The sequence below is a fragment of the Pseudomonas sp. CFBP 13711 genome, assembly GCF_014842265.1.
Classification (GTDB): domain Bacteria; phylum Pseudomonadota; class Gammaproteobacteria; order Pseudomonadales; family Pseudomonadaceae; genus Aquipseudomonas.
Genome location: NZ_JACYVI010000005.1, coordinates 1 through 378,939, shown reverse-complemented (window position 1 = coordinate 378,939; position 378,939 = coordinate 1). Strand labels below are relative to the sequence as shown.

Annotated in this window: 337 protein-coding genes, 2 tRNA genes, 1 other RNA gene and 16 pseudogenes; 169 read left to right on the top strand and 187 right to left on the bottom strand. The window is 59.1% G+C overall.

Going from position 1 to position 378,939, the window contains the following annotated elements; genetic code table 11:
- Positions 1-597 precede the first annotated feature (597 nt).
- The 6 genes from IFT47_RS12755 to IFT47_RS12730 form a co-directional block, all read right to left on the bottom strand.
- Entirely contained in the window at positions 598-813 is a 216-nt protein-coding gene (locus tag IFT47_RS12755) for a TOBE domain-containing protein (protein ID WP_037016233.1), read from the bottom strand.
- 51 nt (positions 814-864) lie between these two features.
- A complete protein-coding gene (gene ssuB / locus IFT47_RS12750; RefSeq protein ID WP_192171274.1) occupies positions 865-1,674 on the bottom strand; it encodes an aliphatic sulfonates ABC transporter ATP-binding protein in 810 nt (269 codons plus the stop codon).
- Positions 1,671-2,459 carry an aliphatic sulfonate ABC transporter permease SsuC gene (gene ssuC, locus IFT47_RS12745; protein ID WP_192171275.1) on the bottom strand — a complete coding sequence of 263 codons (789 nt, stop codon included), beginning with the start codon at positions 2,457-2,459 and terminating at the stop codon, positions 1,671-1,673. Before ssuC ends, ssuB begins: the two co-directional genes overlap by 4 nt.
- A 26-nt stretch (positions 2,460-2,485) precedes the next feature.
- Complete coding sequence (locus IFT47_RS12740; RefSeq protein ID WP_192171276.1) at positions 2,486-3,451, bottom strand: sulfonate ABC transporter substrate-binding protein; 966 nt, start codon at positions 3,449-3,451, stop codon at positions 2,486-2,488.
- 427 nt (positions 3,452-3,878) lie between these two features.
- The gene (locus tag IFT47_RS12735) at positions 3,879-4,517 is read right to left on the bottom strand and encodes a peroxiredoxin (protein ID WP_192171277.1); all 639 of its coding nucleotides are present in this window, start codon (positions 4,515-4,517) and stop codon (positions 3,879-3,881) included.
- 142 nt (positions 4,518-4,659) lie between these two features.
- Positions 4,660-6,045, bottom strand: coding sequence for an OprD family porin (locus tag IFT47_RS12730; RefSeq protein ID WP_192171278.1), 1,386 nt, complete (start codon positions 6,043-6,045; stop codon positions 4,660-4,662).
- 792 nt (positions 6,046-6,837) lie between these two features.
- On the opposite strand from IFT47_RS12730, the gene tauA reads away from it, so the two are divergent.
- From tauA to tauD, 4 genes and pseudogenes are all read left to right on the top strand, one after another.
- On the top strand, positions 6,838-7,815 hold the full coding sequence (gene tauA / locus IFT47_RS12725; protein WP_192171279.1) for a taurine ABC transporter substrate-binding protein: 978 nt from the start codon (positions 6,838-6,840) through the stop codon (positions 7,813-7,815).
- An 80-nt stretch (positions 7,816-7,895) separates the two neighbouring features.
- Entirely contained in the window at positions 7,896-8,687 is a 792-nt protein-coding gene (gene tauB, locus IFT47_RS12720) for a taurine ABC transporter ATP-binding subunit (RefSeq protein ID WP_192171280.1), read from the top strand.
- 74 nt (positions 8,688-8,761) lie between these two features.
- A pseudogene (gene tauC / locus IFT47_RS12715) lies at positions 8,762-9,529 on the top strand (taurine ABC transporter permease TauC); the annotation flags it as partial.
- 58 nt (positions 9,530-9,587) lie between these two features.
- Complete coding sequence (tauD, locus tag IFT47_RS12710) at positions 9,588-10,421, top strand: taurine dioxygenase (RefSeq protein ID WP_192171282.1); 834 nt, start codon at positions 9,588-9,590, stop codon at positions 10,419-10,421.
- A gap of 481 nt (positions 10,422-10,902) precedes the next feature.
- Here tauD and IFT47_RS12705 read toward each other — a convergent pair whose 3' ends face one another.
- Positions 10,903-11,343 carry a hypothetical protein gene (locus tag IFT47_RS12705; protein WP_192171283.1) on the bottom strand — a complete coding sequence of 147 codons (441 nt, stop codon included), beginning with the start codon at positions 11,341-11,343 and terminating at the stop codon, positions 10,903-10,905.
- Between IFT47_RS12705 and trmL the strand changes: the two genes are divergently transcribed.
- Entirely contained in the window at positions 11,342-11,797 is a 456-nt protein-coding gene (trmL, locus tag IFT47_RS12700; protein WP_192171284.1) for a tRNA (uridine(34)/cytosine(34)/5-carboxymethylaminomethyluridine(34)-2'-O)-methyltransferase TrmL, read from the top strand. The genes IFT47_RS12705 and trmL overlap by 2 nt on opposite strands.
- 75 nt (positions 11,798-11,872) lie before the next feature.
- Here trmL and secB read toward each other — a convergent pair whose 3' ends face one another.
- The 3 genes from secB to IFT47_RS12685 all read right to left on the bottom strand — a co-directional run bounded on the left by secB (position 11,873) and on the right by IFT47_RS12685 (position 13,113).
- Complete coding sequence (gene secB, locus IFT47_RS12695; protein ID WP_192171285.1) at positions 11,873-12,367, bottom strand: protein-export chaperone SecB; 495 nt, start codon at positions 12,365-12,367, stop codon at positions 11,873-11,875.
- 76 nt (positions 12,368-12,443) lie between these two features.
- Positions 12,444-12,698, bottom strand: a complete 255-nt coding sequence (gene grxC, locus IFT47_RS12690) for a glutaredoxin 3 (protein ID WP_192171286.1) — start codon at positions 12,696-12,698, stop codon at positions 12,444-12,446.
- Between the two features lies 1 nt (position 12,699).
- Positions 12,700-13,113, bottom strand: a complete 414-nt coding sequence (locus IFT47_RS12685; RefSeq protein WP_192171481.1) for a rhodanese-like domain-containing protein — start codon at positions 13,111-13,113, stop codon at positions 12,700-12,702.
- Between the two features lie 161 nt (positions 13,114-13,274).
- Here IFT47_RS12685 and gpmI point away from each other — a divergent pair, with 161 nt between their 5' ends.
- The 4 genes from gpmI (at position 13,275) to IFT47_RS12665 (ending at position 18,435) form a co-directional block, all read left to right on the top strand.
- The gene (gene gpmI / locus IFT47_RS12680) at positions 13,275-14,810 is read left to right on the top strand and encodes a 2,3-bisphosphoglycerate-independent phosphoglycerate mutase (RefSeq protein ID WP_192171287.1); all 1,536 of its coding nucleotides are present in this window, start codon (positions 13,275-13,277) and stop codon (positions 14,808-14,810) included.
- Between the two features lie 138 nt (positions 14,811-14,948).
- On the top strand, positions 14,949-16,271 hold the full coding sequence (locus IFT47_RS12675) for a murein hydrolase activator EnvC family protein (RefSeq protein WP_192171288.1): 1,323 nt from the start codon (positions 14,949-14,951) through the stop codon (positions 16,269-16,271).
- A 30-nt stretch (positions 16,272-16,301) separates the two neighbouring features.
- Positions 16,302-17,633, top strand: coding sequence for a S41 family peptidase (locus IFT47_RS12670; RefSeq protein WP_192171289.1), 1,332 nt, complete (start codon positions 16,302-16,304; stop codon positions 17,631-17,633).
- 1 nt (position 17,634) lies between these two features.
- Positions 17,635-18,435 carry a divergent polysaccharide deacetylase family protein gene (locus IFT47_RS12665; RefSeq protein WP_192171290.1) on the top strand — a complete coding sequence of 267 codons (801 nt, stop codon included), beginning with the start codon at positions 17,635-17,637 and terminating at the stop codon, positions 18,433-18,435.
- 34 nt (positions 18,436-18,469) lie between these two features.
- Here IFT47_RS12665 and IFT47_RS12660 read toward each other — a convergent pair whose 3' ends face one another.
- The 7 genes from IFT47_RS12660 to IFT47_RS12630 form a co-directional block, all read right to left on the bottom strand.
- Positions 18,470-19,225 (bottom strand): substrate-binding periplasmic protein, encoded by a 756-nt coding sequence (locus IFT47_RS12660; RefSeq protein ID WP_192171291.1) that lies wholly within the window; start codon positions 19,223-19,225, stop codon positions 18,470-18,472.
- 201 nt (positions 19,226-19,426) lie between these two features.
- Complete coding sequence (gene hisF / locus IFT47_RS12655) at positions 19,427-20,197, bottom strand: imidazole glycerol phosphate synthase subunit HisF (RefSeq protein ID WP_192171292.1); 771 nt, start codon at positions 20,195-20,197, stop codon at positions 19,427-19,429.
- Between the two features lie 170 nt (positions 20,198-20,367).
- Positions 20,368-21,105 (bottom strand): 1-(5-phosphoribosyl)-5-[(5-phosphoribosylamino)methylideneamino]imidazole-4-carboxamide isomerase, encoded by a 738-nt coding sequence (gene hisA / locus IFT47_RS12650; protein WP_192171293.1) that lies wholly within the window; start codon positions 21,103-21,105, stop codon positions 20,368-20,370.
- 92 nt (positions 21,106-21,197) lie between these two features.
- Entirely contained in the window at positions 21,198-21,458 is a 261-nt protein-coding gene (locus IFT47_RS12645; RefSeq protein WP_037016295.1) for a DUF2164 domain-containing protein, read from the bottom strand.
- Entirely contained in the window at positions 21,458-22,096 is a 639-nt protein-coding gene (gene hisH / locus IFT47_RS12640) for an imidazole glycerol phosphate synthase subunit HisH (protein ID WP_192171294.1), read from the bottom strand. The genes IFT47_RS12645 and hisH overlap by 1 nt, the downstream gene beginning before the upstream one ends.
- The gene (hisB, locus tag IFT47_RS12635; RefSeq protein WP_065987388.1) at positions 22,096-22,689 is read right to left on the bottom strand and encodes an imidazoleglycerol-phosphate dehydratase HisB; all 594 of its coding nucleotides are present in this window, start codon (positions 22,687-22,689) and stop codon (positions 22,096-22,098) included. Before hisB ends, hisH begins: the two co-directional genes overlap by 1 nt.
- 292 nt (positions 22,690-22,981) lie before the next feature.
- Positions 22,982-24,643: an OFA family MFS transporter gene (locus IFT47_RS12630; RefSeq protein WP_192171295.1), complete on the bottom strand. Its 1,662-nt coding sequence runs from the start codon at positions 24,641-24,643 to the stop codon at positions 22,982-22,984.
- Between the two features lie 330 nt (positions 24,644-24,973).
- Here IFT47_RS12630 and IFT47_RS12625 point away from each other — a divergent pair, with 330 nt between their 5' ends.
- The 4 genes from IFT47_RS12625 to IFT47_RS12610 all read left to right on the top strand — a co-directional run bounded on the left by IFT47_RS12625 (position 24,974) and on the right by IFT47_RS12610 (position 28,852).
- Complete coding sequence (locus tag IFT47_RS12625; RefSeq protein ID WP_192171296.1) at positions 24,974-27,202, top strand: AsmA family protein; 2,229 nt, start codon at positions 24,974-24,976, stop codon at positions 27,200-27,202.
- A gap of 135 nt (positions 27,203-27,337) precedes the next feature.
- Positions 27,338-28,405 carry an A/G-specific adenine glycosylase gene (gene mutY, locus IFT47_RS12620; RefSeq protein ID WP_192171297.1) on the top strand — a complete coding sequence of 356 codons (1,068 nt, stop codon included), beginning with the start codon at positions 27,338-27,340 and terminating at the stop codon, positions 28,403-28,405.
- Positions 28,402-28,674, top strand: a complete 273-nt coding sequence (locus tag IFT47_RS12615; RefSeq protein WP_192130801.1) for an oxidative damage protection protein — start codon at positions 28,402-28,404, stop codon at positions 28,672-28,674. Before mutY ends, IFT47_RS12615 begins: the two co-directional genes overlap by 4 nt.
- A gap of 102 nt (positions 28,675-28,776) precedes the next feature.
- A tRNA-Phe gene (locus tag IFT47_RS12610) sits at positions 28,777-28,852 on the top strand.
- A 241-nt stretch (positions 28,853-29,093) separates the two neighbouring features.
- Here the strand turns inward: IFT47_RS12610 and IFT47_RS27630 are convergent.
- A complete protein-coding gene (locus tag IFT47_RS27630; protein ID WP_244655850.1) occupies positions 29,094-29,513 on the bottom strand; it encodes a glycine zipper domain-containing protein in 420 nt (139 codons plus the stop codon).
- A 329-nt stretch (positions 29,514-29,842) separates the two neighbouring features.
- On the opposite strand from IFT47_RS27630, the gene IFT47_RS12605 reads away from it, so the two are divergent.
- From IFT47_RS12605 to IFT47_RS12585, 5 genes are all read left to right on the top strand, one after another.
- Complete coding sequence (locus tag IFT47_RS12605; protein ID WP_192171298.1) at positions 29,843-30,535, top strand: MerR family transcriptional regulator; 693 nt, start codon at positions 29,843-29,845, stop codon at positions 30,533-30,535.
- On the top strand, positions 30,532-30,939 hold the full coding sequence (locus IFT47_RS12600; RefSeq protein ID WP_192171299.1) for a PIN-like domain-containing protein: 408 nt from the start codon (positions 30,532-30,534) through the stop codon (positions 30,937-30,939). Before IFT47_RS12605 ends, IFT47_RS12600 begins: the two co-directional genes overlap by 4 nt.
- Before the next feature lie 141 nt (positions 30,940-31,080).
- On the top strand, positions 31,081-31,740 hold the full coding sequence (locus IFT47_RS12595) for a hypothetical protein (RefSeq protein ID WP_192171300.1): 660 nt from the start codon (positions 31,081-31,083) through the stop codon (positions 31,738-31,740).
- Between the two features lie 64 nt (positions 31,741-31,804).
- Entirely contained in the window at positions 31,805-32,299 is a 495-nt protein-coding gene (locus IFT47_RS12590; RefSeq protein ID WP_192171301.1) for a hypothetical protein, read from the top strand.
- A gap of 90 nt (positions 32,300-32,389) precedes the next feature.
- A complete protein-coding gene (locus tag IFT47_RS12585; protein ID WP_192171302.1) occupies positions 32,390-32,932 on the top strand; it encodes a cytochrome b in 543 nt (180 codons plus the stop codon).
- A gap of 107 nt (positions 32,933-33,039) precedes the next feature.
- Here the strand turns inward: IFT47_RS12585 and gabP are convergent, their stop codons facing one another.
- Positions 33,040-34,431 carry a GABA permease gene (gene gabP / locus IFT47_RS12580; RefSeq protein ID WP_192171303.1) on the bottom strand — a complete coding sequence of 464 codons (1,392 nt, stop codon included), beginning with the start codon at positions 34,429-34,431 and terminating at the stop codon, positions 33,040-33,042.
- 496 nt (positions 34,432-34,927) lie between these two features.
- Between gabP and IFT47_RS12575 the strand changes: the two genes are divergently transcribed.
- The 8 genes and pseudogenes from IFT47_RS12575 (at position 34,928) to IFT47_RS12540 (ending at position 41,782) form a co-directional block, all read left to right on the top strand.
- Positions 34,928-35,701, top strand: a complete 774-nt coding sequence (locus tag IFT47_RS12575; protein WP_192171304.1) for an ABC transporter ATP-binding protein — start codon at positions 34,928-34,930, stop codon at positions 35,699-35,701.
- Positions 35,702-35,714: 13 nt separating this feature from the next.
- Positions 35,715-36,479 carry an ABC transporter substrate-binding protein gene (locus IFT47_RS12570; protein WP_192171305.1) on the top strand — a complete coding sequence of 255 codons (765 nt, stop codon included), beginning with the start codon at positions 35,715-35,717 and terminating at the stop codon, positions 36,477-36,479.
- 67 nt (positions 36,480-36,546) lie between these two features.
- Positions 36,547-37,242 (top strand): ABC transporter permease, encoded by a 696-nt coding sequence (locus IFT47_RS12565; protein WP_192171306.1) that lies wholly within the window; start codon positions 36,547-36,549, stop codon positions 37,240-37,242.
- The gene (locus IFT47_RS12560; RefSeq protein ID WP_192171307.1) at positions 37,239-37,928 is read left to right on the top strand and encodes an ABC transporter permease; all 690 of its coding nucleotides are present in this window, start codon (positions 37,239-37,241) and stop codon (positions 37,926-37,928) included. Before IFT47_RS12565 ends, IFT47_RS12560 begins: the two co-directional genes overlap by 4 nt.
- 268 nt (positions 37,929-38,196) lie before the next feature.
- Entirely contained in the window at positions 38,197-39,402 is a 1,206-nt protein-coding gene (locus IFT47_RS12555; protein WP_192171308.1) for a methyltransferase, read from the top strand.
- A 295-nt stretch (positions 39,403-39,697) separates the two neighbouring features.
- A tRNA-Thr gene (locus tag IFT47_RS12550) sits at positions 39,698-39,773 on the top strand.
- Between the two features lie 462 nt (positions 39,774-40,235).
- The gene (locus IFT47_RS12545) at positions 40,236-40,484 is read left to right on the top strand and encodes a DUF6124 family protein (protein ID WP_192171488.1); all 249 of its coding nucleotides are present in this window, start codon (positions 40,236-40,238) and stop codon (positions 40,482-40,484) included.
- 551 nt (positions 40,485-41,035) lie between these two features.
- Positions 41,036-41,782, top strand: a pseudogene (locus IFT47_RS12540) (integrase domain-containing protein).
- A 378-nt stretch (positions 41,783-42,160) separates the two neighbouring features.
- On the opposite strand, the gene IFT47_RS12535 reads toward IFT47_RS12540, so the two are convergent.
- The 5 genes and pseudogenes from IFT47_RS12535 to IFT47_RS12515 form a co-directional block, all read right to left on the bottom strand.
- Positions 42,161-42,742 (bottom strand): SLATT domain-containing protein, encoded by a 582-nt coding sequence (locus tag IFT47_RS12535; RefSeq protein ID WP_192171309.1) that lies wholly within the window; start codon positions 42,740-42,742, stop codon positions 42,161-42,163.
- A gap of 116 nt (positions 42,743-42,858) precedes the next feature.
- Positions 42,859-43,515: pseudogene (locus IFT47_RS28135) on the bottom strand (SMODS domain-containing nucleotidyltransferase).
- A 167-nt stretch (positions 43,516-43,682) separates the two neighbouring features.
- A complete protein-coding gene (locus IFT47_RS12525) occupies positions 43,683-44,234 on the bottom strand; it encodes a hypothetical protein (RefSeq protein ID WP_192171310.1) in 552 nt (183 codons plus the stop codon).
- An 86-nt stretch (positions 44,235-44,320) separates the two neighbouring features.
- On the bottom strand, positions 44,321-44,929 hold the full coding sequence (locus IFT47_RS12520; RefSeq protein WP_192171311.1) for an SLATT domain-containing protein: 609 nt from the start codon (positions 44,927-44,929) through the stop codon (positions 44,321-44,323).
- Positions 44,930-44,935: 6 nt separating this feature from the next.
- On the bottom strand, positions 44,936-46,225 hold the full coding sequence (locus IFT47_RS12515; protein WP_192171312.1) for a nucleotide-binding domain-containing protein: 1,290 nt from the start codon (positions 46,223-46,225) through the stop codon (positions 44,936-44,938).
- A gap of 515 nt (positions 46,226-46,740) precedes the next feature.
- On the opposite strand from IFT47_RS12515, the gene IFT47_RS12510 reads away from it, so the two are divergent.
- The 3 genes from IFT47_RS12510 to IFT47_RS12500 all read left to right on the top strand — a co-directional run bounded on the left by IFT47_RS12510 (position 46,741) and on the right by IFT47_RS12500 (position 48,603).
- Positions 46,741-47,232, top strand: coding sequence for an AAA family ATPase (locus IFT47_RS12510; protein ID WP_192171313.1), 492 nt, complete (start codon positions 46,741-46,743; stop codon positions 47,230-47,232).
- A 158-nt stretch (positions 47,233-47,390) separates the two neighbouring features.
- Positions 47,391-47,711, top strand: coding sequence for a hypothetical protein (locus IFT47_RS12505; protein WP_037016364.1), 321 nt, complete (start codon positions 47,391-47,393; stop codon positions 47,709-47,711).
- Positions 47,712-47,853: 142 nt separating this feature from the next.
- Entirely contained in the window at positions 47,854-48,603 is a 750-nt protein-coding gene (locus tag IFT47_RS12500) for a substrate-binding periplasmic protein (RefSeq protein WP_192171314.1), read from the top strand.
- Between the two features lie 36 nt (positions 48,604-48,639).
- Here the strand turns inward: IFT47_RS12500 and IFT47_RS12495 are convergent, their stop codons facing one another.
- The 7 genes from IFT47_RS12495 to IFT47_RS12465 form a co-directional block, all read right to left on the bottom strand.
- Positions 48,640-49,599 (bottom strand): quinone oxidoreductase family protein, encoded by a 960-nt coding sequence (locus IFT47_RS12495; RefSeq protein WP_192171315.1) that lies wholly within the window; start codon positions 49,597-49,599, stop codon positions 48,640-48,642.
- Positions 49,600-49,638: 39 nt separating this feature from the next.
- Entirely contained in the window at positions 49,639-49,812 is a 174-nt protein-coding gene (locus IFT47_RS12490) for a DUF1427 family protein (protein WP_192171316.1), read from the bottom strand.
- A gap of 133 nt (positions 49,813-49,945) precedes the next feature.
- Entirely contained in the window at positions 49,946-50,722 is a 777-nt protein-coding gene (locus tag IFT47_RS12485) for an AraC family transcriptional regulator (protein ID WP_192171317.1), read from the bottom strand.
- A gap of 295 nt (positions 50,723-51,017) precedes the next feature.
- Positions 51,018-52,286 carry an OprD family porin gene (locus tag IFT47_RS12480; protein ID WP_192171318.1) on the bottom strand — a complete coding sequence of 423 codons (1,269 nt, stop codon included), beginning with the start codon at positions 52,284-52,286 and terminating at the stop codon, positions 51,018-51,020.
- 243 nt (positions 52,287-52,529) lie between these two features.
- Complete coding sequence (locus tag IFT47_RS27880; RefSeq protein WP_274598082.1) at positions 52,530-52,652, bottom strand: hypothetical protein; 123 nt, start codon at positions 52,650-52,652, stop codon at positions 52,530-52,532.
- A gap of 288 nt (positions 52,653-52,940) precedes the next feature.
- On the bottom strand, positions 52,941-54,047 hold the full coding sequence (aguA, locus tag IFT47_RS12470) for an agmatine deiminase (RefSeq protein ID WP_192171320.1): 1,107 nt from the start codon (positions 54,045-54,047) through the stop codon (positions 52,941-52,943).
- A 162-nt stretch (positions 54,048-54,209) separates the two neighbouring features.
- Positions 54,210-57,128, bottom strand: a complete 2,919-nt coding sequence (locus IFT47_RS12465) for an aminotransferase (RefSeq protein ID WP_192171321.1) — start codon at positions 57,126-57,128, stop codon at positions 54,210-54,212.
- A gap of 294 nt (positions 57,129-57,422) precedes the next feature.
- On the opposite strand from IFT47_RS12465, the gene rfbB reads away from it, so the two are divergent.
- The 7 genes from rfbB (at position 57,423) to IFT47_RS12430 (ending at position 64,531) form a co-directional block, all read left to right on the top strand.
- Positions 57,423-58,502 (top strand): dTDP-glucose 4,6-dehydratase, encoded by a 1,080-nt coding sequence (gene rfbB / locus IFT47_RS12460; protein ID WP_192171322.1) that lies wholly within the window; start codon positions 57,423-57,425, stop codon positions 58,500-58,502.
- Positions 58,499-59,374, top strand: coding sequence for a glucose-1-phosphate thymidylyltransferase RfbA (gene rfbA, locus IFT47_RS12455; RefSeq protein WP_192171323.1), 876 nt, complete (start codon positions 58,499-58,501; stop codon positions 59,372-59,374). Before rfbB ends, rfbA begins: the two co-directional genes overlap by 4 nt.
- On the top strand, positions 59,371-59,916 hold the full coding sequence (gene rfbC / locus IFT47_RS12450) for a dTDP-4-dehydrorhamnose 3,5-epimerase (protein ID WP_192171324.1): 546 nt from the start codon (positions 59,371-59,373) through the stop codon (positions 59,914-59,916). Before rfbA ends, rfbC begins: the two co-directional genes overlap by 4 nt.
- On the top strand, positions 59,913-60,794 hold the full coding sequence (rfbD, locus tag IFT47_RS12445; protein ID WP_192171325.1) for a dTDP-4-dehydrorhamnose reductase: 882 nt from the start codon (positions 59,913-59,915) through the stop codon (positions 60,792-60,794). Before rfbC ends, rfbD begins: the two co-directional genes overlap by 4 nt.
- 89 nt (positions 60,795-60,883) lie before the next feature.
- Complete coding sequence (locus tag IFT47_RS12440) at positions 60,884-62,698, top strand: sensor histidine kinase (protein ID WP_192171326.1); 1,815 nt, start codon at positions 60,884-60,886, stop codon at positions 62,696-62,698.
- Positions 62,695-64,071, top strand: coding sequence for a sigma-54-dependent transcriptional regulator (locus IFT47_RS12435; protein WP_192171327.1), 1,377 nt, complete (start codon positions 62,695-62,697; stop codon positions 64,069-64,071). The genes IFT47_RS12440 and IFT47_RS12435 overlap by 4 nt, the downstream gene beginning before the upstream one ends.
- Positions 64,064-64,531, top strand: coding sequence for a YiiD C-terminal domain-containing protein (locus tag IFT47_RS12430; protein ID WP_192171328.1), 468 nt, complete (start codon positions 64,064-64,066; stop codon positions 64,529-64,531). Before IFT47_RS12435 ends, IFT47_RS12430 begins: the two co-directional genes overlap by 8 nt.
- A 492-nt stretch (positions 64,532-65,023) precedes the next feature.
- Here the strand turns inward: IFT47_RS12430 and cysQ are convergent, their stop codons facing one another.
- Both cysQ and nudE read right to left on the bottom strand, forming a co-directional pair.
- Positions 65,024-65,866, bottom strand: coding sequence for a 3'(2'),5'-bisphosphate nucleotidase CysQ (cysQ, locus tag IFT47_RS12425; protein WP_192171329.1), 843 nt, complete (start codon positions 65,864-65,866; stop codon positions 65,024-65,026).
- Positions 65,863-66,429 (bottom strand): ADP compounds hydrolase NudE, encoded by a 567-nt coding sequence (gene nudE / locus IFT47_RS12420; protein ID WP_122534054.1) that lies wholly within the window; start codon positions 66,427-66,429, stop codon positions 65,863-65,865. The genes cysQ and nudE overlap by 4 nt, the downstream gene beginning before the upstream one ends.
- Positions 66,430-66,525: 96 nt before the next feature.
- Here nudE and yrfG point away from each other — a divergent pair, with 96 nt between their 5' ends.
- Positions 66,526-67,188, top strand: a complete 663-nt coding sequence (yrfG, locus tag IFT47_RS12415) for a GMP/IMP nucleotidase (RefSeq protein WP_192171330.1) — start codon at positions 66,526-66,528, stop codon at positions 67,186-67,188.
- Between the two features lie 72 nt (positions 67,189-67,260).
- Here the strand turns inward: yrfG and lysM are convergent, their stop codons facing one another.
- The gene (gene lysM, locus IFT47_RS12410; protein WP_192171331.1) at positions 67,261-67,707 is read right to left on the bottom strand and encodes a peptidoglycan-binding protein LysM; all 447 of its coding nucleotides are present in this window, start codon (positions 67,705-67,707) and stop codon (positions 67,261-67,263) included.
- A 171-nt stretch (positions 67,708-67,878) separates the two neighbouring features.
- Here lysM and IFT47_RS12405 point away from each other — a divergent pair, with 171 nt between their 5' ends.
- The 4 genes from IFT47_RS12405 (at position 67,879) to IFT47_RS12390 (ending at position 72,925) form a co-directional block, all read left to right on the top strand.
- A complete protein-coding gene (locus tag IFT47_RS12405) occupies positions 67,879-68,766 on the top strand; it encodes a LysR family transcriptional regulator (protein ID WP_192171332.1) in 888 nt (295 codons plus the stop codon).
- 94 nt (positions 68,767-68,860) lie between these two features.
- Complete coding sequence (fdhD, locus tag IFT47_RS12400) at positions 68,861-69,700, top strand: formate dehydrogenase accessory sulfurtransferase FdhD (RefSeq protein WP_192171333.1); 840 nt, start codon at positions 68,861-68,863, stop codon at positions 69,698-69,700.
- 2 nt (positions 69,701-69,702) lie between these two features.
- The gene (locus tag IFT47_RS12395) at positions 69,703-72,033 is read left to right on the top strand and encodes an FdhF/YdeP family oxidoreductase (protein ID WP_192171482.1); all 2,331 of its coding nucleotides are present in this window, start codon (positions 69,703-69,705) and stop codon (positions 72,031-72,033) included.
- A gap of 430 nt (positions 72,034-72,463) precedes the next feature.
- Complete coding sequence (locus IFT47_RS12390) at positions 72,464-72,925, top strand: glycine zipper domain-containing protein (RefSeq protein WP_037016408.1); 462 nt, start codon at positions 72,464-72,466, stop codon at positions 72,923-72,925.
- Positions 72,926-72,995: 70 nt separating this feature from the next.
- Here the strand turns inward: IFT47_RS12390 and IFT47_RS12385 are convergent, their stop codons facing one another.
- Positions 72,996-73,424, bottom strand: coding sequence for an acyl-CoA thioesterase (locus tag IFT47_RS12385; RefSeq protein ID WP_192171334.1), 429 nt, complete (start codon positions 73,422-73,424; stop codon positions 72,996-72,998).
- Between the two features lie 54 nt (positions 73,425-73,478).
- Positions 73,479-75,410, bottom strand: a complete 1,932-nt coding sequence (locus IFT47_RS12380) for a RecQ family ATP-dependent DNA helicase (RefSeq protein WP_192171335.1) — start codon at positions 75,408-75,410, stop codon at positions 73,479-73,481.
- Between the two features lie 241 nt (positions 75,411-75,651).
- Between IFT47_RS12380 and IFT47_RS12375 the strand changes: the two genes are divergently transcribed.
- The 4 genes from IFT47_RS12375 to IFT47_RS12360 all read left to right on the top strand — a co-directional run bounded on the left by IFT47_RS12375 (position 75,652) and on the right by IFT47_RS12360 (position 78,687).
- Entirely contained in the window at positions 75,652-76,458 is an 807-nt protein-coding gene (locus tag IFT47_RS12375) for a hypothetical protein (protein WP_192171336.1), read from the top strand.
- 130 nt (positions 76,459-76,588) lie between these two features.
- Positions 76,589-77,716, top strand: a complete 1,128-nt coding sequence (locus IFT47_RS12370; RefSeq protein WP_192171337.1) for a hypothetical protein — start codon at positions 76,589-76,591, stop codon at positions 77,714-77,716.
- A 41-nt stretch (positions 77,717-77,757) separates the two neighbouring features.
- Entirely contained in the window at positions 77,758-77,907 is a 150-nt protein-coding gene (locus IFT47_RS12365; RefSeq protein WP_192171338.1) for a hypothetical protein, read from the top strand.
- Positions 77,908-77,952: 45 nt separating this feature from the next.
- Complete coding sequence (locus IFT47_RS12360) at positions 77,953-78,687, top strand: hypothetical protein (RefSeq protein ID WP_192171339.1); 735 nt, start codon at positions 77,953-77,955, stop codon at positions 78,685-78,687.
- A 61-nt stretch (positions 78,688-78,748) separates the two neighbouring features.
- On the opposite strand, the gene IFT47_RS12355 is transcribed toward IFT47_RS12360, so the two are convergent.
- Positions 78,749-80,290 carry a phosphoenolpyruvate carboxykinase gene (locus tag IFT47_RS12355; protein WP_192171340.1) on the bottom strand — a complete coding sequence of 514 codons (1,542 nt, stop codon included), beginning with the start codon at positions 80,288-80,290 and terminating at the stop codon, positions 78,749-78,751.
- 191 nt (positions 80,291-80,481) lie between these two features.
- A complete protein-coding gene (gene hslO / locus IFT47_RS12350; RefSeq protein ID WP_192171341.1) occupies positions 80,482-81,384 on the bottom strand; it encodes an Hsp33 family molecular chaperone HslO in 903 nt (300 codons plus the stop codon).
- A gap of 98 nt (positions 81,385-81,482) precedes the next feature.
- Here hslO and IFT47_RS12345 point away from each other — a divergent pair, with 98 nt between their 5' ends.
- A complete protein-coding gene (locus IFT47_RS12345) occupies positions 81,483-82,292 on the top strand; it encodes a phosphatase PAP2 family protein (protein ID WP_192171342.1) in 810 nt (269 codons plus the stop codon).
- Positions 82,293-82,357: 65 nt separating this feature from the next.
- On the opposite strand, the gene IFT47_RS12340 is transcribed toward IFT47_RS12345, so the two are convergent.
- On the bottom strand, positions 82,358-82,759 hold the full coding sequence (locus IFT47_RS12340) for an RNA-binding S4 domain-containing protein (protein ID WP_065987435.1): 402 nt from the start codon (positions 82,757-82,759) through the stop codon (positions 82,358-82,360).
- A gap of 118 nt (positions 82,760-82,877) precedes the next feature.
- On the opposite strand from IFT47_RS12340, the gene rimA reads away from it, so the two are divergent.
- From rimA to rimK, 3 genes are read left to right on the top strand one after another with little or no spacing between them, the layout of a single operon-like run.
- Complete coding sequence (gene rimA / locus IFT47_RS12335; RefSeq protein WP_192171343.1) at positions 82,878-83,651, top strand: S6 modification regulatory phosphodiesterase RimA; 774 nt, start codon at positions 82,878-82,880, stop codon at positions 83,649-83,651.
- Positions 83,652-83,666: 15 nt separating this feature from the next.
- Positions 83,667-84,149, top strand: a complete 483-nt coding sequence (gene rimB, locus IFT47_RS12330; protein WP_065987437.1) for a retropepsin-like aspartic endopeptidase RimB — start codon at positions 83,667-83,669, stop codon at positions 84,147-84,149.
- The gene (gene rimK, locus IFT47_RS12325; RefSeq protein WP_065987438.1) at positions 84,146-85,051 is read left to right on the top strand and encodes a 30S ribosomal protein S6--L-glutamate ligase; all 906 of its coding nucleotides are present in this window, start codon (positions 84,146-84,148) and stop codon (positions 85,049-85,051) included. Before rimB ends, rimK begins: the two co-directional genes overlap by 4 nt.
- Positions 85,052-85,132: 81 nt before the next feature.
- Here rimK and IFT47_RS12320 read toward each other — a convergent pair whose 3' ends face one another.
- Both IFT47_RS12320 and ompR read right to left on the bottom strand, forming a co-directional pair.
- Positions 85,133-86,446 carry an ATP-binding protein gene (locus IFT47_RS12320; RefSeq protein WP_192171344.1) on the bottom strand — a complete coding sequence of 438 codons (1,314 nt, stop codon included), beginning with the start codon at positions 86,444-86,446 and terminating at the stop codon, positions 85,133-85,135.
- 166 nt (positions 86,447-86,612) lie between these two features.
- Positions 86,613-87,353 carry an osmolarity response regulator transcription factor OmpR gene (gene ompR, locus IFT47_RS12315; protein WP_065987440.1) on the bottom strand — a complete coding sequence of 247 codons (741 nt, stop codon included), beginning with the start codon at positions 87,351-87,353 and terminating at the stop codon, positions 86,613-86,615.
- A gap of 280 nt (positions 87,354-87,633) precedes the next feature.
- On the opposite strand from ompR, the gene IFT47_RS12310 reads away from it, so the two are divergent.
- The 3 genes from IFT47_RS12310 (at position 87,634) to gshA (ending at position 92,125) form a co-directional block, all read left to right on the top strand.
- On the top strand, positions 87,634-89,958 hold the full coding sequence (locus IFT47_RS12310) for a Tex family protein (protein ID WP_192171345.1): 2,325 nt from the start codon (positions 87,634-87,636) through the stop codon (positions 89,956-89,958).
- Positions 89,958-90,341 (top strand): PaaI family thioesterase, encoded by a 384-nt coding sequence (locus IFT47_RS12305; protein ID WP_192171346.1) that lies wholly within the window; start codon positions 89,958-89,960, stop codon positions 90,339-90,341. The genes IFT47_RS12310 and IFT47_RS12305 overlap by 1 nt, the downstream gene beginning before the upstream one ends.
- Positions 90,342-90,538: 197 nt before the next feature.
- Positions 90,539-92,125, top strand: a complete 1,587-nt coding sequence (gene gshA, locus IFT47_RS12300; RefSeq protein WP_192171347.1) for a glutamate--cysteine ligase — start codon at positions 90,539-90,541, stop codon at positions 92,123-92,125.
- Positions 92,126-92,193: 68 nt separating this feature from the next.
- On the opposite strand, the gene argA is transcribed toward gshA, so the two are convergent.
- Entirely contained in the window at positions 92,194-93,492 is a 1,299-nt protein-coding gene (gene argA / locus IFT47_RS12295) for an amino-acid N-acetyltransferase (RefSeq protein ID WP_192171348.1), read from the bottom strand.
- Positions 93,493-93,641: 149 nt separating this feature from the next.
- The gene (gene argE, locus IFT47_RS12290) at positions 93,642-94,790 is read right to left on the bottom strand and encodes an acetylornithine deacetylase (RefSeq protein WP_192171349.1); all 1,149 of its coding nucleotides are present in this window, start codon (positions 94,788-94,790) and stop codon (positions 93,642-93,644) included.
- A 166-nt stretch (positions 94,791-94,956) separates the two neighbouring features.
- Here argE and IFT47_RS12285 point away from each other — a divergent pair, with 166 nt between their 5' ends.
- Positions 94,957-96,324: a CYTH domain-containing protein gene (locus IFT47_RS12285; RefSeq protein WP_192171350.1), complete on the top strand. Its 1,368-nt coding sequence runs from the start codon at positions 94,957-94,959 to the stop codon at positions 96,322-96,324.
- A gap of 176 nt (positions 96,325-96,500) precedes the next feature.
- On the opposite strand, the gene IFT47_RS12280 is transcribed toward IFT47_RS12285, so the two are convergent.
- A complete protein-coding gene (locus IFT47_RS12280) occupies positions 96,501-96,971 on the bottom strand; it encodes an Lrp/AsnC family transcriptional regulator (RefSeq protein WP_192171351.1) in 471 nt (156 codons plus the stop codon).
- A gap of 148 nt (positions 96,972-97,119) precedes the next feature.
- Between IFT47_RS12280 and IFT47_RS12275 the strand changes: the two genes are divergently transcribed.
- Positions 97,120-97,467, top strand: coding sequence for a hypothetical protein (locus IFT47_RS12275; RefSeq protein WP_192171352.1), 348 nt, complete (start codon positions 97,120-97,122; stop codon positions 97,465-97,467).
- A gap of 112 nt (positions 97,468-97,579) precedes the next feature.
- Positions 97,580-99,364: a GspE/PulE family protein gene (locus IFT47_RS12270; protein WP_192171353.1), complete on the top strand. Its 1,785-nt coding sequence runs from the start codon at positions 97,580-97,582 to the stop codon at positions 99,362-99,364.
- Here IFT47_RS12270 and IFT47_RS12265 read toward each other — a convergent pair whose 3' ends face one another.
- A complete protein-coding gene (locus tag IFT47_RS12265) occupies positions 99,365-100,414 on the bottom strand; it encodes an L-idonate 5-dehydrogenase (RefSeq protein WP_192171354.1) in 1,050 nt (349 codons plus the stop codon). It lies immediately after the preceding gene.
- 14 nt (positions 100,415-100,428) lie between these two features.
- The gene (locus IFT47_RS12260) at positions 100,429-101,199 is read right to left on the bottom strand and encodes a glucose 1-dehydrogenase (RefSeq protein WP_192171355.1); all 771 of its coding nucleotides are present in this window, start codon (positions 101,197-101,199) and stop codon (positions 100,429-100,431) included.
- 270 nt (positions 101,200-101,469) lie between these two features.
- Here IFT47_RS12260 and IFT47_RS12255 point away from each other — a divergent pair, with 270 nt between their 5' ends.
- Positions 101,470-101,787 (top strand): DUF2388 domain-containing protein, encoded by a 318-nt coding sequence (locus IFT47_RS12255; protein WP_065987516.1) that lies wholly within the window; start codon positions 101,470-101,472, stop codon positions 101,785-101,787.
- Between the two features lie 97 nt (positions 101,788-101,884).
- Here IFT47_RS12255 and gcvH read toward each other — a convergent pair whose 3' ends face one another.
- From gcvH to IFT47_RS12215, 8 genes are all read right to left on the bottom strand, one after another.
- Positions 101,885-102,268 (bottom strand): glycine cleavage system protein GcvH, encoded by a 384-nt coding sequence (gene gcvH / locus IFT47_RS12250; protein WP_192171356.1) that lies wholly within the window; start codon positions 102,266-102,268, stop codon positions 101,885-101,887.
- Positions 102,269-102,334: 66 nt separating this feature from the next.
- Positions 102,335-103,417 (bottom strand): glycine cleavage system aminomethyltransferase GcvT, encoded by a 1,083-nt coding sequence (gcvT, locus tag IFT47_RS12245; protein ID WP_192171357.1) that lies wholly within the window; start codon positions 103,415-103,417, stop codon positions 102,335-102,337.
- Positions 103,418-103,571: 154 nt separating this feature from the next.
- Positions 103,572-105,188, bottom strand: coding sequence for an ABC transporter permease (locus IFT47_RS12240; protein ID WP_192171358.1), 1,617 nt, complete (start codon positions 105,186-105,188; stop codon positions 103,572-103,574).
- Between the two features lie 202 nt (positions 105,189-105,390).
- Complete coding sequence (locus IFT47_RS12235) at positions 105,391-106,392, bottom strand: extracellular solute-binding protein (RefSeq protein WP_192171359.1); 1,002 nt, start codon at positions 106,390-106,392, stop codon at positions 105,391-105,393.
- Between the two features lie 269 nt (positions 106,393-106,661).
- Positions 106,662-107,882, bottom strand: a complete 1,221-nt coding sequence (locus tag IFT47_RS12230; RefSeq protein ID WP_192171360.1) for a 2-octaprenyl-3-methyl-6-methoxy-1,4-benzoquinol hydroxylase — start codon at positions 107,880-107,882, stop codon at positions 106,662-106,664.
- Positions 107,883-107,931: 49 nt separating this feature from the next.
- Positions 107,932-109,119, bottom strand: coding sequence for a 2-octaprenyl-6-methoxyphenyl hydroxylase (gene ubiH, locus IFT47_RS12225; RefSeq protein WP_192171361.1), 1,188 nt, complete (start codon positions 109,117-109,119; stop codon positions 107,932-107,934).
- Positions 109,116-110,450 (bottom strand): Xaa-Pro aminopeptidase, encoded by a 1,335-nt coding sequence (gene pepP / locus IFT47_RS12220; protein ID WP_074892586.1) that lies wholly within the window; start codon positions 110,448-110,450, stop codon positions 109,116-109,118. The genes ubiH and pepP overlap by 4 nt, the downstream gene beginning before the upstream one ends.
- 80 nt (positions 110,451-110,530) lie before the next feature.
- Entirely contained in the window at positions 110,531-111,088 is a 558-nt protein-coding gene (locus tag IFT47_RS12215) for a YecA/YgfB family protein (RefSeq protein ID WP_192171362.1), read from the bottom strand.
- Between the two features lie 149 nt (positions 111,089-111,237).
- Here IFT47_RS12215 and IFT47_RS12210 point away from each other — a divergent pair, with 149 nt between their 5' ends.
- The 4 genes from IFT47_RS12210 to IFT47_RS12195 all read left to right on the top strand — a co-directional run bounded on the left by IFT47_RS12210 (position 111,238) and on the right by IFT47_RS12195 (position 112,708).
- Positions 111,238-111,447 carry a TIGR02449 family protein gene (locus IFT47_RS12210; RefSeq protein WP_037016503.1) on the top strand — a complete coding sequence of 70 codons (210 nt, stop codon included), beginning with the start codon at positions 111,238-111,240 and terminating at the stop codon, positions 111,445-111,447.
- Positions 111,444-111,767 carry a cell division protein ZapA gene (locus IFT47_RS12205; protein WP_192171363.1) on the top strand — a complete coding sequence of 108 codons (324 nt, stop codon included), beginning with the start codon at positions 111,444-111,446 and terminating at the stop codon, positions 111,765-111,767. Before IFT47_RS12210 ends, IFT47_RS12205 begins: the two co-directional genes overlap by 4 nt.
- Positions 111,768-111,798: 31 nt before the next feature.
- Positions 111,799-111,977, top strand: a non-coding RNA gene (ssrS, locus tag IFT47_RS12200) — 6S RNA.
- Between the two features lie 101 nt (positions 111,978-112,078).
- On the top strand, positions 112,079-112,708 hold the full coding sequence (locus tag IFT47_RS12195) for a 5-formyltetrahydrofolate cyclo-ligase (RefSeq protein WP_192171364.1): 630 nt from the start codon (positions 112,079-112,081) through the stop codon (positions 112,706-112,708).
- Positions 112,709-112,757: 49 nt separating this feature from the next.
- Here IFT47_RS12195 and IFT47_RS12190 read toward each other — a convergent pair whose 3' ends face one another.
- A complete protein-coding gene (locus IFT47_RS12190; RefSeq protein WP_192171365.1) occupies positions 112,758-112,907 on the bottom strand; it encodes a hypothetical protein in 150 nt (49 codons plus the stop codon).
- A gap of 193 nt (positions 112,908-113,100) precedes the next feature.
- Between IFT47_RS12190 and IFT47_RS12185 the strand changes: the two genes are divergently transcribed.
- A complete protein-coding gene (locus IFT47_RS12185) occupies positions 113,101-113,550 on the top strand; it encodes an EVE domain-containing protein (protein ID WP_192171366.1) in 450 nt (149 codons plus the stop codon).
- Positions 113,551-113,565: 15 nt separating this feature from the next.
- On the opposite strand, the gene IFT47_RS12180 is transcribed toward IFT47_RS12185, so the two are convergent.
- The gene (locus IFT47_RS12180; protein WP_192171367.1) at positions 113,566-113,976 is read right to left on the bottom strand and encodes a flagellar basal body-associated protein FliL; all 411 of its coding nucleotides are present in this window, start codon (positions 113,974-113,976) and stop codon (positions 113,566-113,568) included.
- Positions 113,977-114,111: 135 nt separating this feature from the next.
- On the opposite strand from IFT47_RS12180, the gene IFT47_RS12175 reads away from it, so the two are divergent.
- Positions 114,112-115,089 carry an NADPH:quinone oxidoreductase family protein gene (locus IFT47_RS12175; RefSeq protein ID WP_192171368.1) on the top strand — a complete coding sequence of 326 codons (978 nt, stop codon included), beginning with the start codon at positions 114,112-114,114 and terminating at the stop codon, positions 115,087-115,089.
- A gap of 63 nt (positions 115,090-115,152) precedes the next feature.
- On the opposite strand, the gene IFT47_RS12170 is transcribed toward IFT47_RS12175, so the two are convergent.
- The gene (locus IFT47_RS12170) at positions 115,153-115,788 is read right to left on the bottom strand and encodes an energy transducer TonB (protein WP_192171369.1); all 636 of its coding nucleotides are present in this window, start codon (positions 115,786-115,788) and stop codon (positions 115,153-115,155) included.
- Between the two features lie 252 nt (positions 115,789-116,040).
- Here IFT47_RS12170 and IFT47_RS12165 point away from each other — a divergent pair, with 252 nt between their 5' ends.
- Positions 116,041-117,183 carry an acyltransferase family protein gene (locus tag IFT47_RS12165; RefSeq protein ID WP_192171370.1) on the top strand — a complete coding sequence of 381 codons (1,143 nt, stop codon included), beginning with the start codon at positions 116,041-116,043 and terminating at the stop codon, positions 117,181-117,183.
- Here IFT47_RS12165 and IFT47_RS12160 read toward each other — a convergent pair.
- A complete protein-coding gene (locus tag IFT47_RS12160) occupies positions 117,180-118,169 on the bottom strand; it encodes a hypothetical protein (RefSeq protein ID WP_192171371.1) in 990 nt (329 codons plus the stop codon). The genes IFT47_RS12165 and IFT47_RS12160 overlap by 4 nt on opposite strands.
- A 218-nt stretch (positions 118,170-118,387) precedes the next feature.
- Between IFT47_RS12160 and glpT the strand changes: the two genes are divergently transcribed.
- A complete protein-coding gene (gene glpT / locus IFT47_RS12155; protein ID WP_192171372.1) occupies positions 118,388-119,737 on the top strand; it encodes a glycerol-3-phosphate transporter in 1,350 nt (449 codons plus the stop codon).
- A 49-nt stretch (positions 119,738-119,786) separates the two neighbouring features.
- Here glpT and IFT47_RS12150 read toward each other — a convergent pair.
- From IFT47_RS12150 to IFT47_RS12110, 9 genes and pseudogenes are all read right to left on the bottom strand, one after another.
- Positions 119,787-120,056, bottom strand: a pseudogene (locus tag IFT47_RS12150) (type II toxin-antitoxin system RelE/ParE family toxin).
- Complete coding sequence (gene relB, locus IFT47_RS12145; protein ID WP_192171373.1) at positions 120,046-120,240, bottom strand: type II toxin-antitoxin system RelB family antitoxin; 195 nt, start codon at positions 120,238-120,240, stop codon at positions 120,046-120,048. Before relB ends, IFT47_RS12150 begins: the two are co-directional and overlap by 11 nt.
- 75 nt (positions 120,241-120,315) lie before the next feature.
- Positions 120,316-120,990 carry a gamma-glutamylcyclotransferase gene (locus IFT47_RS12140; protein WP_192171483.1) on the bottom strand — a complete coding sequence of 225 codons (675 nt, stop codon included), beginning with the start codon at positions 120,988-120,990 and terminating at the stop codon, positions 120,316-120,318.
- Between the two features lie 211 nt (positions 120,991-121,201).
- On the bottom strand, positions 121,202-122,170 hold the full coding sequence (locus IFT47_RS12135) for a CDP-6-deoxy-delta-3,4-glucoseen reductase (RefSeq protein ID WP_192171374.1): 969 nt from the start codon (positions 122,168-122,170) through the stop codon (positions 121,202-121,204).
- A complete protein-coding gene (ubiD, locus tag IFT47_RS12130) occupies positions 122,170-123,636 on the bottom strand; it encodes a 4-hydroxy-3-polyprenylbenzoate decarboxylase (protein WP_192171375.1) in 1,467 nt (488 codons plus the stop codon). Before ubiD ends, IFT47_RS12135 begins: the two co-directional genes overlap by 1 nt.
- Positions 123,637-123,706: 70 nt before the next feature.
- Positions 123,707-125,665, bottom strand: a complete 1,959-nt coding sequence (locus IFT47_RS12125; protein WP_192171376.1) for an acyltransferase family protein — start codon at positions 125,663-125,665, stop codon at positions 123,707-123,709.
- Between the two features lie 96 nt (positions 125,666-125,761).
- Positions 125,762-127,021, bottom strand: a complete 1,260-nt coding sequence (rho, locus tag IFT47_RS12120; protein ID WP_037016529.1) for a transcription termination factor Rho — start codon at positions 127,019-127,021, stop codon at positions 125,762-125,764.
- A 228-nt stretch (positions 127,022-127,249) separates the two neighbouring features.
- Complete coding sequence (gene trxA, locus IFT47_RS12115; protein ID WP_192171377.1) at positions 127,250-127,579, bottom strand: thioredoxin TrxA; 330 nt, start codon at positions 127,577-127,579, stop codon at positions 127,250-127,252.
- A gap of 123 nt (positions 127,580-127,702) precedes the next feature.
- Positions 127,703-128,407 carry a FadR/GntR family transcriptional regulator gene (locus IFT47_RS12110; RefSeq protein WP_192171484.1) on the bottom strand — a complete coding sequence of 235 codons (705 nt, stop codon included), beginning with the start codon at positions 128,405-128,407 and terminating at the stop codon, positions 127,703-127,705.
- Between the two features lie 265 nt (positions 128,408-128,672).
- On the opposite strand from IFT47_RS12110, the gene IFT47_RS12105 reads away from it, so the two are divergent.
- The 5 genes from IFT47_RS12105 (at position 128,673) to ppx (ending at position 133,366) form a co-directional block, all read left to right on the top strand.
- Positions 128,673-129,458, top strand: coding sequence for a transporter substrate-binding domain-containing protein (locus IFT47_RS12105; protein WP_192171378.1), 786 nt, complete (start codon positions 128,673-128,675; stop codon positions 129,456-129,458).
- A gap of 23 nt (positions 129,459-129,481) precedes the next feature.
- Complete coding sequence (locus IFT47_RS12100; RefSeq protein ID WP_192171379.1) at positions 129,482-130,147, top strand: amino acid ABC transporter permease; 666 nt, start codon at positions 129,482-129,484, stop codon at positions 130,145-130,147.
- Complete coding sequence (locus tag IFT47_RS12095) at positions 130,144-130,794, top strand: amino acid ABC transporter permease (protein ID WP_192171485.1); 651 nt, start codon at positions 130,144-130,146, stop codon at positions 130,792-130,794. The genes IFT47_RS12100 and IFT47_RS12095 overlap by 4 nt, the downstream gene beginning before the upstream one ends.
- Positions 130,781-131,515: an amino acid ABC transporter ATP-binding protein gene (locus tag IFT47_RS12090; protein WP_122534109.1), complete on the top strand. Its 735-nt coding sequence runs from the start codon at positions 130,781-130,783 to the stop codon at positions 131,513-131,515. The genes IFT47_RS12095 and IFT47_RS12090 overlap by 14 nt, the downstream gene beginning before the upstream one ends.
- 348 nt (positions 131,516-131,863) lie before the next feature.
- Positions 131,864-133,366, top strand: a complete 1,503-nt coding sequence (ppx, locus tag IFT47_RS12085; RefSeq protein ID WP_192171380.1) for an exopolyphosphatase — start codon at positions 131,864-131,866, stop codon at positions 133,364-133,366.
- Here the strand turns inward: ppx and ppk1 are convergent.
- The gene (gene ppk1, locus IFT47_RS12080; RefSeq protein WP_192171381.1) at positions 133,353-135,590 is read right to left on the bottom strand and encodes a polyphosphate kinase 1; all 2,238 of its coding nucleotides are present in this window, start codon (positions 135,588-135,590) and stop codon (positions 133,353-133,355) included. The two genes, ppx and ppk1, sit on opposite strands and share 14 nt — an antisense overlap.
- 517 nt (positions 135,591-136,107) lie before the next feature.
- Between ppk1 and IFT47_RS12075 the strand changes: the two genes are divergently transcribed.
- Both IFT47_RS12075 and elbB read left to right on the top strand, forming a co-directional pair.
- Positions 136,108-136,737 carry a DedA family protein gene (locus tag IFT47_RS12075; protein WP_342345354.1) on the top strand — a complete coding sequence of 210 codons (630 nt, stop codon included), beginning with the start codon at positions 136,108-136,110 and terminating at the stop codon, positions 136,735-136,737.
- 135 nt (positions 136,738-136,872) lie between these two features.
- Positions 136,873-137,553 carry an isoprenoid biosynthesis glyoxalase ElbB gene (elbB, locus tag IFT47_RS12070; RefSeq protein ID WP_192171383.1) on the top strand — a complete coding sequence of 227 codons (681 nt, stop codon included), beginning with the start codon at positions 136,873-136,875 and terminating at the stop codon, positions 137,551-137,553.
- A 54-nt stretch (positions 137,554-137,607) separates the two neighbouring features.
- Here elbB and IFT47_RS12065 read toward each other — a convergent pair whose 3' ends face one another.
- The 4 genes from IFT47_RS12065 to IFT47_RS12050 all read right to left on the bottom strand — a co-directional run bounded on the left by IFT47_RS12065 (position 137,608) and on the right by IFT47_RS12050 (position 143,199).
- Complete coding sequence (locus IFT47_RS12065) at positions 137,608-138,090, bottom strand: YaiI/YqxD family protein (protein WP_192171384.1); 483 nt, start codon at positions 138,088-138,090, stop codon at positions 137,608-137,610.
- Positions 138,091-138,117: 27 nt separating this feature from the next.
- Entirely contained in the window at positions 138,118-140,010 is a 1,893-nt protein-coding gene (locus IFT47_RS12060; protein WP_192171385.1) for a cytochrome c/FTR1 family iron permease, read from the bottom strand.
- Between the two features lie 511 nt (positions 140,011-140,521).
- The gene (locus tag IFT47_RS12055; protein WP_192171386.1) at positions 140,522-141,148 is read right to left on the bottom strand and encodes a LysE family transporter; all 627 of its coding nucleotides are present in this window, start codon (positions 141,146-141,148) and stop codon (positions 140,522-140,524) included.
- A gap of 140 nt (positions 141,149-141,288) precedes the next feature.
- Positions 141,289-143,199 carry an ATP-binding cassette domain-containing protein gene (locus tag IFT47_RS12050; RefSeq protein ID WP_192171387.1) on the bottom strand — a complete coding sequence of 637 codons (1,911 nt, stop codon included), beginning with the start codon at positions 143,197-143,199 and terminating at the stop codon, positions 141,289-141,291.
- 46 nt (positions 143,200-143,245) lie between these two features.
- On the opposite strand from IFT47_RS12050, the gene IFT47_RS12045 reads away from it, so the two are divergent.
- Positions 143,246-143,713 carry a TIGR02444 family protein gene (locus IFT47_RS12045; RefSeq protein ID WP_192171388.1) on the top strand — a complete coding sequence of 156 codons (468 nt, stop codon included), beginning with the start codon at positions 143,246-143,248 and terminating at the stop codon, positions 143,711-143,713.
- On the opposite strand, the gene IFT47_RS12040 is transcribed toward IFT47_RS12045, so the two are convergent.
- Positions 143,710-144,726: an AlgP family protein gene (locus IFT47_RS12040; RefSeq protein WP_192171389.1), complete on the bottom strand. Its 1,017-nt coding sequence runs from the start codon at positions 144,724-144,726 to the stop codon at positions 143,710-143,712. The genes IFT47_RS12045 and IFT47_RS12040 overlap by 4 nt on opposite strands.
- A 179-nt stretch (positions 144,727-144,905) precedes the next feature.
- Here IFT47_RS12040 and IFT47_RS12035 point away from each other — a divergent pair, with 179 nt between their 5' ends.
- Positions 144,906-145,583 (top strand): FKBP-type peptidyl-prolyl cis-trans isomerase, encoded by a 678-nt coding sequence (locus IFT47_RS12035; RefSeq protein WP_192171390.1) that lies wholly within the window; start codon positions 144,906-144,908, stop codon positions 145,581-145,583.
- Positions 145,584-145,675: 92 nt separating this feature from the next.
- Here the strand turns inward: IFT47_RS12035 and rsd are convergent, their stop codons facing one another.
- From rsd to IFT47_RS11995, 8 genes are all read right to left on the bottom strand, one after another.
- Positions 145,676-146,134, bottom strand: a complete 459-nt coding sequence (gene rsd / locus IFT47_RS12030; RefSeq protein WP_192171391.1) for a sigma D regulator — start codon at positions 146,132-146,134, stop codon at positions 145,676-145,678.
- A 182-nt stretch (positions 146,135-146,316) separates the two neighbouring features.
- Positions 146,317-146,844 carry a disulfide bond formation protein B gene (locus IFT47_RS12025; RefSeq protein ID WP_192171392.1) on the bottom strand — a complete coding sequence of 176 codons (528 nt, stop codon included), beginning with the start codon at positions 146,842-146,844 and terminating at the stop codon, positions 146,317-146,319.
- Between the two features lie 251 nt (positions 146,845-147,095).
- On the bottom strand, positions 147,096-148,343 hold the full coding sequence (locus tag IFT47_RS12020) for a heme biosynthesis protein HemY (RefSeq protein ID WP_192171393.1): 1,248 nt from the start codon (positions 148,341-148,343) through the stop codon (positions 147,096-147,098).
- Positions 148,340-149,482: a uroporphyrinogen-III C-methyltransferase gene (locus IFT47_RS12015; RefSeq protein WP_192171394.1), complete on the bottom strand. Its 1,143-nt coding sequence runs from the start codon at positions 149,480-149,482 to the stop codon at positions 148,340-148,342. Before IFT47_RS12015 ends, IFT47_RS12020 begins: the two co-directional genes overlap by 4 nt.
- Before the next feature lie 49 nt (positions 149,483-149,531).
- Positions 149,532-150,305: a uroporphyrinogen-III synthase gene (locus tag IFT47_RS12010; RefSeq protein WP_192171395.1), complete on the bottom strand. Its 774-nt coding sequence runs from the start codon at positions 150,303-150,305 to the stop codon at positions 149,532-149,534.
- Positions 150,302-151,243, bottom strand: coding sequence for a hydroxymethylbilane synthase (gene hemC / locus IFT47_RS12005; protein WP_192171396.1), 942 nt, complete (start codon positions 151,241-151,243; stop codon positions 150,302-150,304). Before hemC ends, IFT47_RS12010 begins: the two co-directional genes overlap by 4 nt.
- Before the next feature lie 162 nt (positions 151,244-151,405).
- Positions 151,406-152,152, bottom strand: a complete 747-nt coding sequence (locus IFT47_RS12000; RefSeq protein WP_074892681.1) for a LytR/AlgR family response regulator transcription factor — start codon at positions 152,150-152,152, stop codon at positions 151,406-151,408.
- Positions 152,149-153,231, bottom strand: coding sequence for a sensor histidine kinase (locus tag IFT47_RS11995; protein WP_192171397.1), 1,083 nt, complete (start codon positions 153,229-153,231; stop codon positions 152,149-152,151). Before IFT47_RS11995 ends, IFT47_RS12000 begins: the two co-directional genes overlap by 4 nt.
- Positions 153,232-153,377: 146 nt before the next feature.
- On the opposite strand from IFT47_RS11995, the gene argH reads away from it, so the two are divergent.
- The 4 genes from argH to IFT47_RS11975 all read left to right on the top strand — a co-directional run bounded on the left by argH (position 153,378) and on the right by IFT47_RS11975 (position 158,600).
- The gene (argH, locus tag IFT47_RS11990; RefSeq protein ID WP_192171398.1) at positions 153,378-154,772 is read left to right on the top strand and encodes an argininosuccinate lyase; all 1,395 of its coding nucleotides are present in this window, start codon (positions 153,378-153,380) and stop codon (positions 154,770-154,772) included.
- 63 nt (positions 154,773-154,835) lie between these two features.
- Entirely contained in the window at positions 154,836-155,129 is a 294-nt protein-coding gene (locus IFT47_RS11985) for a hypothetical protein (protein WP_192171399.1), read from the top strand.
- Between the two features lie 170 nt (positions 155,130-155,299).
- Positions 155,300-155,551 carry a TIGR02647 family protein gene (locus IFT47_RS11980; protein ID WP_074892677.1) on the top strand — a complete coding sequence of 84 codons (252 nt, stop codon included), beginning with the start codon at positions 155,300-155,302 and terminating at the stop codon, positions 155,549-155,551.
- A gap of 199 nt (positions 155,552-155,750) precedes the next feature.
- The gene (locus tag IFT47_RS11975) at positions 155,751-158,600 is read left to right on the top strand and encodes a class I adenylate cyclase (protein ID WP_192171400.1); all 2,850 of its coding nucleotides are present in this window, start codon (positions 155,751-155,753) and stop codon (positions 158,598-158,600) included.
- Position 158,601: 1 nt separating this feature from the next.
- Here IFT47_RS11975 and IFT47_RS27620 read toward each other — a convergent pair whose 3' ends face one another.
- Positions 158,602-158,835 (bottom strand): DUF1289 domain-containing protein, encoded by a 234-nt coding sequence (locus tag IFT47_RS27620; protein WP_192171401.1) that lies wholly within the window; start codon positions 158,833-158,835, stop codon positions 158,602-158,604.
- Positions 158,832-159,188, bottom strand: coding sequence for an iron donor protein CyaY (gene cyaY, locus IFT47_RS11965; RefSeq protein WP_192171402.1), 357 nt, complete (start codon positions 159,186-159,188; stop codon positions 158,832-158,834). The genes IFT47_RS27620 and cyaY overlap by 4 nt, the downstream gene beginning before the upstream one ends.
- A gap of 288 nt (positions 159,189-159,476) precedes the next feature.
- Here cyaY and lptM point away from each other — a divergent pair, with 288 nt between their 5' ends.
- From lptM to IFT47_RS11935, 6 genes are read left to right on the top strand one after another with little or no spacing between them, the layout of a single operon-like run.
- The gene (lptM, locus tag IFT47_RS11960; RefSeq protein ID WP_192171403.1) at positions 159,477-159,641 is read left to right on the top strand and encodes an LPS translocon maturation chaperone LptM; all 165 of its coding nucleotides are present in this window, start codon (positions 159,477-159,479) and stop codon (positions 159,639-159,641) included.
- A 9-nt stretch (positions 159,642-159,650) separates the two neighbouring features.
- On the top strand, positions 159,651-160,898 hold the full coding sequence (gene lysA / locus IFT47_RS11955; protein WP_192171404.1) for a diaminopimelate decarboxylase: 1,248 nt from the start codon (positions 159,651-159,653) through the stop codon (positions 160,896-160,898).
- 4 nt (positions 160,899-160,902) lie between these two features.
- On the top strand, positions 160,903-161,733 hold the full coding sequence (dapF, locus tag IFT47_RS11950) for a diaminopimelate epimerase (RefSeq protein WP_192171405.1): 831 nt from the start codon (positions 160,903-160,905) through the stop codon (positions 161,731-161,733).
- Positions 161,734-161,746: 13 nt separating this feature from the next.
- The gene (locus tag IFT47_RS11945; RefSeq protein WP_192171406.1) at positions 161,747-162,484 is read left to right on the top strand and encodes a DUF484 family protein; all 738 of its coding nucleotides are present in this window, start codon (positions 161,747-161,749) and stop codon (positions 162,482-162,484) included.
- A gap of 2 nt (positions 162,485-162,486) precedes the next feature.
- On the top strand, positions 162,487-163,392 hold the full coding sequence (xerC, locus tag IFT47_RS11940; RefSeq protein ID WP_192171407.1) for a tyrosine recombinase XerC: 906 nt from the start codon (positions 162,487-162,489) through the stop codon (positions 163,390-163,392).
- Positions 163,382-164,077, top strand: a complete 696-nt coding sequence (locus IFT47_RS11935) for an HAD family hydrolase (RefSeq protein WP_192171408.1) — start codon at positions 163,382-163,384, stop codon at positions 164,075-164,077. The genes xerC and IFT47_RS11935 overlap by 11 nt, the downstream gene beginning before the upstream one ends.
- 110 nt (positions 164,078-164,187) lie before the next feature.
- On the opposite strand, the gene IFT47_RS11930 is transcribed toward IFT47_RS11935, so the two are convergent.
- The 4 genes from IFT47_RS11930 to glnK form a co-directional block, all read right to left on the bottom strand.
- Positions 164,188-164,517, bottom strand: coding sequence for a hypothetical protein (locus IFT47_RS11930; protein WP_192171409.1), 330 nt, complete (start codon positions 164,515-164,517; stop codon positions 164,188-164,190).
- A 93-nt stretch (positions 164,518-164,610) separates the two neighbouring features.
- The gene (locus tag IFT47_RS11925; protein ID WP_192171410.1) at positions 164,611-165,042 is read right to left on the bottom strand and encodes a secondary thiamine-phosphate synthase enzyme YjbQ; all 432 of its coding nucleotides are present in this window, start codon (positions 165,040-165,042) and stop codon (positions 164,611-164,613) included.
- Between the two features lie 249 nt (positions 165,043-165,291).
- A complete protein-coding gene (locus IFT47_RS11920; RefSeq protein ID WP_192171411.1) occupies positions 165,292-166,629 on the bottom strand; it encodes an ammonium transporter in 1,338 nt (445 codons plus the stop codon).
- Positions 166,630-166,663: 34 nt separating this feature from the next.
- Positions 166,664-167,002 (bottom strand): P-II family nitrogen regulator, encoded by a 339-nt coding sequence (glnK, locus tag IFT47_RS11915; protein WP_002555808.1) that lies wholly within the window; start codon positions 167,000-167,002, stop codon positions 166,664-166,666.
- A gap of 415 nt (positions 167,003-167,417) precedes the next feature.
- Between glnK and IFT47_RS11910 the strand changes: the two genes are divergently transcribed.
- Positions 167,418-167,702: an accessory factor UbiK family protein gene (locus IFT47_RS11910; protein WP_192171412.1), complete on the top strand. Its 285-nt coding sequence runs from the start codon at positions 167,418-167,420 to the stop codon at positions 167,700-167,702.
- Between the two features lie 20 nt (positions 167,703-167,722).
- Here the strand turns inward: IFT47_RS11910 and IFT47_RS11905 are convergent.
- Both IFT47_RS11905 and IFT47_RS11900 read right to left on the bottom strand, forming a co-directional pair.
- Positions 167,723-167,872 (bottom strand): annotated as a pseudogene (locus tag IFT47_RS11905) (addiction module antidote protein, HigA family); the annotation flags it as partial.
- A gap of 21 nt (positions 167,873-167,893) precedes the next feature.
- Entirely contained in the window at positions 167,894-168,427 is a 534-nt protein-coding gene (locus IFT47_RS11900; RefSeq protein WP_192171414.1) for a GNAT family N-acetyltransferase, read from the bottom strand.
- A gap of 116 nt (positions 168,428-168,543) precedes the next feature.
- On the opposite strand from IFT47_RS11900, the pseudogene IFT47_RS11895 reads away from it, so the two are divergent.
- Positions 168,544-169,395: pseudogene (locus IFT47_RS11895) on the top strand (YifB family Mg chelatase-like AAA ATPase); the annotation flags it as partial.
- Positions 169,396-169,991: 596 nt separating this feature from the next.
- On the opposite strand, the pseudogene IFT47_RS27615 reads toward IFT47_RS11895, so the two are convergent.
- Positions 169,992-170,332 (bottom strand): annotated as a pseudogene (locus IFT47_RS27615) (IS5/IS1182 family transposase); the annotation flags it as partial.
- A gap of 250 nt (positions 170,333-170,582) precedes the next feature.
- Between IFT47_RS27615 and IFT47_RS11890 the strand changes: the two are divergent.
- Both IFT47_RS11890 and IFT47_RS11885 read left to right on the top strand, forming a co-directional pair.
- On the top strand, positions 170,583-171,221 hold the full coding sequence (locus tag IFT47_RS11890) for a hypothetical protein (protein ID WP_192171416.1): 639 nt from the start codon (positions 170,583-170,585) through the stop codon (positions 171,219-171,221).
- Between the two features lie 419 nt (positions 171,222-171,640).
- Positions 171,641-171,937 carry a hypothetical protein gene (locus IFT47_RS11885; RefSeq protein ID WP_192171417.1) on the top strand — a complete coding sequence of 99 codons (297 nt, stop codon included), beginning with the start codon at positions 171,641-171,643 and terminating at the stop codon, positions 171,935-171,937.
- 166 nt (positions 171,938-172,103) lie between these two features.
- Here the strand turns inward: IFT47_RS11885 and IFT47_RS11880 are convergent.
- The 3 genes and pseudogenes from IFT47_RS11880 to IFT47_RS11870 all read right to left on the bottom strand — a co-directional run.
- A pseudogene (locus IFT47_RS11880) lies at positions 172,104-172,582 on the bottom strand (IS66 family transposase); the annotation flags it as partial.
- Positions 172,583-172,778: 196 nt separating this feature from the next.
- Positions 172,779-173,540 (bottom strand): SIR2 family NAD-dependent protein deacylase, encoded by a 762-nt coding sequence (locus IFT47_RS11875; RefSeq protein ID WP_192171418.1) that lies wholly within the window; start codon positions 173,538-173,540, stop codon positions 172,779-172,781.
- Positions 173,537-173,863: a BPSL0761 family protein gene (locus IFT47_RS11870; RefSeq protein WP_342367042.1), complete on the bottom strand. Its 327-nt coding sequence runs from the start codon at positions 173,861-173,863 to the stop codon at positions 173,537-173,539. Before IFT47_RS11870 ends, IFT47_RS11875 begins: the two co-directional genes overlap by 4 nt.
- Positions 173,864-174,470: 607 nt before the next feature.
- On the opposite strand from IFT47_RS11870, the gene IFT47_RS27875 reads away from it, so the two are divergent.
- Positions 174,471-174,599: a hypothetical protein gene (locus IFT47_RS27875; RefSeq protein ID WP_274598084.1), complete on the top strand. Its 129-nt coding sequence runs from the start codon at positions 174,471-174,473 to the stop codon at positions 174,597-174,599.
- A 163-nt stretch (positions 174,600-174,762) separates the two neighbouring features.
- Here IFT47_RS27875 and IFT47_RS11865 read toward each other — a convergent pair whose 3' ends face one another.
- On the bottom strand, positions 174,763-175,902 hold the full coding sequence (locus IFT47_RS11865; protein ID WP_192171420.1) for a hypothetical protein: 1,140 nt from the start codon (positions 175,900-175,902) through the stop codon (positions 174,763-174,765).
- Positions 175,903-176,417: 515 nt separating this feature from the next.
- Complete coding sequence (locus IFT47_RS11860) at positions 176,418-178,655, bottom strand: hypothetical protein (protein ID WP_192171421.1); 2,238 nt, start codon at positions 178,653-178,655, stop codon at positions 176,418-176,420.
- A gap of 656 nt (positions 178,656-179,311) precedes the next feature.
- Between IFT47_RS11860 and IFT47_RS11855 the strand changes: the two genes are divergently transcribed.
- From IFT47_RS11855 to IFT47_RS11840, 4 genes are all read left to right on the top strand, one after another.
- On the top strand, positions 179,312-179,983 hold the full coding sequence (locus IFT47_RS11855) for a hypothetical protein (protein WP_192171422.1): 672 nt from the start codon (positions 179,312-179,314) through the stop codon (positions 179,981-179,983).
- A gap of 760 nt (positions 179,984-180,743) precedes the next feature.
- Positions 180,744-181,928 carry a three-Cys-motif partner protein TcmP gene (gene tcmP, locus IFT47_RS11850; RefSeq protein WP_192176530.1) on the top strand — a complete coding sequence of 395 codons (1,185 nt, stop codon included), beginning with the start codon at positions 180,744-180,746 and terminating at the stop codon, positions 181,926-181,928.
- A 195-nt stretch (positions 181,929-182,123) separates the two neighbouring features.
- Positions 182,124-182,867, top strand: a complete 744-nt coding sequence (locus tag IFT47_RS11845) for a phage Gp37/Gp68 family protein (RefSeq protein ID WP_192171424.1) — start codon at positions 182,124-182,126, stop codon at positions 182,865-182,867.
- A gap of 16 nt (positions 182,868-182,883) precedes the next feature.
- Positions 182,884-184,209, top strand: a complete 1,326-nt coding sequence (locus IFT47_RS11840) for a three-Cys-motif partner protein TcmP (RefSeq protein WP_192171425.1) — start codon at positions 182,884-182,886, stop codon at positions 184,207-184,209.
- Between the two features lie 88 nt (positions 184,210-184,297).
- On the opposite strand, the pseudogene IFT47_RS11835 reads toward IFT47_RS11840, so the two are convergent.
- Positions 184,298-184,492 (bottom strand): annotated as a pseudogene (locus IFT47_RS11835) (IS66 family transposase); the annotation flags it as partial.
- Positions 184,493-185,097: 605 nt separating this feature from the next.
- Between IFT47_RS11835 and IFT47_RS11830 the strand changes: the two are divergent.
- The 5 genes from IFT47_RS11830 to IFT47_RS11810 all read left to right on the top strand — a co-directional run bounded on the left by IFT47_RS11830 (position 185,098) and on the right by IFT47_RS11810 (position 193,270).
- Positions 185,098-186,585 carry a glycosaminoglycan attachment protein gene (locus IFT47_RS11830; protein WP_192171426.1) on the top strand — a complete coding sequence of 496 codons (1,488 nt, stop codon included), beginning with the start codon at positions 185,098-185,100 and terminating at the stop codon, positions 186,583-186,585.
- A 1,040-nt stretch (positions 186,586-187,625) separates the two neighbouring features.
- Positions 187,626-190,103, top strand: coding sequence for a helicase C-terminal domain-containing protein (locus tag IFT47_RS11825; protein ID WP_192171427.1), 2,478 nt, complete (start codon positions 187,626-187,628; stop codon positions 190,101-190,103).
- A 76-nt stretch (positions 190,104-190,179) separates the two neighbouring features.
- Positions 190,180-190,647, top strand: coding sequence for a GNAT family N-acetyltransferase (locus IFT47_RS11820; protein ID WP_192171428.1), 468 nt, complete (start codon positions 190,180-190,182; stop codon positions 190,645-190,647).
- A gap of 249 nt (positions 190,648-190,896) precedes the next feature.
- Positions 190,897-191,046, top strand: coding sequence for a type II toxin-antitoxin system Phd/YefM family antitoxin (locus tag IFT47_RS27965; protein WP_342345350.1), 150 nt, complete (start codon positions 190,897-190,899; stop codon positions 191,044-191,046).
- A 520-nt stretch (positions 191,047-191,566) separates the two neighbouring features.
- Positions 191,567-193,270, top strand: coding sequence for a hypothetical protein (locus IFT47_RS11810; RefSeq protein WP_192171429.1), 1,704 nt, complete (start codon positions 191,567-191,569; stop codon positions 193,268-193,270).
- Between the two features lie 12 nt (positions 193,271-193,282).
- On the opposite strand, the gene IFT47_RS11805 is transcribed toward IFT47_RS11810, so the two are convergent.
- From IFT47_RS11805 to IFT47_RS11785, 6 genes and pseudogenes are all read right to left on the bottom strand, one after another.
- Positions 193,283-194,125, bottom strand: a complete 843-nt coding sequence (locus IFT47_RS11805; protein ID WP_192171430.1) for a hypothetical protein — start codon at positions 194,123-194,125, stop codon at positions 193,283-193,285.
- A gap of 583 nt (positions 194,126-194,708) precedes the next feature.
- Positions 194,709-195,299 carry a hypothetical protein gene (locus IFT47_RS27610; protein WP_244655852.1) on the bottom strand — a complete coding sequence of 197 codons (591 nt, stop codon included), beginning with the start codon at positions 195,297-195,299 and terminating at the stop codon, positions 194,709-194,711.
- Between the two features lie 57 nt (positions 195,300-195,356).
- Positions 195,357-195,821 (bottom strand): annotated as a pseudogene (locus IFT47_RS28130) (TniQ family protein); the annotation flags it as partial.
- On the bottom strand, positions 195,782-196,669 hold the full coding sequence (locus IFT47_RS11795; RefSeq protein ID WP_192171432.1) for a TniB family NTP-binding protein: 888 nt from the start codon (positions 196,667-196,669) through the stop codon (positions 195,782-195,784). The gene IFT47_RS11795 and the pseudogene IFT47_RS28130, both read right to left, overlap by 40 nt.
- The gene (locus IFT47_RS11790) at positions 196,666-198,591 is read right to left on the bottom strand and encodes a Mu transposase C-terminal domain-containing protein (RefSeq protein ID WP_192171433.1); all 1,926 of its coding nucleotides are present in this window, start codon (positions 198,589-198,591) and stop codon (positions 196,666-196,668) included. The genes IFT47_RS11795 and IFT47_RS11790 overlap by 4 nt, the downstream gene beginning before the upstream one ends.
- The gene (locus IFT47_RS11785; RefSeq protein WP_192171434.1) at positions 198,591-199,274 is read right to left on the bottom strand and encodes a TnsA endonuclease N-terminal domain-containing protein; all 684 of its coding nucleotides are present in this window, start codon (positions 199,272-199,274) and stop codon (positions 198,591-198,593) included. The genes IFT47_RS11790 and IFT47_RS11785 overlap by 1 nt, the downstream gene beginning before the upstream one ends.
- Before the next feature lie 114 nt (positions 199,275-199,388).
- Between IFT47_RS11785 and IFT47_RS11780 the strand changes: the two are divergent.
- Positions 199,389-200,039 (top strand): annotated as a pseudogene (locus IFT47_RS11780) (ATP-binding protein); the annotation flags it as partial.
- 282 nt (positions 200,040-200,321) lie between these two features.
- On the opposite strand, the gene IFT47_RS28125 reads toward IFT47_RS11780, so the two are convergent.
- The 3 genes and pseudogenes from IFT47_RS28125 to IFT47_RS11770 form a co-directional block, all read right to left on the bottom strand.
- Entirely contained in the window at positions 200,322-201,044 is a 723-nt protein-coding gene (locus tag IFT47_RS28125; protein WP_446731159.1) for a methyl-accepting chemotaxis protein, read from the bottom strand.
- Positions 201,045-201,224: 180 nt separating this feature from the next.
- Positions 201,225-202,160: pseudogene (locus IFT47_RS28120) on the bottom strand (Cache 3/Cache 2 fusion domain-containing protein); the annotation flags it as partial.
- 355 nt (positions 202,161-202,515) lie between these two features.
- Positions 202,516-203,436: a LysR substrate-binding domain-containing protein gene (locus IFT47_RS11770; RefSeq protein WP_192171436.1), complete on the bottom strand. Its 921-nt coding sequence runs from the start codon at positions 203,434-203,436 to the stop codon at positions 202,516-202,518.
- 165 nt (positions 203,437-203,601) lie between these two features.
- On the opposite strand from IFT47_RS11770, the gene IFT47_RS11765 reads away from it, so the two are divergent.
- A complete protein-coding gene (locus IFT47_RS11765) occupies positions 203,602-204,984 on the top strand; it encodes a NorM family multidrug efflux MATE transporter (RefSeq protein WP_192171437.1) in 1,383 nt (460 codons plus the stop codon).
- A 180-nt stretch (positions 204,985-205,164) separates the two neighbouring features.
- Here the strand turns inward: IFT47_RS11765 and IFT47_RS11760 are convergent, their stop codons facing one another.
- Complete coding sequence (locus IFT47_RS11760) at positions 205,165-206,835, bottom strand: putative bifunctional diguanylate cyclase/phosphodiesterase (protein WP_192171438.1); 1,671 nt, start codon at positions 206,833-206,835, stop codon at positions 205,165-205,167.
- Positions 206,836-207,036: 201 nt separating this feature from the next.
- Here IFT47_RS11760 and rep point away from each other — a divergent pair, with 201 nt between their 5' ends.
- From rep to IFT47_RS11740, 4 genes are all read left to right on the top strand, one after another.
- Positions 207,037-209,046: a DNA helicase Rep gene (gene rep / locus IFT47_RS11755; protein WP_122534146.1), complete on the top strand. Its 2,010-nt coding sequence runs from the start codon at positions 207,037-207,039 to the stop codon at positions 209,044-209,046.
- A gap of 39 nt (positions 209,047-209,085) precedes the next feature.
- Positions 209,086-209,655 (top strand): xanthine phosphoribosyltransferase, encoded by a 570-nt coding sequence (locus tag IFT47_RS11750; RefSeq protein WP_122534147.1) that lies wholly within the window; start codon positions 209,086-209,088, stop codon positions 209,653-209,655.
- Between the two features lie 189 nt (positions 209,656-209,844).
- The gene (locus IFT47_RS11745) at positions 209,845-210,729 is read left to right on the top strand and encodes an MBL fold metallo-hydrolase (RefSeq protein ID WP_192171439.1); all 885 of its coding nucleotides are present in this window, start codon (positions 209,845-209,847) and stop codon (positions 210,727-210,729) included.
- An 83-nt stretch (positions 210,730-210,812) separates the two neighbouring features.
- On the top strand, positions 210,813-211,628 hold the full coding sequence (locus tag IFT47_RS11740) for a sulfite exporter TauE/SafE family protein (RefSeq protein ID WP_192171440.1): 816 nt from the start codon (positions 210,813-210,815) through the stop codon (positions 211,626-211,628).
- A gap of 34 nt (positions 211,629-211,662) precedes the next feature.
- On the opposite strand, the gene IFT47_RS11735 is transcribed toward IFT47_RS11740, so the two are convergent.
- From IFT47_RS11735 to dadA, 6 genes are all read right to left on the bottom strand, one after another.
- Positions 211,663-213,585 carry an acetyl-CoA hydrolase/transferase family protein gene (locus tag IFT47_RS11735; RefSeq protein ID WP_192171441.1) on the bottom strand — a complete coding sequence of 641 codons (1,923 nt, stop codon included), beginning with the start codon at positions 213,583-213,585 and terminating at the stop codon, positions 211,663-211,665.
- A 106-nt stretch (positions 213,586-213,691) separates the two neighbouring features.
- Positions 213,692-213,994: a DUF2845 domain-containing protein gene (locus IFT47_RS11730; RefSeq protein WP_192171442.1), complete on the bottom strand. Its 303-nt coding sequence runs from the start codon at positions 213,992-213,994 to the stop codon at positions 213,692-213,694.
- An 8-nt stretch (positions 213,995-214,002) separates the two neighbouring features.
- Entirely contained in the window at positions 214,003-214,551 is a 549-nt protein-coding gene (locus tag IFT47_RS11725) for a cupin domain-containing protein (protein ID WP_037016647.1), read from the bottom strand.
- A gap of 160 nt (positions 214,552-214,711) precedes the next feature.
- Entirely contained in the window at positions 214,712-215,785 is a 1,074-nt protein-coding gene (alr, locus tag IFT47_RS11720; RefSeq protein WP_192171443.1) for an alanine racemase, read from the bottom strand.
- Positions 215,786-215,829: 44 nt separating this feature from the next.
- On the bottom strand, positions 215,830-216,183 hold the full coding sequence (locus IFT47_RS11715) for a RidA family protein (RefSeq protein WP_192171444.1): 354 nt from the start codon (positions 216,181-216,183) through the stop codon (positions 215,830-215,832).
- On the bottom strand, positions 216,155-217,456 hold the full coding sequence (gene dadA, locus IFT47_RS11710) for a D-amino acid dehydrogenase (RefSeq protein WP_192171445.1): 1,302 nt from the start codon (positions 217,454-217,456) through the stop codon (positions 216,155-216,157). The genes IFT47_RS11715 and dadA overlap by 29 nt, the downstream gene beginning before the upstream one ends.
- A gap of 154 nt (positions 217,457-217,610) precedes the next feature.
- Between dadA and dadR the strand changes: the two genes are divergently transcribed.
- Positions 217,611-218,099, top strand: a complete 489-nt coding sequence (gene dadR / locus IFT47_RS11705; RefSeq protein WP_065988245.1) for a transcriptional regulator DadR — start codon at positions 217,611-217,613, stop codon at positions 218,097-218,099.
- Positions 218,100-218,133: 34 nt separating this feature from the next.
- Here dadR and IFT47_RS11700 read toward each other — a convergent pair whose 3' ends face one another.
- The gene (locus IFT47_RS11700) at positions 218,134-218,487 is read right to left on the bottom strand and encodes a YkgJ family cysteine cluster protein (protein ID WP_192171446.1); all 354 of its coding nucleotides are present in this window, start codon (positions 218,485-218,487) and stop codon (positions 218,134-218,136) included.
- A gap of 153 nt (positions 218,488-218,640) precedes the next feature.
- Here IFT47_RS11700 and IFT47_RS11695 point away from each other — a divergent pair, with 153 nt between their 5' ends.
- Positions 218,641-219,951 (top strand): NAD(P)/FAD-dependent oxidoreductase, encoded by a 1,311-nt coding sequence (locus IFT47_RS11695; protein WP_192171447.1) that lies wholly within the window; start codon positions 218,641-218,643, stop codon positions 219,949-219,951.
- A gap of 38 nt (positions 219,952-219,989) precedes the next feature.
- Here the strand turns inward: IFT47_RS11695 and IFT47_RS11690 are convergent, their stop codons facing one another.
- Entirely contained in the window at positions 219,990-220,223 is a 234-nt protein-coding gene (locus tag IFT47_RS11690) for a DUF1127 domain-containing protein (protein ID WP_122534158.1), read from the bottom strand.
- 178 nt (positions 220,224-220,401) lie between these two features.
- Here IFT47_RS11690 and IFT47_RS11685 point away from each other — a divergent pair, with 178 nt between their 5' ends.
- Entirely contained in the window at positions 220,402-221,829 is a 1,428-nt protein-coding gene (locus IFT47_RS11685; protein WP_192171448.1) for an aminotransferase-like domain-containing protein, read from the top strand.
- Positions 221,830-221,921: 92 nt separating this feature from the next.
- Positions 221,922-223,511, top strand: coding sequence for a phospholipase D family protein (locus IFT47_RS11680; protein WP_192171449.1), 1,590 nt, complete (start codon positions 221,922-221,924; stop codon positions 223,509-223,511).
- Here IFT47_RS11680 and IFT47_RS11675 read toward each other — a convergent pair.
- Positions 223,508-224,653: an MFS transporter gene (locus tag IFT47_RS11675; protein ID WP_172610268.1), complete on the bottom strand. Its 1,146-nt coding sequence runs from the start codon at positions 224,651-224,653 to the stop codon at positions 223,508-223,510. The genes IFT47_RS11680 and IFT47_RS11675 overlap by 4 nt on opposite strands.
- Positions 224,654-224,761: 108 nt before the next feature.
- The gene (locus tag IFT47_RS11670; RefSeq protein ID WP_192171450.1) at positions 224,762-226,255 is read right to left on the bottom strand and encodes an aldehyde dehydrogenase; all 1,494 of its coding nucleotides are present in this window, start codon (positions 226,253-226,255) and stop codon (positions 224,762-224,764) included.
- A 260-nt stretch (positions 226,256-226,515) separates the two neighbouring features.
- On the opposite strand from IFT47_RS11670, the gene IFT47_RS11665 reads away from it, so the two are divergent.
- Positions 226,516-226,878 carry a cupin domain-containing protein gene (locus IFT47_RS11665; protein WP_192171451.1) on the top strand — a complete coding sequence of 121 codons (363 nt, stop codon included), beginning with the start codon at positions 226,516-226,518 and terminating at the stop codon, positions 226,876-226,878.
- 78 nt (positions 226,879-226,956) lie between these two features.
- On the opposite strand, the gene rpmG is transcribed toward IFT47_RS11665, so the two are convergent.
- Together rpmG and rpmB are read right to left on the bottom strand one after the other, a co-directional pair.
- Entirely contained in the window at positions 226,957-227,112 is a 156-nt protein-coding gene (gene rpmG / locus IFT47_RS11660) for a 50S ribosomal protein L33 (RefSeq protein WP_010225867.1), read from the bottom strand.
- An 11-nt stretch (positions 227,113-227,123) separates the two neighbouring features.
- Complete coding sequence (gene rpmB / locus IFT47_RS11655) at positions 227,124-227,360, bottom strand: 50S ribosomal protein L28 (protein ID WP_037016669.1); 237 nt, start codon at positions 227,358-227,360, stop codon at positions 227,124-227,126.
- A gap of 362 nt (positions 227,361-227,722) precedes the next feature.
- Between rpmB and IFT47_RS11650 the strand changes: the two genes are divergently transcribed.
- Positions 227,723-229,312 (top strand): ABC transporter substrate-binding protein, encoded by a 1,590-nt coding sequence (locus IFT47_RS11650; protein ID WP_192171452.1) that lies wholly within the window; start codon positions 227,723-227,725, stop codon positions 229,310-229,312.
- A gap of 203 nt (positions 229,313-229,515) precedes the next feature.
- Here the strand turns inward: IFT47_RS11650 and radC are convergent, their stop codons facing one another.
- The gene (radC, locus tag IFT47_RS11645; RefSeq protein WP_192171453.1) at positions 229,516-230,190 is read right to left on the bottom strand and encodes a RadC family protein; all 675 of its coding nucleotides are present in this window, start codon (positions 230,188-230,190) and stop codon (positions 229,516-229,518) included.
- A 132-nt stretch (positions 230,191-230,322) separates the two neighbouring features.
- Here radC and coaBC point away from each other — a divergent pair, with 132 nt between their 5' ends.
- The 5 genes from coaBC to IFT47_RS11620 all read left to right on the top strand — a co-directional run bounded on the left by coaBC (position 230,323) and on the right by IFT47_RS11620 (position 239,238).
- The gene (gene coaBC / locus IFT47_RS11640; protein ID WP_192171454.1) at positions 230,323-231,531 is read left to right on the top strand and encodes a bifunctional phosphopantothenoylcysteine decarboxylase/phosphopantothenate--cysteine ligase CoaBC; all 1,209 of its coding nucleotides are present in this window, start codon (positions 230,323-230,325) and stop codon (positions 231,529-231,531) included.
- Positions 231,532-231,537: 6 nt separating this feature from the next.
- A complete protein-coding gene (gene dut / locus IFT47_RS11635; RefSeq protein ID WP_192171455.1) occupies positions 231,538-231,993 on the top strand; it encodes a dUTP diphosphatase in 456 nt (151 codons plus the stop codon).
- Positions 231,994-233,297: 1,304 nt separating this feature from the next.
- Positions 233,298-234,695 carry a phosphomannomutase/phosphoglucomutase gene (locus IFT47_RS27605; protein ID WP_244655865.1) on the top strand — a complete coding sequence of 466 codons (1,398 nt, stop codon included), beginning with the start codon at positions 233,298-233,300 and terminating at the stop codon, positions 234,693-234,695.
- A gap of 22 nt (positions 234,696-234,717) precedes the next feature.
- Positions 234,718-235,623, top strand: coding sequence for an acetylglutamate kinase (gene argB, locus IFT47_RS11625; protein WP_192171456.1), 906 nt, complete (start codon positions 234,718-234,720; stop codon positions 235,621-235,623).
- A gap of 177 nt (positions 235,624-235,800) precedes the next feature.
- Entirely contained in the window at positions 235,801-239,238 is a 3,438-nt protein-coding gene (locus tag IFT47_RS11620) for a ParB/RepB/Spo0J family partition protein (RefSeq protein WP_192171457.1), read from the top strand.
- Between the two features lie 21 nt (positions 239,239-239,259).
- Here the strand turns inward: IFT47_RS11620 and IFT47_RS11615 are convergent, their stop codons facing one another.
- Positions 239,260-239,871, bottom strand: coding sequence for a DUF4124 domain-containing protein (locus IFT47_RS11615; protein ID WP_407073212.1), 612 nt, complete (start codon positions 239,869-239,871; stop codon positions 239,260-239,262).
- Between the two features lie 12 nt (positions 239,872-239,883).
- On the bottom strand, positions 239,884-240,525 hold the full coding sequence (gene pyrE, locus IFT47_RS11610) for an orotate phosphoribosyltransferase (protein ID WP_192171459.1): 642 nt from the start codon (positions 240,523-240,525) through the stop codon (positions 239,884-239,886).
- Between the two features lie 82 nt (positions 240,526-240,607).
- Here pyrE and IFT47_RS11605 point away from each other — a divergent pair, with 82 nt between their 5' ends.
- On the top strand, positions 240,608-241,387 hold the full coding sequence (locus IFT47_RS11605; protein ID WP_065988229.1) for an exodeoxyribonuclease III: 780 nt from the start codon (positions 240,608-240,610) through the stop codon (positions 241,385-241,387).
- Positions 241,388-241,470: 83 nt separating this feature from the next.
- On the opposite strand, the gene IFT47_RS11600 is transcribed toward IFT47_RS11605, so the two are convergent.
- Together IFT47_RS11600 and rph are read right to left on the bottom strand one after the other, a co-directional pair.
- The gene (locus IFT47_RS11600) at positions 241,471-241,839 is read right to left on the bottom strand and encodes a DUF4870 domain-containing protein (protein ID WP_192171460.1); all 369 of its coding nucleotides are present in this window, start codon (positions 241,837-241,839) and stop codon (positions 241,471-241,473) included.
- Positions 241,840-241,896: 57 nt separating this feature from the next.
- Complete coding sequence (rph, locus tag IFT47_RS11595) at positions 241,897-242,619, bottom strand: ribonuclease PH (protein ID WP_192171461.1); 723 nt, start codon at positions 242,617-242,619, stop codon at positions 241,897-241,899.
- A 290-nt stretch (positions 242,620-242,909) separates the two neighbouring features.
- Here rph and IFT47_RS11590 point away from each other — a divergent pair, with 290 nt between their 5' ends.
- From IFT47_RS11590 to IFT47_RS11565, 6 genes are all read left to right on the top strand, one after another.
- Entirely contained in the window at positions 242,910-243,773 is an 864-nt protein-coding gene (locus IFT47_RS11590) for a YicC/YloC family endoribonuclease (RefSeq protein ID WP_192171462.1), read from the top strand.
- A 13-nt stretch (positions 243,774-243,786) separates the two neighbouring features.
- On the top strand, positions 243,787-244,407 hold the full coding sequence (gene gmk / locus IFT47_RS11585; protein WP_192171487.1) for a guanylate kinase: 621 nt from the start codon (positions 243,787-243,789) through the stop codon (positions 244,405-244,407).
- A gap of 129 nt (positions 244,408-244,536) precedes the next feature.
- A complete protein-coding gene (rpoZ, locus tag IFT47_RS11580) occupies positions 244,537-244,800 on the top strand; it encodes a DNA-directed RNA polymerase subunit omega (RefSeq protein WP_025257879.1) in 264 nt (87 codons plus the stop codon).
- Positions 244,801-244,860: 60 nt separating this feature from the next.
- Positions 244,861-246,969 (top strand): bifunctional GTP diphosphokinase/guanosine-3',5'-bis pyrophosphate 3'-pyrophosphohydrolase, encoded by a 2,109-nt coding sequence (gene spoT / locus IFT47_RS11575; protein WP_192171463.1) that lies wholly within the window; start codon positions 244,861-244,863, stop codon positions 246,967-246,969.
- 24 nt (positions 246,970-246,993) lie between these two features.
- On the top strand, positions 246,994-247,374 hold the full coding sequence (locus tag IFT47_RS11570; protein WP_065988223.1) for a RidA family protein: 381 nt from the start codon (positions 246,994-246,996) through the stop codon (positions 247,372-247,374).
- 57 nt (positions 247,375-247,431) lie between these two features.
- On the top strand, positions 247,432-248,169 hold the full coding sequence (locus IFT47_RS11565) for a hypothetical protein (RefSeq protein ID WP_192171464.1): 738 nt from the start codon (positions 247,432-247,434) through the stop codon (positions 248,167-248,169).
- Positions 248,170-248,297: 128 nt separating this feature from the next.
- Here the strand turns inward: IFT47_RS11565 and IFT47_RS11560 are convergent, their stop codons facing one another.
- A complete protein-coding gene (locus tag IFT47_RS11560; RefSeq protein WP_192171465.1) occupies positions 248,298-249,158 on the bottom strand; it encodes an NAD-dependent epimerase/dehydratase family protein in 861 nt (286 codons plus the stop codon).
- 212 nt (positions 249,159-249,370) lie between these two features.
- On the opposite strand from IFT47_RS11560, the gene exbB reads away from it, so the two are divergent.
- The 6 genes from exbB to IFT47_RS11530 all read left to right on the top strand — a co-directional run bounded on the left by exbB (position 249,371) and on the right by IFT47_RS11530 (position 256,098).
- On the top strand, positions 249,371-250,348 hold the full coding sequence (gene exbB / locus IFT47_RS11555; protein ID WP_192171466.1) for a tonB-system energizer ExbB: 978 nt from the start codon (positions 249,371-249,373) through the stop codon (positions 250,346-250,348).
- A gap of 3 nt (positions 250,349-250,351) precedes the next feature.
- Entirely contained in the window at positions 250,352-250,777 is a 426-nt protein-coding gene (gene exbD / locus IFT47_RS11550) for a TonB system transport protein ExbD (RefSeq protein ID WP_133773871.1), read from the top strand.
- The gene (locus IFT47_RS11545; protein WP_192171467.1) at positions 250,774-251,517 is read left to right on the top strand and encodes an energy transducer TonB; all 744 of its coding nucleotides are present in this window, start codon (positions 250,774-250,776) and stop codon (positions 251,515-251,517) included. The genes exbD and IFT47_RS11545 overlap by 4 nt, the downstream gene beginning before the upstream one ends.
- A 91-nt stretch (positions 251,518-251,608) precedes the next feature.
- A complete protein-coding gene (locus IFT47_RS11540) occupies positions 251,609-252,538 on the top strand; it encodes a hydrogen peroxide-inducible genes activator (RefSeq protein WP_065988216.1) in 930 nt (309 codons plus the stop codon).
- An 8-nt stretch (positions 252,539-252,546) separates the two neighbouring features.
- Positions 252,547-254,622, top strand: a complete 2,076-nt coding sequence (gene recG / locus IFT47_RS11535) for an ATP-dependent DNA helicase RecG (protein WP_192171468.1) — start codon at positions 252,547-252,549, stop codon at positions 254,620-254,622.
- Positions 254,623-254,709: 87 nt separating this feature from the next.
- Entirely contained in the window at positions 254,710-256,098 is a 1,389-nt protein-coding gene (locus IFT47_RS11530) for an aminoacyl-tRNA deacylase and HDOD domain-containing protein (RefSeq protein ID WP_192171469.1), read from the top strand.
- 525 nt (positions 256,099-256,623) lie between these two features.
- Here IFT47_RS11530 and IFT47_RS11525 read toward each other — a convergent pair.
- The 4 genes and pseudogenes from IFT47_RS11525 to IFT47_RS11510 all read right to left on the bottom strand — a co-directional run bounded on the left by IFT47_RS11525 (position 256,624) and on the right by IFT47_RS11510 (position 259,136).
- Positions 256,624-256,998 (bottom strand): helicase, encoded by a 375-nt coding sequence (locus IFT47_RS11525; protein WP_192174557.1) that lies wholly within the window; start codon positions 256,996-256,998, stop codon positions 256,624-256,626.
- 329 nt (positions 256,999-257,327) lie between these two features.
- A pseudogene (locus IFT47_RS11520) lies at positions 257,328-257,597 on the bottom strand (HU family DNA-binding protein); the annotation flags it as partial.
- A gap of 188 nt (positions 257,598-257,785) precedes the next feature.
- The gene (locus IFT47_RS11515; RefSeq protein ID WP_192174556.1) at positions 257,786-258,934 is read right to left on the bottom strand and encodes an NAD(P)/FAD-dependent oxidoreductase; all 1,149 of its coding nucleotides are present in this window, start codon (positions 258,932-258,934) and stop codon (positions 257,786-257,788) included.
- Positions 258,935-258,968: 34 nt separating this feature from the next.
- Positions 258,969-259,136, bottom strand: coding sequence for a rubredoxin (locus IFT47_RS11510; RefSeq protein WP_002555879.1), 168 nt, complete (start codon positions 259,134-259,136; stop codon positions 258,969-258,971).
- A gap of 371 nt (positions 259,137-259,507) precedes the next feature.
- On the opposite strand from IFT47_RS11510, the gene IFT47_RS11505 reads away from it, so the two are divergent.
- Together IFT47_RS11505 and ubiA are read left to right on the top strand one after the other, a co-directional pair.
- Positions 259,508-260,086 (top strand): chorismate lyase, encoded by a 579-nt coding sequence (locus IFT47_RS11505; protein ID WP_192174555.1) that lies wholly within the window; start codon positions 259,508-259,510, stop codon positions 260,084-260,086.
- Positions 260,086-260,976, top strand: a complete 891-nt coding sequence (gene ubiA / locus IFT47_RS11500; protein ID WP_192174554.1) for a 4-hydroxybenzoate octaprenyltransferase — start codon at positions 260,086-260,088, stop codon at positions 260,974-260,976. The genes IFT47_RS11505 and ubiA overlap by 1 nt, the downstream gene beginning before the upstream one ends.
- 35 nt (positions 260,977-261,011) lie before the next feature.
- On the opposite strand, the gene IFT47_RS11495 is transcribed toward ubiA, so the two are convergent.
- Complete coding sequence (locus IFT47_RS11495) at positions 261,012-261,392, bottom strand: COG4315 family predicted lipoprotein (RefSeq protein WP_122534187.1); 381 nt, start codon at positions 261,390-261,392, stop codon at positions 261,012-261,014.
- A gap of 170 nt (positions 261,393-261,562) precedes the next feature.
- Between IFT47_RS11495 and phoB the strand changes: the two genes are divergently transcribed.
- The 3 genes from phoB to IFT47_RS11480 all read left to right on the top strand — a co-directional run bounded on the left by phoB (position 261,563) and on the right by IFT47_RS11480 (position 265,043).
- Positions 261,563-262,252: a phosphate regulon transcriptional regulator PhoB gene (gene phoB, locus IFT47_RS11490; protein ID WP_037016751.1), complete on the top strand. Its 690-nt coding sequence runs from the start codon at positions 261,563-261,565 to the stop codon at positions 262,250-262,252.
- Positions 262,253-262,342: 90 nt separating this feature from the next.
- Positions 262,343-263,602 (top strand): phosphate regulon sensor histidine kinase PhoR, encoded by a 1,260-nt coding sequence (phoR, locus tag IFT47_RS11485; protein WP_244656054.1) that lies wholly within the window; start codon positions 262,343-262,345, stop codon positions 263,600-263,602.
- Positions 263,603-263,702: 100 nt separating this feature from the next.
- The gene (locus IFT47_RS11480; RefSeq protein ID WP_192174552.1) at positions 263,703-265,043 is read left to right on the top strand and encodes a hemolysin family protein; all 1,341 of its coding nucleotides are present in this window, start codon (positions 263,703-263,705) and stop codon (positions 265,041-265,043) included.
- Between the two features lie 19 nt (positions 265,044-265,062).
- Here IFT47_RS11480 and IFT47_RS11475 read toward each other — a convergent pair whose 3' ends face one another.
- From IFT47_RS11475 to IFT47_RS11440, 8 genes are all read right to left on the bottom strand, one after another.
- Positions 265,063-265,971, bottom strand: a complete 909-nt coding sequence (locus tag IFT47_RS11475) for a peptidoglycan DD-metalloendopeptidase family protein (protein ID WP_192174551.1) — start codon at positions 265,969-265,971, stop codon at positions 265,063-265,065.
- A 278-nt stretch (positions 265,972-266,249) separates the two neighbouring features.
- Complete coding sequence (locus IFT47_RS11470) at positions 266,250-267,155, bottom strand: response regulator (RefSeq protein WP_192174550.1); 906 nt, start codon at positions 267,153-267,155, stop codon at positions 266,250-266,252.
- A gap of 173 nt (positions 267,156-267,328) precedes the next feature.
- Complete coding sequence (phoU, locus tag IFT47_RS11465; RefSeq protein WP_133773894.1) at positions 267,329-268,087, bottom strand: phosphate signaling complex protein PhoU; 759 nt, start codon at positions 268,085-268,087, stop codon at positions 267,329-267,331.
- Positions 268,088-268,138: 51 nt separating this feature from the next.
- The gene (pstB, locus tag IFT47_RS11460; RefSeq protein WP_065988194.1) at positions 268,139-268,972 is read right to left on the bottom strand and encodes a phosphate ABC transporter ATP-binding protein PstB; all 834 of its coding nucleotides are present in this window, start codon (positions 268,970-268,972) and stop codon (positions 268,139-268,141) included.
- 97 nt (positions 268,973-269,069) lie between these two features.
- Positions 269,070-270,740, bottom strand: coding sequence for a phosphate ABC transporter permease PstA (pstA, locus tag IFT47_RS11455; protein WP_192174549.1), 1,671 nt, complete (start codon positions 270,738-270,740; stop codon positions 269,070-269,072).
- A gap of 15 nt (positions 270,741-270,755) precedes the next feature.
- Complete coding sequence (locus IFT47_RS11450; RefSeq protein WP_192174548.1) at positions 270,756-273,041, bottom strand: ABC transporter permease subunit; 2,286 nt, start codon at positions 273,039-273,041, stop codon at positions 270,756-270,758.
- A 185-nt stretch (positions 273,042-273,226) separates the two neighbouring features.
- Positions 273,227-274,207 (bottom strand): phosphate ABC transporter substrate-binding protein PstS family protein, encoded by a 981-nt coding sequence (locus IFT47_RS11445; protein ID WP_192174547.1) that lies wholly within the window; start codon positions 274,205-274,207, stop codon positions 273,227-273,229.
- Positions 274,208-274,354: 147 nt separating this feature from the next.
- Complete coding sequence (locus IFT47_RS11440; protein ID WP_192174546.1) at positions 274,355-275,653, bottom strand: MFS transporter; 1,299 nt, start codon at positions 275,651-275,653, stop codon at positions 274,355-274,357.
- A 380-nt stretch (positions 275,654-276,033) separates the two neighbouring features.
- On the opposite strand from IFT47_RS11440, the gene IFT47_RS11435 reads away from it, so the two are divergent.
- Together IFT47_RS11435 and IFT47_RS11430 are read left to right on the top strand one after the other, a co-directional pair.
- Positions 276,034-276,435, top strand: a complete 402-nt coding sequence (locus IFT47_RS11435) for an acyl-CoA thioesterase (RefSeq protein WP_093466337.1) — start codon at positions 276,034-276,036, stop codon at positions 276,433-276,435.
- Positions 276,436-276,543: 108 nt separating this feature from the next.
- The gene (locus IFT47_RS11430; RefSeq protein WP_192174545.1) at positions 276,544-277,455 is read left to right on the top strand and encodes a D-hexose-6-phosphate mutarotase; all 912 of its coding nucleotides are present in this window, start codon (positions 276,544-276,546) and stop codon (positions 277,453-277,455) included.
- 156 nt (positions 277,456-277,611) lie between these two features.
- On the opposite strand, the gene IFT47_RS11425 is transcribed toward IFT47_RS11430, so the two are convergent.
- The 5 genes from IFT47_RS11425 to IFT47_RS11405 all read right to left on the bottom strand — a co-directional run bounded on the left by IFT47_RS11425 (position 277,612) and on the right by IFT47_RS11405 (position 281,402).
- A complete protein-coding gene (locus IFT47_RS11425; protein WP_192174544.1) occupies positions 277,612-278,148 on the bottom strand; it encodes a DUF3299 domain-containing protein in 537 nt (178 codons plus the stop codon).
- A gap of 79 nt (positions 278,149-278,227) precedes the next feature.
- Complete coding sequence (locus tag IFT47_RS11420; protein WP_037016790.1) at positions 278,228-278,473, bottom strand: GlsB/YeaQ/YmgE family stress response membrane protein; 246 nt, start codon at positions 278,471-278,473, stop codon at positions 278,228-278,230.
- Positions 278,474-278,697: 224 nt separating this feature from the next.
- Entirely contained in the window at positions 278,698-279,780 is a 1,083-nt protein-coding gene (locus IFT47_RS11415; RefSeq protein WP_192174543.1) for a 5-(carboxyamino)imidazole ribonucleotide synthase, read from the bottom strand.
- Between the two features lie 7 nt (positions 279,781-279,787).
- Positions 279,788-280,279 carry a 5-(carboxyamino)imidazole ribonucleotide mutase gene (gene purE / locus IFT47_RS11410; protein ID WP_065988179.1) on the bottom strand — a complete coding sequence of 164 codons (492 nt, stop codon included), beginning with the start codon at positions 280,277-280,279 and terminating at the stop codon, positions 279,788-279,790.
- Positions 280,280-280,490: 211 nt separating this feature from the next.
- The gene (locus IFT47_RS11405; protein WP_192174542.1) at positions 280,491-281,402 is read right to left on the bottom strand and encodes a LysR substrate-binding domain-containing protein; all 912 of its coding nucleotides are present in this window, start codon (positions 281,400-281,402) and stop codon (positions 280,491-280,493) included.
- 211 nt (positions 281,403-281,613) lie between these two features.
- On the opposite strand from IFT47_RS11405, the gene IFT47_RS11400 reads away from it, so the two are divergent.
- From IFT47_RS11400 to IFT47_RS11390, 3 genes are all read left to right on the top strand, one after another.
- Entirely contained in the window at positions 281,614-283,038 is a 1,425-nt protein-coding gene (locus IFT47_RS11400; protein WP_192174541.1) for an aspartate ammonia-lyase, read from the top strand.
- 203 nt (positions 283,039-283,241) lie between these two features.
- Positions 283,242-284,696 carry an alanine/glycine:cation symporter family protein gene (locus IFT47_RS11395; RefSeq protein WP_192174540.1) on the top strand — a complete coding sequence of 485 codons (1,455 nt, stop codon included), beginning with the start codon at positions 283,242-283,244 and terminating at the stop codon, positions 284,694-284,696.
- Between the two features lie 30 nt (positions 284,697-284,726).
- Positions 284,727-285,731 (top strand): asparaginase, encoded by a 1,005-nt coding sequence (locus IFT47_RS11390; RefSeq protein ID WP_192174539.1) that lies wholly within the window; start codon positions 284,727-284,729, stop codon positions 285,729-285,731.
- 395 nt (positions 285,732-286,126) lie between these two features.
- On the opposite strand, the gene IFT47_RS11385 is transcribed toward IFT47_RS11390, so the two are convergent.
- A complete protein-coding gene (locus IFT47_RS11385; RefSeq protein ID WP_407073263.1) occupies positions 286,127-286,993 on the bottom strand; it encodes a bestrophin family protein in 867 nt (288 codons plus the stop codon).
- A 267-nt stretch (positions 286,994-287,260) separates the two neighbouring features.
- On the opposite strand from IFT47_RS11385, the gene tkt reads away from it, so the two are divergent.
- Positions 287,261-289,372: a transketolase gene (tkt, locus tag IFT47_RS11380; RefSeq protein ID WP_192174537.1), complete on the top strand. Its 2,112-nt coding sequence runs from the start codon at positions 287,261-287,263 to the stop codon at positions 289,370-289,372.
- Between the two features lie 64 nt (positions 289,373-289,436).
- Here tkt and IFT47_RS11375 read toward each other — a convergent pair whose 3' ends face one another.
- Together IFT47_RS11375 and pdxR are read right to left on the bottom strand one after the other, a co-directional pair.
- Positions 289,437-290,648 (bottom strand): YeeE/YedE family protein, encoded by a 1,212-nt coding sequence (locus IFT47_RS11375; protein ID WP_192174536.1) that lies wholly within the window; start codon positions 290,646-290,648, stop codon positions 289,437-289,439.
- Positions 290,649-290,738: 90 nt separating this feature from the next.
- Positions 290,739-292,286: a MocR-like pyridoxine biosynthesis transcription factor PdxR gene (pdxR, locus tag IFT47_RS11370; protein WP_192174535.1), complete on the bottom strand. Its 1,548-nt coding sequence runs from the start codon at positions 292,284-292,286 to the stop codon at positions 290,739-290,741.
- An 89-nt stretch (positions 292,287-292,375) separates the two neighbouring features.
- On the opposite strand from pdxR, the gene IFT47_RS11365 reads away from it, so the two are divergent.
- Genes IFT47_RS11365 through IFT47_RS11355 form a run of 3 tightly spaced genes read left to right on the top strand, consistent with a single transcriptional unit; the run spans position 292,376 to position 294,144 of the window.
- Positions 292,376-293,017, top strand: a complete 642-nt coding sequence (locus tag IFT47_RS11365; RefSeq protein ID WP_192174534.1) for an FMN-binding negative transcriptional regulator — start codon at positions 292,376-292,378, stop codon at positions 293,015-293,017.
- A complete protein-coding gene (locus IFT47_RS11360) occupies positions 293,010-293,456 on the top strand; it encodes a GNAT family N-acetyltransferase (RefSeq protein WP_192174533.1) in 447 nt (148 codons plus the stop codon). The genes IFT47_RS11365 and IFT47_RS11360 overlap by 8 nt, the downstream gene beginning before the upstream one ends.
- Before the next feature lie 16 nt (positions 293,457-293,472).
- On the top strand, positions 293,473-294,144 hold the full coding sequence (locus IFT47_RS11355) for a GNAT family N-acetyltransferase (RefSeq protein ID WP_192174532.1): 672 nt from the start codon (positions 293,473-293,475) through the stop codon (positions 294,142-294,144).
- Between the two features lie 132 nt (positions 294,145-294,276).
- Here IFT47_RS11355 and oadA read toward each other — a convergent pair whose 3' ends face one another.
- Entirely contained in the window at positions 294,277-296,085 is a 1,809-nt protein-coding gene (oadA, locus tag IFT47_RS11350; protein WP_192174531.1) for a sodium-extruding oxaloacetate decarboxylase subunit alpha, read from the bottom strand.
- Positions 296,086-296,188: 103 nt separating this feature from the next.
- Positions 296,189-297,604 carry an acetyl-CoA carboxylase biotin carboxylase subunit gene (locus tag IFT47_RS11345; protein ID WP_192174530.1) on the bottom strand — a complete coding sequence of 472 codons (1,416 nt, stop codon included), beginning with the start codon at positions 297,602-297,604 and terminating at the stop codon, positions 296,189-296,191.
- 195 nt (positions 297,605-297,799) lie between these two features.
- Between IFT47_RS11345 and IFT47_RS11340 the strand changes: the two genes are divergently transcribed.
- The gene (locus IFT47_RS11340) at positions 297,800-298,750 is read left to right on the top strand and encodes a LysR family transcriptional regulator (RefSeq protein WP_192174529.1); all 951 of its coding nucleotides are present in this window, start codon (positions 297,800-297,802) and stop codon (positions 298,748-298,750) included.
- On the opposite strand, the gene IFT47_RS11335 is transcribed toward IFT47_RS11340, so the two are convergent.
- From IFT47_RS11335 to IFT47_RS11325, 3 genes are all read right to left on the bottom strand, one after another.
- Complete coding sequence (locus tag IFT47_RS11335) at positions 298,704-298,931, bottom strand: PA3496 family putative envelope integrity protein (protein ID WP_192174528.1); 228 nt, start codon at positions 298,929-298,931, stop codon at positions 298,704-298,706. The two genes, IFT47_RS11340 and IFT47_RS11335, sit on opposite strands and share 47 nt — an antisense overlap.
- 109 nt (positions 298,932-299,040) lie before the next feature.
- Complete coding sequence (gene hexR, locus IFT47_RS11330) at positions 299,041-299,907, bottom strand: transcriptional regulator HexR (RefSeq protein WP_065988147.1); 867 nt, start codon at positions 299,905-299,907, stop codon at positions 299,041-299,043.
- 117 nt (positions 299,908-300,024) lie between these two features.
- Positions 300,025-302,091 (bottom strand): putative bifunctional diguanylate cyclase/phosphodiesterase, encoded by a 2,067-nt coding sequence (locus IFT47_RS11325; RefSeq protein ID WP_192174527.1) that lies wholly within the window; start codon positions 302,089-302,091, stop codon positions 300,025-300,027.
- Positions 302,092-302,262: 171 nt separating this feature from the next.
- On the opposite strand from IFT47_RS11325, the gene uvrD reads away from it, so the two are divergent.
- From uvrD to IFT47_RS11310, 3 genes are all read left to right on the top strand, one after another.
- The gene (uvrD, locus tag IFT47_RS11320) at positions 302,263-304,446 is read left to right on the top strand and encodes a DNA helicase II (protein ID WP_192174526.1); all 2,184 of its coding nucleotides are present in this window, start codon (positions 302,263-302,265) and stop codon (positions 304,444-304,446) included.
- Positions 304,447-304,652: 206 nt separating this feature from the next.
- Positions 304,653-305,507 (top strand): Tim44 domain-containing protein, encoded by an 855-nt coding sequence (locus IFT47_RS11315; RefSeq protein ID WP_192174525.1) that lies wholly within the window; start codon positions 304,653-304,655, stop codon positions 305,505-305,507.
- Positions 305,508-305,635: 128 nt separating this feature from the next.
- Entirely contained in the window at positions 305,636-306,043 is a 408-nt protein-coding gene (locus IFT47_RS11310) for an SMI1/KNR4 family protein (protein ID WP_192174524.1), read from the top strand.
- 60 nt (positions 306,044-306,103) lie between these two features.
- On the opposite strand, the pseudogene IFT47_RS11305 reads toward IFT47_RS11310, so the two are convergent.
- Positions 306,104-307,857, bottom strand: a pseudogene (locus IFT47_RS11305) (cation:proton antiporter).
- A gap of 310 nt (positions 307,858-308,167) precedes the next feature.
- Here IFT47_RS11305 and IFT47_RS11300 point away from each other — a divergent pair.
- Positions 308,168-308,653 (top strand): acyl-CoA thioesterase, encoded by a 486-nt coding sequence (locus tag IFT47_RS11300; protein WP_122534219.1) that lies wholly within the window; start codon positions 308,168-308,170, stop codon positions 308,651-308,653.
- Between the two features lie 17 nt (positions 308,654-308,670).
- Here IFT47_RS11300 and pdxY read toward each other — a convergent pair whose 3' ends face one another.
- Positions 308,671-309,537 carry a pyridoxal kinase PdxY gene (pdxY, locus tag IFT47_RS11295; protein ID WP_192174523.1) on the bottom strand — a complete coding sequence of 289 codons (867 nt, stop codon included), beginning with the start codon at positions 309,535-309,537 and terminating at the stop codon, positions 308,671-308,673.
- Between the two features lie 134 nt (positions 309,538-309,671).
- On the opposite strand from pdxY, the gene IFT47_RS11290 reads away from it, so the two are divergent.
- Positions 309,672-310,064, top strand: a complete 393-nt coding sequence (locus tag IFT47_RS11290; protein ID WP_074886003.1) for a DUF3301 domain-containing protein — start codon at positions 309,672-309,674, stop codon at positions 310,062-310,064.
- A 20-nt stretch (positions 310,065-310,084) separates the two neighbouring features.
- Here IFT47_RS11290 and IFT47_RS11285 read toward each other — a convergent pair whose 3' ends face one another.
- Positions 310,085-311,047 (bottom strand): CobW family GTP-binding protein, encoded by a 963-nt coding sequence (locus tag IFT47_RS11285; RefSeq protein ID WP_192174567.1) that lies wholly within the window; start codon positions 311,045-311,047, stop codon positions 310,085-310,087.
- Positions 311,048-311,096: 49 nt separating this feature from the next.
- Between IFT47_RS11285 and IFT47_RS11280 the strand changes: the two genes are divergently transcribed.
- The gene (locus IFT47_RS11280) at positions 311,097-311,468 is read left to right on the top strand and encodes an NADH:ubiquinone oxidoreductase (protein ID WP_192174566.1); all 372 of its coding nucleotides are present in this window, start codon (positions 311,097-311,099) and stop codon (positions 311,466-311,468) included.
- A 12-nt stretch (positions 311,469-311,480) separates the two neighbouring features.
- On the opposite strand, the gene zigA is transcribed toward IFT47_RS11280, so the two are convergent.
- A complete protein-coding gene (gene zigA, locus IFT47_RS11275) occupies positions 311,481-312,683 on the bottom strand; it encodes a zinc metallochaperone GTPase ZigA (protein WP_192174522.1) in 1,203 nt (400 codons plus the stop codon).
- An 86-nt stretch (positions 312,684-312,769) separates the two neighbouring features.
- Between zigA and IFT47_RS11270 the strand changes: the two genes are divergently transcribed.
- A complete protein-coding gene (locus IFT47_RS11270) occupies positions 312,770-313,159 on the top strand; it encodes a glutamine synthetase (protein ID WP_407073262.1) in 390 nt (129 codons plus the stop codon).
- Positions 313,160-313,405: 246 nt separating this feature from the next.
- On the opposite strand, the gene IFT47_RS11265 is transcribed toward IFT47_RS11270, so the two are convergent.
- Complete coding sequence (locus tag IFT47_RS11265) at positions 313,406-314,644, bottom strand: N-acetylmuramoyl-L-alanine amidase (protein WP_192174520.1); 1,239 nt, start codon at positions 314,642-314,644, stop codon at positions 313,406-313,408.
- Positions 314,645-314,888: 244 nt separating this feature from the next.
- The gene (locus tag IFT47_RS11260) at positions 314,889-315,410 is read right to left on the bottom strand and encodes a DUF3617 domain-containing protein (RefSeq protein ID WP_192174519.1); all 522 of its coding nucleotides are present in this window, start codon (positions 315,408-315,410) and stop codon (positions 314,889-314,891) included.
- Positions 315,411-315,586: 176 nt separating this feature from the next.
- Here IFT47_RS11260 and cls point away from each other — a divergent pair, with 176 nt between their 5' ends.
- Entirely contained in the window at positions 315,587-317,026 is a 1,440-nt protein-coding gene (gene cls / locus IFT47_RS11255; RefSeq protein WP_192174518.1) for a cardiolipin synthase, read from the top strand.
- Between the two features lie 51 nt (positions 317,027-317,077).
- On the opposite strand, the gene cfaB is transcribed toward cls, so the two are convergent.
- From cfaB to hflK, 5 genes are all read right to left on the bottom strand, one after another.
- On the bottom strand, positions 317,078-318,262 hold the full coding sequence (gene cfaB, locus IFT47_RS11250) for a C17 cyclopropane fatty acid synthase CfaB (RefSeq protein ID WP_192174517.1): 1,185 nt from the start codon (positions 318,260-318,262) through the stop codon (positions 317,078-317,080).
- A 279-nt stretch (positions 318,263-318,541) separates the two neighbouring features.
- Positions 318,542-320,497 (bottom strand): cation-translocating P-type ATPase, encoded by a 1,956-nt coding sequence (locus tag IFT47_RS11245; protein ID WP_192174516.1) that lies wholly within the window; start codon positions 320,495-320,497, stop codon positions 318,542-318,544.
- Positions 320,494-321,561, bottom strand: a complete 1,068-nt coding sequence (locus tag IFT47_RS11240; RefSeq protein WP_192174515.1) for an SPFH domain-containing protein — start codon at positions 321,559-321,561, stop codon at positions 320,494-320,496. Before IFT47_RS11240 ends, IFT47_RS11245 begins: the two co-directional genes overlap by 4 nt.
- Entirely contained in the window at positions 321,558-322,598 is a 1,041-nt protein-coding gene (hflC, locus tag IFT47_RS11235; protein WP_192174514.1) for a protease modulator HflC, read from the bottom strand. The genes IFT47_RS11240 and hflC overlap by 4 nt, the downstream gene beginning before the upstream one ends.
- 11 nt (positions 322,599-322,609) lie before the next feature.
- Positions 322,610-324,577 (bottom strand): protease modulator HflK, encoded by a 1,968-nt coding sequence (gene hflK, locus IFT47_RS11230; RefSeq protein WP_192174513.1) that lies wholly within the window; start codon positions 324,575-324,577, stop codon positions 322,610-322,612.
- A 421-nt stretch (positions 324,578-324,998) separates the two neighbouring features.
- On the opposite strand from hflK, the gene lpdA reads away from it, so the two are divergent.
- The 6 genes from lpdA (at position 324,999) to IFT47_RS11200 (ending at position 333,064) form a co-directional block, all read left to right on the top strand.
- Positions 324,999-326,399: a dihydrolipoyl dehydrogenase gene (gene lpdA, locus IFT47_RS11225; protein ID WP_192174512.1), complete on the top strand. Its 1,401-nt coding sequence runs from the start codon at positions 324,999-325,001 to the stop codon at positions 326,397-326,399.
- A 194-nt stretch (positions 326,400-326,593) separates the two neighbouring features.
- Entirely contained in the window at positions 326,594-328,213 is a 1,620-nt protein-coding gene (locus IFT47_RS11220; protein ID WP_192174511.1) for a glucan biosynthesis protein D, read from the top strand.
- Positions 328,214-328,672: 459 nt separating this feature from the next.
- Complete coding sequence (locus IFT47_RS11215; RefSeq protein ID WP_244656050.1) at positions 328,673-329,977, top strand: O-antigen ligase family protein; 1,305 nt, start codon at positions 328,673-328,675, stop codon at positions 329,975-329,977.
- A 13-nt stretch (positions 329,978-329,990) separates the two neighbouring features.
- The gene (locus IFT47_RS11210; protein ID WP_192174510.1) at positions 329,991-331,274 is read left to right on the top strand and encodes a hypothetical protein; all 1,284 of its coding nucleotides are present in this window, start codon (positions 329,991-329,993) and stop codon (positions 331,272-331,274) included.
- Between the two features lie 158 nt (positions 331,275-331,432).
- Complete coding sequence (locus tag IFT47_RS11205) at positions 331,433-332,194, top strand: substrate-binding periplasmic protein (protein WP_192174509.1); 762 nt, start codon at positions 331,433-331,435, stop codon at positions 332,192-332,194.
- Positions 332,195-332,404: 210 nt separating this feature from the next.
- The gene (locus IFT47_RS11200; RefSeq protein WP_197984152.1) at positions 332,405-333,064 is read left to right on the top strand and encodes a hypothetical protein; all 660 of its coding nucleotides are present in this window, start codon (positions 332,405-332,407) and stop codon (positions 333,062-333,064) included.
- A 43-nt stretch (positions 333,065-333,107) separates the two neighbouring features.
- Here the strand turns inward: IFT47_RS11200 and IFT47_RS11195 are convergent, their stop codons facing one another.
- The 9 genes from IFT47_RS11195 to gcvA form a co-directional block, all read right to left on the bottom strand.
- Complete coding sequence (locus tag IFT47_RS11195; RefSeq protein WP_192174508.1) at positions 333,108-334,910, bottom strand: FAD/NAD(P)-binding protein; 1,803 nt, start codon at positions 334,908-334,910, stop codon at positions 333,108-333,110.
- On the bottom strand, positions 334,901-335,908 hold the full coding sequence (gene sbnB / locus IFT47_RS27960) for a 2,3-diaminopropionate biosynthesis protein SbnB (protein ID WP_342345393.1): 1,008 nt from the start codon (positions 335,906-335,908) through the stop codon (positions 334,901-334,903). Before sbnB ends, IFT47_RS11195 begins: the two co-directional genes overlap by 10 nt.
- Positions 335,901-336,920 carry a 2,3-diaminopropionate biosynthesis protein SbnA gene (gene sbnA / locus IFT47_RS27955; protein ID WP_336620209.1) on the bottom strand — a complete coding sequence of 340 codons (1,020 nt, stop codon included), beginning with the start codon at positions 336,918-336,920 and terminating at the stop codon, positions 335,901-335,903. The genes sbnB and sbnA overlap by 8 nt, the downstream gene beginning before the upstream one ends.
- Positions 336,917-338,275, bottom strand: coding sequence for a SidA/IucD/PvdA family monooxygenase (locus IFT47_RS11185; RefSeq protein WP_192174507.1), 1,359 nt, complete (start codon positions 338,273-338,275; stop codon positions 336,917-336,919). The genes sbnA and IFT47_RS11185 overlap by 4 nt, the downstream gene beginning before the upstream one ends.
- Before the next feature lie 54 nt (positions 338,276-338,329).
- The gene (locus IFT47_RS11180; RefSeq protein ID WP_192174506.1) at positions 338,330-339,277 is read right to left on the bottom strand and encodes an ABC transporter substrate-binding protein; all 948 of its coding nucleotides are present in this window, start codon (positions 339,275-339,277) and stop codon (positions 338,330-338,332) included.
- The gene (locus IFT47_RS11175) at positions 339,274-340,398 is read right to left on the bottom strand and encodes an NAD(P)/FAD-dependent oxidoreductase (RefSeq protein WP_192174505.1); all 1,125 of its coding nucleotides are present in this window, start codon (positions 340,396-340,398) and stop codon (positions 339,274-339,276) included. Before IFT47_RS11175 ends, IFT47_RS11180 begins: the two co-directional genes overlap by 4 nt.
- 20 nt (positions 340,399-340,418) lie before the next feature.
- On the bottom strand, positions 340,419-341,927 hold the full coding sequence (locus IFT47_RS11170; protein ID WP_192174504.1) for a methionine--tRNA ligase: 1,509 nt from the start codon (positions 341,925-341,927) through the stop codon (positions 340,419-340,421).
- A complete protein-coding gene (locus IFT47_RS11165; RefSeq protein WP_192174503.1) occupies positions 341,927-342,370 on the bottom strand; it encodes a cupin domain-containing protein in 444 nt (147 codons plus the stop codon). The genes IFT47_RS11170 and IFT47_RS11165 overlap by 1 nt, the downstream gene beginning before the upstream one ends.
- 289 nt (positions 342,371-342,659) lie before the next feature.
- On the bottom strand, positions 342,660-343,568 hold the full coding sequence (gene gcvA, locus IFT47_RS11160) for a transcriptional regulator GcvA (RefSeq protein WP_192174502.1): 909 nt from the start codon (positions 343,566-343,568) through the stop codon (positions 342,660-342,662).
- A 156-nt stretch (positions 343,569-343,724) separates the two neighbouring features.
- On the opposite strand from gcvA, the gene IFT47_RS11155 reads away from it, so the two are divergent.
- Both IFT47_RS11155 and IFT47_RS11150 read left to right on the top strand, forming a co-directional pair.
- Entirely contained in the window at positions 343,725-344,648 is a 924-nt protein-coding gene (locus tag IFT47_RS11155) for a DMT family transporter (RefSeq protein WP_192174564.1), read from the top strand.
- Positions 344,649-344,826: 178 nt separating this feature from the next.
- Positions 344,827-345,759 carry a LysR substrate-binding domain-containing protein gene (locus IFT47_RS11150; protein ID WP_274598134.1) on the top strand — a complete coding sequence of 311 codons (933 nt, stop codon included), beginning with the start codon at positions 344,827-344,829 and terminating at the stop codon, positions 345,757-345,759.
- A gap of 24 nt (positions 345,760-345,783) precedes the next feature.
- On the opposite strand, the gene IFT47_RS11145 is transcribed toward IFT47_RS11150, so the two are convergent.
- From IFT47_RS11145 to IFT47_RS28110, 3 genes and pseudogenes are all read right to left on the bottom strand, one after another.
- Complete coding sequence (locus IFT47_RS11145) at positions 345,784-346,686, bottom strand: HipA domain-containing protein (RefSeq protein ID WP_192174500.1); 903 nt, start codon at positions 346,684-346,686, stop codon at positions 345,784-345,786.
- Positions 346,687-346,929: 243 nt separating this feature from the next.
- Positions 346,930-347,361, bottom strand: a pseudogene (locus IFT47_RS28115) (methyl-accepting chemotaxis protein); the annotation flags it as partial.
- A gap of 108 nt (positions 347,362-347,469) precedes the next feature.
- A pseudogene (locus IFT47_RS28110) lies at positions 347,470-348,246 on the bottom strand (PAS domain-containing protein); the annotation flags it as partial.
- Positions 348,247-348,799: 553 nt separating this feature from the next.
- On the opposite strand from IFT47_RS28110, the gene IFT47_RS11135 reads away from it, so the two are divergent.
- The 3 genes from IFT47_RS11135 to IFT47_RS11125 all read left to right on the top strand — a co-directional run bounded on the left by IFT47_RS11135 (position 348,800) and on the right by IFT47_RS11125 (position 352,313).
- Positions 348,800-349,786, top strand: a complete 987-nt coding sequence (locus IFT47_RS11135) for a hypothetical protein (RefSeq protein ID WP_192174498.1) — start codon at positions 348,800-348,802, stop codon at positions 349,784-349,786.
- A gap of 99 nt (positions 349,787-349,885) precedes the next feature.
- A complete protein-coding gene (locus IFT47_RS11130; RefSeq protein WP_192174497.1) occupies positions 349,886-351,028 on the top strand; it encodes a hypothetical protein in 1,143 nt (380 codons plus the stop codon).
- Between the two features lie 22 nt (positions 351,029-351,050).
- Positions 351,051-352,313, top strand: coding sequence for a hypothetical protein (locus IFT47_RS11125; protein WP_192174496.1), 1,263 nt, complete (start codon positions 351,051-351,053; stop codon positions 352,311-352,313).
- Between the two features lie 433 nt (positions 352,314-352,746).
- Here IFT47_RS11125 and IFT47_RS11120 read toward each other — a convergent pair whose 3' ends face one another.
- The 3 genes from IFT47_RS11120 to IFT47_RS11110 are packed head-to-tail and all read right to left on the bottom strand — an operon-like array spanning position 352,747 to position 357,061.
- Positions 352,747-354,096 carry a transposase gene (locus tag IFT47_RS11120; protein ID WP_244656047.1) on the bottom strand — a complete coding sequence of 450 codons (1,350 nt, stop codon included), beginning with the start codon at positions 354,094-354,096 and terminating at the stop codon, positions 352,747-352,749.
- Entirely contained in the window at positions 354,093-356,102 is a 2,010-nt protein-coding gene (locus tag IFT47_RS27600) for a transposase (protein ID WP_244656046.1), read from the bottom strand. Before IFT47_RS27600 ends, IFT47_RS11120 begins: the two co-directional genes overlap by 4 nt.
- Positions 356,099-357,061 carry a hypothetical protein gene (locus IFT47_RS11110; protein ID WP_244656045.1) on the bottom strand — a complete coding sequence of 321 codons (963 nt, stop codon included), beginning with the start codon at positions 357,059-357,061 and terminating at the stop codon, positions 356,099-356,101. The genes IFT47_RS27600 and IFT47_RS11110 overlap by 4 nt, the downstream gene beginning before the upstream one ends.
- Before the next feature lie 620 nt (positions 357,062-357,681).
- On the opposite strand from IFT47_RS11110, the gene IFT47_RS11105 reads away from it, so the two are divergent.
- The gene (locus IFT47_RS11105; RefSeq protein ID WP_342345392.1) at positions 357,682-359,370 is read left to right on the top strand and encodes a TnsD family Tn7-like transposition protein; all 1,689 of its coding nucleotides are present in this window, start codon (positions 357,682-357,684) and stop codon (positions 359,368-359,370) included.
- A 111-nt stretch (positions 359,371-359,481) separates the two neighbouring features.
- On the opposite strand, the gene IFT47_RS28105 is transcribed toward IFT47_RS11105, so the two are convergent.
- From IFT47_RS28105 to IFT47_RS11090, 3 genes are all read right to left on the bottom strand, one after another.
- Positions 359,482-360,708 (bottom strand): TniQ family protein, encoded by a 1,227-nt coding sequence (locus tag IFT47_RS28105; protein WP_192174494.1) that lies wholly within the window; start codon positions 360,706-360,708, stop codon positions 359,482-359,484.
- A gap of 182 nt (positions 360,709-360,890) precedes the next feature.
- Positions 360,891-361,502, bottom strand: a complete 612-nt coding sequence (locus tag IFT47_RS11095) for an HAD family hydrolase (RefSeq protein ID WP_192174493.1) — start codon at positions 361,500-361,502, stop codon at positions 360,891-360,893.
- 1,348 nt (positions 361,503-362,850) lie between these two features.
- On the bottom strand, positions 362,851-363,498 hold the full coding sequence (locus tag IFT47_RS11090) for a DUF6088 family protein (RefSeq protein ID WP_192174492.1): 648 nt from the start codon (positions 363,496-363,498) through the stop codon (positions 362,851-362,853).
- Positions 363,499-363,989: 491 nt separating this feature from the next.
- On the opposite strand from IFT47_RS11090, the gene IFT47_RS11085 reads away from it, so the two are divergent.
- On the top strand, positions 363,990-364,952 hold the full coding sequence (locus tag IFT47_RS11085; protein ID WP_192174490.1) for a tyrosine-type recombinase/integrase: 963 nt from the start codon (positions 363,990-363,992) through the stop codon (positions 364,950-364,952).
- A 28-nt stretch (positions 364,953-364,980) separates the two neighbouring features.
- On the opposite strand, the gene IFT47_RS11080 is transcribed toward IFT47_RS11085, so the two are convergent.
- Positions 364,981-365,208: a hypothetical protein gene (locus IFT47_RS11080; RefSeq protein ID WP_342345391.1), complete on the bottom strand. Its 228-nt coding sequence runs from the start codon at positions 365,206-365,208 to the stop codon at positions 364,981-364,983.
- Positions 365,209-365,581: 373 nt separating this feature from the next.
- Here IFT47_RS11080 and IFT47_RS11075 point away from each other — a divergent pair, with 373 nt between their 5' ends.
- The 4 genes from IFT47_RS11075 (at position 365,582) to IFT47_RS11060 (ending at position 369,323) form a co-directional block, all read left to right on the top strand.
- Positions 365,582-366,172, top strand: a complete 591-nt coding sequence (locus IFT47_RS11075) for a flavodoxin (RefSeq protein ID WP_192174489.1) — start codon at positions 365,582-365,584, stop codon at positions 366,170-366,172.
- A 76-nt stretch (positions 366,173-366,248) separates the two neighbouring features.
- Positions 366,249-367,241 (top strand): aldo/keto reductase, encoded by a 993-nt coding sequence (locus IFT47_RS11070; RefSeq protein WP_192174488.1) that lies wholly within the window; start codon positions 366,249-366,251, stop codon positions 367,239-367,241.
- A 78-nt stretch (positions 367,242-367,319) separates the two neighbouring features.
- Entirely contained in the window at positions 367,320-368,093 is a 774-nt protein-coding gene (locus tag IFT47_RS11065) for an SDR family oxidoreductase (protein ID WP_192174487.1), read from the top strand.
- Between the two features lie 177 nt (positions 368,094-368,270).
- Positions 368,271-369,323, top strand: coding sequence for an aldo/keto reductase (locus IFT47_RS11060; protein WP_197984147.1), 1,053 nt, complete (start codon positions 368,271-368,273; stop codon positions 369,321-369,323).
- A gap of 47 nt (positions 369,324-369,370) precedes the next feature.
- On the opposite strand, the gene IFT47_RS11055 is transcribed toward IFT47_RS11060, so the two are convergent.
- The 3 genes from IFT47_RS11055 to IFT47_RS11045 all read right to left on the bottom strand — a co-directional run bounded on the left by IFT47_RS11055 (position 369,371) and on the right by IFT47_RS11045 (position 372,247).
- Positions 369,371-370,423 (bottom strand): alpha/beta hydrolase, encoded by a 1,053-nt coding sequence (locus IFT47_RS11055; protein ID WP_192174485.1) that lies wholly within the window; start codon positions 370,421-370,423, stop codon positions 369,371-369,373.
- A gap of 36 nt (positions 370,424-370,459) precedes the next feature.
- Positions 370,460-371,212: a YkgJ family cysteine cluster protein gene (locus IFT47_RS11050; protein ID WP_192174484.1), complete on the bottom strand. Its 753-nt coding sequence runs from the start codon at positions 371,210-371,212 to the stop codon at positions 370,460-370,462.
- 129 nt (positions 371,213-371,341) lie between these two features.
- Positions 371,342-372,247, bottom strand: coding sequence for a LysR family transcriptional regulator (locus IFT47_RS11045; protein ID WP_192174483.1), 906 nt, complete (start codon positions 372,245-372,247; stop codon positions 371,342-371,344).
- 101 nt (positions 372,248-372,348) lie between these two features.
- Between IFT47_RS11045 and IFT47_RS11040 the strand changes: the two genes are divergently transcribed.
- Together IFT47_RS11040 and IFT47_RS11035 are read left to right on the top strand one after the other, a co-directional pair.
- On the top strand, positions 372,349-372,825 hold the full coding sequence (locus tag IFT47_RS11040; protein ID WP_192174559.1) for a (R)-mandelonitrile lyase: 477 nt from the start codon (positions 372,349-372,351) through the stop codon (positions 372,823-372,825).
- On the top strand, positions 372,822-374,225 hold the full coding sequence (locus tag IFT47_RS11035) for an MFS transporter (protein ID WP_192174482.1): 1,404 nt from the start codon (positions 372,822-372,824) through the stop codon (positions 374,223-374,225). The genes IFT47_RS11040 and IFT47_RS11035 overlap by 4 nt, the downstream gene beginning before the upstream one ends.
- A gap of 15 nt (positions 374,226-374,240) precedes the next feature.
- Here the strand turns inward: IFT47_RS11035 and IFT47_RS11030 are convergent, their stop codons facing one another.
- Genes IFT47_RS11030 through paoA form a run of 4 tightly spaced genes read right to left on the bottom strand, consistent with a single transcriptional unit; the run spans position 374,241 to position 378,800 of the window.
- Positions 374,241-375,017 carry a carboxymuconolactone decarboxylase family protein gene (locus IFT47_RS11030; RefSeq protein WP_192174481.1) on the bottom strand — a complete coding sequence of 259 codons (777 nt, stop codon included), beginning with the start codon at positions 375,015-375,017 and terminating at the stop codon, positions 374,241-374,243.
- A gap of 8 nt (positions 375,018-375,025) precedes the next feature.
- Positions 375,026-377,227, bottom strand: coding sequence for an aldehyde oxidoreductase molybdenum-binding subunit PaoC (gene paoC, locus IFT47_RS11025; protein WP_192174480.1), 2,202 nt, complete (start codon positions 377,225-377,227; stop codon positions 375,026-375,028).
- Positions 377,224-378,180, bottom strand: a complete 957-nt coding sequence (locus IFT47_RS11020) for an FAD binding domain-containing protein (RefSeq protein ID WP_192174479.1) — start codon at positions 378,178-378,180, stop codon at positions 377,224-377,226. The genes paoC and IFT47_RS11020 overlap by 4 nt, the downstream gene beginning before the upstream one ends.
- Complete coding sequence (gene paoA, locus IFT47_RS11015) at positions 378,177-378,800, bottom strand: aldehyde dehydrogenase iron-sulfur subunit PaoA (protein ID WP_192174558.1); 624 nt, start codon at positions 378,798-378,800, stop codon at positions 378,177-378,179. The genes IFT47_RS11020 and paoA overlap by 4 nt, the downstream gene beginning before the upstream one ends.
- Positions 378,801-378,939: the final 139 nt, after the last annotated feature.

Here is a 378,939-nt window from a genome sequence, read left to right as displayed (position 1 = left end):
TTCTGTATTTCTTGGTCATGATCGTTCCTCAATGGGTACAGTTTCCCCCATTGAGGTGTCCGGGGTCATTAGGCCAGCTCAGCCAGCATAACTGTTGCTGACCCACCGCATTCGTGAGCAAGCTCACTCCCACAAGTCCCCGGTCCAACCAGAGTTTGCGGAACCAGCACAGAATTTGTGGGAGCGAGCTTGCTCGCGAAGAGGCCGGGGCATTCAGCCACTTTCTCGGTGGCTGAAGCTAAACCTTCGCGAGCAAGCTCGACTCCCACAGGATGGTGGGCTGACTCGATATTTCGGCTAGTTCGGAGGACCTGTGGGAGCTTGCTCGCGAAAGCATTCTGTCAGCCAGCCTAACTGTTGCTGACCCACCGCATTCGTGAGCAAGCTCACTCCCACAAGTCCCCGGTCCAACCAGAGTTGCGGAACCAGCACAGAATTTGTGGGAGCGAGCTTGCTCGCGAAAGCATTCTGTCAGACAGCCTAACTATTACTGACCCACCGCATTCGTGAGCAAGCTCACTCCCACAAGTCCTCGACCAGCCCGAAGCCCGAGTCAGACGCTGGAGTTGTGGGAGATCGCTTGGGATCCAGCATCGATCACAACTTGGCGATCGACACCTCGGTGGACTTCACGAACGCGATCACTTCGCTGCCGACCACCAGCTCCAGCTCTTTGACGGAGCGGGTGGTGATAACGGAAGTGACGACGCCCGACGCGGTCTGCACGTCGATCTCGGACAGCACGTCACCGGTGACGATTTCCTTGATGGTGCCTTTGAACTGGTTACGCACGTTAATGGCTTTGATAGTCATGGTAAGGCTTCCTTTGTGAGATCAGTTCCGGGGGCAGGATTGCCTCTGGAGTTAATTGGCCCAACGCAGTTGCGTGGGCAGCGGTGAAGTCGGTTCGGGGTCGGGTGGTTTGCCTGGTAGCGACAACACGCGGTTGAGCACTTCGGTTTCCAGCGCGGCCAGTCGGTAAGAGCCGCGCGCCCTCGGACGGGCCAGATCAACCTGCAGGTCAAGACCGATGCGGCCCTCTTCAATCAGCAAGACCCGGTCGGCAATGGCGACCGCTTCGCTGACGTCATGGGTCACCAGCAACACGGTGAAGCCATGCTTCTTCCACAGGTTTTCGATCAGTTGCTGCATCTCGATTCGGGTCAGGGCATCCAGCGCGCCGAGCGGCTCGTCGAGCAACAACAAGCGCGGCTGGTGAATCAGCGCACGGGCCAGCGCCACCCGTTGTTTCTGGCCACCTGATAGCGCCGCTGGCCATTCATTGGCGCGCTCGGCCAAACCAACGGCTTCCAGCGCTTCCAGCGCCTTGCCACGCCAGTCGCCGCTGAGACCAAGGCCGACGTTGTCGATGATCTTTTTCCAAGGCAGCAAACGCGCTTCCTGGAACATCAGTCGCGTGTCTTCCCGCGCATCCGCCAATGAGCCGTTACCGGCCAGCAATTGGCCGCTCGACGGCTGATCGAGGCCCGCCAGCAGGCGCAGCAAGGTGCTCTTGCCGCAGCCGCTTCGGCCCACGACGGCGACGAACTGGCCGGCCGGGATGTGCAGATCGATGTCTTTCAGTACTTCCCGCGAGCCGAACGTCTTTTTCAGCTTGCGGACCTGCAAGGGAATCCCGCGCAACAGGTTTGCCGGTTGTTGGAGATTGCTCATTGCGCGCCACCTTTAGCCACTTGATACGCCGGGTGCCAACGCAGGCAGACCCGTTCCAGACCCCGCGCCGCGAGGTCTGCCAATTTGCCGAGTACGGCGTAAAGCACGATCGCCAGCACCACCACGTCGGTCTGCAAAAACTCTCGGGCGTTCATCGCCAGATAGCCGATGCCGGAGCTGGCCGAGATGGTTTCTGCGACGATCAGCGTCAGCCACATGAAGCCCAGCGCAAACCGCACGCCGACCAGAATGGAAGGCATCGCGCCCGGCAGAATCACGTGGCGGAACAGTCCGAAGCCGCTCAAACCGTAGCTGCGGGACATCTCCACCAATGCGGGATCGATGTTGCGAATGCCGTGGTACGTGTTCAGGTAAATCGGGAACAGCGTGCCGAGCGCGACCAGAAATATCTTCGCGGTCTCGTCGATGCCGAACCACAGGATGACCAGCGGAATCAGCGCCAGGTGGGGCACGTTGCGGATCATCTGTACGGAGCTGTCCAGCAGGCGTTCGCCCCATTTCGACAGCCCAGTGATGAAGCCCAGAGCCAGGCCGATCCCGCCGCCAATGGCAAAGCCGATCCCGGCACGCCAGCCACTGATCGCCAGATGGGTCCAGATTTCCCCGCTGCGCACCAGCGTGACGCCGGCCTCAATCACAGCGCTCGGCGCCGGCAGAATGCGGGTCGACAGCCAGCCCGCGGTGACCGCCAGTTGCCATATCGCCAACAACAAGACCGGTAGCAACCAGGGCGCCAGTCTGTGGGTGATTTTTTCCACGCTCATGGAGTGGTCTCCTTCCAATGCCGGGCTTACTGGGCTTTCGCGACAGCAGCGGGTGGCGTCCAGATCACATCAGCGATGCGCAACGGTTTCGGGATCAGCTTGAGCTGATAGAAGGTGTCGGCGATTTTCTGTTGCGCGGCGACGGTTTCAGGCGTGATGAACGAGGCGCCGTAGCCCTGACGCTTCACCGATGTGCGGGTGATGTCTTCCGGCAGGCCGAGCAGTGGCGCGACCTGTTTGGTCACCTCTTCCGGGTTGGCCTTGGACCATTCGCCGACCGCGCGCACTTCTTCCACCAGGGTCTGAATCACCTTGGGATGCTGCTGCGCATAGGGTTTGGTCGCCAGGTAGAACTGGTTGTTGTCGACGATGCCTTTGCCGTCGCGCAGTGTCTTGGCCTGAAGCTGCTGCTCGGCGGCAGCCTGGTACGGATCCCAGATCACCCAGGCATCGACGCTGCCGCGCTCGAAGGCCGCACGCGCATCGGCAGGCGGCAGGAAAACGGTCTGGATATCGGTGTACTTCAGGCCGGCGTCTTCCAGCGCGCGCACCAACAGGTAGTGCACGTTGGAGCCTTTATTGAGGACGACTTTCTTGCCTTTGAGGTCTTTGACCGAGGTAATCGGCGAATCCTTCGGCACCAGAATCGCTTCGCTGGTGGGCGCCGGCGGCTCGGAGGCGACGTACAGCAGATCAGCGCCAGCGGCCTGGGCAAACACAGGCGGTGTTTCGCCCGTCACGCCGAAGTCGATCGAACCCACGTTCAGGCCTTCAAGCAACTGCGGACCACCGGGAAACTCGGTCCACTGAACCTGCACGCCTTGGTCGGCGAGTTTTTTCTCGAGCGACCCTTTGGCCTTGAGCAATACCAGCGTGCCGTATTTCTGGTAACCGATGCGCAAGGTATCGGCCTGGGCCTGAGTAAGGACGCCGAAGGAAACCGCCGCAACAAACAGAGCGACCAGGCTTCGACGCAAAATAACGGTGCCCATGGCACGCTCCTTTGGTGTGTAGCTAACAGGTGGCACCTGCTCGTCCGATGGCGGACCAGTAAGGCGGAAAGGGATTCATTGCCGGCGATCTCGCCAGGACGGAGAGACCATAACAGGGGATGGTTATTCTCTAAAATCATATTTATTCATTTGGTTAGCACCAAAAAGAATATGTAACTTCTGCCGTGCTTCTTGGCATTACGCGAACTCGTGGGAGCGAGCTTGCTCGCGAATCGGCCGACACATGCACTGAAATTCGCGGCGGCTGGAATACAGCATTCGTGAGCAAGCTCACTCCCACATGGGCTGTGTTGGCTGTGCGATAGCGCTGTGTCAGAACCGTCGTAAATATCCAACATGTTCAGCGTTCACAGCACAAAAAAATGGCCGATAAATCGGCCCGAATTTCATGGTTGAAACCGGTGTATCAGCGATTCGGCTGTGGCGTCAGGCGCAGGTAAGGGGTAACGGCGGTATAGCCTTTAGGGAAGCGTTCCTTGATCTCTGCTTCGTCTTTGATCGAAGGCACGATGACAACGTCTTCACCATCCTTCCAGTTTGCCGGCGTGGCGACTTTGTAGTTGTCGGTCAGCTGCAGCGAATCGATTACCCGCAGGATCTCGTGGAAGTTGCGACCGGTGCTGGCCGGGTAGGTGATGGTCAGGCGCACCTTCTTGTTCGGATCGATCACGAACAGCGAACGCACCGTCAGGGTTTCGCTGGCATTGGGGTGAATCAGGTCGTAGAGCTCGGAAACCTTGCGATCTTCGTCCGCCAGGATCGGGAAGTTCACAAGGGTGTTCTGCGTGGTGTTGATGTCGCCGATCCACTTGGTGTGGGATTCGGCCGAGTCCACGGACAGGGCAATCGCCTTGACGTTGCGCTTGTCGAATTCGTCCTTGAGTTTTGCGGTGAAGCCCAGCTCGGTGGTGCATACCGGGGTGAAGTCGGCAGGATGAGAGAACAATACCGCCCATTTACCGTCCAGCCATTCGTGAAACTTGATCGGTCCTTCGCTGGAGTTCTGTTCGAAGTCGGGTGCGATGTCGCCGAGTTTGAGGCCCATTCAGTCGTGCTCCTTGGATGGTGAGGTATGAATCACTGTGCATCCCAGCATCTGAAAACAAAAGGAACGATTGGTGCTGGATGACATTGTTTCAGGCATAAAAAAGCCCCGCCGAAGCGGGGCTCTTTTCAACACATCACGCTTATTTGAAGGCGTAGGTGTAATTGAGGACCACACGAGTCTGGTCGGTATTCTGCTGCGAAGCGTACAGATCGGTATCGGAGCGCAGGTTCGCGCGACGAACTGTAACGCCGAAGCCTTTCATGAAGCCGTCCTGGAACACGTAGTCGATGCGCATGTCACGTTCCCACTCCGAACCACGACCCAGCGATGCGTTCTGCAGACGGATCTGATCGCCATACAGGTAAGCGATGGCAGCTTTCAGACCAGGGACGCCCAGGCGTGCGAAGTCATACGAGTACTGACCGAACTTGGTCTGCTCACCGGCGCGGGTGAAGTTGGTGATCATGCTGTCGGTGAACAGGTAAACGCTGTTACCGCCTTCACCTTCGTTACGACCATTGGAGAGGTTGTTGCGGGTAACGTTGCCGTTGCTCATGACCGGCATGCCGCCGTCATCGCTCACCGACTGGTAACCCAAGAGGAATGCATTGCCACCCAGGGTGTAGGTGAACATGGCAGTCCAGGTGTCGTTGTCAACTTCGCCCTGGCCGTCTTTGCTGTAGCCGTTGGAGAAGCGATAGCCGGTGTTGACTTCCTGATGGGCGTTCTTGCCATCGGAGGTGCTGTGGAAGTAACGCAGGTCGGTCTTGAACGACTGGTCCTCTGCGATCGGCAGGATGTGGACCAGGCCCAGGAAGTGCTGCTTGTAGTAGTCTTCCAGGTTCGCGTAGTAGTACTGAACGGTCAGGTCTTTGGTGACTTTGTAGTCGCCGCCTGCGAACTGGAAGTTGTTCGAACCTTTGTAACCACCGGCCAGGGACATGTCAGCGTAGTTACTGGAAGCACGACCGGCAGCTTGGGTCAGCTTACCGGCGGTCAGTGTCAGACCGTCGAGTTCCTTGGAAGTGACGATGCCACCTTGGAAGGTCTGCGGCAGCAGACGACCGTCGTTCGATACGAGGATCGGCAGGTTAGGCTGCAGAGCGTTACCGACTTTCAACTCGGTCTTCGAGACTTTGACCTTGGCGTTGGCCCCAGCGCGAGCCCAGTCAGCCACTGGCGTACCGTCGGAAGTTGTAGGGGAAACGGTGTTCGCAGTACTGCCGTTAGCGGCACGGTTGTCGATACCGCCGCTCAGGTTGATGCCGTACATGCCCTGAACGTCGAGGCCGAACCCAACAGTACCCGGGGTGTAACCCGAGATAAAGTTGAACAGGAAACCCTGAGTGGTCTGACGCTGGTCTTGCCCTTTGGCGCCAGTCGACGACGGCTCGCGCGGATCACCTTCGAAATACAAAGTACGGGAACTGAGTGTCGCTTTGCTGTCATCCAGGAAACCAGCTGCACCGGCCTGAGTAGCCAAGACACCTGCGTATACGGCCAAGGCCAGGGTGGACTTCTTCATTGTGTATCGCTCCTCATGAATCTAATTTTTGTAGTTCCCGGGCTAGAGCCTAAGGCTCAAAACCGAGGATGCGCGATTAGCGCCGGACCTGACTCGGCGAGTCAATGGCCCCAAGACTAATTGACTAGACCGCGGTACAGCTGGCTGCAAGGTAAGGGAAATCCTTTAAACCTAAAAAGACTTGTTAGACCTGCTTTTATGCCAAGCAGTTATATGTCACAAGCCGTTTCAGCCGTCCGTTGCGGAGTGTATCGGCCCTAATCCCTAATTCCCAAAACATATTTCGATGCCGTTCGTCAGATCGATATGTTTAGCGGTGACGTACGACCGGAACTTGACCGGCAAGTCACGGTCTTCCTGCGAAGTCGGGTGAGAATTGCCTCTCCAACCGACTGAAATACATGGAATTTCTTGTCCGGTAGTCGCAAACGTTGCAGTTGTCACCCTGCTCCCCGTCTGTTTTCTGACGAAGCCAGAAAAAACCTCATCGGGGAGAAAACCACGGCAAAACTCGTCGCCGCTTCGTGCATCCATCCAGATCAGTCCGTGAGAAACGCCCCATCCCTGCAGGTACATCGCTGAACAGGCGTCGCGATCGTATTTACAAATTGTGACGATTAGATGAATCGTCCATGAGCTCGGTGTTTTTCCTCTCGCGATGCGCACCTATCAAGCCCGCGCGTATAGGAATTAACACTAAGCAAATTCCAAAAGGTTATTTATTTCGACTTTCTTAGATCATTTACGCTCTGCGGCATTCGGAGGCGGTGTGCCTTTCTACGGAGCGTCACCATGAAACTGCTCAAACCCCTACGCGTCCTGGCCGCCTTGTCGCTTGCCGGCTCGGCACTCTTCGCCCAGGCCGCTGACTTCACCGTCGCCTACCAGACCACCGTGGATCCGGCGAAGGTCGCTCAGGCTGATGGCGCCTATGAAAAGGCGACGGGCTCGAAGATTTCATGGCGCAAATTCGATAATGGCGCGGACGTGATCACGGCGATCGCGTCGGGTGACGTCCAGATCGGCTACCTCGGCTCCAGCCCTCTCACCGCGGCGGCAACGCGCAAAGTACCGGTGGAAACGTTCCTTATTGCCACCCAGATCGGCGCTGCCGAGGCGCTGGTTGCACGTAATGGCTCCGGCATCAACGGCCCACAGGATTTGATAGGGAAGAAGATCGCCGTGCCGTTCGTATCGACGGGCCACTACAGCCTGCTCGCCGCCCTGAAGTACTGGAAAATCGACCCGGCGAAAGTGACCATCCTCAATCTCGCCCCACCGGCCATTGCGGCGGCATGGAAGCGCGGTGACATCGACGCCACATACGTCTGGGACCCGGCGCTCGGCGTGGCCAAGGAGACAGGCAAAGTGCTGATCACCTCGGGCGAGCTGGCGAAAGTCGGCGCGCCGACCTTTGATGCGTGGATCGTGCGCAAGGACTTCGCCGACAAGCATCCTGAGGTCGTCAAAGCCTTCGCCAAAACCACTCTGGAAGCCTACGCCGCCTACCGCAAGGACCCTGCCGCCTGGCTGGCCGATGCCAGCAACGTCGACAAGCTGGTGAAACTCTCCGGCGCCAAACCTGGCGACATCCCGGGCCTGTTGCAGGGCAACGTCTACCCGCTGGCGGCTGATCAGGTAACTGAACTGGGCGCGCCAACCACCGACGCCATCACCAAGACCGCAGCGTTCCTCAAGGAACAAGGCAAGGTCGACGCCGTCCTGGCCGATTACACCCCTTACGTGAGCGCGAAGTTCGTCACCCAGTAAGCGAAGGCGTCCACCCGATACCGAGCCGGCTTCGACAGCCATGCCGTTGACGCACATCTATTAGAAGCGGAGTCCATGCCATGGCCCTGTTACAGCTGGAGCGCATCAGCGCACAGTATCCCGGTGCGGCCGAGCCGGTGCTGTCGGATATTTCCCTGACCCTTGGTCCGCAGCAACTGCTGGTTGCCCTGGGCCCATCCGGCAGCGGCAAGACTTCGTTGTTGAACCTGATTGCCGGGTTCGTCGCGCCAAGCGCAGGCCGCATCACCCTTGATGGCGTCCCGGTGAACGGCCCCGACGCCGAGCGCGGCGTCGTGTTTCAGGATGACGCTCTGCTGCCCTGGCAGGATGTACTGGCCAACGTCGCATTCGGGCTGGAGCTGGCGGGCGTCCCCCGTGAAAAACGCGAGAGCAAAGCGCGGGACATGCTGGCGCTGGTTGATCTCGCCTGCTTCGAGAAGCGCCGTATCTGGGAATTGTCCGGCGGGCAGAAACAACGTGTGGGCCTTGCCCGCGCATTGGCGGCCGATCCGCGCGTGCTGCTGATGGACGAACCTTTCGGCGCCCTCGACGCCTTCACCCGCGAACAGATGCAAGAACTGCTGCTGCAAGTCTGGCAACGCAGCGCCAAACCGGTCTTCCTTATCACCCACGACATTGAAGAAGCGGTGTTCCTGTCGACCGATCTGATTCTGCTTGCGCCCAACCCCGGTCACATTGTCGAGCACCTGAAGCTCGACTTCGGTCAGCGCTACAGCGCAGGTGAATCGGCTCGCGCCATCAAGTCCGACCCTCGCTTCATCGAAACCCGCGAGCACGTGCTCGCGCGGGTATTTTCCCAGCGGCAAAGCATTCGGGAGCGACGGGCATGAGTCTTTATCAATCGCCGGAGCCCGCCCTCACTCGCGCGCCGGTGCAAACAGCACCGCGCCAGCCCTCTTCTTTCTATGTGAGCACGCGCGCCATCAGCGTGCTGACCCTCGCTTTCCTGCTGGGCGGCTGGTGGTTGGTCACAGCCCTTGAGTGGGTCGAACCGCTGTTTCTTCCGCCGCCTGCCGCTGTGCTGGAAAAAGCCTGGCTGTTGATGACCAAAGGCTACATGGACTCCACGCTGTGGCAGCACTTGGGGGCGAGTCTGCAACGCATCGGACTGGCGCTGTTCTTCGCCGTGCTGACGGCCATTCCCGTCGGCATCGCCATTGGTCATAACCGAATCGCGCGTGGGATTTTCGACCCGCTGATCGAGTTCTACCGCCCAGTGCCGCCCCTGGCCTACCTGCCGTTGATCGTGATCTGGTGCGGCATTGGCGAATTCTCCAAGGTCCTGCTGATTTATCTGGCGATCTTCGCGCCGATCGCCATCGCCACCGCGACCGGTGTGCGCACGGTCGACAGCGCAAAACTGCGCGCGGCTCAGTCTCTGGGCGCCAGCCGCTGGCAGCTCATCCGTCACGTCATCCTGCCCAGCGCCCTGCCCGACATCCTGACCGGCGTGCGCATCGGCCTCGGCGTGGGTTGGTCGACGCTGGTGGCGGCCGAGTTGATCGCCGCCACCAGTGGCCTCGGCTTCATGGTCCAGTCCGCCGCGCAGTTTCTGGTGACCGATGTAGTAGTGCTGGGAATTCTGGTCATCGCGCTGATCGCCTTCGCGCTGGAAATGGGCCTGCGCGCACTGCAACGCAAGCTCGTGCCCTGGCACGGCCAGAATCACTGAATCCAAGACCTTATTACTGACTACGCCGACACTTCGGCGCCGAACACACGAGAACACCATGAGCATTGACATACACCCGCTCAGCCCGGCGTTGGGCGCACAGATCAGCGGCGTTGACCTCAGCCGCGACCTGACCGATGAACAACGCAACGCCATCGAGCAAGCGCTGCTTGATCATCAGGTGCTGTTCTTCCGGGATCAGCCGATCACGCCGCAACAACAAGCGCGATTCGCCGCCAACTTTGGTGACCTGCACATCCATCCGATCTACCCCAACGTGCCGGAACAGCCTGAAGTGCTGATCCTCGATACCGCGGTCACTGACGTGCGCGACAACGCCATCTGGCACACCGACGTCACCTTTCTGCCGACCCCTGCGCTGGGCGCGGTGCTTAGCGCCAAGCAGGTGCCGGCTTACGGTGGGGATACGTTGTGGGCGAGCGGCATCGCTGCGTTCGAGGCGCTGTCCCGGCCGATGCAGATGTTGCTCGATGGTCTCACCGCGACCCATGACTTCACCCGGTCATTCCCGCTGGAGCGCTTTGGCAATACGGCTGAAGACCTCGCGCGTTGGGAGGAGACCCGCCGCAAGAACCCGCCGCTGTCGCACCCGGTCATTCGCACGCACCCGGTGAGCGGTCGTAAAGCATTGTTCGTGAACGACGGCTTCACCACCCGGATCAATGAATTGGAAGCCGGCGAGAGTGAGGCGATCCTGAAATTGCTGTTCGCCCACGGTACGCGTCCGGAATTCACCCTGCGCTGGCGCTGGCAGGCAAACGACGTGGCGATGTGGGACAACCGCGTAACCCAGCATTACGCAGTCGACGATTACCGCCCGCAGCGCCGCGTGATGCACCGCGCAACGATTCTGGGTGATGCGCCGTTTTGATAATAGGCCGGCAGGCGCGCTGACGCTTTTAGTGGGACCGGCTTCAGCCGGGAAGAGGCCACTAGGTGCGCTATGGATTTGCGGTGTAACGCCTGACGCCTTCCCGGCTAAAGCCGGTCCCACAATTTAGGGTTCAGCGAGCTTACAGACCATCCAGGTACCCAGATGTACTGGAGGCCGACAGTTGATGCGCAACCTTGCCGCTCCGCTTTGGCGTGCATCACTTTGGTCTCTCGTACTCGGAGAATGCGCGAATAGCGTGCAAAAACGCTCACCAATTATCCAACCCCGAAAGTCGATTCGAACCTCGTCCCTATACCCGCCTATAAAAGGCGCGGGCTGAAAGGCCCTAAACCCGTCTCCTGCAGGACATTACGAATATTCCTACAGAAATTTCTCAAAACTGGCACGCACGCTGCAATAGGTTATACATCACCAGTTTTGGGGACCTTGGTACAGGCAGGCCGGGGATTCCCCTCTTTTATTCCTCCCGGAGACTAACCTCCAGTCTCCAGCGCCCGTCCTGGGTCGCACCGCGCCAGTCGCCGTGCAGAGGACGGGCCGCCAGCAGGTTCAGCAACAGCCCCTTATCACTTCGTTGCACCCTCCAGCGTACGTCTTTGCCGTTGAGCTTCAGTTCGCCTTTCTGCGCCTGACCCTGGGCGTTGAACAGCAGCGCCACAGCACCGTCGATGTGTTCACCATGAAGCTGCGGCTCGCGGTTAAACCACACGGCAACGCCGTTCGGCAGCACTTCGACGGTTTGCAGCTGGATAGGGTCCGGGGTCGTCACGCGGCCGATCATCAGCCCGACCATCACACCAACGATCGCCACCGAGCCCAGAAACTTGGGCCATAGCTTCGGCCTGGGGTCTTCTTCAGGGGTAGAATGCATCCCGTCCTTTCGTTCGGAGCCGTGCATGTTTCACGTGATCCTTTTTCAACCAGAAATTCCGCCGAATACCGGCAACATCATCAGGCTCTGCGCCAACAGCGGCTGCAGCCTGCATTTGATCGAGCCGCTGGGCTTCGAGCTGGATGACAAACGCCTGCGTCGAGCCGGCCTTGATTACCACGAATACGCCACGCTGCATCGTCACGCCGACCTGCCGAGCTGCCTTGAAAGCATCGGCCATCCGCGGCTGTTTGCTTTTACCACAAAGGGCTCGCGGGTTTTCCACGATGCGCAATTCCAGGAGGGCGATGCGTTCCTTTTCGGCCCGGAAAGCCGAGGGCTGCCGCCGGAGGTGCTGGATCCGCTGTCGAGCGACCAACGCCTGCGCCTGCCGATGCGCGAAGGTTGCCGCAGTTTGAATCTGTCGAATACTGTCGCAGTGGCGGTGTATGAAGGCTGGCGGCAGTTGGGGTTCAAGTAACCCACCCGCAGCACCGCCGAATGCCGCCCACAAAAAAGCGCCCTCACAGGCGCTTTTTTATTGCAGCGACAACGCTTACTGAACGGTAGGCGTTGGCGTTTCGCCGCTTTCCTGCATGCGTTGCAGTTCTTGCGCGTACAGGGCGTCGAAGTTAACCGGGGCCAGCATCAGCGCAGGGAACGAACCGCGGACAACCAGGCTGTCGATGGTTTCGCGAGCGTACGGGAAGAGGATGTTCGGGCAGAACGCGCCCAGGGTGTGGCTCATCGAGCTGGCATCCAGGCCCTTGATCAGGAAGATACCGGCTTGCTGGACTTCAGCGATGAAGGCGATTTCGTCGCCGTTCTTCACTTCGACCGACAGGGTCAGCACGACTTCGTAGAAGTCATTTTCCAGCTGCTTCTGACGGGTGTTCAGGTCCAGGCTGACGCTCGGGGTCCATTCTTGACGGAAGATCGCCGGGCTTTTTGGCGCTTCGAACGACAGGTCGCGGACGTAGATGCGTTGCAGGGAAAACTGCGGTGCTTCTTCTTCGTTGGAAGTGGCGCCGTTATTCGGTTGATCAGTCATCTCAGATCCTTACATTGGGGTCTTGTAGGCTTCCGGGCTGTGCAAAAAACCATCGTTTCCACATCCCGGTTCGAATTCAGGCGCTCAGCAGCTTATCCAGCTTGCCGGCGCGCTCCAGCGCGAACAGGTCATCGCAACCGCCAACATGGACCGGGCCGATCCAGATCTGCGGAACCGAGGTACGCCCGGATTTCTTGGTCATTTCAGCGCGAATCTGTGGCTTGCCGTCGACCTTGATCTCTTGGAAGCCGACACCCTTGCCCGCCAGCAACGACTTGGCGCGGGAGCAATAAGGGCAGTAATCGCTGGAGTAGACGACGACGTCGGTCATTTCACTTCACCAGCGGCAGGTTGTCACCGCGCCATGACGAAATACCACCGGACAGCTTGGCGGCGTTGAAGCCCGCTTTCAGCAGTTCCCGTGCGGTATGGCCGGCGTGCTGGCCAGCTGCGTCGACGATGATCAGGGTTTTAGGCTTGAATTTCTCCAGCTCCGCAGTGCGGGTCAGGATTTTGTCCTGGGGGAAATTCACCGCGCCGACGATGTGGCCGGCAGTGAAGTCTTTCTTGGCGCGGACGTCGATGACAACGGCTTCGTCGCGGTTGACCAGAGCGGTCAATTCGCCGGTGCTCAGGCTGCGGCCGCCTTTGCTAAGCTCGGTTGCGATCAGCAGGCCCAGCAGGATGACGAAAGCACCCGTCAGCAAATAGTGATTCGTGGCAAATTCAATCAGGTGAGCAACCATCATCAGGTTCCAGGGCGTTAAAATGTCGGCCAGTATACACAGCACCCAAGGTCGGCCAAAGCCCGTACGGCAGTGACGTCGTTTAGCTTGTTGCCGATTTGAACTTGTCCCTAAACTGTCGATCTTTTTTCTACTTCACCTATTAGCCAAGAGTGGGATTCATGACTACCACGCCTAAACCTTTGGTTCTGATCATCCTGGACGGCTTCGGTCACAGCGACAGCCACCACGGCAATGCGGTCTACGCAGCGAAGATGCCGGTCTTCGATCGCTTGTACCAGACCATGCCAAACGGCTTGATCTCCGGGTCCGGCATGGATGTCGGTCTGCCTGACGGGCAGATGGGCAACTCCGAAGTCGGCCACATGAACCTGGGCGCCGGCCGCGTGGTGTATCAGGACTTCACCCGCGTGACCAAAGCGATCCGCGACGGCGAGTTCTTCGAAAATCCCGCCATCTGCAAAGCGGTCGATCAAGCGGTCAGCGCCGGCAAGGCCGTGCACATCCTCGGCCTGTTGTCCGACGGCGGCGTTCACAGCCATGAAGATCACCTGGTGGCGATGGTCGAGCTGGCCGCCAAGCGCGGCGCCGACAAGATCTACCTGCACGCCTTCCTCGATGGTCGCGACACGCCACCGCGCAGTGCCCATCAATACCTGCAGACCATGGAAGCAGCCTACGCGCGCCTGGGCAAAGGTCGCACCGCCACGATCATCGGCCGTTACTTCGCCATGGACCGCGACAATCGCTGGGACCGTGTCGAAGCTGCCTACAACCTGATCGTCGACGGCACTTCGGAGTTCCACGCCGACAACGCCAAGGCCGCGCTGGACGCCGCTTATGAGCGAGGCGAGAACGACGAATTCGTTAAAGCCACCAGCATCGGCGCGCCGGTGACAGTCGAAGACGGCGACGCGGTGGTGTTCATGAACTTCCGTTCCGACCGCGCCCGCGAACTGACCCGCGTATTCGTCGAAGACGATTTCGCGGACTTCGCCCGTCGCCGTCAGGCCAAGCTGGCCGGCTTCGTCACGCTGACCAAGTACGCCGCCAACATCGACGCACCCGCGGCGTTCGAAAAGGCCGGCCTGCACAACGTGCTCGGCGAATACCTGTCGAACAACGGCAAGACTCAGCTGCGCATCGCCGAGACCGAGAAGTACGCCCACGTGACGTTCTTCTTCTCCGGCGGCCGTGAAGAACCCTTCCCCGGCGAAGAGCGGATCCTGATCCCTTCACCAAAAGTGGCGACCTACGACCTGCAGCCAGAAATGAGCGCGCCGGAAGTCACCGACCGAATCGTCGACGCCATCGAGCATCAGCGTTATGACGTGATCGTCGTCAACTACGCCAACGGCGACATGGTGGGCCACAGCGGGATCATGGAAGCAGCCGTCAAGGCCGTTGAGTGCCTGGACGTCTGCGTCGGGCGCATCACCCAGGCGCTGGAAAAGGTCGGCGGAGAAGCGCTGATTACGGCCGACCACGGCAACGTCGAACAGATGACCAACGAGGAGACCCACCAGCCTCACACCGCTCACACCACCGAGCCGGTGCCGTTCATTTATGTCGGCAAGCGTGACCTAAAGGTGCGCGATGGCGGCGTATTGGCGGACGTCGCGCCCACCATGCTGACGCTGCTCGGCATGGAAATCCCGCAAGAAATGACCGGCACGTCGATTCTGGTCGCCAAGTAAGCCTCTCGAACCGGTCCGCCAGTCGCTGGCGGGCCGGTTTTGTATGAAATGTCTGACGGCCAAGTCGTCCGAGCGTTTTTTTTGCAGCCACCGCCGGGCATACTAGTCCCGTCTTCACTCCTGGTATCGCCCAACCTCATGCTTCGCGCCCTGATCACCCTCGCTTTGATTTGTATGCTCAATCCGGCCTTCGCCGACGATGATCGCGCACAAACGCAGAAACAGCTGGATGCCACGCGTCAGGACATCACCGAACTGAAGAAAGCGCTGAGCCAGCTGCAGGAAGAAAAGTCAGGCGTTCAGAAAGACCTGCGCTCCACTGAAACGGAGATGGGCAAGCTGGAAAAGCAGGTGGAGGCCCTGCAAAAAGAACTAAAAAAGACTGAAAGCGAGCTGCAACGGCTCGACCAGGAGAAAAAAAAACTCCAAAGCGCACGCGTTGAACAACAACGACTGATCGCCATTCAGGCCCGCGCGGCTTACCAGAGCGGCCGCCAGGAATACCTCAAACTGCTGCTCAATCAGCAGAACCCAGAGAAATTCGCCCGCACCCTCGCCTACTACGATTACCTGAGCCAGGCCCGCCTGGAGCAGTTGCGCAACTTCAATGAAACCCTGCGCCAGCTGGCCGGCGTCGAGAAAGACATCGACCTGCAGCAAGCGCAGCTCCTGGTGCAGAAGAGCTCGCTGGATGACCAGAAAGCCCAGCTCGATACCGTGCGCCAGGAACGGCAGGTAGCGCTGGCCAAGTTGAATCAGGACTACAAGGTTCGCGACCAGAAGCTGCAGTCGCGGCAGCAGGATCAAGCCGATCTGACCAAGGTCCTCAAGACCATCGAAGAGACCCTCGCCCGCCAGGCCCGCGAAGCCGAAGAGGCGCGCCAGAAGGCGTTGCTCGCGCAGCAAGAGGCCGAGAAACGGCAGCGCGAGCAGGAAGCGCTGGCGAAAAGCCGTGAAAAAGACAACAGCAAGGACGACAGCGATGAAGCGCCGCGTCGTCCGACCAAAGCGCCCGGCGCGATGGTTTCCAGTGCCGGTCAGTCGTACGGCGGCGCTTTTGAGCAAGCAAAGGGAAAACTTCCTTGGCCCGTTGATGGTCGATTGTTGGCGCGATTCGGTGAAAGCCGTGGCGATGACGAGCGCACTAAGTGGGACGGCGTGTTGATCAGTGCGGCTGCAGGCAGCCAGGTCCGCGCGGTGCACGGTGGTCGGGTGGTCTTTGCCGACTGGTTGCGCGGCGCCGGGCTTCTGGTCATTCTCGACCACGGCAATGGTTATTTGAGTCTGTACGGTCACAACCAGAGCCTGTTGAAAGAGGCCGGTGACGTCGTAAAAGCCGGAGAAGCGATCTCCACTGTCGGTAACAGTGGTGGCGGTCAGGACACTCCGGCGTTGTATTTCGCTATTCGTCAGCAGGGTCGCCCTAGTGATCCGGCCCAATGGTGTCGCACTCAAGGATAAGTCGACACCTCACTCAGGAGTTCGTAAGACATGCTGTTTTCGTCCCGCCTCACCTCGCTGGCCCTGACTATCGCCGTCGTTATCGGTGCTCCTCTGGCCCAGGCTGCCGGTGCCGCCCCTGCTGCTGCGCCAGCCGCCACTGCGCCCGCCAATGCCGCGAACATCAAGGCGCCGCTGCCGCTCGACGAGCTGCGCACCTTCGCCGAGGTCATGGACCGGATCAAAGCCGCGTACGTCGAACCCGTAGATGACAAGACCCTGCTGGAAAACGCCATCAAGGGCATGCTCAGCAATCTCGATCCCCACTCCGCTTACCTGGGCCCGGAAGATTTCCAGGAGCTGCAGGAAAGCACCAGCGGCGAGTTCGGCGGGCTGGGCATCGAAGTGGGCGTCGAAGACGGCTTTGTAAAGGTGGTCTCTCCCATCGATGACACCCCTGCGTCCAAGGCTGGCATTGAGGCAGGCGACTTGATCGTCAAGATCAACGGCACGCCGACCCAGGGCCAGACCATGCAGGAAGCCGTGGACAAGATGCGCGGCAAGCTCGGCGAGAAAATCACCCTCACGCTGGTACGTGACGGCGGCACCCCGTTCGACGTGACGCTGGCGCGCGCCACCATTCAGGTCAAGAGCGTGAAGGCGCAGATGCTGGAGCCGGGTTACGGCTACATCCGCATCACCCAGTTCCAGGTCAAGACCGGTGAGGAAGTGGGCAAGGCGCTGGCCAAGCTGCGCAAAGACAACGGCAAGAAGATGAGCGGCCTGATCCTCGACCTGCGCAACAACCCGGGCGGCGTGTTGCAGGCGGCAGTTGAAGTGGCTGACCACTTTCTGACCAAGGGCCTGATCGTTTACACCAAGGGCCGCATCGCCAACTCCGAACTGCGTTTCTCGGCAGACCCGGCCGACGCCAGCGAAGGCGTGCCTCTGGTTGTGCTGATCAACGGCGGCAGCGCCTCGGCGTCGGAGATCGTCGCCGGTGCATTGCAAGACCAGAAGCGCGGCATCCTGATGGGCACCGATACGTTCGGCAAAGGCTCGGTGCAAACCGTTCTGCCCCTGGCCAACGACCGCGCGCTGAAGATCACCACGGCGCTGTATTACACGCCGAACGGCCGCTCGATTCAGGCTCAGGGCATCAACCCGGACATCGAAGTCAAACGCGCCAAGCTCACCGCCGAAGCCGATGGCGACAACTACAAAGAGGCCGATCTGCTCGGTCACTTGGGCAACGGCAACGGCGGCGCGGACAAACCGACCACCAAGGCCAAGGCTGGCAAGGCGCGTCCGCAGGACGATGACTACCAGATGAACCAGGCCCTCAGCTTGCTCAAGGGTTTGAGTGTCACGCGCGGCAATTGAGGTGCGCGTCTGGTTGACCGGGCTCATTTGCGCCCTTGCCGTCACAACGGGTGCTGCACACGCAGCGCCCGCCGAACCCTCAGCGACCGCCGGCAAAGCGCCGAAGGTCGCCTATCTCAGTCTGATCATCGACGATCTGGGGCAAAACCCTGAACGGGACAGCCGCGCGCTGGCCCTTCCCGGCCCCGTGACGCTGGCGATCATGCCCGACACCCCCCACGCCACCGACTTCGCCCGCCAAGCGCACAAAGTTGGCAAGACAGTGATGCTGCACATGCCCATGGACCCGGCGACCGGGCCCTACGCCTGGCATCCCGAACTGCCGCTGCCCGAACTCGAATCGCGCCTGAACGCCGCGCTGCTGAAAGTCCCCTACGCCGCTGGCATCAATAACCACATGGGCAGCCGCATGACCGCTGAGCCAGTGGCCATGGGCTGGCTGGTGGGTGAGCTGCAGCGACGTCATCTGTTTCTTGTCGACAGCCGCACCAGCGCCAAAACCGTTGCGGCGGCTGAAGCGCAGAAGATTGGGCTGGCCAGCGTGTCCCGGGATGTCTTCCTCGACGACGAGCGCACTGCGGAGGCCATCAGCGGCCAGCTTCAGACGGCAATCAAGCTCGCTCACAAGCAAGGCTCGGCCGTGATGATCGGCCATCCCTATCCGGTGACGCTGGATGTGCTTGAGCGCGAGCTGCCCAAGCTTAAATCCCAAGGTATAGAGTTGATCGAGATCCGCCACATGGTCACTGAGCGCGGAAATGAAGCGATGGCCGGCCATGGCAAGAACGGGCGTTATCGCTAGGCCGAAGGCGCTGCGCCAGAGGTCCGAGAAGTGATCAGAGGTATTTGGCGAAAATTGAATCGACCACGCCTTCTATGCGCAGTTGGTCCAGCGCACTTTGCAGCCGCTGGACCACGGCATCGGGGGTGTCTTTGTTCAGCGCCAAAAACAGTTCGGCGCTGTTGAAGCGCAGCACGGTCTTCAATCCCGTAACGCCCTCCTGCCGCGCCAGGTACCGCCCCGCCGGATCGCCGGTGGCCCACAGATCGAGCTGACCATCGACCAGCTTCCTGGCGTTGTCTTTGTCGCTGAGCACGGTGATCGGCTTCATGCCCTGACGCGCAAGCTCCACTGCGATGGCGTCGCCCTTGTAGGCCCCGATTCGGTAAGACCGCGCGGCCTCAAGCGTGCTCAGCTGGATTGGGCTGTCAGCCCGCGCCAGCAGAATCCAGTCGTCGGGGCCAATGGGGCCGACCCACTTGAAGAGCGTTTCGCGCTCGGGCAATCGCGCAGTCACAAAGACGCCGTAGCCGGGATTTTCCATCGCCAGTTTGTAGATGCGATCCCAAGGGAAGCGCAGGGTCATGTTGTAGCCGATACCGGCGCGCTTGAAGGTCTCGCGCACCACTTCGACGGCGATGCCCTTGATGTTGGCTTCCTGGGCGAAATTCTTGCCGTCGGTGGCCATGTTGTAAGGGGGGAAGTTTTCGGTCAGAAGGACCATCGAATAGGCCGGTGCATCGTCGGCCCGGGCGGCTGCTGACAGCAACGTCGCGACGCTGATCAGTGCAAGAAAAACACCTTTGAACATATCCCTGGCACCTGATCCTGACGACGGCAAGAGAGTGCCGTTAACGATCTGCAAAGTCCAGTTCGGCGGTAGGCATGGTCGTTTTCAGAGCAGGTCGGTCATGACCCCGCCGCGGCGCACGCCCCCAATGTGGGAGCGAGCTTGCCCGCGAATAGTGCTAGACGGCCGCCGATATTCAGCGGCTGAACGGCCGGAGGCGCCTCAGCGAACCACGATCCCTTGGGCCGCCATGTACGCCTTTGCTTCTGGCACGGTGTATTCGCCGAAGTGGAAAATACTCGCTGCCAGCACGGCGCTGGCGTGGCCTTCCAGCACGCCGGCGGCCAGATGCTCAAGATTGCCCACACCACCCGATGCGATGACCGGGATGCCAAGGGCATCGCTGATCGCCCGGGTCACGCCAAGGTCGAAACCGTTCTTCATGCCGTCCTGATCCATGCTGGTCAGCAGGATTTCGCCAGCGCCCAGGTCTTCCATCTTCTTCGCCCACATCACCGCGTCCAGCCCAGTCGGCTTGCGACCGCCGTGGGTGAAGATTTCCCAGCGTGGAGTTTCGCCGGGCAGCGAAACCCGTTTGGCATCAATGGCCACGACGATGCATTGCGAACCAAACCGCGCAGCGGCTTCGCCGACGAACTCGGGGTTGAATACCGCAGCGGTATTGATCGACACCTTGTCCGCACCGGCGTTGAGCAGGTTGCGGATGTCCTGCACCGTGCGCACGCCGCCACCCACGGTCAGCGGGATGAACACCTGACTGGCCATGCGCTCGACGGTATGCAGCGTGGTATCGCGGCCATCGACGCTGGCGGTGATGTCAAGGAAGGTAATCTCGTCGGCACCCTGCTCGTCATAACGCCGGGCGATCTCGACCGGATCACCGGCGTCGCGGATGTTCTCGAACTTCACGCCCTTGACCACACGGCCGTTGTCGACGTCGAGGCAAGGGATGATGCGTTTGGCGAGGGCCATGGGCCGGTTCTCCGAAAACGGTTGGGAATCTGCCCAACATCACAACATTCTGATTTGAAGCACCTCCCTGTAGGAGTGAGCTTGCTCGCGATGCGCCGGGTCAGTCAGCAAACATACGTCTGACACACTGCTATCGCGAGCAAGCTCACTCCTACACGGGGGCGTGCCAGTCAGCCTTTGTACGAATCACAAAACGCCTGTGCTTCAGCCACATCCAGTGTGCCTTCATAGATCGCACGACCGGTGATTGCGCCGATGATGCCCGGTGCCTTTGCGTCGAGCAGTGCTTTGATGTCGCCCAGGTTGTGGATGCCGCCCGAGGCGATTACCGGAATGCGGGTCGCAGCGGCCAGCGCGGCGGTGAACGGGACGTTGCAGCCCTGCATCATGCCGTCTTTGGCAATATCGGTATAAACGATGGCCGAGACGCCGTCGGCTTCAAAGCGTTTGGCCAGATCGATCACCTGCACGGTGCTGACTTCGGCCCAGCCGTCGGTGGCAACGAAGCCGTCTTTGGCATCCAGACCCACGATCACTTTGCCCGGGAACGCGCGGCAGGCTTCGGCGACGAAGTCAGGATCCTTGACCGCCTTGGTGCCGATGATCACGTAACTCACGCCGGCTTTGACGTAGTGCTCGATGGTGTCCAGCGAGCGGATACCGCCGCCGATCTGGATCGGCAGATTCGGGTAACGACGCGCAATCGCCGTCACGACCTCGCCATTGACTGGTTGGCCTTCGAACGCACCGTTCAGGTCCACCAGGTGCAAGCGACCGCAACCGCCTTCAACCCACTTGGCAGCCATGCTCACCGGATCATCGGAGAACACCGTGGAATCTTCCATCCGGCCCTGGCGCAGACGTACACAGGCGCCATCTTTAAGGTCGATCGCGGGAATAATGAGCATTCTTTTTCCTTCGTCAAAAGAGCTGCGAGCCGCGAGCTATAAGCTGCAAGTCTGCGCATCTAACCATTCTTGCAGCTTGAAACTTGCCGCTTCTAGCTGCTTTTCTCCAACGCCCACAGGTCGCTTTCGATGCTTTCGAAACGCTCCTTGAGGTGCGTCTGAACATCGAAGATCGCCCGGTTGTAGTAATGCGGTGCGATCTCGCGGGTGAACAGTTCCAGAATTTCAGCCGCTTCGAACGAACCCAGGTCCAGTTCGAAACGGTCTTCCATGAACCGCTTGATCGTGTGGCACGCCTCGCTCTCCTGTTCGGGAGTGAGGGTCAGAATCGGCGGTTTGGTCTTCTTGCTCATTACCGGCGGCCGTCCCACGCCGCGAAGTTCTGCAGCAACTGCAGGCCATGGGTATGGCTCTTCTCGGGGTGGAATTGCACGGCGAAGCGCGAGCCATCGGCCAATGCAGCGGCGAAGTCGCGACCGTAATGGCCACGACCAACGATCTGCTGGGGGTTCGGCGATTCGATGTAGTAACTGTGCACGAAGTAGAACCGCGCCATGTCCGGAATGTTGGCCCACAGCGGGTGATCCACGGCCTGCGCCACTTCATTCCAGCCCATGTGCGGGACTTTCAGATGCTGGCCGTCTTCGTGGAGGTCCTTGCCGAAGAAACGCACCTGACCGGGGAAAGTGCCGATGCAGTCAACGCCGCCGCTCTCCTCGCTGCGCTCCATCAGCGCCTGCATGCCGACGCAGATCCCGAGAAACGGACGGTCCTGGCTGACTTCACGCACCAGGGCATCGAAGCCCAGGCGACGAATTTCCGCCATGCAGTCGCGAATCGCACCAACACCGGGAAACACGACACGATCAGCTTCACGGATGACATCGGCATCGCTGGTGATCAGCACGCGACCGGCGCCGACGTGCTCCAGCGCCTTGGCCACCGAGTGCAGATTGCCCATGCCATAGTCGATAACGGCAACGGTCTGCATTACAGCACGCCTTTGGTCGACGGCATCTGGCCAGCCATGCGGTCGTCCAGCTCCACCGCCATGCGCAACGCACGTCCGAACGCCTTAAAGACGGTTTCAATCTGGTGGTGGGTGTTGTGGCCGCGCAGGTTATCAATGTGCAGCGTGACGTTGGCGTGGTTGACGAAGCCCTGGAAAAACTCCTGGAACAGGTCCACATCGAAGCCGCCAACGGTGGCGCGGGTGTACGGCACGTGCATTTGCAGGCCAGGCCGACCGGAGAAGTCGATGACCACGCGCGACAGCGCTTCATCCAGGGGGACGTAGGCGTGGCCGTAGCGACGGATGCCTTTTTTGTCGCCGATGGCTTTGCTGAACGCCTGACCCAGCGTGATGCCGACATCTTCCACGGTGTGGTGATCGTCGATATGCAGGTCGCCTTTGCATTCGATGTCCAGATCGATCAGCCCGTGACGGGCAATCTGGTCGAGCATGTGTTCAAGAAAAGGAACGCCGATGTCGAATCGGGACTTTCCTGTGCCATCCAGGTTGATCGAGGCTTTGATCTGGGTTTCCAGAGTGTCGCGCTCGACGAACACCATACGTTCGGCCATCACCAGCTCCGCAAAATCATTGGGCGAAAAGGCGGCCATTATAGGCGTGTGGCAGGGAAACAGAAACATGAAGCGAGCAATGCCGGACCGAGGGAATGCGGGCCGCATGGGATAGACATGTGTGTACAAGCGAATACATTTCGGCAAAAAAAGTGGGAGCGAGGTTGCTCGCGACGAGGTCCTTACATTCGACATATCTACCGACTGTCTGACCGCCTTCGCGAGCAAGCTCGCTCCCACCCACACACTGACGGGTTCAGCCTGAAATCTTCAGGCCGATCCCGCCATGGTTTTAGTGAAACAGCACCGCAGTTTTCTGCAGAGTGATCCACACGCCCCACGCCAACGGAATGCCCACTGCCAGCCAGGCCAGAATCGCCAAAGGCTTGGTGCTCGGGTCCGCTTTCCATTCCAGCGAAGTGCTGTGGTCGGCGCCGGCATCGTGGCCGATGGCTTGTTCAGCCTTCAATTGCTCGTCGGTCATGAAGTATTTGTCGGCTACCGGACGCACCAGCAGGTTGCAGATAAAGCCCAGCACCAGCAGACCCGCGAGGATGTACAAGGTGATGTCGTAAGCATCGGCCCGTGCAACGCCGTGGCTCAACTGATACTCACGCAGGTAGTTCACCAGCACAGGGCCGAGCACGCCAGCGGCAGCCCACGCGGTCAGCAGACGACCGTGGATCGCACCGACCATTTGCGTACCGAACAGGTCAGCCAGATAAGCCGGAACGGTCGCGAAACCGCCGCCGTACATCGAAAGCACGACGCAGAACGCCGCCACGAACAGAGCAACGCTGCCCAGGTGACCCAGGGTCGGCACCGACGCGTAGAGCAAAAAGCCCAGCGCGAAGAACACGAAGTAGGTGGCTTTGCGGCCGATGTAGTCCGAGAACGAAGCCCAGAAGAAACGACCGCCGATGTTGAACAGGCTCAGCAGACCGGTGAAGCCGGCCGCGATCGCCGCGATGGCCGCCAGTTGCGAGGCATCCAGTTGGCCGAACGGCTGATCGGTGCCCAGCAGCTTGCCGCCGAACACTTCCTGCAGCAGGGGCGAAGCCATGCCGAGGATGCCGATGCCTGCCGAAACGTTCAGGCACAGCACCAGCCAGACCAGACGGAACTGAGGCGTCTTCCACGCAACACTGACGTGCACATGGCGGTTGGTGATCATCGCGCTGTTGGCTTTCTTCGCCGGAGCGGTCCAGCCTTCAGGTTTCCAGCCGGTCGGCGGAACGCGATAGGACAGTGCGCCGCCGATCATGAAGATGAAGTAAATCACCGCCATGACCACGAAGCTCTGCCAGACGCCAACGCTGTCAGGCGTGGCGAAGTGGCTCATCAGTGCGGTTGCCAGCGGAGCGCCAACCATCGCGCCACCGCCGAAACCCATGATCGCCATGCCGGTCGCCATGCCGCGCTTGTCCGGGAACCACTTGATCAGCGTCGAAACCGGCGAGATATAACCCAGGCCCAGACCGATACCGCCGATCACGCCCGAGCCGATCCACATCAGCCAGATCTGGTGCGTATAAACGCCCAGCGCCGAGATCAGCAGACCGCCACACCAGCACAGCGCCGAGACGACACCCGCCTTGCGCGGGCCTGCGTGTTCCAGCCAGCCGCCCCAGATGGCTGCGGAGCAACCCAGGAAAATGAAGAACAGGGTGTAGATCCAGCCGAGCATGGAGATCGGCCAATCACAGCTGGACGAAACGACTTGCTCGAAGAAACCCATGTCAGCCGGGCAGGCAACAGCGGTCTTGATGCCGATTGCCTTGGACAACGGCAGCCAGAACACCGAGAAGCCGTAGGCCATGCCGATACACAGGTGGATTGCCAATGCAGCTGGCGGAACCAGCCAACGGTTGAAACCGCGTTTGGCGATAATGCGCTCTTTGGACAAGAACGCAGGCTGAGCGGCAGTACCGCCCAGAGCAGTGCTCGTGGTCATTTGATTGTTGCCCCCAATTTATAGTTGTATCCCGCAAGAACAGCGACATAGTTCCGCCACCACTCTTAAAGCACGCAGGCCTCGGTGGTTTATCGGCAGGACATCTCTTTACGTGACAATTCGACGCAGCAAGGCTGGCGAATGGCGCGAGATTACCATTTGCAGCCCAAAAGAAAGCATTCTGCTATTACCTTTTTCGCGCCGTTTGTCACTGTGCGGGGCGCTGCCAATTCGAACGACGGCGTCGGTGGCGATCCAAAACCCGGTGCTTGCCTGAGAACGCTATACTCGCGGGCTAAATTTTGAACGACTCGACACAAGGACTCGCCCATGAAAGCGTTCGGCAAAATCCTGGGGCTCACCCTTCTCGGGCTGTTGCTGATCATCGTGGCTCTCGGCTTTGCCTTGACCCACTTTTTTGATCCCAACGACTACAAAGACGAGATTCGAAAACTGGTTCGCGATCGCGCCCACGTCGAGCTGACGCTCAATGGCGATATTGGCTGGAGCCTGTTTCCGTGGTTGGGCCTGGAGCTGCACGACGCCAGCGTCGCCACCTTGAGCGAGCCGACCAAACCCTTCGCCGACTTGCAGATGCTCGGGCTGTCGGTGCGTGTGCTGCCGCTGCTGCGCAAGGAAGTGCAGATGAGCGACGTTCGGGTCGAGGGCCTGAACCTGACGCTGACCCGCGACGAAAACGGCCACGGCAACTGGGAAGACATCGGCAAAGTGCCTGCCACCGCGGCCAATCCAGGCCAGCCCTCCGTCACGCCCGGCGCTCCCGCCGATACCGTGTCGGCCAAGCCCGACAAGCAGTGGCAGCCGCTCAAGCTGGACATCGACAGCCTGACCGTGAACAACGCGCGGATCGATTTCAACGATATTCCCAAGGCCCGGCAATTCAGCGCCGAGAGCATCCAGTTGAGCACGGGGCCGATCCACAACGCGACTGACATCCCGCTGAAACTCACCGCATTCCTCAGCACCAACCAACCCGTCGTGCGCACCAAAACCGAACTGACCGGCAAGCTGCGTTTCGATCGCGTGCTCAAGCGTTACCAGTTCGACGACATGCGTTTCTCGGGTGATGTGACAGGCGATCCGCTGCAGGGCAAGACGCTGACGTTCTCAGCCCAGGGCCAGTTGCTGGCAGACATGTCCGCCAACGTCGCGGAATGGACCAATCTGAAGCTGTCCGCCAATCAACTGCGCGCCCTTGGCGAGCTGCACGTTCGTGATCTGGACAAGACGCCGCAGCTCACAGGCGGCATTTCGATTGCCCAGTTCAACCTGCGCGACTTCCTCGACAACATCGGCCAGCCCGCGCCAGCCCTTGGTGACGGCAGTCTGAACAAACTGGAACTGGTCACCCGCATCGCGGCGACGCCCAACAGCGTGTCGCTGGATGACCTCACGGTGAAACTCGACGACAGCACCATCACCGGCCACGTCGCTGTGGAAGACTTCGCCAAACAGTCCCTGCGCCTTCAACTCAAAGCCGATACGTTCAACGCCGACCGCTACCGCGTGCCCGAGGGTGAACAGGCGAAGAGCGCCGGCGCCGCGCGCAGAGCAGAAGTTCAAGGTGCCGAGGCCGAAGCCATGGTGGCCTCGGGCACTTCGCCGCTGCCAAACCAGCCGACCCAAGGTGCCTGGAGCGACGCAAAGCTGCTGCCCCTCGAGCGCCTGCGCAAACTGGATGTCGACGCCGACCTCAGCTTCGGCAAGCTGACCCTGGAGAAACTGCCGATCCAGAATGCGGCGCTGAAGACTTCGGCGCTCGATGGCGTGATCACGGTCGACAGCCTGCGCGGCGATTTGTACAACGGCAATTTCGAGGTCAAAGGCAATCTCGACGCGCGTCCCGAAGTGCCCTTGGCCAGCGTGCAGACGCATATCGCCAAGGTGCCGGTGGAGCATTTCATTCAGAGCCAGGGCACCACGCCGCCTCTGCGCGGCCTGCTCAACCTCACCAGCGATGTGACCGCCAAAGGCAATAGCGAGAAGGCGCTGGTCGAGAGCCTTAACGGCACCGCCAGTTTTGCGCTGAACGACGGCGTACTGGTCAACGCTAACCTCGAGCAGCAGCTGTGCCGTGGCATTTCGACGCTTAATCGCAAGAGCTTGAGTGGCGAACCGCGCGGCAAGGACACGCCGTTCCAGCAGTTGAATGGCAATCTGGTGTTCCGCAACGGCGTGGCTAGCAACCCGGACCTGAAAGTCCGCACACCGGGCTTGACCGTCAACGGCGATGGCGACATCGACTTGCGCGTCATGGGCATGAATTACCGCGTCGGCGTGATCATCGAAGGCGACAAGAGCGACATGCCGGACCCGGCCTGCGAAGTGAACCCGCGTTTTGTCGGCATCGAATGGCCGGTGCTCTGCCGTGGCCCGCTCGAAATGGGCGCCAAGGCCTGTCGTCTGGATAACGACGGCTTGGGCAAAGTCGCCGCGAAACTGGCAGGCGACCGGATTGGCGACAAGATCGATGAAAAGCTGGGGGACAAGGTCAGTCCCGAGCTCAAGGATGCGATCAAGGGATTGTTCAAGCGTTAACCCTGACTAACAGGCGCCGCGCCGTTCAGTTGTGGGAGTGAGCTCACTCCCACATTCATTTTGGCTGACCTCCCACAGCGCGGCGTCTGGCGACGTATATAGCAACCCAACATCTTTTGATCACCGGAAGCCTTGATGCAACCCGAGCAGTTTTCCTCCGCCGTTCTCGACTGGTACGACCGCCACGGCCGTCACGATCTTCCCTGGCAACACGACATCACCCCGTACCGCGTGTGGGTGTCGGAAATCATGCTGCAGCAAACTCAGGTCAGCACCGTGCTTGGCTACTTCGACACGTTCATGGAAGCGCTGCCCACTGTGCAGGCTCTGGCCGAAGCGCCGGAAGATGAGGTCCTGCATCTGTGGACCGGGCTGGGCTACTACACCCGCGCGCGCAACCTGCAGAAAGCCGCGAAAATCGTGGTGGCCGAGCACGGCGGTGAATTCCCCCGGGACGTGGAACAGCTCGTCGAGCTGCCCGGTATCGGCCTCTCGACGGCAGGCGCGATTGCCAGCATCAGCATGGGCCTGCGCGCGCCGATCCTCGATGGCAACGTCAAGCGCGTACTGGCTCGCTTCACCGCGCAGGAGGGCTACCCCGGCGAGCCTAAGGTGGCGAAGCAGATGTGGGCCACGGCTGAGCGTTACACACCGCACAGCCGGGTCAATCACTACACCCAGGCGATGATGGACCTGGGTGCCACGCTCTGCACCCGCACCAAACCCAGCTGCCTGCTCTGCCCCCTTGAGCGCGGTTGCGAGGCGCACATGCTCGGCCAGGAAACCCGCTATCCAATACCGAAACCGCGTAAGGTCGTGCCGCAAAAACGCACCTTGATGCCCATCTTCGCCAACCAGGAAGGCGCGATTCTGCTTTATCGCCGCCCTTCGACAGGGCTGTGGGGCGGACTATGGAGCCTGCCGGAACTGGACGACTTCAACGACATGCAGCATCTGGCCAATCAGCACGCCCTTGAGCTGGGCGAGCATCAAGCCTTGCCGGGCCTGATCCACACGTTCAGCCACTTTCAGCTGAGCATCGAACCCTGGCTGGTCCGGGTCCGTGAGTCCGCCCATCACGTGGCCGAGGACGACTGGCTCTGGTATAACCTCGCCACCCCGCCGCGCCTGGGCCTTGCCGCCCCGGTGAAGAAACTGCTGAAACACGCAGCCGACGTATTGAATGCAGGAGAGTCCTCATGACCCGCACCGTGATGTGCCGCAAATACAAAGAAGAATTGCCTGGCCTGGACCGTCCGCCGTATCCGGGCGCCAAAGGTGAAGACATCTATAACCATGTCTCGCAGAAAGCCTGGGGCGACTGGCAGAAACACCAGACCCTGCTGATCAACGAGCGCCGCCTGAACATGATGAACGCCGAAGATCGCAAATTCCTGCAGACCGAGATGGACAAATACCTGTCCGGCGAGGAATACGCCAAGGCCGACGGCTACGTTCCCCCTGCCGAATAAGCCTTTGCAGACAGTGGTCGTCGTAAGCGGAGGAAATAATTCAGATTTTTTTCGACACCATGCTTGACGACCTCCTGAAAAACACGTTTAATGCGCCCCGTTGCCCAGATAGCTCAGTCGGTAGAGCAGGGGATTGAAAATCCCCGTGTCGGCGGTTCGATTCCGTCTCTGGGCACCACCTTCCGTTTTTAGGTGATGCCAAGCACACCTGAAAACACACAAGAAGCCCGCCTCGTGCGGGCTTTTTGCTTTTCACGGTTCCCCACCGTTTCCATGTAATCCCGGATAGATGTGAATGGATTCGTGAGCTCAGAGCCGGATCTGCGTGAAGACGCCCAAGTGCTGGCCGACGTCTCCGACAATCGCGCTGTGTCGTCGCTCAAATCGCGCGGTTGGAGGTATGGGAGCAGATCGCCGGTCTATCGATCATGCTTGTTTTTCTTGTGCCCATGTCGCTTGCCGTGAGATCGATTGTCGCCGCCGTCATCTGCCAGGTTGCTACCCACTGCGCCTCCGGCAGTGCCGCCCAGGCCGGCACCTATGGTTGACCCTGTTGAGCCACCCAACTGGTTACCAATGACAGACCCACCCGCTGATCCCAGCCCGCCGCCGATAGCCGCTTCGGTCTTGCTTCCTCTTTTGGCGCCTAGAGCCCCGCCAGCGGCCCCGCCGACACCAGCGCCAACCGCCGCGCCGGTGCTTCCACCCATTTGCTGTCCAATGACATTCCCAAGCGCACCGCCTATGCCTCCGCCCACTGCGGATGTTCCATCCCCAGCCGCCAGCGCGCATTGAGCGCTAAGCATTCCTAAAAGTAGTACCGGTACAGTGATTCGCATGGATTCAATCTCAAGTGGGTGAAGTAGCCTCTCGGAGAAGCATCGAGCAGGACTAAAACGACGGTGCTGGACTGGGCAAGGGAGATTCAACTCAGAGTATGTCCAGCGGGATGCTCATACCCACACATCGGCTGCCGTGGATAAATCTTGATAGGGTAGAACTACCGGCGGGTGGCAGGCGCCGGGATGGACAGCCACAAGGAATTCCTATTCGCCACGCACCGGCTTTTTACAATTTTCCCCTAAGCGCTCGCCCAAGATCAGTTGAACGAGACCTTGATCAACCTCAGAATGCACTTCTTGAGCAACCACGGACACGGGAGGTGTGCATGAAGACTATCGAAACGTCGAGCCGCCTCATTGGAGTCGGCGTATACACGCCATCAGAAGCAGCCCTCTACACGGGCATTCCCGCCAAGGATATTCGCAGATGGCTCTTCGGCTATAAAGCGGATGGCGTGGAGCATTCCGGTCTGTGGCTACCTGAGCTGGGCGTCAACGATGAGAAGCTGCTTGGCTTCCACGACCTGCTCGAGATCAGATTTGTCCATGCCTTCCGAAAGCACGACGTAAGCCTTCAAGCTATTCGCGCAGCATCCAGACAGGCCAAGGAAATTTTTCACCAGCACTATCCGTTCACCTGCAGAAGATTCCAGACTGACGGCAGGAGCATATTCGCCACTGTGTTTGACGAGACTGGCGACGAGGCGATCCTGGATCTGGCGAAACGTCAGTACGCATTCAGGCAGGTAATCGCGCCTTCGCTGTATGAGGGCATTGACTATACGGGTGAGGGAAAGGCGCAGCGTTGGTATCCGGTCAAGCGCAGCAAGGCAATTGTGCTCGACCCCAACCGTAATTTTGGAAAACCGGTGCTCTCCTCCGCTGGTGTCGATACGGCGTCGATTTATCAGGCTTATCTGGCGGAAGGCCAGGACGCAAAACGTGTGTCTGTGATTTTCGAAATTCCCACCGCGGCAGTGGACGCTGCGGTGACCTATGAGCACAGGATTGCTGCTTGAATTTTCTGATCGATAACAATCTTCCACCGTCCATTGCCAGAGCCTTGCACGAGCTTTGCAGCGGCGAAGGCCATGTCGTCGTCTCGCTCAGGGACAGGTTCCCAGCGGACACAAGTGACATCCACTGGATTACCGACCTCACTGCCGAAGGCGGATGGGCCGTGGTGTCGCAAGACAAGTTCTCCAAGGGAAACGCCGAGCGGCAGGCCTTCAGAGAATGCGGACTACCGGTTTTCTGTCTCGCGAGGCAATGGGGTCAAACGACCTACTGGAGTAAGGCCGAAAATCTTGTCCGATGGTGGCCTGCCATCATCCGGCAGGCAGAACTGATATCCGGCGGTGCAGCATTCAAGGTGTCCTGGAAATTTTCAGCGCCGGGGAAGTTTGAGCAATTGAAAATGTAACCCCGCATCAGACCTACCCCTTGCGACTCCGTCTCCGGGCACCATAAATACCGAAAAACCCCTGCATCGAAATATTCAGGGGTTTTTTATTGGGCGTGATTTATTAACATTGCAGGCTTGAGCCGACTAGAGGACTTCGTGATGGCATCTGTCAGCAAGCAACAGAAACGAGCCAAGCGCGCCAAGACCAAAGCCAAAGAGCAGCGAGTCGCTCGCCAGCACCCGCAGACGCCCAACCCGATCGTCCCGGATTACTTCATGCCTGATTTCTTCTCGGACGACGAAGCATCGTTGCTCGACGACGATACCCTGCTCAAGAATTTCGTAGAGCCCGACATCCTCGAGACCATGGACGAGGAAGAGCGGGAGGCGATGGCGGCGGTGATCAGGGGCGAGGACATCGGGATGTCGATCACTGAGGACGAAATGCTATTGGCGGAGGTCTATCAGTCCCCTGCGCCAGAGCCGTCTCAGGAACAACGCCTCGCCCATTACGAAGTGCTCAAGCGTGCCGAGCAGCAAGGTCTCCTCGATCTACTCGATGCCTTCGCCAGAGGTCCGATAGCGGCCCACGCTTTCTACGACATCGACTTCGACAACTACCTCGACGTCCTGGTGAACACGCTGGGCGCCTACATGATGTGGGCCCACGGACTGGATGAGGCGACCGTCAGGGCGCGCATTCACGACGACGATTTCTATGAAGCCTTCCGCGCCGTTCTCGACGAGATCGAGATGGAATCCACAATGGAGATGCTGGGGATCGACCGCAACAAGTACGACGAACCGGCACAAGACTGAATACAATACGCGCCCGATGATCCTGGGCCATGCGAATGGCTGCACCGCACAAGGAACCGCCGTCATGGCCTCCCCCGACAAACAGCAAAAACGCGCCCAACGGGCAAAGGCCAAGGCCAAGCAGAACCGTTCCGGCAAGGCCCGGCCGAGCGTCATTCACCCGGTGCTCAATCATGCCTTCGTCAACGAGCCCTTTGATGACGTCGAGATCGACCTGAGCACGTTCGATTTCAAAGACATCGAAGAGAACGGCTTCGACCCGGCGGATTTCGACGACCTGTTCGAAGCGATGAAGCAGGCTGAATCGATAAGTTTGCTGGCGCTGTGCGTGGTCTTCCTTCAGTACCCGGTGCTGGAGCTGGTGATTGCCGAGGAAGACGAGGAGCCTGCAACCGACTTCATGATGGGTCTGCTGATCACCTACCGCGGGCTCTTCCATGAGGAAGACGAAGACTCGGCCGTTGAATGGATCGGCAGCGACGCCTTCCAGACCGCCTACAACGAAGCGTCGGTGATCCTGCAGAAAAAGAACGCGCAGGGTGCAGGCGGGCGCTCTTAAAACGTTTTTTGATTTACATGACCCCGGTCAAAACGGTAGCTTTGCGCCATTACGAGAATGCAACTCCTTCTCAACTAAAGGCTGGCCGTTTTGACACTCCCAAACACTCCTTCGCCTGAACCGGCTTCAGGCGAAACGAGCCCTTACTCCCGAACCCGAATTTTCCTGCATTGGCTGTCTGCGGCCGTCATCCTGTGGGCGACCTTCAGCGGCTTCGGCGTGGCATTGCTGGATCAGAACGAGCCATTTCGGCAGTGGGTCGAGTCGTTCAATCCGCAACTGACCAGCCTGTTTATTCCGTTTTTCGTCTGGCGGTTGTGGCTGGCGATCAAAGCCCCAGCGCGGCACTCCGCTAAAAACATCCAGGCGCGACTGGCGAGCGCTGCGCACAAGGCGATCTATGCAGTGGTGGCTGGCGTATTGATTACCGGGGTGCTGATGATGAGCCATCCGGTCATGCTGCTGGCGCTGGTGCCGCTGCCACAGCTCATCCACTCAAAGATCGCGCTGCTGGAGCTGCATCAGGTGCATCACGTTCTGTGTGCCGTGTTGGCAGGGTTGGTGGCGCTGCATCTGGCGGCGGTGGTGCTGCATCAGGTGCGCGGGAGATCGGTGCTGGGCAGGATGAGCTAAGACGCTGAACCTCCCACCGTGACCCAACCGTCGAGACAAAAAAAACCGCCATCATCCCTGATAGCGGCTTCTCAACAGCGGTCGGTCACAACCGACTCACTCCCCCATCAATTCATCACAACCTTTCCAGCCTTCCCCGCCTTGCGACGGTTCGAGACGATCAAACCGGCCGCCACGACCAGGATGCTCAGCAGCCCGGTGGCGATGATTTCCATGCGGTGGCCTTCCTGGAACAGCATGATGGTCAGTACGGCGACGATGAACACGATCACCGCCCAGGTCAGGCCCGGGAACAGCCACATGCGGAAGTCGATGGCCTGGCCTGCTGCTTCACGCTTGCGGCGCATACGCAGCTGGGAGACGGCGATCACCAGGTACACCAGCAGCGCGATCGCGCCCGAGCTTGCCAGCAGGAAGTCGAACACCGCTGCGGGTGCGACGTAGTTGGCGAACACGGCGGCAAACGCGGCACCGGTCGACAGCAGCACTGCCCAGTAAGGCGTGCCGGCTTTGGTGGTACGCTGGGAAACAGCAGGCGCGTCGCCACGTTTGCCGAGGGAAAACAGCATGCGCGAAGCCGTGTACAGCGCCGAGTTCAGGCAACTGGTCACGGCGACCAGCACGACGATGTCGACAATCAGCTTGGCGTTCGGAATGCCCATCAGATCAAGCACGGTCTGGTACGAACCCACTTCAGCCAGACGGCTGTCGTTCCACGGCACCAGCGAGACGACGAGGAGGATCGAGAGCAGGTAGAACAGGCAGATCCGCCAGATCACCGAGTTGGTGGCCTTGGTGATTTGCTGACCGGGATTCTTCGATTCTGCCGCCGCGATGGTGACAATCTCGGTCCCCATGAACGAAAACATGGTGGTTAGCATCGCCGCCAGCACCGCACCCATGCCGTTAGGCAGGAAGCCCTGCGTGTCGTACAAGTGGCTCACGCCGCTGACCTGGCTGTTCGGCAGCAGACCAAACACCGCCGCAATGCCCAGCAGCACGAAGCCAATGATCGCGATGACCTTGATCAGCGCAAACCAGAACTCGAACTCCCCGTAGTTCTTCACGCTGAACAGGTTGGTCGCGGTCAGCAGCAGAGTGATCACCAGCGTGAACGCCCAGATCGCCACGTTCGGGAACCACGCGTGGAGAATCGTCGCGGCGGCGTTGGCTTCCAGCGGAATGACCAATACCCAGAACCACCAGTACAACCAGCCGATGGTGAAGCCGGCCCAGTGCCCGATCGCGCGGTCGGCGTAAGTCGAAAAAGAACCGGTGTCCGGCGAAGCGACGGCCATTTCCGCCAGCATGCGCATCACCAGCACCACCAGCGTACCTGCGGCGCCGTAGGCCAGAAGTACGGCCGGCCCGGCTTCGGCAATCGCGTGCCCGGAGCCGACGAAGAGGCCAGCGCCGATAACGCCAGCGATCGACAGCATGGTGATGTGCCGCGGTTTGAGCCCTTGTTCAAGGTTTGAAGCGTTGGGTGTGCTGCTCATGGAACCAACCTTAGAAGGATTTTTGTACGGATCAGGACGTGCGGCGGCTCTTCGTAAAGAGAACACAACAGCTCTGTTATTTATTTTTTACGCAAGAATTACGCCAGGATGTTTCAGATACGACGTCGCAGCGGGATACGGCCGTTGCAGACGATTTCCGCAAGTCCATGAATGCAATAGCAATTCGCCAGTCGTGTAGGAAACGTTACCGAGCGCAACAGGAGGGAGACGATTGGCCGCACCGAAAATACACATTTAAAACGAAATGGCACCAAATAAGCGCACAAGACCAGCCGCCGATCGCGCCCGTGGCCGAAACACCCTTCCCCACGGCGGTTAAAGCTGGCACCATCGCGCCCTTTTTGCGCAGAGGCATTCTGGGCCGGCGCCCATCAAGCTCATCTTCATAAGCCTTCGCGCAGTTCGACTGTCGCTACCGCCAAGTGGCGTCCAACTGGCCAACCCGATGAGCCCACCGAACACACGAGGACTGAACATGGCCGAGGCCACGCCCGCCCTGGAAATCCGCAATCTGCACAAGCGCTATGGCGAACTCGACGTGCTCAAGGGCATCTCGCTGAGTGCGCGCGATGGCGACGTGATCTCGATTCTGGGTTCCTCTGGCTCAGGCAAGTCGACGCTGCTGCGCTGCATCAATTTGCTGGAGAATCCCCATCAGGGGCAGATTCTCATTGCTGGCGAAGAGCTCAAGCTCAAAGCCACCCGCAAGGGTGAACTGATCGCCGCCGACAACCGTCAGATCAACCGCCTGCGCAGCGAGATCGGCTTCGTCTTTCAGAATTTCAATCTCTGGCCCCACATGACCGTCCTCGATAACATCACCGAGGCGCCGCGTCGCGTGCTGGGGCAGACCAAAGCCGAGGCCACTGAAGTTGCCGAAGCGCTGCTGGCCAAAGTGGGTATTGCCGACAAGCGTCATGCCTATCCGGCACAGTTGTCGGGCGGCCAGCAACAACGTGCCGCCATTGCACGCACGCTGGCGATGCAGCCCAAGGTCATTCTGTTCGATGAGCCCACGTCTGCCCTCGATCCCGAGATGGTGCAGGAAGTGCTTAGTGTTATTCGTGGCCTGGCCGAAGAAGGCCGGACCATGTTGATGGTGACCCACGAAATGAATTTCGCCCGGCAGGTGTCCAGCGAAGTGGTTTTCCTGCACCAAGGGCTGGTAGAAGAACAAGGTTCGCCAGACCAGGTCTTCGATGACCCACGGTCGGCGCGCTGCAAACAATTCATGTCCAGCAATCGCTAACGGAGCAACATCGATGCAGACCCTGAGAAACATTCTGTTGGCCGCTGCCGCCACCCTGGCCATGGCTTCCAGCGCCTTTGCTGCCGACACCCTGAAAATGGGCATCGAGGGCGCCTATCCGCCGTTCAACAACAAGGACGCCAGCGGTCAGGTCGTGGGCTTCGACGTCGAGATCGGCAACGCGCTGTGCGCGAAGATGAAAGTGACCTGTGAAACCGTCACCTCCGATTGGGACGGCATCATTCCTGCGCTGAACGCGCAGAAGTTCGACTTCCTGATCTCGTCGATGTCGATCACCGAAGAACGCAAGCAGGCGGTCGACTTCACCATTCCGTACTACTCCAACAAGCTGCAATTTGTCGCGCCCAAAACCACTAACCTCAGTGGCGACCTGGCCGCGATCAAGGAGACGTTGAAGGGCAAGACCATCGGTGCCCAACGCGCGACCCTGTCCGGCACGTGGCTGGAAGACAACTGGGGCGACGACGTGACAGTCAAGCTGTACGACTCCCAGGAAAACGCCTTTCTCGACCTGGCTTCGGGCCGCCTCGACGCACTGCTCGGCGACAAATACGCGAGCTACGAGTGGCTGAAAGGCAAGGAAGGCCAGAGCTTCGAGTTCAAGGGTGACGCGCTGCCGGTTGACGACAAGATCGGCATCGCCGTGCGCAAAGACGATCCGCTGCGCGACAAGCTCAACGAAGCGCTGAAAGAAATCATCGCCGACGGCACCTACAAGAAGATCAACGACAAGTATTTCCCGTTCAGCATCCTCTGACCTGCCTGACCATCGCCTCCGTTTGCTCATGCAGACGGCGGCGTCTGTCCTTTAGACAAACAACGCCATGAACTTCGATCTCTATGGATTCGGCCCGGCCCTGGCGGCCGGCATGCTGATGACCCTCCAACTTGCGCTGTTGGCCCTCTGCCTGGGGCTGGTCCTCGGCCTGCTCGGGGCGCTGGCGAAGACTTCGCCGAATCGTGCCTTGCAGTGGCTGGGCGGCACCTATTCCACACTGGTGCGCGGCATCCCCGAATTGCTGTGGGTGTTGCTGATCTACTTCGGCACGGTCAGCTCGATGCGGGCGATCGGCAAGCTGTTCGACATCCCGAATCTATCGCTCAGTGCTTTCGCGGCTGGCGTTATCGCGCTTGGTCTGTGCTTCGGCGCTTATGCCACCGAGGTGTTTCGCGGCGCCATGCTCTCGATCCCGAAAGGCCACCGCGAGGCGGGCCTGGCGCTGGGCATGTCACGCTCGCGCATCTTCTTCAAGCTGGTGATGCCGCAGATGTGGCGCATTGCACTGCCGGGGCTGGGCAATCTGTTCATGATCCTGATGAAGGACACCGCGCTGGTCTCGGTCATCGGGCTTGAGGAGGTCATGCGTCACGCGCAGATCGCCGTTACGTCCACCAAGCAGCCTTTCACCTTCTATATGGTCGCGGCGCTGATGTACCTGTGCATGACCGCGCTGTCGATGATCGGCCTGGCGTGGCTGGAAAAACGCGCGTCGGTGGGCTTTGCGAGGAGTGCGTCATGAGTTGGGAATTCGTCCTCAAATGGCTGCCGAAACTGCTGCACGGCGCCACCGTCACGCTGGAACTGGTCGCCGTCGCGGTGATTGCCGGCCTCATTCTTGCCATTCCGCTGGGCATTGCTCGCGCCTCGCGTAATGCCTATGTCCGGGCGCTGCCCTACGCTTACATCTTCTTCTTTCGTGGCACGCCGCTGCTGGTGCAGCTGTTTCTGGTCTATTACGGCCTGGCGCAGTTCGACGTCGTCACCAAAGGTCCGCTGTGGCCGTACCTGCGCGACCCGTTCTTCTGCGCGGCGCTGACCATGACGCTGCACACCACCGCCTACATCGCCGAGATCCTGCGCGGCGCCATTCAGGCCGTGCCGCCCGGCGAAATCGAAGCGGCTCGCGCACTGGGCATGTCCAAAGGCAAAGCGCTGCTGTACATCATCCTGCCCCGCGCCGCCCGCATCGGCCTGCCCGCGTACAGCAACGAAGTCATTCTCATGCTCAAGGCCAGCGCGCTGGCAAGCACCGTGACCCTGCTCGACATCACCGGCATGGCCCGCACCATCAACGCACGGACCTACATGCCGGAACAGACTTTCCTCATCGCCGGGTTGATCTATCTGGTGATGTCGTTCGTGCTGGTGCAAGGCTTCAAACTGCTGGAGCGGTATTTGCGGGTGGATGCCAGCCAAGGGCGGTGAGGATCGAGGCGCATCCTAGCGGAGATCCCCCGTCGTTCAGACGCCGGGGTTTCGCGCATTAAACACGGTCCATGTGGCAGATCGCCTATCGCACAGCAAACACCGTTCATGTGGGGGATCGCCCGTCGTGCAGCAGACACCGGACCTGTGGGAGTGAGCTTGCTCACGAAGGCGGCAGCTCAGCCGCCACAGACTTCCATGTCGGATGGGCGCGCTTTGCCCCTGATTCACCGTATGCTGCACATCATCGCGCAACTGCCATAACCCAATGCCACTCACACCCTCGCAACTCCAATCCCGATTCGCGGCGCTTGATGCCTTTCTGCTCGAGCATCAGGCCCTGTGGCGCCCGCGACCCTTCACCCATCGCCACCTGCCGTGGGAGTCGCAACACCCTGAGCTGTCCCGCTGGCTGCGACAACGTTCCCTGGAAGAGGCAGAAGCTGCACACAACCACCCCGAACAGCTCGATGCGCCAAAGCCCTTTATTCAGCTGGCTTTAGAGTCGACGGCATTAAGCGAGATCGACGCCCTGCCGCTCGCTAGCCTGGAAGTCGTGTCATCGCGCATGAGCGTCGATGTCCCCGGCCGCAAGTGGCAACAGATCGAAGCCTTCGCCAGCCGCTTGAGCTTTCAGCGACAGCCAACCCACTGGCTGGACTGGTGCTCGGGCAAAGGCCACCTCGGTCGACGCCTCGCCCAAGGCGGCCAAGCCCTGACCTGCCTGGAATACGACGCGCAACTGGTTGAATCGGGACGGCAACTCAGCGACAAACTGGGCATCACCGCAAACCATCTGCATCAAGACGTCATGGCCGACGATGCCGGCGCGCGCGTCGAAGCGCATCACACCCCCGTCGCCCTCCACGCCTGCGGCGACCTTCATGTGCGCCTCATGCACCTCGCCAGCGACGCCCGCTGCCAACAACTGGCCATCGCGCCCTGCTGCTATAACCGCATCGCCGGCGAGCGCTACGTGCCGATCTCCCAGCAGGGCAAAGCGTCCGCGCTTACGCTCTCCATCGACGACCTCGGCCTGCCCCTCAGCGAAACCGTCACCGCCGGCGCCCGCGTACGCCGCCAACGCGACACCTCCATGGCCCGCCGCCTCGGCTTCGACTTGCTGCAGCGACAGCTACGCGGCGTCGACGACTACCTGCCAACGCCATCGCTGCCCAGCGCCTGGCTCGACAGACCCTACGCCGACTACTGCCGCGACCTCGCCAAACTCAAGCAACTGCCCTCCCCCGGCATTCAGGACTGGCTGGCCCTTGAAGCAGCGGGATGGGCGCGCCTGGGCGAAGTGCGCAACCTCGAATTGCTGCGCAACCTCTTCCGCCGACCGCTGGAAATGTGGCTCATCCTCGACCGCGCGCTTTATCTGACTGAGTGCGGGTACGACGTGCAGATCGGCACCTTCTGCGACAGCCAAGTCACCCCACGCAATCTGCTGATTCTCGCCGAACGACCGTGAGCATTTTTTGACGCCAGCTCCTGTGGATAAGTCTGTTGATTAAATTCCAGCGAACGCCCGGAAATCCTGCTTTGGAAGGGATGTAACCATTTGTTCATTTTTTGGCCAGCGTAAAATTGGCGCTAAAACAGTAGCTTGCGAACGATTGAGAATGGTTCCTGAATTCGACCGATCGTCGCCTTTGGTTTGTGTGGATTGTGAATAACGGTAATCACCTTCCGGCATAAGGGCCGCGAAAAAACTGAAATTAGGGCTTTACTCGCCAGATCAAATCCCTATAATCAGCGCCCACAACGCCGGTATAGCTCAGTTGGTAGAGCAACTGACTTGTAATCAGTAGGTCCCGGGTTCGACTCCTGGTGCCGGCACCAGATTTAGCAAAAAGGCTCACCGAAAGGTGGGCCTTTTTTGTTTGTGCCAAACGCCACACCGCCAATCCGCGTAGGAGCGCGTGCCCGCGAAAGCGCCCATCGCCGCACTGCCGTCCTACCTCCCCGCCCAACCCGCACAAAAAGTCCGAAATCCCGTAGGACGCTTCTGAAATTAAGCGATATCCTCCCGACCGCTTGAACGTGTCTGATCCGGCGACTACCTTCCCGGGTGTCGTTGCAAACAACGACCGGGTTTAGTCGCCCGAACACGTCAGGCGCGTAACGCTCCATAACCTGAGCCACTGTCATCGACATCGGTTCTGTCCTTTTATGGTGGCTGTACGAGGGGCACCTTCGGGTGCGCCGGGTGCCTGACTTCCCGGTCGACTAACCCGCGTACAGCCGCCACCTATTCGTTTAGTCGCGAACGGTGTCGGTCTCATCCAAGTCAGGAGAGACACCATGATCAGATCCACCCCTCACCCACCCGAAACACCCGCCCCCCAATCAACCTGCACCAACGCCAACCTCGGCAACCTGAGCCTGTTCTCGGTCAAGCCCGGCGTCAGAGCTGAGGACGCATTGCTCACCGCCTCCGAATACCTCGCCTGCGCCGCAGCCACCGCCTACGAAGTCGCAGATAACTGCACGCTGGAATTCCGCCCGTTGGCGCGCTCGGTGGTGCATCAGCTTGATGCAGCGCGGCGTTGATTGAGGTGTCGATCGCCAAGGTGGGCGGTTCGTCTTTGTAGCTGCCCTGCTGCGATCTATTCGCGTAGGCATTTCCCTGCGCCAACCTGCGCCCGTCTCGCTCTACCGGAAAGAGACGGGCGCTCCTACCGCTGCTGCAGCCCAACGCGTACAAGGCTTTGCGGCATTCCCCCCTCGTGACAATCGTCGTGACAAGCACCGAAGTCACCAGCAACTGCGATGCAGATAGTGGTGCCGCAGCCCATGGAATGGAATGCACCTGACTTACAGTCAGGCATGCCCCGGTCATCGCATAGCTGGCTTCACCCGACTAAGGATCTTGCGGCGTTGGTCTCGTGAGCCAGCGCAGCCTCCACCCGCCCACTTTCTCGGGAGTGCTCAGGAGGTCAGATCATGAGGTGCCCAGGCTCCCGGTCGTAAGGAGCCGCCAGTCCCGCGAGAGTGGACAACCCTCACAGGTCGCAGGGGCCTTGATCCCTGATAACGCTCAACATTCTTGGCGGGATGACGTGGGGAAGGTTTTAAGGGTTAGCCTTGAGAGGAGTTTGATCATGGCACTGGTCGGTAAACGTCATGGACGCAATTTTGGCTATGGCCGACAACTGAGCTATGCCGGGGCGCAAGCGTTGCGTGATCTGTTTGGCGGCGGGCATTACGGGACGGTCAAGGCACACAGTGATCGATGGCAGGCTTTTGTACGGTGGTGTCGGTCGGAAGATGGGCCGGGGCTTAACGATGCGCGGCAGATTGATCGGCAGACGTTGCTGGACTATGCCAAACATCTGCGCGAGCAAGTTGAAAGGTGAGCTCGCCGCAGCGAATGCGCAAAACCGATTGTCCAACGTCAACCGGACCCTGGCAGCGCTTCGCTGTGATCCGTATGTGAAAGTGTCAAGTCCGAGCAAGGCGTTAGGAATGCGGCGCACCAGTGTTCGTTGTTCGGTGCCGTAAGGCCAAGACCGCGAACATGTGAAGAGGGTCGTAGAGGTGCTTTGTGCACACCAGCAGACGCGTGCGGCGGCCATCGCTCAATTAGCGCGAGCCACCGGCATGCGCTCTCCATTCGCCCTGCTCGGACAATACTCCATTCGCAAGGACCAAGCGGCTTTCACGAGCTGAGGTCCGCGTATGCGTGCGAACGCTATGAGCAAATGGCCCATCATCCCGCGCCCATTTACGGTGGGAACTGCTACCAGCTTGACCCACACCTCGATAAAGAGCTCAGAGAACAGATCAGCCACGAACTGGGACGCGGACTTATAAACGTGGTTTCTGCTTACATTGGGGCCCGAGTATGAGCGAGGATTTCGATATGGAATATCCCTAACGGGTATTCTAACAGGCGCTCATACCACCCGCCGGCGCCACCTTAGACAAGCTAACGCTATTCAAGAAGCTATCTCGGATCGATGGCACCGGAATAAACCTTGGACCTGGCAGCAAAAGCACCTTGCGTGGTTTCTAAGCTGCCACGTGGGCCGGCACGCCAATTCGACGAACTATTACTACCGCCTTACAGTAAACCTGATCATCCTTCGCTTAGGAAAACCGTGGCAGGTCAACCACCAGTCGAAGGGTTAGCACAACCTTGGCATCGCAATTAATAACAATTGACCTAGGCTTCCTGCACCCTGTCTGAACCATGCTGGGAGGCAGGATACGCTGCGCATCCATTATTAGCCCTTCTTAAGCTCCTTCGGAAGAAATGCATCAATCTCCACATCGGAAAACGTCATGTCTTCGAGTTTCTTCAACGCTTCTTGCGCCTTCTTATATGCTTGATATGTTGTACTTGGAGCACCTGAGTAAACTGCATGTAATTGCTCCAACAGGCTATCTCTCACGTTTTGTAGAGTCTCGATGGGTTTCTCACCCATTCGTAAATCCGTGATGAGAGAAAGATATCTTTCTCTGATAATCCAGAGATCAGCGCCTGCCTGTCGATGCTTTTGAGCGAGCTCTCCTAAGTCGTAATTCTTTGTGTAGGCGTTCAATATAAGCAGTATTGTAGAAACAACGGCTCCAACAAGCGCTGCCTTCTCACCGCCACCCAAAGCCGCCGCGACAAAGCCTCCGGTTGTTACAGCCGAGAGGATGATCTGCCACAGCTTGATGTTGGAAAGCCTACGCAAGAGGATGTCTGCACACTTTTCATGCGTTTTATGAGAGTACACAACACGTCCATAGCACTCGCGTAATTGTCCCTCTAGAATGGCTCTTGAGCCTAGAGAATCATTAATCTGGGAATGAGGTTCCAAATATTTCTCTCCATTTTTGCTTTACTGACCACTCACGCTTTGGGCTAGCAACTTCATGTTTTATTGCCTCGCGTGCAAGATTGTAGCACCTGGTGGCTTTCCATTGAAATAATCCTTTACCGAAAACGTGCTGCCCGCTTCCCGGAGCTTTCCAGTACTCCTTTTGACCATCTTGATTTGCCACATAGTAAAAAAGTCGCGACACATAAAATCGTAATACAAGTATGATCTATCTTTATGCTGCCACGTATCAATAAACTGATAAGCCAGCGTATCAACGGGCACGCCACTAATCGGTACGTCCCACTTTCTTTCCATGCCCGCATCATTAGACAAAGTAGGACTAGATTTCCGTTGCAGACTGCATTTCTCGTTCCTATTGCAGAAATCTCAGGCTTTGGATTCGTAACCCGCCAACATCCCCCACCGTTCGCGTTGGGGTAGGTGTACCTGTCATCATCGTTGATGAAAGCGGGTAATACTTCGAATTTTTATTTCATCAGCAAAAGGGATAAGTATGACTTGGCCATTGCCCCTGATACTTGTAGTTGAATATTTTTTTCGATGGACTTTTTGAACGCTTGGGCCAGAGAGGGTTGACCGTTGCCATTATAGTTGTTGTGCTGCTAATAACTTGAATATGGAAGTTGAAAAAGCACATCCAGAACGCTGATACCCTGTATCGCATCATTTCGCCCATACGACCCCAAATAAAGTCCGTGAGCAACATCGGACGTAGTATTCCAGAATTCAGTGTTTAGACGGCGAGTAATGGCCTTTTAACGACTAGAAATAGCACTGCATCCTGCGTTCTAATATTGTAGCAACGTACTAAACCACTCTGCCAATGCCATAATAAAGCTCCTTTATAACCTTTCAAAGTAGCGTAGTTTTTGGACCGCCCACAAAGTAAATTCCAGCCTACATTCTTCACCTTCAACTAATTACTTTTGATATGTCGAGCCAGATTGAAGGCCATGGTGACGTAGGAAATTGCGTCTTCCTCGCTTAAATTAAGCTCTTCCGCATGAGCTGCCTTATTGCGGAGCTTTTGAAGCTTTTTGTATATACTTAGCTGCTTATCATCGATGACTTTGCACTGATGTAAGTATTCTCCCAGATTGGGTAGATTACGCATTGTCTCGTTAGGCAACTGACTCCAAAATGAACTTGCAACCTCTACTGCCGCTGTTTCGACATCAATCCACGCCTCCATAATTGCCGCACGCGTAGACAGGGACACCAAGTCCAACGCTTTGGAGGTGGTAGCGGATAGATCCTCTTTCTGTGGCGAATCAAGAACAGGTGATGCTTCAGTCTTTAAGGCAAGTACCTCTTGTGAAAACTCAAGCTCAAGCTCTTTATACTTAAGCTTTCTCATTAGCGGGACAAGCCCAACTAATGGTTTCCGCAATAGGCATGCCAAAATAATTGTTGCGGCAGGCCAAGCTAAAGCCTTAATGAGCTCTGATGCAAAGGTAAGTGCGTCCATATTCTCTCGGGATCCAAGTCAGTTTTTATCATTGAAAATAACGCCTGCACTCGCATAACCAGCAGAAACCAAGACATTTAAGTTTCCTACGCACCAAGTTTCAGACGAAGCAAAAGCAGATTTGATCTAAATATCACAACCAGTAAAAACACTATTACCACCACACACCAAAACATAAATGACAGTGGTATTTTATCCCTCAACAACCGAAAATGCTTTTTCTCATCCACCCAATCTATCTGATATTGCCAGAAGAATTTGTAATGAGCATACCAGTCGCTAAACAAAATCTGTTTGCTAATTGCGGCATTATAATATTCGTCTTTCAACACTGCAAGCCTTTCGCGGTAAGGCATAAGAGGTTCATCCGCTAGCCCTTCAACTTCTCTGTACAAGTCCCTTAAAGACTCGTATATACGAGTCAGCTTTACTGCCGTGACTTCATAGTCTTTTTTCTTGTGATCATAGAATGAAATGTATAAGCCAATAACACCTAATACTAGCAGTGACGCTGAAGGGATTTTTGTCCCCAACTCATCCCAAACCAATGCAAAGATACCAATAGCCATCGAGAAAAAGCTGATAAGTCCTGGAACCTTGTCTACTATGTCGAATGTTGCCCAATGCTTTCTTCCACCGAAGCCAACATTATACCCGGTGTCGGCAACTATTTTTAATAGAGCATCCTTGTTCATATTTGTTCACTCAATAGGGACACGAATTCTATCCTTTGCAACGACGACATTATTTTTGACTATGTAGCATTCTACAATATGATCGCCAGAAAAATTAGTATGCTCCTCTATCTTCTCCAAACCAGAATCTTGGACAACTTGCCCACGAACACAATCTCTGCGTTTAGCTTCATCTCCTCGATTCAAGACTTTCCAATACACATCATAGTCACCCGCCGTGTCATTTTCCACGATGTTGAATTTCAAAGACTTTTTCGGGCTTAGCTTAAAATTCCTCATTAGCATATTACGAAGTGAGTCTGGGCGATACCCATTCTGCGTTACTTCACAGTCGATCCTAAGTTTATTTCGAATATCAACAGAATAACTATTTTCGACAAATTCTTCTGTACGCTTATAGTCTTGTTTATAAGTGCTAGCTTCGGCCTTCTCCACAACAACAGCCGAAGGAAATTGGCGGCCATAAATTTTTTGCCATTTCACATTTTCGGTATCGTTACCGTTATCCTCAATAGCCTTCAAGCATAACTCATAGGCTTTTTTTGCAGACTTTTGAAACTTCTCTTTAACCTTAACACGCTGGCCACTTCCAAGAGCGGCGTAATATTCTTTATCAGGTTGATCTGCCAGAAACTTAAAAAAATCCCTACTCATCCAATCATAATAGAGATAGCTGTTTGCTTTGTAGTCATCATTCGCCTTGATAAAATTATGAGCAAGTGTATCGATAAGTAACCCACCTATCCCTACACCGTGTTTATTCTTCCAAGCTCTAACCATTTTGCAAAGTCGACGGAGGTTACGATTGTAATCTTCATTAACCGTCTTCATGGCATCCATTTCTTCACGAGGCTTTGTAGTTTTCCAGCCTCCTCCATTCCTAGTATCTGGATATAGATAACTTCCATCATCTTGCTTAAATACGGGTTGCACCTCCACATGGAAGTTCGTATACAACACCCTCACCACGGGACTATCTACGAAAATATCAGTCCTTGGATATCGGGCTTTTATAGCATTCTTTGTATCCTGTAACAGTTTAGACTGTCCAGCATCTTTATAATCGTCCCACTTTCCAGCGGGCATAATATAGAGGATATCTAGATCGGAAATACCTTTAATGGCTGTCCATCTACCGTAGGATCCGACCCGAAGGTTATTAGCTGTACTAGAGTCGGAATCCCTAAACTCTTTGTTTAACGCTAGCGTGATTTCGCCATATCGATCGCTAATCTGTTCATCGTTAGAAACTTTTATATTATCCAAAAAGCTTTTGAATTTATCTGCAATACTCATTGTTCATCCCTGAATTTAGGTCTTGAGCTGATGCTACTGAAGGGCCACCATCAATGTCCATATCTTTATGCGCAGACGTGCAAAAGATCTGCATAAAGGCTAATTACTCCCATAACGCACAACTTAACGGTCAAAGGAATCACGCCCACTACCACTCAGCGAGCCAATTAGGGCTGTTCTGACTATGTCTAGGAATGGAGGTTACGAGGACTGCGCTACGAATGACTGTGCCAGGTTCGAAAGAAGGCTGCGGGTATTTTATGAGTAGCACCACGAATCATTAATATTAATTTATTTAAAAACAAGTACTTAGCTCATGATTCGACTCCTGATGCAGCACCAGGCTTATCAAAAAAACTCACCGAAGGGTGGGCCTTTTTTGTTTGGGCGTTTCAGTGTGGGAATTGCGGCACACATTCACCAACTGAAAAGCCTCAGCCATCTCGAAACTGCCCCTCATTGTCCCGGCCTCAATCCATGGGCATCATCGTGCTTCGACATAAGGAAGCGTCTCCATGGCCAACCCCACACTCCACCTCCTGTGCGGCAAGATCGCATCCGGGAAATCCACCCTAGCGAATTCTCTAAAAACCGAACAAGCAGCAATCCTGCTAACCGAAGACCATTGGCTCTCAAGGCTCTACCCAGACCAGATCCACTCGGTCGCAGACTACGTAAAGCTCTCAAGAAGACTCCGAGATGTCGTAGGCCCTTTGGTGATCGACATGCTAAAGGCCGGGATCAATGTGGTTCTCGATTTCCCCGCCAACACGCCCGCAGACCGCCACTGGTTACGCAGTCTGGCGGATACCGCCCAGGCCTCTCACAGCCTTCATTTCATCGACGTCGACGACGAAACCTGCCGCGCCCGGCTGCACCTGAGAAATGAAGGCGGTGAACACGACTTCGCAGCAACCGACGCCGAGTTCGATTTGATCACCAGCTACTTTGTGGCCCCAAATAAGGAAGAAGGGCTCAACGTGGTCATTCACCGGGATCACGCCTGAACGACTGCCACCCGAAGAGAACCAAACCGTCAGGCTCAGATTTACAGCGCCCCCTCCCCCATCCCGCCCCCATCGAGTAACGTATACCCATCCAACGGGCCCTCGCGTCTGCGTCAGGACAGCGACCCGCCATCAGAAACACGATAGAAGGCCCAACCGTGCACAAAGTCCGATTGATCAAGTACGTCTGGACCCACCAGACCCCGGAGATTTCGTCTGAATGGTCCAAGCTGCTCTACGAAGTGGAGCTGCCGTTCGTCCCCTTCCATGGCTTGAACATTCAGTTGCCGATGCAGCGTGTCTGGCGAATTCGGGACGTCGAGTGGAACGTCGAGGAGCAGACCTTTCGCTGCCATATCGAGGACCAGTTCATGAACCTGCTGGATGTCGATGACTCGTATGAGGACTGGATCGAGACGTTGCTGGAGTGTGGCTGGGTGCTGAGCGGGCGCTACACCAATGAGCACAACAAGACCTGATTCGCCTTCGCTCAAATATTCCCCCGGAATCGACGCTGGATGCGCACTGCGCCCGGCAGAGATGACAAAGCGATGCCAGACTGGATAACACACCTGGCACAAGGACTGTCCCGGCGCCCTATTCCCTTTGAGCATGACTGCCATGAAATGGATTTCTCGTTGTATCCATTACGCGGCCAGCGCGTTGTTGGCGTGCTCGTCAGCAGCGTTTGCGCTGCCGACCGTCGACCTGTTCGTGGCCGAAGCGCCGCCGCTGACGATGGCCAGTCAAGGCGATCGGCACGGGATCGCGGGCGACATCAGCCTTCAGGCCATGGCGATGGCGGGGTATTCCGCCCACTTGCTGTCGCCGCCGTGGCCGCGCGCGCAACGCGATGTGGCGCTTGGGGCGAACAAGCTCATTGCGCCGCTGACCCGCACTCAAAGCCGGGAAGACAGCTTCACCTGGATCGCTCCGCTGATGACGATGGACCGAGCGTTTTTCAGCCTTGATCGTCACGTCGAGAGTTTTGAAGAGGCGCGCAAGACCTTCAAGATGATCGCCGTCGGCAGTGGCTCGGCGCAGGAGACGCGTCTACGTGAGGAAGGTTTTTCAGCGGCTCAGATTTATCCGCTGAAGATCGGCGAGAACCCGGCGCTGATGCTGCTCAAGGGCCGGGTAGATGCGTGGTTTAACGGCGTCCCGGAAACGCTCTACATCTGGAAGCAGATCAGCGATCGCCCGCTGATGATGAGCCGAGCGTTGATGACCGCCGATCTGTATCTGGCGTGCTCGAAGGACTGCGACCCCCAGATGGTCGAGAAGCTGAAGGCAGCGATCGACACGCTTCAGGCAGACGGGTCGATCAAACGCGTTCAGCATGACTATCTGAAAGGGCTGCCCGTCCAGTGATCGGGTCAGCCCTGCACTAACGCCCATGCTCGTCTGTCACGGCAGCAGAATCACCTTGTCGGCGCCGCCCTGATTGACTTCGGCGTAACGCGCCAGGCCCTCTTCCAGTGGAGACTCAAGCAGCCCGGTCGGCCGCGGCAAGGTGCCGTCGTCGAACTGCTTGCCGAACTGTTCAAGCATTCGCGCGCAGGCTTCAACGCCGTACAGCAGCGAGTTGATCCCAACCACCGAACCGCCCTTGCGGTACAGCGCCAGCGCTGGCAATTGCACGTGGCCGTCTACCGGCGCGGCGATGATTGCGATGCGACCGAATTGCGCCAATGCAGGCACAGCCGCCGGCAGCCAGAAGCCGGTGGTGTCGAAGATCACATCAGCGCCGCCTGAAAACACGGCATTCACTTGAGCACCCAGGTCTTCTGGCTTGTCGAGCTGGATCGCGTTGAAGCCTTGCTCTTGCAGCGCTTTCAGTTGATCCGTTTTACGCACCGCCGCCAGCACCTGGGCGCCGCGCACTTTCGCCAGTGCGATGGCGGCGCTTCCCACTGCGCCATTGGCACCGATGACCAACAGCCGAGTGCCGGCCTGCACGAGGCTGCGCTCAAGTGCGTCCCACGCCGTGGTGTACGGGACGCCCAGACTGGCGGCCTGAGTGAAACTCAGCGACGCCGGCTTGATCGCCACGCCCTTGGCCGACAGCGTGATGTAGCCGGCGTGGGAGCCGTCGCGGACAAAGCCGATCTCCTTGCCGGTGCCCCACACCTCCTCGCCGATCAGTTCTTGCGGGCCTTCAACGACCACGCCCGCGAAGTCACGACCCGGAATGCGTGGCATCGTGGTGTAGGGAAAGCGGCCAAGGACGTTTTTGACGTCGCTGGGATTCAGGCCTGCGGCTTTGATCTGCACCAGAACTTCGCCTGCCGCGGGGACAGGCGTAGGCAGATCGACGATTTCCAGCGCAGCCAGGTCGCCGGTGCGGGAAAATTGCAGTGCTTTCATGATGGGTTCATCCGAAGTGGGGAAAGGGAGGTCGTCGATTCAGGAGGCCAGGCTGGACAAGAACTGCTTGCCCATCGGCCACAGCCATTCACCGGCTTGCATGCCGAGCAACCCAACCAGTGCGACCAGAGGCGGTGCCGGTGAGCGAAAGTCCAGCAGGCCATACAGCAACCCGACGGCGATACCGATTGCGAGGGAAATGACGTAGCTCATGACAAACTCCGGTGCGTGGGACGCGCAGCTCGATGGCGGCGCGACTGCGTTAAGCGATGACCAGAGTGTAAGGAGGGCCGACAATCGCTACCGGCCAAGTGCTTCTGAATTTCGGACAGAGTCGGTGCAGGCGCTAGTGGGATGGATCAATGACCGGGTACTGAGAAGGCGCCATGCCCAGTTCGCGGCGGAACATGTCGCTGAAGCTGCTCGGCGAATACCCCATTGAACGGGCGATGGCATTGACCGGCACGCCCTGAATGATCTCCGCCACCGAGGTCGCCAGTTGCACCTGCCGCCGCCATTCGGAGAAGCCCATGCCGAGCACTGCCTGGAAAAGCCGCGACAACGTTCGCACACTGGCGCCGGCGTTTTCCGCGTGCTGCTCGAACGACACGTCGATGGACGGCTCGATCATCACTGCCTGACAGACGTTCATCAGCCGGCGGTCGCTGTCATCGGGCATCGGCACTTTCAGCAGCGAACGCCGGGCGCGCTTGAGTTCGAGCAACGCCAGATTGACCACGGCATCGTAGTAGTCCGATTCCTTGTCCTGCTCGGCCACCAGACCCACGATCAGCTCGCGCAACAAGCGCCCGACTTCCAGGACCTGAACCGTGGTGTCGAGGGTTCGGGCGAGCGCCGGGCGCAGGTAGATGTTGCGCATTTCCAGATCCGACACCACGCGGATGCCATGGGGCACGCCGGGCGGCAACCAGACCGCGCGCTGCGGCGGCACGACCAGCGCTTCGTTGGGCGTCTCGACCCACATCACGCCCGACATCGCGTACAGCACCTGCCCCCACTCATGCTCATGGGGCTCGATGTACAAGCCGCGCGGATACGTCCGTGACAAAGGCTGCACGGGGACGGCGGTGTTGGAGAGGTCGGGGGGCGCGGCGATTGCCATGGTGAAACCGGTGGGAGTGGGATGCGGCGATGGTAGCGGGAGAGCGGGAGGGATCGCCAGTGCAGTGAACACCTTGCTACCGCTGCAGAGGACCAGCTGAGTCTGCGGTAGCGAGCGGGCTGGCGATCCACCTCGCTCGCGAAGAAACGGGTGCAGCCGCTAGATCTCCAGCGGCTGTAATGCAGTCTTCGCGAGCAAGCTCACTCCCACAGGGACGGTGTTTGCCTTGCGAAAGCGCGACGTCTGGACCACATGAATCTCCTACAGATTCACGTCGGTCAGAAGACTTCACACATCAGAACACGTTGATCGGGTAATCGACGAAGATCCGTGTTTCGTTACCGCCAACGTTGTATTGATCCACGTCGTTGGAGACGCGCAGGAACGAGTTACGCAGGCGCACCGAAAGGTCTTTGACCGGGCCGCTCTGGACCACGTAGGTCAATTGGCTGAACAATTCGCGCTCTTCGCCACGTCCACGATCGCTGCCGTCGTCGATGTTGTCGCCGCGCACGTAGGCCACGCGGTAGCTCAGGCCTGGAGTCACAACGGTGCCCAGGTTCACGCCATAGCCCACCTGCCACGACCGCTCGTCCTTGCCGTTGAAGTCCGACCAGTAGGAGTTCGCCAGGTAGATGGTGTTACCGCCATCGCCGGTGCCGCCTGCGTTGCGGTAGCCGCCGTAGGTGTAACCGGTCTCGCCGGTGCTGCGCTGATGCGCGATCGTGAACGAGTGGATGCCCACCGCCCAGGTCGCTGCCAGGCTCCAGATCTTGTTGTCACGGGCGTCGTCGACGGCGAAGTCTTTGTCCAGCTTGGTCTTGTAGCCGTTGAAATCGAAGGTCAGCGACTGATCTTTCGGCATCGCCCAGACGTAGTTCAGGTTCACGTACTGCTTCTTCAGCACGTCTTCGTCGTCGGAGGCGTAAAACGCGGCGCTGAGGGCCTCGGTGAATTTGTAGCTGCCGCCGTAGACGTTGATGCTCTTCAGATCGCCGCTGTCGCGGCCTTCGGCGCTCTTGCGTGTTTCGGCGGTAAAGCGGCCGGCCACCAGCGTGAGGCCCTTGATCTCTTTGGAGGTGATCATCGTCCCGGTGTAGGACTCAGGCAGCAGCCGCGAGTTGTCGTAATTGAGCACCGGCAGCTCCGGCATCATGTCGCCGTACTTCAGTTCGGTATTGGACACCCGGAATTTGACCGCGCCGCCAAAGCGCGACAGGTCGTCCGCCGCGTTGCCGCTGTCGCCCTGCTTGAAGAAATCAATGCCGCCCGCGCCGCTCTTGCCCTTGCCACCGTCCAGACGCGCGGCGTACAGACCGAAAGCGTCAACGCCAACGCCCACCAGGCCTTGGGTGAAACCGGATGTGTAGCCGGCCATGAACGCCTGACCCCATTCCGAGCGGTCCTGCGGTCCGTTTTTGTAATCGCGATTGATGTAGGCGTTGCGCAGGTTGATCTTCAGGCTGCTGTCTTCAACAAATCCTTTGGAATCTGCCTGACCGTCCGCCATGGCGTGAGTGGCGGCGAGGATGCCCAGAGCGAGCAGGCCGATACGCTGTTTCATCTTGTTGTCCTTGTGAGCGGATTAATCGCGCGCTGTGGCAAATGCCCCGGGTGGGCAGTTGCGTCTTCCGGGACTGGAACCGTTCCGGAAGCCCGCACGAAATCATCGCAGTGGACTACTGATGCACGTACATGGCGCTAGGCCACAGGCGGTGGAGGCGCGAATGCTATCCCCCGTCTGCCGAGGGTGTCAATTTGATGGGAGTCAAACGGAGGCCCTGTAATGCCTGTTGCTCTAACTTCGTCAGCTGTGGAGCACGCCCAGCAACGCTTCGATCTCGGCGTCGTTGATCAGCCCGCTGGGGTACCGCTTCGTTAGCATCTTGCGAAAATCGCCCCGTTGTTTCAGCGCCTGTTCGTCGTGCATGGGCACCATCGGGATCCGGGTCGTCCGTAACCAGTCCGCCATCATCTGCCGTGCTTCACTGCTCGCAGAAAAACCTCGAGTCACTCGCAACTCATGACCTGCGTTCATAAGGACAACCTCTTATGTCGTGGACTGCGAAATCTACGGAGCTTTTGTTACAGACGGACGACCTTGCGGGGGCATTTACGCACCGCTGGGATCCCATCTTCCTACGGCTGACCGGAAACCGTCCGCCCATAAAAAAGCCCATCGTCTGATGGGCTTGATGACAGCAAGAAGCGAACCAACTCAGCCCCGGTGGGGGGCCGGTTGCTGCTGCGTCAGGCAGTGAATGTTGCCTCCGCCCAGCAACATTTCGCGGCCCGGGACCATGACCACCTCGTGTTCCGGGAACAGCTGCTGGAGGATCTCGCGGGCCGTGTCATCCATCGGATCGTCGAAACACGGGGCAATGATCCCGCCGTTGACGATCAGAAAATTCACGTACGAGCCGGCCAGACGCACCGATGGGTTGCGCTCCTGACTGCCGTGCACCTGATCAACCCCGGCGCACTCTTCTTCGGTGGCATACAGCGGACCCGGGATCGGCATCTTGTGTACGACAAACGGACGTCCCTTGGCGTCGCGGGCATTTTCCAGCACCTTCATCGCTGCCTGGCAGCGCGGGAAATTGGGGTCTTTCGGATCATCTGTCCAGGCGAGTAACACTTCACCGGGGCGTACGTAGCAGCAGAAGTTATCCACATGGCCGTCGGTCTCGTCGTTGTACAAACCATCCGGCAGCCAGATGATTTTTTCGACCGACAGGTGATCGCGCAGCACGGCTTCGATGTCTTCGCGGGACAAGTGCGGGTTGCGGTTGCGATTGAGCAGGCACTCTTCGGTGGTGATCAGCGTGCCCTCGCCATCGACGTGGATCGAACCGCCTTCCAGCACGAAACCTTCGGTGACATAGCGCGGGCAGCGCTCGATTTCCAACACTTTGCTGGCGACCTGTTCATCCAGGTTCCACGGTGCGTAAAGCCCGCCGTCGAAACCGCCCCAGGCATTGAAGCCCCAATTGACGCCGCGAACCTCCCCCGCGTCGTTGATGACGAAGGTTGGGCCGCTGTCGCGTACCCAGGCGTCGTTGCTGCTGAGCTCGACCACGCGAATGTTGGGCACGTCCAGCCGCGCGCGGGCGTTGTCGTACTGTGCGGCCGAGACGCCAACGGTGACGGGCTCGAAACGGGCGATGGCCTTGGCCACTGCGACGTGATCGTTCTGCACGGGCTTGCCGCCCAGACGCCAGTTGTCAGGGCGCTCGGGCCAGATCATCCAGGTTTGCGTCTGCGGCGCCCACTCGGCAGGCATGTAGAAGCCATCGGCGCGGGGGGTGCTGTTGAGAGTGGTCACAGTAATCAGAACTCCATGAAACGACGAGGGCGTCTACAGCAAAATAAGAGAGACGTTATAGACGATAAAAATCGGATTTAAAAACATTAATCAAGCTTGCTGCGCTTGCCGTGGCAATTTACACCGATAAATATCGGCCAATACAAGGCTGGGACAGCCCACTCAACTCTCCAGCTCACTGAGCACCTTCGACACGCTCTCGACAAAGAAGTCCACGCTCCGGCGGCTGGTCACCATCGGCGGTTTGATCTTGAGAATGTTCAGATAATCCCCCGTGGGCTGCATGAAAATCCCCAGTTCACGGAGACGGTCGCACAAGTAGGTCGTTTCCTCAGTCGCGGGTTCCAGCGTCTCGCGGTCGCGTACCAGTTCCAACCCCAGATAGAACCCCGAGCCGTGAACAGCCCCGGCCAGCGGATGTTTGTCGATCAGCGCCAGCAGGCGCTCCTTGAAATAGCCGCCCACCACGCGGGCGTTTTCCCACAGCTTTTCTTCCTCCATGACGTCGAGCACTGCCATGCCGATGCGGCAACTCACCGGGCTGCCGCCGGACGACGAAAAGAAATAGCCCTCGGCCTCTAGCGCCTCCGCGATCTCGCGACGGGTGATGACGGCGCCGAGGGGATGACCGTTGCCCATGCCTTTGGCCATGGTGATGATATCCGGCACCACGCCCTGCTCCTCAAAGCCCCAGAAGTAATGACCGAGACGGCCGTAACCCACCTGCACTTCATCGGCGATGCACACCCCGCCCTCAGCGCGGACTTTGTCGTACACCTGCTGCAGATAACCCGGCGGCAACGAAATCCCGCCGGCGTTGCCGTATACCGGTTCGCAGATGAAGCCCGCCACTTGCCGACCTTGCTCCTTTAGCGCGGTCAAGTGCGCGTCTACGCTGCGCAGGTAGAACGGCGTGCTGTCCGCGCCACGAAACTCGCCACGATAGGTATTGGGCGCGACCACAGGATGGACCCAGTCGGGACGCGTGCTCAGCGCTTGCGGGTTGTCGGCGATGGATGTCGAGATGGCATCTGTCGCTACCGACCAGCCGTGATAAGCCTCCAGCACGCTCAGGACGTCGCGCCCGCCGCTGTAGGCCCAGGCCAGACGAATCGCCAGATCATTCGCCTCGGTGCCGCTGTTCACCAAAAACACCCGGTCCATGCCGGCGGGCGCCAGCTTCAGCAGCCGCTCGGAGAACTCGGCGATCGCCGCGTAATGAAAGCGTGAGTTGGTGTTGAGCAGCGACCATTGCCGCGCGGCAACCTGGGCCATGCGCGGATGACCGTGACCGAGCACCGCGACGTTGTTGAGCATGTCCAGATAAGAACGGCCCTGCATGTCGATCAGGTGGTTGCGCCAGCCGCGCTCGATCTGCGGCGGGGCTTGGTAATAATGCTTTTGCGAACGGGCAAAACTGGCGTCGCGACGGGCGAGCAACGCGGCGGAATCTGCCAGTGCGGGCGCATCGCAATCAAAACCCAGCAGCCCTTTGGGGGACGGACACAACGCACGCCAGGCGGCTGCCCGCGAAGGCGTGGTGAACAGCGGCGGGCTCACATCCGGCTCCGAACACAGCTGCACGATCAACGCGCCGCCGCCCTGCCCGATCACGTCGCCCGCGTCGAACTCGACGCCGGAGTCGAAATCAGAACGCACGCCCCACAGGCGCAGACTCACTTCCGCGCCCACCAACTGCAACGCGCCGTCGGCGGTGTGACGCAGGCTCCCGGCAAATGGCGCATGAACAGCGGTGCCGTGGGGGATCTGCAATTCAGTGTGCAGCGCGAAGGTGTCCGGCTCTTTCGCGCTGTCTGTCAGCGTGCGGGACAACCGGTATTCGCCATAGCGGCTGGCGGCCAGACCGTGGCGTTGAGCCGCGTCTTTCAGCAGTTGTTCGTCGATGCCACTGTATTCCCAGTTGCCCGCCACGAAGTGCTCGCTGAGCACACCCAGATCGATAAGGGTAAAACCCTGCCCGCTCAAGCTCGGCAACAGCGGCGAAAACGCCTCGGCCTCTTCGTCCGCTTCCCACTCACCCACCGCGTCGAGAATCGCCGCGTCCATCAGCGCAATCGGCACGGAGGTGGCGACGTCGAAGATGTTCCACTCGCTGGCCAGATTGGCCTGGATGTAACCGTTGTCTGGCTCGATGCTCGCCTGTTGCTCGCTGCTCAAGACCAGAACAGCCGAGCGCGCGACGATCAACGGCCACAGCGCCAGCAGCTCCTCGCTCTGAAGCGGGTTGATTTGGTGGTAAGCCTGAATGGCGGGCAGGATGAAAAACGGATCGCCGTCGGCATGGTGCAGCAGCGCGGCGCAGGTCACCGAGAGGTCGGCGATGCGCCACGTGCGCACCAGATCACCGAAGTCGATCAGCCCTTGAAGCTGCCACTGGCGGTGGGCGTCTCGGGCCCAGACCACGTTGTATTCGGTGATGTCCATGTGAATGGCTTGCACCGGCAGCGACGCCACCAGCGGCAGCAAATAGGCCTGGGCCTGCTCGGCGGCCTCGGCGATACAGGCGCGCTTGTCGGCATCGACAATGACCGGGAGCAGATGCTCAATCAACGCAAACGCGTGCCGCGGGTCCCACTGCAACACACGGTCCAGACCTGGGTGCTCGAAACCGGCCAGCGCGACATCAACACGGGCGCAGAGCTGCGCCAATCCGGTCACGATGTGCCGGTTCAGATGGGCGACGTGGGCCAGTGATTGTCCGTCGATAAACTCGAGAACGCGCAGGTGCACGGCGTTGCCGTTGTGATCGACAGACAACAAGTCTTCACCGTTCAGCCCTGGCATCACGGCCGGAACGCGCACCTGCGGCTCAGCACCCAGATGCCGCAACGCTGCATGCTGGGCCGCAAGCTCGGTGGTTGAGTAAGCGCCATGGCAGATCTTCAGGACGAAACGGCGTCCGTCCCCGCAGTCCAGCAGGAAGTTTCGGTCTTGATGGCTGCCCAACTCCTTTAATGTTCCCGACAGCCCGTAATACGTCGCCAGCCATTCACCGGCATGCACGGCGTCGACGTCCGGGCATGGCAGGCTGGAACGGCGAATCAAGGTGTCGAGCGACATGAAAGGAGTCCTGAGAGAGAAAGGCGCGAACAATATCGCCAGTTGCGCGACCGTTAATCAACCCCGCGCCATTTGCCAATAAAGAAATGCGTTAACGGACCGATAGATAGGCCAAGCGTTAAGCCCGTGAAACACCCGCGGCGGTTTAATGGCGCTGATTGCCATGGGCCATCAATTAATTTCATCGCTTGTTGGCGGATTGCTCCTTGCGTCAGTCAGCAAGGCCCCACAAGCTATGCTCCATCGTCCTACGCCTTTATCGTCTTACGTCTTTCCAGGGAAGAAGGTTTATCCATGCGAATACTTGTTACCGGTGGCGCCGGCTTCATCGGCTCTGCGCTGATCCGTCATCTGATCAACAACACCGATCACGACGTCCTCAATTTCGACAAGCTGACCTACGCCGGGAATCTTGAGTCGCTGCAGGGCATTGCGAACAACACTCGGTATGAGTTCGTGCAAGAAGACATCGTTGATCAGGCTGCGGTGAGCAAAGTCCTCGCGCGCTTCAAGCCGGACGCGATCATGCACTTGGCGGCTGAGTCCCACGTCGACCGTTCGATTGACGGCCCGTCGGAGTTCATTCAGACCAACATCGTCGGCACTTACAGCCTGCTGGAAGCGACCCGCAGCTACTGGCTGACCTTGCCGGAGGCCGAGCGCGCCGCCTTTCGCTTCCACCACATCTCCACTGACGAAGTGTATGGCGACCTGCATGGCGTGGACGACCTGTTCACCGAAACCACGCCCTACGCGCCAAGCTCGCCGTATTCGGCCAGCAAAGCGGCGTCAGACCATCTGGTTCGCGCCTGGCAGCGCACCTACGGGCTGCCGGTGGTCGTCACCAACTGCTCGAACAACTACGGCCCGTTCCACTTCCCCGAGAAGCTCATCCCGCTGGTGATTCTCAATGCCCTGGCCGGGAAGCCGCTGCCGGTGTACGGCAACGGCTTGCAGGTGCGTGACTGGCTGTTCGTCGAAGACCACGCCCGCGCATTGCTTAAGGTGGTAACTGAGGGCAAGGTCGGCGAGACCTACAACATCGGCGGCCATAACGAACAAAAGAACATCGACGTCGTGCGCGGCATCTGCGCGCTGCTCGAAGAGCTGGCGCCGGAACAGCGCAAAGGCGTGGACCACTACGCGGACCTGATCACCTACGTGACCGACCGCCCGGGCCATGACATGCGTTACGCCATCGACGCCAGCAAGATCGAGCGCGAACTGGGCTGGACACCGGAAGAGACATTCGAATCCGGCCTGCGCAAAACCGTGCAGTGGTATCTCGACAATCTTGAATGGTGCCGCAACGTGCAAGACGGCAGCTATAAGGGCGAACGCCTGGGCACCAACGTGAAGGAACTGATCGCATGACTAAAGGAATTGTACTGGCCGGCGGCTCGGGCACACGCCTGCACCCGATCACCCTCGGGGTCTCAAAACAGCTGTTGCCGATCTATGACAAACCGATGATCTATTACCCGATCTCGGTGCTGATGCTGGCCGGGATCAAGGACATCCTGGTCATCTCGACGCCGCTGGACCTGCCGCAATACCGGGCGCTGCTGGGCGACGGCAGTCAGTTCGGCGTGCGCTTTCATTACGAGGAGCAGCCCAAGCCGGACGGCCTCGCGCAGGCATTCCTGATTGGCGAAGAGTTCATCGGCGATGACTCGGTGTGCCTGATTCTCGGCGACAACATCTTCCACGGTCAGCACTTCAGCGAGCAGCTCAAGCGTGCGGCGGACAACACCTCCGGCGCGACCGTGTTTGGCTACTGGGTCAAGGATCCGGAGCGTTTCGGCGTGATCGACTTTGATGAGCACGGCCACGCGCTGTCCATCGAAGAGAAGCCCAAGGCGCCGAAGTCCAGCTACGCCGTGACCGGTCTGTATTTCTACGACAACGAAGTCATTCAGATCGCCAAGGATGTCAAGCCGTCCCCGCGCGGCGAGCTGGAGATTACCGACGTCAACAACGCCTATCTCAAGCGCGGCGACCTGCGCGTCGAGCGCTTTGGCCGCGGCTTCGCCTGGCTCGATACGGGTACGCACGACAGCCTGCTGGACGCGTCGCAATACGTGCAAACCATCGAGCACCGTCAGGGCCTGAAGGTCGCGTGCCTGGAAGAAATCGCCTATCAGAACGGCTGGATCGACCGCGCCCACCTGTTGAACAGGGCTGACTATTTCGGCAAGACCGGCTACGGTCAGTACCTGTTCAAGATCGCAGGGGAAAGTCAGTGAAAGTGGTTGCCAGCAAGTTGCCTGAAGTCCTCATCATCGAACCCAAGGTGTTCGGCGATGAGCGTGGTTTCTTCTACGAAAGTTTCAACGCCCGAGCCTTTGCCGAGGCCACCGGCGTCGCCGATCAGTTTGTGCAGGACAATCACTCGCGCTCGCAGAAAGGTGTCCTGCGCGGGTTGCATTACCAGATCGAAAACCCACAGGGCAAACTGGTGCGCGTGACCGTCGGCCGCGTGCTGGACATCGCTGTCGACATCCGTCGCAGCTCGCCACAGTTCGGCCAATGGTTCGGTCTGGAGCTGTCTGCCGAAAACGCGCGTCAGCTGTGGATTCCCAAGGGTTTCGCCCACGGCTTCGTGGTGTTGAGCGACTACGCCGAGTTCCTCTACAAGACCACCGACTACTACACGCCGTCGGCCGAGCGCTGCATTCGCTGGGACGATCCTGAGCTGGGCATCGACTGGGGCTTGAGCGAAGCACCTCAATTGTCGGCCAAGGATCAGGTCGGCAAGCTCCTGAAAGACGCGGACCTGTTCCCGTGAGTGCGCCGCTGCGCATTTTGATCAGCGGGCAACACGGCCAGGTCTCCCATGCGCTGCAGCAACGCCTGCAGAACATGGGCGAGCTGATCGTGCTGGGCCGTGATCAGCTGGATTTGAGTCAGCCGGAATCCATCCGCCCGGTGGTTCGCAATATCAAGCCGGACCTGATCATCAACGCTGCCGCGCACACGGCAGTGGATCAGGCCGAAAGCGAGCCGGACCTGGCCTTCGCCATTAACGCGACGTCCCCCGGTGTATTCGCTGAAGAAGCTGCGGCACTGGGCATTCCGCTGATTCACTACTCCACCGATTATGTGTTCGACGGCAGCAAGGCTGGTGCGTGGGTTGAGTCCGACGCGCCGAATCCGCTGGGCGTTTACGGCAGCAGCAAGCTCGCGGGCGAGCGGGCCATCGCCGCAGCGGGCGGGCAGCACCTGATTTTGCGCACGAGCTGGGTGTACTCCCTGACCGGGCGCAACTTTCTGCTGACCATGCAGCGCTTGCTGCAAGAGCGCGAGAAGCTGTCGATCGTTGCGGACCAGATCGGCGCGCCCACCTGGGCCGGCACCATCGCCGCCAGCACCGGTGCGCTGATCAAACGCTGGCGTGACGGGGCACCAGGCGCCTGGGGTGTTTATCACCTGACGGCCAGCGGCGAAACGTCGTGGTTCGGGTTCGCTGAAGCCATTGGTCAGCAGTTGATCAACAGCGGCAAACCCTGCGCGACCCTTGAGCCGATTGCTTCCAGCGCTTACCCGACGCCGGCTGCACGCCCGCTCAATTCGCGTCTGGATTGCAGCCGATTGCAGCGCGAGTGGGGCGTCAGCCAGCCGGACTGGCACGAAGCGTTGCTGGAGTGCTTAGCGCAGCAGCGGTAGGCATAATGGGCCGACTCGATGTTGAGCGGCTGCGGAATAATGATTCATCCGCAGCCGCTCTACACCGCAACGAACCCACCGGCGATTTCATGATCAGCACTAACGCCCTTCCCCGCCGCCCTCGCTGGCGCAGCCTTGCCTTACTGGCGCTGATCCTCGCCCCGTTGCTGTGGCCGCTCGAACGCCTGGCCGAACACTATTACCGCAATGAGCTGCTGAGCCAGAATCGCCAGACCCTCGATCTGTACGTCGCCAACCTGCTGGGCACGTTGCACCGCTATGAAGTTCTGCCACAGATTCTCGGCGACCTGCCCGGGCTGCGCGCCATGTTGGCGAACCCCCAAGACAAACAGGCGCAAGCCCAGGCGAACGTGCTGCTGATGAACACCGCCCGGCAGACCGGCGCCGAGGTGATCTACCTGATGGCGCCCAATGGCGACACCCTCGCCGCGTCGAACTGGGACAAACGCGACAGCTTCGTTGGCCGCAACTTCGCCTTCCGCCCGTATTTCAGCAATGCCATGGCTGGCAATCTCGGCCGCTTTTTCGGCCTGGGCACAACGTCAGCCAAACGCGGCTACTTCTTCGCGGCCGCCGTGCGCGACGGCGACACTGTGATCGGTGTGCTGGTGGTCAAGGTCGACCTGGACCTCACTGAAACCTTGTGGGGCAAAACGCCGGAACAGTTGCTCGTCACCGACCACAACGGCGTGGTGATCCTGACCTCTAATCCGGCCTGGCGTTTCCGCGCCACGCGCCCGCTGAGTGAGGAAGAAAAGCAGGCGATCGTCGCCATCCAGCCCTACCCGACCCGCGATCCGCGCCCGCTGCAGCTGGATGAAAACGGCTGGCTCAAGCAAACCCAGCAGATCGACGAGACCGGCTGGAGCGTGAACATCCTCGCCCCCCAGATGCTGGTGTCGAGGCCGGTGCGGACGGTGGTTGCCATTGGCGGTGGTGCGTTGCTGGTGCTGATGCTTCTATTGGGGCTGATGATGCAGCGCCGCCGCCATTATCTGGATCGCATCAACTTCGAGGCCAAGGCGCGCCGGGAGCTGGAAGTGCGAGTCGCCGAGCGGACCTGCGATCTGGAAGGCGTCAATCAGCGATTGCGCCAGGAAGTTCTCGAACGCGAGCAGGCGCAGCAGGAACTGTTTCGCGCCCAGGACGAACTGGTTCAGGCCGGCAAGCTGTCAGCGCTGGGCACGATGTCGGCGAGCATCAGCCATGAACTCAACCAACCGCTGGCGGCCATTCGCAGTTACGCCGAGAACGCCGAAGTGCTGCTCGATCATCAGCGCACCGAAGACGCCCGCGGCAACCTCAAGCTGATCAGCGAACTCACCGGGCGCATGGCGTCGATTATTGCGCACCTGCGCGCCTTCGCCCGGCGTGACCGGCATGCGCCTGAAAGCGTGGCGCTGCAGCCAGCGCTGGACGATGCGCTGGCCCTGCTCGCCAAGCGTCGGCGCGCGATGGAAGTGGAATTGATCCGCGATTTACCCGCCGCGACCTTGTGGGTGCAGGCCGGCGAGACGCGGCTGCGTCAGGTGCTGGGCAATCTACTGGCGAATGCGCTGGATGCGCTGACCGAGAAAGGCCCGCCGCGCAAATTGTGGATCAGTGCCGAGTACAACGCCGAGGGCGTCAATCTGTACATCCGCGACAACGGCCCGGGGTTTTCCAGAGAAGCGCTGGAGCACGCCCGCGAGCCGTTTTTCACCACCAAGACGCGCACCCAGGGGCTCGGCCTGGGCCTCGCGATCTGCGATACGCTGATGCGCGCACTGGGCGGCGAGCTGCTGTTCGCCAATCACCCGGAAGGCGGTGCGCTGCTGACGTTGCGGATGCGCACCGGCGCCTCGGGCGTCAACCTTCAACCGTCTGAGGACTTATCTGCATGAGCACCGACGCCATCGACAGCCGGATTCAGGTGGTGCTGATCGACGACGACCCGCACCTGCGTCAGGCCCTGAGCCAGACGCTCGATCTCGCCGGCCTGAAAATCCTGCCGCTGAGCGACGCCAAAGGCCTGCAGGCGCGCATCGAGCGTGACTGGCCGGGAGTGATCGTCAGTGACATTCGCATGCCGGGCATCGACGGCCTCGAGTTGCTCCACCAGCTGCACGCCCAGGATCCGGAGTTGCCGGTGCTGCTGATCACCGGACACGGCGACGTGCCGCTGGCGGTGCAGGCCATGCGCGCCGGCGCCTACGATTTTCTGGAAAAACCCTTTGCCAGCGACGCACTGCTCGACAGCGTTCGGCGCGCCCTGGCGCTGCGCAGGCTGGTGCTGGACAACCGGAGCTTGCGGCTTGAGCTGAGCGACCGTCAGCAACTGAGCACGCGACTGGTGGGGTTATCCGCCCCCATCCAGCGCCTGCGCGATCAGATCGGCGCGCTGGCGGCGACCAAGGCTGACGTGTTGATTCTTGGCGAAACCGGCGCCGGCAAAGAAGTGGTCGCCCGCGCACTGCACGATTTGTCCAACCGCCGTAATGGTCCGTTCGTGGCGATCAACGCCGGGGCGCTGGCCGAGTCGGTGGTGGAAAGCGAGCTGTTCGGCCACGAGTCGGGCGCCTTCACGGGGGCGCAGAAGCGCCGCATCGGCAAGTTCGAATTCGCCAACGGCGGCACGTTGTTTCTGGATGAAATCGAAAGCATGAGCATGGACGTGCAGGTCAAGCTGCTGCGTTTGCTGCAAGAGCGCGTGGTTGAGCGGCTGGGCGGGAATCAGCAGATCCCGTTGGACATCCGGGTGATCGCGGCGACCAAAGAAGACCTGCGCCAGGCGGCGGACCAAGGGCGTTTCAGGCCCGACTTGTATTACCGCCTTAATGTCGCGCCGTTGCGCATTCCTCCGCTGCGCGAGCGTGGCGAAGACGCGTTGGTGCTGTTCCAGCATTTCGCCGATACCGCCAGTTTGCGCCACGGCCTGCCACGGCATGAATTGCAGCCGGGGCATCGGGCGCTGCTGCTGCGTCACACCTGGCCGGGCAACGTGCGTGAACTGCAGAACGCCGCCGAGCGTTTCGCCTTGGGCCTTGAGCTGGAACTGGAAGGCGAGGCGCAGCCGGATCTGGTGGCATCCAACGGCGGGCTGAGCGAGCAGGTCGAGGCGTTCGAGCGAGCGTTGATTGCCGCCGAACTGACCCGTCCGCACAGCTCGGTCCGCAGCCTCGCCGAAGCCTTGGGCCTGCCACGCAAAACCCTGCACGACAAACTGCGCAAGCACGGGCTGACCTTCAACGGCGCGGGGTCCGACGACAATGACTGACCGGCAACGTTTGTCTGCTGAAGATCTGGAAGCGGTGCTGCACCGGGACATTCCCCTCACCCGGGAAATGGGTGTCAAGGTGCTGGGCTGGCGAGACCATCAACTTCGTCTGCACCTGCCGTTGGCGCCCAACGTCAATCACAAGAACACCTTGTTCGGCGGCAGCCTGTATTGCGGCGCGGTACTGGCGGGCTGGGGTTGGCTGTACTTGCGGCTCAAGGAAGCCGGGATCGACGACGGGCACATCGTGATTCAGGACGGCCAGATCAGTTATCCCCTGCCGGTCACCCGCGATGGCATCGCCATTTGCGACGCTCCGGATGAAGCGAGCTGGGAGAGATTCGTGAAGCTCTACCACCGACGCGGCCGTGCGCGCCTGACGCTGCACACCCGGATCGTGGCTGATGGATCAGAAGAAACGGCAGTGGAATTCGTCGGGCAGTTCGTGCTGCATCGCTGAACAAAGCTGCCCGACACGCCTTGCCTATGTGGGAGTGACCGGGGTGGCGCTCCACCTTGCTCACGAAGACGGCATTCCAGCCGCTGAAAATTGCGTGGATATACCGACCTATTCGCGAGCAAGCTCGCTCCCACAATCCGTATTCAGCAGAGACATCTGCAGCGTCTTCTGACACCGCGCTTTCTCGCAGCAGCCACAGCCCCTGTAGGAGTGAGCTTGCTCGCGAAGACGACATTACAGCCGCTGAACATTGCGTAGATATAACGGCCTATTCGCGAGCAAGCTCGCTCCCACAATCCGTATTCAGCAGAGACATCTGCAGCGTCTTCTGACACCGCGCTTTATTGCATCAAACACATCCCCTGTGGGAGTGAGCTTGCTCACGAAAGCGGCATTACAGCCGCTGAACATTGCGTGGATGTACCGACCTATTCGCGAGCAAGCTCGCTCCCACAATTGATCCCCTACGGCGTCCTCAGAGCTGATGTGCGCTCAAGCCAACGCCAACGCCAGCAACGCGCCGCGCCATGTCGCCTCAGCCGGCAACGCCAGGAAATACGAATTGAGCAGCGTCTCCCGCGCCGGGTACTCGAAGGTCGTGCCGTCCAGGTTCAGCACTACGCCGCCAGCGCCTTCCACTACACCCTGGGCAGCAGCGGTGTCCCACTGAGACGTCGGCGCCAGACGCGGGTAGCAATCGGCGGCCCCTTCGGCCAGCAGGCAAAACTTCAGCGAACTGCCGATATTGGTCAGCTCTAGCTCACCCACCACTTCCGACAAACCGGCCAGCAACTTCTGTTGCTCGGGGCTGGAGTGACGACGGCTGGCGACCACGGTGAACGCGTCTCCCGCGCCCGGCTCATTGCGCACGCTGATCGGCGCCAGATGCTGCGGGTCGTCACTGCGCCACGCACCCAGCCCGGCGCCACCGAAATAGCAGCGGTTATTGGTCGGCATCGACACCACGCCAAATACCACGCGACCGTTCTCTATCAGCGCCACGTTGACGGTGAACTCTTCGCTGCCGGCAATGAATTCCTTGGTACCGTCCAGCGGGTCCACCAGCCACCAGCGTTGCCACTGGCTGCGTTCGCTCAACGGGATGTTGGCGTCCTCTTCGGACAGGATATGAATACTCGGATCCAGCGCCTTGAGGCCCGCCACCAGCAGCTCATGGGCGGCCAGGTCAGCAGCCGTGACAGGCGAGTCATCCGACTTGACCTCGACTTCCACGCCGGAGCGCCAGAACGGCAAAATGACTTCGCCGGCCCGCCGGCAAAGCTCTATGACGGGCGCAAGCAGCGGGTGCGGCAATTGGGTGAATGTCGGGTTCATGGCAGAAAATCCCCACGCTCGGCCAGCAGGTCGCGGGCGAGGTACAGCGCCGCCAGCGCGCGCCCTTCAGTGAACTGCGGATTCTGAACCAGACTGGAAAGCTCACGCAGATTGACCTTGTCCACGCGCATCGGCTCAGGCTCGTCGCCGGGCAGTGTTTCCTCATACAAATCGGTGGCCAGCACGACCTGGATTTTCTGGCTCATGTAGCCGGGCGAAAGCGACAGCTCGGTCAGGTGCACCAAGGTGCGCGCGCCATAACCGGCCTCTTCCTTGAGCTCGCGATTGGCGGCGGCCAGCACGTCCTCGCCCGGCTCGATCAAACCTTTGGGCAGTGACAGCTCGTACTGATCAGTGCCGCCGCAGTATTCCTCGATCAGCACGGCGTGGTCGGCATCGAGCATGGCCACGATCATCACCGCGCCGTAGCCACTGCCGCTGCCGACCAGCCGCTCATAGGTACGCTCGACGCCGTTGGAAAAGCGCAGCTGCACTTCTTCAACGCGGAACAGACGGCTGCTCGCGACGATTTCGCGAGAGAGGACGGTAGGTTTCTGCTGCATGACGAGCTCCTTGGCGTAGACGGGTTACTATACCGTGGCTTTTGCGGATGTCTTCGCCGCAAACCCACGCGACCCCTTCAACGCCGAGAGACTTGTATGCCTTCTTTGCCCTGGCGCGATATCGACACCGTTCTGCTGGATATGGACGGCACGCTGCTCGACCTGCATTTCGACAATCACTTCTGGCTGGAGCATCTGCCCAAGCGCTATGCCGAAGTGCACGGGGTCAGTCTGGCCATGGCGCAACTGGAGCTGATGCCGCTCTTCGAAAAAAACGCCGGCACCCTCAACTGGTACTGCACCGATTTCTGGAGCACGGAGCTGAACCTGTCGGTGAAGGACCTGAAAGTCGAGATCGCCCACCTCATCGCCTTGCGTCCCGACGCCGAGACGTTTCTGGCCGCCCTCAAGCAGGCTGGCAAACGGGTGATCATGATCACCAACGCACACCGCGACTCGCTGTCGCTGAAGATGGAAAGACTGGAACTGGCGCCCTACTTCGAGCGTTTGATCAGCTCCCATGACTACGGTTATCCCAAGGAAAACCCGCAGTTCTGGGACGCGCTGCAGGACGATATCAAGTTCGATCCGGCGCGCAGTGTGTTCATCGACGACACCTTGCCGATCTTGCGCAGCGCCGGGCGATACGGCATCGGCCATTTGTTGGCAGTGCGTGAGCCGGACAGCCGAAAAGGCCCGAAAGACACCGAAGAGTTCGAGGCTGTTGAAGATTATCGGGCGTTGATACAGGGCTTGTAAGAATCATGCAGCAAGGGTTGCCGTACGGTCAGCGCTAACGCTGGTTTCCGTACGGCCAGTACAACTTACCGCTTACTCAGGGATACGCAGAACCTGACCTGGATAGATCTTGTTTACGTCCTTCAGCATCGGCTTGTTGGCGTCGAAGATTTTCTGGTACTTGTTGGCATCGTGATACACGCGCAGCGAGATGGCGCTGAGGGTATCGCCCTTCTGAACAGTGACGAACGTCGCAGCAACCACAGCAGGTGCGCCGGCGGCGATGGTCAGCTGATCATCAACGCTGCCAACACCGGCGATGTTACCGGCCGCCAGTACGATCTTCTCTTTCTCTTCCTGACTGGCGACTTCGCCCGTCAAGGTAATCTTGTCGCCTTCGACCGTCGCATGAACGTTGGGATTGCCCAACCCGACAGACTCGATGTGCTTTTTCAGCTCATCGCTGGCGTTGGCGTTTCCTGGGGTGAGCAGGTCGATAAGCTTCTCACCGGCTTCCTTCACAAAACTGAACAGACTCATGGGTTTCTCCTTGGTGTCGTCGTAGTGTCGTTGTGGTTTCCCGCGCAACATCTGTTCCGCTGACATTGCCCGACAAAACTCGGACCTGCGGCCGCGTCTCAAGGTTTCAAGCCATTTGACGGTCGGTCGCGATAGACTTCGCCGGGCCGGCCTGTGCCTCAAGGAGAGACGATGGACATCAAGCAGCTGAAATTTCTGATCGCCCTCGACGAAACCCGTCACTTCGGGCAGGCCGCTGCGCGCTGCCATATCACGCAACCGACCCTGTCGATGCGTCTGCGCAGCCTTGAAGAAGAGCTGGATCTGCCGCTGGTCAATCGCGGCCAACGCTTCGAAGGCTTCACCGCGCCGGGCGAACGCGTTCTGGCATGGGCGCGCACGGTGCTGGCAGCGTATGACGGCTTGCAGGCTGAAGCCGCCGCCTGTCGCGGGCATCTGGTCGGCACGTTGCGACTGGGCGTGGTGCCACTCTCGAACTTCGATCCGCTGCCCTTGCTGCAACGCCTGCATTCCCTGCACCCGAACATGCGCTTCGAGCTTTCATCCCTGAGCTCCGAGCAGATTCTCGATCAACTCGCCAGCAACCGCCTGGACCTCGGGGTTTCGTATCTGGACCGACTGGACTCCGAGCGTTTCGACTCATTGCAACTGGCCGAGACGCGGATGGGTGTGATGTATGACCAGCGCTATTTCAGCTTTGCCGAAGAGACGTCGAGCTGGGAAAGCCTGACCAAACTGCCCTTGGGCCTGCTCACCAGCGGCATGCACTTTCGGCAGTCCATCGATCACAACTTCCACAGCCGCGGCCTCCATCCGCAGCCGATCATTCAGACCGATGCGGTCCATCAGCTGCTGCAAGCGGTTCATGGCGGCTTCTGCTGCGCGATCATGCCGTTGGACGGCGGGCTGGAATCCCTCACCGAGCATCTGCGTTTGCAACCCATCGAAGACGCACAGACTCTGGCTCGACTAGGCTTGATCATGCGTCGCTCAGCGCCGCGCTCGGCATTGGCTGAAGCCTGTCTGGCGCTCTATCACACGATGATGCAAGAAAGTTGATCGACGTCATCTATCGGTGCATCAGTACTAGCGATTAGACGTAATCCGACCGGAGGCCTAGGCTTAAGCCTAATCATTCTGCCGGTTACTCCCAATGCACGCCAAGCACATGGATATCACGGCGCCCGCACAACAACTGCCCGCGCCCGCCGCAAGCCAGTCCTACAGCTATTCGAACCTCGAACACGACGTCAGCGAGCCCAATGTGCTGGCCGAGGAAGTCGCGTTGGCGATCGCCTACAACGGCATCAGCCAGGCGGTCATGCTGGTCACGCCCAGCGATCTGGAAGACTTCATCGTCGGCTTCAGCATCGGCAGCGGGCTCATCGAATCACCGGACGAGATCTACGACATCAAGCTCGGTGGTTGTGGCTCTGCGCAGACCGCAGAAGTTGAAATCGCCAGCCGCGCCTTCTGGAACCTGAAAACCCAGCGTCGGCAAATGGCCGGCACCAGCGGCTGCGGCCTGTGCGGCGTTGAAGCCGTCGAGCAGGCCTTGCCCGAGCTCAACGTGCTGCCCGGCGCCCCTCTTCCCCCCGCCGAATGGCTGAAAGGCCTGCGCGCGCGCATGGGCGAATTCCAGCCGTTGGGCGAACACTGCGGCGCGGTCCATGCGGCTATGTTCATGGACGCTCGCGGCGAAATTCTTTTAGGTCGTGAAGACATCGGCCGACATAACGCTTTGGACAAGCTGATCGGCGCACTGATTCGCCAGAACATCCCGACCACGGGCGGGCTGGCTATCGTCACTAGCCGCTGCAGTCTCGAACTGATTCAAAAAGTATTACGTGCCGGCATTCAGACCCTTGTCAGCCTGTCATCGCCGACCGGCCTGGCGCTGCAATGGGCTCGCCGCCACAACCTCAACCTCATTCATCTGCCTAAACACAGTGCGCCGCGGGTTTACAGTCCTGCGTTGGAGAATCAAGCGTGAGCATGCATAAAGAAGCCGACAAGGTATCGACCCCCCGCTACAAGCCCTACAAAGGCCCAGCTGGCGGATGGGGCGCATTGATCAGCGTCGCCCACTTCTGGCTGACCAGCGACAACGCCCTGAAGAACATTCGCACGATGCTCAAGACCAACCAGAACGGCGGCTTCGACTGCCCGGGTTGCGCGTGGGGCGATTCGCCGGAAAGCGGCATGGTCAAGTTCTGCGAGAACGGCGCCAAGGCCGTGAACTGGGAAGCGACCAAGCGCCGCGTCGACCCGTCTTTCTTCGCCCGCTACAGCGTGAGCGCGCTGCTTGAGCAAAGTGATTACTGGCTGGAATATCAGGGCCGTCTGACCGAGCCAATGGTCTACGACGCTCAGACCGATCGCTATAAGCCGATCGCTTGGGACGACGCCTTCGCCCTGATCGCCAAGCACCTGAACAACCTGCCAAGCCCAAACATGGCCGAGTTCTACACTTCGGGCCGTGCCAGCAACGAAGCGGCGTATCTGTATCAGCTGTTCGTCCGTGCCTATGGCACCAACAACTTCCCTGACTGCTCGAACATGTGCCACGAAGCCAGCGGCGTTGCGTTGTCGCAAAGCGTGGGCGTCGGCAAAGGCACGGTGACCTTCGAGGACTTCGAGCACGCGGACGCCATTTTCGTCCTCGGCCAGAACCCGGGCACCAACCACCCGCGCATGCTGGAGCCGCTGCGTGAAGCGGTCAAACGGGGCGCGCAGGTGGTGTGCGTCAACCCGCTGAAAGAGCGTGGACTTGAGCGTTTCCAGCACCCGCAGCACCCGCTGGAAATGCTCAGCAACGGCTCCGAGCCGACCAACACGGCGTATTTCCGTCCGGCATTGGGCGGCGACATGGCCCTGCTGCGCGGCATGGCCAAGTTCCTGCTGCAGTGGGAACGTGAAGCCCAGGCGAAGAATGAGCCATCGGTGTTCGATCACACGTTCCTCAATGAGCACACCAACGGCGTACTGGAATACCTGGCGGCCATCGACGATACCTCGTGGGAATTCATCGTCGAGCAATCGGGTCTGCCATTGACCGACATCGAACTCGCCGCGCGCATGTACGCCAAAGGCAAGAACGTGATCATGTGCTGGGCGATGGGCATCACTCAGCATCGCCATTCGGTGCCGACCATCCAGGAAGTCTCCAACCTGATGCTGCTGCGCGGCAACATCGGCCGGCCCGGCGCTGGCCTGTGTCCGGTGCGCGGTCACAGTAACGTGCAGGGCGACCGCACCATGGGCATCAACGAGCGTCCGCCGGCGTTCTTCCTCGATGCGCTGGAGAAACGTTTCCAGTTCAAGGTGCCGCGTGAAAACGGCCATAACGTCGTCGAAGCGATTCACGCGATGCTGGAAGGCCGTGCGAAAGTCTTCATCGGGCTGGGTGGCAACTTCGCCCAGGCCACTCCGGACAGCCCGCGCACCTTCGAAGCCCTGAGCAACTGCGACCTGACCGTACAGATCAGCACCAAGCTCAACCGCAGTCACCTCGCCCACGGCAAAGAAGCGCTGATCCTGCCGTGCTTCGGCCGTACCGACATCGACATCCAGGCCGAAGGCCCGCAAGCAGTGACCGTTGAAGACTCGTTCAGCATGGTCCATGCGTCCAACGGCCAGCTGAAGCCGCTGTCGCCGCAGATGCGTTCCGAGCCTGCGATTCTGGCGGGCATCGCCAACGCAACGCTGGGCAAGCAGCCGGTGGACTGGCTGTGGCTGGTGGCGGACTACAGCCGCATTCGCGACCTGATCGCCGACACCATTCCGTCGTTCCAGAACTTCAACGAGAAGATCAAGAACCCGGGCGGTTTCTATCTGGGCAACGCCGCAGGCTCCCGTCGCTGGAACACGCCAAGTGCGCGGGCCAACTTCAAGCCGAACGTATTGCCGAGCGATCTGGTGCATGAAAGCGTGCGCGGGACAGGCATCGTGCCGGACCTGATCATGCAGTCGATGCGTTCGCACGATCAGTACAACACCACCATCTATGGCCTGGACGACCGTTATCGCGGTGTGAAAGGTCAGCGTGACGTGATGTTCGTGAACGAGGCCGACATCGTTCGGCTGGGCTTCGTACCGGGCCAGAAAGTCGACATCGTGTCGATCTGGGGCGATGACATCACGCGTCGCGTGAAGGGCTTCACCCTACTGCCGTTCGACATCCCTGCCGGCCAGGCTGCCGCCTATTACCCGGAAGTGAACCCGCTGGTGCCGCTGGAAAGCGTCGGCGACGGCAGCAGCACGCCGACGTCCAAGTTCGTCGCGATCAAGCTGGAACGGCATGTGGAGACCGCGCGGATTATTTAATCTGCGTAGCAAAGCATGTCTATGTGGGCGAGATGGCCCGCATAGACCTGCTTTCAGTCTCCAGAGAATTGGCTGAGTGTTCCGGCCCCTTCGTGAGCAAGCTCACTTCCACAGGTTCATCGCACTGATCGAGATAGCTCGCTCACTCACGTCCTTGCTCGCGAAGGGGACCTTTCAGCCGCTGGATGTTCACCGGATGTACTGGTCACGCGCGATCAAGCTCACCTGCGCAGCAGCCACAAAAAAAGGCCCGAATCGCGAGATTCGGGCCTTTGTCCAGTAGCGTATGACTCATCAACCTGACTTAGGTTCCCAAGCCAAAACAATAAGTTAGCGTTTTGTATACAGGTCGTGTTACTCGTCGGAATTCGATTGTGACATTTTCTTCATACTTGCAGGATCGCGGCGTCATCCCTACGAGCATTCCTACATGAAGTATTCCTCGATTCTGTTGTTGTCGTTCTCACTGGTCAGCGGTTTTGCCTCAGCAGGCGATAACGTGACGGCCGGCGTGGGCGGCGCATTGGGTGGGGTACTCGGCTCCGTCGTTGGCCAGCAGGTCGGCGGCAGCACAGGTTCGGCAATCGGTGCCGGCCTTGGCGGCGCGGCCGGTGGCGCAGTGGGCGCCAACCGCCGGAACCGTACCGAAGCCGCAATCGGCGGCGGCCTGGGTGCCGCGGGCGGCAACGTGATTGGCCGCAGTGTCGGCGGCAGCACGGGCAGTCTGATCGGCGCAGCGGCGGGCGGCGGCGCGGGCGGCGCACTCGGCAACTACATGGGCGACGAAAGCCGCCGTGATGACGACCGAGGCCGTGGCTACCGTGGCGATCGCCGCGACTACAAACACGGTCGCGGCCACGCGTACGGTCATCGCAAGCATCATCGTGACTAACGCCGTCGAGTCCGACTCGCGCACCTGACCCGATGAACACCGGCCGCCCTTGACGCGGCCGGTTTCATTTTCAAACCACCAATCGCTCAAGCGCCTGCCGCAACCCCGTCGGGATCGGCACCGGCTGATTGGACGCCCGATCCACGAACACATGCACGAAGCGGCCTGCCGCCCGCGCTTCGTCTTCCCCCGCCTTGAACACCGCCAGCTCATATTGCACCGAGCTGTTGCCCAGCTTGCCAACCCGCAGCCCGACCTCGATCAACTCCGGATAGGCAATCGACGCAAAGTAATCGCACGACGAACTCACCACAAAGCCCACCGCTTCACCGTCGTGGATATCCAGCCCGCCCTGCTCGATCAGGTAGGTATTCACCGCGCTGTCGAAAAAGCTGTAATACGTGACGTTGTTGATATGGCCGTACACATCATTGTCGTGCCAGCGCGTCACGATCGGCTGGAAGTGGCGGTAGTCGGCGCGCTGCGGGGTGTCGTTCATGTGGCTCCCTCCGGTTTGTCTGTTGTGCTTCTTCGTTTATGAGGTCGGTAAAGGCTATTGAATCTGGTTCTGAATCCACTTCCGCACCTCGGCATACGGATACGCCTCCAGCGCCGCAAAGCCGCCGATATTGCGGGCCTTGAGCCGGGTAAACATCGGCACGCTGATCCCGCAGAGAAACCGCGTCAGGCACTCCGCACCCGGCTCATGCCCTCGGACCTCAAGGTGCTTGCCGACGAACTCGCTGCACAGGTCCGCGAAGTTCTGCTCGGTCAACGGCGTCAGGGCTGGCGGCTCGGGGAGCACAGCCACATGGCCCTCGCACACCGAACAATGGCCGCACTGCTCGGGCGCAAGGTCGTCGCCGAAGTATCGGGCCAGACGATGGCTGAGGCACTGCTCGCTGGCAAACAGTTCGAGCATCGCGTGGATGCGCGCGACTTCGGTCTTTTCGTGATCGACGAAATAGTCATGCAACTCCTCGCTCAGCGCCTGCGCGTCGAAGTCGGCGGCGATCAGGCTGTAGACCTCCGTCATCTGCTTGCTTTCGAGTTCGATCCAGCCCTTTTCCTGAAAGAAATCCAGCGCCGTCACCACTCGCCCGCGCTCGGCCTGATACTGCTGATACATCGCGTCGAAATTCACGGTTGCCCAGGTGCGCGCCCGGCTTGACGTCTCGGTCAGCGCCTGCACGAATTGGCGTCGTTCGCCCTGAAAGCGTTGCACCAGCACCTGCGGCTCGATCAGGTACTTGAAGCGATACTCCGCGAAATACGAATAACGCGGCGCAATGATCCCGCGCAATTCCAGCTGCACCAGCAGCGTTTTGAGGGGCAGTTGGCGGATGTTGCTGAGGTCCGACAACGGCGCCAGCAGAAACTCCCACTGACTGTCGTTGCGCGCGCCTTGCAGATCTTCCAGCACCCGCCGGATGCCCTCCTGCTCCGGCGTGTCGCCGTACACGAAGTTCTCCAGCACGTTCAGGCTGTCGCGATTGGCCAAGACCAGACACTCCGACGTCGCCCCGTCGCGCCCGGCACGGCCGATTTCCTGGCTGTAGTTCTCGATGGATTTGGGCAGATCAAAATGCACGACGTTGCGGATGTCACTCTTGTCGATGCCCATCCCGAACGCGATCGTGGCAACGATGCAGTTCAGGCGCCCGTCCATGAACTGGCGCTGGATCGACTCGCGCTTATCGTGGGGCAGACCGGCATGGTAGGCGTACGCCGGGATGCCGTTCTGCGACAGATGAGCTGCCACGAACTCGGCAGTCTTTTGCAGCGTGACGTAGACAATGCTCGGCCGCCCGGCCCTTTCGCCGAGCCACTCCACCAGACGCCGGCGCTTGTCCCGGCCCGCAACCGGTTCAACCCGCAGCGTGAGGTTGGGTCGGTAGAAGCCGGTCGTCACCACATCGTCCGGCGCGATGCCGAACTTGCTTTGCATGTCATTGATGACTTGGGGCGTCGCGGTCGCTGTCAGGAGCAGCGCCTGGGGGATGTTGAACTCGCGCTGGTAGTCAGGGAGTTTCAGGTAATCGGGCCGGAAGTTGTGGCCCCACTCGGAAATGCAGTGCGCTTCGTCCACGACCAGAAGGGAGATCGGCACCTGTGTGATGAAGTGTCGGAAGCGCTCGTTCTTCAGGCGCTCGACGGAAATCATCAGGATTTTCAACTCACCGGAGCGGGCCCTGGCCATGACCTCGGCGACGTCATCGCGGCTTTGCGCGGAGTCGATGCTCGCTGCCGCAATGCCGTGCCGCTGAAGGAAAGCCAACTGGTCCTGGATCAGCGCCAGCAGCGGTGACACCACCAATGTCAGATGCGGCAGCAGCAACGCAGGCAGCTGATAGCAGAGGGATTTACCGGAACCTGTGGGAAATATCGCCGCAGCGGAGCGTCCTGCCAACACCGCACTGATGGCGGCCTCTTGTCCGGCGCGAAACTGCCGATAACCGAAAACCTGCTCAAGGGTTTGATGCATGTGTGCCACTCCTTTGACCGTCGCAAGGGCGTGAACCATAGCGCGGTGGGTCCGGGCGCAATACACCTAAACCATTACAGAAATATCGGACAGGATACATCCCGGATACAAGTACCGTACGCGGTGCTGGCAAAACGGCATTCCGACGATTAATCTCGCGCGACGCAACCCATCGCTGCACATCAGACAGCCCGTTCGGCGGTAATCCCGTCTACGTCAGAAGATTCGCCAAGGAGAGGCAATGCAACCCACCACACCCCAGCCCGAGGATGACGGACTCACCATGCAGCGGCTGGCACCCGGTCAGTTCGACGTCGTGCTCGGTTCTCATCCCACCCGAAGCAGTGTTGCATCGGGCAAAAGCAATTGGCCGTTGAGCAGCCTTTTGATCTGCCTGGCACTGCTGATCGCAATCCTCATTCTGATCGCGCAGATGTTTCGCACGCCCAAGCCGGCAGCAGCGATCATCCCTGCGCCGCCCATCGCTGAGGTGGTCAGCGAGCCTGACCCAGAGCCCGTCGCTCAGGTACGCAACGTCGAACAAGTGGTTTATATCGCCCCCAAGGTCGAAGTTTCCCAGCCCGCCACGGCACGGCCGCTCGACGCCTGCCTGAAAGACGGCAATGTCATCGACCGGGACGTCATCAATTGCCGCTTCGGTGAAGCTCAGGCCAACGACTCCCAAGTCACTCGACCCCAAGGCATGGTTTCAGATCGTTACATGGCGAACTACAAGGCTGCCGCCGCCAAACCCAAAACGGAGCCCGCGCGACGCTACGAAGTAGCGGGCGTGTTCATCCGCGAAATTGACGGCCGCAACCGCTACGAAGCCCGCTATCGCATTTCCAACAACCACATTGAAACCAACAGTGTCTGCATGAACTTCTTGGCCGAAAGTGTCGAACACCGTGAATGCCGCCGCGCCGCCGTACCCTACTTCAAAGACATGTGCAGCGATTGGAGCAAACGCGTCGCCAAAGACAAGAGCGACAAAAACAAACTGGCGCAAGAGCAATACTGCACGGCGGCCCGGGAATATTCCGCCTGATAGGTGATCAACTGACGTGCCGAGAAACCCATCAGTGCTTATTAACTAACACGCAGTAACAACAGCAGCCGACATGTTCTCAAACCGTCTTCTAACCTCGTCAGACCTATCAACCAACGAGGCTAGAAACATGACAACATTTACAATTTTCTTTTGCGGTACCGGCTCTACCAAATACGACAACTTGAACAAGAACTACTGGAACGGTGAGTTGGTCGCTACATTGGCGAACAACATCGACGGTCACGAGTTCGCCGAGTGGATTGTCATCGACGGGCCGGGTAGCGGCAACATGCAGGCCGATGAACTGTTCACCGAATCCAAAGGGTTTGGCTGGTCTGGCACCGCATTCGGCAAAGGCTGGCATGAGAATGTGCAGCATGCCGTCAACATCGTTCATGGCAAATTCGATTGGCAAAGAACCAAACTTTCAGAAGCTGACTACCTGCGTCTCAAAAAAGCCGACGTGCCTATCCCCGACGCTCAGGCGCATGGCTCCTGGTTCTGGCGGCAATACGACTACGGTAATCGAATCAGCCCGCAGGAACTCCAGCAACAACTGATCAAGAACCTGAGAAAAGGCGGCTTGATTCCAAAACAAATCAATCTGGTGGGGTGGAGTCGGGGCGGCGTCAGTTGCCACATGCTCGCCAATGCGCTGATGGCCAATCCGGTCACACGTCAAATCCCGGTCAATATCTTTGCGGTCGACCCAGTGCCCGGCCCACTGAATTATCAGCCTGAAAAAGTTTCTCTCGGTAGCAACGTTAAAGAATATGTAGGGTTCTATGCCCGCGATGAACGCTCCAAAGGGTTCTCTTGCATCATTCCGAAAACAGACCCCAAGACCAAAGTCAGCATATATCCCATGGCCGGACGTCACGCTACGCTGGTGGGTAACGCTTCGCTCACGGGCGCAAGTGGGCCAGGCGACCTGACAGAGCCTGGCAAGCTGGTGCGACATTACGCCGAAGCATGCCTGACCCGATGGGGAACTAAGCTCCAGCGAAAACTCAACTTGTCGGCTATCGAGATTGGCAAGCTGCATCAAAGTATCGTGATGCACGAGGCCGAGTTCATCAAAATGCGCAAAAACTCGTACACCGTTTTTTTTGAAGACTATAAAGCTGAACGTCATGTCAGTTACGCGAATAAAGCAACTGGCTTCAGCATGGCCGCAGGCACGCCGTTTAAGCCCGCGGAAGGCTTGGCGGCAAGCCTCGCAAAAGGGCATAGCGCCTACAAGGACATCTGCTGACAAAACCTGCAATTCATGACAAGGGCGACTAGCGCATTTACATGGCTTTCCCGTCCATCGCCAATGGCCTCCTGCTGAGCGCTACGCTGGTGAAAAACAGAATTCCTGCGGAAGCCGCCCATAAGGGCGGCTTCTTCGTCCCGCTTTTTGTCATCGCTGCATTGACCCGCAAGCGTTTTATGCGGTCATAGGGAGCTAAGGTCAAAGAAACCCGCAGCGATTACGGACGGAACACCATGCCTCAAGCAGCCCCGCGAACACATACCAGCCTGTTTCCGCTGTTTCTCGCCGCTGCAGCCGCTCTTCTTTCGGGCTGCGGCGACGATGCCAAGACGACCAACGCGGCAACCGCGAGTGCATCGCCCCTGCAGAAGGTTATGAGTGTCGATGTGAGCGGGGCGCTGAACCTGCACTACGAAGCAAGAGGTGATCAAGTAGCCGTAGGCTTCTTGCCCGGCAAACTGCCCGGCTCCAACTGGCTGACGCTGAGCGCGGATCAGGAAGCCGAAGGCGACCGCAATGAGGTGAGCATCGGGCCGATTCTCGGGTTCTCCTTCGATAACCCCGATCAGGAAAAGAAGGCGATCATGTTTCAAGGAGGCCGCGTCGAAGTTGCCCATGATGAAAACAGCGCGTCCTACGACACCGGTTCGTACTATCAGTATTTCGATACGGACAAGGGTGGCAACAACAGCAACGTCCAGCTCGTCTTCAGCAAAATCGAGAAACTCACCTCCCCCAACAAACTGCTCGACCGCTATCGGTTGATCGGTACGTTTCAATTCAATGCCGCGCTTTCCCCTGAGCAGCCCACCGACGAATGCACCCGGGAAGCCGCTGCGTATGCCGCCGAGCATGGCGAGCGCCACCCGGGGTTCGACGCCAGGCTGTGTAACGCGAAGAGCGTGGTGGCGAAGGGCAGCTTCGACATCACCCAAGACTTTCCAGCGACGACGAAGGCGGACGGCTAGCTATCGCGCAGGCATAAAAAAACCGCCCCGAAGGGCGGTTTCTTTTTAGCAGGCGCCGATCTTACAGCTTCGGGCCCGCTGCCTTGATCGCGTCGCTCACGTCGAACTTCTTGAAGTTCTCGATGAACAGGCCGGCCAGTGCTTTGGCTGCTTCGTCGTACGCCGCTTTGTCAGCCCAGGTGTTGCGCGGGTTGAGCAGGCCGGTTTCGACGCCCGGCACGGAAGTCGGGACATCCAGGTTAACAGTGTCGAGGTGCTCGGTTTCTGCACCGATCAACGCGCCGCTCTGGATGGCCGCGATGACGCCACGGGTGGTCGGAATGTTGAAGCGCTTGCCGACACCGTAGCCGCCGCCGGTCCAGCCGGTGTTGACCAGATAGACCTTGGAGCCGAAACCGCGGATACGCTTGATCAGCAGCTCTGCGTATTCGCCAGCAGGACGCGGGAAGAACGGTGCGCCGAAGCAGGTGGAGAACGTCGACTTGATGCCAGCGCCCGAACCCATTTCAGTGGAGCCGACCAGTGCGGTGTAACCCGACAGGAAGTGGTAGGCCGCTTGTTCTTCGCTGAGGATCGACACGGGTGGCAGCACGCCGGTCAGGTCGCAGGTCAGGAAGATCACCGCGTTTGGCTCGCCGCCCAGGTTCTTCTCGGAGCGCTTTTCAACGTGCTCGAGCGGGTAAGCGGCGCGGCTGTTCTGAGTCAGGCTGCTGTCGGCATAGTCGGCATGGCCGGCTGCGTCCAGCACCACGTTTTCCAGGACGGCGCCGTGCTTGATGGCCTTCCAGATCACCGGCTCGTTCTTCTCGGACAGGTCGATGCACTTGGCATAGCAACCGCCTTCGATATTGAAGACAACGCCTTCGCCCCAGCCGTGTTCGTCGTCACCGATCAGGTAACGGGTCTCGTCGGCGGACAGCGTGGTCTTACCGGTGCCGGACAGACCGAAGAACAGCGTCACGTCGCCGTCTTCACCGATGTTGGCCGCACAGTGCATTGGCAGCACGTCGGAGGCCGGCAACAGGAAGTTCTGCACCGAGAACATGGCTTTCTTCATTTCACCGGCGTAGCGCATACCGGCAATGAGGACCTTCTTCTGGGCGAAGTTGATGATGACGCAACCGTCGGAGTTGGTGCCGTCACGCTCGGGCACGCACTCGAAGTTAGCCACGTTGAGCACTTGCCATTCTTCACGACCGGCCGGGTTGTACTGGGCCGGATTGATGAACAGGCAGCGACCGAACAGGTTCTGCCAGGCCGTCTGGGTGGTCATCTTGACCGCCAGGTAGTGGTCTTCGGCTGCGCCTACGTGCACGTGGGAAACGAAGTGTTCCTGGCCGTTGTTGAACGCCTCGACACGCGCCCACAGGGCGTCGAACTTGTCGGCCGGGAACTTGCGGTTGATCGGGCCCCAGGCGATCGCAGCCTGAGTAGAGGGTTCGTCTACGATGAAGCGGTCGACAGGCGAGCGGCCTGTGCGGTGGCCTGTTTCCACGACGAGTGCGCCAGTATCGGACAGCACGCCTTCTTCGCGTTTGAGGGCTTCTTTAACCAGATCGTCGACACTGAGATCGGTGTGAACGGCGTTATTGGCTTGCGTCATGAGATTCCCCGTCGGCTCAATGGCCGAGTGCTCCAAACGTTTTGTAGTAGAAAAACCAACACTACTACAGCTAAAAAGTGGCCGGATTATGCCAGAAAAGCCCAAAAAAGGTAGGGCCCTCCTGTCAGAACTACATGAAGAAGAGTCAAGCGGGCCGGGCGGAAAGCTTTCAGCGCAGGACCCGCACTACATTAATGGCGGGTATCGGAAGGGGTATCTACCCCACCCCCTGCAAACAGCTGCGCTACATCGGTTGCATCGAACAGATAGCGCTGATTGCAGAACTGGCAGTCGATCTCCACCGCACCGTGATGCTCGATCACCAACTGCTGTGCATCTTCCAGACCAAGACTGACCAACGCATTGCCAGAACGTTCGCGCGAGCAGCTGCAACGGAACACCAGAGGCTGGACGTCGAACATGCGCACGACGTCTTCGTGGAACAGCCGTTTCAACACGGTTTCGTTGGTCAGGCTGAGCAATTCTTCGGCGGTCAGGGTGTCGACCAGCACATTGACGTGCTGCCAGCTGGCTTCGCGCTCATCCTGATCTTTCAGCTTCTCGGCCGGTAACTGTTGCAGCAGCAGCCCACGTGCGCGCTTGCCGTCGGCCTTGATCCAGAAGCGCGTAGGCAGTTGCTCCGACATCACAAAATACTCGGACAGGCACGCCGACAAGTCGACGCCGTCCAGGCCCACGATGCCCTGGTAGCGTTTGCCCTGACGCGGGTCTATGGTCATGGTCAGGTCGCCGTTGGGCATCAGGTCGAGCAGCGTGGCGTCCGGCTTGACCAGGCTTTCGTCGTAGCGCGCAATGCCGCGCAACTCACGCTCGCTGGAGCACTCGACCATCAGCAGGGACACCGGCCCAAGCGACCGCGCCTGCAGAACCAGCAGACCGTCGAACTTCAGCGTGCCCACCAACAACGCAGCGGCGGCGAGCATTTCGCCGAGTAGCTGAGCGACTGGCTCGGGATACGGGTGTTTGGCTAGTACCTCGGCGTAGCTGCGCTCAAGGGCCACGAGCTCGCCGCGAACGTCGCTCTCGTCGAAGATGAAGCGCTGGGTGTAATCGGTATCCGGAAAGTCTGGCATAGGAGAAGGTATCTGAATGGATGACAAAATGATGACAAGCGCCTATAAAGCGCGGTTTAGCACCGCTTGGTGCACTGTCATGCCGATGGGGGCATTTTATGGACTATCCCGCGTTGTTCCAACCCAAGTGGAACGTCAAAAAATTCTTGCTGTGCAATCTGGTGGCGCTGGCACTGCTGCTGCTGTGGATCTGGCCCACGGGCCACGCGGCATTCACGCATTTCGATGAAGGCCTGTTTCACGTACTGAACCGCCCGCTTGAGCAAAACAAGGCGTGGTTATGGACCTGGACGGTTGCCAGCATGCGACCCTTCGATATCGTCGTCGGCCTGATTCTTCTGACGCTGCTCATAAAGGGCGACTGGGTGTTCAAATCCCTGCAAACCCGTGCCGCGCTGATCGGCTTCGTGCTGACGCTGATCCTGCTGCTGATCATCCGCACGGTGTTTTCCAAGATCATCGACCACAGCGCGCTGCAACACGACAGCGCCTCGATGATGATCCCTGATGCCATCAAGCTCAGCGACATATTCCCGGGTCTTGAAGACAAGTGGCAGCTCAAGGACCGTTCCAGCCAGAGCTTCCCGGGTGACCACGCTTCGGTGCTGCTGATCTGGGCGATGTTCATGAGCGTCTACAGCCGCACCGTCGGCCAACGTGTCGTCATCTGGGCGCTGGCGTTCCTGTTCATGATGCCGCGCCTGGTCGCCGGCGCGCATTGGGGTCAGGACGACTACATCGGCGGCGTGATGATCGCGTTGCTCGCGCTGGGCTGGAGTTGCTACACCCCGTTCGCGGCCACTGCTACCGCCTTCATGTTTCGACTGACCGCGCCGGTCTTCAATGTGTTGGGCCGCCTGCCGCTGATCAAATGCCTGAGCATCATGAAGCAGGGCTCTCATTTGTAAGCTGCCCGTTGCTACCGAGCAGTCCGGGGTCGATTAACCCACGATCCCGGAAAGCGGCGAGATCGTCAGTCGTCACCCGAACGAAAATGAAACAATTGCCGACGCTGCTTTTTGGTCGGCCTGCCGTCGGTCGTCACGCCCAGGCTTCCGGCCTTGCGCATCTCGGCGGCTTGTTCGCGTTTGGCGAGGCTCTCCGGCGTTTCGCTGTAAAGCAGCTGAGCCTCCGGGGCGCCACGGCGGACAATCGACAACGCCTGAACCACCACGGTCCGCTCATCGAAGCCCGCTCTGATCTGGAACTCGTCACCTACGCGCGGCTCTTTTCCCGGCTTGCAACGTTCGCCCCGGCAATGAACCTTGCCGCTTTCAATGGCGGCTTTTGCCAGCGCACGCGTCTTGAAGAAGCGCGCCGCCCAAAGCCATTTGTCCAGACGGACTTTGTCGTCCTCGTCTGACTTCTGTGTCATCTGAATTCCTCAATCGCGTAATGGTCAGAACCGTACTACGTCACGCCGGGGACGCAGTAACCGCCACCCTCGTTTACACTGCCCCCCAAGACTAAAGCACCGGCTTCAGGAGAACGACGTGACAGACTTCCCTACGTCATTGACCGGTGGGTGCCAGGGCTGCAGAGAAAGCGCCGCGCTGGATTTCGAATTTGAATTCGCCTATCAGCCAATCGTGGACGTCCGCAACCGCTCGGTGTTCGCTCACGAGGCGTTGGTACGTGGCGTCAACGGCGAAGGTGCCCTGTCTGTACTGAATCGGGTGGACCACACCAACCGTTACCGTTTCGATCAATTGTGCCGAACCCGCGCGATTTCAACTGCCGCCCGGCTGGGAGTGGACGAATACCTGTCGATCAACTTCCTGCCCAACGCGGTGTATCGCCCTGAACTGTGCATTCGCAGCACCCTTGAAGCGGCTCGCGCCCACAATTTTCCGCTTGACCGGCTGATCTTCGAGACCGTCGAAACCGAGCATGTGTGTGACAACAGCCACCTCACTAACATCCTTCGCGAGTACCGCCAGTTTGGCTTCAAAACCGCTATCGACGACTTCGGTGCCGGGCATTCGGGACTGACCCTGCTTGCCGACTTTCAGCCTGACCTGATCAAGCTCGATATGGCGCTGGTGCGCAACGTCCATCTGGATCCCGCACGGCAGGCCATCGTGCGCGGCATTGTCACAATGTGTACGGACCTGAACGTTACAGTGATCGCCGAAGGCATCGAACATGCAGGCGAACGAGACTTCCTCGCCGATTGCGGCATTTACCTCATGCAGGGCTACTGGTTCGCCAAACCTGCATTCCAGGCGCTGGCGCACATCGACGCCGGTGCCTGGCAAAACGTGTAAACGAACGGAAACGCTTTGAAAACATTTGATCATCTGACCGTCATCGGCCTCCGCGAATGGGTGGCGCTGCCCCATCTGGGCGTTGCCGGGCTGCGCGCGAAAATCGACACCGGGGCCAGCACCTCCAGCCTGCACGCGACTGAAATCGAGCCGTTCGAACGGGACGGCGAAAAATGGGTGCGCTTCAACGCGCATCTGGGGACGGTGGTGCAGCTGCGTCATCGTCGCTGCGAGGCACAACTGGTGGCGATGAAAACCATCAAAAGCTCCAACGGCCACGCTCAGGTTCGCTACGTCATTCGCACGACACTGGCGCTGGGGGATAGGGTCTGGCCGGTTGAGTTCACGCTGGCCTGCCGCAAGGCCATGCGCTACCGGTTGCTGCTCGGTTCCAAAGCCCTGATTGACGGCCAGTTGGTGGTCAATCCGGGTGTTACTTATATTCAGGACAAGCCGGTCTTCCCGGCTTCAAATCTCTCTGCCACAGGTGCTGCATGAAGATCGCTGTGCTTTCGCGAAACCCGCGTCTGTATTCAACTCGTCGTCTGGTCGAAGCGGGCATTCAGCGCGGCCACGAGGTCGTGGTGGTCGATACCCTGCGCGCCTATATGAACATTGCCAGTCATAAGCCGCAGATCCACTACCGAGGAAAACCCCTGGAAGGCTTTGATGCGGTAATACCCCGCATTGGTGCCTCAGTGACCTTCTACGGCTGCGCCGTGCTGCGTCAGTTTGAAATGATGGGCGTATTCCCGCTCAATGAATCCGTGGCGATCGCGCGCTCTCGCGACAAGTTGCGCTCGCTGCAGCTGTTGTCGCGACGCGGCATTGGCTTGCCCGTTACCGGCTTTGCTCACTCTCCGGACGACATCCCTGACTTGATCCAGATGGTCAACGGCGCGCCACTGGTGATCAAAGTGCTCGAAGGCACCCAAGGCATTGGCGTGGTGCTGTGCGAAACCGCGACGGCGGCTGAGTCCGTGATCGAGGCCTTTATGGGTCTGAAGCAGGACATCATGGTGCAGGAGTACATCAAGGAAGCCGGTGGCGCGGACATCCGCTGCTTCGTGGTGGGTGACAAGGTCATTGCGTCGATGAAGCGTCAGGCGAAGCCCGGGGAATTCCGCTCCAACCTGCATCGAGGCGGCACCGCCAGCCTGATCAAGATCACCCCCGAAGAACGCATGACGGCCATTCGGGCCGCCAAGGTCATGGGCCTGAGTGTCGCGGGTGTCGACATCCTGCGCTCCAATCACGGGCCATTGGTGATGGAAGTGAACTCGTCGCCAGGTCTTGAAGGCATTGAAACCACTACCGGCAAGGATGTCGCGGGGATAATCATCGAGTACATCGAGAAAAACGGCGGGCCGCACATGACCCGCACCAAGGGCAAGGGCTAACGCTTAAGCCCGTTTCTGCACGGAGGCTTTGGTCGCGAGCACGTCACTCGCCCATGGCCCCCAGGCAGAATCAGTAACGAGTCAATCGGCATCCCGCGGCAGCAACAGCCCCAACGGCAACCGAACCCTGGCCTCCAGCCCGCCTCCCGAACGATTACGCAACTCGACATTGCCGCCGTGCATCGCTGCAATGCGCTTGACGATCGCCAGGCCAAGCCCCGTCCCCTTGCCACTTCGGGCGCGGTCACCACGGATGAAGGGATTGAAAATGCCCTCCAGCTCCGACGGATCAATCCCCATACCCCGATCCAGCACGCTCAGCACCACGTAGGGCGCACCGCTGTCGCCGGAAACATAGGCCGCCACTTCAACGCCGTCACCGGCATGGTGCATCGCGTTGCCAATAAGGTTGTTGAGCAGCCGCTTCATGGAAACCCGTCGCAGCGGGAACGGCGGAATCGACTCAAGGCACAGCCGGACCTGCTCGACCGGGTTGTTGTACGGCGCCACCACTTCGTGGACCAGCTCGACCAGATCGACTTCTTCGACCTCTTCATCGCGCCCGTCCCGAATAAATGCCAGGAATTGGTCGAGGATGGCATCCATGTCCTCAATGTCGCGAACCATGCCTTCCATGAATTCGTTGTTGGTCGGCATCAATTCCAGTGACAGGCGCAAACGCGTCAGCGGCGTTCGCAAATCGTGGGACACCCCGGCCAGCATCAGCTCGCGCTCCTGCCCGGCCTGCTCAACGTCTTCGGCCATCTGATTGAACGCCCGGTAAACCTCGGTCATCTCGCTGGGCGTGTCGCCCACCGGCAACCGCACGCTGCGGCCCTGCCCCAGCTGGCGTGCGGCAAAAACCAAGCGCTTGAGCGGCTGATTGAGCTGGCTGACGAAGATCCACGCCGAAGCCGTCGAGAGCAAGCCGATCGCCAGAAACCAGCCCAACACGCTCCAGATTTTCTGCCCGCGCAACGGATGCGGGTACAGCGGCACTTTCAGCCAGCCATCGCCGAGACTCGGCGCCCTCACCCACAGCGCAGGAGGCGCGTGGACACGCAGACGCACTTCGGTGTCCGCGCCCAGTTCATCCTGCATCTGCCGTTGGTAGATTTCGGAATACGGCCAGTGCTGCTCGCCTTCCGGTACGCCGCCACCCACCACGCGGATCAGCCCGGCGGCGTCGGCGATGGTCTGCCGGTCGCTCTCGTCGGCCGCCCAGTAAGCCCGCAAAGTGAGTGCAACGCCGTGGCTGTATTGGCGATCGACCAGAACATCCTCGTTCATCAGCAAATAGACGAGGGTCAGCGCCTTCGAAAACAGCACGACAATGAGCACCAGCCACAGGGTGCGGGAGAAAAAACTTTGCGGGAACCAGAGCGGTGTCTTCATAACAGCAGCTACACACTTTGCGGAAGCGAGCCGGGCTCGCGAATTTGCGGAACACATGACACAGCAAAAACCAGCCACGCCAATGGCCGCTTTCGCGAACATCGAGGTGACTGGCTAACGTAGGCGGGCGTGAGACAGGCCCGGCAGGTTACCGTCGAACTTGCTGCTACTGCTTGTTGGCACCGTCTGGCACGAAAACATAACCCACTCCCCAGACCGTCTGAATGTAACGCGGCTTGGCAGCGTCCACTTCAATCAGACGACGCAGGCGGGAGATCTGGACGTCGATGGAGCGCTCCAGCGCGTCCCACTCGCGGCCACGGGCCAGATTCATCAGTTTGTCCCGCGTCAGCGGCTCACGCGCATGCATGACGAGTGCCTTCAGCACGGCGAATTCACCGGTGGTGAGCATGTGTACTTCGTCGCCCCGCTTGAGCTCGCGGGTGGCGAGCGACAGAGCGTAGTCGCCGAAAGTGACGGTTTCGTCTTCCGTGGCGGGTGCGCCGGGTACGGGTGCGGATTGACGACGCAGCACCGCGCGGACGCGGGCCATCAGTTCGTCAGGATTGAAAGGTTTTGCGAGGTAATCATCGGCGCCGAGCTCGAGGCCCTTGATGCGGCTGAGCTCGTCGCCCTTAGCGGTCAGCATGATGATGGGGACTTGATTGTTCGCGGCGCGCAGACGGCGGCAGGCGGACAGGCCGTCTTCGCCCGGCAGCATCAGGTCCAGCACCACGAGGTGGAACACTTCGCGCGCCAGCAGCCGATCCATTTGCTCCACGTTGGGCACAGCCCGGGCGCGGTAGCCCTTGCTGTTGAAAAAGCGTTCTAGCAGGCTGCTCAAGCCCGGGTCATCGTCAACGATGAGGATTTTCTCGCCTTCAGCCGTTTGTGCAGTGCTGCTCATTGGAAGCTCCTTTGATCTCGGCGCGCATTATGGCGTAGCTGCAGTTATGCGCACCGTGTGCATTGTTAGCAGATTTTTCCTGAATCCACATGGGTGCTCTCGCTCAGTCACTTGAGGGCGATTCGCCGCGGCTGCGCGGGCTGAAACCGGCGTATCGACGGGCCGATCCCCTATTCAGGGCTCACTGGGTATAATGCGCCGCCTTCAAGGTCAGGCAACGCTCGTTCAAGGCGGTTCGCCAGCCGCTGATTTAATGCACACACATTTGCCAGGTGGTTTTATGGACAGTATCAACAGCCGCATCGCCGAGGAACTCGGCGTCCGCCCGCAACAGGTCGAAGCGGCCGTCGCGCTACTGGATGAAGGCTCAACGGTGCCTTTCATCGCTCGTTACCGCAAGGAAGTCACTGGCAGCCTCGATGACACGCAACTGCGTCATCTGGAAGAGCGCCTGCGCTACCTGCGCGAACTCGACGAGCGCCGCATCAGCATCCTTGCCAGCATCGAAGAGCAAGGCAAGCTGACCCCTGAACTGGCGCGCGAGATCAAGCTCGCCGACACCAAGACCCGCCTTGAAGACTTGTACCTGCCGTACAAGCAGAAGCGCCGCACCAAAGGCCAGATCGCACTGGAAGCCGGCCTGGGTGAGCTGGCCGACGGCATCTTCAATGATCCAACCCTGACCCCGGAAACCGAAGCTTCGCGCTTCGTCGATGCCGAAAAAGGCTTCGCCGACGTCAAGGCCGTGCTCGAAGGCGCCAAATACATTCTGATGGAGCGCTTCGCCGAAGACGCGACGCTGCTGGAGAAGCTGCGCAGTTTCCTCAAGCACGAAGCCGTGATCAGTGCCCGTGTGGTACCGGGTAAAGAGGAAGAAGGCGCCAAGTTCCGCGATTACTTCGAACACGACGAGCCGCTCAAGAGCATGCCGTCGCACCGTGCGCTGGCGATCTTCCGGGGTCGCAACGAGGGCGTGCTGAGCTCGGCGCTGAAAGTCGGCGAAGAGCTGCCCGGCACCCTGCACCCGTGCGAAATGATGATCAGCGAGCGCTTTGGCCTGCAGAATCAGAACCGTCCTGCGGACAAGTGGCTGGCCGAAGTCGTGCGCTGGACCTGGAAGGTCAAGCTGTACTCCAGTCTCGAAACCGACCTGCTCGGCGAGCTACGCGAAGGTGCCGAAACCGAAGCGATCAACGTATTCGCTCACAACCTGCACGATCTGTTGCTGGCCGCACCGGCGGGACCACGCGCCACGCTGGGCCTCGATCCGGGCCTGCGCACCGGTTGCAAGGTCGCCGTGGTCGACAGCACCGGCAAGCTGCTGGACTACGCCACGGTCTACCCCCATGTACCGAAAAACCAGTGGGATCAGACCATCGCCGTGCTCGCGGCCCTGTGCGCCAAGCATTCGGTTGACCTGATCGCGATCGGCAACGGTACCGCCAGCCGCGAGACTGACAAGCTGGCCGGCGATCTGATCAAAAAGTATCCAGGCTTGAAGATGACCAAAGTCATGGTCTCTGAAGCGGGCGCTTCGGTGTACTCGGCGTCGGAACTCGCCGCCAAGGAATTCCCGGACCTCGACGTTTCGATCCGTGGCGCCGTCTCCATCGCACGCCGCTTGCAGGACCCCCTCGCCGAACTGGTGAAAATCGACCCGAAATCCATCGGCGTCGGCCAATACCAGCATGACGTGTCGCAGCTCAAACTGGCCCGCGGCCTCGACGCGGTGGTGGAAGACTGCGTGAACGCCGTGGGTGTGGACGTGAACACCGCATCCGTCGCCCTGCTCGCTCGGATTTCCGGCTTGAACACCACCCTGGCGCAGAACATCGTTGCCCACCGCGACCAGAACGGCGCGTTCAAGACCCGTGCGGCGCTGAAGAAAGTCCCGCGTCTGGGCGAGAAGACCTTCGAACAGGCCGCAGGCTTTCTGCGGGTCATGAACGGCGACAACCCGCTGGATTCGTCAGCCGTTCACCCTGAGGCGTACCCGTTGGTGCAGCGCATCGCCGCCCAGACCGATCGCGACATCCGTTCGCTGATCGGCGACGCTGCCTTCCTGAAGCGTCTCGATCCGAAAAAATTCACCGACGAAACCTTCGGCCTGCCAACCGTCACCGACATCCTTCAAGAGCTGGAAAAACCGGGCCGCGATCCACGTCCGGGGTTCAAGACCGCTGAGTTCCAGGACGGCGTTGAAGACTTGAAAGATCTTCAGCCGGGCATGATCCTGGAAGGCGTTGTCACAAACGTCACCAACTTTGGCGCATTCGTTGATATCGGCGTGCATCAGGACGGTTTGGTGCACATCTCCGCGCTGTCGGAGAAGTTCATCAAGGACCCTCGCGAGGCGGTCAAAGCCGGCGACGTGGTGAAGGTCAGGGTGATGGAAGTGGACATCCCGCGCAAGCGCGTCGGTCTGTCGATGCGCATGAGCGACACGCCGGGCGAGAAAGTCGACGGCGCTCGCGGAGCCCGTCCGGGAGCAGCGCCGCGTCAGCAGCAAAGCAATACCCCTCGCAAGGAAGCCTCGACCCCGGCGCCGAGCAATAACCCGATGGCGTCGCTGTTCGCCAACGCCAAGCAACTGAAGAAGCGCTGATGGATATCCCTGACGAACTGACTCAGAGCGCCTATTTCAAGACGCTCGGCTGCCGGGTAGTGAAACTGGACGAAGGCGTTGCCGTGGTGGCGTTGCCGCTGGAGCCACACCTGCGCAATCGCGGCAACGTCATGCATGGCGGCGCGCTGTTCAGCCTGGTCGACATCACCATGGGCCTGGCCTGCTCCAGCGCCCACGGCTTCGACAAGCAAAGCGTTACCGTGGAATGCAAAATCAATTACATGCGCGCCGTGGCCGAGGGCGAAGTCATCTGCACCAGCACGGTGCTGCATGCAGGACGCCGAACGCTGGTGGTCGAAGCCGACGTTCGCCAGAACGACAAGCTGGTTGCCAAAGCGCAGGGCACGTTCGCGATCGTCTAGCTGTCCGATAGCGTTATGAGTTAATTTCGGCACTGTTCAGCAGTGTCGAAATTTTCTGATTTCCTTGTAGGAACGATCAGCGACGGGCATCGGCGTTAGGGCCATCGACGAGGCGAAAACGCCAGTTCCTTTCTTCACCCTTGTAGACCGCCATATCGCCCCCATATAGGGCCGACTGACGCGTGAAGGATTCCAACTTGAGCGAACTTCTCAACCGCCGCCTGACTCTGCTTGGCGAGCACTCCAACCTCTCCCTTCTGGAGAAGTGCTTGCACGGCATCGAGCGTGAATGCCTGCGCGTTACGGGCGAAGGCCGTCTGGCGCAAACCCCGCATCCGGAAGCACTGGGCGCGGCGCTGACCAACGAGCAAATCACCACCGATTACTCCGAGTCGCTGCTGGAGTTCATCACTCCGGCCCTGGCCAACCCGGCTGACACGCTGGAAAGCCTGGATAAGATTCACCGCTTCGCGTACAGCAAACTGGGCAGCGAGTACATCTGGAGCCCTTCGATGCCGTGCCCGCTGCCGGCTGAGGCAGATATCCCGATCGCCTATTACGGCACGTCCAACATCGGCAAGCTCAAGTACGTGTACCGTCAGGGCCTTGCCTTGCGTTACGGCAAGACCATGCAGTGCATCGCCGGCATTCATTACAACTTCTCCTTGCCAGAAGCTATCTGGCCCGTGCTCAAGCAGGACGCGAAATTCGAAGGCGATGACCGCGATTTCCAGTCGGAGAGCTACATCGGCCTGATTCGCAACTTCCGCCGTTACAGCTGGCTGCTGATGTACCTGTTCGGCGCGTCGCCGGCGCTGGACGCCAGCTTCCTGCGCGGCCGTTCGCATCAGCTTGAGCAGTTCGACGCCGAAACGCTGTACCTGCCTTACGCCACCAGCCTGCGGATGAGCGATCTGGGTTATCAGAGCAATGCCCAAGCGGACCTGACACCTTGCTACAACGATCTGCTGACCTACACCGACAGCCTGCGTCGTGCGGTGGCGACGCCCTACGCGCCCTACGTCGAAATCGGCACGCACAAGGATGGTGAGTGGATTCAGCTCAACACCAACGTGCTGCAGATCGAGAACGAGTACTACTCAACGATCCGCCCGAAACGCGTCACCTATTCCGGCGAACGCCCGATCCAGGCGCTCGTCGCGCGCGGCGTGCAGTACGTGGAAGTCCGCTGCCTGGACATCAATCCGTTCCTGCCAGTGGGCATCGACCTTCAGCAATCGCGCTTCATTGATGCGTTCATTCTGTACTGCGCGCTGCACGACAGCCCGCAATTGGCGAACAACGAGTGCGGCAACGCCAGCACGAACTTCCTGACCGTGGTCAAGGAAGGTCGTCGTCCCGGCCTGCAACTGAACCGCAACGACACGACGATCGACCTGAAAGTCTGGGCCAACGAGATGCTGGACACGATCAGGCCGATCTGTGAACTGCTCGACGCCAGCCAGGGCACAGATCAGCACGTCAAGTCGCTGGAGGTTCAGCGCGCGAAAGTGGCGGACGCCTCTCTGACGCCTTCGGCACAAGTGCTGGCGGCGATGACCGAGCACAAGGAAGGCTTCACGGCTTTCTCGCTGCGCCAGTCGCAGGTTCACGCTGATCATTTCCGCAGTAATCCGCTGAGTGCCGAGGACCAGACGCACTTCGAAAGCAAGGCGCGCGAGTCCCTGGCTCAGCAGGCGGAGCTGGAACAAACCGAAGAGAAAGTGGATTTCGATACGTTTGTGGGTGCGTATCAGGCGAGCATTCTGGCGATCAGCAACTGACGCTATGCTGCTCAACATGTTGTAACAAGGGTCTGCTCGCGAAAGCGGCAGACCCTTGCGCACTTCGCTTAAATCGCCTTCTCGAAAATCTTCGAATTACGCTGATAGTTGTACAGCGACGCACGGGCGCTCGGCAGGCGGTCAACGCTGCTGGCCTCGAAACCGCGCTCCTGGAACCAGTGCGCAGTACGCGTCGTAAGGACGAACAGGGTTTTCAGCCCCAGCGCCCGGGCGCGTTCTTCAATGCGCTCAAGCAGCTCATCGCCGCGCCCACCGTGGCGATACTCGGGGTTCACTGCCAGACACGCCAGCTCACCCGCTTCGGAATCGGCAATCGGATACAGCGCTGCGCAGGCGATGATCAGGCCCTCGCGCTCGACCACGCTGAACTGCTCGATTTCACGCTCCAGCACTTCCCGCGAACGACGCACGAGAATCCCCTGCTCTTCCAGCGGCGTGATGAGGTCCATCAGCCCGCCAACGTCGCCAATCGACGCTTCGCGCACCAGTTCGAATTGCTCCTGCGCCACCAGTGTGCCGCCGCCCGTGCGTGTAAACAGCTCGGAGAGCAGCGCGCCGTCTTCGGCGTAGCTGACAATGTGACTGCGCGCCACACCGCCGCGACAGGCCTGAGCCGCCGCATCCAGCAGCTCCGCCTGGTAGTTGCTGCCCAAGCGCTGAAGGTGCGCGGGAACCTGTTGCGGACGCAACTCGCGGACCAATCGGCCCTGCTCGTCCAGCAAGCCTGACTCGGCACCAAACAGCAGCAGCTTTTCCGCACCCAGATCAATGGCCGCGCGCGTCGCAACGTCTTCACAGGCCAGGTTGAAGATCTCGCCAGTGGGCGAATACCCCAACGGCGACAGCAGCACGATGGAGCGCTCGTCGAGCAGACGGCTTATGCCCTTGCGGTCGATGCGGCGCACTTCGCCGGTGTGCTGGAAATCGACGCCTTCAAGGACGCCGATCGGACGCGCCGTGACAAAGTTGCCACCCGTCACGCGCAACCGCGAGCCCTGCATCGGTGAAGCAGCCATGTCCATCGACAGACGCGCTTCGATGGCAATGCGCAGGGCGCCAACGGCGTCGATCACGCATTCGAGCGTGGCGAAATCGGTCACGCGCATGTCGTGATGGAAATGCGGCGTCAGGCCGCGCGCTTGCAGGCGGCTCTCGATCTGCGGGCGGGAGCCGTAAACCAGTACGAGGCGCACGCCAAGGCTGTGCAGCAACACAAGGTCGTGGACGATGTTGCCGAAGTTCGGGTGCTCGACGCCATCGCCCGGAAGCATGACGACGAAGGTGCAATCCCGGTGGGCATTGATGTAGGGAGACGCGTGGCGGAGCCAATTGACGTAATCGGGCATATCCGAAAGGAGCCTGTAGTGGATGGACGAAGGGTAGAAACACTCAAGACGGCATGAGCTTTATCGTCGGAACAGGCATCGCAACACGCGTACTCTCCTTTTCGGATCATTCTTAGACAGGGCCTGACTCCAGCAGCACGTGGGCGCACTCAAGGGGTAGCCAGGCAGTAATGTTCGATCAATTGACGTAACAGACGCACTGTAGGCTGCAAACGTAACATTTCAAGATATTCACCGGGCTGGTGCGCACAGGCAATGTCCCCTGGCCCCATCACGATGGTTTCGCAACCAAGGCGCTGAAGATAAGGCGCTTCGGTGCCAAATGCCACCGCTTCGGCCGTATGACCGGTCAGACGCTCTGCGATTCGCACCAGTTCCGCATCGGCGCTTTCTTCAAAGGGCGACACTTCCGAAAACAGCGGCGCATAGTCGATCTGCACCTGATGCAGCTCGGCGACGGGCTGCAGTTTCTGCCGAATCGCGGCACGCAGCACTTCAGGGTCCATGCCCGGCAGCGGGCGCAGGTCAAACTCCAGCGAGCACTGCCCGCAGATCCGGTTCGGGTTGTCGCCGCCATGGATGCAGCCGAAGTTCAGGGTCGGTTGCGGTACGCTGAACTGCGGATTGCGGTATTGCTCCTGCCACTGTCGGCGCAGGCCTTTCAGCTCGCCGATGGCGTCGTACATGGCTTCAAGGGCGCTGCGCCCCAGGCTCGGGTCCGAGGAGTGACCGCTGCGGCCGAGAATCTCTATGCGCTCCATCATCACGCCTTTGTGCAGGCGGACCGGCTTGAGACGGGTCGGCTCGCCAATAACTGCTGCGCGTCCCAGCACACCGCCCGCCGCCGCCAATGCCTTGGATCCGGCCATTGAGCTTTCTTCGTCGCAGGTCGCGAGGATGATCAGCGGCTGCTTGAACGGCTGATCGAGCAGTGGCTGCAGCGCTTCGATGGCCAAGGCGAAGAAGCCCTTCATGTCGCAGCTGCCCAGTCCTACCCAGTTGCCGTCAACTTCGGTCAGCTTCAGTGGATCGGTCTTCCACAAAGCATCGTCGTAAGGAACCGTATCGCTGTGGCCCGCCAGCACCAACCCGCCGGGGCCGGTGCCGAAAGTGGCCAGCAGATTGAACTTGCCGGGGCTCACCTGCTGGATGTCGCAGGCAAAACCCAGGTCGCCCAACCAGCTTGCCAGCAGATCAATGACGGCGCGATTGGACTGGTCGAGCGCAGGCTGCGTACAGCTCACAGACGGCGCGGCGATCAGGGCAGCGAACTGGTCTTTCATGGACGGCAACGGCATAGGCGACTCCGGTGATGGGGTGCGACACGCGGACCATCATAGGTCGATTGCCCCGCATGAATAAACTGTCACGGTTGATGTCCTGTACACTGCACGGCCCACGCAGCTGTGTCGATTCCGGCTGCGACCCCTGTTATCAGCGATAGAGCGTTTGGATTCTCCGGCCATGCAGAAAGAAACCGAAATCAAACTCCGCGTCAGCCGCGAAACCCTCATAGCCCTGCGCGAGCACCCGTTGCTGAAGAAACGCAACAAAGGTGGCTGGGAGCGGTTGGAGCTGTTCAATCAGTACTTCGACACCCCCGAGCGTGAGCTGGCCCATGCCAAAGTTGCGCTGCGCCTGCGCCGCGACGGCGACGCCATCATTCAGACCCTCAAGACTCGCGGCCAGAGTGTCGCAGGCCTGTCCGAGCGTAACGAATACAACTGGGATGTGCCCAAAGCCAAGCTGGACCTGAAGAAGCTCGACGGCGAATGCTGGCCCGAGCAACTGGCGGATCTGGACAAGAAAACCATCAAACCGGTGTTCACCACTGATTTCGTCCGCGAAAAAGCGGAAATCGCCTGGGGCCGTGGCAAGTCCAAGGTGGTGATCGAGGCAGCGCTGGACCTGGGCAAGGTGGTCGCCGGCAAGCAGCAGGAAGAAATCTGCGAGCTGGAACTGGAATTGCGCGAAGGTGATCCTGCCGCGTTGCTGGAACTGGCCGCAGAACTGGCCGAGAAACTGCCGCTGATGCCCTGTGATATCAGCAAGGCCGAACGTGGCTATCGTCTGTTCGACGCCAGCAGCTACTCCATCAAATTGCCAACGCCCGAGCTGCATGGCGAACTCTCGGTAGACGACGCGTTCAGCGCCATCGCCCGGTTCCTGCTCGGCAGCAGCCAGCGTCTGGCCGAGCAATACCGTTTCAACGGTCACTGGAGCCTGTTGCAGGAGTGGGTCGAAGTGCTCGCTGAACTGCGCGCGCTGGCCGGCAGCCTCGGTCAAGCCGCTCCGCGTGCCACGACCCATGACCTGCGTGCCGCGCTGGACGCCTTGCTGGAAGACTGGCGCACGCTGGTGCTCGCCGGCCAGGAAGATGGCGATGTACGCGCCGCTGCCCATGAGCAGTTCATCGAAGAGCTGCAGGACACCCGTTGGGGCCTGTTCTCGCTGACCACGTCGCGCTGGTTGATGGCGCGCAGCTGGACGGTCGAGCGCAACAACCGTGGCAATCGTCAGGGCCACGCAATGCTCAGCAGTTGGGTGCCGCGTTTCCTCGGTGATGAGGCGACCGCGCTGAACCTGCCGCGCTATCAGCAGCAGCCGGAAGATCTGGCCGAGCAGTTGCCACGCATCGAGCGCATTCAGGTGTGGCTGCATTACGCCCGCCAGGCCCTCGACCTGCCTGAGCTGGATCGCTTGTACGGCGAGCTGAACAAGCTCGAACAACTGGCGCATCTGGACATCACCGATGAAATCCTCGATGCCCGCGTCCAGCAAACCATCACCGTCCTGCAAAGCCGGGCGTGGAAGACATTGTTGAAATTGTAAGACGCCGTATGGATGGGACGGCTGGCGCGGTTGGCAGACCGGCTGACGCTGTTTCGTAGGACCGGCTTCAGCCGGGAAGAGGCCAGTGGCCGCCCCTCAATTTTTGTGGTGTGCCTACCTACGCTTTCCCGGCTGAAGCCGGTCCCACTAAATGCACGCAGCGCGGGATTGGCACCCTATCTGTTGATCGGCAAGCTCGTCGTTGATTTGATTTCCGACAGCGCCACTGTCGAATTCACTTCCTGAATCCCGGGCACCAGCGAGAGCTTTTCGAAGAAGAATCGCTCGTACGCTTCGATGTCCGGCGTGACGATGCGCAGCAAAAAGTCTACCGACCCCATCAGCACATAACACTCCAGCACTTCGGGAAAGCCACGGATCGCTTCGGTGAATTCGGTGAAATTGGAGCGACCGTGGGCGTTGAGTTTTACCTCGGCAAATATCTGCGTGTTCAGGCCGATTTTCTTGCGATCCAGCAGTGTCACCTGCCGCCGAATCACGCCTTCATCCTTGAGCCTCTGAATGCGCCGCCAGCAAGGCGACTGCGACAGGCCGACCTGCTCGGCGATCTGCGCGCTGGACAGCGACGCATCCTCCTGCAGGAGCGCCAGAATCTTCCGATCGTAGGCATCCAGCTCAATCCGCATAATCAATTCCCGAAATAAGATTGCTGAACATAGACAATTCTCGATGAGACTAATACAGCCCGTCTTCGACCAGTAATTTCTTTTTCAGCGTGTAAAACTTTCTGCCATTCAACGCCATTGCAACGACGAGATTGTCAGGAGGTATCCCATGCCACATTTCGAAACCGTCAGCCCTGCTCCGTTTCGCCACGACGTCTGGTCGGTCAGCAACGCTCACGGCCTGTCGCGATACCAAATCCTTGCCGAAGCGGAAGCTGACGTACTCTGCCGGCTGCTCAACCTGTTCGCGATGCAGTACCTGATTCCCCAACAGGTCAGCGTGCTGCAGCAGGAAGGCATGCTGATGGTGAGCGTTGAGGTGAGTGGCATGACGTGGCACCGCGCTCAGGTGATTGGTGAAAAAATGCGCAACCTCGTCAGCGTTTGCTCGGTCGAACTTGAACCCATGGGCGATTTGCACGTCGTAACCGAGGCCGTCTCACTCGCCGCCAGTTGAGTGCTCCGAAAATATTGGCAACGCTTCGCTACCGGCAGGGCGCAACAACTGGCACGCTTGGGACTACTCTTGCTCAACACCGAAGTAAGCCGTCTCGTACCAAGGAGCCCGCATGTCCGTCCTCGCCTCATCATCTCAGGACCGCTGGCTGGATCTGAACGAAGTACTGCGTGACCTCGTCGCCCAGGGATACCTCGATCAGGACAACGCCGAATATGCGCTCACGCTGCGCCGAGCCGCGCAGAATCTCCACGCCCACCCGCTCGAACTCATCGCCACCCAGCAGTTCGACAACCACAAGCGGCCCGGCAAGAAACTCGACCTCGAAACCCTGACCGCCTGGCTGGCTGAGCAAGCCGGCCAGCCGTACCTGCGCATCGACCCTCTGAAGATCAACGTCGCCGCCGTGACCCCGTTGATGTCCTACGCCTTTGCCCAGCGCCACAAGATTCTCGCGGTGGACGTTGATCGCGATGCGGTGACCATCGCCAGCGCGCAGCCTTACGTGAGTGCGTGGGAAGCCGACCTGACCCACGTACTGAAGATGCCGATCAAGCGCGTCGTCGCCAATCCTGTCGACGTGCAGAAACTGGCCGTCGAGTTTTATCGGCTGGCGAAATCGGTCAGCGGCGCAAGCGCCAGCGATCAGAAAATCAGCAACATGGGCAACTTCGAACAGTTGCTCAAGCTCGGCGCCAGCGATCAGGAGCCGGACGCCAACGACGCGCACATCGTCAATATCGTCGACTGGCTGTTCCAGTACGCGTACCAGCAGCGGGCGAGCGATATTCACATCGAGCCCCGCCGTGAAGCCGGTACCGTCCGTTTCCGCATCGACGGCGTGCTGCACAACGTGTATCAATTCCCGCCGCAAGTGGCGATGGCTGTCACCAGCCGTCTGAAAAGCCTGGGCCGGATGAACGTGGCCGAGAAGCGCAAGCCGCAGGACGGCCGGGTGAAGACCAAGACGCCTGACGGTGGCGAAGTGGAGCTGCGGTTGTCGACGCTGCCCACTGCCTTCGGCGAAAAAATGGTCATGCGGATTTTTGACCCGGAGGTGCTGCTCAAGGACTTCGACCAGCTCGGATTCTCCGGCGATGACCTGCGTCGCTGGGAGGGCATGACCCGGCAGCCCAACGGCATCATTCTGGTGACCGGCCCGACCGGTTCCGGCAAGACCACCACGCTGTACACGACCCTGAAGATGCTGGCGACCTCGGAAGTGAACCTCTGCACCATCGAGGACCCGATCGAGATGGTGGAGCCGGCGTTCAACCAGATGCAGGTGCAGCACAACATCGACCTGACCTTTGCCAGCGGCGTCCGCGCGCTGATGCGGCAAGACCCGGACATCATCATGATCGGCGAGATTCGCGACCTGGAAACCGCAGAAATGGCGATTCAGGCGGCGTTGACCGGTCACTTGGTGCTGTCGACGCTGCACACCAACGACGCGCCCAGCGCCATCAGCCGTCTGCTGGAGCTGGGCGTCCCGCATTATCTGCTCAAGGCGACGATCCTCGGCGTGATGGCGCAACGTCTGGTACGGACGTTGTGCCCGCACTGCAAGGCGCCGATCGAAATGGATGAGGTCGACTGGCAAACCCTGACGCGGCCTTGGCAGGCGCCCGTGCCAAGCGGCGCGCACCGGGCAGTGGGTTGCGCGGAATGCCGTGACACGGGTTATCGCGGGCGTGCGGGGGTGTACGAGATCATGCTGATGTCCGACGCTGTGAAGTCGCTGATCACGGCGGACCTGGACCTGACGGCGTTGCGTCGCCAGGGCTTCAAGGACGGCATGCGCAGCCTGCGGTTGTCCGGTGCGCAAAAGGTCGCGGCGGGGCTGACGACGGTTGAAGAGGTGCTACGCGTGACACCGCAGAGCGAGCAGCGTTAGTTACTGGTCCGGCACCCCGAAATCCAGCACGACTTTCATCGCTTGCTGCTTGTCCCCAGCCAGCTCGAACGCCTGGACCGCGTCCTGAAACGCGAGGGTGTGGGAGATCACCGGGGTCACGTCGATCACCTTGCGATTGAGCAAGTCCACCGCCTGGGCGAATTCGGGATGGAAGCGAAAGGTACCGCGCAGGTCGATTTCCTTGCCCACCACCAGGTTCAGCGGAATTGCCACATCGCCACCGAGCCCGACTGTCACCACAACCCCACGCGGTCGCATGCAGGTCAGGCCATCGCGCAGGGCTTGCGCACTGCCGGAGGCCTCGAACATCACGTCGAAATAACCCTTGTCAGCGGTATAGCGCGCCAGTGCTTCGGGCTCGTCGCGCAGATTGTGGGTTTCGCTGGCACCCATGCGGCGCGCGCAGGCCAACGCGCTGTCGCTCAGATCTGCGGCAACAATCTGCAACGCACCCGCCGCGCGCAGGCTGCCGATCAGCAAGTTGCCTATCGGGCCGCAGCCGGTCACCAGGACGCGCTTGCCGAACACGCCGCCGGCGCGCTGGATCGCGTGAAGCCCGACCGACAGGGGCTCGGCCATGGCGCCTTCAGCCAGCGTCGTGGTCGGCGCCAGCACATGGGCCTGGTTCGATTCGATCACCAAGTGCTCCCGGAAGGCGCCCTGAATGTGCGGAAACGGCATCGCGCTCCCGTAAAAACGCATGTTCAGGCAATGGTTGAGCAGGCCTTCGTGACAATATTTGCAGCCTCCGCACGGCCGTGACGGCGACACGGAAATCCGTTGCCCGACGCTGAAAGCGATCTGGGCGTCGCCGACTTCCTCGATGACTGCCGAAATTTCATGGCCGAGGACCATCGGCTCTTTCAGCCGAACGGCACCGAATCCGCCGTGCTGGTAGTAGTGAAGATCCGAGCCGCAGATACCGCCGCGAGCAACGCGAACACGCAACTGGCCGGCATACAACGACAACGCTTCGTTACCGGGCTCGACACGCAGGTCTTTCGCGGCATGGCAGACAATCGCTTGCATGGTCATTCTCCGGATTACAGCGATGCCGTGATGGCACCGTCGACGTAAAGGATGTGGCCGTTGACGAAGCTGGCCGCGTCCGAGGCGAGAAACACCGCCGCGCCCGCCAGCTCCGACACTTCGCCCCAACGACGGCTCGGCGTGCGTTGCACCAGCCAGTCGCTGAATTCGGTGTTGGCCACCAGCGCAGCGTTGAGCTCGGTCTTGAAGTAGCCCGGCCCGATCCCGTTGACGTTGAGACCGAACGGGCCCCAGTCGATCGCCATGCCTTTGGTCAGCATCTTCAGCGCGCCCTTGCTCGCGGTATACGGCGCAATACCCGGTCGGCCCAGCTCGCTCTGCACCGAACAGATGTTGATGATGCGCCCGCGCCCACGGGGGATCATGCAGCGCGCGACGGCCTGACCCACGAAGAAGGCGCTGTCCAGGTTGGTACGCATCAGCTCGTGCCAGTCCGCCTCGGCGAACTCCGCCAGCGGCCCGCGCCGTTGGATGCCGGCGTTGTTGACCAGGATTTCCAGCGGCCCAACGCGTTCTTCGATTTCCTGAACCGCAACGGCGACCGCCTTGCTGTCCGTCACATCAAAACTCTGCGTGTGAACTGCATGCCCCTCCGCGATCAGGGCTTGAGCGGACGATTGCAGCGTCTCGGCGTTGCGGCCGTTGAGCACGACCGTGGCGCCTGCTTCGGCCAGACCCCGGGCAATCGCCAGACCGATGCCTGCGCTGGAGCCGGTGATCAGCGCCACCCTGCCGTCGAGACGAAAACTTTCCAGAACAGCCATGACGCCCTCCTATTGTTTTTGCGGCTTGAATCTCGATGGGCTGCGCCAGCTGTTGTTCCGATCAAACACAGAAGCCGCGCAGATTGCAGTCACCGTACTCTGCCCGATCAACTTCCCACCGTCATTAACCATGACCCTCCGAACGTTGATCAACGCCCGGACGAGACGACTTAGCAGGTCGTTGCGCTATGAAGCCCTGCGCATGGGGAACTAGAACGCGAGATGGCGTATCAAATCGTTTCAGAACAAACCAACATCGGAGTACCCGTCATGCGTCTTAAACTTGCTGTAGCCACGTTAGCTTTGCTTTCCCTGCCGGTCGGTTCAGCAATGGCCGACGGTTTTCTGCGGGACGTACTTTCGTCTGGTGCCACAACCGGTTCCACCTACCTCACCTTCCGGCACCACAAGCTGATCGTCGCTGCACAAGATGACGCTGGCAGCTTCGTCGCCAGCAACGGCGAAATCCGTGGCCCATACCTGGAAGCCGCCATGGATCAGGTGCGCAAGGATAACCCGGCCCTCAAGGCATCGGACATGGACCTGGCGAACGCCATCCTGGCGAAGAACCTGGTTGCCGAGCAATAAGTCAGACCTGTCGAGACGGGTTGGCGGCATAATGCCAATCTCGCTCCCAATAAAAAGCCGCTCACTTGAGCGGCTTTTTTGTGCCTGACCGATGGGCTTATTCGCCGATCAGTGCCTTGTAGCCGGCTGCATCAAGCAGCTTGCCCAGGTCTGCGGCATTGGCTGGCTTGACCTTGAAGATCCACGACGCGTATGGCGCCTCGTTCAATGCCTCTGGGCCATCAGCCAGCGCCTCGTTGACCTCGACGACTTCGCCCGCCACGGGCGAGTAGATGTCAGACGCAGCCTTTACCGACTCGACGACACCGGCCTGATCACCTGGGGCCGCGAAAACCTTACCCACCTCAGGCAGCTCGACGAACACCACGTCACCCAGCGCTTCCTGCGCATGATCGGAAATACCGACAACGATCAGATCACCCTCTTGCTTCGCCCACTCGTGGCTCTCGGCAAAACGCAGTTCGGCGGGAATAGTGCTCATGTTCTTATCCTCTCTACTTCATCAGGTCAGCGGAAAAACCCGCCAGGGATGGCTTTCAAATCAGGGTTATATCAGGGCCTTGCCGTGACGCACGAATGCGGGTCGAACCACTCGAACCGGGTACCACTTGCCCCGGATTTCCACCTCGGCACGGTCAGCGGTGGCCATCGGCACTCGCGCCAGCGCGATCGACTTGCTTAGCGTAGGAGAGAAACTACCACTGGTGATCTCTCCTTCGCCAACTTCCGCTATTCGGACGACCTGATGAGCGCGTAAAACGCCCCGCTCTTCGAGGACCAGCCCTACAAGTCTTGAGGAGATGCCTCGCGCGCGCTCTGCTTCGAGTGCTGCACGCCCGATGAACGTTCGGTCTTCAGGCGTCCACGCCACCGTCCAGGCCATGTTGGAAACCAGCGGCGAAACCTGCTCGTCGATTTCCTGACCGTACAGATTCATGCCCGCTTCCAGCCGCAGCGTATCGCGGGCGCCCAGACCGATAGGCGAGATGCCGGCACCGACCATGTCGTTGAAAAAACTGCAGGCTTCGGTGGCGGGCAGGATGATCTCCAGGCCGTCTTCACCGGTATAACCTGTGCGGGCAATGAACCAGCCGCCTTCCTGCTGGCCTTCGAAGGGTCTGAGGGTGTGGATGAGCGCGGTGCGTTCCTGATTGACCAGTTCGCCGATCTTCTGCCGGGCGTTTGGCCCCTGAATGGCGAGCATGGCCAGCTCCGAGCGATGCCTGACGCGCACGTCGTAGCCGGCAAGGTTGGCGTTCATCCAGGCCAGATCCTTGTCGCCGGTGGCGGCGTTGACCACCAGTCGATAACCCTCGTCGGTCAGGTAGACGATCATGTCGTCGACGATACCGCCGTGGGTGTCGAGCATCGCGCTGTAAAGCGCCTGCCCGGTCTGTTGCAACCTGCCGACGTCGTTGGCCAGCAGATGTTGCAGCCAAGGCTTGGCCTGGCTGCCGGATACATCGAGCACATGCATGTGCGACACGTCGAAAATCCCGCAATCCCGGCGCACCTGATGGTGCTCCTCGACCTGCGATCCGTAGTGCAAGGGCATGTCCCAACCACCAAAATCGACCAGCTTCGCGCCGAGCGCGAGGTGCAGGTCAAAGAGGGGCGTACGCTGTCCCATGGGTTTCTCCTTCCGGGCGTGGCGAAGACGCGGTCACTGGCAATCCCGCAAATCCCCCGTGAATTGGGGTTTGGAGCCGTTGCTAATTTGTGGAATTGTCTGACAGACCGAGTCGATTGCGGCGCATTGTAGCCGCAAGGTTGGGACCCCGCACCTAACCAATCGGCTTAGCCGAACGTCTGATCAAACCGATGACCGGGAGCAGCCCGACCAGTACCAACGTCAGTGCAGGCAGAGCCGCACGCGCCCACTCGCCTTCACTGGTCATTTCGAAGATGCGCACGGCCAGCGTGTCCCAGCCAAACGGGCGCATGAGCAGCGTGGCGGGCATTTCCTTGAGGACGTCGACGAAGACCAGCAGCGCAGCGCTCAACGTGCCGGGTATGAGCAGCGGCAGATAAATCCTGAAAAACAATCGTGGCCCACTGACCCCCAGACTGCGAGCGGCTTCGGGCAATGAAGGGCGAATGCGCGACAGGCTGTTCTCGAGCGGCCCGTAGGCGACCGCAATGAAGCGCACCAGGTACGCAAGCACGAGCGCCCCCAGGCTGCCCAGCAAAAGCGGCCGGCCAGCACCGCCCATCCAGGTGGATAAGGGCACGACCAGTTCCCGGTCGAGATAACTGAACGCCAACATGATCGACACCGCCAGCACAGAGCCGGGCAGCGCGTAGCCGATGTTGGCGAGGCTGACGCCCGAGCGGATGGCGCGAGTGGGGGCGAGACGCCGGGCAAACACGAGAATCATCGCGACGCACACCGTGACCAGCGCAGCGATGCCGCCCAGATAAAGCGTGTGCAGGATCAACCCGGCGTAGCGCTCGTCGAGGTCGAAACGCCCGCGCTGCCAGACCCAGACAATCAACTGCAACAGCGGCACCACGAACGCGCAGGCGAACACCAGTCCACACCATGTGCTGGCGGCGGCGGCTTTGATGCCGTGCAGGTGATACAGCGCCTTGACCCTCGGACGCTCGTTGCTCGGCCGGCTCGCCCCCCGTGCGCGATGCTCGCCGTACAACAGGACCATGACGGCCAGCAGCAGCAGGCTCGCCAGTTGCGCGGCGCTCGACAGGCTAAAGAAGCCGTACCAGGTTTTGTAGATCGCGGTGGTGAAGGTGTCGAAGTTGAACACCGACACCGCGCCGAAATCAGCCAGGGTTTCCATCAACGCCAACGCGACACCGGCACCGATTGCCGGCCTCGCCATGGGCAGTGCCACGCGCCAGAACGCTTGCCACGGCGACTGCCCCAAAATGCGGGCGGCCTCCATCAGGCCTTTGCCCTGGGCGAGAAATGCCGTACGCGCCAACAGGTACACGTAGGGATAAAACACCAGCACCAGCACGATGATCACGCCACCGGTTGACCGCACTCGCGGCAGACGCAGACCGGAACCGAACCACTCGCGCAACAGCGTCTGCACCGGCCCTGCGAAATCCAGCAATCCCACAAAGACAAACGCCAGCACATACGCCGGGATGGCAAACGGCAGCATCAGCGCCCAGTCGAGCCAGCGCCGCCCCGGGAACTCACACAGCGCCGTCAGCCACGCGAGACTCACGCCCAAGACCGTAACGCCCAGCCCGACGCCGAGCACCAGCGTCAGGGTGTTGCCAAGCAACCGTGGCATCTGGGTTTCCCAGAGGTGGGACCAGATCTGCTGATCGACGGTTTGCCAGGAGAACATCAGCACGCTCAACGGCAGAAGCACCAGCGCGGCGATGGTGAAAACCAGGGGGTACCAGCGACGCTGGGGGGAATGGGCCAAAGGGGTTACTCATGGAGGGTTGCGGGTTGCCGAAGCCCTCGGGGGGAGCGACCGGGGTGGCGCTCCACCTTGCTCGCGAAGAGGCCGGCACATCCGCTAGATCTCCAGCGATTGAAATGCCGTCTTCGTGAGCAAGCTCACTCCCACAGGATCTTCACCAAAATGCAAAACCGGCGTTAATCCGGGCTTCTTTTGCGAGAGATCAGTTCCAGCCAGCACGGTCCATCATGCGAATCGCCTCGGCCTGCCGCCGACCGGCCACTTCAACCGGGATTGTGTCCGCCTTGAATGCGCCCCAGCTCGCCACTTCTTCGGACGGTGCGACTTTCGGGTTGGCCGGGAATTCCTGGTTGGTGCCGGCGAATATCGTCTGGGCTTCGGGGCCCGTCATCCATTCCACCAACGCCTTGGCGGCGTCGGCATGGGGCGCGTACTTGGTCAGGCCAATGCCGGAAAGATTGACGTGCACGCCGCGATCCGACTGATTGGGCCAGAACAAGCGCACGGCAAGGTCCGGATTGTCCTTGTGCAAGCGACCGTAGTAGTAAGTATTGACGATGCCGACGTCGCATTGGCCGGCATTGATGGCTTCCAGCACCGCGATGTCATCGGAAAACACGTCGGTCGAGAGGTTGTTCACCCAGCCCCTGAGAATCTTTTCAGACGCCTCGGCGCCGTGGGTTTCGATCAGCGTGGCGGTCAGCGACTGGTTGTAGACCTTCTTGGCGGTACGCAGGCAAAGACGTCCTTCCCACTGTTTGTCGGCCAGCGCTTCGTAGGTGGTGAGTTCTTCAGGTTTGACGCGATCGGTGGAGTAGGCGATGGTCCGCGCGCGCAGGCTCAGGCCGGTCCAACTGTGAGTGGAAGAGCGGTATTGCGGGGGAATATTCGCGTCGATGACCGGCGAAGTGAACGGCTGCAGGATACCCATCTGTTCCGCTTGCCAGAGGTTGCCTGCGTCGACAGTGAGCAGCAGGTCAGCCGTTGCGTTCTGGCCCTCGGCCTTGATGCGCTGCATCAGCGGGGCTTCCTTGTCGGTGATGAACTTGACCTTCACACCGGTCTTGGCGGTGTAGGCATCGAACACCGGTTTGATCAGCTCGTCGATTCGGGAGGAATACACCACCACTTCATCTGCGGCCTGGGCGGTGCTGCCGAGCACGGTTAAAGCCAGGGCAGCCAAAAGACGCTTGCTCGCCTGCATGCAGGTTCTCCTGATTCGAGAGAGGGGAAAAACGAGGCGAAATGGTAGTGAATCGCATCTACCATCTCAACCGAAGTCAGGATTGAGCCGTTACCGGATGTTGCGGAGTGCTGGCGGTGACCCCCCTGAACGCGCGCGGTTTCAGTGGGACCGGCTTTAGCCGGGAAGAGGCCAGCTTCAACGCCATCAGATTCCCGGCGTAGCAAATGGCGCTTTCCCGGCTAAAGCCGGTCCCACAGTGAAGCGCGCGGACAGAAAGCGCTGTGCCGTCAGAGCTTCGCCAACTCGGGGAGGTCCCCGGTCAGCCCCAACGCCTGACGCACGAACAATGCTTTGGCTTCTGCCGAATGATCGACCATCTTCAGCCCGGCATTGCGCAGCAAACGAACCGGCAGCGCATCGGCCTGGAACAGCCGCTCGAAGCCTTCCATCGCCGCCATCAACGCCAGGTTATGCGGCATGCGCCGACGCTCGTAACGGCTCAACACACGCTCATCGGCCAGACGCTCTCCGCGCCCGACCGCACCGCGCAGCACTTCGGCGAGCACCGCCGCGTCGAGAAAGCCCAGGTTGACGCCCTGCCCCGCCAATGGATGGATGGTGTGTGCGGCGTCGCCGATCAGCGCAAGGCCCGGCGCCACATAGCGCTTGGCATGGCGTTGCCGCAGCGGGACGCAAACCCGCGAATCAGCCGAGATCACCTGCCCGAGACAGCCTTCGAACGCATTCTCCAGCTCACGGCAGAAGCGTTCGTCATCGAGCTTCATCAACCGCTCGGATTGCTCCGGTGTCACCGACCAGACGATGGAGCACCAATGCTCACCCTCTCGGTCCAGCGGCAAAAAGGCCAGCGGGCCGTCGTCAGTAAAGCGCTGCCAGGCGGTTTTGCGGTGGGAGTCCGCCGTGCGCACGCTCGTCACAATGGCGTGATGCAGGTAGTCCCATTCCCGCGTCGCGGTGCCCGTCATGCGCCGCACGGTCGAGTTGGCGCCATCGGCCGCGACTACCAGCGGCGCGCGCAATGTGCGGCCGTCGGACAGGGTCAGCAGCCAGTCATCGCCGGAGTGACGCATCTGCTCCAGACGCGCATCGGCCAACAAACCGATGTTGCTGTCATGCAAGCGTTCGACCAGCGCATCCTGCACCACGCGGTTTTCAACGATATGCCCAAGCACTTCGGCGTGAACGCTGGAGGCAGAAAAATGCACCTTGCCCGTGCCGCTGCCATCCCACACGTGCATGTCGCTGTAGGGGCTGACTCGCCGCGCAACGATGCCGTCCCAGACGCCTAGCCGCTCGAGAATGCGCTGACTGGCGATGGACAGCGCGCTGACCCGCGCCTCGAATGGCGCGTCGGCCACGAACGGCTTGACCGTCAGAGGACCACCATCCACCACGAGGATGTTCAGCCCACTGTCGCGCAGCGCCAGTGCAAGCGCGCTCCCCACCATTCCGGCCCCGACAATCAGCAGATCTGCGCGCGTTTCCATGCTTTAAATCGTTCTCGGTTGTGGCGAAGGCCACGAATGAATGGAGTGTTCAGACATCGCTTCGCGTTCCCAGGCCCATGGCCTGACGGGCGAACCAGCTCTTGGCGGACGGCAGCAGATCCAGGCCCAGGAGGCCCAGGTTACGGCCTGCCGTGACGAGGGATTGCTGACTGCTGAACAGCCGGGTGACTTGATCCGAAAAGCCGACGGTCAGTTTTTGATCAACGCGCTGGCGCTCGCGGTAGGCCTGCAGCGTCGACAGCTCGCCCAGCGGCGCTTCGCTGGCGAGCAGTGATTCGGCCAGGGAGGCCGCATCACGCAGCGACAGGTTGAAGCCCTGCCCCGCAATTGGATGAAGACTGTGGGCCGCGTTGCCGAGCACCACCAGATGGGAGCGGATCTGCTCTTCGGCCTCGATCAACGCCAGCGGATAGCTATGCCGCGCACCCACTTGTTTCAGCGCACCCAAACGGTAGCCAAAGACGCCCTGCAGTTCTTCCAGAAAGCGTCGGTCGTCCAGCGCCATCAGCCGTTGAACGTCATTGCCGGTGCGCGTCCAGACCAGTGCGCAGCGGTTGTCCGGAAGCGGCAACAACGCCATGGGGCCATTTTCGGTAAACCGCTCGAAGGCCTCACCACCGTGTGGATCTCCCGGCGTGATGTTGGCAATCAGCGCGCTCTGATCGTACGGCGTGTTCCGCACGGCAATGCCCAACTGCTCGCGCAGGCTGGAGCGGCCGCCGTCGGCCAGCACCGCCAGATCGCAAGTGAGCTGAGTTTCGCCGTTCAGGGTCAGTTGGTAGCCATCGGGCAGCGCCTGCATGTGCGTGACCTCAGCCGGCACCCGCCAACTGATCACGTCCTTGTCCAGCGCCTGCCACAGGCATTGGCCAAGCCAGGCGTTTTCAACCACATAGCCCAGGGCCGGAACGCCTTCCTCCATCGAAGACAGGTGCGCAGCGCCGAACCGGCCTTTGTCGGAAACGTGAATTTTGAGAATCGGCTCGGCGCGGCGGCTGATCTGCTGCCACAGGCCCAGGCGCTCGTAGATCTGCCGCGCGCCGAAAGACAGCGCCGAAGAGCGCGCGTCATAGCTGGGCTGGTACGTGTCGCCAGGCGCAAACGGCTCGATCAGGACAATTTTCCAGCCCCGCGCCTTCGCCCCGGCTTGCAGGGCGAGAGCGAGGCTTGCGCCGACCAGCCCGCCGCCGACGATGGCCAGATTAAAGCGGCTCATGCGGCTTGGGTTCGCGCAGCGGCCATCAGGGCCTCAATGTCGGCAACGGTTTTTGGCACGTCGCCCGTCAGGATTTCACAGCCTTTTTTGGTCACCACGACGTCATCCTCGATTCGCACGCCAATCCCGCGCCACTTTTTGGCAACGGTCTGATTGTCCGGGGACACATAAATGCCGGGCTCGACCGTCAGCGCCATCCCGGCCTCCAGCACGCGCCACTCGCCGCCGACCTTGTATTCGCCGACATCGTGCACGTCCATGCCCAGCCAGTGTCCGGCACGGTGCATGTAGAAAGCTTTGTACGCTTCGGCGGCAATCAGTTCATCCACCGCGCCTCGCAGCAGCCCGAGTTCAACCAAGCCTTCGGTGATAACCCGAACCGTCGCCTCGTGGGCCTGATTCCAGTGATTGCCGGGTTTGATCGCCGCAAACGCCGCTTCCTGGGATTTGAGCACCACCTCGTAAATCGCTTTCTGTTCGGCGGAGAACTTGCCGCTGACCGGGAAGGTACGGGTGATGTCACTGGCGTAGCAGTCGATCTCGCAACCGGCATCGATCAGCACCAGGTCGCCGTCTTTAAGCGGCGCGTCGTTCTCCTGATAGTGCAGGATGCAGGCGTTGCGCCCCGACGCGACGATGGAGCCATAGGCCGGCATCTTGGCGCCGCCCTTGCGGAATTCGTAATCCAGCTCCGCTTCCAGGCTGAACTCGTAGAGCCCGGCGCGACTGGCTTGCATCGCCCGCACGTGGGCTCTGGCCGAGATCTGCGCGGCCTCACGCATGACTTTCACTTCAGCCGCCGATTTATACAGGCGCATGTCGTGCAGCAGGTGATCCAGCGCAACGAATTCTTTCGGCGGCTGCGCACCCAGATGCGCCTTGGAGCGGATGACATTGATCCACTCCATCACATGTCGGTCGAATTCAGGATTGCTGCCCATGGACGAATACACCCGATCGCGACCCTCGATGAGGCCGGGCAGGATGTCGTCGATGTCGGTGATCGGGAAGGCATCGTCGGCGCCATACTCGCGCATCGCGCCGTCCTGACCCGCGCGCAGGCCGTCCCACAACTCGCGCTCGGGATTGCGCTCCCGGCAGAACAGGACGTACTCACCGTACTCGCGGCCGGGGATCAGCACGATCACCGCTTCGGGCTCGGGGAAGCCGCTCAGGTACTGAAAGTCGCTGTCCTGGCGGTACACATGTTCAACGTCCCGGTTCCGAATGGCCACAGCCGCCGCTGGCAGAATGGCGATGCTGTTGGGCTCCATCTGCTCCATCAACGCCTTGCGGCGGCGGGCATATTCGGCTTTCGGGATATGAATCATGGGCAAGTGCGGTACTCCGGGAGGTGCGCTTCGGCCACCGCCGCGCAGGGCGGCATGGCCGAAGCAGCGATGACGCGCTGTCAGTGCAAAGACGGCTTGGCTTCGTCTTCGGCGTCGGTTTTCTGGTTGAACTCGGTGAACAGCAGCAACGGCGCAACGCGCAGGTATTCCATCACTTCCATGTAGTCGCTCTCGCCGTCTTCGGACTCGTCGAGCGCATCGTGGACCTGAGCGATGGCAGCCAGATCTTGCAGCACGTCCCTGGCATCATCGCTCAGCGACTGACCACCGACCCGGGCAAAGCCGCTGAGGAAACCCTGGCACCACTGGGCCATGGCGGCGGTGCGCGTAGCCAGAGGCTCATCATCGCCGGGCAACAGCAACACGACGGTCATGTCGTCGCCGGTCAGTTCGCTTTTGACCATTGCCTGCAGGCCGATCAGGGCCTGGCGCACTTTGTCGTCAGGCTCTGTTTCCAGCAGCAGGTGAGCGTCGGTCAGCCACTCCTCAGCATCAAAGCCTGCGCCGGCGCAACTGCGACCGAGCAAAAGGCCGTGCAACTCGGCAGGCGATACGTGATGACCACTGCTGGTAAGCAGGGTGGCGAAGCCGTTGTACGGGGAATTCTGAATAGGCATGGGCAACTAGGCGCCAGGCGGCGCAATGTCTAGAATGAAGGCCTTGTATCGTAGCACCGGCAGACGCGCCCAAGCTATCAGGCGATGTCCGGGGCGAATCCAGACGCCAGCGCCTGCACCACTCATCTGAAAGTAATCAGTGGAAAACAATGGAAGACAACGACCTGCAAGCGCTGATGGCTCGACTGGAGTTATTGATCAATCGTGTCGAGCAACTAAAAAGTCAAAACGGACTCCTATTAGCTCAGGAAAAATCCTGGCGCGAGGAACGCGCTCAACTCATTGAAAAAAACGAAATCGCCCGGCAAAAGGTCGAGTCCATGATTTCGCGCCTCAAGGCCCTGGAGCAAGACTCATGAGTAATGGCAACAGCATCACCGTGCAAATCCTCGACAAAGAATATTCGATCATCTGCCCGCAAGAGGAGCGCACCAATCTGGTCAGCGCCGCGCGTTATCTGGACGGCAAAATGCGCGAGATCCGCAGCAGCGGCAAAGTCATCGGCGCCGACCGTATTGCGGTGATGGCCGCACTGAACATTACCCATGACCTTCTGCACAAACAGGAACTGCCACCCGCAAACGCCCAGACAAATGGTGCCAATAGCGAGCAGGTTCGCGATTTGCTGGACCGTGTAGACCTGGTCCTTGCCACGGATTCGGATAAAGCACAAGGCTGATTGTTCGGACATGATTCGGTATACTTGCGACCGCTCCCTGGAGTGCTTGCCAGTCGGTCATGTCCCTGAGCCGATACGCACAACCACGGGGGTTGCACGTTGGGGTTGGTGTGCATGTCCGCTCGACGGAAAGCCTTAAAACCTCCTGCAATCTCCACCTTGAACTTTCGGGTTCAAGGGCTACACCGACAGCGGTTCGTCGGGGAGTCTCGAACCTTCTACCCATCGCCAGGCGTCCCGTCTGGCGGTGGGCATCGTGAATCTGCCTGATTACACGACATCACCTTCCAAAGCCTTACGGACCCGCCAGCATGACCTCATCCGGCGCCGCTCCCCTCCCAGATCCTTCAAGCCTCACTCGCCCACAGTTGCGTCGGCTGCTTCGCCATAATCGTCGCGCGCTCAGCCCGGTAGAACACCGACAGGCGGCGCAGGGTGTGTACCGTCAACTTGCGCAAAACCCTCTGTTTCGCCGCGCCCGGCACGTTTCTCTCTATCTTCCGATGGACGGTGAGATCGACCCGCGCCTGCTGCTTCGTGCCGCTCAAAAACGCGGCAAGGCCACCTACCTGCCAGTGCTGAGCGCCTGGCCGCGAACGAAAATGGTGTTCCAGCGCGTGCATCCAGGGGAGAAGTTCAAGCCGAACCGGTTCCGTATCCCGGAGCCGCGCATCAATGCCAAGCGACAGCGCAAGATCTGGACACTGGACCTGGTGTTGATGCCGCTCGTGGGATTCGATCCGCAAGGCGGACGTCTTGGCATGGGGGGCGGCTTTTACGACCGCAGTCTGGCTTATCGCGCGCGTCGTAAAACCTGGCGCAAGCCGGTGCTGCTGGGACTGGCCCATGAGTGTCAGAAAGTCGCGAAGCTGGCGGTCGCCAGTTGGGATGTTCCGTTGGCAGGAACGGTGACGGATAAGCGCTGGTATGTGGCGGGGTGAATTGTCAGCAAGGCGCGCTCCTGAGAGGAAAGCGCGCTGCGAAAGCGGTTTAGCGGCGGGGTAATGGCTGCTGTTGCTGAGTGATTTCAACCGGCGCGTCTGCCTTGGCGGCCCACAGACTTTGCGCGTAACCGGTGGTGACGATTCCCAAGCCGAACAAAATTGCCAAAACCCACAGTACATCCGGCTTGCGTCGCATTCATCGTCCCCTTTGTAACGAATCAGAATCTAAAATCGATAACGTTTAAACAGGCTGCCAGATCGTGCAGCCCTTAAAATGCCGGCATTTTGCGGCAACGTGACGCAACACGCAAATACTGACGCCAGCCGACTGTCGGGTTGTCATCAAAACGTAGGACAACTTTCCCAACACCTGTTCAGGAGCCTTGTAAATGGCCTATTGGCTGATGAAATCCGAGCCCGACGAGCTCTCGATCAGCGGGCTGAAAAAGCTCGGTCAGACACGCTGGGACGGTGTTCGCAACTATCAGGCGCGCAACTTTCTACGCGCGATGGCCGTGGGTGATCAGTTCTTTTTCTACCATTCCAGCTGCCCCGAGCCCGGGATCGCCGGCATTGGAGAAATCGTCAAGGCCGCGTACCCCGATCCCACCGCGCTGGACGAGAAAAGCCACTACTTCGACGCCAAAGCCACCGAGGAGAAAAACCCCTGGAGCGCCCTTGACGTGGCTTTCGTCGAGGCATTTCCGAAGGTGCTGGGACTGGGATTTCTGAAGCAGCAAGCTGCCCTTGAGCAATTGCCACTGGTGCAGAAAGGCAGCCGCTTGTCCGTCATGCCAGTGACGGACGAACAATGGGCCGCCGTACTGGGCCTGCGCTGAGTTCAGAGCGCGGCGTTATTGGGCAATGAAGTTATTGAACAGCAGGTCATCAACGACGGGCTTGCCGGTTTCCTGGGTCAGCACTTGCTGGGTCTGCTTCAGCGCTTCCTGACGCAGTTTTTCCTTGGCATCGACGTTGCCCATGCTGTCGACCGTTTGCTGAGTGAACAACGCCACCAACTGGTTGCGAATCAGCGGCTCGTTCTGCTTCACCAGTTTCTGCGCTTCGGCGCCGGTCACGCGCAAGGCGACGTCGGCCTTGTAGACGTGCAGCTTCGGGCTACCGTCCAGCGCGTAGTTGCCCACGAAAGGTGGCGTCAACGCCACGTAGGAAACCTTGTTCGGATCTTCTTTCTCGCCACCCTCTTCGGCCAGCGCTACAACAGGCATCGACAATGCCATCAACATAACAATCCACGCTTTCACAGTCCGCTCCTCAATCCGTTTTGCCGCATAGCTTACTTCAGCTTATGCACACCTATCAGGCCGGGCCATGCTCATTGACCCCACAACCTCGCTACCTGTACTTATCGGCCATCCCCGAAAAAGGAATAGCCCTCGATGAAAGCCGTGCTGTGTAAAGCCTTCGGTCCCGCTGTAGATCTGGTGCTGGAGGAAATCCCCAGCCCGGAGCCGAAGAAAAACGAGATTCTTCTGGACGTGCACGCTGCCGGGGTCAACTTCCCGGACACGCTGATTATCGGAGGCAAATACCAGTTCAAGCCGCCTTTTCCGTTTTCGCCCGGAGGTGAAGCGTCGGGCGTCGTGACGGCTGTCGGCGAAAAGGTCAGCCATGTTCGTGTCGGTGACCGGGTGATGGCGCTGACCGGCTGGGGCAGCTTCGCCGAACAGATCGCCGTGGCCGGTTACAACGTCCTGCCCATCCCCGAAACGATGGACTTCACCACCGCTGCTGCTTTCAGCATGACGTACGGCACCTCCATGCACGCCCTTAAACAGCGCGCCAATCTGCAGGCAGGCGAAACGCTCCTTGTCCTCGGCGCATCGGGGGGCGTCGGCCTCGCCGCGGTTGAGATCGGCAAAGCCATGGGCGCTCGCGTGATCGCCGCCGCCAGCAGCGCAGACAAGCTTGAGGTCGCCAAAAATGCAGGCGCCGACGAGTTGATCAACTACAGCGAAAGCAATCTGAAGGATGAAATCAAACGCCTCACCAGCGGCAACGGCGTCGATGTGATCTATGACCCTGTGGGCGGTGACCTTTTTGATCAGGCCGTTCGCGGCATCGCCTGGAACGGCCGATTGCTGGTGGTCGGCTTCGCCAGTGGTCGTATTCCCGAACTGCCGGTCAATCTCGCGCTGTTGAAAGGTGCCTCGGTTGTAGGCGTGTTTTGGGGCTCATTTGCCCAACGCCAGCCGCAAGACAATGCGGCGAATTTCCAGCAACTGTTCACCTGGTTCAGCGAGGGCAAGCTGAAGCCGCTGGTGTCGAAGGTTTATCCGCTGGAGCGGGCCGGGGAAGCCATTGAATCGCTGGCGCAGAGAAAAGCGGTGGGCAAAGTCGTGGTTAGCGTCAGGTAGCGTGCATCGGGATCGCCCTGTTCTGAAGAAACGGAGCTGACTTTGCGCAGTTCTCTGCACGGCTCACAGCATCCTCCTCACTTGATCAGGCAACACGTCCTTGTAACGCAGTTCCGGATTCGCCCGGCAGCGCTGAATGACCTCCGGAACTGCATCTGCCAGCGCATCCCCCAGCGCGAACCTGTCCTCGTCGGACAGCTTTCTGTAAGTCGCCACCCTCGCGAGCACGCTGTAGGTGTGCCGGAACACGCTCATCTCCACCTGTTCAAGATCAGACGAGTTCTGCTGGAAGTCTTCGAAGCGTTTGTTGAATTTCGCGCAGGACAGGTGGCGCAGACTCCGATGCAGCCAAGGCACGGCGGCATTTCCTTCACGCGGGTGGACGAAGTAATGCTCCTGACGCAGCGAAATGACTGCCGGACGCTGCTCACTGACGACCCAGGGTTTAACGCGCCACGTTGGCACTACGTTTACCACGGAGAGGGAAAACAGAGGATGCGAGCTGTCCAGCACCTCAGGCTCGGAAACCCGTCCATCATGGTGCGCCTTCAGGTCGTAGACGACCCAGCCGGACACTCCCGATTTTGAAAGCGAATACGGCCAGGCGGGCGCCCTGCGGTAATCAAACTCCACACTGAGCTCATCTGCATGGGCGCCGATACATACCGCGAACATCAGCCATAAAACCCACTTGCTCATCACTGCCATCACCTGCGCGCTTCTCCCGTCTGCCTCCTGCGTCGGTGCAAAAGGCTGGCGCGCATTTTGTGCGCTTGTCTCCGGCGGCAATAGCTAATGACTTCCCAGGGCTGCGTAGGATCGGTCCCAAAATCTACACGCCGCTAAACAACCCGCGACGGCGCCTAATGTGTTCCGTATATTTCACGGCCGATACATACCGAACACGAGTCATTCGGTATCGACTCCCATACGAACTGCGGACCCGTGTTGATGACCGTCACTCTGCTTTTGATCACGTTGTACGCGCTGTCGATCGCGATATTTTGCTTCGCCACCCGGCGACTGCCGATCCTCTCCCGAGACGCGCTTCATCGCGTTTCGTCGCTGGACGGGCTGCGAGGCGTGCTCGCAACCGCAGTCATTGTTCACCACTTCATGGTCAGTTATTACTGGCACGTCAACGGCGTTTGGGAAACCACGGACAGCCGCGTGCTGAACAACATGGGCACGGTGCCGGTGTCGTTGTTTTTCATGATCACCGGTTACCTGTTTACCGCGAAGATCTACCGAAGCGAGCCAAAATGGCGTCAGATTCTGTCGTCACGGGTACGACGAATCTTCCCGATGTACCTCTTCAGCGTCGCGCTGATTACGGCCATCGCGCTGTACCAGTCCGCAGGCATCAGTGCGCCGGTCATGGACACGATCAAGGCGCTCGGGCGATGGGTGATTTTCATCGGCAGCCCCCTCAGTGGTTTTCCGGACACCGTGCGTATCAACGCCTCGGTGCAGTGGACGCTGCTCTATGAAGCGGTCTTCTACCTGTCGCTGCCGGTGCTGTATTGCCTGCTTCGACGCAAGCTCCCCGGCATGGCCGTCGTGGTCGCGCTGATTGCGCTGGCGTGCCTGTGGGGCGAGTACCACCATCACTTTCACAACCGGTTCATCAAACTGTTTGCTGTCGGCATCGCGGTGGCGGTCTTTGAAGACCGGATGCGCCAGTGGAAAATCGACTTCACGGGCGTACGCTGCACGTTGGTAGCGGTCGCGATACTGCTGATCTGCTTGAAGCTCAAATCGTATTCAACGCTGCAAATGCTGATCCTCGGCATTCCATTTGCGCTGTTCGTACTCGGCAACAGCTTGCACGGGGTGCTAGAGATTCGAGGGTTGAAGATTCTGGGCGAAGCGAGCTTCAGCATTTACCTGCTGCACGGCATCGTCATCTACAGCGTGTTCAGCCTGCTGGGCGCGTACGACTTCGCAATGCCGGACCCGCTCAGCTACGCGCTGTACTTACCGTTGATCATCCTGCTGACCAGCAGCATCAGCGTCGCAACGTACTGGTGCATCGAGCACCCGTTCCTGCGCAAGGCATCGCCGAGCACCAAAGCAATCCTGCCGAAAGCTTAAGACTCGGTAACGGGTGACCGATGCGGGCTAGCCGGGGGCGGACTGAACACCTCGTTCGCCCAACTGGCCATGCTGTACCGCTGCACGACTTCTTCGGGCGGGTCCACGTATTCCCCGTTAATGAACGCGTCAGGGATCACGGGGTGATCGCTATCGATGATCAAAATGTTGCGCGGATCGTAGAAGTCGTAATACGCCACCGATGGATTGTTGGTGATCATTTTCTTGCGGTAGAGCAGCGCCTCAAAAAAACGGAAGCTCAAACCCGCGTGGCCCGGCCGGACGATGTCGATCAGGATTTCCGAACGCCTGACGTATTCGGCCGTTTCATCGATGTCCATGCGCTGGCGGAAGAAGGTCAGTAATGGACTGGCTCCGGGCACTGGTTTGCTCTGCACCAGGAATTTGCAGGTGCTGGTGTAGCCCAGCTGTTCAAACGCTTGAGCCACCCGGCCAAGCACATCAACGCGGTGCTTGCCGCCCATCACGACGAACGCCTTGAAGTCGGACGTCGTTTTGAAATCGGCGTGCTCTTCGTAGATGTAGTTGTAGAGCTTGCGCAGCTGATACTCGTGGGCATCGGCACTGTCGAAGGTGTAGACCTTGTCAAAGGTCGCCAGTTGATCGAGCGGCATGGACAGCCGTGCGATTCCGTCTGACAGATACGCAATGGTCAGCTGCGCGGCGGACTGTGCCTGCAGGACCAGCCCCTGATCCAGCTGACTCGGGTTCACCACCAGCAATGCGTCGACATCCCCTGCTGCCCGGATCGTAGCGTTGGCACGCCGAATGATCAGGTACTTTTTTAGCCATCGCCGCATCTTTCCCGGAAGCCAGGACAGCTCCTTCCCGCCTTGGGTCAGGTCAATGAACACCACGTCGTTCGACTTGCCGAGAAAGTGGCTGAGCCGGCCAAGGTATCCGCCGACATCGCGGCACAGAATGATGATCTTTTGATTCCGAATCCCAAGCGGGGGTGACTGCATGTCGGTTTGCCAATCGTGAGCCCATGAGCGCGCACTTTACCTGTCCCACGCATCGAAACCCACCTGCATGCAGCACTGCACAAACGCAATGTTCGCAAAAGAATTCCCTCCCGCCCCCGCATTTACGCCCTTTTTATCCGATGAGAAGCCTTCCTATTTTCTGTAACGAAAATGTAATATTCGGATTCGCATAACAAGAAAATAAATGGAGTGTCCCGATGTTTGCCTTTTTCCGTCCTGCCGCGCATCAGGCTCCGCTGCCTGCGGAGCGTGTCGACTCCACCTACCGCCGCCTTCGCTGGCAGATTTTCGCCGGCATCTTCTTCGGCTACGCCGGCTACTATTTGCTGCGCAAGAACTTCTCGCTGGCCATGCCCTACCTGATCGATGAGGGATATACCCGCGGTCAACTGGGGCTGGCGATCTCGGCGATCGCCATTGCGTACGGCCTTTCGAAGTTCCTCATGGGGCTGGTGTCGGATCGCTCCAACCCGCGTTACTTCCTGCCTTTCGGATTGGTGATTTCCGCGCTGGTGATGTTCGTGTTCGGATTCGCACCCTGGGCGACGTCCAGCGTGACGATCATGTTCATTCTGCTGTTCATCAACGGATGGGCCCAGGGCATGGGCTGGCCGCCGAGCGGACGCACGATGGTGCACTGGTGGTCGCAGAAGGAACGTGGCGGCGTCGTGTCGGTGTGGAACGTGGCGCACAACGTCGGCGGCGGCTTGATCGGCCCGCTTTTCCTGCTCGGACTCGGCTGGACCAACGACTGGCACGCCGCATTTTATGTGCCTGCGGCGGTTGCCCTGTTTGTCGCTCTCTTCGCCTTCGTCACCATGCGTGATACCCCGCAGTCCGTGGGCTTGCCGCCGGTCGAGGAATACAAGAACGACTACCCGGAAGGCTACGACGCGAGCCACGAAGAGGAATTCACCGCCAAAGAGATCTTCGTCAAATACGTCCTGCGCAACAAAATGCTCTGGTACATAGCGCTGGCCAACGTGTTCGTTTACCTGCTGCGTTACGGCGTGCTGGACTGGGCGCCAACGTACTTGAAAGAAGCCAAGCACTTCGACGTCGACAAAACGTCGTGGGCCTACTTCTTCTATGAGTGGGCAGGTATTCCGGGCACGTTGCTGTGCGGCTGGATGTCCGACAAGATCTTCCGTGGCAACCGTGGCCTGACCGGCATCGTATTCATGGCAATGGTGACCGTTGCGACGCTGGTCTACTGGCTCAATCCACCCGGCAACCCCACCGTCGACATGATTGCGCTGGTCTCGATCGGCTTTCTGATCTACGGCCCGGTCATGCTGGTCGGCTTGCAGGCCCTTGAGGTGGCACCGAAGAAAGCAGCCGGCACGGCAGCGGGATTCACTGGCCTGTTCGGGTATCTCGGTGGTTCGGTCGCCGCCAGCGCCCTGATGGGCTACACAGTGGACCACTTCGGCTGGGACGGCGGCTTCGTGCTGCTGGTGTCCGCTTGCATCCTCGCCATAGCGTTCCTGGTGCCGACGCTGCGCCATACGCGGGTGGCGAGCCAGTCGCGAGAGGAGAAGGCTTAAGTCTCAAACGGAAAAGGCTTGGTCAGTGCGTTGATCAAGCCACGTCTGTTCAAGGGTATTGCTGGCGAGCGTGAAGGACGCTCAGTATCTCGATACGATCCGTTAGTCGGTAAATAACCACGTAATTCGGATGGACAATGATTTCGCGGGTATTGAGCACCCGACCTCAGGGGTAGAGGTAAGGATGCTCGGGCAGTGCTGAAGTAGCTCTCTCAATTTCAGCATAAAGCTCTTCCGCCGCTTGTGGATTTCGCTCATCAATATACTCAAGTATCTCCCACAGATCGGCGACTGCCTCCGGGCGCCAATCAACGATCATCGCTACGCTTGTCGCGCTTGGCGGCCAGTCTCGCTTTCAGTTTTGCCATGACTTCATCATGCGGGACGTTAGGTCGTGGGTCATCTACCGAAGCCTGCACCTTGGCACGGAGCCAAGCGTCGTAGCGCGCAGCCTGCTCTTCTGATTCGAACTCCGACACAAGCGGAGAAAGCCGAGCACTCATGATTAACTCCTCAATCGGTTTCGATGCAGCCTAGCGTCTTGCGCGCAAGCCTGACCGGAAGATCGTGACCAAATGCTATATCGCCAACAACACCGGCTTACACCGCTTGAACCGCGCCTCCAGGCTCAGGTCCGGCATGGCGTGGGTGCGCAGTGCGTGGATGGTTTGTTCGACGTATTCCCACGTGGTCCCGTATCGCCCGCTGGCATTGGCCAGCACTTGGGTGAGCACGCTGTCGGGCAGGTTGCCGGCGTAACTGGGCAAATGCCGCTCCAGCACAAATCCCAAAGCCTGCACCTTGGTGCCGTCTTCAAGTCGGCAGTTGAGCCAGTGTGGGCGGTAGGACGGGAACGGCATTTCTCTCTGCCACAACGCCAGCAGCGATTCGTCGATATTGTCTTCGGGCAATCGGTACGCGAATCCGCTGCAGGAGCCGCCTCGATCCAGACCGAAGACCAGCCCCGGCTGCTCGGGGGTGCCGCGATGTTCATGGGACCAGAGATAGAGGCCGCGATGATAACCGTGGACCCGACCGCGCTGACGCTCGACGGCGCTGCACTCGGGCCGCCAGATCAATGATCCGTACGCGAACAACCAGATCGGGCCGCCCTGGTGACGGCTCATCGTGGCGTGGATGGAGGCAAGCAGCTGTTCTCGGGTGAGCTTCGGCCCAAGATCGATGACCGGCGGGTAGGACAACCCCAGGCCGTCATGGACAGCTCCCGCCAGGATATTGATTTGATTCCCCATCTGGTTCCCCCCACCGGCAAGGCTGACGCCGGTGCAACGCTGAACACTCATGAAACGGGTCTGGCAACAACGAATGAACAATCAGACGGCATCGCAGGCAGTGTGACGTTGTGACTCGGCCACCGGCGCATGGGTCACGCCGGAAAAACCGATATCTGACAAACAGCCATGCAATACGCTGTCCACATACAGCTCGGCGAGTGGCTGCGCTTCAGGGCCTCGGCGCGTAAGCGAAAACATCGGCACGCATCTGATGCGCATCCATGCCAGCCAGCACCAGCGCATCAAGGGTCGAATAGACCATCGCCGGTGAACCGCTGGCGTACACATAAAGCGACTTCAGATCGCTGAAGTCCTCGCAGACCGCCTCGTGCAGCATGCCGCAGCGCCCTTCCCAACCGCACAGATCACTGACGACCTTGTGCAGGAAAAGGTTGGGCAGCGTCTGCCATTCATCCCAATGCCTGAGCTGATAGTAATCTTCCGGACGGCGCATTCCCCAATACACATGCACCGGATACGGAAAGCCTTTTGAGCGGCAATGCTCGATCAGGCTGTGCATCTGCCCCATACCGGTGCCTGCCGCGATCAATACCAGCGGGCCATCGGGCAGTTCGCCCAGGTGAGTATCACCGAAGGGCAGGTCAATTCGCGCCATGCCATCGCGCTGCAACTGCTTGATCAGATTTTGCGCACTGGCCTCGCGGGCGAGCACGTGAAATTCCAGATCTCGCCCGCTCTCCGGCGCCGAGGCCATGGAAAATGCCGATTTCTCGCCGTCGTCTCGATGGATCATCAGGTACTGACCAGCGTGATAACGCGGCGGTTTGCCCGCAGGCGCACGGAGCATCACGCGCCAGACATCGCCGCCGACTTCCACACATTCGCTGACCTGGCAGGCGAACGTGCGCACCGGCAACTCGCCGAGCGCCAGCACACTGTCCCACAGCACGACGCAGTCTTCCTGCGGCACCGCCAGGCACGTATAGATTTCGCCGTGGTTGCGGATTTCTCCGGCCTGCTCGACGCTGCCTTCAACCAGCAGCGCGGAACAGATGTGGCAATTACCGTTGCGACAGCTCTGAGGGCATTCGTAGCCCAGGCGCTGAGCGGCGTCGAGGATCCGCTCGCCCGGCAATGTCTCGATGACTGCGCCCGATGGCTGCAAGGTTACACGCATCAATCAATTCCCAGCTGAGTCCAGATTTCATCGATCCGGCGGGTCACCGCTTCGTCCTTGACGATAGCGCGACCCCATTCCCGGGTGGTTTCGCCCGGCCATTTATGCGTGGCATCGAGCCCCATTTTCGAACCCAGGCCGGAGACCGGCGAGGCGAAATCGAGGTAGTCGATTGGCGTGTTGTCGATCATCACCGTGTCGCGCTTGGGGTCCATGCGCGTGGTGATCGCCCAGATGACGTCATTCCAGTCACGGGCATTGATGTCGTCGTCGGTGACGATAACGAACTTGGTGTACATGAACTGTCGCAGAAACGACCAGACGCCCAACATCACGCGCTTGGCATGGCCGGGATACTGTTTCTTGATCGTCACAATCGCCATGCGGTACGAGCAACCCTCGGGCGGCAGGTAGAAGTCGACGATCTCGGGGAACTGCTTCTGCAGAATCGGCACGAACACTTCATTCAGCGCAACGCCCAGAATTGCGGGCTCGTCAGGCGGCCGACCCGTGTAGGTGCTGTGGTAAATCGGCTTGATGCGGTGGGTGATGCGCTCGACCGTGAAGACCGGGAAGCTGTCGACCTCGTTGTAGTAGCCGGTGTGGTCGCCGTACGGACCCTCATCGGCCATTTCGCCGGGATGAATCACGCCTTCGAGGACAATCTCCGCACTGGCCGGGACCTGGAGGTCGTTGCCACGGCACTTGATCAATTCGGTACGGTTGCCACGCAGCAGGCCGGCGAATGCGTATTCGGACAGGCTGTCAGGCACTGGCGTCACGGCGCCGAGGATGGTAGCGGGATCTGCGCCCAAGGCCACCGAGACCGGGAATGGTTGACCCGGGTGTTTGTCGCACCAGTCCTTGAAATCCAGCGCGCCGCCGCGGTGGCTAAGCCAGCGCATGATCACCTTGTTGCGGCCGATCACCTGCTGGCGGTAGATGCCCAGATTCTGCCGTTCCTTGTTAGGCCCGCGAGTGACCGTCAGGCCCCATGTGATCAGCGGGCCCACATCGCCGGGCCAGCAGGTCTGTACCGGCAGCATGCCGAGGTCGACGTCGTCGCCTTCGATCACGATCTCCTGACACGGGGCGTCCTTGACGACTTTCGGCGCCATGGCGATGACTTTTCTGAAGATGGGCAGCTTGGACCAGGCGTCTTTCAGGCCCTTGGGCGGCTCGGGCTCCTTGAGAAACGCCAGCAGCTTGCCAATTTCCCGCAGCTCGGACACCGATTCGGCGCCCATGCCCATGGCCACCCGCTCAGGCGTGCCAAACAGATTGCCGAGCACCGGAATGTCGAAACCCGTCGGCTTTTCGAACAGCAGCGCTGGCCCCTTGGCGCGCAGGGTCCGGTCGCAGATTTCGGTCATTTCCAGTACAGGGGAAATAGGCACCTGAATGCGTTTCAACTCTCCGCGCTGCTCAAGCTGCTGCACGAAATCCCGTAGATCCTTGAATTTCATTAACCCGGCCACTCACCAAATAGATGCACATCCTACCTGCTCTGACCGCAGACGGCAGCCTGTGTCCAACTCAAATGCGCGGTGTTGCGCGGAATACCGGCGTGAACAGCGGCTGCATCTTCTCGCCGCCCAGATCCGACAGGTGATCCTCGTCCTTGTACAGCGAACGCCCGTCAACTTCGGCACGGCACAGGCCGCCCTCACACATCAGCGGTTTCGGGTCAATCAGGTGAACGCCCGCATCCGCTTGGCTGAGGGTGGCGAACAGCTGATTGATGAACGCCTGTCGCGCATCAAGCTCCGTCGCCGGCCGCCCAACCTCTGCCGCCGAACGCCCGACCCGCGCCAGGCTGCTCAATCTCTCGATGGTGCCCTTGCGCTGCTGCGGCACTTCCTTGAACAACCAGACCTGGGCGCCGGCTGCACGCAATTCGGCGATCTGCGCTTTCAACGCATCGGCAAAATACGCTTCGTTTTGAGCAATGGATTCCCGTTTCAGCAGCACGTTGCTCTTGTTGCCGTCTTCCAGCCCGTAGATGTACAGGCTCCAGCGCGCGGCCAAGGTGACATCGGGAATTTGCTGCATTCGAACGCGCTCGACGTTCAGCGCATTGAAATCCTGACAGCGCTTACTGGTTGCGGTGCTGACAAGGGGCGGGCATCCACTCATGCTCGCCAGCCAGACAGGCATGTGCGCTTGCTCGGCCGCGATCCTGACGCCAGGCCACAAAGCCGCTGCATGACTGTCGCCCCAGATGAGATGGGACGGCGCGGCGTCGGCATTGCCACCCGCTCGACAGAGCTTGTCCAGACCCTTGCTGTGCTTTGATCCGAGCAGGAAACAGTCCATCTGACCGGCGTTCCATTCCTGAGACAGCGCATAGGCACGCGCCTGACCCGACATCCGTTGCGGCACGCCATCACTGGAGCGCACCGCCTGTCCTACCAGCGCCAGCACGGCCAGGGTCAGCAGGCCGCCAATCAGCACCGGCTTGCGGCCGGCCAGTAAGCGGCGCTCACGGAACGGGAGCTCGACGAAGCGCCAGCTCAGCCAGGCCAGCGCGCCGGCCAGAAGAATCCAGCCGACCGCTTCCAGGTCGGAAATGCCGTCGGCGGAAATCGCATTGGCGTAGACATGGATAGGCCAATGCCACAGGTACAGCGAGTAGGAGATGAGACCGATCGCCACCAGCGGTTTGATGCTCAGCAAACGCCCGACCCATGACGCGGGATGACCGTTGGCCCAGATCATCGCAGTCGTGCCCAGCACCGGCAGCAGCGCCGCCCAGCCGGGGAATTGAGTGGTTTTGTCAAAGCTCAGCATCGCCAGTACGACCGCCGCAAAGCCGCTCAGGCTGATCGTCTGGTACACCCAGCTCGGCAGCGGGCGTTTAGGCGCAGGCGCGACGGCCAGCATCGCACCGCACAGCAGCTCCCATGCACGCATCGGCAGCAGAAAGAACGCGGCCTCGGGCTTGTGCTTGATCGCCCAGATGTTCAGCCCGAACGACAGCACCAGCAGGCCGAGCAGCAACCAGCGCCAGTGCCGCACGTACCGCGTCGCCAGCACCATCAGCAGCGGGAAGAAAATGTAGTACTGCTCCTCCACCGCCAGCGACCAGGTGTGAAGCAGCGGTTTGAAATCTGACGCGGAATCGAAGTAGCCGTCCTGCCGCATGAACAGCAGGTTGGACATGAATATCGACTGATACCGCACTTCCCGGCCCAGCTCGGCGTAGTCCTTGGGGGTCAGCAATATCCAGCCGAACGCCAACGTGGCCAGCACGACAACGGTTACGGCGGGGACGATACGCCGCGCGCGACGGGCCCAGAAATCAACGAAGCTGAATCGCCCAGCGCTGATCTCACGGAAAATGATGGACGTGATCAGGTACCCGGAGATGACGAAGAACACATCGACGCCGACGAAGCCGCCGCTCAGTCCAAGACCGAAGTGAAACAACAGCACCGGGACCACGGCCAGGGCCCGCAGCCCATCGATATCACGGCGATTGCCAAACGTGTGCATGACGCTCCTTGTCTACGGGAGAGGTCTACGGAAAAGGGCAAAAAAAATGGTGTCCGGAAGGACACCATTTTTCTACGGTCGGTTCAGCGCAGGGTGTTACTTGCGCTTCATCGACAGGAAGAACTCATCGTTGGTCTTGGTCTGTTTCAGCTTGTCGATCAAGAACTCGATGGCGGCGACTTCATCCATAGGATGCAGCAGCTTGCGCAGGATCCACATGCGCTGCAACTCGTCGTCGGCCGTCAGCAACTCTTCGCGGCGTGTGCCGGAACGGTTGATGTTGATGGCCGGGAAGACGCGTTTCTCTGCGATCTTGCGATCCAGAGGCAGCTCCATGTTGCCGGTACCCTTGAATTCTTCGTAGATCACTTCATCCATCTTCGAGCCGGTTTCAACCAGCGCGGTGGCGATGATGGTCAGCGAGCCGCCTTCTTCGATGTTACGTGCCGCACCGAAGAAACGCTTTGGCTTCTCGAGGGCGTGCGCATCGACACCACCGGTCAGGACCTTGCCGGAGCTCGGAATGACGGTGTTGTAGGCGCGAGCCAGACGGGTGATGGAGTCAAGCAGGATGACCACGTCTTTCTTGTGCTCGACCAGGCGCTTGGCCTTTTCGATCACCATTTCGGCGACCTGCACGTGACGGGTCGGTGGCTCATCAAAAGTGGAAGCAACCACTTCGCCGCGCACGGTGCGCTGCATTTCGGTTACTTCTTCAGGACGCTCATCGATCAGCAGAACGATCAGATGGACTTCAGGGTTGTTACGCGTGATGTTCGACGCGATGTTCTGCAGCATGATGGTCTTGCCCGCCTTTGGCGGAGCAACGATCAGGCCGCGCTGGCCTTTACCGATCGGGGCACACAGATCGATAACGCGACCGGTGAGGTCTTCGGTGGAACCGTTACCGGCTTCCATCTTCATGCGAATGGTCGGGAACAGCGGCGTCAGGTTTTCGAACAGAATCTTGTTCTTCGCGTTTTCTGGACGGTCGAAGTTGATGGTGTCGACCTTGAGCAGTGCGAAGTAACGCTCGCCTTCCTTTGGCGGACGGATCTTGCCGACAATGGTGTCGCCCGTGCGCAGGTTGAAGCGGCGGATCTGGCTCGGCGAGACGTAAATGTCGTCTGGGCCGGCGAGGTAGGAGGCGTCTGCAGAACGAAGGAAGCCGAAGCCATCCTGGAGGATCTCCAGCACGCCGTCACCCGAGATTTCCTCGCCGCTCTTCGCGTGCTTCTTCAGCAGGGAGAAAATCACGTCCTGCTTGCGCGAACGGGCCATATTTTCTATGCCCATCTGTTCGGCCATTTCGAGCAGATCGGTAATAGGCTTTTGCTTGAGTTCAGTCAGGTTCATATAGGAATGACGTAATCATGTATGGAGGGGGAAATTAAGCTTTTGGCTTAATGAGGCCGCGCCGCAGAGAAGGCGACAGGATCGCGTGCAAATCGAAAGGAGACGGTCGGCGACGGCTAGCAGGGGGCAACGGAGAAGCCGTTGCGGGGCCGAATGTACCACTTGATTTTCTAAGCGTCTAGTACGACGCCAGAAAAAAACCCCGCGATTTGCGGGGCTTTAACGTCATCAGATATTGGCGTCGAGGAACGCTTGCAGCTGGGACTTGGACAGTGCGCCGACCTTGGTCGCGGCGACTTCGCCGTCCTTGAACAGCATCAGAGTCGGAATACCACGGACGCCGTGCTTGGCCGGTGTTTCCTGGTTGTCGTCGATGTTCAGCTTGGCAATGGTCAGCTTGCCATCGTAATGAGTAGCGATGTCATCCAGAACCGGGGCAATCATCTTGCACGGGCCACACCATTCAGCCCAGTAATCGACCAGTACAGGGCCGCTGGCCTTCAGGACATCGGCTTCGAAGCTCGCATCGCTGACATGCTTGATCAGGTCGTTACTCATGAGATTTCTCCGAGGTCATAGGCAAAAAAACGTGGGCCATCATAACTGTGTCACGCGGTGACAGGAAGCCGAGGTTGATTGTCTCTTGCTATGGCTCGACAGGGTTGCCTCAATCGACGGAGCTCAGCCGGAGGGTGCGACGAACACAATGCCGGTGCGTAACGCCGCGCCGCGGATGTGCTCCTGCATGGCTTTCTGCGCCGGGCCAGACGCGTTTCGCGCCAACGCCCGGAGGATCTTGCGGTGCTCCTGCCAGGTCTCCATCGCCCTGCCCGCCCGGATAAATGGCAGCTTCTGGCTTTCCAGAAAAATGTCGGCGCTGCTGGTGATGATCCCCAGAATCGCCTGATTGCCACTGGCGACAAGGATGCGTCGATGAAAATCGAAGTCGAGCCGGGCTGCGCACTCAAAGTCCCCGGCCTTGAGCTCAAGCCGCATCGCCTCGACGTTGTCTTCCAGTACATCGCGCTCGTCGGCCGTCAACGTCACTGCCGCAAGCCCGGCTGCAAAACCCTCCAGGGCGTAGCGCAACTGAAACGTCTCTGCGGGCGAGGCGTGCGCTGCATACGGCCAGGAAAATCCACTCGTGCTCCGTTGTGGTTCAGAAATCGCCTGCACGAAGACGCCCTTGCCGGGCTGCACACTGACCAGTCCCAGAGCGCTCAACGATGACAATGCTTCACGCAACGAAGCGCGACTGACGCCCAGACGAATCGCCAGATCCCGCTGGGATGGCAGGCTGTCGCCGGGCACATAGCCCTGCTCGGCGATCAATTTGCGGATCGCCTGGAAGGCGGCTTCAGGCACTGCGACAGGGCTCGGATGCATAGCGATCAGGTGTGGAAACCGTAGGAAAAATCCCTTGTATCGCCATCGGAGGTATCCGGCAAGTGACGCCCAAGCGAGGGGCGCCGGGCCTTTCAGGCGCGCCAAAGCAGGGCGCCTCGTCAACTCACTGTTCAGACCAGTTAGACCGGATCAGGCCTGGGGCCCGCATTCCACGGTTGCAAACAAACGGCTGGCATGGGCTGTGCACTGATGCTTGGCCATCACCCGGGCTTCGCCTACACATTGATCGATTCGGAGACACCCCATGACCCAGCGTTACAGCGCCCTGCTCGCCGCCCTGTTTGCCAGCCTCATGCTCGGCCAGGCCCCCGCCCACGCTAATGGTCTGGATGATGTAACCGCCCGCGGCACGTTGAAAGTCGCTGTGCCGCAAGACTTCCCGCCCTTCGGCTCGGTCGGCCCCGACATGAAGCCGCGCGGCCTGGACATCGATACCGCGCAGCTGATCGCCAACCAATTGAAGGTCAAGCTTGAGCTGACGCCGGTCAACAGCACCAATCGCATCCCTTACCTGACCACTGGCAAGGTTGACCTGGTCATCTCCAGCCTTGGCAAAAACCCGGACCGCGAAAAGGTCATCGATTTCTCCCGCGCTTACGCACCGTTCTACCTCGCGGTATTCGGCCCGCCTGAAGACGCGATCAAAACCGTGGACGACCTGAAAGGCAAAACCATCAGCGTGACCCGTGGCGCCATCGAGGACATCGAGCTGACCGCCGTTGCGCCGAAGGAAGCCACGATCAAACGCTTCGAAGACAACAACTCGACCATCGCGGCTTATCTGGCCAAGCAGACCGACCTGATCGCCAGCGGCAACGTGGTCATGGTCGCCATCAGCGAGAAAAACCCCAAGCGCATCCCCGAACTGAAGGTGAAGCTCAAGGACTCGCCGGTCTACGTAGGTGTGAACAAAGGTCAGCCTGAGTTGCTGGCCAAAGTGAACGAGATCCTCGAAGCGGCGAAGAAAGACGGCGCGCTGGAGAAGAACGCGCAGACCTGGCTCAAGCAGCCATTGCCTGCCGACCTCTGATCATCGACTGCCGAGGCGCATAAATGGCTTATCAGTTCGACTTTATCCCGGTCCTGCAAAGCACTGACCTGCTCCTGCGCGGCGCACTGTTCACGCTGGAACTGACCGCCATCGGCACGTTGCTCGGCGTCAGCGTCGGCATCGTCGGGGCGATTGTCAGGGCGTGGAAAATCCAGCCGTTCTCGGCCATTTTCGGTGTCTACGTCGAGCTGATCCGCAACACGCCGTTTCTGGTGCAGCTGTTTTTCATTTTCTTCGGGCTGCCGTCCCTGGGGCTGCAGATATCCGAGTGGCAGGCCGCCGTGCTGGCGATGGTCATCAACCTCGGCGCCTATTCGACGGAGATCATCCGCGCGGGTGTGCAGGCCATTCCGCGCGGCCAGATCGAAGCCTCGGCCGCGCTGGCAATGACGCGCTTCGAGACCTTCCGCCACGTCGTGCTGGTCCCGGCACTGGGCAAGGTCTGGCCGGCGTTGAGCAGCCAGATCATCATCGTGATGCTCGGCTCGGCAGTCTGTTCGCAGATTGCCACCGAGGAGCTGAGCTTTGCGGCGAACTTCATTCAGTCGCGCAACTTCCGCGCGTTTGAGACGTACATCATTACCACGCTGATCTACCTGTGCATGGCGCTGCTGGTGCGTCAGTTGCTGGCGTGGATCGGCCGACGTTACATCGCGAGGAGCCGCTGATGGATTTCACCCTCTGGGACGTCGTGCGCAACTTGCTGACCGGGCTGCAATGGACACTGGTGTTGTCGCTGGTGGCATTCATCGGCGGCGGCGTGATCGGGTTGCTGGTGATGACCCTGCGCATCTCCGAGAAGGCAATGCCCCGCCGGCTCGCGCGCTGCTATATCGAGCTGTTTCAAGGCACGCCGTTGTTGATGCAGCTGTTTCTGGTGTTCTTCGGCGTGGCGCTGATGGGCATCGACATTTCGCCCTGGTTCGCGGCGGCGCTGGCGTTGACGCTTTTCACCAGCGCGTACCTGGCTGAGATCTGGCGAGGCTGCGTGGAGTCGATTTCCAACGGCCAATGGGAAGCTTCGGCGAGCTTGGCGCTGACGCCCTTCGAGCAACTGCGCTACGTGATTCTGCCCCAGGCATTGCGCATCGCGGTGGCGCCGACGGTAGGGTTCTCCGTGCAAGTGGTCAAAGGCACGGCGGTGACGTCGATCATTGGCTTCACCGAACTGACCAAAACCGGCGGCATGCTCGCCAACGCCACGTTCCAGCCCTTCATGGTCTACGGCTTCGTCGCCCTGGGCTACTTCCTGCTTTGCTATCCGTTGTCGCTCAGCGCGCGCTACCTGGAAAGGAGACTTCATGCCTCTGCTTAGAATTTCCGCCCTGCACAAGTATTACGGCGACCACCATGTGCTCAAGGGCATCGACCTCAGCGTCGAGGAAGGCCAGGTCGTGGCGATCATCGGGCGCAGCGGTTCGGGCAAAAGCACACTGCTGCGCACGCTCAACGGGCTGGAGTCGATCAATGACGGCGTGATCGAAGTCGACGGCGAATACCTCGATGCAGCGCGGGCTGACCTGCGCAGCCTGAGACAGAAAGTCGGCATGGTCTTTCAGCAATTCAACCTGTTTCCTCACCTGACGGTGGGCGAGAACGTGATGCTTGCGCCGCAGGTGGTGAAGAAGGTTTCCAAAGCCGAAGCGACCAGGCTGGCGAAGGAAATGCTCAATCGCGTGGGCCTGGGCGAGAAATTCGACGCCTTCCCTGACCGGCTGTCCGGTGGTCAGCAGCAGCGCGTGGCGATTGCGCGTGCGCTGGCGATGTCGCCCAAAGTGCTGCTGTGCGACGAAATCACCTCGGCGCTCGACCCGGAACTGGTCAACGAAGTCCTCGCGGTCGTTCGCGAGCTGGCCAAAGACGGCATGACGCTGATCATGGTCACCCACGAAATGCGCTTCGCCCGGGAGGTGGGCGACAAGCTGGTGTTCATGCACCAGGGCAAGGTGCATGAGGTGGGCGACCCGAAAGAGTTGATGGCCAACCCGAAAACGCCCGAACTGGCAAATTTCATTGGGTCAGTCGAGCAGGCTTGAGCCCGAGTGCAGCACCGGCTTTCGCTCAAATCGTAGGACCGGCTTTAGCCGGGAAGGCGTCAGCTGCCATACCGTACAACTGATGGTGTACACACCGGCCTCTTCCCGGCTGAAGCCGGTCCCACTAAAACACCGCGTGCATCCTGTGGGGGCTGGCTTCGGCTCAAATTGTAGGACCGGCTTTAGCCGGGAAGGCGTCAGTTGCCATACCGTAAAACTGATGGCGTACATAACGGCCCCTTCCCGGCTGAAGCCGGTCCTGCTAATACCGCGCAAATACGTTGCCGGTTTGGCGACGGTGATGGATCGTGGCACGATGTCGGAGTTATCGACCGAGATCTTTTGACCATGCCGCTATCCACAGCCAAAAACCTCTCGCTGATCGCCGCGATCGACCTGGGCTCCAACAGCTTCCATATGGTTGTCGCCAAAGCCAATCAGGGCGAAATTCGCATCCTCGAGCGGCTCGGTGAGAAAGTGCAGCTGGCCGCGGGGATCGATGACGACCGCCGCCTCAGCGAAGAATCCATGCAGCGCGGGCTCGACTGCCTCAAGCGTTTCGCCCAGCTGATCAACGGTATGCCGCCCGGTGCCGTGCGCATCGTCGGCACCAACGCCCTGCGCGAAGCCCGCAACCGCAACGAATTCATTCACCGCGCCGAAGAAATCCTCGGCCATCCGGTCGAGGTCATCTCCGGCCGTGAAGAAGCGCGCTTGATCTACCTGGGCGTCTCCCACACCCTGGCCGACACGCCCGGCAAACGCCTGGTCGCCGACATTGGCGGCGGCAGCACCGAGTTCATCATCGGCCAGCGCTTCGAGCCGCTGCTGCGCGAAAGCCTGCAGATGGGCTGCGTCAGCTTCACTCAGCGTTATTTCAAGGACGGCAAGATCACCCCGGCGCGCTATGCCCAGGCTTACACCGCGGCGCGGCTGGAAATCATGAGCATCGAGCACGCACTGCATCGCCTGACCTGGGATGAGGCCATCGGCTCGTCCGGGACCATTCGCGCCATCGGCCTGGCGCTGAAGGCCGGCGGCCACGGCAACGATGAGGTCAATGCCGAAGGGCTGGCCTGGCTCAAGCGCAAGCTGATGAAGCTGGGCGAAGTGGACAAGATCGATTTCGAAGGCCTCAAGCCTGATCGTCGGGCGATCTTTCCGGCAGGCTTGGCGATCCTCGAAGCCATCTTCGATGCCCTCGACCTCAAGCGCATGGACCATTGCGAAGGCGCGCTGCGGGAAGGCGTGCTCTACGACCTGCTCGGCCGTCATCATCACGAAGACGTGCGCGAACGCACCCTCAGCTCGCTGATGGAGCGTTACCATGTCGATCTCGAACAAGCCGCCCGTGTCGAGCGCAAGGCGCTGTCGGCGCTGGAGCAAGTGGCGAAGGCGTGGGAGCTTGAGGACAATTCGTACCGCGAGTTACTGAGCTGGGCCGCCAAAGTGCATGAAGTGGGCCTGGACATCGCCCACTACCACTACCACAAGCATGGCGCGTACCTGATCGAGCACTCGGACTTGGCCGGCTTTTCCCGCGAGGACCAGCAAATGCTTGGCCTGCTAGTGCGCGGTCACCGCCGTAATATTCCCAAGGACAAGTTTGCCGAGTTCGGCAACGAAGGCGTGAAGCTGATTCGTCTGTGCGTGTTGCTGCGTTTCGCGATCCTGTTCCACCACATTCGCGGCACCCAAGAGATGCCGCAGCCTGTGCTGACTGCCAACGATAACCACCTGGACATCGTGTTCCCGGACGGCTGGCTGGAAAACAACCAACTGACTCAGGCCGACTTCGCGCTCGAAGCGGAGTGGCTGACCCGAGTCGGCATCATCCTCAACGTACGCTAAGGACCGGGTTGCTGAGTTTTTCCAACAGACTCGCCTGCACATTGCGGGCGTTCTGGTTGCCGGTCGGGGTGCTGCGAATGTAGCGCCCGTCCGGCTGCAGCAGCCAGCTATGGGTGTTGTCGGTCAGGTACCCTTCCAGCTCTTTCTTCACTCGCAAGATCAGCTTCTTGCCTTCCACCGGGAAGCAAGTCTCGACGCGCTTGTCGAGGTTGCGCTCCATCCAGTCGGCGCTGGACAGGAACATCTGCTCGTCGCCGCCATTCAGGAAGTAGAACACCCGCGTGTGCTCAAGGAAGCGCCCGATGATCGAGCGCACCTGAATGTTGTGGGACACGCCCGGCACGCCAGGTCGCAGGCAGCACATGCCGCGCACCACGAGGTCGATCTTGACCCCGGTCTGGCTGGCCTTGTACAGCGCGCGAATGATCTTCGGGTCGGTCAGCGAGTTGAACTTGGCGATGATGTGCGCAGGCTTGCCCTCGGACGCGAACTGCGTCTCCCGGCCAATCATGTCCAGCATGCCTTTCTTCAGGGTGAACGGCGCGTGCAGCAGCTTCTTCATGCGCAGCGTCTTACCCATGCCGATCAACTGGCTGAACAGCTTGCCGACGTCTTCGCACAACGCATCGTCCGAGGTCAGCAGGCTGTAGTCGGTATAGAGACGCGCGTTACCGGCGTGATAGTTGCCGGTGCCCAAATGCGCGTAGCGCACAATCTCACCAGCTTCACGGCGCAGGATCAGCATCATCTTGGCGTGGGTCTTGTAGCCGACCACGCCGTAGATCACGACGGCGCCGGCCGCTTGCAGGCGGCTCGCCAGTTGCAGGTTCGACTCTTCGTCAAAACGCGCACGCAGCTCGATAACCGCAGTGACTTCCTTGCCGTTGCGCGCGGCATCCACCAGCGCATCGACGATTTCAGAGTTGGCGCCGCTGCGGTACAGCGTCTGCCGCACGGCCAGCACGTGAGGGTCTTTCGCGGCCTGGCGCAGCAGATCGACGACCGGGGTGAAGGACTCGAACGGGTGCAGCAGCAGGATGTCCTGCTTGCTGATCACGTTGAAAATGTTTTCGCTGTTCTGCAGCAGCTTCGGAATCGCCGGGGTGAACGGCATGTACTGCAGCTCGGGGTGACTGTCCAGACCCGTGATGCTGAACAAACGCGTCAGGTTCACCGGGCCATTGACCTGATACAGCTCGGTCTCGCTCAGGTTGAACTGCTTGAGCAGATAGTCCGACAGCAGTTTCGGGCAGGTGTCTGCCACTTCCAGACGCACTGCATCGCCGTAACGCCGGGAGAACAGCTCGCCACGCAGCGCGCGAGCAAGGTCTTCCACGTCCTCTGAATCGAGGGCCAGGTCAGCGTTACGGGTCAGACGGAACTGGTAGCAGCCCTTGACCTTCATGCCCTGGAACAGGTCATCGGCGTGGGCGTGGATCATCGACGACAGGAATACATAGTTGTCGCCTGGGCCGCCCACGTCTTCCGGCACTTTGATAATGCGCGGCAACAGGCGCGGTGCCGGGATGATCGCCAGACCCGAGTCACGGCCGAAGGCGTCGATGCCTTCCAGCTCAACGATGAAGTTCAGCGACTTGTTCACCAGCAACGGGAACGGGTGCGTCGGGTCCAGACCGATCGGCGTGATGATCGGTGCGATCTCGTCACGGAAATAACGGCGCACCCAGGCCTTGATCTTGGCGTTCCAGTTGCGACGGCGAATGAAGCGCACCTGATGCTTCTCCAGCTCCGGCAACAGGATGTCGTTGAGAATGGCGTACTGGCGATCCACGTGGCCGTGGACCAGCTCGCTGATGCGCGCCAGCGCCTGGTGAGGCTGGAGACCATCAGCGCCGGCCTGTTCGCGAGCAAAAGTGATTTGCTTCTTGAGCCCGGCGACGCGGATTTCGAAGAATTCGTCGAGGTTGCTGGAGAAAATCAACAGGAACTTGAGCCGCTCAAGCAACGGGTAGGACTCGTCGAGCGCCTGTTCCAACACGCGGATGTTGAACTGCAGCTGTGACAGCTCCCGATGGATGTAGAGACTGCTGTCATCCAGATTGGGCACCGCGATGACATGCGGGGCTGGATGATGCGGTTCCAGCGCGGGGACCACTTCAATGGTCGGCTCGACCACGGCAGTGACCTCTTGGTTGACGGGCGGCTGATTGACAGGCTGAGGGTCAAGCTCGACTGCAGCTTCGGTAGATCCTTCGGTGCTCATGAATAATCCTGTAAGGCAATTGGCCTTGTAACAGTTGGGCCGCGCATACGGCCGATGTCGGAATGCCGCTTGCGCCACAACAGTGGTGACGTACAGCGTGGGACAACGGTCACGCCCAAGGCGTGGCGGTTCTGAAGATGTTTGCAGCCTGACTCAATGTCGTGCGGCGAGGCGACCGGCGTCAGGCTCGATGCTGTGAGCGGTTTGACTCTCCACGCTACGGATTTCTCCGTACGGTGCAAGCCCTGACCTGCAAACATTCGGGTGGTGCCAGGTAGAAGGCACGTGCAAGGAGGGGCTCCGAGCCCATCCAGACGGGCAAGCGTGACATTTATAAGCGGCGATTATGACACTCGCGTGACAGGTGTAATTGCGACGTAACGTGTGCGATACAAACCCCCTCTCCAAGCGAATAATCGCTTCGGGATGTAGGAAACTTTAACGCGGTGACACATTTGCATACTTTCCTGAATGACTTGGGCGCGTTAGGCTGCGCGTTCATTTCGCCAGCACCTAAATAATGCTCCAGCATTTTTTACAAGAATTTGGCTACTTCGCCCTTTTCCTCGGGACCTTTTTTGAAGGCGAGACCATTCTGGTGCTCGCCGGCTTTCTTGCGTTCCGCGGATACATGGATATCAATCTGGTCGTGGTGGTTGCCTTTTTCGGCAGCTACGCAGGCGACCAGCTCTGGTATTTCATGGGGCGCAAGCATGGCCGCAAGCTTCTGGCGCGCAAGCCACGCTGGCAGTTGATGGGCGACCGTGCGCTGGAGCATATCCGCCGCCACCCCGACATCTGGGTGCTGAGCTTCCGCTTTGTGTATGGCTTGCGCACGGTCATGCCGGTTGCCATCGGCCTGTCCGGCTATCCACCGGGGCGCTACCTGTTGCTCAACGGTATCGGCGCGGCGGTGTGGGCAGCGGCATTGGGCGCAGCGGCGTACAAGTTCGGCTCGGTGCTCGAAGGCCTGCTGGGCAACGTCAAGAAATACGAGCTGTGGGTGCTTGGGGCCCTGCTGGTGATTGGCGTGCTGCTGTGGATTCGCCGCCGCATCAAAAACGCACGTATTGCCCGAGAAGAGAAACTGGCCGTCGCGGCCAATGCCGAAGCCAACCTAGAAGCCAGGAACACCCCCGACGAGTAAATCCTCGGCCCATGCCGATGAATCCGGAGACAATCGCTGACGGCGTTGTCCTAGGTTCATGGCTTGCGACAATCAGCGCAATGCTGACCTGCGTAACCGGTGACTGACCGGAGCGCCCGAGAGAGGAACACGCGAATGACCAAAAAAGTGGCCGTTATTCTTTCTGGCTGTGGCGTTTACGACGGCGCGGAAATCCACGAAAGCGTGCTGACGTTGCTGCGCCTCGATCAACGTGGCGCCTCAGTGAAGTGCTTCGCACCGAATATCCCTCAGCACCACGTTATCAATCACCTGACCGGCGAAGAGATGCCCGAGTCGCGTAACGTGCTGATCGAATCAGCCCGCATCGCCCGTGGCGCCATCGAAGACATTCGCGAAGCCGACGTCACTGAGTTCGATGCGCTGATCATCCCCGGCGGCTTCGGTGCTGCGAAAAACCTGTCGAACTTCTCTACCCAAGGCGCTGGCTGCAAGGTCCAGGCAGAAGTGCTGGCGATGGCCGAAGCGTTCGCCGCCGCCGGCAAACCTATCGGGCTTATCTGTGTTTCGCCTGCGCTGGCCGCCAAAATCTATGGGCCGGGCGTGACCTGCACGATCGGCAACGACGCCGATACCGCTGCAGCGATCACCCGAATGGGTGGCACTCACCAGGAATGCGAGGTGACGGAAATCGTCGAGGACAAGGACCGCAAGTTGGTGAGCACGCCAGCTTATATGGTCGCCACGTCCATCGGCGAGGCAGCGTCCGGGATCAACAAGCTGGTGGATCGGGTGCTGGAGCTGGTGCAGGAAAACGAGGATCGCCTCCCGGACTGATGCTGGAAAAGGGGCTGGAAAAGGGGCTGGAAGCGGATTGATCGCTCGCCAGCCCTACGGGTTCTCGCCTGCAGGCGGCGAGGGATACTCGCGAGCCAGCCGCGTCAGGATTCGGTCGAGGCAGTTGGCGAACGCCTGTTTCTCCCGCTCGCCATAGGCGCCCTGCCCGCCACTGGCCTGGCCTTGCTCCCGCAGATCCGTGAAGAGGTTACGCATCGCCAGGCGCTGACCCATGTTCTGCGCATCGAACTCCTTGCCCCGGGGATCGAGCGCTGCAACGCCCTTCTTGACCAGCCGATCAGCCAACGGCACATCGCTGCAGATCACCAGCTCGCCCGGCACGGCGTGCTCCACCAGATAGTCGTCAGCCGCATCCGGCCCGCTGGGTACCACGATCAACTTCACCAGGGTGAGGCTCGGCTTGATCTGGCTCTGCCCCGCCACCAGCACCACCTCATACTTGCGCTTGAGGGCGAACTTGATGACGAGGTCCTTGGCAGCCTTGGGACAGGCGTCGGCATCGATCCAGACGCGCATAAGCGACTCCAATTCCAGAAAATGAATTTATGCGGCGACCGCCCGGCGCTTCTCGGCTATCCGGCTGCGGCCATACAGCACCACAATCGCCAACAGCGCTATGGCTTGCGCGCCGAGGGAATAGGCGTCGGCGTGAATGCCCAGCCAGTCGAATTCGAAGAACGGCACCGGACGCGTTCCGAAAATCCCGGCTTCCTGCAACGCCTTGACGCCATGGCCGGCGAACACCACCGACAGCGCACACAGCAGCGCGGCATTGATGCCGAAAAATAGCGTCAGCGGCAGCTTCGCCGAACCCCGCAGGATCACCCACGCCAGGCCGACAAGCAGCACCAGCGCCGTGGCGCCGCCGGCCAACACGGCGTTGTGGCCGGCGGGGCCTGCCTGCAGCCACAGGGTCTCGTAGAACAGAATGACTTCGAACAGCTCGCGATAGACCGAGAAGAACGCCAGCACCGCAAAACCGAAACGGCCACCGCCGCCAACCAGGCTGCTCTTGATGTAGTCCTGCCAGGCGGCGGCATGACGTCGGTCGTGCATCCACACACCCAGCCACAGCACCATGACGCTGGCGAACAGCGCCGTCGCGCCTTCCAGCAACTCGCGCTGCGAACCACTCACATCGATGACGTACGCTGCCAGCGCCCACGTGCCCAAGCCTGCCAGCAACGCCAGCCCCCAACCGACGTTGACGCTGCGCACCGCTGATTGCTGACCGGTGTTGCGCAGGAACGCGAGAATGGCGGCGAGCACAAGAATCGCTTCCAGTCCTTCGCGCAGCAGGATCAGCAGACCGGAGATGAAGCTCAATGAGGTGCTCAGGCCATCGCTGCCAAGCAGATCGGCCGATTCCTTGAGCTTGACCTTGGCATCAGCGAGTTTCTGCGCCGCTTGGGCTGCGGGCAGGCCATCCTGAAGCGACTGCCGGTAGGCCATGAGCGCTTTTTCGGTGTCCTTGCGCACGGTGGCATCGACGTTGTCGAGTGAGCTTTCGACCAGCTCGAAACCCTCCAGATACGCCGCGACGGATAGGTCATATGCCTGCTCGCGATCACCGGATTGGTAAGCGGCCAAACTTTTGTCCAGAGTTGCGCTGGTGTAATCGAGCAACTGAGCCGGGCCGCGCTGAACCTGAGGCGGCTGCGCGCGCTGGGCACGGAAGCTGGCAGCGGCTTGCGGCCCATCGCTGGCACCGACTTCAGCCGGTGTCTGCCGCGCCAGATCGGCGAGGTTGTAGGGTTTTTCCTGCTTCGCAACGGAATCCGCACTGAAGCCTGCGATGTAAGTCGCGACGTCCCAACGCTGACGGTCATCCAGCTGGTCCGCGAAGGCAGGCATTTCAGTGCCTTCAATGCCCAGACCGAGGGTGTTGTAGAGGTCGTAGAGACTCAGGCGGTCCAGCCGGGCTGCGTCACGCAGGTTGGATGGCGGTGGTGAAAGGCCAATCCCGGCGGGGCCATCGCCTGCGCCCGCGTCGCCGTGGCACACCGAACAATACTGCGCGTACAAGGGCGCGCCACGTGCGGGATCCGGGGTGATCACCGGTGCCTGACTGACTTCGTATGCCACGGCCAGCTTCGCGCCGAGCTGACGCGCCTGACGAGCCACCTGCGCGCCGTCCTGCTTCAGGTTGACCGCATTCAACAGCGCCGTGACGCCCTGCTCCAGCTCTGCGCGCTCCGGCTTTGCCGGCAGCGTTGCGATCGTGCCCTGCAGCGCCGCGAGAAACTCCACCTGCTCGCGGTACTCCGCGTCATCCACGACCTTGCCATCCGCGACCGTCGCCGGGTAGTCCGCCCCGACGTAATCGAGCAGATGCAAAGCCTGAGCCGCGTCCTCGGCAGGCGCTGCGCAGGCCCCGACGCTGAACACGCTCAACAGCACGAGACTCAGGCAGGTCAATAAGCGGGAGCGGAACATGAGGGTGGATCTCAAATAGGAATGCGAAGGGTTGCCATTGTTCATGTTAGGCGCCGAGGACTCAAGCGCTGCGTTGATGGCTTTGACTCAATTGCAGGACCGGCTTTAGCCGGGAAGACGTCAGCCCCCTTTTAACCATGTTGTCCGACACACCGCCTTCGCGAGCAAGCTCACTCCTACAACTTCGTGTGCGCACCCGACTTCCGCGCTGGACGCAAATCCCTGTAGGAGCAATCGGAGGTTACGACGGTCGCGAACGCGGTGGGCCTGTGACGTCAACGGTGGCTGACACACCGCTTTCGCGAGCAAGCCTTGTCATTTCCAATGGACGAACGCGGTGCTTTTAGTGGGACCGGCTTTAGCCGGGAAGGCGTCAGGTGTCACGCCGCAAAAGTGTCTGGCCGCTTCCCGGCTGAAGCCAGTCCTACGATTGAGGGTGTAAGCCGGTTTCCCAGCCCAGCACAGCCAGTGAGACCGGCCGTGACTAACTGTGAGACGGGCTGTTGCCGAATCAGGCCCGATGCAAGGTGGCGAGAAACGCCGCTGCACTGACGAACAATCCGGCAAAGGTGCGGTTCATCCGGCGTTGCTGCTTGGGGGTTTTAAGGGCGCGGAGCACTTTCGAGGCCAGGCCGGTGTAGCCCGCCATGACGATCAGATCCACGCAGACCATGGTTGCGGCGATGATCAGGTATTGCGGCAGCAGCGGCAGGTGCGTGTCGATGAACTGCGGCAGGATCGCCAGGATGAACACCAGCGCCTTCGGGTTGCTGATGTTCACCAGAAAGCCACGGGCCATGAGCACCAACGGCTTGCCCACCGGGCGTACAGCTGACTCATCCGCCAGATCGCTTGGCAGCGCACGCCACTGCTTGATGCCCAGATACACCAGGTAGGCGACGCCAAACCACTTGATCAGAGTGAATGCCAGCGCCGAAGTGGCCAGAACCGCGCCAAGCCCTACGGCGACCACAGCAATCTGCACGACAAGGGCGATCTGCAGGCCGAGCGCGTTCCAGTATCCACGCCAGAAGCCGTATTGCAGTCCGCTGGACATCGAGGCAATAGCGCCCGCGCCAGGAGACAGGCTGATAACCCAGCAAGCGGCGAAGAACCCCAACCATGTTTCGAGCGACATCACACACCTCAGCCAACGAATACCTGCGCCTAAGCTAGTGTTTCCAGGCCTTTAAACGCCAGTCATTTCTGACTGTTGCGGCGACTTGCCAGACAGCTGTTCCGGTCGCCTGCGTTATACGGCCAACGCAGGTGACGCCATCAGGACAACGCTTCCAGCTCGGCCTGCATCGACTCCAGCAATTCCAGTGCTTCCATCCACGCTTCTTCAAGCTCGGACTCACGGGATTTCAGCTTGGCCTGATCGGCCAGCAGGTCGCGCAATCTGTCTCTGTTGGCCGCTTCGTAGATACCGCTGTCGCCCAGGGCGACTTCGATCTTCGCCAGTTTCTCGTGCAACGTGCCGAGCTCTTTTTCAAGCTTGTCGGCTTCGCGCTTATGCGGGGCGAGTTGCTGGCGCAATGCGGCGGCCTGCTGTCGCTGGGCTTTCTTGTCAGTCTTGTCGACATTGACCGGCGTATTGCTGGCCGGTGCATTGCGCAGGCGATAGTCCACCAGCCAACGGGCATAGTCATCCAGGTCGCCATCGAACTCCTGAACCAGGCCATCGGCGACGAGGAGGAAGTTGTCCGTCGTGCTCTTGAGCAAATGCCGGTCGTGAGACACCACCAGCACCGCGCCACTGAACTCCTGAAGCGCCATGGTCAGGGCCAGGCGCATTTCCAGATCCAGGTGGTTGGTCGGTTCGTCGAGCAGCAGCAGGTTGGGTTTGTCCCAGGCAATCAGGGCCAATGCCAGCCGCGCTTTTTCGCCGCCGGAGAAATTCAGCACCGGCTCGTCGAGGCGCGCACCACGGAAGTCGAAACCGCCGAGGAAATCCCGCAGCGCCTGCTCGCGTTCGGTGGGCGCAATGCGTTGCAGGTGCAGCAGTGGACTGGCCTTGGCGTCCAGCGAGTCAAGCTGATGCTGGGCGAAATAGCCGACCACCGTGTTTTCGCCACGCACCATGCGCCCGCTCAATGGCTCGAGTTCGCCTGCGAGGTTTTTGATCAGCGTGGATTTACCGGCCCCGTTCGGGCCCAGCAAGCCGATGCGTGCGCCCGGCGTCAGTTGCAGTTTGACCTTCTGCAGGATGGCTTTGTCGCCGTAGCCCAGTCGCGCGTCAGACAGATCCATCAGCGGGCTGGAGATCTTGGTCGATTCGCGGAAGGTGAAGTCGAACGGAGAATCGACGTGGGCCGCCGACAGCTCTTCCATTCGCTCAAGCGCCTTGATCCGGCTCTGGGCCTGCTTGGCCTTGGTAGCCTGGGCCTTGAAGCGCGTGATGAATTTCTCCATGTGCGCGCGCTGGGCCTGTTGCTTGTCGTAGGCCTGTTGTTGCTGGGCCAGACGTTCGGCACGGGCGCGCTCGAACGCGCTGTAACCGCCGCGATAAAGCGTGATCTTTTTCTGCTCGACGTGGGCAACATGATCGACGACCGCATCCAGAAAATCGCGGTCATGGGAGATCAGCAGCAGCGTGCCCTGGTAGCTCTTGAGCCAGTCTTCGAGCCAGAGAATGGCATCGAGATCCAGGTGGTTGGTCGGTTCATCGAGCAGCAACAGGTCCGAAGGACACATCAAAGCCTGCGCCAGGTTGAGACGCATCCGCCAGCCACCGGAAAAATCGCTGACCTGGCGCTCCATCTGCTCGTTGGTAAAGCCCAAACCTGCCAGCAACTTGCGCGCCCGCGCGTCGGCCGTGTAGCCATCGGCGCTGTCGAGCTCCGAATGCAGACGTGCTTGCGCGGCGCCGTCCTGGGCGGCCTCGGCAGCCGCGAGGTCATGCTGCACCTGACGCAGACGCAGGTCGCCGTCGAGCACATAATCCACCGCCACACGATCGAGGGTATCGACCTCCTGACGCATGTGGGCGATGCGCCAATCGGCGGGCAGCAGGCAGTCGCCGTTGTCGGGGGTCAATTCACCCCGAAGCAGTGCGAACAGGCTGGATTTACCGGCGCCATTGGCGCCGATCAGGCCGGCTTTCTGGCCGGCGTGCAGGGTCAACTCGGCGTCTTCTAGCAGACGTTGCGGACCACGCTGTAAGGTAAGGCTTTGAAGTCTGATCATAATGGCGGCGGAGTCTACCAGCTTCGCCCAAAACAGGTAGATGACGATGCTTTCGGACCTATGGAGTTTCACCCTCGATTTCTATGCTCGCCCAGGCGTTGAGCAGGCATGTCTCACCCTGCAGGCCAGTGGCGCCAATGTCTGCGCGCTGCTGTGCGGCGTCTGGATGGACCGGCGTGGTGTGCAGTTCGACCCGGAGCGGGCGCGGCAAATCGGACAATTGGCCGACCCGTGGCACGAGAAGGTGGTGGGGCCATTGAGGGATGTTCGGACACGCTGGAAGGCCGACGCGGCTGAAGACGAAGAGCTGAAGGCGTTACGCGACAGACTGAAAACCCTGGAGCTCGACGCCGAGCGTGAACTGCTGGTGCGTTTGCAACGGCTGACCAAAGACTGGCCTGAGCGGGATGCTGAACCTACAGGCGTTTGGCTGGGAGCGCTGGCGGGAGGTGCTGCTCAAACCAGTCCCGACGCGTTGCAGATTCTGCTTCGCGCCGGAACCGATATCGCTTAGGACGCGCTGTTCGAGGTCGAATCAGCAGCTGGCGCGGCCGGGGCGGCTGGCGCAGCGGACGCTGCCGGAGCAGCAGGTGCTGGCTTGGCGGTTGCGGAGACAGCAGGCTTGACGGCCGGCTTTGCTGCAGCCTTCGCTGCGACTGGCTTGGCAGCGGCAGGTTTCGATGCTGCTGGCTTGGCAACCGGGCTCGCTTTCGCGGCAGGCTTGGCGGCTACTTTGCTCGCAGCAGGCTTGGCAGCGGCACTGGCGGCCGGCTTTGCAGCAGGCGCTTTAGCCGGAGCAGGTTTGGCAGCGGCCTTTACGGCAGCCGGCTTGGCAGCGGTAGTTTTGGCGGCTGGCTTGGCGACCGGCTTCGCGGCAGTCGAAGTTTTAGCGACTGGCTTGCTTGCGGCGCTGACAGCTGGCTTGGCAGCGGGCGCCTTGCTCGCAGCTGGCTTAGCGGCGACGGTTTTCGCAGTCACTTTGGCAACGGTTTTTTCAGCGACGGCTTTGACTGCAGTTTTAGCGGCAGGCTTGGCCGGGGCCGATTTGACAGCAGGTTTTGCAGATGTTTTTGCAGGAACAGGCTTGGCGGCAGGCTTGGCAGCTGCTTGCACCGGGGCTTTTGCAGCGCGATCGTTCAGCGCTTTGCCAACGGCTTCCTTCACGCGGCCAATGCCTTGGGCCAGCTTCAGGCTTTCCTGAGCATCACGCTTGAGGTTGAGGATATAGCTGCGGGTTTCGGTCTGACGATCTTTCAACGCGTCGAGCAACGACTCGAGCTCGGACACGCTGTCTTTGGCCTTGCCTTGCGCCTTGGCTTTACCGGCGGCAGCAGCGTCCTGCAATTTGGTGCGCGACTTGTGCAGCTTTTCCTGCGCCTTGCCACGTTGTTTCTCGAGTTTGGCGAGCAGTTTTTCAGCGTCAGCCAATGCTTGAGAGCAAGCGTCTTCGAGATGTTCGAGCAGGCTGCTCGAGAGCTGTTGGAGCAAATGCAACGGAGTGTTTACTGGCTTCTTGGTGGCCGACATGACTTACCTCCTGGCTGATTTGAGTGCGGCCATACTAGACCTCCGCCCGCACCGCCGCTAGGGCATCTTGACACTACAATCCCCGCTCTGTTGCAGGACGCCGAAAAACGCGGCAATACCCGTCACGCTCGGGCCTCAGCGCTGGCATAATCGCTCACTTCCCAGGCCGGAGAGCATTCATGTCGCGCTACCTGTTTATGTCGTTGTTCCTCTTGGTACCCCTTGCTCACGCGACCGATGCTCCGGCGTCCGACAACACCCACGATCTTTCCTATAGCCTCGGTGCGAGCCTGGGTGAGCGCCTGCGTCAGGAAGCACCCGACCTGCAGTTGCCCGCGCTGCTTGAAGGTCTGCAGTCGGCGTATCAAGGCAAGCCGCTGGCGATCAAACAGGAACGCATGGAGCAGATCCTCAGCGACCACGACGCCGCCCTTGCCCAGGCTGAAAACTCCGGCCAGACCGAACCGCAGACTGAAGCGGCGTTGAAGGATGAGCGCAAGTTCATGGACGCCGAGAAGGCCAAACCGGGCGTTCGCCAGCTCGCGGACGGCATCCTGATGACCGAGCTGACGCCGGGCAACGGTGCCAAACCCGACATCAATGGCCGTGTGCAGGTGAAGTATGTAGGCCGTCTTCCTGATGGCACGATCTTCGATCAGAGCCAGCAGCCACAATGGTTCCGCCTGGACAGCGTCATCGCTGGCTGGACCACAGCCCTCGCCGACATGCCGGTGGGTGCCAAATGGCGGCTGGTCATCCCCTCGGCCCAAGCGTACGGCGCAGAGGGTGCAGGCGATCTGATCGATCCCTACACGCCGCTGGTGTTCGAAATCGAGCTGCTCGGGGTGTCGCAGTAACGCTGGAACTGGCTCAGGCTCGTAGGCGGCAGCCCTAAAGACAGACCATAAAAAAGGGTGCCCAAGGCACCCTTTTTTCATCAGCGGTCTGCTCAGACCTCTGCCTCAATCTGTTCCTTGTGCGCGTTATGCAGCACTTCGATCAGGCAGTCTTCCAGTTCAAAACGCTCGTGCAGCAAGCCGCCCAATTCCTTGAATTTCTCGGTGACACATTTGCCTTCGTCACAGAGATCGTTGAAGGCCAGCAGCTTCTCGGTGATGACGTCGATTCGAGGATAGATCGTGTCAGCCAGCTCGAGGCCACGCTGATCGTTGAATGCCTTGGCCTCGCTGGTGAGTTGCTCGTAGATTTCGAAATGACCGGCCGACACGTAATCGACCAGCGTGCCGCAGAAGTCCTGCAGGGGCACGCGCTTTTCAGAGAACGCTCCCGGCTCTGCACCGATGGCATCGTAAGCCTTGATCAGCTCGTTGCGCTCCAGCAACCAGCGGTCAATCAGCTTGTGAACCCCACCCCAGCGTTCCTGAGCGTTCTGACAACTTTCCAGCATGATGTTCTCTCTTCCCTTCAGGGGCATGCTGCTTCAAGCGCACTCCGGTTCGGTCCGAGATTGGTCGGTACCGGCCTGGACAAGCGTCGACAACAGCATTGATCCGATGATGCGTGCGGCCCAGATTATGCCCGCATGACTAGCCCATCAAGGTACGCAGGACACAAAGTTCATACAAGTGTTTAATCCGAAGGCCCTACATCTATTGATCTGAATCGCCGAAACTCGATAAAGAGGTAGTACAGCGCGAACAGGCAAAGCCCCGAAAATGCCAGCAGGCTCCACTCCGGCAAGCTGATGCCGAACAGCGACCAGTTGATCTCGGAGCACCCCGCACTTCCCGCCAACACCATCAGCATGACCTTCACGTAGGTTTGCGTTTCCAACAGGTAGTGAAGATTTTCAATGCACGCCGCCATGTTTTCGGGCGGCGAAGCCTGCAACCAGACCTGACGTGCCGCGACGCTCGCCCCCAAAGCGGAAAACAGTAAAAGAAAGCCTGCGTAGACACGCCAGCCGGATTTGCCAGGCGCGTGCAGCGCGGCGAGCAGGCAAACAACCGCTGATAACGCCATGAGCACACGCTGAAGCAGACACATCGGGCATGGCGCCGCATCAACCACAGGGCCGAGATAAACCGTCGCTCCCACAATCGATGCGCAGGCCACAAACGCCAGAGAGAACAAGGAGCGCGTACGAGCCAGCTGCATGGAAGATCCGTAACAAAAGACGAAGGCGGCTACGGTAGAGGAAAGCGCGAGTCGCTTTCAAGGCACCCGACGGAGGATATTTCTTTGTTGCTGTAGGTAAATCCCGACGCCGTGTTTAAGACGTTGTACCGATAGCTTGAAGATCTTCTCAACAAGCCACACCAAGCACGGAAAGGTCCTACACGAATCAGGGAAGCAGACACTGAAAAGGCCCGCAATCGGGCCTCTTCGAGTTGACGCCTCGCCCCAGTCTAAGCGCGTGTCAGCGCTGGCAACGGACGTGCAAGCAAACGCTCATCCAGCAGGCCCAGGCCTTCCTGAAACAGCTGATTGCTGCGATCAGTTTCGCCCAGCTGCGCGAGCAAGCGAGCCAGTTCGGCACACGCTTCCGGGTTGCGCTGCAACCTCAAGCTCGACTCAAGATAATCACGCGCTTTACCCCACAGGCTGCTCTGCAGACACAGACGGCCCAGGGTCAACAGCAAGCCTGGATCATCGGTATGATTTTTCAGCCAACCTTCGGCGGTCTGCAGCTGTTTGGCAGGATCAGCGCCGCGCACCAGTCCATACAAACGCGCAAGGTGGGTGTTGTAATCGCGCTTCATGGCCGTGCGCAAAACCTCTTCGGCCTGCACATCGGCGCCCAGACGTCGCAGCTGCTCGGCATACGCCAATACCAGTGCAGGCTCCTGGCGCTGGGCCGAGGTCAACTGCTGCCAGGCGTTCTCCAGCGACGGGAGGCCCGTGGCTACGGTATCGCTGTCGGATTCACGATGGGCGGCCAACGAGAGATTCTCGCCCCACGCGCGGCTCTCAAGCTCAGCCAGCTCTTGCGCCGGGAGCACTTTGTCCTTGCGCAGCTCAGGCATCAAGCGAATCAACTCCGCCCACTCGCCGCGCTCGCGGTACAGGCGCTGCAACTGGCGCAACACCTGCGGGTTATGCGGATGGCGTTCCTGCATGGCCTGCAGGGTCACCAGCGCGCCGTCGAGATCGCTGCGGTCCACCTGCAACTGTGCGTGGCTCAGCGCAATGGCCAGTTCGGCGTGAGGCTGACGCTCCAGCGCGCGCTCGAGGAGATTGTCGCTTTCCTCATAACGGCCCTGCTCGTTCGCAGCCCGGGCTGCGCCGAGGTAGTAAAGCAGTGGCTGACGTTCCGCCTCGGCAGCGCGATGCAAGTTGCGTTGCGCGCTGGCCCAGCGCCCTTCGGCGAGGTCCAGCTGGCCCTGCTCGATCGCGTTTTGCACACGACGGCTTCGGTTGCGACGCGACCAGGGATTGACCACCCCGCCGGAGGTCGTTAGCAATGAGATCAGCACCCGCACCAGCCAAAGAATAAACAGGACGGCGACCAGTATCGCCAGTGCTGCCCAGATGCTCGATTCGTAACGGAAGGTGTCGTAGGAAATCAGCACGTAACCCGCATGGCGAGAGATCGCGACACCGATCAGCGCCGCGGCCACCACCAGCACAAAGAGGACGACGTAAGCGCGCTTCATGGCTGTTTCCCAGGCTGGGCCTCGTCAGTGCGCTTCTCCAGCGCACCGCCAACAGGCGTATGACGCTGCTCGAGATACGCCTGAACCGCCGCCAAGCTTTGTGTCAGGTCAGGGGTCGCCACGGAAACCGGCTGTTTGCCCAACTCATCCAGACGCTGGCCGAGGGCTTTGCTCTGCTGGTTATCGCGATTGAAATTGTCGTCCAGGACGCTGCGCGCCTCAGCCATGGCTTTTTCGTAGACCGGGGCCTGGCCGTTGAGCGCTGCCCATTGCGCCTGCTCGATCGCCAAGCTCAGCGCCAGACGAACCTGGGTCAGGCTCTGGCCAGCCAGCAATGGACGAATATTCTTATCTGCATGGAAGTCGATTCGCACGAACTGGGAGATCTTGTCCCACCACTTGGCCCAGTAGCTGTCCTCGCTGCCATCGGTCAAACCGAACAGCGAGTCGCCCTTGTCTTGGTATTCCGGCGCCAGCTCGTTCAATTGCGCGACTTGATCACGCACAGCTGCCAGTTGCAGAAACAGACCCGTGCGATCCGGTTGATCGACGCTGCGCAGCGCAGTCAGGCTCTTGGCCAATTGCTCACGGGCTGCAAATGCGCCGGGATCGTCCTGCTCGCGCAGGATCTCGTCGGCGCCCTGCACCAGTGCGGCAGCACTGTTGATGTCTTGCAGCGCAGACAGCCTCAGGCTCGCCAGGCGCAGCAAATGCTCCGCTTCGGCGAGACGCCAATCCTTGCGGCTGGCGCCGAGCACGGTTTCTACACGCTGGCTCAGGCGCTGCTGATCACCCTGCAACTGCGTGACGAGGCGGCGGCGATCTTCAAGCTCCTGAGCGGGAGGCAATTGCGCCAGACGCGCGGCGATCTGCTGCTCGCTCTGCTTGAGGGCCTGGGTCTGGGAGCCGATGTCCTGCAACTGGCCCGACTGCTCCTGATGACCAGCCTGCATGGCGCGCAGTTGCCAAACGCTCCAGCCGCCAACGGCAACGCCCGCAGCGCCCAGCAACAGGGCCAGTATGGCGAGCCCGTTGCTGCTCCGGCGAGTCGACGGTTCTTTGTACGCTGGATTCGGCAGCGGCTCGGATTTGGCCAGTACCGGTTCAACGTCATCTTTTGGCATGACTGTTTCGCTCACGTGTCCATCCTTTGCATTTTGGGCGTCGCGTAATCCGACTGATCGAGCATTACGCCTGTGAGGCAGGCGCGGTGTATCCGCGCAATGCTGCCAGCAAGGCCGGGGCGCTGGCGCCACGGCAGTCCACTACGGTAAGAGCTCCGGCAGCACGCGCCATTTCGGCGACCCGCGGGCTCGGTACAAACAAAGGCATCTGCGCAAGCGTAGGCCAGGCGTCGCCCGCCAACTTGCGCAGATGCTCGAAACCCTGTCCACTGCTGACCACCAGCCCATTCAAGCGTTCCGCTTTTACCGTATCGGGCAATGCGAAAGCCGGGTATTGCGGCAGGTGGCGACGATACAGCGGCAGGTAATCCACCACCACACCGCGCTCGCGCAATCGCTCGGCGAGCAGCTCGCGGCCGTCTTCGCCGCGCATGATCAGCACTTTGGAGTCATAGCCCGAGAGAGCTTGTTGAAACTGCGGCAGGTCGAGCAATGCTTCGCTGTCATCGCCGTGCTCTGGGAAGAAAACTGGCAGGCCGTAGTCATCGAGAATTTGCGCAGTGGCAGCACCAACGGTGAACCACTTCTGCATCGGCGGCTGCGGCCAGACTTCATCGAGCATCGCCAGGCCCAGCCGCGCGGCCGGCTTGCTGACGACGATCACGGCGCAGTACGCCGCAAGGTCATAGATGATCGAACGGTTCGCTTCTGAAACCGGCAATGGCTCGATCTCCAGCAACGGCAGGCTGGCGCTGTACACGCCAACCTCAGCCAAGGTCTGCGCAAGGGCCTGGGATTCTTCAGCAGGGCGCGTGAGCAGCAAACGCCAGGCCTTCACTCGTCGCCTGCCTCGCCGTACACCGCTTTGAGAATCTTCGCCGCACCTTGAGCCAGCAGCGCTTCGGCCACTTGTACACCCAGCGTTTGAGCATCCACTTGGGGCGCACGCGCTTCGGCGTGGAGCAGCACTGTGCCGGAAGGATCGCCTACCAGACCGCGCAACCACAGTTGTTCGCCTTCCAGCACGGCGTAGCAGGCAATCGGCACTTGGCACCCACCGTTGAGGTGCTTGTTGAGCGCGCGCTCAGCGGTGACCCGCACGGCGGTATCGTCATGGTGCAGCGGGGCCAGCAAGGCATGAAGTTCGATGTCGACGCTGCGGCATTCAATGCCCACTGCGCCCTGCCCGCCAGCCGGCAAGCTGTGGTCGATGCTGATGGGGGCGGTGATGCGGTCTTCGAAACCCAGACGGATCAGGCCGGCCGCGGCAAGGATGATCGCGTCGTACTCACCGGCGTCCAGCTTGGCGAGGCGCGTGTTGACGTTGCCACGCAGAAACCGGATTTGCAGGTCAGGCCGGCGCGCCAGCAACTGAGCCTGCCGACGCAGGCTCGACGTCCCCACCACGGCGCCGGCGGGCAGCTCATCGAGACTGGCGTAGGTGTTGGACACGAAGGCATCGCGCGGGTCTTCGCGCTCGCAGATGCAGAACAGGCCAAGCCCCTGAGGGAAGTCCATCGGCACGTCTTTCATCGAGTGGACGGCGATGTCGGCGGTGTGCTCCATCAGTGCTGTTTCCAGCTCCTTGACGAACAGACCCTTGCCACCGATTTTCGACAGCGGTGAATCCAGCAGCTTGTCGCCGCGACTGACCATTGGCACCAGCGTCACGATCAGACCGGGATGCGCCTGCTCCAGACGCGCCTTGACGTACTCGGCTTGCCAGAGGGCCAGGGCGCTTTTGCGGGTGGCGATGCGGATTTCGCGAGAAGACATGAACCGGTCCGTACTGAGTGAATGCGGCGAATAATAACAGCTCGGCCGGATCGGGCCGAATGACTGTATTCAATCGTTGCGCATCATGATCTCAATCAACCTGCGCACGCCATGCGACGGCGTGTCGCCCGCATCTCACGGCATGGCCCTCACGGCACTCGCTTACAACTGCTGCATCATCTTGCGCACACCGGCAACGTGCCGGCGGCTGACGATCAGCGCATCACCGTTGAGCCCCTTGAGGAACAACTGGAAATGGCCCAGCGGCGTGCGTTGCAGGCGTTCGATACGTTCCCGGGCGACCAGCGCGTTGCGGTGAATACGCACAAAACGGTCGCCGAATTCGTCTTCTAGGGCTTTAAGCGGTTCATCCAGCAGCACTTCGCCGCCTTCATGGCGCAGGGTCACGTACTTGTGATCGGCGATGAAATAGATCACCTCGGCCAGCGGAATCAGCTCAATGCCCTTTCGGGTACGCGCGCTGATGTGACTGCGCGGGCCGGTGCCGCTTTCGGCAGCAGGTCGGGTCATCGCCGCCAGTTGCACGCGATTCGGCCGCTCGGCCTTGCGCAACGCCTCAAGCAGGTGCTCGGGACGAACCGGTTTGACCAGATAACCCACGGCGCTGACCTGAAAGGCCTCCAGCGCAAATTCATCGTGGGCCGTGCAAAACACGACGGCAGGCGGGGTGTCGCGCTCGCACAATTTAGCCGCGACCTGAAGTCCATCCAGGCCCGGCATGCGGATATCCAGCAACACCACGTCGGGTTTCAAATTTTCAATCAGCTGCAATGCTTCTTCGCCATTGGTGGCGCTGGGTTCAAGAACCTTGTAACCCTCGAGCTCACTTACCATACGGCTCAGGCGGTCTCGGGCTAGGGGTTCGTCATCAACGATCAGGACATTCATATTGCTCTGGCTTCCTGCGTGAGTCTCGCACAAGGATAGCGTAGACAGGTGAAGTGACGACCGTCTCGGCGCTCCACGCTCAGACTGGCGAGAGGGCCGAAAAGTGCCGTGAGTCGAGCGCCGATGTTTGCCAAGGCCTGCTGAGTGCCGCCTGGATTTTGCTGTAAGACGACCTCATCGTAAGGATTACTGACGCGCAATATAAATACTCCCCGTTCGTAGTCCGCCTCAACTCTGACCACGCCGCCTTCAACACGGGGCGCGATGCCGTAAATCAACGCGTTTTCCAATAATGGCTGCAAGGTTAGCTGGGGAATTGGCAAGTCGTCGGGAATTGCACTAACGGCCCAGTCCAACTGTAGACGCTCGCCAAGTCGATATTGCTCAATCGATAAATAGCGTTTCGCCAAATCAAGTTCTTCACGCCATGTCGTCAGGCTGCCGGGCTTGCCCAGACTGGCCCGGAACAGGTCGGACAGATCAAGCACTGCCTGCTCCGCCTTGACCGGATCACTGGTGACCAGACTGGCGATGCTGTTGAGCGTGTTGAAGAGAAAATGCGGGCGGATACGTGCCTGCAAGGACTCGATCCTGGCCTGGAGTTCGGCCTGCTGCTGCTTGCGCCACTGACTCTGCAGGTAAAAGTAGCGCAGCATCAGTGCGGACATGATCAAGGCGATCAAGGCATAGCGCAGGTACCGCTCGACGACGCCATCGAACGAGGTCGGGGGATTCACCTGGTAGTAGTCCGTCACGGCGGTGCACATCAGCGTCACCGCCACCACCAGCAGACAACCGATGCAGCCGGCCACCCCGGCACGCAGCCGTGCCAGCCAGGGGCGCAAGCCACACAGCAGCGCAGCGGACAACAGCACGATCCACTGCACGAAAAGAGAAATCAGCGCCAACCGCACCCAGTCGAAATCCGGCTGCATGGGTTCGATGAGCACGAGCACGAAGACCAGCAACTCCGCCAGCACGACCAGCATCAGCAGCGCCTGGGGCAGACACAGTTCCGGGAGGAAAAACTCTTTGCCGGGCGCACTGCTCTGCCCCGGGTGTTTGCGCTCGTTTTGCATGGCCGCCAGTCTCTTCGCTCATACCGTTGCGGGCAAGCCGCCGGGGATAAATAAACGGCAATGCTGTTATCATCGCCCGCGTCTTTAGAATCGGCCGGCGCCGGTTTTTCATCAGTTTCAGCCACCAGCAAAGCAGCGAGCGAATCATGAGCACCGACAAGACCAACCAGTCCTGGGGCGGCCGCTTCAGTGAACCCGTCGACGCCTTCGTCGCACGCTTCACCGCCTCCGTCACCTTCGATCAGCGCCTTTATCGCCACGACATCATGGGCTCCGTCGCCCACGCCACGATGCTGGCCAAGGTCGGCGTGCTGACCGACGCCGAGCGCGACACCATCATCGACGGGCTGAAGAGCATTCAGGGCGAGATCGAGGCCGGCACGTTCGACTGGCGCGTGGACCTCGAAGACGTGCACATGAACATCGAAGCGCGCCTGACCGATCGCATCGGCGTCACCGGTAAAAAGCTGCACACCGGTCGTAGCCGCAACGATCAGGTCGCCACCGACATCCGCCTGTGGCTGCGTGATGAGATCGACCTGATTCTGGCTGAGATCACTCGCCTGCAAGAAGGCCTGCTGGGGCTGGCCGAGCGCGAAGCCGACACCATCATGCCGGGCTTCACTCACCTGCAGACCGCGCAACCTGTGACCTTCGGCCACCACATGCTGGCGTGGTTCGAAATGCTCAGCCGCGATTACGAGCGTCTGGTCGATTGCCGCAAGCGCACCAACCGCATGCCCCTGGGCAGCGCCGCGCTGGCCGGGACCACCTACCCGATCGACCGCGAGCTGACCTGCCAACTGCTGGGCTTCGAAGCCGTCGGCGGCAACTCGCTGGACAGCGTCTCCGATCGCGACTTCGCCATCGAATTCTGCTCCGCCGCGAGCATCGCGATGATGCACCTGTCGCGCTTCTCCGAAGAGCTGGTGCTGTGGACCAGCGCGCAATTCCAGTTCATCGACCTGCCTGATCGCTTCTGCACCGGCAGTTCGATCATGCCGCAAAAGAAAAATCCTGATGTCCCTGAGCTGGTCCGTGGCAAAAGCGGCCGCGTGTTTGGCGCATTGATGGGCCTGCTGACCTTGATGAAAGGCCAGCCGCTGGCCTACAACAAGGACAATCAGGAAGACAAGGAACCGCTGTTCGACGCCGCCGACACCCTGCGCGATTCGCTGCGTGCCTTCGCTGACATGATCCCGGCGATCAAGCCCAAGCACGCCATCATGCGCGAAGCCGCCCTGCGCGGTTTCTCTACCGCGACCGACCTTGCCGATTACCTGGTGCGTCGTGGCCTGCCATTCCGTGATTGCCACGAGATCGTCGGTCACGCAGTGAAGCATGGCGTTGAGACCGGCAAGGACTTGGCCGAGATGACGCTGGACGAGCTGCGTCAGTTCAGTGATCAGATCGAACAGGATGTCTTCGAGGTGCTGACGCTTGAAGGTTCGGTCAACGCGCGTAATCACATCGGCGGCACGGCGCCGGAGCAGGTCAAGGGCGCAGTTGTGCGTGGACAGCATTTGCTCGCCACCCGCTAAACGCATCAGAGGGGTCGCCCGTTACGGGCGATTCCAATCAATTGGCAAGACATCGAGAACGACATGAGCGACAACATCGAGAACGACGACGAAGAGTTTGCCGAAGCCACGCTGATTGAAGCCATCGAAAATCAGATCGAAAGCGACAACCCGCCAGCGGCCAAAGCCACCTACAACAAGCTGACGCTGGTGGGCATTGAGCGCGAAGAGATTCTGCAGATGATGGCCCACATTCTGGCGCTGGAGATCGACGGGATCCTGGCCGAAGATCGCCCGTTCAATACCGTCTGGTACGAAGCGGCCCTGCGTGCACTGCCCGACATGCCACCGGGCGTGCGACTGGCGGGAGACGAGTAAAACCCGCCACACATGCCGGTCGCTCAACTGACCTGACGACCGGCCAGATACTTCCTGCAAAATCCCCAGACCTGACTACACTCCAACAGCCTCGCTGCCGCATGGCGACGGGGCCGTCACGCCTGCGATTCCGATCGCGGTGTATCCACTGGAAAAAGTCTGGAGCACCTATGTCGTTTACCCCTGAATTGGTTGCCGAACTGGAAATCCTGTCGCTGTTCAATCTGAGCAACACCAAAGAGGGTCTGAAGGTCCACCACCACTCTGCGGCCCCCACGGCCATCGCGGCTGCCCAACGACTTTTCGACAAAGGCCTCACCACGCAACACGACGGAGGCTATTTGACCAGCCTGGGGCTGGATGCCGCTGACCACGCTCAATCGCTGCTGATTATTCTTGCTACCAGCCAGGAAGCTGCCTGATTTCGTCCCTCGCGAAACCTTTGCCTGGACGCATCAAATAAAGGTTTCGCGAATCCTCCATTTCGACGATGCTGCGCCGATAAAATAATGGCGCCATAAAAAAGACCCGTGATCGAGCCGTACTGGCCTGACGTCCAGCTGTCTTTATTATCGCTATACCCTCACTTCATGCAGTGCCGCCCGCCGGCTTCGAGTCGCGATGACGCGTAGTTCCGAAATTCGCCCGGATCTGGATGAGGGCATTGATCGCAAGGTCCTCGCTCAGTTGCGCAGCCGCTTTCTGGCCCTGAGCCAGAGTCGCCTGGCGCGTGCGTACGAAGGCCTGTCGACCCGTCAGCAAAGCGTGCTTGCGCTGCTTCCGCTGTTTTTCCACGTCAATCATCCGCTGCTGCCAGGCTATGTGTCGGGCTCGACCCCCGCTGGCGTGTCCCATTACGAGCCAGACGCCCAGGCCCTCGCTGAAGCGCAACGCCTGACACGGTCGTTTTCCTACAAACCGCGCCGGCTGAATCCGCCACAGCCGATTCACGGCATCTTCCTGATGGGCAGCCTTGGCACCCTCGCCCAGGCCGACCAGAGCGACATGGACGTGTGGATCTGCCACGACCCGCTGCTGTCGGCCGACGAAATCCACGAGTTGCGCAGGAAGTGCCAGTCCCTCGAAAGCTGGGCAGCCAGCATGGGCGCCGAGGCACACTTCTTTCTCGTTGATCCTGAGCGTTTTGTCGTCGGCGAACGTGACGCGCAACTGAGTGGCGAGGACTGCGGCACAACCCAGCACTATTTGCTGCTCGACGAGTTTTATCGCACCGCCATCTGGCTCGCCGGGCGCACCCCGATGTGGTGGCTGGTACCGGTCTATGAAGAAGCGCGCTACGCCGAATACACCCACACCCTGCTGTCGAAGCGCTTTATTCGCGCCGACGAGGTGCTGGACCTCGGCAACATGTCGCACATCCCGCCGGGAGAATTCATCGGCGCCGGGCTCTGGCAGCTGTTCAAAGGCATCGAATCGCCTTACAAATCGGTGCTCAAGCTACTGTTGACCGAGGTTTATGCCAGCGAGCACACCCATGTGCAATGCTTGAGCATGCGCTTCAAGAAAGCCGTGTTCGCCAACCGCGCCGACCTCGACGAGCTGGACCCGTACGTGATGGTGTATCGGCGCATCGAGGAATACCTGTTGGCGCGGGGTGAACCCGAGCGACTGGAACTGGTACGCCGCAGTTTGTACCTGAAGGTGAACAAGAAACTCACGGGCTCCACCCGTCACCGCAGTAACGGCTGGCAACGGCTGCTGCTGGAGCGGCTGGTCAATGAGTGGAACTGGGACGAGCGTCAACTGGCGTTGCTCGACAGCCGCAGCCAATGGAAAGTGCGACAAGTCGCCAGCGAACGCCGCGCGCTGGTCGGCGAGCTCAACTACAGTTATCGCTTCCTGACCCAGTTCGCTCGCGCGCAAAAAGCGGTCAATTCGATCACCAAGCGCGACATGAATGTGCTCGGGCGTCGTCTGTATGCAGCCTTCGAACGCAAAGCCGGCAAAGTGGAATTTCTCAACCCGGGCATTGCGCCGGATCTGGCCGAGGACACGCTGACGCTGGCGCAACTGCCGAACAAGCGCGAGCCCGGCAGGTATCAGTGGTGCCTCTACCACGGCAGCCTGAGTGCCCACGAGCTGGAGACGTTTGCGCCGATCAAGCGCAGCCGCGAGTTGCTGGAACTGCTCACGTGGTGCCATCGCAACAACGTCATCGACAGCAGCACGCGCCTGGCGCTCCACCCTGGCATCAGCGATCTGACCGAATTTGAACTGTTCAATCTACAAGGCGCGTTGCAGCAGAGCATCGCGCTGCCGCTGGCCATGGTCGATGAAGACGTACTGCTGAGCCCGAGCGTGCCCCGCGAGATTCTGCTGTTGGTCAACGTCGGCGTCGACCCGCTCCGGCACCATAAAGACCTGAACATCCTGATGACGACCGAGCGAACCGACTCGCTGAGCTACGCCGGCGTACGTGAAAATCTGGTGCTGACCTTCGACCAGATCACCCTCAACAGCTGGAACGAGGTGTTGGTCAATCGCTTCGACGGCCCCCATGCGCTGCTGGACTGCCTGACAGAATTGCTCAACGGCCTGCCGGAAAAGCCCGCCAGGCCGGTCATCCGCGTGCGCTGTTTTTGCCACAACCGTGCGCAGGCCATCGCTCAGCGCGTGGAGGAGCTCATCGGCACTGCGCAACTGCTGCTGGACCGGCGCCTGAATCATCGCTATCTCATTCAGGTCGAGCAGCGTTACCACGTTCTGGAAATGATCCCCGGCCAGGTCAGCCACGTCACGCTCGAACACGTGCCGGCGCTCTTCAGCTATCTCGGAGAAGAGCTTTCCGCCTACAGCCCGCTTCATTTGGACCCGCAGGCATTGGACGACTCTGACCTGTCGCTGTTCATCCCGTATGGTCAGCCCGAATGCATTCAGGTGTTTTACCGGATCAACGAACCCAATGCCGATCTGTACGTGCTCGATGAGCGCAATGCGTTATGGCATCAGCAGGTTCCTTATCACAGTGAGCCCAGCCTGCTGGTTCCGCTGCAGCGCTTTTTTCAATCGTTGACGTACCGGCGCGTGACGTTGCTGCCGCTGGATAACCCGTTGGAATCAACGTCGCTGGAGGCTTTGTATTACCGCATAACCCCCGACGGATCAGGACGGGCCCGCCGCGTTGAGCATCGGCCGAGCCCGGCCATGCTCATCGACAAATCGTTTTTTGACGTGCAGGCGATTATCGAGGAAGCATCCCCTGGCCAGGTCAGCGTGACGCTGTATTGCGACGGGATGGAGTTTTCCGAGCTGGAGTTTGGCGATCAGCTGTTCAGCGTCGTGGCGCGGCGGATCCTCGACCAGCGCCGCGAGACGCAACGTTATCGCTGCTACATCACCGACCTGGACCTGTCCGGGATACTGGGGGACACGCGCGGGCAGACTATTCTGTTCCTGCGCTACAAAGCCCAGCTGGAACAGTCACTGAATGCCGCGATGGACGAGGCGTGACCTACACGTGATCGGAAGTCGCACTGCGACGCAAATCTGCCTGCCGCACAATCTCCCGTCGGCGCTCATCGGTCGCCGCCCGCCACTCGCGGATGTCTTCGACGTGGCGCTGGCAGCCCGTGCAGACTTTGTCTTCGTCGAGCCGGCAAATGCTGATGCAGGGCGACGGCACAGCCGTGCTGACGTTGCTGAACAGCGGCTTTGGCGGTTTGACCGGGGTTTCGCTAACGGTCACTGGCGGTTGCCATCGCTGCCGTCGAGGGCGTCGAAGTCGATTTCTTCGCCGGCCTGCTCCTTCGCCAGACGATAGAGCATCTCGCTCAACAGCTCTTCGCTTTTGTCGCAGATCCAGTGCTTCGCTTCTTCGTCGTAATCAAAGTGAAAACCACCCGACGCAGCCGCCAGCCACAGCTGACGCAAAGGCTCCTGACGGCTGAAAATGAACTGCGAGCCGTTTTCGAATTTCACGGTCAGCACACCGGCCGACTCCTCAAGGTCCAGATCCAGACCGCTCTCGTCGAAGATATCCTGGAGCTTTTCCTGGGTGGCATCGACCAGATCGTGAAAACGGGCTTCGGTCAAACTCATTGCATGAACCTCAAAAGTGTCAGCGGACGGCGCAGCGACGCACGATACGGTCGCTCCACGGCAAATGCAAAGCCTACCCGCCCAAGTGCAAATGTGGGACCGGCTTTGGTCGGGACGGCATCGAGCATCACCCTGCACCACAGACCGCGTCAGAAATCCGCACGTGCTGCGCAGTCTAATTGCGCAGCGGCGTCAAACCCCCGCCGGACGGGAACTCCAGCGCATAGGCAATCTGTCAGGTGGTCGGTATACTCGGGCGCAATTAATGCTTATACAAAGGATTTCGCCATGAAGCGCCTGATTTCCTCCCTGGCCGCGCTGCTTGCAGTTGCGTGTCTGGTCTCTGCCTGCGGTCAGAAAGGTCCACTGTATCTGCCCGACGACGATTCGTCCGCCGACGGCACCAGCCAGACCAAATCGCACTCGCACAAGCATCAGACTTCGACCTACTAGGAATCAGTCATGGACGCCTTCAACTACCGCGACGGCGAGCTGTTCGCGGAAGGAGTGGCGTTGTCTGCCATCGCCGAACGCTTCGGCACGCCGACATACGTCTATTCCCGCGCGCACATCGAGGCGCAGTACCGCGCCTACGCCGACGCCTTGAGCGGCATGCCGCATCTGGTCTGCTTTGCGGTCAAAGCCAACTCGAACCTGGGCGTTCTCAATGTCCTGGCGCGTTTGGGCGCCGGTTTCGACATCGTGTCCCGTGGCGAGCTGGAGCGCGTGCTGGCGGCAGGCGGTCAGGCTGACAAAATCGTTTTCTCCGGCGTCGGCAAGACCCGCGATGACATGCGCCGAGCGCTGGAAGTCGGCGTGCATTGCTTCAACGTCGAGTCCACCGACGAGCTTGAACGACTGCAAGTCGTCGCCGCCGAAATGGGCGTGCGTGCTCCGGTTTCGTTGCGCGTCAACCCGGATGTCGACGCCGGCACCCACCCTTATATCTCCACCGGCCTCAAGGAAAACAAATTTGGCATCGCCATCGCGGACGCCGAAGACGTTTACATCCGCGCCGCGCAGCTGCCGAATCTCGACGTCATCGGCGTCGACTGCCACATCGGCTCTCAACTGACCACCCTTTCGCCTTTCGTGGATGCGCTGGATCGCCTGCTCGATCTGGTCGACCGACTGGGCGATTGCGGCATTCTGCTGAAACATATCGATCTGGGCGGCGGTCTGGGCGTGCGTTATCGCGACGAAGAGCCGCCCCTCGCGGGCGACTACATCAAGGCCGTGCGTGAACGCCTCGATGGCCGCGATCTGGCGCTGATGTTCGAGCCCGGCCGCTTCATCGTCGCCAATGCCGGCGTGCTGCTGACCCGCGTTGAGTACCTCAAGCACACCGAGCACAAAGACTTCGCCATCGTCGACGCCGCCATGAACGACCTGATTCGTCCAGCCCTGTATCAGGCGTGGATGGACGTGACGGCCGTCAAATCCCGCGACGGCGCCAAACGCACCTACGACATCGTCGGCCCGATTTGCGAAACCGGGGATTTCCTGGCCAAGGAGCGTGAACTCGCGCTGGCTGAGGGCGATCTGCTGGCGGTGCATTCGGCGGGCGCCTATGGCTTCGTGATGAGCTCCAACTACAACACCCGCGGACGTACGGCCGAGGTGCTTGTGGATGGCGAGCAAGCCTTCGAAGTGCGTCGCCGTGAAACCGTGACTGAGCTGTTTGCCGGCGAAAGCCTGCTGCCGGAGTAATCCCATGCTGCTGCGTTTTACCAAGATGCATGGCCTGGGCAATGACTTCATGGTGCTGGACCTTGTGAGCCAACACGCCCACATTTTGCCCAAGCACGCCAAGCAATGGGGCGATCGCCACACGGGTATCGGTTTCGATCAGCTGCTGCTGGTGGAGGCGCCGAACAATCCGGACGTGGATTTTCGCTACCGGATTTTCAATTCCGACGGCTCCGAGGTCGAGCAGTGCGGCAATGGCGCGCGCTGCTTCGCCCGTTTCGTGCTGGACAAGCGGCTGACGGCCAAGAAGCAGATCCGCGTCGAGACCAAGGGCGGCATCATCGAGCTGGACATCCGCAACGACGGCCAGATCAGCGTTGATATGGGCGCGCCGCGTCTGGTGCCGGCGGACATCCCGTTCGACGCACCGGAACAGGCCGCCAGTTATTCGCTCGATGTCGATGGCGAGTCTGTCGAGCTTGCCGCCGTGTCCATGGGCAACCCCCATGCCGTGCTGCGCGTCTACGACATCAACAATGCGCCCGTGCATGTGCTTGGGCCGAAGATTGAAAACCATCCGCGTTTTCCGGCCCGGGTGAACGTGGGCTTTCTCCATGTCGTCGACCGTCAGCGCGCGCAACTGCGGGTGTGGGAGCGTGGCGCCGGGGAAACCCAGGCCTGTGGCACCGGTGCCTGCGCGGCAGCGGTGGCAGCCATTACTCAGGGCTGGATGGATTCGCCGATGCTGATCGACCTGCCGGGCGGACGCCTATCCATCGAGTGGGCCGGCCCCGGCCATTCAGTGGTGATGACTGGCCCGGCTGTCCGGGTTTACGAAGGCCAAGTACGTCTATGAGTGAGAGTATCCAATGACCGACCAGCCTCAGACTTCAAACGACACGCCCGGCCAGCCCCCCGCCGAGACCGCAGTGCCTGCCCTTGAAGCCGAGGCAGTCGCGGCCTGGCTGCAACAACACCCTGATTTCTTCGCCGAGCACGACGAGCTGCTGGCGATGATGCGCGTCCCGCACCAACGGGGCGACACCGTCTCGCTGGTCGAGCGCCAGCTCAAGCTGCTGCGCGAGCGCAACATCGAGATGCGTCACCGGCTCTCGCAACTGATGGACGTGGCCCGGGACAATGACCGGCTGTTCGAAAAAACCCGCCGGCTGATTCTCGATCTGATGGACGCGACCAGTCTGGAAGAGATCGTCATCTGCGTGGAAGACAGCTTGCGCCAGGAATTTCAGGTGCCCTTCGTCAGCCTTATCCTGTTCAGCGACAACCCGATGACCGTCGGCCGCTGGGTGAGCGCCGCGGACGCGCAGAAAGCCATCGGCGGGCTGATGTCCGGCGGCAAGACCCTGTGTGGCGCGCTGCGTGAGCATGAGCTCGAGTTCCTGTTCGGCAGCGAGCAAAGCAAGGAAGTGGGCTCAACCGCCCTGGCTGCCCTCAGCCACCAGGGCCTGCACGGCGTTCTGGCCATCGGCAGCCGTGATCCGCAGCATTACAAAAGCTCGGTCGGGACGCTGTTTCTCAGTTACATCGCCGACGTGCTCAGCCGCCTGCTGCCACGCTTCACCAACTCGCTGCGTTCGGTTCGCTAGTCATGGAGCGGCAACTGGACGCCTACTGCACGCACCTGCGCAGTGAGCGCCAGGTGTCGAGCCATACGCTTGAAGCCTATCGTCGCGACCTGAACAAGGTCCTGGCTTTCTGCGAAAAGCAGCACATCGACAGCTGGAAAGCGCTGGATATTCAGGCCATGCGCAGCCTTGTCGCTCGCCTTCACCAGCAGGGTCAATCCTCGCGCAGCCTGGCCAGACTGCTGTCAGCCGTGCGCGGCTTTTATCACTACCTCAACCGCGAAGACCTTTGCGATCACGATCCGGCCAATGGCCTGTCACCGCCCAAGGGCGAGCGTCGCTTGCCCAAAACCCTGGATGCCGACCGCGCCCTGCAACTGCTTGAAGGCGGCGTCGAGGACGATTTTCTGGCCCGGCGTGATCAGGCGATTCTCGAACTGTTCTACTCGTCAGGCCTGCGCCTGTCCGAACTGACCGGGCTGAACTGCGAAGACCTGGATCTGGCGGACGGTCTTGTGCAGGTCCTCGGCAAAGGCAGCAAAAGCCGTGTTTTACCGGTTGGCAGAAAGGCACGGGAAGCGCTGGAGGAATGGCTCAAGCAACGAGCGCTGGCCAATCCCCAGGACGATGCCGTGTTTGTCAGCCAGCAAGGCCGCCGCCTCGGGCCGCGCTCGATCCAGCTGCGGGTCAAGGCTGCCGGCGAACGTGAGTTGGGCCAGAACCTGCACCCGCACATGCTTCGCCATTCATTCGCCAGTCACTTGCTGGAGTCGTCCCAGGACCTGCGCGCCGTGCAGGAACTGCTGGGTCACGCCGACATCGCCACCACTCAGATCTACACCCATCTGGATTTCCAGCATCTGGCCACGGTGTACGACAGTGCCCATCCACGGGCCAAGCGCAAAGGTAACGCCGACAATGAGCATTAAGCTGATCACCTTCGACCTGGACGACACGCTGTGGGAAACCGCACCAGCGATTGTCAGCGCTGAAGCCAAGCTGCGCGAGTGGCTGGCTGCCAAAGCGCCAAAACTCGGGCCGGTCCCGGTCGAGCATCTGTGGGAAATCCGCTCGCGACTCATCGAAGCGGATCCGACGTTCAAGCACCGGATCAGTGCGCTGCGCCGCAAGGTGCTGTTTCATGCGCTGGAGGATGCGGGGTATGGTCACGCCGAAGCCCATGAGCTGGCGGACCAGAGCTTTGAAGTGTTCCTTCAGGGGCGGCACCAGCTGGACATCTTCCCTGAAGTGGTGCCGACGCTTGAGATCCTGACCAAGTCTTACACGCTGGGTGTCGTGACCAACGGCAATGCCGACATCCGCCGTCTGGGCCTGGCCGATTATTTCGCCTTCGCGCTATGCGCCGAGGACCTGGGCATTGGCAAACCGGACCCTGCGCCCTTCGTCGAGGCGCTGAAACGCGGCAATGCAGATGCCAGTCAGGCCGTGCATGTCGGCGATCACCCGGGTGACGACATCGCCGGCGCCCAACAAGCCGGCCTGCGGGCGATCTGGTACAACCCCGGCGGCAAGGTCTGGGAGGCTGAAAAAGCGCCGGATGCCGTAATCAACAGCCTGACGCAATTGCCCGAGGTGCTGGCGCGCTGGGCTTGATCTGCGCTTCCCGCTGCGTGAACGCCGGCCTTTGCGTCTGCAACTCAAATCGCAGGCAATAAAAAACCCGCAGCGACAGCGGGTTTTTCATCAAGCGCGCAGCAGATCCCTTAGATGGGACGGCTGCCGTACTTGTTGTCAGGCTTCTTGGGCGGATCGGCGACCACGTTGGCCTCCACTTCCACGACCTTGCCACCACGAGCGAGGAATTCTTCCATCGCGCGAGCCAGAGCATCACGCTCCTTGTTCTTGGCTTCCACGCTCGGCAACTCGTCAACCGAGACGGCGGCCTTGGCCTTGCCTTTGGCTGGAGTCGCAGAGACTTCAGCGCTGTCGTCGACTTCCACTACATCTTCATCGGACGCCGCTGCAAGCCCCTCACCGTCCTCCCCTTCTTCCAGATCGTCTTCCAGACCTTCTTCGATGTCGTCGTCGCTCATGTTCTACCTCATGACTTGCGAAAGCAGATTAGTTATAGCCCAGCCGGGCTTGATTTCTTGGACAGCCGGAAAAAATTCAACTACCGCATACGTTCAGCGGTCGTCCCCCTCACCCTGAAGCGTGACGAGGACTTTACGGGCACCGCCTGCATCGCGGTGCTCGCCCAGATAAATACCTTGCCATGTGCCCAACGCCAGCCGTCCATTTGTAACCGGCAATGTAAGCTGGCAGCCAAGCAGACTGGCTTTGAAGTGCGCCGGCAGATCATCGGGCCCTTCGTCGTCATGCTCGTAGCCGTCGCGCCCCTGAGGCACCAGACGGTTGAAGAAACGCTCGAAATCGCGACGTACCGCAGGGTCGGCGTTCTCGTTGACGGTCAACGAGGCCGAGGTGTGTTGCAACCAGACATGCAGCAGGCCGATGCGGCATTCGCGTAATTCGCGAAGGCCCGCGACGATCTCGTCAGTCACCAGATGGAAACCACGAGGCCTTGCCCGCAGCGTGACCAAGGTCTGTTGCCACATACCGTTCTCCGCCCTTCGGCGCGCATTCTAACGCGCTGGAAAAAAAAACAAAGTGCGTAATGAGCGACGATTTTCAGGAGCGCTGAACAAGGGCATTTATGCCCTCTAAAGCATCGAGAATCGTCAGGTTAGGCCGAACATTGCAGCGGATGTTCCTGCCGGGAACGCCCACCCGCTGTGCGGACATCCCTATCGACAAACCTCAGACAAAAAAATGCCCGGAGACCCGGGCATTTTTTCACGCGTGGATTACAAGTTGTAGCCACGTTCGTTGTGTTGCGCCAGATCCAGGCCGACCGCTTCTTCTTCCTCGGTGACACGCAGGCCCATGACCATGTCGAGCACCTTGAGGATGATGAAGGTCACGATCGCGGTGTAGATGACCGTGAAGCCGACGCCTTTGCATTGAATCCAGACTTGTGCCGCGATGTCGGTCACGGTGCCGAAGCCGCCCAGCGAAGGGGCTGCAAACACGCCGGTCAGGATCGCGCCGAGGATACCGCCGATACCGTGAACGCCGAAGGCATCCAGGGAGTCGTCGTAGCCCATTTTGCGTTTCAGGCTGGTGGCGCAGAAGAAGCAGACCACGCCTGCCGCCAGACCGATGATCAGGCCGCCCATTGGGCCGACAGTACCGGCGGCCGGAGTGACGGCAACCAGACCGGCAACCACACCCGAAGCGATGCCCAGAGCGCTTGGTTTACCGTGGGTCAGCCATTCGGCGAACATCCAGCCCAGCGCTGCAGCAGCGGTGGCGATCTGAGTTACCAGCATGGCCATACCGGCAGTGCCGTTGGCCGCAGCCGCGGAACCTGCGTTGAAACCGAACCAGCCCACCCAGAGCATGGCCGCGCCGACCAGGGTGTAACCCAGGTTGTGCGGAGCCATTGGAGTGGTCGGGAAACCTTTACGCTTGCCGAGTACCAGGCACGCTACCAGGCCAGCCACACCGGCGTTGATGTGAACAACGGTGCCGCCCGCGAAGTCGAGAACGCCCCAGTCCCACAACAGACCACCGACGCCGCTCCAGACCATGTGCGCAATCGGCGCATAAACCAGGGTGAACCAGATCGCCATGAAGATCAGCATCGCGGAGAACTTCATGCGTTCCGCGAAAGCGCCGACGATCAGGGCCGGGGTGATGATGGCGAAGGTCATCTGGAAGGTCACGAAGACGGCTTCCGGGAACAGCGCTGCAGGGCCTGTGATGCTCGCAGGGGTGATGCCTGCCAGGAACGCCTTCGAAAGACCGCCGACGAAGGAGTTGAAGTTGACGACGTTGACTTCCATCCCGGTGGTGTCGAACGCCATGCTGTAGCCGTAGACGACCCACAGGATGCTGATCAGGCCGGTAATGGCGAAGCACTGCATCATCACGGAAAGAATGTTTTTCGAGCGGACCATGCCGCCGTAGAACAGCGCCAGACCGGGGATGGTCATGAACAGCACCAGCGCGGTGGAGGTCAGCATCCAGGCGGTGTCGCCGGAATTGAGTACGGGGGCTGCCACTTCGTCTGCCGCCATGGCCAAGCCAGGGGTTACGAGGGACAACAGGGCTCCTAGCCCTGCGAATTGACGCAGAGTCATATTGTTTTCTCCTGGGGCGTTGGGGTTTGGCGGCTTAGATTGCGTCGGTATCGGTTTCGCCGGTACGGATGCGGATGGCCTGTTCCAGATTGACCACGAAGATCTTGCCGTCACCGATCTTGCCGGTGTTGGCCGCTTTGGTTATCGCTTCGATAACGCGGTCCAGATCCTTGTCGTCGATCGCAACATCGATCTTCACCTTGGGGAGGAAGTCGACTACATACTCCGCACCGCGATACAGCTCGGTGTGGCCTTTCTGACGTCCGAAGCCTTTGACTTCAGTGACCGTGATGCCCTGCACGCCGATTTCGGACAGCGACTCGCGTACGTCGTCCAGCTTGAACGGCTTGATGATGGCAGTGACTAGCTTCATGAAACTTTCTCCCGAATTGGTGGACTTGCCCCAGGAAAACAAACCCGACTCAAGTCTAAGCGCAGTGTCTGGCTTTGTAACGCGTCGTGTCCGTAACAGACCTGACCAACTCCAGAAAACCGCTTCTGACGAAACATTCCCCGCTCCGCCTGCCGCACTGCATTCGTCACAGCGACTGCATCAGTGCATGGGTTACAAGCCACTAAGCAGAAAGCTTGCCATCTCATGAATCGGCATGAATTTCGGCCCTTCGACTGTTAATACACGCCTTAGCGTAGTCGTCGATTGCGATCACCGCACAACAACGGTGCGCACGTGCCCGGGGCCATGCGCGAAAAGCGTGCAGCGCATCGCGTCCGGCGGAAGGTCAAAAGCTGCGTGCTACACTCGCGCCCTCTGATTCTGGAGTTTCATCATGCTCGCCCCCAAAGCTTTTCTCGACGCCCTGAGCGGCCACGCTTCCCGCCTATTCAACGGCGAAACACCGGTTCCACGCAGCGAATTCGAAACCCAGTTCAAGGCGCTGCTGCAGAGCGGCTTCAGCAAGCTGGACCTGGTCAGCCGGGAAGAATTCGACAGCCAGATGATCGTCCTCGCCCGCACCCGCGCCCGACTTGAGGCACTGGAAGCGAAGATGGCGGAGATGGAAGCGCAGTTGGCGACGCAGCCGAAAGCGTCAGGGGCTGAGCCACAAGGTTGAGCTTCAAAAGCTGAATGTGCTCAGGCGCAGTGCGCAATGCGCTGAACCTGGGCCTTGATCGCCTCACCTCGCTCGATCTCTGTCTTGCGCAGGTCGTAGGTGAGCTGAAAGTTCAGCCAGAATTCCGGGGTAGTTTCAAAACACGCCGCCAAGCGTACCGCCATGTCGGCACGGTCTTGTGAAGGCTTTGTTCAGCCACCCAATGGCGGGCAGCCTTGAGCAGCGTGCCGAACATAATAGTTATCAAATTCGCCCGCTTCGACGAACTGAAAACCATGACGAGTATAAAAGCGGTTTGAAGCGCTTTCTTTCAGAGCCCCGACATACAAGTCCAGCGACGCCGCATCCGCTTCCATGAAGATCTGACGAAGGACAATCGAACCTACTCCTGATCCTTGTGCACCTTGCTTGATGTAGAGGTGATCGAGCAACAATCCGTCAACGCGCGGTTTGACCACGACAAAACCCACCCGCTTTCCGGCAACCACAATGTGGCGAGTAAATTCGGGGGAAAAGCCGTCCCGGAAACGTTCGCGGGCGCGCACGGGATCGAAGCGACCAATGCGCCCAAGACTCTCACGCATGGCGTCAATCCGGATGGCGACGAGCGCTTCGAAGTCACAGGCTCGTGCCCCGGCAAAGGTGACCGTAGTGGCCAGCGGTTCGAGAAACTCCTCGCTTGGAATTTCCCCTGGATACACAGGCCACTCTCCATTACTGGTCATCACTCCTCCTTCCTTCCATTCATACACATGCCGTAGAACATGCACGGGGCCAAGCGCTGGAGCAATGACTATCCTTCAGCTCGCCGCAGGAAGCGGTGCTGCCTACAAGGAAAGCCATGTCCCTCGCGATCGTTCTGAGCCGTGCCCAAGTTGGCGTTGAAGCCCCTGCCGTGACCGTTGAAACCCATCTCGCCAACGGGCTGCCCAGCTTGACGCTGGTGGGTCTGCCGGAAGGCGCCGTCAAGGAGAGTAAGGATCGGGTGCGCAGTGCGATCCTCAACTGTCGGTTGGAATTCCCGGCGCGGCGGATCACCCTGAATCTGGCCCCTGCCGATTTGCCCAAAGACGGCGGACGCTTCGATGTCGCCATTGCACTTGGCTTGCTGGCTGCCAGCGCGCAGGTGCCAACGCTCGCGCTGGAGGGCATTGAATGTCTGGGGGAGTTGGCGCTGTCCGGTGCGATTCGGCCCGTACAGGGCGTGCTGCCGGCGGCACTCGCTGCGCGGGAGGCGGGCCACACGTTGATCGTGCCGGCGGTGAATGCCGAGGAAGCGTGTCTGGCGTCAGGCCTGAAGGTGATCGCGGTCAGTCATCTGCTGGAGCTGGTGTCCCACCTGAATGGGCACACGGTCATCGCGCCTTATAAATCCAATGGCCTGATTCTGCAGACACAGCCTTATCCCGACTTGAGTGAAGTGCAGGGCCAGACCGCGGCCAAACGCGCTCTGTTGGTGGCCGCCGCGGGCGCGCATAACCTGCTTTTCAGCGGCCCACCCGGAACCGGCAAAACGCTGCTCGCGAGCCGTTTGCCAGGGCTGTTGCCACCACTGGATGAACTCGAAGCGCTGGAGGTGGCGGCGATTCAATCGGTTGCCAGTCACGCCCCGCTGACCAGTTGGCCCCAGCGTCCTTTCCGCCAGCCTCATCACTCGGCGTCGGGTCCTGCGCTGGTCGGGGGTGGCTGTAGGATTCTTAAATAAATGCGACGTTTCTGAAATTGTTGCGACGGCACCGCCCTTGCAGCCACCTATCAACAAATCCACGCTCGATACCCTGCAATCCCTCGCTTATCCCCCGCCCGCTAATGATCGTTCGAAGCACTATTTGAGGAATCGTGTCTTTAGGCACATTGACGAGGCAGAGCGAACAGAAACCCTGAATCGTCTCTATGAGAGTTGGTCGACTCCCCTGACCGTGGTGCTTGCAATGCCTATGGGCGTGTTCGTTACATCGTTGTTGAGCACGATGCAGGGATTGTCCGACGATCTATATTTCAAAGTCAGCGTGAACATTGTCATCGGCCTGTGAGCAACAACCTCAACTCTTATCGTAGAAGTGGCAGAAACCCTGATACGTGATGGACTAGATACTCATCGGACGCTGCTAGATGCTTCACGGGTGCGGCTGCGCTTTATCATAATGACATCGTGGCGTTTATGTTTGATACATTGCCTCTGCTTCTCGCTAGCGGACCAGGTTCAGCAGCAAGAGAGCCATCGGCACTGGAGTCTTCGGCGGTATGCTCAGCGCCACCGTGCTGATGTTGTTCTTCACTCCTTTGCCAAGGCACGCTGTTGGCATCGCAGACTGTGTGACTAATGGTTACCAGGCGGTCTCGACCGCGCCCTAGAGCATAGTCTAACAGTTCTTCAGGCCCCCTTTTTTTCGGCATCTGAAGAGGCTCGGGTTGCACGTACCGCAATGGAATCGATCATCAAGGTAATCCGAATCGATCAGTGCAAGCGTTCCGGTATCTGGTCGAACGCACCGGCATCGCGCCAGTCACCAAAATTCTCTACACCGCCAACCAGCACAGGATTCCATAAAGCATCAGACGATCATCACTGTTCAGTCGCCCCATTCTCTGCCCGGGAGAAACCAGATCTTTGATCATCCCCACGATATATTGGAGAGTTAGTAACGCTTTGCCATGCGAGCCTCCAGCCAATCATGGCGGCAATTCTACCTGTGACGACTTTTCGTACGAAGCATAGGCGAGCCCCAGAATGCCTGCCTGATCATCCGAGCGCTTCTGAATCAGCTATCGATACTGGAAGAGATCGTCTGTAAGCTGCGCTGAGACCGGAGTTATAGCTATCGTCGTCGACAAAGCTGGCTCCCCTTAGGACGTGTTAATAATATATAAGGATAGAAAATGTCTAAGTGCGTATTTTCAGTTATTGAATCACGTTGGTGGGGCGATGGAAACCACAGTGTCAGACCATTATTTGAGGCCCTCGCAGGCATTCATTTTGACAACCCTTCCGCTTTCTACTATGACATGTTTAGTGAAACAAAGTCACTATCAACAGGTTTAAGTATGCGCTGCAACGACGGCCAAACTCAAGTCGTCTATCTTGCAACTCATGGGGATAGTACAACTATTGGAGGAGCGAGCGAACAGTACACAAGCAGAACAGAACTTAGAAACATGTTCATTATGCACAACGTAACCCAGCAAGTAAAAGGGCTCTATTTTGGAACCTGCCTAACCGGAAATAAAGATCTAGCAAAATTTTTGCTCGAAGCGCCTAAGACTAACCTAGAGTGGATCGCAGGCTACAGAGAATCGGTAGACTGGATTGATGGAAGCGCAATCGATATGATTTTCTTCTCAAAGCTTGCCGAGCAATATCTAAAAAATAGTAGCAGACGAAAAGGCAAAAAAACCCCAGCACAAATGGCTCAGATTGCCGGGACTGAACTTTTACATCTCGTCCCAGGAGCCTCTTCAAAATATGGGTTCAACATATTTATGCACGAAAATAGAAAAATTATCAGCATGCTTAGCTAGCCTATTAAGCTCGCGTTTCCAGTTGAGGACTCTAACCTATTGTCCTCAATTTGCAGAAAATGTGCATATTTGATGCAGATTTTTACCGACACTGCTCACCTGCCTTCTCATAACGAGAAATCTGAGAATGATGAACATTGATTGCGCGCCTAGGCCTACAAACGTAAAGTTTTTTGCTTAGGCGAGCCTGACGGTTTGCGCACCAACGAGGGCAGCGTCCAATAACGAGTTGAATTTTTTTCCCATAATGTGCATTTTTAGCTTTGCTCACGTCTGCGTGCATCTCGTTAGCTCCAGAGCACTGCCTTCAGGCAGAATTGCGGTGCATAGCAGCCGATGGTGGCCCAACGATTGCATTTCGAGGCCTTTTTAGGGCACAGTGCTGGAGGCTTGGGCAAGGAGTGAAAATGGAGCACCAAATGGAACTAACGAAAGACCAGCCGATTGAGCTTTTGACTTACCTTAAAAGCGATAGGACTGAAGATACTCTCTACGTAAAAAAAATCCCTGCCTCTAAAGGCAAGGCGATGCAAGTTGTGGACGTGCATGGTGCAGAATCGCCTATGAGCATCAGCTTTCAAAAAGATAACGAAGTTACCGTCGTTTATATTGGCATGATCACAATCCAAGGCGACGAAATTTTCTCATATGAGTTGTTCACGCAAAAGACAGACGTTTACTTTGGAAAGTTTGTCAGCATTCGTCCTCTAAAATAGAACACTATAGCCAAATAGACACTACCGAGACACATCTCGATCAGTGATTTACCTCGATCCGCCAGCCCAAGCCAACTCGTAAATTAACAGTGAGCCGTGAGCGGCCAGCAAACACACCTTGCGCAGATTAGGCAGGCATACGCTGATGCGGCAGTAGTCGCTCAATCTAGCTGGCTCGTCGCGTTGGAAGCCAAGTCAGTGCATCTTCGAGATATGAATATGGGTCATGCCCATTGATGCGCGCTGACTAGATCAGGCTTATCATTGCAGCCCCCGCCCTCGGGCTTGCCGCTGCGCAGCGCTCCCGCAGACAACCGGTTCGACCGCCCAAGCGCCCGCGGTCGGATCACGCTCTCGATATGATTGTTGTCGATGGGCGCAGCACCACCTTGCACGTAGCGCGTCAGCGCTATCCAGCGTTTAAGGCTTTATCCAGCGCCTTGGCCGCCCCCTCGGGCACAAATTCCGGTTGGGCGAGCATCTACTCATACAGTTTTCAGCGATGGGCGCCGCTGCTTCTTGACGTAATCGCCAGCGGTCTTCGTCGCTCATTTCCTTGGCGTGTCGCTCGACTTCGTACAACCCGCCAATCGAGTAAAGTGCGTGCTCCGTCAACTGACTTTTATTCGCCACGTGCAGGTCGTAACTGTATTGGTCAACTGCTCCCGGACACGACGTTAAGGTTTTTCTCGCACTGAGCGGGAGCCCAAGCAAACTCGGACGGTTTGGAGGATGCATACAGCCGACTGCTGTTCGAATCCAAAGGGTCGCCTAAGCCGCGGGTACCCGCAAAATAAGCGCTGTGAAAGCACTCACACATCGTGCTGAGCTGCTGCCATAGTTACATCGAGGTTGTAGCCTGTAATAGCGCAGGCAACATTTGCGCGGCCGAGCCCATCAGCATCAACTCGTTTGAGGTTCCTAGGCAAACGTCTGCGATGTTGACGTGGATAACTGTTGCGCCAGATGCCAATGCGATTTCAGGAATATCCGCCGCAGGCCTTACGAATCCTGACGTTCCCACGGAGATCAGAACGTCGCAATTTTTGACGTCGACCATTGCTACTCTCCAAGCACCTGCAGGCAGGTCCTCTCCAAACCACACAACACCAGGTCGGAGTTTCCCATTGCAACGTGTGCACCGGGGCGGCTCTACCCATTGTCCTTCTGCAGAAACCTGAAATTGGTCAGTCGTGAGTAACGCCGGACGCTTGCAGGCAAAGCAGATCGGCTTGATCAAGCTGCCATGCAAATGCACGACGTTCTGAGACCCCGCCCGCTCGTGCAGGTCATCTATATTTTGAGTGATGATCGAAACCTTTTTGCCGGTGCTTGCCAGTTGGCTAATAGAAAGATGAGCGGCGTTTGGTTGGGCCTGGCCAGCTTGGAAACGCCGCCACAGATACCACCCCCAAACCATTTGAGGGTTTTCTCGAAAAGCACGTGCCGTTTCCAACCTTTCAGGGTCGTGTTTCGCCCAAACGCCTGTGAGCTTGTCGCGAAATGTTGGAATTCCACTTTCCGCAGAGATGCCGGCGCCGGTGAAAAATACGACCTTTCGAGCGGCCGCCAGGGATTCGATGGCCCTATCCAAGTCGTTCATTCCGGGCTTTGGGCGTCTGCTGCGTCGGAGATTGGGGAGTAATCGCTGTTCTCGATGGAAGAGCTGAACACTGGCCCCATTGGCGATATTAAAGGATCTGAACCTTCTTCAATACGTCCCGCCAGCAGCACCTGGAACTGATCTGGATAGTGACGTAGGAGAAATTTGGCATCACGTCGTATCCGTTCGGGCAGCGATGAATCTCGGGACAGCTCAAGCAGAAACTTACCAGTTTGGATGACTGCACGCGTGCGTTCATTTGGCATGGTCATGGCGAAACCCTCAGAGTTGTCTCGCAGCAGCGCTTGGGTGCTAATGCTCAACACTGGCCTCAGTTTAGCTCTCACAAGCAGAGTCAGGGGCGAAGGGGGGATAGTTTTCACTAAGATCCGTGATGGTGACGATAAGCCTTGAGGCTTCCATATACTCAAACGACCGGTCGGGGTCGCGGCAGTTACCACCGGGACTGCCTGATCGAGCAGTCCATTAGCCCTTTACATCCCACAGCGGGGCCAGAGGCGTATGACAAGAGAAGGTGTTGCTGCCACGCCTTCTCGCTTTGTCAGGGTATGCTTGAACCTGTAACACCCCCAAACCGCCAGCGGACCACAAACTAATCCGTTGGTCTGCAGGTAATACATTTGCCCCAATTACCCCGCGCTTCATTTTTACCAAGGAAGGCCTGAAGTAGACCGCTATTTCTAGGCTACTGACTCATCGACGCTTTAAATCAGCGTCAACAACCGCGACTCTTCCGTCGAGAACCTTCTACTGGAACAACAGCTCGGCAGCCCTTCAACCTACTGGAGTCATAGGCGTCCAGACGGCGATGCAAGAGATTTTTCTTTTTTGATTCCTCGGTATCACTCCTCGTTTGCCGCAATCTATCGATGTCGCCACGGGGGCGACGGTATCTAAAGGAAGATAAAAATGAGCAAACACAACGACGACAACCACTCGAACCAACTCAACCCTAACAACGACGCTTACTGGCAATCGCGTGGTGAGGATGAGCGGCCAGATGATTGGGAAGAAACCGCAGACCAAGGCGAAGATTGATGGATGAGAAACGCAAACGTCCGACCGGCAGCCGCGAAGCCGACATGAGCAATGGCAACGTAGTTACGCCTGGCACAAATGTCACTTGGGATAAGAATCAGGGTTCGCGCGGTAGGCAAATCGCAGAACAGAGAGAACATGAGCGTTAGGTGTGAGGCAGGCGTCAACACGCCTGCCAACAGGCTATAGGCTTGCAGAGTTTGTCTCGCGCGAGGCGGTACTCCAGCGCATAGCAACTGAAAACCTCATCGATAAGCACATCCGGCAACCCCAACCGCTGCATGTCTCGCAATATAGCAATCATCGCCCAAGCGAATTGAAAGCGCCGGCGATGCACGTCGCTTTCAGCCCACATACCTCCATATTTCTGAAGTTGTGACTCAATGCTGGCGAGCAAACTGTTAATGCTGCTGTCTCTAGGCCGTACAGGCTTCTCGGCCTCCCACTTGCGCAAGGTGCGTTCCTTTTCCTCGGCCAGTCCCGCCACGCTCGACCAGAGTTCGCCTAGAAACACACTGGGCGCCCTCTGGCGATCGTAACCTGCGTGTATTGCCAGCTCTCGGAGCTGAGTTCCAAGTGGTCGAGTCCATTCATAGGTTTTAGGGTCAAAACGAGGCACGAGTGTCAGCAGCAAAACATCGTGTTCCTGTCCAGCCGCGACGACTTTTTGCCAATGCTGAAGACTCACATCGACCACCACCCACGCCAAGAACCGTACAAAGCAGCTGTAGGCGTCAGCAATGCGATTGTGCTTAAGCAACGAAGAGTGCAGGAGAGCTACCTCATCTCCCACCCACTGCTTGGATGTCATACGCTCCCAACTGCTAGGAGCGCCTAGTTCATGAATCAAGGGACATTGGATGATCGCCTGTATGCGATCACTCACATCTGGAAGATTGACAAAGCTGACTGCCAGTTCAAGGTCGCACTCTAAACGCCCTGCCCACATAGCGATGGAGCGGTGATCTCTCAGCAGACCTTGCTTAAGTAGTGAGGTCCATTCGCAATGGGGTTGCCAGACAATATCAGGCACGATGAACCCGGCAGCCTGCATATCTCCTCCCATTTCATCCAATGATCGCAAGCTAGACGGTCTAGTAGGAGCGCAAAATACCTTCCCTAGAAACCATTTTTTCAAGCTTTTGTAGCTGGGCCAGTGTGCGGTCACCTGAGGATTTCCCTCATAAGCTCGTTCCAGTGCGGTCGCACCGAAAATGACTTCTACAAGCAGCGAGACTGGCGGGAAATATATGAATGCTGGGGGGAGCACCTGAGGTGATTTTGAGCCTGGACTATCAATCATCTGAGCACCCTTCTAAATTCGCTGACGGGGAGCAACGAACCCCATGTGACGTGAATAGCGTAAATAGATTCATGTTGGACGTGGGATATGTCATGGACTACGGCAGGCTTATCCCTGGCGACGGGCTTCGGCAGCGCGGACTGAACCAAATGCTGCACATCGAGCAATCAACCCTCTCGTAAACGCCAGCCGAAGTGTATCCGTCATGACCCCAGAATATTGGTGACCTACACGAGCAAAGCGACACACCAGACGTAATATACTGCACGGAAGCCTTACAACTCCCAAATGCTTTGCATGCAACCGATACCGGCGCTCTATCACCGTGTCTGTTTGGGTTTTCAGGCAGGACGCCATCTTCCCGCACGATCTTCATACTATATCGTTGGGGGACGGTGATGCCAGCAGCTAGACCGCCTTGCCAGCTTACCAGCGGCAACTGCGTGGGCCTTTCTAAGCCGCTAATTGGGGTCGGGCTGCATGATGCGGATCTCTAATTGCCGACAGCGATAGATTCAGTCCGCGACCACCACGGCGGTGAACTCGTAAGGCAAATGCCATCTTTCGAGCATACGACCTACCACCACACAGCGCGCTTTGCCGGACTCAGTCAGAGCGGCCTCGGCAAACCGCAGAGCATCTTCTCTGCAAGTACCGTTTTGGGATTTGGGGAAAACAAAAAAAGCCACCACAATATCGCTATAGGCCGCAGACAAGACTGCTAGTCCACGCGGCTGCTCAGAATCATCGGGACTTTTCGCAACAGCCTGAGCGAGTGAAAATAGTGCATCCTCAAATTGTTCTCCTGCATGGTAAGCGACATCGAGCAAAGCCATACAGATTGTTGTCCACCCCAGCCGGCCACGGCATTGAGATTGAAGCACCATGCGGCGAAGTAGCTCGGGTATTTGCAACGGGGGCTTGGAAAGGCTAACTCCGGCGTCCCGACTAGTGTAATAACGGTCAATCGGGCCGGACATGCCTGTTATAGCGAAAACGGTCCCGGAGCGCGCAACATCGCCCATGCCGAACGCGGTTTTAAGATAAAACCCAAGGTAATCTAGTTCGTCACCCAGCAACCCAGTAGATCGCTGGATAGAGCCGCGAGTGGCTAGGTAATGGAGGATGTAAGCAGGCTCCTCGAGAATATCTACAACGCAGCCGAGGTCGGTGAGGTTCAGCGTGGGGGCCAAAGTCAGTGCTGCCGGTACCCAGCCGGCTTCCCTCAGTTCCGACTCGCAACTGGCGAGAATGGAAAAGTCGTCGAGAGTTACTGACAGCCGAATAACTCGACTGACAGCCCCGGCATCTATATCTAGGTGAGAAAGGATACGCTGGCTCCCTTCGTCCCCTTGGCGAGCGGCGTCGATAACCTGCGCTAAGCGCTCGGACTGCAAGGCCGGCTCAACTATCAACTCCTGAACATGCCGTTTGACACGATCTGGCGCCCCACGCAGTCCTGACACGCTTAGCGCGGCGGACTTCGCTTCTACAATCACTATGGTACGATCAATAATAAGCAACACATCGGTCTCGTAACGATCTGCCCCGACAGTCCACTTAACGCCCGTCTGCAGCCGGGCTCCCGGGAGTGCCTCGCTTAGCAGCCCGCTGACCTGTGCTTCCAAGTAATCGGCCCGCGTTCGGGACGTTTTCTTTTTTACCGCAGGCGTGAGGCCGTCTAACAGCACTCGCATGATCCCGTTGATATGGCTGAATATCAGTTGCGGCATGGGCAGAAGATACTCAACCCCGGTATCAATACACGGTGCTGACCAAACCGGATTGCCCATGAAAAAGTGTGTGATAGTGTCAGCGCCTAAGCTCCCTGGGGTTAGAGACAACTTTTCGAGCACCCGAAGCACTATGCATTGATCGCGCCCCGCGGCCAGCGCGATACGCTCAGGATCCACCAACATTAGCTTAACTAGCTGTCGATCAGCGTGAGACCATAACTCCATAGCCACTTGCTCGCGGCTGATATTGTCCGGCAGGTGCTGTAAAAAATCTTCGGGATCTCCCTCTACAAAATCGGCTTCGCGAAAAAATGCGTGGACCATGTCTGCCATGTTTTCACGACGCAGCACAGCAAAAAGACGGTTCATCCATGCTGAGCTGCCCTGTTCGAAATCTACGAGCACAGCTTTCGCGATATCAATTAGGTCGGTTGCGCCAAAACCGTATACTGCCCTAATTTCATCATCCATGCTGCCGTAAAGTTCACGGGTAATGCGCAGTACTGCGCCGTGGTATCCCCAATTGCGCACGAATTGCGTATGTCCTCGCACACGCTCCTGAAGCAACAGCATCGCGCGCTCTTCCACCGTATCCACCTTGGTTAGCGTGGTATATCTCTCTTGGTAGAAAGCACTCGTTAATGCATCCAAATCCTCAATCAGTTGCTGGATCTCGCTGGGTTCTGCGGGGCGGATACCCCATCGATCTGTGGGCAACGTCAAAATCAATGCTTGGAGCAACTCCACTTGAGGCTGTGTGACACCCTTAATCAGACCTTGTGATCCCACGCCTTGTGCAGAGACCGGAGCCTGCAAGCCGTTTATAGCTATAACTGCAAGTAAGTGCATTGGATAACACGTTCGCAATAAGGCGCATACCTGATCAAGCAGTATTGGCAACTGCAGCTGGCTCTCAAAGCCTCGCGCAACCAGATGCGCACGCAGGGCTTCAGGCTCCATAGAGCTGAAAGGGTGAATGGTCCATTCCCCACCTGGTAACGCCGGCATATCATTCATCACTGGTTCCTCCTTGTGTCTTTTCTGCCCGACGGATGATGGGCAAAGGGCAACTCTCGACAATGCCCTCTGCGCTGGCCCACTGTCACAGCTTACGTTTAAGCAGAACCGCTGCTACAGCCTTCTTGACGGAGACCTGTAAGACTTACTTATTCAGGGCTATGTTAGTGCATGCCCCCTCACGGCAGAGCTTTTTGACATCCCAAGGGTGCCAAAAAGGGATCCCGTCTGTGATCGTCTGAAGAAGAGCAAGCTTCCGCTTATGGGGTGGAGCGGAGATTAACGTCGTGTCCGGGATCAGTTCACCACTACAGATGTCGATCAGGTCATCGGAGCCATCTTATGGATCTTGGCATCTAGTCCACCTCCGTATCTGATCGCTCATGGGACACTCCCTGCGCCATGGACTGTAAGCCTTTATCTTGGCATCGTACGCTGGCGTCACTATCATCCACCAGCCATGCCTATCTGACCACCATGAGGCACCATATCCCTGGCATCCGTATCGGTGGCACCTGGCTAAAGTTTGTTGAGGATCGGTATTCTGTTCGTTACTTTTTTGGATATTCTGGTCATCCTCGATCCAGCTTTGGGCATTTTCAAATTTGAAGCTATGTGGTCTTAAGCGCAGCTCATCCGACGGAAGTATTACATCAATGTCCAGTTTTATTGTTGTTACCCTAACCTCAATCCTTGAAGTCGGCTCGTTGGCGTTAATCAACTGGCTGTTAGCTCGTACGCAGCCGTCCGGCCTGCGGATAATTTGGTATTTTTTTTCTCTATCAGTGATTGTTACTGCCGAAATAGGGCTGCATGCCAGATACACCAGTGCCATCAACGAGCACGGCCAATTTGTGGGGGATTACGGTCACATCTTGGAGTTGGGGTTGCATTTCATGTCCGACCTCAACACCGACTTGCTGGTCTTTCTCGGACTTCTGGTAGCCATCATCCTTCCACAATTGCTTAGCTACGTGATAAGTGGATTGTTTGGTGTGGCTTCAATGCCTCTGTTCGCGGGCCGAAGCACGACCATCTTTGTCTGGGCAGTCATCAAGTCATTTACAGTTTGCTCGGGGATCTGGTTCACGATTTCCATTATGGGCGCGCTAGGCGTTTTTTCTATTCCTAACTATCCCGGAATGTGGCTCCTCTCTATGCTGCTGCTGCAATTGGCTTTCGCTATGCTGTGGGGATATGAGCAAGGCAAAGAATCGTTGAATGTGTTGATCAATGGAGCCAATAAACGATGGCCACAACTTGTGCGCCCGCTTCTGATTGCTCATGGATGGTGTACTCGACGCTCGAAACTGCATGAAAGCGCCTGAGATATCCGTTGAAGCTCATTTAACACCTGCTTGTTGGATCAGAACAGGCAGCAGCGATTCAGCACTCCCCAACAACATAATTTTATCAGCAACTCTCATGCGTACGTCCCCGATATCCACATGGATAACGGTGCCGCTGGCAGCCAAGACCATTTGCGGGAGACTAGCTGCGGGCATGACCACGCCCGAAGTCCCGCCTGAAATCAGCAACTCGCTAACCCCTAATTAGCTGAGTGGCCAGGCGCAAGGCTGCTTCTGGCAAATTTTCCTTAAACCACACAACGCCTGGTCGAAGCTTTCCATTGCAGCGGGCGCCGGTGAGGTCGAATCAATTGATCGCCTTTGGATATCTCCATCTGCTCAAGCGTCAGCTCACTGAGCCGCTGAAATACCGGCGCCCGTTAAAAAAAGATTTTCTTGGCCATCAGAATAGCTTCGGCAGCTCGCTGCAACTGGTCCATGAGGGGCCTCCGCTAAGCAATAACTGTTGCCGCTGATGCGAAATCGACCCAGTTGCCGGTGCAATGCTGATCCAATATCAATCGACAAAAATCAGCGCTAGTAACGGTCCGCAAGATACGACCTATAGACCAAGGGCAATTGAAACGAGCACTAGCTAAGAAACCTAATCATACCGCCGCCCCGTCAGACTTGCGTATCACGGTAGCCAGTTCAAGCCATGTGAGATATCGTATCACCACTCTAGGCAATCGTGCGGCGTCGCATGTGTTGCAAAAACATTAAATTGCAAGGACGTGATATGGCTCCAGTACCTATTGAGTACCGTGGTAGGGAGCAAGCCTACGTTAAACACACCATTCTGAAGACCTACCTTCAAAGACTCTTCATGATCATTGGCCGCAATGAGAAGGTGATCAATTATGTAGATTGTTTTGCTGGCCCATGGTCTGAGGAGTCCGATAATCTACGAGATACTTCCATCGGTATTTCCATGAATCTTATGAAGGACTGCGCAAAGTCTCTTGAAGACCAACACGATGCAAAAGTGAAGTTTCGCGCCCTCTACATCGAAAAAAATGACGCCGCTTACACCAAGCTTCAAAATTTTCTTTCCGAAAATTCAGACAGTACTGTCGACGCGACCAGTTTGCACGGTGATTACACCACTATGATCGGCGAAATTGCACGATGGGCTTCAACCGGGTTTACGTTCTTTTTCGTCGATCCAAAAGGTTGGCTAAAAGTGATCAATGCGCCTGTACTCGCACCGCTCTTGGCACTCAATCGTGCAGAGTTTTTAATAAATTTCATGTATGACTTCGTCAACAGAGCCATGTCGATGAAAGCTCAGCAGGAAAATATTGAAGCGTTACTTGGCAAGCAGCTCGCTTTATCCGGTAACGAGACAGCGATTGAACGACAACAGCTCATCATCGATCAGTACCGCGAGGTTATTGCGTCGCTTTACAAGGGGAGGACCGCCTACGTTAAAGTCCAGCGGCCCGGCCATGACCGAGCGCTATACTTCCTGATTTACCTCACGCGACATGTCAAAGGCATCATTGTTTTTAAAGAAGCAGCTGAGCGCATGGATATGATTCAGCGCGTAAGCCAGTTTGAAATACGCTTAAGGCAACAGGCGATAAAAAGGCTACCCATCCAAGACCTTTTTGCATCATCGGAAGACCATACAGAGATGGTTAGCGCTGAAGACAATCGCTTTCTGGCAAAAAATTACATCTTAAGTCGTCTTACCTCATCTCCTCTGTTGATTGACAACGATTGCTGGGCTAGCTTCCTTATGGAAACAGAACTTTACCCAACAGATCTACAACTTGCCTTCAAAGAGCTGGCCGCCGAAGGTAGAGTTTCAAACATAGACAAGGACATACGCTTACGTAGAAAAAAACCGGTCAAACCTGATTGGGCAAAGAAAAGTGAGCGCTGGATTCTTTCCTCGCCCGATGCCAAGTTAGACTGTTGATGCTAGGTCATACCACCTGTCCACAAAAGGCTACCAAACCATAAGAATACCTGTATTAACCTAGGCTTCTATAATGAGTATGTTATACTGCCATAATAAGCAGGGCCACGAAAAAAGTGGCGAATTTTTTATCGATATCATTAAAGGCGCGTCCGAGTTGACATAACTACCGTGCATGACAGGAGCTAAACTGCAATGAGTACTCAGACTAGCATAGAGTGGACTGAAATGACTTGGAACCCTATTGTTGGGTGCACCAAAGTATCGCCAGGCTGTAAAAACTGCTACGCTGAAAATATGGCTCATCGCTTACAAGCGATGGGGACTCCAGGGTATGAAAATGGTTTTAAATTGAGCCTACGACCTGAAAAACTGCGCGAGCCACTCCAGCGTAAAAAACCCACTATTTATTTCGTCAATTCTATGTCTGACCTTTTTCACGAAAAGGTTCCAGATAATTATATTGATCAGGTTTTTCAAGTTATTCGAGACGCGAATCAGCACACCTTTCAAATTTTGACTAAGCGAGCAGAGAGACTTGCAGAGTACTTCAGCAGTCGCACACCGCCACCTAACGCTTGGCTAGGTGTATCAGTGGAAGACAAACTTTATGGAGTACCTCGCATTGATTGCCTGCGTCGCATCAATTCGACGATACGGTTCCTTTCCGCAGAGCCGCTTCTAGAGGATCTAGGCGACATCGACCTCACAGACATCCACTGGGTTATAGTAGGAGGAGAGTCAGGAGCGAAAGCTCGCCCTATGCAACAAGAATGGATCGACAACATCCACCGCCAATGCGACTCCTACGGATCGGCATTCTTCTTCAAGCAATGGGGCGGTTGGGGTGCCGATGGAGTAAAGCGCTCAAAGAAAGCCAACGGACGGCTGCTAAACGGCCAAACTTGGGATGAAATACCGCTACTGAATCTAGCTTGATCTAAAGGGTTTCTGCATGGCCAAGGATGAAAAATACAAGTGGAATGTTGAGACTGGAACATACCCACAGATTGACCCACACAGCAAAATCAAGCACAAGATCATCGAAGACTACATCCGAAAATATATTACAGTTGTTATGAGCAACGAGCGAATTCCTCGGATAGGCATTAACATCATTGATGGATTTTGCGGAGGTGGTATTTATACTGATGACAATGGATTAGGTACTCATTTCGGCTCGCCAATCATCGCCCTGGACACCGTTCAGCAGACAATTGCAGAAATAAACACATTAAGAAAAAAGCCTCGAGAGGTACTCGCCAAATATTATTTTATTGATATCAAAAAGTCCAATATAGAGCATCTGAAATTTATCCTAGCTCAAAAAGGCTACTCTCACCTTATCGGCAAAGACGTATTCGCTATAAAGTCTCGTTTTACAAATGTCTTGCCGAGCATTATAGAGCGGATAAAGAATAGCAAGCTATCTGAAAGAGCCCTGTTTTTGTTAGATCAGTACGCATACAAGGATGTACCTTTTTCCAGCATAAGATCAATTTTTAATGACGTGAAAAATGCAGAGGTCCTGCTTACCTTCAACGTAGATAGCTTGATTGACTATATTTCTGATCGAGATGAAAATCGTAAGGCCTTACAAAATATCAACCTAGAAAAATACATACCGTGGGAGATGATTTCCTACTATAAAGCCACTATGCCTTATGAGTGGCAGCACCTCATTCAGCGCTTCCTCGCGAAGGGGATTTTGAAAGAAAGTGGTGCTGAGTTTATGACTGTATTTTTTATTACACCATTTGGGCCTAATCCTCGAACTTACTGGTTTATACATCTAGCAAAAAACTACCGCGCAAACGCCGTTATGAAGGAAATTCATTGGAAGTACGGCAACCATTTTTCACACTTCATGACACCATCTTTGTTCGTCGGGTATGATACCAAGCGAGACATTGAAGTTACTGATCAGCGTAGCCTCGGCTTTGGTGAGCAGCATTTTTTCAATGACGTGACGGGCAAACGTATAGTGTCAGAGCTCTCGGAGTTGCTACCCAAGAGGATTTACGAAAGCCCCAACCAGACGTTCGAGGCCATGATGCGCAGTATGGCGAATGCCACCATGGCAAATGAGAGCATCGTCCGCGACGCACTGCACATGCCACTCATGTGCAAGGACATAGACGTTTTCGACAAGCACAGCCGTACCAAGCGACGTAAAGGCAGCAGCATCAAGAGTAGCGACATTGTCGTACCTGCGGCACAGCGCTCGCTTTTTTTTATTCCACCGGTATCCATCGTAAGAAACACTGATGCCGAAGATTAAAGCTTTTTACGAACCCTGAAACACTGTATCTAATCCAAAAACCACACCGATCGCCACACAGCCGACTCGCTTACCGCGGCATCCCTGGCTAGCAGTTCAATAGTAGTAGCGCTTCATAGTCGGCCATCGACTGCGCACGCGGAAGCCGCTTCGGTATATCGAGCAACAACGTGTTGGGCTCTTGGTCGTTTACCTTCGAGGTCTCGACCAAACTGGAGATCTGCGCGCTGGCAGTCGCGCCGTTGGGGGCATCCGTGAACGACCATGCTTTGCGCCCGTTCACCTGCATGAGGAATCCATTTTCAATCACGACGTTCACATCAGGCTGATCGTCAAGCAGATTTGCGAAAATGGTCTATGCTGCTGCTTTCATTCAAAGATGATTCAAGGATGATCAATGAGACGTAATTTTGAAGTCGCCAGATGCATCCTTTTTTCTGTCCAGGAATCCCCTGACATTACTGGAATTACCTATTTGGACTTGGATAAGTACGCTGCAGCTGCCGACTCTCTGGGTACGACTGGTCTTATGGAATGAAGTTGATGGTGGATGGTGGCTTTTTGACCTGTGATAGTGGAAGGTATCAGCTTACCTGGACAGGACACGACTTGCTGGATCAGTTGAGTGGATAAGCCAATTTTGTTCCCGTAGCGATCAACCTCTGCAAAGGCGGTATGGGATCAAACCCAGCTCTCAGGATGGTTTTTTAATTTCGTTTGCCGATGCCTCTCGTATTTTAGCGCGAGTATCGATGCTCACAGAATGTCCCGTTGTGTTGTTCATCTGACACCTCAGTCTGGTGTGTACTCTCACCTAAGGGAGTGTCCGGAATCATTAGACCACTACACAACGCTGGGTACGGCCTAAAGGGATAGGGAGGGCAACATATGGGTGAAGCAAAGAGACGCGGCACTAAAGCTCAGCGAATAGCAGCTTTGTTTGATGAAAGCGGGGTCGTCAAGCTGACACCAGAGCGGTACAACGCCTTCATCGCATGGACACGTTCGCCGAACGCCAAGTACATAGGTTTAGAGCTCGAGTTCTTTTCTGACCAGGCAGAAAATTTGATCGGTGTACTGATCCAGGATCGATCAGATCGCGACCATGGGTTCGTGATTCTCGGTAGAGACGTTAAAGGTCGGTTCCGCGGGATCGAGGTAGAGTTCGGCATGAACAAAATAAGCGCACGGCATGCGTTGTTTACCTCATTCAGAAAGCTTATCGCGAGCGGAAAAACTGTCTTTCCGCAAGGCGACGAGCACGCAGACAAGGCAGGCGTCGAGCTATTTGAGACCAACCTACCAGAAGAGAAGCTGCACCGTGCATTCCAGGTGCTGAAGCACCAGCCACATTGGCTGCCAGCACGGGGAATCATGGAAGAAATGATGCGCCACTTCGTCGACGTTGACGGCAATTTCGTTGAGCAATTCCAAACTACTGCGTTTGATTCAAGAATTTGGGAACTGTACCTGTACGCTGCGCTTCTCGAGCTCGACCTATTCGTAAACAAGGAGCACGAAGCACCAGACTTTGAAGTGACCGATGGTAGGGCCAAGGTTTTCATTGAAGCGGTGACCGTAGGCCCCTCCCCGCGTGATGAGCCGCCTCCTAAACCAACGGAGGATTTGCCCTTGATGCGATCGCTGGAGGAGGTCAGGGAACTGCTGAAGACCCGCGCTCCGATTCGCTTCGGCAGCGCCCTATACTCGAAACTCAATCGAAAAAACAAATACTGGGACCTTGAGCACGTTCAGGGGCACCCGCTTGTTTTTGCGATCGCTGACTTTCACGAAGACCAATCGATGACCTGGTCTTCCCCCGCGCTGATGGAATACCTCTACGCCATTAGCCATGACGCCAGCTTCGACGACAAGAACCAGTTGGTAATCGAGCCTCAAAAAATCGAGACTCATGAGTACCAAGGCAAAACGATCCCATCAGGCTATTTCTTTCAGCCTGGGGCAGAAAATGTGAGCGCGGTGCTGTTCTCGGCGTCCGGAACGATTTCAAAGTTTAACCGCATGGGGCGGCTTGCAGGGTTCGGCCGTGCCGATCAGCTCATCGTCAGGTGGGGAACGAAACATCGTCACGACCCCAATGCGGCGATACCCGATCCGTTTCTCGTCACGATAGAGCAAGGTGCCGTGACCGAGACGTGGGCCGAAGGGCTCTCCATGTTTCATAATCCCAACGCCAAGCACCCTGTTGATCCCAATATGTTTCCAGGGATCGCACATCATTGGTTTGACGATGGGCAGATCAACAGCGTGCTACCTTCGTTCCATGTCTACAACTCGTTTACATGGAACCTATTAGCAACCGACGAAGCAGCTCCAAATGTAGATGCGTTCCAAGGAGCAGCGGCTGCCAGTTGATAGGCAGTGTGGAATCCTCCCAACCTTATCGTTGAAGGGCGTACGCCGGGTCGGACAAGGAAACAGCGGCTCAGAGGCTCACGCTTGCATCACCGGGCGCTGGATTGAAGGGCTGATGCCAAAGTGCGATATTCCTACTCCGTCCACCCCTCGTATCACATCTTCCATGGCAACCACTCGGCACATCATCTCCACCCTTCCAAATACGTCACCGTGGATAGACACACTGCGGGATAGCCAACACTTTTTGCCCTCGCCTGCCGTATACGCGCTAATACTTGGATAAAGGTTTCCTCGCCTGCTTGGCACCAGCCAAGTGCTTTACATTGGCCAGACGGGCCAGCTGGGAGGCGATTCGGATCGATCGCGCTTGTACGGGTATCGCTACCCATCAGGTAAGCACGGTTGGCTGATCAGATCAAAAGCCGATCAGCTGTTGGCGCGTGGGCACACGATTACCTTTCACTGGGCCGTCGTAGAGGACAAAGATATATCGAGGCAAATCGAAGCGGCGCTGCTGCAAATGCATCTAGATGAGCACTTGGAGTTTCCTCCCTTCAACGGCAACTCGTAGGGCAGAGCGCACGAGGACTTTATTTTCACTGTCCTGCTGCAATGCGGTATGCGGTCACCTCGTTGCTCGAAGATAATTAGGGGAGGTTAAATGGGCGACCTAACCAAGGATGGCTGAGCATCAGGATGAGCAGATTCAGCTTGGGCATCTGTGTATCCCAGGAGGATTCGGTAATCTCTCCTCGCGGAATAAACGGCTTCCAGTGAGTCTGCCTTGGTGACTGTCGCACTCAGGGAAACAGTCTGCCACCTCGGGCTGGATTTATCCGCATAAGCAAGGCTTATATCTTTGGCCTCAGCGCGAGGTCAGCCTGACCGAAGCGGAGATGAAGCTTTGCCGCCGCACCCTTTTTCGACAGGGTGCTAACCTTGGCTAAGTCCGGATAACGCCCGGGGCGGACCAGCAAGATCCAGCGGTCATCTGAATAGATACGCACTGGGCAAAATGAGTATTCAAAGGAGGGACCATGGTTTTAAATTTCGACAAACTCAATGCCGGCACGGCGTCGAAGCAAATTGATCCGCGCAAAATATTCACCACGTTGAAGCGAGACCCTCGATTTCGACGCCCTCTGGATGAACAATCTGACATCCTGGACGCTTGGTTCGCGCGAAGAGCAGCACGCGACCTGACACTGAAGATGAACACCGGTGGCGGAAAGACCGTAGTCGGTCTTCTGTGTCTTCAAAGCTCGCTCAATGAAAACATCAAGCCTGCGGTCTACATAACCCCCGACAGTTTTCTGGTGGCGCAGGTTCTCTCCGAAGCAGAGTCTCTGGGGATTGCAGCAACTGATGACGAGAAAGATCCAGACTTCATCGCCGGTCGAGCCATCTTGGTGGCCAACGTTCATAAGCTGTTCAATGGCCGTTCGGTATTCGGCGTTGGCGAACGCAAGATCCCTATCGGATGCATTGTAATCGACGATGCCCATGCATGCCTGGGCGTTGTGCACGATCAGTTTTGCATAAAGTCGAAGGTCGACAACCCGGTGTACGACGGTCTTTTAGAGCTGTTTGAGGAAGATTTGAAGACGCAATCACCCTCGGGCCTGCTCGACGTGAAGGCGCAAGATGCATCCGTCGTGATGACCGTTCCGTACTGGGCATGGCAGGACCATAAGGATGAAGTCCTAACGCTGTTGCACGCCCATCGACACAGCAAAGACCTAGAGTGGAACTGGCCATTACTGAGCGACTCCATACCGTTGTGCACATGTGTCTTCGGCGGTGGTCGACTGGAAATTGCACCGCGCTTCGTACCAATAGACCGAATTCCAGCATTTGACTCGGCCAAGCGACGTATCTACATGACGGCAACCCTCGCCGACGACACGATTCTGGTCAATCACTTCAAGGCCGACGCAACCGAGGTCGCACAACCGATCAGACCCAAAGGCGGCGGTGACATCGGGGATCGAATGATACTCGCACCGCAAGAAATCAATCCTGATTACACCGTTGAGCAGATCAAAGAACTGGTCTCGGAAATTGCCGAAGACTTGAACGTGGTGGTCATTGTTCCCTCGAAGCCGCGAGCTGAGTTTTGGGGCGATGTAGCTGACCAGATTCTGGACAAAGACAGCATTCAAAATGGAGTAGAGAAGCTAAAGGATGGCCATGTCGGGCTGACAGTGCTCATCAACAAGTACGACGGCATCGACCTCCCAGGGGAGGCCTGCGAGCTGCTCGTGATTGACGGCTTGCCCGAAGTCTACGGGTTGGGCGAAAGGCTTGAGATGCTGCTGCTTGACGGCACAAAGAGGCAATTGGTACGTCAGGTCCAACGCATTGAGCAAGGGATGGGGCGCGGTGTCAGATCAAGCGATGACCATTGCGTCGTGCTCCTGCTCGGCGGAAGGCTGACCCAACGGCTTCATGAGCCTGACGCCGAGGAAATGTTTTCCTCCGCGACGCGTGCGCAGATCGCCCTGGGTAAAGAGGTCGCAGCCCAGATTCGAGGAAAATCCATCGACGAACTGAAACCCATTTTGGACCTGTGCCTTAAACAAGATGACGAATGGGTCCGCGCCGGACGTAATGCGGTCGTGAATGCCGCCCCAGTGATCGGAGGGCATCTGGACGACAATCAGGTCATGCTTCGGGCCGCCTTCGACGCAGTCAGAATCGATCGGTATGACGTCGCTACAGCGAAAGCCCAGAAGGCTGTCAACGGTACTGCAGAGCCCAAATTCAAGGGTTACCTGATGCAGCAACTTGCTGAATACACCAACCTCACAAACCCTGCCGGAGCTCAAGAGATCCAACTGGCAGCTCTGGGCCATAATTCACGACTGTTGAAGCCTATCGCTGGTGCAACCTATACGAAGCTCAGCGCACCGGTCATCGGTCAAGCCAAGTCGGCGATAGAGTTCATGAACCAGTTCCTGGAGGGCAATGACCTCGTGATCTGGATCAATGGACTGCTCGACGACTTGGAATGGGGTGAAGAAGGCTCCAAACGATTTGAAGCCGCAATGGCTGCACTGGGAAGCTTTTTGGGCTTTGGCTCGCAGCGACCTGAAGATCAGATCGGGCGCGGCCCTGACAACCTCTGGGCGCTCGGCGGTCTCAATTACTTCGTGATCGAATGTAAGAGCGGGGCTGTCTCAGCGCCAAAGGTCTCAAAAGGTGACACCAACCAACTCAACGGGTCGATCGTCTGGTTCAACAAGAAATACGACAAGACCTGCACCATCACGCCCATCCTGGTGCACCCCAAGACCGTGTTTGAGCACGCCGCCTCCCCTCATAAGGACATCAGAATCATAAACAGGACAGGCTTGAAGAATCTTCGAGACGCAGTTCGGGCTTACGCGGTATCCCTGGCAACCACAGGGGGTTACACAGACGCCAGGATGGTCGAAAAGCAGCTTCTCCACCATAAGCTTTCGGTTGAAACAATTCTGGCGCTTTGTACCGTCAGCCAAAACTCAAAATCCTGACAGGCAACGCCACGCGAGGCTGGCTTTCAATATGAGGCAAGCCCAAAATGACTCCACGACTATCTAGATGCCACCAATGACCAATGATTTAGAGCTCAGATCTTTCGACGCAACACACTATACCGAGGCATACGCTCAGGCAGAGGCCCTTTTTCAGGATGGCGGAAAGGCACCATTTATGGAGAATGGGTATTACTCAGGCATCCCGAATGAACCTCTTCATTTCTATCGTGATAGCCAGCTGATGGCCACTGCGACCTTACTGTTCATGGGAGATGGCGCCGAGCTCCATAAACTTTACGTACACCCGAATGCACGTGGTTTCGGGGTTGGGCGCGCGGCAGCCACAGCCTCAATCGACTACCTGTTCGCTACTTATGACTTAGAAGACGTTAGCGTCAGCATCCTTGGCAACTCTGCGGAATTCTGGTTCAAAATCGTCACGGCGTATGGAGATCGAGCCCTTTACGCCTACCCACAATGTTATTTCGTGAAGCCGGGGGATACAGCCAGGAACCAACATCCTCTGACATTTGCAACGTGATTGATAAACTTCACCATAAAAATCTGGCAGCACTGCACTCCCCAGCCTGCCTGCCAGCCATGCGGTTGCGCTAGCCGAGCAGACACGGAGCTTTGGCTGCTGATCGGAAACCAATCGCGGGAACCCGGACGGCCAATACTGTCGTCATCGCATTAAGTACGGCCAACACAGCGTACATGACGAGCTTGGCCGGGGTGCGAAACCGTAGCGCTGCGCATCCACCCATTTGATTGCCTTGCAGGGCTCATAATGCATGTTCTGACGATGAGGCAGGCGTGGAAAACGCTGAAGCAAGTGGTGTTGGAGGTCTGCCGGGATCATGGACCGACGATCATTGTGCGCCGACGAGGAAGTCCCGTCGTGATACTCCCTTTGAGCGATTACAACGGACTTCAATAAACAGTCTATCTGCTTGGCTCGACTGCCAATGCTCAGCGGCTGAAGAGATCGATCGCTCAACTCGAGCTCAGTCACCATCGCCACACGTGATTGTCAGTTGTCGTGTGCGGCGACCGCAGACGATCTGCAGTTTCGATCATGCACCTACGCATCCCACTCGTCTCGCATGCCTTGACTACAACGAACCGTGCGGGCATGTGGGCACCGGCTGGGCCTTTTTGCAAGGCATACAAACTGTAAAAGCTGATGAAAGCCGTCTAAACAGGGGCATACCGCCTGATTATAATCGACAGGATATTTCAGGATAATCAGTGGAAACGTGTGAAAGCTTTCCTCACCAACGCCATTACATTGAGGCCATCAGGGGTTTGAAAAAAATCACGCCCTGCTAGTGCAGATACCTCTGATCTCGCCGCTCAAGATACCCGGCATTCGCCGATACAACGAACGATGCTTCGCAAGCCGACCATCTCCCGCGCACCACGAAGCACCCTTGTCTGTCTCTGGCCCGAGCGTATTCATGCTAGATCCTCGCAAAATCAGTAAACCCGGAATCGGGTCAAGCAACCTTCATTTTGGTAAGCCGCTTGCAACAGCGGGCGGCGTACTTGTGGTGTGTTGGCACGGAGGCTTGGCGAAAAATCACACCCCTAACACTGTTCCTCTTGCAGAGGTGATTCTGAAGACAGTTCACCCCGATGGCGTATTAGGATCCACAAGGAAAATGGATGCCGCAATTTCTCACTTGGGGAGTCTCAGGCCGGGAAGCGTGTGGAAGAACGGCAGGCTGATCGGTGAGATAAAGATGGAAACGCTGGACGCGACGGTAGTGAACCTCAATCCTGGTACGTGGGACTGGGTGACTGCTGAGTCGGCGGGATTGCTTGAGTCTTATCTGAGTTCCCTTTCAATAAGACAGGGCGGGAGTTGGCTCATCCAAATGAGAGCCGAAGGCGGAAAAACCATCTTGGTACCTTGCGTGGAGTTTCTCACTCGTTGCTACGGACACAGTTCAGAAACGAACTGGCTGCTCGCGACGTATGGGCTTGAAGAGATTCAAAAGCGATATCTGTATGGAGTCGATCCAGACCCCGAGGCGTGGATACTCAAACTCAAGCGCAGAGTTTCGTCCCGCGAAGCTCCGTTTCTGGCGCACGCCATATTCGATGAATACACTAATGACCTGTGCAAACGCCTGCATAATAGTCTGCAAGCAGATTTCAAGCCCGGTAAAAAAACATTCATTAAAGTCGAGCCTTGGTTTACGGGCTTTCCAACCATTGAAGGCCGCGGCTACTGGTTAAACGCCAATACCTTTCTTCTACTCAATGTTGACGGGATGAGTCAACCAGATGGCTACCCCATCATCGTCGAGCGTCAAGATTATGCTGCAGAAGGCGGAGCTGAAACAGAAGATGGCAGGCGTCCCTATATACAAAACCCTCCACCAGGGTCGTCAAATGTCATCGTGTCGCTCATTGACGATGAGGCACCAGATAGCGATACCCCGCGGATAGTGCATAACCCTCCGTTCAGGACGCTTGGCACTAGACGAAAAATCATCCGCAGGAAAGAGGTGATATCCGGGCGACGAGGCGACGCTATACCCGGCAGTGATCGTAATACCCTCGCCCCAGGGGATGCTCGTGGGAACGGCCGAGGCGGCGGCAAATCCGAATTTGTTTCCCCAGAAGCAGTACCTGATGGCAGTCTCGCCCAGATGTGGCAAACCTGCATCAGCCTGTCAGAAACCCTTGATGGATATATCAGTGAGGTAGGCTGGTATACAAGGCATGCAGGGTTTCAGACGGAAGGCGTGGCAGAGTATGAATACATCTCGGCCGTGCCGCCTGGAAAAGATGGGGTCTTCAAACGGGCGCCAAAACGCATTTTCGTTATCCGGATGACTGTTGCCGAGAGGCACGTCTATATCCTGGAGATCTTCCGCAAACCGCGGAGCTTCACCACCGATGATGGAGCTATCAAACACTATGAAGATGGCTACCGAGGTCTGATGGTTATGCTCCCCACCCGGAAGACCGATGTCGATCTTGAGTTAGGTGTGATATTCCAAAACATTCTCAAGCATGACGGTCGAATCAAAGATACGAAGATGTCCAACTATACACATGCGACCTTCGTTCACCGCCCTCGCGATTACGGACCGGAGCCCTTCAAAAAGGTGATTTTGAACAATTTGCGCGGCCTGGTTGGTCCTGTGTAAGGGTTTATTATCTCACTCGACCTGAGCGGTCGATGGCAGCGGAATCCAGTATTCCTTGCCTTTCAGCGTGACAACCAAACCTTTTTTTTCGGGGTCACTGGTCAGAACCATACTTTTCTTGTTGACCCTTCCCACGCCATGGAAGTAACCCAATGCAGCTGTCGGCCAGCGATCGAGCACATCGACACCCATGGCGGCCTCGCCCATCAACGATTTGAGCACCTGCTCAGCGCGTTTTCGCCTGAGTTTGATGGCATCCCGATTGTCTTTGGGAAACACGATCGACGACTCATACGACGCGTTCAGAAAGCTGATGAAGCTTGCCAACGAGGCTGCCACTCCAGGCGTTTCAGCCAGCAGTGAACGCAAGGACTCAGAAGAGGGCGATGGGCGACCATCAGCCTCGCTCACCAACACGAGATTTGCGGCGCTGCGCATCGCCATGCGGACAGACCTCAATGAGTTGACTCGTTTGTTGGGCTTCGATTGAAGGTGCACACGATACGCTTGAAGCATTTTTTGCCCAGCCTCTGACGAAGTAGAGGCCATAATGGCTTCAATCCGGCCCACTTCCGTGACCTCCTCCCTTAGGGTCTCATCAACACGCATCCCCCGCTCTTCAGCCATCCACTGCATGGGGAGCAGAGCGCGTCGAATCCACAGCGCACCCTTCGCTTCAAGAAGCTGCTGATAGGTCGGCAAGCGAATCCACTGCGCGTTCATCTCAGTGAAACTCTTCAAATGGCGATTGATCAGCAGAGCCGCCCTCTTGGGTCCGATCTTGTTAATCAGCCACTCCCCATACGCCAAATAAGCCTCTCGAAAGACATCACGACTCAGTGCTTGGACATTCATCTGCAAGCGCTTGTAGAAGGTTCTACGGCCTCGGCATTTTTCACATTCAGACCCGTAACCTGCAGGCGACATTTCGCCACAGCTTCGGCACTCGATCTCACCCAGATGCGCACAACGGCGACACTCCCTGACGCCATCACGCCCATCAATCAGAACCCTATATCGTCTACAGCTGGGGCACGTTTCAGCGTTGCTCGCACATTTTGGACAGCAACGCATCTCCTGATCGTCAATGATTTTTTTGCTGAGTCGAGTTGAGAGAGCGTTGCACATCTCACAGTGGTGAGGCTCAGTAAAGTAATGAGCGCAGGAGTTACAAGCCAATCCCTCAGGTGTAATCCTGCCCACCGGTCGACCTATGCGTTCGCACCGTATGCAGGGGACAGAGGTGACACAGGAGTGACAGACTGCATCGAGGTGAAAAGTCGGCAAGCGAACTCTATTTCCACAGCCTGGGCATAGCCTAGGCTTGAATAGCCTGGCATAGCAGTTGTTGCAGTAGCGTTGGAACAAGTACACCCGATGAGTTCTTCGCATCGGCTTGTGGCAGGCCGAGCAACAGCTGTCCTCCTGCTTCTGACTTTCAACCATCCCGTTGGACCTTTCTTTTTAACCTTGCCCACAGCTTGGCAACGGTGTGTTGTGAAGCTGGCGAACGAAAACCAGTTGCTGCGTGTTTCCTGGGCTTACCTGCAGGAAGCCCCTCGAGCGTCGCTTGCAAGGGTAGTGGAATCTCGCCGGCCGGTATCCGTAAGGAATACCGAGGTAGTGAGCAAGCCGTAATAGCTTCGTACAGTTGATGTGCCCCCATATCCATGACCTTCCAGGCCGCAGACAGCAACTCCATTCTTTCCGCAATGGAGAGCAGTTCAATGGGGAGACCAGAATCTGGTCGAGCAACAGCACCGACATGGTACGCCTCCCGAAAAGCGGAAAACGGCTTTGAGCCATTCACCGCGGCAACCCTCAGTATGCCGATGATAAACCGCGCGCGATAAAACCACTCGCCAGGATCACAGTTGGGATCGTCTTCAGATACCAGACCATGCATTGCGTCATCAGCTGCACGCTGAAAGGCGAGTGCTCCGGCGGCAAATCCCAGACTGTCAGAATGCGTATTAAAGGGGATGTGGCAGCGATGGCAATGCCCGCAATCCAAATCCACCTGCTCCAACAGGTGCGGCTGTAATGGCGCCCCGCACTCAGGGCACCTGTCTATAAGTCTCACCTGATGCTTTTCACAGCACGTGTGCCAAGCCAGTCGCGAGGACAACCGGTAATAGGGAACGTTTTCAGCTAAGCAAAGAGGACAGCACTGCAATCCGCCGGAGTGGCGACGGTTGCGGGTTCCGAGCCCAAGAATCCATGGCCACATGCCTTTGTGGTGATCGAGCGCTGGGTTTAGTGCCTGAGCGATGGGACGGAGTGTTGACGAATAGATGTCCGAAACAGCTATCCCTGTCATTTTCGACAGAGGCAAGAGTTTTCCGTCAGGGATCCCACGGTCCAGATCAATGGTCCAACATCTCCAGCCAGGCCAGATACTTCCGGTGAGTGACATGGGTGAGCAGCCATGCGCGAACGCGTTACGTATGAGCCAGGAAGATACCAGCTCATCCGCAAACAGACTCTGCGCTTTGGGCCACCGTGAATTAACTACAGCAATTCGCGGATGCCACGAGTAGGGTGTACCCATGACTTGCTCTGGATGATATCTGCGTCGATTTTTTCCTTGCCCGAGTGAATTGCTTCCGTAGCGCACTCAATCAGTAGCCTGTGTAGGTTACCGGTATTTCCCTCCGAGATCGCGTGCAGCCGATTGGCCAAATCGGGATGAGCCAGTCCTGAAGGCTGTTGCAGCGGCAGCACGGATTCAAACCCTTTCAAGAAGCGTTGAAAATCAACATTCAATGTCCAGTTGCGCAAATTGAAAACGTCGAACCGACTCGCGTGCTGAGCATCAGTGTGTAGCACCCTGACAGCGTCTTCGGTCCCAACACCGACCACAGGAATCATGAGTTCATTACAAAGCAACTTGATGACGTTCATGATCTCCCGTTGCTTCATAGCCGTCCCTTCCAGCATGGAGTGGAACTCGTCAATGATGAACAACCTCACTTGGTTTTCACGCATTTGGTGAATCACTTGGAAACGAAGTTTGGGAACCACATCGGTCGGTCTGTAGGGCGTCCAGAACTGCTCCAGGATTGCGCAGTAAAGTGAGCGTTCATCTGCGGAAGGAGGAGCCTCGATTGAGATGATAGGTTTGACTGATTCTCCGTCAGTGTCCACGTAACCAGTCCCGTGCAATTTTTCAAATCGCTCGACAACGGTCGTCTTGCCGTTGTTGGAGCTGCCGACAACTAACAGGTTCGGCATCCTGGGACGCTTGGGCACCGTCATAAGATGATGCATGAGGTCGATCAACTTCTGAGCAGAGGGGTAGCCAATCCAGCGCGGCTCGTGGAGGAAATCGATACGTCCCTGAGAGGGTTTAAACATGACGGGCCGGAATTCCGGATGAATATGATTGTACTGAGTCATGAAATATCCCCAAACCCTTCAAGATCACCGTCGATCACCATGTTCTGGAAGCCGCTCGTTAGAGCAGGCGCGATCTTGATATTCTGCGGACTTGGCTCAGCCGGCGTCTTGCCTTTGGCATGGTTTCGGTTGCGCTGGGCCTGACGTCTGGTCTTAGTCGTATGGGCCTCAGCATTCGCGACGAGCTCTCGGTTCTGCAGGATGTAGCGCTTGATCAGCGGCTCGTTTATAGCGGCATGCCCCTCGTCGACCGCACGCTTCTTCGCGGCTTTGAACTCAAAGATACTTGCGGCAGGAAATGCCTGGTTCGACGACGTTACCTTAAAGTACTGCTTGAGCAGCGGATCAAAAAACCAGATGTAGCTGATGTCTCGAGGGTCACGACGGAAGATGAATGTCCGCGCTTTACCCGTGTGCTTATCCTTCGCATTGATCCACGGCCGTAAGGCTTCGGAGTAGTACATTAGGTCGATCTGGACACCGTAATGCTGAACGGTGCGCTCAAACGAAGGCAAAAAATCCCTCTGCAACGTAAACGGATCAGTTGGTCTTGGAGGGATACCAACCAGAGGATCCTGATCTGTGTTGCCAAATATCCCAATGTGCCACTTCCGGCTAGGGCTCATGTAGATTTTCGAGTGATATGCTTCGTTGTAGATCAGAATCTCTCTAACCAGCCACGTTTCGAACTCGTCGAAGGTCAGCGCCGAATGCTTCTCGGAGTCGTAGCCTGCGCGATCGGCTTGATTGCTATAGGTTCTTCCGGGCATGTCTTTCAGAGTTTGCGCGAACGTTCCCATCAGGCGCTCAATATGGGCTCCGTAGCGAGGGCGCTTCACGGGGCGAAACTGGTTTTCGATGCCGATATTGGAGCATGATCGCTTGACGTCTTCGCTCTGAAAATCGGGACCGTTATCGGCATGCAAAATCTTGGGTATCCCCCAAACTGGCCATTCTCCGCTGACTCCATGGGCAATCAGCCAGTTTTCCTTGGGGAGAACGGAATGGGCAATGCACATTGCCACCGATATCCCAGCAGGTGCATCCAAGGACAGGTAATAGCCCGTGATCATCCTAGAATACACATCAATCGCAAAGGTGATCCACACCCGACCAATAGGACGCCTGTGAAGATCATCAACCAAGATGATATCCATGGGCGTGTGATCGATTTGCACAACGGCAAGGGGATAGTCCGCCCCCGGAAATGAGCCAGGCGTCGGCGTGTACTTGTTCCGAGCCAACTCCGTATAACCTCGGCCGCGTAGGTAAGCCTTATCGGGGACACCTTTAATTCGTGCCCGGATCGCAGTTACTCCAGGCGGAGTGATCTGCGCCGCTTCACAGGTTTCGACGATCTTATCGATTGTCGATAGCACCGTTGGGCGGTGAGGTTTGAGGAAATAATTAGTAATGACATCTTCGATGATTCTATTGGCTTCATCCGAAAGGCGTGAGTTGCCCTCCTTCCATCCTCTCCTCCGCGGAATAAGAGCGAGCTTCTCACCCCAGTCCTTGTAACGCTTTATCCAGCGATACAAGGTCGCGACATCAACGCCAACCGCGGCGCTTCTGGCTTCGACGTCTCGCCGACCGATAACCACGCTCCCCAGAAGCGGCTCGATGGCAGCGTAGCGCCTCTGCGCCTCAGCCCAGTCTTCGCTGCCAATCAGCGCCATGTCGTAATTGGCGTAGAGCCCCTCGACTTTCTCTTGCTTGATCGCCCGTAAGCCGTCGATGGGCAACGCAGCAGCTTTACCTGACTCCAGTTCGATCCCCACCAAAGTTCGAAAATCGAGGATCTGTGAAATACGGTAAGCAGAATCGCCGTGAGCGACGACCGCCCCCACCTCAATTATTACCTGGAGCCGGTCAGGCTCGTAGGGAGTGAGCTGAGCATCAAGTGAATCGTTGTCGGCCATCACGCCACCCAAACTTCTAGGAAATTGTTCAAAGGAAGGCGTATGTCACAGAGAAGCCGTCTTGTAGCAATGAGATGCCAGAGATGACTGATCCCCTCGCCTCGATACCGGTCGCAGGAGTGCAATGCCAGCAGGTAGTGGACGGGCGCAACGCCCATCTCCCGCACCGTGCCGATAATCCACTCACTGTCTTCTGGCTCAAAAGTCATTCGTGCATAACGTTCCAGAAACTTGATGTTATGCAGCGCGGTATCCCGAATTCTCGTTTCGTCATGGATGTGGAAGACCCAGCCCTGCTCGCTTGCGTACCGCCAAGCAGCTTTCCACTTGGGAAGCCATGCTCGCCAATTTTTGCGCCACTCGGCCTCGGGCTTTACCTCAACCAGCAGCGGCTTGGACCAGTTGTCGAGGTCTCGAGCTCCGAGATTGAAGTGAACGAGAAAATCTGGGGTGTATTTGTAAGGGCGCCCGTTGCTGATGAAAGGGATGCTAACCGGCTGCGAGGTGATATTGCGGACATCCTTGGAGAATTCCGTACGGACAATGAAATCCCGCTCCAGCGTGGACTCGTAGGGGATGCCACCTTCGCCGCGGAATGGAAACACGCCGGAGACGCTTCTTTTTGTGGGTTTGATAGGGCGAACCGACCCCGAATTATTTTTGTCGCGGCTATTTCCGACCATTTATAGGACCGTCGCAGCTATTTAGTTAATGCGTCGCAGCTATTGCTGAACGCTGTGCTGATGGTGCAGGGGCCCTAGTATGGCGGTGTCGCAGGAAATTAGAAATCCTACAGTGGCAGTCGCCCGCAACCCGGAGAAATCACCCTCGCCCACCACGGTGTGCTGTTTCTGGACGAACTTCCGGAATTTGATCGGCGCGTGCTGGAGGTGCTGCGCGAACCCCTCGAATCGGGCCATATCGTGATTTCCCGGGCGCGGGATCGGGTGCGCTTTCCGGCGCGCTTTCAACTCGTCGCGGCGATGAACCCCTGCCCGTGTGGTTATCACGGCGAACCGACCGGGCGCTGCCGCTGCTCGACTGATCAAATTCAGCGCTACCGCAACAAGCTGTCGGGCCCATTGCTTGACCGGATCGATTTGCACCTGACCGTTGCTCGGGAAACTACGTCTTTAGCTGCCACGCCTGACTGCAAGGGTGAAAGCGCCAGCGCAGCGGAGGTGGTCTCAGAAGCCCGACAGCGCCAACAACGACGCCAAGGGTGCGCCAACGCATTTCTTGACCTGCCCGCGCTGCGCCAACACTGCGCGTTACTGCCGGAAGACGAAGCCTGGCTCGAGAATGCGTGTGAACGCTTGAACCTGTCCCTGCGCGCTGCCCACCGCCTGCTGAAAGTGGCGCGCACGCTGGCTGATCTGGAGAAGGTGGACGCCATCGCGCGATGCCACATCGCCGAGGCTTTGCAGTATCGGCCTTCGACGAATTGAAACCGCATGCACCATGCCACGGCGGGAGATAACCCTTCGTTCAGCACCGCACTGTCGCGCAGAATGTGCAACACCTGTGGGAGTGACCGGGGTGGCGCTCCACCTTGCTCACGAAGGCGGCATCTCAACCGCTGAATATTTGGCGGATGTTCTTGCCTCTTCGCGAGCAAGCTCGCTCCCACAACTCGTGTATTGCCAGATACATCTGCGGTGTTGCTTGATGAGATTGGGCTTGCTCACACCTACGCTGGTTGGCTCTGGCGGCTCAGCAGCGCTCCAGCCTCACCGAAACCGATCCACTTCCTTCTGCAAGTCAGCCGCCACGGCATTCAGCTCTTGAGCCGTAATCGCCAGGTTGGACACAACTTCGCGTTGCTCGCTGTTCGCCAGGGCGATGCTTTGCAGGTTGGCGCTGAGCAGCGTTGCGGTGTTGCTCTGCTCTTGGGTCGCGGTGGTGATGGACGTGAATTGCTCACCGGCGGAACGGCTTTGTTCGTCGATCTGGGCCAGCGCTGCAGCTACTTTGGCGTTGCGCGACAGGCCTTCCTGCATCAGCGCGTTGCCTTGCTGCATAGTGCTGATGGCATTGCTGGTCTCTTGCTGAATGCTGCTGATCATGCCAGAGATTTCGTCGGTGGCCTGGCGCGTACGTGATGCCAGGCTGCGGACTTCATCCGCTACCACCGCAAAACCACGGCCTTGTTCACCGGCGCGTGCGGCCTCGATCGCGGCGTTGAGGGCCAGGAGGTTGGTCTGCTCGGCGATCGAGGTGATGACGCTGACAATCCCGCCAATCTCTTGCGAGCGTTGGCCCAAGGTATCGATCACCGTCGCGGTGCTGCTCAGCGAGCCTGCAATTTGCTCCAGCGAGGCCGATGCCTCCTCCATGGACGTGCGGCCGATGCGGGTCTGCTGGGCATTGCCCTGAGCCATGCGTTCGGTGGTGCCCATGTTGTCGGCGATGGTCAGGGCCGTGGCGCTGAACTCCTCCACTGCGCCGGCCATGCTGGTGATTTCGCCGGATTGCTGCTCCATCCCCTCATAAGCGCCGCCCGACAAGCCGGACAGCGCATTGGCACGACTGCTGACTTCCAGCGCTGCTGTGCGGATGTGGGACACCATGGTTTCCAGCGCCTGGCCCATCTTGTTGAAACTGCCCGCCAACTGACCAATTTCATCGTGACTGGACACGTTCAGACGTGCGCTCAGATCACCAGCGCCCAACGCTTCTGCCTGACTGACCAACGCCGACAGCGGCCGCAGCTTGCTGCGTAACAGCCAGATCGCAGCGCCGACAGCGATCAACATCGCTAGCAGGCTGCCGATGGCCAATTGCGTGCCCACGCTCCAGGTCACTGCGCTGATTTCATCCTCGGGCATCGTTGCCAGAACCGTCCACGGGCCGCCCGCAAACTTCTCGCCGACGGTGTAGAAATCTTCGCCGGCGTCCTGCCAGAAATGCCCAACGCTCGGCGTCTTGGCGAACTCGGCCAGCGTGGTGCTTGCCTGATCCAGGTCCTTCACGCCCGCAGGCGGCACCAGCCATTTGTTCTGCTCATCAAGCAACGCCAGCGAACCGGTGGAACCGATGCGGAAGTTTTTCAGGTTGTCGAACTGCGCCTTCTGCGCGTCGGTGTAATCGAAGCCGACGAACAGCACGGCGATGACTTTGCCGTTGGCGTCACGCACCGGGCTGTACTGCGTCATGTATAAGCGATCGAACAACAGCGCGCGACCGACATATCCCTGTCCGGCGAGCAACTTGTCGTAGGCCGGGTGCTTGTGATCCAGCGAGGTACCGATGGCGCGTGAGCCGTCCTGTTTGCTCAGCGAGGTGCTGACGCGCACGAAGTCGTCGCCGCTGCGCACGAAAACCGTCGCCACGCCGGCCGTCATTTTCTTGAAATCGTCGACTTCCGTGAAGTCGTTGTTCAGCGCAGTGCCGTTCATCAGCAGCGCAGGGGTCTGCACGCCCGCGACCGCAATCTGCTGATCGCCCTGCAGGCTCAGGCCGCCCGAAAAACGCTTCTCGAACAGACCGCTCAGACGCTGGGTGCTGTCGCGCAGGGTGCTGTGGAAGGTGTTCAACTGGTCGGCCAGCAACCGGGCTTCGCTGCTCATGTGCTCTTCGCGGATGACCAGGTTCGCCGAATCAAGAGAGCGCAAGGCGAACAGCGTACTGCCGCTGATGACGACCGCCAGAATAACGGCCAGGGCGATGCCGAGTTGCGAAGCAATTCGGGCGCGAGGCTGAGGCATTGGAGCTCCTTGCCGAACGACGGGACCATCCTGATTCAGGAGCACCATTCGGACGAATTCTGATAGAGGGAATCGATGAGTCGATTGAGGTGAACCGGCTCTGCAATACACCTTCGGCCGACAGACAAAAAACTTGAGTCCTACGTCGCTTCAGGACGGAATTAATTCCCTTTTTGGCTGTCCTGCGTCCGCTTTCGGTCGGGGTGCGCTTTACGGCTCACTCCAGAATCGTCACGTCAGGCAATTCCATCGCCTGCACTTCGCCCTGCAAGAAGTCGCTCAGCCGCCGCAGACGCTCGCCGCCAGGGCGGGTCTTGGGCCAGACGAGGTAGTAGTTTTCGCCGCTGACCACCGCCGTGCGCCATGGCAGGCTGAGCCGGCCCTGAGCGACGTCCTCCGCCACCATCAGCAGATCGCCCATGGAAACGCCGTAACCCCTAGCCGCCGCAATCATGCCCAGCTCCAGCGTGTCGAAGACCTGCCCTCCCTTGAGCGAGACCCGCTCAGACAAGTCCATGCGCTCCAGCCATCGGCGCCAGTCGCGGCGGTCGGGCGTAGGGTGCAACAGCTCGGCGCCGGCCAGTCGCTCGGCGTCCCACGGCGCGTCATCCAGCAGCGTCGGCGCGCCCACGGGAATCAGCCATTCCGGGAACAGGTACGTTGCCTCCCACTCCGGCGGGAAATGCCCATGGCTGAGCAACACTGCGCAATCGAACGGCTCCTGGGTGAAGTCGACGCTGTCGATGTCCATCCAGGCGCTGGTCAGCTGGACTTCGTTGCCCACCTGCAGATGGCGGAAACGACTCAGCCGCGCCAGCAACCAACGCATGGTCAGGGTCGACGGGGCCTTCATGCGCAAGATGCCCTCCTCCGCCATCAACGCGCTGCACGCTCGCTCCAGCGCTGAAAAGCCTTCCCGCACGCCCGGCAGCAATTCACGCGCGGCTTCGGTGAGCTGCAAATTGCGACCATTGCGGCGAAACAGACGGCAGGCAAAGTGCTCTTCCAGCGTGCGGATATGCCGACTGACTGCGCTCTGGGTGATCGACAGCTCTTCAGCGGCGCGCGTGAACGAGCTGTGTCGCGCAGCGGCTTCGAACGCGCGCAGGGCATACAAAGGCGGAAGAGAGCGAGACATCGGCGGGGACTCCTCAGGCTGGACGGCGACCGAGGCCACTCTACCGCAGAAAACCCCAGGATGAGTTTTACTCATGCGAGTGATCGGATTTATCCCTTTGTGCATCCTCACTTGAATCCCCACAATGACCGGCCCGCCAACACCCGCCACCCGAGCGCAAAGACCATGCACCAGCACGCCTTCAAAGAACTGTGGATCATCCTGCGTCTGGCCGGGCCGCTGATTGCTTCGCAGATGGCGCACATGCTGATGGTATTCACCGACACTGTGATGATGGGCAAGCTGGGCCCGGAATCCCTCGCCGGTGGCGGGCTGGGCGCGGCGAGCTACAACTTCGTGTCGTTCTTCTGCGTGGGGGTCATGGCCGCCGTCGGCACGTTGGTCGCGATCCGCAAGGGCGCGAATGATCACGCCGGCGTCACCCGACTGACCCAGGCCGGTTTGTGGCTGGCGTGGGGCATGGCCTTGGTTGCTGCGCTTATCCTATGGAACCTCGAGCCGATCCTGCTGCAATTTGGTCAAGTCGAAGCCAACGTCCACATGGCCAGCGAATTTCTGATCACCTTGCCATTGGCGCTGCCCGGCCTGTTGAGCTTCATGGCGCTGCGCGGCTTCACCAGTGCATTGGGGCGTGCGACCCCGGTAATGGTGATCAGTCTGGTAGGCGTGGCGCTGAACTTCGGGCTCAACTACGCGTTTATCCACGGGCTGTTCGGCCTGCCGCACTGGGGCCTGATGGGCATTGGTCTGGTCACGGCCATTGTCACCAACGCCATGGCCCTGGCCCTCGCGCTGCACATTCGTTATCACAGCGCCTACGCGGCGTATCCCCTTCACAAAGAACTCATGAAACTCTCGCGCAGTTGCCTGAAAGAGCTGTGGCGTCTGGGCCTGCCCATCGGTGGCACGTATGCGGTGGAAGTCGGGCTGTTCACCTTTGCGGCATTCTGCATGGGCGCCATGGGCAGCACCCAGATGGCGGCGCACCAGATCGCCCTGCAATCGGTGTCGATGGCGTTCATGGTCCCGGTCGGGATTTCCTACGCGGTGACCATGCGCATCGGTTTGCACTACGGGGCCGGAAACCTGCTGCTGGCGCGCACTGCCGGACGCATGGGGATTGGCTTCGGCGGGCTGCTGATGCTTTCGTTCGGCATTCTGTTCTGGGTTGCGCCCCACGCCGTCATCGGTTTGTTCGTGGACGTCAACGATCCGAAATACCAAGGCGTGGTCGAGCTGGCGGTGAGGCTGCTGGCCATCGCTGCCTGGTTCGAGATTCTCGACGGCACGCAGACCATCGCCATGGGCGCGATCCGGGGGTTCAAGGACGCAAAAACCACGTTCCTGATCGGACTGGCGAGCTATTGGGTGGTCGGCGCGCCGCTGGCCTGGGGCCTCGGGTTTCTGGCGAACCAGGGCGCGGTGGGCGTGTGGTGGGGATTGGCGATCGGCCTGCTCTGCTCCGCAGTCGCACTGACCTGGGCATTCGAGCGCAAGACCGCGCGACTGCTGCGCAAGGAGGCGACGGGGGTTGTGGTGATGGGATAGGCCTCTGCGGGTATTCACAATCCGGGGCGGTCACAAACCCAACTGTAGGAGCAATCGGAGGTTAGGACGGTCGCGAAGGCGGTGGGTCTGTGACATCCATGTCGGCTGACCCCATGCATTCGCGAGCAAGCTCACTCCTACAGAATCACTCCGAGGTGTGTTCAAAGAACGAGCCGCCGCTCACTGGCTCTGCAGCGCAATACCTTTGCTCTGGCCCATCGCCAGATAATCCATCAGCTCCGGCAAGGCCAGCGGGTGACTGATCAAAAAACCTTGGGCCTGATCGCAGTTGAAGCTGCGCAGCAAGGCCAGTTGCTCAGGGGTTTCAACGCCTTCGGCCACCACTTCCAGGCTGAGGTTGTGGGCCAGGTTGATCATCGCGTGGACCAGCTTGCGGTTTTCCTCGCGCTGCTCCATTTCACCGACGAAGCTCTTGTCGATCTTCAGCAGTGTGATCGGCAAGCTGTTGAGGTGCACGAAGGACGAGAACCCGGTCCCGAAATCGTCCAGCGAGAAGCGCACACCCAGCCGTCCCAGCGCATCCATGGTCTGTTTGACCAGATCGCTGCGGCGCATGACGGCCGTCTCGGTCAATTCAAATTCCAGCCATTGCGCATCGATACCCCGATCAGCGATCAACCGGCTGAGGGTCGCGAGCAACTGGTTGTCCTGAAACTGGCGGAACGACAGGTTGATCGCCATGTGCAGCGGCGGCACGCCTTTCTCGCGCAGGGCCTGCATGTCGCGCAGGGCACGGGCAATCACCCAATAACCCAGCGGCACGATCAACCCGCTTTGCTCAGCCAGCGGCACGAACTCACTCGGCGGCAACAACCCACGCTCAGCGTGGCGCCAACGCACCAATGCCTCCAGTCCCAGAATGTGCCCGGTATTCAGGCACAGGCGTGGCTGGTAATGCAGCTCCAGCTCATCGCGACGCAAGGCGCGGCGCAGCTCGCTTTCCAGATCGGCGAGGCTGCGCGCGTTGCGGTTGATGCGTTCGTTGAAGACATGAAAGGTACAGCCCTGAGTGCCCTTGGCCTGCTGCATGGCGATGTGCGCGTGCCACATCAACGGATCGGCGCCGCCGTTGAGGCGCGCATAGGCGATGCCAAGGCTGCAACCGATCAACAGGCTTTCCCCATCGACCCAATACGGTTCGGACAAGGCTTCGGTGATGCGCTCGGCGATGGATTCGGCGCGCTCGGGGGCGCGTCGTGTGTCGATCAGTAGGGCAAATTCATCGCTGCCCAGTCGCGCCAGTTGATCGCACGCCTCCAGCTGGCCTTTCAGCCGCGCCACCACTTGCAGGATCAGCCGATCCCCCGCCTGATGACCCAGCGCGTCATTGGCGCGCCGGAAGTTGTCCAGGTCCAGATGCCCCAGCGCCAGGCCGCGGCCGTCGAACTCGGCCAGTCGGGCGGCCAACAGGGTCTGAAAGCCCTGGCGGTTGGCGATGCCGGTAAGAGGGTCCTGCTCGGCGAGGCGATTGAGCGTGGTCTCCAGAACGCCCCGTTCGCGCACGTGGCGCAGACAGCGGCGCAGGGCCTGCGATGTGAGGGCGTCGCGCACCAGCCAGTCGCTGACACCAACGGGCTCTTCGTCCGGTTCGGTGTCGAAAAGCAATACAGTGGGCCAGTGGCATTGGCCGGCGGCGGGCTGAAGGGCTTCGGTGGTAAAGAGTATTCCGGAGGTGGAGAAGTCGGTTTGATTGCTGACAGCGTCCCAGCTCGGCGCGCAGTCAAGGACAGCGGCATCTCCGAGCGGCGCCAGGCACTCGCGCAACGATGCCGGCCATTCGGGCGTGTCCGCCAGAAGCAGCAAGCGCAAGGGTTCGACAGGCGTAGACAAGCTAACTCCCCACACAAACGTAAAGACCTTGGCGCACCCCCGAATGAGGGTCGTCAAACGCGAGAATCATCCGCAATACGCAAATGTAACAAAACGGCGAAATATAGATAGCGCGGCGCATCACAGTGTCGGACGGTGGCTGCACAATCCGCTGACCCTGTTAAAATGCCCGCCCTTTTCCAGGCGACCCCATTTTTCCCCATGTCCCGACTCAATCCCCGGCAACAGGAAGCCGTGAACTACGTCGGCGGCCCTCTTTTGGTGCTCGCCGGCGCTGGCTCCGGCAAGACCAGCGTGATCACACGCAAGATTGCCCACCTCATCCAGAACTGCGGCATCCGTGCCCAGTACATCGTCGCCATGACCTTTACCAACAAGGCGGCGCGGGAGATGAAAGAGCGCGTCGGTACCCTTTTGCGCGCTGGCGAGGGGCGCGGCCTGACCGTCTCGACGTTCCACAACCTGGGCCTGAACATCATCCGCAAGGAACACGCCCGGTTGGGCTACAAGCCCGGATTCTCGATCTTTGACGAGACCGACGTCAAAGCGCTGATGACCGACATCATGCAAAAGGAATACTCGGGCGACGACGGCGTCGACGAGATCAAGAACATGATCGGCGCCTGGAAAAACGAATTGATCCTGCCGCCCGAAGCCCTCGCCAATTCGCGCAACCCCAAGGAGCAGACCGCCGCCATCGTCTACAGCCACTACCAGCGCACGCTGAAGGCGTACAACGCGGTGGATTTCGACGACCTGATTCTGCTGCCGGTGAAGCTGTTCGAGGAGCACGCCGACATTCTCGAAAAGTGGCAGCACAAGGTGCGCTACCTGCTCGTCGACGAATACCAGGACACCAACGCCAGCCAGTACCTGCTGGTGAAGATGCTCATCGGCACGCGCTGCCAGTTCACCGTTGTGGGCGACGACGACCAGTCGATCTACGCCTGGCGCGGCGCGCGGCCGGAAAACCTGATGCTGCTCAAGGACGATTACCCGTCGCTGAAAGTGGTGATGCTGGAGCAGAACTACCGCTCCACCAGCCGCATCTTGCGCTGCGCCAACGTGCTGATCGCCAACAACCCCCACGCGTTCGAGAAACAACTCTGGAGCGAGATGGGTCACGGCGATGAAATCCGCGTGATTCGCTGCAAGAACGAAGACGCCGAAGCCGAGCGCGTTGCCATCGAAATCCTCAGCCTGCACCTGCGCACCGACCGGCCGTACAGCGACTTCGCAATCCTCTATCGCGGTAACTATCAGGCCAAGCTGATCGAGCTGAAGCTGCAGCACCATCAGATTCCGTACCGGCTGTCCGGGGGCAACAGCTTCTTTGGACGTCAGGAAGTGAAAGACCTGATGGCCTACTTCCGCTTACTGGTGAACCCGGATGACGACAACGCCTTCCTGCGCGTGATCAACGTGCCGCGCCGGGAAATCGGCTCGACCACCCTTGAAAAGCTGGGCAACTACTCGACCGAACGCAAGGTGTCGATGTACGCCGCCACCGACGAGATCGGCCTGGGCGAGCATCTGGACGCCCGCTTCACCGATCGCCTCAGACGCTTCAAGCACTGGATGGACGGCGTGCGCCAGCAATGCGCGACGCAGGACCCTATCGCCGCTTTGCGCAGCATGGTCATGGACATCGATTACGAAAACTGGATTCGTCAGAACAGCTCCAGCGACAAGGCCGCCGACTACCGCATGGGCAACGTGTGGTTCCTGATCGAGGCGCTGAAGAACACGCTGGAGAAAGACGAAGAAGGCGGCATGACCATCGAGGAGGCCATCGGCAAACTGGTTCTGCGCGACATGCTCGAACGTCAGCAGGAAGAGGAAGACGGCGCCGAAGGCGTGCAGATGATGACCCTGCACGCCTCCAAGGGGCTGGAGTTTCCGTACGTGTTCATCATGGGCATGGAAGAGGAAATCCTCCCGCACCGCTCCAGCATCGAGGCCGATACCATCGAAGAAGAACGCCGCCTGGCCTACGTGGGCATCACCCGCGCGCGGCAGACGCTGGCGTTCACCTTCGCCGCCAAACGTAAGCAGTACGGCGAAATCATCGATTGCCTGCCGAGCCGGTTCCTCGACGAACTGCCGCCGGACGATCTCGCCTGGGAAGGCAACGATGACACGCCCGTCGAAGTCAAAGCCGTACGCGGCAATACAGCCCTGGCGGACATACGCGCCATGCTGAAAAGATAACGTTCATTTCGCGCACATCGCGCTCTGAGGACCACCCACGTGGAAGCACTGCACAAGAAAATTCGCGAAGAAGGCATCGTGCTTTCCGATCAGGTATTGAAGGTCGACGCGTTTCTAAACCATCAGATCGACCCGGTGCTGATGCAGCAGATCGGTGACGAATTCGCCGCGCTGTTCGCGGGCTCCGGCATTACCAAGATCGTCACCATCGAGGCTTCCGGCATCGCCCCTGCAGTCATGACCGGTCTGAAGATGGGCATCCCGGTGATCTTCGCGCGCAAGCATCAGTCTCTGACCCTCACCGAGAACATGTTTTCTGCATCGGTGTATTCGTTCACCAAGCAGACCGAAAGCACCATCGCCATTTCTACCCGTCACCTGAACAGCAGCGATCGGGTGTTGATCATCGACGACTTCCTCGCCAATGGTAAGGCGTCCCAGGCGCTGATCTCGATCATCAAGCAAGCGGGCGCAACCGTCGCCGGCCTGGGTATCGTGATCGAGAAGTCGTTCCAGGGCGGCCGCGCTGAACTGGACGGCCAGGGCTATCGTGTAGAGTCACTGGCTCGCGTACAGTCGTTGAAAGATGGCGTTGTGACGTTTGTCTGATCCGGATTCACCTCTGGGGTGCGCAGCGGACGCCGCGCTTTGAGCCAGCAAACGCGCAACCCCGTGGGAGTGAGCGTGCTCACGAAGACAGACTGTCAGGCGCAGAGGTCACTGTGAATGTACCGGCCCCTTCGCGAGCAAGCTCGACTCCCACAGATTTCTTGCGGTCAGTAGAACAGGAGACACGTTATGGAAATTGGCGAAAAACTGAGCGTAGAGGCGTTCTTTGATCCGCAGACCTCGACCATCAGTTACCTGGTCATTGACCGCTCTACGCTTCAAGCCGCGCTGATCGACAGCGTGCTGGATTACGACCCGAAATCCGGGCGCACCAGCACGCAGTCCGCCGACAAGCTGATCGAGAGGGTTCGCGAGCTGGGCGTGTCGGTGCAGTGGATTCTGGAAACCCACGTCCACGCCGATCACGTTTCGGCAGCGGCCTACCTGAAAGAACAGCTCGGCGGCACCGTCGCCATTGGCAGCCACATCACCCGCGTGCAGAAAGTCTTCGGCACGCTGTTCAACGCCAAAGGCGACTTTGCCCGCGACGGCAGCCAGTTCGACCGGTTGCTGGAAGATGACGCGCACTTTCAGATCGGCAAGCTGCGGGCCAGAGCCATGCACACCCCTGGCCACACGCCGGCGTGCATGACGTACGTGATTGAAGCCGGCGATGAAGCCGTGGCGTTTGTCGGCGATACGCTGTTCATGCCCGACTACGGCACCGCCCGTTGCGACTTCCCCGGCGCCGATGCGCGCACGCTGTATCGCTCGGTCGGCCGAATTCTCGGCCTGCCGCCACAGACGCGTCTGTTCATGTGCCACGACTACCTGCCCAATGGCCGTGAGCTGATGTTCATGACCACCGTCGCCGAGCAACGCGCCAGCAACATCCATGTGCGCGAAGGCATCGACGAGGACGCTTTCGTCGAGATGCGCGAGAAGCGCGATGCCACCCTCGACATGCCGATGCTGATCCTGCCTTCGGTGCAGATCAACATGCGCGGCGGCAACCTGCCGGAAGCGGAAGACAACGGCGTGCGCTACCTGAAGGTCCCGATCAATGCGCTGTAAACCCTGCCGAGCGCGCCGATCAAGCGCGCTCACACCCTGAACAGCTACCTCCTGACAGCCCCCACGGAACTTGCTCACTTACGATGAATGAACACGAACTGATCGGAGCCGGCCTCGGTACGATCATTGGCGCGGTATTGGGATTGACGGGCGCCGGTGGCGGCATTCTTGCGGTGCCGCTGCTGGTTTTCGGGCTGGGCCTGACGATGATCGAAGCCGCGCCGGTGGGCCTTTTGGCGGTCGGCCTGGCTTCGGCCGTCGGTGCAGCGCTTGGGCTGCGCCAGGGTATCGTCCGTTACCGTGCGGCCATTTTCATCGCAATCATTGGCATCGCGCTGTCGCCGGTAGGGCTGTGGCTGGCGCACCAGCTGCCCAATGCGCCGCTGGCGTTGGGGTTTGCGCTGATTCTGTTTTATGTGTGCGGGCGGATCTACCGCAAAGCCGCTCACGAACTGCGCCACGGCAAACCGCCGGATCGTGGGGCATTCAGGCCCTGCGTAGTCAATCCGCTGGTGGGTCGGCTGCGCTGGACCCTGCCTTGCGCTCGGTCACTGGCGGCGACCGGTGCATTGGCCGGGCTGTTGTCAGGATTGCTCGGTGTGGGTGGCGGCTTCGTCATCGTGCCGGCATTGACCCGATACACCGACCTTGAGATGAAGAGCATCGTCGCCACGTCGCTGGCGGTGATCGCCCTGGTCTCGACCGGCAGCGTGATCACCGCCACCATCAGCGGCGCGATGCATTGGACTGTGGGGCTGCCGTTCGCCGTAGGGGCCGTCGCCGGACTGGTAGTCGGCAGACAGGTCAGCCGTTACCTCGCCGGCCCGCGGTTGCAGCAGCTGTTTGCCGTTAGCGGCTTCGTTGCTGCCGTGCTACTGGTGATCAAAACCCTCGGCTGAACGGATGCTTCAGTAAACGTGGGAAACATCGGGCCTAAGCCGTCGCCTGCAACCCCGCCAGCACCAGCCGCTGATACAGCTCTTCTCGCAACCCCTGCGGATGATCGAGGCCCATGCGCTGCAAATGCTCCGGATAGGCGCTCGCGTCAGGCGCTTCCAGCGTGGCCTTGCCCAGCTCGATGATTTCCGTGAGCTTGAACTTGCTCTTCAACCAGTTCAATGCACGGAGCAGATCGCGCTCTTCAGCCGTGAAATCGCTGCCCAGCGGGTACTCGATGAACAGCGACGGGAACTGGTCGCGGATGTCCTTCAGCCGCTCGGGCGTGTTCTGGCTGAACAGCGGATCAAGGCGGAAATCCTTCGGCAGCTTGCCAGCCTTTTGCGCCTGATCGATCAGGCCCGGCTGGAAGCGTGAATCGCTGATGTTGAGCAGCGCCTCGATCACCGCCGCGTCGGTTTTGCCGCGCAGGTCGGCGATGCCATATTCAGTGACGACGATGTCGCGCAGATGCCTAGGGATCGTCGTGTGCGCATAGTCCCAGACGATATTGGAATTGACCTCCCCACCCGATTCACGCCAGCTGCGCAGAATCAGCACGGAACGCGCGCCGTCCAGCGCATGGCCCTGAGCGACGAAGTTGTACTGCCCGCCCACACCGCTGACCACACGGCCGTCGGCCAATTGATCGGAGACCGCTGCGCCCAGCAACGTCACGGTGAAACAACTGTTGATGAATCGTGCATCCCGCCGTTGCAGGCGCTTGAGCGTCTCGTCGCCGTATAGCTCGTTGATGTAACTGATCGCGGTCATGTTGATCTGCGCGATCTGCGCCGGCGTGAATTCCCGCAGCCGCTCGTAGAAGCTGCGCGGCCCGAGAAAGAAGCCGCCGTGAATCAACACGCCGTCGCTATAAATCGATTCGTCCAGAACCCCGTCGTTGGCCATTTGCTGCAGCTCGACGTCGGCGTACACCTTACGGCGGATGATCCCCGCGTCCAGCAGCACCAGCAGGCCGTTGACCAGCATTTCGCTGCAGCCATAAAGCCCGGTGGCGAACGGCATCACCCCGCCTTGCGCCTCGATCAACGGCTTCCAGGTGGAAATGCCGTCCAACTCGGCCAGGCACGCGCGGTAGGTTTCGTTATCGGCCTGGCGCGCAAGCAAGGCGGCGGTCAGGGCGTCGCCCATCGAACCGATGCCGATCTGCAGCGTACCGCCGTCGCGCACCAGCGTGCTCGCGTACAAGCCAATGAAGTGATCCTGGACACCGACTGGCATGTTCGGCGTCGAGAACAGCGTGCTGCGCTCTTCATGCTCGATCAGCAGGTCGAAGGTGTCGGCGCTGACCTCGGCACCGCCCTGCATGTAGGGCAGATCCGCGTGGACGTGGCCGAGTATCAGAATGCGCTCGCCCAACCCACGGCGTTTTTCCACCATGGGCAGCAGGTCGAGGGTGATGTCGGGGTTGCAGCTCAGGCTGAGGTGATCGGGCCGTTGGGAGTCGCGGGCAATCAGCTGCGCGATCAGATTCAGACCATTGGCGTTGATGTCCCGCGCAGCGTGGCTGTAATTGCTGCTGACATAATCCTGCTGCGCTTCGACACTGCCCAGAAGGCTGCCGGGCTGCATGAAGAACTGCTGGACGTGAATGTTGGGCGGGAGGTCGTCCCGGCGCAGATCAGTGAGGAAATCCAGTTCAGGGTAATCGTCGAAGACGCGCTCGAGAAAGGGCTCCAGAAACCGTCCCTGCAAACCATCGCCGCCATCCGGTCGCCCGAGGCACAGCGCGGTGTAGATAGTCAGATGTCGATCGGGCAGCGATTTGATTCGGGCGTACAACGCGTTGGCGAAGCGATTGGGCTTGCCCAACCCCAGCGGCATACCCATATGGATGTGTGCCGGCAATTCAGCCAACACGTGATCGACAGCTTGCTCGATCGAGCAGGAATGCGGCATCCGGCCTCTCCTGATTTTGTTATTTGATAGCGGTTGGACCGGGCCTTCAGGGGATTTGCTGCACTGCGCGGCTTGCGCCCTTAAAAAACGACTGTCACACGGCCACTCAATCCCGCTTCGTCTCGATTTCCACCAACTTGTCCTCGATGAACCGCAGGTGTTGTTTTGCGCCGTTGCGAGGGCCATACACCCATAAGCTGACTTTAGCAGTGCCAAGCTTCGGGACGCCGTTGCTCCTGAGCGCGGGCATTTGATCAACACTGCTGTCGGGCGACCCGCACTTCTGGGGGACCACGTCGGCGGTGTCCCCCAGACTGATAAGCGCCGTGCCGCAGCGCATGGTCGCGTCAGCAGTGTCGGCAAACAGCAAGGCGGCCAGCCCGATGAAGATCAGTTTTCGGTTAATCATGTCGCTGATCAGAAATTCGCCGGCGTGGCCGCGCTGATGAGTCGCGCAGGAACGTCGAACGGGTTGCGAAAGCGATGGGGTCGGGAGCTCTCGAAGTAGTAACTGTCGCCCTCTTCGAGCACGTAGGTGTCCAGACCGACCACCAGCTCAAGACGGCCCTCGACCAGAATCCCGGTCTCCTCGCCCTCGTGCACGAGCATCTCGACGCCAGTGTCGGCACCCGGCGGGTAGACTTCGGAAAGGAACGCAATGGCGCGGCTCGGATGGGATTTGCCGACCAGTTTCATGGTCACGGCACCGTCCGAGATATCGATCAGTTCGCTGGCTTTATAGACCACTTGGGTCGGATTTTCGGGTTCGAGCTCTTCGGAAAAGAACTCCACCATGGACATCGGTATGCCGCCCAGCACCTTGCGCAGGGAGCTGATCGAGGGGCTGACGCTGTTCTTCTCGATCATGGAGATGGTGCTGTTGGTCACGCCCGCTCGTTTGGCGAGTTCACGCTGGGACAGACCTTTGAGTTTACGAATGGATTGCAGTCGTTCACCGACGTCCAATGCGGGAGTCCTCCTGATGATCAAGTTGGGTCAAGTGGCCGCCATCATGGCAACAGCGTTCAGTATTTACAACACTTGAGCCCATGGCCGGATCAGCAAAGGGACTGGCGGCCGTGACTGGCCGCGAAGGAGTGGTTTGCAGGGGATTGGCGAGCGGCGATCAGGCCCCGGAATAGAGCCTTGGCACGCGTTTCAGATTGCACAGAATCTGGTACGGAATCATGCCCGCGCTGGACGCAAGGTCGCTGATGAGGATGTTCTTGCCCCACAGCTCGACGCGGCTGCCCAGCCCTGCGCCCGGCACGTCGGTGAGGTCGACACAGAGCATGTCCATCGACACACGCCCGAGCAACTGGCTGCGATGCCCGTCGACCATCACGGGGGTTCCGGTAGGCGCCTGCCGCGGATAGCCGTCGGCATAGCCCATCGCGACCACACCAATGCGCATGTTGCGCTCGGCGACGAATGTACCGCCGTAGCCCACTGGCTCACCGACGGGCAGGTCACGCACGCAGATGACGCGGGATTCCAGGGTCATGACCGGCTGCAAACGATCGGCGACCGATTGCGGCTGATCAAACGGCGTCGCGCCGTAAAGCATGATCCCCGGACGGACCCAATCACTTGGCACGCTGGGCCAGCCCATGACGGCTGGGGAATTGCGCAGGCTGAGTTCGGCGGTCAGACCGGCACGGGCCGATTGAAAAATGGCCACTTGCTGATCGGTGCGCGCGCTGTCGAGTTCGTCGGCGCGGGCGAAGTGGGTCATCAAGACAATCTTCGCGGCTTTGCCGCTGTTCAGCAGCCGCTGATGGGCCGCCTGAAAATCCGCCGGGTGAATGCCAACGCGGTGCATGCCCGAATCCATCTTCAGCCACACGTTCAGCGACTTGCCGAGTGCGGTTTGCTCGATGGCATCGAGTTGCCAGAGGGAATGCACCACGCACCAGAAATCATGCTCGACGATCAGCGCCAGTTCGTCGGCCTCGAAAAAACCCTCCAGCAGCAGAATCGGTGCTTTGATCCCGGCCTGACGCAGCTCCAGCGCTTCTTCAATGCACGCCACGGCAAAGCCATCGGCCTCGGATTCCAGCGCCTGCGCAACCTGCACCGCGCCGTGGCCGTAGGCATCCGCCTTGATCACGGCAAGCGCCTTGGCGCCAGCGGTGTCGCGCGCCAGTTGGTAGTTGTGGCGCAAGGCCTGAAGGTCGATAAGGGCGCGGGCTGGACGCATGCTGGGGCTTCTTGTCGGTCAATAGATGGATATAGGTGGGTGAGCTACGGCAGCGCCGCAACCACCGACAGTTCAACCAGAATCTCAGGCTCGCACAGCTTGGCTTCAACCGTTGCACGCGCAGGGGCAAGGCCCCTCGGCAGCCAGGTGTCCCAGACGCTGTTCATGCCGGCAAAGTGTGCATCGATGTCTTTCAGGTAGATCGTCACCGACAGAATGCGGGTCTTGTCGGTACCGGCCAGGTCCAGCAATCGCTCAATGTTGTGAAGCGTCTCGCGGGTCTGCTGCTCAATCCCCGCTGCCATGTCGTCGGCCACTTGCCCGGCAAGATAAACGGTGCCGTTATGGACGACCAACTGGCTCATGCGCTCATTGGTGAGCTGGCGCTGAATGGACATGTTTTGCGATCTCCTTGGAACTGCCGTAACGGGAAATATCGAGGCCTTCAGCACTGATCTGCGGCGTTTTGCGCGCGATCAGGTCAGCCAGCAATCTGCCTGAACCGCAGGCCATCGTCCAACCCAACGTGCCGTGGCCGGTGTTGAGGAACAGATTGCGGTAAGGCGTTGCGCCGACGATAGGTGTTCCGTCCGGCGTCGTCGGGCGCAGACCGGTCCAGAAGCTGGCCTGCTGCAGGTCGCCGCCGTGAGGATAGAGATCGTTGACGATCATCTCCAGGGTCTCGCGGCGACGAGGATTAAGCGACAGGTCGAAACCGGCGATCTCGGCCATGCCGCCCACACGAATGCGATTGTCGAAGCGGGTAATCGCGACCTTGTAGGTCTCGTCGAGAATGGTCGAAGTCGGCGCCATCGCCGGGTCGGTGATCGGCACCGTCAGCGAGTAGCCCTTGAGCGGATAAACCGGCGCCTTGATGCCAAGCGGCTTGAGCAGTTGCGGCGAGTAGCTGCCAAGCGCCAGCACGTAGCGGTCAGCGGTTTCGAGCGTGCCATTGATGCGCACGCCCTTGATGGTGTCGCCGGCGAAATCAATGGACTCGATGGACTGGCCGAAGCGGAACTCAACGCCCAGCTTCACGCACATTTCGGCCAGACGCGTGGTGAACAGCTGGCAGTCGCCGGTCTGATCGTTCGGAAGACGCAGTGCCCCACTGAGGATATTGCTGACGCTGGCCAGGGCCGGTTCAACCCGGGCAATGCCTTCACGGTCGAGTACTTCATAGGGCACGCCGGCCTGTTCGAGCACGGCGATGTCCTTGGCGGCGTTATCCAGTTGCTCCTGAGTGCGGAACAGCTGGGTGGTGCCGAGGCTGCGACCTTCGTAGGCAATGCCGGTCTCGGCACGCAGCTCATCGAGGCAGTCGCGGCTGTATTCGGAGAGGCGAACCATGCGCTCTTTGTTGACCGCATAACGGTTCTGGGTGCAGTTGCGCAGCATCTGCGCCATCCACAGGTATTGATCGACATCGGCCGTCGCCTTGATTGCCAGCGGCGCATGGCGCTGCAGCAACCATTTGAGGGCCTTGAGCGGCACACCCGGTGCCGCCCATGGGGAGGCGTAGCCCGGCGACACCTGCCCGGCGTTGGCGAAACTGGTTTCCATGGCCGCGGCCGGTTGACGGTCAACGACCGTCACCTCGAAGCCCGCACGCGCCAGGTAATACGCACTGGTGGTACCGATTACGCCACTTCCAAGGACCAGAACGCGCATGTTGATTCCCTCATCGCGGATATCCGCTGACGTTTTCAAGTTTTAAGCAAGGATGTGCGCAGTATAAAAAGGCGTGAGCAGTGCTTTTGACTATATAAACGCCTATATTCGGCATTTCTTCTCGGCAACCGACGCTTTGGCAGAGGGCTCTTCGATGCGTACTCAGCACCAGTCCAAACGCGAGCTGGACAAGATCGACCGCAATATCCTGCGCATCCTGCAAAACGACGGCCGGATCTCCTTCACCGAACTGGGCGAACGCGTCGGGCTGTCTACCACGCCGTGTACGGAGCGGGTCCGGCGTCTGGAGCGTGAAGGCATCATCATGGGCTACAACGCCCGCCTCAATCCGCAGAACCTCAAAGCCAGCTTGTTGGTGTTTGTCGAGATCAGCCTGGACTACAAGTCCGGTGACACCTTTGAAGAATTCCGCCGCGCGGTGCTCAAACTGCCCCACGTGCTGGAATGCCATCTGGTGTCAGGGGATTTCGACTATCTGGTGAAAGCGCGGATTTCCGAGATGGCGTCGTACCGCAAGCTGCTGGGCGATATCCTGCTCAAGCTGCCCCACGTGCGGGAGTCCAAGAGCTACATCGTGATGGAAGAGGTGAAGGAGAGTTTGTGCCTGCCGATTCCGGAATAAGCATCCGAAACCGGCGCACCGCAAATGGCTTCGGCTAAACCAGGACCTGCCGCGTCGAGGCGATGAACTCATGCACCTGCTTCTCGGCGCGCGGGTGAATCAGGACCTCAGGGCGGCGACCGTTGGGGCATGGCAGGGTTTTTGTGGTGCCGAACAGGCGACAAATCAGCGGCCGCTCGTCATACACGGTGCAGCCGTGGGGCCCCAGGTGTACGCAGTTCAGCTCGTTGAACGCCGCTTCCTGCTCGGCTGGTGTCTTGCGCGGCAAGCGCGACATCTCTTCGGACGACGTGGTCACCGGCCCACAGCAATCGTGGCAACCCGGGACGCATTCGAACGACGGAATCTGCCGCCGCAGATCGCGGATTTTCTCGCTGTTGCAGCCCATCGCGGCAGTTTCCCCTGTGAAAGGTGCTGATTGTGCCCCAGCGCCTCCGGGACTTACACCCGGATGATCATGCACTGGCATTTTCTTGCCCGGATTCATTCACCCCGCTACCCTCCGTAAAATTTTCCAAACAGTGTTCTCGGGATATTCAACATGAATGCTCGGTCTCCCCAGCCCGGATTGTCTGATCACGCGGCCTCTTACTACGCCGCCACCCGCCATGCTCAGCCTGACCACCCTGCCCTGCACGGCGAGATCAAAACCGACGTCTGCATCATCGGCGGCGGGTTTTCCGGGCTGAACACGGCGATCGAGCTGGCTGAACGCGGCTTGAACGTGGTGCTGCTGGAAGCACACAAGATCGGCTGGGGCGCGAGCGGTCGTAATGGCGGGCAGTTAATCCGCGGCGTCGGCCACGATGTGGACCAGTTCAGCAATGTCATCGGCGAGGACGGCGTGCGCCAGCTCAAGCTGATGGGCCTCGAAGCGGTGGAAATCGTCCGCGAGCGCGTCAGCAAATACCAGATCGACTGCGACCTGACCTGGGGCTACTGCGATCTGGCGAACAAGCCCAAGGAGTTCGAGGGTTTTGCCAAAGACGCCGAAGAGCTGCGAAGCCTGGGTTATCGACACCCGCTGGAATTGATTGAAGCGGGCAACCTCAGCAGCGTCATCGGCTCACCCAACTATGCCGGCGCGATGCTGGACATGGGCTCGGGCCATCTGCATCCGCTCAACCTGGCGCTGGCAGAAGCCGCCATCGCTCAGTCACTGGGCGTGCAGGTGTTCGAACACTCGGCAGCGACGCGGCTGGAATATGGCACAGAGGTCAACATTCATACAGCTCAAGGGCGGGTGCGCGCCAGCACGCTGGTGCTGGGCTGCAATGCGTATCTCAACGAGCTCGATGGGGAGTTGAGCGGCAAGGTCTTGCCCGCCGGCAGTTACCTCATCGCCACCGAGCCACTGAGCGAAGAGCTCGCCAGCCAACTGATTCCGCGCAATACCGCGATGTGCGATCAGCGTGTGGCGGTGGATTATTTTCGGCTGTCGGCTGATCGACGCTTGCTGTTCGGCGGCGCCTGTCACTATTCAGGCCGCGACCCGAGCGACATTGCAGCGTACATGCAGCCGAAGATGCTCAAGGTGTTCCCTCAGCTCAAAGACGTGAAGATCGATTTTAAGTGGGGCGGGATGATCGGCATCGGCGCCAATCGCTTGCCGCAGATCGGGCGACTGCACACGCATCCAAACGTGTTCTACGCCCAGGCGTACGCGGGGCACGGGCTGAACGCAACGCATCTGGCCGGCAAGTTGCTGGCTGAGGCCATCAGCGGCCAACACAGCGGCGGGTTCGAGCTCTTTGCCAAAGTCCCTCACATCACCTTCCCCGGCGGTAAACATTTGCGCTCGCCGCTACTGGCGCTGGGGATGTTGTGGCACCGCTTTAAAGAGCTGGTGTAACCGGACTCGCCCCTGTGAGGCCGACTGCGTAACAGCCCTCATTCGCGCCAGAACGGCTTGAGCCCTTCATGGCGCGCCTGCTCGCTGCTCAAGCCAATATCCTTCAACTGCTCGTCAGTCAGTTTCAACAACGCGCGCCGACTGGCCAGGCGATGCTGAAACAGCCCCCACATCCCTAATCCTTCCGGCGCACTAATGCGCGAGCTCCCGTCCTGCTCCCGGACCAGCTCACCGGCATACAGCGTTAACCGAACATCACTTATTCCGCTCATTTCCAGACACCTCAGGGTGGGTTTCGAGTGGATTCATGATGTGTCTGTATGGAAAACCATTACAGATCCAAAGAATTATTATTCTTTGCATACAGATCGGTTTCCTCTCGCGCTGAATGCTGTATTTTCCCAACATCTGTATCGGTCTACCGATCGCCTCACCTTGTGGGAGTACGCCATGACCCTCTACGTCAACCTCGCCGAATTGCTCGGCACGCGCATCGAAAACGGCTTTTATCGCCCCGGCGACCGGCTGCCTTCGGTGCGTGCGTTGAGTCTTGAGCACGGCGTCAGCCTGAGCACCGTGCAGCAGGCGTATCGATTGCTGGAAGACAACGGGCTCGCGCTGCCACGGCCCAAGTCCGGGTATTTCGTGCCGGCTGGCCGCAAGACGCCCGCCCTGCCTGCGATAGGCCGCCCCGCCCAGCGCCCGGTGGAAATCTCTCAGTGGGATCAAGTGCTGGAACTGGCACGAGCCGCACCCAGCCCTGACGTGGTTCAGCTGGGTCGCGGCATGCCCGACGTCACCAGCCCGACCTTGCGTCCACTGACCCAGGCGCTGGGCAGGATCAGCCGTCGCTCGGACATGCCCGGGCTGTATTACGACAATATCCACGGCCGGCGTTGCCTGAGGGAACAAGTCGCGCGGCTGCTGCTGGATTCCGGCACCAACATCGATCCGGACGATCTGGTGATCACCACTGGCGCCCAAGAGGCGCTGGCCATCTGTATCCGTTCGGTGTGCCAGCCGGGCGACATCGTCGCAGTCGACTCGCCCAGCTTTCACGGCGCCATGCAGGCGCTCAAGGGGCTGGGCATGAAAGCCCTGGAAATCCCCACCGACCCGCTCACCGGCATCAGCCTCGACGCATTGGAGTTGGCGCTGGAACAGTGGCCGATCAAGGCCATACAGCTGACGCCGAGCTGCAACAACCCGCTGGGCTACATCATGCCGGAGGACCGTAAACGCGCACTGCTGACCCTGGCGCAACGCTTCGATGTGGCGATCATCGAAGACGATGTGTATGGCGATCTGGCCTACACCTACCCTCGCCCGCGCACGATCAAATCCTTCGACGAAGACGGCCGCGTCCTGCTCTGCAGCTCGTTTTCCAAGACCTTGGCGCCGGGCCTGCGCGTCGGTTGGGTCGCGCCCGGTCGCTATCTCGATCGCGCGCTGCACATGAAATACATCAGCACCGGTTCGACCGCGACCCAGCCGCAGCTGGCGATTTCGGACTTTCTCAAGGCCGGACACTACGAGCCGCACATGCGCCGGATGCGCGGCCAGTACCAGCGCAGTCGCGACCTGATGACCGGCTGGGTGACGCGTTACTTCCCGGAAGGCACCCGTGTGAGTCGTCCCCAGGGCGGGTTCATGCTGTGGATCGAGCTGCCGGAAGACTTCGACTCGTTGCGCCTGAACCGCGCGCTGCAGGGGCAAGGCGTACAGATTGCCGTCGGCAGCATCTTTTCAGCGTCCGGCAAATACAGAAATTGCCTGCGCATGAACTTCGCCGCCAAGCCGACCGCGCAAATCGAGGAAGCGGTGCGCAAGGTCGGCGCTGCCACGGCGCTGCTCATGCAGCGGACCGACCCTGCATGACCTTTGCAGCTAAACCTTTTGAAGCTTTTAACCTTTTGCGGCTTTTAACCTTTAGGAGAAAGCGCGGTCATATCGCCATGACTGATTTTCGGATGACCGCGTTGACGAACTTACGGGCGGTGCCCCTCCTCCTGGCTCTCGCCCTCGGCCTCAGCGGTTGTGCGCACACGCCCGCTCCTGACGGACCGAGTCAGGCGCTGCCGGCGGCGCAGTCTTCATTCGGCCGCTCGATCATGGCCCAGGCGGCGCCTCACGAGGGCCGTTCGGGCTTCCGCCTGCTGCCCAACAGCACCGAAGCCTTCATGGCCCGCGCCGAGCTGATTCGCAACGCCAAAACCAGCCTGGATCTACAGTACTACATCGTTCACGACGGCCTGAGCACGCGGGCACTGGTTGACGAATTGCTCAAAGCTGCCGATCGCGGCGTTCGCGTGCGCATCCTGCTGGACGACACCACCAGCGACGGGCTGGATGAAGTCATCGCCACACTCGCTGCGCACCCGAACCTTCAGATCCGCCTGTTCAATCCGCTCAATCTGGGCCGCAGCATGGGCGCCACCCGTAACCTGGGCCGGCTGTTCAATCTGTCCCAGCAGCATCGCCGCATGCACAACAAGTTGTGGCTGGCCGACGGCGCCGTGGCCATCGTCGGCGGGCGCAATCTGGGTGACGAGTATTTCGACGCCGAACCCAATCTGAATTTCACCGACATCGACATGCTCAGCGTGGGCCCGGTGGCGGAACAGCTGGGTCACAGCTTCGATCAGTACTGGAACAGCGCGCTCAGCAAGCCGATCAACGACTTCCTCTACTGGCCACCCGATCGTAAGGATCTGACCAAAGCGCGCGCTCTGCTGGCCGAGTCGCTGGATCAGGCCCACGTTGAGAAGAAGGCCCTGTATGAACGGCTGATGGACTATCGGACTCACCCGCGTATGAAGACCTGGCTCAATGAGCTGATCTGGGCGCACAACCAGGCGTTGTGGGACGCGCCGACCAAGGTGCTGTCACGGGGCGAGCCCGACCCGCATCTGCTGCTGGCGACTCAATTGAGTCCTGATCTGGGCGGCGTGCACAAGGAACTGATGCTGATCTCAGCCTACTTCGTGCCCGGGCAGGAAGGCTTGGTGTACCTGACCGGACTCTCGGACAAAGGCGTGTCGGTGAACCTGCTGACGAATTCGCTGGAGGCCACCGACGTGCCGGCGGTACACGGCGGTTACGCGCCCTACCGCCGAGCGCTGCTGGAGCACGGCGTGAAGCTGTTCGAACTGCGCCGCCAGCCAGGCGATCCGAGCAACGCCAAGGGCAGCGGACCTGCATTTCTGCACACAAACCTGATCAAGGGCGGCTCGGAATCGAGCCTGCACAGCAAGGCGATGATCTTTGATCGCCAGAAGATGTTCGTGGGTTCGTTCAATTTCGACCCACGGTCAGTGCTGTGGAACACCGAAGTCGGCGTGCTGGTCGACAGCCCCGAGCTTACCGAATACCTGCGCGAGCTGGCGCTTCAGGGTATGGCGCCGGCCATCAGCTATCAGGTCAAGCTGGAAAACAACCGGCTGGTGTGGGTGACCGAGGACAACGGCAAAATCCACACGCTGTCCAAAGAGCCTGGCGACTGGTGGCGCCGGATGAACGCTTGGTTCAGCACGGCGGTCGGCCTGGAAAAGATGCTTTAAGCCGCCACCGCCTGCGCGCCAAAGGCCTTGGGACGCTGGGACAGGATCACCAACCCCAGCGCCCCCGCCGCCATCAGCAACGGCAGCGCCTGACCGCTGACCCACTGGCTGCCAGCGCCTGCCGCCAAGGGGCCGAGCAGGCAACCGATCCCCCACAGCTGGGCGACGTGGGCATTGGCGCGCACCAAAGCGTCATCGCGGTAGCGCTCGCCAATCAGAATCAGCGACAGCGTGAACAGCCCGCCCGCACTGGCGCCGAACAGCACCCACAGCGGCCAGATCGCAATTGTGTCGACCAGCAGCGGAATCGCCAGGCTCGACACCATCAGCACCAGCGCACACCCGGAAAACAGCCGCCGACGGGAAACCCTGTCGGCCAGCGCACCAATCGGCAGCTGCAGAAGCGCATCACCCACCACCACAGTGCTGACCATCGCCAAAGCCACTTCAGGCGTGAAACCTTGCTGCAGGCAATACACCGGCAGCAAGGTCAGAATCATCGCTTCAAACCCGGCGAATAAAGCGATGGCCCACGCAATGGCCGGCAAACTCCGACAGAAGCCGCCGAGATCGCGCAGCGTCACATGGCTGGATTCCGCGCTCGGCGCGCCTGTTCTGCCCAGCAATAGAAACGGCGATACCGCCAGCAGCAGGGTCCCGACCCAAAACCCATAATCTGCTTCCGTGCCAATGAAACCCAGCAGCACCGGCCCGCCCAGCTGACTCAATGCGTAGGAACTGCCGTACAGCGCCACCAGCTTGCCGCGCAGCCGTTCGATCACCAACTGGTTGATCCAGCTCTCGCCGAGCACGAAGACGATGGTCAGGATCGTCCCGAGCATCAGCCTCAATACCAGCCAGATCCAGTAATTGGGCAGTAACGCCAGCAAACCCACTGAAAATGACCCGGCCCACAGGCACAGCCGCATCAGGTTGGCGGTGCCGAGTCTTGAAGCGAGCCGGCTGGCAAGGCTGGCACCCAGCAGCACGCCAATGGCCGGCATCGCAGCCATGACGCCGATGGCAAACGCACCGTAACCCCAGGCCTCCAGCCGCAGGGACACCAGCGGCATGCTCACGCCCAGCGCCAGACCGACGCTCAATACCGACGCCAGCACAGCGAAATAAGTACCCCAACGCATCACCACGCTCCTGTGGCTCAAAAGGACGAAACAAAACAGCCGGGCTTTGATGAAAGCCCGGCTGCGTTGGTTTTTACAGCGACTGAGTGTTGAAGCGCGCGCGGCCTCTTACAGCTTGATCCAGGTCGCTTTCAGCTCGGTGTATTTATCGAACGCGTGCAGCGACTTGTCTCGCCCGTTGCCGGACTGCTTAAAGCCACCAAACGGCGCAGTCATGTCGCCGCCATCGTACTGATTGACCCACACGCTGCCAGCGCGCAACGCCTTCGCGGTCAGATGCGCCTTGGACAAGTCAGCCGTCCACACCGCCGCGGCCAGGCCGTAAGGCGTGTCGTTGGCAATCTGAATGGCTTCTTCAGCGGTATCGAAGGTCAGCACAGAGAGCACTGGCCCGAAGATCTCTTCCTGAGCGATCTTCATCGCGTTGGTCACGCCGTCGAAGATCGTCGGCTCAACGTAGGTCCCACCTGTCTCTTGCAGAATGCGCTTGCCGCCGACGACGAGCTTGGCGCCGTCGGTGTGGCCGGCTTCGATGTACGACAGTACGGTGTTCATCTGCTGGGTATCGACCAGCGCGCCAACGGTGGTTGCCGGATCAAGCGGGTTGCCCGGCTTCCAGGCTTTCAGCGCTTCGATCACCATCGGCAGGAATTTGTCCTTGATTGAGCGCTCGACCAACAGACGGGAGCCGGCCGTGCAGACTTCGCCCTGATTGAAGGCGATGGCGCTGGCCGCAGATTCCGCCGCAGCCTGCAGATCTGGCGCGTCGGCGAAGACGATGTTCGGGCTCTTGCCGCCGGCTTCCAGCCAGACGCGCTTCATGTTCGATTCGCCGGAGTAGATCAGCAACTGCTTGGCAATCTTCGTCGAACCGGTGAACACCGCCGTGTCGACGTCCATGTGCAGCGCCAGCGCTTTACCGACGGTGTGGCCATAACCCGGCAGGACGTTCAGCACGCCAGCTGGAATACCGGCTTCGATGGCGAGCTGGGCGACGCGGATCGCGGTCAGCGGGGATTTTTCCGACGGTTTGAGGATCACCGAGTTGCCGCTCGACAGCGCAGGGCCCAGCTTCCAGGACGCCATCAACAGCGGGAAATTCCACGGCACGATGGCCGCCACCACGCCAATTGGTTCACGAGTCACCAAGCCCAATTGATCGTGCGGGGTCGGCGCCACTTCGTCATACAGCTTGTCGATGGCCTCGCCGCTCCAGCTCAACGCCTGGGCGGAGCCGGGAATGTCGATGCCATAGGAATCGCTGATCGGCTTGCCCATGTCGAGGGTTTCGAGCAGCGCCAGCTCTTCGACGTTCTCGTTGATCAGCTCGGCCAGACGAAGCATGGCTGCCTTGCGCTTGGCAGGCGCCAATCGCGACCAGACGCCGGAATTGAACGTAGCCCGGGCGTTTTCAACGGCGCGTTGCGCGTCGGCGGCGTCACAGCTGGCGACGTGGGCGAGGAAGCGGCCATCGACCGGACTGATGCAGTCGAACGTCGAGCCGGATGCGGCGTCTGTGTATTCACCGTTGATGAAAGCACGGCCTTCGATTTTCAGATTCTGGGCGCGTTGTTCCCAGTCAGCATGAGTCAGGGTGGTCATGAAACGTCCTCCTCTTATGAAATAGGCACGTCTTCGCACTCGAATCGGGCTCCAGGGCAGGGCCTGACGCGTCATCGGATCGGCCGAAGGCATTCGCCACCCTAAACCAGCATTGGGCGGATTTCCAATATATTGGACAGAAGCGGGCTTAATCTGGCCGGATCGTGCATTTTATTCAACAGCTGTTCGGGCTCGCTCGTGCTTTCCATCCGGCCCTCGGCGAGCAACAATCACGCAGCGCCTACTTTCAGGAATCAGATATGAGCATCGAAAGCATCGTCGACTTCAGCGAAGCCACTACCGCAGCGGAGCGTTTCACCCCTGCTGCTGAAAAGATCCTCAAGGGCGAGCCGAACCAGACGGTTTACAACCATTACAACAGCCCGTGCGGGCAGCTGAATGCAGGCGTCTGGGAAGGGGAAGTCGGTCAGTGGAAGGTAAATTACACCGAGCATGAGTACTGTGAAATCGTGCAGGGCGTCTCGGTCATCCGTGACGAAGCAGGCAAGTCGAAAACCCTGCGCGCGGGTGACCGCTTCGTGATTCCTGCAGGGTTCACAGGCACGTGGGAGGTGCTGGAGGCCTGCCGCAAGATCTATGTGGTGTTTGAACAGAAGACCTGACTGTTAGTTGACCCACCTTATTTCACCCACAAAAAAGCCCGCATCGCTGCGGGCTTTTTTGTAAGAGGCAGAAATCAATTACTTGATTTTGGCTTCTTTGTAGATCACGTGCTTACGAACAACCGGATCGAATTTTTTAATTTCGATTTTGTCCGGAGTCGTGCGCTTGTTCTTGTCGGTGGTGTAGAAGTGGCCGGTGTTAGCGGTCGACACCAAACGGATCAATTCACGCATGATTTTCTCCCTTAGACCTTCGCGCCAGCACGGCGGATTTCGGCCAGAACAACCGTGATACCACGCTTGTCGATGATACGCATGCCTTTAGCAGATACGCGCAGACGTACGAAGCGTTTCTCTTCTTCAACCCAGAAGCGGTGATGCTGCAGGTTTGGCAGGAAACGACGACGGGTTTTGTTGTTTGCGTGGGAAATGTTATTCCCGGTTACCGGACCCTTACCGGTAACTTGACATACTCTCGACATGCCTCAGCCCTCTAAAACCACATGCCCAACCCGGCATGGGTTGGCCGCTTAATCTCTCAGTCATTTGGCGCCAGGCGCCGCGTTTCTTCAGGGGTCTTACCGGCCACACCTAAGGTGAAGGCAGCGGGCCCCTAGAAAAGAGCGCTGCTTTATACCAGAAAGCCCCCGGTGCAACAACACAAACCACGAATTGCCTGTCACAAAGCCAGGGCTTTCACCCGGCAACGCCAGCGGCGTTAGGCGCGGCGGGAAATATACCACTCGTCGCGCCGCAGCGATTGTTCTGCGCCAATCGATGGTCTAGGGTTACTGACTCTCCAGACTGCGCCGGCAGATGGGCTCTCTCTGAAAGGAAAATCGCCATGCGCCTAGCCGTTCTACCCCTGTTGCTCGCGTCCCTGTCCACACCACTGCTGGCCCAGGCGGCAACGACGCTGAGCGTCTGCACGGAAGCCAGCCCCGAAGGCTTTGACGTGGTGCAGTACAACTCGCTGACCACCACCAATGCTTCGGCCGACGTGCTGATGAACCGCCTGGTGGACTATGACGCCAAGGACGCCAAGCTGGTTCCGAGCCTGGCGCAGAGCTGGAGTGTGTCGCCGGACGGGCTGACCTACGACTTCAAACTTCGCGCCGGCGTGAAATTCCATCACACCGACTATTTCACCCCCACGCGCGAGCTCAACGCTGACGACGTGGTGTTCAGCTTCCAGCGCATGCTCGATCCGGCCAATCCGTGGAATAAGGTCGCTGTGCAGGGCTTCCCCCACGCGCAATCCATGCAATGGCCGTCGCTGATCAAGAAAGTCGAAGCGACCGATGCCACCACAGTGCGCATCACCCTGGACCACCCGGATGCGACCTTTCTGGCGACGCTCAGCATGGGCTTCGCTTCTATTTATTCCGCGGAGTACACCGCGCAGCTGTTGAAGGCCGGTACGCCGGAGAAGCTCAACAGCCAGCCGATTGGCACCGGGCCTTTTATCTTCAAGCGCTTCCAGAAAGACTCGGTGGTGCGTTACGAGGCGAACCCGGATTACTTCGCCGGGAAACCGGCCGTTGATGCGTTGATCTACGCGATTACGCCGGACGCCAATGTTCGCCTGCAACGTATTCGCCGCAATGAGTGCCAGGTTGCCCTGTCGCCCAAGCCGATGGATGTTGCTGAAGCCGGCAAGGATTCGAACCTGAAGGTCGAAAAGACTGACGCCTTCATGACCGCTTTCCTGGCGATCAACAGCCAGCATCCGCCGCTGGACAAACCGGAAGTGCGTCAGGCGATCAACCTGGCATTCGACAAAGATACTTACCTGAAAGCGGTATTCGAAGGCTCGGCGCGCCCGGCCAATGGTCCGTATCCGCCTAATACCTGGGGCTACGCCAGTGACCTGCCTGGCTACAAGCATGATGTGGCGAAGGCAAAGGAACTGCTGACCAAGGCCGGTCTGAAAGACGGCTTCAAGACGACGATCTGGACTCGGCCGTCGGGCAGCTTGCTCAATCCCAACCCTAACGCCGGCGCGCAGTTGCTGCAGAACGATCTGGCCGCGGTGGGGATCAAGGCGGAAATCAAAGTTATCGAATGGGGCGAGCTGATCCGCCGCGCCAAGACCGGCGAGCACGACCTGCTGTTCATGGGCTGGTCGGGGGATAACGGCGACCCGGATAACTTCCTGACGCCGCAGTTCTCCTGCGCCGCAGTTAAATCCGGCACCAACTTCGCGCGCTACTGCGATGAGAAGCTGGACAAGCTGATCAGCCAGGGCAAGGCGGTGACCGATCAGGCGCAACGCAGCAAGCTGTATCACCAGGTTCAAGAGCAGATCCAGAAGCAGGCATTGTGGCTGCCGCTTGCGCATCCAACTGCCTATGCGCTGCTGCGCAAGAATGTCGAGGGTTATAGCGTGAGCCCGTTTGGTCGTCAGGATTTCTCAAAGGTGACCGTGAAGTAATTCGCGGGAGATCGGGAACCGGGCTCATACGCTCCCCCGCTGGATGCACGCGATGCTTAGTAGGACCGGCTTCAGCCGGGAAGAGGCCCGTTTGCACACCGTCGATTTTGCGGTGTGAATACCGACGCTTTCCCGGCCAAAGCCGGTCCTACATTCGTTCGGTGTCCAGCCCCAGAATCTCTGTGATTAGCCAGTCCTGGCCGCTACATCAACCCATACTCAACCATCGACAGCGGATCGCCGTCGCCGATGATCAAGTGATCCAGCACCACCACGTCCACCAGCGCCAGCGCCTGTTTCAGATGCCGCGTCAGGTCGATGTCGGCTTCGCTGGCGTCTTTGACGCCGGAGGGGTGGTTGTGACAAAGGATCAAACCCGCCGAGTTGTGGGCCAGTGCCCGCTTGACCACCTGCCGCGCGTGGACATGCGCCGTGTTGATCGAGCCGTGAAACAGCACTTCGAACGTCTGAACCCGGTTCTTGCTGTCCAGAAACAGACAGCCGAAGACTTCATGGGGCTCGTGCCGTAACAACGCCTTAAGGTAGCGACGCACCTGCGTCGGGTTTTCCAGCACGGAATCGCGCTTCAAATCCTCGCCCATGTTGCGCCGGGCCATTTCCATGACAGCCTGCAACTGCGCGAACTTGGCGGGTCCCAGACCCAGCTCGCTGCTGAATGCAGTCAGGTTGGCTTCGAGCAGCGCACGCAGGCTGCCGAACTGATGCAAAAGGTGTCGGGCCAGGTCTACGGCGCTTCTCCCCGACACGCCCGTGCGCAAGAAAATCGCCAGCAATTCGGCGTCCGACAGACTCGACGCCCCCCGCTCCAGCAGCTTCTCCCGCGGACGCTCTGCCGCCGGCCAATCGCGAATACTCATAGCAGCTCCCTGTATGTGGCGCCGCTGTTCCCGTGCGGTCGCTGTGCTATCTTAGCCGCTCTTTTTTGCGCGACAGTCAGGCCTGGGGAGGCGTAATGATTGCCGCGTGTTAACCGACCTAAAGGCAGGCCTATGCAGCGGCTGTATCGAAAACGCATCGTTCTCGGCGTCGGCGGTGGCATCGCGGCCTACAAGAGCGCCGAACTGGTCCGCCGTTTGCGCGACCACGGTGCGGAAGTCCGCGTCGTCATGACCAAAGGCGGCGCTGAATTCATCACCCCGCTGACCATGCAGGCCCTGTCCGGCCACCCCGTCCACCTGGATTTGCTCGACCCCGCAGCGGAAGCCGCCATGGGTCATATCGAGCTGGCCAAGTGGGCCGACATGATTCTTATCGCACCGGGCACCGCCGACCTCATGGCCCGTCTGGCCCAAGGCATTGCCAACGATTTGCTGACCACCGTGGTGCTGGCGACCGACGCTATCGTCGCCGTCGCGCCCGCGATGAATCAGGCCATGTGGCGCGACCCCTCCGTGCAGGCCAATCTGCAACTGCTCGAACAGCGCGGCTTTCGCATGTTTGGCCCGGCCAGCGGCAGTCAGGCCTGTGGTGATGTGGGCTACGGGCGCATGCTCGAACCCAATGATCTGGCGCAATCTGCCGCCGATTGTTTCCAACGCCTGACGCTGACCGGCAAGCATGTGCTGATCACTGCCGGCCCTACCCAGGAAAACATCGATCCGGTTCGCTATATCACCAACCACAGCTCCGGAAAAATGGGTTTCGCCCTGGCCGAAGCCGCTGCCGAAGCGGGCGCGCGGGTCACCCTGATCACCGGCCCGGTGAACCTGCAGACGCCTGACCGGGTGTCGCGCATCGACGTTGTCAGTGCCCGGGACATGCTCGCCGCCTGCGAAGATGCCATGCCTTGCGATCTCTTCATCGCCTCGGCAGCCGTTGCGGACTACCGGCCGGAAGTCGTCGCCACACAGAAATTGAAGAAAGATCCCACCACCGGTGATGGTCTTCTGCTGCAGATGGTCCGTAACCCGGACATTCTCGCCAGCATTGCACAGCGCCCAGATCGCCCGTTCAGCGTCGGCTTCGCGGCCGAAACCGAACACCTGCTCGATTACGCCGCACGCAAGCTCAAAGACAAGAACCTTGATTTGATCGTCGCCAATGACGTCGCCAATCCCAGCATTGGCTTCAACAGCGAAGAAAACGCCTGCAGCGTGATCGACCGAGCGTTGCAAGCGACGCTCTTCGCCCAGACCAGCAAAGCCAAGATCGCGCGGCAGCTGGTGACTTTTATCGCCGATCGCATGAACCAGGTTTAATCACAAATGCACGCTCTACAAGCCAAGATCCTCGACCCTCGCATTGGCAGCGAATTCCCGCTTCCCGCTTACGCCACTTCTGGCTCGGCCGGCCTCGACCTGCGCGCCATGCTGAAAGAAGACACTTTGCTCGAACCGGGTCAGACCCTCCTGATTCCTACCGGGCTGTCGATATACATCGCAGACCCTGGCCTGGCTGCACTGATTCTGCCGCGCTCGGGCCTGGGGCATAAACACGGCATCGTGCTGGGCAACCTGGTGGGCCTGATCGACTCCGATTATCAAGGCGAACTGATGGTCTCCTGCTGGAACCGTGGCCAGACCGCTTTCAAGATCTCCATCGGCGAGCGTCTGGCTCAGCTTGTACTGGTGCCGGTGGTGCAGGCGCACTTTGAAATCGTCCAAGACTTTGACGAGAGTCAGCGCGGCGCAGGCGGCTTCGGCCACTCCGGCAGCCATTGATCCTGTCACAAATACTCACTTTGGCTAACGCATCGCTTTTGGCCTGACGGGCTTTGAGCGGTGCGAAAACAACAAGAACGCGTCCGGACGACCCAGCAGGGAGAGTTAGTTTGAAAGGCATCAAACGCACAGCCAAAGCGACCCCCGTTCCGGAAACAAGTGCCCCGGCCGGCAAAGACGCCAATCTGAGCCTGGCAAGTCCCGGCCTCATTCCTTCGCTCATCGGCCTGCTCGCGGCAATGGTGCTGGTGTGGCTTGCCATTCAAAGCCAGCCGCAGCAACAGGAGCAGTTGGTTCAGGCGTGGGGCAGCGCGCAAGCCGGGGCCGTCAACAAGGCCCTGCGCCAGATCAACGCCGACACCCAGGCCGCCGCGATGGACGCCGCGCTGAGCCAGGCCCTGTTGAGCAACAATTCGTCGGTCATCGAGAGCGCGCAGACTCAATTGCGTTATCGAGACGGCGTGGTAGGCGCACGGCTCAACCCTGTGGGATTCAACAGCGTAGACACCCAAAGCGCGCTGCCGATCAGCTTCGCCACGCTGGACATGCTGGCCAAGGCCGGCAAGGGTGAAACGCCTGCGCCCGAAGCGCGCAAGGTCGGCGACACATGGCTGATCTACAGCGCCTCGCCCTTGCGCACGGCGCCAGACGCGCCGATCACCGGCACCCTGTTGCTGGCGTTCAACCCACAGCGGCTGATCAATGCACTCCCCGAGACACCCGCCGATGCGGGTCAGGTGGTACTCGTTCAGCAGTTTGGTAACGCCACCGCGCAGAATTTTCTCACGCGCGGCGAAGACGACGGCAGCCGTCCACAAGAATTTTCCACCGGCTACCCCAACTGGAAACTGACCTTTGCGGCCGGCCCCGCGCTGCAAGGCTCGACGCCCTGGCTGATGCTGCTGCTCGCCTTGCTGGTTGCCGCCGGGGCGATGCTGTTGGGGTTGTATCTGAACGAGAGTGCGCTCAAGCGCCGGGTTGCTGCCGACGCGCGGCAGCTTGAGCAACTGCTGCAAGAACTCTCCGGAGGCAAGGCCGTCAAGGCCTTCAGCTTGAGCCTGCCCGCGTTGAACGGGCTCGCTCAGAGCATGGCGCGTTTCTCGCTGCGCAATAATCCAGCGTCAACAGGGTCGACAGAACAGGGTCAGCCAGCCGGGACACCGCCGCACGGCGCCGCACCGCGCCTTCCGGTTGTGGCGGAGGATGACCACCTGACCGACCCTCTGTTTCAGGACACCGATATCCTCGACCTCGACCTGATCGATGACCACCCTGACTCCCCGCAGTCGGATCCATCCCGCGCCATGAGCAGCAACGCTTCCATCGCCCCGCCATTTCCCGAGACGATTTTCCGCGCTTATGACATTCGCGGCATCGTCGGCGATACGCTGAACGCCGAGACCGCCTACTGGATCGGCCGGGCCGTCGGTGCGGAAAGTCTCGCGCAGGGCGAGCCGCATGTTTCGGTAGGCCGCGACGGTCGACTCTCGGGGCCTGAGCTGGTCGCGGACTTGATCAAGGGGCTGCATGACAGTGGCTGCCACGTCAGCGACATCGGTCTGGTGCCCACGCCGGCGCTGTACTACGCCACCCACGTACTGGCGGGGAAAACCGGCGTCATGTTGACGGGCAGCCACAACCCGAAGGATTACAACGGCTTCAAGATCGTCATTGCCGGCGATACGCTGGCAGACGAGCAGATTCAGGCACTGCACGAACGCATCAAGGCCAACGACCTGCCGTCCGCCAAAGGCAGCATCATCAAGGTCAATATCCTCGACCGTTACGCCAGCGAGATCATTGGCGATGTGGTGCTCGCGCGGCGCATGAAAGTCGTGGTGGATTGCGGCAACGGTGTAGGTGGCGTTATCGCCCCGCAATTGATCGAAGCGCTGAATTGCGAAGTCATCCCGCTGTATTGCGAGGTCGACGGCAATTTCCCCAACCATCACCCTGATCCGGGCAAGCCGGAGAACCTTCAGGACCTGATCGCCAAGGTCCGGGAAACCGGCGCCGATCTGGGACTGGCCTTCGACGGTGATGCCGATCGTGTCGGTGTCGTCACCAATACCGGCACGATCATCTACCCTGACCGCCTGCTGATGCTGTTTGCCCGCGATGTGGTCAAGCGCAATCCTGGTGCTGACGTGATTTTCGACGTCAAATGCACGCGTCGCCTGATACCGTTGATCCACGAATACGGCGGCCGCCCGGTTATGTGGAAGACGGGTCATTCGCTTATCAAGAAGAAGATGAAAGAAAGCGGCGCGCTGCTGGCGGGCGAGATGAGCGGACACATCTTCTTCAAGGAGCGCTGGTTCGGTTTCGACGACGGCATCTACAGCGCAGCGCGTCTGCTGGAAATCCTCAGTCAGGAAAAACTCAGCGCCGAAGAGCTTTTCCAGACCTTTCCAAACGATCTGTCCACGCCCGAGATCAACATCAAAGTCACCGAAACCCGCAAGTTCAGCATCATGGAAGCGCTGGAGCGCGACGCCCAATGGGGCAACGCCAACCTCACCAGCATCGATGGTGTGCGGGTCGATTATCCGAAAGGCTGGGGCCTGGTTCGCGCTTCCAATACTACGCCCATGCTGGTATTACGCTTCGAGGCCGAAACCGAGCTTGAGCTGCAGCGGATCAAGGACGTCTTCCATACCCAGTTGAAACACGTAGCACCGGATCTAGAACTTCCTTTTTGACCCAATTTTGAGTGGAGCCCAAATGACCCTCGAACATGATGCCGCAGCCAATGCCGCCAAGGTCCTTTCCGAAGCGTTGCCCTACATCCGACGTTTTGTTGGCAAGACGCTTGTCATCAAATACGGCGGCAACGCCATGGAGAGCGACGAGCTGAAAACCGGCTTCGCCCGCGACATCGTGCTGATGAAGGCGGTGGGTATCAACCCGGTCGTGGTTCACGGCGGTGGCCCTCAGATTGGCGACCTGCTCAAGCGCCTGTCCATCGAAAGCCATTTCATCGACGGCATGCGCGTGACCGACGCCGAAACCATGGACGTGGTGGAAATGGTGCTGGGCGGCCAGGTCAACAAGGACATCGTCAACCTGATCAACCGCCACGGCGGCAGCGCCATCGGCCTGACCGGTAAAGACGCGCAGCTGATTCGTGCGAAGAAGATGAACGTCACGCGTCAGACCCCGGACATGCTCAAGCCGGAAATCATCGACATCGGCCATGTGGGTGAAGTTGTCGGCATCAACACCGACCTGCTGAACATGCTGGTGAAGGGCGATTTCATTCCGGTGATTGCGCCCATTGGCGTAGGCGCGGATGGCGAGTCCTACAACATCAACGCCGATCTGGTCGCAGGCAAAGTCGCTGAAGCCCTGAAGGCCGAAAAGCTGATGCTGCTGACCAACATCGCCGGCCTGATGGACAAGGAAGGCAAGGTGCTGACCGGCCTGACCACCGAGCAGGTCAATGGCCTGATCGCCGACGGCACTATTTACGGCGGGATGCTCCCAAAGATCCGTTGCGCACTGGAAGCGGTTCAGGGCGGCGTGAACACCTCGCACATCATCGACGGCCGTGTGCCGAATGCCGTGCTGCTGGAGATCTTTACCGATACCGGCGTTGGCACCTTGATCAGCAATCGCAAGCGTCACTGATTGCCGCTGTAAAGAGCCCCGCCCGGCCCACTGCCGGTCAGGGCTTTTTTACGGCCAGGTTTTAGTGGCGCCCACACAGGCTTCAGATTTATCCGACCGGCTAAAGCGCCATCTGATGACAGTCACACCCTCAGGAACTGAACACCGTAGGTCTCGCTCATTATTTCGAGACCTCTTATGTCCACGCTGCATCGCAATACCCCGCCACCCGTTCAGCCAGAACCCTCATTGGAACTCCTTTTGCCCGGCGAGCAGCCGAATGTAGAGCTGGCGCCCCCGGCAGATGTGTTGGAGCCCTACGTCAGCGCGCAGTCGCTGACCGGGCACGACGCGCTTGAGGACGTCGCGCCATTCAGTGGCGTTTACAACGTCGACGGCCTGCTGTTCATCGAACTCGACGGCCGCACGTACGAAGTGGAATTCGATACCGACAACTTCCGCTTCAACCTTGTGGCACCTCGGGCGCCTGATCACGGGATGGACGAAAGCGCCGAGGCGCCAGCGAACCGGGAGCAGGTTCTACGCGGCTGGCATCCGACCTACCTAGCCGGCAGCCAGAGATGGTTGCTTTTACCCGCCACTTCACGCGTGAGTAGCACCGTAGAGCCTGCCCGACTCATGACGCTGCCTCATCAGGTCGACGCTTTGTTGACGGCCGGGGATCTGGTCAGAATCAACGACACGGTCGGGCGTTTCCTGTTGCAAAACACGCCACAGCCGAACGACACCCAAGGTACGCAGACGTTGCTGTCGCTCCTCGCGGCCCCCCATTTGGCCGTCTTGAAGCCAGGCGCCAACGCTGCCAGGCCAACGCAAAAATCCCTGAGCATCGTCCTCGACTCGATGCTCAGCTCTGCGCCGGCCGAGACGCTCGCCGGTCAACTGCTCAAGGCGCTGGAATGGTACGGCGGCGAGGATGGTGAGGTCACCGCCCCGGTCATTCGCCAGCAACTGGTATGGGCGGCGCTCATGCTGGAGCTCAATCCCCCCGAGTACCAAAGGCCAGGACACGTTGCGGGTTGTGATCTGGAGGGGCCGCAGAATTGGGGCCTGACCTACCGGCAGCGTCAGACACGGCTGCTCAACGCACTCGCAGCAAAGACCGCCACGCCTGAGCTGGCGCTGTACATCCTTTCGCCTGCCATTCCTGACTTCGTGGTGGAGGGCATCGATGAAGACCTGCGATACGGCACGGCGGCGTGGGTGAATTTCGTTCATGGCGTATCACTCGGCAATACGCTTGCTCCAGCGTTGGCATCGACGCTCACGTTCGAAGAAGTGATTCAGTTGCCCATGAACTTGAGCAAGGAGGCGAGCTATGAAGAGCTGACCTTGATTGCCACCACCCGCGCACTTCCCAGCCTGAAGTGGGCGACCGCCAATGGACTATCGCGCAGTGAGGGCACTAACGACTTTTCGCTGTCGGAGATGGACGCGGCAGCGGCCGCCCTGGACGGTTACATTGCCAATGCGTTGGAGGCGGCCGAGGGAATGACCCGTGAGGTACCTGATCGCGTTCGACTAGCGATGGGCAAGCTTCGCGACATTTTTGGCGCCGAGGCCGACGACATCAAAAAAATGCTCATGTATCCCGCCGCTTTCAGCAGGCGACTTGAACATTTATTGCGCAGTGACCCTTCAAGCGACGCTTCTCGTTTTTACTTGCTGGACGTTTTTTCAGCGGGAGAACTGGTGAACGGGACCGACACGTTCAAACCTGTCACGCCCCGAGCGCCAGTCAGAGGAGGGTTTGAGAGGATCTCGACCCCGCTTATCGGCATCGATATTCCGAGGATGTTTGAAGCGCAATACCGGTTCTATGAAGCGCGAGCAAAAGCCGCCTACGCATTTATCATCGAGGAGTTGCTGACGCAGTTGCCCGCCGAGGATCGAAGAGCGCTTCACTGCGGGAGGGTGAAGATTCATACGGTGCGCACATCCACGGGGAAACTCGCAGGGTTCGAAGTGCCACAAGACAGAGAACGTAAGCGGGGTCGCTACGGTTTTATCCTCGAATGTGCGGACCGGGAAGACACTTTTTACTACGAGCTTTTCCCTCTCGTGGGCGTAGCCGTACGTCATACCCATTTGGCAATTCCTACCCGGCGTGCGCATCCCTTTCCTTCAGCACTGCCCTCAGCGCTGGAAATCGTGTCCGGAAATGCCGTGGGTATCGACTGGGACGCCTACGCCAACCTTACCAAGCCACAACCCGGCAAAACCTCTGTGGTCATCAGCGAAATGGTCGCCGAGCTCGCCCCGCTCGCCTCCCTGCCCGACGATGCAGGCGCTGCCCTGACATCGGCACGCTTGAAGGACATTTCGTTCGAGGTAGCGACAACCCACCTGTTTTTTTACTCCCATGACGCCTACCTCTATCATCGCCATCAAACAGCATCGGAAGAGGTGGCCAGCAACTACCCTCCACTCTTGCGCAGTCTTGAACTGTTCGTTCCAGGGCTCGCCTGCACCAATGCGATTGCGACGGATGAGTCACCCGCCGTCGCCTGTACGCTGGACGCGCTCACTTTCGGCATCCCGGCATTGAGGCTTTTACGAGGTGCAATCAGACTGGCATTCAATGCGGGCAAGCTGAGTGTTATGCGGGCCCTGCCGACATTCGCGCAGTTGATGCCCGCCGTATTTCTGAGCTCTGCTCATGTGTATCGAGCGACACGCGCTTCCAGCACTTTCATGCCTGGGGCCATCGGCAAGCTGCTCGCTTCAAAGGCGTTCAATATGAACGCCTTTCATGCCCTGGCTCGTCGAATGCACGGCATCGCCAGGTCAACGGCAGGCATAAGCCAGGGCCTGCGCCACGTCTCTGGCATCCCCACCATCACAACGCCCACGCAATGGCACGGCACGAGCACCATGGATGTCCTAGCCAAAGTCGGGGACATTGAGAATGTGCCTGTGCGCAGAATCTCCAACGCTGTGTCTCGCACGCACGGCGCCTATTACCTGATTACCTCGGGGTGCGCATATGGCCCACGGCTGATCGCGCGACGAGCCATCGGGAATTCACTGCAACGCATTAACGGCAGGACGGGCTATCCCCTGTCTGGCCGAGGCGCGATGAAAAACCCCATCGCGGGACCCGATAGCGGCACGCTGGGCCCTGCGATCGATGCCACTACTGATCTGGCAGACGTGATGAAGGTCAATGGCATCAGTGCAACGCCAGAGCAGCTCACTGCCATCAGAGAAGCTATGGAGGACGGAACGCCGCTGTTTATCTACGAAACCGTCAACGGCAGCAAAAGCATCGCGCTCCATGATGTGTACGACGGGGTATATCTGGACGCCCTCACCAACTTGCGGGTGAGCGTTTTCAGGTTTTATAACCATGCCACCCTGAAAACATGGCGTGTAGACCCTGCACTTCAGGCTAATGTCATGCAGGTCGCCCCACAGCGCCTGAACCCCGGTCGAGGAGAGTTGATTCAGAAGCGGATGGACGACATCAAGTCAGGCATTACCGAAGGGCAATACCTGCCGCCTATCCACGTCAGGGAGCTGGAAAACGGCGCTTATCCGGTCGTCAACGGCAATCATCGGCTTGCCGCTGCGCTCGACATGCAGCTTGAGACTGTCCCGGTGCTGATCGTCTGATCCGAAGCGAGGGCGCGCAGGCTAGCGGCCCAAAAGCTTCTGCAACCGCGCACGATCTTGCGCGAACTCGGTTTCGGCCTGGGTTCGCGCAGTCTGATAGCGCAGGATGTCGACTTTCAGGTTCTGCTGCTGATCGCGCAGGTCGTCCATCTGATCGAGCAGCGTCTTGGGCACAGGATGCCCTGCCCGCTCCTGATCAGCCGCCTGCGTCTGAAGTGCGCCCTGCTGCGTGACGAGGTTCTGAATGTTGCCTTGAGCCACGACGATCAAGCCGTCGAGTTCAGCGAGCCGACGATTCTTCGCCCGGTCGACGTCTTCGACGCTGGTGTACAGCCGAAGCAGATGCGCATCGGCGTCGGACTGCAGCTTGGCGGCCTGGGCATCGCGCAGTTCATCGGCCGAAGGTGCAGGCGGTATCGTCTGCACCACGCGACCGCGCTGATTCAGCACTTCATAACCCTTGCCGACGTACTCCGGGGGCACGCCCTGGCGATCGAGCACGGTCACGCCGCGATTGTCGACGTAGCGATACAGCACGATGCCCGGGGCGTCGTCCGCTTGAACACTCGCGATGCAACCCAAACCCAGCGACAGACAAAAACCCAACGTGCCCAGCTTGAGCATAAACCGCATCCTTTTGGAGGCTCAGATTCCGTATTGAGCCCGGTAAGCCTCGACGGCAGGCAAGTGCTGCTTGAGCTGCGGATCGTCGGCCAGGAATTCCAGCACCTGATTCAACGAAACGATGCTCACCACCGGAATGCCGAAATCACGCTCGACTTCCTGAATGGCAGACAGCTCGCCATTGCCGCGCTCCTGGCGGTTCAACGCGATCAGCACGCCGGCAGCGTTCGCGCCCTGGGCCTGAATGATCTGCATGACTTCGCGAATAGCGGTGCCTGCAGTTATTACGTCATCGATGATCAGCACATTTCCGGTCAACGGCGCGCCCACCAGGCTGCCGCCTTCGCCATGGGCCTTGGCCTCTTTGCGGTTGAAGCACCAGGGTAGGTCGAGGCTGTGATGGTCGGCCAGCGCCACGGCAGTCGCCGCTGCAAGGGGAATACCCTTGTAGGCCGGGCCGAACAGAACATCGAAGGAGATACCGCTTTCAACAACGGCAGCGGCGTAGAACTTACCCAGTTGGGCGAGGGCCGAACCACTGTTGAAAAGACCGGCATTGAAGAAGTAAGGACTGGTGCGCCCAGACTTCAATGTGAACTCACCGAAGCGCAAAACTCCGCGATCGATGGCAAAACGAATGAAATCGCGTTGATACGCCTGCATGAAAAAAGCCCCGAATACCACGGATTTAGCTAATTAGGTAGAGCTCGGGTATCATACACGCACGTGATTTTTGGGGCCATTTATGCGGATCATCAGTGTGAACGTTAATGGTATTCAGGCTGCAGTCGAGCGTGGTTTGCTCAGTTGGCTGCAAGCCCAGAATGCCGACGTCATCTGCCTTCAGGACACCCGCGCCTCCGCCTTTGAACTGGACGACCCAGCCTTCCAACTGGACGGCTACTTCCTATATGCCTGCGAAGCCGAAGTGCCTGCCCAGGGTGGCGTGGCGCTTTACTCGCGGCTGCAGCCGAAGGCAGTTATCAACGGTCTTGGTTTCGAGACGGCTGACCGTTACGGGCGTTACCTGCAGGCAGATTTCGACAAAGTCAGTATCGCTACGTTGCTGCTTCCTTCCGGGATGAACGGCGATGAAGACTTGAATCAGAAATTCAAGCTCATGGACGATTTCGGCAAGTACCTCGACAAGCAGCGGCGCAAACGTCGCGAGTACATTTACTGTGGCTCGCTGTATGTGGCGCAACAGAAGCTGGACATCAAGAACTGGCGTGACAGCCAGCAATCTCCGGGCTTCCTGGCACCAGAGCGTGCATGGATGGACGAGATCGTTGGCAACATGGGTTATGTCGATGCCCTGCGCGAAGTCAGCCGTGAAGGCGATCAGTACAGCTGGTGGCCGGATAACGAACAGGCCGAGATGCTCAACCTGGGCTGGCGCTTCGATTATCAACTGCTGACCCCGGGCCTGCGTCGTTTCGTACGCAGTGCGCGCCTTCCACGCCAGCCGCGCTTCTCGCAACACGCGCCGCTGATCGTGGATTACGACTGGACGCTCACCATCTGACGTTCAGTTGCTCAAAAAAAGCCGACGTGAAGTCGGCTTTTGTTTGTCCGCAGATCAGGCATTTGCCCGATCCCCGTGAAGTCTTACTTGATCAACCGCCAGGTAAACGGATAGCGGTAGGCGATGCCGTCATTGACCTTGACGCCCGCGATGATCGTCAGCACCAGCGCGCCGACGCCCACCAGCATCAACAGCGGAAAGCCGATAATCACTACCATCAGCAAAAAACAGATCATCGCGGCGATGGCGACGGTGATCTGAAAATTGAGGGCTTCCTTCCCCTGGGCATCGATGTACGGGTCGACTTCTTTCTTGAGCTGCCAGACGATCAGGGGCCCGAGCAAATTGCCGAACGGGAAGATCAGGCCGAAGAACGCCGCGAAGTGGCACAGCATCGCCCACTGACGGACTTCTTTACTCGGCGTTGGCAACGGCGACTGACTCTCGATCATCATGCTTTCCCTGTTTTGATGTAGTGCTCTGACGTGGTGTTCTGACGTAGAAACCGATCAGTCGGCCAGTGCCGCCTGCTGCAGTTCGAAGATTTCGCTCATGCCTTTTTGAGCCAGTGCCAGCATCGCGTTCAAGTCTTCAGGCTGGAACGGCGCGCCCTCGGCAGTGCCCTGCACTTCGATGAAACCGCCCGCATTGGTCATGACCACGTTGAGGTCGGTCTCGGCCGCAGAGTCTTCAAGATAATCCAGGTCCAGGACCGGCTCGCCCTGATACATGCCCACCGATACGGCTGCGATCATCTGCTTCAGCGGATCGCCACCCTTCAGGCCGCCACGCTTTTTGATCGATTTGAGTGCATCGATCAGCGCAACCATGGAGCCGGTGATCGACGCAGTGCGTGTCCCGCCGTCTGCCTGGATCACGTCGCAGTCGACATACAAGGTGATTTCACCCAGCTTGGACATGTCCAGTGCCGCACGCAGCGAGCGGCCGATCAGGCGCTGGATTTCGAGGGTACGGCCGCCCTGCTTGCCACGGCTGGCTTCGCGCTGGTTACGCTCGCCCGTTGCGCGAGGCAGCATGCCGTACTCAGCCGTCAACCAGCCCTGGCCCTGGCCCTTGAGAAAACGCGGAACGCCGTTTTCAACGCTGACGGTGCAGATCACCTTGGTATCACCGAACTCGACCAGCACAGAACCCTCGGCGTGCTTGGTGTAGTTGCGGGTGATGCGGATCGGGCGAAGCTGATCGGCAGCGCGACCACTTGGACGTTTCATCTGGGATACCTGTACTGGGAGACGGAAAACTGGTCTGCATTATAGAGGTGCAGGCACGGCTTGGGACATCTAAAGACACATCGCTCACAACGAACGCTGCTGAAGGGCACTGCCGGACAGCAGGATCACGACGCCGCGCATCGCTTGCGACAATGCCACATTTGGGCGCACACCCTGCACTGAGCTACAATCCTGCGCCTTTATAGCCAGTCGTTTCCCCACGACACTTTGCCGGGGATTCATCCCGGACCGGCTATCCGCAAACGCCTGAATTTATAGAGGTACTTCCCATGGTGCACAGCATGACGGCTTTTGCCCGCGCTGAACGAGCCGGCCCACAAGGCACGCTGAGCTGGGAAATGCGCTCGGTCAATCACCGTTACCTCGAACCCCATTTGCGCCTGCCGGAATCCTTCCGTGACCTCGAAGGCGCCGTACGCGAAGCGCTGCGCCAGGGCCTTTCCCGGGGCAAAATCGAATGCACCCTGCGTTTTACTGAAGAAACCGCAGGCAAACCGCTGCAGGTTGATCGCGAGCGCGCAGGGCAACTGGTCGCGGCTGCGGAGATCGTTGCCAGCCTGATCAAACAACCCGCTGCGCTGAACCCGCTTGAAGTGCTAGCCTGGCCTGGTGTGCTGGTGGCCGACGCTGCCGATCCGCAAGCGCTCAACAATGATGCCCTGGCCTTGTTCAACGAAGCCCTTGAAGAACTCAAAGCCGGACGTGCCCGCGAAGGCGCCGATCTGGCCAGGCTTCTCGACGAACGGCTTACCGCGATCAAGACTGAAGTCGCGACCTTGCGTACGCTCGTGCCGCAGATGCTCGCCGCCCAGCGCCAGAAGGTGCTCGATCGCTTTGCCGACATGAAGGCCGAGCTCGATCCGCAGCGTCTGGAACAGGAAATGGTCCTGCTGGCGCAAAAAAGCGACGTCGCCGAAGAACTCGACCGCCTGAGCACGCACGTCACCGAGGTTCGCCGCGTGCTCAAAGCCGGCGGACAAGCCGGGCGCCGGCTGGATTTTCTGATGCAAGAGCTCAACCGCGAAGCCAACACCCTGGGCTCCAAAGCCTTTGATCCTCGAAGCACGCAAGCTGCCGTCAACCTCAAAGTGTTGATCGAGCAGATGCGCGAACAAGTGCAGAACATTGAGTAAGGCCATCTCCGACATGACCCACAGCACCGGCACCCTGTACATCATTTCCGCCCCATCGGGCGCGGGCAAGACCAGCCTGGTCAACGCCCTGATCAACGCTCAGCCGCAGATTCGCGTGTCGGTGTCCCACACCACCCGGGCCATGCGTCCGGGCGAAGTCGACGGCGTGAATTACCACTTCGTCGACCGCGCCGAGTTCGTGCGCATGATCGAGCACGGCGACTTTCTCGAACAGGCTGAAGTCTTCGGCAATATGTACGGGACCTCACAAAGCCGGTTGCAGCAGACGCTGGACGAAGGTCATGACCTGATTCTGGAGATCGACTGGCAAGGTGCGGAGCAGGTTCGCAAACTGATGCCCCACGCCCGCTCGATCTTCATTCTGCCGCCGACCCAGCAGGCGCTGCGCCAGCGTTTGACCAACCGGGGCCAGGACAGCGACGAGATCATTGAAGGCCGCATGCGCGAAGCCGTCAGCGAAATGAGTCACTACGCCGAATACGATTACATTGTGATCAACGACGATTTCGCCACGGCGCTCGAAGACCTGAAAGCGATCTTCCGCGCCAATTTGCTGAGCCAGGAGCACCAACAGCAGCGTCATAGTCAGCTGTTGTCGCAACTGTTGGCCTGATCGGTTTTTGCCCGGCAAAACCGGGCTATTGAAATCAGCGCTTCCCTAAACGCTGGTGATTTTTTAGACTGTCGAGTCCGCTCGCCCATTCGGGCACCGCGCATATCGCTTTTGCTACGAGGAATACCCATGGCCCGCGTGACCGTTGAAGACTGCCTGGAACATGTAGATAACCGTTTTGAGCTGGTCATGCTCGCCACCAAGCGCTCGCGTCAACTGGCGACCGGTGGCAAAGAGCCAAAGCTGGCATGGGAAAACGACAAGCCTACCGTAGTGGCCCTGCGTGAAATCGCTGCAGGCCTGATGGATTACGCTGTTATCGCAGAAGCCGAAATCGTTGAAGATGAACCACTGTTCGCCGCATTCGAGGACGAGTCCAGCGAGGCCGTCTAAGCCTATGCCTGGTCGACGTAGCAAGGCGCAGGGTCACAGCCTTCGGCAAGGAGATTTATCTTGCCGAGCATAGACGCCCTCGCCGATCGCCTCGCGACCTACCTCGGCGCAGACCAGGTCAATCTGGTCCGCCGGGCGTACTTCTACGCCGAACAAGCCCACGACGGCCAACGCCGTCGCAGCGGCGAAGCCTACGTCACGCATCCGCTGGCGGTGGCCAATATTCTTGCCGACATGCACATGGACCATCAGAGCCTGATGGCCGCCATGCTGCATGACGTGATCGAAGACACCGGCATCGCCAAAGAAGCGCTCTGCGCACAGTTTGGCGAAACGGTGGCCGAATTGGTCGACGGGGTCAGCAAACTGACCCAGATGAACTTCGAGACCAAAGCCGAAGCTCAGGCCGAGAACTTCCAGAAGATGGCGATGGCCATGGCGCGGGACATCCGTGTGATTCTGGTCAAGCTCGCCGACCGCCTGCATAACATGCGCACGCTGGAAGTCCTTTCCGGAGAGAAGCGCCGTCGCATCGCCAAAGAAACCCTCGAAATCTACGCCCCTATCGCCAATCGTCTTGGCATGCACAGCGTGCGCATCGAATTCGAAGACTTGGGTTTCAAGGCGATGTACCCGATGCGCTCTTCGCGCATTGGCCAGGCGGTCAAGCGCGCGCGCGGCAACCGCAAGGAACTGGTCAACAAGATCGAAGAGTCGCTGAGCCACTGCCTCGCCGTTGACGGCATCGAAGGCGAAGTCAGCGGTCGTCAGAAGCATTTGTATGGCATCTACAAAAAGATGCGCGGCAAGCGCCGGGCCTTCAACGAGATCATGGACGTCTACGCGTTCAGGATTATCGTCGACAAGGTCGACACCTGCTATCGCGTGCTCGGCGCTGTGCATAATTTGTACAAGCCGCTGCCCGGCCGCTTCAAGGATTACATCGCGATCCCGAAAGCCAACGGCTATCAATCGCTGCACACCACCCTGTTCGGGATGCACGGCGTGCCCATCGAAATCCAGATTCGTACCCGCGAAATGGAAGAGATGGCCAACAACGGCATCGCCGCGCACTGGCTGTACAAGTCGTCTGGCGATGAACAGCCGAAAAGCACCCACGCGCGGGCCCGTCAGTGGGTCAAGGGCGTGCTGGAAATGCAGCAGCGTGCGGGTAACTCGCTGGAATTCATCGAAAGCGTGAAGATTGACCTGTTCCCGGACGAGGTCTACGTGTTCACGCCCAAGGGCCGAATCATGGAGCTGCCGAAAGGCTCCACAGCGGTGGACTTCGCATATGCCGTGCACACCGACGTTGGCAACAGCTGCATCGCCTGCCGGATCAATCGCCGGCTGGCGCCGCTGTCCGAACCGTTGCAAAGCGGCTCGACCGTCGAGATTGTGAGTGCGCCGGGAGCACGTCCGAATCCGGCCTGGCTCAACTTTGTCGTGACCGGCAAGGCCCGCACGCACATCCGTCATGCGCTCAAACTGCAGCGCCGATCGGAGTCGATCAATCTCGGCGAACGCCTGCTGAACAAAGTACTCAACGGCTTCGACAGCACGCTGGAAAAGATTCCGGCCGAACGCGTGCGCCTGATCCTTGCCGAGTACCGGGTCGAGGTCATCGAAGACCTGCTCGAAGACATTGGCCTGGGTAACCGCATGGCTTACGTGGTCGCTCGCCGATTGCTGGCCAGTGAAGGCGATCAACTGCCAAACGCAGAAGGTCCACTGGCTATTCGTGGCACCGAAGGCCTGGTCCTCAGCTACGCCAAGTGCTGCACGCCGATTCCAGGCGACCCGATCGTCGGGCATCTGTCCGCGGGCAAAGGCATGGTCGTGCACCTGGACAACTGTCGGAACATCGCGGAAATCCGCCACAACCCCGAGAAGTGCATTCAGCTGTCCTGGGCCAAAGACGTCACCGGCGAATTCAACGTTGAGTTGCGCGTCGAACTGGAACACCAGCGTGGCCTGATCGCCTTGCTTGCCAGCAGCGTCAACGCCGCGGACGGCAACATCGAAAAAATCAGTATGGATGAACGCGATGGTCGCATCAGCGTGGTCCAACTGGTGGTCAGCGTGCACGACCGCGTGCATCTGGCTCGTGTGATCAAGAAACTGCGCGCCCTGGCCGGCGTGATCCGCATCACCCGTATGCGCGCGTAGTCAAACCGCAAACAGGAGTTTTTCATGAGCAAGACCGTCATCTCCAGCGACAAAGCCCCCGCCGCCATCGGCACCTACTCCCAGGCAATCAAGGCGGGCAACACCGTCTACATGTCGGGCCAGATTCCGCTGGACCCGAAGACCATGGAACTGGTCGAAGGCTTTGAAGCACAGACCGTTCAGGTCTTCGAAAACCTGAAGGCGGTGGCCGAAGCGGCAGGCGGTTCGTTCAAGGACATCGTCAAGCTGAATATCTTCCTCACTGACCTGAGCCACTTCGCCAAGGTCAACGAGATCATGGGCAAATATTTCGAACAGCCGTACCCGGCGCGCGCCGCCATTGGCGTGGCTGCGCTGCCGCGTGGCGCTCAAGTCGAAATGGACGCCATTCTGGTCATCGAGTAAATCCCGGTGCGGAGCACAAGCACGCTCCGCCTCCTCAGAAAAGGAAGGACTCCGCCCATGCGCGTTGCGTTTGCCCTCTCGCTGCTGGTCGCACTGCTCAGCGGCTGCGCCAGCCACTCCGACAAAAGCCCGGACGGCACCTGGATCAACCAGGCGGCCATCGACGCGGCAGCCCAAGGCGGCAACCTGCGTCAGGCGCTGCTGGCCTACGGCCCGAATCTGGAATGGAACATCAACACCAAGGCCGGACAAGCCACTGCTTCAAACGGCTTCGAGCTGAGTGAAGGCAAGATCGCCAGCAATGCCGACGGCAAGCTGCGCGTCGACTTCTACGGCAATGCGTCTGATGAGCTGACCATCAAGGGCGATGAGCTGGTGCAACGCGCCAGCGACACCGGGCCTGAGCAGCATTTCCGCTCGCCGAAAGAAGCCCCACCGGCCGGCGCGCAACCCGGCACCAGCTTTGAGCGCGCGCTCTACACCGCCTACCTTGGTGGCAAGTGGACCATCGTCAATGGCGACGGTCAGGGCAGCACGGTTGAATTCCTGCCAGACGGCAGCGTCAGCGGCCTGCCAGGTAATGATCGCTACGCACTGTGCCTGGCCGGCGACTGCGCGGCCATGAGCGGTGAATACGACAGCATGTGGCTGGAGAAGAACGAGCGCGGTAACCCGTGGATTTTCGTTCGCAACGGCAAACAGCTGGAGTTGTTCCAGGCGGTGAACAACGCCCAGGCAACTGAAATGCCTGACCTGCGCCCGGGCGAGAAGCGCTGGGTGCTTGAGAAGAACTGACTATCGCATACGCAGGGTAGGACCGGCTTCAGCCGGGAAGAGGCCAGTCCATACAACCTCAATTTTCCGGTTGTTAACCTGACGCCTTCCCGGCTAAAGCCGGTCCTACCAATCGGCGCCAAAGCGAGCTAGTTCGGCTGGTCTGCCAGCATCGCCTCATACCCTTCTTTATAAGTCGCATAAAGCGGCGTCCAGCCCAGCGCTTTGGCGCGGGCGTTGCTGCAGCGCTTGCTGCCGGCGCGGCGCACGTTGTGCTCATCCGACCACTCTGTGACGCCCAGACGCTGACGCATCCAGTCGACCACTTCGGCCAGCGGCGCGGGCGCATCGTCAACGCCGATATAACAGTCTTCCAGCGCTACATCGTCTGCAGCCGCACGCAGCAAAAACGCCAGCAGCCCGGCCGCGTCATCAGCATGAATACGGTTGCCATACAGGGGCGGATCAGTTGCAACACTGTAGCCCTGACGTACACGGTTCATCAGATCACTGCGTCCCGGGCCGTAAATCCCGGTCAGCCTGACGATGGTAGCTGGCACACCGCTGTCCAACGCCACTTGTTCAGCTTCGCGCATGACCTGGCCTGAGTACCCGGTCGCTTCGACAGGCGACGTTTCATCAACCCACTCGCCGTGCTGCTGGCCATAGACGCTGCTGCTGGACACGAACAATATCCGCTTCGGCCTCTGTCCGCTGCGCTCGCTCCAGCCCAGCACGTGCCGAAGGCCTTCGACATAAGCCGCGCGATAACCCGCCTCATCCCGGTCAGTAGGTGTGGCGCAGTAGACCAGGTAATCCAGTCGCCCTTCCGGCCAGTGAGCGGGAATGCGGGGGTCGAAAAGATCGCCGCTGACGCCTAGCACGCCGTTGGGCAGTTTCTCTACCGAGCGGCGCAGGCCGTACACGGTCCAGTCATCGGGCATAAGTTGGGAGGCCAGTCGGCTCCCGATATCGCCACATCCAGCAATCAAAACGGATGGCGCTGACATGTCCAATCTCCACATCACTTGTTGAATTTAAGCCTGTAAAGCGGGCTGCAAAACCGACCATTGGGACGCATTCTCATGAAAAAAGAGACGCTCTTACTTTTGTTAACAAGAATTACTTGCAATAATGACGGTCCTTTGTTCTCCTCCGCTCGCCTCGCGCCAGCGTGACGCTCTCAGAACGAACACCTATTTTCATATCAGGTCGGGCCAGCATGACATCTATTCAAACCCCCGCTTCGTCCATTGCCAACCGAGGTCTGCCACGCGCAGGACGCGCCATTGCCGCGCTGCTGTTCAGCCTGATGTTGACGCCCATAGCGCTCGCCGACTCCAACGCTCCCGTACAAAAGCCCGCCGTACAGGCCGAGGCGCCAACCGCCACTCCGGTTGACCCTGCGACAACGCCAGGCGTTCAAGAACTGACCCCGGCATCTGCTCCGGTTGAGTCGCTTGATGCCGCTGCGGAAGATAACAGCCTGGGCATGTCCCACGACCTCTCGCCCTGGGGTATGTACAAGAACGCGGACATCATCGTCAAAGCCGTGATGATCGGTCTGGCCATTGCATCGGTCATTACCTGGACCATCTGGATTGCCAAGGGCTTCGAACTGCTGGGCGCCAAGCGTAGTCTGCGGAGCGAAATCGCTGCGCTGAAACGTGCACGCAACCTGGACGAAGCCAGCGCAGGGGCGAAGAAAGAAGGCACCCTTTCCCATTTGCTGGTGCACGACGCACTGGAAGAGATGCGCCTGTCGGTTAACACCCGCGAACGGGAAGGCATCAAAGAGCGCGTCGCTTTCCGCCTTGAACGCCTGGTAGCCGCCTGCGGCCGCAACATGAGCATGGGCACCGGCGTGTTGGCCACCATCGGCTCGACTGCGCCGTTTGTGGGCCTGTTTGGCACCGTATGGGGGATCATGAACAGCTTTATCGGCATCGCCAAAACCCAGACCACCAACCTGGCTGTTGTGGCGCCGGGCATCGCCGAGGCCTTGCTGGCCACCGCGCTGGGTCTGGTTGCCGCGATTCCTGCCGTCGTCATCTACAACGTCTTCGCCCGCTCCATTGCCGGCTACAAGGCGCAAGTGTCCGACGCTTCGGCGCAGGTTCTATTGCTGGTCAGTCGCGACCTGGATCACCAGCCTGCGGTCGAGCGCAGCCAATCGCCGCACATGGTAAAGATGGGGTAAACCATGGGCCTGCATTTGAAGGAAGGCGACGACGAGCTCGCCGAGAACCACGAAATCAACGTGACGCCGTTCATCGACGTCATGTTGGTCCTGCTGATCATCTTCATGGTTGCCGCCCCGCTGGCAACCGTAGACATCAAAGTTGACCTGCCTGCCTCTACCGCCAAGCCGGTGCCTCGACCCGAGAAGCCGATTTTCCTGAGCGTGAAAGCCGACCAGAGCCTGTATCTGGGCGATGAAAAAGTGGCCCGCGAGCAGATCGGTCAGGTGCTGGATGCCAAGACCAAAGGCAAGAAAGACACCACGATCTTCTTCCAGGCCGACAAGGGCGTCGACTACGGCGACCTGATGGACGTCATGAACGCCCTGCGCGGCGCTGGCTACCTGAAGGTAGGCCTGGTAGGTCTCGAGACGGTCGGCAAGAAATGATCAATACGCGCCAAAAGCTGACGCGCTATAGCGGTAGTCTGTTGTTGGTGCTGGCGGTCCATGCGGTGGCGATTGTCGTCGCATTGCGCTGGCCCTCCTCGCAGGCCATCGAGCTGCCGCCGGCCGCGATGATGGTCGAGCTGGCGCCTGCTCCCGAGCCCGCCCCGCCGCCACCGCCAAAAGTCGTGCAACCGCCGCAGCCGCCTGCGCCTGAAGAACAACTGCCGATTCCGCCAGTCGCCGAAGCGCCCAAGGCCGAAATCGCCGTACCCAAGCCGGTCAAGCCCAAGCCCAAACCACAGCCGCCAAAACCTGTGAAAAAGGTCGAGCCGCCGAAGGAAGAGAAGCCAGCCGACGACAAGCCGCTGGACGCCCCGCCGTCAAACGCCAAGCCGGAGAAGTCAGCGTCGCCGCAACCTGCTCCGCCCACGCCGCCAAGCAATGCATTACCCACTTGGCAGGGTGAATTGCTGAGTCACCTGAGCAAGTTCAAGCGGTACCCGGAAGATGCTCGACGTCGGGGCATGCAGGGCACCAGTCGTCTGCGCTTCGTGGTCGATGGCGAAGGCCGCGTGTTGTCCTATGAACTGGCCGGAGGCTCGGGCAGCGCATCACTGGATCGAGCGACGCTGGAAATGATCCGCCGCGCGCAGCCATTGCCCAAGCCGCCGCCGGAATTGCTGAAGAACGGGTCGCTGGAAGTGGTCGCTCCCTTCGTTTATTCCCTGGATAAACGCTGAAACCAGAATTTTGTCAGCCGCGACGGGTTGATAACGTGCGTCTATCGATTGCACCCGCTATGCTGGGGCCGCAACTTCATGGACGCACGTTATGACCCTCACAGAATTGCGCTACATCGTTACCCTCGCTCAAGAGCAGCATTTCGGCCATGCCGCTGAACGCTGTCACGTCAGCCAGCCGACCTTGTCGGTGGGCGTCAAGAAGCTGGAAGATGAACTCGGTGTGCTGATTTTCGAGCGCAGCAAGAGTGCCGTACGTCTGACGCCGGTTGGCGAGGGCATCGTGGCTCAGGCGCAGAAGGTCCTCGAACAGGCCCAGGGCATTCGTGAACTGGCCCAGACCGGCAAGAACCAGCTGACCGCGCCGCTTAAAGTCGGCGCGATCTACACCGTCGGCCCGTATCTTTTTCCTCACCTGATTCCCCAACTGCACCGGGTCGCCCCGCAGATGCCGTTGTACATCGAGGAGAACTTCACCCACGTGCTGCGCGACAAGCTGCGCAATGGCGAGCTCGACGCGATCATCATCGCCCTGCCGTTCAACGAGGCTGATGTCCTGACGCTTTCACTGTACGACGAGCCGTTCTACGTACTGATGCCTGCCGATCATCCATGGACCCAGAAAAAGACCATTGATGCCTCGGCACTGAACGACAAGAGCCTGCTGTTGCTGGGCGAAGGTCATTGCTTCCGCGATCAGGTGCTCGAAGCCTGTCCGACGCTGGTTAAGGGCGGCGATGCTGCCAAGCACACCACGGTGGAGTCCAGCTCGCTGGAAACCATTCGGCACATGGTCGCTTCAGGACTGGGTATTTCCATCCTGCCGATGTCCGCTGTCGACAGCCATCACTACGCACCCGGCGTGATCGAAGTCCGTCCGCTGTCGCCGCCAGTACCATTCCGCACTGTGGCAATCGCCTGGCGTGCCAGCTTCCCGCGTCCGAAAGCCATCGAAATCCTCGCTGATTCGATTCGTCTGTGTTCCGTCGCTCGTCCGAAAGCTCAGGCTGAAGCGAGTTAAGGGACGGTATGACGGAGCTGTCTCATGTCTCGGTCACGGCGCTAAAAGGCGTCGGTGAGGCAATGGCTGAAAAGCTGGCGAAAGTCGGTCTTGAGAACATTCAAGACGTGCTGTTTCACCTGCCGTTGCGTTATCAGGACAGGACTCGCGTCGTGCCCATCGGCGAATTGCGCCCGGGCCAGGACGCGGTGGTCGAGGGCGTGGTCAGCGGCGCCGACGTGGTGATGGGCAAGCGCCGCAGTTTGCTGGTCAGGATCGGCGACGGCACCGGCGTGTTGAGCCTGCGCTTTTACCACTTCAGCAACGCGCAGAAGGACGGCCTCAAGCGCGGTACCCATGTGCGCTGTTACGGCGAAGCCCGGCCCGGCGCTTCGGGGCTTGAGATCTATCACCCTGAATACCGCGCGATCACCGGCGATGAGCCGGTGGCTGTCGAGCAGACGCTGACACCGATCTATCCCACGACCGAAGGCCTCACCCAGCAGCGCCTGCGGCAATTGTGTCAGCAGAGCCTGTCGATGCTCGGCCCGAAAAGCCTGCCTGACTGGCTGCCGGATGAGCTGGCGCGCGACTATCAACTCGCGCCCCTGGCTGAGGCCATTCATTACCTGCACAACCCGCCTGCCGATGCTGACGTCGAAGAGCTCGCGCTGGGCCATCACTGGGCGCAGCACCGACTGGCATTTGAAGAGTTGCTGACGCACCAGCTTTCCCAGCAACGCCTGCGTGAAAGCCTGCGCTCGCAACGCGCGCCTGCATTGCCTCCGGCGAAACGCCTGCCGAAGCAATTCCTCGCCAACCTCGGATTCCCGCCCACAGGTGCGCAGCAGCGCGTCGGCAATGAGATCGCCTACGACCTCAGTCAGAACGAGCCGATGCTGCGGCTGATTCAGGGCGACGTAGGCGCTGGCAAAACGGTCGTTGCAGCACTCGCGGCGTTGCAGGCGCTGGAGGCTGGCTATCAGGTTGCACTGATGGCGCCCACGGAGATTCTTGCCGAGCAGCATTTCATCAATTTCACCCGCTGGCTGGAGCCTCTCGGCATAGAGACGGCCTGGCTCGCGGGCAAACTCAAGGGCAAGGCGCGGGCGGCATCCCTGGCGCAGATTGCCGGCGGCACACCGATGGTGGTCGGCACCCACGCGCTGTTCCAGGACGAAGTGCAGTTCAGGAATCTCGCGCTGGTCATCATCGATGAACAGCACCGTTTCGGTGTTCAGCAACGTCTGGCCCTGCGCAAGAAAGGCGTCGGCGGCTCGATGTGCCCACACCAATTGATCATGACCGCCACCCCCATTCCACGCACGCTGGCGATGAGCGCCTACGCCGACCTCGACACGTCGATCCTGGACGAACTGCCACCTGGGCGTACGCCGGTGAACACCGTGTTGGTGGTCGACAGCCGACGGATCGAAGTCGTCGAGCGTGTACGCAATGCGTGCGCCGAAGGCCGGCAGGCGTACTGGGTGTGCACGCTGATCGAGGAGTCCGAGGAGCTGACATGCCAGGCCGCTGAAACCACGTTCGAGGAACTGACCAGCGCGCTGGGCGAGCTCAAGGTCGGCCTGATTCACGGGCGCATGAAGCCCGCCGAAAAAGCCGCCGTCATGGCCGAGTTCAAGCAGGGCAATCTGAATCTGCTGATTGCAACGACGGTGATCGAGGTCGGCGTGGACGTTCCCAATGCCAGCCTGATGATCATCGAAAACCCGGAACGCCTGGGCCTGGCGCAGCTGCATCAATTGCGCGGTCGGGTCGGCCGGGGCAGCGCGGCCAGCCATTGCGTGCTGCTGTACCACCCGCCACTTTCGCAGATCGGTCGTCAGCGGCTGGGCATCATGCGTGAAACCAACGACGGCTTCGTCATCGCTGAAAAAGATCTGGAGCTGCGTGGGCCAGGCGAGATGCTCGGCACGCGTCAGACAGGGCTGCTGCAGTTCAAGGTTGCTGACCTGATGCGCGATGCAGATTTGCTGCCTGCGGTCAGGGACGCGGCCCAGGCACTGCTTGAACGCTGGCCGCACCATGTCAGTCCCCTGCTGGAACGCTGGTTGCGCCATGGCCAGCAATACGGGCAAGTGTGAAGCAGTCAACGCAATAACAGGGTGTCTCACCTCTATAACAACTAAGCTGGTTATACTTCAGCGATTGTAGGAATCTGGATACAGGCCATGACAGAAGTTGCCCACATCGACACAAGCCCACACTGCCCTTCTGTCATTCGGCAGTTGCTGGGCAAACTCAACTTCCGTGAAGTAACTGACGATGAGTCTCTGCCGCCTGCCCAGAAGGTTCAGGCCATTCTGGTCGATGACTCCGTTGGCGCGCTGTTTATCCTGTTTCCGCAAAACCAATTGCTGGACCTCAACCGCATCACCGAGTTGACCGGCCGCAAATTGAAAGCGGTTCCGAAAGAGTCGCTTGAGCTCATGCTGCAAAAACACAAGCTCGGCACGTTGCCCGGCCTGCCTGCACTGACCAGCTCGCCTTGTCTGTATGAGGAGCGAATTCTGTCTGGCCCTGCCGTGCTGATCGACTCCGGCGAGCCGGGCCTCTTGCTGGAAATCAGCAGCGAGGATTTCAAAACGCTGTTGACCAAGGCAAGCGCTGCCCGCTTTGGCGAACCGGTGACGTCGGTCACCCCTAACCTCACGCGTCCCGATGACGACCGCGAGGAGATCACCAAAGCCGTTCAGAACTTCACCGCCCGACGCATTCAGCAGCGCCTGGAGTCCACGGTGGAAATCCCGCCGCTGGCCGACACGGCGCAGAAGATTATCAAGCTGCGTGTCGACCCGGACGCGACCATCGACGACATTACCGGCGTAGTCGAAACCGATCCGGCATTGGCGGCCCAGGTGGTGAGCTGGGCGGCCTCTCCGTATTACGGTTCAGCCGGCAAAATCCGTTCGGTGGAAGACGCCATCGTTCGCGTGCTGGGTTTTGATCTGGTGATCAATCTGGCGCTCGGCCTGGCGTTGGGCAAAACCCTGGCGTTGCCCAAGGATCATCCGCAGCAGGCGACGCCTTACTGGCAGCAGTCGATCTACACGGCTGCGATCATCGAAGGCCTGACCCGCGCGATGCCCCGTGCCGAGCGCCCGGAAAGTGGCCTGACCTACCTCGCCGGTTTGCTGCACAACTTCGGTTATCTGCTGCTGGCGCATGTGTTTCCGCCGCACTTTTCGCTGATCTGCCGCCAGATCGAAGTCAATCCGCACCTGCATCACAGCTACGTCGAACAGCATCTGCTGGGCATCAGCCGCGAGCAGATCGGCTCCTGGCTGATGCGCAACTGGGACATGCCGGAGGAGCTGGTCATCGCCCTGCGCTTTCAGCACGACCCGCACTACGCAGGTGAGCATCACAAGTATGCAAACCTGGTATGCCTGGCGGTGAGGCTGCTGCGCAAGGAAGGCATCGGCTCCGGCCCTCTGGAAAGCATTCCGGACGAGCTGCTCGAGCGTCTGAAGCTCTCTCGCGAGAAAGCTCAGGACGTCGTGAAGAAAGTGCTGGAGGCCGAAGTGCTGTTGCGCGAACTGGCCTCGCAGTTCAGCTGATCTCGAAATGCCCGCTTGCAGCCTGAGAGTTAGCTGCGCTTTTTGTTGGGAAGAGGTTGCTCACGAAGATCTGTGGGCATTCAGCTATTGTCTGTGGTGACTCAGCATCAGTCTTCGCGAGCAAGCTCGCTCCCACAGGATGGGGTTGACTCGACATCTCGAGCACGCCGCTGCACTCGTGGGAGTGAGCTTGCTCACGAAGAGGCTGGAGCCTTCAGCTATTTTCTGTGGTGACTCAGCATCAGTCTTCGCGAGCAAGCTCGCTCCCACAGGATCTGGGCTGACTCAACATCTCAGGTACGCCACTGAACTTGTGGGAGTGAGNACATCTCAGGTACGCCACTGAACTTGTGGGAGTGAGCTTGCTCACGAAGAGGCTGGAGCCTTCAGCTATTTTCTGTGGTGACTCAGCATCAGTCTTCGCGAGCAAGCTCGCTCCCACAGGATCTGGGCTGACTCAACATCTCAGGTACGCCACTGAACTTGTGGGAGTGAGCTTGCTCACGAAGAGGCCTGAGCATTCAACTATTTCTTCTTCCTAGGCTTCAAATACTTCGTCAGCCCCTGGAACCACATCACCAGTCCCGCGTTGCCGGTGACCAGGATGTCCTTGTCCTGAATGCCCTGCATGAACGCGAGCTGCTTGTTCCGGGCCTGCATTGTGGCGAAGCCGTAATCGGCGTCTTTGAAAGAGATCACGAACGCAGGCGCCGCAAAGGTGCCAGCGCGACTCTTGACGCGCTGATCGCGCACGATGAAGTGCCGGGCGATCTTGCCGTCAGCCGTCTGCAACTGGAAAGCCAGATCCTTCCCCGCGAGTTGCTGCTGAAACGCGGGATTATTGCGACTGGCGCGGGCCATCAACAGGCCCAACATCCAGAGTAGAAAACGAAACTTCATGCGTGGGCCTCATGGGATCAGCGGCGGTCAGGGTGACCAGCCGCAGTGTAGCGAGCTTGATTGTCCGGCGAGCAGGCAGAACCGGTCAGTCGCAAAGTGGCGGGCTAGACGGGACGCGCAGGTCGGCGCCGGTCGATTCACAGCCCATAAAAAAATGGGCACGCCGACTGATCGGTATGCCCATTTCCATGCTGCTCGCCCTCCGCAGAGCGCTCAGCGAATTACTTTTTCTTTGCTGCGGGTGCCTTGGCCGCTGCGGCCTTGGCTGGCTTGGCATCTTTGGCGGCTGCAGCCGGCTTGGCTGGTTTGGCTGGCTTTGTCGAGTCCGGATTGACGCTGTCTTTGAGAAACTTGCCCGGCTTGAATGCCACCGTGTTGCTGGCCTTGATCTTGACGGGCTCACCGGTCTGAGGGTTCTTGCCGGTGCGGGCGCCACGGTGACGTTGCAAGAAAGTGCCGAAGCCAACCAGCGTGACGCTGTCCTTTTTGTGCAGCGCGTTGGTGATTTCGTCGAGCACCGCGTTGAGGACGCGATTGGCTTGTTCTTTTGTGAGATCTGCTTTCTCGGCAATAGCCGCTGCGAGTTCTGGTTTACGCATATGAAGCCTCTTTTACGGTTTTTTGTTTTTATGTCCCGTGCAGCCCTTGCGGACAGCGAGCAGGTGCCGCAACAGCTCTACGTTGCGGCAGACCGGAATGAGAATGGCACGCCACCGGGACCCGCGCCAGTACGTGGGCCACGTTTGTTTCAACTAAAAGATGGCTTATCCGACAGAACGACTGTTAATCATGCCAGCAGCGGGGGCAAAGCCTTGTTCAGGGCGAGCTTGTCCATCACCGCCGCGCCTGTCAGCGCGTAACCCAGCAGGTTGCCGTCGCTGTCCAGACACAGTGCCTTGATGTCGGCGCCCTCACCTTCCACGGTCCAGACACCTACCGAGCCCTTGGGCGGCGGCGACACTACCAGCGGGCAAACCGGCGTTTTCACCGTGACCGGCATGGGGCCATATTTGACGGGTGTGAGCGTGCCGGCGAGGGTTTGCGCCAATGCCCGGGCGCAGTTCATCAGCGGCATGACGTAAAGCAGATTCAGGCCATCAACTTCAGCGCAGTCGCCCAGTGCATAGATATTGGCGTGGGAGGTCTGCAAATGCCGATCGACCACAACGCCACGCCCGATCTCCAGGCCGGCCGCTGCGGCGAGATCAGTGCGGGGGCGCAGGCCGATCGCCGATACCACCAGATCGCAGTGAAGCACCTCGCCATCCGACAGGTGCGCCTCGAGCCCGTCGTCGGCACGATCAAGCCGTGTCAGCAAGGGGCCGAGATGAAAACGCGCGCCCAGGCTTTCCAGCCCGACCTGTACCGCTGCGGCAGCCGCAGGGTGCAGCAACGTCGGCATCACCTGCTCGCACGGCGCAACCAGGTCGATTTCGTAGCCGCCCAGGATCAGATCGTTGGCGAACTCGCAGCCGATCAGGCCTGCGCCCAGAATCAGCACTCGCTTCTTGCCGGCGGCTGCAGCACGGAAACGCGCGTAGTCCTCCAGATCATTGATCGGGAATATGGCATCGGCGGCATCACCGGCCACCGGCACGCGCACAGTTTCCGCGCCCCACGCCAGAATCAGATCGCGGTACGGGACCGCTTCCTCGCCGATCCACAGACGCTTGTGACCCGGATCGATGCCGCTGACGCGGGTGTGCGTGCGTACCTCGGCCTTGAGCTGCTCGGCCATGGCGCCTGGCTCGGCCATGCTCAAGCCGTCGGCTTCCTTGTTTTTGCCAAAGCCGGTGGACAGCATGGGTTTGGAGTACGAACGGCCGTCATCGGCGGTGATCAGCAACAGCGGCGTCTCGCCATCCAGCTTGCGAAATTCGCGGGCGAGGTTATAGCCCGCCAGCCCGGTACCGATGATCACGACAGGTGCGTTCATTCATTTCTCCAGAGGGGTCGTGGAAGTCGGCGGATCAGCCGATTTCGATCATCTCAAAATCCATTTTGCCGACGCCGCAGTCAGGGCACAGCCAGTCTTCCGGCACATCCTGCCAGAGCGTGCCCGGCGCGATGCCGTCATCCGGCCAACCGTCGGCTTCGTTGTAGATCAGGCCACAGACTATGCATTGCCACTTTTTCATTGGTCGGTTCTCTTGGTTTCAGGCTAGGCGTCCCAGACGCTCCGCTGTCGTCGCGAAGTTTTCGAATGGGTCAGGCCTTTTACTGATCACAGCGCAATGACGCAAGTTTCATTGATGCACGACTCGCGCGCTTTTCGGAGGATTGGCTCTAGCTGCGATGGCGTCGAGCGTCATGCCGCAAGATTGATAGCGCCCAAACCGGCCTCTTCCCGGCTGAAGCCGGTCCTACTAACACTGCATATCCTGTAGGACTGGCTTTAGCCGGGAATGCGTCAAGTGTCTCAGCGCAGCAATGGGGGGCTCCGGTCGTCGGTCAAAAATCGCAATCATGCTAAGCTCGCCGCCTCGATTGCCGCCTGTGTTTGTCTCCCGTGATCCAGCAAACCCCTGCATTTCCAGCGCCCGAGTGGCTTTTGCGCGATCAGTTGATCGAAGCCCCCTCACCCGTCGTTCTTGAGTGGCTGTTCCACGAAGATTCCCTGACCCGACGCCTGACCCGGCTCTCTGACAATCATTTCTGCGTGCAGCCGCAATTCGAAGGCTGGCAGCGCCTGCGTGAAGATGAATGCGCCGCGCTGCACTTGCCTGAGGGCAGCGAAGGCTGGGTGCGTGAAGTCTATCTGCTGGGCCGTGACGAACGATGGGTGTTTGCCCGCAGTGTCGCCGCCCGCAGCGCTCTGGAGCATGACGGCCTGCACATGGACGAACTCGGCACCCGATCGCTGGGCGAACTGCTGTTCAGCGATAAAGCCTTCGCCCGCGGCCCGCTGCAGGTCTGCCACTATCCTGCGCAATGGCTACCCGAGACTGACGCACAGCCGGGCTTGTGGGGACGCCGCTCCTGTTTCAGCCGGGGGATCTTGAGCATTCTGGTGGCGGAAGTGTTTCTGCCCACCGCATGGCGCGCCATCGAAGCCAACCTTCCACTGCATGCCCAAGAGGGCCGCTGATGTACCTGTCGTTGCTCAAATCCCTGAACCGTCTGCACCCGCGCGCCTGGGACTTCATCCAGCTCACGCGCATCGACAAGCCCATCGGCATTTATCTGTTGCTTTGGCCGACCTTGTGGGCGGTCTGGATTGCAGGCAAAGGCTCGCCTTCCCTGAGCACGCTGCTGATTTTCGTCATCGGCGTGTTCCTGATGCGCGCGGCGGGCTGCGTGATCAACGACTTCGCCGACCGCAAGGTGGACGGCCACGTCAAACGCACCGAGCAACGGCCGTTGGTGAGTGGCAGGGTGACGTCAAAGGAAGCGCTGATTCTGTTCGCCGTGTTGGTGGGGCTGAGCTTTGTGCTGGTGTTGTTCACTAACGCGACGACGATCTGGCTGTCGTTCGGCGGTCTTGCCCTCGCGGCATGCTACCCGTTCATGAAGCGCTATACCTACTACCCGCAAGTGGTATTGGGCGCTGCGTTTTCATGGGGCATGCCGATGGCGTTTACCGCAGAGACCGGCGAGCTGCCCGCTGCCGCGTGGCTGCTGTACATCGCCAATCTGCTGTGGACGGTGGGATATGACACGTATTACGCGATGACGGATCGCGAGGACGACTTGAAGATCGGCGTAAAATCCACGGCCGTGCTGTTCGGCGACGCGGATCGGGTGATCATCCTGACGCTGCAATGCCTGGCGCTGTTCTGCCTGATGCTGGCGGGTACACGCTTTGAGCTGGGCCTGTACTTCTTCATCGGCCTACTGGTCGCGGCGGGATGCTTTGGCTGGGAATTCTGGTCGACGCGGGACAAAGACCCGCAAGCCTGCTTCAAGGCTTTTCTGCACAACCACTGGGCGGGGCTGGCGATTTTCATCGGTATCGTTCTGGACTACGCGCTGCGCTGACCGATTCGGGCCGACGCAGCGCGCGAAGGCTCAGATCATGGCTTGGCGATGTGCCAGACGTCGCCCTTGCCGTCGCCGGTTTTGTCGCCAGCGGCCTTATCGCTTTTGAAAAAGTACAGCGGCTTGCCCTTGTAAACCCACTGCGAGGCGCCGTCATCGCGCTTGATAATGGTCCAGTCGCCCTCAGGCTTGTCGCTTGCTGTGGCAGTCAGCGGCGGCCAGTTGGTTGCGCACTGATCGTTGCAGACGGACTTGCCTGCAGAGGTGTCCTTATCAAAGGTATAGAGCGTCATGCCTTTGTGGTCGGTAAGCATGCCGTCACTGGTCATCGCCGGCGCGGCAGCGAATGCCATGCCGGAAGATGCTAACGCTGCCGCCGCCAAAAGGCGCATCAGAGCAGAAGAAATTTTAGCCATGGATGAATCCTCTTCTTGTTTGTCGTTGTATGGACATTTCTTGTAGGACAAGTCGCCAGCTTAGCGCTAGACCGGCGAATACGCCTAGCTCGAACTAACCTGTCACACGACTGCAATAATTCCGTTATCTAATGCGCCCCAAGACAGTTAAATGACATGAGGTTCGAGGCATGGTTGGCAGGAGCATTCTGATCGTCGACGACGAGGCGCCCATTCGCGAAATGATTGCCGTCGCACTGGAAATGGCCGGCTATGACTGCATTGAGGCTGAGAATTCGCAACAGGCCCACGCTGTTATCGTCGACCGCAAGCCGGACCTCATCCTGCTGGACTGGATGCTGCCGGGCACATCCGGCATCGAGCTGGCACGCCGCCTGAAACGTGACGAGCTGACCGGTGACATCCCGATCATCATGCTCACGGCCAAAGGCGAAGAGGACAACAAGATTCAGGGCCTCGAAGTCGGCGCCGACGACTACATCACCAAACCCTTCTCCCCCCGCGAGCTGGTCGCCCGGCTTAAAGCCGTGCTGCGTCGGGCTGCCCCGAACGATGGCGAATCACCGATCGAAGTGGGCGGTCTGCTGCTGGACCCGATCAGCCACCGCGTGACCATAGACGGCACACCTGCCGAGATGGGCCCGACCGAATACCGCCTGCTGCAATTCTTCATGACCCATCAGGAACGCGCCTACACCCGCGGGCAGCTGCTCGATCAGGTCTGGGGCGGAAATGTCTACGTGGAAGAGCGCACCGTGGATGTCCACATCCGGCGTCTGCGCAAAGCCCTCGGCGAGGCTTACGAAAATCTGGTACAAACCGTCCGCGGTACTGGTTACCGTTTCTCCACCAAAAGCTGAAAAAGCGTTTGGCAGCGATTCAGACCGCTGAAGACAAGGACGCGTTAATTGAATCACAACTGGCATGGCACCCTGATCCGCCACTTGCTGATGTTGGTCACAGCCTCGCTGCTGGCCGGTTTGATCAGCGGACATTACGGCGGGTGTCTGGCAATCGGTCTGGGGCTTTATCTGGCCTGGACCCTCAAACAGCTGCTGCGCCTGCATGACTGGCTTCGCCATCACAAACCCGACGAGCCGCCGCCCGATGGCTATGGCTTGTGGGGTGAAGTCTTCGACAGCATTTACCATTTACAGCGTCGCGATCAGCGCGTGCGTGGCCGCCTGCAAGCGGTTATCGACCGTGTGCAGGAATCCACCGCCGCACTGAAAGATGCCGTGATCATGCTCGACAGCGACGGCAACCTGGAATGGTGGAACCGCGCGGCAGAAACCTTGCTGGGCCTGAAGACGCCCCAGGACAGCGGTCAGCCGGTGACCAACCTGGTGCGCCACCCGCGCTTCAAGGAGTACTTCGCGCACGCCAACTATGCCGAGCCGCTGGAGATCCCGTCGCCGGTCAATGACCGCCTGCGCATTCAGATGCTGATCACCCGCTACGGCAACAACGAGCATTTAATGCTGGTGCGCGACGTGACGCGTATGCATCAGCTGGAGCAGATGCGCAAAGACTTCGTCGCCAACGTGTCCCACGAGCTGCGCACACCGTTGACGGTCATCTGCGGGTACCTGGAGACGCTGCTGGATAACGTCGAAGAAGTGAATCCGCGTTGGGTCCGTGCGTTGCAGCAAATGCATCAGCAAGGCGGACGCATGCAGACGTTGCTTAACGATCTCCTGCTGCTGGCCAAGCTGGAAGCCACCGATTACCCGTCCGACAATCAGCCCGTCGCCGTGTCGTCGCTGCTGCAGAGCATCACCAATGATGCCCAGGCGCTGTCGGGGAGCAAGAACCAGCAGATCACCCTGGAGCTGGAAAGCGACGTCAGCCTCAAGGGCAGCGAGGCGGAGCTGCGCAGCGCGTTCTCCAACCTGATCTTCAACGCGGTCAAATACACGCCCGCAGAGGGCAAGATCCGCATCCGCTGGTGGAGTGACGGGCGTGGCGCGCACCTGAGCGTGCAGGACTCCGGCATCGGCATCGACAGCAAACATATCCCGCGCCTGACCGAGCGCTTCTACCGCGTCGACTCCAGCCGCGCGTCAAACACCGGCGGAACAGGCCTGGGCCTGGCGATCGTCAAGCACGTGCTGCTGCGCCACCGCGCGGTACTGGAAATCAACAGCGTCCCCGGCAAGGGCAGTGTGTTTATCTGCAACTTTGCCCCGGCCCAGATGACCAAAGCCTAGGCAAGCCTGTAGATAGCCGTTAAATTGCGTCCCTTGTGCCCTCCAATTGTGAGGGCTCGTTTCATTCCACACTTCAAAACGGAACCTGCAAAACCCCATCATGGACCCTTCCCCTGGTATCAGCCTGGCTTCACTCTTCGCCGATTTCGGCATGATTCTTTTCGCAATGGTGTTGGTTCTGCTCAACGGATTTTTCGTTGCGGCCGAGTTCGCCATGGTCAAACTGCGCTCCACACGCGTCGAGTCGATTGCCGAGAAAAACGGCTGGCGCGGACGCATTCTGCGCACCGTTCACAGTCAGCTCGATGCTTATCTGTCGGCCTGCCAGCTGGGTATTACGCTGGCGTCGCTGGGTCTGGGCTGGGTCGGCGAGCCGGCGTTCGCGCACCTGCTGGCGCCGTTGCTCGAGACGGTCGGCGTGGAATCGCCTGAAGTCGTCAAGGGCGTGTCGTTCTTCAGCGCCTTTTTCATGATTTCGTACCTGCACATCGTGGTGGGTGAGCTGGCCCCGAAATCCTGGGCCATTCGCAAACCCGAGCTGTTGTCGCTGTGGACGGCGGTGCCGCTCTACCTCTTCTACTGGGCGATGTACCCGGCCATTTACCTGCTCAACGCCAGTGCCAACGGCATTCTGCGCATCGCCGGCCAGGGCGAACCCGGCCCCCACCACGAGCACCATTACAGCCGTGAAGAGCTCAAGCTGATCCTGCACTCAAGCCGCGGTCAGGACCCAAGCGACCAGGGCATGCGCGTGCTGGCCTCCGCCGTGGAAATGGGCGAGCTGGAAGTGGTGGACTGGGCCAATTCCCGCGAAGACATGGTCTCGCTGGAATTCAACGCCCCGCTCAAAGAAATCCTCGCGATGTTCCGTCGGCACAAGTTCAGCCGGTACCCGGTGTACGACTCGGACCGCAATGAATTCGTGGGCCTGTTGCACATCAAGGACCTGCTGCTGGAGCTGGCGGCGCTGGACCACATCCCCGAGTCTTTCAATCTCGCCGAGCTCACGCGGCCGCTGGAGCGCGTGTCCAAGCACATGCCGTTGTCGCGCCTGCTCGAGCAGTTCCGTCAGGGCGGCGCGCACTTTGCGCTGGTCGAGGAAGCCGACGGCAAGATCATCGGTTACCTGACGATGGAGGACGTTCTGGAAGTGCTGGTGGGCGACATTCAGGACGAACACCGCAAGGCCGAGCGCGGGATTCTGGCCTATCAGCCGGGCAAGCTGCTGGTACGGGGGGATACGCCGCTGTTCAAGGTCGAGCGCCTGCTGGGCATCGATCTGGACCACGTTGAAGCCGAGACCCTCGCAGGCCTGATCTACGACAGCCTCAAGCGCGTGCCTGAGGAAGAGGAAGTCATGGAAGTCGAAGGCCTGCGCATCATCATCAAGAAGATGAAAGGCCCGAAAATCGTGCTGGCGAAGGTGTTGAAGCTGGATTGACCTGCCCGCCAGCAGATCATCAATTGCCGCCAATCGCGAAGTTAGGCAGGCTCTGGACCGGTTGCGAGAATTCGTACGGGATCGACTCCAGCGCCAGCCCGACATTGCGCTGCACCACGAAGTGCAAATGCGGGCCGGTGCTGTTGCCGGTGTTGCCGGACCGTCCGAGCGGCGCGCCCACTGCCACATGCTGGCCTTCCTTGACGCTCACCGATCCCTGCTGCAGATGCAGATAAACGCCCATCGTGCCGTCGTCGTGCAGGATGCGCACGAAGTTGCCTGATGGATTTGCGCCTCGGCCCGACTGGGCATTCTCGGTCTTGATCACGGTACCGCCCCGCGCAGCGATGATCTGCGTGCCTTCCGGCATGGCGATGTCGATCGCGTAGCGGCTCTTTGCGCCTACGTGGCTGTAGGACCCATTGGCACCCTGACTGATGCGAAACGGCCCGCCCACCCATGGCAACGGATAGCGATAGGCAAATCCGTTCGCTGACACGCCGCGCTGCGGGTCGCCGACGATGGATCGCAGACTGGGCTTGTAGGCCATGGCCTTGCTGGCGACTTGTGGGCTGAGGGCGATAAGGCGTTCGTTGCTGCGCGCTGGAATTGTGCGGCGAATGACTTGGTCCGACACGCCCACCACGTTCTTCACCCCGGCCAGACGCAGCTCGACTTCCACGGGCGCGTAGAGATCATTGCGAACATAAAGGCTGTCACTGCCATTGGCTTTCTTCACGCTCAGGCGCACTTGGGAGTCGATGCGCTCGACCATACGCTCGCGAAGCTTCATCACCTCCGCGCCACGCACAGGCTGGTCGGTAAACGACACGACGCCATTGGCATCGGTGAACCGATAGATCGTGACTGCCCCGGCGGTCTGCGTGGCCAGCAGTAAGGCACAGACAACCAGCACGCGCTCTAACATCGGGATAGACCTGGTGAGTGGACGATTGGCGCCCAGCCTAACAGCGATGCCGACGCAATTGGACTCATCCGAATCAATCGGTAATAGACGAAGCGTCAAGGAAATCGCGTCAGCACAGGGCGCGATCGGAATTGCAATTTCTATGCTGGATAGCGCGGGGGTGAGCTTGCTCGCGAAGACGGACTCCCGACCGCTGCACATTTAGCGGATGTACCGGTCTCTTCGCGAGCAAGGTGGAGCGCCATCCCGGTCGCTCCCCCAGGTGAATGCGCAGCGGATCAGGCGCCCGGCACGAAGTGCTTCTGCGCGGTGCCACGGGCAATCAGGCGCGACAAATAATCAAGCTTCTGGGTGTCCTTGTCGACGAAGCGGAAGGTGACCTGCAGCCACTCGCTGTCCGGCTTCTGCTCGAACGCGGCAATCGCGTGCAGATAACCATTGAGACGCGCCACCTCGGCGTTCTCGCCCTGCTCCAGATCGAGCACGGCGCTTTCGAGGATCTGCGGCAGGACCTCGCCACGGCGGACCAGCAGCGAGGCTTCCTTGAGCGTCAGCGCTTTGATAACGCAGGGCTGGTTCCCGCTCGGAAGACGCAACTGACCCTGACCACGACCGGTGGGTGCAGCGGCAGGAGCAGCTTTAGCTGTCGGCTGGACCATAGGCTGAGCGGCTTGAGGTGCTGCCGACGCAGTGGGTGAAGCGCTGACGGTTTCAGGGCGGTTACCTGTCAGTGCGCCAAGCGAGTCATTGGCAAACGCCGCATTGACGCGGGCCGGGCCACTGGACATCAACGCGTCGAGCTTGCCGACCTTGTGCAGCGCTTTCTTGACCTTGGTCAGCAGTTGCTCGTTGGTGAACGGCTTGCCGATGAAGTCGGAGACGCCGGCCTGGATCGCCTGGATCACGTTTTCCTTGTCGCCACGGCTGGTGACCATGATGAAAGGCATGGTCTTCAGGTTGTCCTGCTGGCGGCACCAGGTCAGCAATTCGAGCCCGGACATTTCGGGCATTTCCCAATCACAGAGCACCAGATCAAACACTTCACGGCTGAGCAGCACTTGCGCCTTGCGACCATTGACTGCGTCTTCCAGAGCGATTCCCGGGAAGGCATTGCGCAGGCCTTTCTTGACCAGATCACGGATGAACGGTGCGTCATCCACCACCAATACACTGACTTTACTCATCGACGCTCCTGATGGCGTGTTCACCGTAAATGGCGAGCATTCGCTGGCGGGTGGCCAGCTGCCAAACTGTTTGACGACACCGGGACTTTTATTCGCGGGTGACTTGAAAAATATGGGCAGACCGGAGAAACAAAAACGCCCGGCGGTCGCCAGGCGTTTTTTCTCAGGCAATCTTATTTATCGTCAGGCGTGTCCAGAACATTAATCCTTTCGGCGGTCAGGCCTTTCACTTCTTCCTGCATGCGCTTGAGGCCCAGGTGGCGGACATCGGTACCGCGCACCAGGTAGATCACCAGTTCGGAGATGTTGCGCGCATGATCACCGATACGCTCCAGGGAACGCAGGACCCAGATCACATTCAACACGCGAGAGATCGAACGCGGATCTTCCATCATGTAGGTGACCAGCTCACGTAACGCGGTCTTGTACTCGCGGTCGATGTTCTTGTCGTACTGCGCAACCGACAACGCCAGATCGGCGTCGAAGCGGGCGAACGAGTCCAGTGCATCGCGCACCATCTTGCTGACTTGATCGCTGATGTGGCGCACTTCGACGTAACCACGCGGCGACTCACCCTCTTCGCACAGCTGAATCGCACGGCGAGCGATCTTGGTGGACTCATCGCCAATGCGCTCAAGGTCGATGACCGACTTGGAGATGCTGATGATCAGACGCAGGTCGGACGCGGCAGGCTGACGACGGGCCAGAATGCGCAGGCACTCTTCATCGATGTTGCGCTCCATCTGGTTGATGCGGTCGTCCACCTCGCGCACCCGCTGGGCCAGGCCCGAGTCGGCTTCGATCAACGCGGTGACCGCATCGTTGACCTGCTTCTCGACCAGACCACCCATTTCCAGCAGGTGGCTGCGAACTTCTTCCAGTTCAGCGTTGAACTGCTGGGAGATGTGATGTGTATGGCTGTCTTTGATCATGAGTGTCCGTCCGATTGATTGCGCGGTGGTTCAAGGCTGACGAAACACGTGCTAGCCGTAACGACCGGTTATGTAGTCTTCAGTCTGCTTTTTGGTCGGATTGGTGAACAACGTATCGGTGTCCCCGTATTCGACCACCTTGCCCATGTGCAGAAACGCGGTGTAATCCGACACGCGCGCCGCCTGCTGCATGTTGTGGGTAACGATCACAATGGTGTATTTGGATTTCAGTTCGTAGATCAACTCTTCGACTTTCAGGGTCGAAATCGGGTCGAGCGCGGAGCACGGCTCATCGAGCAGCAGCACTTCGGGTTCGACGGCGATGGTGCGGGCGATCACCAGACGTTGCTGCTGACCACCGGAAAGTCCGAGCGCCGACTCATGCAGGCGGTCCTTGACTTCGTCCCACAGTGCGGCGCCACGCAAGGCCCACTCGACGGCCTCATCGAGCACGCGCTTTTTGTTCACGCCCTGAATACGCAGCCCGTAAACGACGTTCTCGTAAACGGTCTTCGGAAACGGGTTGGGCTTCTGGAACACCATGCCGACCCGGCGACGCAACTCGGCGACGTCCTCGCCTTTGGTGTAGATGTCGTGGCCATAGAGCTTGATCTCGCCCTGTACGCGGCAGCCGTCCACCAGATCGTTCATGCGGTTGAAGGTGCGCAGCAAGGTGGACTTGCCACACCCGGACGGCCCGATGAACGAAGTGACGCGCTGTTTCGGGATGTTCATGCGGATGTCGAACAGCGCCTGCTTCTCGCCATAGAAGAGATCCAGCCCCGGCACTTCCAGCGCAACGGCTTCGTTCGCCAGATCCAGCACCTGGCGTTTGCGACCCAGGGCCGACATGTTGATGCCGTGGGCGTGGGGTTCGTGTTGCATGGTCTCTCTCCGTTCGTAGCTGCAAGCCTCTAGCCGCAAGCTGCAAATGTGGTGCTGATACGGTATGCGGCTTCTCAGCGTGCCGCTTGAAGCCAACTCAGTCTTCGAACGCCTTGTACTTGTCGCGCAGGCGGTTGCGAATCGTCACCGCCGAAAGGTTCAGCAGCGCGATCACCAGCACCAGCAGCAGCGCCGTGGCGTACACCAGCGGGCGCGCGGCCTCGACGTTGGGGCTTTGAAAACCGACATCGTAGATATGAAAACCCAGGTGCATGATCTTCTGGTCAAGGTGCAGATACGGGTAATTGCCGTCCAGCGGCAGCGAAGGCGCCATCTTGACCACACCCACCAGCATCAGCGGGGCCACTTCACCGGCCGCTCGCGCGACGGCCAGAATCAGGCCGGTCATCATGGCCGGGCTGGCCATGGGCAAAACGATCTTCCACAGCGTTTCGGCCTTGGTCGCGCCCAAAGCCAGCGAGCCCTCGCGCAGCGTCAGCGGGATGCGCGCCAGGCCTTCTTCGGTGGCAACGATCACCACCGGCACGGCGAGGAGCGCCAGGGTCAACGATGCCCACAGCAAGCCCGGTGTGCCGAACGTCGGCGCCGGCAGGGCTTCGGGGAAGAACAGCTGATCCAGAGATCCGCCCAGCACGTAAACGAAAAAGCCCAGCCCGAACACGCCGTAGACGATGGCAGGGACGCCCGCGAGGTTGTTCACCGCGATGCGGATCAAGCGCGTCATCACGCCCTGGCGCGCGTATTCACGCAGATACACAGCGGCGAGCACGCCAAACGGCGTCACGATGACGGCCATGATCAGCGTCATCATCACGGTGCCGAAGATCGCCGGGAAAATACCGCCCTCCGTATTGGCCTCGCGCGGGTCGTCGCTGAGGAACTCCCAAAGCTTCTGAAAGTAGAACCCCAGCTTGGTCATCGTGCCCATGGCGTTGGGTTGATACGCGTGAACCACCTTGCCGATGCTGATCTCGATTTCTTTGCCGTTGGCGTCACGGGCCGTCAGGCTGTCGCGATTGTATTCGGCGTGCAACGCGCCCAGCCGCGATTCGACTTCCTTGTAGCGCGCGTCGTATTCAGCGCGCTCACTGGCCATGTCGGCCTGTGCGGCGGCATCGAGTTCGCCGTTGAGCTCAAGCTTGCGCGCCTGCAGACGCAGCCGCTCGATGCCGTGGTTGATCGCGCCGATCTCGCCCTTCTCCAGGTCGTCCAGTTGATCGGAAATGCCCTGCACCCGCTCGATACGCGCCTGCAGTTGCGACCATGCGGCTTCACCCTCGGCGACTACTTTGCCGTCTTCCTTGACGTTGACCAGATAGCCGTAGAAGTTGCCCCACTCGCGGCGCTCCAGGGTCATCAATTCCGCAGGCTTGCGCGGGTCCTTGAGCCACTCGCCAATGACCCAGTTGAAATCGCTGGGGCTGATATCCCGGTTGCCGACCTTGAACAGATCGCGGGTCATGAACTCAGGCCCCTGATCAGGAACCGGCAACCCGGCGGCCTTGAGCCTGGCGCGCGGCACTTGTTCGGACTGCACCAGCTCGCCCACCAGCACGTGGCTTTCCTGCCCGGGAACATCGTACTGGGCGGAAATGACATCGGCGGGCCAGAAATGCCCCAGCCCGCGCACGGCGATCACCGCCAGCAGGCCGATGGTCATGATCACCGCGATGGACACCGCACCCGCGCTCAACCAGACGCCGGGGCCGCCACTGTTGAACCACCGCTTGAGGGAGGTCTGCTTCATCGGTTTCAACCTGCCCTAGAGAGACGAATACTGCTTGCGCAGGCGCTGACGAATCAGCTCTGCCAAGGTATTCATGACAAATGTGAACATCAGCAGCACCAGGGCGGCGAGGAACAGCACGCGATAATGACTGCCGCCCACTTCCGACTCGGGCATCTCCACCGCCACGTTGGCCGCAAGGGTGCGCATGCCTTCAAACAGGTTCATGTCCATGATCGGCGTGTTACCGGTGGCCATGAGCACGATCATGGTCTCGCCCACAGCGCGGCCCATGCCGATCATCAGCGCAGAAAAAATCCCCGGGCTGGCCGTGAGAATCACCACGCGAACCAGTGTCTGCCACGGCGTGGCGCCGAGGGCCAGTGAGCCGAGGGTCAGGCCACGCGGCACGCTGAACACGGCATCCTCGGCAATCGAATAAATGTTGGGGATGACCGCAAAACCCATCGCGATTCCGACCACCATTGCGTTGCGCTGGTCGTAGGTGATGCCCATATCGTTGGTGATCCACGCGCGCATGTCGCCGCCGAAGAACCAGTTCTCCAGGTGCGGGCTCATGCTCAGTGAGACCCAGCCAATCAGCAGAATGACCGGAATCAGAATCGCGCTTTCCCAGCCGTCGGGTACCCGCAGGCGAATCGAGTCAGGCAAGCGCGTCCAGCCAAACCCCGCCAGCAGAATGCCGATGGGGGTGAAGATCAGCAGGCTGAAGATGCCCGGCAAGTGCCCTTCAAGATACGGCGCCAAAAACAGGCCGGCGAAGAAGCCGAGAATGACCGTCGGCATCGCTTCCATCAGTTCGATGACCGGCTTGACCTTGCGACGCATGCGCGGCGCCATGAAGTAAGCCGTGTAGATAGCAGCGGCGACGGCAATCGGCGCCGCCAGCAGCATGGCGTAGAAGGCGGCTTTAAGCGTGCCGTAGGTGAGAGGCGCGAGGCTGAGCTTGGGCTCGAAGTCGCTGCTGGATGCGGTGGATTGCCAAACGTATTTGGGTTCGTCGTAGTTCTCGTACCAGACCTTGTCCCACAACGCGCTCCAGGAAATTTCCGGGTGCGGATTATTCAGGCTCAAGGGCAGCAGCTTGCCGCTGTCTTCAACGATGAGGCGATCCGCCCTCGGCGAAAGCCCCATGACAGCAGGGCCGCTGGCGATCGGGTCGATCAGCAGCGTGCGGTGGGCGGTGCTGTGAAATACGCCGAGCTTGCCGGAGGTGTCCATGGCAATGAACCCTTTGCGGCGCTGCTCGGCGGTGATCTGAGAAATCGGCGCGCCGCTCATTTTGAAGTCACGAATGTGCTGCAGACGCATCTCGCCATCGACGTCCCGCGCCATGAACCACTGCGCGATATTGCCTCTGGAGCTGCCGATCACCAGCGAGATGCCGCCCACCAATTGCGTGCTGGCGGTGGTTTCGGCGTTGGCGTCTTCAAGCAGTTTGTAGCGGCCGTTCAGCGTGCGATCGCGCAGGTCGAACACATCCACCAGCGCGCGACCGTTGATCACGTACAGCCACTGCTGGCGCGGGTCGACGTAAATGGCTTTGACCGCCGCCGACAGTTGCGGCAAGTCGATGCGGCTTTGCTCGCGATCGGTTTCGCCGGTCATCAGGTTTTCGGATTGGGTCAGCGACAACACGTGCAGCTGGGTACCGGTTGCACCGGCCAGAATCAGGGTCGTGTCGCTGGCATTCAGATTGACGTGCTCAAGCGCCCGCCCGCCTTCGTCCAGCACCAGCGGCGTCTCGCCGTAGGGATAAGTAATCGTGGGGGTGATGGTTTTTTTGTTGTCGGGATAGCTGATCGGGTAAGCGTGCTTGAACACCAGCACCTGGCCGTTGGACAGGCCGACCGCAATCAAAGGCTTGCCGGGCTGATCCTGGGCCACCGACGTCACCTTCGCGCCAGCAGGGATTGGCAAGGCCACGCGGGAAATTTCGCCGCCGTCCTTGAGGTGGAAAAACAGCGCTTCGCCCTTGTCGGACACGCGCATGGCGACCTGATTCTGCTCTTCGATGACCAGCACCATGGGGTTGCCGGCATCTTGCAGCCAGGCGGGTGTTTGAGCATCGCTGCGCGTCAGTTTCGCCCCCTGAAACAGCGGCGCTACGACGTAAGCCAGGTAGAAGAAGATCAGGGTGATGGCGGCCAACACGGCAAGACCGCCCACTAACACGTACCAACGCGTCAGGCGGTCTTTGAGCGCACGGATCCTGCGCTTGCGTTGCAGCTCGGGCGCATTGAAATCGATGCGCTCGGGACGGGGGTTTTCGGTCATTGATGAATTGGCCAAATCATTCATGCGCACACCGTAGCCACTCTGTATGACAAATACATGACAGCGAGGTGACGCAAAAAAGCCCGCCGCTCCTGAATCGGGGCAACGGACTGTTCAGTGTTCTGCGAGCCTCGTTCCATAAGGCCTTTGTCGTTTGTGGCGGGACGAACCTGTCACCCCGCATCAGGGTTGTCTGGGCAGCGCGCTCGCTACCGTTCTTGTAGCCCCAGATCAGCCAAGGCTTTGCTGACGACCTTGGCTGGTAACGGAATGTACCCGTCTTTCATGACAACTTCCTGACCTTGTTTTGACAGGATCAATCTGACGAACTCGGCTTCGAGCGGATTCAACGGTTTGTTCGGCGCCTTGTTGACGTACACATAAAGGAAGCGCGCCAGCGGGTAAGTGCCATTCAGCGCGTTGGCCTCGTTGTCTTCGACAAACTCGCCGCCCTCTTTTTTCGCGAGGGGTACGGTGCGCACGCTGGATGTTTTATAACCAATGCCCGAGTAGCCAATGCCGTTCAGCGAATTGCTGATGGAGCTGACCACCGAAGCAGAGCCGGGTTGTTCGTTGACGTTGGGTTTGAAGTCGCCCTTGCACAGCGCCTCTTCCTTGAAATAACCGTAGGTGCCGGACACCGAATTGCGCCCGAACAGCTGGATGGCCTTGCCGGCCAGATCTCCTGTCACGCCCACATCGCCCCAGGTTTTTGCATCGGTCCTGGCGCCGCACAGCCGGGTCGCGGAGAAAATCGCGTCGACCTGCTGCAGCGTCAGGCCCTTGATCGGGTTGTCCTTGTGGACAAACACCGCCAGCGCGTCCACTGCCACGGGAATCGCCGTCGGCTTGTAGCCGTGCTTCTGCTCGAAGGCCGACAGTTCGCCGTCCTTCATCTTGCGGCTCATGGGTCCCAGCGTTGCAGTGCCCTCGGTCAGTGCGGGCGGCGCTGTTGAGGAGCCGGCAGCCTGAATCTGGATGTTCACGCTTGGGTATTCTTTCTTGTAGGCCTCGGCCCACATCGTCATCAGATTGGCGAGGGTGTCGGAGCCCACGCTGGACAGATTCCCGGAGACACCGCTGGTTTTGACGTAGGGCTTGATTGCAGGGTCGACGGCGGCAGAAGCACTGCCGATAGCCGCGCCAGCCGCGACGAACGTCAGCGCCGTCATCAAACGTTTGAAGGTCATGCCTTGCTCCTGGCGAGGTGAAGAGTGCCGCCATCGATGATGGCCATGTGACTACTCTATGACCGGAATATGACAATCAAATGAAAGGCCGCCAGTCATTACGACTGGCGGCCTAGGTTTCAGCAGGAGGATTTGCCGGTGGCTCGATCAGGACTCGACCGGCTTTCTCTTGATCAGGTAAACACCAATCCCCATGCCCATGGCGCAAAGAATCGCCACGTACCAAGCCGGGCCCATCGGGTTGGCGGCGAACATCAGGCTGACGACCATTGGCGTTAAACCGCCAAAGATGGCGTACGCCAAGTTGTAGGAAAACGACAGCCCGGTGAAGCGAATCACCGGCGGGAAGGCTTTGACCATCACATACGGCACTGCGCCGATGGTGCCGACGAACAAACCGGTGATCGCGTACAGCGGATACAGCAGATCCGGGTGCGTGCCGATCATATGGTAGAAGGTCCACGAACTCACCAGCAGACCGAGCGAGCCGAACAGGAACACAAGGCCCGCGCCGACTCGATCCGCCAGCGCGCCAGCTCCGATACATCCCAGACTCAGCAAGACAATGGCGAGGCTGTTGGCTTTGAGGGTGTCGGCAGGTGCGAACCCGTAGGCCTTCTGCAGCAGGGTCGGCGTCATCAGAATGACCACCACCACGCCGGCGGAGAGCAGCCAGGTCAGCAACATCGACAGCACGACGGCGCCGCAATGATCGCGCAATACCGCTTTGAGCGGCACTTCTTCAGCCAGTTGCTTGCGCAATTGAAGCTCGGCGAACACCGGGGTTTCGTGCAGCCAGCGGCGCAGGTAAACCGACATCAGACCGAAGACGCCACCGAGCAGGAAAGGAATCCGCCAGGCGTAGTCCGATACCTCAACGGGCGAGTACACGCTGTTGATCCAGGTGGCGACCAGCGAGCCGAGCAAAATCCCGGCCGTCAGGCCGGACGTGAGGGTACCGCAGGCGTAACCGACGTTACGGGCGGGAACGTGTTCGGAAACGAATACCCACGCGCCAGGCACTTCGCCACCGATTGCGGCGCCCTGAATGACGCGCATCAGCAGCAGCAACATGGGGGCCCAGATGCCGATCTGCGCGTAAGTGGGCAGCAAGCCCATGATCAGCGTCGGCACGGCCATCAGGAAAATGCTGAGGGTGAACATTTTCTTGCGGCCCAGCAGATCACCAAAATGCGCCATGACGATGCCGCCCAGGGGCCGAGCCAGATAACCGGCGGCAAAAATGCCAAACGTTTGCATCAAACGCAGCCATTCGGGCATGTCGACGGGGAAAAACAGCTTGCCTACCACTGCTGCGAAGAACACGAAAATGATGAAGTCGTAGAACTCCAACGCTCCGCCCAAAGCAGACAGTGAAAGGGTTTTGTAATCGTTACGGTTCAACGGGCGCGAAGGCTGGGTGGCGCTTAAAGGCACAGAGGACATGACAGTGGCTTCTCTTTTGAGGCTCTCTTTGGGCGAAAAATCAACGGTGACTCAACCGTGGGTAACGGCTTCACACGCGATTTCTCGACTCGAAAAGTTAATCGGGCATCAAAATTGCGTGCCAAAAATGGCGTAGTGCGCCAAGTCGGTCCGGCACGATAGCAAATTGCGTACAAATGCACATGGATTGCAATGACGCGAAGGCATCATGAAAAAGCGGCGGTCGTTTCATGACGGCGCGCCCGATATACTCGCCGGCCACGACTCAGCCGGTCTCTTCAGGGAAGTTGTGCGAAGCCATTTGCCCAAGTCGTTTTCGCAGAGTTTCCCTTTAAACGAAATGAAGACTACCTAGAGTCATGGGTCAGAGGGACCCAATAATGATTGAGCTCGAACAAGAAGATCCGATACCGCAGGGCGATCTTGCCCTGCAGATTACCGCCCTGCCCCGCGAAACCAATGGCTTTGGCGACATTTTCGGCGGCTGGCTGGTTGCCCAGATGGACCTCGCCGGCACTGCCATGGCGAGCAAGGTGGCCGGCGGCCGTGTGGCGACCGTTGCCATAGACCGCATGGCGTTTCTGGTGCCCGTCGCGGTGGGCGCGCAGTTGTCGTTCTACACCCAGACCCTGGAAATCGGCCGCAGCTCGATTCAGATGATGGTCGAGGTGTGGAGCGATGATCCCCTGTCCAGTGAATGGCGCAAGGTGACCGAGGCGGTGTTCGTTTTTGTCGCCATCGACGGCAGCGGCCGTACCCGTTCGGTGCCGGCTCGACGCTGATCATCAAGCCCGGGTGGGCGCCGATGTGCCCGCCCTTGGCTTTGCGCAACAAACTCATCAAGCTTGGCGCAGTCTGATTCAGTCACTGTCCTTCGAGTGAGAACCCCCATGCCTACGTCAAACGTCGAATCCTTCCAGCTCGGTGAGCTTAATTGCTGGCGCATCCGCCACGGTCAGGCCGAACTGGTGATCGCCCAGCAAGGCGCGCACATCATCAGTTACCAGGTGGACGGCGATGAGCCGCTGATCTGGTCCAACCCGGGCGCGTTGTTCAAATCGGGCAAGCCTATTCGCGGCGGCATGCCTATCTGCTGGCCGTGGTTTGGCAATTTCCAGAAAAACCCGTCCAGCGTGCAGGCCATGCGCGAGAGCGACGAGCCGGCAAAGGCCCACGGCGAAGTTCGGGCGATCGACTGGGAGTTGATGGGCGTCGGTGAGGACGGCGACGCATTGATCGTCGAATTCATCCAGCCCCAGGCCGAGGGACATTTGTCGGGGTGGCCGCACACCGTTGGCCTGAAGCTGCACATCCGCCTGGATGCCGCGCTGAATGTCAGTCTGGTGAGCTTCAACGCTGGCGCCGAAGACGTCACGCTGAGTCAGGCGCTGCACAGTTATTTCGCGGTGAGCGATGTGAGCCGGATCAGTATCGAAGGGCTGGATGGCGTCGAGTACCTGAACACACTGGAAAGCTGGGATACCCAGAACGTACAGGTGGGTGACATCACGTTCACTGGCGAGACGGACCGTATTTATCAGGACACGCCTGACCTGATTTCAGTGGTCGACCCGCAGTGGAAACGCCGGATTCAGATTCAGACGACGGGTTCGCAATCGGCCATCGTCTGGAACCCGTGGATCGCCAAGACCAAAACCTTCGACGACATGCAGCCTGAGGGCTGGAAGGGCATGGTGTGCGTTGAGACGGCCAACGTCCTGACCGACGTCGTGACGCTCAAGCCAGGTGATATGCATGCGCTGAGCGTCAGCATCTGGGCCGAGCCGTTGGCAGAGGCCTGACAACACTGCGCTATTTTGTAGGACCGGCTTTAGCCGGGAAGGGGCCGGTTTGAGCACCATCAATTTTGTGGTGTGACACCCGACGCCTTCCCGGCTGAAGCCAGTCCTACAATGCATCGAGCCGGACCCACCGAATATGCGCGGTGTGTAAGCGCCCTATAAATCCGCCTCAACCACCATACGCACTTTCGATGCGTCCAGCGCATAGGCGGCGTCGGCGAGATCATTGCTGACCTTCTCCACCTTCAACGTGCCGATGACCCACAACGGTGTGTAGATGTCGGCGATCTTCAGGCCTTTCGGATAACGCACCAGCACCAGCTGATTCGGCGGCGGTGGCGGCACGTGGATGCAGGCGCCCGGGTACGGGACGAGGAAGAACAGCGTGCTGTGACCCTTCGCATCAGTCTCCAGCGGAACCGGATAGCCACCCAGGCGGATGGTTTTGTCGTTCATCGACGCGACGGTTTTGGTGGAATACATGACGGCAGGCAAGCCCTTGCTCTGCTTCAAACCGCCTTTACTGTCGAACGTGCCCTGGCCTTCCGGCGAGTTGTGGTCGATTTCGGGCATGGCTTCGAGGGCTTTCTGATCCGACTTCGGCATCAGTTCAAGCCAGTCGGTTTCGGGTAATTCAGCGGCGCGTACCAGTCCGCAGACCAGCAGCAGTGAAACGAAGAGGAGATGACGCATTGGAGATGCTCGGCGGGAGGAGTTGAGTGCCGGGCATTCTAGCCCTCTGCGCCGCAATAGCGCAGAGGGCCAGGCGTGCTTAACGCTTTTTAATCATGCCGTAGATCACCAGCAGGATGATCGCGCCGACAAGCGCACCGAGGAAACCTGCACCCTCGCCTGCGCGGTAGATACCCAGCGCCTGACCACCATAAGTGGCGGCCAGCGAGCCGCAGATACCGAGCAGGATGGTCATGATCCAGCCCATGCTGTCGTCGCCTGGCTTCAGAAAGCGCGCCAGCAGACCTACGATCAAGCCGATGAAGATGGTTCCGATGATTCCCATGCCATGTCCCTCTGTTTGAATGAATATGCCAAAGCCTAGCTGGCTATTGGCAACACGCTATGAGAGGTGTGGCCCGGCGAAATGGTTCAACAGGATATGAAGGACACTGTAGGAGCGAGCTTGCTCGCGATCACGCTGGGTCAGACAGCAATGATGTCGCGGACAAATGCCATCGCGCGCGAGCTCACTCCTACGGAGGCGGTCAAGACTGGCCACCGCGATGATCAGTTTTTGATCAGTGCCTCGACCTGCTTCACCTGACGATCCAGCGTCGCGCGGTCTTTGCTGCGCACGGTGGCGTGGCCGACCTTGCGCCCGGCTTTAAAGGCTTTGCCGTAGTGATGCAGGTGGCAATCTTCGACGGCAATGACCTGCTCCACTGCAGGCACTTCACCGATGAAGTTGAGCATCGCGCTTTCGCCGACCTTGGCCGTCGAACCCAGCGGCAGTCCGGCAACGGCGCGCAGATGGTTCTCGAACTGGCTGCACTCGGCGCCTTCGGTGGTCCAGTGACCCGAGTTGTGCACGCGCGGGGCGATTTCGTTGGCTTTCAGGCCGCCATCGACTTCGAAGAATTCAAAGGCCAGCACGCCCACATAATCGAGCTGCTTCAGCACGCGCCCGGCGTAATCTTCAGCCAGCGCCTGCAGCGGGTGATCGGTACTGGCGATCGACAAGCGCAGAATGCCGCTGTCGTGGGTGTTGTGGACCAGCGGATAGAAGCGGGTCTCGCCATCACGGGCGCGTACGGCGATCAGCGAGACTTCGCCCGTGAACGGCACGAAGCCTTCAAGCAGGCATGGCACGCTGCCCAGCTCGGCGAAGGTGTCGACTACGTCTTCGGGCGTGCGCAGGACTTTCTGGCCCTTGCCGTCGTAACCCAGCGTGCGGGTTTTCAACACGGCCGGCAGACCAATGCTGGCCACCGCAGCGTCCAGATCCGCCTGGGACTGGATGTCAGCAAACGCCGGCGTCGGGATGCCGAGGTCCTTAAACATGCTCTTTTCGAACCAGCGATCGCGGGCGATGCGCAGCGCTTCGGCACTCGGGTAAACCGGCACGAACTGCGAGAGGAAGGCGACGGTTTCTGCCGGCACGCTTTCGAACTCGAAGGTGACCAGATCGACATCATTCGCCAACTGGCGCAGGTGTTCCTGATCGCCGTAATCGGCGAGCAGATGCTCGCCAAGCGCAGCGGCGCAGGCATCCGGTGCAGGGTCAAGGAAGGCGAAGTTCATCCCCAGCGGGGTCCCCGCCAGTGCCAACATGCGGCCCAACTGGCCGCCACCGATTACGCCGATCTTCATGAAAACCTCAGGCCTCGCGTGGGTCTGGATTGTCCAGAACGCTGTCTGTCTGCTCAGCGCGGAATGTCTTCAGCACTGCGTGGAAGTGTGGATGCTTGGCGCCCAGGATACTGGCCGACAACAGCGCGGCGTTGATCGCGCCCGCTTTACCGATGGCCAGCGTCGCGACCGGAATGCCGGCAGGCATCTGAACGATGGAGAGTAATGAATCAACGCCCGACAGCATGGAAGACTGCACCGGCACACCCAGAACGGGCAGATGAGTCTTGGCGGCGCACATGCCAGGCAGGTGAGCGGCGCCACCGGCACCGGCGATGATCACCTCGATGCCACGGCCTTCGGCTTCCTCGGCGTACTTGAACAGCAGATCAGGCGTGCGGTGCGCCGAAACCACTTTGACTTCGTACGGAATGCCGAGCTTTTCAAGCATGTCGGCGGTGTGGCTAAGGGTGGACCAATCGGACTTGGAGCCCATGATCACGCCAACCAGTGCGCTCATCGTCGTGCCTCTCATCGGGCGCCCGCAGGCGCGGCTAAAAACAACAAGCCACGCGGGAAAACCGGCGTGGCTTGTCGTACAAATTATGACCAGTCGAACCGGCCGAAGGCCGCGGAGTATACCGCAAAGACTCTCGTTTGACAGACTGCCCGCGACCTCCTGTCAGCCTACCAAACCGGCCCACGGAAGCCCGGACTTACTGACTCCGAAGTCAGGCGGCTGGCGAGCTGCCGCCCGCTTCCAGCTTGCGCCACAACAGCCGGACATTGGCCTTGCGAACCAGCGCGCATCGGTACAGCCGAATCTCCAGCGGGACGTGCCACTGAGTGCCGCCACAGATCACCAGTTCTCCCCGTTCGAGCTCCGCCGTCACGCTCAGGCGCGGCACCCACGCGATACCCAGCCCCTGCAACGCCATGCCCTTGAGGCTGTCAGCCATCGCCGTTTCGTAAATCGTCGTGAAGCGTACACTGCGCTGGCGCAACAGCAGATTCACCGAGCGACCCAAGAACGCACCCGCGCTGTACGCCAGCAGCGGCACGCTCTGTTCCCCTTCCAGGTCGAACAGCGGACGCCCCTCTTCATCGGTTGAGCAGACTGGCAGCATTTCGGTCACGCCCAGGTGCAGCGACGGGAAGATCTCGGCGTCCATCTGCAGTGCGGCGTCGGGGTCATAGAACGCCAGCATCAGATCGCAACCGCCTTCACGCAGCGCATGCACCGCGTCGCCGACGTTGGTAGCGACCAGGCGCGTGGCGATATTCAGTCCTTCGTTGCGCAGCTGCGCGATCCACCGCGGGAAGAAGCTCAGCGCCAGCGAGTGGGCAGCGGCGATCTGCATGACCTCGCCCTGCCCGCTTTCCAGATGGTGCAAATGACGCAGCACCTCGCCGAGCTGGTCGACCACTGTCCTCGCGGTGACAAGGAATAACTGCCCCGCCGCCGTCAGCTCGATTGGCGTGCGCGAGCGATTGACCAGCGTCAGGCCAAGGGCCGCTTCAAGGCTGCGAATGCGCCGGCTGAAGGCCGGTTGCGTGACGAACCGACGCTCCGCCGCCTGGGAAAAACTGCGGGTCGCGGCCAGCGCGCTGAAGTCTTCCAGCCATTTGCTTTCCAGGTTCATCGTTTCTCCAGCCTTAAAAGTTGCGCATTCGCGGGTGCGAACAGGAGCCTCATACACTGATTCACACGCTCGTCACAATCCCCGCGTCACAGCGACATTATGCCGATTGTGCATAGGGCAGCGTTTTACAGCATTGGTCCAGAATAGCCCACAGGCCTAGTATCAAGGGCGTTCCGGCTTAGTCCGTGCCCATCTTGAGACTTTCTCTATCATGTCCTCCGCTGCATCATTTCGCATCGAAAAAGACTTGCTTGGCGTTCTCGAAGTACCCGCTGAAGCGTATTACGGCATCCAGACCCTGCGCGCAGTGCACAACTTCCGCCTCTCTGGCGTTCCGCTTTCGCACTACCCCAAGCTGGTCGTAGCGCTGGCGATGGTCAAGCAGGCAGCGGCGGATGCAAACCATCAGCTGGGCCATTTGAGCAGCGAGAAGCATGCGGGCATCAGCGAAGCCTGCGCACGACTGATCCGCGGTGATTTCCACGATCAGTTCGTTGTCGACATGATTCAAGGCGGCGCCGGCACCTCCACCAACATGAACGCCAATGAAGTCATCGCCAACATCGCGCTCGAAGCGATGGGCCATGCCAAGGGCGAATACAAATACCTGCACCCGAACAACGACGTGAACATGGCGCAGTCCACCAACGACGCCTACCCGACGGCCATTCGCCTGGGTTTGCTGTTGGGCCACGACGCGCTGCTCGCCAGCCTCGACAGCCTGATTCAGGCGTTCGCGGCCAAAGGTCACGAGTTCAACCACGTGTTGAAAATGGGCCGTACCCAATTGCAAGACGCGGTGCCAATGACCCTGGGTCAGGAATTCCGCGCCTTCGCCACCACGCTGACTGAAGACCTCAATCGCCTGCGCAGTCTGGCGCCTGAGCTGCTGACCGAAGTCAATCTGGGCGGCACTGCCATCGGTACCGGCATCAACGCTGACCCTGGTTATCAGCACCTGGCCGTTCAGCGTCTGGCGACCATCAGCGGCCAGCCGCTGGTGCCGGCTGCCGACCTGATTGAAGCCACCTCCGACATGGGCGCTTTCGTGCTGTTCTCCGGCATGCTCAAGCGCACTGCAGTCAAGCTGTCGAAGATCTGCAACGACCTGCGCCTGCTCTCCAGCGGTCCGCGCACCGGCATCAACGAAATCAATCTTCCTGCGCGTCAGCCAGGCAGCTCGATCATGCCGGGCAAGGTCAATCCGGTGATTCCGGAGGCGGTGAACATGTGCGCCTTCGAAATCATGGGCAACGACCTGGCGCTGACCATCGCTGCCGAAGGCGGCCAGTTGCAGCTCAACGTGATGGAGCCGTTGATCGCCTACAAGATCTTCGACTCGATTCGCCTGCTGCAGCGCGCCATGGACATGCTGCGCGAGCACTGCATAGTCGGCATCACCGCCAACGAAGTGCGCTGCCGTGAACTGGTCGAGCACTCGATCGGCCTCGTCACTGCGCTGAACCCGTACATCGGTTACGAAAACGCCACCCGTATCGCCCGCGTCGCCTTGGAAACAGGCCGTGGCGTGCTGGAGCTGGTGCGCGAAGAGGGCTTGCTCGATGACGTCATGCTGGCGGACATCCTGCGCCCCGAGAACATGATTGCGCCGCGACTCGTGCCCTTGAAGGCTTGATCCGTCCGGCCCCCTTGCGACACTTGCAACACGATCACCAGGCTGAGGGTCTAGACACCCCTCACCCTTTTGAGGGCCGGGAGCACACGCTTCCAGGCCCTTTTTTTTGCCCGGCGTCATTTGGGCATGAAACAAACCGGATAAAGACTCCAATAACGCGCGCCGGTATAGTGCGCACCCTCTAAGAAAGCGAGGAAACACCAATGCTTGAAGTCATCAACGACTTCCTCTCGGGAAAAGTACTGATCGTGCTCATTGTTGGGCTCGGTGGATATTTCACGATTCGCTCGCGTTTCGTTCAGTTCCGTCACTTCTTTCACATGTTCGCGGTGTTCCGCGACAGTCTGCGCAGCAGCGCGGGCCAATTGAGTTCGTTCCAGGCCCTGATGCTGAGCCTTGCCGGCCGCGTCGGCGCCGGTAACATCGCAGGCGTCGGCATCGCGGTCACCCTCGGCGGACCCGGTGCGGTGTTCTGGATGTGGGTCACTGCCCTTGTCGGCATGGCGAGCAGCTTTTTCGAATGCTCCCTCGGCCAGCTGTACAAACGCTGCGACGCCGAAGGCCAATACCGCGGCGGCCCGTCGTATTACATTCAGCACGGCCTGGGCAAACGCTGGCTGGGCATGATCATGGCGGTGCTGTTGCTGGTGACCTTCGGGTTCGCCTTCAACGGCCTGCAATCCCACGCCGTGACCCACTCGCTCAACGACGCCTTCAAGATCTCGCCAAGCTACGCCGGCGTCGGTCTGGCGATTCTGCTGGGCCTGGTGTTCGTCGGCGGGATCAAGCGCATCGCCAAGGTCGCCGACCTGCTGGTGCCGATCAAGACGCTGGTCTACATCGCCGTCACGCTGTATGTCATTGGCGTGCAGTTCGAACACGTTCCGCACATGCTGATGACCATCGTCAAAAGCGCATTCGGCATGGATGAAGTGTTCGGTGGCCTGATCGGCAGTGCCATTGTCATGGGCGTCAAACGGGGCGTCTTCGCCAACGAAGCGGGCCTTGGCAGCGCACCCAACGTGGCAGCGGTGGCTCAGGTCGAGCACCCGGTGGCACAAGGTGTGGTTCAGGCGTTCAGCGTGTTCCTCGACACCTTCGTCATCTGCACCTGCACCGCGTTGCTGATCCTGCTGTCGGGTTTCTATACCCCCGGCTTCGAAGGTGATGGCATTGCCCTGACGCAGAACTCCCTCGCCGCCGTCGTCGGTGACTGGGGCAAGCTGTTCATCAGTGTGGCGCTGGCGCTGTTCGTGTTCACCTCGATTCTCTACAACTACTACCTGGGCGAAAACAGCCTGCGCTTCCTGCTGGGCGAGAACCGCAAGGCCATCTTCGGCTACCGCGTGTTGGTTCTGGCGTTGATCTTGTGGGGTGCGGTCGAGGATCTGGGCACGGTGTTCGCCTTCGCCGACATCACCATGACGCTGCTGGCCTTCGTCAACCTGATCGCGCTGGCGATGCTGTTCAAAATCGCGCTGCGGGTGCTGAAAGACTACGATGCCCAGCGTAAAGCCGGCATCAAAACGCCGGTTTTCGACTCCAGCCAGTTCCCCGATCTGGACCTGGACCTGAAAGCCTGGCCAAAGCCCGATGCTGCGCAGCCTGCAGCGCACGCGGCAGCAATCGGCGGCAAACCCGTCACGGACGCGCGTTGATCATTTGAACGTCAATCAAGGGAGACAGGCATGAATCGCGAAAACCACGCATCAGCCCGCCAGGTAATGGTCCTGTATACCGGTGGAACCATCGGCATGCAGGCCAGCGAAAACGGGCTGGCACCCGCTTCCGGCTTTGAAGCGCGCATGGCTGAGCAACTGGCTGCACTGCCCGAAATGGTGGTACCGCAGTGGTCGTTCCGCGAAATGTCCCCCCTGATCGACAGCGCCAACATGACGCCCGCCTACTGGCAGCGCTTGCGTGAGGCGGTGGTCGATGCAATTGAAGCGCAAGGGTGCGACGCCGTGCTGATTCTGCACGGCACCGATACCCTGGCCTACAGCGCAGCGGCCATGAGCTTTCAACTGTTGGGCCTGAATGCCCCTGTGGTGTTCACCGGCTCAATGTTGCCAGCGGGCGTTCCCGACAGCGATGCCTGGGAAAACGTTAACGGCGCCTTGCAGGCTTTGGGGCAAGGGCTTGCCGCGGGAGTGCATCTGTACTTCCACGGGGAGCTGCTGGAACCGACTCGTTGCGCAAAGATTCGCAGCTTCGGCCGTAATCCTTTCGCGGCGCTTAATCGCGCACGGGGTGGTGAGGCCGCCTCGGCGTTGCCGGCGGCACTGGACTATCGCCAGCCCAAGCAACTGGCGAACGTTGCGGTGCTGCCGCTGTTTCCCGGCATCGGCGGTGCTCAGCTCGACGGCATGATCGACAGCGGTATTCAGGGGCTTGTGCTGGAATGCTTCGGCAACGGCACAGGGCCTAGCGATGATGTCGACTTCCTCGCCAGCCTTCAGCGTGCTCACCAGAAAGGCATCGTGGTCGTGGCGATTACTCAATGCCACGAAGGCGGCGTCGAACTGGATGTGTATGAGGCCGGCAGCCGGCTGCGGGGCGTCGGCGTGCTGTCCGGCGGCGGCATGACCCGCGAAGCCGCGTTCGGCAAGCTGCATGCGCTGCTGGGGGCTGGTCTGAGTGGGGATGAAGTGCGGCGGCTGGTAGAGCTGGACGTGTGTGGGGAGTTGCGCTGAGCGAGTGGCGGCGCTCAGATGATGATCTGCAGGCCTTTGTCTGCGATGAGCAAAGACATATCGCAAGGTCGGTAACCCGCAACGGGTCGCAAATTACCCGGCGTCCAGACACTTTGCTCGCGCAGCAAACCCAATCCTGTGGGAGTGGGCTTGCTCACGAAGACGGCATTTCAGCCGCTGAAGATTCAGCGCACCTTCCCACCTCTTCGCGAGCAAGGTGGAACGCCACCCCGGTCGCTCCCACAACTCGTGTAACAACAGGTGCATTTGCGGTGGCTTCATTCTTGATGCAAAAGCGGCCTCTCGACCGCTGGATAGCTCGCGGATAGAGCATCCTCTCAGTCCAGATGCGCCTAGCGTCGTTCATGCCCTCTCAGAGCAAGGGCATGACCTCATCACGAATAAGCCACCTCAACCGGCCGCTTGTCCATCGCATCCTGCAGCATTGAATTCAGATTGCCGGAGATGTTTTCGCACAGCGCTTTCATCTGGATCTCGTGCTCGGAGGCTTTGAACGGGCTTTGCAAGTCGGTGCCGATTTTCTCGATCGCCAGCAGCATGAAGCCGACCACGGTGGACGCCAGCGGCGTGAACCAGCCCAGCGTTTCCACCAGACCGATCGGCACGATGATGCAGAACAGCGTGATGAACAGGCGCGGGAACGTCACGTACGGGTAAGGCAACGGGGTATTGGCGATGCGCTCCATGCCGCCTTGGTTGTTGGAGATTTCCACCAGCGTCGCTTCGAGCCGTTCCAGACGAATGCTGTCCAGGCGGCCGGCCTTGTATTCCTGAGCGATGATCGCCGCGGACTCATTGAGAATCGCGTTGGGGAAGTTGTTGGTGCGCGTGCGGCGCTCATACTCTTCCCGGGAAATCATCGCGGTCACCTGCTCGCCACAATCACTGCCCTTCAAATGAGCCGACAGGCATTCGACATAAGCGACGTGCCGGCGCAACAGCGTGGCCTTGACCGGGTTCAGGCCGTCCTCGTCATCAATGAAGGTCAGCACCTGCCGGGCGAAGCTGCGGGAGTTATTCACCAGCGCACCCCATAACGTGCGCGCCTCCCACCAGCGGTTATACGCACTGGTATTGCGAAAACTGGTCAGCACGACCAGCGCAGAACCCAACAGGGTCAAGGGCATTGATGGGAGGGTGATCTTGCGATCCAGAAACAGCATGAAGTCGACGGTGACGACGACGTCCCAAATCAGCAGCCAGAACAATGACCAGCCGATGTAGGTAAACGTCCGGATCATGGCCCGGTACTTCTTGACGATGAATTCCTGCAAAAGCCACCTCCGCAATACGCTTAAATCGGTCGGCAAAGGCTCGACCCAAGGCTTCGAATACGTGAGAACAACTTCGTTCGTTACGCCCACAGGCTATATGTAACCAAATACGAGCGGAAAGCTGAATCGCTTCTCCACCGGGTCGACTGACAGATTGTTCATGGAACGATCACAGCCTCCGAGGGCTCAACACCTATCTGGATGCTTCCGCTACCCGTCACGAGGAGAACGTTAATGAGCTCGTCTGCCAACTCTCACTCCACCGAACGATCAGGCGCAGTGCGCACGTTTACGCCGCACACCGACCGCGACCAACTGACCATCAACACCATTCGCACCCTAGCCATGGATGCAGTGCAAAAAGCCAATTCCGGGCACCCCGGCACGCCGATGGCGCTTGCCCCTGTGGGCTACACGCTGTGGAAAGATTTCCTGCGCTACCACCCGGAACACCCTGACTGGCCAAACCGCGACCGCTTCGTGCTATCGGTCGGTCACGCTTCAATGCTGCTTTATTCACTGCTGCACCTGGCCGGTGTGATCGAGATCGACGAGCACGGCAAGCCATCGGGCAAACCTGCGGTGAGCCTTGAGGACATCAAGCAGTTTCGCCAGATGGACTCCAAAACCCCGGGCCACCCCGAATACCGCATGACCACCGGCGTGGAAACCACCACTGGCCCGCTGGGTCAGGGTTGCGCCAACAGCGTCGGCATGGCGATGGGCGAGCGCTGGCTGGGCGAACACTTCAACACGCCGGGCGCGACGCTGTTCGATTACAGCGTTTACGTGCTGTGCGGCGACGGCGACATGATGGAGGGCGTAACCGCAGAAGCGGCCTCACTTGCCGGTCATTTGAAGCTGTCGAATCTGTGCTGGATTTACGACAACAACACCATCAGCATCGAAGGTCATACCGAGCTGGCTTACAGCGACGATGTGCAGAAGCGTTTCGAGGGGTACGGCTGGAAAACCCTGCACGTCAAAGACGCCAATGACGCCAGTGCGCTGGCAAAAGCGCTGCAGACCTTTCAGCAAACCAGCGATGCACCAACCCTGATCGTGGTCGACAGCGTCATCGGCTTTGGCTCGCCCAACAAACACAATACGTCTGCCGCCCACGGCGAACCGCTGGGCGATGACGAAATCAAACTGACCAAAAAAGCCTACGGCTGGGACGAAAACAGCAGCTTCCTAGTGCCGGAAGATGCCCGCCATTGCCTGCGTGATGCACTGCTCGACCGCAGCGGGAGCGATTACGACGCCTGGCTTGAGACCTTCAACCAGTTTGAAAAGGACCAGCCCGACCTCGCCGATCAGCTCAAGCGCATGCGTGCCGGTGAGATGCCCGAAGGCTGGCAAGACAAGCAGATGAATTTTGAAGCCGACGCCAAAGGCATTGCCTCCCGCGCGTCCGGTGGCAAAGTGCTGAACGCCTTCGCCGAGCAGATTCCTTGGCTGATCGGTGGCTCCGCAGACCTTTCGCCGTCGACCAAAACCAATCTGACGTTCGACGGAGCCGGTAGCTTTGAAGCGGGCAATTACAGCGGTCGAAACCTGCACTTCGGTATCCGCGAACATGCCATGGGTTCTATCGCGAACGGCCTGGCTCTGTCCTATATCCGCCCGTACACCTCGACGTTTCTGGTGTTCAGCGATTACATGAAGCCGCCGATTCGTCTGGCGTCGATCATGGAATTGCCGGTTATTTTCGTCTTTACCCATGACTCCATCGGCGTCGGCGAAGACGGCCCGACACACCAGCCCATCGAGCAACTGACTCAGCTGCGGGCAACACCCGGTGTGCTGACGATTCGTCCGGGCGATGCCAACGAAACGGCCGAAGCCTGGAAAATAGCGCTGGCGCAAACCAGCAGACCGTCCTGCCTGGTGCTCTCGCGTCAGCCGTTGCCGACCCTTGATCGCTCGAAATACGCCGCCGCCGAGGGCCTGACTAAAGGCGCGTACGTGCTGGCCGATGCGGTAGAAGGCAAAGTGGACGTGATCTTGATCGCCACTGGCAGCGAGGTCGGTATGACCGTCGAAGCGTTCGAGACGCTCAAAGCCGAAGGGGTTGCGGCGCGAGTGGTGTCGATGCCGAGCTGGGAATTGTTCGAGGATCAGGACAAGGCCTATCGCGACGGCGTGCTGCCGCCGGACGTGAAAGCCAGGGTGGTGGTGGAACAGGCGGGGCCGGTGGGCTGGGATCGGTATGTCGGCCAGACCGGAGCGAAGGTTGTGATGAACACCTTCGGTGCGTCGGCCCCGATCGAGAAGCTGCAGGCCAAGTATGGATTCACGGCGGAAAACATCGCTAAGCTGGCGAAGGAGCAGATCGCCGGTTAATCCTGTGTAAGAGCGCTTGCCCGCACCTCGCGGGCAAGCGTCCTCCCTCCTTCAAATCACTCGATCAGCACCCTGTCAAAACAGCAGGCCGACGCTCGCCCTCAAAGAATACCGGCCGAATCCGCACGCCCACTGCGTTGCCCGCAAAGGCAGCGACCAGCCAGAGCCAGCCGTGCAGGCTGCCTGAGGCGATCCCGCTGAAGTACGCGCCAATGTTGCAGCCGTACGCCAGGCGCGAACCGTAACCCAGCAACAGCCCGCCAATCACTGCAGCGATCAACGAGCGCGTCGGGATTTTCAGACTCGGAGCGAATCGTCCAGCAAGGCCTGCCGCCACTGCCGCACCCAACATGATGCCGATGTCCATGACGGTAGTGATGTCCTCCCACACCGGCGCGGCCAGCGCCTTGGCATTCGCTGGCATCTGCCAGAACGGCCAACTGCCCACGTCCACCCCCAGACCACCGGCGACTTTCGCACCCCACAGCGCGAAGGCCGAGGTGATGCCCCAAGGGCGACCCGCCAATGCCAGCGTGGCGTAGTTGAGCAGCGCCAAGCCAACCGCGCCCCACACCAGCGGCCACGGCCCGCGAAAGAAACGGCGCACGCCAACATGCTCACTGGTGACGGCCGCTTCCAGCTGTCCGTGCCGACGCTTTTCCAGCTTGACGGTGACAAGGGCAATGATCGCAAACAGCGCCAGGCTCATCAGCAACGCAGGGATCACGCCGAAGGTTTTAACGATGGAAGTGGCGGGGAAAGACGGCAACGAGAACCACCAATCGACGTGATGCGTGGCGATCAGCGAGCCAATGATGAAGAACAGCAAGGTCACGAGCATCCGCGCATTGCCGCCGCCGACGGTGAACAACGTGCCCGACGCACAGCCGCCGCCCATTTGCATGCCGATGCCAAAGATGAAGGCGCCGAAGACAACCGACACGCCCGCCGGGGCCACAAGGCCGGTGACCGGCGTGCCGAACAGCGTACCGGCACCCAGCGCGGGGAAGAACAGCACCACCGCGACGGCCAGCATCACCATCTGCGCGCGCAAGCCGGCGCCGCGCCGCTCGTTGATGAATACCCGCCAGGCCGAGGTGAAGCCGAAGGCGGCGTGATAGAGCGTGAGGCCCAGCGCCGCGCCGACGATCAGCAACAGCACTTGCCTGACGCCAACGGCGGATTGCAAAAACAGAGCGCCGACCACCAGCAAAAGGAAAGCGATCAGCGGCGCGCCGAGCTTGCGCTGCGGCGCCGCGGAGAGAGGAAGACTCATGGGCGTATCTCGAAGAAGGATTGCGATGGGCGCGAGTATACGCCGGTGCCTGCTGGATGACGCGCCAGGCCGCCATCGGGTTCACCAAGATCAAACCCGCCATGCACTTCGCAATCGCGCCAGCGCCGAGGCGATATCGGCCTCAGGCACCGCTGCAAACCCCAGGACCAGACCGGCCCGATCATCCACCGGCGTCTCTGACCCCGGCAGCCAATACTCACTCAACGGCGCGACCTCGACGCCGACATTTTCTGCCTTGGCGACCAGTTCCGTTTCACGCTCTAACGTATCCACTGCGACGGTCACATGCAGCCCTGCAACGGGCTTGATCATCGGGCTGCAACCCGCAAGCTCCTGGGGCCAGCCGGCCAGCAATGCGTCGCGTCGGCTCAAGGCAGCCCGGCGCATGCGGCGGATGTGCCGCTGAAAGTGACCCGCTGCGATGAACTCGGCCATGACCATCTGCGTGCCCACCTCGGAATGACGCATGTCCACGGCCCGGCGCCGGCTGAACGGCTCAACCAGGTTGCGCGGCAACACCAGATAACCCAGGCGCAGCGCCGGAAATGCGACCTTGCCGAATGTCCCGACGTACAGCACGCGACCGCTGCGATCCAGCGCTGCCAACGGCGCCAGCGGGGCGCCGCTGTAGCGGTATTCGCCGTCGTAGTCGTCTTCGACGATCCAGCTTTGATTGCGCTCGGCCCACGCGAGCAGTTCAAGCCGCCGAGCCAGACTCATCGTCACGCCCAGCGGGTATTGGTGAGAGGGCGTCACATACGCCAACTTGCAGCCAGAGTCACCCAGAGCCGGACTGCGCATGCCCTCGTCGTCAACCGCCATGCCCTGCAACCTGGCGCCAGCTACCCCGAAGGCATGACCGGCCGCGCGGTACCCCGGATTTTCGATCGCCACCACGTCGCCCTGCTCCAGCAGCAGCTGTGCACAAAGGGTAATCGCCTGCTGCGCACCATTGGTGATCACAATTTGCTCAGGTGCGCAGCGCAGGTCGCGAGAAGTCCTCAGATAAGCCGCGATCAGCTCCCGCAGCCGCCATTCGCCGGCCGGGTCGCCGTAGCCCAGATGCTGCAGGCCCGGCTTACGCCAGAAAGCCGCGTGGAGCTTGCCCCACGTGTCGAAAGGGAACAGATCAAATGCCGGAACACCCGTGCGAAACGCCCTGGGCAGGCCGCTTTTGGGAGGCCGCAAATGATGCTGATCCAGCGTATGCATTGCTGTGCTGTGGATAACATTGTTGGACGATTCGGCCGCCATTATCAGGGGTTTTGTGGATAAACCTGTTGATAAGCTTGGTGATAACCCTGTGGACAGGTGTGTGGATAGTTTTTTTGCAGCCGGCGGTTTCTCTCTCAACAGTGCGACGTAAGTGCCGTCCCCGACGCGGCTTTCGGTAAAGCCTTCGGCGTAAAGCTGGTCATAAGCGCGCACCACGCTGTTGCGGGAGATGGCGAGGGACAACGCCAGATCCCGGCTCGCCGGCAAGCGCGTGCCACCGGACAAGCGACCGTCGAGGATGCGCTCGCGCAGTGTCTGATAGAGCTGGCGGCTAAGACCATGGCGGCGGTTCAGCTCAATGCCGGCAAAATCGAACGTCAGCGCGGGCGTGGGTGCGTGCATGGGATTGGCCCTATGAGATAGACCATTAATGGCTCTTACAACGAACCAATAGGCTGCCTAGGATTGACTCAGCCGCCAAGGAAAATCTCATGTACACGCCCAGCTATTTCAACGATGAAAACCTCGCTAGCCTGCACGGGCAGATAGAAGCCACACGCCTGGCTACTCTGGTCACGTTTGACGAGACCGGTTTGCAGGCGAGTCATATTCCCTTGTTGCTCGAACCGACTCAGAGTCCGCAAGGCACTCTGTACGGGCATCTGGCCAAGGCCAATCCGCAATGGAAAGCCCTCCAGACGGGCGCCGAAGCGCTGCTGATTTTCCAGGGGGCGGACGCCTACATCAGCCCGTCCTTCTACGCAGCCAAGGCCGAGCACGGCAAAGTGGTGCCCACCTGGAATTACCTGGCGGTGCACGCCTACGGCCGTGCCGATGTGTTCACTGATCCCGAGCGGCTGTTGCGGATTGTCACCGGCCTGACCGACAAGCACGAAGCCAGCCGCGCCGAGCCTTGGGCTGTCAGCGACGCACCCGCCGATTACATCGAAAAAATGCTCAACGGCATCGTCGGCTTCGCGATCCCCATCGAGCGGCTGGAAGGCAAGCGCAAGCTCAACCAGAACCGCAGCGCCGCAGACATCGCCGGCGTGAGCAAAGGCCTGGCACTCAGCCAGGACCCATCCGATCAGAAAATCGCTCAGTTGATGAGCCAGGGAGCACCGCGTGTCTGACCTCCACATCCGCCCCGTCACCGCCGAAGATCACGACGCCTGGCTGCCGTTGTGGCACGCCTATCTGACCTTCTACAAAACCACGCTGGCCGATGCGGTTTCACAGAGCACCTGGCAGCGGTTTGTGGACAGCAGCGAGCCCACCAACGCTGCTCTCGCCTGGCAGGACGGCAAGGCGGTGGGCATGGTGCATTTCATTTATCACCGCTCCAACTGGAGCGTCAGCAATGCCTGCTACTTGCAGGACTTGCTGGTGGTGCCGGAACAGCGCGGCACGGGCGTTGGCCGCCAATTGATCGAATACGTATACGCGACCGCCAAACGGGACGGCGCCGACAAAGTCCACTGGCTCACCCACGAGACCAACGCAACCGCCATTCAGCTCTACGAGCGCATCGCTGAGCGCCCGGGCTATATTCAATTTCGCAAACCGTTGTAAGACAGGGACTCTCGACATGTCGGATCTTGAAAACTGGCAACCGGCCAAGCTGCCGGATACCCGCACACTGCAAGGACGCTTTATTCGTCTGGAAAAATTGAACGCCGCCCGCCATGGCGATGGGCTGTGGGATGCACTGGAAGGCCCGGCCGCAGACCGCAAATTATGGGATTACCTGTTCGTGGGCCCGTTTCCAGAGCGCGGCGCATTCGATGACTATCTCGCAGGACTGGAAGTCTCGACCGATCCTTGGTTCTACACCGTCATCGATCAACAGACCGGCGCCATCGACGGTTTTCTGGGCTTGATGTCGATTTTCCCGAGCGCGGGCCGCATCGAAATTGGCCATGTGACCTTCGGCGCCTCAATGCAACGCACCCCCAAGGCAACGGAAGCGGTTTACCTGCTGGCGAGGGAATCCTTTGCGCTGGGCAACCGTCGTCTGGAATGGAAATGCAACGCCAACAACGCCCGTTCCAAGCGTGCGGCGGAGCGCTTCGGATTCAGCTTCGAGGGCACTTTCCGCCAGCATTCCGTGTTCAAGGGTCAGAATCGGGATACGGCCTGGTACTCGATCATCGACAGCGAATGGCCTGCAATACAACAAGCGTTCGAAGCATGGCTGGCTGTGGATAACTTCCAGGACGGTGAGCAAATCAGGACGCTGGAGCAACTGCGCCACCGCTGAGAGCGTCGAGTCCCACAGCCGGAGACGCTTGGCTGAAGCCAAAAAAAAGAGGAGCCACGAGAGCTCCCCCAGAGGTAACTGTTCAGCCTGCCGCATCTGTGCGCGGCGGGCTGTTATCTATGCAGTGGGTTATCAGCCCTCGATCTCGACCAGAATCTCGCCCGGGTTAACCCGATCGCCTTTCGCGACATGGATGGCCACGACCTTGCCAGCGACTGCCGCCTGAACTTCGGTCTCCATCTTCATCGCTTCGGTAATCAGTACCGCCTGACCGGCGCGAACGCTATCGCCCTCTTTCACCAGCACGTCGACGATATTGCCCGGCATCGAAGTGCTGACATGGCCTGGCTTACTGGCCTGCGCACGCTTGCCAATACCGCTGCCGACAAACTCGTTGAGCGGCTCGAACACCACTTCTTCCGGCATGCCGTCGATGGACAGATAGAAGTGACGCTTGCCCTCGGCCTTGACGCCCACGCCGGTGATGTCAACGCGGTAGCTTTCGCCGTGAACGTCGATGACGAATTCGGTCGGGACGCCCTCGCCTCCCGCCTTCGCCACTGCGCCCGGCTCTGGAATCGGCAGCAACGGCTCTGGCGCCAGCGTGCCCGCCGCACGTTCTTCGAGAAACTTACGCCCGATGTCCGGGAACATGGCGTAGGTCAGCACGTCTTCTTCGCTGGTGGCCAACGCGCCGATCTCGCCGCGCAGCTTGGTCATTTCCGGCTTGAGCAGGTCGGCCGGGCGCACGTCGATCAGCTCTTCATTGCCGATGGCCTGACGGCGCAGCGTCTCGTCCACCTGCCCCGGCGCCTTGCCGTAGCCGCCAGTCAGGTAAAGCTTCACTTCGTTGGTGATGGTTTTGTAACGCTCGCCGGCCAATACGTTGAAGAACGCCTGGGTGCCGACGATCTGTGAAGTCGGCGTCACCAGCGGCGGGTAGCCCAAGTCTTTGCGCACTCGCGGAATCTCGGCCAGCACTTCGCCCATGCGGTTCAACGCGCCCTGCTCTTTGAGCTGGTTGGCGAGGTTGGAGATCATGCCGCCCGGCACTTGATTGACCTGCACGCGGGTATCGACCGCCGTGAATTCGCTTTCGAACTGGTGATACTTCTTACGCACCGCATAGAAATACAGGCCGATTTCCTGCAGCAGTTCCAGGTCCAGGCCGGTGTCGAATTCGCTGCCTTTAAGGGCCGCGACCATCGACTCAGTACCCGGATGGCTGGTACCCCAGGCGAAACTGGAGATCGCGGTGTCGATGTGGTCAGCACCGTTTTCGATGGCCTTCAACTGGCACATCGCGGCCAGGCCGGCCGTGTCGTGGGAGTGAATGAACACCGGCAGCGATTGCTCGGCCTTCAGCGCCTTGACCAACTCGCCCGTGGCATAGGGAGTCAGCAGACCGGCCATGTCCTTGATCGCGACGGAATCACAACCCATCGCTTCCATCTCTTTGGCCTGCGCCACAAACGCGCCGATGGTGTGCACCGGGCTGGTGGTGTACGCGATCGTGCCCTGGGCATGTTTGCCGGAAGCCTTCACCGCTTCCACCGCCACGCGCAGATTGCGCACGTCGTTCATGGCATCGAAGATGCGGAACACGTCGATACCGTTGTCCGCCGCCTTGGCGACGAATGCCTTGACCACGTCATCGCTGTAGTGCCGATACCCCAGCAGGTTCTGACCGCGAAGCAGCATTTGCAGACGCGTGTTGGGCAGCGCCGCGCGCAACTGGCGCAAACGCTCCCACGGGTCTTCCTTCAGAAAGCGCACACAGGCGTCGAAGGTCGCGCCGCCCCACACTTCCAGCGACCAGTAGCCGACTTTGTCGAGCTTGCCGCAGATCGGCAGCATGTCCTCGGTGCGCATGCGGGTCGCCAAAAGAGACTGGTGGGCGTCGCGCAAAATGGTGTCGGTGACGAAGATCTTTTTAGACATTTGAATCTCCTTTTGAGCCACAAGCCTCAAGCTACAAGCTGCAAGTAAAAGCCGAACGCGCTCTTGCTTGAAGCTTGCCGCTTACAGCTTGTAGCTGCTTTGTTCAAAGCCCCGCGTGGGCAGCGATGGCGGCGGCGATGGCCAGGGCCAGCTCTTCAGGTTTGCGCTTGATCGAGTAATTGGTGAGCTCGGGATGGCTCTCCACGAAGCTGGTATTGAACTGGCCGCTGCGGAATTCCGGGTTACGCAGGATTTCCTGGTAATACGCGGCCGTGGTCTTCACCCCTTGCAGACGCATGTCATCCAGCGCACGCAGGCCGCGGTCCATTGCCTCCTCCCAGGTCAGCGCCCAGACGATCAGCTTCAGGCACATGGAGTCGTAATACGGCGGAATGGTGTAGCCGGTGTAAATCGCCGTATCGGTGCGCACGCCGGGGCCGCCGGGCGCGTAGTAACGGGTGATCTTGCCGAAGCTCGGCAGGAAGTTGTTCTTCGGGTCTTCCGCGTTGATGCGGAACTGCAACGCGAAACCACGATGGATGATGTCTTCCTGCTTCACCGACAGCGGCAGTCCCGAGGCGATGCGGATCTGCTCGCGGACGATGTCGATCCCGGTGATTTCCTCGGTGATCGTGTGCTCGACCTGTACGCGGGTATTCATCTCCATGAAGTACACCTCGCCCTCGGCGAGCAGGAACTCCACGGTGCCGGCGTTCTCGTAGCCCACGGCCTTGGCGGCGCGCACGGACAAGTCGCCGATGTAGGCGCGCTGCTCCGGCGTCAGTTGCGGGCTTGGGGCGATTTCGATGAGCTTCTGGTTGCGGCGCTGGATCGAGCAATCACGCTCGAACAGGTGCACGACGTTGCCGAAGCTGTCGCCAAGGATCTGCGCTTCGATGTGCTTGGGATTGACGATGCACTTTTCGAGAAAGACCTCAGCCTTGCCGAATGCCGTGGTGGCCTCGGAAATGACTCGAGGAAACGCCTGCTCCAGCTCTTCCCGGCTGTTGCAGCGACGAATGCCGCGCCCGCCGCCGCCCGAGGTGGCTTTGAGCATGACGGGGTAACCGATGCGATCGCCTTCAACCAGTGCTTCGGCGATGTCGGCCACGTTGCCTTCCGTGCCGGGCGTCACCGGCACGCCGGCCTTGATCATGCTGCGGCGAGCTTCGGTCTTGTCGCCCATGCGGCGGATCACTTCAGCGGACGGGCCGATGAACTTGATACCCCGTTCGGCGCAGATATCTGCCAGCTCTGCGTTTTCCGAGAGAAAACCATAGCCGGGGTGCAACGCGTCGCAGCCGGTTTCAACGGCAAGGTTCACCAGCTTGCGCGGGTTCAAATAGCCTTCAAGGGGCTCCGAGCCGATGCCATAGGCTTCGTCGGCACGCTTGACGTGGAGCGCGTGCCGGTCCGCGTCGGAATAAATCGCCACCGAGCGGATGCCCATTTCGGCGCAAGCGCGCACGATCCGAACAGCGATTTCCCCACGGTTGGCGATCAGGATTTTTTTTATCACTGGTATTTCCTCGACCGATTAGCAGACGGACCAGATGGCTGGCCAATACCGCGCGACATTCCGTTACTGCATGTTGCTCGCAGGTGAAGCCACCCTATGACGAATCAGCAATTAACAAAAATGAGTAAATATTGGGTGAACCATAAGCAAAACCTTATAGTTCCCGATATCAACTAAACGGCTAGGGCTGGAAAAATGCGTAAGTCATTGATGCGGATGACATTGCGTCAATTGCGGATCTTTAATGAGGTCTGTGATTTGCGCTCTTACAGTCGCGCAGCTGAGGAAATGTCGCTGACCCAGCCGGCGGTGAGCCTGCAGATGCGCCAGTTGGAAGAGTTGGTCGGCCAGCCGCTGTTCGAATACGTGGGTAAGAAGCTCTACCTGACGGAAGCCGCCGAAGCGCTGCAGCTTGCCAGTCGCGACATCTTCGGTCGGCTGGAGAACCTCGACATGCAGCTCTCCGACATGCAGGGCTCCCTGCAGGGGCAGCTCAAACTGGCGATTGAATCCAGCGCAAAGTATTTCGTTCCCCACCTGTTTGCAGCTTTCAAGCGCAAATACCCGGAAGTCATGCTCAACCTCACGGTCGTCAATCGGGCGCAGGTGATTCGGCGGCTGTCGGATAACCGTGATGATCTGGTCGTCATGTCGATGGTTCCACAGGACATGGGCCTGGAGTTTTTGCCCTTCCTGAATAACCCGATCGTTGCCGTAGCGCAGCCGGACCATCCGTTGACGCTATTGCGCAATCCGGCGCTGAAGGATCTGGAGGCAGCAACGCTGGTGGTTCGCGAACAGGGTTCAGGGACGCGCAAGGCCTGCGAGGAGTATTTCAAGGAGAAGCGCATTCATTTCGAGCACACGCTGGAGGTGTCCTCGGCCGAGGCGCAGCGCGAATGCGTAGTGGCGGGGCTTGGCGTTGCACTGCTGACCCGCCATGCGCTGAGCCTGGAACTTGCCACTGGCACGCTGATTGAGCTGCCAGTGGCCGAATTGCCGCTGTACCGAAGCTGGTGCGTCGTACAGGCACGGGACAAACGTCTGTCGCCGGTGGCTCACGCGTTCCTGTCATTCATTCGGACGGAGCGTACGCAGATCAGCGAGCTGGTCGCGCGCTTTGATGGCCACCTTCCGAAGCGCTAGCGCTCTGCCAGAAGTGAGCGGTGGCGCCATCCAGGTAGCTCGACAGCTCCTGATTCAGGCGGCGTTCTTCTGAATGGCTTTCGATCGCACGCCGGAACGCCATACGGCGCTGGTCTTCCTGCTGACGGCGAGTCTTTGTGGAGGTGCTGTGCTGCTGCGAGTCATCGTAGTGCCGAGGCATATCCTGTCTCCCATTCGTGTGCGGGAGTACAGAGTGGCGGGATGCGGTGACGATCAGACGTCGGAAGCGTTACAGGTTGGTGAAGGTTTCGGCGCTACGCGAGTTCAGATCAATCTTCAGACGATTTGATCGACTTCGGCGACAACCGCAGGCTGCGCAAGCTGCGCTTCACGCTCTTCAGGTGATTGACCAGGCTCGGACCGCGCGCCATCGCAACGCCCATCGCCAGGACATCAATGACCACCAGATGCGCAATACGCGAGGTCAGCGGCGTATAGATTTCGGTGTCTTCGTGCACGTCGATCGCGAGATTGACCGTGGACAGCTCGGCCAGTGGCGTCTGACTCGGGCACAGGGTGATCAGGTTGGCGCCGCTTTCGCGCACCAGATTGGCGGTGATCAGCAGGTCCTTTGAGCGACCGGACTGGGAAATACACACCGCGACGTCCGTAGGCTTGAGCGTCACAGCCGACATCGCCTGCATGTGCGGATCGGAGTAGGACGCTGCCGTCAGCAATAGTCGGAAGAATTTGTGCTGGGCGTCAGCCGCCACCGCACCCGATGCGCCAAAACCGTAGAACTCGACACGATGCGCCGCCGCCATGACCGTCACCGCTGCCTGCAAGGCATGGGGGTCGAGCTTTTCGCGCACTTCTATCAGCGTGTGCAGCGTGGTGTCGAAAATCTTCAGGCTGTAATCGGCGACGGAATCGTCTTCGTGGATGGCGAACTGGCCGAAACTCGCGCCAGCGGCAAGGCTTTGCGCCAGTTTGAGTTTCAGGTCCTGAAAGCCGGTGCAGCCAATGGCGCGACAGAAACGCACGATGGTCGGCTCGCTGATACCGACCGCATGGGCGAGATCGGCCATGGAGCTGTGCATCACGGCCGCCGGATCGAGCAGCACGTGATCGGCTACTTTCAGCTCCGACTTGCGCAAGAGATGGCGTGACTGGGCGATGTGCTGCAACAGATTCAAAGGACAGGACTCAAGTGAAGGATGGGCCGGGCTGTAGCTTTCTTGTAGTTATACTACATGACCTGCAAACCGCACAGTTAAACGATCTCGCCGTGGTCAACCGATCGTTGTTGAAGCTCAGGTCGCTTTGTAGTGTAGGGCTTTTCGCACAGGACTCCAGGCTTCGGTCAGCCGACTGCGCAGGATGCCGCCCATAACGCTGGCCTCCACTGGCCGACTGATCAAATAGCCTTGCACCTCGTCGCAACCGTGAGACCTGAGAAACTCCAACTGTTCGCAATCTTCCACGCCTTCGGCCACCACCTTGAGGTCAAGACTGTGGGCCATCGCGATGATCGCTCGGGTAATCGCAGCGTCTTCTGCGCATTCATTCAGACCACGAATAAAGGCCTGGTCGATCTTCACGCAGTGCACCGGAAAACGTTTCAGGTAGCTCAACGATGAGTAGCCGGTGCCGAAGTCGTCGATGGCCAGTTTTACGCCGAGTGCGCGCAGTTGCTGAAACGTGGTGATGATGTGCTCGACGCTTTCCAGCAGTTGACTCTCTGTGAGCTCAAGCTCCAGGTATTCGGGCTTGAGCCCGGTCTCTTCGAGCACTTGCCGAACGAGGCTGACCAGCTTGCCCTGACGCATCTGATGCACAGAGAGATTGACTGACACCCTGATAGGAGCGAGCCCCTCCCGCTGCCATTCGCAGGCCTGATGACAGGCTTTGCGCAGTACGAACTCGCCGATGTTGGCGATCAGGCCGGTCTCCTCTGCCAACCCGATAAACTCGCCGGGCGAAATCAGACCGCGCTCGGGATGACGCCAGCGCACCAGCGCTTCCGCCGAATTCAGGCGACCACTTTCCAGCTCCAGCTTCGGCTGATAGAAAACCTCCAGCTGCCCTTCTGCAATCGCGCGACGCAGCTGGATTTCCAGCTGCAAACGACCCGGCGTGCCCGCCTCAAGGCTTTCGGTAAAGAACTGAAAATTGTCGCCGCCCAGGTGTTTGGCGTGTTGCATGGCCATATTTGCCTGGCTGACCAACGCGGCGATGTCCCGTGCAGAACCCGGCAGCAACGCGATGCCGATGGAGGCGCTGACCACCAACTCATGGCCGCAAACTGATATCGGCGAGCGCAGTTTTGCCAGCAGGCGCGTCGTGATCCGCGCCAGTGTGGTCAGGTTGCCGTGGCTGTCGAACAGCACGGCAAACTCGTCCGCCGACAAACGCGCGACGGTGTCGGCATCGGTCACATGGGCGTTGAGCCTGCGCGCGACAAGGCGAAGCAACTGGTCAGCGGTATCGTGACCCAGGCTGTCATTGAGCAATTTGAAGCGATCAAGGTTGATGTGCAGCAAAGCCAGCGTGCGCCCGCCATGACGCGCACGCTGATTGGCGTCACGCAGCCGCTCATTGAACAGCGCGCGATTGGCGAGGCCGGTCAGCTCATCGTAATGGGTCAGATAACGCGTACGTTCTTCGTACTGGCGGGTCAGTTCGCGGTTGAGCTCGTCGCTTTCGGCCTGGGCCTGTTGAAGGTGCTCGATGAGCGCCACGTTCTGAAATCGCCGGATAAGACCCCGCTCGATCAAACGGTTGACCTGCGCAGCCACCACGATAAGCGCCAGCAGGAGAATCAGTCCGAGCCAGCCCCAACCATGGCATTGGGGGTCGCCGGTCCAGAACAGATAGAGAATGGGCGGCAGCAGACACGGCAGCGTGAACGTGAGAAACGCCGGAATGCTTACCGCGTAGGCCACACTGGCAGACAGCGTCGCAGCGCCGATCAGGCCGAATACCCACGCCTGCTGGGCCAGGCTTTGCGCCGGCATCAACACCAGCGCGGCGCTGGAAAGGGTGAACCCACTGACGCAGGCGCCGGCCAGAAACATGCGGTTCCAGATCGGCTGCGATCGACGATCGAGTGATGCTGACCTGAACGCTGCGACTTGCAGCACGCGCAGACACACCAGCGCTGACAGCCAGCCCAGCCAGACGCCCACCAGCACGTAACGCTCGGGACTCCAGAGCAGCCACGCGCAGAGCAAACCATTGATGAACATGAACAGGGTCGGCAGCAGCGATCCCTGATAAAGAAGGCGGGTGCGCTCGGCGGCAAGCTGGGTCGCGAACTGCTTGCAGATGACACGACGTGTCGCCACGGAGTCTGCCGGGGCTTCGGAACTGAAGGTCATGGCGTTTCTTATAATTGGGGGCCTTGAACGTTCGCGGAGGATACACAAGGGATCGTCGAGACCAAACAGTCATCAATTAAAATCTACAGACGGCAAAAATGGGACCGGCAACATCACGACCGGCCAGCGTTAGGGTTTGCCCATGCCCTCACGGCACCCTAGAATGCCCCGATGCGCGATGACCTCTCCCTTCTGCTTAACTCCCTCAACGATGCCCAACGCCAGGCCGTAGCTGCCTCCGTGGGTCGTCAGTTGGTCCTGGCCGGCGCTGGTTCCGGCAAAACCCGTGTGCTGGTGCACCGTATCGCCTGGTTGATCCAGGTCGAGAACGCCTCGCCGCACTCGATCCTGTCGGTGACGTTCACCAACAAGGCCGCCGCCGAGATGCGCCATCGCATCGAGCAGCTGATGGGTATCAACCCGGCCGGCATGTGGGTGGGCACTTTCCACGGCCTGGCGCACCGCCTGCTGCGGGCGCACTGGCAGGAAGCGGGTCTTAATCAGAGCTTCCAGATCCTCGACAGCGATGACCAGCAGCGACTGGTCAAGCGCGTCATGCGCGAGCTGAATCTGGATGAGCAGCGGTGGCCGGCACGGCAGGCGCAGTGGTTCATCAATGGCCAGAAGGACGAAGGGCTGCGCCCCAAGCACATCCAGGCCTCGGGCGATCTGTTTCTGACGACCATGAAGTCGGTCTACGAGGCATACGAGGCGGCGTGTCAGCGCGCCGGCGTCATCGACTTCTCCGAGTTGCTGCTTCGCGCGCTGGACCTGTGGCGCGACAACCCGAGCCTGCTTGCGCACTATCAGCGTCGTTTCCGTCACGTGCTGGTAGACGAATTCCAGGACACCAACGCCGTTCAGTACGCCTGGTTGCGTCTGCTCGCCCAGGGTGGCGACAGCCTGATGGTGGTCGGCGACGACGATCAGTCCATTTACGGCTGGCGCGGCGCGAAGATCGAGAATATTCATCAGTATTCCGAAGATTTCCCTGACACCGAGACCATTCGCCTGGAGCAGAACTACCGCTCCACCGCGAGCATCCTCAAGGCCGCCAACGGCTTGATCGTCAACAACACCGGGCGTCTGGGCAAAGAACTGTGGACGGACGTCGGCGATGGCGAGCTGATCAATCTGTATGCCGCGTTCAACGAACACGACGAAGCGCGCTACGTGGTCGAGACCATTGAGAGCGCGATCAAGACCGGACTAGCGCGCAGCGACATCGCCATTCTGTACCGTTCAAACGCCCAATCGCGGGTCCTCGAAGAGGCCTTGCTGCGCGAGCGCATCCCGTACCGTATCTACGGCGGCCAGCGATTCTTCGAGCGCGCCGAAATCAAGAACGCCATGGCGTATATGCGCCTGCTGGACGGGCGCGGTAACGATTCGGCGCTGGAGCGGGTCATCAACGTCCCGCCGCGCGGCATTGGCGAGAAAACCGTCGAAGCGATTCGCGAGCATGCGCGCCATGCCGACGTGTCGATGTGGGAGGCCATGCGCCTGCTGGTCGTCAACAAAGGCTTGGCCGGTCGTGCGGCTAGCGCGTTAGGCGCGTTCATCGAACTGATCGAAAACCTTGCCGCCAAGGCCGCGGACATGCCGCTGCACCTGATGACCCAAACGGTCATCGAGCAGTCCGGCCTGATCACGTACCACAAGGAAGAGAAAGGCGAGAAAGGCCAGGCCCGAGTGGAAAACCTTGAGGAACTGGTCAGCGCCGCGCGCGCCTTCGAGAACAGCGACGAGGAGGAAGACCTGACGCCCCTGGCTGCATTCCTCGGCCATGCCTCCCTGGAGGCCGGCGACACCCAGGCGGATGAGCACGAAGACAGCATTCAGCTCATGACGCTGCACAGCGCCAAGGGTTTGGAGTTCCCGTACGTGTTCCTGGTGGGCATGGAAGAAGGCCTGTTTCCGCACAAGATGAGCCTGGAAGAGCCGGGCCGTCTGGAAGAAGAGCGCCGTCTGGCATACGTGGGCATCACCCGCGCCATGCAGCATCTGGTGATGACCTACGCAGAAACCCGACGCCTGTACGGAAGCGAAACCTACAACAAGGTCTCGCGCTTCGTACGGGAGGTCCCGCCTAATCTGATTCAGGAAGTGCGGCTGTCTAACAGCGTGACCCGTCCGTTCGGCGGCTCCAAAACCATGGCACCGAGTCGTCTGTTCGACGGCGAAGCCATTCCGCAGAGCCAGTTCTCCCTGGGTCAGCACGTGCAGCACGCGGTGTTTGGCGAAGGCGTGATCCTCAACTTCGAGGGTTCAGGCGCTCAGGCGCGGGTGCAGGTGAATTTTTCGGAAGGCAGCAAGTGGCTGATGCTGGGGTACGCGAAGCTCGAGCCGGTGTGAGCGGTAACTGAGGATGCGTTGATGCACCCCTTGCATTCCCACATCCACCCCCCATCTTTCCTACAGAACTTTCTTCACCTGCCTACAACCCAAATAGGACAGGCAGGTGAATATTCACGCAAAAGCCGGAAACATATGGCCGCTGGTCATCCCCATTTGTCCTGTGCAACATGGCGCGCGTGCAATCCACAAACGGGAATTCCCTTATGCAACGTTTTCTTAGCATCGCTTTGGCACTGATGATCGGGCTCACCATGAGCCTCGACGTCAATGCTGCGCGTTTCGGTGGTGGCAAGAGCATGGGCTCGGCGCCAAGTCACCAGGCGCGTCAAACAGCTCCTTCCGCTCCTGCCGCTGCACCTAACGCCGCCGGCCGTCCTGCGCCTGCTGCGGGCGGTGCTTCCAAATGGCTGGGCCCATTGGCCGGTCTCGCCGCCGGTGGTCTTCTGGCCTCCATGTTCATGGGCGGTGGCTTCGAAGGCATGCAGTTCTTCGACATCCTGATCATGGCGATCATCGCCTTCGTGATCTTCCGCTTCATCGCGGCGCGTCGACGCAAACAGCAGCCACAGATGGCTCCCGCTGGTGCTCCTTATCAGCGTGAAACCTTCGAGCAACCACAACCGGCACAGAATTCGATCTTCGGCGGTTCCGCTCCAGCAGCGGCAGCCCGTCCGGTGATCAACGCGCCAGCCTGGTTCAACGAAGAACGCTTTATTGAAGCGGCCCGCAGCCACTTCCAGTCGCTGCAACAGCATTGGGACGCGAACGAGATGGACAAGATCTCCGAGTTCGTGACCCCGCAAATGCTGCAGTTCCTGAAAAAAGAACGTGCCGATCTGGGCGACGGTTTCCAGTCCACCTTCATCGACAACCTCACCGTGCAACTTGACGGTCTGGATGATCGCGCCGACAAGACCATCGCCACGCTGACGTTTAGCGGTGTGTCGAAAACGTCGCGCTTCGATCAGGGCGAAGTGTTCAGCGAGAGCTGGAACATGGAACGCGCTCAGGGCGACAACCAGCCTTGGCTGGTGGCAGGTATCCGCCAGAACGGCTAATACCGCTGAGCTGCTGCAACTGAACCCCGGACTTGTTCCGGGGTTCTGCTTTTTATAGAAGCCAAGTTAATTTGGCGATGCCTTTGAGCTACTGTATAACCCGCGCAAATCGTTAGAGGATCCACGTCGTGGAAGAAGTCATCGAACAACTCCGTGAAGCCAATGAACCGGTCCCTGTCCCGCTTGAGCTGCCTGATGAAGATCAGTTGGTCGAGGTTGAAGAGCAGCTGTTCATCAATATCCCCTTCGTCTTCAAGGAGTTCTTGCTGACCGTCAGCGACGTGGTCTACGGCAGTCTTGAGCCTGTCACCGTCACTGACCCGGTCTCCCATACGTATTTGCCGGAAGTGGCAGCGACCGCCTGGGATATCGGCGTACCCCGCGAGCTGATCCCGATCTGCCAGGACGGCGAGGATTACTACTGCGTTGAAGAAGACGGCACTGTGGTGCTGTGGTCTGGCGAAGAAGAACTCGTCACCGAAGAAAGCTGGGAATCCGTCTGGCACTGGGCGCGGGACGTCTGGCTGGAAAGCTGAGAAGCACAACCGCTCCCCTGAATCAGCGTTGAGGCAAGCACCTCAACGCTGATTTACAACTCAGGGCTCAGGATGATTGCCCAAGGTTTCGAGCAACGCGATCTGCATGCGCGTATGCACCCGGATGAACCAGCGCCACAGGACGGCAGCCACCACAGCCGCCACAACGACAATGAGCATTAGCCATTCGCGCGTTGGCAGCATGCTGGATGACAGCAATGCGATGAGCAGAAAAATCACCAGCAAAGACAGCAGCGGGATCACTTCGGCAATCACCCGACGGACGCGCGCTGTGTGCCTGCCCGCCATCTCCGGCTTCACGCTCATCTCTGCCAGCAGCATCGACAGCGCCTTTAACTTGCGATAAGCCGCGATCAGAAACGGCAGTGAAAGCAGCAACGACGCACCCCAGATCCAGGCTTTTTGCTGCCCGAGATCGCTGACCCAGTCGCTGAAATACACGCCAATCCGCTCCGCAAAGAATGCTCCTGTAAAGAAGATGGCGATGACCAATGCCAGATTGATTCCGACTTGCAGCAGAATCTTCCGGATCATCGCTGCCAGCACTGCGCCCTGCCCCTGGGGCTGAATGCTGCGCAGCCACTCCCCGTACATTCCAAACACACGCGCCATGCGTGCAGGAACAATGGCGCCCAGCGTGTGGGACAGAGGGTCTGCTGCGCGGATGAGATAAGGGGTCAAGAGCGTCGTGATCGCGGAGACCGCCACGGCGACCGGGTAGAGAAAATCGCTGGTGACCTGCAGCGTCATCCCCAGCGCTGCGATGATGAAGGAGAATTCGCCAATCTGTGACAGCCCCATCCCCACCCGCAGCGAGGTCTTACCGTCGTTGCCAGCGATAAAAGCGCCAAGCCCGCAGGAAATCATCTTGCCCAGCACCGCAGCGACGGTGATCACCGCGATGGGCCAGGCGTAATCGAGCAGAATCTTCGGATCGATCATCAAGCCGATCGCGACGAAGAAGATCGCGCTGAACATGTCACGGATGGGCTCGACCAGGTGCTCGATCTTCGCCAGTTGCCTGGATTCGCCATGATTGCGCCGATGAGAAACGCCCCCAGCACCATGCTGTACTCAAGCTTCACCACCAGCAGGCAAAACCCGAAGCACAAGCCCAGCACGGTGATCAGCAGCATTTCGTTGCTCTCGAACTTCGCCACGTAGGCCAGCAATCGCGGCACGACGAGAATGCCGATGACCAACGCCACGATCATGAACAGCGACAGCTTGCCGACCGTTGAAAACACCTCCCCGGAACTGACCGTGCCGCTCACGGCGATCCCCGATAACAGCGCGATGATGCCAATGCCGAGGATGTCTTCAACGATGAGCACGCCGAAGATCAGCTGGGCGAAGCGCTGGTTTTTCATCTTCAGGTCATTGAGCGCCTTGACGATGATGGTGGTGGACGAGATCGCCAGAATGGCACCGAGGAACAGCGAGTCCATGGTGTTCCAGGCGAAGAACTGGCCGATTTCGTAACCGATCCAGGTCATCAGCATGATTTCGAGAAACGCGGCGATGAACGCCGTCGCACCGACCTTGAACAGTTTGCGCAGGCTGAATTCCAGGCCGAGGCAGAACATCAGAAAGATCACGCCGAGTTCGGCTAGGGTCTTGATGGTGTCCTCGTCGTGAATGAGGCCAAACGGCGGGGTGTGCGGACCGATGATGAAGCCGGCCACGATGTAGCCCAGCACCACCGGTTGCTTGAGCCGATGAAACACCACCGTTACAACGCCAGCCACGAGCATGATCACTGCCAGGTCCTGAATGAAACTGATGGCATGCATGGGCGCTGCTCCTGCTGGCAATCGATGAAATACGCGTATCCGTCTGAAAGAGAGACGACTGCTGTACGAAAACTCGCCAACGAAGCCTGAATATTCTGACTGAGACGCAGGATTTACCCCATCCAAGGGCTTCCGCAGGTTAACACCGCACAAAAGCGGGAGAAGCCAGTGCAATATATGGAAACAGATGGGTACAGGGCGTGACGGCGGAGCGGCCGTTGGCGTCCCGGTATCGATGGTTTTGTCGCCAATCTGCATTCGAGCACCCGAGCAAGGTGCCTTCTGACCCTTTTAGACCGTGAGCAACGCTATGGAACCCGGAAACGCCCAGCTGTCGATGACTGTATTGATGACCCCGGACATGGCCAACTTCTCCGGCAACGTGCACGGCGGGACGCTGCTGAAGTATCTCGACGAAGTGGCTTACGCGTGCGCCAGCCGTTACGCAGGGCGCTATGTGGTGACGCTGTCGGTGGATCAGGTGATTTTCCGTGAGCCGATTCACGTCGGCGAGCTGGTCACGTTCCTGGCGTCGGTCAACTACACCGGCAATACGTCCATGGAAGTGGGCATCAAGGTGGTGACCGAAAACATCCGCGAGCGCTCGGTTCGTCACACCAACAGCTGCTTCTTCACCATGGTGGCGGTGGATGACCAGCGCAAACCTGCCAGCGTACCGCCGCTGACACCGGCCAACAGCGAAGACAAGCGCCGTTACGTGCAGGCACAACAACGCCGCCAGATCCGTCAGGAGCTGGAGAAGCGTTATCGTGAAATCAAGGATGAGCCGGTTTAAGCAAGCACCGGTTTGGCTTACAGCCGGACCGCTTCGAACTTGACCCGCGGGTGAGCGATTCGGTCCTGCGCGCGCACCAGCTCCAGCTCGTAGCTGCCGCAGGCCTGGGTCTCCAGCAGCACTTCATGCACCGCTGAAGCCGCGAATTCGAAGGCGCTGCGCAGGTCGTCACCGAGCAGAATCCGGGACAGGAACAGCCCGGACGTCAGGTCGCCGACACCAACTGGCTGTCGAGGGAACGCCAGAAGCGGCCGGCGCAGGTGCCAGGTTTCGTCCTCGGTCACCAGCAGCATTTCAAAGCCATCCGCAGGTTTCTCCGGATAGGCCAGGTGCTTGACGACTACCGCCTTGGGACCTCGGGCCAGCAACGCCCGCGCCATGGCCACGCAGTCAAGCAACGATTCGGGTTTGCGGCCGGAGAAGCTGTCCAGCTCCAGCTGATTCGGGCAAAGGAAGTCGGCGACTGCAGCGGCTTCGTCCAGCAGGAAATCGCTCACTTCCTGCGGCACGATGCAGCCCTTCTCCGGGTGCCCCATCACCGGATCACACAAATACAGCGCGCGTGGATTGGCGCGTTTGATCTGCGCAACGGCGCTCAGAATCGCGCGTCCCTGCGCTGCGCTCCCCAGATAACCCGACAGCACCGCATCGCAATTGCCCAGCTCGCCTATCGCCGCAATCCCCTCGACCAACGCCGGAATCTGCTGCGGCGCCAGGACTTCCCCCGCCCAGTGGCCATACTGAGTGTGGTTGGAGAACTGAACGGTATTAAGCGGCCAGACATTGATGCCGATACGCTGCATAGGGAACACGGCTGCGCTGTTGCCGGCGTGACCAAACACGACATGCGACTGGATGGCGAGTAGATGGGGCGTACGTTTCATGGCAGGTTCCTGAGACCGGGAAGGCACAGTAGTGGCGATGCCGGACGAAGTGAAGCGAAATTAAACTTTAGGGCTATGGCTGTCTGTCACCCGACGCAGTTAAGCTGCAAGCCTTCTGTTGGAGTTCCTTTTCCATGCTGACCCTGGGCAACATTTTCGTCCTCATGCTGCTGGCGACTGCCGGCGCCTGGCTGTGGCACGCCCATGGCCTGCGTGAACGGGCGCTCGAACGCGTCAAACAGCACTGCGCCAAACTTGATCTTGAGTTGCTCGACGGCAACGTGGCGCTGAAGCGACTCGCGTTCAAGCGCGACAATGAGGGTCGCAAGCGACTGGCGCGGGTGTATAACTTCGAGTTCACGGTCACCGGTGAGCACCGGCATCCCGGCACGATCACCATGTTCGGTGCCCACGCGGCGCAGATCGAGCTGGCGCCCTACCCGTTCGAGATCAAAGACCCGAAACCGACCGCCGAGATCATTCAGCTGAGCCAATGGCGTCAAGAACACAACAAGTGGAAGCAGTGATCCTCTGTGGATAACTCGTTTCAGAGCAGACAGGCCGCCAGCGCTGTCTGCAAAGCGGCCTCGTCCTGAGGACCATCGAAGATCAGCTCGAGGCGAGAGTCCTTGCGCCACTCACTCGACGCCCATTCCAGCACACTCCCGTTCACCGCATTGCCTGAGATCCACCCCTTTTCGCTGTGGATAACCAGCTTGGCACGCCGCCAGTTCAAGGTTTGCAGCCAGGACTGGACTTTCGCCGCATCAAATACTCGCTCAGGGTGCCAGCGCCAGCCGATGCTCCAGCCCTCCGCCTGCTGCTGACTGAGGCATACCGGCGTGGCTGGATCCGCCCACGTTGCGGGGAGTTGCGGCAATGATTGGGGGATGGCCGGATTGGCCGAGCCAGCGTGAGCGTTGACCTCAACGCCAGGCAACGAATCCAGAGACAATACGCCGTGGTCGGTCCAGTACAGCCTGCGAGAAGGCAGCGCATCGGCGATCGCCTTTCGCGTTATGGCGTCCAGCCCTTCAGACTTGTTCAGCACCAAAAAACCCACATGGGCCAAGGCTTCTCGTTGCGTCTCAGGCAGCACTTTGCCGTGGGCGAGTGCCTGGGCGTCGAGCACCATGACACTGGGCTGGACCGACAGCACCCCGACCCAGGGCGCCTCGTGTAATTGCTTGATCAACTGAACCGGATGCCCCAGCCCGGAGGGCTCGATGAGCAAGCGGTCCGGCCTGGCCTTTCGCAAGAGCCGGCCGAGGCCAATCTGAAAAGGCGCGCCATTGACGCAGCACAGGCAGCCACCAGCCACTTCGCCAAGTGCGATACCATCATCGCCGGTCGTCAGCAGCGCAGCATCCAGGCCGATCTGGCCGAACTCATTGATCAGCACAGCCCAGCGCTCGCCCGCCGGTTTCTGCTTCAAAAGATGCCTGATCAGACTCGTCTTGCCAGCACCTAAAGGGCCCGCAATGACATGAGTGGGGATGTTCTGCAGCATGTCGGCCATTTTGAGATCGCTCCTGAATGAGCGCTGACGGAGGTAAATGATGCGAGCAATCTGGCTGCCTATGGGGCTGGCATGGGCGCTGATGGCAATGACGTCGACGCAGGTCCGCGCTGAGTCGTGCGTGGTGCACAGCCAAGGCGAGCGAGTGGACGTCAAAGTCTGTCAGGAAAATCTGAACATCCCGCCAGACCTGTTCCACGACGGATTCTGCAAACCTCAGCTCAAGGATCAGAAAACCGAGGTCACGTACTCGGAGCAGTGCCCTGCCGGGTCATTTGGCCAGTGCAGCAACGCGCAGGTGGCCAATATGCCTTATCGGCAGAACATTCACTATTACGGCGTTGCCAGCGACGCCGCGTTTCTCAAACCGTTCTGCGAGCAGCAGAGCAAGGGCATCTGGAAAACGCAGTGAGTCAGACGGGTGCTACGCCGCGTCGCCATACCAGTCGCCAAACGGATCAGGCATCGAGCGCCAGTCCGCAACGCCGCCCGCCATCTCGGCGTCAGTCAGCAGGCATTGATCAAGCTCTGCCGCCAGCCGGGCAAAGTCGATGTTCTGACCGATGAACACCAGTTCCTGACGGCAGTCGCCGGTCTCGGCTTCCCAGCTGCGCATGATCACCTGCGTGCTTTCGTCGTCCTGCGGCCACTGCGCTTTGGGCACGAAGCGCCACCAACGACCGGCGAAACCGTGACGCATCAAGCCGCCGGCCTGGGACCAACTGCCGGCGTCCTCGTGCTTGCTGGCGAGCCAGAAAAAGCCCTTCGAGCGCAGCAGTCGGCCGTTTTCCCACGGCGCATTCAGGAAGTCGAAAAATCGCTGTGGATGAAACGGCCGACGCGCCCGATAAGCCGTGGACGCGATGCCATATTCTTCGGTCTCTGGCATGTGCTCGCCGCGCAACTCCTTGAGCCAGCCCGGTGCCTGAGCCGCACGTTCGAAGTCGAAACGGTTCGCGTCCAGAATCTTGCTGAGGGGCACGGCGCCCATGACCATCGGCAGAATCTCTGCCTGGCTGTTGAGCCGCCGCAAAATTGCCATCAGCTCTCGCCGGTCGGTTGAGCTGATCAGGTCGATCTTGCTGATCAGGATCACGTCGGCGAACTCGACCTGCTCAATCAGCAGATCAGTGATCGCGCGCTCGTCCTCCTCGCCCAGGGTCTCTCCGCGCGAGGCCAGACTCTCTGCAGCGTTGAAGTCCTGCAGAAAATTAAGGCCATCGACAACCGTCACCATGGTATCGAGGCGGGCGACATCGGCCAGGCTCCGGCCCAGCTCATCGCGAAAGGTAAAGGTCTCCGCTACGGGAAGCGGCTCGGAAATGCCCGTGGATTCGATCAGCAGGTAGTCGAACCGGCCTTCATGGGCCAGCCGGCTGACCTCTTCCAGCAAGTCTTCGCGCAGGGTGCAGCAAATGCAGCCGTTGCTCATCTCCACCAGTTTTTCTTCCGCCCGATTGAGGCTGACGTCCCGCTGAACTTCGCTGCCGTCGATGTTGATCTCGCTCATGTCGTTGACGATCACGGCGACGCGCAGATTGTCGCGATTGCGCAGGATGTGGTTCAGCAGCGTGCTTTTACCAGCGCCAAGGAAGCCGGAGAGAACGGTAACGGGAAGGCGGTTCATGAAGGTTTCACCAGAGTACGGATGATATCGCTTTTTACGTTATAGTATAACGATACGCACACGCTAATCTTTTTTGAGGCCGCTTCATGACTCGGTTGTTTTGGCTTTTGTCAGGGTGCTTACTGGCGTTGAGCACGCAGGCGATCGCCATGCCGCCCTCGCCCAGGCTGGACAAGGCGCTATGCACACGCAGCGCGACGCTGTTGGCCTGCATCGATGCCGGCCACAACACGTACAGCGTGGCGGTCGCAGGGAACACGATGTTTGTGCGCGGCGTTGAAAGCGTGGGCAATCGCCGCTGGGCGCAGACCAACAGCCGATACGGTTCGCTGACGTTTTTTACCGGGCTCGCATCGGACGGCGAGACGTGGGTGGGTTACATCCAGAAAGTGGGCTGGACGACGATCAGTCGGGTGTCGAGCTCAAATGGAAGCCGTTCCAAGATCACCTGCGACCGGGTGATGGGTTGTCGGTAAGCTGACCCCTGCAGGCATCAGGGAAGATTTCGTCGTCCATACGCCGTGCTGGCTCCCTGGCAAACACTGTCCATGTGGAAGTGAGCTTGCTCACGAAGACGGTGTTCCAGGCGCTATATATGCAGCGGATGTCGACCTGTTCTCGAGCAAGCTCGCTCCCACAATGGGCGTTTAGGCAGGTGCATCTGCAGTGGTGTCACGCTTGATGAGAGCGAACTTGCACATCCTGCGTTACGACTGAGTCCGTCAGACGACCGCCTCATTCGCCTTTTGCTCTTGCCGCCAGGCCACGTACGAGCCTGCCGGCGGATTGCGCTCGAAGTAGCGCTTCATGCCGTCAAACAAACCATCGGCCACGGCCTGCTGATGGCGCGCAGTGACAAGGCGCTGACTGTCGCGGCTGTTGGAGATAAAGCCGGTCTCGACCAGAATCGACGGCACATCGGGTGATTTCAGTACCGCAAACCCGGCCTGTTCCACGCGCTTCTGGTGCAGCGTCGTGATCCCTTCCAGGCTACCCAGTACGGTGTGACCCAAATCCAGACTCGCGGCGATCGTGGCGTTCATCGACATGTCGAGAATCACGCCGGCCAGCATCGGGTCCTTGTCTTTCAGGTTCAACAGGCTGGTCGCGCCGATCAGGTCGGCGCCGTTTTCACGCTGGGCCATGAAGCGCGCCGTGGCAGATGTCGCGCCGTTCTCCGACAAGGCAAACACCGACGCGCCGGAAGCCGTCAACCGAGGGGCTGCGTCGGCGTGGACCGAGATGAACATGTCAGCGTTGTATTTGCGTGCGACGTCGACGCGCTTGCGCAGCGGAACGAAGAAGTCGTCATTGCGGACCAGGCGCACATCAAAGCCCTTTTCTCGCTTCAAGCGTTTGGCGAGCAACTGCGCGATGGACAGCACGACGTCTTTCTCGCGCTCACCCTTCGAGCCAACGGCGCCCGGGTCCTTGCCACCGTGCCCGGCGTCGACGACCACCATGATGTCGCGCTTGGATCGATCTCTCCCTGCTGTCTGCACGGGTGGCTCTTTCGCCAATGGCGCAGCGGCGGCCAACTGCACCGGAGGACGAGAAAGCACGTCATGGCCCAGATCCAGCACTAGCCGGTTGCCTTGGGCACCTTCGGGACCCAGCAGGAAACTGTTGAGCTGCACGGGCGATGCGAGGTCAAGGACGATGCGCGTATCACTCTGACCGAAGTGGCCGGAGCGGATGGATTTGATCGGCGTGTTTTCGAGCGCCAGCTGACTGAAGTTGCCTTCAAGCCGCGCGCCGCTGAAATCGATGATGATCCGTTCAGGCGCGCTGAGCGTGAAGGTCTTGTATTGAACCGGGCCACTGAGATCAAACACGAGCCGCAGCTTGCTGTCAGTACGCCACAGGCGGGCGTTTCGGATCTGCGTCGCATTGACTGAGAATGGCAGCGCAAAGGCGGCGCTGGCCAAAAGCATGTTAAGCAGCATTTGACGTCGGTGCATGGCACGTTCCGAAGGCGAAGAGCATCCCGGCTCAGAGATGGAGGACATGGTTACAATATAACAGCCGGAATATCGGGCGAAGATGAAGCTTTTTATAAGATCGGCGGGATTTTAGTGAGGCTTCTCAACACCTAAGGCGAAAAAGCTCATGTGAAACAACAAGATGTTCCACGTGGAACACGACCCTCTGTCAGTACAGACAAAAACGCCCTGAAAAGTCAGGGCGCTTAGTAAGCAGAGAGAATCAGGTCCTTGGTTTTACAGTGCCGCATTGCTGACCGAGCCATACAGCGCGCGTGTCCATGCTGCCGTTCTGCTGCTGGCCTGTGGCGTTGAACGAGCCAATGACGTGGGTGTTGAACTCGCGGTCACTGAGGAACTGTGCAGTCCCAGTGCCTTGAGCGCGAGGGCAACTGAATTTAAATTTCCAGGTGGCGCCGGTGCGTTCGGTTATCTGCTGGGTGCAGCCAGACTTCGGATCTGTCAGCGGAATCTGCTCATTCTTGACCTGCTCTTGGGTCAGGCAAATACGAACGCCCTTCCCGCCCAGAGTAACGCCTTGTTTTTCCAGCATTTGTTCCATGGCTGCGCGCTGCTGCGGCGCCATCATTTGCAATTGCGACAGCATCACTTGCAGGTCCGGCATCTGTTGGCCATCTACCTGCATGTTGCTGGAGCTCAGTTCCCACAGTCCGGGCTGCAGAACCTGCGCCTGGGCGAAGGGCGCAGTCATACAAACCATCAACGCCAGTACGCGCTTTTTCATGAATCGGGTTTCCTTTAATGACTCTTGGGCATCTTGGTGCGGCCTGCACGCAGGCCACTGAACGATGACGTTTAGACGGTGGATCGGGCAGCCAGTTGCAGCCTCAATAAAATAGCGACAATCCCGGCGCCTTGTGGTCTGTTAGACACCAATAAGCTTATGGCACAAGGTTGCGCATGGATTACCACAGCCCGTATTTCTTTGGCTATTTGCTCGGTTTCACTCACCTGCTGGGCATTGTCGCAGCTATCCACGCCTTACTCACGGTGCGTACAGCTCAGGGCTCAATCGCTTGGGCGATGCCTCTCATCTTCATCCCTTATGTCGCACTGATTCCGTATCTGGTTTTCGGCAGGAGTACGTTTGATGCCTACATCAAGGCGCGGCGTCAGGCGAACACCGAAATGCGCGTGGCGATCGCCGACTTCAACTGGAAGCCATGGATTGAAGAGGCGGTAGCGGCGCGGCGCTCGGACGCTTATCGCTCCCTGCGCGCGATGCCGAAGCTGGGACGCATGCCGTGCCTGGCGAACAACGAAGTGAAGCTGTTGATCAACGGCGATGAAACATTCGACGCGATATTCAAGGCCATCAAAAGCGCCCGGCAAGTGGTGTTCGTACAGTTTTTCATCATTCACGACGATGATCTCGGTCGACGCCTGCAAGGGTTGTTGCTGGAGAAGGCCGCTGAAGGCGTGGCGATTCATGTGCTTTACGACCGCATTGGCAGCCATGCGCTGCCGGCGCGTTATATCGAGAAGCTCCGCGATGGCGGCGTGCAGATCAAGGCCTTTGCCACACGTGGCGGCTGGCTGACACGCTTCCAGATCAACTTCCGTAACCACCGCAAGATCGTCGTGGTGGATGGCATCAAAGGCTTCGTTGGCGGCCACAACGTGGGCGATGAGTACCTCGGCCTCAAGCCGCCGCTGGCGCCATGGCGCGATACCCATGTGAGCGTCGTCGGACCTGTCGTGGCGTGTCTGCAGGAATCGTTCGCCGAGGACTGGTTCTGGGCGACCCGGGAGATACCGCCGCTGATCCTGCCGGACAGTTACCCCGAAGACGGCGTGCTGTGCCAATTACTCGCCAGCGGCCCTGCTGATGCGCAGGAAACCTGCTCGTTGTTCTTCGTCGAAGCCATTCACGCGGCGACCGAACGGGTCTGGATCACAACCCCGTATTTCATTCCCGATGAGCCTGTCTCCGCAGCGCTGCGATTGGCGGTGCTACGCGGCGTGGATGTTCGCTTGCTGCTGCCGTCCCGTCCTGACCACTACACGGTGTACGCCGCCTCCAGTTTGTTTGCCTTTGAAGCCGTGCGCGCAGGCGTTCGCATCTTTCGCTACAAGCCCGGATTTCTGCACCAGAAGGTGGTGCTGGTGGACAACGCGATCTCGGCGATCGGCAGCGCCAACCTGGACAATCGTTCGTTCCGGCTCAACTTCGAACTCATGCTGCTGACCGTGGATGAAGACTTCGCTCGGGAGGTGGAAAACATGCTGATCGACGACTTCGCCCTCTCCCACGAGATCTCCAGCGAAGAGAGCAAAGAGACACATCACTTGCAGCAGCTGGGGATGCGGGTTGCTAGGCTGATTTCGCCGATTCTGTGAGTGGTATTGAAGGCCTGTGGAAGTCAGCTGACTCCCACAGGCTTGGGGCACTCACCGGTACAAATCATCCCGCGTCAGCGGCAAATGATGGCTGCCGTCTGCATACGGCTTCACCGCCAATATCTGGTGCAGGTTGATCCAGCCCTTGGAAAACGCATAGGCACAGCCGGCCAGATACAACCGAAAGATCCTTAGCGCCTGCTCCGGCACCATAGCCGCGGCGACGTCGAGTTTCTCTTCCAGACGGGCGCTCCAGTGTTCGAGCGTCTTGGCGTAGTGCAGGCGCAGACTTTCCACATCGACCACTTCCAGACCCGCCTCGCTGATGAACCCGGTGATCATCGACAGGTGCGGCAGTTCACCATTGGGAAACACATAGCGATCAATAAAGTCACCCGCGCCGCGCCCGACAGGACGCCCGTCGGTGTGCTTGGCGGTAATGCCGTGGTTCATCACCAGACCGCCCTCCTTCACTGCGTCGAACAGGCATTTTGCGTAAAGCTCGAGATTGGCGTGGCCGACATGCTCGAACATGCCGACGCTGACGACCTTGTCGAAGCGGCCGTCCTTGGGCAGATCCCGGTAATCGAGCAGCTGCAATTCGACACGATCCTGCAGACCGTCTGCGCGCACCCGCTCCCGGGCCAGCGCCAATTGCTCGCGGCTCAACGTGATGCCGAACACCTTGACGCCGTATTCACTCGCGGCAAAGCGGGAAAGCCCTCCCCAGCCACAGCCGACATCGAGCAGGTATTCCCCGGGTTTAAGGCGCAGCTTGCGGCACAGGTGGTGAAACTTGTCCTGTTGGGCCTGATCGAGCGTCTCGTTGCCGGTCTTGAAATACGCGCAGGAGTAGACCATCTCCCGGTCCAGCCACAGGCGATAGAAGTCATTGGAGAGGTCGTAGTGGTAGGAGATCGACGCAGCATCGGTGGCCTTGTCGTGCTCGGTGCGCACAGGGAGATTGTCGTCGTCCTCATCCACCAGTGCCTTGGTCAGCTCGTCGCACACCCGGACCACTTCGCTGATCGAGCCTTCCAGCTCAAGCCGGCCTTCAACGAAGGCGCTGCCAAGGAGGCCAAGACTAGGGTGGGTGAAATCGGAAACGAGGGACGGGTCCTTGACCACGATCGTGACGCGGGGATCACTGCCCAAATCAAGCTCGTTGCCGTCCCAGAGCTTGAGACGCAACGGCAGATGAAGGTTCTGTAACGCCGGTGGAAGTTGCGCGAGCATATGAAATCCCCCTGATCCAGCTACATGGAAAAGGGTAGTCCATAACCGGCTCCAGATCAGGAGCCGTCAGGCGATTGGCTGGTTTGAACGACGACGAACCTACAACGGGTACGACGCTGTGCCCCCAGAATTCGAGCCAGTGTGTCGCCTGTAAATGGAGCACCCCGAAACGAGACTGGAGTTAATTTGTAACAGAGTTCTTCAAAGCTCAAGCGAATTTTAATACTTAGTGGGAGCCTCTAACCCGGCGCTTTCGGTACAAGCGCCGGGGAATCTGGCTCAGGAGGGATTGTGAAACTTCGCGATGGGCTCGTGAAAACGCAGCAGCCGCCCGGCGTTGCCCAGTACCAGCAGCGTGCTGAGGTTATGCAAGACCGCAGCGATCATGGCGCCTGCCGCGCCCAGCACGCCGAAAGCCGCCATGGCGACAATGGCCAGCGTCCAGCCGAGTCCGATGATCACGTTCACCTGCAAGGTGTGGCGGCACTGGCGGCTCAACCGCACACAGGTGCCCAGGCGGCGCAGGTCACTGCCGATCAAGACGATGTCGGCGGAGGCCAACGCGATGTCCGCCCCGCCCGCCCCCATCGCGACGCCGACAACGCCGGCCTTTAGCGCCAGGGAGTCGTTGATGCCATCGCCGACGACCATCGGGCGAAAGCCTTTTTTGATTTCGCTCATGACCCGATTGAGCTTGTCCTCGGGCAACGCCTGGGCGTGGATATCACTGATGCCGACCTCGTGGCCCAGGCTGTCGGCGACACTCTGGCGATCACCGGTCAGCAGCAACTGCCGGCCCAGGCCCAGCTCGCGCAGCTCACTCAACGCCTGACGAGCCTCGGGCTTGAGGCTGTCCGCCAGCAGCAGCCAGGCCAGAAAGTGCCCGTTTACCGCGAGCCCGGCAATCGGGCCATCGTGGTCGGGAACCGGCGACGTCGCGATGCCCAACTGCGCGAACAGCTCAGGCCGCCCTAACGCCGCTTCACCCCGGGCGGTCTGTGCAACGACGCCCAGCCCCTGGCGCTCCCGAATGTCGTCCAGAGCAAGCAGATGATCCTTGCCGACCAACGTCGCCAGCGCGCGACTGACCGGGTGGCTGCTCGCCGAACCCAGGCTTGCCGCCAGCGCAATGACGTCGTCACCCGCGCCCTCCTCGGCCTGAACCGACTGCAAGCGCAAACTCCCATAAGTCAGTGTGCCGGTCTTGTCGACAACCAGCGAAGTGAGGTCAGCCAGCTCTTCAAGAAAGGCCGAACTGCGGATCAGAATGCCGTGGCGCGCGGCGACTGCAATACCGGCGATGGCGGTCGCCGGCGCCGACAGCACCAACGCGCAGGGACACGCAGCCACCAACACGGCCAGCATGGCCTGGGCGTTATTAGTGATGAACCAGGTCACGGCCGCAATCAGCAGCACCAGCACCATGTAGCTGCCGGCGTACTTTTCCAGCAGTCGGGTGATGGGCGGTTTGGAGCGTTCGGCGCTTTGCATCAGCGCGATGACTTTGCCCAGGGTCGACTCGTTGCCGATACGCGTCACTTCGATACGCAGCAGACCGTCGAGATTGATCGCGCCGCCAAAGACTTCCATACCTGCGCGCGCTTCAAGCGGGACGGACTCGCCGGTAATGGGCGCCGTGTCGAGGCTGGCCTGCCCCGAGATCACCAAGCCGTCAGCCGGTACGCGGTCGCCAGCGCGCACTTCGACGCGATCACCTGCCACCAGCGTCCCGTTGTCGACTTCGCGGATCACGCCATCCTTGTCGATCAGCCGGGCGTGGCTGCGGGTCAGACGGCCCAATGCCTGAATGGCTTCCTGGGAGCCAATCACGCTGCGCTCCTCCAGCACGTGGCCGAAGATCATGATGATCGGCAGCAACGCGGCGGTCATCAGATCGCCCGTCGCCCAGGCGCCGAGCATGGCCAGGGCAATCAGTTGATCGGTAATGCCGTGCAGGCTGGGATAACGCAGGCTGTGCCAGCCGGCGCTGACCACCGGGATGGCCACCAACAGCGAGGCGGCGCCCAGCAGCAATTGGCTGACGCCGACTTGCTCGGGCGAGAAGAATCGCCAGACCAGCCCCAATGCAAGCAAGCCCAGGGCAAGCATCGCCAGCGTCAACTGACGGGCTGCGCTGCGCTGTTCGCGGCTGGTGAGCATGCTGCCGGCCGCGACTGGCGCGGCATGCGTGTGAGAAGGATCGTGGGAATGGTTATGCACGGCTTCGCCACTCATTTGTCAGCTCCCTGGATGATCAGGCGGGAATCGTCGCGGGGATCGACCGTGGTCACTGAACCCGCCTGTCTCAGGATGGCAGGCACCCGCTCGCGGTAGATACGCAGCAGCAATCCGGGATCGCTCTTGTTCTGGATCGACATCGCCAGGCCGGTCACCGCGGCGGTGTCGGTCTGCGCCTTGGCCAGCCGTTCGGACGCCTGGGCATGGGCGACCTGCAGGGTACGGTCAGCCTGCTGATTGGCGGTCTGGTTGAGTTTTTCCGCATCCGTCCGCGCGTTCGCCACGGCCTGATCGGCTTGCTGACTCGCAGTCAGCACCGCGTTGAACGCATTCACCGCTGCCGCCGGCAAACTGGACTGCACGTCGACCCGTACCACCTCGACGCCCAAACCGACGCCGGTGGCCGTCAGCTCGCCGAGCCGCGTATTAATGCCCTGCACCAGATCGCCACGCAGGCGTTCGCGACGCTCGGCAGACTGGCTGTCGGAGCCCACCAGTTCGGGACGCGCCACTAGAATGGTGTCCAGGTCCCGCGCTGCGGTGAGGCTGACGGCGCTGCGATTGACCAGACGATCCAGCGCCGGTAGCACGTGCTCGCCTTGCAGCACGAACTCCCGTGGGTCCGTCACTTTGTAGTACGCCGTCACGTCGAGTTGTACGACGCCGGCGTCGCCCGTGAGCAGATAGCCTGACCCTGCCAGCGCGTCGCTCATCGGCGTCGCGAAGCTGGTGATCTTGTCGGCCGCCAACGCAGTGGGTGAGCGCAACAGCGTTTCGACGTGCCGCTCGATCACGCGATCAGCGGAAGGCAGCAGCACCACCTGCTCGAACGGTTGCGGCCAGGCCAGCAGCAAGCCGGCGTTCTGCACACGGTCCAACTCGCCAAACCGAAACACCACCGCACGGTTCTGTGGATCGATTTCCCGCACATTGGAGACAGCCCAGCCGAGCGCCGCCATCAGTGTCACGACGTACAGCCCCAGAAACGCCAGGCGACTGGCCTGCAGCCAAGGGCTGTTCACCACCGGCCGCTCGATGTGCGCAGCATCGTGCTCGGTCATGGCTGCGTTCCAGCCTTGCCATCCAGGGTCGGCGGGCCATCGACGAGCACCCGGAACGGTGCGGCATCGGTGCGCAGAATCAGTTTTGTGCTCGGCCCCACCACGGTGCCGAGGGTGTCCAGCGAGCGCAGCAAGTTGTACAGCTGGGGCGAACCGGCATAGGCGCGGCCGTAAATCTGCGCCGCTTCAACGCGGGATTGCGCTTCGATGTCGGCGGCTTTCACGGTGGCGTCGGCCTCGACAATCCGCGCATCGCGTTCGGCGGCGGAGCGGATCTGCGCGGCCTCGCGCTTGCCGATGGCTGTGCGCTCGGTGGCAATCGTCTCACGCTCGGCGCGCATCCGGTCGACCGTCGCGTTGAGTGTCACCGACGGCAGCGTCAGACGCTCAACCCCCACTTGCAGGACGCGAACGCCGTAAGTGGTCAGCAGTTGCTTGTCGATCTGCTGACGCAGCTGGTTTTCGAAATCGGCGATGCGCACCTGATTGGCGTCGGTGTTGATCAGGCTCGACAGATCGAAGCTGGCGGCGGTGGTCTCCAGTGCCGAGCCGACGAAGGTGCGGATCTGCCGGGCTGCTTCGTCCGGCTGGTTTTGCACGGCGCGCATGAAGCGCTTCACGTTGTCCGGATCGCCCTGCACCTGCCAGGCCACGTACGCCTGAACGATGATGCGCAGGCCGTCACGGGTACCGACGTCCTGCAAGCCACTTGAGGTGGTGCGCAAACGCAGGTCGACGGGGATCGCTGCTTCGAATGGCGCCGGCCAGCGCCAGCTCAGGCCGGGATCGAGCAGCACTCGCGCCGGATTGCCGAAGCGCGTGATGACCGTCGCCTCGCCGGAGCGCACCTGCACCAGACTCGCCGCCGCGACCGCGAAGGCAATCAGCACTGCCGCCAGCGCAGCACGACGCCACGGAAATACGGCCGGGCCGGAGGCTTCGCCATGGTGATGACCGTGATGATGGCCGCCATGACCGTGACCGCTGTGGTCGTGGCCAGAATGGTCGTGATGATCGTGGGAATGAAACAGACTCAAGGGAAGACTCCTTATTCAGCCGAGGGCTGGTCAGCTGATTGGGTCGACGCTGCGGGGTCGACCGGGAGGGTAAAAGATCGCAAATCAATGGTCGGCGCGCTGGTGCCGCCGAGCCGATGATCCAGCACCAGCAACTTGGCGTGGGTCAGCCCCTGGGTCAGCTGACTGAGGTACTGCTCGAGCAGGAATGCCTGGCCCGCCTTGGCGTAGCCCTGCTGTTCAGCGCTGAAGCGCAAATCCGCCCCTTGCGCCGTGGCCATGACTTCCCGCGAGGTCGCCGCCGCCTGATCGTGGGCCATGCTGGCGTGCAGCTGCGCCACATTGGCCTGATCGGCCGCCGCGCCACGTTCCCGGGCAATCAACGCCTGAGCGCTGATCTGCGCGGCCTGGACAGCGTGATAGGCGTTGGCCGCCCCGGCTGGCGGATGAATCGACTCGACCACGGTCGCGAGAATTTCCACGCCGCTGTCGAGTTTTTTCAGGTCGCGCTGCACGGCGTCGCCGATGTCGGCCGCCAGATCGTTGCGCTGCTCACCCAGCAATTCGTCGAGGGTGCGCGAGGCAAAGTCATGCACCAGCACGCGGCTGGCGGTGCTGCGAATCAGGCTGGGAATGTCGGCGCTGTTATAGGTCGCGGCCAGTGCGGCCTCGTCCGTTAAACCGATGCGATACACAAAGCGCACGTCCATGTTGACGATCTGAAAGCTTTGCTTGTCTCCCGAGCCACTGGCGATCACTTGCGACTTGTCGTTGATGTGCGTGGCGTCCCACAGACGGTTGGCGATGGCGGGTGGCGGACCTTCGGCAGGGTCAAGGGTCTGCTCGGCACCGGCTCCCTCTGAGACGCTGGTCGCCAGCTCGTGGACCACGCCATTTTCCACCGCCAGCACCGTTCCGAAAGGCCAAGGCAAACCGGCATGCAGACCCGGCTCCAGGACTTCAACCGGCTTGCCGAAGCGCTCGTAAATGCCGCGACCCTGCATGGGGATTTCGTGAACACCGCTCAGCAACCAGCCGAGGCCGACGATGACCACCAGCACCGGCAGAAAGGCGCGGCGCATGTAGGTAAACGCCCAGATCTGACGCAGGTCGATGCCGAAGCGGTTGTGCAACTCGTTTTGCAACGCCAGCAGCGGGCGCGGCGGCCAGCGCAGCAGACCGGCGACAAAGCTGGTGGCGATCAAGCGCGGCTCAAGGCGTTCATTGCGTGGACTAAAAACGGACAGCAACGCGCGGGTGAGCAACTCAACAGCAACCAGCCCTGGCAAGAGTCCGATCAACACTGCGAGCCGGGCGGGCCATACGCGGTCAACGGAGGAGAAAAACAGGCAGAACGCCGTGACCAGTAGCGTACCGATGGCGACCTTGGTCATCTGCGCCAACTGCTCGGCTTCAGGCCAACTGGCCTCGGACTCGTTGCTGAATTGCCGCTCCAGCACCAGCAGCGCAAAACCGATCAACAGGAGCAAACCGCCGACCGCGTTACCGACGAGGCCGACATTGCTGCCCGACAGCGCAAGGTTCCAGATCAGGCCAATGCTGATCAGCGACAGCAACGCCCAGCCGGCCAACCAAAACACTGGCAATCCGACTTGGCCGACCAATGAAGTGCCGGCGCCGCTGATGCGTCCGAGCACGCGGTCGTACCAGCCCTGCTCTTCGCTGTGAAGCAGCGCTTCTTCGTCTGTTCGAATCGACTCAGGCGGTGAGATGACGCCGACGCGCCATTGGCTGACCACGTGGGCCGACTGCAACGCCGCCGCCAGCACAAGCAGGCTGGCGGCGCTGTTCGTCAGCACCGCCGTCCACAGCGAGTTGGGGGAAAAGAGGTCGACGAAAAGCGACACCACCAAGCCGATGACGCCCATCGCCCCTGTCAGGTACGTCAGCCGTGAAAGACGTCTCGATTGAACAGCCGCCTGCTGAAATCGCGGCAGGCTCGCCGGTGCAACGCCCTCATCATCCAGATCAACCCGCATTGCAACTCCAAAGCCCGTTTAACGCCGCCATTCATCACCCTTCCCGCCCACCCACCGGCGTTGCAATTACGCGGCACAAGTGACGCTGACACAGGGCGTTACGATATAACAGAAGTCGTGAAATTTTCGTCTGATTATTCGTTTGCGTAACGCGAGATACGGGGTCAGACAGCCAGCAGACAGGTAGATATCGCCTGCCGTCGTATCGAGTTTAGTCACTGCACAGACGGGAAGGCGCCTACCCGGCTAAAGCTGGTCCTGCACACTTCCCGCGAGGCAGTGACCAAACTCGCTCACTTGACTTTGAAGCGCTTCCGGGAGAAATATTACATCCATCATTTAAGCCGCCAAGTGACGCGCGACATTTGTCCAGACGCGGCTACGCTTCCCTCCATTGCTGGATTCCTCAAGGAGTACGTTCATGAGTCACTACGACGTTGTCATCATCGGTGGCGGCCCCGGCGGCTACAACGCGGCGATCCATGCGGGCCAGAAAGGCTTGAAAGTGGCGTGCATCGAAGGCCGTGGAACATTAGGCGGGACATGTCTCAACGTAGGCTGCATTCCTTCCAAATCGTTGCTTCACGCCTCGGAGCTGTATGAGGCGGCGACGGGCGAGGAATTCAAGAAGCTCGGCATCGAGGTCACGCCGACGCTGAACCTGCCCCAGATGATGGCGCAAAAGGCCGAAAGCGTGACCGGCCTGACCAAAGGCATCGAGTTTCTGTTTCGCAAATACAAGGCCGACTGGATCAAGGGCTGGGGCCGTCTCGCAGGGCCCGGCAAGGTCATCGTCACCGACGCTGAAGGTGCCGAGACCGAGCTGACGGCCAAAGACATCATCATCGCCACTGGTTCCGAGCCAACGCCCCTGCCCGGCGTGACCATCGACAACAAACGTATTCTCGACTCCACCGGGGCGCTGTCGCTGAGCGAGGTGCCGAAGCATCTGGTGGTGATCGGCGCGGGGGTCATCGGTCTTGAGCTGGGCTCGGTCTGGCGCCGGTTGGGGGCAAAGGTGACGGTGGTCGAATTTCTCGACCATGTGGCCCATGGCACTGACCTGGAGGCCGGCAAGACGCTGCACCGCTCGCTGTCGCGTCAGGGCATGGCGTTCAAACTCGGCTCGAAGGTCACCTCTGCCGTCGCCGCGGACACCGGCGTCACCCTGACAGTCGAACCCGCCGCCGGTGGTGAAACCGAGCAGATCGGAGCGGACTACGTGCTGGTGTCCATCGGCCGTCGCCCGGTGACGAAAGGGCTGGGCCTGGAAACCGTCGGACTGGAAGTGGACACGCGCGGCGTCCTGCCCAACACGGGGCATCGCACGGCGGTGGAGGGCATCTGGGTAATTGGCGACGTGACGTCAGGCCCGATGCTTGCGCATAAGGCGGAGGACGAAGCCGGCGTGTGTGTCGAGCGGATCGTCGGCAAGAAAGGCGAGTTGAATTACAACCTGATCCCCAACGTCATCTACACCCAGCCCGAGCTGGCCAGCGTCGGTAAAACGGAAGAGCAATTGAAAGCGGAAGGTCGCGCTTACAAGGTGGGCAAATTCCCGTTCAGCGCCAACAGCCGCGCCAAGGTCAATCACGAAACGGACGGCTTCGCGAAAGTGCTGGCGGATGAGCGAACCGATGAGATTCTCGGTGTACACCTCGTCGGCCCAAGCGTGAGCGAGATGATCGCGGAGTATTGCGTGGCTATGGAGTTCGCCGCGTCAGCCGAGGACATCGCCCTGACCTGTCATCCCCATCCGACAAGGTCAGAAGCGCTGCGTCAGGCGGCGATGGGCGTCGGAGGGCATACCACGCAAGCCTGAAATGCGCCGCCAAAATCGGCCGATCAAGCAACACGTTGAAGCGAAATCGGTGATGCCCTGAAACGATTTTTTTCCCTTTGCGCGAACAAGATGCCGAGATTGTTATCTGTTTGTTGGTAATTTGCGTTCGGCAAGGATTGGGAAAGCGCACTTTTTTGTGCAGGAAGGCACAGCATCTTCAGAGGCTTCACCATATGAATCGCAGGAATCTCTTGAAAGCGTCCATGGCGCTGGCAGCCTATAGCGCGCTACCCGCCTCAGGTCTTTATGCGGCAGGCGCGCTGGCAGCGGCCGCCGATGGCGACATCGAACACTTTGACTTCAAGACCTTGCAGGACAACGCCAAGCAGATGGCCGGCAAGCCTTACGTCAGCACCAAGCAGAACCTGCCGCCAACCCTGGCGAACATGACGCCCCAGCAATTCAACGCGATCAAGTACGACGCCGGCCATTCACTGTGGAATGACGTGAAAGGCCAACTGGACGTGCATTTCTTCCACGTCGGCGCGGGCTTCAAGACCCCGGTGCGCATGTACAGCGTCGACCCGGCCACCCAGCAGGCGCGTGAAGTGCATTTCCGTCCCGAGCTGTTCAACTACGAAGCCAGTCGCATCGACCAGAGTCAGCTCAAGGGCGACCTGGGCTTTGCTGGTTTCAAATTGTTCAAAGCCCCCGAGATTGCCATCAACGACATCCTGTCGTTCCTGGGCGCCAGCTACTTCCGCGCCATCGACAGCAACAAGCAATACGGCCTCTCCGCACGGGGTCTGGCGATCGACACCTACGCCCACAGTCCTGAAGAATTCCCTGACTTCACACAATTCTGGTTCGAGAAGCCGACTAAGGACGCCACACGTTTTGTCGTGTACGCGCTGCTGGACTCCCCCAGTGCGACGGGCGCGTATCGCTTCGATATCGATTGCCAGGCTGACCGCGTGGTGATGGACATCGACGCGCACATCAATGCGCGGGCGGACATCGAGCAGTTGGGCATTGCGACCATGACCAGCATGTTCAGCTGCGGCACTCACGAACGCCGCATGTGCGACACGCTCCACCCGGAAATCCACGACTCCGACCGGCTGGCGATGTGGCGCGGCAATGGCGAATGGATCTGCCGCCCGCTCAATAATCCGGCCAAGATCCAGTTCAACGCCTTCGCCGACAAAGACCCGAAAGGCTTCGGTCTGGTGCAGACCGACCACGACTTCAAGACCTATCAGGACACCGTGGACTGGTACCACCGCAGGCCGAGCCTGTGGGTCGAGCCGACAACGGCATGGGGCGAGGGCTCCATCGATCTGCTGGAACTGCCGACCACGGGCGAAACCCTGGATAACATCGTCGCGTTCTGGAACCCGAAAGTGCCAGTCAAGGCCGGGATGTCGATGAACTACGGCTACAAGCTTTACTGGAGCCCGCTGCCCCCGGTCAGCACACCGCTGGCTCAAGTGTACGCGACGCGTTCAGGCATGGGCGGTTTCATCGAAGGCTGGGCTCCGGGCGAGCATTACCCGGAAGTCTGGGCGCGGCGTTTTGCCGTGGACTTCAACGGCGGCGGGCTGGACCGGTTGCCGGAAGGTTCGGGCATCGAGCCGGTGGTCACTGTGTCACACGGCAAAGTCCAGGATTTCAATGTGCTGGTGCTGCCGGACATCAAGGGGTTCCGCGTGACCTTCGATTGGTACCCGACCAGCGACTCCGTAGAGCCCGTGGAGATGCGCATGTTCATCAAAACCGGTGATCGCACGTTGAGCGAGACCTGGCTGTACCAGTACTTCCCGCCCGCACCGGACAAGCGCCGCTACACCTGAGTTTGATCGACTAAGGACGTAACGGGATTCAAGCTTGCTCACGAAACGGCGTATCAGCCGCTGGATATTCAGCGGTGGATACGCCGTACTTGTAACGAAAATGAGTCATAGATAGTGGCCAACAGGCTAGGACTTCTTCTCCTTTTAACAGCGTCAATTTTCTATCTGCTATATAAATCAATAAGTTACGAATACAGATATTTAGCCATCATTAAATATGTCCGTAAATTTGACTAATTGATTGACAGCCCTCCAATCTGCGGCTGATATATCCCTGTCGCACCGCTCGCGAGGGGACCGAAACGCCCTCCTCCTCCCCCGCTGCGATCACCCAAATCATCGCCACTGCACGCCATCGACGGTTATTGCTGCTTGGCTGGGCGGTAGCGTTTATTCGCCTGGCGGCCTGCTCGCACGCTGACGCTTATCACACGTACAAATGCTCCCGAGGGGCTGCACATGATGTCGACTTCCCCCGTCTACGTTGAAAAACCTTCTTTACTTTCATTCGATAAATCCACGGCGATCGCGCTGGTCGCGATCAGCCTGATGCTGGTCGAGACCTTCAACGGGGCTCTGCGTTTCTATCTGGATCAGGCAGGGATCTCCGTATTGCTCTACGCCCCGAAGGTCGCCTGCCTGCTGTTCTTCGCACTGGAGCTGCGCAGCTTCAAAGCCGGGCCGGGCGTCTGGTTGAGCCTGCTGGTGCTGTTGCTGTCAGCGGGATGGGCAGCGTTGAATGGCGCTCAGGCCGGGAATTTCGCATTTGCGCTGTACGGGATCAGCCCGCTGCTCTTCGGGATCGCCTGCGGTGACCAGATCATTCGCCACAAGCGCCTGTTCATGTGGGCGATTGCCTTCTGTCTGCTGGCTTCGCTGGGCGGCATTGCCCTCGACCGGTACGTCAATCTGCCGTGGAAGGGCTACAGCTACACCGTCGGCGGCACCGAGCTAAGCGCCAATACCGCATGGACCTCCGAAGACATGGACCGCCCGGCCGGATTTGCGCGAATCTCCAGCTCACTGGCCATCATCATCTCGATTCTCAGTCTGTACCTGATGGCGACCCTGCGCTCGAAGTTGCTGGGGCTGGTGGTCTGCGTGATCGGTCTGGCCGGGGTGATATTGACCACCAGCAAGGCGCCAGCATTAGCGTTCATCGGCGGAACGGGTCTGCTGGTGATGTTGCGGTTTCGCTGGACAGTACGGGCGACCATCGTTGTTGCGGTTGTACTCGGCATGTCACTGCCCTTCGTGGCAATGATGACCGACTTCGATGCCAACAAGATCTCGGCCACCAGTTCGCTAGCGTCCATCTACGACCGGCTGATCAACACCTGGCCCAACGTCATTCGGACGCTGATGGAGGAGGACCGAACGCTCACGGGTGTGGGCTTCGGGCTGGTTGGCAGTGCCGTCGCCGCTTTCCCAGTTGTCGGCGCCGACATCTTCATGGTGTCCGACAGCACCGTGGTGTACCTGTGGGCGACGTTTGGCCTGGTCGGACTGTTTCTCTACGCCCTGCACATCCCGTTGTTTTTCATCCTGGCCGACAGTGTCAGCCGTTATGGCAAGGCGTTGCTGGTGACGAGTTTTTGTATCTGCATTGTCAGCTGGACGACCGATACGCTGGAAGTTACCCTCGCGAATATGTTTCTGGGCATGGCAATCGGCCATGCACTGGCCATGAAATCGCGGGGCAGACTGCGGGCCCCAAAGCCCCATGAGTTGCCCACGTGGAACGGCCTCCCGGGCCTGAGTTGACCGAGGCAATCCCATGAGCTTTCGCAGCATCGGCCTGAGCGGCCTGGCACTGATGGCCGCCCTGTGCGCGGCCAATGTCGCCCTGGCCGAGCCGTTTATCGTCGGCGTCGCTACCCATTCAATGAATAACACCGGGCAACCGCTGCGCAGCCTTCAGATGGCAAGCGTGGCGGGCGTCACGTCCATTCGCGATGACGCCTTCTGGTCTACGGCCGAACCTGTGCGCGGCCAGATGCAGATCATTGCGCCTTGGCGCGCATGGCTGAGCACTGCCAAGGGACTGAATCTCACACCGATGGTCATTCTCGGCTACGGCAGCTCATATCAAGGGGGCGCAAAGCCGCGCATACCTGCGGTCAAGATTCCGTACCTGAAATACGTGGACTACCTCACCCGCCAGTTGGGCAGTCCGGTCAGGTTCTATGAGGTCTGGAACGAGTGGGACCTTGACGGCCCGACCGATCCGCGCCTGAGCAATGACTACGTCACGCTGGTCCGTGACGCGGCACCAATCGTTCGCAAGAACAATCCCCAGGCGCTGGTACTCGCTGGCGCCGTAACGACCATGGGCATCAAGAGTGGCTTCGTCGACCGTATCCTGGCTGCAGGGGTGATGAAGTACGCCGATGGCATCTCCCTGCACCCATACGTGCACTGCGAAGGCAGCTACCGCAACACGCCGGAAAGCTGGATCGGCTGGATGCGTGACTTGGACCGTCGAATCAGCACCAAGGTTGGGAGGCCGGTGCCGCTGTATCTGACCGAGATGAGCTGGCCTAGCCACAATGGCAACTGCGGCGTCAGCGCCGAGCGCCAGTCTGCGTACCTGGCGCGCGCGTACTTCCTCATCCGCACCGTGCCGAATGTCAAAGGCATGTGGTGGTATGACCTGATCAACGATGGCACCAACCGCAACGAGCAGGAGCACAACTTTGGCCTGCTTGAGGCCGATCTCCGTGCGAAACCGGCTTATTCCGTACTGAAGGCCATCAGCCCTTATCTGCCTCAGTTCACCTACGAGCCGGCAAACAGCCTGCAGTCCGACGGCGTCTTCCAATTGGCATTCAGCAATGGCCGCGAGCGCATTTTGGTGGCGTGGGTCAGCGGTCGCGAGCACGAAGTCACCATCAGCGCCCCCGCCATGAAAAACAAGCCGGTGCGCATCCTCGACACGCAGACACCGGACAAGGGCATGACCGACTCCCCGCAGCAGTGGGTGTGCGACGCCCAGCGCTGCTCGGCCCGGCTGACGCTGACGGAGTTTCCGAAAATCATTCGCCTAAGCCCTGACGCCTGAGCCGCGACGCCTTAAGACCGCACCTGTTCCAACCCGCCTGACCTGTCAGCGCGGGTTTTTTTATGTGCGGTAGATTCAGATAGTGGCAATACGACATTTTCTGGACATGTCTTACTGCTACCTTACGGCTTGGGGCAGACACGCTGCCGGAGGAACGTATGGGGCTTCGGGGAAGATTCATCGTTGGCAGTCTGCTCGGGCTGCTCATGCTGCCAGCCGTGGCTGAGCCGTACGTCGCGGGCGGAGCTCAGTGGAAGCCGTATGCCTACGAGGACAAGGACGGCCATCTGGCGGGGATCTCCATCGACATCGCGCGACGCGTGACGAAGCTGGCCAACCTGGACGTTACCTTCGTCAGCTACCCGGTCAATCGCCTGCAGTCGATGCTGCGCAAGGGCGAGATCGATATCAATTACGCCGACGCACTGATCTGGAACAGCCCCGAGGAGCAACGTCGATACGTGTTCTCCAAGCCCTATTCCACGGTTAGAGAGCACCTGTACTTTCTGGCCGACCACCCTGCCCGCAGCCAGACCATCGCCCAACTGGAACACCTGACCATCGGCATGGTTCGGGGCTACAACTACCGGGCACTCGACCCGGCCATCGAGCAGCGCCGCCTGACCCGACTGGAAACCTCGAAGGACGAAGCGCTGATCAAGCTGCTCCAGAGCAAACGCGTCGACGCCATCGCCATGGTCGACGACATCTTTGATGAGCTGATTTCAAGCAATGACCTCGATCCCGGCCAGTTCGCCCAGGGCGCACGACTCAGCGAAGCGCCGCTGGTATTTAAGCTCCAGCCGCAATACGCCTCGTGGTTGCCGCGGATCAATAGCGCGATCGACAGCCTGAGCAAGACGGGGGAGCTGGAGCGCATTCGACGCAAGTATTTGCCGGGGATGCAGGGGGCGAAGTGAAAGCAGCCCGATCGATGAGCCAGCCATTTTGTAACCTTGGAATAGTAGACAGCGCGCATCCCAGATCTGGAAAGTACAATGCCGACCTCAAAAAAAACCCCACCGTGAGGTGGGGTTCTTGTTACTTCGTCTGTCCTCGGGGGGAGGTGCATGCACCCGCGTGTCCCGTGGCTAGTGAAAAAACTATATGGACATAGGTTTATCAAGTCAATGCAAAAAGCCTGCGCTGTCTCGACCGCCCTCTCATCGGCTCGGATGGCAACGTATCGAAGTGCGGCTGCGGCTGCCGGGTTCGGGGGTGAAGAGGCTTTGGCACTTTACGCCTGGAATGCTCGCGTATCGGGCGCACTGCTTACACCCCTGCATATATGTGAAGTCGTTGTTCGCAACGCCGTTGCTGACGCATTAGAACTAATTCACGGACCCTCCTGGCCATGGAGTTCTGGCTTCGAACGCAGCCTTCCTCGGTGCGCAGGCCCCGGCTATAACCCGCTAACAGACCTGCAGCGCCTTAAGTCGAAGCGCAGCACTGCAGGCCAGATTGTCGCCGAACTAAAATTCGTATTCTGGGAGAAAATGTTTACCAGCCGACATGACGATCGAATCTGGAACTCGTGTCTTATCCAAGTCTTTCCCAACCTGGAGCCCGCCAATACGACCTCAGAAAACCGCAAGAAGATATTTGAAAACCTGAACAACGTGCGACTGCTCAGAAATCGCATTGCCCACCACGAACCTATTTTCAGTCGAGATCTCCAAGCCGACTTCTGCATCATCATCGGACTGGTAGAAGCTCGGTGCAGAGCATCCGCCTCGTGGATGCTGAAGCAGCAGCATGCTCTAGAGGTCATCGCCACCAAACCTTTCTAGGCGTCTCTCATGCGCGAATGCGGTAGAGCGCTGAAGATAGCCTCTAAACCGTCGATTTGACCTCAACATTCAACCCCAACATCTCGCGGGCGATTCGGTCGGCGTCGACGAAGGCACGGGAATAGCTGCCCGAAGACGGGATGTAGTGGTTGTAATAAGTGGAGCCTTCAACATGAGGGCCGGTTATCCACAGATTCGGTTGTGCTTTGCCTTCACTGTCGACGAGCACGCCCTCTCCATCTTCGGTCAGGCTGTGGATAATTCCAATGCTCTTTAACGAGCGAATGATCTTTGGCAGCGACGATTTGTCACAGGCGGTGCTAACGTGGGCCCTAATAATACAATGCAAGGGCACCGACAGATTGCCCGCGAGAACCACCTTGGGCCCTACCCCGTCTGCACTGTGGATAACTTGAGAATGCCGCACCCAGTGGACAACTCCCGCGTCGGCCAAGGCCAGCAGCTCCTGATGACGTTCCTTCTGCGGCCCGGCCACCATTCGATTGACGTGGGGTGCGTACTCTCCAAAGAAGACAATTTTTGAAGCCGCTTTAAGTCCTCGGTTATCCACAACCCGACGCAGCTGCTCACGGCAACTTCTCCACACTTCGATCGCGGCTTTGATGGGGCTTGCATCAAGTCCTGAACAGCTCTGCCCGATATCGCGCTCGATAAAAGCGCGCATGGCCTGGGGATAATCCGCAGATTCAATGGTCGACACGCGTGGGTTATACACAGCCTCGTCCAGCGGAGGCGCATCAAAACGGGATGCCATTTCTGCCGACACGGCTTCAAGCCGGCCTGAGTGATACGCGCGCGCAACTTCCGCTTTGATCCTCACTGCCGATTCGCCTTTTTGGGAAGCGATCATCCCGAAGTATTCCGCGAGCATTTCAGCTTTTATCAACGGCAGGACCTGCAGCTCGAAATCCAATCCGGCAGGGTTTTCCGTTCGCAGATTAGCGATAGCCGACAATGTAAAAATCAGCGCCGCATTCGAGGTCCGATGAGGCACGATGTCCGGCCGTGTGCGGTACGGCAGACCGCTGCGCGAGAACATGTAGATTCGCGGCTCCCGTCCACTGGGCTCGTAATGCAAGCCTTCCGCTCCTTCTCGAAATTGCCCCCCGCGACCAACCGTCAGATCGGCAACGACGTCCATGGCGGCCAGGCCTAATCCCTCGATGCCAACCGCTTCTGTGGATAACTTGAAACCGCGCGAATCAAGGTGTGCGTCTTTTGCGAACGCTCCGGGCAGTTCCTTATCATCTTGCTGCAACCGCCGCGCATGACCCACTGTGATTGCCAGCCAATCCACAGAACACTTGACCTCGGCTGTGGACAGAACAAATTGGCCCATGTCGGTGTGCTCAATGTTATCCACAGCGTGTGGATGATGAATGACGCGCACGTTCCCCGGCAGACTGCGAATGACCTCCTCGTAAGTCCACGCCAGATACTCTCCTAGCCAGCGGCGCGGCAGGAACTCATTGGGCTGTACGCTGCGTTCTTCAGGTTTATGACGCAGGCACCATTCGTAAAAATTCGGCCCTTGTCGTCCCGTATGCCCATTGAGGGCCGCCGTGTCTGGAAACATCGAAATCTGCGAGGCAACGGTGTTGAGCATCAGGTATTCAGGCTGGTCGACGGCATGCAAACCTGGCCCCGGAGGCTGGGGATCAAATACGTTTACCTCGATGCGCCGAGCCGTGTTAATCGCCAGCGCACAGATACGCTCCAGCACTGTCAGCCCGCGTGAGCCACAACCGACGATGCCGATCCTGACGACGGGTTTGTCCAAGGTTGGGGATAACTTTTCGCCGGCCAGCGCTGCGCTCAGTTCCATCTCAGGGTTTCTCCGAAGAACGAGTCAATGGCGATGCCACGGGATTCTGCCAGTGCGGTGTCGACGATGAATTTGCTTAGGGCCAGGTCCAACACGCCCAGGCCGAATGGCGAGAAGATCGAGGGCTTCGCAGGATCAAGCTCGACCTCGCCACGGATGAGGCCGGCCAGCGTGCCGTTCATAAAAGCGCGACTGCCGGTCAATTGCTCGGCCAGATGCGGCGATGTGTTGGCCTTCATGCAGTGCTCGATGTCGTCGCACAGGTTGTTGGCCTCCAGCAGCAACTGCGGCGCGATATCCCGCAACGAAATGTTCAGCACGACCTGCCCGGCGCGAAACGTCGTGGGTGGTTTGACGTACGGCTCGCCGGCCGTGGTGGCGAAGATCACCAGATCTGCCGCCAGCGCTTGCTCCAATGACCCAGTCCGGGCTGTGCATAAGTCGTTACGTTCGATAAAGCCAGTCAGAGCGTCCGCCGATGCCGCATCGAAATCATGCACAACGGCGTGACCGATGCCCCACCCTTCGACGCTGAGCATGCCCGCGATGTTGCGGGCAATGACCCCTGCGCCGATAAATCCTACCGACGCAGCCTTACGTGACTGACCATTGAGCCAGTAAGCGCCTGACACCGCCGAGGCGGCCGTTCGCACCGCGCTGATCTGCGCGCCTTCCAGGCAGGCATAGGGATAGCCGGTTTCGCGGTCGTTGAGGATGACCACGGCCGACGCCCTCGGCTTCTGCTGCGCGACATTGCCGGGAAAGCTGGAGATCCACTTGATTCCCGCCACGGCGTCCTCTCCGTCCAGCGCCGCCGGCAGGGCGATGATCCGGTTGGCAGGCTGTTGAGGGAAACGCAGAAAGTAGCTGTCCGGGTTGAGCGTCTGGCCGTTGTGGTGCTGCAGATACACCTGCTCGATGCGCCGCACCATGTCGTGGGCGTGGCTGTCGAGGATGTCTTTGATGACTGCGCCGGGGATCACGTGAAAGTCAGACATTCAGCGCTTCTCCCTCGAACGTGTGGACGTACTGCTTCAGATACCGGGTGATCGGTTGCGAGCTGAGCGCAGTCAGCTCGGCGCGGCCGAACTTCTGCATGACCCACTCATCGTTGTAGATGGTTTCCAGGTAACGCTCGCCGGCGTCCGGGGAGATCGCCACGACAACGGCGTCTTTGGGAATCCCCAGCGAGGGCGAGGCCAACCCGGCCACCACGGTCCCGGTGGAGCCGCCGGCCAGGACGCCATTGGATTTCGCCAGCCAGCGACACATGGCCACCGTGGCGCGCTCATCCACCACTTGCTGCTTGTGCAAGTGATGGGCGCGGAATATCGGCGGCATCTGGCTGGAGCCAAGTCCCGGAATGAAGCGCGGGCCGGGTGCCTGACCGAAAGTCACCGAACCCGCGCTGTCTACCGCGATGATCTTGGTGCGCGGCGAATGCTTGCGGAAGTACTGCACGCAGCCCATCAAGGTGCCGGTGGTGCCGGCGCCGACGACCAGGTAGTCCAGCGCCGGAAACGCAATATGAATCGAACGCGCCGTGGTGTGTTCATGGGTACGCGCGTTGGCCGGGTTGCTGTACTGGTTGAGCCACAGATGACGGGGATCGCGGGCCACGGCATCACGGATGTAACGAATGCGCGTGCCCAGATAACCGTCGTTATCATCGCGCTCGGTGACGATGACGATCTGTGCGCCAAAGGCTTCCATCATCTTGATGTTGTGCAGGTTGGTGTTGGGGTCGACGACGCAGCAGAACTTGTAACCGCGCTCGGCGCAGATCATCGCCAACGCCACGCCGAGGTTCCCGGACGAGGACTCGATCAGCACGGTGTCCTTGTGGATAAGTCGGCGTTCGGCATAGGAGTCGATCAAGCCTATGGCGGTCTTCATCTTGATCGAGCCCGCAGGGTTGCATGACTCAAGCTTCAAATGCAGGTTTTCAAAACCCAGGCCTTTTACCCTAACGAAGTTCGAATCGCCGACGATGTGGGAGATAAAATTCATGGCCGTGCCTCGACGCGTGCGGGCCGGGTGTAGCTCGGCATGGTCACCACCGGCGCGCGCTGCCGGGGCTGGGTCGCCAGCAACGCATCGGTCAGGTGCTGCGCACGTAGGGCGACCATGGAAAACGACTGAGCGTCGCTGATGCCATGGGTCTTTTCCGACGTGCCGTTCGCTAAAATCTGCACGCCCTCGCTGTGCTGCAGGGCGACGCGGTAATGCCGGTCGACCGCAAGGGTGCCGTCCTCGTCGCGAACCAGCCAGGGTTGCAGCAGGGTCAGCAGAGGCGGCACTGCGAGCTGCTCATACCCCGTACCCAAGACAATCCCGTCGACATACAGCACGGTTTCAACACCGGTATTGCTGTCACGCAGCACCACCGAATAGGCATCGCCCACTTGTTCCACCGAGGCCACTTCGGACCAGGCATGCAGGTTCAGACGTCGGTGGCCGGTGACCTCGCCTTCGTACAGGAAGGAGTAAAGCGCCTGACTCTCGTCGACGTCGATGCCTGCGTAATTGGTCGACCGGATCTCTTCGAATACCCGATTGCGTCTGCCGGGCTCAAGGTCGTGGAAATAGTCGATGTGCTCCGGCAAGAAGGCCATATTGGGAAACTGCCCGAGCTGTCCCACTTTGAAACCCACGCCGCGGTGCACCGAATGCACTTGCGTGGTGGGCGCTGCACCGAGCAGGTGGGTGACCGCCTCCCCCGCGCTTTGACCCGAGCCCAGCACCAGCCAGCGCTGCGCGATAGGACCGCCACCGAGGTGGATGTTTTTCAGATACTGGGATGTGTGGAAGACACGGCCGCCGAGATGCGGGCTGAACGCCTCCGGTATCCGGGGCAGGCTGCCGTGGGAAAGCACAAGCCGTTTGGTGCGATAAGTGCCCTTGGCCGTGACGACATCAACACCCTTCAGGATGCCCTTTTCCGCCACCGGAAATACGTCGAGCACGCCTTCGTCGTAGGCCACGTAATCCTTGAGTTGCGCAGCGACCCAGGCGATGTAGTCGGACCATTCCACCCGGCTGGCCGGACGCCCAAGCAGGCCGAACGTGTGCAGACGACCCTTCTCCTTCAGGTACATGGCGAAGGAGAACCGACTGCGCGGATTGCGCGGCGTCACCAGGTCTCGAAACACATGGTGGTTGATGTCGGTGCCCGCCAGCAGAAACGCACCATGCCAGGTCGAATCACGCCCTTTTTCGAAGAACCGCACGCGCTGGAAAGGCTTTTTGCCGTTGTCTTCCGCGTCATCTTCCAGCGCACAGGCCAGTGCGATACCGGCCGGGCCGAACCCGATCGAAACGACGTCAAGCGTTTCACGCACACCTTCGATTTCATACTGAGTCATGGTCATTCTTCCTGAAAGTTGCAAAAGATGTGGCGAGCTTTTGGGCAGGCCCCTTCAACACAGCAGACGTCGCTCGTGGACGTGCTCGTCGGTGTAGACCCACAGCGAAACCCGGGCGTGATCGTTCTCCCCGTCGCTGAAACTGACAGGGCCGGCAGGGGTGGCAAATTGATCGAAGCGCAGCGCATCAAGCAGTCCGCGCTGATCAGCGGCGGCTCGGTCGACCAGAGCAAATGCCGCAAGCGTCTCGACGGCGTAAACCGGCGCCTGTTCGGCGTAGATCTGTTGATAAGTCGCATCGAACGACTGCGCCTCAGCCAGATCTCCCGCGATGGGGAAGCTGATGACATACACCGTGCCGGTTTGCGCCATCCCTTCCACCAGCGCAGGAGATGCGGCGTCGTCGGTGAAGAAGATCGGCAATTCACAGCCAGCAGCGCGGTTATCCACAAGGAACTGGCGGCTGGCTCTCAAACGTCCGCAAAACACCAGAGCGTCGGCGTTATTCACATCGTCTACCAGCTCGACGGTGGATAACTGCGCGGCTGCATGCAGCTCCTGCATCTGCTGGCGCCCGTGCAGGCTCGGGTCAGTGAACAAAGCGAGCCGGCTCAAGCCTTCAGATTCGGCAAACTCGATCAACCGCGTGGCAAGGAGTCGGTCAGACGCACAAATGCGGAACGTGGTTTCTCCAGCGCGGGTCAAGGCTGCGCAGGTAGACGCGGGCAGGATCAGCGGAATCCCCGCCTGTGCATAACTTTCCACTGCTGCTGCAGCGGAGTCCGAAGCGAAGTGACCAATCACAGCATCCACTTTCGCGTCGATGAAATGCCTCGCCGCCGCACGGCCGCCCGCTGCGCTCGCGCCGTCATCAAAGTAGAAATGTCGCGCGCGGCGCACGTGGGGAAACAGATGGCTGGACAGGTACACGCTGCGCAAGAAACCACGCGCGTGCAGTGTGGTGCCGACGTCGAGTGCCGCGCAGATACCCAGGCGCATCATGACAAGGCGACCTCGGCAAACCGCGAAGGGCGGAACGCTTCCATGACCGATCTATAAGCCGCATCCATCGACACGCCGGACATCAATCCGCTCAGCTCGAACGCCAGCAGCTCGGCAACATTGGGTGCCATCTTGAAACCGATGCCACAAAACCCGGTGGCGAGAAACACATGGCTGTTGGCGCTGGAACGGCCGATCAGCGGGCGGCCGTCTTCGGTGTACGCGTCCCAGCCGACCTGTGTGACCACCGGCAAACTGTGGTGCCGGTCGTAGCCCAGACGAGAGACGCGGTCCAGGACGTCCAGCTCGTTATCCAGCGGCGACATGTTCAGTTGGTCCGCATGTTCTGCACGCTGGCGCCGCTGGCCGCCCACTTGGACGAGATTGCGTCCCAGCGGCAGCAGGTAGGTATTCAGATGGTGAGCAATGATCGGCATGCTCGGGGCCTGATCGCAGCCGAAGCGCGTGAATGGAATCGTCCGCGCGTGCACGGCGTTGTGCGGCCGGGGCAACGGGCCACTGGCGCCACAGGCATCGACGACCCAGGTCGCTTCCAGGCACAGCTTGCCAGCATGAACCTGAACATAGCCGTCCAGTTCGACGCAGCGGTCGACAGCCAGGTGATCGAGGTACGTCGCTTTTTCACTGACGTAGCGGCACAGATTCGACACCGTGACGCGGGCATCCACCGTGCCGCCACTGCGTTCGATAAGCAGGCATTCGCCGACACAAAATGACGAGAAACGCCCGTTATCCAAAGCGTCGACGCAAGCGTGCAACTCAATGCTCTCGGACCCTTCGCTGTCCACCGCTTCCAGGTATTGCCCACACACCTCGGCGCTGGCGATGTAAGCGACGCCACTGCGATTCAGTGCGCTCTCGTAGAGGGCGTGGACGATGCCGGGATTTCCGTGAAGTGATACGCGCCGGGTCAACGGACGCAGTGCGGCGTCCAGCTCCAGACCGCGAACAATGCCGCCGGTGTCCCGCGTTGCGCCCTGGGCGCCAGCGATGCCTTTCTCCATCAGCGCGACATCGAGGCCGCTTTCGACCAGCGCCGCTGCAATCGAAGCGCCCATGATGCCGGCTCCGATCACGATCACATCAAATGAAGTTTTCATCGTCGTCGCGCGCCTCTCGGTCAGATTTCGTACTCGACCGCACTGACATACACCAGCTGCTGCAGGACTTCGTTTTCAGTGAAGCGGCAATAGCGCAGGATCTGTTTCGCCAGGTCCGGGAACACCGGCGCGCCGATGGCACCGATCAGCGCCATGTACGGCAGAATCCGCTTGCCGAGGGTCTGACGATCACGGGCGGCGTTGATGATGTCCGACAGCAGCACCGCGAGCCCCTTCATGCTGAAGTGATCCACCGATGTCACTTCGAACCAGCGCGCTACCAAAATCTTGAGGGCCGCCGCGTCCGCCGCACTGACTTTCAGGCTGTCGCCGTCCACCCGCTCGCGCTCGGCCTGGGCGGCCAGCTTGACCAGCACCTCGTTGAAGGTTTGCTCACGCCAGGCGGAGAACTTCTCGACATCGAAGTCATCGGTGTCCTGCTCCGGCGCGATCAGCGCCAGATAGAAGCGCGCGCTGTCGGTACAGGCGTCTGCCACCAAGTCTCGCGCCCAGATCGCATAGTTGCGGCTGGTGGAAAGGTTCTTGCCGTTCAAGGTCAGGAACTGGTTGGTGTAGAAGGTCTGGCGCATGCGATAGCCGTGCATGGTCTGCAGCAGCGAGGGGTAAACCATCATGTGGCTGAAGGCGCAGTCATAACCCAGAAAGTGCACCAGGCGGCCTTTGCCGGAGCGGCAGTATTCGTCGTACTCCCACGGCGCAAGCTTGTGTTCGTTCAGGTATTCGCGAAAGGCCGCCAGGTAACCGGACAGGCCCATGACCCAGGTATGTATGCGCCGGCTGCCATCCGGCTTGAGATCCAGCCCGCCGTCGTGAGGCCGGGTGATGCCCCAGTCCACCGGACCGATTTCGAATTCCTCCTCCAGGAAACGGCGGATGAAAGGCCGCAGCGGCGCATGTTCGAACGTGCTTTTGAGGTGGTTGCGAAAATTCGACAGCGCCAGAAATTCACGCTCAATGGGACGCCAGATCATGGGCGTCGCACATAACTTGCAGCGGAAGTTACTCATCTTCGAGGCATTGGGCGTGTGCGCGCACTCTTCGCACTGGCTGGCATCCGAGTCCGAGCCACAGTGATCGCAGTTACCCCGGCCAAATGCTTCGTAACCCCACTTGTCACAGTGTTCGCAGTACGGTTCCTGGCTGACCTTTTTGTAAATGGCCCCCGCCTTCACCGCGTACTCGTACATCTCCTCGACGGCGTTCTTGAAGTAACTGTTGCGATCCGGGCGCATCCAGAAGTCCACCTGGATGCCCATCTTCTTCAGCGTGTCGTTGATTTTGTCAGTGTTTTCCAGCGCCAGCGCTTGAGGCGCACGGTCCAGTTCGATACCTCGACGCAACATGTAGGACTGATAGTCATCGGAGTATGAAACGAGGGTGCAATCGTGGCCGCGTTGACGTTGGGCACGGGTGTAGATATCTGCCGCGAGAAAAGGCCCCGCCATATGACCAATATGCAAATCACCATTTGGCGTCGGCGGCGTGATCGTGACGAGTAACTTGCCCATCACGACGCCCTCTGATCGGACACGTCATGAATGGTCGCTTTGTGCAGGGCGAACTCATTGGCAGCCATCGCCTGCTGGGCATCTTCATCGAGGAAGCGGTTGGCGGAGTCACGGTCCCACCACACGACGTAGAAGTGGAAGTCTTCGTCGGTGTCGTTGAACACATAGTGATCGGTGTGTTTGGGAATGGCGGCGATGTCACCCATGGTGAACGGGTACGTCTGATCCCCCACAATCAACTGGGCGGTGCCTTTGATGCCGATAAAGAATTCCTGGTCTATCTGCGTATGCGACAAGGATTTGGTGTGCGGGCGCACGACGCACCAGCCACCACCAATGGGCGTCGGATAGCCGTTCCACGGCAGTAACCTCGCGCCATCCAAATCATATTCATGAACCAGTTTGTCCCACGCCATCGGGCGAAAAATATCGAAATCAGTCATGAGGGTTTCCTTCAGCCAGAGCATCCTGCTCGCTGTTTTATCGGCGCCAGACTGAGCTGACGGGCACGTGCCAGTTAAGGGACAAACTGAAGAAAAGCGCGCGACGGGGCAAACTAGAAATCCGCAATCAGCGGTTAAGTTTGACTTAACGGGTCTTGGCTTAATTGTCTTGATAATCAGCGAGTTGACTGGTTTTAAAGGCGTGGGTGTATCACCCGTGGACACTGAAGCAGGACTTAACTGCCTTGATAACTAACCAACGCGGGGGGCGGGTATACGTGAGCGCGAACTATCGCGTGGTGAATTCACGCTGACTGGCGTTGGCCTGGGACAGCAGCCAGTCCCGAAATAGTTTGCTGGATTTGGGAAGAATGGCCGTCTCGTCATACACCAGGTAATAGGCGATGGGCGTGTCGATCGTCGCGCGAAACGGCACGACCAAACGACCAGACGCCAGCTCTTCCCGAATCAGCGAACGGCGCACCAGCGCAATGCCCATTCCCGCCAGCGCTGCCTCGATGACGCCGTTGGAATCCACGAACACCGAACCTTTGTGTACGGCCGCCTCGCCGTCTTCGATACCCACTGCACGGAGCCACAACGCCCAGTCCTCGCGGTGTTCGTCGTGCAAGAGGTTGTAGCTTTTCAGGTCAATGGGCGAGGAAAGATACCGGGAATCCGGCAGCAGAGAGGGGCTGCAGACAGGCTGCAGTCGGTCGTTGATCAGCATCTCCACTTCCAGACCGGGGTAACGCCCGAGGCCGTGGCGCACGGCGAAGTCGACACCGTCGCCGAGCAAATCGACCAGCCGGTTGGTGGTGCTGATCAGCACCTCGATGCCGGGGCAGATGGCCTGGAAATCAGGCAGGCGGGGCAGCAGCCATTGCATCGCAAATCCGCTGGTGCAGCTCACAGTGATTGTATTGGGGCCGTTGTCGCTCATCAGACGCTGGGTGGCGTCGGATATCTGCCCGAGCGCGGGGCGAATGGCCCGCAGGTAGATCTTGCCCTCGGCAGTCAGCTCCAGGCGCTTGGTGTTGCGGATGAACAGCGTGACGCCCACGGCTTTTTCGAGCTTGGCGATCTGTTGGCTAATGGCCGCAGGGGTTACGAACAGCTCACCTGCCGCGCCTTTCATGCTGGCGTGGCGCCCCGTCGCTTCGAAACACAACAGCGCGTGCAGGGGCGGGAATTTCATGCCTGACCTCGGTTAAGAAAATCTAATGTGCTTAAGAAAAGCTCGCTTGAGCACCACCCCAGACACTGCTCAAATCATCACACCCTGACTCGACGAGCGTCAATCAACAACTTTTCGGTCAGCGGATCGGCGATACGGATCAAGAAAGGAAGCGCAATGAAAGTCTCCGACTATGTTCGACTGATTGTTCTGGCTGCCATCTGGGGAGCCAGTTTTCTGTTCATGCGCGTTGCTGCCCCCGTATTGGGCGCGTTGCCGACCGCTTTCTTCCGCGTGTTGCTCGGCGCCATTGGGTTGATGGTGATTCTGGCCATTTTAAGAACCCGGCATGAGTTCAACGGCAAGTTCAAATCCACCTTGATCCTGGGCATCATCAATTCTGGCATTCCGTTTTTGATGTACAGCATGGCGGCCTTGCTATTACCCGCAGGTTATTCTGCCATCTTGAATGCGACGACACCCTTGATGGGCGTGTTGATAGGCTCAGTGTTTTTCAATGATTCGCTGACACCCAAAAAAGCGGTTGGCGTATTTCTCGGTTTGCTGGGGATAACGTTGCTGACCACGACAGGCCCGGTGACTTTCACCACGTCGGTGGTCATGGGCGCAATTGCTTGCCTGGTCGCGACCAGTTGCTACGGCGCCGCAGGATTCCTGACCCGTCAGTGGATCGGCGACCGGGGAGGCCTGGACGCGAAACTCGTGGCGTTCGGCAGCCAGATTGGCGCGACGCTGTTTCTGCTGCCCTTCTTCGCTGTCTCCGCGACCGTCAACCCGCCGGCCACCTGGGGCGACTCAACCGTGTGGCTGTCCCTGGCGGCCGTCGGTTTCGTGTGCACGGCCTGCGCTTACATTTTGTACTTCCGCCTGATCGCCGATATCGGCCCGGTCCGCTCGCTGACCGTCACTTTCCTGATTCCGCCATTTGGCGTCCTTTGGGGCGTGATGTTCCTCGGTGAAAAGGTCTCCGCCGGACACCTTTACGGCGGTGGTCTCATCTGCCTGGCGGTCTGGTTCGTGTTGAGCCAGAGCAAGCCGAAGCCGGCACCTGTTCCTCAAGACCGCGCCGCCACAACCTGACAGCAACGTTATCCACAACTGTTTTCGGCGCCGGGTAAATACCCGGCAGGGCCCGGCTGTGCCTGAAATATCCAAGCTCGGGTGATAAGAACGCTTTGGGGATTCATCCGATGGCAACTCCAACACGCTTTTCCGTCACCTGGCGCACTGGCAGCACTCTCATGGCGAGGTATGCAGGATGAGCAGAGCGATCCCGTTGATAGCCCTCCGCACGTTCGTTGAGGTGTGCAAGGCCGGGAGCATGAAACGTGCAGCGGACCAGCTGTGTGTCTCACCGGCCGCCATCAGCCAGCAGATCAAAGGGCTGGAAGACCAGATCGGCAGGCGGCTGTTCGAGCGAGACGCCAAGGGCATCCAGCTCACCCCTTCCGGACGCAGCCTGTTCGACGAGCTCGCCGGCACCTTTGACGTCATCGAAAAAGCCTGGTCGCGCGCTGCACTCAAGGCGCCACGTCAGACGCGCTTGGTGATCAGCACGACGTCCACCATCGCAAGTTCGTGGCTGATCCCGGCACTGGGTGGTTTCAAGGAGCGTTGCCCCAACGTCGAAATCTCGATTCAGATTTGTAACGGTCTGTCGGAGCTCAAGCACGGCCATGTGGATATCTGCATCCAGCGCGAGATGGCCGCCAGTTGTGAAAACCACGCCACGCACTTGTGGTCGTCCTACTTGATCCCCGTGTGCAGCCCGCATCTGCTCAGCACCCAGCGCAATATCGAGAGCCCGCAGGATTGCCTGACCTTCCCGCTGCTGCAGGACACCGAGCGCAACTACTGGAAGGTCTGGATGAACGCCTTCGGCATGAGCAACCGCAAGATGATTCAGGGCTCCAGTTATGGCGACGAGTCCCTATTGATCAGTGCGGCCTGCGCCGGCCAGGGCATCGCGCTGGTCAACAGCGTCTTCGCGTCCGAGGCCCTGCAAAGCAAACGGCTGGTGCAGGTGACCAATGCCACGGCGGAGCTCAAGTTCGACTATTTCGTCTATTGCGCGAAAGAGCGGCGGGAAGAATGGGCGATTGCTGAGTTCATGAAATGGGCTGTGCAGCAGGCGGGCAAGACAGCGAAGGGGCATGCCCGGGAGATTGAAAGCGCGCGCCAGGTGGCTTGATTCACGAAGCTCGGCGGGTGGGTTTCACTGGGTCATACGTGTTGAGCTGACGGCGTCGCATGCCATGTGCAGATCTGTGCCCCTTAGCCATTTGCCGTAATGAGCTTTGAGCTCATCTTCCCAACTCGCCACCTCATTCAGCACTTGCTCCGCTTGCACACGGGATAAAGCGAAATGGGCGTGATGGCTGAGCATATTGGTTCGGTTGATTGCGCTTCCATCGCGCCCGACAGCCATGGCCAACGTCTTCGCCGGCCCCTCGTCGAGCATCGGCAAGACATCGTACATAGGCGAGAGTCGCCATCCTCCTTCCCGCCAAATAATCGCGTGATTGCGTGGGTGGCCGTCGCTGTTACCGGCCAATGCGTTGTAGCACATGCGTTTGAACAGCTCTTGCAGGTCCTCGTCCGGGACTCCTCTGCGTCGCATCTCGTCTGCCACCGATGCATACCGCCAGTCGCGGTGGTGCGGTTCGTTCCAGTCTGAATCGAGCAAAGTGAGTGCGCTCAGCATTGGAATGCGATGGGCGCCGTCCGCAATAGAAGTACGGTCAAAGCGTTCGACCAACAAGGTAGAGGGTTGCCCAGCGTACAACCTGGTGTTTGCGACGTGCATGCCCTTGGAAGCGGCGAAGGTCATGCAGGCAAATTCGATGGAGGGGAAATCATACTCATCAAACCGGTCACGGGGCTTGGCCAGGATCAACATGCCTTTGTCTTGCAGCGTTCGCTTGGGCCTGGCTCCACCGAGGGACGAACGCTGCTGCCTTATGTTTAGCGTTACGAGCGATTCGGCATCCAGCTGCCTGTCGTAAACCGCTTCACAGGCTTCAATGAATTTCGCCAGACCTTTGAGCGTGGGTATAGTTCGATTTTCCGTCGGCTTGGGGAATCTGCGATCCGCCGCTGGCCTGCGCTGCGAAAGCACCTTGAACGTTCGTTCCGGACATCATAGAACAGCTGTGTGGCCTGCTCGCCAGTCACAGTGCCTTCTGTTCGTGCCTGCTCGATCCGGCTGAATAGCGAGTCACACTCATCTTCAAGCCTGGGCCGGTCGATCTTATGCAGATCGTTTATGGACTGCTTGAGAGCATCGAGCATAAGGATCACCTGGATCGCGCTTTACCTTGGGGTCACTGAGAGGTGCAGACGTGAAGCATTGCAGCAATCATTATTGCCCGGCCTGACCCGAGAACTGCTCAACGGCGACCACAACACTGTTGGCACCTTGTTGAATGTCCTTGATCACCTCGTCCGCCTCACTGGCGAAATCCAGCGCCGCCCCGGCCTGCTGCCTGCTTTTTCCGATCATGGTCACAGCGCTGGACGCCAGAACCTGATTGTTTTTCACGACCTCGAAGATCTCCGCCGTCGCCTTAGTGGTTCGAAGGGCCAGGTTTCTGACCTCGTCGGCGACCACCGCAAAACCGCGGCCCTGTTCCCCGGCACGTGCGGCTTCGATCGCTGCGTTCAAGGCCAACAGATTGGTCTGGTCCGCGATGCTGCCGATGGTTTTGACGATGGTGCCGATTTCCTGGCTCTGGGCATCCAGTGCTTCAATGCCATGGGCAGCATCTTCCATCAACGCCGACAGTGTATTGAGGGTCGTCACGGTGTTCTGAATGACTTCGCGGCCTTGCTGTGCGCTGGCATTGGTTCGAACCGACGTGCCGTGGGCCATGCCGGCTGCTTCGGATACAGCGCGCTCGCGGGTGACCTGGTCGGTGATAACGGTGGCTATTTTGGCAATCTTGTACAGCTTGCCATTGGCATCCACGATTGGATTGTAGGAAGCCTCCAACCATACCTCGTTGCCATGTTTATCCACTCGGCAAAACCTTCCCGCGACATAGGATGCCTGTCTAAGGGTCTGCCAAAACCGATCATATTCTTCCGACTGAGCGTCGGATGGCATGCAAAAGATTCGGTGGTGCTTGCCCAGGATTTGGGGAAGCGTATAGCCCATAGCGTCCAGAAAATTCTGATTGGCTGCCAGCACTAACCCATCCAGGGAAAACTCGATGACGGCAGTGGAGCGCATCAGAGCCCCCACCAGCGCTTCATTCTCCCTGGAGGCCTCAATGGTCCTCGTCAGCACGCTTGAATACAAAACGATGCGTTCGACCCGCCCGCTGTCACCTGCGAAGGGTATGACCATTGCCCGTAGCCAGACGTGTCGACCTTCACGGCTGCACAGACGCAACGTGCCGCTGTAATGCTTGCCTTGGGCAACGGCATCAAGAGCGCGGCGCTGATGTACGTCTCCGCTCAGCTCTGAAGGACTGAATTCACGGAGGGCACGACCAGACAACTCAGCCTGGGTGAATCCCAGCTCTGTTTCAAACAGAGCATTCACCTCAAGGATGACGCCTGCCGCGTCCAGGGTGACCGACACGGTTTCGAGATCCAGCGTCGCCTTGACCTGCTCAAGAGCCCCCAGCCGTTTTTCCAATTGCTGGATTTTATCTTTTAACCGGGTATTGAACATGGAGGCCGCTCGCATTGACTTGAGAAGCTATCGACGCGGCGAGCGAAACCTTGAGAAGCATGGCCAGCAGCCTGATGGCCGGTGCAGATCAAGCATTCGGTCCAACGTGGAGGCCCTCCTTTGCCTACACATTAACAATCTGCGACTGCGCTGATTCCCTAAGAACCAGCGCTGAAGTGTGAGAATTAAAGCTGTCGCAGGTGGGCCCCGTTTACCGCGGCCTGTAGCTCAGTTGTGAAAAATCGCAAAACTGTCGCAACCTCCCCAAATGCCGCTCTGGCCGAATCCTCTAGAGAATTAAAGCTGTCTCAGCCAGATGCGGCGCGGCCTACCATCCGGTTAGACCCACAGGTCAAGGAGCTAACCGGTCTCCGCCAACCGACCTTCTTCGCTTTTCTACCGAACCGGACTCTTCTCACTCGGGGCTCTCACCTAACACGGAGTGATGGCACGTAGCCTTCCATCGGCGGTCTGTACGCATTATACTGTTTATCCGTACAGATAGACCTTCACGCCCCATCTTCTCCCGTTTTTAACCAGATTGGAGCCATTGATGCCATCGACCGACATTATGGAGTTCAAGACCTTCGCTGACATCCAAGGTCACTTCCAGATCGCCCTTGATCTGCTGCTGAAGAAAGAGAATTTCAGCCACGGGGTGTGGCCTTACAAACTCTACCAATCGGAAGCAAGCTGCCAGTATGAAAAGCTAGGTAAGCGATGTGCCCAGCCGCACCAAAAAGGTTACGTCGTCAGTTGTACCGATGGTTCAGTGGTTCTGATTGGCAATTGCTGTGCTCACAAGTACCTCAGCCTAGATGATGAATCGGTCAGAGCAGGCTTCAAGCAGCTTGATGCAAACCGGCGTCAATCAATTCGCCGTCGGAGGGTGGAATCGCTGCTCAAGAAAAGGCAATCCTATATAGAGCAAGGCAAAGCCCTTCACCTGCAGCACCGGGATATGCAAGCTCGAATCGCCGAGCTGTACAACACATTCCCTCGACAGATCTGGCAAAAACTAATCGACCGCTGGAAGACGAACAGGCTGGAAGTGGTCTGGGAATATCAGATAACCAAGACAGGCACCGAGAACGGGCGGAAGGTTGTCGAGAAAAGTTGGTACCCGAGCTCCTACGGCAAGCTCACCGGTTTGGGAGCATGGCTTGAGTGGGACCATCAGACGTATGCCGGGCGGATATCGGATTACCGTAAACAGCTCGAACTGATCCCAGCCAAAGACCAACTGACTAACGCTGAAATCGATCATGCCGAGGCCACTCTCAATAATGTGGCAGCTATCACGAGCCTGGAGCGAGAGCTCGGAGCGCTATCGAAAATGATGAGCGATTTTGTCGAACCATCCAATTTGGTACGTGCAGTTCAGCTCACCAGCAATCAGTCCGTTCGGGCGGAGACTGTGATCGCTGTGCACAGGTTGACGGGGGATACTCTCGCAATGACGCCCGAGAGGTTTGTTGTAGATATTGATGTAGCTCTGAAGCGCAAACACGATGCAACCGGACTACGTATTCAACAATGATAAACATCAGGACGTGGGTGCTGACATTGGACGGGCATCGTCCCATTTCACGGTTCAATTGCGACCATAATTGCAGGCTGCGAACAAGGATAATCGTGGATGTCTGGCAACAGGATCCCCTTTGGCGAGCGTGACGGGCAGCTACTCCAAGCTGACGAAGTTCCTAATGGGCTGGCGTGTGAGTGCACATGCCCTGAATGCCATCGGGCTTTGGTGGCGGCGAATCAGGGTACTAAAGTGCTTCCCTATTTTCGCCACCAGCAGAGCGCCTGCGAGGGTGGTCATGCGGCTGGCGTAAGACGCAGAGCCATTGAACTAATTGTGGCGGAACGACAGCTGCGGTTGCCTCCGTTCACGCAGGCGATTTCCGCGAAAACGATGAATGGTTTTGTCATCCGGAAATCGGTCAGTTTTGAGGCTTCATTGCTACAAGCTCAGTGCGCTTACGCTGGCGTGAAGCTGTCCGGTGTAACCGCTGACGTGGTGCTTACTGCCGGAAAGCATCAGCTCCTGGTTTATGTCCGGGCGGCCAAACGGCAAGATCATCAAAAAGAGTCCACCTTGCTAGCGCTTGGTATGTCCGTCATAGCGCTGGATCTCCAGCACCTTAGGCTAGAAACCATTCTCGACAAAGAGGCTTTTCGCCAAGTGGTGCTCTTTGATTCGAATGTTCGCCGATGGCTGCATACGGTGCGCGGCACGATGATAGTCGAGCTCACCAGGCAAACCATTCAGGCTGAAATTGAACAACTCAATGAGCTTGAGAAGAGGCAGAAGCTAGCGGCGCTTGAGCAGCGCCGACTGGAGCGTGAGCGAAAGGATACTGAGTTTGAAATGATCCAAGCCCGCAATGAAACTTTGCGTATTGCCAGCACGGCGGCCCGAATGGCTGCTTTTGAAGCGCAGCAAAAATCACCGGAGGCGCTCACGGAAAGGGACAGGCGCGAGTTGCTGAAGCATCAAAGTAACCAGCGTGCAGAAGCAATCATTGCGACCATTCGCAGGGCTATTGAGTCGTGGGGCGGAGTCGGGGCCGAGTGCCAACGCTGCTATCTAATTAGCGAAGCGGACACGAACGCTTGTAGATATTGCGAAAGCATGGGGCCGTTCAAGGTTCTGAGCTTTACCCCTGACTATCTCGGCAGTGCTCAGGCGCGGATGCGCTCATCTCTCAAGCCTGACACCTCAGTAGCTCATGTTCCGTGCTTGATCCAGAATCATTTGAGCAGACTTCATAAATAGCTTTCTAAATAGAGGTCTTGATATGACTGCCATCGCGCTTTTGAATGCACAGATAGACCCACACGTCGTTGCGGATACTCTGCTAACTGCAAACGGTCAGGATCCCAGAGCAATCAAGAAAATATGGCTGCCTGCACTTGGTGACGTCCAGTCAGAATGGGGCGAAGGTGACGGTCGCTGGCATATATCGCGGCTCACTCGGAAAACATTCGTACTTCCCAACAAATCTGGAGTAATTGCGTTCGCGGGAATGTGTACACCGGCTATCCACTTCATCAACGATCTCTCCGAAGCGTTCCGCAATAAGTATCAATACGATGAGCTAGCACGAGTAGATGAGGAGCTCATTAGCCGAGTCTTAGAACTATCACCGAGAGCTAGAGAGTTTTCGTTAATTGGAATACTGATCGACGCGACCGGCGATTTTAGATCGTACATCCACAACACGGTTAAACGTATTGACACCCAAAACTTTGGTGTCTGCTATGCTGCAGGCACCGGGGCTAATCTTATCGCAGAGATTATTGAGGCAGCAGATCAAAGACTCTGTCTTAGGGCTACGACTCCTTTATCTGATCCTTCGAGTTCAACAGAATATCTGGCTGAGAGCATTTCCTGTGAAATGCTCTATCGAGAAAGTGACCATCGGAATGGGCTGATGGTGAATTCACCAATCAGCGTTGGCTGCGGTGGATTCTACGAGTGGTACCAAGTGCTGCCCCAAGGAATCAAGCCCTTTAGATCGAGGGTAGACATCCATGTAGCAGTGCGCGAGGCCAAGAAATTAGTGATCACGCGAATCTACTTCTGCGAACAAATGGAAAACATCAACGTACGAGTAATTGATTCGACGCTACCGTCACAAGACTATTATTTGTCAATCTTCAACTTGGGCCTCGAACCTTGCGAAATCCCCATGGAGATCGAATTAACCGAGTGGATGACAATTGTTCCGAAGAAAACCGTCGGTGCCTTGATACAGTCCGTTTTCAACAGCGCTGGTATTGAGATGAATGCCACAGCTCGACACTTATCCTCAAGCGTATCTCCGGAATTAGCCAAGCGCTTATTTGGTAAACCAGTGGAGGTACCTCGCGTTAGGCTGGTTGTCTACTCCGGCGGCGTCGCTATTGTGAAAACCGTGAACTCGCCGGCAACAGAGCCACCCAGCGCTAGCATTTTGGAGGTAAATGGTCGTGTAGCTCTCGCATTACACCAGACGACCATGACCGCGATGTTGGAGGCTGCGGCACATCACTCGAACTCTGGGGAACAATGGGAATAGTAGAAGTGTGTTCTGCTCAAATTGCCGCTCGCGTGCCAACACTCGAACAATCGGTTTGTAATCATACCCTTGACTCCTCGTGTCACCCGTGGCGTTCAGCCCAGTTAACTCACCGACAATCTCTTCAAGGAGGAATACAACGAGTTCCCGGCTCAGGAAACCTTTTGGGCGGTTGTATTCGAGCTTACCCTCCAAGAGTCAAATGGATTCCTGAATCTGTACTGCGTACCAGGAGCGATTCTCACCAATTCTCAGGACACGATCGAAACTGCGCAAACTCCAAGGTGATAGGCCTCGACTGCTAAAGGGCGCGAGGCCAGAACCAGCTGACCTAACCGCCGGAGCAGCTACGTTTTTAAAGAGAAACGTCGGGATCCGACGGGGTGGGGGCTCGTAACGATCCTGTTGAGTGTTGCGCTATCTCTCTACATCGTCAGATCGGCCTTTTAGGTTTGGGAGCAGCGAGGGTATCCATGTAGTCAAGGAAAGCTTTTCCCTGCTCTTCTTCAGTTAACTTAGTAACCGGGGCCCGACGACGTGTCTTGGGAGCCGGCGGACTCTGTAAAACCAGAGTCTCCAAGTGCTTTTTAGCTGCTCGCTCGTTTTCGGTCAGGGCTGACCCAAAGACCTTGGCGATGACACGCTGGTGTCGCTCATCACGCGCAAATTTCACGACATTTGACTTCATTGCCGCGGGCAAGTCGAAAGGGCATACCAGATGCATATCTGCTTTTTTCGGCCGCCCACTTAGCGCTAGGTGTTGTAACGTCTCTACATCACGTGCGTTTGCGGTGTAAGCAGTGGAGCGATAGGCTGCAGTGATATCGAGCAAGGTCACGCACTGTCGGCCTGCATCGCGACACTCGACATACGCACGCTTTAGAAGCTGCACAACCAGCCGTTTGAGCCCATAAGTGCATCGGTACAACTCAGCAGCAAGTTCACTCAGGTCTGCTTTGATGGCGCCGTTGCTCACCCGCACGCACTCTGCCACGTAGTTTAGCCAATCTGAGCTGCCAGGGTCGTCTGGCAGCATGACGCGGGGATTAGCGAGCAGGCGCTGCTTGTCTTCGCTGTTTCGACCAAACAGCTTGTGGCCCAGGCTGTAGTTACACACATAAATCATGGGGGGACCAACACCTGTCATGGTCAGCAGGATATCGGTCACATTAGCGGCACCAGAGCCAGTGCTGGTGTGCTGCATCTCCTCTAAAACCGCGAGAGAAACACCGTCTCTGTTGGCCCGCCGACGGGATTCCTGTAGCAACTGAGCAATCGTTGTTCTACCGGAAGGTTTGGCATCTCCGAATACAAAGTCTTCGAGCAGGGCCTTGCCACTTGCTTTGCCCCTCGCGCTCGCAAACCAGTGTGATACTAAAGTCACAGGATGCTCATACAGGCTGCACGAAAATTCGGTGGGCGGCGGCAGCAGCTTGAGCACTGCGGCAATGGTTTGGCTTTTCCCTACCCCAGCCAGCCCCGAGAGACAAATTGGAGCGACTTCAATCTCAGGCGGATTGAAAATCCCCGACACGTAGCTCGCTTCATTCGTAAATAGCCGCTGACTGTGCATCGATGCCCTGCCAACCATCTCCTCAATGAACGCCAGCGAGAATTCGTTGGGAATGAATATTTGCGCGAGTCCAGTTTCCAGTTGCTCAGAGGCAATCATGGTATCGCGGACGCTGAGATCGGGTACTGGCTCAGGCCTCACAGTAATTCTGGAGCGGATCTCCTCCACGCCCAGAGATTCACTGAACCAGCCATCAATCACCTTGCTCATCCGACCTTACCTATAATGCGATTGAAATCGTCTTGGTCCTGCTTATATGACGCGTTTTTCGGAGGACGACCCGTTTGTCGACGACCGGCAAACGGGTCTAGTCCCGTTATCAGTTTGCATCTGGCCCGGAAATGTTCTATGCCAGCGGGGGTCTCGTCGCGAAGAGCGGCGACGCCTTCACGTCTTATTTGATAGATCATCTGCAAATCACTAAGTGAAATATCGATTAAGCCCTCAAGGGTTCGCTGTGATTGAACAAAATCAAGCTCATGGAGTTCGCCGTATACCTCTATCCAGATGTGCCTGACGCACATCGTCAAGATATGGACCATTGTTGAAATCACTCCGTTTTTGGCAACACGATCAAATACTCCTGTGGCGATCAGGGACGGGGAGCTGTATTTTCGACCGAAGAAATAAACCGCGTCGCTACGGATGGCAGCTGGGCGCTCAACTAAGAACTCTTTGATAGCGGCCTCAAACTGCATACCATGAGCGGAGTTCCGACCTCGGCTGTCCCAGTAGTTGAAAATCGCAAGCGGCGTTGGCTTAACCCTGGCCAGAACCAGCTCATCGTCCAGCCGACGACTGGCGTCAGATAACAGGTTATCCTTGAGCACCTGAAGGATCTCCCACTTAGCCATCTCCACAAAATTCAGCTTGCTATGAAGGAAAGTGGGCTGGTCCAGCGTTTTTTTAACACGTCGATGAGAGGACTCAACAGTTGCCTTAGACTGTCCGGAGAATACAGGGGTATTTTCGAACGTGCCTAGCCATGTAATTGCGGACTCTACGTCGAAGGTAGCTCCAGGTCCGCGGTCAAAAACGACGCCAGGCGCTAGCCCTTGGCTAGGCCATTCACTTGGCTCGATTGGCACACCGAAGAGCTCACAATATTTGACCTTATTTGATGCCATCGACAGCAGACACATTTTATATGCGTCCATTTTTTCTTTACCGTCAGCAAAGCCAATACCGACAATGAGCCCAGAGAGTCCACAAACAGCACGCACGACGCAAAAGCTATCAACCGCGCTATTTTCAGAAACGCCGGAAAGTTTTTCGGTAATGTAGTAGCCATCGAATTCCACGAGCTGATTCACGTTAAGCAGGCGATCAGCAAAACTTCCGCTAGATCCGGAGATAGCTCGAGTTTTTTGCTTGCCCCTAACAGCTTCGGACCTTTCTTTCGAGCTATACGCTCGCTTGACCTGGTACCTGGCCTGAGCATATGTTGGGAAGGGAGCACCTTTAGGGTGGATGAACTCGAACCTTTCTCCCTTTTTCACCGCGACGCAGCCGAAAACTTTTGTCAAAGTTTCGGCATAAATTACGCCTGCGGTTTTATAGGGAGACCGGAAGGCAAGATATCCCTTATTGATTTTCTCTCTCATTTCCCCATCTGATCGGTACCCCCACTCCTTCCCGTTGGGAGAAGGCCGTCCCAGCCGGCGTACGTACGAGGGGTTATTACGATCCCAACTACCTATCCTGTGCAGCGGCGGCATCAAAGCCCATTTGTTGTGACCAAACATGATGTATGTGTAAAACCAGAGCCGCAGACGCGAGGCGTTTTGTTGAGGCCTTTGAGCCTTGGCATGAGCGTTAATGATTGCGTCCGGGTTATCGCTGGCCAGAATCTCTTGAAGCCGGACAACGAGATCCGATATTGCGGCAAAGCGGCGATTAACCTTCTGATCGTAGCTTTCCTTGGTCGACACACGCAGGCTTTCCCGGTGTGCGATGGTGAGACGCTCAACTGGCTGAAGCCAAGGGGGAGACGTATTACCCGTACCGTCTTCCAGCACCAGGCCGGCTTCCAAGGCGTATTCAAACTCCACTCTTGAAACCGTCAAAAGCTGGGATTTGAGCTCTCTAAAACCCTCGAAAAACTCGATCATGCGTACCCGGTTGGTAGCGCCGTCACTACGCAGAAAGTGATAGGTTGTTCCTTTCGCCAAGCACTGAAATCCCTCTGGCGCAATAATCCTCGAACCGGCCATCATAATGCTGTCTCCTGAAATAGCTCGCTAAACACTTCAAGGAGATCACCACCCTCTGTCGACAGAGGACGATCGATAAGAATGGGTTGAAGAAAATTTACCACCAGCTTGCGGTCCCAGATGTCCTGGTAAATTTTTGCAATGAACTGGTCGCGGTGTCCCCACAGTTTGGCGTGCCTTATCGCCACAAACGCCACGGGTTCGCCTCCTTTGACGGCCTCCAAAACGGCAGCACTGAAATCTTCGAGTAGGGTCCGATTGAGCGTCAGCGGAAGCTGATGCGTCCCGAACAACAGGTCTAGGTTTGCAATCACTGTAGGCTCGACTGCGTCTAGAGACACTTGCACGGTCCGTATGCCCGCGCTGGCGTAGTAACCCATTTCCAGCTCGGTACGGAGGCGCGCATGGTCCCGGTCTTTATTTTGCTGGACCGGAGTTTTAGCGCTAGAGAATCTCCTTTCTCCAAAGGCTTCCTTTCGGTCCTTCACCGTCCAGTTGACGGCATACGGCAGGCCGCTCTCGCCCAACATATAAAGCAGCAAGTCGCCTTGGTAAGGGGACGGGATCATGGCTCGGCGCCCGTCGGGCAGGTCGATGCAGACTTCGTAGTGCTTGAACCCGAGCTCTCTTGCAACCTCCACTGTTCCCGAGACAGACGGAAGGGGTAACCCCTTTGTCAGGGGGTGGCCACGTAGTGGATGGCTCGACTTCGTAGGCCACAGCATTTTCTGCTCATGCAAATCAATCAATCGAGGATGGTATAGCGCCAGTTGGGTGAACACCTTTTCCGGGCTCGATAGCGCGTGTATCGAGCGGCCAAGCTTCCGGCTATTTAGCCTGCTTATGCGCGAGCATTTGGGAGCTTCGCGGGGTAGAGCCATGGTAGAGGGGAGATACTGCTGTCCCCATTCAAATTGGCCTTGACGCCGCATAATTCTGTTGTGTCTCAATAATGGTGTCATATCAGCATTCCATTCTCAGGTCAGCCACGAGCCCATCCAACTTGGGGATAAAACTCAATGACTTACGTGACGCCCTTAATAATCAGGCGAAGGCAGACTCGCTCTGTGTGGATAACACGGAGTTTCTTGTGGATGAACGAAGCCGTGCGGGACTTGACGTCCCACAGGTGGAGATAGAGAATGGAATGGTCAGAACGTCTAAAACTGACTTATCCACAGGGGTCAAGGTCGCACTTGACCCCTGTTTCTTTACCTGGCTTTCCATTGCAAAATTTTTCTTTACGTCATAGTCAGGCCCGTCTGTAAGGAAACTGGTGGTCTGCGGTCTATTGTCGTCACCGCTGGATCACATAGGTTTTATGTGACTGGCGAACGACAAAATATACACCGCGGGGGCTTGCGAAGTTACTATAAACAGAGCATTTTTATCGACTGTTTTACACAATTTTCTGTGAAGGAATCGATCGCCGCTGCTTTGGGTACCGTACTCATTAGTTACAGCAAAACCTTGGTCTGCGCCCATCTGCTAAAACGAAATATATTTCACCAAGGCTGGGTGTGATTGGACGCGGGCTCTGCACTAATCCATATCTCGAAACTAGATATTTAGACCTTCGATTATGCAGATGCGTTGCCGAGGGAGGGAGGCTGGTAGCATGTCTACCTCACGGAGTTCGAAGACTGTCCCTATCGTTCGCTGGCTCGATGATGAGACCTTTTTCAGCATCTGCAGCAGGCAGCACGTGATTCTCGGACACTTAGACGTAATCAGCACCCTTGCGTGGCTGTATGAAGATAAACAGCGAGCGGTTATCCACGACTTTCCAAGTAATTTGGAAGCTTTAGATCCGAAAATAGTATCGTGCTGGGGGGATGCGGACTGGATCATTGAGAAACACACAATTTTTCCTCTTTTTGGTCCATTCCAGGCACCAGAGCGAGTCGAAGCGGCGAAGAAATTGATGAAAGGGCCGTCGATAGGATCGTTGAAGTACCAATTAGGATTACTGACTGGAAAATTTGGAGCTGAGCATCCGCTAAAGGCGTGCAGCCGGTGCATTGCCGAAGATCAGGCTGACTTTGGGACAGCCTATTGGCATCGCGCTCATCAATTTCCGGGTGTACTGCTATGCAAACGGCATGGCGCACCGCTGATCGAGTGCACACTAAATCGCCAATGGTCAGGACGATTCAAGTGGGCTCTCCCGAGTGAGAAATATCTCGCACCAAGACAACAAAAGCTGACCCATAGCCCCTTGCTTGCGTCGATGGGGGGTATGATCTTGGAATTAGCGGCGGTTGAGAGCTCGGTTCACTTCGACCCGCATCTGATCTGCGCACTCTACAAACGACGTATCGACTTCGTGCAAGCTTCAAGTCCGGAGGGGTGGGATGCTGCATCTTCTCTGGTTGCGCATGTTTCTGGACTACAACTGCATTCTCCGTTCAACTGCCTTCCTACGACTAAAAAAGGAGCTAACGACTTCATAACGCAGATGACTCGAAAGCCCCGTGGCCACTGTCACCCCCTGAAGCATCTAACATTTATACACTGGCTTTTCGGTGACTTTCAAACCTTTATTTATAACTACACTCTATCGTGCGTCTTGATTGAAAAAGTTCGTGAGATAACATCAGTACTGGCCATCGACTCCGCCCTGACGTTAACCGTGAGGCCTGCTTCAAGCAATCACCCGGCTGTGAGCAAACCAAAAAAACTCAAACCTGATATCCGAACTATGATTATCGTCCAGCTTCAAGCGGGGCGGCACAAAAAAGACATATGTAAAACGTTTTCCATTTCAGTCTGTACCTTGAATCGTATCCTGCGATCAGAGCCAGGCTTACAGGTTTTGTGGCAAGGTAAACAGTACGCGCAGAATCTACTACTTTATCGGTCAGCATGGCTGGACGCTGTGAGAATAAACATCGGCGCAAGTCCAAGCCAAGTCCGCCTACTGATACCAAGCCACTATGCATGGCTGTATCGAAACGATCGGCGCTGGCTGAACAGCCAGACCAAGAGGATGCCAACTGGCCGCACCGGCAATAACTCAGCCGTGGATTGGGATGGCCGTGATAATGATCTCTACGAGTTAGTCATATCTAGGCTTAGGGCGGAATACGGCGAGCTCGGGAATCTCACGGTCTTAAAGCAGGATCTCCATAGACTGATACCTTCGCTGTCTCGTGCGCTCGCGAAGCGGACTCGCTACGCCAAGACGCGAGCATTACTGGGACATGTCACTTATAGAGCCTCACCGCAGCCCTCCATTGCCTCGGTTGCTGATGAATCCGGACGGGGTTAGACGATGTTTAGATCCCACATAGCGCACCAGTGGCTAGTTAAGACTCGATGCGGTTCGGCCTCACTTGGGTTGTGCTCAGCACCGGAGCTACCGAGCACCTGGCATCAGCACTCACAGACTTGCGGGCCGTCTTTTAAGCGCTATATCATCCTTGCTTTGAGGTATTTTAGGAAAGCTCACCCTGGCTTTCGTGACGCCAGTGGGCTCCGAGTCAGACATTTTCACGGTGTTGCAACAAGGAAAGCTTCTGACCCGTCGAGCTCTAGACGCGTCCCGGCTTGCGGGATCAAGAGACCTGATTGAAGGAAGAGGGCAAGACCACACACCAACCCCGCTCGCATAATTTTCCTCAATGTACTGCACGGACTCGTAGCCTTCCGAAATATACGTCGACCAAAGAGACTCTACCGGTTGCAGCGCAGTCGCATCAGACCGTACATCGTCTACGAAGTCGATGAACGTTTCGTGGACTTCCATCGCGGCCTCAATCACCGCTGTACCCTCATACGGAAAGGCGCGCTCTTGCCCCGGCCGAAGCAAATCCAACCTATGGATAATGCGCCGTTGCGCTCGGAAATTATCCTCACACACACTGTCAAAAACGGCACCTTGCAATTGCAGGTCTTGGAATCTCTGCTGCAAACTTCGGAGCGCAAATTCTAGCGGTATGAGGTGACCGAAATTTAGCGCATCATTATAAAATCTCGCTTTTCGCAAAGCTGTGGGGTCTAAGTTAATTTCTGAACAAATGTCGCCAAGTGCTATTTGTGAGCATCCTTCCCATATAATCTCCAAGCCATGAACTAAGCACGACGGGATATGAGCGCCGTCCTTATCTGGCCGTCGATTCTTAGCCTCGATGTGCGATCGGTATCGTCTGTCTGCAGAAAAAGCTCCACCGCAGACGTGGCACGATGTCAATAACACTACGTTGTGCTTCCAGCAGACAGTCACATCACATTCATGAGCGCGTCGCCAATATGCGAACCCCAAATTTTCCAAATCTTCCCGCACACAACTGGGACAATATGCACTCTTTTGGTGCCATGGGGATCCCATAGAAGTTTGTACACCGTATCGTTTCCCAGAATAAGAAATATCAAAGCCGTCGTTAAATATCCCATGTAGGGCATACCGGGTATGGTTGTGTAGCAGTCGGTTAAATCCGAAGCACCCAGGCCAACTCAATAGTGCTGCGACCGTTTTAGCGGCCGGGCAGTCGCCACCCTTGGAAAAAAGCATATTCAACTGCGAGGCTTCACGGCTCGTAGTACTAAGGTGGATCACACGTTGAACAAAAGAGGCCAGTGTTTCATCAGGTAGAATTTTCGGTATCATATCAAACTTATGTTTTCAAGATTTTTATTTATATGCCGCCCGGCCTATCTTCTAGTCCGCTTCATTTAGCCAGCCGAAGAATGCGTGCTCTGGCTGAACAAAGCTCCGACGAGGAATGAATACTATCTCAATCTGGTTCAAGATGGTGTTGGCCGCGCGAGCTCACGCTTGATGACGACGAGTCACAGGGCCCTGAGAATTTCGTTCGCGAAAGTGTAAAGCGTCGTATAGCCGCCGCTGCCCTTCCTATCCAAGAAGAAGCCTCTTATACCGATCCTAGCCGGCCCATCGCAGTCACATAGCTTCGAGTCACCTATCATCCAGGTTTCGTGAGGTGGCGCCTGTACTGAATGCGTAGCATGGCTATAGATCTTGCTCGATGGCTTGATGACCCCGACAGCAAAGCTAAAGGAATAACCGTCTAGTGTCGGATAAAGTCTTTCGATCGCTGAAGCATAGGGTTTGGCGAGATTCGAACACACCGCAACCTTTATTCCTGCGGCCTGGAGAGCTGCCACCGTGGCTAGACCATCAGGGTAAGCCTCAATGCTCGCCAGTTCATCCTGAAGATCGGCCTCGAGTTGGCTTAAAAAGACAGACTCGACCCGAATCCCGAAATAATCGGCAGCTTCTCTCAAGTCCATTGGACTGGACATCAGGACCTCGGCATCATTGGCTTTGGGGCGCCGACCCTGCTCAATGCCGAGCTTGAGTATTTTGCGATAGGGGTGAGTGCCTTCGCCAATTTTGACCAGTGTGCCAAATGCGTCAAAAATAGCAGTCGTAACCGGCATGGGGGGGACCTCATCAGATTGGCGTCACTCGCATTCCCCAGTGTACCTCAGCGACATTGCACTAGTGGGCGAAGCCATTTGACCAAGGCGTCAGAAGTGGGGGTCTGCCACTGACTACCCTCTGGCACGATCAAGGATGTTGTGCAACACAGCCCATGGTTGCTTGGATGCCTCACCTCTAGCCTCACAGGTACGATAGTGAGCAAACGGTGTGTCGCAGTCTTCAAGCGCCTGGCTTTCCAAACAGCAAGTGCACACTGCGCGCCCGGCAACCATCGTCCACTGGGCGTCCCACGCTTCGATCCGTTGTTCGTTATCCATGATCGCGATTCTTTTCGGATGCTCTGCAGACAATACCGTCAGGACACCGGGGTTGATACGCTCGGATACATACCATCGTTCGAGGGTATCCTGGAGTGCCGCTCGCAGTAGCTCTCCATTTGATAGCGGCGCTTCAAAATGTCCGCTATCGGCACAGGCTGTGTAAAAACGCGGGCTTCGTTTTGAAGTCTGCGTCGCTACGTAAAATCCGCAAGCGTTTGGTTATGCAGCAGACCTGAAATTTGCATAGGCGCGCGATTTTCGTTCCGAATCTGCTCCTCAAACCTGCTCTAAAACGTTTTTACACAGCCTCGGCCGATAGCTGACCCACGAGACTGCTCGGCGGGTGTCAGAGGCGTGACGTGGTAAGGTTGAGTTGGCTAGTTACCCTCTGGCGCAGTCTAGGATGTCGTGTAGCGCAATCCAAGGGTGCTTAGATTTCTCATCGTTAGCCTTGCACGCGTGGGCGTGGGCAAACGGGCTCTTGCTGTCTTCCAAGGCCTGGCTTTCAAGGCATCCAGTGCACACCGCTCGCCCGGCAAGGATCACCCAACGTGCATTCCATTGCTCAACCCTTTGCTCGCTGTCCATATCACGCCTCCTTCCGCATGCGCTTTGAGTAGCCACGATACATGCGCTTCGGCTGCGTTTATACGCCCGGAACGATACCCTCAATTGAAGGTTACACTGCTGAATTGATAACTAGATCCGCGCTGGATGGCTTTGTTCATCACCGTCAGCAGTCGGCTACAAGCGGACGATCAGCCCTTCGAATAGATCCCTTCCTTTTCATATCGTCGAAAGCCCCATCGATCCAGCGTTTGCTTACACAGTAGGCCGAGAGTAATAAAGACTAATTGAAGGGACGGTCTGCACGGGCGAGTGCCCGCGTTTCGGGATCGGCGTCGAATGCCAACTCTACAAGCAGGCCTTTCGGGCATTGCAAAAAGAAGCTGGAGCACCAGCGTCAGCGAGATATCCTCCTCGATGACGCTTGGCGAGCGACCAGTCTCACTGAAAGCCTCATCTAGGATTTCGCGCTGACCAGCTGGGGGTGGTTCGAAGTACGATCGTGGCACACATATTCCTTAACGTAACCGGCAAATGCCGACCGCATCCACTCAGGCATCTTGCAGGCCATGAACTTGTTGAATTCCTCAGCGCTGAGCGAGCTGGCGATCTTACTTATGGCATGCTGAGTCAGCCCTTCTTTCCCTATATATAACACCGCAGTCAGGGCAATCCCTACCTGTGTGCCAGCTTGCTGGAGTCGCTGCCGAGACGCATGACGCAATCGAACCACCGCGTTACCGATCTTGATTTCACGCGTCGATCCACTGGTGTAGTAAGTCGGTAGAACCTGCATCTGTGTGCTTAGCCCCAACCGGCGAGCAGCTTCTACACCATGAACCTGGATAGTCTCACCTCTAGCCTTAGCGACCGCTTGCATAACTGCAATCGGGTTAGCTCGAACCTTCTTACCCGTGTACTCGCTCTGCTTAGGGCGCATGTAGACGCCGCGAGCAACGCGCTCTAGGGAACCGCTGAGCACCATCCGAGACAGTGCCTTGTCTACCGAAGCGCGCGAGCCTGCCTGCGCGAAAACTGCGCCAGCAAAGGGCTTGCCTTTGGGCATGTGCTTGATACGGTTCGAGATGGACTCTGCGACAGACACGGCTGATTCCTATGATGTCAGAACATTAGTGGATATTTTCTGACAGACAAGACGACTATAAGCCTTGTTTCTCCTGACTTCCAGCGTCTAGACCGAACTCCATTAAGGTCAGTCAGTTAGGGCGCTGAGGGTGGACACGAACGAGACATTGGGATTCGGTACCGATCTGCAGATGAGAGACGCCAAGCTCAACGGTGATTGTTGCATTGAGGTGCTCGAACTGCTCGGCGCCCATGTCGACAGACAGCGTCCTTACGGCCATTTGGCCGATTTCTGCCGTTCATGCTTGGCTACAACCGGTCAAAAACGGACTCTTCTAGTAGCAGTCAACGGCGCCTACGACAACATGGGTAGCCACGCAACTGGCAATAAAATAGGTTATCACCAATTATTGCCGTTTATCGGTTTCAGACACGGCGGACCGATTTGGTATTGCTTTTGTGACCAGTTGGACAGCTAGTGATCGCAAGTAAGCCAATAATGAGAACGGTATGCAGGAACTGACGAAAGCCCATCAGAACGATCAACGTCGGCTCACGTCGGTCGAATTTCAGACGCTGGCCCAGGTTCCGGCCGCGGTCGAGTGGTTTGCCAACCTGGACAATCCTCGGACACGACGTGCCTACCAAAATGACCTGGAAGACTTCTGCGGTTTTGTCGGATTGGCTTCGGCCGATGAATTTCGCGTGGTGACCCGATCACATGTTCTGGCCTGGCGCGCCCAGCTCGAGCACCGCGGCTTGGCCGGAGCCACTATCCGGCGCAAATTGGCGGCGCTGGCCAGCCTCTTTGATCACCTCCTGGAGAGCAATGCGATCGCCGGGGGCAATCCCGTGCACGGCGTGAAACGACCGAAGATCGAAAGCAACGAAGGCAAGACGCCGGCATTGGGCGATCACCAGGCCAAAGCGCTACTCGAAGCCCCGGATGAATCGACCCTTAAAGGGCTGCGTGATCGGGCGCTACTGGCTGTTCTTCTTTATCACGGGCTGCGCCGGGAAGAAGCGGCGCTGTTGGAGGTGAGCGACATCCAGGATCGCCGCGGGATTCAGCATCTGAAGGTACACGGCAAGGGCGGCAAGGTGCGGTATCTACCGCTGCACCCGGTGGCGGCCGGGCGCATCCATCAGTACCTGGAAAGCTCAGGGCATCATTGGGCGGACAGGAAGGTACCGCTGTTTATACCGTTGCGCGGCAAGCTAACCGGTGCCGGCATCACAGCCAACGGCATCTATATGGTGGTGGCGGCTTACGCGAAGAAAGCCGGGATTCAGGTCGACGGGCTTGGCGTCCACGGACTACGAGCAACGGCTGCCACAAACGCGCTGGAGCATGAAGCCGATATCGCCAAGGTCCAGGCCTGGCTTGGACACGCCAATATCAGCACGACCAAAATCTATGATCGCCGTGAAAACAGGCCGGAGGATTCACCTACCTATAAGGTGAAGTATTGATAGAAGGGATAGATGCCTAAGCCACAGCTCAACCTCGCGCACGGTCGAGAATGTGGTGTAACGCTACCCAAGGATAATGACCTTCCACATCGCTGCCTTCGCAGGTATCGGCGTGTACAAAGAGGGTTTCACAGTCCTCCAGTGCTTGGCTTTCCATGCAGCCAATGCAGACGGCACGTTCGGCAACTATCGCCCATTGACCGTTCCATTCTTCAATGCTTCTCTCGGTTTCCACCATTACATCCTCAGCATGCACCTTGACATCCTCAGCATGCACCTTGCAGATACCGCCCTTACGGTACCCCTGTGGTAGCCGGGTTGATACGCTCGAAAACATACCCTTGTTTGTGGGTGTCCAAGCGCACCGTTGTGAACGCGCAACCATCTGGGTCTGAATGGCGATTCAGGCCGAGGATTTGGTGGCGGAAGGGATCTCAATGGCAAGCCGACTAGCCTGGCTCGGTGCAGGCCATGCGTTAATACACCGGCAGCTTCGATGATGGCACTTTTAGTTTGGCTGCTAACTAATGAGCAGCGCTCATAAATCTTAGAACGATCGGCCGGCTAGTCTCCACGCATCTGCGTCGCTAATGTGCTTGAAAGATACTCGAGTAACCAGCGAGGAACAGATGCCCTTAATCCACGATCCCGTGCGCCGCAAGGTAGTAGCGGCGTTAGCTAGCTTGCCTCTGCTTGGCGCCTCAATAACATCCCACGGCAAGGGTGGCGCCTTGGGTGGCTCCAAGGTTTTGGTCGCCTATTTCACCCGTTCAGGTAATACCGAGGTGGTCGCTGGTCTACTTCAACGCGCTCAGCAGGCGGACCTTTTCGAGATCGCCCCTGCAGATGCTTATCCCAAAGATTACTTGGCCACAGTAGAGCAAGCACGCCGAGAGCGTGATAGCAACTTCGAGCCTTTGCTTGCCGCCCATGTGTCACACATAGCGGATTACGACCTGATCTTTCTGGGTTTCCCCATTTGGGGCGAGACCACACCACCCGTCATCAGATCATTTCTGTCCAGCCATGATCTGAGTGGGAAGGTTCTCGTGCCATTTATTACCCACGGTGGCTACGGCATAGGTAGCAGTTATCAGGTACTCACGCGTCATGCCCCTGGAGCAGTGCTGCAAAAAGGATTTGAGATGCAGGCTGATCAAGAGCGCAAGACCATGGACCAAGTCAACGGCTGGCTTAAAGATATACAACTACCCGCTTGAGCGAGGCAGCCGCAGTGCGAGTTACAAAGCACTGCCTGCAACCCAAGCTTAGAGATCTTGATCTGAGGAGTCATCCATGAAAACCCGTATGCTCGGTAACGGCCTGGAAGTTTCGGCCATCGGCCTTGGCTGCATGAGTATGACCGAAGTCTATGGTCCAGCTGCCAACAGCAAAGACATGATCGAACTGATACGCAGTGCTCACGAGCGCGGCGTCACTCTTTTCGACACAGCAGAAGCCTATGGCCCGCTTACCAACGAAACGCTGTTAGGCAAAGCGCTCGCGCCCATCCGTGACCAAGTCGTCATTGCGACAAAATTTGGCTTTAACATCGATCCGCAGACGGGCGTACGCGGCGCGGGCACCAACAGCAAGCCGGAACATATCAAGGCTGCGGTTGAGGCAAGCCTTACGCGCCTGGGCACTGATCGCATTGATCTGCTGTACCAACACCGGGTCGACCCGGAAGTGCCAATCGAAGATGTCGCTGGCACTGTCAAAGAGCTCATTGGGCAAGGCAAGGTCAAGCACTTCGGGCTCTCGGAAGCTGGGATTCAGACTATCCGCCGGGCTCACGCAGTTCAGCCCCTCACCGCTGTGCAAAGCGAGTATTCACTGTTTTGGCGCGGACCGGAGCTTGATTTGTTGCCATTGCTCCAAGAACTAAACGTCGGCTTCGTGCCCTTCAGCCCGCTTGGAGCAGGTTTTCTCACCGGTCAGATTGACGAACATACGATTTTTGCGCCCAACGATTTCCGTAATCACGTACCGAGGTTCTCCGTCGAAGCGCGTAAAGCTAACAGCGTTCTGGTGAGACTCCTCACGGAATTGGCAGAGCGCAAACAAGCCACGCCTGCTCAGGTGGCTCTGGGCTGGCTGTTAGCGCAGCAGCCATGGATCGTACCGATTCCGGGCACCACTAAGCTTCACCGATTGGAGGAAAATCTGGGCGCTGCAGAGTTGCGTTTAACTCATGAGGAATTGGCGGAAATCAATTCGGCGATATCGAAAATCGAGATCCTGGGCGACCGTTTGCCTGAAGCTGCAATGAAAATGGTTGGGCATTAAGCAACTGTCCCGGGTCAGCTTGCCCGCTGCTGCTTTCGCTCTAACCCAGCACACGTTGATCTCCAAGGTAATACAGCTATGAACACCGATAATCCTATCGTGCTGGTCGTGGGAGCAAGCGGTAGCATCGGTCAGCCGACGGTCGCCGAGTCGCTGCGCAACGGCTACCAAACCCGAGCACTGGTCCGTGATCTTTCTCAGGCCGAGCTTTTCCCCAAAGAGGTGGACGTAGTGGTGGGAGATTTGACGCGTGTTGAGACCCTGGCTGAGGCTGTTGCCGGGGTAACAGGCGTCATCTTCACCCAAGGCGTCAGCGGTAATGATGCAAAAGGCGCAGAGTCGGTGAACTACGGTGCCGTACGTAACGTGCTTATTGCGCTTAAGGCGCCGGCTCGCATCGCCTTGATGACCACTGTGGGTGTGACAAAGCCGTCAGTAGGTCACGATTGGAAACGGCGGGGTGAGCGGCTTGTCCGCGCCAGTGGACTGCCCTACACCATCGTGCGACCAGGCTGGTTCGACTACCACTCGCCCAATCAGCAGCAACTGGTGATGCGTCAGGGGGATACGCATTGGACTGGATCGCCTGCCGACGGCGTTGTTTCACGTAAACAAATTGCCCAGGTGTTGGTTGCTTCGTTGACCTCTCAAGTGGCTAAACGCAAAACGTTTGAGCTCGTAGCTGATCCGGGCCTGGCTCAGACGGATCTGGAACCGTTATTTTCGGCCATACCAGCAGACCTTTCAGGTGAGCTGGACGCCATCGGCGACCGGGACAATCTGCCTGCGGCTAAAGAGCCCGATTCGGTGCTGCAAGCGCTGGCGGACATTAAGACCCGGTTCCCGCACTGACCTTTTATTTCCCATATAGACAGCTCGCTGAGCACGGCATGCTCACGGATTTTGCCCACTCTGAGGATTACCCGAATGGTTTCTAAGGTTGAACTGAGTCGTCGCTTACTGCTGGGTGCAATGGGTGGCGTTGCCATAGCGCCGGCCTTTGCGAGCGCAGCAACGGCGCTTGGCGCGATGACCTCTGCCAGCGGGGATACCCGGGTTGGCAGCCAGCCTACCCTAGGCAGACGAAAGCTGGGCTCTCTAGAGGTCTCCAGCATCGGATTGGGCGTACAAAACATGAGTCGTAATTACCAGACGACCGTCCCAAGCCGTTCCGAAATGATCAATATCATTCGCACCGCTCATGATCATGATGTGACGCTCTTCGATGCTGCAGAAGCGTATGGTCCGCTCGAAGTAGAACGCATCTTGGGCGAGGGGTTGTCCCCTATCCGAGACCAATGCGTCGTCGCCTCCAAGTTCGGCTGGAACATCGACCCCATTACCGGGGAGCGTCGCCCTGGTTTGAACAGTCGACCCGAGCATATCCAGAGAGCCGTCGAGGGGATGTTGAAACGATTGCGTACCGACCGAATCGATTTGCTCTACCAGCATCGAGTGGATCCGCAGGTCCCGATCGAGGATGTTGCAGGAGCTATCAAGAACTTGATGGCACAGGGCAAGGTCCTTCACTGGGGACTGTGTGAAATGGGCCTCGACACGCTACGTCGAGCACATGCAGAGCAGCCGGTGAGCGCCGTTCAAAGCGAATACTCGATGCTTTGGCGGGGCCCTGAGCAAGATGTTTTATCAACCTGCGAAAACCTGGGGATTGGCTTCGTACCGTGGAGCCCTCTGGGAGTAGGCTTTTTGACAGGCGCAATCGATGCCAAAACCCGGTTCGCCGAGGGTGACATTCGCGGCGTCGAAGGGCGGTTTGCTCCAGCAAACTTGCCTCACAACCTAGCCTTGGTGGACTTGCTGAACGCTTGGGCGCAGCGCAAGCAGGCCAGTCCCGGGCAGATTTCGCTGGCGTGGCTGCTCGCACAAAAGCCTTGGATCGTGCCGATTCCGGGCACGACGCAGATGGCTCATATGCTGGATAACATTGGCGCAGTCAGTGTGCAATTTACGTCGGCGGAGATTGCAGAGCTCAACCGATCCGTGCGAGCGATTGAGGTCAAAGGTTCACGGTTACCCGACGCAGTATTGGCATTCTCCGGAGTGGAAGCACCTGCCAAATAGTCCGCTTCAACGAACGAAGCGGACGGTAATTACTCAACTCCGGGAAATTACAGGGTACGGGTATAGAAGGTATTGAGTTTTTCGATGGCGGCACTCACGTATCTGGGAACCCAGTAGGTCTCAATGTGAGTTGCTCCGTCGAGCTTGAACAGCTCCTTATCCTTCGTGCCAGTCGCTTTGGTAAACGCATCCTCAGTCATGTAGAGACTATCGGCCTTCGTGCCCGCGATCATCAACAGAGGTTGGTTGATTAGCGCTATGTGGTCTGTGGCGTCGAAGCGCATCAAGTCAATCAGGCTGCTCGTCGTGTATTTGAATGTTGAGTTTGGGTGGGCATGGGTCTTCCAATAATACTCATAGCCCTGGCGATATAAATCGAAGGGTAACTTGGCGATTTGCTCGTCGGTGAGATTGGCATCCCCCGAATACATCACAGTTCCACCTGCCGCCTCTTGGGCCCTGGCGGCAGAAGCTTGCTGCAGCCGTAACTGCACCGAGTCAAGCTGCGAGTCGACATAGCCATTGCGGCGTACACGCCCCGAATTGAACATACTCACCGTGGCAACCGCTTTGAATCGTTTGTCCGTTTCGGCGGCGGCCAACGAATATCCGCCACCACCGCAGATGCCCAGCAGGCCCAAGCGTGTGTTATCGGCTCCACCGTACTGGCTGATGAAGTCGGCCATGCCATGAATGTCTTCGATTCGATAGGCAGGCTTGTCAACGCTTCGCGGCTCCCCGCCGCTGGCACCCTGATAGGCTGCATCGGCAGTGATGGTTAGGTAACCCATTTCAGCTAGACGTTGCGCGTACAGGCCCGCAACCTGCTCCTTGACGCCGCCGTTTGGGTGCGCCACTACAATAGTTGGATACTGGCCTTTGGGGTCGAAGTTAGCCGGGGTGTAGACGTTCGCCGAAATATCCAAGCCATTTAGCTTATAGCTGACAGGCCGGATATTGACTTGGCCCGGTTCGTTTTTAGTAATCGCACCGTCGTAGGCTAACGTAAATGGGTTTTTCTTATAGTCGGCTGCAAGCAGCTCTCCACTTGCTACGGCTAGCAGCGCTGCAAGCGCGGTATGTCGAAAAAGTTTGGTCATATACCCTTTTACCTTTGCATGTATGCCGGATTGAAGTCATCTCAGGGCGTGGAAGATATAACTGGGATTTTCGGTCTCATCCAACGCAAGTTTCCCGTTCTTCAGCTCGTTGCTAAGGTCGGCCCCTGCTACCCGAAGCGTCCATCCCCCCAGATCACTTTGATCGTCCTGAAAACTAGAAGCTTGGTCGTTAACGGCTTGGAGGAATTGATCGCGTGCGGGAAAGTGAATGACAAAGGCTTCGGCTTTCCATGCCGCGACATTGATGCCCATCTGGTTACAGATCGATAGCTTTAGACGCGCGTCGTTCCGGTCTGCGCGCCGTGATGCCTGGATGAGCGAGCTCAGCGTAGGGTCTGCGGATGCGTCGCTAATAATGATTGTGTTCGGTTCCCACGCTTCGGGCGGGCAGTCTTTGGCCAGCGGCTCAAGCTCGATGAAAGGGTTGATTTCCATCGGGTAAATACGGCAAACGAGCGGGCGATTTTCGTAAATACCGCAGAGGTCATCACGTTGTAGATTGGGACACTGGGTAAGGGCATGGGCAGCGAAAATGGCTGTGACGTGTACTTGCGTGGCGCCGCATGACACTTGTGCGGACCGCTGCAGACTGTGCTGGTACTCCTGCTCTGAAGCTGCCCAATACGGGCGGCTGAAGGCCTCAAGCAGGACTGCCACATCATCGCCGCGCTCAAGCCATTGCTTGGTCTCCCCCAGCGTGAGGGGAATGAAGCGTCCCTTGCAGCATGCCCCGCAACCGACACAACTAAAGCGGGTTGGATAGTGCATGTGGACTCTCCGCTAGATAACGATTCCTTAGTACCTCTGGTCCCTGTGCAGGAACCCCACGGCATACTAGGGCCAGCAGCATCATTTGATTAGCCGCCGCGCTAAGCTAGGAGTTATGAGTCAACATCATCAATCAGCCAAAGTGGGTCGATAGCGCAAAGCCTCGACCAGTAAAGCGAAAGCGGGCGACGCTTGCCGTCTACTTGGGTAATACAGATGAAATCCTGAATACCAAGGGCTCCAATCTTCAAGCACTACCTGCAGTTGCCCACTGGCGATATATGGCGCTGCTATGTCTTCAGGGATATAGCTCAGACCGAAGCCGTCCAACGCGGCATCCAGTAGCTGGTATACGCCGTTATATGTGATCTGTCCGGCCACTCGCACGTTGAGAGTCTCCTCGTCCTTCTCGAACTCCCATGCATAGAGCCCGCCATTGGTGGGTAAGCGCAGGTTGTTGCAGAGATGCTTGGGCAGGCAGCGGGGCGTGACTGGCGCCTGCCTGGCAGCAAAATACGTGGGCGAGCCTACGACCAGCAGCCGCATATCAGGCCCGATCCGCGTCGCAATCATGCCGTCGGCTACTGCTTCACCGAGTCTCACCCCAGCGTCGAAGCCCTGGGCAGCGATGTCGACAAAGCTGTAGTCGCAACAGACCTCAATCGAGATGTCGGGGTACTTTGGCAGAAAACTCTTCAAGGCTGGGCGCAGGATCAGTTCCAACGCATGGTCCATGGCATTGATACGAATGTTGCCCGCGGGTCTGTCACGCAAATCACTAAGTGACGCCAAGGCAAACTCGATCTCCTCGAAGCTCGGCCCGACCGTACTGATGAGACGTTCACCCGCCTCGGTTGGCGATACGCTTCGCGTGGTCCGAGTCAACAGTCTCAGGCCTAGCCGTGCTTCCAAGCCTCGTATGGTATGACTAAGTGCCGATTGCGACACGCCAAGCTTGCCTGCGGCCTTGGTAAAGCTGCGCTCTTTCGCTACTGCCAGAAAGGCGAGCAGATCACTAGCATTTTCGCGAAGCATTTATGAATCCAGCTCATTGATTTATGTGGATTCTAGTGACTAATCGAAATGATTTGTAACTGATAGATTACAAATGTTTGCAAAAGCCCCGGAGATTCATGATGAAGACACTTGCCGCAGCAGCGCTTTCACTGTCTCTGCTTACCGCTGAAAGCGAAGGTGCTCAGTCCATGAACGTTATAGTGACACCCGCAGGTTCTCAGCCGTCGGTCGTAGGACCGGCGGAATATTTCACCGGCAGGGTACGCGTTGATGCGCCTTTCAAAGGCACGGACGGCGCGCGCATTGGTGGCGCGACCGTGACGTTCGAGCCAGGCGCTCGAACTGCTTGGCATACCCATCCGTTGGGTCAGACGCTGATCGTGACTGCAGGAGTGGGGTATGTGCAGCAGCAAGGGCAGGCGCCACAGCGGATCCGTCCGGGCGACACTGTCTGGATACCCCCGCATGTTAAGCATTGGCATGGTGCAGGGCCGGATACCGGGATGAGCCATATCGCGATTGCCGAGGCATTGGACGGCAAGACCGTCGACTGGCTCAAACAGGTCAGCGATGCGGATTATGGTCAGGCCCAATGATTCCGCTGTCTCGCAGCCAGTGGAGAATCCTGCTAGTCATCTTATGCAGCTATTTGATGATCGTACTGGATACCTCAGTGGTTATTACCGCATTGCCGCAAATTCGCCAAACGTTCGCGATGAGCACCACAGGCCTTTCATGGGTGCAAAATGCTTACACCCTGGCCTTTGGCGGCTTACTGCTGCTCGGCGCACGTGCTGGGGACATACTCGGTCGCCGCCGCATGTTCGTCACGGGGCTAGGCACGTTCATGTTTGCCTCGCTGCTGGTGGCTGTGGCGCAGAGTCAGTGGCTGCTGGTTTCTGCGCGGGCACTACAGGGCGTGGGCGCGGCGATTCTTGCGCCGTCCTCGTTGGCGCTGCTGCTGGTCAATTTTGAAGGGCAGCAACGCTCCCGTGCGATTGCCTGGTATGGAGCTACCGCCGGTGTCGGCTCAAGTGTCGGCCTGCTTATCGGTGGCGTGCTGACCCAATGGGCATCATGGCGCGTAGGCTTTCTGATCAACCTTCCGCTGGGCCTGGTGCTGATATGGGTAACGCTGCGCGTCGTTCGCGAAACGCCTGTGCAACCCCGCACATTCGATTTGGCGGGTGCGTTGCTATCGACGGTGGGCATGACCAGCCTGGTCTTCGGCATCGTCAATGCCGCCCATGCAGGGTGGAGCGATGAGCGCACAGTGACAGGGCTGATCGTTGGCCTAATCCTCCTGTCGATTTTTAGCTTTCATGAAGCGCGAACCCAAGAGCCGATATTGCCGCTGCGTCTGTTCCAGCACCGGGTACGCGCCGGTGCTTACAGCGCTCGATTGTTGTTCCTGGGTGCGATGATGAGCTTCTACTTCTTTACGACTCAGTACCTGCAGGAGGTGCTTGGCTTCAACGCCAGCGAGGCAGGGTTGGCCTTCCTACCGACCACCCTGGCAAACTTCTCCGCCGCGTTGGCAATACCGCGGCTAACCCGCCTGTTTGGAAACGGAGCGTTATTGGCAGGCGCGGTGGCCTTGGGATGTGTCGGCATGGTGTGGCTGTCTGGAATACGCGCCGACAACCATTACCTTGGCGTGGTGGTACCGCTGCTACTGATCGGCCTAAGTCAAGGCGCCTGCCTCAGTCCGTTGACCACTGCAGCGATGACCGATGTACAATCTGCCGACGCTGGCGCAGCGTCAGGTTTAGTCAACGTTAGCCATCAGCTCGGTGGCACTTTAGGGCTCAGCGTGCTAACCGTTGCGTACAGCTATGGTGCTCGTTCCTCAGATTCAATCGAAGCGGTAACGGCGGGTATTTCCATGGCCTTCGTTTGGAGCGCTGTCTTACTGGTGTTGGCGTTGATCGTGGTGCTTGCTCTCATCGTGCGACAAGCCCCTGCAAGCGCTGCAGTTGTTCAGGAGCGCGGATAGCTTATAGCCGTAGGCTCAGCTCTTTGCTCGGGACTCGAAGACTTCCTTGAATACCGGCACTGCCGACATTGCTTTGGGCCAGCCGACGTAGAACGCCAGGTGTGTCACCACTTCAGACGCTTCGGTCTTGCTCAGGCCGTTGTCCATCGCGCGGTTCAAGTGGAACGGCAACTGTGCGGCTTGGCCTTGTGCGATAAGGGCGGCGACGGTGACCAAGCTACGATCTCTAGCCGTCAGGCTCGAATCACGCCAAAGGTCGGCGAACAAGACATCGTTCGTGTAATCGCCCAGCTTTGGCGCAGCTGCCTCGGTTGCCGATTGCACTGCGGCACGCCGCTTGGTTTCACTGTCCGCGTCCAGGCTAAGCGGCTCATTTGCTGGCATGACAATTTCTTCATGGCCTATTTTTCGCTCGGTAAATACCTGATGCGCCACACCCGCTGCCGACATCGCGTTCGGCCAGCCTGCGTAAAAAGCAAGATGGGTAATGAGGGCGCTGATCTCGCTCGGCTTTAGACCATTATCCAAGCCTAGTTTGATATGGCCAGTCAGCTGTGCACTCTGGCCGTTTGCAATAAGGGCAGAGAGAGTGATCAGACTACGGTCGCGGCTCGCCAATTGCGGACGCTTCCAGACTTCCCCAAACAGCAGCTGCGTGGTGTAGTCATAGAGCTTTGGCGTGACTTCCTGCACGTGAGGCGCAGGCTTGGGGTCCGGCTTGGCTGAGCTAGCTCCAGCCTCGGTCACGGCAGCAAGACACAATGTCGCGAATACGGGTGCAATCAGTCTCATGGTGCCTCTCAGGTGATAGCAATCGGTGGCAGGTGGTCAAGGAATTTGTCCAAGGTGATTGGATATTCCCGAACCCGGACTCCAGTGGCGTTATAGACAGCGTTAGCAATGGCCGCAGCGACACCTGAGATGCCAAGCTCCCCTACGCCCTTGGCTTTCATCGGTGATGAGTAAGCATCTACTTCGTCGATGAAAATGACTTCCTGATGCGGAATGTCGGCGTGCACCGGTACTTCATACCCAGCAAGATCGTGGTTAACGAAGAAACCGTGACGCTTGTCGACCACCAATTCCTCCATCAGCGCCGCGCCGGCACCCATGGTCATGGCGCCAATGACCTGGCTGCGTGCGGTCTTGGGGTTGAGTATGCGACCGGCAGCGCAGACGGCCAGCATGCGGTCAATGCGCACCTCGCCGGTAGCAGCATCGACTCGGACCTGAACGAAATGCGCGCCAAATGTCTGGTGCTCGCGCTCTTCACGGGCCTTGCCGAACTCCAGGATATCTTCGGCCGTCAACGTGCCGTGGCGAGCGACTTCTGCAAGGGTCATGCTTTTGCCGCCGCCTCGCACCTGGCCATCCGTGAACTGCGCAGTGAAGGGGTCGATACCGATCGTTTCGGCAATAAGCGTGCGCAGCTTCATGCTGGCGGCATACACCCCCGAGGTGGATGAGTTAGCACCTCGCTGGCCAGCGGAGCCTGCCGACGTAGGGAAATTAGAATCACCCAGGCGAACCACCACCTTGTCTAGACTAACGCCCAGAGTTTCGGCGGCTGTCTGCCCAAGGATGGTGTAGCTGCCAGTGCCGATGTCGGTCATGTCAGTTTCGACCGTGATGATGCCATGTGCATCCAAATGCACGCGCGCGGCGGAATCGCGGATGGGATTGCCGCGTATCGCCGAGGCCATACCCATGCCTATCAGCCAGCGACCATCGCGTTGGCTACCTGGAGCGGACGAACGCTGATCCCAGCCAAAGTGCTGCGCGCCTATCTCAAGACACTTGATCAGCTCGCGGGTGGAGAACTGCCGGGAAGGTTCTCCAGGTACCACCTGCGTGTCGTTCAAAATGCGTAGCTTGACCGGGTCCATTTTCAGCGCCACTGCTAATTCATCCATAGCACCCTCAAGGGCCATCATTCCGGATGCCTCTCCTGGTGCACGCATCGCATTGCCTTCAGGCAGGTCCAGCACGGCCAAGCGGGCGCGGGTCATACGGTTAGCACCGGCGTATAGGACTTGGGTCTGGGTGACCGCCTTTTCATAGGGTCCGCCTGGGAGATTGCCGGACAGGGTCTCGTGGCCGATCGCTGTGATAAGTCCTGAGCTGTCGGTACCCAGGCGCACGCGCTGAATCGTGGCAGGCCGGTGAGTGGTGTTGTTGAACATCATAGGCCTGGTGAGCGCAACCTTGACTGGCTTGCCCAACTGACGTGCCGCGACCGATGCCAAAACCGCGTCTGCCAGTACCGAGGCCTTGCCCCCGAAACCGCCACCTATGTAAGGCGAAAGCAGGCGGATGTTCGCTGGTGGCACGCCGAGGATCTTCGAAAGGTCGCGCTTGCTCCACGACAGCAACTGAATCGAGCACCATACCGTCAGCTGGTCACCCTCCCATCGTGCAATGGATGCATGGGGCTCCATCATCGCGTGGGCTTGGTCAGGCGTGGTGTACGTCACGTCGACTTGGACGGTCGCCTGGTTGAAGGCTTGATCGAACTGGCCGATGTCCGTATCGGGCCCGCTTTGGGGAATCTGGGCATTAGGGCGTTCAGCCTCCAAATCAAATCGGCCTTGGCCTGGTGCATATTCCACTTCGATCAACTGCGCCGCCGAGCGCGCCTCCTCGAAAGTCTGCGCGACCACCATCGCGATAGCCTGATGGTAATGGTCGATGTCCGGGCCACCAAGCGCCCTAGCAGCATTGAACTCACTTTTCCCGAGAGGGCCGGCATTTGCTGCGGTAATGACAGCTAGCACGCCCGACGCTTCCTGCGCAGCGTCTGTCTGTATTCGGGCTATACGACCTTTGCCAATACCAGCACCTACGATATAGCCGTACACAGCGTCCGGAACCGGTTCATAATTCTCATACGCATAGCGAGCAGCGCCCGTAACCTTCAGCGGCCCTTCGATTCGATCATGGGGCTGGCCAACAACTTTCAACTGGTCTATCGGATTGTCGCCCGTCGGCGAATCGAACTTCATGACTGGACCCTCGCCTGAGATATTGCCGACGCCAATGTGCGTTCCACCAGGACAATCTTGAAGGCATTGTCATGAGCAGGAGCGGCACCGGCGAGCAGTCTGTCCGTGACCGCCTTGGCACCTTTTGGCATCAGCGCGTCTGCAGCTACCATGCGCCATGGCTTATGAGCGACACCGCCCAGCGCTACCCGGCCGGTTCCGTCGGGCTGAATGATGGTCGCCACCGAGATCAGGGCAAACGCGTACGATGCGCGGTCGCGCACCTTGTGGTACAGATGCGCTCCACCTAGCGGCTTGGGCAACGTCACAGCGGTCACCAGCTCATCCGCGAAAAGGGCTGTTTCGATGTTGGGCGTGTTGGCCGGCAGCCGATGGAAGTCGGCTATTGGAATGGAGCGGATACGACCGTTAGCCCGAACAGTCTCAACCGTGGCATCCAGCAAACGCATCGCTACCGCCATGTCGCTTGGATGGGTGGCAATGCAGTAACTGCTCGTGCCGATGATAGCGAGTTGGCGGCTGAACCCCCCAATGGCTGCGCAGCCGGTGCCGGGCTTGCGTTTGTTGCACGCCACGTTGGTATCGTAGAAATAGGGGCAGCGTGTGCGTTGCAGTAAATTGCCTGCCGTCGTCGCGACGTTGCGAAGTTGTCCCGAGGCACCTGCTAGCAGGGCTCTAGAGAGCACCGCGTAATCTTTTCTTACGCGAGCGTCGGCAGCCAGATCGGTGTTGCGTACCAAGGCCCCAATACGCAGCCCGCCTTCGGACGTGGGCTCTATGGTGTCCATACCCAGGCCGTTCACGTCGATCAAATGTGTGGGGGCTTCGATCTCGAGCTTCATCAGATCCAGCAGATTGGTACCCCCGGCAATGAAGCGTGCGCCTTCAAACTGCGCGGCCTGGCTAGCCGCTTCTGCCGGAGATCCAGGGCGCAGATAATTGAACGGCCTCATACGGTCTCCTGCGCGACTTCGGTAATCGCCTCGATAATGTTCGAATAGGCGCCGCAACGGCAGATGTTGCCGCTCATGCGCTCCTGAATCTCTCGGGCGACAAGTCGCGGCGCGTCGGTGAGGTTTTCACTGACATGGCTGGGAATGCCGGCGCGAATCTCTTCAAGAACCGCTACCGCTGAGCAAATTTGCCCTGGCGTGCAGTAACCGCATTGATAGCCATCATGTTTGATGAAAGCTGCCTGCATGGTGTGTAGTTTTTCGGTACTGCCCAAGCCCTCAATGGTGGTAATCCTGGATTTTTGATGCATAACAGCCAGCGTCAGGCATGAGTTGATCCTGCTGCCGTTGGCGATGACGGTGCAAGCGCCGCATTGGCCGTGGTCGCAACCTTTCTTGGTGCCAGTCAGGTGTAGATGATCGCGCAGCGCATCCAGCAACGTCGTTCGGCTATCGAGTACAAGCGTCTGTGTCGTGCCGTTGATGTTGATAACGAGCTGCGATTTGTTTGGCTGCGCGGCGTTGGCGGCACTGGCCTTTGCAGTGATAAATGGGGGCAGAGCAATGGTCGCGGAAGTGACGACTCCTACGATAAGAAATTCACGCCGGGTCAAAGGCATCACGTTGGTCGTATCCACGGTAAGTGTTCCTCAGGAAAGCTGTATGGCCTGTTCACGGTATCCGTCCGGCCAAGTCATCTACCCAGCCCCGCAAAGCCAGGACATGGTGTGCACTTAAATTTAAGTGGGCACCAGTTCT

Excerpts from the sequence above, each read along its gene's own strand:
- IFT47_RS12755 (WP_037016233.1), bottom strand. The coding sequence starts at position 813 with ATGACTATCAAAGCCATTAACGTGCGTAACCAGTTCAAAGGCACCATC.
- ssuB (WP_192171274.1), bottom strand. The coding sequence starts at position 1,674 with ATGAGCAATCTCCAACAACCGGCAAACCTGTTGCGCGGGATTCCCTTG.
- ssuC (WP_192171275.1), bottom strand. The coding sequence starts at position 2,459 with ATGAGCGTGGAAAAAATCACCCACAGACTGGCGCCCTGGTTGCTACCG.
- IFT47_RS12740 (WP_192171276.1), bottom strand. The coding sequence starts at position 3,451 with ATGGGCACCGTTATTTTGCGTCGAAGCCTGGTCGCTCTGTTTGTTGCG.
- IFT47_RS12735 (WP_192171277.1), bottom strand. The coding sequence starts at position 4,517 with ATGGGCCTCAAACTCGGCGACATCGCACCCGACTTCGAACAGAACTCC.
- IFT47_RS12730 (WP_192171278.1), bottom strand. The coding sequence starts at position 6,045 with ATGAAGAAGTCCACCCTGGCCTTGGCCGTATACGCAGGTGTCTTGGCT.
- tauA (WP_192171279.1), top strand. The coding sequence starts at position 6,838 with ATGAAACTGCTCAAACCCCTACGCGTCCTGGCCGCCTTGTCGCTTGCC.
- tauB (WP_192171280.1), top strand. The coding sequence starts at position 7,896 with ATGGCCCTGTTACAGCTGGAGCGCATCAGCGCACAGTATCCCGGTGCG.
- tauD (WP_192171282.1), top strand. The coding sequence starts at position 9,588 with ATGAGCATTGACATACACCCGCTCAGCCCGGCGTTGGGCGCACAGATC.
- trmL (WP_192171284.1), top strand. The coding sequence starts at position 11,342 with ATGTTTCACGTGATCCTTTTTCAACCAGAAATTCCGCCGAATACCGGC.
- IFT47_RS12705 (WP_192171283.1), bottom strand. The coding sequence starts at position 11,343 with ATGCACGGCTCCGAACGAAAGGACGGGATGCATTCTACCCCTGAAGAA.
- secB (WP_192171285.1), bottom strand. The coding sequence starts at position 12,367 with ATGACTGATCAACCGAATAACGGCGCCACTTCCAACGAAGAAGAAGCA.
- grxC (WP_192171286.1), bottom strand. The coding sequence starts at position 12,698 with ATGACCGACGTCGTCGTCTACTCCAGCGATTACTGCCCTTATTGCTCC.
- IFT47_RS12685 (WP_192171481.1), bottom strand. The coding sequence starts at position 13,113 with ATGGTTGCTCACCTGATTGAATTTGCCACGAATCACTATTTGCTGACG.
- gpmI (WP_192171287.1), top strand. The coding sequence starts at position 13,275 with ATGACTACCACGCCTAAACCTTTGGTTCTGATCATCCTGGACGGCTTC.
- IFT47_RS12675 (WP_192171288.1), top strand. The coding sequence starts at position 14,949 with ATGCTTCGCGCCCTGATCACCCTCGCTTTGATTTGTATGCTCAATCCG.
- IFT47_RS12670 (WP_192171289.1), top strand. The coding sequence starts at position 16,302 with ATGCTGTTTTCGTCCCGCCTCACCTCGCTGGCCCTGACTATCGCCGTC.
- IFT47_RS12660 (WP_192171291.1), bottom strand. The coding sequence starts at position 19,225 with ATGTTCAAAGGTGTTTTTCTTGCACTGATCAGCGTCGCGACGTTGCTG.
- hisF (WP_192171292.1), bottom strand. The coding sequence starts at position 20,197 with ATGGCCCTCGCCAAACGCATCATCCCTTGCCTCGACGTCGACAACGGC.
- hisA (WP_192171293.1), bottom strand. The coding sequence starts at position 21,105 with ATGCTCATTATTCCCGCGATCGACCTTAAAGATGGCGCCTGTGTACGT.
- IFT47_RS12645 (WP_037016295.1), bottom strand. The coding sequence starts at position 21,458 with ATGAGCAAGAAGACCAAACCGCCGATTCTGACCCTCACTCCCGAACAG.
- hisH (WP_192171294.1), bottom strand. The coding sequence starts at position 22,096 with ATGCAGACCGTTGCCGTTATCGACTATGGCATGGGCAATCTGCACTCG.
- hisB (WP_065987388.1), bottom strand. The coding sequence starts at position 22,689 with ATGGCCGAACGTATGGTGTTCGTCGAGCGCGACACTCTGGAAACCCAG.
- IFT47_RS12630 (WP_192171295.1), bottom strand. The coding sequence starts at position 24,643 with ATGACCACGAGCACTGCTCTGGGCGGTACTGCCGCTCAGCCTGCGTTC.
- IFT47_RS12625 (WP_192171296.1), top strand. The coding sequence starts at position 24,974 with ATGAAAGCGTTCGGCAAAATCCTGGGGCTCACCCTTCTCGGGCTGTTG.
- mutY (WP_192171297.1), top strand. The coding sequence starts at position 27,338 with ATGCAACCCGAGCAGTTTTCCTCCGCCGTTCTCGACTGGTACGACCGC.
- IFT47_RS12615 (WP_192130801.1), top strand. The coding sequence starts at position 28,402 with ATGACCCGCACCGTGATGTGCCGCAAATACAAAGAAGAATTGCCTGGC.
- IFT47_RS27630 (WP_244655850.1), bottom strand. The coding sequence starts at position 29,513 with ATGCGAATCACTGTACCGGTACTACTTTTAGGAATGCTTAGCGCTCAA.
- IFT47_RS12605 (WP_192171298.1), top strand. The coding sequence starts at position 29,843 with ATGAAGACTATCGAAACGTCGAGCCGCCTCATTGGAGTCGGCGTATAC.
- IFT47_RS12595 (WP_192171300.1), top strand. The coding sequence starts at position 31,081 with ATGGCATCTGTCAGCAAGCAACAGAAACGAGCCAAGCGCGCCAAGACC.
- IFT47_RS12590 (WP_192171301.1), top strand. The coding sequence starts at position 31,805 with ATGGCCTCCCCCGACAAACAGCAAAAACGCGCCCAACGGGCAAAGGCC.
- gabP (WP_192171303.1), bottom strand. The coding sequence starts at position 34,431 with ATGAGCAGCACACCCAACGCTTCAAACCTTGAACAAGGGCTCAAACCG.
- IFT47_RS12575 (WP_192171304.1), top strand. The coding sequence starts at position 34,928 with ATGGCCGAGGCCACGCCCGCCCTGGAAATCCGCAATCTGCACAAGCGC.
- IFT47_RS12570 (WP_192171305.1), top strand. The coding sequence starts at position 35,715 with ATGCAGACCCTGAGAAACATTCTGTTGGCCGCTGCCGCCACCCTGGCC.
- IFT47_RS12565 (WP_192171306.1), top strand. The coding sequence starts at position 36,547 with ATGAACTTCGATCTCTATGGATTCGGCCCGGCCCTGGCGGCCGGCATG.
- IFT47_RS12560 (WP_192171307.1), top strand. The coding sequence starts at position 37,239 with ATGAGTTGGGAATTCGTCCTCAAATGGCTGCCGAAACTGCTGCACGGC.
- IFT47_RS12555 (WP_192171308.1), top strand. The coding sequence starts at position 38,197 with ATGCCACTCACACCCTCGCAACTCCAATCCCGATTCGCGGCGCTTGAT.
- IFT47_RS12545 (WP_192171488.1), top strand. The coding sequence starts at position 40,236 with ATGATCAGATCCACCCCTCACCCACCCGAAACACCCGCCCCCCAATCA.
- IFT47_RS12525 (WP_192171310.1), bottom strand. The coding sequence starts at position 44,234 with ATGGACGCACTTACCTTTGCATCAGAGCTCATTAAGGCTTTAGCTTGG.
- IFT47_RS12520 (WP_192171311.1), bottom strand. The coding sequence starts at position 44,929 with ATGAACAAGGATGCTCTATTAAAAATAGTTGCCGACACCGGGTATAAT.
- IFT47_RS12515 (WP_192171312.1), bottom strand. The coding sequence starts at position 46,225 with ATGAGTATTGCAGATAAATTCAAAAGCTTTTTGGATAATATAAAAGTT.
- IFT47_RS12510 (WP_192171313.1), top strand. The coding sequence starts at position 46,741 with ATGGCCAACCCCACACTCCACCTCCTGTGCGGCAAGATCGCATCCGGG.
- IFT47_RS12500 (WP_192171314.1), top strand. The coding sequence starts at position 47,854 with ATGAAATGGATTTCTCGTTGTATCCATTACGCGGCCAGCGCGTTGTTG.
- IFT47_RS12495 (WP_192171315.1), bottom strand. The coding sequence starts at position 49,599 with ATGAAAGCACTGCAATTTTCCCGCACCGGCGACCTGGCTGCGCTGGAA.
- IFT47_RS12490 (WP_192171316.1), bottom strand. The coding sequence starts at position 49,812 with ATGAGCTACGTCATTTCCCTCGCAATCGGTATCGCCGTCGGGTTGCTG.
- IFT47_RS12485 (WP_192171317.1), bottom strand. The coding sequence starts at position 50,722 with ATGGCAATCGCCGCGCCCCCCGACCTCTCCAACACCGCCGTCCCCGTG.
- IFT47_RS12480 (WP_192171318.1), bottom strand. The coding sequence starts at position 52,286 with ATGAAACAGCGTATCGGCCTGCTCGCTCTGGGCATCCTCGCCGCCACT.
- IFT47_RS27880 (WP_274598082.1), bottom strand. The coding sequence starts at position 52,652 with ATGCACGACGAACAGGCGCTGAAACAACGGGGCGATTTTCGCAAGATG.
- IFT47_RS12465 (WP_192171321.1), bottom strand. The coding sequence starts at position 57,128 with ATGTCGCTCGACACCTTGATTCGCCGTTCCAGCCTGCCATGCCCGGAC.
- rfbB (WP_192171322.1), top strand. The coding sequence starts at position 57,423 with ATGCGAATACTTGTTACCGGTGGCGCCGGCTTCATCGGCTCTGCGCTG.
- rfbA (WP_192171323.1), top strand. The coding sequence starts at position 58,499 with ATGACTAAAGGAATTGTACTGGCCGGCGGCTCGGGCACACGCCTGCAC.
- IFT47_RS12440 (WP_192171326.1), top strand. The coding sequence starts at position 60,884 with ATGATCAGCACTAACGCCCTTCCCCGCCGCCCTCGCTGGCGCAGCCTT.
- IFT47_RS12435 (WP_192171327.1), top strand. The coding sequence starts at position 62,695 with ATGAGCACCGACGCCATCGACAGCCGGATTCAGGTGGTGCTGATCGAC.
- IFT47_RS12430 (WP_192171328.1), top strand. The coding sequence starts at position 64,064 with ATGACTGACCGGCAACGTTTGTCTGCTGAAGATCTGGAAGCGGTGCTG.
- cysQ (WP_192171329.1), bottom strand. The coding sequence starts at position 65,866 with ATGAACCCGACATTCACCCAATTGCCGCACCCGCTGCTTGCGCCCGTC.
- nudE (WP_122534054.1), bottom strand. The coding sequence starts at position 66,429 with ATGCAGCAGAAACCTACCGTCCTCTCTCGCGAAATCGTCGCGAGCAGC.
- yrfG (WP_192171330.1), top strand. The coding sequence starts at position 66,526 with ATGCCTTCTTTGCCCTGGCGCGATATCGACACCGTTCTGCTGGATATG.
- lysM (WP_192171331.1), bottom strand. The coding sequence starts at position 67,707 with ATGAGTCTGTTCAGTTTTGTGAAGGAAGCCGGTGAGAAGCTTATCGAC.
- IFT47_RS12405 (WP_192171332.1), top strand. The coding sequence starts at position 67,879 with ATGGACATCAAGCAGCTGAAATTTCTGATCGCCCTCGACGAAACCCGT.
- fdhD (WP_192171333.1), top strand. The coding sequence starts at position 68,861 with ATGCACGCCAAGCACATGGATATCACGGCGCCCGCACAACAACTGCCC.
- IFT47_RS12395 (WP_192171482.1), top strand. The coding sequence starts at position 69,703 with ATGCATAAAGAAGCCGACAAGGTATCGACCCCCCGCTACAAGCCCTAC.
- IFT47_RS12390 (WP_037016408.1), top strand. The coding sequence starts at position 72,464 with ATGAAGTATTCCTCGATTCTGTTGTTGTCGTTCTCACTGGTCAGCGGT.
- IFT47_RS12385 (WP_192171334.1), bottom strand. The coding sequence starts at position 73,424 with ATGAACGACACCCCGCAGCGCGCCGACTACCGCCACTTCCAGCCGATC.
- IFT47_RS12380 (WP_192171335.1), bottom strand. The coding sequence starts at position 75,410 with ATGCATCAAACCCTTGAGCAGGTTTTCGGTTATCGGCAGTTTCGCGCC.
- IFT47_RS12375 (WP_192171336.1), top strand. The coding sequence starts at position 75,652 with ATGCAACCCACCACACCCCAGCCCGAGGATGACGGACTCACCATGCAG.
- IFT47_RS12370 (WP_192171337.1), top strand. The coding sequence starts at position 76,589 with ATGACAACATTTACAATTTTCTTTTGCGGTACCGGCTCTACCAAATAC.
- IFT47_RS12365 (WP_192171338.1), top strand. The coding sequence starts at position 77,758 with ATGGCTTTCCCGTCCATCGCCAATGGCCTCCTGCTGAGCGCTACGCTG.
- IFT47_RS12360 (WP_192171339.1), top strand. The coding sequence starts at position 77,953 with ATGCCTCAAGCAGCCCCGCGAACACATACCAGCCTGTTTCCGCTGTTT.
- IFT47_RS12355 (WP_192171340.1), bottom strand. The coding sequence starts at position 80,290 with ATGACGCAAGCCAATAACGCCGTTCACACCGATCTCAGTGTCGACGAT.
- hslO (WP_192171341.1), bottom strand. The coding sequence starts at position 81,384 with ATGCCAGACTTTCCGGATACCGATTACACCCAGCGCTTCATCTTCGAC.
- IFT47_RS12345 (WP_192171342.1), top strand. The coding sequence starts at position 81,483 with ATGGACTATCCCGCGTTGTTCCAACCCAAGTGGAACGTCAAAAAATTC.
- IFT47_RS12340 (WP_065987435.1), bottom strand. The coding sequence starts at position 82,759 with ATGACACAGAAGTCAGACGAGGACGACAAAGTCCGTCTGGACAAATGG.
- rimK (WP_065987438.1), top strand. The coding sequence starts at position 84,146 with ATGAAGATCGCTGTGCTTTCGCGAAACCCGCGTCTGTATTCAACTCGT.
- IFT47_RS12320 (WP_192171344.1), bottom strand. The coding sequence starts at position 86,446 with ATGAAGACACCGCTCTGGTTCCCGCAAAGTTTTTTCTCCCGCACCCTG.
- ompR (WP_065987440.1), bottom strand. The coding sequence starts at position 87,353 with ATGAGCAGCACTGCACAAACGGCTGAAGGCGAGAAAATCCTCATCGTT.
- IFT47_RS12310 (WP_192171345.1), top strand. The coding sequence starts at position 87,634 with ATGGACAGTATCAACAGCCGCATCGCCGAGGAACTCGGCGTCCGCCCG.
- IFT47_RS12305 (WP_192171346.1), top strand. The coding sequence starts at position 89,958 with ATGGATATCCCTGACGAACTGACTCAGAGCGCCTATTTCAAGACGCTC.
- argA (WP_192171348.1), bottom strand. The coding sequence starts at position 93,492 with ATGCCCGATTACGTCAATTGGCTCCGCCACGCGTCTCCCTACATCAAT.
- argE (WP_192171349.1), bottom strand. The coding sequence starts at position 94,790 with ATGCCGTTGCCGTCCATGAAAGACCAGTTCGCTGCCCTGATCGCCGCG.
- IFT47_RS12285 (WP_192171350.1), top strand. The coding sequence starts at position 94,957 with ATGCAGAAAGAAACCGAAATCAAACTCCGCGTCAGCCGCGAAACCCTC.
- IFT47_RS12280 (WP_192171351.1), bottom strand. The coding sequence starts at position 96,971 with ATGCGGATTGAGCTGGATGCCTACGATCGGAAGATTCTGGCGCTCCTG.
- IFT47_RS12275 (WP_192171352.1), top strand. The coding sequence starts at position 97,120 with ATGCCACATTTCGAAACCGTCAGCCCTGCTCCGTTTCGCCACGACGTC.
- IFT47_RS12270 (WP_192171353.1), top strand. The coding sequence starts at position 97,580 with ATGTCCGTCCTCGCCTCATCATCTCAGGACCGCTGGCTGGATCTGAAC.
- IFT47_RS12265 (WP_192171354.1), bottom strand. The coding sequence starts at position 100,414 with ATGCAAGCGATTGTCTGCCATGCCGCGAAAGACCTGCGTGTCGAGCCC.
- IFT47_RS12260 (WP_192171355.1), bottom strand. The coding sequence starts at position 101,199 with ATGGCTGTTCTGGAAAGTTTTCGTCTCGACGGCAGGGTGGCGCTGATC.
- IFT47_RS12255 (WP_065987516.1), top strand. The coding sequence starts at position 101,470 with ATGCGTCTTAAACTTGCTGTAGCCACGTTAGCTTTGCTTTCCCTGCCG.
- gcvH (WP_192171356.1), bottom strand. The coding sequence starts at position 102,268 with ATGAGCACTATTCCCGCCGAACTGCGTTTTGCCGAGAGCCACGAGTGG.
- gcvT (WP_192171357.1), bottom strand. The coding sequence starts at position 103,417 with ATGGGACAGCGTACGCCCCTCTTTGACCTGCACCTCGCGCTCGGCGCG.
- IFT47_RS12235 (WP_192171359.1), bottom strand. The coding sequence starts at position 106,392 with ATGCAGGCGAGCAAGCGTCTTTTGGCTGCCCTGGCTTTAACCGTGCTC.
- IFT47_RS12230 (WP_192171360.1), bottom strand. The coding sequence starts at position 107,882 with ATGGAAACGCGCGCAGATCTGCTGATTGTCGGGGCCGGAATGGTGGGG.
- ubiH (WP_192171361.1), bottom strand. The coding sequence starts at position 109,119 with ATGAGCCGCTTTAATCTGGCCATCGTCGGCGGCGGGCTGGTCGGCGCA.
- pepP (WP_074892586.1), bottom strand. The coding sequence starts at position 110,450 with ATGATTCATATCCCGAAAGCCGAATATGCCCGCCGCCGCAAGGCGTTG.
- IFT47_RS12215 (WP_192171362.1), bottom strand. The coding sequence starts at position 111,088 with ATGCCTATTCAGAATTCCCCGTACAACGGCTTCGCCACCCTGCTTACC.
- IFT47_RS12210 (WP_037016503.1), top strand. The coding sequence starts at position 111,238 with ATGGAAGACAACGACCTGCAAGCGCTGATGGCTCGACTGGAGTTATTG.
- IFT47_RS12205 (WP_192171363.1), top strand. The coding sequence starts at position 111,444 with ATGAGTAATGGCAACAGCATCACCGTGCAAATCCTCGACAAAGAATAT.
- IFT47_RS12195 (WP_192171364.1), top strand. The coding sequence starts at position 112,079 with ATGACCTCATCCGGCGCCGCTCCCCTCCCAGATCCTTCAAGCCTCACT.
- IFT47_RS12190 (WP_192171365.1), bottom strand. The coding sequence starts at position 112,907 with ATGCGACGCAAGCCGGATGTACTGTGGGTTTTGGCAATTTTGTTCGGC.
- IFT47_RS12185 (WP_192171366.1), top strand. The coding sequence starts at position 113,101 with ATGGCCTATTGGCTGATGAAATCCGAGCCCGACGAGCTCTCGATCAGC.
- IFT47_RS12175 (WP_192171368.1), top strand. The coding sequence starts at position 114,112 with ATGAAAGCCGTGCTGTGTAAAGCCTTCGGTCCCGCTGTAGATCTGGTG.
- IFT47_RS12170 (WP_192171369.1), bottom strand. The coding sequence starts at position 115,788 with ATGAGCAAGTGGGTTTTATGGCTGATGTTCGCGGTATGTATCGGCGCC.
- IFT47_RS12165 (WP_192171370.1), top strand. The coding sequence starts at position 116,041 with ATGACCGTCACTCTGCTTTTGATCACGTTGTACGCGCTGTCGATCGCG.
- IFT47_RS12160 (WP_192171371.1), bottom strand. The coding sequence starts at position 118,169 with ATGCAGTCACCCCCGCTTGGGATTCGGAATCAAAAGATCATCATTCTG.
- glpT (WP_192171372.1), top strand. The coding sequence starts at position 118,388 with ATGTTTGCCTTTTTCCGTCCTGCCGCGCATCAGGCTCCGCTGCCTGCG.
- relB (WP_192171373.1), bottom strand. The coding sequence starts at position 120,240 with ATGAGTGCTCGGCTTTCTCCGCTTGTGTCGGAGTTCGAATCAGAAGAG.
- IFT47_RS12140 (WP_192171483.1), bottom strand. The coding sequence starts at position 120,990 with ATGGGGAATCAAATCAATATCCTGGCGGGAGCTGTCCATGACGGCCTG.
- IFT47_RS12135 (WP_192171374.1), bottom strand. The coding sequence starts at position 122,170 with ATGCGTGTAACCTTGCAGCCATCGGGCGCAGTCATCGAGACATTGCCG.
- ubiD (WP_192171375.1), bottom strand. The coding sequence starts at position 123,636 with ATGAAATTCAAGGATCTACGGGATTTCGTGCAGCAGCTTGAGCAGCGC.
- IFT47_RS12125 (WP_192171376.1), bottom strand. The coding sequence starts at position 125,665 with ATGCACACGTTTGGCAATCGCCGTGATATCGATGGGCTGCGGGCCCTG.
- rho (WP_037016529.1), bottom strand. The coding sequence starts at position 127,021 with ATGAACCTGACTGAACTCAAGCAAAAGCCTATTACCGATCTGCTCGAA.
- trxA (WP_192171377.1), bottom strand. The coding sequence starts at position 127,579 with ATGAGTAACGACCTGATCAAGCATGTCAGCGATGCGAGCTTCGAAGCC.
- IFT47_RS12110 (WP_192171484.1), bottom strand. The coding sequence starts at position 128,407 with ATGCATCCGAGCCCTGTCGCAGTGCCTGAAGCCGCCTTCCAGGCGATC.
- IFT47_RS12105 (WP_192171378.1), top strand. The coding sequence starts at position 128,673 with ATGACCCAGCGTTACAGCGCCCTGCTCGCCGCCCTGTTTGCCAGCCTC.
- IFT47_RS12100 (WP_192171379.1), top strand. The coding sequence starts at position 129,482 with ATGGCTTATCAGTTCGACTTTATCCCGGTCCTGCAAAGCACTGACCTG.
- IFT47_RS12090 (WP_122534109.1), top strand. The coding sequence starts at position 130,781 with ATGCCTCTGCTTAGAATTTCCGCCCTGCACAAGTATTACGGCGACCAC.
- ppx (WP_192171380.1), top strand. The coding sequence starts at position 131,864 with ATGCCGCTATCCACAGCCAAAAACCTCTCGCTGATCGCCGCGATCGAC.
- ppk1 (WP_192171381.1), bottom strand. The coding sequence starts at position 135,590 with ATGAGCACCGAAGGATCTACCGAAGCTGCAGTCGAGCTTGACCCTCAG.
- elbB (WP_192171383.1), top strand. The coding sequence starts at position 136,873 with ATGACCAAAAAAGTGGCCGTTATTCTTTCTGGCTGTGGCGTTTACGAC.
- IFT47_RS12065 (WP_192171384.1), bottom strand. The coding sequence starts at position 138,090 with ATGCGCGTCTGGATCGATGCCGACGCCTGTCCCAAGGCTGCCAAGGAC.
- IFT47_RS12060 (WP_192171385.1), bottom strand. The coding sequence starts at position 140,010 with ATGTTCCGCTCCCGCTTATTGACCTGCCTGAGTCTCGTGCTGTTGAGC.
- IFT47_RS12055 (WP_192171386.1), bottom strand. The coding sequence starts at position 141,148 with ATGTCGCTCGAAACATGGTTGGGGTTCTTCGCCGCTTGCTGGGTTATC.
- IFT47_RS12050 (WP_192171387.1), bottom strand. The coding sequence starts at position 143,199 with ATGATCAGACTTCAAAGCCTTACCTTACAGCGTGGTCCGCAACGTCTG.
- IFT47_RS12045 (WP_192171388.1), top strand. The coding sequence starts at position 143,246 with ATGCTTTCGGACCTATGGAGTTTCACCCTCGATTTCTATGCTCGCCCA.
- IFT47_RS12040 (WP_192171389.1), bottom strand. The coding sequence starts at position 144,726 with ATGTCGGCCACCAAGAAGCCAGTAAACACTCCGTTGCATTTGCTCCAA.
- IFT47_RS12035 (WP_192171390.1), top strand. The coding sequence starts at position 144,906 with ATGTCGCGCTACCTGTTTATGTCGTTGTTCCTCTTGGTACCCCTTGCT.
- rsd (WP_192171391.1), bottom strand. The coding sequence starts at position 146,134 with ATGCTGGAAAGTTGTCAGAACGCTCAGGAACGCTGGGGTGGGGTTCAC.
- IFT47_RS12025 (WP_192171392.1), bottom strand. The coding sequence starts at position 146,844 with ATGCAGCTGGCTCGTACGCGCTCCTTGTTCTCTCTGGCGTTTGTGGCC.
- IFT47_RS12020 (WP_192171393.1), bottom strand. The coding sequence starts at position 148,343 with ATGAAGCGCGCTTACGTCGTCCTCTTTGTGCTGGTGGTGGCCGCGGCG.
- hemC (WP_192171396.1), bottom strand. The coding sequence starts at position 151,243 with ATGTCTTCTCGCGAAATCCGCATCGCCACCCGCAAAAGCGCCCTGGCC.
- IFT47_RS12000 (WP_074892681.1), bottom strand. The coding sequence starts at position 152,152 with ATGAATGTCCTGATCGTTGATGACGAACCCCTAGCCCGAGACCGCCTG.
- IFT47_RS11995 (WP_192171397.1), bottom strand. The coding sequence starts at position 153,231 with ATGCAAAACGAGCGCAAACACCCGGGGCAGAGCAGTGCGCCCGGCAAA.
- argH (WP_192171398.1), top strand. The coding sequence starts at position 153,378 with ATGAGCACCGACAAGACCAACCAGTCCTGGGGCGGCCGCTTCAGTGAA.
- IFT47_RS11985 (WP_192171399.1), top strand. The coding sequence starts at position 154,836 with ATGAGCGACAACATCGAGAACGACGACGAAGAGTTTGCCGAAGCCACG.
- IFT47_RS11980 (WP_074892677.1), top strand. The coding sequence starts at position 155,300 with ATGTCGTTTACCCCTGAATTGGTTGCCGAACTGGAAATCCTGTCGCTG.
- IFT47_RS11975 (WP_192171400.1), top strand. The coding sequence starts at position 155,751 with ATGACGCGTAGTTCCGAAATTCGCCCGGATCTGGATGAGGGCATTGAT.
- cyaY (WP_192171402.1), bottom strand. The coding sequence starts at position 159,188 with ATGAGTTTGACCGAAGCCCGTTTTCACGATCTGGTCGATGCCACCCAG.
- lptM (WP_192171403.1), top strand. The coding sequence starts at position 159,477 with ATGAAGCGCCTGATTTCCTCCCTGGCCGCGCTGCTTGCAGTTGCGTGT.
- lysA (WP_192171404.1), top strand. The coding sequence starts at position 159,651 with ATGGACGCCTTCAACTACCGCGACGGCGAGCTGTTCGCGGAAGGAGTG.
- dapF (WP_192171405.1), top strand. The coding sequence starts at position 160,903 with ATGCTGCTGCGTTTTACCAAGATGCATGGCCTGGGCAATGACTTCATG.
- IFT47_RS11945 (WP_192171406.1), top strand. The coding sequence starts at position 161,747 with ATGACCGACCAGCCTCAGACTTCAAACGACACGCCCGGCCAGCCCCCC.
- xerC (WP_192171407.1), top strand. The coding sequence starts at position 162,487 with ATGGAGCGGCAACTGGACGCCTACTGCACGCACCTGCGCAGTGAGCGC.
- IFT47_RS11935 (WP_192171408.1), top strand. The coding sequence starts at position 163,382 with ATGAGCATTAAGCTGATCACCTTCGACCTGGACGACACGCTGTGGGAA.
- IFT47_RS11930 (WP_192171409.1), bottom strand. The coding sequence starts at position 164,517 with ATGAGCGACGACGACATCGAAGAAGGTCTGGAAGACGATCTGGAAGAA.
- IFT47_RS11925 (WP_192171410.1), bottom strand. The coding sequence starts at position 165,042 with ATGTGGCAACAGACCTTGGTCACGCTGCGGGCAAGGCCTCGTGGTTTC.
- IFT47_RS11920 (WP_192171411.1), bottom strand. The coding sequence starts at position 166,629 with ATGACTCTGCGTCAATTCGCAGGGCTAGGAGCCCTGTTGTCCCTCGTA.
- glnK (WP_002555808.1), bottom strand. The coding sequence starts at position 167,002 with ATGAAGCTAGTCACTGCCATCATCAAGCCGTTCAAGCTGGACGACGTA.
- IFT47_RS11910 (WP_192171412.1), top strand. The coding sequence starts at position 167,418 with ATGCTCGCCCCCAAAGCTTTTCTCGACGCCCTGAGCGGCCACGCTTCC.
- IFT47_RS11900 (WP_192171414.1), bottom strand. The coding sequence starts at position 168,427 with ATGACCAGTAATGGAGAGTGGCCTGTGTATCCAGGGGAAATTCCAAGC.
- IFT47_RS11890 (WP_192171416.1), top strand. The coding sequence starts at position 170,583 with ATGTCTAAGTGCGTATTTTCAGTTATTGAATCACGTTGGTGGGGCGAT.
- IFT47_RS11885 (WP_192171417.1), top strand. The coding sequence starts at position 171,641 with ATGGAACTAACGAAAGACCAGCCGATTGAGCTTTTGACTTACCTTAAA.
- IFT47_RS11875 (WP_192171418.1), bottom strand. The coding sequence starts at position 173,540 with ATGAACGACTTGGATAGGGCCATCGAATCCCTGGCGGCCGCTCGAAAG.
- IFT47_RS27875 (WP_274598084.1), top strand. The coding sequence starts at position 174,471 with ATGAGCAAACACAACGACGACAACCACTCGAACCAACTCAACCCTAAC.
- IFT47_RS11865 (WP_192171420.1), bottom strand. The coding sequence starts at position 175,902 with ATGATTGATAGTCCAGGCTCAAAATCACCTCAGGTGCTCCCCCCAGCA.
- IFT47_RS11860 (WP_192171421.1), bottom strand. The coding sequence starts at position 178,655 with ATGAATGATATGCCGGCGTTACCAGGTGGGGAATGGACCATTCACCCT.
- IFT47_RS11855 (WP_192171422.1), top strand. The coding sequence starts at position 179,312 with ATGTCCAGTTTTATTGTTGTTACCCTAACCTCAATCCTTGAAGTCGGC.
- tcmP (WP_192176530.1), top strand. The coding sequence starts at position 180,744 with ATGGCTCCAGTACCTATTGAGTACCGTGGTAGGGAGCAAGCCTACGTT.
- IFT47_RS11845 (WP_192171424.1), top strand. The coding sequence starts at position 182,124 with ATGAGTACTCAGACTAGCATAGAGTGGACTGAAATGACTTGGAACCCT.
- IFT47_RS11840 (WP_192171425.1), top strand. The coding sequence starts at position 182,884 with ATGGCCAAGGATGAAAAATACAAGTGGAATGTTGAGACTGGAACATAC.
- IFT47_RS11830 (WP_192171426.1), top strand. The coding sequence starts at position 185,098 with ATGGGTGAAGCAAAGAGACGCGGCACTAAAGCTCAGCGAATAGCAGCT.
- IFT47_RS11825 (WP_192171427.1), top strand. The coding sequence starts at position 187,626 with ATGGTTTTAAATTTCGACAAACTCAATGCCGGCACGGCGTCGAAGCAA.
- IFT47_RS11820 (WP_192171428.1), top strand. The coding sequence starts at position 190,180 with ATGACCAATGATTTAGAGCTCAGATCTTTCGACGCAACACACTATACC.
- IFT47_RS27965 (WP_342345350.1), top strand. The coding sequence starts at position 190,897 with ATGCATGTTCTGACGATGAGGCAGGCGTGGAAAACGCTGAAGCAAGTG.
- IFT47_RS11810 (WP_192171429.1), top strand. The coding sequence starts at position 191,567 with ATGCTAGATCCTCGCAAAATCAGTAAACCCGGAATCGGGTCAAGCAAC.
- IFT47_RS11805 (WP_192171430.1), bottom strand. The coding sequence starts at position 194,125 with ATGAATGTCCAAGCACTGAGTCGTGATGTCTTTCGAGAGGCTTATTTG.
- IFT47_RS11795 (WP_192171432.1), bottom strand. The coding sequence starts at position 196,669 with ATGACTCAGTACAATCATATTCATCCGGAATTCCGGCCCGTCATGTTT.
- IFT47_RS11790 (WP_192171433.1), bottom strand. The coding sequence starts at position 198,591 with ATGGCCGACAACGATTCACTTGATGCTCAGCTCACTCCCTACGAGCCT.
- IFT47_RS11785 (WP_192171434.1), bottom strand. The coding sequence starts at position 199,274 with ATGGTCGGAAATAGCCGCGACAAAAATAATTCGGGGTCGGTTCGCCCT.
- IFT47_RS28125 (WP_446731159.1), bottom strand. The coding sequence starts at position 201,044 with ATGGCCGGCGCAGTGGAGGAGTTCAGCGCCACGGCCCTGACCATCGCC.
- IFT47_RS11770 (WP_192171436.1), bottom strand. The coding sequence starts at position 203,436 with ATGTCTCGCTCTCTTCCGCCTTTGTATGCCCTGCGCGCGTTCGAAGCC.
- IFT47_RS11765 (WP_192171437.1), top strand. The coding sequence starts at position 203,602 with ATGCACCAGCACGCCTTCAAAGAACTGTGGATCATCCTGCGTCTGGCC.
- rep (WP_122534146.1), top strand. The coding sequence starts at position 207,037 with ATGTCCCGACTCAATCCCCGGCAACAGGAAGCCGTGAACTACGTCGGC.
- IFT47_RS11745 (WP_192171439.1), top strand. The coding sequence starts at position 209,845 with ATGGAAATTGGCGAAAAACTGAGCGTAGAGGCGTTCTTTGATCCGCAG.
- IFT47_RS11740 (WP_192171440.1), top strand. The coding sequence starts at position 210,813 with ATGAATGAACACGAACTGATCGGAGCCGGCCTCGGTACGATCATTGGC.
- IFT47_RS11735 (WP_192171441.1), bottom strand. The coding sequence starts at position 213,585 with ATGCCGCATTCCTGCTCGATCGAGCAAGCTGTCGATCACGTGTTGGCT.
- IFT47_RS11730 (WP_192171442.1), bottom strand. The coding sequence starts at position 213,994 with ATGATTAACCGAAAACTGATCTTCATCGGGCTGGCCGCCTTGCTGTTT.
- alr (WP_192171443.1), bottom strand. The coding sequence starts at position 215,785 with ATGCGTCCAGCCCGCGCCCTTATCGACCTTCAGGCCTTGCGCCACAAC.
- IFT47_RS11715 (WP_192171444.1), bottom strand. The coding sequence starts at position 216,183 with ATGTCCATTCAGCGCCAGCTCACCAATGAGCGCATGAGCCAGTTGGTC.
- dadA (WP_192171445.1), bottom strand. The coding sequence starts at position 217,456 with ATGCGCGTTCTGGTCCTTGGAAGTGGCGTAATCGGTACCACCAGTGCG.
- dadR (WP_065988245.1), top strand. The coding sequence starts at position 217,611 with ATGCGTACTCAGCACCAGTCCAAACGCGAGCTGGACAAGATCGACCGC.
- IFT47_RS11700 (WP_192171446.1), bottom strand. The coding sequence starts at position 218,487 with ATGGGCTGCAACAGCGAGAAAATCCGCGATCTGCGGCGGCAGATTCCG.
- IFT47_RS11695 (WP_192171447.1), top strand. The coding sequence starts at position 218,641 with ATGAATGCTCGGTCTCCCCAGCCCGGATTGTCTGATCACGCGGCCTCT.
- IFT47_RS11690 (WP_122534158.1), bottom strand. The coding sequence starts at position 220,223 with ATGAGCGGAATAAGTGATGTTCGGTTAACGCTGTATGCCGGTGAGCTG.
- IFT47_RS11685 (WP_192171448.1), top strand. The coding sequence starts at position 220,402 with ATGACCCTCTACGTCAACCTCGCCGAATTGCTCGGCACGCGCATCGAA.
- IFT47_RS11680 (WP_192171449.1), top strand. The coding sequence starts at position 221,922 with ATGACCGCGTTGACGAACTTACGGGCGGTGCCCCTCCTCCTGGCTCTC.
- IFT47_RS11675 (WP_172610268.1), bottom strand. The coding sequence starts at position 224,653 with ATGCGTTGGGGTACTTATTTCGCTGTGCTGGCGTCGGTATTGAGCGTC.
- IFT47_RS11670 (WP_192171450.1), bottom strand. The coding sequence starts at position 226,255 with ATGACCACCCTGACTCATGCTGACTGGGAACAACGCGCCCAGAATCTG.
- IFT47_RS11665 (WP_192171451.1), top strand. The coding sequence starts at position 226,516 with ATGAGCATCGAAAGCATCGTCGACTTCAGCGAAGCCACTACCGCAGCG.
- rpmG (WP_010225867.1), bottom strand. The coding sequence starts at position 227,112 with ATGCGTGAATTGATCCGTTTGGTGTCGACCGCTAACACCGGCCACTTC.
- rpmB (WP_037016669.1), bottom strand. The coding sequence starts at position 227,360 with ATGTCGAGAGTATGTCAAGTTACCGGTAAGGGTCCGGTAACCGGGAAT.
- IFT47_RS11650 (WP_192171452.1), top strand. The coding sequence starts at position 227,723 with ATGCGCCTAGCCGTTCTACCCCTGTTGCTCGCGTCCCTGTCCACACCA.
- radC (WP_192171453.1), bottom strand. The coding sequence starts at position 230,190 with ATGAGTATTCGCGATTGGCCGGCGGCAGAGCGTCCGCGGGAGAAGCTG.
- coaBC (WP_192171454.1), top strand. The coding sequence starts at position 230,323 with ATGCAGCGGCTGTATCGAAAACGCATCGTTCTCGGCGTCGGCGGTGGC.
- dut (WP_192171455.1), top strand. The coding sequence starts at position 231,538 with ATGCACGCTCTACAAGCCAAGATCCTCGACCCTCGCATTGGCAGCGAA.
- IFT47_RS27605 (WP_244655865.1), top strand. The coding sequence starts at position 233,298 with ATGAGCAGCAACGCTTCCATCGCCCCGCCATTTCCCGAGACGATTTTC.
- argB (WP_192171456.1), top strand. The coding sequence starts at position 234,718 with ATGACCCTCGAACATGATGCCGCAGCCAATGCCGCCAAGGTCCTTTCC.
- IFT47_RS11620 (WP_192171457.1), top strand. The coding sequence starts at position 235,801 with ATGTCCACGCTGCATCGCAATACCCCGCCACCCGTTCAGCCAGAACCC.
- IFT47_RS11615 (WP_407073212.1), bottom strand. The coding sequence starts at position 239,871 with ATGCGGTTTATGCTCAAGCTGGGCACGTTGGGTTTTTGTCTGTCGCTG.
- pyrE (WP_192171459.1), bottom strand. The coding sequence starts at position 240,525 with ATGCAGGCGTATCAACGCGATTTCATTCGTTTTGCCATCGATCGCGGA.
- IFT47_RS11605 (WP_065988229.1), top strand. The coding sequence starts at position 240,608 with ATGCGGATCATCAGTGTGAACGTTAATGGTATTCAGGCTGCAGTCGAG.
- IFT47_RS11600 (WP_192171460.1), bottom strand. The coding sequence starts at position 241,839 with ATGATCGAGAGTCAGTCGCCGTTGCCAACGCCGAGTAAAGAAGTCCGT.
- rph (WP_192171461.1), bottom strand. The coding sequence starts at position 242,619 with ATGAAACGTCCAAGTGGTCGCGCTGCCGATCAGCTTCGCCCGATCCGC.
- IFT47_RS11590 (WP_192171462.1), top strand. The coding sequence starts at position 242,910 with ATGGTGCACAGCATGACGGCTTTTGCCCGCGCTGAACGAGCCGGCCCA.
- gmk (WP_192171487.1), top strand. The coding sequence starts at position 243,787 with ATGACCCACAGCACCGGCACCCTGTACATCATTTCCGCCCCATCGGGC.
- rpoZ (WP_025257879.1), top strand. The coding sequence starts at position 244,537 with ATGGCCCGCGTGACCGTTGAAGACTGCCTGGAACATGTAGATAACCGT.
- IFT47_RS11570 (WP_065988223.1), top strand. The coding sequence starts at position 246,994 with ATGAGCAAGACCGTCATCTCCAGCGACAAAGCCCCCGCCGCCATCGGC.
- IFT47_RS11565 (WP_192171464.1), top strand. The coding sequence starts at position 247,432 with ATGCGCGTTGCGTTTGCCCTCTCGCTGCTGGTCGCACTGCTCAGCGGC.
- IFT47_RS11560 (WP_192171465.1), bottom strand. The coding sequence starts at position 249,158 with ATGTCAGCGCCATCCGTTTTGATTGCTGGATGTGGCGATATCGGGAGC.
- exbB (WP_192171466.1), top strand. The coding sequence starts at position 249,371 with ATGACATCTATTCAAACCCCCGCTTCGTCCATTGCCAACCGAGGTCTG.
- exbD (WP_133773871.1), top strand. The coding sequence starts at position 250,352 with ATGGGCCTGCATTTGAAGGAAGGCGACGACGAGCTCGCCGAGAACCAC.
- IFT47_RS11545 (WP_192171467.1), top strand. The coding sequence starts at position 250,774 with ATGATCAATACGCGCCAAAAGCTGACGCGCTATAGCGGTAGTCTGTTG.
- IFT47_RS11540 (WP_065988216.1), top strand. The coding sequence starts at position 251,609 with ATGACCCTCACAGAATTGCGCTACATCGTTACCCTCGCTCAAGAGCAG.
- recG (WP_192171468.1), top strand. The coding sequence starts at position 252,547 with ATGACGGAGCTGTCTCATGTCTCGGTCACGGCGCTAAAAGGCGTCGGT.
- IFT47_RS11530 (WP_192171469.1), top strand. The coding sequence starts at position 254,710 with ATGACAGAAGTTGCCCACATCGACACAAGCCCACACTGCCCTTCTGTC.
- IFT47_RS11525 (WP_192174557.1), bottom strand. The coding sequence starts at position 256,998 with ATGAAGTTTCGTTTTCTACTCTGGATGTTGGGCCTGTTGATGGCCCGC.
- IFT47_RS11515 (WP_192174556.1), bottom strand. The coding sequence starts at position 258,934 with ATGAACGCACCTGTCGTGATCATCGGTACCGGGCTGGCGGGCTATAAC.
- IFT47_RS11510 (WP_002555879.1), bottom strand. The coding sequence starts at position 259,136 with ATGAAAAAGTGGCAATGCATAGTCTGTGGCCTGATCTACAACGAAGCC.
- ubiA (WP_192174554.1), top strand. The coding sequence starts at position 260,086 with ATGTACCTGTCGTTGCTCAAATCCCTGAACCGTCTGCACCCGCGCGCC.
- IFT47_RS11495 (WP_122534187.1), bottom strand. The coding sequence starts at position 261,392 with ATGGCTAAAATTTCTTCTGCTCTGATGCGCCTTTTGGCGGCGGCAGCG.
- phoB (WP_037016751.1), top strand. The coding sequence starts at position 261,563 with ATGGTTGGCAGGAGCATTCTGATCGTCGACGACGAGGCGCCCATTCGC.
- phoR (WP_244656054.1), top strand. The coding sequence starts at position 262,343 with ATGTTGGTCACAGCCTCGCTGCTGGCCGGTTTGATCAGCGGACATTAC.
- IFT47_RS11480 (WP_192174552.1), top strand. The coding sequence starts at position 263,703 with ATGGACCCTTCCCCTGGTATCAGCCTGGCTTCACTCTTCGCCGATTTC.
- IFT47_RS11475 (WP_192174551.1), bottom strand. The coding sequence starts at position 265,971 with ATGTTAGAGCGCGTGCTGGTTGTCTGTGCCTTACTGCTGGCCACGCAG.
- IFT47_RS11470 (WP_192174550.1), bottom strand. The coding sequence starts at position 267,155 with ATGAGTAAAGTCAGTGTATTGGTGGTGGATGACGCACCGTTCATCCGT.
- phoU (WP_133773894.1), bottom strand. The coding sequence starts at position 268,087 with ATGATCAAAGACAGCCATACACATCACATCTCCCAGCAGTTCAACGCT.
- pstB (WP_065988194.1), bottom strand. The coding sequence starts at position 268,972 with ATGCAACACGAACCCCACGCCCACGGCATCAACATGTCGGCCCTGGGT.
- pstA (WP_192174549.1), bottom strand. The coding sequence starts at position 270,740 with ATGAAGCAGACCTCCCTCAAGCGGTGGTTCAACAGTGGCGGCCCCGGC.
- IFT47_RS11450 (WP_192174548.1), bottom strand. The coding sequence starts at position 273,041 with ATGAATGATTTGGCCAATTCATCAATGACCGAAAACCCCCGTCCCGAG.
- IFT47_RS11445 (WP_192174547.1), bottom strand. The coding sequence starts at position 274,207 with ATGACCTTCAAACGTTTGATGACGGCGCTGACGTTCGTCGCGGCTGGC.
- IFT47_RS11440 (WP_192174546.1), bottom strand. The coding sequence starts at position 275,653 with ATGTCCTCTGTGCCTTTAAGCGCCACCCAGCCTTCGCGCCCGTTGAAC.
- IFT47_RS11435 (WP_093466337.1), top strand. The coding sequence starts at position 276,034 with ATGATTGAGCTCGAACAAGAAGATCCGATACCGCAGGGCGATCTTGCC.
- IFT47_RS11430 (WP_192174545.1), top strand. The coding sequence starts at position 276,544 with ATGCCTACGTCAAACGTCGAATCCTTCCAGCTCGGTGAGCTTAATTGC.
- IFT47_RS11425 (WP_192174544.1), bottom strand. The coding sequence starts at position 278,148 with ATGCGTCATCTCCTCTTCGTTTCACTGCTGCTGGTCTGCGGACTGGTA.
- IFT47_RS11420 (WP_037016790.1), bottom strand. The coding sequence starts at position 278,473 with ATGGGAATCATCGGAACCATCTTCATCGGCTTGATCGTAGGTCTGCTG.
- IFT47_RS11415 (WP_192174543.1), bottom strand. The coding sequence starts at position 279,780 with ATGAAGATCGGCGTAATCGGTGGCGGCCAGTTGGGCCGCATGTTGGCA.
- purE (WP_065988179.1), bottom strand. The coding sequence starts at position 280,279 with ATGAGCGCACTGGTTGGCGTGATCATGGGCTCCAAGTCCGATTGGTCC.
- IFT47_RS11405 (WP_192174542.1), bottom strand. The coding sequence starts at position 281,402 with ATGAACCTGGAAAGCAAATGGCTGGAAGACTTCAGCGCGCTGGCCGCG.
- IFT47_RS11400 (WP_192174541.1), top strand. The coding sequence starts at position 281,614 with ATGTCCTCCGCTGCATCATTTCGCATCGAAAAAGACTTGCTTGGCGTT.
- IFT47_RS11395 (WP_192174540.1), top strand. The coding sequence starts at position 283,242 with ATGCTTGAAGTCATCAACGACTTCCTCTCGGGAAAAGTACTGATCGTG.
- IFT47_RS11390 (WP_192174539.1), top strand. The coding sequence starts at position 284,727 with ATGAATCGCGAAAACCACGCATCAGCCCGCCAGGTAATGGTCCTGTAT.
- IFT47_RS11385 (WP_407073263.1), bottom strand. The coding sequence starts at position 286,993 with ATGATCCGGACGTTTACCTACATCGGCTGGTCATTGTTCTGGCTGCTG.
- tkt (WP_192174537.1), top strand. The coding sequence starts at position 287,261 with ATGAGCTCGTCTGCCAACTCTCACTCCACCGAACGATCAGGCGCAGTG.
- IFT47_RS11375 (WP_192174536.1), bottom strand. The coding sequence starts at position 290,648 with ATGAGTCTTCCTCTCTCCGCGGCGCCGCAGCGCAAGCTCGGCGCGCCG.
- pdxR (WP_192174535.1), bottom strand. The coding sequence starts at position 292,286 with ATGCACGCACCCACGCCCGCGCTGACGTTCGATTTTGCCGGCATTGAG.
- IFT47_RS11365 (WP_192174534.1), top strand. The coding sequence starts at position 292,376 with ATGTACACGCCCAGCTATTTCAACGATGAAAACCTCGCTAGCCTGCAC.
- IFT47_RS11355 (WP_192174532.1), top strand. The coding sequence starts at position 293,473 with ATGTCGGATCTTGAAAACTGGCAACCGGCCAAGCTGCCGGATACCCGC.
- oadA (WP_192174531.1), bottom strand. The coding sequence starts at position 296,085 with ATGTCTAAAAAGATCTTCGTCACCGACACCATTTTGCGCGACGCCCAC.
- IFT47_RS11340 (WP_192174529.1), top strand. The coding sequence starts at position 297,800 with ATGCGTAAGTCATTGATGCGGATGACATTGCGTCAATTGCGGATCTTT.
- IFT47_RS11335 (WP_192174528.1), bottom strand. The coding sequence starts at position 298,931 with ATGCCTCGGCACTACGATGACTCGCAGCAGCACAGCACCTCCACAAAG.
- IFT47_RS11325 (WP_192174527.1), bottom strand. The coding sequence starts at position 302,091 with ATGACCTTCAGTTCCGAAGCCCCGGCAGACTCCGTGGCGACACGTCGT.
- uvrD (WP_192174526.1), top strand. The coding sequence starts at position 302,263 with ATGCGCGATGACCTCTCCCTTCTGCTTAACTCCCTCAACGATGCCCAA.
- IFT47_RS11315 (WP_192174525.1), top strand. The coding sequence starts at position 304,653 with ATGCAACGTTTTCTTAGCATCGCTTTGGCACTGATGATCGGGCTCACC.
- IFT47_RS11300 (WP_122534219.1), top strand. The coding sequence starts at position 308,168 with ATGGAACCCGGAAACGCCCAGCTGTCGATGACTGTATTGATGACCCCG.
- pdxY (WP_192174523.1), bottom strand. The coding sequence starts at position 309,537 with ATGAAACGTACGCCCCATCTACTCGCCATCCAGTCGCATGTCGTGTTT.
- IFT47_RS11290 (WP_074886003.1), top strand. The coding sequence starts at position 309,672 with ATGCTGACCCTGGGCAACATTTTCGTCCTCATGCTGCTGGCGACTGCC.
- IFT47_RS11285 (WP_192174567.1), bottom strand. The coding sequence starts at position 311,047 with ATGCTGCAGAACATCCCCACTCATGTCATTGCGGGCCCTTTAGGTGCT.
- IFT47_RS11280 (WP_192174566.1), top strand. The coding sequence starts at position 311,097 with ATGCGAGCAATCTGGCTGCCTATGGGGCTGGCATGGGCGCTGATGGCA.
- zigA (WP_192174522.1), bottom strand. The coding sequence starts at position 312,683 with ATGAACCGCCTTCCCGTTACCGTTCTCTCCGGCTTCCTTGGCGCTGGT.
- IFT47_RS11270 (WP_407073262.1), top strand. The coding sequence starts at position 312,770 with ATGACTCGGTTGTTTTGGCTTTTGTCAGGGTGCTTACTGGCGTTGAGC.
- IFT47_RS11265 (WP_192174520.1), bottom strand. The coding sequence starts at position 314,644 with ATGCACCGACGTCAAATGCTGCTTAACATGCTTTTGGCCAGCGCCGCC.
- IFT47_RS11260 (WP_192174519.1), bottom strand. The coding sequence starts at position 315,410 with ATGAAAAAGCGCGTACTGGCGTTGATGGTTTGTATGACTGCGCCCTTC.
- cls (WP_192174518.1), top strand. The coding sequence starts at position 315,587 with ATGGATTACCACAGCCCGTATTTCTTTGGCTATTTGCTCGGTTTCACT.
- cfaB (WP_192174517.1), bottom strand. The coding sequence starts at position 318,262 with ATGCTCGCGCAACTTCCACCGGCGTTACAGAACCTTCATCTGCCGTTG.
- IFT47_RS11245 (WP_192174516.1), bottom strand. The coding sequence starts at position 320,497 with ATGAGTGGCGAAGCCGTGCATAACCATTCCCACGATCCTTCTCACACG.
- IFT47_RS11240 (WP_192174515.1), bottom strand. The coding sequence starts at position 321,561 with ATGACCGAGCACGATGCTGCGCACATCGAGCGGCCGGTGGTGAACAGC.
- hflK (WP_192174513.1), bottom strand. The coding sequence starts at position 324,577 with ATGCGGGTTGATCTGGATGATGAGGGCGTTGCACCGGCGAGCCTGCCG.
- lpdA (WP_192174512.1), top strand. The coding sequence starts at position 324,999 with ATGAGTCACTACGACGTTGTCATCATCGGTGGCGGCCCCGGCGGCTAC.
- IFT47_RS11220 (WP_192174511.1), top strand. The coding sequence starts at position 326,594 with ATGAATCGCAGGAATCTCTTGAAAGCGTCCATGGCGCTGGCAGCCTAT.
- IFT47_RS11215 (WP_244656050.1), top strand. The coding sequence starts at position 328,673 with ATGATGTCGACTTCCCCCGTCTACGTTGAAAAACCTTCTTTACTTTCA.
- IFT47_RS11210 (WP_192174510.1), top strand. The coding sequence starts at position 329,991 with ATGAGCTTTCGCAGCATCGGCCTGAGCGGCCTGGCACTGATGGCCGCC.
- IFT47_RS11205 (WP_192174509.1), top strand. The coding sequence starts at position 331,433 with ATGGGGCTTCGGGGAAGATTCATCGTTGGCAGTCTGCTCGGGCTGCTC.
- IFT47_RS11200 (WP_197984152.1), top strand. The coding sequence starts at position 332,405 with ATGCAAAAAGCCTGCGCTGTCTCGACCGCCCTCTCATCGGCTCGGATG.
- IFT47_RS11195 (WP_192174508.1), bottom strand. The coding sequence starts at position 334,910 with ATGGAACTGAGCGCAGCGCTGGCCGGCGAAAAGTTATCCCCAACCTTG.
- sbnB (WP_342345393.1), bottom strand. The coding sequence starts at position 335,908 with ATGTCTGACTTTCACGTGATCCCCGGCGCAGTCATCAAAGACATCCTC.
- sbnA (WP_336620209.1), bottom strand. The coding sequence starts at position 336,920 with ATGAATTTTATCTCCCACATCGTCGGCGATTCGAACTTCGTTAGGGTA.
- IFT47_RS11185 (WP_192174507.1), bottom strand. The coding sequence starts at position 338,275 with ATGACTCAGTATGAAATCGAAGGTGTGCGTGAAACGCTTGACGTCGTT.
- IFT47_RS11180 (WP_192174506.1), bottom strand. The coding sequence starts at position 339,277 with ATGATGCGCCTGGGTATCTGCGCGGCACTCGACGTCGGCACCACACTG.
- IFT47_RS11175 (WP_192174505.1), bottom strand. The coding sequence starts at position 340,398 with ATGAAAACTTCATTTGATGTGATCGTGATCGGAGCCGGCATCATGGGC.
- IFT47_RS11170 (WP_192174504.1), bottom strand. The coding sequence starts at position 341,927 with ATGGGCAAGTTACTCGTCACGATCACGCCGCCGACGCCAAATGGTGAT.
- IFT47_RS11165 (WP_192174503.1), bottom strand. The coding sequence starts at position 342,370 with ATGACTGATTTCGATATTTTTCGCCCGATGGCGTGGGACAAACTGGTT.
- gcvA (WP_192174502.1), bottom strand. The coding sequence starts at position 343,568 with ATGAAATTCCCGCCCCTGCACGCGCTGTTGTGTTTCGAAGCGACGGGG.
- IFT47_RS11155 (WP_192174564.1), top strand. The coding sequence starts at position 343,725 with ATGAAAGTCTCCGACTATGTTCGACTGATTGTTCTGGCTGCCATCTGG.
- IFT47_RS11150 (WP_274598134.1), top strand. The coding sequence starts at position 344,827 with ATGAGCAGAGCGATCCCGTTGATAGCCCTCCGCACGTTCGTTGAGGTG.
- IFT47_RS11135 (WP_192174498.1), top strand. The coding sequence starts at position 348,800 with ATGCCATCGACCGACATTATGGAGTTCAAGACCTTCGCTGACATCCAA.
- IFT47_RS11130 (WP_192174497.1), top strand. The coding sequence starts at position 349,886 with ATGTCTGGCAACAGGATCCCCTTTGGCGAGCGTGACGGGCAGCTACTC.
- IFT47_RS11125 (WP_192174496.1), top strand. The coding sequence starts at position 351,051 with ATGACTGCCATCGCGCTTTTGAATGCACAGATAGACCCACACGTCGTT.
- IFT47_RS11120 (WP_244656047.1), bottom strand. The coding sequence starts at position 354,096 with ATGAGCAAGGTGATTGATGGCTGGTTCAGTGAATCTCTGGGCGTGGAG.
- IFT47_RS27600 (WP_244656046.1), bottom strand. The coding sequence starts at position 356,102 with ATGATGGCCGGTTCGAGGATTATTGCGCCAGAGGGATTTCAGTGCTTG.
- IFT47_RS11110 (WP_244656045.1), bottom strand. The coding sequence starts at position 357,061 with ATGACACCATTATTGAGACACAACAGAATTATGCGGCGTCAAGGCCAA.
- IFT47_RS11105 (WP_342345392.1), top strand. The coding sequence starts at position 357,682 with ATGCAGATGCGTTGCCGAGGGAGGGAGGCTGGTAGCATGTCTACCTCA.
- IFT47_RS28105 (WP_192174494.1), bottom strand. The coding sequence starts at position 360,708 with ATGATACCGAAAATTCTACCTGATGAAACACTGGCCTCTTTTGTTCAA.
- IFT47_RS11095 (WP_192174493.1), bottom strand. The coding sequence starts at position 361,502 with ATGCCGGTTACGACTGCTATTTTTGACGCATTTGGCACACTGGTCAAA.
- IFT47_RS11085 (WP_192174490.1), top strand. The coding sequence starts at position 363,990 with ATGCAGGAACTGACGAAAGCCCATCAGAACGATCAACGTCGGCTCACG.
- IFT47_RS11075 (WP_192174489.1), top strand. The coding sequence starts at position 365,582 with ATGCCCTTAATCCACGATCCCGTGCGCCGCAAGGTAGTAGCGGCGTTA.
- IFT47_RS11070 (WP_192174488.1), top strand. The coding sequence starts at position 366,249 with ATGAAAACCCGTATGCTCGGTAACGGCCTGGAAGTTTCGGCCATCGGC.
- IFT47_RS11065 (WP_192174487.1), top strand. The coding sequence starts at position 367,320 with ATGAACACCGATAATCCTATCGTGCTGGTCGTGGGAGCAAGCGGTAGC.
- IFT47_RS11060 (WP_197984147.1), top strand. The coding sequence starts at position 368,271 with ATGACCTCTGCCAGCGGGGATACCCGGGTTGGCAGCCAGCCTACCCTA.
- IFT47_RS11055 (WP_192174485.1), bottom strand. The coding sequence starts at position 370,423 with ATGACCAAACTTTTTCGACATACCGCGCTTGCAGCGCTGCTAGCCGTA.
- IFT47_RS11050 (WP_192174484.1), bottom strand. The coding sequence starts at position 371,212 with ATGCACTATCCAACCCGCTTTAGTTGTGTCGGTTGCGGGGCATGCTGC.
- IFT47_RS11045 (WP_192174483.1), bottom strand. The coding sequence starts at position 372,247 with ATGCTTCGCGAAAATGCTAGTGATCTGCTCGCCTTTCTGGCAGTAGCG.
- IFT47_RS11040 (WP_192174559.1), top strand. The coding sequence starts at position 372,349 with ATGAAGACACTTGCCGCAGCAGCGCTTTCACTGTCTCTGCTTACCGCT.
- IFT47_RS11035 (WP_192174482.1), top strand. The coding sequence starts at position 372,822 with ATGATTCCGCTGTCTCGCAGCCAGTGGAGAATCCTGCTAGTCATCTTA.
- IFT47_RS11030 (WP_192174481.1), bottom strand. The coding sequence starts at position 375,017 with ATGAGACTGATTGCACCCGTATTCGCGACATTGTGTCTTGCTGCCGTG.
- paoC (WP_192174480.1), bottom strand. The coding sequence starts at position 377,227 with ATGAAGTTCGATTCGCCGACGGGCGACAATCCGATAGACCAGTTGAAA.
- IFT47_RS11020 (WP_192174479.1), bottom strand. The coding sequence starts at position 378,180 with ATGAGGCCGTTCAATTATCTGCGCCCTGGATCTCCGGCAGAAGCGGCT.
- paoA (WP_192174558.1), bottom strand. The coding sequence starts at position 378,800 with ATGCCTTTGACCCGGCGTGAATTTCTTATCGTAGGAGTCGTCACTTCC.